The organism is Enterobacter sp. IF2SW-B1 (genome assembly GCF_001743375.1).
In the GTDB taxonomy this organism is placed as follows: Bacteria; Pseudomonadota; Gammaproteobacteria; order Enterobacterales; family Enterobacteriaceae; genus Enterobacter; species Enterobacter bugandensis.
Genome location: NZ_MJAA01000002.1, coordinates 171,528 through 631,000, shown reverse-complemented (window position 1 = coordinate 631,000; position 459,473 = coordinate 171,528). Strand labels below are relative to the sequence as shown.

At 56.9% G+C, this 459,473-nt stretch carries 442 protein-coding genes, 11 tRNA genes, 1 other RNA gene, 1 pseudogene and 1 riboswitch (2 of these 456 cut by a window edge); of the genes and pseudogenes, 199 read left to right on the top strand and 256 right to left on the bottom strand.

What is annotated here, in order from left to right:
• From A6013_RS07415 to A6013_RS07395, 5 genes are all read right to left on the bottom strand, one after another.
• On the bottom strand, positions 1–170 hold the 5' end (the start) of the coding sequence (locus tag A6013_RS07415) for a bifunctional 2-polyprenyl-6-hydroxyphenol methylase/3-demethylubiquinol 3-O-methyltransferase UbiG (protein WP_069732795.1). Its footprint begins 565 nt before the window's first position; 170 of the gene's 735 nt are visible here — the first part of the coding sequence; it begins with the start codon at positions 168–170; its stop codon lies beyond the left edge, outside the window.
• A gap of 74 nt (positions 171–244) precedes the next feature.
• Complete coding sequence (locus A6013_RS07410) at positions 245–1,243, bottom strand: transketolase family protein (protein ID WP_047364369.1); 999 nt, start codon at positions 1,241–1,243, stop codon at positions 245–247.
• The gene (locus A6013_RS07405; protein ID WP_048957980.1) at positions 1,243–2,088 is read right to left on the bottom strand and encodes a transketolase; all 846 of its coding nucleotides are present in this window, start codon (positions 2,086–2,088) and stop codon (positions 1,243–1,245) included. The genes A6013_RS07410 and A6013_RS07405 overlap by 1 nt, the downstream gene beginning before the upstream one ends.
• Positions 2,089–2,100: 12 nt before the next feature.
• Positions 2,101–2,850, bottom strand: coding sequence for an SDR family NAD(P)-dependent oxidoreductase (locus tag A6013_RS07400; protein ID WP_003862216.1), 750 nt, complete (start codon positions 2,848–2,850; stop codon positions 2,101–2,103).
• A 36-nt stretch (positions 2,851–2,886) separates the two neighbouring features.
• Positions 2,887–4,218 (bottom strand): MFS transporter, encoded by a 1,332-nt coding sequence (locus A6013_RS07395; protein WP_041908551.1) that lies wholly within the window; start codon positions 4,216–4,218, stop codon positions 2,887–2,889.
• Positions 4,219–4,434: 216 nt separating this feature from the next.
• Between A6013_RS07395 and A6013_RS07390 the strand changes: the two genes are divergently transcribed.
• Positions 4,435–5,355 carry a LysR substrate-binding domain-containing protein gene (locus A6013_RS07390; protein ID WP_028014161.1) on the top strand — a complete coding sequence of 307 codons (921 nt, stop codon included), beginning with the start codon at positions 4,435–4,437 and terminating at the stop codon, positions 5,353–5,355.
• An 18-nt stretch (positions 5,356–5,373) separates the two neighbouring features.
• Here A6013_RS07390 and A6013_RS07385 read toward each other — a convergent pair whose 3' ends face one another.
• From A6013_RS07385 to A6013_RS07360, 6 genes are all read right to left on the bottom strand, one after another.
• Positions 5,374–6,753, bottom strand: coding sequence for an amidohydrolase family protein (locus A6013_RS07385; protein ID WP_069732794.1), 1,380 nt, complete (start codon positions 6,751–6,753; stop codon positions 5,374–5,376).
• A 1-nt stretch (position 6,754) separates the two neighbouring features.
• Positions 6,755–7,711: a carbamate kinase family protein gene (locus tag A6013_RS07380; protein WP_069732793.1), complete on the bottom strand. Its 957-nt coding sequence runs from the start codon at positions 7,709–7,711 to the stop codon at positions 6,755–6,757.
• A complete protein-coding gene (locus tag A6013_RS07375) occupies positions 7,708–9,258 on the bottom strand; it encodes a xanthine permease (RefSeq protein ID WP_069732792.1) in 1,551 nt (516 codons plus the stop codon). The genes A6013_RS07380 and A6013_RS07375 overlap by 4 nt, the downstream gene beginning before the upstream one ends.
• Before the next feature lie 11 nt (positions 9,259–9,269).
• Positions 9,270–10,685 carry a DUF1116 domain-containing protein gene (locus A6013_RS07370; RefSeq protein ID WP_028014165.1) on the bottom strand — a complete coding sequence of 472 codons (1,416 nt, stop codon included), beginning with the start codon at positions 10,683–10,685 and terminating at the stop codon, positions 9,270–9,272.
• On the bottom strand, positions 10,685–12,226 hold the full coding sequence (fdrA, locus tag A6013_RS07365; RefSeq protein WP_069732791.1) for an acyl-CoA synthetase FdrA: 1,542 nt from the start codon (positions 12,224–12,226) through the stop codon (positions 10,685–10,687). Before fdrA ends, A6013_RS07370 begins: the two co-directional genes overlap by 1 nt.
• A gap of 107 nt (positions 12,227–12,333) precedes the next feature.
• Positions 12,334–12,939 carry an ankyrin repeat domain-containing protein gene (locus tag A6013_RS07360; protein ID WP_041908539.1) on the bottom strand — a complete coding sequence of 202 codons (606 nt, stop codon included), beginning with the start codon at positions 12,937–12,939 and terminating at the stop codon, positions 12,334–12,336.
• A gap of 319 nt (positions 12,940–13,258) precedes the next feature.
• On the opposite strand from A6013_RS07360, the gene A6013_RS07355 reads away from it, so the two are divergent.
• Entirely contained in the window at positions 13,259–14,188 is a 930-nt protein-coding gene (locus A6013_RS07355) for a LysR substrate-binding domain-containing protein (protein WP_028014168.1), read from the top strand.
• Here the strand turns inward: A6013_RS07355 and A6013_RS07350 are convergent.
• A complete protein-coding gene (locus A6013_RS07350) occupies positions 14,185–14,343 on the bottom strand; it encodes a YqaE/Pmp3 family membrane protein (protein ID WP_032644909.1) in 159 nt (52 codons plus the stop codon). The genes A6013_RS07355 and A6013_RS07350 overlap by 4 nt on opposite strands.
• Before the next feature lie 179 nt (positions 14,344–14,522).
• Between A6013_RS07350 and A6013_RS07345 the strand changes: the two genes are divergently transcribed.
• On the top strand, positions 14,523–15,044 hold the full coding sequence (locus A6013_RS07345) for a rhodanese family protein (protein WP_049136884.1): 522 nt from the start codon (positions 14,523–14,525) through the stop codon (positions 15,042–15,044).
• Between the two features lie 79 nt (positions 15,045–15,123).
• Complete coding sequence (locus A6013_RS07340) at positions 15,124–15,303, top strand: hypothetical protein (RefSeq protein ID WP_028014170.1); 180 nt, start codon at positions 15,124–15,126, stop codon at positions 15,301–15,303.
• A 38-nt stretch (positions 15,304–15,341) separates the two neighbouring features.
• Here the strand turns inward: A6013_RS07340 and stpA are convergent, their stop codons facing one another.
• On the bottom strand, positions 15,342–15,746 hold the full coding sequence (stpA, locus tag A6013_RS07335; RefSeq protein WP_041908535.1) for a DNA-binding protein StpA: 405 nt from the start codon (positions 15,744–15,746) through the stop codon (positions 15,342–15,344).
• Positions 15,747–16,239: 493 nt separating this feature from the next.
• On the opposite strand from stpA, the gene alaE reads away from it, so the two are divergent.
• Complete coding sequence (gene alaE, locus A6013_RS07330; protein ID WP_028014172.1) at positions 16,240–16,689, top strand: L-alanine exporter AlaE; 450 nt, start codon at positions 16,240–16,242, stop codon at positions 16,687–16,689.
• Positions 16,690–16,721: 32 nt separating this feature from the next.
• Here alaE and A6013_RS07325 read toward each other — a convergent pair whose 3' ends face one another.
• A complete protein-coding gene (locus A6013_RS07325; protein ID WP_023308923.1) occupies positions 16,722–17,066 on the bottom strand; it encodes a DUF2002 family protein in 345 nt (114 codons plus the stop codon).
• Positions 17,067–17,226: 160 nt separating this feature from the next.
• Here A6013_RS07325 and A6013_RS07320 point away from each other — a divergent pair, with 160 nt between their 5' ends.
• From A6013_RS07320 to leuA, 13 genes are all read left to right on the top strand, one after another.
• Positions 17,227–17,553, top strand: a complete 327-nt coding sequence (locus A6013_RS07320) for a DUF883 domain-containing protein (protein WP_069732790.1) — start codon at positions 17,227–17,229, stop codon at positions 17,551–17,553.
• A 243-nt stretch (positions 17,554–17,796) separates the two neighbouring features.
• Positions 17,797–18,036, top strand: a complete 240-nt coding sequence (nrdH, locus tag A6013_RS07315; RefSeq protein WP_041908533.1) for a glutaredoxin-like protein NrdH — start codon at positions 17,797–17,799, stop codon at positions 18,034–18,036.
• Positions 18,033–18,443: a class Ib ribonucleoside-diphosphate reductase assembly flavoprotein NrdI gene (nrdI, locus tag A6013_RS07310; RefSeq protein WP_028014174.1), complete on the top strand. Its 411-nt coding sequence runs from the start codon at positions 18,033–18,035 to the stop codon at positions 18,441–18,443. The genes nrdH and nrdI overlap by 4 nt, the downstream gene beginning before the upstream one ends.
• Complete coding sequence (nrdE, locus tag A6013_RS07305; RefSeq protein WP_047367517.1) at positions 18,416–20,560, top strand: class 1b ribonucleoside-diphosphate reductase subunit alpha; 2,145 nt, start codon at positions 18,416–18,418, stop codon at positions 20,558–20,560. The genes nrdI and nrdE overlap by 28 nt, the downstream gene beginning before the upstream one ends.
• Before the next feature lie 9 nt (positions 20,561–20,569).
• Positions 20,570–21,529, top strand: coding sequence for a class 1b ribonucleoside-diphosphate reductase subunit beta (gene nrdF / locus A6013_RS07300; protein WP_069732789.1), 960 nt, complete (start codon positions 20,570–20,572; stop codon positions 21,527–21,529).
• A 332-nt stretch (positions 21,530–21,861) separates the two neighbouring features.
• Positions 21,862–23,064 (top strand): glycine betaine/L-proline ABC transporter ATP-binding protein ProV, encoded by a 1,203-nt coding sequence (proV, locus tag A6013_RS07295; RefSeq protein ID WP_045260893.1) that lies wholly within the window; start codon positions 21,862–21,864, stop codon positions 23,062–23,064.
• Entirely contained in the window at positions 23,057–24,121 is a 1,065-nt protein-coding gene (gene proW, locus A6013_RS26750) for a glycine betaine/L-proline ABC transporter permease ProW (protein ID WP_069732788.1), read from the top strand. The genes proV and proW overlap by 8 nt, the downstream gene beginning before the upstream one ends.
• A gap of 9 nt (positions 24,122–24,130) precedes the next feature.
• Positions 24,131–25,126 (top strand): glycine betaine/L-proline ABC transporter substrate-binding protein ProX, encoded by a 996-nt coding sequence (proX, locus tag A6013_RS26745; protein ID WP_045260894.1) that lies wholly within the window; start codon positions 24,131–24,133, stop codon positions 25,124–25,126.
• A 172-nt stretch (positions 25,127–25,298) separates the two neighbouring features.
• On the top strand, positions 25,299–26,483 hold the full coding sequence (locus A6013_RS07280; RefSeq protein ID WP_028014180.1) for an MFS transporter: 1,185 nt from the start codon (positions 25,299–25,301) through the stop codon (positions 26,481–26,483).
• A 315-nt stretch (positions 26,484–26,798) separates the two neighbouring features.
• Positions 26,799–27,329, top strand: coding sequence for a transcriptional repressor MprA (gene mprA / locus A6013_RS07275; protein WP_041911975.1), 531 nt, complete (start codon positions 26,799–26,801; stop codon positions 27,327–27,329).
• Positions 27,330–27,457: 128 nt separating this feature from the next.
• Positions 27,458–28,630, top strand: a complete 1,173-nt coding sequence (gene emrA, locus A6013_RS07270; protein ID WP_021241959.1) for a multidrug efflux MFS transporter periplasmic adaptor subunit EmrA — start codon at positions 27,458–27,460, stop codon at positions 28,628–28,630.
• Positions 28,631–28,646: 16 nt separating this feature from the next.
• Entirely contained in the window at positions 28,647–30,194 is a 1,548-nt protein-coding gene (gene emrB, locus A6013_RS07265; RefSeq protein ID WP_028014182.1) for a multidrug efflux MFS transporter permease subunit EmrB, read from the top strand.
• A gap of 96 nt (positions 30,195–30,290) precedes the next feature.
• On the top strand, positions 30,291–31,946 hold the full coding sequence (gene leuA, locus A6013_RS07260; RefSeq protein WP_063437569.1) for a 2-isopropylmalate synthase: 1,656 nt from the start codon (positions 30,291–30,293) through the stop codon (positions 31,944–31,946).
• Here leuA and A6013_RS07255 read toward each other — a convergent pair.
• The 19 genes from A6013_RS07255 to mltB form a co-directional block, all read right to left on the bottom strand.
• The gene (locus A6013_RS07255) at positions 31,933–32,697 is read right to left on the bottom strand and encodes a helix-turn-helix domain-containing protein (RefSeq protein WP_028014184.1); all 765 of its coding nucleotides are present in this window, start codon (positions 32,695–32,697) and stop codon (positions 31,933–31,935) included. The genes leuA and A6013_RS07255 overlap by 14 nt on opposite strands.
• Before the next feature lie 53 nt (positions 32,698–32,750).
• Positions 32,751–33,266, bottom strand: a complete 516-nt coding sequence (luxS, locus tag A6013_RS07250; RefSeq protein WP_008499539.1) for an S-ribosylhomocysteine lyase — start codon at positions 33,264–33,266, stop codon at positions 32,751–32,753.
• Positions 33,267–33,419: 153 nt separating this feature from the next.
• On the bottom strand, positions 33,420–34,964 hold the full coding sequence (gene gshA / locus A6013_RS07245) for a glutamate--cysteine ligase (RefSeq protein WP_069732787.1): 1,545 nt from the start codon (positions 34,962–34,964) through the stop codon (positions 33,420–33,422).
• Between the two features lie 83 nt (positions 34,965–35,047).
• The gene (locus A6013_RS07240) at positions 35,048–35,476 is read right to left on the bottom strand and encodes a YqaA family protein (protein ID WP_008499541.1); all 429 of its coding nucleotides are present in this window, start codon (positions 35,474–35,476) and stop codon (positions 35,048–35,050) included.
• Positions 35,473–36,039, bottom strand: a complete 567-nt coding sequence (gene yqaB / locus A6013_RS07235; protein ID WP_069732786.1) for a fructose-1-phosphate/6-phosphogluconate phosphatase — start codon at positions 36,037–36,039, stop codon at positions 35,473–35,475. The genes A6013_RS07240 and yqaB overlap by 4 nt, the downstream gene beginning before the upstream one ends.
• A 125-nt stretch (positions 36,040–36,164) precedes the next feature.
• Positions 36,165–36,241, bottom strand: a tRNA-Arg gene (locus tag A6013_RS07230).
• 161 nt (positions 36,242–36,402) lie between these two features.
• Positions 36,403–36,479: transfer RNA gene (locus tag A6013_RS07225), tRNA-Arg, on the bottom strand.
• A 29-nt stretch (positions 36,480–36,508) separates the two neighbouring features.
• Positions 36,509–36,585: transfer RNA gene (locus A6013_RS07220), tRNA-Arg, on the bottom strand.
• A gap of 64 nt (positions 36,586–36,649) precedes the next feature.
• A tRNA-Arg gene (locus A6013_RS07215) sits at positions 36,650–36,726 on the bottom strand.
• A 4-nt stretch (positions 36,727–36,730) separates the two neighbouring features.
• Positions 36,731–36,823, bottom strand: a tRNA-Ser gene (locus A6013_RS07210).
• A 342-nt stretch (positions 36,824–37,165) separates the two neighbouring features.
• On the bottom strand, positions 37,166–37,351 hold the full coding sequence (gene csrA, locus A6013_RS07205; RefSeq protein ID WP_000906486.1) for a carbon storage regulator CsrA: 186 nt from the start codon (positions 37,349–37,351) through the stop codon (positions 37,166–37,168).
• A gap of 241 nt (positions 37,352–37,592) precedes the next feature.
• A complete protein-coding gene (alaS, locus tag A6013_RS07200; protein WP_063155070.1) occupies positions 37,593–40,220 on the bottom strand; it encodes an alanine--tRNA ligase in 2,628 nt (875 codons plus the stop codon).
• Positions 40,221–40,351: 131 nt separating this feature from the next.
• Positions 40,352–40,852 carry a recombination regulator RecX gene (gene recX / locus A6013_RS07195; RefSeq protein WP_028014188.1) on the bottom strand — a complete coding sequence of 167 codons (501 nt, stop codon included), beginning with the start codon at positions 40,850–40,852 and terminating at the stop codon, positions 40,352–40,354.
• A gap of 68 nt (positions 40,853–40,920) precedes the next feature.
• Positions 40,921–41,979, bottom strand: coding sequence for a recombinase RecA (recA, locus tag A6013_RS07190; protein ID WP_028014189.1), 1,059 nt, complete (start codon positions 41,977–41,979; stop codon positions 40,921–40,923).
• 89 nt (positions 41,980–42,068) lie between these two features.
• Positions 42,069–42,566 carry a nicotinamide-nucleotide amidase gene (gene pncC / locus A6013_RS07185; protein WP_028014190.1) on the bottom strand — a complete coding sequence of 166 codons (498 nt, stop codon included), beginning with the start codon at positions 42,564–42,566 and terminating at the stop codon, positions 42,069–42,071.
• 129 nt (positions 42,567–42,695) lie between these two features.
• Positions 42,696–43,574 carry a metal ABC transporter substrate-binding protein gene (locus A6013_RS07180; protein WP_069732785.1) on the bottom strand — a complete coding sequence of 293 codons (879 nt, stop codon included), beginning with the start codon at positions 43,572–43,574 and terminating at the stop codon, positions 42,696–42,698.
• Positions 43,575–43,588: 14 nt separating this feature from the next.
• Complete coding sequence (locus A6013_RS07175; RefSeq protein WP_069732784.1) at positions 43,589–44,449, bottom strand: metal ABC transporter permease; 861 nt, start codon at positions 44,447–44,449, stop codon at positions 43,589–43,591.
• Positions 44,446–45,099, bottom strand: coding sequence for a metal ABC transporter ATP-binding protein (locus A6013_RS07170; RefSeq protein WP_069732783.1), 654 nt, complete (start codon positions 45,097–45,099; stop codon positions 44,446–44,448). Before A6013_RS07170 ends, A6013_RS07175 begins: the two co-directional genes overlap by 4 nt.
• Positions 45,100–45,356: 257 nt before the next feature.
• Positions 45,357–46,457 (bottom strand): lytic murein transglycosylase B, encoded by a 1,101-nt coding sequence (gene mltB / locus A6013_RS07165; RefSeq protein ID WP_168733281.1) that lies wholly within the window; start codon positions 46,455–46,457, stop codon positions 45,357–45,359.
• A gap of 253 nt (positions 46,458–46,710) precedes the next feature.
• On the opposite strand from mltB, the gene srlA reads away from it, so the two are divergent.
• The 7 genes from srlA (at position 46,711) to gutQ (ending at position 51,626) form a co-directional block, all read left to right on the top strand.
• Positions 46,711–47,274: a PTS glucitol/sorbitol transporter subunit IIC gene (srlA, locus tag A6013_RS07160; RefSeq protein ID WP_003862164.1), complete on the top strand. Its 564-nt coding sequence runs from the start codon at positions 46,711–46,713 to the stop codon at positions 47,272–47,274.
• A complete protein-coding gene (locus tag A6013_RS07155; protein WP_045261264.1) occupies positions 47,271–48,230 on the top strand; it encodes a PTS glucitol/sorbitol transporter subunit IIB in 960 nt (319 codons plus the stop codon). The genes srlA and A6013_RS07155 overlap by 4 nt, the downstream gene beginning before the upstream one ends.
• 12 nt (positions 48,231–48,242) lie before the next feature.
• Positions 48,243–48,605, top strand: a complete 363-nt coding sequence (srlB, locus tag A6013_RS07150; RefSeq protein ID WP_045261263.1) for a PTS glucitol/sorbitol transporter subunit IIA — start codon at positions 48,243–48,245, stop codon at positions 48,603–48,605.
• A gap of 14 nt (positions 48,606–48,619) precedes the next feature.
• A complete protein-coding gene (srlD, locus tag A6013_RS07145; RefSeq protein ID WP_023294411.1) occupies positions 48,620–49,399 on the top strand; it encodes a sorbitol-6-phosphate dehydrogenase in 780 nt (259 codons plus the stop codon).
• A 72-nt stretch (positions 49,400–49,471) separates the two neighbouring features.
• A complete protein-coding gene (gutM, locus tag A6013_RS07140) occupies positions 49,472–49,831 on the top strand; it encodes a transcriptional regulator GutM (protein WP_063437567.1) in 360 nt (119 codons plus the stop codon).
• Positions 49,832–49,894: 63 nt separating this feature from the next.
• Positions 49,895–50,668 (top strand): DNA-binding transcriptional repressor, encoded by a 774-nt coding sequence (locus A6013_RS07135; RefSeq protein WP_010434430.1) that lies wholly within the window; start codon positions 49,895–49,897, stop codon positions 50,666–50,668.
• Positions 50,661–51,626, top strand: coding sequence for an arabinose-5-phosphate isomerase GutQ (gene gutQ, locus A6013_RS07130; protein ID WP_041908497.1), 966 nt, complete (start codon positions 50,661–50,663; stop codon positions 51,624–51,626). The genes A6013_RS07135 and gutQ overlap by 8 nt, the downstream gene beginning before the upstream one ends.
• Here the strand turns inward: gutQ and norR are convergent.
• Positions 51,623–53,137 (bottom strand): nitric oxide reductase transcriptional regulator NorR, encoded by a 1,515-nt coding sequence (gene norR / locus A6013_RS07125; protein ID WP_069732782.1) that lies wholly within the window; start codon positions 53,135–53,137, stop codon positions 51,623–51,625. The genes gutQ and norR overlap by 4 nt on opposite strands.
• A gap of 187 nt (positions 53,138–53,324) precedes the next feature.
• Here norR and norV point away from each other — a divergent pair, with 187 nt between their 5' ends.
• Positions 53,325–54,767 carry an anaerobic nitric oxide reductase flavorubredoxin gene (gene norV, locus A6013_RS07120; RefSeq protein ID WP_063437565.1) on the top strand — a complete coding sequence of 481 codons (1,443 nt, stop codon included), beginning with the start codon at positions 53,325–53,327 and terminating at the stop codon, positions 54,765–54,767.
• Positions 54,764–55,897 (top strand): NADH:flavorubredoxin reductase NorW, encoded by a 1,134-nt coding sequence (gene norW, locus A6013_RS07115; protein ID WP_069732781.1) that lies wholly within the window; start codon positions 54,764–54,766, stop codon positions 55,895–55,897. Before norV ends, norW begins: the two co-directional genes overlap by 4 nt.
• Before the next feature lie 90 nt (positions 55,898–55,987).
• Here norW and A6013_RS07110 read toward each other — a convergent pair whose 3' ends face one another.
• The 4 genes from A6013_RS07110 to A6013_RS07095 all read right to left on the bottom strand — a co-directional run bounded on the left by A6013_RS07110 (position 55,988) and on the right by A6013_RS07095 (position 60,927).
• A complete protein-coding gene (locus A6013_RS07110) occupies positions 55,988–57,010 on the bottom strand; it encodes a HoxN/HupN/NixA family nickel/cobalt transporter (RefSeq protein ID WP_045261259.1) in 1,023 nt (340 codons plus the stop codon).
• A gap of 1 nt (position 57,011) precedes the next feature.
• Positions 57,012–59,228, bottom strand: coding sequence for a carbamoyltransferase HypF (hypF, locus tag A6013_RS07105; protein WP_069732780.1), 2,217 nt, complete (start codon positions 59,226–59,228; stop codon positions 57,012–57,014).
• Between the two features lie 6 nt (positions 59,229–59,234).
• Positions 59,235–59,780 carry an electron transport protein HydN gene (gene hydN, locus A6013_RS07100; protein ID WP_008499565.1) on the bottom strand — a complete coding sequence of 182 codons (546 nt, stop codon included), beginning with the start codon at positions 59,778–59,780 and terminating at the stop codon, positions 59,235–59,237.
• 133 nt (positions 59,781–59,913) lie between these two features.
• Positions 59,914–60,927, bottom strand: coding sequence for a LacI family DNA-binding transcriptional regulator (locus tag A6013_RS07095; RefSeq protein WP_032644912.1), 1,014 nt, complete (start codon positions 60,925–60,927; stop codon positions 59,914–59,916).
• Positions 60,928–61,140: 213 nt separating this feature from the next.
• Between A6013_RS07095 and ascF the strand changes: the two genes are divergently transcribed.
• Positions 61,141–62,592 carry a PTS cellobiose/arbutin/salicin transporter subunit IIBC gene (gene ascF, locus A6013_RS07090; RefSeq protein ID WP_045261256.1) on the top strand — a complete coding sequence of 484 codons (1,452 nt, stop codon included), beginning with the start codon at positions 61,141–61,143 and terminating at the stop codon, positions 62,590–62,592.
• A gap of 18 nt (positions 62,593–62,610) precedes the next feature.
• The gene (locus A6013_RS07085; protein ID WP_069732779.1) at positions 62,611–64,035 is read left to right on the top strand and encodes a 6-phospho-beta-glucosidase; all 1,425 of its coding nucleotides are present in this window, start codon (positions 62,611–62,613) and stop codon (positions 64,033–64,035) included.
• Between the two features lie 79 nt (positions 64,036–64,114).
• Here A6013_RS07085 and hycI read toward each other — a convergent pair whose 3' ends face one another.
• The 9 genes from hycI to hycA form a co-directional block, all read right to left on the bottom strand.
• Positions 64,115–64,570 carry a hydrogenase maturation peptidase HycI gene (hycI, locus tag A6013_RS07080; protein ID WP_069732778.1) on the bottom strand — a complete coding sequence of 152 codons (456 nt, stop codon included), beginning with the start codon at positions 64,568–64,570 and terminating at the stop codon, positions 64,115–64,117.
• A complete protein-coding gene (locus tag A6013_RS07075) occupies positions 64,563–64,973 on the bottom strand; it encodes a formate hydrogenlyase maturation HycH family protein (RefSeq protein WP_069732777.1) in 411 nt (136 codons plus the stop codon). The genes hycI and A6013_RS07075 overlap by 8 nt, the downstream gene beginning before the upstream one ends.
• Entirely contained in the window at positions 64,970–65,737 is a 768-nt protein-coding gene (locus A6013_RS07070; RefSeq protein WP_028014210.1) for an NADH-quinone oxidoreductase subunit B family protein, read from the bottom strand. Before A6013_RS07070 ends, A6013_RS07075 begins: the two co-directional genes overlap by 4 nt.
• On the bottom strand, positions 65,737–66,279 hold the full coding sequence (locus A6013_RS07065) for a formate hydrogenlyase complex iron-sulfur subunit (protein WP_069732776.1): 543 nt from the start codon (positions 66,277–66,279) through the stop codon (positions 65,737–65,739). Before A6013_RS07065 ends, A6013_RS07070 begins: the two co-directional genes overlap by 1 nt.
• A 9-nt stretch (positions 66,280–66,288) precedes the next feature.
• Entirely contained in the window at positions 66,289–67,998 is a 1,710-nt protein-coding gene (hycE, locus tag A6013_RS07060) for a formate hydrogenlyase subunit HycE (protein ID WP_069732775.1), read from the bottom strand.
• 15 nt (positions 67,999–68,013) lie between these two features.
• Complete coding sequence (locus tag A6013_RS07055) at positions 68,014–68,937, bottom strand: respiratory chain complex I subunit 1 family protein (protein WP_041908474.1); 924 nt, start codon at positions 68,935–68,937, stop codon at positions 68,014–68,016.
• A 1-nt stretch (position 68,938) separates the two neighbouring features.
• Entirely contained in the window at positions 68,939–70,753 is a 1,815-nt protein-coding gene (gene hycC / locus A6013_RS07050; RefSeq protein ID WP_069732774.1) for a formate hydrogenlyase subunit 3, read from the bottom strand.
• Positions 70,750–71,358, bottom strand: a complete 609-nt coding sequence (locus tag A6013_RS07045) for a 4Fe-4S dicluster domain-containing protein (RefSeq protein WP_028014215.1) — start codon at positions 71,356–71,358, stop codon at positions 70,750–70,752. The genes hycC and A6013_RS07045 overlap by 4 nt, the downstream gene beginning before the upstream one ends.
• 73 nt (positions 71,359–71,431) lie before the next feature.
• Entirely contained in the window at positions 71,432–71,896 is a 465-nt protein-coding gene (hycA, locus tag A6013_RS07040) for a formate hydrogenlyase regulator HycA (protein ID WP_041908468.1), read from the bottom strand.
• Positions 71,897–72,107: 211 nt separating this feature from the next.
• Here hycA and hypA point away from each other — a divergent pair, with 211 nt between their 5' ends.
• From hypA to A6013_RS06990, 10 genes are all read left to right on the top strand, one after another.
• The gene (hypA, locus tag A6013_RS07035; RefSeq protein ID WP_028014217.1) at positions 72,108–72,458 is read left to right on the top strand and encodes a hydrogenase maturation nickel metallochaperone HypA; all 351 of its coding nucleotides are present in this window, start codon (positions 72,108–72,110) and stop codon (positions 72,456–72,458) included.
• A gap of 3 nt (positions 72,459–72,461) precedes the next feature.
• A complete protein-coding gene (gene hypB, locus A6013_RS07030; RefSeq protein ID WP_069732773.1) occupies positions 72,462–73,325 on the top strand; it encodes a hydrogenase nickel incorporation protein HypB in 864 nt (287 codons plus the stop codon).
• Complete coding sequence (locus tag A6013_RS07025; protein ID WP_063943864.1) at positions 73,316–73,588, top strand: HypC/HybG/HupF family hydrogenase formation chaperone; 273 nt, start codon at positions 73,316–73,318, stop codon at positions 73,586–73,588. Before hypB ends, A6013_RS07025 begins: the two co-directional genes overlap by 10 nt.
• 3 nt (positions 73,589–73,591) lie before the next feature.
• A complete protein-coding gene (gene hypD / locus A6013_RS07020) occupies positions 73,592–74,713 on the top strand; it encodes a hydrogenase formation protein HypD (protein WP_069732772.1) in 1,122 nt (373 codons plus the stop codon).
• Positions 74,710–75,720, top strand: a complete 1,011-nt coding sequence (hypE, locus tag A6013_RS07015; RefSeq protein ID WP_069732771.1) for a hydrogenase expression/formation protein HypE — start codon at positions 74,710–74,712, stop codon at positions 75,718–75,720. The genes hypD and hypE overlap by 4 nt, the downstream gene beginning before the upstream one ends.
• A gap of 63 nt (positions 75,721–75,783) precedes the next feature.
• Entirely contained in the window at positions 75,784–77,856 is a 2,073-nt protein-coding gene (gene flhA, locus A6013_RS07010; RefSeq protein WP_069732770.1) for a formate hydrogenlyase transcriptional activator FlhA, read from the top strand.
• A gap of 151 nt (positions 77,857–78,007) precedes the next feature.
• Positions 78,008–79,006, top strand: a complete 999-nt coding sequence (locus A6013_RS07005) for an ABC transporter substrate-binding protein (protein WP_069732769.1) — start codon at positions 78,008–78,010, stop codon at positions 79,004–79,006.
• Positions 79,006–80,043 (top strand): iron ABC transporter permease, encoded by a 1,038-nt coding sequence (locus A6013_RS07000; RefSeq protein ID WP_069732815.1) that lies wholly within the window; start codon positions 79,006–79,008, stop codon positions 80,041–80,043. The genes A6013_RS07005 and A6013_RS07000 overlap by 1 nt, the downstream gene beginning before the upstream one ends.
• The gene (locus tag A6013_RS06995; protein ID WP_041908454.1) at positions 80,043–80,804 is read left to right on the top strand and encodes an ABC transporter ATP-binding protein; all 762 of its coding nucleotides are present in this window, start codon (positions 80,043–80,045) and stop codon (positions 80,802–80,804) included. The genes A6013_RS07000 and A6013_RS06995 overlap by 1 nt, the downstream gene beginning before the upstream one ends.
• Before the next feature lie 16 nt (positions 80,805–80,820).
• Positions 80,821–82,041: an MFS transporter gene (locus A6013_RS06990; protein ID WP_045261244.1), complete on the top strand. Its 1,221-nt coding sequence runs from the start codon at positions 80,821–80,823 to the stop codon at positions 82,039–82,041.
• A 5-nt stretch (positions 82,042–82,046) separates the two neighbouring features.
• Here the strand turns inward: A6013_RS06990 and A6013_RS06985 are convergent, their stop codons facing one another.
• A complete protein-coding gene (locus A6013_RS06985) occupies positions 82,047–82,391 on the bottom strand; it encodes a nitrous oxide-stimulated promoter family protein (RefSeq protein WP_047364429.1) in 345 nt (114 codons plus the stop codon).
• A 175-nt stretch (positions 82,392–82,566) separates the two neighbouring features.
• On the opposite strand from A6013_RS06985, the gene A6013_RS06980 reads away from it, so the two are divergent.
• Both A6013_RS06980 and mutS read left to right on the top strand, forming a co-directional pair.
• Complete coding sequence (locus A6013_RS06980; RefSeq protein ID WP_069732768.1) at positions 82,567–82,797, top strand: SymE family type I addiction module toxin; 231 nt, start codon at positions 82,567–82,569, stop codon at positions 82,795–82,797.
• Positions 82,798–82,910: 113 nt separating this feature from the next.
• The gene (gene mutS / locus A6013_RS06975; protein WP_045261242.1) at positions 82,911–85,472 is read left to right on the top strand and encodes a DNA mismatch repair protein MutS; all 2,562 of its coding nucleotides are present in this window, start codon (positions 82,911–82,913) and stop codon (positions 85,470–85,472) included.
• Between the two features lie 93 nt (positions 85,473–85,565).
• Here the strand turns inward: mutS and A6013_RS06970 are convergent, their stop codons facing one another.
• Genes A6013_RS06970 through A6013_RS06960 form a run of 3 tightly spaced genes read right to left on the bottom strand, consistent with a single transcriptional unit; the run spans position 85,566 to position 87,817 of the window.
• On the bottom strand, positions 85,566–85,787 hold the full coding sequence (locus tag A6013_RS06970; RefSeq protein WP_003862116.1) for a non-oxidative hydroxyarylic acid decarboxylases subunit D: 222 nt from the start codon (positions 85,785–85,787) through the stop codon (positions 85,566–85,568).
• A 10-nt stretch (positions 85,788–85,797) separates the two neighbouring features.
• Positions 85,798–87,225 (bottom strand): non-oxidative hydroxyarylic acid decarboxylases subunit C, encoded by a 1,428-nt coding sequence (locus tag A6013_RS06965; RefSeq protein ID WP_041908445.1) that lies wholly within the window; start codon positions 87,223–87,225, stop codon positions 85,798–85,800.
• A complete protein-coding gene (locus tag A6013_RS06960) occupies positions 87,215–87,817 on the bottom strand; it encodes a non-oxidative hydroxyarylic acid decarboxylases subunit B (protein WP_028014231.1) in 603 nt (200 codons plus the stop codon). Before A6013_RS06960 ends, A6013_RS06965 begins: the two co-directional genes overlap by 11 nt.
• A 173-nt stretch (positions 87,818–87,990) precedes the next feature.
• Here A6013_RS06960 and A6013_RS06955 point away from each other — a divergent pair, with 173 nt between their 5' ends.
• On the top strand, positions 87,991–88,398 hold the full coding sequence (locus A6013_RS06955; RefSeq protein WP_069732767.1) for a MarR family winged helix-turn-helix transcriptional regulator: 408 nt from the start codon (positions 87,991–87,993) through the stop codon (positions 88,396–88,398).
• Here A6013_RS06955 and A6013_RS06950 read toward each other — a convergent pair.
• Positions 88,395–89,282: a LysR family transcriptional regulator gene (locus A6013_RS06950; RefSeq protein ID WP_069732814.1), complete on the bottom strand. Its 888-nt coding sequence runs from the start codon at positions 89,280–89,282 to the stop codon at positions 88,395–88,397. The two genes, A6013_RS06955 and A6013_RS06950, sit on opposite strands and share 4 nt — an antisense overlap.
• Before the next feature lie 108 nt (positions 89,283–89,390).
• On the opposite strand from A6013_RS06950, the gene A6013_RS06945 reads away from it, so the two are divergent.
• Together A6013_RS06945 and A6013_RS06940 are read left to right on the top strand one after the other, a co-directional pair.
• Positions 89,391–90,593 carry an MFS transporter gene (locus tag A6013_RS06945; RefSeq protein ID WP_048959484.1) on the top strand — a complete coding sequence of 401 codons (1,203 nt, stop codon included), beginning with the start codon at positions 89,391–89,393 and terminating at the stop codon, positions 90,591–90,593.
• Complete coding sequence (locus tag A6013_RS06940; RefSeq protein WP_069732766.1) at positions 90,590–90,967, top strand: DUF4440 domain-containing protein; 378 nt, start codon at positions 90,590–90,592, stop codon at positions 90,965–90,967. Before A6013_RS06945 ends, A6013_RS06940 begins: the two co-directional genes overlap by 4 nt.
• Positions 90,968–91,019: 52 nt before the next feature.
• On the opposite strand, the gene rpoS is transcribed toward A6013_RS06940, so the two are convergent.
• From rpoS to cysG, 13 genes are all read right to left on the bottom strand, one after another.
• Entirely contained in the window at positions 91,020–92,012 is a 993-nt protein-coding gene (rpoS, locus tag A6013_RS06935) for an RNA polymerase sigma factor RpoS (protein ID WP_013098493.1), read from the bottom strand.
• Between the two features lie 59 nt (positions 92,013–92,071).
• A complete protein-coding gene (gene nlpD, locus A6013_RS06930; RefSeq protein WP_041908436.1) occupies positions 92,072–93,196 on the bottom strand; it encodes a murein hydrolase activator NlpD in 1,125 nt (374 codons plus the stop codon).
• 116 nt (positions 93,197–93,312) lie between these two features.
• A complete protein-coding gene (locus A6013_RS06925) occupies positions 93,313–93,939 on the bottom strand; it encodes a protein-L-isoaspartate(D-aspartate) O-methyltransferase (protein WP_028014237.1) in 627 nt (208 codons plus the stop codon).
• Positions 93,933–94,694, bottom strand: coding sequence for a 5'/3'-nucleotidase SurE (gene surE, locus A6013_RS06920; protein ID WP_028014238.1), 762 nt, complete (start codon positions 94,692–94,694; stop codon positions 93,933–93,935). Before surE ends, A6013_RS06925 begins: the two co-directional genes overlap by 7 nt.
• Positions 94,675–95,724 carry a tRNA pseudouridine(13) synthase TruD gene (gene truD, locus A6013_RS06915; protein WP_045261236.1) on the bottom strand — a complete coding sequence of 350 codons (1,050 nt, stop codon included), beginning with the start codon at positions 95,722–95,724 and terminating at the stop codon, positions 94,675–94,677. The genes surE and truD overlap by 20 nt, the downstream gene beginning before the upstream one ends.
• Positions 95,721–96,200: a 2-C-methyl-D-erythritol 2,4-cyclodiphosphate synthase gene (gene ispF, locus A6013_RS06910; protein WP_006811766.1), complete on the bottom strand. Its 480-nt coding sequence runs from the start codon at positions 96,198–96,200 to the stop codon at positions 95,721–95,723. The genes truD and ispF overlap by 4 nt, the downstream gene beginning before the upstream one ends.
• Positions 96,200–96,910 carry a 2-C-methyl-D-erythritol 4-phosphate cytidylyltransferase gene (gene ispD, locus A6013_RS06905; protein ID WP_028014240.1) on the bottom strand — a complete coding sequence of 237 codons (711 nt, stop codon included), beginning with the start codon at positions 96,908–96,910 and terminating at the stop codon, positions 96,200–96,202. The genes ispF and ispD overlap by 1 nt, the downstream gene beginning before the upstream one ends.
• A 19-nt stretch (positions 96,911–96,929) precedes the next feature.
• Positions 96,930–97,241 carry a cell division protein FtsB gene (gene ftsB / locus A6013_RS06900; protein WP_003862095.1) on the bottom strand — a complete coding sequence of 104 codons (312 nt, stop codon included), beginning with the start codon at positions 97,239–97,241 and terminating at the stop codon, positions 96,930–96,932.
• A gap of 79 nt (positions 97,242–97,320) precedes the next feature.
• Positions 97,321–97,647, bottom strand: coding sequence for a DUF3561 family protein (locus A6013_RS06895; protein WP_028014241.1), 327 nt, complete (start codon positions 97,645–97,647; stop codon positions 97,321–97,323).
• 58 nt (positions 97,648–97,705) lie between these two features.
• A complete protein-coding gene (gene cysC / locus A6013_RS06890; RefSeq protein ID WP_028014242.1) occupies positions 97,706–98,311 on the bottom strand; it encodes an adenylyl-sulfate kinase in 606 nt (201 codons plus the stop codon).
• Complete coding sequence (gene cysN, locus A6013_RS06885; RefSeq protein WP_069732765.1) at positions 98,311–99,735, bottom strand: sulfate adenylyltransferase subunit CysN; 1,425 nt, start codon at positions 99,733–99,735, stop codon at positions 98,311–98,313. The genes cysC and cysN overlap by 1 nt, the downstream gene beginning before the upstream one ends.
• Before the next feature lie 9 nt (positions 99,736–99,744).
• The gene (gene cysD / locus A6013_RS06880; RefSeq protein ID WP_008499613.1) at positions 99,745–100,653 is read right to left on the bottom strand and encodes a sulfate adenylyltransferase subunit CysD; all 909 of its coding nucleotides are present in this window, start codon (positions 100,651–100,653) and stop codon (positions 99,745–99,747) included.
• A gap of 9 nt (positions 100,654–100,662) precedes the next feature.
• A complete protein-coding gene (gene cysG / locus A6013_RS06875) occupies positions 100,663–102,012 on the bottom strand; it encodes a siroheme synthase CysG (RefSeq protein ID WP_162196524.1) in 1,350 nt (449 codons plus the stop codon).
• A 246-nt stretch (positions 102,013–102,258) separates the two neighbouring features.
• On the opposite strand from cysG, the gene A6013_RS06870 reads away from it, so the two are divergent.
• Positions 102,259–103,302: an aminopeptidase gene (locus A6013_RS06870; RefSeq protein WP_028014245.1), complete on the top strand. Its 1,044-nt coding sequence runs from the start codon at positions 102,259–102,261 to the stop codon at positions 103,300–103,302.
• A gap of 71 nt (positions 103,303–103,373) precedes the next feature.
• On the opposite strand, the gene cysH is transcribed toward A6013_RS06870, so the two are convergent.
• From cysH to cysJ, 3 genes are read right to left on the bottom strand one after another with little or no spacing between them, the layout of a single operon-like run.
• Positions 103,374–104,108, bottom strand: coding sequence for a phosphoadenosine phosphosulfate reductase (gene cysH, locus A6013_RS06865; protein WP_008499616.1), 735 nt, complete (start codon positions 104,106–104,108; stop codon positions 103,374–103,376).
• A gap of 15 nt (positions 104,109–104,123) precedes the next feature.
• Entirely contained in the window at positions 104,124–105,836 is a 1,713-nt protein-coding gene (gene cysI, locus A6013_RS06860; RefSeq protein ID WP_069732764.1) for an assimilatory sulfite reductase (NADPH) hemoprotein subunit, read from the bottom strand.
• The gene (gene cysJ, locus A6013_RS06855; RefSeq protein ID WP_069732763.1) at positions 105,836–107,641 is read right to left on the bottom strand and encodes an NADPH-dependent assimilatory sulfite reductase flavoprotein subunit; all 1,806 of its coding nucleotides are present in this window, start codon (positions 107,639–107,641) and stop codon (positions 105,836–105,838) included. Before cysJ ends, cysI begins: the two co-directional genes overlap by 1 nt.
• A 306-nt stretch (positions 107,642–107,947) precedes the next feature.
• Between cysJ and queD the strand changes: the two genes are divergently transcribed.
• Positions 107,948–108,310, top strand: coding sequence for a 6-carboxytetrahydropterin synthase QueD (gene queD / locus A6013_RS06850; protein ID WP_003862700.1), 363 nt, complete (start codon positions 107,948–107,950; stop codon positions 108,308–108,310).
• Positions 108,311–108,338: 28 nt separating this feature from the next.
• Here queD and queE read toward each other — a convergent pair whose 3' ends face one another.
• Genes queE through A6013_RS06835 form a run of 3 tightly spaced genes read right to left on the bottom strand, consistent with a single transcriptional unit; the run spans position 108,339 to position 111,331 of the window.
• Entirely contained in the window at positions 108,339–109,010 is a 672-nt protein-coding gene (gene queE, locus A6013_RS06845; protein ID WP_028014249.1) for a 7-carboxy-7-deazaguanine synthase QueE, read from the bottom strand.
• A 54-nt stretch (positions 109,011–109,064) separates the two neighbouring features.
• Entirely contained in the window at positions 109,065–109,772 is a 708-nt protein-coding gene (locus A6013_RS06840; protein ID WP_069732762.1) for an N-acetylmannosamine-6-phosphate 2-epimerase, read from the bottom strand.
• Entirely contained in the window at positions 109,772–111,331 is a 1,560-nt protein-coding gene (locus A6013_RS06835) for a maltose/glucose-specific PTS transporter subunit IIC (RefSeq protein ID WP_069732761.1), read from the bottom strand. The genes A6013_RS06840 and A6013_RS06835 overlap by 1 nt, the downstream gene beginning before the upstream one ends.
• Positions 111,332–111,496: 165 nt before the next feature.
• Here A6013_RS06835 and A6013_RS06830 point away from each other — a divergent pair, with 165 nt between their 5' ends.
• Together A6013_RS06830 and A6013_RS06825 are read left to right on the top strand one after the other, a co-directional pair.
• On the top strand, positions 111,497–112,321 hold the full coding sequence (locus A6013_RS06830) for a MurR/RpiR family transcriptional regulator (RefSeq protein WP_028014252.1): 825 nt from the start codon (positions 111,497–111,499) through the stop codon (positions 112,319–112,321).
• A 357-nt stretch (positions 112,322–112,678) separates the two neighbouring features.
• Entirely contained in the window at positions 112,679–113,788 is a 1,110-nt protein-coding gene (locus A6013_RS06825; RefSeq protein ID WP_069732760.1) for an SDR family oxidoreductase, read from the top strand.
• Positions 113,789–113,841: 53 nt separating this feature from the next.
• Here the strand turns inward: A6013_RS06825 and eno are convergent, their stop codons facing one another.
• From eno to rlmD, 5 genes are all read right to left on the bottom strand, one after another.
• A complete protein-coding gene (eno, locus tag A6013_RS06820; RefSeq protein WP_006811784.1) occupies positions 113,842–115,140 on the bottom strand; it encodes a phosphopyruvate hydratase in 1,299 nt (432 codons plus the stop codon).
• An 81-nt stretch (positions 115,141–115,221) separates the two neighbouring features.
• Entirely contained in the window at positions 115,222–116,859 is a 1,638-nt protein-coding gene (gene pyrG / locus A6013_RS06815) for a glutamine hydrolyzing CTP synthase (RefSeq protein WP_028014254.1), read from the bottom strand.
• Between the two features lie 223 nt (positions 116,860–117,082).
• Positions 117,083–117,874 (bottom strand): nucleoside triphosphate pyrophosphohydrolase, encoded by a 792-nt coding sequence (mazG, locus tag A6013_RS06810; RefSeq protein WP_045261274.1) that lies wholly within the window; start codon positions 117,872–117,874, stop codon positions 117,083–117,085.
• 66 nt (positions 117,875–117,940) lie between these two features.
• The gene (gene relA, locus A6013_RS06805) at positions 117,941–120,172 is read right to left on the bottom strand and encodes a GTP diphosphokinase (RefSeq protein ID WP_028014256.1); all 2,232 of its coding nucleotides are present in this window, start codon (positions 120,170–120,172) and stop codon (positions 117,941–117,943) included.
• 51 nt (positions 120,173–120,223) lie between these two features.
• Positions 120,224–121,522 (bottom strand): 23S rRNA (uracil(1939)-C(5))-methyltransferase RlmD, encoded by a 1,299-nt coding sequence (gene rlmD / locus A6013_RS06800; RefSeq protein ID WP_069732759.1) that lies wholly within the window; start codon positions 121,520–121,522, stop codon positions 120,224–120,226.
• Between the two features lie 57 nt (positions 121,523–121,579).
• Here rlmD and barA point away from each other — a divergent pair, with 57 nt between their 5' ends.
• The gene (gene barA, locus A6013_RS06795) at positions 121,580–124,339 is read left to right on the top strand and encodes a two-component sensor histidine kinase BarA (protein WP_069732758.1); all 2,760 of its coding nucleotides are present in this window, start codon (positions 121,580–121,582) and stop codon (positions 124,337–124,339) included.
• A gap of 89 nt (positions 124,340–124,428) precedes the next feature.
• Here the strand turns inward: barA and A6013_RS06790 are convergent, their stop codons facing one another.
• From A6013_RS06790 to syd, 8 genes are all read right to left on the bottom strand, one after another.
• A complete protein-coding gene (locus A6013_RS06790; protein ID WP_028014259.1) occupies positions 124,429–125,568 on the bottom strand; it encodes a glycerate kinase in 1,140 nt (379 codons plus the stop codon).
• A 77-nt stretch (positions 125,569–125,645) separates the two neighbouring features.
• Positions 125,646–126,983: a glucarate dehydratase gene (gene gudD, locus A6013_RS06785; RefSeq protein ID WP_028014260.1), complete on the bottom strand. Its 1,338-nt coding sequence runs from the start codon at positions 126,981–126,983 to the stop codon at positions 125,646–125,648.
• A 15-nt stretch (positions 126,984–126,998) separates the two neighbouring features.
• Entirely contained in the window at positions 126,999–128,339 is a 1,341-nt protein-coding gene (locus A6013_RS06780) for an enolase C-terminal domain-like protein (protein ID WP_069732813.1), read from the bottom strand.
• On the bottom strand, positions 128,339–129,694 hold the full coding sequence (gene gudP / locus A6013_RS06775) for a galactarate/glucarate/glycerate transporter GudP (RefSeq protein WP_041908405.1): 1,356 nt from the start codon (positions 129,692–129,694) through the stop codon (positions 128,339–128,341). The genes A6013_RS06780 and gudP overlap by 1 nt, the downstream gene beginning before the upstream one ends.
• Positions 129,695–129,986: 292 nt before the next feature.
• Entirely contained in the window at positions 129,987–130,436 is a 450-nt protein-coding gene (locus A6013_RS06770; RefSeq protein ID WP_028014263.1) for a flavodoxin, read from the bottom strand.
• Positions 130,437–130,460: 24 nt separating this feature from the next.
• Positions 130,461–131,237 carry a tRNA pseudouridine(65) synthase TruC gene (truC, locus tag A6013_RS06765; protein ID WP_028014264.1) on the bottom strand — a complete coding sequence of 259 codons (777 nt, stop codon included), beginning with the start codon at positions 131,235–131,237 and terminating at the stop codon, positions 130,461–130,463.
• Positions 131,234–131,563 (bottom strand): YqcC family protein, encoded by a 330-nt coding sequence (locus tag A6013_RS06760; RefSeq protein WP_028014265.1) that lies wholly within the window; start codon positions 131,561–131,563, stop codon positions 131,234–131,236. Before A6013_RS06760 ends, truC begins: the two co-directional genes overlap by 4 nt.
• Before the next feature lie 630 nt (positions 131,564–132,193).
• On the bottom strand, positions 132,194–132,739 hold the full coding sequence (gene syd, locus A6013_RS06755) for a SecY-interacting protein (RefSeq protein WP_028014266.1): 546 nt from the start codon (positions 132,737–132,739) through the stop codon (positions 132,194–132,196).
• Positions 132,740–132,808: 69 nt separating this feature from the next.
• On the opposite strand from syd, the gene queF reads away from it, so the two are divergent.
• From queF to xni, 5 genes are all read left to right on the top strand, one after another.
• On the top strand, positions 132,809–133,651 hold the full coding sequence (gene queF, locus A6013_RS06750) for an NADPH-dependent 7-cyano-7-deazaguanine reductase QueF (RefSeq protein WP_069732757.1): 843 nt from the start codon (positions 132,809–132,811) through the stop codon (positions 133,649–133,651).
• A 114-nt stretch (positions 133,652–133,765) separates the two neighbouring features.
• On the top strand, positions 133,766–135,130 hold the full coding sequence (gene ppnN, locus A6013_RS06745; protein WP_069732756.1) for a nucleotide 5'-monophosphate nucleosidase PpnN: 1,365 nt from the start codon (positions 133,766–133,768) through the stop codon (positions 135,128–135,130).
• A gap of 514 nt (positions 135,131–135,644) precedes the next feature.
• On the top strand, positions 135,645–136,940 hold the full coding sequence (locus tag A6013_RS06740; RefSeq protein ID WP_028014268.1) for an HAAAP family serine/threonine permease: 1,296 nt from the start codon (positions 135,645–135,647) through the stop codon (positions 136,938–136,940).
• A 65-nt stretch (positions 136,941–137,005) separates the two neighbouring features.
• Positions 137,006–138,373 (top strand): L-serine ammonia-lyase II, encoded by a 1,368-nt coding sequence (gene sdaB / locus A6013_RS06735; RefSeq protein WP_028014269.1) that lies wholly within the window; start codon positions 137,006–137,008, stop codon positions 138,371–138,373.
• A gap of 112 nt (positions 138,374–138,485) precedes the next feature.
• Complete coding sequence (gene xni, locus A6013_RS06730) at positions 138,486–139,241, top strand: flap endonuclease Xni (protein ID WP_028014270.1); 756 nt, start codon at positions 138,486–138,488, stop codon at positions 139,239–139,241.
• A 62-nt stretch (positions 139,242–139,303) separates the two neighbouring features.
• Here xni and rlmM read toward each other — a convergent pair whose 3' ends face one another.
• The 4 genes from rlmM to A6013_RS06710 form a co-directional block, all read right to left on the bottom strand.
• On the bottom strand, positions 139,304–140,404 hold the full coding sequence (rlmM, locus tag A6013_RS06725) for a 23S rRNA (cytidine(2498)-2'-O)-methyltransferase RlmM (RefSeq protein ID WP_028014271.1): 1,101 nt from the start codon (positions 140,402–140,404) through the stop codon (positions 139,304–139,306).
• On the bottom strand, positions 140,397–140,792 hold the full coding sequence (locus A6013_RS06720) for a DUF423 domain-containing protein (protein ID WP_028014272.1): 396 nt from the start codon (positions 140,790–140,792) through the stop codon (positions 140,397–140,399). Before A6013_RS06720 ends, rlmM begins: the two co-directional genes overlap by 8 nt.
• Before the next feature lie 39 nt (positions 140,793–140,831).
• The gene (gene gcvA, locus A6013_RS06715; RefSeq protein WP_014885066.1) at positions 140,832–141,749 is read right to left on the bottom strand and encodes a glycine cleavage system transcriptional regulator GcvA; all 918 of its coding nucleotides are present in this window, start codon (positions 141,747–141,749) and stop codon (positions 140,832–140,834) included.
• Positions 141,750–142,098: 349 nt separating this feature from the next.
• A complete protein-coding gene (locus tag A6013_RS06710) occupies positions 142,099–142,326 on the bottom strand; it encodes a YgdI/YgdR family lipoprotein (protein WP_008499648.1) in 228 nt (75 codons plus the stop codon).
• A 192-nt stretch (positions 142,327–142,518) separates the two neighbouring features.
• Between A6013_RS06710 and csdA the strand changes: the two genes are divergently transcribed.
• Both csdA and csdE read left to right on the top strand, forming a co-directional pair.
• Positions 142,519–143,724 carry a cysteine desulfurase CsdA gene (csdA, locus tag A6013_RS06705; protein ID WP_047367470.1) on the top strand — a complete coding sequence of 402 codons (1,206 nt, stop codon included), beginning with the start codon at positions 142,519–142,521 and terminating at the stop codon, positions 143,722–143,724.
• Positions 143,724–144,170, top strand: a complete 447-nt coding sequence (gene csdE, locus A6013_RS06700; RefSeq protein ID WP_047364461.1) for a cysteine desulfurase sulfur acceptor subunit CsdE — start codon at positions 143,724–143,726, stop codon at positions 144,168–144,170. The genes csdA and csdE overlap by 1 nt, the downstream gene beginning before the upstream one ends.
• Here csdE and tcdA read toward each other — a convergent pair.
• Together tcdA and mltA are read right to left on the bottom strand one after the other, a co-directional pair.
• Entirely contained in the window at positions 144,161–144,967 is an 807-nt protein-coding gene (tcdA, locus tag A6013_RS06695; RefSeq protein WP_006811804.1) for a tRNA cyclic N6-threonylcarbamoyladenosine(37) synthase TcdA, read from the bottom strand. The genes csdE and tcdA overlap by 10 nt on opposite strands.
• 75 nt (positions 144,968–145,042) lie before the next feature.
• Positions 145,043–146,140 carry a murein transglycosylase A gene (gene mltA / locus A6013_RS06690; RefSeq protein ID WP_028014275.1) on the bottom strand — a complete coding sequence of 366 codons (1,098 nt, stop codon included), beginning with the start codon at positions 146,138–146,140 and terminating at the stop codon, positions 145,043–145,045.
• A gap of 209 nt (positions 146,141–146,349) precedes the next feature.
• Between mltA and A6013_RS06685 the strand changes: the two genes are divergently transcribed.
• From A6013_RS06685 to A6013_RS06675, 3 genes are all read left to right on the top strand, one after another.
• Positions 146,350–146,426 (top strand) — tRNA-Met (locus A6013_RS06685).
• A 34-nt stretch (positions 146,427–146,460) separates the two neighbouring features.
• Positions 146,461–146,537 (top strand) — tRNA-Met (locus tag A6013_RS06680).
• Positions 146,538–146,570: 33 nt separating this feature from the next.
• A tRNA-Met gene (locus A6013_RS06675) sits at positions 146,571–146,647 on the top strand.
• 88 nt (positions 146,648–146,735) lie between these two features.
• Here A6013_RS06675 and amiC read toward each other — a convergent pair.
• Complete coding sequence (amiC, locus tag A6013_RS06670) at positions 146,736–147,989, bottom strand: N-acetylmuramoyl-L-alanine amidase AmiC (protein ID WP_014885071.1); 1,254 nt, start codon at positions 147,987–147,989, stop codon at positions 146,736–146,738.
• A gap of 226 nt (positions 147,990–148,215) precedes the next feature.
• Between amiC and argA the strand changes: the two genes are divergently transcribed.
• Positions 148,216–149,547, top strand: coding sequence for an amino-acid N-acetyltransferase (argA, locus tag A6013_RS06665; RefSeq protein ID WP_014885072.1), 1,332 nt, complete (start codon positions 148,216–148,218; stop codon positions 149,545–149,547).
• A 21-nt stretch (positions 149,548–149,568) separates the two neighbouring features.
• Here argA and recD read toward each other — a convergent pair whose 3' ends face one another.
• From recD to rppH, 12 genes are all read right to left on the bottom strand, one after another.
• On the bottom strand, positions 149,569–151,389 hold the full coding sequence (gene recD, locus A6013_RS06660; protein WP_045260899.1) for an exodeoxyribonuclease V subunit alpha: 1,821 nt from the start codon (positions 151,387–151,389) through the stop codon (positions 149,569–149,571).
• Positions 151,386–154,928: an exodeoxyribonuclease V subunit beta gene (recB, locus tag A6013_RS06655; protein ID WP_069732755.1), complete on the bottom strand. Its 3,543-nt coding sequence runs from the start codon at positions 154,926–154,928 to the stop codon at positions 151,386–151,388. The genes recD and recB overlap by 4 nt, the downstream gene beginning before the upstream one ends.
• A complete protein-coding gene (ptrA, locus tag A6013_RS06650; RefSeq protein WP_069732754.1) occupies positions 154,925–157,807 on the bottom strand; it encodes a pitrilysin in 2,883 nt (960 codons plus the stop codon). Before ptrA ends, recB begins: the two co-directional genes overlap by 4 nt.
• A 263-nt stretch (positions 157,808–158,070) precedes the next feature.
• Entirely contained in the window at positions 158,071–161,445 is a 3,375-nt protein-coding gene (gene recC, locus A6013_RS06645) for an exodeoxyribonuclease V subunit gamma (protein ID WP_069732753.1), read from the bottom strand.
• Between the two features lie 12 nt (positions 161,446–161,457).
• The gene (locus A6013_RS06640) at positions 161,458–161,781 is read right to left on the bottom strand and encodes a prepilin-type N-terminal cleavage/methylation domain-containing protein (protein ID WP_048960720.1); all 324 of its coding nucleotides are present in this window, start codon (positions 161,779–161,781) and stop codon (positions 161,458–161,460) included.
• Positions 161,766–162,167: a DUF2509 family protein gene (locus A6013_RS06635; RefSeq protein ID WP_048999249.1), complete on the bottom strand. Its 402-nt coding sequence runs from the start codon at positions 162,165–162,167 to the stop codon at positions 161,766–161,768. The genes A6013_RS06640 and A6013_RS06635 overlap by 16 nt, the downstream gene beginning before the upstream one ends.
• Entirely contained in the window at positions 162,164–162,724 is a 561-nt protein-coding gene (locus tag A6013_RS06630; RefSeq protein ID WP_069732752.1) for a prepilin peptidase-dependent protein, read from the bottom strand. Before A6013_RS06630 ends, A6013_RS06635 begins: the two co-directional genes overlap by 4 nt.
• Positions 162,715–163,179, bottom strand: coding sequence for a prepilin peptidase-dependent protein (locus tag A6013_RS06625; RefSeq protein ID WP_069732751.1), 465 nt, complete (start codon positions 163,177–163,179; stop codon positions 162,715–162,717). Before A6013_RS06625 ends, A6013_RS06630 begins: the two co-directional genes overlap by 10 nt.
• Positions 163,180–163,363: 184 nt before the next feature.
• Positions 163,364–164,158: a thymidylate synthase gene (thyA, locus tag A6013_RS06620; RefSeq protein ID WP_047367463.1), complete on the bottom strand. Its 795-nt coding sequence runs from the start codon at positions 164,156–164,158 to the stop codon at positions 163,364–163,366.
• Positions 164,159–164,164: 6 nt separating this feature from the next.
• A complete protein-coding gene (gene lgt / locus A6013_RS06615) occupies positions 164,165–165,040 on the bottom strand; it encodes a prolipoprotein diacylglyceryl transferase (RefSeq protein WP_028014284.1) in 876 nt (291 codons plus the stop codon).
• Positions 165,041–165,232: 192 nt separating this feature from the next.
• Positions 165,233–167,479, bottom strand: a complete 2,247-nt coding sequence (gene ptsP / locus A6013_RS06610) for a phosphoenolpyruvate--protein phosphotransferase (RefSeq protein WP_028014285.1) — start codon at positions 167,477–167,479, stop codon at positions 165,233–165,235.
• Positions 167,480–167,491: 12 nt separating this feature from the next.
• Entirely contained in the window at positions 167,492–168,022 is a 531-nt protein-coding gene (rppH, locus tag A6013_RS06605; RefSeq protein ID WP_013098553.1) for an RNA pyrophosphohydrolase, read from the bottom strand.
• Between the two features lie 683 nt (positions 168,023–168,705).
• Between rppH and mutH the strand changes: the two genes are divergently transcribed.
• From mutH to A6013_RS06590, 3 genes are all read left to right on the top strand, one after another.
• Positions 168,706–169,398, top strand: coding sequence for a DNA mismatch repair endonuclease MutH (gene mutH, locus A6013_RS06600; protein ID WP_028014286.1), 693 nt, complete (start codon positions 168,706–168,708; stop codon positions 169,396–169,398).
• Between the two features lie 128 nt (positions 169,399–169,526).
• Positions 169,527–169,745, top strand: coding sequence for a YgdI/YgdR family lipoprotein (locus A6013_RS06595; RefSeq protein ID WP_014885085.1), 219 nt, complete (start codon positions 169,527–169,529; stop codon positions 169,743–169,745).
• A 131-nt stretch (positions 169,746–169,876) separates the two neighbouring features.
• Positions 169,877–170,917 (top strand): NADP(H)-dependent aldo-keto reductase, encoded by a 1,041-nt coding sequence (locus tag A6013_RS06590; RefSeq protein WP_028014287.1) that lies wholly within the window; start codon positions 169,877–169,879, stop codon positions 170,915–170,917.
• A gap of 45 nt (positions 170,918–170,962) precedes the next feature.
• Here the strand turns inward: A6013_RS06590 and lplT are convergent, their stop codons facing one another.
• Both lplT and aas read right to left on the bottom strand, forming a co-directional pair.
• Complete coding sequence (gene lplT / locus A6013_RS06585; protein WP_028014288.1) at positions 170,963–172,156, bottom strand: lysophospholipid transporter LplT; 1,194 nt, start codon at positions 172,154–172,156, stop codon at positions 170,963–170,965.
• Positions 172,149–174,308: a bifunctional acyl-ACP--phospholipid O-acyltransferase/long-chain-fatty-acid--ACP ligase gene (gene aas / locus A6013_RS06580; RefSeq protein ID WP_069732750.1), complete on the bottom strand. Its 2,160-nt coding sequence runs from the start codon at positions 174,306–174,308 to the stop codon at positions 172,149–172,151. Before aas ends, lplT begins: the two co-directional genes overlap by 8 nt.
• A 623-nt stretch (positions 174,309–174,931) precedes the next feature.
• Here aas and galR point away from each other — a divergent pair.
• Complete coding sequence (gene galR / locus A6013_RS06575) at positions 174,932–175,948, top strand: HTH-type transcriptional regulator GalR (protein WP_069732749.1); 1,017 nt, start codon at positions 174,932–174,934, stop codon at positions 175,946–175,948.
• Here the strand turns inward: galR and A6013_RS06570 are convergent.
• Positions 175,909–176,394, bottom strand: a complete 486-nt coding sequence (locus A6013_RS06570; RefSeq protein WP_069732748.1) for a GNAT family N-acetyltransferase — start codon at positions 176,392–176,394, stop codon at positions 175,909–175,911. The two genes, galR and A6013_RS06570, sit on opposite strands and share 40 nt — an antisense overlap.
• 220 nt (positions 176,395–176,614) lie before the next feature.
• Here A6013_RS06570 and A6013_RS06565 point away from each other — a divergent pair, with 220 nt between their 5' ends.
• The gene (locus A6013_RS06565) at positions 176,615–177,652 is read left to right on the top strand and encodes a LacI family DNA-binding transcriptional regulator (protein ID WP_069732747.1); all 1,038 of its coding nucleotides are present in this window, start codon (positions 176,615–176,617) and stop codon (positions 177,650–177,652) included.
• On the opposite strand, the gene lysA is transcribed toward A6013_RS06565, so the two are convergent.
• On the bottom strand, positions 177,622–178,884 hold the full coding sequence (lysA, locus tag A6013_RS06560) for a diaminopimelate decarboxylase (RefSeq protein WP_045629967.1): 1,263 nt from the start codon (positions 178,882–178,884) through the stop codon (positions 177,622–177,624). The two genes, A6013_RS06565 and lysA, sit on opposite strands and share 31 nt — an antisense overlap.
• Before the next feature lie 122 nt (positions 178,885–179,006).
• Between lysA and A6013_RS06555 the strand changes: the two genes are divergently transcribed.
• Positions 179,007–179,933, top strand: coding sequence for a LysR family transcriptional regulator (locus tag A6013_RS06555; RefSeq protein WP_045260912.1), 927 nt, complete (start codon positions 179,007–179,009; stop codon positions 179,931–179,933).
• Here A6013_RS06555 and A6013_RS06550 read toward each other — a convergent pair.
• Complete coding sequence (locus A6013_RS06550; RefSeq protein WP_028014295.1) at positions 179,928–180,620, bottom strand: aspartate/glutamate racemase; 693 nt, start codon at positions 180,618–180,620, stop codon at positions 179,928–179,930. The genes A6013_RS06555 and A6013_RS06550 overlap by 6 nt on opposite strands.
• 133 nt (positions 180,621–180,753) lie before the next feature.
• On the opposite strand from A6013_RS06550, the gene A6013_RS06545 reads away from it, so the two are divergent.
• Positions 180,754–181,077, top strand: coding sequence for a cupin domain-containing protein (locus A6013_RS06545; protein WP_045260914.1), 324 nt, complete (start codon positions 180,754–180,756; stop codon positions 181,075–181,077).
• A 37-nt stretch (positions 181,078–181,114) separates the two neighbouring features.
• Here A6013_RS06545 and wzz(fepE) read toward each other — a convergent pair whose 3' ends face one another.
• The 6 genes from wzz(fepE) to A6013_RS06515 form a co-directional block, all read right to left on the bottom strand.
• Positions 181,115–182,239, bottom strand: a complete 1,125-nt coding sequence (gene wzz(fepE) / locus A6013_RS06540) for an LPS O-antigen length regulator Wzz(fepE) (protein WP_045260915.1) — start codon at positions 182,237–182,239, stop codon at positions 181,115–181,117.
• Positions 182,240–182,426: 187 nt separating this feature from the next.
• Positions 182,427–183,842 carry a sugar porter family MFS transporter gene (locus tag A6013_RS06535; RefSeq protein ID WP_028014298.1) on the bottom strand — a complete coding sequence of 472 codons (1,416 nt, stop codon included), beginning with the start codon at positions 183,840–183,842 and terminating at the stop codon, positions 182,427–182,429.
• 313 nt (positions 183,843–184,155) lie between these two features.
• Entirely contained in the window at positions 184,156–184,917 is a 762-nt protein-coding gene (gene kduD / locus A6013_RS06530; RefSeq protein ID WP_003862835.1) for a 2-dehydro-3-deoxy-D-gluconate 5-dehydrogenase KduD, read from the bottom strand.
• 63 nt (positions 184,918–184,980) lie between these two features.
• Positions 184,981–185,817 (bottom strand): 5-dehydro-4-deoxy-D-glucuronate isomerase, encoded by an 837-nt coding sequence (gene kduI / locus A6013_RS06525; protein ID WP_048960734.1) that lies wholly within the window; start codon positions 185,815–185,817, stop codon positions 184,981–184,983.
• Positions 185,818–186,051: 234 nt separating this feature from the next.
• Positions 186,052–187,230, bottom strand: a complete 1,179-nt coding sequence (locus A6013_RS06520) for an acetyl-CoA C-acetyltransferase (protein WP_028014300.1) — start codon at positions 187,228–187,230, stop codon at positions 186,052–186,054.
• A gap of 93 nt (positions 187,231–187,323) precedes the next feature.
• The gene (locus A6013_RS06515; protein ID WP_045629969.1) at positions 187,324–188,190 is read right to left on the bottom strand and encodes a LysR family transcriptional regulator; all 867 of its coding nucleotides are present in this window, start codon (positions 188,188–188,190) and stop codon (positions 187,324–187,326) included.
• Positions 188,191–188,294: 104 nt separating this feature from the next.
• Between A6013_RS06515 and A6013_RS06510 the strand changes: the two genes are divergently transcribed.
• Together A6013_RS06510 and A6013_RS06505 are read left to right on the top strand one after the other, a co-directional pair.
• A complete protein-coding gene (locus tag A6013_RS06510) occupies positions 188,295–188,756 on the top strand; it encodes a multidrug/biocide efflux PACE transporter (RefSeq protein WP_041908370.1) in 462 nt (153 codons plus the stop codon).
• Positions 188,757–188,875: 119 nt separating this feature from the next.
• A complete protein-coding gene (locus A6013_RS06505; RefSeq protein ID WP_048960735.1) occupies positions 188,876–190,105 on the top strand; it encodes an amino acid permease in 1,230 nt (409 codons plus the stop codon).
• Positions 190,106–190,141: 36 nt separating this feature from the next.
• On the opposite strand, the gene A6013_RS06500 is transcribed toward A6013_RS06505, so the two are convergent.
• Both A6013_RS06500 and yjdI read right to left on the bottom strand, forming a co-directional pair.
• On the bottom strand, positions 190,142–190,414 hold the full coding sequence (locus A6013_RS06500; RefSeq protein WP_028014304.1) for a GNAT family N-acetyltransferase: 273 nt from the start codon (positions 190,412–190,414) through the stop codon (positions 190,142–190,144).
• Between the two features lie 10 nt (positions 190,415–190,424).
• Positions 190,425–190,655: a 4Fe-4S mono-cluster protein YjdI gene (gene yjdI, locus A6013_RS06495; RefSeq protein ID WP_041908367.1), complete on the bottom strand. Its 231-nt coding sequence runs from the start codon at positions 190,653–190,655 to the stop codon at positions 190,425–190,427.
• Positions 190,656–190,833: 178 nt separating this feature from the next.
• On the opposite strand from yjdI, the gene A6013_RS06490 reads away from it, so the two are divergent.
• The 5 genes from A6013_RS06490 to A6013_RS06470 all read left to right on the top strand — a co-directional run bounded on the left by A6013_RS06490 (position 190,834) and on the right by A6013_RS06470 (position 197,322).
• A complete protein-coding gene (locus tag A6013_RS06490) occupies positions 190,834–192,474 on the top strand; it encodes a sensor histidine kinase (protein WP_069732746.1) in 1,641 nt (546 codons plus the stop codon).
• Entirely contained in the window at positions 192,458–193,153 is a 696-nt protein-coding gene (locus A6013_RS06485) for a response regulator (protein WP_075206212.1), read from the top strand. The genes A6013_RS06490 and A6013_RS06485 overlap by 17 nt, the downstream gene beginning before the upstream one ends.
• A 168-nt stretch (positions 193,154–193,321) precedes the next feature.
• Positions 193,322–194,410: an ABC transporter substrate-binding protein gene (locus tag A6013_RS06480; RefSeq protein ID WP_028014307.1), complete on the top strand. Its 1,089-nt coding sequence runs from the start codon at positions 193,322–193,324 to the stop codon at positions 194,408–194,410.
• A 79-nt stretch (positions 194,411–194,489) separates the two neighbouring features.
• A complete protein-coding gene (locus A6013_RS06475; RefSeq protein WP_045260923.1) occupies positions 194,490–196,259 on the top strand; it encodes an iron ABC transporter permease in 1,770 nt (589 codons plus the stop codon).
• Positions 196,252–197,322: an ABC transporter ATP-binding protein gene (locus tag A6013_RS06470; RefSeq protein ID WP_069732745.1), complete on the top strand. Its 1,071-nt coding sequence runs from the start codon at positions 196,252–196,254 to the stop codon at positions 197,320–197,322. Before A6013_RS06475 ends, A6013_RS06470 begins: the two co-directional genes overlap by 8 nt.
• Positions 197,323–197,324: 2 nt before the next feature.
• Here the strand turns inward: A6013_RS06470 and A6013_RS27825 are convergent, their stop codons facing one another.
• Positions 197,325–197,735 (bottom strand): hypothetical protein, encoded by a 411-nt coding sequence (locus A6013_RS27825; protein WP_069732744.1) that lies wholly within the window; start codon positions 197,733–197,735, stop codon positions 197,325–197,327.
• 222 nt (positions 197,736–197,957) lie between these two features.
• On the opposite strand from A6013_RS27825, the gene A6013_RS06460 reads away from it, so the two are divergent.
• The 4 genes from A6013_RS06460 (at position 197,958) to A6013_RS06455 (ending at position 202,642) form a co-directional block, all read left to right on the top strand.
• A complete protein-coding gene (locus A6013_RS06460) occupies positions 197,958–199,160 on the top strand; it encodes a DUF262 domain-containing protein (protein WP_069732743.1) in 1,203 nt (400 codons plus the stop codon).
• Positions 199,153–200,250 (top strand): DUF3696 domain-containing protein, encoded by a 1,098-nt coding sequence (locus A6013_RS25080; RefSeq protein ID WP_083264071.1) that lies wholly within the window; start codon positions 199,153–199,155, stop codon positions 200,248–200,250. The genes A6013_RS06460 and A6013_RS25080 overlap by 8 nt, the downstream gene beginning before the upstream one ends.
• Position 200,251: 1 nt before the next feature.
• Positions 200,252–201,259 (top strand): hypothetical protein, encoded by a 1,008-nt coding sequence (locus A6013_RS26735; protein ID WP_139128220.1) that lies wholly within the window; start codon positions 200,252–200,254, stop codon positions 201,257–201,259.
• Positions 201,260–201,832: 573 nt separating this feature from the next.
• Positions 201,833–202,642 carry a DUF4225 domain-containing protein gene (locus A6013_RS06455; protein WP_063943159.1) on the top strand — a complete coding sequence of 270 codons (810 nt, stop codon included), beginning with the start codon at positions 201,833–201,835 and terminating at the stop codon, positions 202,640–202,642.
• Here the strand turns inward: A6013_RS06455 and A6013_RS06450 are convergent.
• The 3 genes from A6013_RS06450 to actS form a co-directional block, all read right to left on the bottom strand.
• Positions 202,639–202,953 (bottom strand): hypothetical protein, encoded by a 315-nt coding sequence (locus tag A6013_RS06450; protein ID WP_020882780.1) that lies wholly within the window; start codon positions 202,951–202,953, stop codon positions 202,639–202,641. The genes A6013_RS06455 and A6013_RS06450 overlap by 4 nt on opposite strands.
• A gap of 387 nt (positions 202,954–203,340) precedes the next feature.
• Positions 203,341–203,414 (bottom strand) — tRNA-Gly (locus tag A6013_RS06445).
• Between the two features lie 80 nt (positions 203,415–203,494).
• Positions 203,495–204,238 carry an amidase activator ActS gene (actS, locus tag A6013_RS06440; protein ID WP_069732742.1) on the bottom strand — a complete coding sequence of 248 codons (744 nt, stop codon included), beginning with the start codon at positions 204,236–204,238 and terminating at the stop codon, positions 203,495–203,497.
• Between the two features lie 163 nt (positions 204,239–204,401).
• Here actS and idi point away from each other — a divergent pair, with 163 nt between their 5' ends.
• Positions 204,402–204,944, top strand: coding sequence for an isopentenyl-diphosphate Delta-isomerase (gene idi / locus A6013_RS06435; protein WP_041908358.1), 543 nt, complete (start codon positions 204,402–204,404; stop codon positions 204,942–204,944).
• 38 nt (positions 204,945–204,982) lie between these two features.
• On the opposite strand, the gene lysS is transcribed toward idi, so the two are convergent.
• From lysS to xerD, 5 genes are all read right to left on the bottom strand, one after another.
• Complete coding sequence (gene lysS, locus A6013_RS06430) at positions 204,983–206,500, bottom strand: lysine--tRNA ligase (RefSeq protein ID WP_014885130.1); 1,518 nt, start codon at positions 206,498–206,500, stop codon at positions 204,983–204,985.
• Between the two features lie 9 nt (positions 206,501–206,509).
• Positions 206,510–207,608, bottom strand: a protein-coding gene (gene prfB / locus A6013_RS06425; protein WP_100170824.1) for a peptide chain release factor 2 whose coding sequence is annotated in 2 segments (ribosomal slippage) — positions 206,510–207,532 and positions 207,534–207,608 — 1,098 coding nt in all. Because the reading frame shifts where the segments join, the coding sequence is not laid out codon by codon here.
• 90 nt (positions 207,609–207,698) lie between these two features.
• Positions 207,699–209,432, bottom strand: a complete 1,734-nt coding sequence (gene recJ / locus A6013_RS06415; protein ID WP_069732741.1) for a single-stranded-DNA-specific exonuclease RecJ — start codon at positions 209,430–209,432, stop codon at positions 207,699–207,701.
• A gap of 5 nt (positions 209,433–209,437) precedes the next feature.
• Entirely contained in the window at positions 209,438–210,151 is a 714-nt protein-coding gene (gene dsbC, locus A6013_RS06410; protein ID WP_049136419.1) for a bifunctional protein-disulfide isomerase/oxidoreductase DsbC, read from the bottom strand.
• Between the two features lie 28 nt (positions 210,152–210,179).
• The gene (gene xerD, locus A6013_RS06405) at positions 210,180–211,076 is read right to left on the bottom strand and encodes a site-specific tyrosine recombinase XerD (RefSeq protein WP_028014320.1); all 897 of its coding nucleotides are present in this window, start codon (positions 211,074–211,076) and stop codon (positions 210,180–210,182) included.
• Between the two features lie 101 nt (positions 211,077–211,177).
• Between xerD and fldB the strand changes: the two genes are divergently transcribed.
• The gene (gene fldB / locus A6013_RS06400; protein ID WP_041908355.1) at positions 211,178–211,699 is read left to right on the top strand and encodes a flavodoxin FldB; all 522 of its coding nucleotides are present in this window, start codon (positions 211,178–211,180) and stop codon (positions 211,697–211,699) included.
• A gap of 6 nt (positions 211,700–211,705) precedes the next feature.
• Here the strand turns inward: fldB and A6013_RS06395 are convergent, their stop codons facing one another.
• Both A6013_RS06395 and sdhE read right to left on the bottom strand, forming a co-directional pair.
• Positions 211,706–212,116 carry a protein YgfX gene (locus A6013_RS06395; RefSeq protein ID WP_028014322.1) on the bottom strand — a complete coding sequence of 137 codons (411 nt, stop codon included), beginning with the start codon at positions 212,114–212,116 and terminating at the stop codon, positions 211,706–211,708.
• Entirely contained in the window at positions 212,097–212,363 is a 267-nt protein-coding gene (sdhE, locus tag A6013_RS06390) for an FAD assembly factor SdhE (protein ID WP_010435322.1), read from the bottom strand. The genes A6013_RS06395 and sdhE overlap by 20 nt, the downstream gene beginning before the upstream one ends.
• 294 nt (positions 212,364–212,657) lie before the next feature.
• Here sdhE and ygfZ point away from each other — a divergent pair, with 294 nt between their 5' ends.
• Positions 212,658–213,638 (top strand): tRNA-modifying protein YgfZ, encoded by a 981-nt coding sequence (ygfZ, locus tag A6013_RS06385; RefSeq protein ID WP_069732740.1) that lies wholly within the window; start codon positions 212,658–212,660, stop codon positions 213,636–213,638.
• An 87-nt stretch (positions 213,639–213,725) separates the two neighbouring features.
• Here ygfZ and A6013_RS06380 read toward each other — a convergent pair whose 3' ends face one another.
• Entirely contained in the window at positions 213,726–214,385 is a 660-nt protein-coding gene (locus tag A6013_RS06380; RefSeq protein ID WP_023331242.1) for a hemolysin III family protein, read from the bottom strand.
• 265 nt (positions 214,386–214,650) lie between these two features.
• Between A6013_RS06380 and A6013_RS06375 the strand changes: the two genes are divergently transcribed.
• Both A6013_RS06375 and bglA read left to right on the top strand, forming a co-directional pair.
• Positions 214,651–215,382, top strand: a complete 732-nt coding sequence (locus tag A6013_RS06375; RefSeq protein ID WP_069732739.1) for a MurR/RpiR family transcriptional regulator — start codon at positions 214,651–214,653, stop codon at positions 215,380–215,382.
• A 116-nt stretch (positions 215,383–215,498) separates the two neighbouring features.
• Complete coding sequence (bglA, locus tag A6013_RS06370; RefSeq protein ID WP_028014326.1) at positions 215,499–216,932, top strand: 6-phospho-beta-glucosidase BglA; 1,434 nt, start codon at positions 215,499–215,501, stop codon at positions 216,930–216,932.
• A 50-nt stretch (positions 216,933–216,982) separates the two neighbouring features.
• Here bglA and A6013_RS06365 read toward each other — a convergent pair whose 3' ends face one another.
• The 8 genes from A6013_RS06365 to A6013_RS06330 all read right to left on the bottom strand — a co-directional run bounded on the left by A6013_RS06365 (position 216,983) and on the right by A6013_RS06330 (position 227,005).
• A complete protein-coding gene (locus A6013_RS06365; RefSeq protein WP_063155128.1) occupies positions 216,983–217,726 on the bottom strand; it encodes an SDR family oxidoreductase in 744 nt (247 codons plus the stop codon).
• A gap of 68 nt (positions 217,727–217,794) precedes the next feature.
• A complete protein-coding gene (gcvP, locus tag A6013_RS06360; protein WP_028014328.1) occupies positions 217,795–220,668 on the bottom strand; it encodes an aminomethyl-transferring glycine dehydrogenase in 2,874 nt (957 codons plus the stop codon).
• Positions 220,669–220,786: 118 nt separating this feature from the next.
• On the bottom strand, positions 220,787–221,176 hold the full coding sequence (gene gcvH, locus A6013_RS06355; RefSeq protein WP_008499718.1) for a glycine cleavage system protein GcvH: 390 nt from the start codon (positions 221,174–221,176) through the stop codon (positions 220,787–220,789).
• A 23-nt stretch (positions 221,177–221,199) separates the two neighbouring features.
• A complete protein-coding gene (gene gcvT / locus A6013_RS06350) occupies positions 221,200–222,294 on the bottom strand; it encodes a glycine cleavage system aminomethyltransferase GcvT (protein ID WP_069732738.1) in 1,095 nt (364 codons plus the stop codon).
• 397 nt (positions 222,295–222,691) lie between these two features.
• On the bottom strand, positions 222,692–223,894 hold the full coding sequence (ubiI, locus tag A6013_RS06345) for an FAD-dependent 2-octaprenylphenol hydroxylase (RefSeq protein WP_069732737.1): 1,203 nt from the start codon (positions 223,892–223,894) through the stop codon (positions 222,692–222,694).
• A 12-nt stretch (positions 223,895–223,906) separates the two neighbouring features.
• Positions 223,907–225,085, bottom strand: coding sequence for a 2-octaprenyl-6-methoxyphenyl hydroxylase (ubiH, locus tag A6013_RS06340; protein WP_069732736.1), 1,179 nt, complete (start codon positions 225,083–225,085; stop codon positions 223,907–223,909).
• On the bottom strand, positions 225,082–226,395 hold the full coding sequence (pepP, locus tag A6013_RS06335) for a Xaa-Pro aminopeptidase (protein WP_102863692.1): 1,314 nt from the start codon (positions 226,393–226,395) through the stop codon (positions 225,082–225,084). Before pepP ends, ubiH begins: the two co-directional genes overlap by 4 nt.
• A gap of 31 nt (positions 226,396–226,426) precedes the next feature.
• Complete coding sequence (locus tag A6013_RS06330; protein ID WP_028014333.1) at positions 226,427–227,005, bottom strand: YecA family protein; 579 nt, start codon at positions 227,003–227,005, stop codon at positions 226,427–226,429.
• A 167-nt stretch (positions 227,006–227,172) separates the two neighbouring features.
• Between A6013_RS06330 and zapA the strand changes: the two genes are divergently transcribed.
• The 3 genes from zapA (at position 227,173) to A6013_RS06315 (ending at position 228,348) form a co-directional block, all read left to right on the top strand.
• Positions 227,173–227,502: a cell division protein ZapA gene (gene zapA, locus A6013_RS06325; protein WP_006811891.1), complete on the top strand. Its 330-nt coding sequence runs from the start codon at positions 227,173–227,175 to the stop codon at positions 227,500–227,502.
• Positions 227,503–227,543: 41 nt separating this feature from the next.
• A non-coding RNA gene (gene ssrS / locus A6013_RS06320) (6S RNA) lies at positions 227,544–227,727 on the top strand.
• Between the two features lie 24 nt (positions 227,728–227,751).
• Positions 227,752–228,348: a 5-formyltetrahydrofolate cyclo-ligase gene (locus A6013_RS06315; RefSeq protein ID WP_069732734.1), complete on the top strand. Its 597-nt coding sequence runs from the start codon at positions 227,752–227,754 to the stop codon at positions 228,346–228,348.
• A 96-nt stretch (positions 228,349–228,444) separates the two neighbouring features.
• On the opposite strand, the gene serA is transcribed toward A6013_RS06315, so the two are convergent.
• Complete coding sequence (gene serA / locus A6013_RS06310; protein WP_041908347.1) at positions 228,445–229,677, bottom strand: phosphoglycerate dehydrogenase; 1,233 nt, start codon at positions 229,675–229,677, stop codon at positions 228,445–228,447.
• A 266-nt stretch (positions 229,678–229,943) separates the two neighbouring features.
• Positions 229,944–230,603: a ribose-5-phosphate isomerase RpiA gene (gene rpiA / locus A6013_RS06305; protein WP_003860091.1), complete on the bottom strand. Its 660-nt coding sequence runs from the start codon at positions 230,601–230,603 to the stop codon at positions 229,944–229,946.
• 127 nt (positions 230,604–230,730) lie between these two features.
• Between rpiA and argP the strand changes: the two genes are divergently transcribed.
• Positions 230,731–231,624, top strand: coding sequence for a DNA-binding transcriptional regulator ArgP (gene argP, locus A6013_RS06300; RefSeq protein ID WP_003860089.1), 894 nt, complete (start codon positions 230,731–230,733; stop codon positions 231,622–231,624).
• 43 nt (positions 231,625–231,667) lie between these two features.
• On the opposite strand, the gene A6013_RS06295 is transcribed toward argP, so the two are convergent.
• The 7 genes from A6013_RS06295 to tkt all read right to left on the bottom strand — a co-directional run bounded on the left by A6013_RS06295 (position 231,668) and on the right by tkt (position 240,035).
• A complete protein-coding gene (locus tag A6013_RS06295) occupies positions 231,668–232,399 on the bottom strand; it encodes an oxidative stress defense protein (protein WP_028014336.1) in 732 nt (243 codons plus the stop codon).
• A gap of 92 nt (positions 232,400–232,491) precedes the next feature.
• The gene (argO, locus tag A6013_RS06290) at positions 232,492–233,127 is read right to left on the bottom strand and encodes an arginine exporter ArgO (RefSeq protein ID WP_047367435.1); all 636 of its coding nucleotides are present in this window, start codon (positions 233,125–233,127) and stop codon (positions 232,492–232,494) included.
• Between the two features lie 145 nt (positions 233,128–233,272).
• Positions 233,273–234,127 carry a small-conductance mechanosensitive channel MscS gene (mscS, locus tag A6013_RS06285; protein ID WP_003860082.1) on the bottom strand — a complete coding sequence of 285 codons (855 nt, stop codon included), beginning with the start codon at positions 234,125–234,127 and terminating at the stop codon, positions 233,273–233,275.
• Between the two features lie 186 nt (positions 234,128–234,313).
• Positions 234,314–235,393: a class II fructose-bisphosphate aldolase gene (fbaA, locus tag A6013_RS06280; RefSeq protein WP_008499731.1), complete on the bottom strand. Its 1,080-nt coding sequence runs from the start codon at positions 235,391–235,393 to the stop codon at positions 234,314–234,316.
• Between the two features lie 92 nt (positions 235,394–235,485).
• Positions 235,486–236,649 carry a phosphoglycerate kinase gene (pgk, locus tag A6013_RS06275; protein ID WP_028014337.1) on the bottom strand — a complete coding sequence of 388 codons (1,164 nt, stop codon included), beginning with the start codon at positions 236,647–236,649 and terminating at the stop codon, positions 235,486–235,488.
• Positions 236,650–236,698: 49 nt separating this feature from the next.
• Complete coding sequence (gene epd / locus A6013_RS06270) at positions 236,699–237,718, bottom strand: erythrose-4-phosphate dehydrogenase (protein WP_047367434.1); 1,020 nt, start codon at positions 237,716–237,718, stop codon at positions 236,699–236,701.
• 325 nt (positions 237,719–238,043) lie between these two features.
• Positions 238,044–240,035 carry a transketolase gene (gene tkt, locus A6013_RS06265; RefSeq protein ID WP_041908344.1) on the bottom strand — a complete coding sequence of 664 codons (1,992 nt, stop codon included), beginning with the start codon at positions 240,033–240,035 and terminating at the stop codon, positions 238,044–238,046.
• Between the two features lie 271 nt (positions 240,036–240,306).
• Here tkt and A6013_RS06260 point away from each other — a divergent pair, with 271 nt between their 5' ends.
• Positions 240,307–241,065: a M48 family metallopeptidase gene (locus A6013_RS06260; protein WP_028014340.1), complete on the top strand. Its 759-nt coding sequence runs from the start codon at positions 240,307–240,309 to the stop codon at positions 241,063–241,065.
• Positions 241,066–241,275: 210 nt separating this feature from the next.
• Entirely contained in the window at positions 241,276–242,544 is a 1,269-nt protein-coding gene (locus tag A6013_RS06255; protein WP_069732733.1) for an OprD family outer membrane porin, read from the top strand.
• A 78-nt stretch (positions 242,545–242,622) separates the two neighbouring features.
• Here A6013_RS06255 and A6013_RS06250 read toward each other — a convergent pair whose 3' ends face one another.
• The 14 genes from A6013_RS06250 to A6013_RS06185 form a co-directional block, all read right to left on the bottom strand.
• Positions 242,623–244,263: a thiamine pyrophosphate-binding protein gene (locus A6013_RS06250; RefSeq protein ID WP_069732732.1), complete on the bottom strand. Its 1,641-nt coding sequence runs from the start codon at positions 244,261–244,263 to the stop codon at positions 242,623–242,625.
• A gap of 13 nt (positions 244,264–244,276) precedes the next feature.
• Positions 244,277–245,746 carry an aldehyde dehydrogenase gene (locus A6013_RS06245; RefSeq protein WP_069732731.1) on the bottom strand — a complete coding sequence of 490 codons (1,470 nt, stop codon included), beginning with the start codon at positions 245,744–245,746 and terminating at the stop codon, positions 244,277–244,279.
• 9 nt (positions 245,747–245,755) lie between these two features.
• A complete protein-coding gene (locus A6013_RS06240) occupies positions 245,756–246,526 on the bottom strand; it encodes an aspartate dehydrogenase (RefSeq protein ID WP_069732730.1) in 771 nt (256 codons plus the stop codon).
• A gap of 9 nt (positions 246,527–246,535) precedes the next feature.
• A complete protein-coding gene (locus A6013_RS06235; protein ID WP_069732729.1) occupies positions 246,536–247,330 on the bottom strand; it encodes an SDR family oxidoreductase in 795 nt (264 codons plus the stop codon).
• Positions 247,314–248,084, bottom strand: coding sequence for an alpha/beta fold hydrolase (locus A6013_RS06230; protein ID WP_069732728.1), 771 nt, complete (start codon positions 248,082–248,084; stop codon positions 247,314–247,316). The genes A6013_RS06235 and A6013_RS06230 overlap by 17 nt, the downstream gene beginning before the upstream one ends.
• Before the next feature lie 9 nt (positions 248,085–248,093).
• Positions 248,094–248,624 (bottom strand): cupin domain-containing protein, encoded by a 531-nt coding sequence (locus A6013_RS06225; protein ID WP_017382915.1) that lies wholly within the window; start codon positions 248,622–248,624, stop codon positions 248,094–248,096.
• A 10-nt stretch (positions 248,625–248,634) separates the two neighbouring features.
• Positions 248,635–249,891 carry an MFS transporter gene (locus A6013_RS06220; RefSeq protein ID WP_069732727.1) on the bottom strand — a complete coding sequence of 419 codons (1,257 nt, stop codon included), beginning with the start codon at positions 249,889–249,891 and terminating at the stop codon, positions 248,635–248,637.
• Between the two features lie 25 nt (positions 249,892–249,916).
• Entirely contained in the window at positions 249,917–251,104 is a 1,188-nt protein-coding gene (locus tag A6013_RS06215; protein WP_069732726.1) for an NAD(P)/FAD-dependent oxidoreductase, read from the bottom strand.
• On the bottom strand, positions 251,101–252,027 hold the full coding sequence (locus tag A6013_RS06210) for a VOC family protein (RefSeq protein WP_069732725.1): 927 nt from the start codon (positions 252,025–252,027) through the stop codon (positions 251,101–251,103). The genes A6013_RS06215 and A6013_RS06210 overlap by 4 nt, the downstream gene beginning before the upstream one ends.
• A gap of 78 nt (positions 252,028–252,105) precedes the next feature.
• On the bottom strand, positions 252,106–252,894 hold the full coding sequence (locus A6013_RS06205) for an IclR family transcriptional regulator (protein ID WP_028014350.1): 789 nt from the start codon (positions 252,892–252,894) through the stop codon (positions 252,106–252,108).
• A gap of 12 nt (positions 252,895–252,906) precedes the next feature.
• On the bottom strand, positions 252,907–253,656 hold the full coding sequence (locus A6013_RS06200; RefSeq protein WP_003860050.1) for an SDR family oxidoreductase: 750 nt from the start codon (positions 253,654–253,656) through the stop codon (positions 252,907–252,909).
• Positions 253,656–254,678 carry an aromatic ring-hydroxylating dioxygenase subunit alpha gene (locus tag A6013_RS06195; protein WP_028014352.1) on the bottom strand — a complete coding sequence of 341 codons (1,023 nt, stop codon included), beginning with the start codon at positions 254,676–254,678 and terminating at the stop codon, positions 253,656–253,658. The genes A6013_RS06200 and A6013_RS06195 overlap by 1 nt, the downstream gene beginning before the upstream one ends.
• Positions 254,679–254,688: 10 nt before the next feature.
• Positions 254,689–254,997, bottom strand: coding sequence for a recombinase-like helix-turn-helix domain-containing protein (locus tag A6013_RS06190; protein ID WP_028014353.1), 309 nt, complete (start codon positions 254,995–254,997; stop codon positions 254,689–254,691).
• Complete coding sequence (locus tag A6013_RS06185) at positions 254,994–255,317, bottom strand: non-heme iron oxygenase ferredoxin subunit (protein ID WP_048206642.1); 324 nt, start codon at positions 255,315–255,317, stop codon at positions 254,994–254,996. Before A6013_RS06185 ends, A6013_RS06190 begins: the two co-directional genes overlap by 4 nt.
• Before the next feature lie 414 nt (positions 255,318–255,731).
• Between A6013_RS06185 and A6013_RS06180 the strand changes: the two genes are divergently transcribed.
• Positions 255,732–256,943: an MFS transporter gene (locus A6013_RS06180; RefSeq protein WP_069732724.1), complete on the top strand. Its 1,212-nt coding sequence runs from the start codon at positions 255,732–255,734 to the stop codon at positions 256,941–256,943.
• A gap of 3 nt (positions 256,944–256,946) precedes the next feature.
• On the opposite strand, the gene speB is transcribed toward A6013_RS06180, so the two are convergent.
• The 3 genes from speB to yqgB all read right to left on the bottom strand — a co-directional run bounded on the left by speB (position 256,947) and on the right by yqgB (position 260,194).
• Positions 256,947–257,867: an agmatinase gene (speB, locus tag A6013_RS06175; RefSeq protein WP_017382921.1), complete on the bottom strand. Its 921-nt coding sequence runs from the start codon at positions 257,865–257,867 to the stop codon at positions 256,947–256,949.
• A 210-nt stretch (positions 257,868–258,077) separates the two neighbouring features.
• Entirely contained in the window at positions 258,078–260,054 is a 1,977-nt protein-coding gene (gene speA, locus A6013_RS06170) for a biosynthetic arginine decarboxylase (protein WP_028014361.1), read from the bottom strand.
• 8 nt (positions 260,055–260,062) lie between these two features.
• Positions 260,063–260,194 (bottom strand): acid stress response protein YqgB, encoded by a 132-nt coding sequence (gene yqgB, locus A6013_RS25060; protein WP_127312443.1) that lies wholly within the window; start codon positions 260,192–260,194, stop codon positions 260,063–260,065.
• A 189-nt stretch (positions 260,195–260,383) separates the two neighbouring features.
• Between yqgB and A6013_RS27515 the strand changes: the two genes are divergently transcribed.
• The 9 genes from A6013_RS27515 (at position 260,384) to ruvX (ending at position 267,928) form a co-directional block, all read left to right on the top strand.
• Positions 260,384–260,671, top strand: a complete 288-nt coding sequence (locus tag A6013_RS27515) for a hypothetical protein (RefSeq protein WP_041908330.1) — start codon at positions 260,384–260,386, stop codon at positions 260,669–260,671.
• A 186-nt stretch (positions 260,672–260,857) separates the two neighbouring features.
• Entirely contained in the window at positions 260,858–262,012 is a 1,155-nt protein-coding gene (gene metK, locus A6013_RS06160; RefSeq protein ID WP_041908329.1) for a methionine adenosyltransferase, read from the top strand.
• Between the two features lie 359 nt (positions 262,013–262,371).
• Positions 262,372–263,769, top strand: a complete 1,398-nt coding sequence (gene galP / locus A6013_RS06155) for a galactose/proton symporter (protein WP_045629996.1) — start codon at positions 262,372–262,374, stop codon at positions 263,767–263,769.
• 58 nt (positions 263,770–263,827) lie between these two features.
• Complete coding sequence (locus A6013_RS06150; protein ID WP_028014364.1) at positions 263,828–264,325, top strand: SprT family zinc-dependent metalloprotease; 498 nt, start codon at positions 263,828–263,830, stop codon at positions 264,323–264,325.
• A 94-nt stretch (positions 264,326–264,419) separates the two neighbouring features.
• On the top strand, positions 264,420–265,127 hold the full coding sequence (gene endA / locus A6013_RS06145; RefSeq protein WP_069732723.1) for a deoxyribonuclease I: 708 nt from the start codon (positions 264,420–264,422) through the stop codon (positions 265,125–265,127).
• A 51-nt stretch (positions 265,128–265,178) separates the two neighbouring features.
• A complete protein-coding gene (rsmE, locus tag A6013_RS06140) occupies positions 265,179–265,910 on the top strand; it encodes a 16S rRNA (uracil(1498)-N(3))-methyltransferase (RefSeq protein WP_069732722.1) in 732 nt (243 codons plus the stop codon).
• Between the two features lie 19 nt (positions 265,911–265,929).
• Positions 265,930–266,877 carry a glutathione synthase gene (gene gshB / locus A6013_RS06135; protein ID WP_069732721.1) on the top strand — a complete coding sequence of 316 codons (948 nt, stop codon included), beginning with the start codon at positions 265,930–265,932 and terminating at the stop codon, positions 266,875–266,877.
• Positions 266,878–266,951: 74 nt separating this feature from the next.
• The gene (locus tag A6013_RS06130) at positions 266,952–267,512 is read left to right on the top strand and encodes a YqgE/AlgH family protein (RefSeq protein ID WP_028014368.1); all 561 of its coding nucleotides are present in this window, start codon (positions 266,952–266,954) and stop codon (positions 267,510–267,512) included.
• Positions 267,512–267,928 (top strand): Holliday junction resolvase RuvX, encoded by a 417-nt coding sequence (gene ruvX, locus A6013_RS06125; RefSeq protein ID WP_021242076.1) that lies wholly within the window; start codon positions 267,512–267,514, stop codon positions 267,926–267,928. Before A6013_RS06130 ends, ruvX begins: the two co-directional genes overlap by 1 nt.
• Before the next feature lie 10 nt (positions 267,929–267,938).
• On the opposite strand, the gene A6013_RS06120 is transcribed toward ruvX, so the two are convergent.
• Positions 267,939–268,919: a type IV pilus twitching motility protein PilT gene (locus A6013_RS06120; RefSeq protein ID WP_069732720.1), complete on the bottom strand. Its 981-nt coding sequence runs from the start codon at positions 268,917–268,919 to the stop codon at positions 267,939–267,941.
• A 17-nt stretch (positions 268,920–268,936) separates the two neighbouring features.
• Between A6013_RS06120 and A6013_RS06115 the strand changes: the two genes are divergently transcribed.
• The 6 genes from A6013_RS06115 (at position 268,937) to A6013_RS06090 (ending at position 272,653) form a co-directional block, all read left to right on the top strand.
• Entirely contained in the window at positions 268,937–269,638 is a 702-nt protein-coding gene (locus A6013_RS06115; RefSeq protein ID WP_028014370.1) for a YggS family pyridoxal phosphate-dependent enzyme, read from the top strand.
• Positions 269,639–269,659: 21 nt separating this feature from the next.
• Positions 269,660–270,226, top strand: coding sequence for a YggT family protein (locus A6013_RS06110; RefSeq protein ID WP_045260768.1), 567 nt, complete (start codon positions 269,660–269,662; stop codon positions 270,224–270,226).
• Positions 270,223–270,519 carry a DUF167 family protein YggU gene (gene yggU / locus A6013_RS06105; RefSeq protein ID WP_014885193.1) on the top strand — a complete coding sequence of 99 codons (297 nt, stop codon included), beginning with the start codon at positions 270,223–270,225 and terminating at the stop codon, positions 270,517–270,519. Before A6013_RS06110 ends, yggU begins: the two co-directional genes overlap by 4 nt.
• A 3-nt stretch (positions 270,520–270,522) precedes the next feature.
• Positions 270,523–271,116 carry an XTP/dITP diphosphatase gene (locus tag A6013_RS06100; RefSeq protein ID WP_010435473.1) on the top strand — a complete coding sequence of 198 codons (594 nt, stop codon included), beginning with the start codon at positions 270,523–270,525 and terminating at the stop codon, positions 271,114–271,116.
• Positions 271,109–272,251, top strand: a complete 1,143-nt coding sequence (gene hemW / locus A6013_RS06095; protein WP_069732719.1) for a radical SAM family heme chaperone HemW — start codon at positions 271,109–271,111, stop codon at positions 272,249–272,251. The genes A6013_RS06100 and hemW overlap by 8 nt, the downstream gene beginning before the upstream one ends.
• Before the next feature lie 63 nt (positions 272,252–272,314).
• Entirely contained in the window at positions 272,315–272,653 is a 339-nt protein-coding gene (locus A6013_RS06090; RefSeq protein ID WP_028014373.1) for an endonuclease domain-containing protein, read from the top strand.
• Positions 272,654–272,735: 82 nt separating this feature from the next.
• Here A6013_RS06090 and A6013_RS06085 read toward each other — a convergent pair whose 3' ends face one another.
• Genes A6013_RS06085 through trmB form a run of 3 tightly spaced genes read right to left on the bottom strand, consistent with a single transcriptional unit; the run spans position 272,736 to position 274,555 of the window.
• Positions 272,736–273,452: a DUF2884 domain-containing protein gene (locus A6013_RS06085; RefSeq protein WP_041908321.1), complete on the bottom strand. Its 717-nt coding sequence runs from the start codon at positions 273,450–273,452 to the stop codon at positions 272,736–272,738.
• A gap of 57 nt (positions 273,453–273,509) precedes the next feature.
• Positions 273,510–273,836, bottom strand: coding sequence for a YggL family protein (locus tag A6013_RS06080; protein ID WP_028014375.1), 327 nt, complete (start codon positions 273,834–273,836; stop codon positions 273,510–273,512).
• Positions 273,836–274,555, bottom strand: a complete 720-nt coding sequence (gene trmB / locus A6013_RS06075; RefSeq protein WP_028014376.1) for a tRNA (guanosine(46)-N7)-methyltransferase TrmB — start codon at positions 274,553–274,555, stop codon at positions 273,836–273,838. The genes A6013_RS06080 and trmB overlap by 1 nt, the downstream gene beginning before the upstream one ends.
• A gap of 144 nt (positions 274,556–274,699) precedes the next feature.
• On the opposite strand from trmB, the gene mutY reads away from it, so the two are divergent.
• The 4 genes from mutY (at position 274,700) to A6013_RS06055 (ending at position 278,709) form a co-directional block, all read left to right on the top strand.
• Complete coding sequence (mutY, locus tag A6013_RS06070; protein WP_102863690.1) at positions 274,700–275,752, top strand: A/G-specific adenine glycosylase; 1,053 nt, start codon at positions 274,700–274,702, stop codon at positions 275,750–275,752.
• A gap of 26 nt (positions 275,753–275,778) precedes the next feature.
• Positions 275,779–276,051, top strand: coding sequence for an oxidative damage protection protein (locus tag A6013_RS06065; protein WP_023309138.1), 273 nt, complete (start codon positions 275,779–275,781; stop codon positions 276,049–276,051).
• 56 nt (positions 276,052–276,107) lie between these two features.
• Positions 276,108–277,184 (top strand): membrane-bound lytic murein transglycosylase MltC, encoded by a 1,077-nt coding sequence (mltC, locus tag A6013_RS06060; RefSeq protein ID WP_045260773.1) that lies wholly within the window; start codon positions 276,108–276,110, stop codon positions 277,182–277,184.
• 268 nt (positions 277,185–277,452) lie between these two features.
• On the top strand, positions 277,453–278,709 hold the full coding sequence (locus A6013_RS06055; protein WP_041908317.1) for a nucleoside permease: 1,257 nt from the start codon (positions 277,453–277,455) through the stop codon (positions 278,707–278,709).
• A 79-nt stretch (positions 278,710–278,788) separates the two neighbouring features.
• Here A6013_RS06055 and citG read toward each other — a convergent pair whose 3' ends face one another.
• The 8 genes from citG to A6013_RS06015 are packed head-to-tail and all read right to left on the bottom strand — an operon-like array spanning position 278,789 to position 286,097.
• Positions 278,789–279,592, bottom strand: coding sequence for a triphosphoribosyl-dephospho-CoA synthase CitG (citG, locus tag A6013_RS06050; RefSeq protein WP_069732717.1), 804 nt, complete (start codon positions 279,590–279,592; stop codon positions 278,789–278,791).
• Entirely contained in the window at positions 279,570–280,109 is a 540-nt protein-coding gene (gene citX, locus A6013_RS06045) for a citrate lyase holo-[acyl-carrier protein] synthase (RefSeq protein WP_069732716.1), read from the bottom strand. Before citX ends, citG begins: the two co-directional genes overlap by 23 nt.
• The gene (gene citF, locus A6013_RS06040) at positions 280,106–281,629 is read right to left on the bottom strand and encodes a citrate lyase subunit alpha (RefSeq protein ID WP_069732715.1); all 1,524 of its coding nucleotides are present in this window, start codon (positions 281,627–281,629) and stop codon (positions 280,106–280,108) included. The genes citX and citF overlap by 4 nt, the downstream gene beginning before the upstream one ends.
• A 10-nt stretch (positions 281,630–281,639) precedes the next feature.
• Positions 281,640–282,515, bottom strand: a complete 876-nt coding sequence (citE, locus tag A6013_RS06035; RefSeq protein ID WP_041908314.1) for a citrate (pro-3S)-lyase subunit beta — start codon at positions 282,513–282,515, stop codon at positions 281,640–281,642.
• Positions 282,512–282,805, bottom strand: a complete 294-nt coding sequence (citD, locus tag A6013_RS06030) for a citrate lyase acyl carrier protein (protein ID WP_069732714.1) — start codon at positions 282,803–282,805, stop codon at positions 282,512–282,514. The genes citE and citD overlap by 4 nt, the downstream gene beginning before the upstream one ends.
• A 16-nt stretch (positions 282,806–282,821) precedes the next feature.
• On the bottom strand, positions 282,822–283,844 hold the full coding sequence (gene citC, locus A6013_RS06025) for a [citrate (pro-3S)-lyase] ligase (RefSeq protein ID WP_028014385.1): 1,023 nt from the start codon (positions 283,842–283,844) through the stop codon (positions 282,822–282,824).
• A gap of 10 nt (positions 283,845–283,854) precedes the next feature.
• Entirely contained in the window at positions 283,855–284,718 is an 864-nt protein-coding gene (locus tag A6013_RS06020; RefSeq protein WP_045630636.1) for a fumarylacetoacetate hydrolase family protein, read from the bottom strand.
• Between the two features lie 17 nt (positions 284,719–284,735).
• Complete coding sequence (locus A6013_RS06015; protein WP_045630637.1) at positions 284,736–286,097, bottom strand: 2-hydroxycarboxylate transporter family protein; 1,362 nt, start codon at positions 286,095–286,097, stop codon at positions 284,736–284,738.
• 345 nt (positions 286,098–286,442) lie between these two features.
• On the opposite strand from A6013_RS06015, the gene A6013_RS06010 reads away from it, so the two are divergent.
• Complete coding sequence (locus A6013_RS06010) at positions 286,443–288,068, top strand: sensor histidine kinase (protein ID WP_041908310.1); 1,626 nt, start codon at positions 286,443–286,445, stop codon at positions 288,066–288,068.
• A complete protein-coding gene (locus A6013_RS06005; RefSeq protein ID WP_047367414.1) occupies positions 288,058–288,750 on the top strand; it encodes a response regulator in 693 nt (230 codons plus the stop codon). The genes A6013_RS06010 and A6013_RS06005 overlap by 11 nt, the downstream gene beginning before the upstream one ends.
• A 44-nt stretch (positions 288,751–288,794) precedes the next feature.
• Here the strand turns inward: A6013_RS06005 and A6013_RS06000 are convergent, their stop codons facing one another.
• Positions 288,795–290,933: an ornithine decarboxylase gene (locus A6013_RS06000; RefSeq protein WP_069732812.1), complete on the bottom strand. Its 2,139-nt coding sequence runs from the start codon at positions 290,931–290,933 to the stop codon at positions 288,795–288,797.
• A 181-nt stretch (positions 290,934–291,114) separates the two neighbouring features.
• Between A6013_RS06000 and A6013_RS05995 the strand changes: the two genes are divergently transcribed.
• From A6013_RS05995 to A6013_RS05955, 9 genes and pseudogenes are all read left to right on the top strand, one after another.
• The gene (locus A6013_RS05995) at positions 291,115–291,828 is read left to right on the top strand and encodes a DUF554 domain-containing protein (RefSeq protein WP_069732713.1); all 714 of its coding nucleotides are present in this window, start codon (positions 291,115–291,117) and stop codon (positions 291,826–291,828) included.
• A 95-nt stretch (positions 291,829–291,923) separates the two neighbouring features.
• A tRNA-Phe gene (locus A6013_RS05990) sits at positions 291,924–291,999 on the top strand.
• Between the two features lie 196 nt (positions 292,000–292,195).
• Positions 292,196–293,935 carry an S-type pyocin domain-containing protein gene (locus tag A6013_RS05985; protein WP_069732712.1) on the top strand — a complete coding sequence of 580 codons (1,740 nt, stop codon included), beginning with the start codon at positions 292,196–292,198 and terminating at the stop codon, positions 293,933–293,935.
• Positions 293,932–294,399, top strand: a complete 468-nt coding sequence (locus tag A6013_RS05980) for a DUF6392 family protein (protein ID WP_069732711.1) — start codon at positions 293,932–293,934, stop codon at positions 294,397–294,399. The genes A6013_RS05985 and A6013_RS05980 overlap by 4 nt, the downstream gene beginning before the upstream one ends.
• Positions 294,400–294,499: 100 nt before the next feature.
• Positions 294,500–294,934 (top strand): DNA repair protein RadC, encoded by a 435-nt coding sequence (gene radC, locus A6013_RS05975; protein WP_083264070.1) that lies wholly within the window; start codon positions 294,500–294,502, stop codon positions 294,932–294,934.
• A gap of 270 nt (positions 294,935–295,204) precedes the next feature.
• Positions 295,205–295,549: pseudogene (locus A6013_RS27820) on the top strand (recombinase family protein); the annotation flags it as partial.
• Positions 295,550–295,649: 100 nt separating this feature from the next.
• On the top strand, positions 295,650–295,748 hold the full coding sequence (locus A6013_RS27815; RefSeq protein WP_306345506.1) for a hypothetical protein: 99 nt from the start codon (positions 295,650–295,652) through the stop codon (positions 295,746–295,748).
• Positions 295,749–296,484: 736 nt separating this feature from the next.
• Positions 296,485–297,126 carry an S-type pyocin domain-containing protein gene (locus A6013_RS05960; RefSeq protein ID WP_069732709.1) on the top strand — a complete coding sequence of 214 codons (642 nt, stop codon included), beginning with the start codon at positions 296,485–296,487 and terminating at the stop codon, positions 297,124–297,126.
• A complete protein-coding gene (locus tag A6013_RS05955; protein ID WP_063943102.1) occupies positions 297,126–297,593 on the top strand; it encodes a DUF6392 family protein in 468 nt (155 codons plus the stop codon). The genes A6013_RS05960 and A6013_RS05955 overlap by 1 nt, the downstream gene beginning before the upstream one ends.
• Positions 297,594–297,821: 228 nt before the next feature.
• On the opposite strand, the gene A6013_RS05950 is transcribed toward A6013_RS05955, so the two are convergent.
• Both A6013_RS05950 and A6013_RS05945 read right to left on the bottom strand, forming a co-directional pair.
• Complete coding sequence (locus tag A6013_RS05950) at positions 297,822–299,609, bottom strand: hybrid sensor histidine kinase/response regulator (protein ID WP_069732708.1); 1,788 nt, start codon at positions 299,607–299,609, stop codon at positions 297,822–297,824.
• Positions 299,606–300,238, bottom strand: a complete 633-nt coding sequence (locus tag A6013_RS05945; protein ID WP_028014393.1) for a response regulator transcription factor — start codon at positions 300,236–300,238, stop codon at positions 299,606–299,608. Before A6013_RS05945 ends, A6013_RS05950 begins: the two co-directional genes overlap by 4 nt.
• A 175-nt stretch (positions 300,239–300,413) precedes the next feature.
• Here A6013_RS05945 and A6013_RS05940 point away from each other — a divergent pair, with 175 nt between their 5' ends.
• Positions 300,414–300,728 carry a lipoprotein gene (locus tag A6013_RS05940; RefSeq protein WP_028014394.1) on the top strand — a complete coding sequence of 105 codons (315 nt, stop codon included), beginning with the start codon at positions 300,414–300,416 and terminating at the stop codon, positions 300,726–300,728.
• 114 nt (positions 300,729–300,842) lie between these two features.
• Entirely contained in the window at positions 300,843–303,860 is a 3,018-nt protein-coding gene (locus A6013_RS05935) for an autotransporter domain-containing protein (RefSeq protein ID WP_069732707.1), read from the top strand.
• Positions 303,861–303,921: 61 nt separating this feature from the next.
• Here the strand turns inward: A6013_RS05935 and A6013_RS05930 are convergent, their stop codons facing one another.
• Complete coding sequence (locus tag A6013_RS05930; protein WP_045260784.1) at positions 303,922–304,449, bottom strand: helix-turn-helix domain-containing protein; 528 nt, start codon at positions 304,447–304,449, stop codon at positions 303,922–303,924.
• Between the two features lie 673 nt (positions 304,450–305,122).
• On the opposite strand from A6013_RS05930, the gene pgaA reads away from it, so the two are divergent.
• From pgaA to pgaD, 4 genes are read left to right on the top strand one after another with little or no spacing between them, the layout of a single operon-like run.
• Complete coding sequence (pgaA, locus tag A6013_RS05925; protein WP_069732706.1) at positions 305,123–307,561, top strand: poly-beta-1,6 N-acetyl-D-glucosamine export porin PgaA; 2,439 nt, start codon at positions 305,123–305,125, stop codon at positions 307,559–307,561.
• 8 nt (positions 307,562–307,569) lie between these two features.
• Positions 307,570–309,507 (top strand): poly-beta-1,6-N-acetyl-D-glucosamine N-deacetylase PgaB, encoded by a 1,938-nt coding sequence (pgaB, locus tag A6013_RS05920; RefSeq protein WP_069732705.1) that lies wholly within the window; start codon positions 307,570–307,572, stop codon positions 309,505–309,507.
• A complete protein-coding gene (pgaC, locus tag A6013_RS05915; protein ID WP_069732704.1) occupies positions 309,500–310,831 on the top strand; it encodes a poly-beta-1,6-N-acetyl-D-glucosamine synthase in 1,332 nt (443 codons plus the stop codon). Before pgaB ends, pgaC begins: the two co-directional genes overlap by 8 nt.
• Complete coding sequence (gene pgaD, locus A6013_RS05910) at positions 310,828–311,262, top strand: poly-beta-1,6-N-acetyl-D-glucosamine biosynthesis protein PgaD (RefSeq protein WP_045260787.1); 435 nt, start codon at positions 310,828–310,830, stop codon at positions 311,260–311,262. The genes pgaC and pgaD overlap by 4 nt, the downstream gene beginning before the upstream one ends.
• Before the next feature lie 54 nt (positions 311,263–311,316).
• Here the strand turns inward: pgaD and gss are convergent, their stop codons facing one another.
• The 6 genes from gss to A6013_RS05880 all read right to left on the bottom strand — a co-directional run bounded on the left by gss (position 311,317) and on the right by A6013_RS05880 (position 318,668).
• On the bottom strand, positions 311,317–313,179 hold the full coding sequence (gss, locus tag A6013_RS05905) for a bifunctional glutathionylspermidine amidase/synthase (RefSeq protein WP_069732703.1): 1,863 nt from the start codon (positions 313,177–313,179) through the stop codon (positions 311,317–311,319).
• Between the two features lie 116 nt (positions 313,180–313,295).
• Positions 313,296–314,267, bottom strand: coding sequence for an ABC transporter ATP-binding protein (locus A6013_RS05900; RefSeq protein ID WP_069732702.1), 972 nt, complete (start codon positions 314,265–314,267; stop codon positions 313,296–313,298).
• A complete protein-coding gene (locus A6013_RS05895; RefSeq protein WP_069732701.1) occupies positions 314,264–315,238 on the bottom strand; it encodes an ABC transporter ATP-binding protein in 975 nt (324 codons plus the stop codon). The genes A6013_RS05900 and A6013_RS05895 overlap by 4 nt, the downstream gene beginning before the upstream one ends.
• The gene (locus A6013_RS05890; protein ID WP_028014404.1) at positions 315,231–316,076 is read right to left on the bottom strand and encodes an ABC transporter permease; all 846 of its coding nucleotides are present in this window, start codon (positions 316,074–316,076) and stop codon (positions 315,231–315,233) included. Before A6013_RS05890 ends, A6013_RS05895 begins: the two co-directional genes overlap by 8 nt.
• Positions 316,077–316,080: 4 nt before the next feature.
• Positions 316,081–317,034, bottom strand: coding sequence for an ABC transporter permease (locus A6013_RS05885; protein ID WP_028014405.1), 954 nt, complete (start codon positions 317,032–317,034; stop codon positions 316,081–316,083).
• 44 nt (positions 317,035–317,078) lie between these two features.
• Positions 317,079–318,668 (bottom strand): ABC transporter substrate-binding protein, encoded by a 1,590-nt coding sequence (locus A6013_RS05880; protein ID WP_069732700.1) that lies wholly within the window; start codon positions 318,666–318,668, stop codon positions 317,079–317,081.
• A gap of 245 nt (positions 318,669–318,913) precedes the next feature.
• Here A6013_RS05880 and yghU point away from each other — a divergent pair, with 245 nt between their 5' ends.
• Positions 318,914–319,780, top strand: a complete 867-nt coding sequence (yghU, locus tag A6013_RS05875; protein WP_028014407.1) for a glutathione-dependent disulfide-bond oxidoreductase — start codon at positions 318,914–318,916, stop codon at positions 319,778–319,780.
• Positions 319,781–319,938: 158 nt separating this feature from the next.
• On the top strand, positions 319,939–320,271 hold the full coding sequence (locus A6013_RS05870) for a YMGG-like glycine zipper-containing protein (RefSeq protein WP_028014408.1): 333 nt from the start codon (positions 319,939–319,941) through the stop codon (positions 320,269–320,271).
• A gap of 49 nt (positions 320,272–320,320) precedes the next feature.
• Here A6013_RS05870 and A6013_RS05865 read toward each other — a convergent pair whose 3' ends face one another.
• The gene (locus A6013_RS05865; RefSeq protein ID WP_045260793.1) at positions 320,321–321,868 is read right to left on the bottom strand and encodes a methyl-accepting chemotaxis protein; all 1,548 of its coding nucleotides are present in this window, start codon (positions 321,866–321,868) and stop codon (positions 320,321–320,323) included.
• 219 nt (positions 321,869–322,087) lie between these two features.
• Between A6013_RS05865 and A6013_RS05860 the strand changes: the two genes are divergently transcribed.
• Complete coding sequence (locus A6013_RS05860; protein ID WP_047367399.1) at positions 322,088–323,128, top strand: aldo/keto reductase; 1,041 nt, start codon at positions 322,088–322,090, stop codon at positions 323,126–323,128.
• Positions 323,129–323,204: 76 nt separating this feature from the next.
• Here A6013_RS05860 and A6013_RS05855 read toward each other — a convergent pair whose 3' ends face one another.
• Together A6013_RS05855 and A6013_RS05850 are read right to left on the bottom strand one after the other, a co-directional pair.
• Positions 323,205–323,693 carry a TIGR00645 family protein gene (locus A6013_RS05855; RefSeq protein WP_003862473.1) on the bottom strand — a complete coding sequence of 163 codons (489 nt, stop codon included), beginning with the start codon at positions 323,691–323,693 and terminating at the stop codon, positions 323,205–323,207.
• A gap of 81 nt (positions 323,694–323,774) precedes the next feature.
• Complete coding sequence (locus A6013_RS05850; RefSeq protein WP_041908140.1) at positions 323,775–324,278, bottom strand: ESA_00282 family adhesion-associated protein; 504 nt, start codon at positions 324,276–324,278, stop codon at positions 323,775–323,777.
• Between the two features lie 103 nt (positions 324,279–324,381).
• Between A6013_RS05850 and A6013_RS05845 the strand changes: the two genes are divergently transcribed.
• Entirely contained in the window at positions 324,382–324,786 is a 405-nt protein-coding gene (locus A6013_RS05845; RefSeq protein ID WP_041908138.1) for a hypothetical protein, read from the top strand.
• 1 nt (position 324,787) lies between these two features.
• A complete protein-coding gene (locus A6013_RS05840; protein ID WP_041908137.1) occupies positions 324,788–325,237 on the top strand; it encodes a hypothetical protein in 450 nt (149 codons plus the stop codon).
• 42 nt (positions 325,238–325,279) lie between these two features.
• On the opposite strand, the gene exbD is transcribed toward A6013_RS05840, so the two are convergent.
• Positions 325,280–325,705 carry a TonB system transport protein ExbD gene (exbD, locus tag A6013_RS05835; protein WP_041908136.1) on the bottom strand — a complete coding sequence of 142 codons (426 nt, stop codon included), beginning with the start codon at positions 325,703–325,705 and terminating at the stop codon, positions 325,280–325,282.
• A 4-nt stretch (positions 325,706–325,709) separates the two neighbouring features.
• Positions 325,710–326,441: a tol-pal system-associated acyl-CoA thioesterase gene (exbB, locus tag A6013_RS05830; RefSeq protein ID WP_069732699.1), complete on the bottom strand. Its 732-nt coding sequence runs from the start codon at positions 326,439–326,441 to the stop codon at positions 325,710–325,712.
• A 251-nt stretch (positions 326,442–326,692) separates the two neighbouring features.
• Here exbB and metC point away from each other — a divergent pair, with 251 nt between their 5' ends.
• Both metC and yghB read left to right on the top strand, forming a co-directional pair.
• Complete coding sequence (gene metC, locus A6013_RS05825) at positions 326,693–327,880, top strand: cystathionine beta-lyase (protein WP_069732698.1); 1,188 nt, start codon at positions 326,693–326,695, stop codon at positions 327,878–327,880.
• A gap of 143 nt (positions 327,881–328,023) precedes the next feature.
• Entirely contained in the window at positions 328,024–328,683 is a 660-nt protein-coding gene (gene yghB, locus A6013_RS05820) for a DedA family general envelope maintenance protein YghB (protein WP_028014419.1), read from the top strand.
• A 45-nt stretch (positions 328,684–328,728) separates the two neighbouring features.
• Here the strand turns inward: yghB and A6013_RS05815 are convergent, their stop codons facing one another.
• On the bottom strand, positions 328,729–329,628 hold the full coding sequence (locus A6013_RS05815) for an AraC family transcriptional regulator (protein ID WP_069732697.1): 900 nt from the start codon (positions 329,626–329,628) through the stop codon (positions 328,729–328,731).
• 195 nt (positions 329,629–329,823) lie between these two features.
• Between A6013_RS05815 and yqhD the strand changes: the two genes are divergently transcribed.
• Both yqhD and dkgA read left to right on the top strand, forming a co-directional pair.
• The gene (gene yqhD / locus A6013_RS05810; RefSeq protein WP_069732696.1) at positions 329,824–330,987 is read left to right on the top strand and encodes an alcohol dehydrogenase; all 1,164 of its coding nucleotides are present in this window, start codon (positions 329,824–329,826) and stop codon (positions 330,985–330,987) included.
• A gap of 105 nt (positions 330,988–331,092) precedes the next feature.
• A complete protein-coding gene (gene dkgA / locus A6013_RS05805) occupies positions 331,093–331,920 on the top strand; it encodes a 2,5-didehydrogluconate reductase DkgA (RefSeq protein WP_021242117.1) in 828 nt (275 codons plus the stop codon).
• Positions 331,921–331,993: 73 nt separating this feature from the next.
• On the opposite strand, the gene A6013_RS05800 is transcribed toward dkgA, so the two are convergent.
• From A6013_RS05800 to A6013_RS05780, 5 genes are all read right to left on the bottom strand, one after another.
• On the bottom strand, positions 331,994–334,165 hold the full coding sequence (locus A6013_RS05800) for a YgiQ family radical SAM protein (protein WP_028014422.1): 2,172 nt from the start codon (positions 334,163–334,165) through the stop codon (positions 331,994–331,996).
• 131 nt (positions 334,166–334,296) lie between these two features.
• Complete coding sequence (ftsP, locus tag A6013_RS05795) at positions 334,297–335,709, bottom strand: cell division protein FtsP (RefSeq protein ID WP_028014423.1); 1,413 nt, start codon at positions 335,707–335,709, stop codon at positions 334,297–334,299.
• Positions 335,710–335,767: 58 nt separating this feature from the next.
• A complete protein-coding gene (plsC, locus tag A6013_RS05790; protein ID WP_028014424.1) occupies positions 335,768–336,505 on the bottom strand; it encodes a 1-acylglycerol-3-phosphate O-acyltransferase in 738 nt (245 codons plus the stop codon).
• A 162-nt stretch (positions 336,506–336,667) separates the two neighbouring features.
• Positions 336,668–338,926, bottom strand: a complete 2,259-nt coding sequence (parC, locus tag A6013_RS05785; RefSeq protein ID WP_028014425.1) for a DNA topoisomerase IV subunit A — start codon at positions 338,924–338,926, stop codon at positions 336,668–336,670.
• Positions 338,927–339,044: 118 nt separating this feature from the next.
• Positions 339,045–339,446, bottom strand: a complete 402-nt coding sequence (locus A6013_RS05780) for a YgiW/YdeI family stress tolerance OB fold protein (protein WP_023309189.1) — start codon at positions 339,444–339,446, stop codon at positions 339,045–339,047.
• 139 nt (positions 339,447–339,585) lie between these two features.
• Here A6013_RS05780 and qseB point away from each other — a divergent pair, with 139 nt between their 5' ends.
• The 5 genes from qseB (at position 339,586) to lysM (ending at position 343,138) form a co-directional block, all read left to right on the top strand.
• Positions 339,586–340,245, top strand: coding sequence for a quorum sensing response regulator transcription factor QseB (gene qseB / locus A6013_RS05775; protein WP_069732695.1), 660 nt, complete (start codon positions 339,586–339,588; stop codon positions 340,243–340,245).
• Positions 340,242–341,579: a quorum sensing histidine kinase QseC gene (qseC, locus tag A6013_RS05770; protein WP_028014427.1), complete on the top strand. Its 1,338-nt coding sequence runs from the start codon at positions 340,242–340,244 to the stop codon at positions 341,577–341,579. The genes qseB and qseC overlap by 4 nt, the downstream gene beginning before the upstream one ends.
• A 105-nt stretch (positions 341,580–341,684) precedes the next feature.
• The gene (locus A6013_RS05765) at positions 341,685–342,266 is read left to right on the top strand and encodes an NAD(P)H-dependent oxidoreductase (RefSeq protein ID WP_041908121.1); all 582 of its coding nucleotides are present in this window, start codon (positions 341,685–341,687) and stop codon (positions 342,264–342,266) included.
• Positions 342,267–342,297: 31 nt separating this feature from the next.
• Positions 342,298–342,612, top strand: coding sequence for a putative quinol monooxygenase (locus tag A6013_RS05760; protein ID WP_008502984.1), 315 nt, complete (start codon positions 342,298–342,300; stop codon positions 342,610–342,612).
• Positions 342,613–342,697: 85 nt separating this feature from the next.
• Positions 342,698–343,138: a peptidoglycan-binding protein LysM gene (lysM, locus tag A6013_RS05755; RefSeq protein ID WP_028014428.1), complete on the top strand. Its 441-nt coding sequence runs from the start codon at positions 342,698–342,700 to the stop codon at positions 343,136–343,138.
• A gap of 32 nt (positions 343,139–343,170) precedes the next feature.
• Here the strand turns inward: lysM and A6013_RS05750 are convergent, their stop codons facing one another.
• Genes A6013_RS05750 through A6013_RS05740 form a run of 3 tightly spaced genes read right to left on the bottom strand, consistent with a single transcriptional unit; the run spans position 343,171 to position 347,488 of the window.
• Positions 343,171–344,358 (bottom strand): glycoside hydrolase family 88 protein, encoded by a 1,188-nt coding sequence (locus A6013_RS05750; protein WP_041908119.1) that lies wholly within the window; start codon positions 344,356–344,358, stop codon positions 343,171–343,173.
• 17 nt (positions 344,359–344,375) lie between these two features.
• Positions 344,376–345,641 carry an oligosaccharide MFS transporter gene (locus A6013_RS05745; protein WP_069732694.1) on the bottom strand — a complete coding sequence of 422 codons (1,266 nt, stop codon included), beginning with the start codon at positions 345,639–345,641 and terminating at the stop codon, positions 344,376–344,378.
• 32 nt (positions 345,642–345,673) lie between these two features.
• On the bottom strand, positions 345,674–347,488 hold the full coding sequence (locus A6013_RS05740; RefSeq protein ID WP_069732693.1) for a DUF2264 domain-containing protein: 1,815 nt from the start codon (positions 347,486–347,488) through the stop codon (positions 345,674–345,676).
• A gap of 166 nt (positions 347,489–347,654) precedes the next feature.
• Here A6013_RS05740 and A6013_RS05735 point away from each other — a divergent pair, with 166 nt between their 5' ends.
• Positions 347,655–348,494, top strand: a complete 840-nt coding sequence (locus A6013_RS05735; RefSeq protein WP_049138341.1) for an AraC family transcriptional regulator — start codon at positions 347,655–347,657, stop codon at positions 348,492–348,494.
• Positions 348,495–348,535: 41 nt separating this feature from the next.
• On the opposite strand, the gene A6013_RS05730 is transcribed toward A6013_RS05735, so the two are convergent.
• From A6013_RS05730 to A6013_RS05710, 5 genes are read right to left on the bottom strand one after another with little or no spacing between them, the layout of a single operon-like run.
• The gene (locus A6013_RS05730; protein ID WP_028014433.1) at positions 348,536–349,411 is read right to left on the bottom strand and encodes a MurR/RpiR family transcriptional regulator; all 876 of its coding nucleotides are present in this window, start codon (positions 349,409–349,411) and stop codon (positions 348,536–348,538) included.
• The gene (locus A6013_RS05725; RefSeq protein WP_048959954.1) at positions 349,408–350,358 is read right to left on the bottom strand and encodes an iron-siderophore ABC transporter substrate-binding protein; all 951 of its coding nucleotides are present in this window, start codon (positions 350,356–350,358) and stop codon (positions 349,408–349,410) included. Before A6013_RS05725 ends, A6013_RS05730 begins: the two co-directional genes overlap by 4 nt.
• A 9-nt stretch (positions 350,359–350,367) precedes the next feature.
• Positions 350,368–351,408 carry an iron ABC transporter permease gene (locus A6013_RS05720; RefSeq protein WP_069732692.1) on the bottom strand — a complete coding sequence of 347 codons (1,041 nt, stop codon included), beginning with the start codon at positions 351,406–351,408 and terminating at the stop codon, positions 350,368–350,370.
• Entirely contained in the window at positions 351,405–352,388 is a 984-nt protein-coding gene (locus A6013_RS05715) for an iron ABC transporter permease (protein ID WP_069732691.1), read from the bottom strand. Before A6013_RS05715 ends, A6013_RS05720 begins: the two co-directional genes overlap by 4 nt.
• On the bottom strand, positions 352,385–353,197 hold the full coding sequence (locus tag A6013_RS05710; RefSeq protein WP_063438611.1) for an ABC transporter ATP-binding protein: 813 nt from the start codon (positions 353,195–353,197) through the stop codon (positions 352,385–352,387). Before A6013_RS05710 ends, A6013_RS05715 begins: the two co-directional genes overlap by 4 nt.
• 384 nt (positions 353,198–353,581) lie before the next feature.
• Between A6013_RS05710 and A6013_RS05705 the strand changes: the two genes are divergently transcribed.
• Complete coding sequence (locus A6013_RS05705) at positions 353,582–355,720, top strand: TonB-dependent siderophore receptor (protein ID WP_069732690.1); 2,139 nt, start codon at positions 353,582–353,584, stop codon at positions 355,718–355,720.
• 83 nt (positions 355,721–355,803) lie between these two features.
• Here A6013_RS05705 and parE read toward each other — a convergent pair whose 3' ends face one another.
• From parE to nudF, 5 genes are read right to left on the bottom strand one after another with little or no spacing between them, the layout of a single operon-like run.
• Complete coding sequence (gene parE / locus A6013_RS05700) at positions 355,804–357,696, bottom strand: DNA topoisomerase IV subunit B (RefSeq protein WP_028014439.1); 1,893 nt, start codon at positions 357,694–357,696, stop codon at positions 355,804–355,806.
• Between the two features lie 28 nt (positions 357,697–357,724).
• Complete coding sequence (gene yqiA / locus A6013_RS05695) at positions 357,725–358,306, bottom strand: esterase YqiA (protein WP_041908103.1); 582 nt, start codon at positions 358,304–358,306, stop codon at positions 357,725–357,727.
• Complete coding sequence (cpdA, locus tag A6013_RS05690; protein ID WP_028014441.1) at positions 358,306–359,133, bottom strand: 3',5'-cyclic-AMP phosphodiesterase; 828 nt, start codon at positions 359,131–359,133, stop codon at positions 358,306–358,308. Before cpdA ends, yqiA begins: the two co-directional genes overlap by 1 nt.
• Positions 359,134–359,160: 27 nt before the next feature.
• Positions 359,161–359,583: a DUF1249 family protein gene (locus A6013_RS05685; RefSeq protein WP_003862516.1), complete on the bottom strand. Its 423-nt coding sequence runs from the start codon at positions 359,581–359,583 to the stop codon at positions 359,161–359,163.
• The gene (nudF, locus tag A6013_RS05680; RefSeq protein WP_028014443.1) at positions 359,580–360,212 is read right to left on the bottom strand and encodes an ADP-ribose diphosphatase; all 633 of its coding nucleotides are present in this window, start codon (positions 360,210–360,212) and stop codon (positions 359,580–359,582) included. Before nudF ends, A6013_RS05685 begins: the two co-directional genes overlap by 4 nt.
• Positions 360,213–360,416: 204 nt before the next feature.
• Here nudF and tolC point away from each other — a divergent pair, with 204 nt between their 5' ends.
• The 3 genes from tolC to A6013_RS05665 all read left to right on the top strand — a co-directional run bounded on the left by tolC (position 360,417) and on the right by A6013_RS05665 (position 363,885).
• Positions 360,417–361,895: an outer membrane channel protein TolC gene (gene tolC, locus A6013_RS05675; protein WP_028014444.1), complete on the top strand. Its 1,479-nt coding sequence runs from the start codon at positions 360,417–360,419 to the stop codon at positions 361,893–361,895.
• 161 nt (positions 361,896–362,056) lie between these two features.
• The gene (locus A6013_RS05670; protein WP_049000611.1) at positions 362,057–362,722 is read left to right on the top strand and encodes a DUF1190 family protein; all 666 of its coding nucleotides are present in this window, start codon (positions 362,057–362,059) and stop codon (positions 362,720–362,722) included.
• Between the two features lie 2 nt (positions 362,723–362,724).
• Positions 362,725–363,885: a glutathionylspermidine synthase family protein gene (locus A6013_RS05665; protein WP_069732689.1), complete on the top strand. Its 1,161-nt coding sequence runs from the start codon at positions 362,725–362,727 to the stop codon at positions 363,883–363,885.
• 37 nt (positions 363,886–363,922) lie between these two features.
• Here the strand turns inward: A6013_RS05665 and ygiD are convergent, their stop codons facing one another.
• Positions 363,923–364,711 carry a 4,5-DOPA dioxygenase extradiol gene (gene ygiD / locus A6013_RS05660; RefSeq protein ID WP_069732688.1) on the bottom strand — a complete coding sequence of 263 codons (789 nt, stop codon included), beginning with the start codon at positions 364,709–364,711 and terminating at the stop codon, positions 363,923–363,925.
• A 130-nt stretch (positions 364,712–364,841) separates the two neighbouring features.
• Between ygiD and zupT the strand changes: the two genes are divergently transcribed.
• The 5 genes from zupT (at position 364,842) to A6013_RS05635 (ending at position 370,837) form a co-directional block, all read left to right on the top strand.
• On the top strand, positions 364,842–365,615 hold the full coding sequence (zupT, locus tag A6013_RS05655) for a zinc transporter ZupT (RefSeq protein WP_028014448.1): 774 nt from the start codon (positions 364,842–364,844) through the stop codon (positions 365,613–365,615).
• 333 nt (positions 365,616–365,948) lie between these two features.
• Positions 365,949–366,509, top strand: a complete 561-nt coding sequence (locus A6013_RS05650; protein ID WP_045261131.1) for a fimbrial protein — start codon at positions 365,949–365,951, stop codon at positions 366,507–366,509.
• Positions 366,510–366,582: 73 nt separating this feature from the next.
• A complete protein-coding gene (locus tag A6013_RS05645) occupies positions 366,583–369,021 on the top strand; it encodes a fimbria/pilus outer membrane usher protein (RefSeq protein ID WP_069732687.1) in 2,439 nt (812 codons plus the stop codon).
• 9 nt (positions 369,022–369,030) lie between these two features.
• Complete coding sequence (locus A6013_RS05640; RefSeq protein ID WP_048959459.1) at positions 369,031–369,792, top strand: molecular chaperone; 762 nt, start codon at positions 369,031–369,033, stop codon at positions 369,790–369,792.
• Positions 369,776–370,837, top strand: a complete 1,062-nt coding sequence (locus tag A6013_RS05635; RefSeq protein WP_048959460.1) for a fimbrial protein — start codon at positions 369,776–369,778, stop codon at positions 370,835–370,837. The genes A6013_RS05640 and A6013_RS05635 overlap by 17 nt, the downstream gene beginning before the upstream one ends.
• A gap of 44 nt (positions 370,838–370,881) precedes the next feature.
• On the opposite strand, the gene ribB is transcribed toward A6013_RS05635, so the two are convergent.
• The gene (gene ribB / locus A6013_RS05630) at positions 370,882–371,535 is read right to left on the bottom strand and encodes a 3,4-dihydroxy-2-butanone-4-phosphate synthase (RefSeq protein WP_028017147.1); all 654 of its coding nucleotides are present in this window, start codon (positions 371,533–371,535) and stop codon (positions 370,882–370,884) included.
• A 106-nt stretch (positions 371,536–371,641) separates the two neighbouring features.
• A riboswitch (FMN riboswitch) is annotated at positions 371,642–371,792 on the bottom strand.
• Positions 371,793–371,913: 121 nt separating this feature from the next.
• Between ribB and ubiK the strand changes: the two genes are divergently transcribed.
• The gene (gene ubiK, locus A6013_RS05625) at positions 371,914–372,210 is read left to right on the top strand and encodes a ubiquinone biosynthesis accessory factor UbiK (RefSeq protein WP_028014454.1); all 297 of its coding nucleotides are present in this window, start codon (positions 371,914–371,916) and stop codon (positions 372,208–372,210) included.
• A 67-nt stretch (positions 372,211–372,277) separates the two neighbouring features.
• Here the strand turns inward: ubiK and hldE are convergent, their stop codons facing one another.
• From hldE to A6013_RS05610, 3 genes are read right to left on the bottom strand one after another with little or no spacing between them, the layout of a single operon-like run.
• Positions 372,278–373,708, bottom strand: a complete 1,431-nt coding sequence (gene hldE, locus A6013_RS05620) for a bifunctional D-glycero-beta-D-manno-heptose-7-phosphate kinase/D-glycero-beta-D-manno-heptose 1-phosphate adenylyltransferase HldE (protein WP_003862540.1) — start codon at positions 373,706–373,708, stop codon at positions 372,278–372,280.
• A gap of 40 nt (positions 373,709–373,748) precedes the next feature.
• Positions 373,749–376,604 (bottom strand): bifunctional [glutamate--ammonia ligase]-adenylyl-L-tyrosine phosphorylase/[glutamate--ammonia-ligase] adenylyltransferase, encoded by a 2,856-nt coding sequence (gene glnE / locus A6013_RS05615; protein ID WP_048959461.1) that lies wholly within the window; start codon positions 376,602–376,604, stop codon positions 373,749–373,751.
• 21 nt (positions 376,605–376,625) lie between these two features.
• Positions 376,626–377,927, bottom strand: coding sequence for an inorganic triphosphatase (locus A6013_RS05610; protein WP_028014456.1), 1,302 nt, complete (start codon positions 377,925–377,927; stop codon positions 376,626–376,628).
• Positions 377,928–378,156: 229 nt separating this feature from the next.
• Between A6013_RS05610 and A6013_RS05605 the strand changes: the two genes are divergently transcribed.
• Both A6013_RS05605 and A6013_RS05600 read left to right on the top strand, forming a co-directional pair.
• Positions 378,157–378,777, top strand: coding sequence for a TIGR04211 family SH3 domain-containing protein (locus A6013_RS05605; RefSeq protein WP_028014457.1), 621 nt, complete (start codon positions 378,157–378,159; stop codon positions 378,775–378,777).
• Positions 378,778–378,837: 60 nt separating this feature from the next.
• Positions 378,838–380,079, top strand: coding sequence for a multifunctional CCA addition/repair protein (locus A6013_RS05600; protein WP_028014458.1), 1,242 nt, complete (start codon positions 378,838–378,840; stop codon positions 380,077–380,079).
• 13 nt (positions 380,080–380,092) lie between these two features.
• Here the strand turns inward: A6013_RS05600 and bacA are convergent, their stop codons facing one another.
• Together bacA and folB are read right to left on the bottom strand one after the other, a co-directional pair.
• Entirely contained in the window at positions 380,093–380,914 is an 822-nt protein-coding gene (gene bacA / locus A6013_RS05595; protein WP_028014459.1) for an undecaprenyl-diphosphate phosphatase, read from the bottom strand.
• A gap of 108 nt (positions 380,915–381,022) precedes the next feature.
• Complete coding sequence (gene folB, locus A6013_RS05590; RefSeq protein ID WP_045261137.1) at positions 381,023–381,391, bottom strand: bifunctional dihydroneopterin aldolase/7,8-dihydroneopterin epimerase; 369 nt, start codon at positions 381,389–381,391, stop codon at positions 381,023–381,025.
• A 107-nt stretch (positions 381,392–381,498) separates the two neighbouring features.
• Here folB and plsY point away from each other — a divergent pair, with 107 nt between their 5' ends.
• Complete coding sequence (gene plsY / locus A6013_RS05585) at positions 381,499–382,113, top strand: glycerol-3-phosphate 1-O-acyltransferase PlsY (protein ID WP_014833311.1); 615 nt, start codon at positions 381,499–381,501, stop codon at positions 382,111–382,113.
• Between the two features lie 93 nt (positions 382,114–382,206).
• On the top strand, positions 382,207–383,673 hold the full coding sequence (locus A6013_RS05580) for an MFS transporter (RefSeq protein WP_069732686.1): 1,467 nt from the start codon (positions 382,207–382,209) through the stop codon (positions 383,671–383,673).
• A 41-nt stretch (positions 383,674–383,714) separates the two neighbouring features.
• On the opposite strand, the gene A6013_RS05575 is transcribed toward A6013_RS05580, so the two are convergent.
• Entirely contained in the window at positions 383,715–384,137 is a 423-nt protein-coding gene (locus A6013_RS05575) for a MarR family winged helix-turn-helix transcriptional regulator (RefSeq protein ID WP_047367377.1), read from the bottom strand.
• Positions 384,138–384,280: 143 nt separating this feature from the next.
• Here A6013_RS05575 and A6013_RS05570 point away from each other — a divergent pair, with 143 nt between their 5' ends.
• The 9 genes from A6013_RS05570 (at position 384,281) to ureG (ending at position 390,911) form a co-directional block, all read left to right on the top strand.
• Positions 384,281–385,294, top strand: a complete 1,014-nt coding sequence (locus A6013_RS05570; RefSeq protein ID WP_049138354.1) for an alpha/beta hydrolase — start codon at positions 384,281–384,283, stop codon at positions 385,292–385,294.
• A 137-nt stretch (positions 385,295–385,431) separates the two neighbouring features.
• Complete coding sequence (locus A6013_RS05565) at positions 385,432–386,259, top strand: urease accessory protein UreD (RefSeq protein WP_069732685.1); 828 nt, start codon at positions 385,432–385,434, stop codon at positions 386,257–386,259.
• Positions 386,260–386,269: 10 nt separating this feature from the next.
• Positions 386,270–386,572, top strand: coding sequence for an urease subunit gamma (locus tag A6013_RS05560; protein ID WP_041908071.1), 303 nt, complete (start codon positions 386,270–386,272; stop codon positions 386,570–386,572).
• A 10-nt stretch (positions 386,573–386,582) separates the two neighbouring features.
• Complete coding sequence (locus A6013_RS05555) at positions 386,583–386,897, top strand: urease subunit beta (protein ID WP_049000594.1); 315 nt, start codon at positions 386,583–386,585, stop codon at positions 386,895–386,897.
• Positions 386,890–388,593, top strand: coding sequence for an urease subunit alpha (gene ureC / locus A6013_RS05550; protein ID WP_069732684.1), 1,704 nt, complete (start codon positions 386,890–386,892; stop codon positions 388,591–388,593). Before A6013_RS05555 ends, ureC begins: the two co-directional genes overlap by 8 nt.
• 9 nt (positions 388,594–388,602) lie before the next feature.
• A complete protein-coding gene (gene ureE / locus A6013_RS05545; protein ID WP_049138363.1) occupies positions 388,603–389,061 on the top strand; it encodes an urease accessory protein UreE in 459 nt (152 codons plus the stop codon).
• 9 nt (positions 389,062–389,070) lie between these two features.
• On the top strand, positions 389,071–389,610 hold the full coding sequence (locus tag A6013_RS05540) for a HupE/UreJ family protein (RefSeq protein ID WP_049138365.1): 540 nt from the start codon (positions 389,071–389,073) through the stop codon (positions 389,608–389,610).
• Complete coding sequence (locus A6013_RS05535; RefSeq protein WP_028014469.1) at positions 389,610–390,284, top strand: urease accessory protein UreF; 675 nt, start codon at positions 389,610–389,612, stop codon at positions 390,282–390,284. Before A6013_RS05540 ends, A6013_RS05535 begins: the two co-directional genes overlap by 1 nt.
• A gap of 9 nt (positions 390,285–390,293) precedes the next feature.
• Entirely contained in the window at positions 390,294–390,911 is a 618-nt protein-coding gene (gene ureG / locus A6013_RS05530) for an urease accessory protein UreG (RefSeq protein ID WP_022651876.1), read from the top strand.
• Positions 390,912–390,958: 47 nt separating this feature from the next.
• Here the strand turns inward: ureG and tsaD are convergent, their stop codons facing one another.
• Positions 390,959–391,972 carry a tRNA (adenosine(37)-N6)-threonylcarbamoyltransferase complex transferase subunit TsaD gene (gene tsaD, locus A6013_RS05525; RefSeq protein WP_028014471.1) on the bottom strand — a complete coding sequence of 338 codons (1,014 nt, stop codon included), beginning with the start codon at positions 391,970–391,972 and terminating at the stop codon, positions 390,959–390,961.
• Positions 391,973–392,208: 236 nt separating this feature from the next.
• Here tsaD and rpsU point away from each other — a divergent pair, with 236 nt between their 5' ends.
• From rpsU to rpoD, 3 genes are all read left to right on the top strand, one after another.
• A complete protein-coding gene (gene rpsU / locus A6013_RS05520; RefSeq protein ID WP_001144069.1) occupies positions 392,209–392,424 on the top strand; it encodes a 30S ribosomal protein S21 in 216 nt (71 codons plus the stop codon).
• Positions 392,425–392,539: 115 nt separating this feature from the next.
• Positions 392,540–394,285: a DNA primase gene (dnaG, locus tag A6013_RS05515; protein WP_028014472.1), complete on the top strand. Its 1,746-nt coding sequence runs from the start codon at positions 392,540–392,542 to the stop codon at positions 394,283–394,285.
• 153 nt (positions 394,286–394,438) lie between these two features.
• Complete coding sequence (gene rpoD / locus A6013_RS05510) at positions 394,439–396,283, top strand: RNA polymerase sigma factor RpoD (protein ID WP_028014473.1); 1,845 nt, start codon at positions 394,439–394,441, stop codon at positions 396,281–396,283.
• 102 nt (positions 396,284–396,385) lie between these two features.
• Here the strand turns inward: rpoD and mug are convergent, their stop codons facing one another.
• On the bottom strand, positions 396,386–396,892 hold the full coding sequence (mug, locus tag A6013_RS05505; protein ID WP_023333460.1) for a G/U mismatch-specific DNA glycosylase: 507 nt from the start codon (positions 396,890–396,892) through the stop codon (positions 396,386–396,388).
• Positions 396,893–397,016: 124 nt separating this feature from the next.
• Here mug and A6013_RS05500 point away from each other — a divergent pair.
• Positions 397,017–397,092 (top strand) — tRNA-Ile (locus tag A6013_RS05500).
• A gap of 83 nt (positions 397,093–397,175) precedes the next feature.
• Here the strand turns inward: A6013_RS05500 and A6013_RS05495 are convergent.
• From A6013_RS05495 to A6013_RS05375, 25 genes are all read right to left on the bottom strand, one after another.
• The gene (locus A6013_RS05495) at positions 397,176–397,376 is read right to left on the bottom strand and encodes an ogr/Delta-like zinc finger family protein (RefSeq protein WP_045631357.1); all 201 of its coding nucleotides are present in this window, start codon (positions 397,374–397,376) and stop codon (positions 397,176–397,178) included.
• Between the two features lie 66 nt (positions 397,377–397,442).
• Positions 397,443–398,591: a phage late control D family protein gene (locus A6013_RS05490; protein ID WP_041908058.1), complete on the bottom strand. Its 1,149-nt coding sequence runs from the start codon at positions 398,589–398,591 to the stop codon at positions 397,443–397,445.
• Entirely contained in the window at positions 398,588–399,052 is a 465-nt protein-coding gene (locus A6013_RS05485) for a phage tail protein (protein ID WP_041908056.1), read from the bottom strand. Before A6013_RS05485 ends, A6013_RS05490 begins: the two co-directional genes overlap by 4 nt.
• Before the next feature lie 11 nt (positions 399,053–399,063).
• On the bottom strand, positions 399,064–401,343 hold the full coding sequence (locus A6013_RS05480) for a phage tail tape measure protein (RefSeq protein ID WP_069732683.1): 2,280 nt from the start codon (positions 401,341–401,343) through the stop codon (positions 399,064–399,066).
• Positions 401,336–401,455, bottom strand: coding sequence for a GpE family phage tail protein (locus tag A6013_RS05475; RefSeq protein WP_041908052.1), 120 nt, complete (start codon positions 401,453–401,455; stop codon positions 401,336–401,338). The genes A6013_RS05480 and A6013_RS05475 overlap by 8 nt, the downstream gene beginning before the upstream one ends.
• A gap of 32 nt (positions 401,456–401,487) precedes the next feature.
• Entirely contained in the window at positions 401,488–401,790 is a 303-nt protein-coding gene (locus tag A6013_RS05470; protein ID WP_041908050.1) for a phage tail assembly protein, read from the bottom strand.
• 56 nt (positions 401,791–401,846) lie between these two features.
• Positions 401,847–402,365 (bottom strand): phage major tail tube protein, encoded by a 519-nt coding sequence (locus tag A6013_RS05465; RefSeq protein ID WP_023309235.1) that lies wholly within the window; start codon positions 402,363–402,365, stop codon positions 401,847–401,849.
• An 11-nt stretch (positions 402,366–402,376) separates the two neighbouring features.
• Positions 402,377–403,564 carry a phage tail sheath protein gene (locus tag A6013_RS05460; protein WP_048958915.1) on the bottom strand — a complete coding sequence of 396 codons (1,188 nt, stop codon included), beginning with the start codon at positions 403,562–403,564 and terminating at the stop codon, positions 402,377–402,379.
• A gap of 153 nt (positions 403,565–403,717) precedes the next feature.
• Positions 403,718–404,338 (bottom strand): tail fiber assembly protein, encoded by a 621-nt coding sequence (locus tag A6013_RS05455; protein ID WP_248035459.1) that lies wholly within the window; start codon positions 404,336–404,338, stop codon positions 403,718–403,720.
• Positions 404,326–406,002 carry a phage tail protein gene (locus A6013_RS27510; protein ID WP_248040602.1) on the bottom strand — a complete coding sequence of 559 codons (1,677 nt, stop codon included), beginning with the start codon at positions 406,000–406,002 and terminating at the stop codon, positions 404,326–404,328. Before A6013_RS27510 ends, A6013_RS05455 begins: the two co-directional genes overlap by 13 nt.
• Positions 406,003–406,013: 11 nt before the next feature.
• Positions 406,014–406,544 (bottom strand): phage tail protein I, encoded by a 531-nt coding sequence (locus tag A6013_RS05445; protein ID WP_041908042.1) that lies wholly within the window; start codon positions 406,542–406,544, stop codon positions 406,014–406,016.
• On the bottom strand, positions 406,537–407,445 hold the full coding sequence (locus A6013_RS05440; RefSeq protein WP_069732682.1) for a baseplate assembly protein: 909 nt from the start codon (positions 407,443–407,445) through the stop codon (positions 406,537–406,539). The genes A6013_RS05445 and A6013_RS05440 overlap by 8 nt, the downstream gene beginning before the upstream one ends.
• 5 nt (positions 407,446–407,450) lie before the next feature.
• Complete coding sequence (locus tag A6013_RS05435) at positions 407,451–407,801, bottom strand: GPW/gp25 family protein (RefSeq protein ID WP_041908038.1); 351 nt, start codon at positions 407,799–407,801, stop codon at positions 407,451–407,453.
• Positions 407,798–408,439 carry a phage baseplate assembly protein V gene (locus tag A6013_RS05430; RefSeq protein ID WP_069732681.1) on the bottom strand — a complete coding sequence of 214 codons (642 nt, stop codon included), beginning with the start codon at positions 408,437–408,439 and terminating at the stop codon, positions 407,798–407,800. The genes A6013_RS05435 and A6013_RS05430 overlap by 4 nt, the downstream gene beginning before the upstream one ends.
• A 103-nt stretch (positions 408,440–408,542) precedes the next feature.
• Positions 408,543–409,010 (bottom strand): phage tail protein, encoded by a 468-nt coding sequence (locus A6013_RS05425; protein WP_069732680.1) that lies wholly within the window; start codon positions 409,008–409,010, stop codon positions 408,543–408,545.
• Positions 408,973–409,218, bottom strand: a complete 246-nt coding sequence (lysC, locus tag A6013_RS25045) for an Rz1-like lysis system protein LysC (protein ID WP_075202980.1) — start codon at positions 409,216–409,218, stop codon at positions 408,973–408,975. The genes A6013_RS05425 and lysC overlap by 38 nt, the downstream gene beginning before the upstream one ends.
• Positions 409,106–409,531 carry an Rz-like lysis system protein LysB gene (gene lysB, locus A6013_RS27505; protein WP_069732679.1) on the bottom strand — a complete coding sequence of 142 codons (426 nt, stop codon included), beginning with the start codon at positions 409,529–409,531 and terminating at the stop codon, positions 409,106–409,108. The genes lysC and lysB overlap by 113 nt, the downstream gene beginning before the upstream one ends.
• Entirely contained in the window at positions 409,528–410,037 is a 510-nt protein-coding gene (locus tag A6013_RS05410) for a lysozyme (protein WP_069732678.1), read from the bottom strand. Before A6013_RS05410 ends, lysB begins: the two co-directional genes overlap by 4 nt.
• Positions 410,021–410,242, bottom strand: a complete 222-nt coding sequence (locus A6013_RS05405) for an HP1 family phage holin (protein ID WP_006178624.1) — start codon at positions 410,240–410,242, stop codon at positions 410,021–410,023. The genes A6013_RS05410 and A6013_RS05405 overlap by 17 nt, the downstream gene beginning before the upstream one ends.
• On the bottom strand, positions 410,233–410,436 hold the full coding sequence (locus tag A6013_RS05400; protein ID WP_069732677.1) for a tail protein X: 204 nt from the start codon (positions 410,434–410,436) through the stop codon (positions 410,233–410,235). The genes A6013_RS05405 and A6013_RS05400 overlap by 10 nt, the downstream gene beginning before the upstream one ends.
• A gap of 180 nt (positions 410,437–410,616) precedes the next feature.
• A complete protein-coding gene (locus A6013_RS05395; protein ID WP_041908026.1) occupies positions 410,617–411,057 on the bottom strand; it encodes a DinI-like family protein in 441 nt (146 codons plus the stop codon).
• Positions 411,058–411,166: 109 nt separating this feature from the next.
• Positions 411,167–413,356 (bottom strand): replication endonuclease, encoded by a 2,190-nt coding sequence (locus tag A6013_RS05390; protein ID WP_069732676.1) that lies wholly within the window; start codon positions 413,354–413,356, stop codon positions 411,167–411,169.
• A 1-nt stretch (position 413,357) separates the two neighbouring features.
• Positions 413,358–413,579, bottom strand: a complete 222-nt coding sequence (locus A6013_RS05385) for a TraR/DksA family transcriptional regulator (RefSeq protein ID WP_041908022.1) — start codon at positions 413,577–413,579, stop codon at positions 413,358–413,360.
• Positions 413,579–413,806 (bottom strand): DUF2732 family protein, encoded by a 228-nt coding sequence (locus A6013_RS05380; RefSeq protein ID WP_069732675.1) that lies wholly within the window; start codon positions 413,804–413,806, stop codon positions 413,579–413,581. The genes A6013_RS05385 and A6013_RS05380 overlap by 1 nt, the downstream gene beginning before the upstream one ends.
• A gap of 68 nt (positions 413,807–413,874) precedes the next feature.
• Positions 413,875–414,213 (bottom strand): DUF5347 domain-containing protein, encoded by a 339-nt coding sequence (locus tag A6013_RS05375; RefSeq protein WP_063943017.1) that lies wholly within the window; start codon positions 414,211–414,213, stop codon positions 413,875–413,877.
• A gap of 227 nt (positions 414,214–414,440) precedes the next feature.
• On the opposite strand from A6013_RS05375, the gene A6013_RS05370 reads away from it, so the two are divergent.
• Positions 414,441–415,016 carry a phage repressor protein CI gene (locus tag A6013_RS05370; RefSeq protein ID WP_069732674.1) on the top strand — a complete coding sequence of 192 codons (576 nt, stop codon included), beginning with the start codon at positions 414,441–414,443 and terminating at the stop codon, positions 415,014–415,016.
• A 193-nt stretch (positions 415,017–415,209) separates the two neighbouring features.
• The gene (locus A6013_RS05365; protein WP_069732673.1) at positions 415,210–416,379 is read left to right on the top strand and encodes a DNA repair protein; all 1,170 of its coding nucleotides are present in this window, start codon (positions 415,210–415,212) and stop codon (positions 416,377–416,379) included.
• Here A6013_RS05365 and A6013_RS05360 read toward each other — a convergent pair whose 3' ends face one another.
• Positions 416,380–417,144 (bottom strand): siderophore-interacting protein, encoded by a 765-nt coding sequence (locus A6013_RS05360; protein WP_049137059.1) that lies wholly within the window; start codon positions 417,142–417,144, stop codon positions 416,380–416,382.
• A gap of 147 nt (positions 417,145–417,291) precedes the next feature.
• Here A6013_RS05360 and A6013_RS05355 point away from each other — a divergent pair, with 147 nt between their 5' ends.
• Positions 417,292–417,786, top strand: coding sequence for a PadR family transcriptional regulator (locus A6013_RS05355; RefSeq protein WP_041908013.1), 495 nt, complete (start codon positions 417,292–417,294; stop codon positions 417,784–417,786).
• Here the strand turns inward: A6013_RS05355 and A6013_RS05350 are convergent.
• Together A6013_RS05350 and A6013_RS05345 are read right to left on the bottom strand one after the other, a co-directional pair.
• Entirely contained in the window at positions 417,783–419,342 is a 1,560-nt protein-coding gene (locus A6013_RS05350; protein WP_028014479.1) for a methyl-accepting chemotaxis protein, read from the bottom strand. The two genes, A6013_RS05355 and A6013_RS05350, sit on opposite strands and share 4 nt — an antisense overlap.
• A 336-nt stretch (positions 419,343–419,678) precedes the next feature.
• Positions 419,679–421,199 (bottom strand): PAS domain-containing methyl-accepting chemotaxis protein, encoded by a 1,521-nt coding sequence (locus tag A6013_RS05345; protein ID WP_047367096.1) that lies wholly within the window; start codon positions 421,197–421,199, stop codon positions 419,679–419,681.
• A 436-nt stretch (positions 421,200–421,635) separates the two neighbouring features.
• On the opposite strand from A6013_RS05345, the gene ygjG reads away from it, so the two are divergent.
• From ygjG to A6013_RS05300, 9 genes are all read left to right on the top strand, one after another.
• Positions 421,636–423,015 (top strand): putrescine aminotransferase, encoded by a 1,380-nt coding sequence (ygjG, locus tag A6013_RS05340; protein WP_069732672.1) that lies wholly within the window; start codon positions 421,636–421,638, stop codon positions 423,013–423,015.
• A gap of 484 nt (positions 423,016–423,499) precedes the next feature.
• Positions 423,500–424,042 (top strand): fimbrial protein BcfA, encoded by a 543-nt coding sequence (locus A6013_RS05335; RefSeq protein WP_028014482.1) that lies wholly within the window; start codon positions 423,500–423,502, stop codon positions 424,040–424,042.
• Positions 424,043–424,195: 153 nt separating this feature from the next.
• Positions 424,196–424,903, top strand: coding sequence for a fimbria/pilus periplasmic chaperone (locus tag A6013_RS05330; RefSeq protein ID WP_069732671.1), 708 nt, complete (start codon positions 424,196–424,198; stop codon positions 424,901–424,903).
• 49 nt (positions 424,904–424,952) lie between these two features.
• Positions 424,953–427,571 carry a fimbrial biogenesis usher protein gene (locus A6013_RS05325; protein ID WP_069732670.1) on the top strand — a complete coding sequence of 873 codons (2,619 nt, stop codon included), beginning with the start codon at positions 424,953–424,955 and terminating at the stop codon, positions 427,569–427,571.
• Complete coding sequence (locus tag A6013_RS05320) at positions 427,572–428,588, top strand: fimbrial protein (protein WP_069732669.1); 1,017 nt, start codon at positions 427,572–427,574, stop codon at positions 428,586–428,588.
• 9 nt (positions 428,589–428,597) lie between these two features.
• Positions 428,598–429,140, top strand: a complete 543-nt coding sequence (locus A6013_RS05315) for a fimbrial protein (protein WP_069732668.1) — start codon at positions 428,598–428,600, stop codon at positions 429,138–429,140.
• 9 nt (positions 429,141–429,149) lie between these two features.
• Positions 429,150–429,680 carry a fimbrial protein gene (locus tag A6013_RS05310; protein ID WP_028014487.1) on the top strand — a complete coding sequence of 177 codons (531 nt, stop codon included), beginning with the start codon at positions 429,150–429,152 and terminating at the stop codon, positions 429,678–429,680.
• Entirely contained in the window at positions 429,646–430,383 is a 738-nt protein-coding gene (locus A6013_RS05305) for a molecular chaperone (RefSeq protein ID WP_074147987.1), read from the top strand. The genes A6013_RS05310 and A6013_RS05305 overlap by 35 nt, the downstream gene beginning before the upstream one ends.
• 31 nt (positions 430,384–430,414) lie before the next feature.
• On the top strand, positions 430,415–431,041 hold the full coding sequence (locus A6013_RS05300; RefSeq protein ID WP_049137050.1) for a hypothetical protein: 627 nt from the start codon (positions 430,415–430,417) through the stop codon (positions 431,039–431,041).
• A gap of 46 nt (positions 431,042–431,087) precedes the next feature.
• Here A6013_RS05300 and lsrG read toward each other — a convergent pair whose 3' ends face one another.
• Genes lsrG through lsrA form a run of 6 tightly spaced genes read right to left on the bottom strand, consistent with a single transcriptional unit; the run spans position 431,088 to position 436,773 of the window.
• Positions 431,088–431,381, bottom strand: coding sequence for a (4S)-4-hydroxy-5-phosphonooxypentane-2,3-dione isomerase (gene lsrG, locus A6013_RS05295; protein ID WP_003862606.1), 294 nt, complete (start codon positions 431,379–431,381; stop codon positions 431,088–431,090).
• Positions 431,378–432,265: a 3-hydroxy-5-phosphonooxypentane-2,4-dione thiolase gene (gene lsrF, locus A6013_RS05290; protein WP_048957229.1), complete on the bottom strand. Its 888-nt coding sequence runs from the start codon at positions 432,263–432,265 to the stop codon at positions 431,378–431,380. Before lsrF ends, lsrG begins: the two co-directional genes overlap by 4 nt.
• Positions 432,266–432,276: 11 nt before the next feature.
• On the bottom strand, positions 432,277–433,278 hold the full coding sequence (lsrB, locus tag A6013_RS05285; protein ID WP_047367089.1) for an autoinducer 2 ABC transporter substrate-binding protein LsrB: 1,002 nt from the start codon (positions 433,276–433,278) through the stop codon (positions 432,277–432,279).
• A gap of 1 nt (position 433,279) precedes the next feature.
• Positions 433,280–434,257 (bottom strand): autoinducer 2 ABC transporter permease LsrD, encoded by a 978-nt coding sequence (gene lsrD, locus A6013_RS05280; protein WP_047367088.1) that lies wholly within the window; start codon positions 434,255–434,257, stop codon positions 433,280–433,282.
• Complete coding sequence (gene lsrC / locus A6013_RS05275; RefSeq protein ID WP_069732667.1) at positions 434,258–435,289, bottom strand: autoinducer 2 ABC transporter permease LsrC; 1,032 nt, start codon at positions 435,287–435,289, stop codon at positions 434,258–434,260.
• A complete protein-coding gene (lsrA, locus tag A6013_RS05270) occupies positions 435,286–436,773 on the bottom strand; it encodes an autoinducer 2 ABC transporter ATP-binding protein LsrA (protein ID WP_047367086.1) in 1,488 nt (495 codons plus the stop codon). The genes lsrC and lsrA overlap by 4 nt, the downstream gene beginning before the upstream one ends.
• 215 nt (positions 436,774–436,988) lie before the next feature.
• On the opposite strand from lsrA, the gene lsrR reads away from it, so the two are divergent.
• The 3 genes from lsrR (at position 436,989) to A6013_RS05255 (ending at position 441,780) form a co-directional block, all read left to right on the top strand.
• On the top strand, positions 436,989–437,960 hold the full coding sequence (gene lsrR, locus A6013_RS05265) for a transcriptional regulator LsrR (protein ID WP_047367085.1): 972 nt from the start codon (positions 436,989–436,991) through the stop codon (positions 437,958–437,960).
• A gap of 32 nt (positions 437,961–437,992) precedes the next feature.
• Positions 437,993–439,573 carry an autoinducer-2 kinase gene (gene lsrK / locus A6013_RS05260; protein WP_049000037.1) on the top strand — a complete coding sequence of 527 codons (1,581 nt, stop codon included), beginning with the start codon at positions 437,993–437,995 and terminating at the stop codon, positions 439,571–439,573.
• Between the two features lie 185 nt (positions 439,574–439,758).
• Complete coding sequence (locus A6013_RS05255; protein ID WP_060572065.1) at positions 439,759–441,780, top strand: NADPH-dependent 2,4-dienoyl-CoA reductase; 2,022 nt, start codon at positions 439,759–439,761, stop codon at positions 441,778–441,780.
• Here the strand turns inward: A6013_RS05255 and rlmG are convergent.
• A complete protein-coding gene (rlmG, locus tag A6013_RS05250) occupies positions 441,777–442,913 on the bottom strand; it encodes a 23S rRNA (guanine(1835)-N(2))-methyltransferase RlmG (protein ID WP_063155303.1) in 1,137 nt (378 codons plus the stop codon). The two genes, A6013_RS05255 and rlmG, sit on opposite strands and share 4 nt — an antisense overlap.
• An 83-nt stretch (positions 442,914–442,996) precedes the next feature.
• Here rlmG and A6013_RS05245 point away from each other — a divergent pair, with 83 nt between their 5' ends.
• The 4 genes from A6013_RS05245 (at position 442,997) to sstT (ending at position 447,251) form a co-directional block, all read left to right on the top strand.
• On the top strand, positions 442,997–443,500 hold the full coding sequence (locus A6013_RS05245) for a YgjP-like metallopeptidase domain-containing protein (protein ID WP_069732666.1): 504 nt from the start codon (positions 442,997–442,999) through the stop codon (positions 443,498–443,500).
• 70 nt (positions 443,501–443,570) lie between these two features.
• Positions 443,571–444,569: a Gfo/Idh/MocA family protein gene (locus A6013_RS05240; protein WP_049000041.1), complete on the top strand. Its 999-nt coding sequence runs from the start codon at positions 443,571–443,573 to the stop codon at positions 444,567–444,569.
• Positions 444,570–444,819: 250 nt separating this feature from the next.
• The gene (locus A6013_RS05235; protein WP_063438525.1) at positions 444,820–445,788 is read left to right on the top strand and encodes a TerC family protein; all 969 of its coding nucleotides are present in this window, start codon (positions 444,820–444,822) and stop codon (positions 445,786–445,788) included.
• A 221-nt stretch (positions 445,789–446,009) separates the two neighbouring features.
• Positions 446,010–447,251, top strand: coding sequence for a serine/threonine transporter SstT (gene sstT, locus A6013_RS05230; RefSeq protein ID WP_063867639.1), 1,242 nt, complete (start codon positions 446,010–446,012; stop codon positions 447,249–447,251).
• 140 nt (positions 447,252–447,391) lie between these two features.
• Here sstT and A6013_RS05225 read toward each other — a convergent pair whose 3' ends face one another.
• Entirely contained in the window at positions 447,392–448,879 is a 1,488-nt protein-coding gene (locus A6013_RS05225; RefSeq protein ID WP_069732665.1) for a UxaA family hydrolase, read from the bottom strand.
• A gap of 17 nt (positions 448,880–448,896) precedes the next feature.
• Positions 448,897–450,309 (bottom strand): glucuronate isomerase, encoded by a 1,413-nt coding sequence (gene uxaC / locus A6013_RS05220; RefSeq protein WP_069732664.1) that lies wholly within the window; start codon positions 450,307–450,309, stop codon positions 448,897–448,899.
• Between the two features lie 476 nt (positions 450,310–450,785).
• On the opposite strand from uxaC, the gene A6013_RS05215 reads away from it, so the two are divergent.
• The 11 genes from A6013_RS05215 (at position 450,786) to A6013_RS05165 (ending at position 458,072) form a co-directional block, all read left to right on the top strand.
• Positions 450,786–452,084 (top strand): MFS transporter, encoded by a 1,299-nt coding sequence (locus A6013_RS05215; protein ID WP_028014505.1) that lies wholly within the window; start codon positions 450,786–450,788, stop codon positions 452,082–452,084.
• A gap of 115 nt (positions 452,085–452,199) precedes the next feature.
• Positions 452,200–452,976: a transcriptional regulator ExuR gene (exuR, locus tag A6013_RS05210; RefSeq protein WP_028014506.1), complete on the top strand. Its 777-nt coding sequence runs from the start codon at positions 452,200–452,202 to the stop codon at positions 452,974–452,976.
• A 343-nt stretch (positions 452,977–453,319) separates the two neighbouring features.
• Positions 453,320–453,982: a DedA family general envelope maintenance protein YqjA gene (yqjA, locus tag A6013_RS05205; protein ID WP_008503144.1), complete on the top strand. Its 663-nt coding sequence runs from the start codon at positions 453,320–453,322 to the stop codon at positions 453,980–453,982.
• A gap of 2 nt (positions 453,983–453,984) precedes the next feature.
• Positions 453,985–454,368 carry an EnvZ/OmpR regulon moderator MzrA gene (gene mzrA, locus A6013_RS05200; protein ID WP_047364677.1) on the top strand — a complete coding sequence of 128 codons (384 nt, stop codon included), beginning with the start codon at positions 453,985–453,987 and terminating at the stop codon, positions 454,366–454,368.
• 143 nt (positions 454,369–454,511) lie between these two features.
• A complete protein-coding gene (locus A6013_RS05195; RefSeq protein ID WP_028014508.1) occupies positions 454,512–454,880 on the top strand; it encodes a DUF1090 domain-containing protein in 369 nt (122 codons plus the stop codon).
• A 29-nt stretch (positions 454,881–454,909) separates the two neighbouring features.
• On the top strand, positions 454,910–455,215 hold the full coding sequence (locus A6013_RS05190) for a YqjD family protein (protein ID WP_008503141.1): 306 nt from the start codon (positions 454,910–454,912) through the stop codon (positions 455,213–455,215).
• Position 455,216: 1 nt separating this feature from the next.
• The gene (locus tag A6013_RS05185; protein WP_041907961.1) at positions 455,217–455,615 is read left to right on the top strand and encodes a phage holin family protein; all 399 of its coding nucleotides are present in this window, start codon (positions 455,217–455,219) and stop codon (positions 455,613–455,615) included.
• The gene (locus tag A6013_RS05180; protein ID WP_014885330.1) at positions 455,612–455,908 is read left to right on the top strand and encodes a YqjK-like family protein; all 297 of its coding nucleotides are present in this window, start codon (positions 455,612–455,614) and stop codon (positions 455,906–455,908) included. Before A6013_RS05185 ends, A6013_RS05180 begins: the two co-directional genes overlap by 4 nt.
• Positions 455,909–456,149: 241 nt before the next feature.
• On the top strand, positions 456,150–456,542 hold the full coding sequence (locus tag A6013_RS05175; protein WP_042716298.1) for a DoxX family protein: 393 nt from the start codon (positions 456,150–456,152) through the stop codon (positions 456,540–456,542).
• Positions 456,543–456,614: 72 nt separating this feature from the next.
• The gene (locus tag A6013_RS05170; protein ID WP_069732663.1) at positions 456,615–457,601 is read left to right on the top strand and encodes a glutathione S-transferase family protein; all 987 of its coding nucleotides are present in this window, start codon (positions 456,615–456,617) and stop codon (positions 457,599–457,601) included.
• 105 nt (positions 457,602–457,706) lie between these two features.
• On the top strand, positions 457,707–458,072 hold the full coding sequence (locus tag A6013_RS05165; RefSeq protein WP_028014511.1) for a DUF805 domain-containing protein: 366 nt from the start codon (positions 457,707–457,709) through the stop codon (positions 458,070–458,072).
• Positions 458,073–458,113: 41 nt separating this feature from the next.
• On the opposite strand, the gene yhaJ is transcribed toward A6013_RS05165, so the two are convergent.
• Positions 458,114–459,016, bottom strand: coding sequence for a DNA-binding transcriptional regulator YhaJ (gene yhaJ / locus A6013_RS05160; protein ID WP_041907956.1), 903 nt, complete (start codon positions 459,014–459,016; stop codon positions 458,114–458,116).
• 104 nt (positions 459,017–459,120) lie between these two features.
• Here yhaJ and A6013_RS05155 point away from each other — a divergent pair, with 104 nt between their 5' ends.
• Positions 459,121–459,473 carry the 5' portion of a pirin family protein gene (locus A6013_RS05155; protein WP_028014512.1) on the top strand. Its footprint extends 349 nt past the window's final position, so the window shows 353 of its 702 coding nt (coding positions 1–353); the start codon lies at positions 459,121–459,123; its stop codon lies off the right edge, out of view.

Genomic DNA, 459,473 nt, shown 5'->3' with positions numbered 1-459,473 from the left:
CAGAACCAGCCGTAACCGCAGCCGAGATCGATAACCGCTTTGCCGGTTAAATCAGGCAGCATTGCCTTGAGCGCAGGCCACTCAGGCGCACCGTCCAGCCCGTGCACCGAACGTGGAAGCTGAGCGTAGCCTTCAAAAAACGCCGGATTGTCGTAGATGTTTTGTGCCATGACGGACTCCTTTATCGCAACAGAGGCGAGGGTAAAGCACCCCTCGCCCGTTGGCAACGTATCCGTCTGATAAATCACAGCCTGCGCCGGATTTTCTCCACCATGGCTGTGGTTGAGATCCCGTAGCGGTCATGGAGGGTGGGCAACGCGCCCGCATCAAGGAACGCGTCCGGCAGCGCGACGGTATCGAAATCCACGTTCACGCGGTTGCGCATCAACAGCGACGCGACGGCTTCGCACAACCCGCCTACGCTGCTGTGGTTTTCCGCCACGATGACCAGCCGTCCCGGCTTCGCGGCCTGCGCCAGGATCGTCTCTTCGTCCAGCGGCTTAATGGTGGGCGAGTGCAGCACCGCCACGCTGACGTTATCCTTACGCAGCTGCTTCGCCGCCTCCAGCGCACGCATGGTCATCAGGCCTGAGGCGACGATCAGGACATCGCTCCCCTCTTCCAGCAGCGCAGCTTTGCCAATCTTAAACTGGTAGTTGTACTGGTCCAGCACCACCGGCACCTTGCCGCGCAGCAGGCGCATATAGACAGGGCCATCGTGCGCTGCCATCGCCGGCACCGCCTGTTCCGTGTCGATTGCGTCACAGGGATCGATAATCGTCATGCCCGGAATACCGCGCATAATCGCAATATCTTCCGTCGCCTGGTGGCTCGGCCCGTAACCGGTGGTTAGCCCCGGCAGCGCCGCACAGATCTTCACGTTCAGGTGCTCTTCAGCAATCACCTGATGGATAAAGTCGTAGGCGCGGCGGGTAGCGAAGACGGCATAGGTTGTGGCGAAAGGAATAAAGCCCTCTTTCGCCATGCCGCCCGCGGCCCCCATTAGCAGCTGTTCGGCCATGCCCATCTGGAAGAAGCGTTCCGGGTAGGCCTGGGCAAAAATGTGTAGATCGGTGTACTTCGACAGATCCGCCGTCATGCCGACGATCTCCGGTCGCTGTTCCGCCAGCTTCACCAGCGCGTGACCGAACGGTGCGGCGCGCGTCTCCTGGCCCTCTTCCGCGATAGAGGCAATCATCGCCGACGTGGTTAAACGCGGTTTTTTCTCCGTGGTCTGGCTCATTACAGCACTCCTTCAGGTTTGTTGGCATCCAGCACGGCGAGTGCCTTTTGCCACTCGTCAGCATCCACGCGAATAAAATGGTTCTTGTCACGCTTTTCGAGGAACGGCACGCCCTTGCCCATCAGCGTGTCGCACAAAATGACGCGCGGCTGGTTTTCCGGGTAGCGTTTGGCATTATCAAACGCCGTCACCAGCGCAGGAACATCGTTGCCGTTCACGCGCTGGACGTACCAGCCGAAGGAGGTCCATTTATCCTCCAGCGGCTCAAAGCCGAGGATCGCGTGCGAGTTGCCATCCGCCTGCTGGCGGTTAATGTCCACCAGCACGATCAGGTTCGACAGGCCGTGATGTGCCGCCGACATCGCCGCTTCCCAGGTTGACCCTTCGTCCAGCTCGCCGTCCGACATGGAGTTAACGACCCATGCCGCGCTCTGCTTGTGCTTCAGCCCCAGCGCCATGCCAACGCCAATGCTTAAGCCCTGCCCCAGCGAACCGCCAGAGATCTCCATACCTGGCGTGTAGGTTGCCATACCGGACATCGGCAGGCGGCTGTCGTCCGCACCGTAGGTCTCCAGCTCCTCTTCAGGAACGATCCCGGCTTCAATCAGGGCCGCATAACAGGCAATGGCGTAATGGCCGTGGGAGAGCAGAAAACGGTCACGCCCTTCCCACTCCGGCTCGCCCGGCTTAAGGTTCATTCCGTGGGTAAACGCGGTGGCCAGCACATCGGCATAGCCCAGCGCCTGCCCGATGTAGCCCTGCCCCTGCACTTCGCCCATGCGCAGCGCGTAGCGGCGAATGCGCCAGGCCGCGGCGGCAACCTGTTGAACTGTGGTATCCGTCATCGTCGTATCTCCTTAATGGATCAGCATCCCGCCGTTCACGTCGAGCGTGATACCGGTGGAGTAAGAAGAGAGGTCGCTGCCGAGGAACAGCGCGGCGCGGGCAATATCCTGCGCGTCTCCGAGGCGGTTAAGCGGAATGCCCGCCAGAATGGACGTTTTCATCTCATCGCTCAGCTTGCCTGCGGTGATGTCCGTCTGGATAAGACCCGGCGTGATGCAGTTTACCCGCACATTGTCGGGCCCCAGCTCACGCGCCATGGCTTTTGCCAGTCCCAGCACACCCGCTTTTGCAGCGCTGTAGTGTGGGCCGCCGAAGATGCCGCCGCCGCGCTGGGCCGATACCGATGAAATGCAGACGATGCTGCCCGACTTTTGCGCGCGCATAGTGGGAATAACCGCCTGGGACATTAGCAGCGTACCGCGCAGGCTGACGTCAAGCACCGCATCGTAATTTTCGCGTTTGATATCCATCAGCTTGATCGGCTGAGTAATGCCGGCGTTATTCACCAGAATATCGATGCGCCCGTATTTCCCCAGCACCTGCTCAATGGCGGCATTAACCTGTAATTCATTGCTGACGTTCGCCGCAAGGCCCAGATGTTCGTCGCCCAGGCTCGCGGCGGCAGCCCGGCTGGCTTCAGCGTTTAAATCGATAATCACCACTTTCGCACCCTGTTCGGCATATAATTTCGCCGTAGCGAAACCCAAACCGCGTACGGAAGCCGCGCCGGTAATAACGGCGACTTTATTTTTCAGTAGCATATATTTACTCCATTCGGACAAGAGAGATTTAATGATTTATTTCGGTTCTTCCAGCAGCATAATCATAATTAAGCCAATGGCTGCGCAAATACCGAAATAAATAAACACGGAATTAAAACTACCTGTTTTATCCAGCAGATAACCTGCCAGCATCGGGGAAACAAATCCGCCGAGATTACCGCCGCTATTGATGATGGACGCGGCAATGGGATAGGTTTTACTGTCCGCAACAGCCATGCCATAAGCTGTAAAAGCGGGCCAGCCAATATTCAGACAGAGACCGACAAAAAATAGTCCGACGCAAACCGCCACGGTGCTTTGCGGAATATTCAGCATAATGACCATCATTAAAACGGTGCTGATGGCGGTAAACATCATGGTCGGTTTACGTCGGCGGCCGAGCAGTTTGTCTGAGACGTAGCCGCCAAAAATCGCACCGATAAATCCACCGATGCACGGCATGCTGGCGACCAGCCCCATGCTCATAAACGTAAAGCCTTTCTCTTTCACCAGATAGAGCGGGATCCACGTCAACAGTCCATACAGCACGCTGACCATCATAAAATAGGCCAGGCAGTCGCCGAGAATATTTTTCGAGGTAAACAGCCCTTTCACCGTGCTTACCGGGGCTAACTCCCGCACGCGGATCAGCCGATCGAGGCGTGCAAAGCCCGGCGAAATCACGATGTTTTCACGTCTGGCGTCCGGCGTCTCCTGACCGGCGGTAATGGTCTCCAGCTCCGCTTTAGAGACGAATGCGCTCTCGGACGGCTTCGTGCGTACCAGCAGATACCACAGGACGGCAATGACCAATCCTGGGATCGCAAAGGAGAAGAAGACCCAGCGCCAGCCCCAGGTCATGGCGATCCACACGGCCAGCGGCGGCACGAGGATGGGCGCGAACATGGTGGCGGCGATGTAGACGCCCGTGGCCGTGGCCTTCTCCTTTGGCGGAAACCAGTTATTGATGGTGGAGGCCAGCCCGACCGGGCACGGCCCCTCTGTTAACCCCAGCCCCAGGCGGATACACTTCAGGCCCAGAACCGAGGTTGCGGTGCCCATCAGCCAGGTAAAGGCAGAGAAGCCGAATATCGACAGTGCCACCATGCCGCGGATTCCCTTTTTGGCAATAAAAAAGCCCGCAGGAATTTGGCTCAGGGCGTATCCCAAAAAAAACATGCTGGCGATGGCACCGGCTTCGAAATTATTGATATGAAATTCGTCAATGATAAACGGCAGTACCGCACCAATATTTGTTCGGTCAGCATAGTTAATGGCATAAACAATAAAAATTAATGCCAGCACAACGAAACGGTAATTGGTTTTTTTAGTCTTTATGTAGGGGACAGCTTGTTCTATACGAGACATAACTTACCTCATTATTCGAACACCGTGAGTCGTTTTATTATTGCGTTCAACGTCAATATATCGGCTCACCCATGAAACGCCATTCAATAAAGCTCATTTATTGCTGAGATAAATTTGATTCGCGATACAGCTCAAAAAAAATAACATCGAGATAAAATTGCCCGCTCGCAGTCTCAATGTTATGTTTTTTATCAATTATCGTGTAAGGAGTAGGCCATGTCCGCGCAGGATCGCCAGACGTTATCGCTGCCCTCGCTCAGAAATTTGCAGGCGTTTATCGCCGTTGCTAACGCCCTGAGCATCCATCAGGCGGCGGAACAGCTCAACGTCACGCCTTCGGCGGTAAGCCACCAGATCGCGTCGCTGGAATCGTGGCTGGGCAAGAAATTATTTATCCGCAGCGGCAAAGGGGTTCAACTCACCCCGACGGGAGAAAAATATCTGCGGGAGGTCTCGGCGGCGATGAGCGCCATTGGGCGCGCCACCGATCAGATCGTGAAAGAAAAAGACAATGCTGTGCTTCGCGTGCACTCTTCCCCCACCTTCGGACTGTCATGGCTGTTGCGCCGTCTGGGCAGATTCCGCGCCGAATATCCTGATATCACCATCAATCTCACCTGCTCCTATGAGAACCTGCAGTTCGCCAGAGATAATATCGACATTGATATCCGTCATGGTATTCCGGACTGGGATGCTTACCGGGTGATGACCATTAAAAACGACACGCTGGTAGTATTGGCCTCGCCGGGCTATGCAGAAGAGCATCCCATCAGCACGCCCGCCGATCTGCTGCAACAGTCGCTTATCTCCTCCACCAGCACTCTGGTGAACTGGGAAAAATGGTTCGCCTGGCACAATATCGACAGGCCCTGGCTCAATTTCAGCCTCAGCTTCGACCGTTCCTATATGAGCTTTGAAGCGGCGCGCATGGGGCTGGGGTTTATTCTGGAGAGCAAAATGATGGCTACCGATCACCTGAAGGATGGCTCGCTGGTACAGGTGCTGCCGGATGAGATGGGAATCGCCATTAACGCGCATCATCTGGTGATGCCGCACATGAACGAACGCGCGTGGAAGATCCAGCAGTTCGTCGAGTGGATTGATCGGGAGTTGCGATTGTCGGGGTATCACCTGTAGCGATACCCCATCGTGGCGTCAGGCGACCGTGCCCCAGACGAGATTCCCCTTGTGGAACGTCGCGGTGCGCGGAGAAATGCGCGCCACGGCCTCGGCGGAACAGGAGGCGTCCACCAGCACAAAGCTGGCGTCGTCCTGCGCTTTCGGCCATACGCGTTCACCTTTATCGTTCAGCGGCAGCACGTCGCCGGTGGCGATGCCGAGCGCGCGGGAGAGCGTCTGCTCGTTCGGGCGAATATAGAGCTGGGCGTACAGATTGGCTTTCTCCAGCATGTCCCCCAGACCGTACGGCGACCAGTGGTCGATCACGCTGTCGGTGCCGGTCATAACAAACACGCCCTTCTCCCGCAGCTGCTTCAGCGGCATGTGCAGGGTGCCAATCGGCACGGTGGAGGCGATGGTCACCTGCTGCGCCGCCATGCGGGTGGCAATCTCATCCACCTGCTGCTCGTTGAGCGTCGCCAGCGCGAAGGCGTGGCTGATGGTCAGCTTGCCCTTCAGCTCCGGCGTTTTCTCCACGGTTTCCACCATGTAGTTCACCGCCGCCACGCCCGCCGGGCTGGTTTCATGGAGGTGAATATCCACCCCTTTGTCGTAATCCAGCGCAATCTGGAACATAGTATCGAGCGATTTCTCCATCGCGCCGTCAACGCTGGTTGGGTCCAGCCCGCCTACGTAGTGCGCCCCCGCCTGCATCGCCTCGCGCATCAGCTTTTCAGCGTTGGAGAGCAGCAGGCCGTGCTGCGGGAAGGCAACGATTTCGCAGTCAAAACCTGCGCTGCGGCGCGCCAGCACCGCCTGCAAATTTTCCAGGTTTTTCAGGCCGGAAACCGGCTCAATATTGCAGTGGCTGCGGGCGATGGTGGACCCTTTCGACTGGATCAGGTCGATCAGCTTTTCGGCGCGTTCTTGCGTGTAGGGCTGTAACTCCGGCAGCAGCTTCTGCTCCAGGCGGATCATGTCCTGAATGGTGGTGCCCGCCGGACGGTTCAGGGAGCGCCACGGGCCGCCGTAGAAGGTTTTATCCAGGTGAATGTGCATGTCGCGCATCGCCGGAAGCATCAGCTTTTTACCCGCGTCGTAGTGCGGCAGGGTCGCGTCGGCGTGGCTGCCGTTGTCGCGTAGGGCGACAATTTTCCCGTCTTTAATCTCCAGCGTTTTCAGCTCGGTGCGGGTGCTCGTCGCCACTCTGCCCTCGAAGTTGAACCCGGCCTCCAGCAGCACGTTGTCCAGATAGTAATGTTTTGCAGTGATGTTCATCGGTTTCCCCGTCTCGCAGGTTGCCTTTGCAGAGTCGGCAGCATACGCGACGGAGCCGGTGGCGCCAAACAGCGCGCAGGCGGTGACCATTTTGCCGCTCTGGCTGATAAACTCGCGGCGGCTTTTGTTTTCACTCATCTTATCTTCCTTCATTAACAATGTGGGTACCCGTTTCACCGCGCAGCGCCGCGGGCAGGCAGTCCGGCGAGGTGATGATCACGCGCCTGCCGCCGTGGCGTAAAAATGCCAGCGAGGCGACGATTTTGGGCAGCATGCTGCCCGCCGGAAAGTGTCCTTCATCCATGTAGCGCGTCATCAGCGCCACGCTGACGGTGTCCAGCGCCTGCTGGTCTGGCTTGCCGAAGTTAACGCAGACTTTCTCCACGCCGGTGGTTATCACCAGCACGTCGGCGAAAATCTCACGGGCCAGCAGCGCGGTTGAGAGATCTTTATCGATAACCGCATCCACGCTCTGATAATCCCCCTGCTCGCTGCGCACCACGGGAATGCCTCCGCCGCCCGCGCCGATGACCACAAAACCTTTCTGCGTTAGCGCCTTAATCGCATCCGCCTCGACGATGCGCAGCGGCTGGGGCGAGGCCACCACGCGGCGATAGCCCCGGCCTGAATCCTCGACAAAATGCCAGTCCGGGTGCGCGAGCTGTAGCTCGTCGCGCTGCGCCTCGCTGAAGAACGCGCCGATCGGTTTTGTCGGGTGCGTAAAGCCGGGATCGTTTTTATCCACCTCCACCTGGGTGACGACCGTGACCGCCTTTTGCTCGCCACGCGCCGCCAGGCGGTTGTTGAGCGCCTGCTGGATCAGGTAGCCGATGCCGCCCTGGGTATCCGCCACGCAGTTTGCCAGCGGGGTCAGCGGCAGCCCTTCCCGCTCGTGGGCGATCTCGGCGCGGCGCAGATCCAGCCCCACCTGCGGGCCGTTGCCGTGGGTGAGGACGATGTCATAGTCGGAGGCCAGCATTTCGAGCACCGACTCGGCCACCGCTTTGACCGCCTGCGCCTGATGTTCAACCGACTGGCTGGCGTTGTCTTTGATGATGCTGTTGCCGCCGATGGCGACGACCATAAGCTCTTTCATACGTTTTCCTTCGCAACAGTAACTTCAGCGCTCGCAACTTCTCGGCTGTCGAGGAAATGCTTCACCACAAACATGCCGCCCATCATCAGGTAGGCCGTGACGAACATCAGGGAACTGCCCTCGGCAAAGCCCACCACTGGCGCGTGGATCACGCCAAACAGCGCCAGCAGTGCGCCTCCTGCGGCGGCGACGGCCCCGCGCAGCGGTTTGTTAATGATGGCGAAGATAGCGATACAGCCCCAGAGCATGCTGGCGAGCGGCGCACCGTTGCCGAGGTGCATCAGCCCCTCGTAGTAGATTCCTTTGCTGTGCAGCACGTCGGTGCCAATTTTCGCCGCGCTGGTTCCCGCCGCGCTCATCACGCTGTTCATCATGGTCAGCGCCCAGTTAGCAATCCACGGGAACAGACAGATAAAGATGACGGGCACCTCCACTTTGGGCGTTTCCCGCACCACCTGGTTGGCGGTTACAACACCGATAAACACCAGAATCGGCACGATAGCGGTCATCGGTATGATGGCGAGCATAAAGGCCCCCAGCCCGAACAGTGGCACGATGAACATGGTCACGCCGGACGCCAGCGTGTAACCGATGCTCGCCCCCATCGCCTTCCAGCCGGGATGGCCCACGTAGACCGTGACCGGGAACGGGTTGCCCATCAGGCAGCCGAGCATGGAAGCCAGGCCGTTTGCCAGCATTACCTTGCGGGTCGGGTACTCATCCCCCGCCGCGTGGGCGCTTTCGATGTTCTCCAGGTCAAAGATGTAGTTCGCCAGACCCAGCGGTACGGCGGACGCCAGATAAGGCAGCGCGTGCGGCAGGCCCTGCATAAAGCTGTCCACGTGTACTTCCGGCGGGTTAAAGCCGAAGGATGACATGGACGCCTTGATGGCATCCGGGCTTTGCAGTCCGGAAATCCACGCCAGCGCTGTTCCGGCAATCAGCAGCAGCAGGCCGGTCGGGATTTTGGCGAAAATCGGCTTTTTACCGAACCAGTTAATAAAGATCAGCAGCAGAACGATGAACGACACGGTGGGCGCTTCAAACGCCTGCAACATCGGGTTCATCGCCAGCAGCAGCAGGCCAAGACCGGACAGGCACGACAGCAGCACGGTACGCGGGATCATCTTGCGGATGGTCTCACCCAGGAACGAGCCGCCCGCGAGGTTCATCGCTTCCACGAAGCACCACACCAGGCCAATCTGGATCGCGAAATCCGCATCCCCGGTTTGCTGGTAGACGGGCATCAGGACCAGGAAGGTCACGGTAAAAATCGAGGGTGCGCTCGGGCCGGACGGCAGCGCGGTGACGTCCGTACGTCCGGTGGCGCGCGCCATTTGCAGACCAAACCATGTGTAGCATAAGCTCGCTACCAGCACCGCCAGCCCGAAGGCCGGCGCGATGCGTCCATAAACAATCTCCTTCGGGATGCCGACGACAAAAATGAGCAGCCCCATCATGGTCAGCAAATTAGTCAGGTTGTTGGTCATCAACCCGAAATAGGCCGCCCAGTCACCTCTTTTCCACTCCAGTTTCATGTTTTTCATGGATGCATACCTTATAGAACGTAGCGATCGCGGAAGGTCAACAGCGCCTTTTCAAAACAGCTAAACGGCGGGTGAACGATGCCCGCCCCAATCATGCCGATGCCCGCGTCTTTGTGGGCAATGGCGGTGTTGATCACCGGCAGAATGCCGCTGCCCGCCACTCTGGTGATGTCGATGGCGGTTGGAATGCCCATAAACGACAGCAGCGGAATGGTGACGTTCGGGTTCTCGCCGAGGGTGATTTCGCGCATCTGGCGCGAGAAGTCGATGGCTTCCTCCACCGTGCCACCCACCAGCGCAACGATGGCCGGTGCCGTCGCCATCGCAAAACCGCCGATGCCGTAGGTTTCGGTGATGGCGCTGTCGCCAATATCCAGTCCGGAGTCTTCCGGCTTGTAGCCCGCGAACATCGGACCAATCACCTGCTGCGCCGGACCGGTAAACCACTGCCCCGGCAGGCCGGAAACGCGCAGGCCGAACTCGTAGCCGTTGCGCGCCATGGTGGTCACGACGGTGCTGTATTCAATGCCGTGAGCGGCATCCAGCGCGGCTTTACACATCGCCATCCACGTCGGGCCGGAGAAGTAGTCGCTGCTGGCGACAAACTCAAACACCTCGCGCTGCTGCTCCACCGGGTAGCCCGCCTGAATCAGCCCCGGCGTCAGCGCCTGGATCAGCAGCGTGGTGCCGGCGTTGTTGCGGTTGTGGCACTCGTCGCCCATGTGCAGCGCCTGGGCCAGCATCAGGCGCAGGTCGATTTCGCCGATGATATTCATCGCGTCGCGCAGCATCGGGCCGAGCACGTCGCGCATCCAGTTCAGGCGGTCGATCACGCTCTGGTCGTTAGCGCCCATACGCAGGATCTTCGCCATCTGCTCGCTGAGGTTGGTGAAGGCGCGGTTGCCGTAGGTTTTGTTCTCAACAATGTGCATAAACATTGACGCGGAGGTGACGCCCGCCATGGAGCCCACGCAGTCGTGCTCGTGGCACGGCGAGAAGGTGATCTCCCCGGAAGCCGCCAGCCTTGCGGCATCCTCCAGATCCGTTGCCAGCCCTTCAAATACCAGCGCACCGGTAACCGCGCCCTTCATCGCCCCGCACATGTTTTCCCAGGAGACAGGCGGACCGGCGTGCAGAATGGTGGTGCGGGTCATGCCCGGCACTACGTTAATTGCCTGGTCATAGCCCACCAGCACCGGGTGAGACTGGATGATGCGCTCAAGGGCGATTTTGTTCGCGGCAGCGATCTTCTCCGCCAGCGGTTTCTCTGCCAGCTGGTCGAGCGCTTCAACAACCTGCATATTGCCTTGCCCCGGCGGCGTCCAGTCGAGCTGGGTCACGGGAACGTGCTGCTTTTTGAGGTCGTCGCTGAACATCGCAATGCCGACGTTAATGACGTTAAGCGGCTGGTTAAATAAAGTGGTCATTATGCGTTCTCCCCTTTGCAAACAAATTCGCGTGCCAGTAATCCGGTGTTGGTGCTGCTGCTGGCCCAGATGACGCCTGCGTCGGTCAGCCGCTGGCACTGCTGCGCCAGCGACTGCGGATCCTGGTCGGTGCCAAGCACGTAGCCGAGGATCTCCAGCGGACGGTTATCGGCCTTCGCGATCGCCTGCGCCTCTTTGATCGCGTCGATCATCACCCCCACCGGATCCTCGTGTGCGCCAAAGCCGAGCACGAAGTCCATCACGATGACGCCCACCTGCGGATCGCGCGCCTCCTGTAGCAGGCGGCTGATGCGGTTGGTCGGGTCGATCATTGGGTGCGGTTTGCCGTTGGTGAAGTCGTCGTCACCGAAGTCAAGGAAGGTGTGGGCCTGGCTGACGCTGATGTCCTTCAGGCGCTTAGCCGGATCGGGCTGGATGTTGCTCCAGACATCGTCAAACTTCTCCAGCGCGGCAAACATCGCTTCGTCGCACAGGGTGCCGCCGCAGAACAGGCCGCGAATGTACTTCTGCTGGGGGGTCAGGCGGGCGCGCACCTCTTCAATCAGCGGCCAGTTGAGCGGATGCAGATCCAGGGACTCTTTTTTAATGCCGGTAAGCAGCACCGCCTTCAGCGCCGCTTCTTTGGTGCCACGCGCAAACTTCAGGCCGTCTTCATCGGCGGGCGGTTCGCTGCGGCCGAGGAAGCAAACAACCACCGGCTTGCGGCAGGCTCTGGCGCGGGCCAGCACCTTTTCAGCCACCGCTGGCGCAGGCGGCTTGGAGATGAGCGCAATCACCTGAGTGCCCTCATCCGCCTCAAGCATGTCGATGGCGTCGAGCATCATCAGGCCGCCGATTTTTTCGCTGAGATCGCGCCCGCCGGTGCCGATCAGCTGCGACACGCCGCCGCCGAATTCGTGAATGCGCACGCTCAGCTCCTGGCTGCCGGTGCCGGAGGCGCCAACAATCCCAATCGGCCCGCGACGCACCGCGTTGGCGAAGCACAGCCCCGCACCGTTGATGATGGCGGTTCCGCAGTCAGGCCCCATCATCAGCAGCCCTTTCTCATGCGCCAGCTGCTTCAGCGCCAGCTCGTCGTCGAGCGACACGTTATCGGAAAAGAGCATGACGTTAAGATCGTTTTCCAGCGCCTGACGCGCTTCGCGGGCGGCAAAGGTGCCGTTGACGGAAATGACCGCCAGGTTGCTGTCCGGGCGATGAGTTTTGGCGCTGGCAATCGTCGCGTAGCGTGCTTCATGGGTGCCGCCGCTCGCTTTATGGGTAAATAAAGCTTCTATTTCCGCCAGCGTTTCATCGTTCGCCGCGTCGCCTTTAATCACGATCATCAGGTCGCCATTTTTGGCTTCCGCTAATTCCGGCGTGAGCAGCCCGAGATTTTTCAGAACGCCTTTATTCATTTCCGTCGCCATTGCCACAAACGCCTGTTCGACACCCGGCAATTTATTGGCTTTGGTGGAAACCGACATTAAGGAAACCGAATCGAAATACGTGTTCTTTTTTATGACGATTTTGGTTGGCATTGTTTTCTCCTGAATACGGATAAAAGGGGGCCGCCGTCGCGCAGAATGCACGTCGGTAAAAATACTGTTTGAATTAACGGCCAGCCGGACGTGGCTGGCCGAATGCGTTATGCGCCCGCCGCCAGCAGCAGGTCGGCTATTGCATCGAAGCCTTTTTCCCGCGCCAGTTCGAGCGGGGTTTTGCCGTATTTATCGGTCATATGCGGATTCGCGCCGTGATCCAGCAGCAGCTTCACAATTTCCTGCTGCTTTGCGCCGCCGTCATTCAGCACGATGGCTTCCAGCAGCGGCGTCCAGCCGACAAAGTTAGTGTGGTTGACGTTAATATCGGTTTTTTCCAGCAGCTCGCGCACGATTTCAACGTGGCCTTTTTCACTGGCAGGGGTAATGCCCACGCCGCCGAAGCGCGTCAGACGGTCGAGATCCGGATTCGCCGGAAGAACGATGCGCAGCAGGGTTAAATCATTAGTCAGGCAGCTTATCAGGAAGGGGTTAAAACAGGTCTGGTCCTGTTTATCAATATCCGCGCCGGCGGCAATTAAAAATTCTACGCAGGCATAATGCTTTTTCAGGCTGGCAATAATAATGGCGGTTCTTTTCTGGCGGTTGGTGGCGTTAATATCCACGCCGTTATCCAGGCAGGCTTTTAGCGCGTCGATATTGCCCTCTTCTGCCGCCAGCAGAAATTCCGTAACGAGTGCGTTTGCAGACATATTCAGTCTCCCAATGTTTCACTTCTGATGACCTGAGAATAGCAACAGCCTGGTCACAAAAGAATCCGCTTAAAAATGATTCATCGACACGCAATTTATTGTTGAGTTAAATTCAACAGTCAGGCTAAAACGTGCGTCTGTGCAACCTTTCTCTTATGGTTTACCGCTTTTTAGCGCCTCAGACAGCATTATCCTTATGGTTGTAAAAGCCTTGCAGGACGCGGCTCCGCGTAAATAGTCAGAACTGTGACACACTTCAAATATGATGTAACGGCGCTGTTAAAATATGTTCAAAACTGATGACTGAGGATGCTGTGATATGAATTCCATCTTTACCGAAGAGAACCTGCTGGCCTTCACCACCGCGGCACGCTTCGGCAGCTTCAGCAAAGCCGCCGCCGAGCTGGGTGTGACGACCTCCGCCATTAGCTACACCATTAAACGCATGGAGACCGGGCTGGACGTGGTGCTGTTTGTGCGCAACACGCGCAGCATCGAGCTGACGGAGTCCGGGTTTTATTTTTACCGTAAGGCCACCGACCTGCTGAATGACTTCCACGCCATCAAGCGCGGGATTGATACCATTTCGCAGGGCATCGAGGCGCGAGTGCGCATCTGCATTAATCAGCTCTTGTATACGCCGCGCCATACCGCGCGTTTGCTGCAGGTGCTGAAAAAGCAGTTTCCCACCTGCCAGATCACGGTGACGACCGAGGTGTATAACGGCGTCTGGGATTCGATCATCAACAATCAGGCCAACATCGCGATTGGCGCGCCGGATACGCTGCTGGACGGCGGCGGGATTGATTACACCGAAATTGGCGCCATTCGCTGGGTGTTTGCCATCGCGCCGGAACATCCCCTCGCCTTTGTTCCCGAACCGATAGCGGAGAGCCAGTTGCGCCTGTACCCCAACATCATGGTGGAAGATACAGCGCATACCATCAACAAGAAGGTCGGCTGGCTGCTGCACGGGCAGGAGGCGATTCTGGTGCCGGATTTCAACACCAAGTGCCAGTGCCAGATTCTGGGGGAAGGGATTGGCTTTTTGCCGGAATACATGGCAAGAGAAGCGATGGAAGACGGTCTGCTCATCACGCGGCGTATTAACAATCCGCGTCAGGACTCGCGCATGCTGCTCGCCACGCAGCATGCGGCGACCGGCCAGGTGACGCGCTGGATCAAACAGCAGTTTGGCCCGGAAGGCGTATTAACCGGTATATACAGTGATTTACTGTGGCGTGCTTAGTTTTTCGTCTGCACCCAAAACGCGTGGATAAGGCCCGGGAAGTAACCCAGGATGGTCAGAAGGATGTTCAGAATAAACGCCCAGCCCAGTCCCTTGCCAAGCAGCACGCCCAGCGGCGGGAGAATAATCGTAAAAACAACGCGCCAAAAACCCATAATCACTCCGTGCAAGCTAACCAATTGAAAATTAAAAAGAGACATTTCTCTAAGCATAGCCAGTTTACGGGTTACTGCCATTCGTCTCTCGCGCTTTTACCTGCCTTTACCCTCTTTACACTGGCTTAAGCCCTTCCTTAAATGTTCTACTACTCATAAATTGACCGTAAGGAAACACCATGTCTCTTTCTCTTATTTCGCCACAGCAGGCGAACGCGCTTATTAAAGAAGGCGCAAAACTGATTGATATTCGCGATCCCGACGAGTATGCCCGCGAGCATATTCCGGCAGCACGCTCAATACCGCTGGATTCTTTACCCGGCGGGCTCAACGCTGCCCCTGGTGAAACGGTGATTTTCCACTGTCAGTCCGGGACACGGACATCAAACAATGCTGCGCGACTTGCGCAGGCAGCGTTGCCGGCTCAGACCTTCGTGGTTGAGGGGGGCATTCAGGGCTGGAAGCAGGCCGGGCTGCTGACCGTTGAAGATAAATCCCAGCCGCTCCCGCTGATGCGGCAGGTACAAATTGCCGCCGGGCTGCTGATCCTCTGCGGCGTGGTGCTGGGTTATAGCGTCTCCAGCGGCTTTTTCCTGCTGAGCGGTTTCGTCGGTGCCGGGCTGCTGTTCGCCGGTGTGACAGGTTTTTGCGGTATGGCACGGTTGCTGAAAGTGATGCCGTGGAACCGTCATACCTCATAAGCAGTAATCAATGAATTACGCTGTACCCGACATCAGACGTCGGCTAAGGTGAAGATCGCTAAAACGATGAGGAGGTTATATGTTTTCTGTCGGTGATTATGTGCAACCGCTAAAAGGCGGCCCAAAGCTGAAAGTGCTCGAAGTGAACGGTGAAAACGTGGTGGCGGTACAGGCCAGCAATGAACAAGGCGAGAAATATACGCTGAAAGCGGCCGATTTGGCGCCGTATACCGAAGAAGGTGATTTCGGCGTCTGCTGAACAGACAACCGGGCGGCTTGTTCCGCCCGGTCCACGTATTAGATCAGAAAATCATCCAGTGATTTACCCTCTGCCAGTGCGCTGGCAATAGGCTTCGGCGTGCGGCCCTGGCCGGTCCACGTTTTTTCTTCACCGTTCTGGTCAATAAAGCGATATTTCGCTTCACGCGGTTTACGCTTTTTAGTCGGTTTACCCGCCTGCGCCAGTTCTGAACCCAGCAGGTCAGTCGGAGAAATACCATCGGCTTTCATCAGTTCCAGCAGGGTATTAATTTTTTCCTGCTGTTCAGCGCGCTGCTGCTCTAATTCCGCCAGCTCATTGCGTTTTTCTTCAGTAACGACCCTGACCTTTTCCAGCATTTCCTCAAGAACGTCCAGGGTTAATTCTCGCGCCATCGCGCGCAGGGTTCGGATATTATTAAGATTCTGTAACGTCAAAGACATATTATTGAAAACCTTTTCTTTGGGGTAAATAGATAAATCGCCCCAAGAATAATTCATTTCAGTTGAAATATCTACCCAAAGGTCCAAACGGGCATAAATGTAAATATATTTAAATATCGCCGTTAATAATAGCGCATAGCATTGGCGGGAAACACGTAGATCTAATCACCAAATCAATATAAATGGTCAACTTTAATCCAAATCACAGCATACTGCGCTCTCATCAGGGGAGTGGATTTCTGCGTCAAAAGCAAAACATCTAAGACATTGATTTAGATAAGTAAAACATTTGATGAGACAGATTATAACGAACCGGATAAAAAACAACCGATTTTAGAGAATTTTGTGGACAAAAGGCGATTAAATAAAAATTAATCACTAGTTGTTAGTTCAAACATAGAGATATACGCTATACACCTCAAACAAACCAACCTAAAGCACTAGCCGCTGAAGGAAAACCGATTCCACTGCGTTCTTCTCAAGGAGTTCAGACATGTTCTCGCCGCAATCTCGCCTGCGCCACGCGGTGGCGGATACTTTCGCGATGGTTGTCTACTGTTCCGTTGTGAACATGCTGATTGAAATATTCCTCTCCGGAATGACCTTCGAGCAGTCACTTTCTTCTCGTCTGGTGGCGATCCCGGTCAATATTATTATCGCATGGCCTTACGGGCTATACCGCGATGCCGTTATGCGTTTCGCGCGCCGCATCAGTCCGGCGGGCTGGATGAAAAATCTTGCCGACGTGCTGGCGTACGTCACGTTCCAGTCGCCGGTCTACGTAGCTATTCTCCTGACAGTGGGCGCGGACTGGCACCAGATCGCCGCAGCGGTCAGTTCGAATATCGTGGTATCAATGCTGATGGGTGCGGTATACGGCTATTTCCTCGACTACTGCCGCCGCCTGTTTAAGGTCAGCCAGTACGGCCAGGTAAAAGCGTAATGTGAAGCGACTGGCGAAAGCCAGTCGCAGATTTACTGTACGTCGCCAAACAGTCCCTTCAGAAACCGCTCCAGCGCCATACGCGAACTGAAACCGTGCGGAATACCATAATGCTCATGCCGTTCACCGCCTAAATAGAGCGGAAATTGCTGATAGTGATCGCAGGTTTTAATATCCGAGGCAGGCTCAGCAAATGACAGACTTCTGTCTTTCAGCGTCGGGTGAATAATGAGAGCGGTACGTCCCATCCTGGCTTCACGATTAACATAAACATAATTCTCGCCGCGGCGATATCCATACGCTTTTGGCGTCACCTCATCCATGGTGAATCCCTCTTTTTCAAGAACGCGTGCCACCTCGTCAGGTCGTAAATACATATCTTTTCCTCGTTATCTTTTCCTGCCCGGCAACCTTACAGTAATCAGCATTAGCAGGGCTTTCAGAATAGTCCATAAACTGGCGGATAACGCGTGACGCGCTTCAGATATTAAATTTCTGAACTAAACTAAACGGGAACACAAAATTACGGAGGATCGTATGTTTAACAGACCGAACCGAAACGATATTAACGACGACGCGCAGGATATTCGTAATGATGTCAGCCAATTAGCGGACACGCTTGAGGAAGTGCTGAAATCCTGGGGATCGGATGCGAAGGATGAAGCAGATGCTGCGACACGTAAGGCTCAGTCTCTGCTCCGTGAAACCCGTGCCCGTATGAACGGACGTTCACGCGCTACGCAGGCGGCCTGCGACATGGCAAGCTGTGCTACGACCTTCGTACGTGAAAAACCACTGTGTACGCTGGGAACCGTCGCGGCGGTCGGCATTTTTGTCGGAGCCCTGCTCAGCCTGCGTAAGTAAGCCCGCATTCTCAACCCCGGTAGCCTCAGGCGCCGGGGCTTTTTTATGCCTGTAAGCCTGAAAAACCCGTACAGCCCGCCCTGCCCCGCTGTGCTCATCATCAGGGCAATATTAATCTGAATTTCCCATATCTTGTATGGTTGAATCTTTTATCAACTACATCTAGTATTCTCTTTAGAAAGACACACACTCTATGACGCGTTAACTCGCGCCGTTTTCTCATTCTAAATGGAAATACGAATCATGAGCATTATTATTTACACTCGTAACGATTGTGTTCAGTGCCACGCCACCAAACGGGCGATGGAGAGCCGCGGCGTGGCGTTTGAGATGGTAAATATCGACCTGGTGCCCGATGCCGCGGATACCCTGCGCGAACAGGGATTTCGTCAGCTTCCGGTAGTGGTTGCCGGTGATACCAGCTGGTCTGGCTTTCGCCCGGACATGATTAACCGCCTGAGCGCTCAGGCCACGCGTGCATGAGTGTGCTGGTCTTCTTCTCCAGCAGCTCAGAAAACACGCTGCGCTTTATTGAGCGCCTCGGGCTGCCAGCGGTGCGTATTCCGCTCAATGAGCGGGAGCGCATTCAGGTAGACGAACCTTACATTCTGGTGGTGCCCAGCTATGGCGGCGGCGGTACGGCAGGAGCAGTACCTCGCCAGGTGATCCGCTTTCTGAACGATCCTCACAACCGGGTACTGATTCGGGGCGTGATCGCGGCGGGCAATCGTAATTTTGGCGATGCCTTTGGCCGCGCCGGGGATGTCATCTCTCAAAAATGCGGCGTGCCGTATCTCTATCGTTTTGAACTGATGGGGACACAGCAGGACGTAGAAAACGTGCGTAAAGGAGTGAACGAATTTTGGCAACGACAACCGCAGAACGGGTAATTCAGGCGACGCCGGACTACCACGCATTAAACGCGATGCTTAACCTCTATGACCGGGAGGGGCGCATTCAGTTTGGCAAAGATCGCGAGGCGGTAGAGGCTTTTTTCGCCGCCCACGTGCGGCCCAACAGCGTGACGTTTTCAAGCCAGAATGAACGTCTCGACTATCTGGTTAACGAGGGCTACTACGAGGAGCGCGTCCTGGCCCGCTACGATCGTCCCTTCGTGGTAAGACTGTTTGAACGTGCGCACGCCAGCGGTTTTCGCTTCCAGACGTTTCTTGGCGCATGGAAGTATTACACCAGCTACACCCTGAAAACCTTCGACGGCAAACGCTACCTGGAAAGCTTTGAAGATCGCACCGTGATGGTGGCCCTGACGCTGGCCCAGGGCGATGAAGCGCTGGCTGAACGGCTGACGGAGGAGATCCTCTCCGGCCGCTTCCAGCCCGCCACGCCGACGTTTCTCAACTGTGGTAAAGCCCAGCGCGGCGAGCTGGTCTCCTGCTTCCTGCTGCGCATCGAAGACAATATGGAGTCGATTGGCCGTGCGGTGAACTCGGCGCTGCAGCTTTCCAAACGCGGCGGCGGCGTGGCGTTTCTGCTCTCGAACCTGCGGGAAGCGGGCGCGCCGATCAAGCGCATCGAAAACCAGTCCTCGGGCGTGATCCCGGTGATGAAGATGCTGGAAGATGCCTTCTCCTACGCCAACCAGCTTGGCGCACGCCAGGGGGCGGGGGCGGTTTACCTGCACGCGCACCACCCGGACATCCTGCGTTTTCTCGATACCAAGCGCGAAAACGCCGACGAAAAAATCCGCATCAAAACCCTGTCGCTCGGCGTGACGATCCCGGATATCACGTTTAAGCTGGCCAAAGAGAATGCCGACATGGCGCTCTTCTCGCCGTATGACGTGGAGCGTATCTACGGCAAAGCGTTTGGCGACGTGGCGATAAGCGAGCTTTATGACGAGCTGGTTGCAGACGATCGCATCCGCAAGAAATACATCAACGCCCGCGATTTCTTCCAGACGCTTGCGGAAATTCAGTTTGAATCCGGCTATCCGTACATCATGTACGAGGATACGGTAAACCGCGCCAATCCGATTGCCGGGCGCATTAACATGAGCAACCTGTGCTCGGAAATTTTGCAGGTCAACAGCGCCTCCGCTTACGACGAAAACCTGGACTACGCGGAGATCGGCAAAGATATCTCCTGCAACCTCGGGTCGCTGAATATTGCCCACACCATGGATTCGCCGGATTTTGGCCGCACGGTGGAGACTGCCGTTCGCGGGCTGACGGCGGTATCGGACATGAGCCATATCCGCAGCGTGCCGTCCATTGAGGCGGGCAACGCCGCGTCGCACGCCATCGGCCTGGGGCAGATGAACCTGCACGGCTATCTGGCACGGGAAGGCATCGCCTACGGCAGCCCGGAAGGGCTGGATTTCACGAATCTCTATTTCTACACCGTCACCTGGCATGCGCTTCATACCTCAATGATGCTGGCGCGCGAGCGCAACCAGCGGTTCGCAGGCTTTGAGCAGTCGCGCTACGCCAGCGGGGCTTATTTCAGCCAGTATCTGGAAGGCGACTGGCAGCCGAAAACCGAAAAAGTGCGCGCGCTGTTTGACCGCGCCGGCATTACCCTGCCGACGCGCGAGATGTGGCAGCAGTTGCGCGACGACGTGATGCGCTACGGGATCTATAACCAGAACCTTCAGGCGGTGCCGCCAACCGGTTCGATTTCCTACATCAACCACGCCACGTCGAGCATTCACCCGATCGTGTCGAAGATTGAGATCCGTAAGGAAGGCAAAACCGGACGCGTCTACTACCCTGCCCCGTTTATGACCAATGAGAACCTGGCGCTGTACCAGGACGCGTACGAGATCGGCCCGGAAAAAATCATTGATACCTACGCCGAGGCGACAAAACACGTGGATCAGGGGCTGTCGCTGACGCTCTTCTTCCCGGACACCGCCACCACGCGGGATATCAACAAAGCGCAGATTTACGCCTGGAAGAAAGGCATCAAAACGCTGTACTACATTCGCCTGCGCCAGCTTGCGCTGGAAGGCACCGAAATCGAAGGCTGCGTGTCCTGCGCGCTGTAAGGAGAAAGGATGAAACTGTCACGCGTGAGTGCCGTTAACTGGAACAAGATTCAGGACGATAAAGACCTGGAGGTGTGGAACCGCCTGACCAGCAACTTCTGGCTGCCGGAAAAGGTGCCGCTCTCCAATGATATTCCAGCCTGGCAGACGCTGAGCCACGCCGAACAGCAGCTGACGATCCGCGTCTTTACCGGTCTGACGCTGCTGGACACTATTCAGAATACCGTCGGTGCGCCCGCGCTGATGAGCGACGCGCTGACGCCGCACGAAGAGGCGGTGATGTCGAACATCAGCTTTATGGAGGCGGTACATGCCCGCTCCTACAGCTCGATTTTCTCGACGCTGTGCCAGACCAAAGACGTGGACGCGGCCTACGCCTGGAGCGAAGAGAGCGCGTCATTACAGCGCAAGGCGGAGCTGGTGCTGGAGTATTACCGCGCCGACGAGCCGCTGAAGAAGAAGATCGCCAGCGTGTTCCTGGAATCCTTCCTCTTCTATTCCGGCTTCTGGCTGCCCATGTACTGGTCGAGCCGGGGCAAGCTCACCAACACCGCCGATTTGATTCGCCTCATCATCAGGGATGAAGCGGTACACGGGTATTACATCGGCTATAAGTATCAGAAAGGGCTGGAGAAAGTCAGCCCGGAAAAACGCGAGGAACTCAAAGGTTTCGCCCTCGATTTGCTGATGGATCTGTATGACAACGAGTTGAGCTATACCGAAGAGCTGTACGCCGGAACGGGCTGGGAAGAGGACGTGAAGGCGTTTCTCTGCTACAACGCGAACAAAGCGCTGATGAACCTGGGCTACGACGCGCTTTTCCCGCCGGAGATGGCGGAGGTAAACCCGGCAATCATCGCGGCGCTGTCGCCCAATGCGGACGAAAACCACGATTTCTTCTCCGGGTCCGGATCGTCGTACGTGATGGGTAAAGCGGTGGAGACAGAAGATGAGGATTGGGATTTTTAATGTATGAATTAACGTTCATTAATTAAATATAAATCTCATTATTTCCACACCACTATTTCTCTAGGTACTACACTGTAATTTCCCTGTCATATTTGCCTGAATCACACCGATTCAGGCGAATTTCCCGATGCAGCAGCAAAAAATTGAGAAAAATTCAAACCGCCCTCAGCCCTTTATTCATGGGAAATTCAGCCGTTTCGCTTGCAGCAAAATTCCGGCATCAGGCCAACTCAGGGTTGTCTCAGATTCTCAGTATGTTAGGGTTATGCCCGTTAACAATTTACCATGGTAATCATATCGACATAAACAAATAACAGGACACTCTCTATTGCATGGCAATTAAATTAGAAGTGAAAAATCTTTATAAAATATTTGGCGAGCACCCGCAGCGCGCATTCAAATATATTGAGAAAGGCCTTTCGAAAGAGCAAATTCTGGAAAAAACCGGGCTGTCGCTTGGCGTTAAAGACGCCAGTCTGGCCATTGAAGAAGGCGAGATTTTTGTCATCATGGGGTTATCCGGTTCGGGTAAATCCACTATGGTTCGCCTTCTCAATCGCCTGATTGAACCCACCCGCGGACAGGTGCTGATTGACGGCGTGGATATCGCCAGAATCTCAGACGCAGAACTCCGCGAGGTGCGCAGAAAGAAGATCGCAATGGTGTTTCAGTCATTCGCGCTCATGCCGCATATGACGGTGCTCGATAATACCGCCTTCGGTATGGAATTAGCCGGCACGCCCGCTCAGGAACGTCAGGAAAAAGCCCTGGATGCTTTGCGTCAGGTAGGGCTGGAAAATTACGCTCATGCCTACCCGGACGAGCTTTCGGGCGGGATGCGTCAGCGCGTCGGATTAGCCCGCGCGTTAGCCATTAATCCAGACATATTATTAATGGATGAAGCCTTTTCAGCCCTCGATCCTTTAATTCGCACCGAGATGCAGGATGAGCTGGTAAAATTACAGGCCAAACACCAGCGCACCATTGTCTTTATTTCTCACGATCTCGATGAAGCCATGCGTATTGGCGACCGCATTGCCATTATGCAAAATGGCGAAGTGGTGCAGGTCGGCACGCCGGATGAAATTCTGAATAATCCGGCGAATGATTACGTGCGCACCTTCTTCCGCGGCGTGGATATTAGCCAGGTATTTAGCGCGAAAGATATTGCCCGCCGAACGCCAAACGGCATTATTCGAAAAACGCCAGGCTTCGGCCCGCGCTCCGCGCTGAAGCTGTTGCAGGATGAAGACCGTGAATACGGTTATCTGGTTGAACGCGGCAATAAATTTGTCGGCGTTGTCTCCATCGACTCTCTGAAAACCGCCCTGAGCGAAAACCAGGGAATCGATGCGGCGTTGATTGACGCTCCGCTTGCCGTGGATGCCGAAACGCCGCTTAGCGAGTTGCTCTCTCACGTGGGTCAGGCGCCTTGCGCCGTGCCGGTTGTCGGTGAAGAACAACAGTACGTTGGCATCATCTCAAAACGGATGCTGCTACAGGCTTTAGATCGCGAGGGGGCAAACAATGGCTGATCAATCAAACCCATGGGGTACCACTGAAGCTGCGGACAGCGCGGCGCAATCTGCCGATGCGTGGGGTTCCACGCCCGCACCTGCCGAAGGAGGCGGCGCGGCGGACTGGCTCAACAGCGCACCCGCGCCTGCGCCAGAGCATTTCAATATTTTGGATCCGTTCCACAAGACGCTGATCCCGCTGGACAGCTGGGTGACAGAGGGGATCGACTGGGTCGTTACCCATTTCCGCCCGGTGTTCCAGGGGATCCGCATCCCGGTGGATTACATCCTGAACGGCTTCCAGCAGCTGATGCTGGGCATGCCTGCGCCCGTGGCGATAATCCTGTTCTCGCTGATCGCATGGCAGTTCGGTAGCGCGGGTATGGGCGTCGCCACGCTGATCTCCCTGATTGCCATCGGCGCGATTGGCGCGTGGTCTCAGGCGATGATTACCCTGGCGCTGGTGCTGACTGCCCTGCTCTTCTGCATTGTCATCGGCCTGCCTATGGGGATCTGGCTGGCGCGCAGCCCGCGGGCGGCGAAGATTATTCGTCCCCTGCTGGATGCGATGCAGACCACCCCGGCGTTCGTCTATCTGGTGCCTATCGTGATGCTGTTCGGCATCGGTAACGTGCCGGGCGTGGTGGTGACCATTATCTTCGCCCTGCCGCCGATTATTCGCCTGACCATTCTGGGGATTAACCAGGTGCCGGCGGATCTGATTGAGGCCTCGCGCTCGTTCGGCGCCAGCCCGCGTCAGATGCTGTTTAAGGTGCAGCTTCCGCTGGCGATGCCGACCATTATGGCGGGCGTTAACCAGACGCTGATGCTGGCGCTGTCTATGGTGGTGATCGCCTCGATGATCGCCGTTGGCGGTCTCGGCCAGATGGTGCTGCGCGGCATTGGCCGTCTCGACATGGGGCTGGCGACCGTCGGCGGCGTCGGGATTGTGATCCTCGCCATTATCCTTGACCGCCTGACCCAGGCTGTCGGTCGTGATTCACGCAGTCGCGGCAACCGTCGCTGGTACACCACCGGCCCTGTCGGGTTACTGACCCGCCCATTTACAAAATAAGGAACAACGATGCGACATAACGTACTTTTTGCCACAGCGTTTGCCACCCTTGTCTCCACCAGCGCGTTTGCCGCTGACCTGCCGGGCAAAGGCATTACCGTGCAGCCGGTGCAGAGCACCATTTCGGAAGAGAGCTTCCAGACCCTGATCGTCAGCCGCGCGCTGGAGAAGCTGGGCTATACGGTCAACACGCCGAGCGAAGTGGATTACAACGTGGGCTACACCTCGATTGCCTCCGGTGATGCCACCTTTACCGCCGTGAACTGGCAGCCGCTGCACGACGACATGTATGCCGCCGCAGGTGGCGATAAGAAATTCTATCGCGAAGGTACCTTCGTGACCGGCGCGGCGCAGGGTTATCTGATCGACAAGAAAACCGCTGATAAGTACCACATCACCAATATTGAGCAGCTGAAAGATCCGAAGATCGCCAGACTGTTCGACACCAACGGTGACGGCAAGGCCGACATGATGGGCTGCTCGCCGGGCTGGGGCTGCGAAGCGGTGATTAACCACCAGAACAAAGCGTTCGATCTGGCGAAAACCGTCGACGTGAGCCACGGCAACTACTCCGCGATGATGGCCGACACCATTGCCCGCTTTAAAGAAGGCAAGCCGGTGATCTACTACACCTGGACGCCTTACTGGGTGAGCGACGTGCTGAAGCCGGGCAAAGACGTGGTGTGGTTACAGGTGCCCTTCTCCTCCCTGCCCGGCGAGCAGAAAGATATCGACACCAAACTGCCGAACGGCATGAACTATGGCTTCCCGGTGAACACCATGCACATCGTGGCGAACAAAGCCTGGGCGGAGAAAAACCCGGCTGCGGCGAAGCTGTTCTCGGTGATGAAGCTGCCGCTGGCGGACATCAACGCCCAGAATGCGATGATGCATGCGGGCAAATCCTCTGAGGCGGATGTCAAAGGCCACGTGGACGGCTGGATCAAAGCCCACCAGCAGCAGTTTGATGGCTGGGTGAAAGAGGCGCTTGCGGCGCAGAAGTAAAAACACAACACAACCTTACCCCTCCCCCCAGCCCGTCCCCCCCTCTGGGGAGAGGGTTAGGGTGAGGGGATTAACCGCACAAACACACACATAACAATCCCCCAACATTCTCAATCATTAGCTATTATGGTTTCCGGAAAAATAATCACTTAACTCACGATTCCTGAAACTAATGACAAAAACATCTCAGGGGCTTAGCCCCGCACTCATCCTTTTAATGTCCGTGGCAACGGGTCTGGCAGTCGCCAGCAACTATTACGCACAACCTCTGCTTGATACTATCGCGCGCGCCTTCGATCTTTCAGCCAGCTCCGCCGGCTTTATCGTCACCGCTGCGCAGCTCGGCTATGCGGCAGGGCTGCTGTTCCTGGTGCCATTGGGCGATATGTTTGAGCGCCGGATGCTTATCGTCTCTATGACGCTTCTGGCGGCAGGCGGCATGCTGATCACCGCCAGCAGCCAGTCGCTGACGATGATGATCGTCGGTACCGCGCTAACGGGGCTTTTCTCCGTCGTCGCGCAAATCCTGGTGCCTCTCGCCGCAACGCTCGCCTCGCCGGAAAAACGCGGCAAGGTGGTCGGCACTATCATGAGCGGCCTGCTGCTGGGCATTCTGCTGGCGCGAACCGTTGCCGGGCTGCTGGCAAGCCTCGGTGGCTGGCGCACCGTCTACTGGGTGGCGAGCGTATTGATGGTGGTGATGGCGCTGGCGCTGTGGCGCGGGCTGCCGAAGGTGAAGCAGGAGAACCACCTGAATTACCCGCAGCTTCTGGCCTCCGTGTTTAGCCTGTTCACGCAGGATAAACTGCTGCGCACCCGCGCTCTGCTGGGGTGTTTAACCTTCGCCAACTTCAGCATTCTCTGGACGTCGATGGCATTTCTGCTGGCAGCACCGCCGTTCAATTATTCCGAAGGGGTGATTGGTCTGTTCGGTCTGGCCGGTGCAGCAGGTGCACTGGGCGCTCGCCCGGCAGGCGGGCTGGCTGATAAAGGCAAATCGCACATGACCACGACAGCCGGACTGATTTTGCTCCTGCTCTCCTGGGCGGCCATCTGGTATGGGCACGTCTCGGTGCTGGCGCTGATCGTCGGTATTCTGGTGCTCGATCTCACCGTACAGGGTGTTCACATCACCAACCAGACCGTGATTTACCGCGTGAAGCCCGAGGCGCGTAACCGCCTCACGGCCGGATACATGACCAGCTACTTCATTGGTGGTGCGGCGGGTTCGTTAATATCAGCGTCGGCGTGGCAGCATGCCGGCTGGTCAGGTGTGTGCGGGATAGGGGCACTCGTCGCCGCGCTTAACCTGGTTGTATGGTGGCGCGGCTATCATCGTCAGGAAGCAATTCATTAAGTTTTACATTGCTTTGGGCCTCTTAGGGTGTAAAGGGGCCCGGCAGTCTGTTAATGTAAACGTAATCATTTATCCCAGAAATTTTAATGTGGGTGACATATCTACAATTGGCATGAATAGTTCAGACCCCCGTCCCCACATCCTCTCTTCAGCGGGTTTATACCCTACGCTTTCTGTGCTCACCGGGTCACGGACTTACCCGGCGCTCTTTGATGGTGGCATTCGTTTGGCGGATATAACCGCACAAATAATTCATTTACATTATTTGTCACCATCGTTACTATATCGGCTGTAATTAATGAGGTTATGCCCAAAATGGATAGTTCGTTTACGCCCATTGAACAAATGCTTAAATTCCGCGCCAGTCGTCATGAGGACTTCCCGTATCAGGAAATCCTGCTGACCCGCCTGTGCATGCACATGCAGGGTAAGCTGCTGGAAAATCGTAATAAAATGCTGAAAGCTCAAGGGATTAACGAGACGTTGTTTATGGCGTTGATTACGCTGGAGTCTCAGGAAAACCATAGCATTCAGCCTTCTGAGCTGAGCTGCGCGCTGGGATCGTCCCGTACCAATGCGACCCGTATTGCCGATGAGCTGGAAAAGCGCGGCTGGATTGAGCGCCGTGAAAGCGATAACGATCGCCGCTGCCTGCATCTGCAATTGACCGATAAAGGTCACCAGTTCCTGCGTGAGGTGCTGCCACCTCAGCACAATTGCCTGCACAAACTCTGGTCTGCCCTCAGTACTTCCGAGCGCGACCAGCTTGAGCATATCACTCGCAAGCTGCTCACCCGTCTGGACCAGATGGATGAAGAAGGCGCTGTTCTTGAGGCGCTGCGCTAACGCGACGACACGCTCAACAATCCAGATTTATATAAGAAAACCGACAGGCCAGCACGTCACACTGCTGGCCTTTCTGACAACAGGTCGGCTCAGCCGATGTGAAAATAAGAAGATCGTGGAGAACAACAATGAGCGCAAATGCGGAGAGCACTACCCCGCAGCAACCGGCCAATAAGAAAGGCAAACGTAAAAGTGCCCTTCTTCTGTTGACCTTGCTCTTTATTATTATTGCCGTGGCATATGGGATCTATTGGTTTTTAGTATTGCGTCATGCAGAAGAGACTGACGACGCATACGTGGCAGGGAACCAGGTACAGATTATGGCGCAGGTGTCGGGCAGCGTGACGAAAGTCTGGGCTGACAATACCGACTTTGTGCAAAAAGGCGATGTGTTGGTGACCCTCGATCCAACCGACGCCCAACAGGCCTTTGAGAAAGCCCAGACCGCGCTGGCCTCCAGCGTCCGTCAGACCCGCCAGCTGATGATCAACAGTAAACAGCTGCAGGCCAACATCGACGTGCAGAAAACCGCACTTGCGCAGGCGCAGAGCGACCTGAACCGCCGTGTACCGCTCGGCACCGCTAACCTGATTGGCCGTGAAGAGCTGCAGCACGCGCGCGACGCGGTTGCCAGTGCCCAGGCACAGCTGGACGTGGCGATTCAACAGTACAACGCCAACCAGGCGATGGTGCTCGGCACCAGCCTCGAAAACCAGCCCGCCGTACAACAGGCGGCGACTGAAGTACGCAACGCATGGCTTGCCCTGCAGCGTACCAAAATCGTCAGTCCGATGACCGGCTACGTCTCCCGCCGTTCCGTCCAGCCAGGGGCGCAGATTAGCCCGACCACGCCGCTGATGGCGGTCGTGCCGGCAGACAACCTGTGGGTAGACGCCAACTTTAAAGAGACGCAGCTCGCCCATATGCGTATCGGCCAGACCGCGACGGTCGTCAGCGACATCTACGGCGATGACGTGAAGTACACCGGGAAAGTGGTGGGTCTGGATATGGGGACCGGCAGCGCCTTCTCCCTGTTGCCTGCGCAAAACGCCACCGGTAACTGGATTAAAGTGGTTCAGCGTCTGCCCGTGCGTATCGAGCTGGATGCCAAACAGCTGGCGGATCACCCGCTGCGTATCGGCCTCTCCACGCTTGTGACGGTCGATACCGCCAACCGCGACGGTCAGATCCTGGCAAGCCAGGTGCGTAGCAGCCCGGTTTATGAAAGTAACGCCCGTGAAATTAGCCTCGATCCGGTCAACAAACTGATCGATGACATCGTGAAGGCAAACGCCGGTTAATCCGAAGGTGAGCGTTATGCAACAGCAAAAGCCGCAAAAACCGCTGGAAGGCGCGCAGCTGGTCATTATGACCATTGCGCTGTCGCTGGCGACATTCATGCAGGTGCTGGACTCCACCATCGCAAACGTGGCGATCCCAACCATCGCCGGCAACCTTGGCTCGTCGCTCAGCCAGGGGACCTGGGTCATTACTTCGTTTGGGGTGGCAAACGCCATCTCCATCCCTATCACCGGCTGGCTGGCGAAGCGCGTCGGTGAGGTGAAGCTGTTCCTCTGGTCCACGGTAGCGTTTGTTCTTGCCTCCTGGGCGTGCGGCATGTCCAGCAGCCTGACGATGCTGATTTTCTTCCGCGTCATTCAGGGGATTGTCGCCGGGCCGCTGATCCCGCTGTCGCAGAGTTTGCTGCTGAGCAACTACCCCCCAGCAAAACGTTCGGTCGCGCTGGCGCTGTGGTCAATGACCGTTATCGTCGCGCCTATCTGCGGACCGATTCTGGGCGGGTACATCAGCGATAACTACCACTGGGGCTGGATCTTCTTTATCAACGTACCGATTGGCGCCGTCGTGGTATTGATGACGCTGCAGTCGCTGCGGGGACGAGAGACGCGCACCGAACAGCGCCGTATCGACAGCATCGGGCTGGCGCTGCTGATCCTGGGTATCGGCAGTCTGCAGATCATGCTCGACCGCGGTAAAGAGCTCGACTGGTTCAACTCGCAGGAGATCATCATCCTGACCATTGTCGCGGTGGTGTCGATAAGCTTCCTGATTGTCTGGGAGCTGACGGACGACAACCCGATTGTCGATCTCTCGCTCTTCAAATCGCGAAACTTCACCATCGGCTGCCTGTGTATCAGCCTCGCCTATATGCTCTACTTCGGCGCGATTGTTCTGCTGCCGCAGCTGTTGCAGGAAGTGTATGGCTATACCGCGACCTGGGCGGGTCTGGCCTCAGCGCCCGTTGGGGTGATCCCGGTTCTGCTGTCGCCGATTATTGGCCGCTTCGCCCACAAGCTCGACATGCGTCGGCTGGTGACGTTCAGCTTCATTATGTACGCCGTGTGCTTCTACTGGCGCGCGTATACCTTTGAGCCGGGAATGGACTTTGGCGCCTCGGCGTGGCCGCAGTTTATTCAGGGCTTTGCGGTGGCGTGCTTCTTTATGCCGCTGACCACCATTACGCTCTCTGGCCTGCCGCCTGAGCGTCTGGCGGCGGCATCAAGCCTGTCGAACTTCACCCGTACGCTAGCGGGTTCCATCGGGACGTCGATCACCACCACCCTGTGGACCAACCGTGAATCGATGCACCATGCCCAACTGACCGAAGCGGTGAACCCGTACAATCCGAATGCCCAGCAGATGTACAGTCAGCTTCAGGGCATGGGGATGACGGAGCAGCAGGCGTCCGGCTGGATTGCCCAGCAGATCACCAACCAGGGACTGATTATCTCGGCCAACGAGATTTTCTGGATATCGGCGGGGATCTTCATCGTCCTGCTGGGGCTGGTGTGGTTTGCCAGACCGCCGTTTGGCGCCGGTGGCGGCGGCGGAGGGGCGCACTGATTCGCGTTGTCCAGAACGCGACAGCGATTGTCAGTTTCGATAAAGCAGCGCTCCTGAAATCACTTCACGATAGTGAAAAGACAACAGGAGCGCATCATGCTGAACACACCCGCCGACAAATACCAGCCTTATCCCACCGTTTCATTGCCCGACCGCCGCTGGCCGGAGCAGACCATCACCCGCGCGCCGCGCTGGCTCTCGACAGACTTACGCGACGGCAACCAGGCGCTTGCCGAGCCGATGGACAGCGCGCGCAAGCTGCAGTTCTGGGATTTGCTGCTGGGCTGCGGATTTAAAGAGATTGAGGTCGCCTTCCCGTCCGCCTCGCAGACCGACTTCAACTTTGTCCGCCAGCTCATCGAAGAGAACCGCATTCCGGATGACGTCACGATTCAGGTGTTAACACAGGCGCGGGAAGATCTTATCCATCGTACTTTTGAATCCCTGCGCGGCGCGAAGCAGGCCACCGTCCACCTGTATAACGCCACCGCCCCGCTGTTCCGCCGCCTGGTGTTCGGCATGGAGAAAGCGCAGATCGTCGAGCTGGCAACCCGCGCCACGCGGCTTATCCGCCAGCTTTGTGAAGAGAACCCTGAAACCCGCTGGCAGTACGAGTACTCCCCGGAAACCTTCTGCTTTACCGAGCCGGAGTTTGCACTGGAGATTTGTGAAGCCGTGGCGGAGATCTGGCAGCCGTGCGATGAACGGCCAATGGTGATCAACTTACCCGCTACCGTCGAGGTCAGTACGCCGAACGTCTATGCCGATCAGATAGAGTATTTCTGCCGCCACTTCAGCCGTCGCCGCGACGTTTGCATCAGCGTGCATCCGCATAACGACCGCGGAACGGGCGTCGCCAGCGCGGAGCTGGCGGTGATGGCCGGGGCCGACCGCGTAGAGGGCTGCCTTTTTGGCAACGGCGAACGCACGGGCAACGTTTGCCTGGTAACGCTGGCGATGAACCTCTACAGCCAGGGCATTAGTCCCAATCTGGACTTTAGCGATATGAATCGGGTGGTCGAAACGGTAGAGACCTGCAACCAGTTGCCTGTCCATCCGCGCCATCCGTGGGCAGGACGGCTGGCCTATACCGCCTTCTCCGGCTCGCATCAGGACGCCATCAAGAAAGGCTTTGATGCCCGCAGGCCTGGCGATCGCTGGGAGATGCCCTATCTGCCCGTCGATCCGCAGGACATCGGCTGCACCTACGAAGCGGTGATCCGCGTGAACAGCCAGTCAGGAAAAAGCGGCAGCGCCTGGCTTATTGAGCAAAACCACGGCCTGAAGCTGCCCCGCGCCCTGCAGCAGGATTTTAGCCAGCACGTGCAGCAGGAAACGGATCGCCACGGGAAAGAAATGACGCAGAACGCGCTGTGGCAGCTATTCCGCACCCGCTACGGGCTGGTAACGACGCCGCAGCTGGCGCTGCAATCCTACCGCAGCGACGGCCAGCAGGACGGCCAGCTGCGGCTGACGGCAAGCGTCGTCACGCAGGGGGGAACGCGCCAGCTGGAGGGTCAGGGCAATGGTCTGCTCTCCGCTGCCGCGCAGGGCCTGAGCCGCTGGGTCAACGCGCCGTTTATGATTAAGGATTATCACGAACATACGCTGGGCGAACGCAGCGACAGCCGATCGGTGGCCTATATCCGCTGCCTGTTCCAGGACGGCACCAGCAGCTGGGGCGTGGGCATTGACAGCGACGTGGCGCGCGCGTCGCTTCAGGCGCTGTTTAACGCGGTCAGTCGTTCTTAAAGTAATCGCTGGGTGAGATACCCATCGTCCGGCGGAACATCGCCGTAAAGGCGCTGTGGCTGCCGTATCCCAGATCCAGCGCCACGCGCAGCACCGGCTGGCCCTGGGCCAGCCGCACTAAGGCTTCCAGCAGGCGCGCCCTTCTCACCCACTCGCCGTAGCTTAACCCGGTCTGCTGCTGAAAATGGCGGTTCAGCGTACGCTCGCTCATGCCGAGCAAGCTCGCGCTCTGTTGACCGCTCCAGCTTTCACCTGGTAACTGACGGACCTGCCGACACAGCTGGCGTAACGCTTCACTTTCCGGTTCCGGCAGGTGAAACGGCAGCACCGGCATGATGCGAATTTCATCCAGAATGAGCTCATACACGCGCTCGTCACGGCTTCCCGGCGAGTACGACTCCGGTAGCGTCAGGGAGGTGAGGATCAGCTCGCGCAGCAGCGGGGAGATCTGCACGATCTGACAGGTCGCCGGGAGATCGGCTCGCGCCAGCGGATCGATAAACAGCGTGCGGGCTGCAACGTTGCCGGTGATGCGAAGCGAGTGCTGTGTTCCCGCCGGTAGCCAGACGCCGCGCCCGGGCGGCACTACCCAGCAGCCGGATGCGGTATCGACCCGCACGACGCCCGTCAGGCTGTGCAGCAGCTGCGCGCAGTCGTGCTCATGCCACGGCTCGCTATCGCCATGAGCATAATCATGCGAAAACGGCACAAGTGGGCGATGGGTAAAGGAGAAGGTGGTGGTTGTCGTCATGAGGATTGTAGGCCCGGCCAGCGAAGCGCCACCGGGCATCCACAGGCACAATACTAGATGTGCAGTTCCTGCAGTTTTTCTTTTGGCAGGGCCAGCTCTTCATTGCTGTTCACGCGAACGTCACGCTCGATGATGTGACGGGCAATTTCCTGGGCTTCTTCCAGAGAGTGCATCTGGTAAGTGCCGCACTGGTAAACGTTCAGCTCAGGGATCTGGTTCTGCTCTTTCACTTTCAGCACGTCTTCCATCGCCGCTTTCCACGCATCGGCGACGCGTTTCTCTTCAGGCTGACCAATCAGGCTCATGTAGAAGCCGGTACGGCAGCCCATCGGAGAGATGTCGATGATCTCAACGCCGTTACCGTTCAGGTGGTCACGCATGAAACCGGCGAACAGGTGTTCGAGGGTGTGAATGCCTTTCTCCGGCATCACTTCTTTATTCGGCACGCAGAAGCGCAGATCGAAGACGGTGATCGTGTCGCCGTGCGGGGTGTGCATGGTCTTCGCCACGCGGACTGCAGGTGCTTCCATACGGGTATGGTCGACAGTAAAGCTATCTAATAACGGCATACGTCACCTCCGATAGTGATTTTTTTTAAAATAAACTGAACTCTTCTACAGAATGCACGTCTGAGTATATGAAAGACGCGCATTTGTTATCATCATCCCTGAATTCAGAGATGTATATTTTGGCCACAGCGATGTGGCCTTTTTCTTTTCTGCTTAAGCCTGCTTCGCCAGAAACGCCTCAAACGACTCCGTATCCGCCGCTTCAACCTCTTTCTGACGCACCAGGGACGCGTCGCGCTCCGCGACAAAATCCGCTTCGCTCAGGATCTCTAACGGCTCCTGCATCAGCATCTCACGGTACTCCGCTGAGAGTGAACGCCCCGTGCCGCCAATCCCCTGCTCGATCATGGTGCGCAAAATGCGTGCAGAGAACGTCAGTTCCGGGTTATCAAAGCATTCCACCAGCTGGTCGCAAATCTGTTGATACGCGTCGCCGCCGTCGATGCTGTCTAGGGTGCGGGCAACACGCTTCAGGTCACGGAACAGATCCTTACCTACCTTAGCCAGCGGGAACTGCGCTGTTTCGCAGCCAATACCCAGCGTCAGACCCGGTTTACGGCCTTCCAGAATCACGCGGTTCCAGTTCGTGCGCGTACAAAGCAGTTCGTCTGAACTCATTTCCGGCGCATCCGCCAGCGCGCACCAGACCATAAACAGATCCAGGAAGCGAACCTGCTGCTCGTCAACGCCAATCGGTGAGAACGGGTTGATGTCCAGCGAGCGCACTTCAATGTATTCAATGCCGCCGCGCTGCAGCGCATCCGACGGCGTTTCACCGCTGCGCGTCACGCGCTTCGGACGAATTGGCGCATACAGTTCGTTTTCAATCTGCAATACGTTGCTGTTGATTTGCAGGCGCTTTCCGTCTTTTTCGAGGCCGATTTTCGCGTACTCTTCCGACGGAGTTTTAATCGCCCGCTTCAATCCTGCCACATATTCGTGCAATTCGTTAAACGTAATACCGAGATTGCTTTGCGATTTATTGGTATAGCCCAGATCGCTCATGCGCAGAGAAGTCGCGTACGGGAGATAGTACATGCCGCACTCGGTTATTTCGAACGGCAGCGTGGTCGGTTTCCCCTGCAGGAACGATGAACAAATGGCAGGCGACGCGCCAAACAGATACGGAATCACCCAGCCAAAACGGTAATAGTTGCGGATCAGACGGAAATAACCGGCGGAGATCGCTTCTTTATCCGTTTCTCCCCCCTTCGCCTGCCAGAACGCCATCGGCAAAGAGAAATTGTAGTGCACGCCAGAGATCGTCTGCATCAGCGCGCCGTAGCGATTTTTAAGACCTTCGCGATAGAGCGTTTTCAGCCGACCAATGTTTGACGTGCCGTACTGCGCCAGCTCAATCTCCTGGCCCTGCTCGATATAGCACGGCATGCTGAGCGGCCACATACGCTCATCGCCGAGATTGCGCGCGGTGTAGCGATGGATGTCGCGCAGGATCGTCAGCATATGATCAATATCGCCGTCCACCGGCGTAATGAACTCCAGCAGCGCTTCAGCGAAATCGGTTGTGATCCATTTATGTGTCAGCGCCGAGCCTAACGCCTTCGGGTGACCCGTCGTCGCTAAGCTACCGTCCGCGTTAACGCGCAGCGTTTCACGCTCAAGACCACGCTGAATACCCTTCAGAGCCTGAGGGTGGTTTTCCAGCCAGGCCAGCGCCTGAGATACGTCCGGGATCAAATTGACCTCCCGCCTGTCAAAGTAATGTTACTCAGCATAATTGTAATGGTTGACGATTGAAGGTCGCGTATTCATTCCACCAATTAGTGCCACCACGTCATACCCTGTAGTGTTGCCCACGCCACGAGAACATAGCGCAACGCCTTGCCAAGGCACAAAAAAAAGAGCACCGGTCCCCAGGAGATGCGCATCCATCCCGCCAGCAAACACAGTAAATCGCCTATTACAGGCATCCAGCTTAATAACAGCGTGGCAGCGCCATAGCGTTTTAGCCAGCCGACTGCCTTTTCCTGCCAGCGCGATTTTTCGCGCAGCGGAAAGAAACGCCCAAGAATAACGTTAGTCAGCCCTCCAAGGCTATTACCCATTGTTGCTATTAATACAAGCAGCCAGGGCTGACTCACGCCGGACAACAGCATCGCCACCAGTACCACTTCCGAATTTCCCGGTAACAGCGTGGCGCTTAGAAAACTGCTGGCGAATAATGAGGCAAGTGACAGCGCGTCACTCACAGTAAGCGCACATCCACCGCCGCCATTCCGGCATCACGCGCGGCCCGAATACCGAAGTCGGCATCTTCAAACACGACGCATTTTGCCGCCGGTACGCCCATTAATTCTGCGCAAAGCAGGAAGGTGTCCGGCGCGGGCTTGTGATTTTTAACATGATCGGCGGCCACCACGGCAGAAAAATAGTGGCGCAGGCCAAGATGGTTGAGCAACGCTTCTGCTATCGCGCTCTCGCTGCCCGTCCCGACAGACATCGGGCGACGCCCGTGCCACTCTTTTACCACATCAATCAGTGGCAGAGGGCGTACGGTATCTAAAAGCATGGCTTTTACCGCATCGGTTTTTTCACGCGCGAGAAGGTGTGGGTCGAGATCGGCCTGATTCAGTTCAATCACGGCCTGCGCAATACGCCAGGTTGGGGATCCGTTGAGGGCAATCATCGCCTGAAGGTCGAAACGCATGCCGTAGCGGCCAAGGACCTCGGTCCAGGCTTGACGATGCGTGGGTTCAGTATCCAGGATGGTGCCATCCATGTCGAAGATCAAACCGTCATACTGTGCGTACATCGTGCTCTCGCTAAACGATTAACAAAGCATTACTTTATCGTAAAAGGGGGTTTTTGTCGCTGATTGAGAAGTGATAACTACGAGAGTGATTAAGAACTAAACATCGAAGGTAATAACAGAAGGGATGGTGCATCCGGGAGGATTCGAACCTCCGACCGCTCGGTTCGTAGCCGAGTACTCTATCCAGCTGAGCTACGGATGCATCGGGGAAATGCTTTTAGAAACAGTAAATGGTGCATCCGGGAGGATTACTCGGCTGCGCCTCGCCCTTCGGGCCGTTGCTAAAGCAACGTTATCCTCCCTGGTGCTTGCGATTAACTCGCAGACCTTGAAAAAACAGCATCGCTGTTATCTCGGAGAATATGGTGCATCCGGGAGGATTCGAACCTCCGACCGCTCGGTTCGTAGCCGAGTACTCTATCCAGCTGAGCTACGGATGCATCAGGGAACTGCTTTCAGAAATAGTAAATGGTGCATCCGGGAGGATTCGAACCTCCGACCGCTCGGTTCGTAGCCGAGTACTCTATCCAGCTGAGCTACGGATGCATCGGGATTTACTACTGTACTGCTCGATATTCATATCACTTCGAAAGCAATATGAAGTAATAGATGGTGCATCCGGGAGGATTCGAACCTCCGACCGCTCGGTTCGTAGCCGAGTACTCTATCCAGCTGAGCTACGGATGCAAAATGGCGGTGAGGCGGGGATTCGAACCCCGGATGCAGCTTTTGACCGCATACTCCCTTAGCAGGGGAGCGCCTTCAGCCTCTCGGCCACCTCACCACACAACGCCTCTTTCGAGTGCTTCGAGTGACTCGTTAAGAGCTTCTCGTCGCTGCGTGGCGCATATATTACTTTCTGGGACTTATAAGTCAAACAATTTTCCAAAAGCTTTTATCGTTTGCACAAATCACACGCAATTCGCATGTAAAAGCCGCAAAGAGGGTGTTTTATAAGCGGATTTTGCAGGCAACGCCACAGAAAACATCTGCCGAAATGGCGGTATTGAGACGAGTTAAGGGTAACGGAGTGGTTAAAAAGAGAGCGATTGAAATTAAACGGTAACTTTGAGCAGGAAAAATAGCGGGAGGGTTGCGTCTCGCCCGACAGCGAGACGCGACAATATCAGTAACTGGACTGCTGGGATTTTTCAGCCTGGATACGCTGGTAGATCTCTTCACGGTGGACAGATACTTCTTTAGGAGCGTTAACACCAATACGTACCTGGTTACCCTTTACCCCTAAAACTGTCACGGTGACCTCATCCCCAATCATGAGGGTCTCACCAACTCGACGAGTCAGAATCAGCATTCTTTGCTCCTTGAAAGATTAAAAGAGTCGGGTCTCTTGTATCCCGGCATTATCCATCATATAACGCCAAAAAGTAAGCGATGACAAACACGTAAAGTGTAAGCAGTCACGGCATCACATTCTGTTAAACGTAAGTTTAGCCGATATACACAAACTCAACCTGACTTTATCGTTATCGATAGCACAGTGAACAAGACGCCATAACGTTGCCGCTATGGCGTCTGCTTGTGCTTTGTAGTTATTACAGTTTCGCGCTTACCCAGCTTTCAACGCTGGCTAATGCCGCAGGAAGTGCCGCCGCATCCGTACCACCGGCTTGCGCCATGTCCGGACGACCGCCACCCTTGCCGCCCACCTGCTGAGCGACCATACCAATCAGTTCCCCTGCTTTAACGCGGTCGGTCACATCCTTAGAGACGCCCGCAATCAGAGAAACCTTACCTTCTGCCACTGTCGCCAGCACGATAACGGTAGAACCAAGCTGGTTCTTGAGATCGTCGACCATAGTACGCAGCATCTTAGGCTCAACGCCCGCCAGATCGCTGACCAGCAGTTTGACGCCCTTAATGTCTACAGCCTTGCTGGAGAGGTTTGCACTCTCCTGCGCCGCAGCCTGCTCTTTCAGCTGCTGCAGCTCTTTTTCCAGCTGACGCGTGCGATCCAGCGCAACGCGCACTTTCTCGCCCAGATTCTGGCTATCGCCTTTCAGCAGCTGCGCGATGTCGTGCAGCTGATCGCTCTGCGCATGCAGGCTGGCGATTGCGCCTTCACCGGTCACCGCTTCAATACGACGCACACCTGCAGCCGTACCGGATTCGGAAACAATGCGGAACAGGCCGATGTCACCGGTGCGCGAGGCGTGAGTACCGCCGCACAGTTCGGTAGAGAAGTCGCCCATGCTCAGCACGCGAACGCGCTCGTCATATTTCTCGCCAAACAGCGCCATCGCACCTTTTTTCTTCGCGTCCTCAAGATCCATGATGTGGGTCTCAATTGGCAGGTTACGACGGATCTGCGCGTTCACCAGGTCTTCCACCGCGCGAATTTCAGACGGCTTCATCGCTTCAAAATGCGAGAAGTCGAAGCGCAGCACTTTATCGTTTACCAGAGAACCTTTCTGTGCAACGTGGGTACCCAGCACGTCGCGCAGGGCTGCGTGCATCAGGTGGGTTGCCGAGTGGTTCAGACGAATGCGCGCGCGGCGAGCTTCATCAACGTTAGCCTGGACGCCCTCGCCCACTTTCAGAGAACCGGAAACCAGTTTGCCCTGGTGACCAATCGCCTGACCGTATTTCTGGGTGTCGCTGACGCTGAAGCTGAAACCATTGCCCTTCAGTTCGCCTTTATCGCCAACCTGGCCGCCGGATTCGGCGTAGAACGGCGTTTTGTCCAGAATGACAACCGCATCCTGGCCCGCGCTGATGCTGTCTACGGCTTTACCGTCAACAAACAGAGCGGTCACTTTACCGGTCAGTTCCAGCGCCTCATAACCTTTGAATTCAGACGCGCTATCAACGCGGATCATCGCGTTGTAGTCTGCACCGAAACCGCTGGACTCACGCGCACGACGACGCTGCTCTTCCATCGCGGCTTCAAAGCCTGCTTCATCAACTTTGATGTTGCGCTCGCGGCAAACGTCCGCCGTCAGGTCAACCGGGAAGCCGTAGGTGTCGTACAGGCGGAAAGCGGTTTCGCCATCCAGCGTGTCGCCCTTAAGCTTCGCCAGTTCTTCGTCCAGCAGCGCCAGACCGCGCTCCAGCGTACGAGCGAACTGCTCTTCTTCGGTTTTCAGAACCTGCTCAACCTGCGCCTGCTGGCGTTTCAGCTCGTCGCCGGCTGACCCCATCACGCCAATCAGTGGCCCAACGAGTTTATAGAAGAAGGTGTCCTTCGCGCCCAGCATGTTGCCGTGACGGATCGCACGGCGAATGATGCGACGCAGCACGTAGCCACGGTTTTCATTCGACGGAATAACGCCGTCGGCAATCAGGAACGCACAGGAACGAATATGGTCTGCGATAACGCGCAGCGATTTGTTGTTCAGATCGGTCGCGCCGGTAACGTTCGCAACGGCTTTGATCAGAGTGCTGAACAGGTCAATCTCGTAGTTGGAGTTAACGTGCTGCAGAACCGCGGCGATACGCTCCAGGCCCATACCGGTATCAACGGACGGCTTCGGCAGCGGCTCCATGGTGCCGTCAGCCTGGCGGTTGAACTGCATGAAGACGATGTTCCAGATCTCAATATAGCGATCGCCGTCTTCTTCCGGGCTGCCTGGAGGGCCGCCCCAGATATGGTCGCCGTGATCGTAGAAGATCTCGGTGCACGGACCGCAAGGACCGGTGTCGCCCATCTGCCAGAAGTTATCAGACGCATATGGCGCGCCTTTGTTATCACCGATGCGAATAATACGCTCGCGCGGGATACCCACTTCTTTTTCCCAGATTTCGAACGCTTCGTCATCGGTTTCGTAGACGGTCACCCACAGACGCTCTTTCGGCAGGTTGAACCAGTTTTCACCGGTCAGCAGCTCCCATGCGTATTGAATGGCATCATGTTTGAAGTAGTCGCCGAAGCTGAAGTTACCCAGCATTTCGAAGAAGGTGTGGTGGCGCGCGGTGTAACCGACGTTTTCCAGGTCGTTGTGTTTACCGCCCGCACGCACGCAACGCTGTGAGGTTGTGGCGCGGGAATAATTACGCTTGTCGAGACCAAGGAACACATCCTTGAACTGGTTCATCCCGGCGTTGGTAAACAGCAGAGTCGGATCGTTGTTCGGTACCAGGGAGCTGCTGGCAACAACCTGGTGTCCCTTACTATGGAAAAAATCGAGAAACGCCTGACGGATCTCAGCGGTGCTCTTGCTCATAATTATCCTGAAATCAAGCTAACGAAATGTCGTAGCCAGCCTGTATCGGTAAACCGTTGGACGGACCAGCTACTGGAAAAAGTGGGAATAAGATAAGTTTTCTTTAGTGGGAAGTAAAATCCCGCATGCGTTCAATCGGCAAAATTACGCCAGATATCCTGAATATCTTCCATCAGAAAGCCGCGGTAGAGCAAAAAGCGCTGGATTTTGACTTTTTCTGAAAATTCACGCGGCAGCGGTTCGCCGTACTTACGAATCGCCTGCTCTTTTGCCAGTTCGCACCAGTCCGTGTCGCTTTCGCGCATCGCTTTTTCGATGGACTCCCTGGCCACCCCTTTCTGGTTAAGCTCCTGGCGGATGCGCGCGGGCCCATACCCTTTGCGACCACGGCTGGCGAGAAAACGCGAGGCAAACCGGTCATCGTCCAGGTAATGATGCTCATAGCACCAGGCCACCACGCGGTCGTAGTCTTCCGCAGTGGCATCAATCTCTTCCGGCCCGTTTTTGCTCATGACGGGCGCTGACAGCTTCCGCCGCAGCTCCTGTTCACTGTGGTCGCGCACGGCGAGAATGCGTACCGCACGATCCAGCAAGCGCGCGTAGGCGGGTCGGCGTGATGTCGGTTCACTCATAAAAAACCTGCAGAATCAGAAATGCAAAAAGGGCCGCGTCAGCAGCCCTTCATCTTTACACGAGAGACTTAAAAGTCTTCGTTGGTTTCTTCAGCATCCGCGGCATCCACCACGAAATCAGGTTTGGAGTCCTGGTTGTTCAGCAGAAGCTCACGCACCTTCTTCTCAATCTCTTTCGCCGCAGCCGGGTTCTCTTTCAGCCAGGAGATAGCATTCGCTTTACCCTGACCAATCTTGTCACCGTTGTAGCTGTACCAGGCGCCCGCTTTTTCAATCAGCTTCTCTTTCACGCCCAGGTCAACCAGCTCGCCGAGGAAGTTGATACCTTCGCCGTAGAGGATCTGGAATTCAGCCTGTTTGAACGGTGCTGCGATTTTGTTCTTCACAACCTTCACGCGGGTTTCGCTACCCACCACGTTCTCGCCCTCTTTCACCGCGCCGATACGGCGGATATCCAGACGGACAGAGGCGTAGAATTTCAGGGCGTTACCACCGGTGGTGGTTTCCGGGTTACCGAACATCACACCAATTTTCATACGGATCTGGTTGATGAAGATCAGCAGCGTATTGGACTGCTTCAGGTTACCGGCCAGCTTACGCATCGCCTGGCTCATCATACGTGCCGCGAGGCCCATGTGAGAGTCACCGATTTCACCTTCGATTTCCGCTTTTGGCGTCAGCGCCGCAACGGAGTCGACGATGATCACGTCAACCGCACCGGAGCGTGCCAGCGCGTCACAAATTTCCAGCGCCTGCTCGCCGGTGTCCGGCTGGGAACACAGCAGGTTGTCGATATCAACGCCCAGCTTACGGGCATAGACCGGGTCCAGCGCGTGCTCGGCATCGATAAACGCACAGGTTTTACCTTCGCGCTGCGCCGCTGCAACAACCTGCAGGGTCAGCGTCGTTTTACCTGAGGATTCCGGACCGTAGATTTCTACGATACGCCCCATCGGCAAACCGCCCGCGCCCAGTGCGATATCCAGAGAAAGCGAACCGGTGGAGATAGTTTCCACATCCATGGAACGGTCTTCACCCAGGCGCATGATGGAGCCTTTACCGAATTGCTTTTCGATCTGGCCCAGTGCTGCCGCCAACGCTTTCTGTTTGTTTTCGTCGATAGCCATTATTACTCCTGTCATGCCGGGAGAAGCAACTGCGCTTCACCATGGACTTCTGTTCTGTTGGTGCAATTATACTGTATAGTCATACAGTATCAAGTATTTTGTAGAAATTGTTGCCAGAGCGTTTTTAACGCATAAACGGTAGCCTGACGACGCACGCTTTCGCGATCGCCGCTGAAGCACTCCCGGCGAGTGATCCCTTCCCCTTTGGACGTGGCAAACCCGAACCAGACGGTGCCGACAGGCTTCACGTCGCTGCCGCCGTCCGGCCCCGCGATGCCGCTGATGGAAATGGCGTAATCTGCCCGCGCCTCTTTCAGCGCGCCAATGGCCATTTCAATGACAACCGGTTCGCTGACCGCGCCATGCTGTTCCAGCGTGGCTTCGCGCACGCCAATCATCTGCGCCTTAGCTTCGTTACTGTAGGTCACAAAGCCACGTTCAAACCAGGCGGAACTGCCGGCGATATCGGTAATCGCTTTCGCCACCCATCCGCCGGTGCAGGATTCCGCGGTGGTAATAGTCGCGCCACGCTGCTTCAGGGCAAGGCCAACGATCTCGCTAAGCTGCATCAATTCATGGTCAGTCATTCTTGCTCCAGGCTTGAGAAAAACGTGCAGCACAAGATAGCACTTTCTCGTCAGATATGGGGATGCGCTTCAGGTTTTACGAGGGGGCTTCAGAAAAAAGCCGGTGCGGGCGCACCGGCTGTAAAAATATTATTTCATGCTGTTCGCAAGCGTATCGACATTATGGCGAAACGCCTTAACGTAGGTGTCTGCTGCCCCACCTTTTGCCGACAGGGCTTCCGGGTAAAGTTCGCCGCCCGGCTGTGCGCCCGTCGCCGACGCAATCTGCTTCACCAGACGCGGATCGAGCTGGTTTTCCATAAACCACGTTTTCACGCCGTCGGCTTTAATCTGCTTGATAATCTCCGCCACCTGCGACGCGCTGGCCTCGCTCTCTGAAGAGAGTCCTTGAGGTGCCATGAAGGTTACGCCATAAGCGCGACCAAAATAACCAAACGCGTCATGGCTGGTCAGCACTTTGCGCTTTTCCTGCGGGATCTGGCTAAAGCGCGTTTTGGCCCAGCTGTCCAGTTGGGTCAGTTGCGCAATGTATGGTTTTCCTGAAGCCTCCAGCGCCGCTTTGTCTTCCGGATCGGCTTTCACCAGCCCGTTCAGAATATTTTGCGCATACAGCGCACCGTTCGCCGCGCTGTTCCAGGCGTGCGGATCGGTCACGGTCTTTCCATCTTCCTTAAGCGTGTGGGTTTTCACCCCGTTTGAGGCAACGACCAGTTGGCCTTTGAACCCGGAGGCTTTCACCAGGCGGTCGAGCCAGCCTTCCAGCCCCAAACCGTTGACCACGACCACGTCAGCCTTGCTCAGCGCCGCGCTGTCCTTAGGCGACGGTTCGAAGGTATGGGGATCGCCGTCCGGCCCCACCAACGTCGTCACGTTTACACGATCGCCCCCCACCTCCTGCGCGATATCCCCCAGTATCGAAAAGCTGGTGACCACATTCAGCGTTTTCGCCATCACGCTATGCGACATCATCCCCAGCGCTAGCGCCATGATTAATCCTGTACTTTTCATCGTTTCCCCTTGCGTTAATAAAGCGCCCGCAGGCTGCCAGCCAGCCTGCTGCGCGTGCCAAATAAAACGGAAATAAAGAACAGCGCGCTGGCGGTCAGCACAATAGATGGCCCCGCGGGTAAACTTGCCGCCCAGGAGAGGCTTAGCCCCAGCCACGCGCAGAAAATACCGCTGATACCGGCCATCAGGAGTAATCCGGGTAAGGTGCGTACCCAACAGCGCGCCGCCACCGCCGGAAGCATCATCAGCCCGACGGTCATCAGCGTGCCGAGCACCTGAAAACCGGCCACCAGGTTCAAGACCAGCAGCGCCAGAAACAGGCCGTGCAATACGCCGGGTAGCCAGCGGGCATTCACCTCCAGCCAGGCGGTGTCAAACGCCTCCGTCACCAGCCCGCGGTAAAAAAGGGCCAGCATGATAAGGGTGAAGATGCACACGCCGGTCACAAACAGCGCGGCGTCGTTGTCCACCGCGAGGATTGAGCCAAACAGCAGATGCAGCAGATCGACATTCGAGCCGCGCAGAGATACCAGCGTGACGCCCAGCGCCAGTGACCCCAGGTAAAAACCGGCAAAGCTGGCATCCTCTTTCAGCGGCGTGCGGCGGCTGACCAGCCCGGCCACCAGCGCAACGGCAATCCCGGCGATAAACCCGCCGACGGTCATAGCCAACAGCGACATCCCGCTGAGCAAATACCCCACGGCGACGCCGGGCAAAATGGCGTGAGAAAGCGCATCGCCCATCAGGCTCATCCGGCGCAGCTGAAGAAACACGCCGAGCGCGGTGGTGCTGACGGAGAGCGCCAGGCAAACCACCAACGCGCGGCGCATAAAGCCGAATTCGATAAACGGCTGGAAGAATGTGTGCCAGATCATGCCACCCTCACCCGTTCGGTTTTCCACTGGGGGGCGTCAGTATCCAGCCGCAGCGTCTGCGGGAAGTGGCGCGCCACGCGCTCGCTGTCGTGCAGTACCGCGAGCAGCGTTTGCCCCTGCATATACATCTCCAGCATCAGGTCCATCAGCACGTTGCAGGTCGCTTCATCAACGCCGGTGAAGGGCTCGTCGAGCATCACCAGCGGCGCCTGCTGTGCTAACACGCGGGCAAAAAGCATGCGCTGAAACTGGCCGCCGGAGAGTTCATCAATGGTGGAGAGCGCCATCGACTCCAGCCCCACGCGCTCAAGTGCACCACTAATGCGCAGACGCGCTTCGCGACGAAAACCGGCGAAAAGCGAAATTCCGGGCCAGCAGCCCATGCTCACCACGTCCTGGACGGTCAGCGGAAATTGCGCTTCCAGCGCGTGACGCTGCGCCAGCCATCCGATTACCGGTCGTCTACCCTGCCAGTGAAATCTGCCGCTGACGGGCGGAATAAATCCGGCGAGGGTTTTCAGCAGCGTGGATTTGCCGCAGCCGTTGGCGCCGATAATGGCGGTCATGCTGCCGCGTTCAATCACGCCCGAAAGCGGACGCGTGACGGGCTGGCGGTCGTAGCCCGCAACCAGTGCGTTCATCACGATCATGGCAGCGCCACCGCCCAGCGCACGGCCAGCCCGAGAAAAAGAATGAGTACCATCGCCAGCAGCAGCCGAACCGGGGATGAGAGAGAAAACAGGGACATGGATATTTCAACTCAAAAATAATGTTATAACATAACAATAATGAAAGGCGATGAAGATGTAAACGGCGGGAGTGAAATGGGAGTGTGGCGAAATGTTTCTGCGGGAAAGAGGTGCGCGCGGGTGCCCTCTCCCACAGGGAGAGGGCGGAATAAGGCGAGTTACTGACTAAACGGCGACGCCGCCGGGACGCGAGCCTGCGATACCGCCAGCCCCAGTTGCCACACCGCCATCGCATAGTGGGTGCTATGGTTGTAGCGGGTGATGGTGTAGAAGTTCGGCATGCCGTACCAGTACTGGTAGCCGGTTCCCACGTCCAGACGCAGCAGGCTCACCTGGTCAACATTGCCCAGCGGCTGGGTTGGCGTTAAGCCTGCCGCCGTCAGCTGTGCAACGCTGTATTTGGTTTTAAAGCCGTTTTCCAGACCAAACGCTTCGCCGTTCGCCTGCACGGCAACCTGGCCGCCCGGCGTCCAGCCGTGCGCTTTGAAGTAGTTCGCCACGCTGCCGATGGCATCCACCGGATCCCACAGGTTAATGTGACCATCCCCGTTAAAGTCGACGGCATACTGCTTATAGGAGGACGGCATAAACTGGCCGTAGCCCATCGCGCCGGCAAATGACCCTTTCAGATCGAGCGGATCGTCCTGCTCGTTGCGCGCCATCAGCAGGAAGGTTTCCAGCTCGGAAGAGAAATACTCCGCGCGGCGCGGGTAGTTAAAGGAGAGCGTCGCCAGTGCGTCGAGGATGCGGGTTTTGCCCATCACGCGCCCCCAGCGGGTCTCTACGCCGATAATCCCGACGATGATTTCCGGCGGCACGCCGTAAACCTGCCACGCGCGGTTGAGCGCATCTTCATACTGGTTCCAGAACGCCACGCCGTTTTGCACGTTGTCCGGGGTAATAAACTGTTTGCGGTAGCGCAGCCACGCGCCGTTCGGCCCGCTCGGCACCTGGGCGGATGGTGCCTGCCTGTCCATCAGGCGCAGAACGTAGTCCAGACGCTTCGCCTGAGACAAAATTTCATGCAGCTGCTGGCGGTCGAAACCGTGTTTGCTCACCATTTTATCGATGAACTGCTCGGCCGCCGGGTTATTCGCGAAGTCGCCTCCCATCTGCATCATATTGTGCTGCGGCTCCAGCAGGAATCCCCCGGAAGGCGCGCCCGCCGTTTGCTGAACGGCTTCGGTCTTAGGTTTGCTGCTACAGGCAGACAGCAGGATAAGCGCAGGCAACAGCGCTGCATAACGACGCTTGAACATGAGACATCCATTTAACGGGTTCGATAAGAACCCAGTATGGTAAAGCATCCGCAACACCTCAAGGAAGCGGTACGCGCCTCCACAACGCAAATCCGCGCTTTTTTCCACCGAAAATCATTCACCTCATCAATTAACTTTCAAAATAATACATTTTTCTTTCATTGTGAGATCTAACTAACACTTTAAAACCTTTCAAAGTGATTATTATTAGCCGCAGTTATACAAAAACAAAAAAGCCTCACAGGAGAGAAGAATGATAGAGACCATCACCCACGGCGCCGAGTGGTTCATCGGGCTGTTTCAGAAAGGCGGAGAAGTGTTCACCGGCATGGTGACCGGGATCCTGCCACTGCTGATCAGCCTGCTGGTGATCATGAACGCGCTGATCAACTTTATCGGCCAGCAGCGCATCGAACGCTTTGCCCAGCGCTGCGCCGGTAACCCGCTGTCCCGCTACCTGATATTGCCATTCATCGGCACCTTTGTTTTCTGTAATCCGATGACCTTAAGCCTCGGCCGCTTTATGCCGGAAAAGTACAAGCCGAGCTACTACGCCGCCGCCTCCTACAGCTGCCACTCGATGAACGGCCTGTTCCCGCACATCAACCCCGGAGAGCTGTTTGTCTACCTCGGGATCGCCAGCGGCCTTACCACGCTTGGCCTGCCGCTCGGCCCGCTGGCGGTGAGCTACCTGCTGGTTGGACTGGTGACCAACTTCTTCCGCGGCTGGGTGACTGACCTCACCACCGCTATTTTCGAGAAAAAAATGGGCATCCAGCTTGAACAGAAGGTCCATCTTTCAGGAGCGACAGCATGAACCGGATCCGCATTGAGAAAGGCACGGGCGGCTGGGGCGGCCCGCTGGAGTTCGACGCCACCGAAGGCAAAAAGATCGTCTACATCACCGCGGGCACGCGCCCGGCGATTGTCGACAAGCTGCGCGAGCTGACCGGCTGGGAAGCGGTTGACGGCTTTAAAGAGGGCGAGCCGCCGGAAGCGGACATCGGCGTGGCGGTGATTGACTGCGGCGGCACGCTGCGCTGCGGCATCTATCCGAAGCGCCGCATTCCGACGGTGAATATTCACTCCACCGGGAAATCCGGCCCGCTGGCGCAGTACATCCTTGAGGACATTTATGTCTCGGGCGTGAAGGAGGACAACATCACTCTGGTGAATGGCACTGCCGCGCCGCAAAAAGCAGCCCCGCGCGAGTACGACACCAGCAAGAAAATCACCGAGCAGAGCGACGGCCTGCTGGCAAAGGTCGGGATGGGGATGGGCTCCGCCGTGGCGGTGCTGTTCCAGTCCGGGCGCGACACTATCGATACGGTGCTGAAAACGATTCTGCCGTTTATGGCGTTCGTCTCGGCGCTGATCGGCATCATCATGGCGTCCGGCCTGGGCGACTGGATTGCCCACGGCCTCGCCCCGCTCGCCAGCCACCCGCTCGGGCTGGTGACGCTGGCGCTGATCTGCTCCTTCCCGCTGCTGTCGCCGTTCCTCGGCCCGGGCGCGGTGATTGCCCAGGTCATCGGCGTGCTGATAGGGGTGCAGATTGGTCTGGGCAACATTCCCCCGCACCTCGCCCTGCCCGCCCTGTTTGCCATTAACGCCCAGGCGGCGTGCGACTTCATCCCCGTGGGTCTGTCGCTGGCCGAAGCGCGCCAGGACACCGTGCGCGTGGGCGTACCGTCCGTGCTGGTGAGCCGCTTCCTGACGGGCGCGCCGACGGTGCTGATTGCCTGGTTTGTCTCCGGCTTTATCTATCAATAAGAGGTTCCTGCAATGAACGTCATTTACCAGACCACCATTACCCGCATCGGCCAGAGCGCAGCGGACGCGCTGAGCGACCAGATGCTGATCACCTTCCGCGAAGGCGCTCCGGCGGATATCGAAGAGTTTTGCTTTATCCACTGCCACGGCGAACTGAACGGCGAGCTGAAGGCCGGGAGCCAGCTGGAGCTGGGCGAGGCGCGCTATGCCGTGACCGCCGTCGGCGACGTGGCCGAGCAAAACCTGCGCGAGCTCGGCCACATCACCCTGCGCTTCGACGGCCAACCGCAGGCGGAATACCCCGGTACGGTTCACGTGGATGGCCCGGTTCCGCAGGCTGTCACCCCAGGCTGCACGTTAAAATTTGTTGCGTAATTAAGGAGAATCACATGAGTCAGGTTGCCGTTGTCATTGGTGGGGGACAAACCTTAGGCGAGTTCCTCTGCCGTGGGCTTGCCGCAGAGGGCTACCGCGTGGCGGTAGTGGACATTCAGAGTGAAAAAGCCGCCCGCGTGGCGGACACCATCAATACCGAGTTTGGCGAAGGGATGGCGTACGGGTTTGGTGCCGACGCCACCAGCGAGCAGAGCGTGATGGCGCTGGCCCGCGGCGTGGACGAGATTTTTGGGCGCACCGACCTGCTGGTCTACAGCGCGGGGATTGCGAAAGCGGCGTTTATCAGCGATTTCGAGCTGGGGGATTTTGACCGTTCGCTGCAGGTGAATCTGGTGGGCTATTTCCTTTGCGCCCGCGAGTTTTCCCGCCTGATGATCCGCGACGGGATTCAGGGGCGCATCATTCAGATCAACTCAAAATCCGGGAAAGTGGGAAGCAAGCACAACTCCGGGTACAGCGCGGCGAAGTTTGGCGGCGTGGGGCTGACGCAGTCCCTGGCGTTGGATCTGGCCGAATACGGGATTACCGTGCACTCGCTGATGCTGGGCAACCTGCTGAAATCGCCGATGTTCCAGTCCCTGCTGCCGCAGTACGCCACCAAGCTCGGCATCAAAGCGGAGGAAGTGGAGCAGTACTACATCGATAAAGTGCCGCTGAAGCGCGGGTGTGACTATCAGGACGTGCTGAACATGCTGCTGTTTTACGCCAGTCCGAAAGCGTCGTACTGCACCGGGCAGTCGATTAACGTGACCGGTGGGCAGGTGATGTTCTGATCGAGCGGCCTGATGCCCTCACCCTAACCCCTCCCTCTCCCACCGGGAGAGGGAACAAAACAAGGAGTCGATATGGTAACCGCACTCATCACCGTCGCCGCCCTCGCCTGGCTGTGCCAGATGGCGTTTGGCGGCTGGCAGATCCACCAGTTTAACCGCGCGTTTGATGCGCTGTGTCAGAAGGGCCGCGTCGGCGTCGGGCGTTCCGGCGGACGCTTTAAACCGCGCGTGGTCGTCGCCGTAGCGCTTGACGAGCACGACCGGGTGTGCGATTCCCTCCTCATGCGTGGCGTGACGGTATTTGCCCGTCCGGCCAAAATCCAGGCAATCAACGGCCTCTTGTTACAGGAATTGCAGCCTGATGTGATCTTTCCCCATGATCCACTCTGTCGGAATGCACTATCATTAGCGCTCAATCTGAAACATGGATAATTTCGTTGTGAAAGTTATAGACTTGCGAAATTATCATTTCGCAACCTAAGGAACGAAGCGCCTATGAAACCACGTCAGCGGCAGGCGGCCATTCTCGAGCATCTGCAAAAGCAGGGAAAATGCTCGGTAGAGGATCTGGCCCACTACTTTGACACAACCGGCACGACAATACGCAAGGACCTGGTATTGCTCGAAAACTCTGGCGCCGTTATTCGCACCTATGGCGGCGTGGTGCTCAACAAGGACGAAGCGGACCCGCCAATCGATCACAAAACGCTGATCAATACCCACCAGAAAGCGCTGATTGCCGAAGCCGCCGTCAAATTTATCCAGGACGGCGATTCCATCATCCTCGACGCAGGCAGTACCGTCCTGCAGATGATCCCCCTGCTCAGCCGCTTTAACAACATTACGGTGATGACCAACAGCCTGCACATCGTCAACGCGCTGTCGGAGTTCGACAGCGAGCAGACCATCCTGATGCCCGGCGGCACCTTCCGCAAAAAATCGGCGTCCTTTCACGGCCAGCTGGCGGAGAACGCTTTCGACCACTTCAGCTTCGATAAACTGTTTATGGGCACCGACGGCATCGACCTGAACGCAGGCGTCACGACGTTTAACGAGGTGTTCAGCGTCAGCAAAGCCATGTGTAACGCCGCGCGGGAAGTGATTTTAATGGCCGACTCGTCGAAGTTTGGCCGCAAAAGCCCCAATATTGTCTGTAGCCTCGAAAGCGTTGATAAGCTGATTACCGACGCGGGTATCGATCCGGCGTTCAAAAAAGCGCTGGAAGAAAAAGGCATCGACGTGATCGTAACCGGAGAAAGAGATGAGTGATTTTCTGTTAGAAACGGGCCGCCAGACGCTGATGCTGGAGCTGCAGGAAGCCAGCCGCCTGCCGGAACGTCTGGGCGAGGATTTTGTCCGCGCCGCCAACACCATTATCCACTGCGAAGGCAAAGTGATTGTGGCGGGCATCGGTAAATCTGGCCATATCGGCAAGAAGATTGCCGCGACGCTCGCCAGCACCGGTACCCCGGCGTTCTTCGTGCATCCGGCAGAGGCGCTGCATGGCGATCTCGGGATGATCGAAAGCCGCGACGTGATGCTGTTTATCTCTTACTCCGGTTCGGCCAAAGAGCTGGATCTGATTATTCCGCGCCTGCAGGAAAAATCTGTCGCCCTGCTGGCGATGACCGGGAAACCCCGCTCGCCGCTGGCGCTGGCCGCCAAAGCGACGCTGGATATTTCCGTTGAGCGTGAAGCCTGCCCGATGCACCTCGCCCCGACCTCCAGCACCGTTAACACCCTGATGATGGGCGACGCGCTGGCGATGGCGGTAATGCAGGCGCGCGGATTCAATGAGGAAGATTTTGCCCGTTCGCATCCGGCAGGTGCGCTCGGCGCGCGACTGCTCAACAAGGTTCACCATCTGATGCGCACCGACGATGCCATTCCGCAGGTCAAACTCGATACCAGCGTGATGGACGCGATGCTGGAGCTGAGCCGCACCGGTCTGGGGCTGGTGGCGGTATGCGATGACGGCGGAAACGTGAAGGGCGTCTTCACCGACGGCGACCTGCGCCGCTGGCTGGTGGGCGGCGGCAGGCTGGAAACAAACGTGTCTGACGCCATGACCAAAGGCGGGCTGACGCTCAACGCCGACAGCCGCGCCATTGAAGCCAAAGAGGTGCTGATGAAGCGCAAAATCACCGCCGCACCGGTGGTGGACGAGCACGGCAGGCTGTGCGGCGCTATAAACCTGCAGGACTTCTACCAGGCCGGGATTATTTAACCCTTTAGCCCAAGACGCTTCGCCAGCCGGTGCAGGTTGGCGACGTCCATCTCCAGCGCCCGCGCGCACGCCGCCCAGCTGCGGTTATTCTGCTCCAGCGCGCGGGTAATCATCTGACGCTGAAACTCTTCCGTCGCTTCGCGCAGGTTTTCGATTGCGCTCTCAGGCACAGCAGGCTTCACGGTCGGGGCATTTTCCTCATGCAGCGCAAAATGGCGCGCATGAATCACCACTTCATCCCCCGAGCGCGTCGCCCTCGCCAGCACCACCGCGCGGTGAATCGCATGCTCCAGCTCGCGCACGTTGCCCGGCCAGCCGTAGCTGAGCAGATGCGCTCTCGCCCCCGGGCTAAGCACCACGCGGGACAGCCCCATTTTGAGACGGCACTGTTCGCAGAAATAACCCGCCAGCAGCACCACGTCGTCTCCGCGCTCGCGCAGCGGCGGCACGGACAGCGGGAACACGCTCAGGCGATGGAACAGGTCGGCGCGGAACTGCCCGGCCAGCACCGCTTCGCGCAGATCCCGGTTGGTCGCAGCAAGGACCCGCACGTCCACCCGCAGGCTGCGGTCATCCCCCACGCGCTGGATGTCGCCGTACTGCAATACGCGCAGCAGCTTGGCCTGAAGTGAAAGGGAAAGCTCGCCAATCTCATCAAGAAACAGCGTGCCGTTATCGGCCATTTCAAACTTGCCGCTGCGGTTGCTGATGGCCCCGGTAAACGCCCCTTTGACGTGACCGAACAGCTCGCTCTCCGCCACGCTTTCCGGCAGCGCGGCGCAGTTGAGGTACACCAGCGGGTTGACCGCGCGCGGCGAAGCTTCATGGATGGACTTCGCCACCAGCTCCTTACCGGTACCAGTCTCTCCGAAGATCAGCACGTTCAGATCGGACGCGGCGACAATCTCAATCTCTTTTTTGAGCTGCGCCATGCCCGGTGAAAGGCCGATCATCTCGGTGTGCGCCACCGGCTCAAACGCCGTCGGGCTACCGGGAAGAAAATTCTGGCTCTCCAGCTGCTCTATCAGCAGCGCATTATTCAGCGCCCCGGCGGCCAGCGCCGCAATCAGGCGCAGCTCTTCGTCGCTGAAGGTGTCGAACTGATCCGGCGACATGCCGTCGAGGGTTAATGCGCCAATCAGATTCTGCCCGGCGAACAGCGGCAGGCCAATACAGGCGTGCACCTTCAGGCTCTCCTGCCCCGGAATCAGGCCGTCGTACGGATCGGGCAGATCGCTGTCTGCCGGGAAACGCACCACGTCGCCCGCGCGGGCGATGGTTTCCAGACGCGGGTGGCCCTCCAGCGTAAAGCGCCGCCCGAGTACGTCCTTCGCCAGGCCGTCGATAGCCAGCGGAATAAACTGCCGCCCTTCGTAACGCAGCAGCGCCGACGCATCGCAATCCAGCACGTGGCGCAGCGTGGAGATCAGGCGCTGAAAGCGGTCCTGATGGCCGATACCGGTTTGCAGTTCTATGGCGATCTTCGCCAGCACGTCTACGGAAAAACTCATGCCTGCCTCACTGTCATTTTGACAATGCATAATGTCATATTGACTCTTTTTAGGATAGTCATAATGACTACTCATTATGGGGCATTAAATCACAACTTATTGAATATTAATAATTTAAAAAGTTGGCACGCAACTTGATATAAGCAAACCATCTTATTTAAAAACGCTGTATTAAGTTGAGGTTGCTATGTCTATTCTGGTTAAAAATAACATTCATTGGGTGGGTCAACGTGACTGGGAAGTGCGCGATTTCCACGGGACGGAATACAAAACGCTGCGCGGCAGCAGCTACAACAGCTATCTCATCCGCGAAGGTAAAAACGTCCTGATCGATACCGTCGATCACAAATTCAGCCGTGAGTTCGTGCAGAACCTGCGCGGTGAAATCGACCTGAATGACATCGACTACATCATCATCAACCATGCGGAAGAGGACCACGCCGGGGCGCTGACCGAGCTGATGTCCCACATTCCGGATACCCCAATCTACTGCACCACCAACGCCATTGATTCAATTAACGGCCACCACCACCATCCGGAGTGGAACTTCCACACCGTAAAAACCGGCGACACGCTGGATATCGGCAACGGCAAGCAGCTGATCTTCGTCGAAACCCCGATGCTGCACTGGCCGGACAGCATGATGACCTACATGACCGGCGACGCGGTGCTGTTCAGCAACGACGCCTTCGGCCAGCACTACTGTGACGAACGCCTGTTCAATGACGAAGTGGATCAGACCGAGCTGTTCGAACAGTGCCAGCGCTACTACGCCAATATCCTGACCCCGTTCAGCCGTCTGGTGACGCCTAAAATTACCGAGATCCTCGGCTTCAACCTGCCGGTGGAGATGATTGCCACCTCCCACGGCGTGGTGTGGCGTGAAAACCCCACCCAGATCGTCGAGCTGTACCTGAAATGGGCCGCGGATTACCAGGAAGACCGCATCACTATCTTCTACGACACCATGTCCAACAACACCCGCATGATGGCGGACGCGATTGCCCAGGGTATCAATGAAGTTGACCCGAACGTGGCGGTGAAAATCTTCAACGTGGCGCGCAGCGATAAGAACGAGGTATTGACCAACGTCTTCCGCTCCAAGGGCGTGCTGGTGGGTACCTCCACCATGAATAACGTGATGATGCCGAAGATTGCCGGCCTGGTGGAAGAGATGACCGGCCTGCGCTTTCGTAACAAACGCGCCAGCGCCTTTGGTTCACACGGCTGGAGCGGCGGCGCGGTAGACCGTCTTTCCACCCGTTTACAGGATGCGGGTTTTGAGATGTCCATGAGCCTGAAGGCGAAATGGCGTCCGGATATCGACGCGCTGGAAATCTGCCGCCAGCATGGCCGCGACATCGCCCGTCAGTGGGCGCTCGCCCCGCTTCCTGAAGTCACCGCAAAACCTGCGGAACAGCCACAAACCTGTTCTGCGGCAGCCAGCGCCGATCTTGGTCCGCGCATGCAGTGCAGCGTCTGCCAGTGGATCTACGATCCTGAGCTGGGCGAACCGCTGCAGGATGTTGCCCCGGGCACGCCGTGGAGCGAGGTGCCGGACAACTTCCTCTGCCCGGAATGCTCCCTCGGCAAAGACGTCTTTGATGAACTGGCAACGGAGGCAAAATGAGCAACGGCATCGTTATCATCGGCTCGGGCTTTGCTGCCCGCCAGCTGGTGAAAAATATCCGCAAACAGGATGCAAACGTGCCGTTGACGCTGATCGCCGCCGACAGCATGGACGAGTACAACAAGCCTGATTTAAGCCACGTCATTAGCCAGAATCAGCGCGCCGAAGATCTCACCCGCCAGACGGCGGGGGAGTTCGCAGAGCAGTTTAACCTGCGTCTGTTTCCGTACACCTGGGTCACCGATATCGATGCCGACGCCCACATGGTAAAAGCGAAAGCGAAAACCTGGCAGTACGACAGGCTGGTGCTGGCGACCGGGGCATCTGCGTTTGTGCCGCCGGTTGAAGGCCGCGAGCTGATGATTACCCTCAACAGCCAGCAGGAGTATCAGGCCAGCGAAACCCGGCTACGCGATGCCGCCAGAGTGATGATTGTCGGCGGCGGGCTGATCGGCACCGAGCTGGCGATGGACTTCTGTCGGGCGGGAAAATCCGTGACCCTGGTTGACCACGCAGCGAGCATTCTGTCGGCGCTGATGCCGGCAGAAGTAAGCAGTCGCTTACAGCATCGTCTGACTGATATGGGCGTGCATCTGATGTTGAAATCGCAGCTACAAAGCCTGAGCAAAACTGAAGGCGGTATCCGTGCCACGCTCGACCGAAGCCGCAGCGTAGAAGTGGATGCGGTGGTTGCCGCGACGGGCCTGCGCCCGGAAACCGCGCTGGCGCATCGCGCAGGGGCTGAAATAAACCGCGGCGTGAAGGTAAATAGCTACCTGCAAACCACGCGGCCGGATATTTATGCCCTGGGCGACTGTGCGGAAATTAACGGCCAGGTGCTGCCCTTCCTGCAGCCGATACAATTAAGCGCCATGTATCTGGCAAAAAACCTGCTCGGCGGCAGCGCACCGCTGAAGTTACCCGCCATGCTGGTGAAAGTAAAAACGCCGGAATTGCCGCTGCATCTTGCAGGTGAAACGCCGCGTCAGGATCTGGACTGGCAGATTGCCCTTTCGCCGCAGGGCATGGTGGCGCGCGGCACCGATGCTGACGGTCTGATGCGCGCCTTTGTCGTCAGCGAAGTCCGGATGAAGGAGGCCTTCGCCCTGCTGAAATCGCTGCCTGCTTAACCCTCGTATTGCCGGGTAGCGCTCCGCTTACCCGGCCTACATGCAGACCCGCGCAAGCGTAGCGCCGCCGGGTAAAACAGGGTGGGGAGTTCAGGAACGCACCACCAGCGCGTCGTAGCCGCGCCAGCGATAGTTGGCCATGGAGATGAGCCAGCAGGCAACGAACAGCCCGACAACCACAAACCCGGCGTTGCCCAGGTTGTCATTTACCGCGCCGATCAGATCCCAGATGCCGCCGCTGAGGGCAAATTTATCCATCAGCAGGCCCAGCGCTTCCAGCCCGCCGATAAACAGCGCCACCACCACGGAGGTGCCGGTGATGGTCATGTTGTAGTAGAGCTTGCGCTGCGGTTTATCAAACGCCCAGCCGTAGGCACCGACCATCAGCAGGTTATCGAGCGTATCCACCAGCGCCATGCCGCTGGCGAAGAGCGCCGGGAAGATCATGATTGACCACACGGACATCCCGCTGGAGGCGCTGGCGGCGGAGATCCCCAGCACGCCAATTTCGGTGGCCGTGTCGAAGCCGAGGCCAAACAGGAAACCCACCAGATACATCTGCCAGCTTTTATTGACGAGGCGGAAGGTTTTACCGAACAGCCAGTTCATAACGCCCCCCTGGGCAGGCAGCGTGACGTCACCCTGCACCGTCTGGCCCTTTTTCAGCGCCTGGAAACTGCGCCAGACGCCGCGCAGGATCACCATATTCACCAGCGCCATCGCCAGCAGGAAGGTGGCGGATACCGCAGTGCCAATCAGGCTGCCGGTTTCGTGGAACCATTCCATGTTTTTCTGAAACGCCGTGGCGGTGGCGGCGATGGCAATGGAGGCCAGCACCACGATGGTGGAGTGCCCCAGCGAGAACCACGCCCCCACCCCGCACGGGCGTTTGCCCTGCTGCATCATCTTACGCGTCACGGTATCAATGGCCGCGATGTGGTCGGCATCCACCGCATGGCGCAGCCCGTAGCACCACGCCAGCAGGCTGGCGGCCATCAGCGCCGTACTGCCGCTAAAAGAGTGCCATGCCCATCCCCAGGCCAGCAGGTTTGCCATTACCAGAGCCAGCAGCAGAAGCGCGGCGCGAGGTTCGTTGCGTAACAGTCGTAACATTTTAAATCCTTTTTGAACATGACCGGGCAGCGGCAACCACCGCCTGCCCGAAGGAGATCGCTCCGTCACCTGCGGGCAGGCGCGAAGGAAAAAGAAGCGTAAAGTCAGTGAGATGATGACGCAGGCGCGCGCGCAGAAGGCGGTTGTGCAACACGCCGCCGCTGAAGCAGATTGTCGAAATCGATAAGCGTCGGGCATGACGCGCGGCGAGCTGAGCCAGCCCTTTTGCCAGCGCGTCGTGAAACGCCCACGCGCGCTCGCAGGGCTCCGCCTGCCAGTTCAGCCACTGCTGCCAGAACAGCGCAAGGTTATTCGCTTCCAGAATCACCGGATGGTCAACGCCCGCGCACTGAGATGCCAGCGCCTCCAGCCTGCACGCTGCCTCGCCTTCATAGCGCTGCGCGTCGATGCCCAGCGCGCAGGCGACCGCGTCAAACAAACGACCGCAGGACGACGCCTGCGGCGCGTTGATGCCACGCTGGATCGCCGTTGCCAGCAGCGGCCAGCTGTGGCGCTGAACCGCTCGCGTTTCCGGGTAGCGTTGCCAGTCCGGGACAAACGCCAGGCAGTGGGCGAGCAGATTACGCCACGGCTGCTTTGCCGCCAGATCGCCGCCCGGCAGCGCCACGGCAGGCAGGCCGCCGAGCCGTTCGCAGTCGAGATAGTTCACCCGCAGGCACTCTCCTCCCCACAGCGCGCCGTTCTCGCCCATGCCGATCCCGTCCAGCGTCAGAGCGATAGCGTCTCCGCCGCCGAGCGGCCAGCCGTTCTCCGCCAGGCACGCCGCCGCGTGAGCGTGATGATGTAGCACGGTTTCGACGGGCAGATCCTGCTCCTGCGCCCACCGGCGCGCGCGATACCCCGGATGGGCATCGCACACCAGCTTATCAGGCTGGAAAGCGTAGATGTCCTGCATCGTCGAGAGCGCGCTGCGCCACTGCGCCTCTACGCCCTCGTCGCTCAGATCGCCAAAGTGCTGGCTCACCACCGCCTGGTTGCCTCGCACCAGGCAGAAGGTGTTTTTCATCTCTGCACCGGTGCACAGCATGGCGGGGATATTCTCAAAACCCGCGGGCAACGTGACGGCATCGGGCACAAAACCCCGGGCGCGACGCAGGATAGCGCCATCCCGATCCATCACCGAATCATCCATCCGTTGCAGGATGTCGCGGTTGTGCAGCAGGAAGCCGTCCGCGATGCCGCCGAGCTCCTCCAGCGCCTGCGCGTTGGTGACGGCAGGCGGCCTGCCACTGAGGTTGCCGGAGGTCATCACCAGCGGGCGCCGGCAGTCCATCAGCAAAAGATGCTGGAGCGGGTTCGCGGGCAGCATCACGCCAACGCAGTCGAGCCCAGGGGCAATTTCCTCGGGAAACGCGGGAAGCGAAGCTTTCGGCGTCAGCACGATCGGTGCCGCGGGCGAGCGTAACAGCGTCTGTATCGTCTCCGGCAGATCGTCCGCATCCGGTAGCATCACCGCCAGCGGCTTCGTCGGGCGCTGCTTGCGCATTCGCAGTTTCTGTATCGCCTGCGGATCCAGCGCGTCGCAAACGAGGTGGAAACCGCCCAGCCCTTTCACCGCGACAATGCCGCCGCCTTTCAGCATCGCCACCGCCGCGCGTAAAGCCGACTCGCGTATGGCAACAGCATCTCCGGCTCGCCATTCCAGCTGCGGCCCGCAGTCCGGGCAGGCCACCGGCTGGGCGTGGAAGCGGCGGTCGGCCGGGTTGCGGTACTCGGTTTCGCACGGCGCGCAGAGCGGGAATGCGGCCATCGACGTGGCCGGACGGTCGTACGGCATGGCGCGTATAATGGTAAACCGCGGCCCGCAGTGGGTGCAGTTGATAAACGGGTAACGATAGCGGCGCTCGAGGGGATCGCGCATTTCAGCCAGACACGCCGGGCAGGTGGCGGCATCCGGCACGATTTGCGTATCCATCGCCCCGCGATCGCTGTGGCGGATGGTAAAGTCCTCAGGCATGTCCGCCCAGGTGAACGGCTGCGTTTCAACGCGATCGATGCGCGCCAGCGGTGGGCAGTCCTGATGCAGCCTCGCGGTAAAGTCCCCCCCATTACCCGCGAGACGCACCAGGACACCCTCTCCGTCGTTGCAGACATCACCCACAAGCTTCAGCCGGTGCGCCAGCTGCCAGACGAAGGGCCGAAACCCCACGCCCTGCACTTTGCCGCGCACCCGAAGCAGTACGCCGTTAACGCTCATCGCAGCTTAAAACAGCAGCGATGACGAGGTGTCGAACGCCGCGCGACGGCGTTTTTCTGCGCTCATCTGCTCAAGCTTGTCACGATCCACGCAGACCAGCGCGTGCGTCGGGCAGGCCTCCATACAGGCCGGGCCGGCTTCGCGGTGATAGCAAAGATCGCATTTATTGGCTTCGGCTTTCTCCGCCCGCACGCTCAGCCCCATGCCGCTGTTGCGCACCACCGGGCGGACAACCACCTCCATCGCGCCATACGGACACGCCACCACGCAGGTTTTGCAGCCGATGCAGCGCTCCTGCATCACGTGCACAAAGCCCTTCTCGCGCTTAATCGCCCCGTTCGGGCAGACGTTCGCGCACGGCGCATCTTCGCACTGGCGACAGATGGCGGCGGTGGAAATATTCACACCTTTAATGACGTGAATGCGCGGCAGGAAGGTATCGGGAGTGAGAGAGGCGCAATCCTGCTCCGCCTGGTGGGAAACCACGCACGCCACTTCACAGGTACGGCAACCAATGCACTTGCTGGCATCGGCCATAATAAAACGGTTCATCTGCTTCTCCGGCATAACTGTTATGCGCGAAGCTATTCACAAACCGTGCCAATATTTAACCAACTGATTTTTAACAATAATAAAAACGCAGCGTTTCTGTCATCGTCATTAGTGACGATGACAGATGTCGACGTCAGCGGTGCGGACCATCGGTAACGGAGTCGCGCAGGACAAGCTCGCCAGAAAAGGTTTGCTGATATTTGAACTCTCCGCCGTCGAGCATGAAAATCAGGCGACTGACGATCTCCTGGATCATCGCCGTCACCGGAATACGCACGCTGGAGAGCGACGGCACGATGTAGGGCGCAATCGCCACGTCGTCAAAGCCGATGACGGACACCGCGTCCGGCGTGGCGACGCCGCTGTCGTGCAGCTGCTTGATGGCGCCGATCGCCATATCGTCGTTGCTCGCCACCAGCGCGGTAAACGGTTCGCCGCGGGAGAGGAGCTGAGTGACCGCCGCCGCGCCGCTGGCCGGGTTCCACTTCCCTTCGGCGATAAGCGCGTCACGCGCTGCAATACCGTGCTGCGCCAGCGCATCCCTGTAACCGGAAAGACGCTCAACCCCGGTGGGGGAATCCAGCGAACCGGTGATAAAGGCAATCTCCCGGTGCCCTTTCGCAATCAGCTGCGACACCGCGTCCTGACACGAGGCTTTATGATCGGACCAGACGCTGTGGCTGCTGTTTTTCCGCAGGCGGCGGTTAAGCACCATAATCGGCTGCTCGCATTTCTCGACGAGCTCGTCCAGCTCTTCCACGCTCAGAAAACGCGGGTAGATAATTACCGCATCGCAGCGCATATCCAGCAGATACTGGATCGCCTCGCGCTCTTCTTCGGCGCTGTGCTTGCCGTCGGCGAGGATCAGCTGCCGCCCTTTTTCTTCCGTCATCCGCGCGGCGTTAAACAGCAGCTCGCTAAAGTAGACGCCGTGATACAGGGTGTTGGTCACTACCAGCCCAAGCGTCTGGGTGCGTTTGGTCGCCAGGTTTCGCGCCAGCAAGTTCGGGCGATAACCGCTCTCTTCGATGGCCTGAAATACCCGGTCTTTGGTCTCCTGGCTAACGTAGCCGTTGCCCGACAACACCCGGGAGACCGTCGCTTTCGATACGCCTGCCCGCTTCGCCACTTCCAGCATCGTGGTCATATTGTTCTTCCATCCGAAACTCATGCGGGCAGTGTACTGCACCGCGAAAAAATTGTCGCAGCGACGACGTCACGCTTTCTACACCCCACTGCGATCTTCATCACGAAAAGAAAAAATGTCCAAAAAGCGGTCTTGTTTCAACAAAAGAAACTCATGATGATTATGTGGAACCGGTTTCCTACATTTCACACAACGATAACAGGAACAGATCCGATGGCCAAAAACTACGCTGCGCTGGCAAACGACGTTATCAGCGCGCTGGGCGGCAAAGAGAACATCGTCGCCGTCACCCACTGCATGACGCGCCTGCGTTTCGTTCTGAAAGACGAAAATCTTACCGACGTTGCGCGCCTGAAAAGCATCAGCGGCGTGCTTGGCGTGGTGCGTAACGACAACCAGTGCCAGGTGATTATTGGCAACACGGTTTCACAGGCGTACCGCGAAGTAGTGAGCCTGCTGCCCGTTGACCTGCAGCCCGTGGTACCGGAAGGCCCGCAGAAGCTGACGTTACGCCGCATTGGCGCCGGGATCCTCGACGCGCTGATCGGCACCATGTCGCCGCTGATCCCGGCGATCATCGGAGGCTCGATGGTCAAGCTGCTGGCGATGATCCTCGAAATGACTGGCGTGCTGGAAAAAGGCGCGCCGACGCTCACCATTTTGACGGTCATTGGCGACGGGGCGTTCTTCTTCCTGCCGCTGATGGTGGCGGCCTCGGCGGCGGTGAAGTTTAAAACCAACATGTCGCTGGCGATTGCCATCGCGGGCGTGCTGGTGCACCCGAGCTTTATCGAACTGATGGCGAAAGCCGCGCAGGGCGAGCACGTTGAGTTCGCCTTTATTCCGGTGACGGCGGTGAAATACACCTATACCGTCATCCCGGCGCTGGTCATGACCTGGTGCCTGTCGTATATCGAACGCTGGGTGGATCGCATCACCCCGGCGGTGACCAAAAACTTCCTCAAGCCGATGCTGATCGTGCTGATTGCCGCCCCGCTCGCCATCGTGCTGATTGGCCCGCTGGGGATCTGGATCGGTAGCGCCATCTCCGCGCTGGTTTACACCATTCACGGCTACCTGGGCTGGCTCTCCGTCGCCATCATGGGCGCACTGTGGCCACTGCTGGTGATGACCGGGATGCATCGCGTGTTTACGCCGACAATCATTCAGACCATTGCCGAAACGGGCAAAGAAGGAATGGTGATGCCGTCAGAAATCGGCGCCAACCTGTCGCTCGGCGGCTCGTCGCTGGCGGTGGCATGGAAAACGAAAAACCCGGAACTGCGCCAGACGGCACTGGCCGCGGCGGCCTCCGCCATCATGGCGGGGATCTCTGAACCGGCCCTGTACGGCGTAGCGGTACGCCTGAAGCGTCCGCTGATTGCGAGCCTGATCAGCGGCTTTATCTGCGGCGCGGTGGCGGGTATGGCAGGCCTTGCCAGCCACTCGATGGCGGCGCCGGGGCTGTTTACCAGCGTGCAGTTCTTCGACCCGGCCAACCCGATGACCATCGTCTGGGTGTTTGGCGTAATGGGTCTGGCGGTGGTGCTGTCATTTGTTCTGACCCTGCTGTTAGGGTTTGAGGATATCCCGGTCGAAGACGAGGCTGAAAAAGCGCGCGCCCTGCAGACCGCACCGGTACAGAACAACGCAGCAAAAGCATAAATTGAAAGCGAGGTAAGAATGTCTGTTTTTCCACAAGGATTTTTATGGGGCGGCGCGCTTGCCGCCAACCAGAGTGAAGGTGCTTACCGTGAAGGCGGCAAAGGACTGACGACGGTCGATATGATCCCCCACGGCGCGCATCGCCTGGCGGTGAAGGTCGGTCAGGAAAAGCGTTTTTCGCTGCGTGACGATGAGTTTTACCCGAGCCACGAGGCGATTGATTTTTACCATCGCTATAAAGAAGACATCGCTCTGATGGCGGAGATGGGCTTTACGGTGTTCCGCACCTCGATTGCCTGGAGCCGCCTCTATCCGAACGGCGACGAGCCGCTGCCAAATAAAGAGGGCATTGCCTTCTACCGGGCGGTGTTTGAAGAGTGCAAAAAGTACAACATTGAGCCGCTGGTAACGCTTTGCCACTTCGACGTGCCGATGCACCTGGTGACGGAGTACGGCTCATGGCGCAACCGTAAGATGGTCGATTTCTTCGCCCGCTACGCCCGCACCTGCTTCGAGGAATTTAACGGGCTGGTGAAATACTGGCTGACCTTCAACGAAATCAACATCATGCTGCACAGCCCGTTCTCCGGCGCGGGGCTGGTGTTTGAGGAGGGTGAAAACGAGGATCAGGTGAAATACCAGGCCGCGCACCACGAGCTGGTGGCGAGCGCGCTGGCGACAAAAATCGCCCACGAGGTGAACCCGGAAAACCAGGTCGGCTGCATGCTGGCGGGCGGTAACTTCTACCCGTACTCCTGCAAGCCGGAAGACGTGTGGATGGCGCTGGAAAAAGACCGCGAGAACCTGTTCTTTATCGACGTGCAGGCACGCGGCAGCTATCCGGCCTACTCCGCCCGCGTGTTCCGCGAGAAAGGCGTCGTGATTGTTAAAGACCCAGGCGATGACGAACTGCTGAAAAACACCGTCGACTTTGTCTCGTTCAGCTATTACGCCTCGCGCTGCGCCTCGGCGGACATGAACGCGGGCAACACCAGCGCGGCAAACATCGTGAAGTCCCTGCGTAACCCGCATATTCAGGTAAGCGAGTGGGGCTGGGGCATCGATCCGCTCGGCCTGCGTATCACCATGAACATGATGTACGACCGCTACCAGAAGCCGCTGTTCCTGGTGGAAAACGGCCTTGGCGCGAAGGACGTCATAGATGAAAATGGCGAGATCAACGACGACTACCGCATCAGCTACCTGCGCGAGCATATCCGCGCGATGGGCGATGCGATTGAGGACGGCGTGCCGCTGATGGGCTACACCACCTGGGGCTGCATCGACCTGGTGTCGGCTTCAACAGGCGAGATGAGCAAGCGCTACGGGTTTGTGTACGTTGACCGCGACGACGCCGGGAACGGCACGCTGGACCGCAAGCGCAAGAAGTCGTTCTGGTGGTATAAGAAGGTGATTGCGAGTAACGGGGCGGATCTGGCGTAGCCTGTTGCCCGGTGGCGCTGCGCTTACCAGGCCTACGGTTTTGTAGGCCGGGTAAGGCGTAGCCGCCACCCGGCACTGCTCAGAGCGGAGAAAACCCTCCATCCCCAACCCACTCCGCCAGCCGCGAATACACCTCTTCCACCGCCGCCTTCACCGGCGGCGTCATCGGGTAATAAAACCCGACAATGTCCGGCTGGATACCCAAAAACAGCACCTCGCCCACCTCGTCTTTAATCTGATCGACAAGATAGTTCAGCGGCATATTGTGGGTAGTCATCATAAACATCTCGGCGATGTCGTCCGGGTCAATCAGGCGGATCTCGCCCGGGTTCAGCCCCATATCGGTGGCATCGACAATCAACAGCCTTTCCGGACGCAGCTCGCGAATGGCGACCACATCGTTTTCCGGCGCGCTGCCGCCGTCAATCACCACCCAATCGCCCTGCGGGTTCGCGGCGCACATCTCCGCCAGCAGCGGGCCCGCGCCGTCGTCGCCCATCATGCTGTTGCCGACACACAGTAAAACGTCAGTCACGTAATCTCCTCACCATCAGGTAGATGGCGCTCTCCTGATGAATATCGTGCAGCATGCCGAGCAGCGTTTTGCTCCACGCCTGCTGCGCCGGGGTTTGCCTGCCGAGCGCCGCGTCAAAGGCGTTAGCGAGCATCGTAATATGGTTGGCGTCGATGACGATCTCGCCATACTTCGGCACGCCCTCCATCTTGCGCCGCGCGGTGCTGCCCTCCTCCAGCGTGGCGATCCACGCCAGGTATTCCGGCCACGGGCAGCTGAGCGCCGCCTCCAGACAGTCGATCACCCCGAGGTGGTGCCCAATCGCCAGGCTGTAATAGACCACCTGCTGCGCCGCATCCGGCGTGGCATCGTTCTCATCAATAAACTTACGGCTCAGCTGGCTGAACACCACCGTTTCACTCATCGGATACGCGCCTCATCCACAATGCTGTTCAGGTTCGCCACGATCTCATTGAGACGCGGATCGTTTTCCGCCTCCAGCCAGCGCGCCACCTGATGGTCGCCCTGGCTCAGCAGGCGCAGGTAATCGTCGGCAATCTGACGCCCGTAGCGATAGCCCGCCAGCCTGCGCGCCGTGCGGTCCACCTTCACGCGCAGCGGCTGCACCATGTCCGGATGCAGAATGGCCGCGGGCTGGTTGTCGATCTCGCCAGGTGCGCGGGCGTGGATCTTCTGCTCCAGCAGGCCGAGCGCCATCGCAAAGCCGTACAGCGTGGCGGCGGGCGTCGGCGGGCAGCCCGGAATATAGACATCCACCGGCACGATTTTGTCGGTGCCGCCCCAGACGCAGTAAAGATCGTGGAAGATGCCGCCGCTGTTGCCGCAGGCGCCGTAGGAGATGCAGATTTTCGGATCCGGCGCGGACTGCCAGGCGCGCAGCGCGGGCGATCGCATGGCGCGGGTCACCGCCCCGGTAAACAGCAGAATGTCCGCATGACGCGGGGACGGTACCACTTTGATGCCGAAGCGCTCGGCGTCAAATAGCGGCGACAGGGTGGCGAAGATCTCGATCTCACAGCCGTTGCAGCCGCCGCAGTCCACGCGGTAAACGTAGGCCGAGCGTTTGATTTTTTTTAGTAGTGACGCTTTCATGCTGGCGATGGACTCCTCCACCGTCAGCGGCACCGGAATGCCGTTATCGTCGCGCGGGCCGAGTAAGTTTTCCATCAGCTGGCCTCTCTCATATGGCGGGTAATATCAATGCGGTCGGACGGCAGCAGGCACTTCTGACGCTTGCACTCCGGGCAGGTTTCGAAGCTTTCGCGGTGATGCTCCGCGCGGGCGTCGCCGTTGTGCTGCAGCAGCGCGATGGCGTAGTCGATCTCTTTTTGCACGGCGAACGGACGCTTGCAGACGCGGCAATTGCACAGCGCGAAGCGCGACTGCTGGAGAAAATCCTCTTTTTTCCACACCGCCAGCTCGTACTCCTGGGAAAGTCGAATGGCGACCGTCGGGCAAACCTCCTCGCAGCGGCCGCAGAAGATGCAGCGCCCGATGTTAAACTGCCAGGCCAGCTCGCCGGTTTTAAGATCCGTTTCCACCGTTAAGGCGTTCGACGGGCAGGCGTTGACGCAGGCCGCGCAGCCGATGCACTGCTGCGGGTTGTGCTCCGGCTTGCCGCGAAAGTTTTTATCCACCGGGATCGGCTCCAGCGGATAGCTGCTAGTCTGCGCGCCGGTTTTGATTACTTTTTTGATAAAGGTAAACATGGCGTGTCCTTATTTCAGCGGCGAGTTCTTGCGCTCGATGCCGTAGCGCTCAAGCTCTTTGTACGGCACTACCTGGCTTTTCTTCTTGCGCACGTCCACCACCGTCATGCGGTCGGTGCAGGAGTAGCATGGATCGAGGCTGCCGATGATCAGCGGCGCGTCAGAGACCGTGTTACCGCGCAGCATATAGCGCAGGGTAGGCCAGTTGGCGTAGGTCGCCGCGCGACAGCGCCAGCGGTAGAGCTTCTGATTGTCGCCGGTCATGCTCCAGTGGATATCATCCCCTCGCGGCGCTTCGGCAAAGCCGAGGGCAAAGCGGTTTGGAATGTAGGTGAAGCCCTCCACCATCAGCGGACCGCCCGGCAGGTTGTCCAGGCCGAAGTCAATCATGTTCAGGGCGGTGTAGACCTCGTTGATACGCACCTTGAGGCGAGAAATAACGTCGCAGCCCTGTTCGCTGTGCACGGTCATCGGCAGCAGGCCGTAGCCGACGAACGGGTGATCGGCGCGGGTGTCGCGGGCGTGGCCGCTGGCGCGCACCATCGGCCCGACATTGCTGAAGTCGCGGGCAATTTCCGGATCGAGGCGACCAATCCCGACGGTGCGCTGCTCGATGTTTGGCGTGCTGAGCAGCATGTCCACCAGCTCCTGCACGTCGCGACGCATCTGCTGCGCCAGCTGGCGGGTCTTGATCATGTCGTCTTTCAGCAGGTCGCGGCGGATCCCGCCGATCAGGTTCAGGCCGTAGGTTTTACGCGCCCCGGTGAGGATCTCCGCCATCTTCATCGACGCTTCGCGCACGCGGAAAAACTGCATAAACCCGGAGTCAAAGCCGACGAAGTGGCAGGCAAGGCCGAGGTTCAGCAGGTGCGAGTGCAGGCGCTCCACCTCCAGCAGAATGGCGCGGATCATCTGCGCGCGCTCCGGCACCACGATCCCCATGCCGTTCTCCACCGAGGTGGTGTAGGCGGTGCTGTGGGCGAAGCCGCAGATGCCGCACACGCGGTCAGAGAGGAACGTGACCTCGTTGTAGCCCATGCGGGTTTCCGCCAGCTTCTCCATGCCGCGGTGAACGTAGAACAGGCGGTAGTCGGCGTCGATGATATTTTCGCCGTCGACGAACAGGCGGAAGTGGCCCGGTTCGTCGGAGGTGACGTGCAGCGGGCCGATCGGCACCACGTTGTTCTTCTTGCTGCCCAACTCGTTGATGAACTCGTAGGTTTCGCTGTCGGTGGTCGGGGCCGGACGCTGGCGGTAATCCATGCTGTCCTTACGCAGCGGATAGAGTTCATCCGGCCAGTCGTCCGGCAGCACCAGACGACGCTCGTCCGGCAGGCCGACCGGCACCAGGCCGTACATGTCGCGCACCTCGCGCTCACCCCAGACGGCGGCAGGAACGCGCGGCGTCACGGACGGGTATTCCGGCTTATTCGGGTCGACTTCGACGCGCACGGTGAGCCAGCACTTCTCGCCCTGCTCCATCGACATCACGTAGTACACCGCGTAGTTACCGCACAGCTGACGCTCATCGTTACCGAACAGCACCGACAGCCAGCCGCCCTGCTGGTAATAGAGAAACTCCACCACTTCCGGCAGGTAGTTCACCTTCACGGTAATGGTGATCTGATCTTTGGTTTGCCAGGACTCCTCCAGCACCACGCCGGGGAAAGCCTGATGCAACGCGGCGAGATACTGCTGACCTTTCTTTTCTTCAGACATAAACACTCTCTTTAATCACGCCACCAGCAAGGAGACGAACGCTAAAAATGCAAAACCAAAACCGGCCCAGGTGATGCGCGAGGTTGCCGCAAAACGCAGGCGCGCCATGCTGTTTTCAAACAGGGCGATGACCAGCACGCCGACCAGCAGCTTGAGGGCGGCAACCACCACGGCCAGCAGCAGGCCGCCTGCAGAGAAGTGCGTCATCTGCCCCCACGGGAAGAAAACGCCAACAAACATCTGCAACACCACCAATTGCTTAAGGCTGATGCCCCACTTCAGCACCGCGAAGCCGTAGCCGCTGTACTCGGTGAGCGGCCCTTCCTGCAGCTCCTGCTCCGCTTCCGCGAGATCGAACGGCAGCTTGCCCATCTCAATAAACGTGGCGAACGCGCAGGCGCAGAGTGCCAGCACGAGCGGGATGGAGCGGGCCACCGGCCAGTGGTAAACGGTGTCGGTGATAAAGCTGATGTGGGTCGAACCTGCAACCTGCGCGGCCACCCACAGCCCCAGCAGCAGGATTGGCTCAACCAGTACCCCGAGCATCGCCTCGCGGCTGGCGCCGATGCCGGTAAACGGGCTGCCGGTGTCCAGGCCCGCAATCGCAAAGAAGAAGCGCGCGATAGCGAAGAGGTAGATGAGCGTGATCAGATCGCCGAGCACCGGCAGCGGCGAGCCTACCGTGACCACCGGCAGCGCGGTGGCGATGGTGAGCATCACGCCGACCATCACGAACGGCGTCAGGCGGAACACCCAGCCCGCGGCATCCGGCGCGACGCTCTGGCGAGAGAGCAGCTTGAAGAGATCGCGGTACTCCTGGAGCACGCCAGGCCCGCGACGGTTGTGCATTCGGGCGCGCGCCACGCGCGTGATGCCCGACAGCAGCGGCGCGGCGGCGAACAGCACCAGCGCCTGAAGAATTGCCAGTAACAGACTCATGTCAGGCTCCTCGTGAAATCACAATCACCACCAGCACCGCCAGCTCGATCAGCGCCAGTCGGCGGAACAGCACGGGCACGGCAGCACTCTGCCAGCCCGGCACCCAGCCCTGCGGGTTAAGCCACTGGCGCAGCTTCAGCACGGCGGCGAAGTTCTCCTTCACCGGCATGGCAAAACCGTGGGCGGTAATGACCATCGACGGCTCGTGTTGGTAGCCGCAGGCCCACGCCGCGCCGCGCGAGCGGGAGGCGAGACGGTCGCGTCTGAAGAACAGCATCAGCACGAACGGCAGGAGCGGCCCGGCGATCAGCAGCAGCGCCATCATCGGCTGGGAGACAACGGTATGCGCCGTCGCCAGCGGCAGCGGAACGGCGTGGCCCAGCAGCGGCAGCAGCCACGGCGCGGCAATTCCGCCCGCAATGCAGCACAGCGCCAGCGCGACCACGCTGGTGGCCATCAGTACCGGGGCGCAGCAGGCATTCTCCGCTTCACGGGTGCGCGGCGCGCCGAGGAAGGTGACGCCGTAGACTTTCGCCATGCACATCACCGCCAGCGCCCCGGTAATCGCCAGGCCCACCGCCAGCAGCGGGCCGAGCAGCCGCGCGATAAACGCGTCGCTCTGGCCGAGCGCGAAGAAGGACTGATAGATTACCCACTCCCCGGCAAAGCCGTTCAGCGGCGGCAGCGCGGCCATCGCCATCAGCCCCACCAGCATGGCGAGTGAAATCATCGGCATCTTTTTGCCAATCCCACCGAGCTTTTCGATATCGCGATGGCCGGTGCGGAACCAGACGCTGCCCGCGCCGAGGAACAGAGTGGTTTTAAACAGGCTATGGTTGACGAGGTGATACAGACCGCCGACAAACCCGGCAGCAATCAGCGCCGGCTGGTTGAGCGCCAGCCCGGTGACGCCCGCGCCCATGCCGAGCAGGATAATCCCGATGTTTTCCAGGGTGTGGTACGCCAGCAGACGCTGGATGTTGTGCTCCATCAGGGCGTACAGCCCGCCGACAAAGGCGGTGATCATTCCCGCAATCAGCAGCGCTACCCCCCACCACAGCGGCGGCTGACCGCCCGTCAGGGTAATCGTCAAAATGCCGAACAGACCGACCTTCATTACCACCGTCGAAAACAGCGCGGCGGCGGGCGCAGAGGCATTCGCGTGCGCCTGCGGGACCCAACCGTGCAGCGGGATAATCCCGGCCAGCAGGCCAAAGCCGACTGTGCCCAGCAGCCAGACGTCGTTCCCCAGCGGCTGGCCGTTAAGCGCGGCAAAATCCAGGGTGCCGAAACGCTGCCACACCAGCCAGCAGGCCAGCGCCAGCAGCAGCGTGCCGAGGCGTCCGAGTGCAAACCACAGCTTACCGGAGGCGCTGCAGCCGGTCAGGAACACGCCACACAGCGCCATGATCTCCGCCATCACCACCAACGCGCCAAGATTGCTGGCGATAACCGTGCAGACCGCGGCGGCCATCAGCAGATTGACCAGCAGGCCGTTGGCTTTGGTCTGCTGATGGCGGTGCCAGTCGATGTTGAACAGACTGATAAACAGCCCGCACAGGCCAAAGGTCACCAGCCAGATGGCGTTCAGCGGCGTAATCGCCACGGTGTGGCGAATCAGCGGCATGAGTGTTTCCACGGATTGTCCGCCGAGCAGGACAACACCGCCCGCCGCCAGCGTCATCAGGCTGCCGACCGCCCCGCCGATACCGGCTATCCAGCCGCTCAGGGTTTTATGGAAAGAGAACACCAGCGCCAGCGCGGCGGCAGCGGCAAAGTACGCTACGGCGCTGTTAATCATAAATATCGCGTTCATTTCGCCCCCTCGTTAAGCGCCTGCAGAAGCGAAAGATCGCCGACGTCGGTATTAATGGTCAGCTCGCGCTTGCGCCTGCTGGTGCGGGCGATATCGCGGATGTTAACCAGGATCAGCGCTTTGGTCGGGCAGGTCCGCACGCAGGCCGGGCCCTGTTCGTCAAAGCTGCACAGGTCGCACTTCACCGCAATAGCGCGGATGCCGGGCACCCAGTCCAGCAGCGTGCTCACGCGTGCCGGAGCCGGTGGCGCAGGCGGCGCTTTCGGGGTATTGGCGTTCGCCGGGATATGCAGCGGGCGGCTGCCGGAGAATTCAATGGCACCGAACGGGCAGGCGATGCCGCACAGCTTGCAGCTCACGCACAGGCTTTCGTTCAGCTGGACCGCGCCATCGACGCGGGTGATGGCATTGACGGGACAGACGCCCGCGCAAGGGGCATCTTCACAGTGGTGGCAGAGCTGCGGGGCAGACTCTTTCTCATTACGCATGACGCGCAGGCGCGGCATGGACTGCAGCCCGTGCAGGCGGTGCGTTTCCGAACACGCCGCCTCACAGGTCCGACAGCCAATACAGACCGTCGAGTCAGCAATTACAAAACGGTTCACCGGGCAATCCTCTGGTGATGGTCATTTTTGACGACGAAAAACTGTCTCATCGACACTTTTCGACATTCGGTTATCAGGCAAGATTTGCGGGGGCCTTTCCCACGACGAGCTGTTTGAGGTCGACCGGCAAGTCGTGCTCAACCGCGGCGTAGAGACCGTTGTAAACCGGCGCGATTTTCTCCAGATAGTGCTCAAGCACCTGCTGGCGATCGCGGTTGCTGACGTAGCCGTCGACCATGCCATCGGCCATCAGCTGCGCCTGCGCAATACGTTGTTTTTCACCCTCTTTATTCTCAACGTAGTACTCGATGGTGTGGCTGTTAAAGCTGTCTGCCAGGGTCACAAAGACCGTGAAATGACCGAACAGGACAAAGCGCATATCCCCCTGCGCCGCACAGCTCATTGCATGATGCAGTCGGGCTTTTGACAGGGTGATCCCCTGAACCAGAGAGTTACAGTAGAGGTGCCACTGATCCTGAAGCTGCTGGTGGCGCTGCGCGATGTAATCCGCTTTTTCGCTAATTTCCCAAATAGTCATAGAAGGTATCCGGTTAATGGAGATAGCGGCTGTTAAGCAGATTCCGTGCCAGTTTTTAATTTGTTGATTTTAATTATTTTTTTCAAAAAAGACACTGTCAACGCCGCCGTGTCGACGTGTCATTTCGACAGCGCTGACATCGTCACGCCGTAACGCAAATCAAGCTGGCACCGTTATTGCATTTACTGGCGCAAATCATTGAGGAGGCGTCATGCACGAAATCACCCTCTGCCAGCGGGCTCTGGAACTTATCGAACAGCAGGCAGTGCAAAACCACGCGAAGCGCGTCACCGGCGTCTGGCTGAAGGTCGGGGCGTTTTCCTGCGTCGAGACCAGCGCCCTGAACTTTTGTTTTGAACTGGTGTGCCGCGGCACGCTGGCGGAAGGCTGCGCGCTGCATATCGACGAGCAGCAGGCGGAGTGCTGGTGCGAGCAGTGCCAGCAGTACGTCACCCTGCTCTCATCAAAGGTTCAGCGCTGCCCGCAGTGTCAGAGCACGGGTCTTCGCATCGTGGCGGATGACGGTATGCAGATCCAACGCCTCGAAATCGAGAAGGAGTAATGTATGTGTAGCACCTGCGGTTGCGCCGAAGGCAACCTGTATATAGAAGGGGATGAACACCGTCCCCACTCCGCGTTTCGCTCCGCGCCCTTTTCCCCTGCCCCGCGTCCTGCGGCGGCCCTGACCGGCATCACCTTTGCGCCGCAGCGTTCCGACGCGGGCGATCTGCATTACGGCCACGGCGAAGCGGGCACCCACGCGCCGGGCATAAGCCAGCGCCAGATGCTGGAGGTGGAGATCGACGTGCTGGACAAAAATAACCAGATCGCCGCCCGCAACCGCGCCCGCTTTGCCGCGCGTCAACTGCTGGTGCTGAACCTGGTCTCCAGCCCCGGCTCCGGCAAAACCACGCTGCTGACCGAAACGCTCAAGCGCCTGAACGAACGCGTCTCCTGCGCGGTTATCGAAGGCGATCAGCAAACCGTTAACGACGCGGCGCGCATCCGCGAAACCGGTACGCCCGCCATTCAGGTTAACACCGGCAAGGGCTGCCACCTGGATGCGCAGATGATTGCCGACGCCGCCCCTCGCCTGCCGCTGGCGGATAACGGCATCCTGTTTATCGAAAACGTCGGCAACCTGGTATGCCCGGCAAGCTTCGACCTCGGCGAACGGCATAAAGTGGCGGTGCTCTCCGTGACCGAAGGGGAGGACAAGCCGCTGAAGTACCCGCACATGTTCGCCGCCGCCTCCCTCATGCTGCTGAACAAAGTCGATCTGCTGCCGTACCTGAACTTCGACGTGGATAAGTGCCTTGCCTGTGCCCGCGAGGTGAACCCGGACATTCACATCCTGCTGGTTTCCGCCACGCGCGGCGACGGCATGGACGCCTGGCTGGACTGGCTGGAGAGCGAACGATGTGCATAGGCGTACCGGGACAAATCCATTCCCTCGACGGCAATCAGGCCAAAGTGGAGGTTTGCGGCATCCTGCGCGACGTCGACCTGACGCTGGTGGGCAGCACCGATGAGGCGGGCGCGTCGCGCCTCGGCCAGTGGGTGCTGGTCCACGTGGGGTTTGCGATGAGCGTGATTAACGAAGCGGAAGCCCGCGACACGCTGGACGCGCTGCAAAACATGTTTGACGTGGAGCCGGACGTGGGCGCGCTCCTGTACGGCGAGGAGCGCTAGCCTATGCGTTACGTTGATGAATACCGCGCACCAGAACAGGTGATGCAGCTTCTCGGACATCTGAAAACGCGCGCGGCGCTGCTGGACTACACGAACGAAAGGCCGCTGCGGATCATGGAGGTGTGCGGCGGGCACACGCACGCCATCTTCAAGTTTGGCCTCGACCAGCTGCTGCCGGCGAACATCGAGTTTATCCACGGCCCCGGCTGCCCGGTCTGCGTGCTGCCGATGGGACGTATCGACAGCTGCATCGAAATTGCCGGCCAGCCCGACGTCATTTTCTGCACCTTTGGCGACGCGATGCGCGTGCCGGGGAAAAACGGCTCGCTGCTGCAGGCGAAGGCGCGCGGCGCGGACGTGCGGATCGTTTACTCACCGATGGATGCCCTGACGCTGGCAGAGGCTAACCCTGAGCGCAAGGTCGTCTTTTTCGGGCTGGGTTTTGAAACCACCATGCCCGCTACGGCCATCACGCTGCAGCAGGCGAAAGCGCGCAACGTCACTAACTTTTTCTTTTTCTGCCAGCATATTACGCTCATTCCCACGCTGCGCAGCCTGCTCGAAGAGCCAGACAACGGCATCGACGCGTTTCTGGCGCCGGGCCACGTCAGCATGGTGATTGGCACAGACGCCTACGGTTTTATCGCTGATCAGTACAATCGTCCGTTAGTGGTGGCTGGTTTCGAACCGCTTGATCTACTGCAAGGCGTAACCATGCTGGTTGAGCAGAAAATAGCGTCCCTGAGCGCGGTTGAAAACCAGTACCGCCGCGTGGTGCCCGATGCGGGAAATGAACGGGCGCAGCAGGCGATAGCCGACGTGTTTAGCGTTGAGGGCGACAGCGAGTGGCGCGGGCTGGGGCTGATTGCGGAATCCGGCGTGCGTCTGACGCCTGCCTATCGCGAATTTGATGCCGAAGCGCACTTCCGCCCGCAGCCGCAGCAGGTGTGCGACGATCCCCGGGCCCGCTGCGGCGAGGTGCTTACCGGCAAATGCAAACCTCATCACTGCCCGCTATTTGGCAACACCTGTAACCCGCAAACCGCGTTTGGCGCGCTGATGGTCTCCTCTGAAGGGGCATGCGCCGCGTGGTATCAGTATCGCAACCAGGAGTGTGAAGCATGAACACGGTGGAAATGGCGCACGGAAGCGGTGGACAGGCGATGCAGCAGCTGATTAACCGGCTGTTCATGGAGGCCTTTAATAACCCCTGGCTCGCCGAGCAGGAGGATCAGGCGCGCATCGCGCTCTCAACCCTCACCGCACACGGCGACCGGCTGGCGTTCTCCACCGACAGCTACGTGATTGACCCGCTATGCTTCCCGGGCGGCGATATTGGCAAGCTCGCCGTCTGCGGTACGGCCAACGACGTGGCCGTCAGCGGCGCCATTCCGCGCTACCTCTCCTGCGGATTTATCCTCGAAGAAGGATTACCGATGGAGACACTTGCGGCAGTGGTCAACAGCATGGCGCACACCGCCCGCGAGGCGGGGATCGCTATCGTCACCGGGGATACCAAAGTGGTCCAGCGCGGCGCGGCGGATAAGCTCTTCATCAACACCGCCGGAATGGGGGCGATCCCCGCCGACGTTCACTGGGGCGCGCAGCAGCTTTCGGTGGGCGACGTGCTGATTGTCAGCGGAACGCTGGGCTGCCACGGGGCAACCATCCTGAACCTGCGCGAAGGCCTGGGGCTGGACGGCGAGCTTCGCAGCGACTGCACGGTGCTCACCCCGCTTATCCAGACGCTGCGCGACATACCGGGCGTCAAAGCCCTGCGCGACGCCACCCGGGGCGGGGTGAATGCCGTTGTCCACGAGTTCGCCGCAAGCAGCGGGTGCGGGATTGAACTGAGCGAGCGCGCCCTGCCCGTTAAGCCTGCCGTCCGGGGGCTGTGTGAGCTTTTAGGGCTTGACCCGCTAAACTTTGCCAACGAGGGCAAGCTGGCGATCGGCGTGGAACGTTCGGCGGCGGAAGCCGTACTTGAACAGCTGAGAGCGCATCCTTTAGGGAAAGACGCGGCCATCATTGGCGACGTGGTTGAGCGCAAAGGGGTGCGCCTGACCGGACTTTATGGCGTGAAGCGCACGCTGGATCTACCGCACGCTGAGCCGTTACCCCGAATTTGCTAGAACCGCGCCATAAGCGGTCAGCAGTGAAGTCTCTTTTTTGCCAGTTTCTATTGGAAAGCAATAATGCCGTATACACCGATGAGCGATCTTGGACAGCAGGGCCTGTTTGACATCACGCGCACACTTTTACAACAGCCCGATCTCGGCGCGCTGAGCGATGCCCTGACGCGGCTGGTCAGGCAATCAGCGCTGGCGGACAGCGCGGCGATTGTGCTCTGGCATAGCGGAACGCACCGCGCGAGCTACTATTCCACGCGCGAGAATGGCAAAACGTTTGAATACGAAGACGAAACGTACCTCGCGCACGGCCCGGTGCGCCGCATTCTCTCCCGGCCTGAAGTGCTGCACTGCAATTTTGAAGAGTTTCGGATGGCATGGCCGCGGCTGGCAGAGAGCAATCTCTATCAGCCTTTCGGTCATTACGGCATGCTGCCGCTGGCGGCGGAGGGCCATATTTTTGGCGGCTGCGAGTTTATCCGCACTACCGACCAGCCCTGGAGCGAGGCGGAGTACGAGCGGCTGCACACCTTTGCCCAGATTGTGGCCGTCGTCGCGGAGCAGATCCAAAGCCGCGTCACCAATAACGTGGATTACGACCTGCTGAGCCGCGAGCGCGATAACTTCCGCATTCTGGTCGCCATCACCAACGCCGTACTCTCAAGACTCGACATGGACGAGCTGGTCAGCGAAGTCGCCAAGGAGATCCACCACTATTTCAGGATCGACGCCATCAGCATCGCGCTACGCGGGAACCGCAAAGGCAAGCTGAACATCTACTCCACCCACTATCTTGATGAGGCCAACCCAGCGCACGAGCAGAGCGAGGTGGACGAAGCGGGCACCCTTTCTGAGCGGGTATTTAAAAGCAAAGAGATCCTGCTGCTGAATCTCAGCGAGCAGGACCCGGTGGCGCCGTACGAGCGGATGCTGTTTAACACCTGGGGCAACAAAATTCAGACCCTGTGCCTGCTGCCGCTGATGTCCGGCAGCACCATGCTTGGGGTGCTCAAACTGGCGCAGTGCGATGAAGCCGTGTTTACCACCGCCAACCTGAAGCTGCTGCGCCAGATCGCCGAGCGTATTTCCATCGCGCTGGATAACGCCCTCGCCTATCAGGAGATCCACCGCCTGAAAGAGCGGCTGGTGGACGAAAACCTGGCCCTGACCGAACAGCTCAACAACGTGGACAGCGAGTTTGGTGAAATCATCGGGCGCAGCGATGCCATGTACAGCGTCCTCAAGCAGGTGGAAATGGTGGCCCAGAGCGACAGCACGGTGCTGATCCTCGGTGAAACCGGCACCGGTAAAGAACTGATAGCCCGCGCCATTCATAACCTGAGCAACCGCAACAGCCGGCGGATGGTGAAAATGAACTGCGCGGCGATGCCCGCGGGTCTGCTGGAAAGTGACCTCTTCGGCCACGAGCGCGGCGCGTTTACCGGGGCCAGCAGCCAGCGGCTGGGCCGTTTCGAACTGGCGGATAAAAGTTCGCTGTTCCTCGACGAAGTGGGCGATATGCCGCTGGAGCTGCAGCCCAAGCTGCTGCGCGTTTTGCAGGAGCAGGAGTTTGAGCGCCTCGGCAGCAACAAGCTTATCCAGACCGACGTGCGGCTGATTGCCGCCACCAACCGCGACCTGAAAAAAATGGTCGCCGACCGCGAGTTTCGCAGCGATCTCTACTATCGCCTGAACGTCTTTCCGATCTGCCTGCCGCCACTGCGCGAGCGCCCGGAAGATATTCCGCTGCTGGTGAAGGCCTTTACCGCGAAGATAGCCCGCCGGATGGGGAGGAATATCGATAGTATTCCTGCCGAAACGCTACGTACTCTTTCGGCGATGGAGTGGCCCGGCAACGTGCGCGAGCTGGAAAACGTCATTGAACGCGCGGTACTGCTGACGCGCGGGAACGTCCTTCAGCTCTCTTTGCCTGAAGTCTCCCTTCAGGAAGCCCCCACGCTGTCGGCAGAAGTCGCGCAGGAAGGCGAAGATGAATATCAGCTCATTATGCGCGTACTGAAAGAGACCAACGGCGTGGTAGCCGGACCGAAGGGCGCAGCTCAGCGGCTGGGGCTGAAACGCACTACCCTACTCTCTCGCATGAAGCGTCTGGGAATCGATAAAGAGAGCCTGCTTTAACCCGTCATTCCGGCGCCGCTTATGGCGCCGCTTTTCGTCACCCTGCGCAATTGTCCCTCATTGACACAATATATTTTCCTCTGTATAAAATTCCGCCTTAATAATGCGTTTCATTTGCATCAAAAATAATATTAATGAAGGGTAGCGTTTCATGAAGAAGGTCATCTGCGCGTTAGGCCTGGCGATTGCGTCGGTCAGTTCTGCTCTGGCAACCACATATCCTCTGACGATTGAAAACTGTGGCTATAAAGAGACGTTCACTAAAGCGCCGGAACGCGTCGTGGCCCTCGGTCAGAACACCGTGGAAATTTTGCTCCTGCTGGGGCTGGAAGATAAGGTCAAAGCCAGTGCCTTCTGGCCGACCAAAGTGCTGCCGCAGCTGGCTGAACAGAACGCAAAAATCAAAACCCTGACCGTCGAAATTCCGACTCTTGAATCCATCCTTGCGCAAAACCCCGATTTTGTTCCTGCACAGCTGCCCCTGCTGCTTGGGCCGGAAAGTAAGGTCGCAAAACGTGAAGATCTGGCTACCGTCGGCGTGAACAGCTATTTATCTCCAGGCATGTGCGCCACCAAAAAAGCGGCAGGCGATATGTACGGCAGCCGCCAGACGCTGTGGGATATGACGTACCTTTATAAAGAGATTGAAGATTTCGCGAAGATTTTCAACGTTGAAGCGCGCGGCCAGGCCGTTATCGCTGATTTCAAAAAACGTGAGGCCGACCTGCGTCAGGAATTTGGTAAAAACAAAAAAGATCTCTCGTTTGTTTTCTGGTTCTCAAGCGCCTCGCCTTCGGCAGATGCCTATGTCGGCGGGAAAAACAGCGCCTCCGGTTTTATTGCTAACGTGCTGGGTGGCCATAACGCCATTACTGCTGAGACCGAATGGCCGACCGTCGGCTGGGAAAGTATTATTGCCGCGAACCCTGATGTGATTGTCGTCTCCAGTCTGGACCGCAACCGCTGGGCGCTGGATAACGCGGATGAGAAAATCAAATTCCTGAAAAGCGATCCTGCCGTGAGCCAGCTTGATGCCGTCAAAAAAGGCCATATCGTGGTGATGGACGGTCAGGCGATGAACCCAACGATTCGGACGATTTACGGTGCTGAACAGGTGGGTGAACAGCTCAGAAAACTGGGGCTGAAATGATGACGGCAGCCGTACTTCAGGCCCGCCAGGGCCTGATCCTGACCACTTCCGCTCTGCTTGCCGTTGTCCTGCTGTTTTTAGTGATTGCTCTTGGCGTCAGCGTCGGCGAGCTGTCGATTCCGCTGTCCAACGTCTTTAACGCTATTGGTAATAAGCTGGGGCTGACCGACGTTCCGCTCAACCGCATCTATGAGAGCGTGATCTGGGACTTTCGTCTGAGTCGCGCGCTGGTGGCGGCCTGCTGCGGGGCCGGTTTAGCCATCTGCGGTGCCGTGCTGCAAAGCCTGCTGAAGAACGCGCTGGCGGAACCCTACGTGCTCGGCGTGTCGGCGGGTGCCTCAACCGGGGCGGTGTCGGTCGTCGTCCTGGGCATCGGCACCGGCGCGGTGTCGCTCTCTGCGGGCGCGTTTGCCGGGGCGTTCGCCGCCTTTGCGTTTGTCGCCTTTCTGACGAACGGCGCGCGCGGCGGCAATGAACGCACCATTCTGGCAGGCGTTGCTGCATCTCAGCTTTTCAACGCCATTACCGCCTACACCATCAGCACCTCCGCCAGCGCGCAGCAGGCGCGCGACGTGATGTTCTGGCTGCTGGGCAGCTTTAGCGGCGTGCGTTGGCCGGAATTCCAGCTGGCGCTGGTTGTCGTGCTGGCGGGCCTTGCCGTCTGCCTCTACTATTCCCGGGCGCTGGACGCCTTTACCTTTGGTGATGACGCGGCTGCCTCCTTAGGCATTGCCGTGCCCTGGGTGCGTCTTGCCCTGTTTACCACCACGGCCCTGATCACCGCGACCATCGTCAGCATGGCGGGCTCAATCGGCTTTGTAGGGCTGGTGGTGCCGCACGTCATGCGCTTCCTGTTCGGGCCGCTGCACCGCACGCTGCTGATTGCCAGCGCGCTGGCGGGGGCGATCCTGATGGTGCTGGCCGATATCGCCTCGCGGATGCTGATTGCCCCGCAGAGCCTGCCCGTCGGCGTGGTCACCGCGCTGGTGGGCGTACCTTTCTTTGCCGTGATTATCTACCGCTCAAGGAATAAGTGATGAGTATCTGCGCTGAAAATATTACCTGGAAGGTAGGCAAAAAAGTTATCGTCAATGGTGTCTCGCTGAAGGTTTCACGCGGCGAAACGGTGGGTTTGCTTGGTCCTAACGGCTGCGGCAAATCGTCCCTTTTGCGTATCCTGGCAGGCCTGCGTCGCCCGGATTCGGGCAGCGTGACCCTGGACGGGCAGGACATTTCCCGCATCGCCAAAAAGCAGCTTGCCCGCCGGGTGGCGTTCGTTGAGCAGCACGGGATGACCGACGCCAATATGCGCGTGCGCGACGTGGTCAAACTTGGACGTATTCCGCACCACTCCCCTTTTTCTAACTGGAGCGCGCAGGATGACGACACCGTCACCGCGGCTCTGCAGCGTGTCGATATGCTGGACCGCAGCGAGCAGGGCTGGCTGAGCCTGTCCGGCGGCGAGCGTCAGCGGGTGCATATTGCCCGCGCGCTGGCGCAAACGCCAACCGAAATCCTGCTGGATGAACCGACCAACCACCTGGATATCCATCATCAGATGCAGCTGATGCAGTTGATCAGCCAATTACCCGTTACCAGTATCGTCGCCATCCACGATCTCAACCACGCTTCAATGTTCTGCGACTCGCTGATTGTGATGCAGAAAGGGCAAATTGTGGCGACCGGAACGCCGCAGGACATCTTATCCGAGTCGTTGCTCTGGGATGTCTTCCGGGTCAAAACCAAAATTGAGATCTCGCCGTTTCATGGCAAAAAGCACATTCACTTTATCGTTTAGGGACGAGTGATCGACAATGTCCCTTCGCCCCGCCACCACGCTCTGGCCGCCCGTTTTACTGGGTAGCCAGTTTGTTTTTAACATTGGTTTTTACGCCGTCGTTCCCTTCCTGGCGGTATTTCTGCGTGACGACATGCTGCTCTCCGGCGGGCTCATCGGGCTGATCCTGGGCCTGCGCACGTTCTCGCAGCAGGGGATGTTTATCGTTGGCGGTGCGCTCTCGGACCGGTTTGGCGCGAAGGTCATCATCCTCAGCGGCTGTATAGTTCGTGTTTCAGGCTATCTGCTGCTGGCCTTCGGGGGATCGCTGTGGCCGATTATTCTGGGCGCGTGTCTGACGGGCGTCGGCGGCGCGTTATTTTCTCCCTCAATTGAGGCTCTGCTGGCGAAAGCGGGTACCCACAGCGAGGCGAAAGGGAAACGAAGCCGGGCGGAGTGGTTTGCGCTCTTTGCCGTATGCGGAGAGCTCGGCGCGGTACTGGGCCCGGTTGCTGGCGCTCTGCTAACGGGGCTTGGCTTCCGCCAGGTGGCGCTGGCGGGGGCAGGCGTCTTTATCATTGCGCTAGTGGTGCTTTACTTCTGTCTGCCTGCTGCCGGGCAACGTTCACAGAAGATAAAAATAGTGCCCTGGTGGACGACGTTCCGCCAGCCGCGCTTTGTCGCCTTTATCATTGCCTACAGCTCCTGGCTGTTAAGCTATAACCAGCTCTATCTGGCGCTGCCGGTGGAGATCCAGCGCTCCGGCGGTAACGAGAAAGATCTCGGCCCGCTTTTTATGCTGGCCTCCGTTCTGATCATTACCTTACAGCTGCCGCTGGCGCGTTTCGCCCGACGCGTGGGCGCGGTGAACATTCTTCCGGTGGGCTTTTTGCTGCTTTCCGCCGCCTTTGCGAGCGTGGCAATGTTTGCGGCAACAGAACCGCCTGAAGGCTGGCTGCGGCTTCTGCCCTCGGTCTCGTTTGTCACGCTGCTGACGCTGGGGCAGATGCTGCTGGTGCCGTCGGCAAAAGATCTCATTCCGCGGTTCGCCGATGAATCCACGCTGGGCGCGCACTATGGCGCACTCTCCACCGCCGGAGGCATTGCGGTACTGGCTGGAAACTTGTTATTTGGCAGCCTGCTGGATCGCGCGCTGGTGCCTTCAACGCAGGCGATTTACCCGTGGCTGCTGCTGGCGCTCTTTCCACTCTGCAGCGCGCTGGCCCTGAACGTGATTTGCCGCCCGCTACGAAGCTGATCGGTTCACTTTTTCGGGCGATACTTCTCCGGCAGTTCTGGCACCGGACGACGGTCATCCATCAGATGGCGGACGGTCAGAATGGGGTGACGCCATAACATACGCGGGCCTGCCCAGCGCATAATCTGCTTCATCTCTTCACGTCTGGCAGGCTGGTAGCAGTGCACCGGGCATTGTTTACAGGCGGGCTTTTCTTCACCAAAAACGCACTTATCCAGGCGCTTATCAGCATACGCGTTGAGCGCCTGATAATGCCCCGCTTCCTGAGAAGCCTGTGGACACTGCTTTGCGTACAACGCGATCATTTTCGCGATGGTCTCTTTTTCACGTGATATGCGTTTACCGGTCATTGCGACTTACCAAATAATAAGATGCATCAATAATACACTTTAAAACTGTGGATTTCAGGTGTTGCATTCCGTTTTCTGAAGCCTGATTCCACTATTAACCCTGCACCTCCTGGAAATCACTGGTATTTTATACAGGCATCAGGAATGACCGTTGTCCGTATAGTCTGGAGACCCTATGAAAGAGATCGCGATCGGCAAACCCTACCGCCATTTAAAAGTGGGATATTTCAGAAAACGTCACGAGGATCGAAAAACGAAGATACCAAAGCGATACAGCGTGCATGCGGCGCTGAGCTTAAAAGGAGACTGGCTTGAAAAGGCGGGCTTTACCACCAACGCCCAGGTCAGGGTGGGCGTTGAGCATGGAAAAATCGTCATTGAGTTAATGTCTGAAGGCGCCTCGTAAAGCCGCCACATTTTTCTGCGCCGTACCTTTTTTTCATGCGACAATAGAACGAACAAACGGCCACTGAGCCGCTCAAAACGGTTTATTTTCAAAGAAATGGACATCATAACTCCATGAGCACAATCGACAATTTCGACGCACATACGCCGATGATGCAGCAGTACCTGAAGCTGAAGGCACAGCATCCGGAAATCCTGCTGTTTTACCGCATGGGCGATTTTTACGAGCTGTTTTATGACGATGCTAAACGTGCGTCGCAGTTGCTCGACATCTCGCTAACCAAACGTGGCGCATCCGCAGGCGAGCCCATCCCGATGGCCGGTATCCCGCACCACGCGGTTGAAAACTATCTGGCCAAGCTGGTGAATCAGGGTGAGTCCGTTGCCATCTGCGAACAAATCGGCGATCCGGCAACCTCGAAAGGCCCGGTTGAGCGCAAAGTCGTGCGCATCGTCACGCCAGGCACCATCAGTGATGAAGCCCTGCTTCAGGAGCGCCAGGATAACCTGCTGGCGGCGCTGTGGCAGGACGGCAAAGGGTTTGGCTACGCCACGCTGGACATCAGCTCCGGGCGTTTTCGCCTGAGTGAGCCGGCTGACCGCGAAACGATGGCTGCCGAACTGCAGCGCACCAACCCGGCAGAATTGCTCTACGCCGAAGACTTCGCCGAAATGGCGCTGATTGAAGGCCGTCGCGGATTGCGCCGTCGCCCGCTGTGGGAATTCGAAATTGATACCGCGCGCCAGCAGCTGAACCTGCAGTTCGGTACCCGCGATCTGATTGGCTTTGGCGTGGAAAATGCTCCGCGCGGGCTGTGTGCCGCTGGTTGCCTGCTGCAGTACGTGAAAGACACCCAGCGCACCGCCCTGCCGCATATCCGCTCTATCACCATGGAGCGCCAGCAGGACAGCATCATTATGGATGCCGCCACGCGCCGTAACCTGGAGATCACCCAGAACCTGGCAGGTGGCGTTGAAAACACGCTCGCGTCGGTGCTCGACAGCACGGTGACGCCGATGGGCAGTCGCATGCTGAAGCGCTGGCTGCATATGCCGATTCGCGATACCGATACGCTGGTTTGCCGCCAGCAGACGATTGCTGCGTTGCAGGATCGCTATACCGAGCTGCAGCCGGTCCTGCGTCAGGTGGGCGATCTGGAGCGTATTCTTGCCCGTCTGGCATTGCGCACCGCGCGCCCGCGCGACCTTGCGCGGATGCGACATGCTTTCCAGCAACTGCCGGAACTGCGTGCGCAGCTGAGTGACGTTGACAGCGCGCCGGTACAGAAACTCCGTGAAACCATGGGTGAATTCACCGAGCTTCGCGAGCTGCTGGAGCGCGCCATTATCGATGCGCCTCCGGTTCTGGTGCGCGACGGCGGCGTGATTGCCCCAGGCTACAACGAAGAGCTGGACGAATGGCGCGCGCTGGCTGACGGTGCGACGGACTACCTGGATAAGCTGGAAATCCGCGAGCGCGAGCGTCTTGGGCTCGATACGCTGAAAGTGGGGTATAACGCGGTACACGGTTACTACATTCAGATCAGCCGCGGGCAAAGCCATCTGGCGCCGATTCACTACGTACGTCGTCAGACCTTGAAAAACGCCGAGCGTTACATCATTCCCGAGCTGAAAGAGTACGAGGACAAAGTACTCACCTCGAAAGGTAAAGCCCTGGCGCTGGAAAAACAGCTGTATGACGAGCTGTTCGACATGCTGATGCCGCACCTTGCTGACCTGCAGCTCAGCGCCAGCGCGCTGGCGGAGCTGGACGTGCTGGTGAACCTGGCTGAACGGGCTGAAACGCTGAACTATACCTGCCCGACTTTTACCGACAAGCCCGGCATTCGCATTACGGAAGGCCGTCACCCGGTCGTTGAGCAGGTGCTGAACGAACCGTTCATCGCCAACCCGCTGAGCCTGTCGCCGCAGAGAAGAATGCTGATCATTACCGGCCCGAACATGGGCGGTAAGAGTACCTACATGCGCCAGACGGCGCTGATTGCTTTGCTCGCGTATATCGGCAGCTACGTCCCGGCGCAAAAAGTGGAGATTGGCCCCATCGATCGTATCTTCACCCGCGTTGGGGCAGCGGACGATCTGGCGAGCGGTCGCTCAACCTTCATGGTCGAGATGACCGAAACGGCTAACATTCTGCATAACGCGACGGAGCACAGCCTGGTGCTGATGGACGAAGTGGGACGCGGAACCTCAACCTATGACGGCCTGTCATTGGCCTGGGCCTGTGCTGAAAGCCTCGCGAATAAAATCAAGGCCATGACGCTGTTCGCCACCCACTACTTCGAGCTGACGCAGCTGCCGGAGAAAATGGAAGGCGTGGCTAACGTTCATCTTGATGCGCTGGAGCACGGCGACACCATCGCCTTTATGCACACGGTGCAGGATGGCGCGGCGAGCAAGAGCTATGGCCTGGCCGTTGCGGCGCTGGCAGGTGTACCAAAAGAGGTGATCAAGCGCGCTCGCCAGAAGCTGCGTGAGCTGGAAAGCCTCTCGCCGAATGCGGCGGCGACGCAGATTGATGGCACCCAGATGTCGCTGTTGGCACCAGCTGAAGAAACGTCGCCTGCGGTGGAAGCGCTGGAGAACCTAGACCCGGATTCACTGACGCCGCGTCAGGCGCTGGAGTGGATTTACCGGTTGAAGAGTCTGGTTTAGTTTTCTGCGGTCTGTTTTGTCGGGTGGCGGCTTCGCCTTACCCGACCTACAAAACCCGTAGGCCCGGTAAGCGCAGCGCTACCGGGCTTATTTTTACAACAGCGGCGGGATCGTCGGCACCTGCGGTGCTTCATCAATATCCTTCTGCGTCATGCGGAACGCTTCCGGGTAATGCTCGCGGCTGGTACGACGCAGCGGTTCGGTATCGCGCCAGGTATAAAGACAATGCTGGCACTGGTAAACGGTCCAGACCCCTTTCACCGGTGACGTCGCCATCACTTCAATATGCTCATCGGCACAACGTGGACAAATCATCTTTTCCTCCTTATTGGCGTGCTGCCAGCATCGCGGTCAGTTTTTCAGCCCAGGCTTTAGTTTCAGGCAGATCCTGTACCGGCTGGCTGTAGTGGCCACGGGTGTCCGGTGCAACAGGCGTGGTGGCATCAATAATCAGTTTGTCGGTAATGCCCGCCGGGCTGGAGCCAGGGTCGAGTTCAAGCACTGACATGTTCGGCAGCTGCACCAGATCCCCTGCCGGATTGACCTTCGATGAGAGCGCCCACATCACCTGCGGGAGGTTGAACGGATCGACATCCTCATCCACCATAATCACCATCTTCACGTAGCCCAGACCGTGCGGCGTGGTCATGGCGCGTAAACCGACCGCGCGGGCAAAACCACCGTAGCGTTTTTTGGTGGAGATAATTGCCAGCAGACCGTGGGTGTACATGGCATTCACCGCCTGCACTTCCGGGAATTCCGCCTTCAGCTGCTGGTAAAGCGGCACGCAGGTGGCTGGTCCCATCAGATAGTCAATCTCGGTCCACGGCATGCCGAGGTAAAGGGATTCGAAGATCGGTTTGGTGCGGTAAGAAACTTTGTCGATACGGACCACTGTCATATTACGGCCACCGGAATAGTGTCCGGTAAACTCGCCGAACGGCCCTTCGATTTCACGTTTGCGGCCTTCAATCACCCCTTCCAGGATCACTTCAGACCCCCACGGCACGTCGAAGCCGGTCAGCGGCGCGGTGGCAATCGGGTACGGGCTTTCGCGCAGCGCGCCGGCCATTTCATACTCAGACTGATCGTATTTCAGCGGCGTGGCGCCCATCAGGGTGATGATCGGGTCGTTGCCGAGAGTAATCGCGATCGGCAGATCTTGTCCGCGCTCTTCCGCTTTGTGCAGATGGAGGGCGATATCGTGCATCGGTACCGGCTGCAGGCCGAGCTTGCGCTTGCCCTTGACCTCCATGCGGTAGATCCCGACGTTCTGCTTGCCGAAATGGTCCGGGTCGAGCGGATCGCGCGAGACAACGCACGCTTTATCGAGATAAAAACCGCCGTCACCGTCGTTCAGGCGAAACAGCGGCAGGATATCGAACAGGTTAATGTCTTCACCGTCGACCGTATTTTGCGCCCAGGCCGGGTTAGCGCGGCGCTCCGGCGTAACGGGGAATTTATCCCAGCGGCGAATAAACTCGTCGATCTGTTTTTTTACCGGGGTATTCGCTGGCAGCCCCATCGATATGGCGTGGTTTTGCCACGAGCCGATGGTGTTCATCACCACGCGGGCATCGGTAAAGCCACGAATATTGTCGAACCACAGCGCGGGCGCGCCGTCGCCAATACGGCCTGTGGCGTTGGCTGCCGCCGCCAGATCCGGCTCCGCATTCACCTCTTCCTCAATTTTCAGCAGTTGCCCTTGCTCATCGAGCGCCTGCAGGAAGCTTCTCAAATCATCAAATGCCATCTTTGTTCTCCTGTGAAAAATGTTTCGCCTCCCGCAACCCGTTCCATCGGCGCGCCTTTTTGTGCTCCAGACCAAACTGGTCGAGCACACGGGTCACGATATGCTGGGTGATGTCATCGGCGGTTTGCGGGTGGTTGTAATACGCAGGCATGGGCGGCACCATCGCCACGCCCATGCGGGAAAGCGCCAGCATGTTCTCCAGATGAATGGTGCTGAGCGGCGTTTCGCGGGGAACGAGCACCAGCTTGCGGCCCTCTTTCAGCACCACATCTGCCGCACGGCCCACCAGCCCTTCGGCGTAGCCCGCGCGGATCCCCGCCAGCGTTTTCATGCTGCAGGGAATGACGATCATGCCGTCGGTGCGAAACGAGCCGGAGGAGATGGTGGCGGCCTGGTCAGCCGGGCTGTGAACAACGTCAGCCAGCGCAGCAACGTCCTGCACGCTGTAAGGCGTTTCCAGCTCAATGGTTGTTTTTGCCCACTTCGACATGACCAGATGGGTCTCTACCTCCGGCATTTCCCTCAGCGCCAGCAGCAGCGCCACGCCCAGCGGAGCCCCCGTTGCTCCTGTCATTCCCACGATCAATCTCATTCATCACCTCAATCAATTTGTTCGCGTACGAACATTTATAGATAAACTACTCCCGGCTCGCTCTACTGACAAGATCGTTCGTACACGATCACATTAATTACTAAAAAATCCCGCGTTATCATCCCGGGCTTTAGCGGCTATCATAGGGGGTGATTTTTTCTGTCGGAGTGTTCATGGAACTTAGACAAGAGGCGTTCCACCTGTTACGTCAGCTTTTTCAACAGCATACCGCTAAGTGGCAACATTCCCTGCCGGAACTGACCAAGCCGCAGTATGCGGTTATGCGCTCCATTGCCGAGCACCCGGGCATTGAGCAGGTGGCATTGACCGAAGTGGCGGTCAGCACGAAGGCGACGCTGGCGGAGATGCTCAGCCGAATGGAGGCGCGCGGGCTGGTCAAACGCGAGCACGATCCCGCAGATAAGCGCCGCCGGTTTGTCTTCCTGACGCCGGAAGGCGAAGCCCTGCTTGCAGACTGCCAGCCGGTCGGCAACGAGGTGGATCAGGCGTTTTTAGGGCGTCTTAATAAGGCCGAACGGGAGCAGTTCTCTGCGCTCATCAAAAAGATGATGCACGATTAATTCACGCTGGCGCGCATAAAATCAATAAAGGTGCGCACTTTCGCAGGCACGTGCCGGGCATCCGGATAAACCGCGTGGATGCCCTGCCGCGCGAAGGCATATTCCGGTAAAACCGGGACCAGTTTTCCCGCATCAAGCGCATCGCGCACCAGCCATTCCGGCAGTAAAGCCACGCCACTTCCCGCAAGCGCAAAAGCCATAAGCGCCTGCGCGCTGTCGGCAAACAGGCGCGGCGCTTTTTTTATCTCAAGCATTTCAGACGCACCGCTGGCATCTTTTACCTGCCAGCGCAGCGGCGAAGCTAAGCGCTCGTGAATAATCCAGTCGGCTTGCGCCAGCTGCGCAAGCGATTCAACCGGATGATTCATCCGCCATTCCGGCGTCGCGACGGGCAGGATGGAAAAATGTGAAATCAATGCGGCGTGGTAGCGCGAGTCGGTAAGCGTTCCCAACCGAATAGCCACGTCAAAGCGCTCTGAGATCAGGTCGGCATGGAGTGAAGACGAAACATGACGCACGCGAAGCTCCGGGTGCAGCTGGCTAAACCTTGCCAGCAACGGTACCACGACCCGCGAACCATACTCAGGCGTGGTGGTGATCCGCAATTCCCCCGTGAGTCCTGCATGATTCGCGCGAACATCATCCTGCAGCCGTTCTGCGTCCTTCAGAAGCGCCACGCTGCGCTGATGAAAAAGCGCTCCCGCCTCGGTTAACGTCAGTCGGCGGGTGGAGCGCAGCAGCAGCGTCACCCCCAGCTCGGCTTCGAGCTGGCGAATATTGAAGCTGACCACGGCTTTTGTCAGGCCCAGCGCATCGGCTGCGGCAGTGAAGCTGCCGGTATCGGCCACCGCAACAAACATCTGCGTCCGCTGTAGGTTAATCATCATTACGCCTTTTACCGTCAAAATTTTTTTGACATTATATCGCGCTTTGTCAGGTTTATCCGTGCTTCCGGGGTCGATACGATACGCCACCTCACGGGAGGATCCACCATGACGTATCGCAGCAAAGTCGCCGCTGTCTATCTGCTGGGCTTTTTTCTTGATTTGATCAACATGTTTATTGCCAGCGTCGCTTTTCCGGCGATGGCGCAAGCTCTTAACGCCACGCCTTCAGCGCTTGCCTGGGTCAGTAACGGGTATATTGCCGGCCTGACGCTGGCGATCCCGTTTAGCAGCATGCTCACGCGCCGCTTCGGACCAAAGCGGGTCATCCTGATCTCGCTTTTTCTGTTCAGCGCGGCTTCTGCTGCGGCAGGCTTGTCTGCAACGCTGGAAAGTCTGATCGCCTGGCGCGTGCTGCAGGGCGTGGGCGGTGGCTTACTGATCCCCGTCGGACAGGCGCTGACCTGGCAACTGTTTCAGCCTCACGAGCGAGCCAGACTCTCCTCGGCGGTCATGCTGGTCGCGCTGCTTGCTCCCGCCTGCTCCCCCGCTATCGGGGGCCTGCTGGTGCAGATGCTAAGCTGGCGGTGGATATTTTTCGCGACGCTTCCGGTGGCCATCCTGACCTTTGTGTTGGCCTGCCTGTGGCTTAAACATGAAATACCCGCGATGAAAGCGGCCAGGCTGCTCAACCTGCGGTTGCTCGCGGACCCGCTTTTGCGTTTTGCCATGCTTGTCTATGTATGCGTTCCTGGCGTATTTATCGGGGTGAACGTTACGGGCATGTTTTATCTTCAGCACGAGGCGAACATGAGTCCAGCCGCAACGGGTATGCTCATGCTGCCGTGGTCCGTGGCATCGTTTATCGCCATCACGGCGACGGGACGCTATTTTAACCGTTTCGGCCCACAGCCGCTGATTGTTATCGGCTGCCTGCTGCAGGCGACGGGCATTCTGCTTTTGCTTAACGTCAGTTCGGCTACGCTGCTTCCTGTCGTTGCGTTTACCCTGATGGGCGCGGGGGGAAGCCTGTGCAGCAGTACCGCTCAGAGCAGCGCTTTTCTGACAACGCGCCGGGAAGAGATGCCGGATGCCAGCGCGCTGTGGAATCTCAATCGTCAGTTGAGCTTTTTTGCCGGTGCCCTGCTGCTGGCAGAGGTGCTGAGTCTGGCGCAGAGTTATCTGGCGCCGCTCGCCGCCTGGCACGGAATGTTTCTTTTTGCCGCAGGCATGACCCTATTGCCTGTACTGTACGTTTTCCGACTTAACAATACGCAGGTGCTCGCCCAGCTGCGACAGGAGAATTCATGACGCCTTTTGAACACGACATTATCGACCTCCACATTGCGCTTGAAAACTGGTTAGGCAAAGGCGAAGGCGACTCCGACGCCCTGCTCGCCCGTTTCCGGCCAGATTTTCTGATGATCCCACCGGGAGGCGTTCATATCGACTATCACGGCCTTGTGGACTTTCTGCACAGTCAGCGAGGAAGCCGCCCCGGACTGAAGATCGTCATTGACGAATTATCCACGATCGAGCGCTGGGATCGTGGCGCGGTACTGCACTACCGGGAGACGCAAACCCGGCCGGACCAGCCCGTCAACGTGCGCTGGTCAACCGCAGTGCTTAATCAGGAAGGCGACGGGATTACATGGCGTCTGCTACACGAAACGGCCCAGCCGTAGCACAAAAGAAAAAGGCCCGTCTCACGACGGGCCTTTTTTGACGAAAGGATGCTTATTCGCGGAACAGCGCTTCGATATTCAGACCTTGCCCCTGCAGGATTTCACGCAGGCGGCGCAGACCTTCTACCTGAATCTGACGAACACGTTCACGGGTCAGGCCAATTTCGCGGCCGACGTCTTCCAGTGTCGCAGCTTCATACCCCAGTAAACCGAAACGACGTGCCAGCACTTCACGCTGTTTGGCGTTCAGTTCGAACAGCCATTTGACGATGCTCTGCTTCATGTCATCGTCCTGCGTGGTGTCTTCCGGGCCGTTGTCTTTTTCATCGGCCAGGATGTCCAGCAGCGCTTTTTCGGAGTCGCCACCCAGCGGGGTGTCAACCGAGGTAATGCGCTCGTTGAGACGCAGCATACGGCTTACGTCATCAACCGGTTTGTCGAGTTGTTCGGCAATTTCTTCTGCGCTTGGCTCGTGGTCCAGTTTATGGGACAACTCGCGCGCGGTACGCAGATAGACGTTCAACTCTTTGACGATGTGGATCGGCAGTCGGATCGTACGGGTCTGGTTCATAATAGCCCGTTCGATGGTCTGACGAATCCACCAGGTCGCGTAGGTTGAGAAACGGAACCCGCGTTCCGGGTCAAACTTCTCAACTGCGCGGATGAGACCTAAGTTGCCCTCTTCAATCAGATCCAGCAGAGCCAGACCACGATTGCCGTAACGGCGGGCAATTTTCACGACCAGTCGCAGGTTACTTTCGATCATGCGACGACGCGAGGCAACATCACCACGCAAAGCACGACGTGCGAAATAGACTTCTTCTTCGGCCGTTAGCAGTGGGGAGTAACCAATCTCCCCAAGGTAAAGCTGAGTCGCGTCCAGTACACGCTGTGTGGCGCCCTGCGATAACAGCTCTTCTTCAGCCAAATCGTTATCACTGGGTTCCTCTTCTACTAAGGCTTTTTCGTCAAAAGCCTCTGCTCCGTTCTCATCAAATTCCGCGTCTTCATTTAAATCATGAACTTTCAGCGTATTCTGACTCATAAGGTGGCTCCTACCCGTGATCCCTGAACGAGACACCCTGGCTGGCATGCCCCGTCAATTTATCGCTGCGGCAAGTACTGCAGCGGGTTTACGGATTTCCCCTTGTAACGAATTTCAAAATGCAAGCGTGTAGAACTGGTTCCGGTGCTACCCATGGTAGCGATTTTTTGCCCCGCCTTAACTTCTTGTTGTTCCCGGACCAGCATTGTGTCGTTATGGGCGTAGGCACTCAGGTAATCATCGTTATGTTTGATGATAATCAGATTACCGTAACCGCGCAGCGCGTTACCGGCATACACAACGCGTCCGTCTGCGGTCGCGATGATAGCCTGTCCTTTACTGCCTGCGATATCGATCCCTTTGTTCCCACCCTCAGAGGTTGCGAAGTTCTCGATAATCTTGCCGTCGGTTGGCCAGCGCCATGCGGTGATGGACGAACTGGCATTCTGACTGCTTGCAGTCGGTTCAGTAGAGCTAACCACAGGTGCCGTGGTCGGTGCTGTGACAACAGTCGCAGTCCCTTTATTATTCGGCAACATTTTGTTAGCAGTCTGATCACCTGAATCCTCAGAATACGTAATTACAGGTTGTGAAGCAACCACCGTGGTGGATTTTTGTGCAGGCTTAACGCTGTTATTTTGAGCCGTCACATCGGCCGCTGAAACCGTATTGCCAGGCGTCAGTGGCGTACCCGTTGCGTTGCCCACCTGGAGCGTTTGGCCAACTTCCAGAGCATACGGGGCCTGGACGTTATTGCGCTGCGCGAGGTCACGGAAATCGTTCCCGGTGATCCAGGCAATGTAGAACAGCGTATCGCCGCGCTTCACGGTATAGGTGCTGCCGCCGGTATAGCTGCCTTTCGGAATGTTCCCATACTGGCGGTTATAGACTATGCGGCCATTTTGGGTCTGAACAGGCTGTTCAACTGGCTGAATCTGCGTTGGCTGTGTAACAGGATGTTGCACAGGCTGAATTTGTGGTGTTTGCTGCGGCGCAGCAGTACCCATTTTAGGCGGAGGCGTGATTAACATTCCGCTGGACGTGTTACCGGAGCCGCTGTTTCCCCCGACGGAACTGACGGGCGCAGGCGCGTTGTTGGAACTTGTACAGCCTGCCAGCCAGAGCGAAACCAGTGATAATGCCGCAACACGGCTGATGGTGAATTTAGGGCTTCCCGCGCTCATTTATCCCCCAGGAATGTGTTAACTACCAGTGACTTAAAATTTACCGTGAAGACACGAATCTTTCGCGCCACACCATACGCTGAATTTGCCTTAATAACCCTGGATAAATCCGAGTCTCAGGCCAACTCCCCCTTTACCAGAGGCACAAAGCGCACGGCTTCCACGGTGTCGATAATATACTCGCCGCCGCGCCGACGAACGCGCTTTAATAGCTGCTGCTCGTCCCCGACGGGCAGAACAAGAATGCCCCCCTCATCCAGCTGCGACAAGAGCGCTGCGGGAATTTCAGGCGGAGCCGCCGTCACGATGATAGCGTCAAACGGGGCGCGAGCCTGCCAACCCTGCCATCCATCACCGTGTCGTGTCGAAACATTATGTAAATCAAGTTGTTTCAGGCGACGACGCGCCTGCCATTGCAAACCTTTGATCCGCTCTACGGAACAGACATGGTGTACCAGATGCGCCAGGATGGCGGTCTGATACCCCGACCCGGTGCCAATCTCCAGCACGCGTGAGTCGGGCGTGAGCTCCAGCAGCTCCGTCATCCGCGCCACCATATAAGGCTGCGAAATCGTCTGGCCTTGCCCGATGGGCAGCGCTACGTTTTCCCACGCTTTGTGTTCAAACGCCTCGTCTACAAATTTCTCACGCGGGACCTGAGCGAGCGCTTCAAGCACGTGCTCGTCGCGGATCCCCTGTGCGCGAAGTTGTTCCAGAAGAGTTTGTACACGTTTGCTTACCATTGCGCGTTCACTCCTGCGCGATCCAGCCAGCCCGACACCACATCATGCGCGCTATACGCGGTTAAATCTACGTGCAGCGGAGTGACCGAGACATAGCCTTCATCCACGGCGGCAAAGTCGGTGTCCGGACCCGCATCGCACTTATCGCCAGGAGGCCCGATCCAGTAAAGCGTGTTGCCGCGAGGATCCTGCTGCGGGATCACCTGATCGGCCGGATGCCGGCTTCCGCAGCGCGTAACGCGAATGCCCTTAATTTCATTGAGAGGAAGATCCGGCACGTTGATGTTGAGAATGCGCCCGGTACGCAGCGGCTCGCGGCCTAGCGCCCGCAGGATCGAGCAGGTCACCGCGGCGGCGGTATCGTAGTGCGTGTGGCCGTTTAACGAGACCGCCAGCGCCGGGAACCCCAGATGGCGCCCTTCCATTGCCGCCGCTACCGTTCCGGAGTAAATCACGTCATCGCCGAGGTTCGGCCCGGCGTTAATGCCAGAGACGACGATATCCGGACGCGGGCGCATCAGCGCGTTCACGCCCAGAAACACGCAGTCCGTCGGCGTGCCCATCTGCACGGCAATATCGCCATTTTCAAAGGTAAAGGTGCGAAGCGACGACTCCAGCGTCAGTGAGTTAGACGCTCCACTGCGGTTACGATCGGGGGCCACAACCTGCACATCCGCAAATTCACGGAGGTGCTTCGCCAGGGTCTGAATGCCTGGCGCGTGGATCCCGTCATCGTTACTCAGCAATATTCGCATAATCACCCGAGGTGTTGATTAGTTCCCTGACAACACTGGTGGCAAAGCTACCTGCCGGCAGCCAGAAGCGTAACTCGACGGTCACGTCATCCCACCAGTTCCAGCTTAACTGCTGCGGATAGAGCAGCATCGCGCGGCGCGCTGCTTCGACTTTTTCCCGCACCAGCAAGGATTGTAATTCCGGCGCATCCGCCACGGCGGACTGCTCAGCGCTCAACGCGTCGCCCTGGGTGCCCCAGTCGCCTGAGCCCGGCAAAGCTGCGGTAATCATCAGCGCTTTGGCGTCCACGCGCGACTGCACATCGGCCATTTCTTCGGCCGTTGCCACAAACCAGCTTCCGCGTCCCGCTAATTGTAGCGCATCGCCAACAACAACTTGATTCGCGTCCGGTTTTTTCAGCCTTTCGCTCACAATCTGATTAAACAACGCGCTGCGGGCCGCCGACAACCAAAAACTGCGTTTATTCCTGTCGCGCACCGGCGCATCGCTTTGCGCCCAGCGCAGCGCGCCCTGTAGGTTGCTGCCGCCAATGCCAAAGCGCTGCGCGCCAAAGTAGTTCGGAACGCCGCGTTCATTGATGGCATTCAGGCGCTTTTCAACGTCTTCACGGTTAGTCACTTCGCGCAGCACCAGCGTAAACGCGTTGCCTTTCAACGCCCCCAGGCGCAGCTTGCGCTTGTGGCGGGCGTACTCCAGCACCTTACAGCCTTCAAGCTCAAATTTGCTTAAATCAGGCATCGCATTGCCGGGTACGCGGGCGCAGAGCCACTGCTCGGTGACGGCGTGTTTATCTTTCTGCCCGGCAAAGCTCACTTCCCGGGCGTGAATTTTGAGGAATTTTGCCAGCGCGTCGGCCACAAAGCGGGTGTTGCAGCCGTTTTTCAGAATACGCACCAGGATATGTTCGCCTTCGCCATCGGGCTCAAAGCCCAGATCCTCCACCACGAGGAAATCTTCCGGGCTGGCTTTCAGCACCCCGTTCCCCTGCGGCTTGCCGTGCAGGTATGTCAGATTATCGAAGTCCGTCATTTTGCCGCCTTCACCAGCAGCGCCACGGCTTCACAGGCAATCCCTTCGCCACGACCGGTAAAGCCCAGCTTCTCCGTGGTGGTGGCTTTGACGTTGACGTCGTCCATATGGCAGCCCAGATCTTCAGCGATAAATACGCGCATCTGCGGAATGTGCGGCAGCATTTTCGGGGCCTGGGCAATAATCGTCACGTCGACGTTGCCGAGGGTGTAACCTTTCGCCTGAATACGGCGCCACGCTTCGCGCAGCAATTCGCGGCTGTCCGCCCCTTTAAAGGCCGGGTCGGTGTCCGGGAACAGCTTGCCAATATCACCCAGCGCGGCAGCGCCGAGCAGCGCGTCGGTCAGCGCATGCAGCGCCACGTCGCCATCAGAATGCGCCAGCAGCCCTTTTTCGTAAGGAATACGTACGCCGCCAATGATAATTGGGCCTTCTCCGCCAAAGGCGTGTACATCAAAACCGTGTCCAATTCGCATTATGCCTTCTCCTGATGGGTCGAACGGGTAAGATAAAATTCCGCGAGCTGTAAATCTTCCGGGCGCGTCACTTTTATATTATCAGCGCGCCCTTCAACAAGCGTGGGGTGAAAACCGCAATACTCCAGCGCGGAGGCTTCGTCCGTGATGGTCGCGCCTTCATTAAGGGCACGCGTTAAGCAGTCGTGGAGCAGTTCGCGGGGGAAAAATTGCGGCGTCAGCGCGTGCCATAAGTCGACGCGCTCAACGGTGTGGGCGATGGCACGCTTGCCCGGCTCGGCACGCTTCATGGTATCGCGCACCGGCGCGGCCAGAATGCCGCCCACTTTACTGGTTTCGCTCAGCGCCAGCAGGCGTGCCAGGTCGTCCTGATGCAGGCACGGACGTGCCGCGTCATGGACCAGCACCCACTGGGCGCTTCCGGCAGCCTGAATGCCCGCCAGCACGGAATCGGCGCGCTCGGCGCCGCCATCAACGACGGTAATCTGTGGGTGGTTTGCCAGCGGCAGCTGCGCAAAGCGGGCATCGCCGGGACTGATGGCGATGACCACGTGCGTCACCCGCGGGTGCGCCAGCAGCGCCGCCACGGCGTGCTCAAGGATCGTTTTATCGCCAATTGAGAGGTACTGCTTGGGACATTCTGTCTGCATGCGCCGGCCAAAACCTGCGGCCGGCACCACGGCACATACGTCCGAAAAAGTTGCTGCCATGTCGTAATCCTGGGCCTGATTATCGATTGTTTTGTGCTGAGCCCTGATTGCGTTTAGACGCATCCGGAACCAGACGATAAAAGGTTTCGCCCGGCTTAGTCATACTGAGTTCATTGCGTGCGCGCTCCTCAATCGCCTCCTGGCCGCCATTGAGGTCATCAATTTCAGCAAAAAGTTGATCGTTACGCGCCTTAAGTTTGGCATTTGTTGCCTGCTGAGCCGCGACGTCATCGCTCACCCGGCTGTAGTCGTGCAGCCCGTTCTTACCGAACCACAACGAATATTGCAGCCAGACCAGCAAAGCCAGCAACAGCAGCGTTAGTTTACCCATCCTGCCCCCTGAAAAAACGGCATCATCATCCCATAACTTTCCGTTCGACTCTACTGCGGGGTTTTAATTATGTCGCAAGTTAGCCCATCAGCCATAAAAACAGCAGGCCAAAGATGACGACAACGGTGGCAATCGTGATAACCGTACTGTACAGGAGCTTGCCGTTGAAAAGGGAATGCAGCGCAACCCCGACAACGACCGCAACGGGCATCAGCGCCAGGAAGAAGGGCCAGGTGTAGAGAAAGAAGAAAAGGGTGTTACCACCGTAGATCAAAAACGGGATACCCAGCGCCAGTAACCACGACGCAAAGCCGACTATCGCCCCAGGGAAGGACCAGGTCGTCTCATTGTCGGTGGTTAACGGTTCCGACCCGGTGGTGATAATGTAGTTTTCACTGTTGCGCATAGCTAATCCTGTGACCGTGACTCATCGTTCGGGAAGACAGCTCCCGAACGATACCGCCTCAGGATCTGATAATATCGTCCCGTCTGAGCAGGTCTAATAATTGGCTTACTAAATTTGTTACCAATTGTTGACCTTCCAGGTGAATCTCAGGCGATTCAGGCGCTTCGTAAACCGAGTCAATTCCGGTGAAGTTTCGCAGCTCGCCGGCACGCGCTTTTTTGTACAGCCCTTTCGGATCGCGCGCTTCGCAGATCTCCAGCGGCGTATCGACAAACACTTCGATAAAGCGATCCTGACCCACGCGCTCGCGCACCATCTGGCGCTCTGCGCGGTGTGGCGAGATAAACGCCGTCAGCACCACCAGCCCGGCGTCTGCCATCAGGCTGGCGACTTCACCTACCCGGCGAATGTTCTCTTTGCGGTCGTCGTCGCTGAACCCCAAATCGCTGCACAGGCCGTGACGCACGTTGTCGCCATCCAGCAGGTAGGTACTTACTCCCTGCTGATGCAGCGCCTCTTCCAGCGCGCCCGCCACCGTGGATTTACCGGAGCCAGACAGCCCGGTAAACCACAGCACCACCCCACGGTGGCCGTGGAGCTGTTCGCGCTGGGCGACGGTGACCGGATGAGGATGCCAGACGACGTTCTCATCATGGGCGGCCATTACTTGCCTCCCAGCAGATCGCGGGCGCCCCAGTGCGGGAAGTGCTTACGCACCAGCGCGTTCAGCTCCAGCTCGAAGGCGCTGAACTCAGAGGTCACGCTCACCTGCGCGTTAGGCTCGCGCACCATGCCAGCACCGACGGTAACGTTGGTCAGGCGGTCAATAAAGATCAGCCCGCCCGTCACCGGGTTCTGCTGATACGGATCCAGCACCAGCGGCTCGTCGAAGGTCAGATCCACCAGGCCAATACCATTCAGTGGCAGCTCGCTCACGTCACGGTGGGTCAGGTTGTTGATGTCCACCTGGAACTGAATGCCGTCCACGCGGGCGCGGGTTTTCTTGCCCGCAATTTTGATGTCGTAGCTCTGGCCTGCGGTCAGCGGCTGTTCGGCCATCCACACCACGTCCACGGACGCGCCCTGCACCGCCGTCAGCGTCTCCTGCGCGTCGACCAGCAGGTCACCGCGGCTGATATCAATTTCGTCTTTCAGCACCAGCGTGACCGCTTCCCCTGCCCCGGCTTCCTGCAGGTCGCCGTCGAACGTCACGATGCGAGCTATTGCTGACTCCACGCCGGATGGCAGCACCTTCACGCGCTGCCCCACCTTCACGGAACCGGAAGCAATAGTGCCGGAGAAGCCGCGGAAATCGAGGTTTGGACGGTTCACGTACTGCACCGGGAAGCGCATTGGCTGAGTGTCGACCACGCGATGAATTTCAACGGTTTCGAGCACTTCCAGCAGCGTCGGGCCGCTGTACCACGGCATGTTTACGCTCTGGGAGGCGACGTTATCCCCTTCCAGCGCCGAGAGCGGCACAAAGCGAATATCCAGGTTGCCCGGCAGCTGTTCGGCAAAGGTCAGGTAGCTCTGGCGGATCTCCTCGAATTTTTCTTCGCTGAAGTTCACCAGATCCATCTTGTTGACCGCCACCACCAGGTGCTTGATCCCCAGCAAAGTGGAGATAAAGCTGTGGCGACGGGTTTGATCCAGCACGCCTTTACGGGCGTCCATCAGCAGGATCGCCAGATCGCAGGTGGATGCGCCGGTCGCCATATTGCGGGTGTACTGCTCGTGCCCCGGGGTGTCGGCGATAATAAACTTGCGCTTCTCGGTGGAGAAATAGCGATAGGCCACGTCAATAGTGATGCCCTGCTCGCGCTCCGCCTGCAGGCCGTCCACCAGCAGCGCCAGGTCAAGTTTTTCGCCCTGGGTGCCGTGACGCTTGCTGTCGTTATGCAGGGAAGAGAGCTGATCTTCATAAATCTGGCGCGTGTCGTGCAGCAGGCGGCCAATAAGGGTACTTTTCCCGTCATCCACGCTGCCGCAGGTCAGAAAGCGCAGCAGGCTTTTATGTTGTTGGGCGTGCAGATACGCTTCCACGCCGCCTTCGTTGACAATTTGTTGAGCAATAGTGGTGTTCATGGCGGCTCCTTAGAAATAACCCTGACGTTTCTTCAGCTCCATGGAGCCTGCCTGGTCGCGGTCAATCACGCGCCCCTGTCGCTCGCTGGTGGTGGACACCAGCATCTCTTCGATGATCTCCGGCAGCGTCTGCGCGTTCGATTCCACCGCGCCGGTCAGCGGCCAGCAGCCGAGGGTACGGAAACGGACCATTTGTTTTTTGATCACTTCACCCGGCTGCAGGTCGATACGATCGTCGTCAATCATCATCAGCATGCCGTCGCGCTCCAGCACCGGGCGCTCGGCGGCCAGGTACAGCGGAACAATCTCGATGTTTTCCAGATAGATGTACTGCCAGATATCCAGCTCGGTCCAGTTAGAGAGCGGGAAGACGCGAATGCTTTCGCCCTTGTTGATCTGGCCGTTGTAGTTATGCCACAGCTCCGGGCGCTGGTTTTTCGGATCCCAGCGATGGAAGCGGTCGCGGAAGGAGTAGATACGCTCTTTGGCGCGGGATTTTTCTTCGTCACGCCGCGCGCCGCCGAAGGCCGCGTCAAAACCGTACTTGTTCAGCGCCTGCTTCAGCCCTTCGGTTTTCATGATGTCGGTATGCTTGGCGCTGCCGTGGACGAACGGGTTAATGCCCATCGCCACCCCTTCCGGATTTTTATGCACCAGCAGCTCGCAGCCGTAGGCTTTGGCGGTACGGTCGCGGAATTCGTACATTTCGCGGAATTTCCAGCCGGTATCCACGTGCAGCAGCGGGAACGGCAGCGTGCCCGGATAAAACGCTTTACGCGCCAGATGCAGCATGACGCTGGAATCTTTACCGATGGAGTACATCATCACCGGGTTAGAGAACTCGGCGGCCACTTCGCGGATAATATGGATACTTTCCGCTTCGAGCTGCCGCAGGTGAGTAAGTCGTTTTTGGTCCATAACCGTTCCTTAAGCCAAATTTACAACAGAAGAACCAAAGCCTTCTGTATCGGTTGTGTGTTGGAACCAGGCGAGGGTGCTGTGCAGCTGCACCACCTCTCCCACCACGATCAGGGCAGGCATCGGGGCGTCTTTCGCCAGGGTTGCAAGGTCTTGTAATGTGCCGATAGCAACATGCTGATCGACGCGCGTACCGCGAGAAATGACGGCAACGGGCGTCGTCGCCTCGCGACCGTGCTGAATAAGCTGTTCGCTGATGTCCGCCGCCTTCATCGTGCCCATGTATATCGCCAGCGTTTGTCGGCTCTGGGCGAGGTGCGACCAGTCGAACGGCGTGCTGTCGGCTTTATAGTGCCCGGTCACAAAGGTGACGCTCTGGGCGTAATCGCGATGGGTCAGCGGAATGCCGGCGTAGGCCGTGACGGCTGACGCCGCCGTGATGCCGGGCACCACCTGGAACGGCACGCCAGCTTCGGCTGCCGCCTGCAGTTCTTCACCGCCGCGACCGAAAATGAACGGGTCGCCCCCTTTCAGGCGCACCACGGTTTTGCCCGCTTTCGCGGCGTCAATCAGCATCTGGTTGGTATCGTGCTGCGGCACGGAGTGTTCCCCCGCCCGTTTGCCAACGCAGATTTGCTCCGCATCGCGACGGATCAGCTCGCGCACGCCATCGGTGACCAGGTGGTCGTAGAACACTACGTCCGCATCCTGCAGAACCTGCAGGCCGCGCAGCGTCAGCAAACCGGCATCCCCCGGCCCGGCTCCCACCAGAATAATTTCCCCGCCCGTACTGCCGGGGTTATCCAGTTCGTCTTCGAGAATTTTCTGCGCCGCCGTCTCATTGCCCGCCTGCATCAGGCTGGCAAAGCGGCCGCGAAATACGCGCTCCCAGAAGCGACGGCGTTCCGTCACGCTGGTCAGGCGGTTTTTTAAATGGTTGCGCCAGTAGCTGGCTTTCTCCGCCATGCGCCCGAGGCTGGTCGGCAGCAGCGCTTCGATCTTTTCCCGCAGCACGCGCGCCAACACCGGCGCGGTGCCGCCGGAGGAGATCGCCACCAGCAGCGGCGAGCGGTCAACGATCGACGGGAAGATAAACGAGCATAAAGGCTGGTCGTCCACCACGTTCACCAGACGGTAACGGGCCTGGGCCGCGTCGGAGACCCGCCGGTTAAGTTCCCGATTTTCAGTCGCCGCAATCACCAGCACCACGCTGTCGATCTGTGACTCGTCGAAATCCGCCTCTTCAACAACCCGCACCTGTGCCCCTGCGCGCTGCAAAAACGCGATTTTGCGATCGGCAATTTCTCCCGTGCCGACAACCAGTACCGGTCGGTCTTTTAAGGCGGCAAAAAGGGGCAGATAGTCCACAGGCAACAACTCACTAACAACGAGGAATAGAGGGACTATAGGGGGCGGCTTAGATCGAATGAAATTACGAATTGGAATGAGTAGTTACTCAATGGAATAACGCCGTGAAAAAGCAAATACCAAAAAATGCTTAACACGCGAAATTTCGGGCATTTAAGAGCAATTCAAATTGTGTATGGACGATCACAGTTTCATACTATGCACGTTATTATTTTGCTCTGTTTTTAAGGACTCACTATGTTTTCCGCAACGCGCCACCGTATTGCTGCCCTGGCGCTCGGCGTTTGCTTTATCCTTCCGGCTCAGGCAAAAAATCAACCCTATGGTGAAATCGCCACTATGCAGGCGCGACATATTGCGACGGTTTTCCCTGGCCGCATGACCGGTTCACCCGCGGAGATGCTCTCCGCCGACTATATTCGCCAGCAGTTTGCACAGATGGGCTACCAGAGTGACATACGCTCGTTTCACAGCCGCTACATCTATACCTCACGCAATAAAACGCAAAACTGGCATAACGTGACCGGCAGCACGGTGATTGCGGCGCATGAGGGGAAAGCGGCTGAGCAGATTATTATCATGGCGCACCTGGATACCTATGCGCCAATGAGCGACGCCGATATTGATAATAACCTCGGGGGACTGACGCTGCAGGGCATGGACGATAACGCAGCGGGTCTCGGCGTGATGCTTGAACTGGCTGAACGCCTTAAAAATATTCCGACGAAATACGGTATTCGCTTTGTGGCGACCAGCGGCGAAGAAGAAGGAAAACTCGGCGCTGAGAATCTCCTTAAACGGATGAGCGCTGAGGAGAAGAAAAATACGCTGCTGGTGATTAACCTCGATAACCTGATCGTGGGCGATAAGCTCTATTTTAATAGTGGACAGAGCACGCCGAGCAGCGTGCGTAAACTCACCCGCGACCGCGCGCTGGCGCTTGCCCGTACGCATGGCGTCTATGCTGCAACAAACCCAGGCGGTAACCCGGATTATCCAAAAGGCACTGGCTGTTGTAACGACGGGGAAGTGTTTGATAAGGCAGGCATTCCGGTGCTGTACGTCGAGGCGACGAACTGGGCGCTGGGCAAAAAGGATGGCTATCAGCAGCGCGCTAAATCGAAAGCGTTCCCGGACGGGACCAGCTGGCATGACGTGCGGCTGGATAATCAGCAGCACATTGATAAAACGCTGCCGCAGCGGATTGAGCACCGCAGCCGGGACGTGGTGAAAGTGATGCTGCCGCTGGTGAAGGAGCTGGCGAAAGCGGGCAAAGCCTGAGGTTTTTAAGTATAGCGGGGCCTGATGCCCTCACCCCAACCCTCTCCCACAGGGAGAGGGAGGATAAAGGATCACCCTTCGTGCAGCCCGCACTCGCGCTTGAGCCCGAAGAATCGCGTCTCTTCTTCCGCCATTCCCGGCTCCCATTTGCGCGTGGTGTGGGTGTCGCCCACGGACAGGTAGCCCTGGTCCCACAGCGGATGGTACTTGAGCCCGTGTTTTTGCAGGTACTGATACACCGTGCGGTTATCCCAGTCGATAATCGGCAGCACTTTGAACACGCCGCGCTGTACCGCCAGTACCGGTAAGGTTGCGCGGCTCCCGGACTGCTCGCGGCGCAGGCCGGCAAACCACGTTTGGGCGTTCAGCTCTTTCAGCGCCCGGTTCATCGGCTCAACTTTGTTGATCTCATTGTATTTCTCAATGCCCTCAACGCCCTGCTCCCACAGCTTGCCGTAGCGCGCCTCCTGCCAGGCCGCGCTTTCCGTTGCGCGGTAGACTTTGAGGTTCAGCCTGAGCTTGTCCGTCAGCTCGTCGATAAACTGGTAGGTTTCCGGGAACAGGTAGCCGGTATCGGTGAGGATCACCGGTATGTCCGGACGGATCTGATTCACCAGATGCAGGCTCACAGCCGCCTGAATACCAAAGCTCGACGAGAGCACATACTCTCCCGGCAGGTTTTCCAGCGCCCACGCCACGCGCCCTTCGGCGTCCAGCTTTTCAAGGTGAGCGTTAGTTTCTGCCAGGGCCAGAATGCGTTCGACTTTTGGCAGGTCATTAAGGGCGTTTAGATCGAGTACGGACATAATTACCTCTCGTGGTTACTCCCAGAAATCCCTGGCGGGATCGAGCACCGGGCGAATGATGCCCGCACGCACCGTAAAGTCGCCGAAGCCTTCACCCGCTTCGCGCTCTTTCGCCCAGCGCCCGACAAGCTCGTCGATGGAATCAAGAATTTCCGGCTCGGTGATGTTCTCGCGGAACATACGTGGAATACGCGTGCCGATACGGTTACCGCCCAGGTGCAGGTTATAACGACCCGGCGCTTTCCCCACCAGCCCCAGCTCGGCCAGCATCGCACGACCGCAGCCGTTCGGGCAGCCCGTCACGCGCATAACAATATGCTCGTCCGGAATACCGTGTTTTTCCAGAATCGCTTCCACTTTGTCAGTAAATGACGGCAGGAAACGCTCGGCTTCGGCCATCGCCAGCGGACAGGTCGGGAACGACACGCAGGCCATGGAGTTTTCACGCTGTGGCTTCACCGCATTCATCAACCCGTGCTCGCGCGCCAGCTCCTCAATTTTCGCCTTTTCGCTTTCCGGCACGCTGGCGACGATCAGGTTCTGGTTAGCGGTGATACGGAACTCGCCTTTGTGGATCTTCGCGATTTCCAGCAGACCGGTTTTCAGCGGGCGGCCCGGATAATCCAGAATACGGCCATTTTCAATGAACAGCGTCAGGTGCCAGTTATTGTCGATGCCTTTCACCCAGCCGATGCGATCGCCGCGACCGGTGAATTCGTAAGGGCGGATCGGCTCAAATTTGATCCCCGCACGACGCTCCACTTCCTCTTTGAACGTTTCAACGCCCACGCGCTCCAGAGTGTACTTGGTTTTTGCGTTTTTACGGTCGGTACGGTTGCCCCAGTCGCGCTGGGTGGTCACTACTGCTTCCGCCACAGCCAGCGTGTGCTCCAGCGGCAGGAAGCCGAACTCGCTCGCGGTGCGGGCGTAGGTTTTCTTGTTACCGTGCTCAATAGACAGGCCGCCGCCCACCAGCAGGTTAAAGCCAATCAGCTTGCCGTTTTCGGCAATCGCCACGAAGTTCATGTCGTTGGCGTGCAGATCGATGTCGTTCTGCGGCGGGATCACCACCGTGGTTTTGAACTTACGCGGCAGGTAGGTCTGACCGAGGATCGGTTCTTCGTCAGTGGTCGCGACTTTCTCCTGATCGAGCCAGATCTCCGCATAGGCGCGGGTACGCGGCAGCAGGTGCTCGGAAATTTTCTTCGCCCACTCATACGCTTCGGCGTGCAGCTCGGACTCGTACGGGTTCGAGGTGCAGAGCACGTTACGGTTCATGTCGTTGGCGGTCGCCAGCGCGTCCAGTCCCACGGAGTGCAGCATCTGGTGCACCGGCTTCACGTTCTTCTTCAGAATCCCGTGGAACTGGAAGGTCTGACGGTTGGTCAGGCGGATGCTGCCATAAATCGTGTTTTCACCCGCAAATTTGTCGATCGCCTGCCACTGTTTGGTGGTGATCACTCCACCCGGCAGGCGGCAGCGCAGCAGCATCGCGTGGCGCGGCTCCAGCTTCTGTTCTGCGCGCTCGGCGCGGATATCGCGGTCGTCCTGCTGATACATGCCGTGGAAACGGATCAGCAGGAAGTTGTCGCCTTTGAAACCGCCGGTCAGGCCGTCATTCAGATCTTCAGCAATGGTGCCGCGCAGATAGTTGCTTTCCAGCTTCATGCGCTCGGCGTCTGTCAATTTACCTTCGACCATCAGTGGCCCTGGATGTTTTTCGCTCATTAGTAGACATCTCGCTGATAACGGCGCTCAACGCGCAGCTCACTTAAAAATTCATCCGCCGCTTCGGCATCCATACCGCCGAATTCGGCAATCACTTCCAGCAGTGCCTGCTCAACGTCTTTCGCCATGCGATTGGCGTCGCCGCAGACATAAATGTGGGCACCGTCATTGATCCAGCGCCACAGCTCTGCGCCCTGTTCGCGCAGTTTGTCTTGTACGTATACTTTTTCTTTCTGATCGCGGGACCAGGCCAGATCGATGCGGGTCAGTACGCCCTCTTTGACGTAGCGCTGCCACTCAACCTGGTAGAGGAAATCTTCAGTAAAGTGCGGGTTGCCGAAGAACAGCCAGTTTTTACCCGGCGCTTCATCCGCGGCACGCTGCTGCATAAAGGCGCGGAACGGCGCGATGCCGGTGCCCGGGCCAATCATGATCACCGGAGTTTCCGGGTTCGCCGGCAGGCGGAAGTTGTCGTTGTGCTCGATAAAGACGCGCACCTCGCCCTCTTCTTCCACGCGGTCCGCCAGGAAGCTTGATGCCCCACCCGCGCGGGCGCGGCCTTCGATGTCGTAGCGCACCACGCCGACGGTAACGTGAACTTCGCTTTCCACTTCCGCCTGGGAAGAGGCGATAGAGTACAGGCGTGGGGTCAGCGGACGCAGCAGACCGATCAGCGCATCGGCATCCAGCTGTGCCGGAGAGAAACGCACCATATCGACAATCGGCGTCGTCGCGGCGTAATGCTGCAGCTTCGCTTTGTCGCCCACCAGCGGCAGCAGGGATTCGCTGCGCGTTAGGGTGGCATAATTCTCGACGATATTCGGAGTGTTCACCGTCAGCTCGAAATGCCACTGCAGCGCCTCTGAAAGTGGCTGGGTTTTGCCGTCAACGGTGACGGGCTCGTCACCCTTCAGCCACAGCAGTTCCACCAGCTCTTTCACCAGCGCCGGATCGTTCTGATACCAGACGCCCAGCGCATCGCCAGGCTGATAGCGCAGGCCGGAGTCGCCAAGATCGATTTCAATATGGCGCACGTCTTTTTCCGAGTCGCGGCCCGTAATTTTCTGGTTCACCGACAGGCTCGCCGTTAGCGGCGACTCTTTGGTGTACGGGCTGGTGTGGATCTCATTGACGGTGCCCGCAGCGGTCACCGCGGCCTGCGCTGGCGTCTCTTTCGGGACGCGGGCTTTCAATACCTCAACGATGCGCGCACGCCATTCAGCGGCGGCAGTCTGGTATTCCACATCCGCGTCCACGCGGTCCAGCAGGCGCTCCGCGCCCAGCTCCGCCAGCTTGCTGTCGAAGTCTTTACCGGACTGGCAGAAGAATTCATAGGAGGTATCGCCCAGGCCAAAGACGGCAAACGCCGTGCCATTCAGCTTAGGGGCTTTTTTTGAGAACAGGAACTTGTGCAGCGCCACCGCTTCTTCAGCGGGTTCACCTTCCCCCTGGGTCGAGGCGACCATCACCAGCAGTTTTTCTGACGCGATTTGTTTGAATTTATAATCCCCGGCGTTGACCAGGTTCACGTTCAGTTTGGCGGCCAGCAGATCATCACGCAGCGCTTCGGCCACGCGGCGGGCGTTGCCCGTCTGCGAGGCGCTAATCAGCGTAATGGCAGGAATTTCCACGGCCGTTGCCGGTGCGCCAGCCACCGCGCCAGGCTGCTGGTTGAGCATTCCCCAGAAATAACCGGAGACCCAGGCAAGCTGAGTGGGAGAAAAATCAGAGGTGGCAGCCTGAAGGCGCGCCAGTTGCTCCGGGTTAAGGGGAAGCAAATTTGAAGGTGAGGCCTGTGTTGTCATGCGTCGTTATGTTCCAGTAGCCAAGCGGACTTTAAGCGAATAAATCCAAACTGAAGATAAGGTTAACGGCGTGGATAATAACAATTAAAGAAGGGATGGAAATAATAAATAACCAAATGGACTAACCTGTTTTAGTTATCGTTCTTAGCGATAAAAACGATTGAATAACCATTTGAAATAAAAGAATAAAAACCAATAATCACCCTGAATACCGGGCGTTCACCGTTCAGAGCCGTTTTAGTTAATGCTAAAAATTGTGCTTTCCGGTACTATGCGGCGGTTTTTTCCGCATTACTGAGAGCGATCATGTCCACCACACTGTTTAAAGATTTCACCTTCGAAGCCGCCCACCACCTTCCGCACGTTCCTGCAGGACATAAATGCGGCCGCCTGCACGGGCATTCGTTTATGGTGCGTCTTGAGATCACCGGTGAAGTTGATCCGCATACCGGTTGGATCATGGACTTTGCCGAGCTGAAGGCCGCGTTTAAGCCGACCTACGATCGTCTGGATCACTACTATCTCAACGATATTCCGGGTCTGGAAAACCCGACCAGCGAAGTGCTGGCAAAATGGATCTGGGATCAGATGAAGCCGCTGGTACCGCTGCTGAGCGCGGTGATGATCAAAGAAACCTGCACGGCAGGCTGCGTGTATCGCGGAGAGTAAAAAAAGCCCGGCAAAACCGGGATTTTTTCTAGGCAATATTCAGATACTTGTGCGTCTGCATCGACAGGCGCCAGTTGCGCGCAATGCAGGTTTCAATGCACAGGCGCGTCGCATCCTCTTTCTGGCTGATCGGCTGCAGGGCGATTACCCGCTGCTTCTCGTCCGTCAGCGTCGCCAGCAGTTCATCCAGCGCTTCGATATCACGTACGCGTCCTACCGGATGCTTAATTTCATCCGCGCGCTCCAGCGCCTGAGACAGCACGTCATACCCGCCACGCATATTCACTTTTGGCGATACCGTCACCCAGGTGGTGTGTGAACAGCGCACTTCATGGGTGCCGCTGGTCTCAATCTGGCAGCTGTAGCCGTTCTTTTCGAGCAGCTCGGTCAGCGGCGTCAGATCGTGAATGCAGGGTTCGCCGCCGGTGATGACGACGTGGCGAGCCGTCCAGCCCTGGCGACCAATAATGGCCAGCAGGTCTTCTGCACTGCCCGCGCCCCACTTATCGCTCTCTTTGGTTTTCGCCAGAATGCTAAACAGCGACACTTCCCGATCTGCGAGCTTATCCCACGTATGTTTGGTATCACACCAGGCACAGCCAACCGGGCATCCCTGTAAACGAATAAAGATAGCGGGAACGCCGGTAAAGTAACCCTCGCCTTGCAGGGTCTGGAACATCTCGTTAATCGGGTACTGCATAGTCATCTCAGTAAAGGGGATAAACGATAAGTATCGCAGATCCCCGTCGGATGGTCATGCTCCATCGGTGCTTTGCGCGCTTATCGCCGCCATAAAGCGCGCGGTAATTTGCTGTGGGCGGGTGATCGCCCCGCCGACAACGACCGTATGCGCGCCCAGCGCCAGACACCGGGCCGCGCGCTCGGGCGTATCCACGTTGCCTTCGGCAACCACGGGGACCGTCACGGCCGCCAGCACCGCTTTCAGGAACGCACAGTCATTCTCCGGAAGCGTATGGCCTGCCGTTTCCGCCGTATAGCCGTACAGCGTGGTGCCAACGCAGTCAAAGCCAAGCGTCTGCGCCGTCACGGCTTCGTCTACGGTGGAAATATCTGCCATCAGCAGTACCGAGGGGTAACGTGAGCGGATGGCCGTGACCAGTGTTTCCAGGGATTCACCGTCAGGACGTTCCCGCGCCGTCGCATCAAGGGCAATGATTTCCGGAGAGACGGCCATGAGCTCATCCACCTCTTTCATCGTAGCGGTGATAAATACTTCGCTCCCTGGATAGTCCCGTTTGATGATGCCGATAACCGGTAAAGACACCTGCTGTTTAATGGCCTCGATATCCACCACGCTGTTGGCGCGAATGGCGAAGGCTCCACCCTGTGCCGCCGCCAGCGCCATTCGCGACATGATAAACGGGCTGTGCAGCGGTTCGTTTTCCAGCGCCTGACAGGAGACGACCAGTTTTCCCTTCAGGTTATCCAGTACATTTTTCATTACGATAAGATCTCTTCCACTTCGTTTTTGATAATTGTGACGTGCGGGCCATAAATGACCTGTACACCGTTACCGCGCACGATAACGCCTCGCGCGCCGGTGGCTTTCAGCGCCGCGTCATTCACTTTGCTGCCGTCTTTGACCGTCACGCGAAGGCGCGTGGCGCAGCAGTCCACCTCTTCCAGATTGTCTTTTCCGCCCAACCCGGCGATCACCGCCGCAGCGCGCTCGCTTTGCGGCAGGCTGACGTCATCAACCATCGCCTCCTTTTCACGGCCCGGCGTGGCGAAATCAAAGCGGTTAATCAGGTAGCGGAAAGTGAAGTAGTAGAGGAAGAACCACGGCACGCCGACCAGCGGAACGAACATCCAGTTGGTTTTGGCCTCCCCCTGCAAAATGCCAAACAGCACGAAGTCAATAAAACCGCCGGAGAAGGTCTGCCCGATGGTGATGTGCAGCATGTGCGCGAGCATAAACGCCAGCCCGTCAAACAGCGCGTGAATGACGTAGAGCACCGGGGCAATGAACAGGAAGGAGAACTCGATGGGCTCGGTAATTCCCGTCAGGAATGAGGTTAACGCCGCGGAGAGCAGCAGCCCGGCAACGCGCTTTTTGTTCTCCGGTTTCGCCGTATGATACATCGCCAGGCAGGCACCGAGCAGGCCAAACATCATCGTGATAAAGCGCCCGGACATGAAGCGTGACGTGCCTTCATAGAAATGCTGCGTGTTCGGGTCGGCGAGCTGAGCGAAGAAGATCCGCTGCGTGCCCTCAACCAGGTGGCCGTTGACGATCTCGCTGCCGCCGAGCGCGGTGGTCCAGAACGGCAGATAGAAGATGTGATGCAGACCAAACGGGCCAAGCATGCGCAAAATAAAGCCGTACAGCAGCGTGCCAAGATAACCGGTGGCATCCACCAGCCCGCCCAGACCAAAAATAAGCTTCTGGAAATGCGGCCAGACCACGGTCATGATCGCGCCAACGAGTATCGCCGCCAGCGAGCTGATAATCGGGACAAAGCGCGAGCCGCCAAAAAAGCCCAGGAACTGCGGAAGCGCGATCTTGTTAAACCGATGATGCAGCGCGCAGGTCACGAGACCAATCACCACGCCGCCAAACACCCCGGTTTCCAGCGTCTGAATACCCAGCGTCATGCCCTGCCCTACAGCGCCCGGGTTCTCGTGCGCCAGTTTGCCGGTGAGGATCAGCAGCGCGTTGATGGTGGCGTTCATCACCAGAAACGCGAGTAGCGCTGCCAGCCCCGCCGTGCCCTTATCGTTTTTTGCCAGCCCGACGGCCACCCCAACCGCAAACAGCACCGAGAGGTTCGCAAACACAATCGAACCCGCACTGCTCATGATGGTGAAAATGGCTTGCAGCCAGCCCACATCTAAAAACGGATAGGCCGCCAGCGTATTAGGGTTCGATAACGCCCCGCCGATACCGAGCAGCAGACCCGCCGCGGGCAATACGGCGATAGGCAACATAAAGGATTTGCCAAAGCGCTGCGCTTTTTCAAACCATCCACCCGACGAAGCGCCACTGAATATTTGCATCATTTTTTCATCCCCCCATTAAAAGATGAAAATTTTTACCATATAAATATTTTATAGTGAAAATTATCATCACAAACCAGGAGGCCGATCATACTTTTTTAAAATGACTGGCATCTTTCCCCCGCTTTCCGCCACACTAGTCGCAGTGAAACACATTAAGGACGTGGCATGTCGGACCATGAAAACCTGCTGCTGAAGCTCCGCCAGGAGGCTTCCGGGTACAGCCCAACGCAACAAAAACTCGGTGAGTTTGTCCTCAGCGACCCTGCCCGGGTGCTCTACCTGACCATCACCGAACTGGCGCGAGAGAGCCACACCAGCGAGGCCAGCGTGACGCGTCTTTGCCGGACGCTGGGGTGCAAGGGGTATAACGAATTCAAAATGGCGCTGGCGCTGGATATTCAGCAGGGTCAGCCCGCGCGTCAGGCGGGGGATGAGATTGACAGCGTGGTGGATGAATCGGTGCAGGCTCTGCAGGATACCGCGAGACTCCTCGACCGCGCGCTGCTTGAAAAAGCCGCACTGGCGCTGCATCAGGCGCAGTCCGTGCAGATTTATGGCGTCGCGGCCAGCGCAATCCTCGGGGAGTATCTGCATTACAAGTTATTAAGGCTGGGTAAATCCGCACAGCTGTTTAGCGATATGCACCGCGCAGCCATGAATGCGACCACGCTTTCGGCAGAGACGCTGGTGGTGGCGATCTCCAGCTCCGGTTCAACGCGAGATTTACTTCACGTGGTGAAACTTGCCCGCAAGCGCGGGGTGAAGGTTCTGGCGCTCAGCAACACGCCCCGCAGCCCGCTGGCGTCTCTTAGCGATATGCTGCTGGTGGCCGCCAAGCCAGAAGGCCCTCTTAGCGCGGGCGCGCTCAATGCCAAAGTTGGGGTGATGCTGCTGGTCGAATTACTTACGACATCCATGATTGCGCTGGATGGTCATTACGCTGACGTCAGCCAGCAAACGGCCAGCGCCACGCTTCCTCTTCTGCTCTGAAAACCCTTCGCAGGCTAAATAAAATAGCCTGCGTTTTATTTTGCTCAATTTTACTTAAGCAGGGCTCAATTCATTTATATGATAAATGTTTGGTGTAACAAATTATTTTGTTTATTACAGTTTGAATTATTTCCATCGCGCTACCCAAGAGACAAAAACAGATTAAAATCATTAAGTTAAAATAAAAACATGAATAAATTGAATTTTTCCGCCTTCTGCAATGTCCAATATTTTCACCTGATTTCCTTTCCTTAAAATAAGCTTAAGACGCTGTCGGTCCCGGCGTTTTATTATTTAAACGCCGTTTACTTTTGCGCGCCTACAATCCGCCTCATCAATCATAATGAGACGGTAATAATGAATATGTTATTAATTACAGGCGTGACCGGGTTTCTGGGCGGTGCAGTACTTGAAAAAATCCTGACCAGCGATCAATCTGTAAAACTCCTTTTGCTTGCCCGTGCCGGCGATCCGCAAAGCGGGCTGGCGCGCGTGCAGGAGAACATGCGTAAGTTCAAAATTTCAGAGGAGAAACTGGCCTCCCTGAGCGTGGATAATATCCTCATCGGCGACCTCAGCCAGCCGGAAGCCTTTCTGAACGATCCCCGTCTGGACCAGGTTACGCATGTCGTTAACTGCGCGGCAGTTGCGTCTTTTGGCAATAACCCGCTGATCTGGAAGGTGAACGTAGAGGGTACGCTAGCGCTGGCGCGCCGCATGGAGCAGGTCGCAGGGCTGCAGCGTTTCCTGCATGTAGGCACCGCAATGTCATGCACGCCGGAGCAGGATTCGCTGGTCGCCGAAAGTGCGGAATTCAGAGAAAACGCTGAGCACCTGGTGGAATATACGTATTCGAAGTCAACCATCGAAAAGCTGATGCGCCAGGAATGTCCTAACCTGCCGCTGCTCATCGCCCGTCCGTCCATCGTCGTCGGCCATACCCGCCACGGCTGCACGCCGTCGAGCAGTATCTTTTGGGTCTTCAGCATGGGCCTGATGCTGCAGAAGTTCATGTGCTCGATGGAAGACCGGATCGACGTTGTCCCGGTAGATTATTGCGCCGACGCAATGTTAATGCTGCTGAGCAGCAACGCGCGTCCGGGGGAAGTGGTACACATTTCTGCCGGGGAAGAGAACAGCGTTCGCTTTGCGGATATCGATCGGGCAATGGCGCAGGCGCTGGAGAAAGCGCCCGTTGGCGATAAGTACGCGCAGGTCAGCTACGAAACGCTGGTCAAAATGCGCCGTGAACTGAAAACCATTTTTGGTCCGTGCAACGAACGTCTGATGCTGAGAGCGATGCGCTTATACGGTGCCTTTGCCACGCTGAACGTGCGCTTCAGCAACGATAAGCTGCTCAGCATGGGGATGCCGAAGCCACCTCGTTTTACGGATTATATCGCCCGCTGCGTGCAAACCACCCGGGGACTAACCATTCCCGAGCAGATGGCGGTCGATTTTAAATAACCAAAAAAAATGCCAGTCATTCGACTGGCATTTTCATGTTAAGGCTTAAGCAATTATGCCTGGCCTTTGATCTCTTTACGACCGTTGTAAGGTGCTTTTTCACCCAGCGCTTCTTCGATACGAATCAGCTGGTTGTATTTAGCAACACGGTCAGAACGGCTCATAGAACCGGTTTTGATCTGGCCAGCAGCGGTACCAACAGCCAGGTCAGCAATGGTCGCGTCTTCAGTTTCGCCAGAACGGTGAGAGATAACAGCGGTGTAGCCAGCGTCTTTCGCCATTTTGATCGCAGCCAGCGTTTCGGTCAGAGAACCGATCTGGTTGAATTTGATCAGGATGGAGTTAACGATGCCTTTCTCGATGCCTTCTTTCAGGATCTTGGTGTTGGTTACGAACAGATCGTCACCAACCAGCTGGATTTTGTCGCCCAGTACTTTGGTCTGGTATGCAAAACCATCCCAGTCAGACTCGTCCAGACCGTCTTCGATAGAAACGATTGGGTACTGTTTGGTCAGGTCTTCCAGGAAGTGAGTGAACTCTTCGGAGGTGAACGCTTTGTTGCCTTCGCCAGCCAGAACGTATTTACCGTCTTTGTAGAATTCAGATGCTGCACAGTCCATCGCCAGGGTGATGTCTTTGCCCAGCTCGTAGCCTGCTGCTTTAACCGCTTCAGCGATAACAGCCAGTGCTTCTGCGTTAGAACCCAGGTTTGGCGCGTAGCCACCTTCGTCACCAACAGCAGTGTTCATACCTTTAGCTTTCAGAACTTTAGCCAGGTTGTGGAACACTTCAGAACCCATACGAACCGCTTCTTTCAGGGTTTTCGCGCCAACTGGCTGAATCATGAATTCCTGAATATCAACGTTGTTGTCTGCGTGCTCACCACCGTTGATGATGTTCATCATTGGTACAGGCATAGAGTATTTGCCTGGGGTGCCGTTCAGTTCAGCGATGTGCTCGAACAGTGGCATACCTTTAGCAGCGGCTGCTGCTTTGGCGTTCGCCAGGGAAACGGCCAGGATTGCGTTCGCACCGAAGTTAGATTTGTTTTCAGTACCGTCCAGATCGATCATGATCTTGTCGATGCCAGCCTGATCTTTGGCATCTTTGCCAACGATAGCCTGAGCAATAGGACCGTTAACAGCGCCAACCGCTTTCAGTACGCCTTTGCCCATGAAACGGGATTTGTCGCCATCACGCAGTTCCAGCGCTTCACGGGAACCCGTAGAAGCACCTGATGGAGCAGCTGCCATACCGACGAAACCACCTTCCAGATGAACTTCGGCTTCAACGGTCGGGTTACCACGGGAGTCGATGATTTCACGACCGATGACTTTAACGATTTTGGACATTAGATTTTCCTCAGTACAAGTTAAACTAAAACTCCAGACAAACAACGCGTACCGTTGGTACGCGTTGCCGTTCTAACTTTTTTACTTCGCCTGACGCTTCTGGTACTCGCTGGCGGCTTTCACGAAGCCTGCAAACAGCGGATGTCCATCACGCGGCGTTGAAGTAAATTCCGGGTGGAACTGGCAGGCAACAAACCACGGATGGTTTGGCACCTCGATGATCTCGACTAACTGATCGTCCCCGGAGCGACCCGCAACACGCAGGCCCGCGGCTTCAATTTGTTTCAACAACATATTGTTGACTTCATAGCGGTGACGATGGCGCTCGGTGATGACCGGCTCGCCGTACAGCTTGCGAACCACGCTATCGTCGGACAGCTGGCAGGCCTGCGCGCCAAGACGCATAGTGCCACCCAGATCGCTCTTCTCGGTACGGACTTCGACGTTACCGTCTTCGTCGCGCCATTCCGTAATCAGCGCCACGACAGGGTACTTACAGTCTGGCACAAATTCCGTAGAGTTCGCGTTTTCCATTCCCGCTACGTTGCGCGCAAATTCGATCAGCGCAACCTGCATACCCAGGCAGATGCCGAGGTATGGAATATTGTTTTCACGCGCATAGCGTGCAGTGGCGATCTTGCCTTCAACACCACGGTAGCCGAAGCCGCCAGGGATGAGGATAGCATCCAGATCTTTCAGAATTTCAACGCCACGTGTTTCAACATCCTGCGAATCAATCAGCTTGATGTTCACGGAGACGCGGTTCTTCAGACCACCGTGCTTCAGCGCTTCGATAACGGACTTATAGGCGTCCGGCAGTTCGATGTACTTGCCGACCATACCGATAGTCACTTCGCCTGCCGGGTTCGCTTCTTCATAAATAACCTGTTCCCATTCAGACAGGTTAGCTTCCGGACAGTTCAAGCTGAATCGTTTACAAATATAATCGTCCAGACCCTGTGATTTCAACAGGCCCGGGATTTTATAAATGGAATCGACATCTTTCATTGAAATAACGGCTTTTTCAGGCACGTTACAGAACAATGCAATTTTCGCACGTTCGTTCGCTGGAATGGCACGATCGGAACGGCAAACCAGGATGTCAGGCTGAATACCGATGGAGAGCAGTTCTTTAACGGAGTGCTGAGTCGGTTTGGTTTTCACTTCACCTGCCGCCGCCATGTAAGGCACCAGCGTCAGGTGCATGAACAGCGCGTGTTCACGACCAATGTCTACCGCCAGCTGACGAATCGCTTCGAGGAACGGCAGGGATTCGATATCACCCACGGTACCGCCGATTTCAACCAGCACAACGTCATGCCCTTCGCCACCGGCAAGAACACGCTCTTTGATGGCGTTAGTGATGTGTGGGATAACCTGCACGGTCGCGCCCAGGTAGTCACCGCGGCGCTCTTTACGCAGAACGTCAGAGTAGATGCGGCCAGTCGTAAAGTTGTTACGACGGGTCATTTTGGTACGAATGAAACGCTCGTAGTGGCCAAGATCCAGATCGGTTTCAGCGCCGTCTTCAGTAACGAACACTTCCCCGTGTTGGGTTGGGCTCATGGTGCCAGGATCGACGTTGATATACGGATCCAGTTTCATCATGGTCACATTGAGGCCACGGGCTTCAAGAATGGCTGCGAGGGAGGCTGCGGCAATGCCTTTACCCAGAGAGGATACGACCCCGCCGGTCACAAAAATATAGTTCGTTGTCATGCTGAACCTGAGAAGTTAGGGTGAAACGATGGAATAACCAGGACGGGAAAGTAGTATACCCGAACACGGCGAGCGCCACAAACTTTCATTCTCCGTCTCCATTCCAGGCCATGACAAACATAAGGAGTGAGAAAATAGCCCCTTTTGGGTAAATGTTTTTGACGCAAATCAAGCGCTTGTCATTTAAAAAATCACACAAATTGCGCTTGATCGCAAAATTCCGTTAGAGATCAGATTCCTGGCGTTTTACTTCCTGCCAGACTTCTTCCATCGCGTCGAGGTCAATTCCGGTCATTTCCAGGCCGCGCGAGGCCACAATCCGCTCGACTTCACGAAAGCGTCGTTCGAATTTCAGGTTGGCTTTTTGCAGCGCGGTTTCCGCTTTTACCCCTAGATGGCGAGAAAGATTAACGGTGGCGAACAGCAGGTCGCCCATCTCTTCCTCCAGCTTTGCTTCATCGACCACCGCCTGCTGCGCTTCGTGCATCACTTCGTCGATCTCTTCATGCACTTTATCCAGCACGGGTCCCAGGGAATCCCAGTCAAATCCTACCGCCGAGCAGCGCTTTTGAATTTTGTGGGCGCGCATCAGCGCGGGCAGGCTCAGCGGGATGTCGTCCAGCGCAGAGTGTTGGGACTTTTCAGCGCGCTCGGCGCTTTTAATCTGCTCCCAGCGGGCCAGCACCTCTGCGCTGTTTCCTGCGGTGGCATCGCCAAAGATATGCGGATGGCGGCGCTCCAGCTTGTCGCTGATAGCGGCACAGATATCGTCAAAGTTAAAGCGCCCTTCCTCCTGCGCCATCTGGGCGTAGAACACTACCTGGAACAGCAGGTCGCCGAGCTCACCGCGCAGGTCATCGAAATCCTCGCGTGAAATGGCGTCCAGCACCTCATAGGTCTCTTCGAGGGTATAGGGTGCGATGGTCGCGAAAGTCTGCTCCTTGTCCCACGGGCAGCCGTTTTCCGGGTCGCGCAGGCGTTTCATGATGCCGAGCAGGCGGTCGATTTGAGTCATAGTTCTGTCCTGATGAAAAAATGCCGGGTGGCGGCGTTGCCTTACCCGGCCTACGGAAGAGGATGTTTAGCCGCCGTGCAGACGACGCGCGTCAATCACATCCGGCACCTGGTTCAGTTTGCCCAGCACGCGGCCGAGCACCTGCAGGTTGTAGATTTCGATGGTCATATCGATGGTGGCAAGCTGCTCGCGGGTATCGCTGCGGCTGGCGACGCCCAGCACGTTGACCTTCTCGTTGGCGAGAATGGTGGTGATGTCGCGCAGCAGCCCGCTGCGATCGTTGGCAGTGACACGCACCACCAGCGAGTAACCGGCGGAGTAGCTCTCCCCCCAGACCGCTTCCACGATACGCTCCGGCGCATGGGACTGCAGCTCGGCAAGCTGGTCGCAGTCGGAGCGGTGGATCGAGATCCCGCGCCCCTGGGTGATAAAGCCGACGATATCGTCCCCCGGAATCGGCTGGCAGCAGCGGGCAATATGGTGCATCAGGTTACCCACGCCCTCGACCACCACGCGGCCGTTGTCTTTGCTGCGCTGCTGCGGGGCATAGGTTTTCTGCTGCAACTGCTTCAGCGCCGCCGCGTCCTGCTCTTCCGCGCTAGGCTTGTTGAACTGGGCCTGCAGGAAGTTGACCATCTGATTCAGACGGATATCACCGCCGCCAATCGCCGCCAGCAGCTCGTCCAGCTCGTTGAAGTTGTAGCGCGGCAGCAGGAATTTCTCTGCTTCTTTCAGGCTGATCCCGATATGCTCCAGCTCGTCGTCAAGGATCTGGCGACCGGCAAGAATGTTTTTGTCACGATCCTGCTTGCGGAACCAGGCGTGAATTTTGGAGCGTCCGCGGCTGGTAGTGACGTAACCGAGGTTCGGGTTAAGCCAGTCGCGGCTCGGGTTTGGCTGCTTCTGGGTAATGATTTCAATCTGGTCGCCCATCTGCAGCTGATAGGTAAACGGCACGATACGTCCGCCGATCTTCGCCCCGATGCAGCGGTGCCCCACGTCGCTGTGGATGTGGTAGGCAAAATCGAGCGGCGTGGAGCCAGCCGGCAGGTCGACAACGTCCCCTTTCGGGGTAAAGACGTAGACGCGGTCATCAAAGACCTGACTGCGCACCTCGTCGAGCATTTCGCCGGAGTCGGCCATCTCCTCCTGCCACGCAATCAGCTTGCGCAGCCAGGCGATGCGGTCTTCGTGGCCGGAGCGTGCCCCGCCAGAAGTGCCCTCTTTGTACTTCCAGTGCGCGGCTACGCCCAGCTCGGCGTCTTCGTGCATCTGTTTGGTGCGGATTTGAATCTCGACCGTTTTGCCGCCGGGGCCAAGCACCACGGTATGAATGGACTGGTAGCCGTTCGGTTTTGGGTTCGCGACATAGTCGTCAAATTCATCCGGCAGGTGGCGGAAGTGAGTATGTACTATCCCCAGCGCGGCGTAGCAGTCCTGCAGACGCTCCGCCACGATACGCACGGCGCGCACGTCAAACAGCTCGTCAAAGGCGAGGTGTTTCTTCTGCATTTTGCGCCAGATGCTGTAGATGTGCTTAGGCCGGCCGTAAACTTCGGCACGCACATTCTCTTCTTTCATGGCCTGGCGCAGCCCGCTGACAAACTCGTCGATGTAGTGCTCACGATCGATACGGCGCTCATGCAGGAGTTTGGCAATGCGCTTGTATTCTGCCGGATGCAGATAGCGGAAGCAGTAATCTTCCAGCTCCCATTTCAGCTGACCAATACCTAAGCGGTTCGCCAGCGGCGCATAGATGTTCGTACACTCTTTGGCGGCCAGCACGCGCTCGTCTTCCGGCGCATCTTTCACTTCACGCAGGTGGGCAATACGCTCGGCCAGCTTGATGACCACGCAGCGAAAATCATCCACCATGGCCAGCAGCATCCGGCGGACGTTATCAACCTGCTCAGAGGAGACAGAATCGGTATGCGCGGCTTTTAGCTGGCGAATGGCCGCCATATCGCGCACGCCGTGAATCAGCGCTACAACGGATTTGCCGACGCTGTCGCGCAGCACGTCTTCGCTGACCACATCCGCATCCGCGAGGGGGAACAGCAGCGCGGCCTGCAGCGTTTCGATGTCCATGTTCAGCATGGACAAGATTTCAACCATCTCCACGCCGCGCCACAGGAGAAGATCGGCATCCGGGTGTCCCTGCGTGGTGCGCAGACAGTAGGCCCAGGTTTCGGTTAAGCGTTCACACGACTGCTGGCTGGAAATTCCCAGACTTGCGATCCATTTTTGTGGGTCAAACTCCCCAGCTTTATTGAGATGTGCACTTCTTACCGCAACCATTGTCCTCTCCTTTAGGGACCAGGGCCTGTCGAAGTCGACAAGCCAAACAAATTAGATGTGCTCGAACAACGCCATCGATTCCAGATGTCCAGTGTGCGGGAACATGTCCAGCATTGCCAGACGCCGAATCTGGTAACCCGCGCTGATTAACGCCTCACTGTCACGGGCAAGCGTTGACGGGTTACAGGAAACATAGACCACGCGCCTGGGCGCGAGTTTAATAACATGCGCCATGACGCCTGGGGCACCTGCACGCGCCGGGTCGAGCAGGATTTTGTCGAAACCCTGCTTTGCCCACGGCTGTTGAGTGACATCTTCCTCAAGATTTTGATGAAAGAATGTCACATTTTGCAAGCCGTTCTGCTCTGCGTTTTCCTGGCCTTTGACCACCAGCGCCTCAACGCCTTCCACCCCGACCACGCTTGCCGCTCTGCGCGCCAGCGGCAGGGTAAAGTTACCCATGCCGCAGAACAGATCGAGCACACGGTCAGTGGGCTGTACGTCAAGCCATTCCAGGGCCTTCGCCACCATTTGCTGGTTTATGCCGTCGTTGACCTGGATAAAATCACGCGGACTGAACGTTAAGCGTAGCCCGTCTGACGCATACCAGGGAGCTTCGCCCGATACCTGTTCAAGTATCTCGCTTTGCGGCGCGAGGAAAAGCGCAAGCTCATGAGAATGCGAAAAGCGTTCCAGTTTTTCGCGATCTTTTTTCGACAGCGGCGCAGTGTGGCGCAGCACCATCAGCGGGCCGTTGTTCGCCAGCACCAGTTCAACGTGGCCCAATGAACGCACCCCGTCGAGCGATGCAAGACAGCGGTGCACGTCCGGAAGTAACGCCTCAAGATGGGGCACCAAAATGGGGCACCGCTTCACGTCAACAATATCGCTGGAGGCCGCTTTGCGAAAACCCATCTCCAGCCGCTCCGTTTTGGGCTGATAGCTCAGGCTCAGGCGCGCGCGGCGGCGATAGCCCCAGGGCTCATCGGCGATAATCTCGTCAACTTCGTGTTTAAGGAGGCGCGCCAGCGCGCGGCTTTTACTTTTTTGCTGTAATTCTGTGCTCGCATGCTGTTGCTGGCAGCCTCCGCACACGCCAAAATGGGGACAGCGGGGCTCCACGCGCTCCGGGCTCGCGTTGAGGCGACGCTTCACCTGTCCGCGCGCGTACTGACGCTTGTCTTCCGTCAGCGTAATTTCTGCTCGTTCTCCTGGCAGCAAACCTGTTATAAACAGAGTCTTACCGTTGTGACGAGCCACTCCCTGACCAAACGGATCAAGGTCCGTGGCTTCAACAGTAATGATTTGACGCGTCGTCACGCGTCGCTTTGCAGAGTAGAATTGCGCCATCGCCGAGATTTTTCTCACATAAACATAATTATCTTAATTGTCCCATAACGGAACGCCATGACCAACTACAGCCTGCGCGCGCGCATGATGATTTTGATCCTCGCCCCCACCGTTCTCATCGGTTTGCTGCTGAGTATCTTCTTTGTGGTGCACCGCTATAACGATTTGCAGCGACAGCTGGAGGACGCGGGCGCCAGCATTATCGAACCGCTCGCCGTCTCAAGCGAGTATGGGATGAACCTGCAAAACCGTGAATCCATTGGGCAGTTAATCAGCGTGCTCCACCGCCGCCACTCGGATATCGTCCGCGCCATTTCCGTCTACGACGAACATAACCGCCTGTTTGTCACCTCAAACTTTCATCTCGATCCGACCACGCTGAAGATCCCTGACGGTACGCCCTTCCCGCGCCATCTCACCGTGTTGCGGCGCGGCGACATCATGATCCTGCGCACGCCGATCGTGTCGGAAAGCTATTCACCCGATGAGTCTGCGCAATCCGATGCCAAATCCAGCAATAACATGTTGGGATATGTAGCGCTTGAGCTGGATCTCAAGTCGGTACGGCTGCAGCAGTACAAAGAAATTTTTATCTCCGGCGTGATGATGCTGTTCTGCATTGGTATTGCGCTGATCTTCGGCTGGCGTCTGATGCGCGACGTCACGGGCCCCATCCGCAACATGGTTAATACCGTTGACCGCATCCGCCGGGGACAGCTCGACAGCCGCGTGGAAGGGTTTATGCTGGGCGAGCTGGATATGCTGAAAAACGGCATTAACTCGATGGCGATGTCGCTGGCGGCCTATCACGAAGAGATGCAGCATAACGTTGACCAGGCCACCTCTGACCTGCGCGAAACGCTGGAGCAGATGGAGATCCAGAACGTTGAGCTGGATCTGGCGAAAAAGCGCGCTCAGGAAGCGGCGCGTATTAAGTCTGAGTTTCTGGCCAATATGTCGCACGAGCTGCGTACGCCGCTCAATGGCGTGATCGGCTTTACCCGCCTGACCCTGAAAAGCGAGCTGAATCCTACTCAGCGCGATCACCTGCACACCATTGAACGTTCGGCCAATAACCTGCTGGCGATCATTAACGACGTGCTGGACTTCTCCAAGCTGGAGGCGGGTAAACTGATTCTGGAGAGCATCCCGTTCCCGCTGCGCAGTACGCTCGATGAAGTGGTGACGCTGCTCGCGCACTCGTCGCACGACAAGGGCCTTGAGCTAACGCTCAATATTAAAAACGACGTGCCGGACAACGTTATTGGCGATCCGCTGCGCCTGCAGCAGGTCATTACCAATCTTGTCGGGAATGCCATTAAATTCACCGAAAGCGGCAACATCGACATCCTGGTAGAAAAACGCGCTATCAGTAATAACAAGGTGCAGATTGAGGTTCAAATCCGCGATACCGGTATCGGCATTCCGGAGCGGGATCAGTCGCGTCTGTTCCAGGCCTTCCGCCAGGCAGACGCCAGCATCTCCCGCCGTCATGGCGGCACCGGTCTGGGGCTGGTGATCACCCAGCGTCTGGTGAACGAAATGGGCGGCGATATCTCTTTCCACAGCCAGCCAAACCGCGGCTCAACCTTCTGGTTCCATATTAACCTCGACCTCAATCCGAACGTGCTGACCGACGGCCCGGTGACGGACTGTCTGAAAGGTAAGCGCCTGGCCTACGTCGAGCCTAACGCGGCAGCGGCGCAGTGCGCGCTGGATATTTTAAGCACCACGCCGCTGGAGGTGGTTTACAGTCCAACCTTCTCAGCCCTGGCCATTGATCATTACGACATTTTGCTGATGGGGATCCCGGTGACCTTCACCGGCGAGCTGACCATGCAGCAGGAGCGGCTGGCGAAAGCCGCGTCGATGACCGACTATCTGCTGCTGGCGCTGCCCTGCCACGCCCAGCTTAATGCGGAAGAGTTGAAAAACGACGGGGCGGCCGCGTGCCTGCTTAAACCACTCACCGCGACCCGCCTGCTGCCCGCCCTCACGGAGTATTGCCGTCTTAGCCAGCACGCACTGCCGTTGATTAACGACGAGCAAAAACTGCCCATGAGCGTGATGGCGGTGGATGATAATCCGGCAAACCTGAAGCTAATCGGCGTATTGCTGGAAGACCAGGTTCAGCATGTTGAGCTGTGTACCAGCGGCGCCCAGGCGGTTGAACTGGCTAAACAGATGCAGTTCGACTTAATTCTGATGGATATTCAGATGCCGGGCATGGATGGCATTCGTGCCTGCGAGCTGATCCACCAGCTCCCGCATCAGCAGCAAACCCCGGTGATTGCGGTCACCGCGCATGCGATGGCCGGTCAGAAAGAGAAGCTGCTGAGCGCCGGGATGAATGATTACCTGGCGAAACCTATCGACGAAGAGAAGCTTCATAACCTGCTGTTACGCTATAAGCCGGGGCACATTGGCGGAACATATACGGTTTTCAGCGAGCCGGTTGAGGTTAGCGTTAATCAAAATGCGACCTTTGACTGGCAGCTGGCGCTGCGCCAGGCGGCAGGGAAACCCGATTTAGCGCGAGAGATGCTGCAAATGCTGGTCGCGTTTCTGCCGGAGATCCGTAATAAGGTTGAAGAACAGCTGGTGGGCGAGAACCCGGAAGAGCTGCTGGAAGCGATCCACAAGCTGCATGGCAGCTGCGGCTACAGCGGCGTGCCGCGGCTGAAAAACCTCTGCCAGCTGCTGGAGCAGCAGCTGCGCGCGGGTACGCCGGAATCGGAGCTTGAACCGGAGTTCCTGGAACTGCTGGATGAGATGGATAACGTGACGCGGGAAGCGATGAAGGTGTTGGGTAGCTGAGGTAAAAGCCCGGTGGCGCTACGCTTACCGGGCCTACAGGTGCGCTAACGTAGGCCGGGTAAGGCGAAGCCACCACCCGGCAATCACAGTTAAAATGCCTGCCCTACTTTCAGCACCGCCGCGATATTCCTTGCGGCCATCTGTACATTCGCGCTGGCATTTTCCAGCGCGTCCTCCAGCGAGCAGATGGTGTAGATCACGCTAAACACCGCGTCTAAGCCGTGATCGTGTACCACGCCAACATCCGCCGTCAGGCTACCTGCAATGCCGATAACGGGCTTATTAAAGCGTTTCGCCACTTTCGCCACCCCTACCGGCACTTTGCCGTGGATCGTCTGGCTGTCGATGCGTCCTTCCCCGGTGATCACCAGATCCGCATCGGCCACCTGGTCGGCCAGGTGTAGCGCATCGGTCACAATCTCAATGCCCTGGCGCAACTGCGCACCACAAAAAGCGTACAGCGCCGCGCCCATGCCACCCGCCGCACCGCCGCCAGCAAGGTTGAGCACATCAATGTCCAGATCCCGGGCAATGACTCTCGCATAGTGCGCAAGCGCGTTGTCCAGGGTGACGATCATCTCGGGTGTGGCGCCCTTTTGCGGGCCAAATACCGCTGACGCGCCATCCTTACCGGTGAGCGGATTCGTCACATCGCAGGCGACTTCTATCCGGCACTCCGCCAGACGCTGGTCGAGGCCGCTCAGGTCGATCCGCGCAAGCTTATCCAGCTCGCCCCCGCCCTGCCCCAGCGGCTGTTCATTGTCGTCCAGCAGCTTCGCCCCCAGCGCCTGCACCATCCCGGCGCCGCCGTCATTGGTGGCGCTGCCGCCGATACCGATGATGATATGCTTAACGCCCGCATCCAGCGCGTGGCGGATAAGTTCCCCCGTGCCCCAGGAGGTCGTTTTCAGAGGGTCACGCAGTGAAGGGGCTACCAGTTCCAGACCGCTTGCCGCCGCCATTTCAATAAAGGCGCTCTGCTCGTCACCGGATATCCCATAAAACCCGTCCACGCGCTCGCCCAGCGGACCGGTCACCGGAACGTGCACAATGCGTCCCCGGGTTGCTGCGATCATCGCCTCAACCGTGCCTTCACCGCCATCAGCGACCGGCAGTTTGACGTACTCCGCCTCAGGGAAAATCTCGCGAAAACCGCGCTCGATCGCTGTCGCAACCTCAAGCGCACTCAAACTTTCCTTATACGAGTCCGGTGCGATAACAATTTTCATAAGCCATCCTTACGCATAGTCGTTACGTTAAGCATATACCACGTAGGAAACCGCTCATGGGAGCGGTCCCAATGCGTTTATCGTACCATGCACGGACGTTTATTGTCGAATGTCCAGTCAGGGATCAGGTACTGCATCGCCATCGCGTCGTCGCGCGCGCCCAGACCGTGTTTTTGATACAGCTCGTGTGCTTTCATTACCTGATCCATATCCAGTTCAACGCCCAACCCCGGCGTGGACGGCACCTGCACCATGCCACCTTTGATCTCAAACGGCTCTTTGGTGAGGCGCTGGTTACCCTCCTGCCAGATCCAGTGCGTATCGATAGCAGTAATGGTGCCCGGCGCGGCGGCGGCAACGTGGGTAAACATCGCCAGCGACACGTCAAAATGGTTGTTGGAGTGCGAGCCCCAGGTCAGGCCAAACTCGTGGCACATCTGCGCCACGCGCACCGAGCCCTGCATTGTCCAGAAGTGCGGGTCCGCCAGCGGGATATCCACCGATTGCAGAGAGAGCGTGTGCCCCATCTGACGCCAGTCGGTGGCGATCATATTGGTCGCGGTCGGTAGCCCCGTAGCGCGACGGAATTCCGCCATGACTTCGCGGCCCGAAAAGCCTTGCTCAGCCCCGCACGGATCTTCCGCGTACGCCAGCACGCCTTTCAGCTGCTTGCCAATATCGATCGCTTCATCAAGCGACCACGCGCCGTTCGGATCCAGCGTCACGCGCGCCTGCGGGAAACGTTTTGCCAGCGCGGTAATGGCTTCCGCCTCCTCTTCCCCCGCCAGCACGCCGCCTTTCAGTTTGAAATCATTGAAGCCATATTTTTCATACGCGGCTTCTGCCAGCCGCACAACCGCATCCGGGGTCATCGCTTCTTCGTGACGAACGCGGTACCAGTCGCATTGGTCATCTGGCTGGCTCTGATACGGCAGCGGCGTCAGCTTGCGGTCGCCGACAAAGAACAGATAGCCGAGCATCTCCACTTCACTGCGCTGCTGGCCCTCGCCCAGCAGCGACGCGACGTTAACGCCCAGGTGCTGGCCCAGCAGATCCAGCATCGCGGCTTCAATGCCGGTCACCACGTGGATAGTGGTGCGCAAATCGAAGGTTTGCAGACCGCGGCCGCCGGCATCGCGATCGGCAAAGGTATTGCGCACGGTGTTGAGGACATTTTTGTACTCACCCAGCGTTTTTCCCACCACCAGCGGAATGGCATCCTCCAGCGTTTTGCGGATCTTCTCCCCGCCCGGAATTTCACCCACGCCGGTATGGCCGGCATTGTCTTTGATAATGACAATATTGCGCGTGAAGAACGGCGCATGCGCCCCGCTCAGGTTCATCAGCATGCTGTCATGACCTGCGACCGGAATGATTTGCATGGAGGTGACGACAGGGGTCGTAAAAGTACTCATCGTGTAATCCTTTTATCAGTGACGTCCAAAAACAGGGCGCTTACGGTCAAATGTCCAGCCGGGGATAAGGTACTGCATCGGGCCCGCGTCGTTACGCGCGCCGCCCGGTAGTTTTTTATACGCCTCATGGGCTTGATGAACCTGATCCCAGTCAAGCTCCACGCCCAGCCCCGGCGCATCGGGTACGGCAATTTTACCGTTTTTGATCTCCAGCGGATTTTTCGTCAGGCGAGCTTCGCCTTCCTGCCAAATCCAGTGGGTGTCGATGGCGGTCGGGTTACCCGGCGCCGCCGCGCCAACGTGGGTAAACATTGCCAGCGAGATATCGAAATGGTTATTGGAGTGGCAGCCCCAGGTCAGGCCCCAGTCATCGCATAGTTGCGCCACGCGCACCGCGCCGGAGAGCGTCCAGAAGTGCGGATCTGCCAGCGGAATGTCGACGGCGTTCAGCATCACCGCGTGGCCCATTTCGCGCCAGTTGGTGGCGATCATATTGGTCGCAACCGGCAGCCCGGTGGCGCGGCGGAATTCGGCCATCACCTCGCGGCCTGAGAAGCCCTGCTCGGCGCCGCACGGGTCTTCCGCGTAGGTCAGCACGTCCCCGAGACCTTTACACAGGCTAATCGCCTCATCCAGCAGCCAGGCGCCGTTCGGGTCAACGGTGATGCGCGCCTCCGGGAAGCGTTTTTTCAGCGCCCGGGCCGTTTCAATCTCCTGCTCGCCGGGCAGCACGCCGCCTTTCAGCTTGAAATCCTTAAAGCCGTAGCGATCCTGCGCAGCTTCAGCCAGGCGCACAACCGTCTCGCTGGAGAGCGCTTCCTGATGGCGCAGCTGATACCAGTCGTGGTCACCCGGTGAACGAGCCAGATAGGGGAGATCGGTTTTATTGCGATCGCCAACATAGAACAGATAGCCCAGCACGGTGACCGCATCGCGCTGTTTGCCTGGCCCCAGCAGTTCACAGACCGGAACGTTAAGGGCTTTACCGAGTAAATCCAGCAGCGCCGCTTCCAGGGCGGCGACCGCATTGACGCGCAGTTCAAACGTCCACGCGCCCTTGCCGAAGGTATCAAAGTCCGCCGACTGATTGCCCTTATGCACCCGCTGAACCACCTTGTTCAGACGAGCCACTTCCTGGCCCACGACCTGTGGAATAGCCTCTACCAGGGTCTGGTAGATCACTTCCCCGCCGGGGGCTTCACCCACCCCGGTATTACCTGCGCTATCGGTCAACACCACGATATTGCGGGTAAACCATGCGTTATGCGCGCCGCCAATATTGAGCAGCATGCTGTCCTGACCGGCCACCGGGATAACTTTCATTTCCGTGACGACAGGGCTTGATTGTGTTGTCATCATCCGCGCTCCACAACAGGTTTAAGTTCGACGCGTTTAATATCCCCCACCAGCACCAGGTAACTCAGCACCGCCACCAGGGCATGCACACCAACGTAGATCAGCGCGCCGTTGAAAGACCCCGTGGTGCCGACGATGTAGCCGATAGCGATAGGCGTGACAATCCCGGAAACGTTGCCGAACATATTGAACAGACCGCCGCTCAGGCCGCTGATCTCTTTCGGTGCCGTATCCGCCATCACCGCCCAGCCCAGCGCGCCAATCCCTTTGCCGAAGAAGGCCATCGCCATAAAGCCGATAATCATCCACTCGGCACTGACGTAGTTACAGAACACCATGGTCATGGAGAGCAGCATGCCGAGCACAATCGGCGTTTTACGCGCGATGTTCAGCGAACCCGTGCGGCGCATCAGCCAGTCGGAAATGACCCCGCCAAGCACGCCGCCGATGAAGCCGCAGATTGCCGGGACCGAGGCAACAAACCCCGCTTTGAGGATCGACATGCCGCGCGCCTGCACCAGATAAACCGGGAACCAGGTGATAAAGAAGTAGGTTAAGGCGTTGATACAGTACTGACCGAGATAGATACCGATCATCATGCGCGAGCCGACGAGCTGCTTGATCTGCGCCCATTTCTGGCTGAAGGGGACTTTTGCTTTGTCAGATTTCTGATCCATATTGATCAGCGCCCCGCCCTCAGCAATGTATTCCAGCTCCTTCTTGTTCACGCCAGGGTGCTGATTCGGTTCGTGGATCACTTTCAGCCAGATAAAGCTGATGACGATCCCAAGCCCGCCCATGAAGAAGAAGACGTGCGACCAGCCCACCTCATGCGTCAGCCAGCCCATAATGGGCGCAAAGATCACCGTTGCGAAATACTGGGCGGAGTTAAAAATTGCCACCGCTGTTCCCCTCTCCTGCGCAGGAAACCAGGCCGCGACAATGCGGCTGTTGCCCGGGAAGGAAGGGGCTTCCGCCAGGCCTACCAGAAAGCGCAGCGTAAAGAGCGCCACGATAATGCCAAAGCCGCTGAAGATATCGACGAAACCCTGCAAAAGGGTAAAAGCAGACCAGATAAAGATGGACCAGAAATAGACGCGTTTAGAGCCAAAACGGTCCAGCAGCCAGCCGCCAGGAATTTGGCCGATGACGTAGGCCCACGAGAATGCAGAGAAAACGTAACCCATGCCCACCGGATCAAGGCCGATGTCTTTTGCCATTTCCGAGCCGGCAATCGACAGCGTGGCGCGGTCACCATAGTTAAAGGACGTGACGATAAACAGCATCACCACTATCCAGTAGCGGGCATTAGTGCGCTTTTCAGCGCTGCTCGCTGCGTGGCTTAATGTACTCATTGTTGCACTCCTGAAACATAGCTTTCGCCTGTTCATTCTGTACAGCACCGGTAGGGTAATCAGAATGAGATAAGTTTTGTCGTTTTAGTACGGCCTAGAGCCGTTTTATTGTGACCGGAAAAGTATATGAAGGAGTGACAGGTTCGCTCACCGTGCAGAAACACAACATTGAGGAGTGTGGGGAACGTGGTTTGAGGCATAAGCCCAAAGCAGTGGAAGATACTTCACGGAATTGAGGATTTGATGCGGCTTTGTTGCCGGGTGGCGGCTACGCCTTACCCGGCCTACGAAACTATTTAAGAAGCGTTGCCCAGTGTTCAACCCACGGGTTCGACTCGCTTTCGGGTTCAGGATGCTCACCGGCATCAATCAACAGCATCTCGCCGACGCGCTGGGCGCTCTGTTCCTGAAGAAGCGCATCGAACTGCTTGCCGCCGCCGCAGAAGTTGGCGTAAGAGCTATCGCCGAGGGCAATGATGCCGTAGTGAACGTCCGGCTGGTAGCCAAGCCGATCTTTAATGCCCTGGAAAAGCGGCACGATACTGTCCGGGAGATCGCCCTGACCGGTGGTGGAGGTCACTACCAGAATGTATTTATCTTTATACTTTTCCCAGTCCGCCAGTTCCGGGTCTTCATAGACCGTGGCTTTATGGCCCTGGCTTGTCAAAATCGCCTCAGCCTCTTCCGCTACCAGCAGCGAGTTGCCATACATCGTGCCGACAAAAATGCCTACTTCAGCCATGCTTTGCTCCCGTAATTATTGCGCTTACCGTTCATCCTGAACGTTGCCTGATACAAACTCAACCCTTTCATTTTCGGGGAGTTGTCCCCGCCAGCCAAACTGTGACAGCGCCTGCATCCAGACGTCGTCCAGCCCGGCACGAATAATCAGTGGTTCACCGGTAAACGGGTGAGTCAGGCTAAGCTCGCTGGCGTGAAGCATCAGTCTGTTACAGCCAAAATGCTCTGCCGCGCTGCGGTTCTGGCGCAGATCGCCGTGCTTGCTGTCGCCAATAATCGGGTGGCGCAGGTGCGCAAGATGACGGCGAAGCTGGTGCTTGCGTCCGGTTTTGGGCAAAAGCTCAACCAGGCTGTAGCGTGTGGTGGGGAATTTGCTGGTTGCTACCGGCATTTCCGTTGTCGCCATGCCGCGATAATCCGTCACCGCGGGCTGCGGGCCTTTGTCATCGCGGGCAAATTTATCGGCGATTTTGTCCAGCTCCTCCACCAGCGGATAGTCCAGCGTGGCGGATTCGGTCAGCCAGCCACGAACGATCGCGTGGTAGCGCTTCTGGATCTGGTGCTGTTCGAACTGCTGCGCCAGCAGGCGGCCCGCCTCGCTGGAAAGCCCCATCAGCAGCACGCCGGAAGTCGGTCTGTCGAGGCGGTGCGCGGTAAACACATGCTGACCAATCTGGTCGCGCACGGTTTGCATCACCACCACTTTCTCATCGCGATCCAGCCAGCTGCGGTGCACCAGCCAGCCAGACGGTTTATTCACCGCCACCAGCCACTCGTCCTGATAGAGGATTTCCAGCGTCATGCCTCTTCACCGGCAAACAGGGCGTCCAGTTTTTCCAGCTCAACCAGCATCACATCGCGCGCAGGGTGCGTCGCCTCAAGCGCCATTTCATAGTAGGGAGAAACGGCGAACGCCTGCGGCAAAGGGTGGCCGCCTTCCAGCAGCGCGTGCATGCGCGGAATTAATACCCACTGGAGCCACTCGAACGGTGCCAGCGTATCCAGGCAGAATGGCTGGGTACTGGCAAACGCTTCCGGATTCGGCGCGGTCTCCTGCCACAGCTGATGCTGGCGCAAAAGGGCTTCGATGGCGTGCAACTGAGCACGAACGCTATCGTGTTGCGTCATAGTAACCTCAACTGAAAAAGTGAACGGCGCGCAGCATAGCATTGCGGAAGACAGAAATAAAAAAGGGAGCACTGTAAAAACAGTGCTCCCGGTTCGTTTCGCAGCATTCCAGCTACAATTCGTGCTCCCTGCTCTTCCGTGACAACTTTTCCTGATGCCCGAAGGCCTGGTCATCCTTATACCTTTTGCATCCTGCACACATCTTCCTGACGTGTTTGTTTCATCCTGAAACGTCCTGGCCTTCCTGACCCACCGACCATCCTGTTCGGTTCTCGTTCTCCTTCCTGGAGGTGTCCCTTACGCATCCTGCGTTATCCTTTTGCTTCATCCTGAAGCCTTCCTGCAGCGCCATCCTGACGTGTCCTGAGTAAGAAACGCCATCATCCTGATGTTCGTTTCTCGTGTCGGCGTCCTGTCGACGGAGATAGAATCCGCTATTCCGCTTCGTCTTACAACCCACCCTTGCAGCACTGTAAGCCGTAAGAAATCCCTAAAAAAGATGCGATGAACAACTAATTCTTTGAAAAACAGAGTGATATTAATCTGAATTAAATAAGGCAATACTGAATGATCCAGCGATCTCTCACAAACCTTGTAAGAGATCTCTCACACGCGTCGTAGCATCATGGATTACAGAAGTGGCTCAAGACGGGTAAGGAAATCCGCAAGAGAGGGGGCGAGCGTTTCGCGATTGCGGGTACCGATGGTCTCTTTAATCACTTCCCCGGACAGGTTGCAGACGGATATCACATCCAGTTCGCTGTCCAGCGTGGCAATAAAGAGCGTCGGAGAAAGCTTAAGGCGTTTTTGCGTGACCAGATGACCAATCAGGTTTTCCTGAACACGCTGCAGATCGTCTTCGCTCCAGGTCTGCAACAGCGTCAGCGTCAAATCACCCAAGCGCGCGGGCATATCCCCTGCGAACTGCGTGGCATAAAACGCGTGAACCGCTGGTTGTACCACAAGGTCCATAGCCCGTTCAACCGCATTTACATTTTGCTCAGCGGTATTGGGCTTCGGCTGCCAGATAACATAGTCATCCTGCGAAGAGATAATGCACGGCGACGGCACGCCATATAAATCAGCGCTTTGCGGCCATGTTCCGTGCTTTTCATGCCACGCGTCGCAATAGCGGGTTGTGAAGGTAGTAAGGGCATTTGCAGTTTCGATGTCCACCGATTTCTCTCTTCTTGTAAGACAGGATAAACTCTGCCCATAAGTGTACCTGTAAAGTGGCTATGAAACATGTCTTACGAAAATCATCAGGCGTTAACCGGCCTAACGCTGGGTAAATCGACCGATTACCGCGATACCTACGATGCAAGCCTGCTGCAGGGCGTGCCGCGCAGCCTGAACCGCGATCCTCTTGGACTGCATGCGGACGCATTGCCGTTTGTCGGCGGCGATATCTGGACGCTGTACGAACTCTCCTGGCTTAACGCGCGCGGTCTGCCGCAGGTGGCCGTGGGCCACGTTGAGCTGGACTATGCCAGCGTGAACCTGGTCGAGTCCAAAAGCTTTAAGCTCTATCTCAACAGCTTCAACCAGACCCGGTTCAACAGCTGGGACGAGGTTCAGCAAACGCTGGAGCGGGATTTAGCCGCCTGCGCGCAGGGGAACGTGTCCGTCTCGTTATACCGCCTGCACGAGCTGGAAGGACAGCCCATTGCCCATTTCCACGGAACCTGCATCGACGAGCAGGACATCGAGGTGGAGAATTATGAATTCAGCGCCGATTACCTCGAAAACGCGGCGGGCGGAAAAGTGGTTGAAGAGACGCTCGTCAGCCATTTGCTGAAGTCCAACTGCCTGATTACCCACCAGCCGGACTGGAGTTCGGTGCAGATCCAGTACCGAGGCCCGAAAATTGACCGGGAAAAACTGCTGCGCTATCTGGTGTCGTTCCGCCATCACAACGAATTTCACGAGCAGTGCGTGGAGCGTATTTTTAACGATATTCAGCGTTTCTGCCAGCCGGAGAAACTGAGCGTTTACGCGCGCTATACCCGCCGTGGCGGGCTGGACATTAACCCGTGGCGCACTAACACCGATTTTGTGCCGGCAACGGGCCGGCTGGTGCGTCAATAATATAAATATTTTCACAATATGCGTGCGGTATTCCTCCGAAGTGTTGTGAAACGTCACGCGCCAGGGCTATTGTAATCAAAGGGAATGACGATAATCGTCCCATAAGGAGCTCACTTGATTACACATATTAGCCCGCTTGGCTCAATGGATATGTTGTCGCAGCTGGAAGTGGACATGCTTAAACGCACGGCCAGCAGCGATCTTTATCAACTGTTTCGTAACTGTTCACTTGCCGTACTGAACTCCGGAAGCCTGACAGATAACAGTAAAGAACTGCTGTCCCGCTTCGAAAGCTTTGATATTAACGTGCTGCGCCGCGAGCGTGGCGTGAAACTGGAAGTGATCAACCCGCCGGAAGAGGCCTTTGTCGACGGACGTATCATTCGTTCCCTTCAGGCCAACCTGTTTGCCGTCCTGCGCGACATCCTGTTTGTTAACGGGCAGATTCACAACGCGGGCCGCTTCCAGCATCTCGACCTGGAAAGCTCCGTTCATATCACCAACCTGGTGTTCTCTATACTGCGCAACGCCCGCGCCCTGCACGTTGGCGAAGCACCAAACATGGTCGTCTGCTGGGGCGGCCACTCGATTAACGAAACCGAATATCTCTATGCCCGTCGGGTCGGAACGCAGCTTGGCCTGCGCGAGCTGAATATCTGTACCGGCTGTGGTCCGGGTGCAATGGAAGCACCAATGAAAGGTGCAGCCGTGGGTCATGCGCAGCAGCGTTACAAAGAGGGGCGGTTTATCGGCATGACCGAGCCGTCAATCATCGCCGCTGAGCCGCCTAACCCGCTGGTCAATGAGCTGATTATCATGCCGGATATCGAGAAGCGTCTTGAGGCGTTTGTTCGTATCGCTCACGGGATTATCATCTTCCCGGGCGGCGTGGGAACGGCGGAAGAGCTGCTCTATCTGCTGGGGATTCTGATGAACCCGGCCAACAAAGATCAGGTTCTACCGCTGATCCTGACCGGCCCGAAAGAGAGCGCCGACTACTTCCGCGTGCTGGACGAGTTTATCGTGCATACGCTGGGAGAAGCCGCGCGTCGTCACTATCGCATCATCATTGATGATGCGGCGGAAGTGGCGCGCCAGATGAAAAAAGCGATGCCGCTGGTGAAAGAGAATCGTCGTGATACCGGTGATGCGTACAGCTTTAACTGGTCAATCCGTATTGCGCCTGACCTGCAGATCCCGTTCGAGCCGACCCATGAAAATATGGCGAACCTGAAACTCTTCCCGGACCAGCCGGTGGAAGTGCTGGCCGCCGACCTGCGTCGCGCCTTCTCCGGGATTGTGGCGGGCAACGTGAAGGAGATGGGCATCCGCGCGATTGAGCAGTATGGTCCGTACAAGATCCACGGCGACCCGGAGATGATGCGCCGTATGGACGACATGCTTCAGGGCTTTGTGGCTCAACACCGCATGAAGTTGCCGGGTTCAGCCTACATTCCGTGCTACGAAATCTGCACGTAACGCTCAGTTTCTTCTTCTCAAAGCCGGGGCACCCTGTAGCGGGTCCCGGCTTTTTTATTAGCGAATCAATTCATAGGCCTCACTTATAACTTTAACAAACTTACGGCGAACGCAATCGATTACCTCCATTTAACAACCGTAATTTATCAGCCTTAAACTAAATTACTCGCAAGAAAATCCTAAAAAGCCATATCTTTACAGCGGAAGACACCTATATTGCGGGCCGCTCTTTTAGCCCACATGTCGTTGGTGGTAGCCTTCGCGCCCGTAAATTCTATTTGATGTTTTTTTAACAGATAAATGGTCTAAAGATGCCCACATCATAAGTGGATTATTGCATTTGGGATCGCGATCACTGATAGATTCATAACGAGAATGTATCTTTCCGCCCGCCAATAGTTACGGGCGAAAATTATTAAAAAACCGTCACTGAACGAATTTCATATTACCGTCAGGCACTTTTTCATCGGATTTGACTAAAAACCTGACAATTTGCTTCCTCCAGGAGATACAGATGGAAACCACTCAAACCAGCACCGTTGCTTCGATTGAATCCCGAAGTGGTTGGCGCAAAACGGATACCATGTGGATGCTGGGCCTTTACGGCACGGCAATCGGCGCTGGTGTACTGTTCCTTCCTATCAACGCAGGCGTCGGCGGTCTGATTCCGCTGATCATCATGGCCATCATCGCCTTCCCGATGACCTACTTCGCACACCGCGGTCTGACCCGCTTCGTGCTGTCCGGTAAAAACCCGGGCGAAGACATCACCGAAGTGGTTGAAGAACATTTCGGCGTTGGCGCAGGTAAACTGATTACCCTGCTCTACTTCTTCGCGATTTACCCAATCCTGCTCGTCTACAGCGTGGCGATCACCAACACCGTTGAAAGCTTCATGACGCACCAGCTGCACATGACGCCGCCACCGCGTGCCATTCTGTCTCTGATCCTGATCGTCGGCATGATGACCATCGTGCGCTTCGGCGAGCAGATGATTGTTAAGGCCATGAGCGTGCTGGTCTTCCCGTTTGTGGCTGCGCTGATGCTGCTGGCCTGCTACCTGATCCCACAGTGGAACGGTGCAGCGCTGGAAACCCTGTCCCTGAGCAGCGCGTCTGCGACCGGTAACGGCCTGCTGATGACCCTGTGGCTGGCGATCCCGGTAATGGTCTTCTCCTTCAACCACTCCCCAATCATCTCCTCTTTCGCCGTGGCGAAACGCGAAGAGTACGGTAATGGTGCAGAGAAGAAGTGCTCCAGCATCCTGGCCCGCGCTCACGTGATGATGGTGCTGACCGTGATGTTCTTCGTCTTCAGCTGCGTACTGAGCCTCTCCCCGGCGGATCTGGCGGCAGCGAAAGAACAGAACATCTCTATTCTGTCTTACCTGGCGAACCACTTTAACGCACCGCTGATTGCGTGGATGGCACCGATCATCGCGATGATCGCCATCACCAAATCCTTCCTGGGCCACTACCTGGGTGCGCGGGAAGGCTTCAACGGTATGGTGATTAAATCTCTGCGCGGTAAAGGCAAGAGCATTGAAATCAACAAGCTGAACAAAATCACTGCACTGTTCATGCTGCTCACCACCTGGGCGGTAGCGACCCTGAACCCAAGCATCCTGGGCATGATTGAAACCCTGGGTGGCCCGGTTATCGCGATGATTCTGTTCCTGATGCCGATGTACGCGATTCAGAAAGTGCCTGCCATGCGCAAGTACAGCGGCCAGGTCAGCAACGTGTTTGTGGTTATCATGGGCCTTATCGCTATCTCTGCGATCTTCTACTCCCTGTACACCATGTTCTGATGAACGCCCGCGCCGCCTTCGGGCGGCGCACTCCTCCCCCTCTGACTGAAAGCAATGGACGCATCATGATTAGCGTATTCGATATTTTCAAAATCGGTATTGGTCCTTCCAGCTCTCACACCGTCGGACCAATGAAAGCCGGTAAGCAGTTCACGGATGACTTGATTGCACGCGGCATTCTGCACGACATCACCCGCGTGGTTGTCGATGTGTACGGCTCGCTTTCCCTGACCGGGAAAGGCCACCATACCGATATCGCCATTATCATGGGCCTGGCGGGAAATCTGCCGGATACCGTTGATATTGACGCGATCCCTGGCTTCATCCAGGACGTGAACACCCACGGTCGTTTGCTGCTGGCAAACGGTGAGCATGAGGTTGAATTCCCGGTTGACCACTGCATGAATTTCCATGCGGACAACCTGTCGCTGCACGAAAACGGCATGCGCATTACCGCGCTGGCCGGCGACAAAGCGGTTTACAGCCAGACGTATTACTCCATCGGCGGCGGCTTTATCGTTGACGAAGACCACTTTGGTCAAACCACCACCTCTTCTGTTGAGGTCCCGTATCCGTACAAAACCGCGGCAGATCTCCAGCGCCACTGCCAGGAGACGGGGCTTTCCCTCTCCGGCCTGATGATGAAAAACGAGCTGGCCCTTCACAGCAAAGAGGAGCTGGAACAGCACTTCGCTAGCGTCTGGGAAGTGATGCGCGGCGGCATTGAGCGCGGGATCACCACCGAAGGCGTTCTGCCGGGCAAGCTTCGCGTACCGCGTCGTGCGGCGGCGCTGCGCCGTATGCTGGTAAGCACCGACAAAACGACAACGGACCCGATGGCCGTCGTCGACTGGATCAACATGTTCGCCCTGGCGGTGAACGAAGAGAACGCCGCAGGGGGCCGCGTCGTCACGGCGCCAACCAACGGTGCCTGCGGTATCGTTCCGGCCGTGCTGGCGTACTACGACAAGTTTATCCGTGAAGTGAACGCTAACTCCCTGGCGCGCTACCTGCTGGTCGCCAGCGCGATTGGTTCTCTGTATAAAATGAACGCCTCCATTTCCGGTGCGGAAGTAGGCTGTCAGGGCGAAGTCGGCGTGGCATGCTCCATGGCGGCGGCGGGCCTGGCGGAACTGTTGGGCGCAAGCCCGGCGCAGGTCTGCATCGCTGCGGAAATCGGCATGGAACATAACCTGGGGCTAACCTGCGATCCGGTTGCCGGACAGGTACAGGTGCCGTGCATCGAGCGTAACGCCATCGCCTCCGTCAAAGCGGTGAACGCGGCGCGTATGGCGCTGCGCCGCACCAGTGAGCCGCGCGTCTGTCTCGATAAAGTTATCGAAACCATGTACGAAACCGGTAAAGATATGAACGCCAAATACCGCGAAACCTCTCGCGGCGGCCTGGCGATGAAGATCGTAACCTGCGATTAAGCCTCTCAGGAAGCCTCGTTTTGCGAGGCTTCTTCATGTTTTCCCTCACGCTATTCGTTTCATCCTGCCGACAGTGATACCCTTTACCCATTAGATTTAAGGGAGAATATCTGTGGCTGTTCATTTGCTTATCGTCGACGCGCTCAATCTGATTCGCCGAATCCATGCGGTACAAGGCACGCCCTGCAAGGACACCTGCCTGCACGCGCTGGAGCAGCTTATTCGCCACAGCGAGCCGACGCACGTCGTGGCCGTGTTTGATGACGAAGCGCGCAACAGCGGCTGGCGACATCAGCGCTTGCCCGACTACAAAGCCGGACGCGCGCCGATGCCGGACGATCTGCATGCCGAAATGCCCGCCCTGCGTGCCGCCTTTGAGCAGCGTGGCGTCCCCTGCTGGGGTGCACAGGGCAATGAAGCCGACGATCTCGCGGCCACCCTGGCCGTAAAAGTGGCAAGTGCCGGGCATCAGGCCACTATCGTTTCAACTGACAAAGGCTACTGCCAGCTGCTCTCCCCAACTATCCGCATTCGCGACTATTTTCAAAAACGCTGGCTGGACGCGCCGTTTATTGCCAGCGAGTTCGGCGTCTTGCCTGAGCAACTGCCGGATTATTGGGGTCTGGCAGGCATCAGCAGCTCTAAGGTTCCGGGTGTCGCCGGTATTGGACCAAAGAGCGCCGCCCAGTTGCTGACCGATTTTCAGAGTCTGGAAGGGATTTACGCCCGTCTGGATGAGGTGCCTGAAAAGTGGCGCAAGAAGCTGGAGGCGCATAAAGAGATGGCGTTTATCTGCCGCGAGGTGGCGACGCTACAGACAGATTTACAGCTGGACGGGAATTTACAGCAGTTGCGGTTAGAACGTTAAAACGTCAACACGGTTTTGTAGGCCCGGTAAGCGCAGCGCCACCGGGCAAAACAAAGCACGCACTATCGCTCGTCGCGACGTCCGCCTACAGCCGCCCACCAGCGACGGATGTGTACCGTCACCTCTTCGCGGTCGTGGTACAACTGACGCGCCTGGATCTCCACGTTAATACCGTGCTCATCCAGCTGTGCCTGAATATAGGCCAGGTTCTGGGATACCTCCTCGTAGCGCTTTTTCATCGGCAGCTTGAGGTTGAAAATGGTCTCACGGCACCAGCCGTTCACCAGCCAGGAGGCCATCAGCGCGGCCACTTTTGCCGGCTTCTCAACCATGTCGCACACCATCCACGAGATGTTGTTGCGGGTTGGGCGATAGCGGAAACCGTCTTCTCGCAGCCAGGTGACCTGTCCTGTGTCCATCAGGCTTTGCGCCATTGGGCCGTTATCCACAGACGACACCCACATGTTGCGTTTCACCAGCTGATAGGTCCAGCCGCCCGGACACGCGCCAAGGTCGACGGCATACATGCCGTTAGCAAGACGCTCGTCCCACTCATCTGCCGGGATAAAGACGTGAAACGCCTCTTCCAGCTTCAGGGTTGAACGGCTCGGCGCATCTGCCGGGAACTTCAGGCGCGGGATGCCCATAAAGAATGGCGAATTGTTATTGGTGTACGAATAGCCCGCATAGCAGCAGCCCGGTGCGATAAAGAAGATATGCACCACCGGACGCTTCGGCGTTTCGTAGTTTGTCAGTATGCCCGCGTCACGCAGCGCTGCGCGCAGCGGCACGGTGAACTTACGGCAAAACTTCATCAGCTCTTTGCTTTCGTTGGTATCGGCAACCTCAACGCGCAGGTCGCCGCCCTTCTCCACCACGCCCTGCAGCATGCCCACAATCGGCGTGATGCGATCTTCCGGCGGAAGATCTTTCAGCAACTCACCCGCGACGAACATCTGGCGGGCGAAAATCAGCGAGCTGAACGGCAGCTCGCGCGCCAGCTTGTCGGCGTCTTCAGGCTGATAACACTCGAATACCACATAGCCCGCATTTTCTTTTACGCGAGCAAAGCCGAAGACTTCGCGCTTCGCCGCTTTATCGGTAATTTCCGCGGCGCACTCTTTCTCAAACCCCGGGCGACAATATAAAACAACCTTATTCATGAACAACGCCCTTGCGTTTCAGACGGATAGCTCCGATAAACATTAATACCCAACCCGCCAGGAAGCTCACGCCGCCGACAGGTGTAACAAACGCCCACAGGCGCAAATGCGAGAGGGCCAGACAGTAAAGGCTGCCGCTAAACAGCACGGTACCCAGCGCCATAAATACGCTACTCCAGTAAAACCAGATGCTTATCCGGCGCTGCATCGCCACCGCCAGCCCAAAAATAGCCAGCGTATGAAACGCCTGGTATTCAAGGCCGGTCTGGATCCAGCCCATCTCGACGGCGCCCAAAGACTTGCTCAATACGTGCGCGCCAAAGGCGCCCAGTGCAACAAAAATAAAGCCACTCACCGCGGCAAAAATCAGCATGAATCGGCTGGTCATGTTTAAGTCCTGAATTAATGCGTGCCCGGCACACAAACGTTATTGTTCATACCTGAAGCGGAATTTTTCTTGCTCGCTTGCCGCTTTCGCCAGTATCCACTGCCGGAAGGCGGCTATTTTACCCAGTTCTGCCTGACTGTCATGACAAACCAGATAAAATGCATTCTTGCTGACCAGTACATCATTAAAAGGGCAAACCAGACGGCCTGCCTCAATTTCGGACTGCGCCATCACGTTGTTCGCCAACGCCACGCCCTGTCCGTGAATGGCAGCCTGTAGCACCATCGCACTATGGCTAAAAATGGGGCCCTGCTGCACGTTTATATGACTAAGACCTAATTGACGGGTATAAGTTTGCCAGTCGCGGCGAGAGGCATCATGTAAAAGCGTATGCTGCGCCAGGTCAGCGGGTGTTTTCAGCGCCTTGTCGCCTGTTAATAGCAGAGGCGAACAGACCGGCAGCAGATATTCTGCGTATAATTTCTCGACACGCAAGCCCGGCCAGTTGCCGCGACCATAAAAAATGGCGACATCTACATCATCGGCCAGCTTGTCTTCCTGACGATCCACCGCCTGGATTCGAACGTCGATCCCCGGATAAGCTGAGTTAAAGCTTGAGAGTCTTGGCACCAACCACTGAATGGCAAAACTGGGCAATAAACTAACAGTCAGGGCACCTTTTGCACTGCGGGCCTGCAGCTTACGCGTGGCTTCCGTGAGCTGGGAAAAAATCTCTTTAATATCCTGAAAATAGCTCTGCCCCTCTTCGGTCAACAGCAAGGAACGATTGCGTCGGCGGAACAGCTTAAGGCCCAGGAAATCCTCCAGGGACTTGATTTGGTGACTTACTGCGGCCTGTGTCACAAAAAGCTCATCTGCCGCACGGGTGAAGCTCAGGTGACGTGCTGCTGCATCAAAAACGCGTAATGCATTAAGGGGTGGCAATCGCTTTGACATGGTTATCTGGCTTAGATGTTAACGGAATTTAACAAACAGGAAACAACGTTTAACCTATTAGTTTTTTTTATCTGAGCCATTATAATTTGTCCGTTGAGGAACTACCAGCAAATACCTATAGTGGCGGCACTTCCTGAGCCGGAACGAAGAGCTTTTTTCGGAATGCGTGTTCTGAAGGGCTTTTGGCTTACGGTTGTGATGTTGTGTTGTTGTGTTTGCAATTGGTCTGCGATTCAGACCACGGTAGCAACGCTACCAATTTTTCACTTCCTGTACATTTACCCTGTCTGTCCATAGTGATTAATGTAGCACCGCCAATTTGCGGTGCTTTTTTTTCGCCTGCGATCGGTTAATGCTCGATCTCTTTCATCTCTTTCACGTCCGTGCGGTTGATCTGCTGCTTGTTCCCGTTAGCATCTTTGTACGAAATCATCCCGGTATCGTTATCGGTAGTCGGTTTCCCTTCCGAAACGATAGAACGACCATCGTTTGTGTGCATCACGTAGTTGTTACCAGAACAGGCGCTCAGGGCAAAAGTAAACGCACAGGCAGAAATGATTGCAGCTGTCTTATTCATGATTATTCTCCTTTAGCAATTAATGCTATTCAAACCTCGATTTATAACAGGCTAAAACATCCGCCTAACACTATTTAGCATAACCTGCTTTTTCGAGGTCGCCAGGATAAGCAGACAAATCTGATAGATATCAACCTTCTTGCCCTGCCGCTGAAATTGCGCGACGATCTCTCTATCGACACGAGGAATTCCATGAACGCTTTCAGTCCTGCGCAGTTTCGCGCACAGTTTCCGGCGCTGGCCGATGCCGGTATTTATCTTGATAGCGCCGCCACGGCCCTGAAGCCCCAGGCGGTGATCGAGGCCACGCAGCAGTTCTACAGCCTGAGCGCCGGCAACGTACATCGCAGCCAGTTTGCCGAAGCGCAGCGCCTGACCGCGCGCTATGAAGCCGCACGCGATCAGGTTGCACGCCTGATCAATGCCGAAAGCGGGAAAAATATCGTCTGGACGCGCGGCACGACCGAAGCCATCAATATGGTGGCCCAGAGCTATGCCCGCCCGCTGCTGCAGCCAGGGGACGAGATCATTGTCAGCGAAGCAGAGCACCACGCTAACCTGGTGCCCTGGCTGATGGTGGCTGAGCAAACGGGCGCGCGCGTTGTTAAGCTCCCGTTGAGTGCAGACTTTCTGCCTGACGTGGCCCGTCTCCCTGAGCTGATTAACCCCCGCAGCCGCATTCTGGCGCTGGGGCAGATGTCCAACGTCACCGGCGGCTGTCCGGATCTGGCTCGCGCCATTGAGATTGCCCATGCCAGCGGCGTGGTGGTGATGGTCGACGGTGCTCAGGGCGTGGTTCATTTCCCCGCTGATGTGCAGGCGCTGGATATCGACTTCTACGCCTTCTCCGGGCACAAACTCTACGGGCCAACCGGGATTGGCGCGCTGTACGGTAAACCGGAACTGCTGGCAAAAATGACGCCGTGGCTCGGCGGCGGCAAAATGATTACCGAGGTGACCTTCGACGGTTTTAAAACGCAGGAGGTGCCTTACCGTCTGGAAGCGGGCACGCCGAACGTGGCCGGGGTCATCGGCCTGAGCGCCGCACTTGAATGGCTGGCGGAAACGGACGCGGTTCAGGCGGAAAGCTGGAGCCGAGGGCTGGCGACGCTGGCTGAGGAAGAACTGAAAAAACGCCCGGGTTTCCGCTCGTTCCGCGTTCAGGATTCCAGCCTGCTCGCCTTTGATTTTGCTGGCGTGCATCATAGCGATATGGTGACGCTGCTGGCCGGATACGGCATTGCCCTGCGCGCAGGACAGCACTGCGCCCAGCCGCTGCTGGCGGCGCTCGGCGTCAGCGGTACGCTGCGCGCCTCGTTTGCGCCCTATAATACCCAAAGCGATGTCGACGCGCTGGTTAGCGCCGTTGACCGCGCCCTTGAAATACTGGTGGATTAATGACTAGCGCTGCTTTAGCCGGACATCCGTTTGGCACGGTCATCACTGAAGAGACCTTAAAACAGACCTTCGCCCCGCTCCAGCAGTGGGAAGATAAATATCGTCAGCTGATCCTGCTGGGTAAACAGCTCCCAGCTCTTTCCGACGATCTTAAAGCGCAGGCGAAAGAGATTGCGGGCTGTGAAAACCGCGTCTGGCTGGGCGTGAGCGTCTCCGGCGAGAAGCTGCATTTCTTCGGCGACAGCGAAGGGCGCATCGTCCGGGGCCTGCTGGCGGTCCTGTTAACCGCCATTGAGGGGAAAAGCGCGGCGGAATTGTTAACGCACTCGCCGCTGGCGCTGTTCGACGAACTGGGGCTGCGCGCGCAGCTTAGCGCCTCGCGCGGTCAGGGCCTGATCGCGCTCAGCGACGCGGTGCTGGACGCCGCACGTCAGGCTCAGGCCTGACGTTCCGCCTTCGCCATCATCTTCTTCAGGGCGTGAGAGACCGCCACAAAGCCAAAAGAGGCGGTTACCATGGTGGCCGCCCCAAAGCCTGACGCGCAGTCCATGCGTTTTGGCCCTTCCGCCGTGCTTTTCATCGCACAAACTGAACCATCCGCCTGCGGGTAGACCAGCGCTTCGGTGGAGAACACACAGTCGACGCCCAGCTTGCCCTTGCTGTTCTTCACCACATTGAAGTCGCTCTTCAGGCGTTCACGCAGCTTGGCAGCCAGCGGATCCTGAATGGTTTTCGCCAGATCGGCAACCTGGATCTGCGTGGGATCGATTTGCCCGCCCGCGCCGCCGGTCGTGACCAGCGGCACCTTGTAACGACGGCAGTATGCGATCAGCGCCGCTTTAGGCCGCACGCTGTCGATGGCATCAATCACATAGCTGTAGCCTTTGCTCATGTACTCCGCGACGTTATCTGCCGTCACAAAGTCGTCGATCACCGTCACCCGACACTCCGGATTGATGAGGCGAATGCGCTCCGCCATCACCTCGGACTTCGCCAGGCCGACGTTATCACGCAGGGCGTGGATCTGACGGTTAGTGTTGGTCACACAAACGTCATCCATATCAATCAGCGTGATTGCGCCAATCCCGGTTCTCGCCAGCGCTTCCGCCGCCCAGGAGCCGACACCGCCAATGCCCACGACGCAGACGTGCGCATCCGCAAACAGCTGCAGGGCTTTTTCACCATAGAGACGTGCCGTGCCGCCAAAACGCTGGCGCCAGGCATCGCTGATTACCACAGACATAAAACCTCAGATGTAAAAAGGGTGAGGTTTTCCTCACCCTGAACAGTAATCCGTATTGCGCTCAGAATACCACAATCAGCCGCTGAATACGTTTCCGGTGCCCGGCGCGGCCTTCAGCACCCATACGCGTCCGTAGTGGTTATACCAGCCTGCACGGTGACCGGCATCCGGGCCAATGCCCTGATAGATATCAAAGTGCTGGCCCTTAATCGCTCCGCCAACATCCAGGGCTACCATCAGACGCAGCTCATATTTGCCGTTGAACTTGCCGTTGTTGTCGAGCAGAGGGACTTCCGCCAGCAGCGTGGTACCCGCAGGAATGATAGAACGATCCGATGCCACCGACGCGCGGCCAATCAGCGGCACAGCGCTGGCCCCTTTCACCGGCGCGAAGTTTTGCGGCTTGAAGAAGACGAACGATGGGTTCTGCTCCAGCAGCTCGCGCACCTCGGCTTCACTGTGCTTTTCGCCCCACTCGCGGATCGCCTGCATCGACATATCTTCTTTTTTCACTTCGCCGCGGTCAATCAGCACCTTACCGATGCTGCGGTAGGCATGGCCGTTTTTCCCGGCATAGCTGAAGAAGTTAAGCGGTGAACCGTCGCCAAAATCAATGTAGCCGCTGCCCTGCACGTCCATGATGAAATTATCCATCAGGGAGTTGCTGTAGGCCAGGACGTAGTTTTCGCTCAGCGCACCGGCGTAGATTTCGGCGCGGGACGGCAGACGGCCGCGTTTTGGCGGCATACGGTAGATAGGGTACTGGAACTCGCCCTGGCGCGTGTGTCGCGCCTGAACCACGGGCGTGTAATAGCCGGTGAACTGGACGTTGCCGTAGTTATCTGCCCCTTCCATTTGCCAGGCATCAATACCAAACTGGCGCATGTTGCGCGTATCGCCGCCCGCCTTCAGCCAGTCCTGTACCGCGCTATAAACATTGTTTTGTGAGCTATACAGACGCGGCGACGCATTGCGGATCTGATAGACCTGCTCGGAGAAATCACCGGCGTTGATCGGCGCGCCAACGGCGTCAGGCTGATTAACTAAAGAGAAAGGCTGGGATAACTTCCCGTCTTTATACTGCTGACCGCGATCGGTCGGTTTGGAAGAACAGGCCGCAAGAATCGCTACCATTGCGCCCGCCATCAGATACTTCGCCCAACGTCCTTTCATTATATCTCGTCTTTAAGTTGCCCATTTCCGCGTGATGAAGATAACAAACCGACAAAGCGAATGAAATGCGATCGCATGCCCTTTGGCAAATTCAGAGCAAAAAATAGTCTAAATGTCGCAATGCCGTTCACTTTACATACAAAGTTAATGATTTATGTGAAAAAGGGGTTGCATCACAAACCTATCCGAGTATAGTGCGCTTCCACGGACGCGGGGTGGAGCAGCCTGGTAGCTCGTCGGGCTCATAACCCGAAGGTCGTCGGTTCAAATCCGGCCCCCGCAACCAATTAAAATTTGATGAAGTATAAGCAGTACGGTGACGCGGGGTGGAGCAGCCTGGTAGCTCGTCGGGCTCATAACCCGAAGGTCGTCGGTTCAAATCCGGCCCCCGCAACCAATCAAATTTTAGAAAAGATAAGAAGTACGGTGCCGCGGGGTGGAGCAGCCTGGTAGCTCGTCGGGCTCATAACCCGAAGGTCGTCGGTTCAAATCCGGCCCCCGCAACCAACACTTCTAAAAACAATAAACACCCTTAAGGGTGTTTTTTTGTATCTGCCGTTTGTGAATTTGCCGGGCATTTCACCCAGCTAAAAACCTACCCGCGCCGCGCCAGCGTCGCCCCGTCTGAGAAATAGGCCCGTATCCCCGCCAGAATCGACTCCGCCACCTCCTGCTGGAACTTTGCCGTCTTGAGCTTACGCTCTTCTTCAACGTTACTGATAAACGCGGTTTCTACCAGAATGGACGGGATATCCGGTGCCTTCAGCACCGCAAACCCGGCCTGCTCAACGCTGTTTTTGTGCAGCTTATTGATGTTCCCCAGCTTGCCCAGCACCGCTTTACCAAACTTCAGGCTGTCGTTAATGGTCAGGGACTGCACCATGTCGAACATGGTGTGGTCGACGTAGCGGTCGCCGCTTTTGCTCACGCCACCGATCAGGTCCGAGGCGTTCTGGGTGTCCGCAAGGTATCGCGCCGCGGTACTGGTCGCGCCCTTGGTTGAGAGCGCAAACACCGACGAGCCGCTCGGCTGGCGGCTGGTAAAGGCATCCGCATGGATCGAGACGAACAGATCGGCACGCTGCTTCTGCGCTTTCGCCACCCTCACCTTCAGCGGAATAAAGACATCCTCATTACGCGTCATGTAGGCGCGCATATTGCCTTCTTTATCAATTAACGCCTTCAGACGACGGGCAATTTGCAGCACCACGTCTTTTTCACGCGTATGGTATTTCCCCACCGCACCGGAGTCTTCGCCGCCGTGGCCGGGATCGAGCATGATCACAATCGGACGATCGCGCCCTGCTTTCCCCGGCTGCGGGCCGCTTTGCGCAGGCGGCACCTGACGCTGAAGATCGCCTTTGTTGTAATCCTCCAGCAGAGCGAGAAGCGGATCCTGAATATCCGTCGCATTCGCCGGGTAAAGATCCATCACCAGACGCTCTTTAAACGTCGCGACGGGCGCCAGGGCGAACAGCTGCGGCTTAACGTTCTGCTTAAGCTCAAACACCATGCGCACGGTTTGCGGATCAAACTGCCCGACGCGCGCCGATTTAATAAACGGATCGTCACCGCGGATCTGCGCCGCCATGCCTTTCAGCACGGAGTTGAGGTTCACCCCTTCGAGATCCACCACCACGCGTTCAGGGTTGCTGAGGGCAAATTGCTTATATTTCAGCACGCGATTGGATTCAACCGTCACGCGCGTATAGGTCGACGACGGCCAGACGCGCACCGCCACCACCTGACTCGTGGCGGCAAGACCGACCTGGCTGACGCTAAGCAACCACATTGCCCCGGCCCCTTTTAACAAACGGCGGCGGCTTATTGCTGAATTGGATCCCGACATGCTTCTCCCGAGCAAGAAAACAAACTGATATACAAAAGTGCAGATTGACCGAAAACTTTAACGAATGACGCATAAACTGTCATCTATAAAAGGGTAAACAATCATACGTTAACGCACGGATTACTTATTAATTTCTGTAGGTCGCAGAAAATTTGCACTTGCACACGCGCCCACAATCGAATAAAAATACATAAATTACGAATAAACATTCATTAAGGGTTGTGCCATGGTGAAGGAACGTAGAACCGAACTGGTCCAGGGATTCCGCCATTCTGTTCCCTATATCAACGCCCACCGGGGAAAAACGTTTGTCATCATGCTGGGCGGCGAAGCCATTGAGCATGAAAATTTTTCCAGCATCGTCAATGACATTGGCCTGCTGCACAGCCTCGGGATCCGCCTGGTGGTGGTCTATGGCGCGCGCCCGCAGATCGACGCCAACCTGGCCGCTCACCACCACGAGCCGATTTACCACAAACATACCCGCGTCACGGATGCCAAAACCCTGGAGCTGGTGAAGCAGGCGGCGGGTCTGCTGCAGCTGGATATCACCGCTCGCCTGTCGATGAGCCTGAACAACACGCCGCTACAGGGCGCGCATATCAACGTCGTGAGCGGCAACTTTATCATTGCCCAGCCGCTCGGCGTGGACGATGGCGTGGATTACTGCCACAGCGGCCGCATTCGTCGTATTGATGAAGAGGCCATTCACCGTCAGCTCGACAGCGGTGCCATTGTCCTGATGGGGCCGGTGGCGGTTTCCGTAACCGGTGAAAGCTTTAACCTGACGTCCGAAGAGATTGCCACCCAGCTGGCGATCAAGCTGAAGGCGGAAAAAATGATTGGGTTTTGCTCCTCCCAGGGCGTCGTAAACGATGAAGGGGTGATTGTGCCGGAACTCTTCCCGAATGAAGCGCAGGCCCGCGTTGAAGCGCTGGAAGCCGAAGGGGATTACCACTCCGGCACCGTCCGCTTCCTGCGTGGCGCCGTGAAGGCCTGCCGCAGCGGCGTGCGCCGTAGTCACCTGATCAGCTATCAGGAAGACGGAGCTCTGCTGCAGGAGCTGTTCTCCCGCGACGGTATTGGCACCCAGATTGTGATGGAAAGTGCAGAGCAGATTCGCCGCGCGACCATCAACGATATCGGTGGCATTCTGGAGCTGATCCGTCCGCTGGAACAGCAGGGTATTCTGGTTCGTCGCTCCCGCGAGCAGCTGGAGATGGAGATCGACAAATTCACCATTATCCAGCGCGATAACCTGACCATTGCCTGCGCCGCCCTCTATCCGTTCCCGGAAGAGAAAATCGGAGAAATGGCCTGCGTGGCGGTGCACCCGGATTACCGCAGCTCTTCACGCGGCGAAATGCTGCTTGAGCGCGTGGCGGCACAGGCGCGTCAGATGGGGCTGAGCAAGCTGTTCGTCCTGACGACGCGCAGCATTCACTGGTTCCAGGAGCGCGGGTTCACGCCGGTGGATATTGATTCTCTGCCGGAAACGAAGAAAGAGATGTACAACTATCAGCGCCGTTCGAAAGTGCTGATGGCCGACCTGGGGTAATCCTTTCTTTGCCGGCGTCGTTCATAGGGAGTCAAATATCGCGCTCAGCCCGCTTCGGCGTTCCGTGCGGGTGGCAATCGCCTGTACCAGCACCCGTTCATCGGTATACAGCGACAGGCGCTGACGCGCGCGCGTAATGGCGGTATAGATCAGCTCGCGAGTAACGACAGGGGAAAGCTGTGTGGGCAGGATAAGTGCCGCATGGTTAAACTCAGAACCCTGGGATTTATGCACCGTCATCGCCCAGGCAGTTTCATGCTCGGGCAAACGGCTCGGCTGGAAGGACTTCACGCTACCGTCCGGCATCTGGAACCAGACGCGGAGCCCCTGCCCGCGATCGAGCGCAATCCCGATATCCCCGTTAAACAACCCCAGCGCGCTGTCGTTGCGGGAGATCATCACCGGCCGGCCTTCATACCAGCGCGAGTGCGGAGTACGGTTGATTTTACGCTTTTGAGCCAGCAGCTGTTCCAGCCTGTCGTTCAGGCCGCTGACGCCAAAGGGCCCTTCCCTCAGTGCGCAGAGCAGCTGGTATTCGCCAAACGCGGCAATGACCTGCTCCGGCGTGCTTTGCTGCTGTACGCCCGTCAGAAAATGTTGGTACCCCAGCAGGGCGTCATCCAGCATCGCCTGATACTCTTCCCCGGTTTGCAGCGATTTTTTCTCTATATCGGTAAAGGTACCGTCAAATACCGCACAGGTAGCGTGCCGGTCGCCCCGGTTCACCGCCGCCGCAAGCTGACCAATGCCGGAGTCGCTGCCAAAACGGTAGCTTTTTTGCAGCAGACACAGGCTGTCGCGCAGCGCCCCCGCAAGTAAATGGTTTTCAGCCGCGAGCGAACATCCGGTCAGGCGCGCCAGCTCCTCAGCGCGTTCAGCGGTATACCCCAGGCTGGCATAGGTGCAGATATCGCCCAGCACGGCCCCGGCCTCCACGGAGGCAAGCTGATCGCGGTCGCCGAGGAAAATGACGCGCGCGTGCGGCGGCAACGCATCAATCAAACGCGACATCATCGTCAGGTCAATCATCGATGCTTCATCCACCACCAGCACGTCCAGATGCAGCGGGTTACCGGCATGGTAGCGCAGACGCTGGCTACCCGGCTGCGCACCGAGCAAGCGGTGCAGCGTGCTGGCTTCGTTAGGGAAAAGCGCAAGCCGCTCCCCGGTGAGCGGCAGTTTTTGCAGCGCGCCGCCTAACGACTCCGTCAGACGTGCAGCCGCTTTACCGGTGGGTGCCGCCAGGCGGATACGACACTTTTGCTCACCCGATAACTGAATCAGCGCGGCAAGCAGCTTAGCCACGGTGGTCGTTTTACCGGTGCCCGGCCCGCCCGAAATCACCGATATCCGCCGCGTTAACGCCACTGCTGCCGCCACTTTCTGCCAGTCTGTCTCGTCGTCAGAGGTAAACAGCGTATCCAGCGTTTGCCGGAGCAGTGCTTCATCGCACGGGAGCGGAGCATTGGTCTCGCTGAAAAAGCGCGCCACCGTCAGTTCGTTACGCCACAGCCGGTTCAGATACAAACGTTCACCCGTCAAAATCATTGGCGTACCGGTATCGGCGCTGCTGACGGCGGGAGAGCGGAGTAATATTTCTTGCCAGTCCACTGCCTCACCCAGAAGCGCGAAACACGCCTGTAAAGCCGGCGGCATTTTCTCATCCACCACCAGACGTGAAAGCGGCAGACAGACATGCCCTTCTCCCGCATCTTTACTCAGGATCGCCGCGGCAAGCATGACGGCAGGCTCTTCGCCCGCCACCATCATGGCAAATTGTACGTCCAGGTGGCGAAGTGCACGTTGTTCAATTGCGTCCAGCAGTAGCGCCTGCATCGTCATGCTACTTCCTCCGAGCTTGCAGCAAACAGGTTATCCATCTTTTCAATCAACTCCGCAGCCGGGCGGGTGCTGAAGATACCCGAACGCGGGTCGTTAGCATCCACGCCGCGCAGAAACAGGTAAATGACGCCGCCAAAATGATCTTCATAGCGATAATCGGCCATGCGATGGCGCAGGTAACGGTGCAGCGCCAGGGTGTAAAGCTGATACTGCAGATCGTAGCGATGCATTTGCATCGCTGAGGCCATCGCCTGCTGGGTATAAGCTTCGCTGTTTGCTCCAAGCCAGTTCGATTTGTAATCCAACAGGTAGTAGCGCCCTTCATGGCGGAAAACCAGGTCGATAAAGCCTTTCAGCATCCCCTGCACCTGGCGGAAATTCAGCGGCGGACACCCGGCGGATAACGGATCGTACTCGCGGATCAGCGCATCAAGCGCCTCGGCCCTGAGCGGGCTGGCGATGGGGAGGTAAAACTCCATCTCCACCTGCTTATCTTTGGCGGTCAACTGGCTCAGCGAGATCCCCTGCGCCGTGAGCGGCGCGTGCAGAACAGCGCGGATCCATTCAGTGAGAACAGGCTGCCACTGTGCGTCGTAGCCGCCGCTCTGTAACATCTTCAGCACCCACTCTTCTGATACCGGTTGGGTAAAATCCAGCTCTTCAAACAGGCTGTGCAAAAACGTGCCCGGCGAGGCGCCGCGCGGAAACTGATGCGGCGTGAGCGCCGGCTCGACGGGCACGCTCCCGGCCCCAGCGGCATCCACGTCCAGTTTTGGCATCAGATCCTGCGCAATACTCTGTCCGTGCTGCTGTAAACCGGAGTAACTGGTAACGCGCCAGTCGTCAGCGATTGTGCGAGCCACCTCGCGGGCATGCAGCGCTGACTCTCCCTGCTCCGGCGTCTGCCAGCGGCTGCTGTCGGGCTGGGAGGGAATATGCAGGGCAACATGCTCTGAGCAAAGTGATTCGATGCACTGGCGCAGCCCTGCGGCATCTTTAGGCTCGCCGCGCTGAATAAGCCGCCCCAGCGCGCTCAGATGAAAATCACTCTCGCCGCTCTTTTCGCCACGGCGCCGGAACAGCGGCGCGACGCCCAGGGAACAGTGCCAGACCGAACGGGTCAGCGCCACATATAGCAGGCGCAGGTCTTCCGCGAGACGCTCGGCTTCGGCCAGCTCGACGCTGGACTCCGCATTGCTGAGGTCGAGTACCGCTTCGAACGACTCGCGATCGTGGTAAAAAGCCTGGTCCTGCACGCGATAATTAGCGATAAACGGCAGCCAGACCAGCGGATACTCCAGGCCTTTCGACTTGTGAATGGTGACGATCTGCACCAGATGTTTATCGCTCTCGAGGCGCATCTGCTGGCTGGAAGAATTGCTGTTAGGGTCGGCAATCTGCTGGGCCAGCCAGCGCACCAGAGCATGCTCGCTCTCCAGCTGCGTACCCGCTTCCTGGAGCAGCTCGCTGATGTGCAAAATATCGGTCAGACGGCGCTCGCCGCCCGCTGTCGCCAGCATGTTTTCCGCAATGTGACGATGTGCCATGAGCTCGCGCACCATCGCCATCACGCCGCGCTTCTGCCATTTTTCACGGTAGCGCACAAACTCTTCTACCACGGCATCCCACGCGGATTCGTCAGTATTAAGCGCATCAATGTCACGCGCGTTCAGCCCGAGCATCGCGCTCGCTAAGGCGCTGCGGAGCGTGCTTTCACGCTCCGGGGCCAGCACAGCCTGCAGCAGCCATAGCATCTCGAGGGCTTCCAGCGTTTCAAAAACGCTGTCGCGGTTGGAGAGGTAGACGGACGGTATATTCAATAGCGTCAGGGCGTCGCGGATAAGCGCGGCCTCCTGACGGCTGCGCACCAGCACCGTGATATCAGATGCCTTTACCGGGGCTGGTTTATCCTCCTTCCACAGCAGCGCATCGCCGCGCGCGCCTGCGCTGAGCCAGTCCCTAATTTGCGCCGCACAGTGCTGGGCCATAGCATTTTGATAGTCCGCGACGCCCCAGCCTTCCCCGTCAAGTAGCCAGAAGTTCATGGCTGGCTGAGTTTCGCCATTAACCTCGAAGCGCAACGCGGTATTTTTAGGGGCGAACTTGACCGGCTGGAAAGGGATCTCCCGGAACATAAACGCCGTATCCATGCGGCTGAAGAGCGCATTGACGCTTTCCACCATGCCGGGAGAAGAGCGCCAATTGGTGTCGAGCGTGTAGTGCGCATCAACCTCGCTGCGGGCTTTCATGTAGGTGAAAATATCCGCACCGCGGAAGGCGTAAATGGCCTGCTTAGGATCGCCGATTAACAACAGCGCGGTGCCGGGCTGCTGGCGCCAGATACGGCGGAAAATGCGGTACTGCTGTGGGTCGGTGTCCTGAAATTCGTCAATCATTGCCACCGGGAAGCGGGTGCGAATCGCAGCGGCAAGCGCTTCGCCATTTTCACTGCACAGCGCCGCATCAAGTCGGCTCAGCATATCGTCGAACCCCAGCTCGCCCCGGCGACGCTTTTCACGCGCGACGGCGTCGCGGATCTCCGTCATGGCGCGAGTGATCATCAGATCGTTGAGCGTCAGGGGCTCCGCCAGCAGGGTTTCAATCGCCAGAAACAGGGGATGTTCAGGCACGATGCCGTCGGCTTTGGTCCGCTCAACCAGGAAACGCCGGGAGAATTTCTCCAGCGCATCCGGGAGCTGGTAACCGCGCGTCTCTTCCTGCGCCCACGCGCTGATCTTCTCGATCCATTTGCCCTGGTTGCCGCGATTGAATTTACGTCGATCGATCCCGGAATTCTCGATGATCGCGTCAATCTCACCGACTGACTCAATCCATTTTTGTTTGATGTCGGCAATTTTAGCGATGATTTTTTCATGGCGTGAGGCCAGGGTTTCATCCGCCGGGGGCGGAGATTTGATGACCGGCGCTTCCCCCTGAAGATAACGATCGATGGCGCGCAACAGTGCTTCGGGCCCCTTCCACAACGCATGTACCGCTTCCGCAATATCCCGCTGTAACGGATAGCAGTGGCGACGCCAGAAATCCGCGCAGGCCTGATAGCGAAGCACGGATTCATCTTCAATAAGCTGCTGCTCAAACAGCATGCCGGATTCAAACGCATTCAGGCTCAGCATGCGCTGGCAAAAACCGTGAATGGTGAAGACGGACGCTTCGTCCATCTGCCTTTCTGCGAGGAGCAGCCACTGGGCTGCCTGTTGCTTATCGGCAATCTCTTTCAGAAGGCTCGCGTAAAGAGGGTTATCCGTGCTCTGGCGCAGACAGGCGATGCGCAGTTCGTGGATATTGGTCCGAATACGGCCGCGCAGCTCAGCGGTGGCGGCCTCGGTAAAGGTAACGACCAGCAGCTCTTCAACGCTCAAAGGACGAGGAAAAGCGGCGTTACCGCCAAGGCCTAACAGCAGGCGCAGATAGAGCGCGGCGATGGTGAAGGTTTTTCCCGTTCCCGCTGAGGCTTCAATCAATCGTTCACCCTGCAGAGGTAAACGTAAGGGATCAAGGGACTCAGCGGTATCGGTCATTCTTTCTTACTCCAGGGCATAGATTGCTGCAACGCGCTGACGCTCTTCCAGACTTTCCAGCCTTTCGGGTTCACGTAGTCCGTTTTCCCGTTCTGGCTACCGGAAACCTGAGACAGGATAGTGATGCCCTGCGGCTTAATCACGGCCTGATGGAAGAAATCGGCAGCCTTCTGCGGCGTCAGCTGTTTTATCTCGGCCACTACTTTATCACGCGAATCAAATTTCAGATTACCGCGATCGAAATCTTTGCTCAGCTGTGACGCCTCTTCGCCCAGCGTCTGCGGCGGCTGCATCACCTGCGCGATGACGGCCTGCTGGATCTGAGCAAACTCTTCCGGCTTCATGGCCCGCAGTTTTGCTTCCACCTGCGGGAAGAACGCCTGATAGCGGCGCCAGAGATAGGCCGGCTGTTTGTCGCTGCTTTGCAGCAGGAAGCCCAGCCCCCATTGACGCCCCACGTTCATTGAGAAAGCAAATACCGCATAGCCAAGCTGCTCTTCTGTGCGCAGCTGGTTATAGAACCACGGCTGAATAATCTGACCCAGAACGGCGCTCTGCGCAGAGCTTGCGAATTCATCATAGCCCGTTGGCACAAACACCGCGGCCAGCGCGGAATCGGTGCTGCTCCCCGCTTTTTCAAAGATCACATTCTGTTTTTTCTCAACCAGCACGTCCTGGTTACGGCACCACTCGTCCCCTTTCGAACCGAGCTGCGTGCGAACATTTTCTGCCAGCGTTTTGGCCTGATCTTCGCTCATGTTGCCGACGATAAGAAACTCCGGGCGCGTGTTGGTTTTTAGCGAGTCACGGTAAGCCAGCACCTCTTTTAATGAGATTGATGGCAGCAAGGCACGGCGTTCTTCACGCTGGAAATAAGGTATTTGCGACAGCATTTGTGCCGGCATAAGCGCCTGATCGTAAGCTTTGCCCTTTTCTGCAGAATCCATCATCTGCGCATACCAGGATTTAGCCTGCTCAAGCTGCTCTTCCGTTGGCGTATAGCTGAAGTACCCCTCGAGCAGTGCCTTGAAAAGCTGAGGCAGACGCTGAGTATAGCCATTTGCATTAAGCATCAAACCGTTGTTGGCGTTGGTGGAGAAACTGATCCCGCCCACGGCCGCCTGGTTGCTGAGCTGATCGAGCGCGATACCGGCCAGATAGTCATTGAGCGCGAACATCACCTGATTTTTGGCGCTGTTCATCGCTTTCGGGTTACGCAGGACCACGCTGACATCGGCCTTTGGCTCGCTCGCAAAATAACGGCTTGGGGTATACACCACGCGCAGCGTCGGTTCATCAATAATGAGCTCCGGGTGCGGATAATCCTTAGTCGTTTTGATCAGCGAGAAATCATCCGGGATATAGGGGTTCAGCTCCGGCAGCTTCAACGCAATCTCACCGGCCTTCTTCTGCCAGTCGGCGAAGGTCTGGTCGCTGATTTTGTCGACCTGATAAGGGGCATCAACAAAGTATGCCGTCTTGTTATGCGGTTCGTTCGGGCTGATGTACCAGATGCGGGCATTTTGCGGCGTCATCATCGCCAGGCGCGCTTTTACCGCCTCGGCATCATAACGATCGGCAATATTGACCGCGTCGAGCGTGTGCGCCACCGGCACGCGGATCATGGTATCCGCCAGCCACTCCACGTAATCCATATCGCGGGTAATGGACGGGTAACGGAAATCGAGATCCAGCACGTGCGCGAGTTCATCAAAATAGCGCTTATCGACGCCTTTCTCGCGCAGTAAAGAGAGGTAGCTAAAGATAGCCGCCACCACTTCATCACGGTTGGCCTGACCTTTGTCGGTCAGGGTGGCGGAGATCGCCAGCACGCCGCTGTTGCCGTTTACCACGGGATCGGAATCGGCGCGGATCCCTTCCACCAGCCCCTGTTTTTGCAGCCAGTCAGATAAGGTTCCCGGGCTGCGGTTACCAATCAGGTAGGTCACCAGCTCGTCGGTTTTACTGCGAAACTGGGCTGTGTTGTTATCAATGCGGAACTCAACGCGCAGCACTTTGCGGGGCATGGCAGGGACGTAGTGGATGACGATCCCTTTTTGCGCGTCCGTGACAACCGGTACGTCTATCTTCGGCAGGTCAATATTTTTATTCGGCACCCGGCCAAACGTTTGTGCAGCCAGTCCGGCAAGCTCCGGCAACGGTTTGTTGCTGTAAATAACCGCCTTCATCAGGTTGGCGGAGTAGTATTTGTCACGAAACGCATGCAGGGCGTCAATGACCGGGCTTCCCGGTTTATCGCTCAGCGTCTCCATGTTACCGCCCGAGAAACGTGAGCCCGGATGCGCCGGGTTGATGGTCTCGGCGCTGACCTGCGCCATACGCATACCGTCCCGGGTACGGGCCATGGTCAGCTCCGCATTGACGGCATTGCGCTCGCGGTCGGCGTATTTTTTATCCAGCAGCGGCGCGGCGATAGCATCAGCAAGACGATCAACCGCCCCTGCCAGCGCGTCATTTTCGACTTCGAGATAAAAGGCCGTGCGGTACGGTGCCGTGCTGGCGTTGTGGCTGCCGCCGTGCATTTTCAGGAATTCAGAAAGGCTATCCGGCTGCGGATATTTTTTAGAGCCCATCAGCGTCATGTGTTCGAGGTAATGCGCCAGCCCCGGATGCGCCTCAGGATCTTCCAGCGATCCAACCGGCACCACTAACGCCGAGAGGGATTTCACCGCCTGCGGATCGGAAACCAGCAGCACGGTCATACCGTTATCGAGGCGGATAGCCTGATACTGACGGGTATCTTTTTCGCTCTTACGGATAGTTTCCTGAACGGGTTGCCAACCGGAGTCTGCCTGAGTGACGGGAGCCCAAAGGGCGACAAACAAAACAAACGCTTTGAACAAGGTGCTGCCTGGCATTACGACCTCTTTATCACGGCTATCCCGTCATACTTCAAGTTGCATGTGCGTCGGCTGCATGCGTTCACCCCAGTCACTTACTCATGTAAGCTCCCGGAGATTCACGCCCTTGCCGCCTTCCTTCAACTCGAATTATTTAGGGCAAACATCATTAACAAACTGCGTGCTGGACACGCCAACATCTCTTTATTTAGGTACATCAGTCCGTGATAAGAAGTGCATCATAAATGAACACCCCATGCTGCGCAATTTTTATACAGCGCTCAGGACTGATTAAACTTAAACAACGGTAACAGGTAGCGCTGTGCCTCTTCCGTAATAGCCTCGAAGTATTCTGGTTCAAGCGTTCGCCATAGACGTTGATACCAGACATCCTCACCTTCACCGCGTACCATCATGTTTCCTTCATAGGCCTGCATAAATTTACTGCGCGCTTTCTGCAGCGAAGCCTCATCCGTTAACATCGCATCATTCTGCGCGTCATAACAGGCTTTTATCCACGCACCGCCACTTTCGGGCAGTAACAGGAGGGGTTTGTTCATTCCCTGAAGATAGCCCTCAATATACAAGGACAGATAGCGTAACGCCTGTTCTGCCTCCATGGGTGGGAAGCGCCATTCGCCCTCTTTGCGCACGAAGATCCGGCTTTCACCTTTATTCCCACCCGCACTGTAGACAAGATGTTCCAGCCAGAGTTGCAATCCTTGTGAAACGCTGAGCAGAGAAGGCCGCCAGCGCAGTAGCCCATCCGGCTGAACCTGGGTTAGCCAGCCCGTGAGCTGTATGCCCTTGCAGCTGAGATCGATTTCGATGCTGTGTCCGGGCTGGCGGTGCTCCCTGACGCGCTCCGCCAGAGCGGTCATCTCCTGGCACTGCGCCTCCCAGACGATTTCCCCAAACGCACCGTAAGGTAGTTGTCCTGCGGCACGGTAGCGGCGGTAAAGTTTGTCTGCATCTTCCTCTTCAACCAGCGCATTAAGCAGTTGGAGGTTTAGCTGATAGCGCTCCAGCCCATCCAGAGTAAAGGGTTCTGCATCAGGAATTTCGCTCTCTTCAGAGCGGAAGTTGACCTGTAATCGCTGCTGGAAGAAGGCGCGCACCGGATGCGCCCAAAACCGCTGAAGCTGTTCGAAAGTCAGAGTGTTAATGGGCAGTGGATCAAGCGGCTGAATAAAATCCGTATGGGCTCTCCCCTCTTTTTTCGCTGCTGGCAGCCATTCGCGGGCATAGCTTTGCTGTTCGCTGACAATATAGTTTACCGGGTCAAACGGCATGCGGCTGTGGATACAGGTAATGTGCGCCTTCACCCGCTGCTCGCTTTCATCGCAGTTAAGCGCCTCATCCCCAGCCAGATAGTGGCTCTGGCCGATATAATCCACCAGTTCCTGCACCAGAACGGAGGGGAAGCGCTCGCTGTTGTCCTGAATGGAACGACCGATATAGCTGATATAGAGCTTACTTTGAGCGGAGATGAGCGCTTCAAGGAAGAGATAGCGGTCATCATCACGACGGCTACGGTCACCCCGCTTTGGATCTGCGTTCATCAAATCGAACCCCAGCGGTGCCAGGGCCCGAGGATAAATACCGTCGTTCATGCCGAGCAGGCAGACCACCTTAAAGGGAATTGAGCGCATTGGCATCAGGGTACAGATATTGATGGGGCCTGCCAGGAAACGCTGGCTGATTCGCTCCTGGTCAAGGCGCTGCGTCAACTCATCTCTCAGTAGCGACAAAGGAATCGCTTCGCGATAGTGGGAATTCACGCCCTCGTCAACGATAGCCTGCCACTGCGTTTCAATGAGCGCCATCGCCGCTTCGGTGTCGTTGTCTGGCAGGAAGAAATCATTAAGTAACGCCCTGCACACCGGGAGCCACTCTTCAAGCGGACGCGGCTGCATTAGCTCACGGCGCCAGCGGTTAAGCTGCATCAGCAGAGAAGCTAAATGCCCTACCAGGTCAGCAATCAAACCGCTGGACTCATCGTAAGGCAGCACTTCGTTCCACTCGCCCTGGCTGCTCTCCATGGCGTAGCCCAGCAGCATACGCGTCAGGCCAAACCGCCAGGTATGCTGGCCGGTTGGGGGAAGCTCGAACTCCTGAACGTTATCGTCATCGATGCCCCAGCGAACGCCTGATTCGTTTACCCACTGGCGAAGGTAGCGCAGCCCTTCTTCATTGATGTTGAAGCGGGCTGCCAGCACGGGAACATCCAGTAACGCCAGAACATCTTCGGAGATAAACCGGCTATCCGGCAGTGAAAGCAGGGTGATAAATGCCTGCAATGCCGGGTGCGACTGACGGGCACGACGGTCAGAGATGGCGTAAGGCAGATATCGCTCACCCGTCGCACTGCCGAAGACGGCCTGAATAAAGGGACTGTAGCTGTCGATGTCCGCCACCATCACCACGATATCGCGTGGCGTCAGTTCAGGGTCGTCCTGCAGCATCGCCAGCAGCCGATCGTGAAGCACTTCGACCTCACGCTGCGGGCTATGACAAACATGGATCGTGATACTGCGATCCTCGGCGTCCAGCTTCCGCTTGCTGTCGCTGCGCTCAAACTCTTTCGCCGTCACGCCCATGACGGCGCGGTTCTCCAGATCCAAAATATCTAACTGAATATTATGCAGCAGACTATCCGGGGCGATCTCGACAAAGGCGTCAACGTCACCTTCGCCTGATGACGTAATATCGGAGAGCATGTGAATGTAATCACGCCCCAGCTTCCCCCATGAGGCAAGCAGTGGATTGGGCAGGTTCTGGATGCCGTCTTCATCAAAAAGCTGCCCGGCAGTCGAGCCGTCTTTAAACAGCGGGACGGATCGTTCTTCAAAAAGGCGCTTTCGCTGGCGAGTCACCAGCCGCGCAAGCCAACGTTCGTCGAGGATATCCCCCCAATACTGTCGGCAAGGGTTGGTGAACAAAATATGAATATCGATATGTTTACCCAGCGCATTCAACGCTTTCAGATAAACAGGCGGTAATGCGGATATCCCACAGATAAAAACGCGTGACGGCAGTCGGGCTGGACGCGCCGACGCATTCTCGAGTATTGAGATAAACCGATCGTACAGGTTGGCACGGTGCCACTTAGGCTGCCCAAGTTTCTCCGTATGCTCGACCAGCGCTTTCCAAAGCGGTGCCTGCCATATTTGCGCCTCCGGTAACCCTTCAACCAGTTCGCCCGCTTCCCAGCGAATTAACCAGTCAGAACGGTAAACAAGGTATTGGTCGTAGAGATCGGCGGTGCGCGACGCCAGCTGGAACAGCTTGCGCTTATCGGTATCGTCATTGAGGTAGTGGCGCAGCATGGCGAATTCATCATGCTGGAGCATCTCCGGCAGCAGCGCCATCAGCTTCCAGCCCATGCCCTGCTTGTTGAAGGCGCTCTGCTCGGGGATGTCCGGTAACACGCGAACAAACATCTCCCAGATAAAGCTCGCGGGCAGCGGGAAATCAATATTCGCGGCAATGCCAAACTTACGGGAAAGCGACATTTGCAGCCACTGTGCCATACCGGTGCTCTGCACCAGCACCATTTCAGGCTCAAAAGGATCGTCGAGCCGCTCGCGCTCAACGATAAATTCCATCAGTGCTTCCAGCACATCCAGACGATTTGAGTGGTAGACCCTTAACATAGACGCTCCCGACTACTGGCTAACCGGGCAATGCAGACGCGTTATTTCACCGCGTCGCCCCAGAGGAGAAATAAGTGTAACCGTGATGCTGACACATCCTGCGTGCGTTGTCTGCACCCGACTGGCCTGCCAGCCTGCGGGCAGAACATTTGTTGAGAGCTGAGCCTGATTCCAGGCGTGGTGCCAGAGCTGACGATACTGGTTAAACAGCGTAAACCGCGCCGCCAGCGCCCGATGATAGCCGGCCAGTGCCGTGACGATGATGACCAGCAGCATCATCGCCAGCAGAACCTCAACCATGCTAAATCCTTTTTCTTTGCTTACGGCAGCTGGCATAGCGAACGTTCCTTTAGTGGGCAAAAATCACTCCAGCCGTGAGGCGAAAAGCGAATATTACCGTCAATAATCTCTCCTGAACGCCAGAGCAGCAGGTCGTTGACTCCGGCAATCAGTAAAACAGTGGTCTCACTCAGCCGCCGCAAACACACTTGCCAGGCGGGTGCCTTTTTGCACTGGACTTCAGGAGCGGGTGACCAGCTCTGAACGCGCCCCCACTCAAGCGCTGACTGTACAGAAGCCTGCTGCTGCAGCGAACGGCTCTCACCGCCAACGAGCGCGCTGAACGTTGTCAGCTGCTGGTTAAGGCCGGTGAGGATCAGCGTACCAAGCACCAGTAAAAGTAGAACCAGCGCCAGCGAAGACATACCGCGTTGACGGTTCACAGGTTGTACCCCGTGACCGTATACAAAGCCTGATAAGGCTCTCCTTGATCGCCGTTGCGCAGGGCGGACAGTTCGATATTCAACTCCGGCGCAAACCCGGTGTGTGTTACTTTCCTCACCACAAAATGCGCGATGGCGAGCCTGTCCGGGTTCGTGAGCTTTTCCCATCCCTGACCTTCACACGAGGTTGCCCCACGAAGCGTTTCCAGCGCGCCCGATTCCAGACGAAAACCGGTGCTGTCGTTTTCTGATGCACTGCGATCCCAGCGACCGTTACTGTTGGCATCCCACCGCACAATGACGCAGCTGCCCTGCCTTGCGATCGCCAGCCCTTGCCCCTGGCAGTTCCCCGCACAGTAACCCGCACGCTGAAGCTGTTTGCCGAGAGCAAACAGGCGCTGCCAGACCTCTTCTTCCAGCTCTCTCTGGCCGGATTGCAGTAATACCGCCTGCTGCAATCCGGGTAGAAAGCGCGATGCGCCAATCAACAACAGGCTACTGATGGCCGTAGCAATCAGAACTTCTGTCAGCGAGAAACCGCGTTGTCTCATCGACATGAACCTCCTTGTGAGACCTTACACATTCTGATGCGCCCTCCGTCTGAGACCAGGATAAGCCATTCTCCGGCACGGCTTTGCAGGCGTATCCGCCCTGCCCATGCCGTATCCCTTAACCCATAGAACCCTAATGACGGTGTGACCTCGCTCACCGCGACCTCTGGCCAGAGTGGAATCAGAACAAAGGGGCTGCCTTTCTCACAGCCTTGCACGGGAGAGCTCACCAGACACTCTGTCTCCCCCAACCGCTGAAGGCTAATTTGATGGTCGCGGTTGTAGCGGTTGGCATGGTTGCGCAGAAACACCAGATAGTCGCGCACCTGGCTGGCGGTTTGCCACAGCCGCTGCTGCCGCTGCCAGCTGTCCCAGCCGTACAGACCTGAGGCGCTGAGTATGACAACCAGCGAGACTGCCACCAGCGTTTCGATAAGCGTAAAGCCGTTCTCTTTTTTCATGCGGGAAGTGTGGCGATTCGCCGTGGGCGTGGCGAGCGGTGAATAATGGTTTTACGAGGCGTTATCCGAAGTATCAGGAGAGTTGCAGCGCGTTGCACGTTTTCTGGATAACGCCTCGGAAAATGGAATAAAGACGAAAAAAAACCGGCGCTAAACAGCACCGGTTATGTCACGCTTTACCGCATCAGATAGCGACAGGCGCTTTGATGCCAGGGTACGGGTCGTACCCCTCAATCTCAAAATCATCAAAGCGGTAATCGAAGATCGATTCCGGTTTGCGTTTGATAATCAGCTTCGGCAGCGCGCGCGGTTCACGAGTGAGCTGGAGATGCGTCTGTTCCATATGATTGCTGTAAAGATGGGTGTCCCCACCTGTCCAGACGAAATCACCCACTTCCAGGTCGCACTGCTGCGCCATCATGTGGACTAACAGCGCATAGCTGGCAATGTTAAACGGCAGGCCGAGGAACACGTCACAGGAGCGCTGGTAGAGCTGGCAGGAGAGCTTGCCGTCTGCGACATAGAACTGGAAGAACGCGTGGCACGGAGCCAGCGCCATTTTATCCAGCTCGCCCACGTTCCAGGCGGAAACGATGATTCGGCGCGAGTCCGGATCGTTTTTCAGCTGGTTCATCACGGTGGTGATCTGGTCAATATGGCGGCCATCAGGCGTTGGCCATGCGCGCCACTGCTTGCCGTAAACCGGGCCCAGGTTGCCGTTTTCATCTGCCCATTCGTCCCAGATAGAGACGTTATTTTCGTGCAGATACGCAACGTTGGTGTCGCCTTGCAGGAACCAGAGCAGTTCATGAATGATCGAGCGCAGGTGGCAGCGCTTCGTCGTCACCAGAGGGAAGCCTTCTTGCAGATTGAAGCGCATCTGGTGGCCAAAAATGGAGAGCGTACCGGTACCGGTACGGTCGTTTTTCGGCGTGCCCTCATCGAGCACTTTTTTCATCAATTCAAGATACTGTTTCATGGTTCCTCAGGAAAGTTGTTGCTGTGGACGACGACGATACGCCCAAATCATCATAATGGCACCCGCGACAATCATCGGAATGGAGAGGATCTGCCCCATGCTGATGTACTGTACCCATTCGCCGGTAAACTGCGCATCCGGCTGGCGGAAGAATTCAACGATGATGCGGAACGCGCCATAGCCAATCAGGAACAGTCCGGAAACAGCTCCCATCGGGCGCGGCTTGCGAATAAACAGGTTGAGGATGATAAACAGCACCACGCCTTCCAGCGCCAGTTCATACAGCTGGGACATATGACGCGGCAGCACGCCGTAGGTATCGAAAATGGACTGCCACTCCGGGTGCGACGGCAGCAGCGCGATATCTTCCGCGCGGGAGCCCGGGAAGAGCATCGTGTACGGCACGCTTGGGTCAACGCGGCCCCACAGCTCACCGTTAATAAAGTTGCCCAGACGACCCGCCCCCAGACCAAACGGGATCAGCGGTGCGATAAAATCTGACACCTGGAAGAAGTTGCGTTTGGTGCGTTTGGCAAAAATCACCATCACCAGGATCACCCCAATCAGGCCGCCGTGGAAGGACATGCCGCCGTCCCAGACGCGGAACAGGTAGAGGGGATCGTTTAGGAACACCGGGAAGTTATAGAACAGTACATACCCAATACGGCCACCGAGGAACACGCCGAGGAAGCCCGCGTACAGCAGGTTTTCAACTTCGTTTTTGGTCCAGCCGCTGCCAGGACGGCTGGCGCGACGGCCCGCGAGCCACATGGCAAAAATAAAGCCCACCAGGTACATCAGACCGTACCAGTGAAGCGAAACAGGTCCTACTGAGAAAATGACCGGATCAAACTCCGGAAAATGCAGATAACCACTGTTCATCTGTCACCACAAGATGTTGTTATTCCGCTGAAAGTGGACAGCGGTAGACATGCGATTCTGCCTTAAGCAGAGGCTCCAAAGTTGCGAATCATAGCATAAGGCGGGCGCGGAGGATGCGCCAGAGATGTAAAAGATGTGTATAGGTTTTTGTGCGCACTGGCGCCCTCTCCACAAGGAGAGGACGAAAGACGATTAGCGACCACCGCGGATCAGGCCGCCCATACCGCGCCGCTCCATAAATGCCGCCACCTGGTGACGAACCTCTGCGGCCAGCTGCGCCTCAAGGCTGCGCTCAGCCAGCTCGCGGGCATCATTGATGTCGATATGCCGCAACAAATACTTCACGCGCGCTACTGCGCGGCCGTTCATTGACAGATGACGATACCCCAGACCAATCAGGATCGCGACGCACATTGAGTCTCCGGCCATTTCACCGCACAGGCGGAGATCAATACCGTACTGTTCAGCCTCACGGGCAATCATCGCCAGCGCGCGAATGATCGCCGGGTGCAGGCTATCGTAGATACTGGCGACGCGGGTGTTGTTCCGGTCGACGGCCAGAATATATTGCGTCAGGTCGTTGGTACCGACAGAGATAAAATCAACGCGATTTGCCAGCTGCGGCAGCATAAAGACCATAGATGGCACTTCGAGCATGACGCCGATCCGTGGTTTCGGGATCGCATAGCCAATCATCTCTTCCACTTCACGACCAGCACGTTCGATCAGGCGCCGCGCTTCGTCGATTTCATCTATGCTGGTGACCATCGGCAGCAGGATACTGAGATTGCCCGTCGCGGCGTTGGCGCGCAGCATCGCGCGCACCTGGATCAGGAAGATCTCCGGCTGATCGAGCGTAATGCGGATCCCGCGCCAGCCCAGACACGGGTTCTCTTCGCTGATGGGCATATACGGCAGCTGTTTATCCGCCCCGACATCCAGGGTTCGCAGGGTGACAGGCTTGTCGTTGAACATCTGCAACATCCCCTGATACTGCGCCACCTGCTCCTCTTCGGAGGGGAAACCGCTCTGCAGCATGAAGGGGATTTCAGTGCGGTATAAACCGATCCCGTCGATGCGGCTGCCAAGCTTCTCTTCGTGCTCGGGGCTTAAGCCGGCGTTGAGCATGACTTTGATCCGCTCTCCGCTTTTCAGCTGCGCGGGCAGGTTAACGTCATCTTCCGCCAGCTTGCTTAATTCATTCTCTTCGCTGATGAGACGCTGATATTCCTGGAGCAGAACCGGCTCAGGATCAACCAGCAGTTCACCGCGGTAACCATCAACCACCAGCGTGCGGCGATGCAGCACCGAAGGCTGAATATCCGCCCCCATAACGGTAGGGATACCGAGCGCGCGCACCATAATGGCGGCATGGGAGTTCGCTGCACCATCACGTACGACAACCCCGGCGAGTCTGTCCTGCGGCAGCTCGGCCAGCGTTGTTGCTGAAAGTTCATCGGCCACCAGCACAAACCGTTTTGGCCAGGCATTCGGCCCCTGAATGGTGTCATCGAGGTGGAACAGCAGGCGCTGTCCCAGCGCGCGGAGATCTCCCGCCCGCTCTTTCAGATAACCGTCGGTCAGTGCAGCGAACTGCTCGGCAAATTTTTCGATGACCTTTTTAACCGCCCACTCCGCGACTGCGCCTTTATCAACCTCAGCAAAAAGCTCACGGCGCAGACGCGCGTCGGAAAGCAGGTGCGAGTAGAGGTCGAAGATGGCCGCCGTCTCTTTTTGCGCACCAGCGGCAAAGCGCTTGCTGTAGCGACGGAACTCATTGGCCGCCTCTTCCAGCGCGGCGGTAAGACGCTCGCGCTCCAGCGCTTCATCAAGCGTAGAGGCTTCGTAGACCTGCTCCATCAACGGCAGCGTGGCGTCCATCCAGCCTTCCGCAATCGCCACCCCTGGCGAGGCCGGAAGGGCGCGAATGCGCGTATGGCGGTACTGACCAAAGAGCGCAGCAAGCTGAGACTGAGAGAGGATCGCCGCCATCTGTGTCGCCAGCGTGACGAGGAAGGACTCTTCGCTTTCATCATACTGACGCAGCTCGCGCTGCTGGACGACCAGCACACCGAGTAGCTGACGACGCTGAATAATCGGCACACCCAGAAACGCGCGGAAGCGTTCTTCTTTTACGGAAGGGATGTATTTAAAGCTGGGGTGTTTTTGCGCGTCGGCAAGGTTGATAGGTTCAGCCAGCCGCCCAACCAGACCGACGATACCCTCATCAAATGCGAGCGTTACGGTGCGCCCCCGCGGCTTTTTCAAACCGCGAGTCGCCATCAGGTAATAGCAGCGCCGATCGTGGTCGGCCAGATACACCGAACAGACCTCGGTCTCCATCGCAAGACAGATGTCAGTGACCAGAATATTCAGCGCCTCGTTGAGGCGCGGAGCGCTGGCCACCTTCTCGACTATTTCTCGCAAGCGGGTGAGCATGATTTGCGTAGCTTAACCTCTTTTACGTCGCCAGGCAGGTGCGCTCTGCGGCTTAGGCGGGATCTCCTGAAGCTGCATCACCACACTTGCAAACTCTTTCATCACCCTACGGTAAACATCGCGCTTAAATGACACGACCTGACGAACAGGATACCAATAGCTCACCCAGCGCCAGCCATCGAACTCCGGCGTACTGCTGGTTTGCATATTGATGTCCGAATCGTTGCCCACCAACTGCAGAAGAAACCACTTCTGTTTCTGGCCGATACAAACCGGCTTTGTGTCCCAACGCACCAAACGTTTCGGTAACTTGTAACGCAACCAGTTGCGGGTCGAGGCAAGGATGCGAACATCTTTTCGGCTTAAACCGACCTCTTCAAAAAGCTCCCGGTACATCGCTTGTTCTGGGGACTCTCCCGGATTGATCCCGCCTTGCGGGAACTGCCAGGAGTGCTGACCATATCGACGGGCCCACATGACCTGGCCCTGACGATTACAAATTACTATTCCTACGTTCGGGCGGTAGCCATCGTCATCAATCACCGGACTACCCCAAACTAAACCTTATATATGAATGATTGTTTCACACTACAGTGAGGCGGTAAACCACTCTCTTACAGGCCTGCAACCTAATAACATTTGAATAACTCACAAATAAGCGCAGAGTTATAAACAGATGTGCGTTCTCAAGGGCAATTTTATTCACCTTTTCTGTGGATATAGTTGTGAAGAAGTGTCTGATTACCGATGAACAACCTGAAATGGCCTCTGCCCTCCCGTTTCTCGCCTTCAACATAAATCCATATTTTTCATTATTTTATATTCATATCGACAAACAAAATGCAGAATAGCGTGACGATCGTCACAGCAGGGATCGTCGTGCTGATGAAAGATCGAACAGCGTCGGTTTTATCCACAGATTGTGCCAATAAGTTAGGCACAATTTGTCTGAAATTTGGATTTTCGTCGCACGTCAAGGCTGTAAATTGAAACAGTAGTCAGGGTTATGCCCAGTTATCCCATTTTTCTGTGGATAACATGGTGTAAGATCCTGTTTATTGTCAGTGACCAGATTTGAACAACCCGTTTTGCGTCCCTGATGAAACCGTGAAAAATTCATAAAAAAACCTATAAATCATGCACATGGAATATTGGTACAGAAAAAGTTAAACTCTATCCACTGGGGACTGTTTCTTAGTTTATTTTTTAATCAAAAGGTTATCGTCATGCATCCGCTTTCACCCTTGCTCTCACCGCCTTCGAGCGAAAGTCAGTTGCTACAGCAGGCTCAGCGCCTTGCAGGCTTCTCGCTGGGCGAACTGGCGGCGATGGCAGGGCTACAGATCCCGAAGGATCTGAAACGAGATAAGGGCTGGATCGGCATGCTTCTGGAGCTGTGGCTGGGGGCAAGCGCCGGGAGCAAGCCAGAGCAAGATTTCGCGGCCCTTGGCGTAGAGTTAAAAACTATTCCTATCGACCGCCAGGGTCGGCCCCTGGAGACTACCTTTGTCTGCGTTGCGCCTTTAACCGGCAATACCGGCGTAACGTGGGAAACCAGCCACGTGCGCCATAAGCTGAATCGCGTGCTTTGGGTTCCGGTTGAAGGCGAACGGCAGATCCCGTTAGCTGAACGCCGCGTTGGCGCGCCGCTGCTCTGGAGCCCGGATGAAGAAGAGGAGCATCAGTTGCGCCTGGACTGGGAAGAACTGATGGACATGATTGTGCTCGGTCAGGTCGAGCGAATTACCGCCCGGCACGGAGAAGTGTTACAGCTGCGCCCGAAAGCGGCAAACAGCAAAGCGCTTACCGAGGCGATCGGCGCGATGGGCGAACCCATACTGACGCTGCCGCGCGGCTTTTATCTCAAAAAAAATTTCACCGGCGCGCTGCTTGCTCGTCATTTCTTACTTAAAACATAGTTTTTTACTTATTTTGCGAGCTCACAAACATAATCGCCTGGTTTTTAAGATTTTACCGCTTCACCCTGTTGCTATAACGGGTTAATACTACACTATGATTTGATACGAGCCAGATGAGGACGATAACGATGAAAAAATGGGCGGTGTTAATTTCAGCAGTCGGGTTGGCGTTTGCCGTTTCGGGCTGCAGCAGTGATTACGTCATGGCGACGAAAGACGGCCGGATGATCCTGACTGACGGTAAACCTGAAGTCGACGATGATACCGGTCTGGTCAGCTACCACGATCAGGCAGGCAATAAAATGCAGATCAATCGCGACGAAGTCTCGCAAATTATTGAGCGATAACAGTCGGAGGTCAGTAGCCTACTGGCCTTTTTGATTTTTTTCTTCCCCTTTTGCTTCCCCTCTGCCATGTTTATATTCCTTTGTCGGGAGGTTCCTGACGCGGTCTACATGTCTATTGAAGGAAGCCGGCTATGCATTATCACCGTATCCCCCACAGCGCTCTGGAGATAAGTCAACTGGGGTTGGGCACGATGACATTTGGTGAACAAAACAGCGAAGCCGATGCCCATGCACAACTCGATTATGCCGTCAGCCAGGGGATTAACCTGATTGATGTCGCAGAGATGTACCCTGTGCCTCCACGCCCTGAAACGCAGGGACTTACCGAAACCTACGTCGGTAACTGGCTGGCAAAACGCGGTAACCGTGAAAAGCTGGTTATCGCCTCGAAAGTAAGTGGCCCCGCGCGAAACAACGATGCCGGGATCCGCCCAAACCAAATCCTTGATCGCAAAAATATCCGCGCCGCGCTGGACGCGAGCCTGAAGCGCCTGCAAACCGACTATCTCGACCTTTACCAGGTCCACTGGCCGCAGCGTCCAACCAACTGTTTTGGCAAGCTCGGCTACAGCTGGAACGAGAGCGCCCCCGCCGTTACGCTGCTGGAAACGCTGGAGGCGCTGACTGAATGCCAGCGCGCGGGAAAAATCCGCTACATAGGCGTGTCCAACGAAACGGCCTTTGGCGTAATGCGCTATCTGCACCTGGCGGATAAACACGATCTGCCGCGCATCGTCACCATCCAGAACCCGTACAGCCTGCTTAACCGCAGCTACGAGGTGGGGCTGGCCGAAGTGACGCAATATGAGGAAGTGGAACTGCTCGCCTATTCATGCCTCGGTTTCGGCACCCTGACGGGGAAATACCTGAACGGTGCGAAACCGGCCGGGGCGCGTAATACCCTCTTTAGCCGCTTTACCCGCTACAGCGGCGAGCAGACGCAAAAAGCCGTTGCTGCCTATGTGGATATCGCGAAGCGCCACGGCCTGGATCCGGCGCAGATGGCGCTGGCCTTCGTGCGCCGTCAGCCGTTTGTTGCCAGTACCCTGCTTGGCGCGACGACCATGGAACAGCTGAAAACTAACATTGAGAGTTTCCATCTGAACCTGAGTGAAGAGGTGCTAGCGGAGATTGAAGCGGTGCATCAGGTTTATACCTATCCTGCGCCGTAGCTGATGCTTTTGCCGGGTAAGGCGAAGCCGCCACCCGGCTACTTATTAACGGCGACGCTGCCAGATCCACAATCCCGCAATCGCCGCCGCGAACAGCCCACCAAATCCGACGCCAATCGCCACCACCGGGACACCCACTTTTACCGCCAGCGAGTAGAGCCCCAGCATTAACAGCATGGCCAGGTTTTCACCGAGATTTTGAACCGCAATGGCATTCCCCGCCCCGACGGTCTGCTTGCCACGCTCCTGGAGTAACGCATTCAGCGGTACCACAAAGAAGCCCCCCAGAATACCAATCAGGATCAACAGAGCATAAGCGGGCAATAACGCATGTTGCAGCGAGAAAATAAGCACCACGAGGCCAATCAGGATCCCCGCTGGCATGCAGCGTGCGACCGTTTCAAGCGTCACCAGCTTCGCCGCCGCGCCCGCGCCAGCCACAATCCCGATCGCCACCATCGCATTCAGATAGGTCGGCGTCGCGTTGTCGGTGATCCCCAGCGCCACCGGTACCCACAGAACCAGCAGGAAGCGCAGCGTGACGCCCGCCCCCCAGAACATACTGGTCCCCATCAGGGAGAAACGCGTTTCCCCGTTACGCCACAGCACGCGGCACGCGTTAAAGAAACTGCCGGTCATCGGTTTAAAGCGCCAGGACTGGCCCGGGCGAGCCACCGGCAGCTTCGGAATAAACAGGTTAGCCACGACCGCCCCACCATACACCACTGCACACACGCCCAGGGCCGCCAGAACATGCCAGTCGGCCAGCACGCCACCCGCGACGGAGCCGAGGAGGATAGCGGCAATCGTTGACGACTCCATCAGGCCGTTGGCTTTCACCAGCTTATCGCCCGTGGTCAGTTCTCCGAGAATGCCATACTTCGCCGGGGAGTAGGCGGCAGCACCGATGCCCACCAGCGTGTAGCCAATAAACGGATTGAAGCCGAAGCAGATACTGGCAGCGCCCAGCAGCTTGAGACCGTTGGCAAACATCATCACCCGGCCTTTCGGGAAGCTGTCCGCCACCTGCCCCACAAACGGGGCAAAGATAATGTAAGCGCCCACAAACACCATCTGCAGGATCGGCTGACTCCAGTCAGGGTAAAACTCGGCTTTCAGCAGCGCCAGCGTGGCAAAAAGCAGCGCGTTATCACCGAACGCAGAGAGAAACTGCGCGGCGATGACCGCCATCATGCCTTTCGACCTGAGGGAGGTGTTAGTGTGTACTGACTCACGCATTATGCTGCTCCGCCTCTTCAACCATACCTTTCAGGGTCACGAAATCGGGCTTGCCGCTACCCAGCACCGGAAGCTGCTTCAGGTGGCGAATATCGCGCGGCACGGCCAGTTCAGGAATACCGTGTTCACGCGCATAGCTCAGTAACCTGTCGCGCTTAAGCTCAGCATCAGTGGTAAACAGCACCAGCGCCTCGCCTTTGCTGGCATCGCTCTTCACGACCGTGGCGTGCATCTTCTCGGCGGACACGGCCGTCGCCAGCTGTTCAACCATTTCCAGAGAGACCATCTCACCGGCGATTTTGGCGAAGCGTTTTGCGCGCCCCTGAATCTGTACAAAGCCTTGCTCATCGAAACGAACGATGTCACCGGTGTCGTACCAGCCGGTTTCAATCTCGCCGTTGACGTTTTCCGCCGTTGGCGCTTCCAGCACGCCTGGTTTTTCCACGCGCAGGTAACCGTTCATCACGTTTGGCCCTTTCAGCTGCAGGCGGCCACCGTCCTCAATGCCCGGCACCGCCAGCAAGCGCGCATCCATCCCCGGCAGAATTCGCCCCACCGTTCCCGGTTTCGCCGCCATCGGTACGTTGATCGAGACCACGGGCGCACACTCGGTAACGCCATAACCTTCAAGAATGCGCAGGCCAAACTTATCCTGCCAGATCTGACGCGTGCTCTCCTGCAGCTTTTCCGCACCGGCCACCACGTACCGAACGCGGAAGAAATCATACGGATTGGCGAAACGGGCATAGTTACCCAGGAAAGTTGAGGTCCCGAACAGGACGGTGCAGTTACGGTCATACACCAGCTCCGGCACGATGCGGTAGTGCAGCGGGCTGGGATAGAGGAACACCTCGGCACCGGTCAGCAGCGGCGTGAACAGCCCCACCGTCAGGCCAAAGGAGTGGAACAGCGGCAGCGCCGACATAAAACGGTCATTCGCGGTAAAGTCGGCAATGCTTTTGATCTGCTCAACGTTCGCCAGAATACTCTTGTGGCTGTGGACGACGCCTTTCGGATTACCCTCCGAACCCGACGTGAAAAGGATAATCGCGTCATCTTCCGGCTGCTGTTTGACCTGAGCCAGATGCGGCACCAGCAGATGCGCAAAAATCCACAGCTTGTCGCCGGTGGTCACGTCCGCTTTTAGATCTTCCAGGAAGAACCAGCGTACCTGGGTCAGCTGTTCCGGCAGATGCCACAGCTTGCCTTTGTCCAGAAACTGTCGGGAGGTAAAGATGGTATTGATTTGGGCGGCGGTAATGGCGCTGGTCAGCCCTTTCACGCCCGCCGTGTAGTTCATCATCGCCGGTATACGGCCACGGGAAACCGCACCAAAAATCACCGCCGCGCTGATGCCCGCGTTTGGCAGCATCAGGCCGATCTTTTCGCCCTTTTTGCTGTACTTCTCAAGAATGCGGCCCACGAACAGCGTCTTGGTCAGCAGTTTACGATAGGTATCAGGGGTAAAGTTGATGTCTTCAATGCAGTTTTTCTTCGCGCCGTAGCGGTACTGCGCCGAAAGCAGGGATTCATACAGCGTTTCGCGCGGACGAACGGCCATGCGCGCTTCCATCATAATCTGGTGCAGCATTTCCCCGGCGATTTTACGGCGATCGCGGGCACGCGGCGCTTCCGGCATCGGTAACGACGTTGGCGGCAGGATATGCAGCGTGATTTTGGGGAACAGACGCTGCTTCACCAGCCCCTTAAGGCGGCTGAAATGGGTCAACTCTGCGCCTTCAATGCGCAGCGGCACTACGGTCGCGTTTGATTTCGCCGCGACAAACCCCGCGCCGTCGTAGATTTTCATCAGCGAACCGGTCACTGAAATGCGCCCTTCCGGGAAAATGACCACCGGACGCCCCTGCTCTACCAGACGTACCAGGTGTTTAATCATCATCGGCTTTGTCGGGTCAAGCGGTACGAAATCGATAAGTGGGGTGAGCCAGCGCATATACCACTGCTGGCTGATGGAGGTATAGACCGCAAACACCGGACGCACGGGCAGAAATAGCGCAAGCAGGATGCCGTCTATAAAAGAAACATGATTGGGTGTGATGAGAACGCGCTCGCCACGAAGCGCCTGGGCGTCGCCAGTGACGCGGATGCGAAAAAGAATACGGAACAGTGTACGGAAAAACCCAAATAGCATCTCAACTCCCTTTGCCAGACAGTGTGGTGGGTTGACAGTAAATGGTGGCAGATTACACGAGAAGTGATACGGGAGCGACAGCAAAAATGGAGGCGAAAAAAAACCTGCGCATCCGCGCAGGTTGGTGCAAGAGATGAGTACGAAACCGTACTAAGAATTCTCACCAATCAATACCTCTGGGATCTTGATTGTGGCTGTTGACCCTGCGCTTCGCCAGCAGGAAAACGCAAGGGAATGAGCCGAAATGCAACCAGGTGTGAATATTCTCTTTTGCTGTTACAGGTTGAACGATCAGGCAAAAAAAACCTGCGTAAGAACGCAGGCTGGTGTAAGTCGTGTTAATCAACCGGAGTTGATTCCACCTATCAATACCTCTGGGATCTCGACTCTACCAACCTCTTTAACGTCATCGCCACCGGACAATCGCAACAGCCTGAGGCAAAGTGTAACTAAAGGTTCAGAATGACATTCTTCTGACATGACCAGGCGTGTAACGATTACACTACCAGGGTTGGTCTGCGTCACGTTTGTGGCGCGCGGAAACCGGCTTCCCTTGAATGGACGTCACTTTTCCGCAACACTATTCAGTGTGTAAACGCTTACCCCAAATAAGAAGGTTATAAATGGCGACAATAAAGGATGTGGCTCGTCTGGCAGGTGTGTCGGTAGCCACCGTCTCCCGCGTGATTAATGATTCACCCAAAGCCAGTGACGCATCACGCCAGGCGGTACAAAGCGCCATGGAAACCCTGAACTACCATCCGAATGCCAACGCCCGCGCGCTCGCCCAGCAGTCAACAGAGACTATTGGGCTGGTGGTGGGAGACGTTTCCGACCCCTTTTTCGGTGCCATGGTAAAAGCGGTTGAACAGGTCTCTTATCAGACGGGTAATTTTTTGCTGATCGGCAATGGCTATCATAATGAACAAAAAGAACGCCAGGCCATCGAGCAGCTGATCCGCCACCGCTGCGCTGCACTGGTGGTACACGCCAAAATGATCCCGGATGCCGAGCTAATTCACCTGATGAAGCAAATGCCCGGCATGGTGATTATCAACCGTATTATCCCCGGCTTTGAAAAACGCTGTGTAGCCCTCGACGACCGCTACGGCGCCTGGCTTGCGACCCGTCATCTGATTCAACAGGGTCATACCCGGATTGGCTATCTCTGCTCCAATCACCCCATTTCTGATGCGGAAGACCGCCTGCAGGGCTACTACGACGCCCTGCGCGAAAACGGTCTGCCGTGCAATGACCGTCTGGTGGCCTACGGTGAACCGGATGAGAGCGGCGGCGAACAGGCCATGACGGAGCTGCTGGGTCGCGGACGGACTTTCACCGCGGTCGCCAGCTATAACGATTCGATGGCTGCCGGGGCAATGGGCGTCATGAATGACAACGGGATCGAGGTGCCAGCGGAAATCTCGCTGATTGGCTTCGACGATGTTTTGGTCTCCCGGTACGTGCGCCCGCGCCTGACCACCGTACGCTACCCCATCATCACGATGGCCACCCAGGCCGCAGAACTGGCGCTGGCGCTGGCCGAACAACGCCAGCCGCCGGAGATTACCCATCTCTTCAGCCCAACGTTAGTGCGCCGTCACTCCGTTGCTGCGCCCGCTGACGCGCAGAGCGAATAGCGATACAGGTGTACCGTTTTATCCGGATACTCCAGCCCATCGCCAATATACTGCCAGCCGTAACGTTCATAGAAGTCGCGGCAGGCAGACCAGAGATGAAGTTCCTCGTACCCGGCCCGTGCGGCGAAGCGAATAACATGCTGCTGTAACTTTCCTGCCAGCCCCTTGCCGCGCGCCGCGTCGTCAACGTAGAGCGCCGCCAGCCACGGACAGAGATCCTGACGGGTAATCAAATCACAGCGCCAGAGTCCCACCGTCCCGAGAAGCCGTTCATCCTCTACGGCGATAAAGGTCAGCGGCAGGGCACCCGGCGTCTGGCTGTGCTCGACGATGCTATGGAAAAAATCCCGCGCAAGCCCCTCGCCAAAGGCCTGCCAGAGCCAGTCGGTGACCTGCTCCGCATAGTGCGGTGCCTCGTAAAGCGGGAGAATGACGGTCTTTTTCACGTTTCACCTGCGTTTTTAAGGAATATGCTGGCCTGACGCCTCCAGCCCGGTTTGGCGATTATTTTACCAGAGTCAGACTATTTAGTTTTACTTCCGGCAGGCCAGGCGAATCGTGACCAAAAAGCGTGATCGTGGCAGAAGTTTTGCGCTTCCCGCATCGCTTATACGCTGTCAGGTCTGTGTTAAACTGCAAACCATTACGTGGAAGCAGGAATGTAGAATGGCAACAATGCTGGATGTCTCACTGCGCGCGGGCGTGTCGAAGGCTACCGTCTCGCGCGTGCTGAACGGCACAGGTCAGGTTAAAGAGAGCACGCGTCAGCAGGTCTTTGCTGCGATGGAAGAGCTGGGCTACCGCCCAAACTTTCTCGCGCGTTCGCTGGCTAACCAGACCAGCAACAGCATTGGTCTGGTCGTCTCTACCTTCGACGGCTTTTACTTTGGTCGTCTTTTGCAGCAGGCGTCGCGGCAGACCGAAACCCACGGGAAACAGCTGATCGTCACCGACGGTCACGACGCGCCAGAGCAGGAAGAGCAGGCGGTGCAAATGCTGGCCGACCGCCAGTGCGATGCCATCGTGCTTTACACGCGCTATATGAGCGAAAAAGCGATCATCAAGCTGATTAATACCGTGCAAACGCCGCTGGTGGTCATCAACCGTGAAGTCAGCCAGGCACCGGAGCGCTGCGTGTTCTTCGAACAGCAGGATGCCGCGTTTAAGGCGGTGGATTACCTGATCAATCAGGGCCACCGGGAGATCGCCTGCATTACCGTTCCGATCCACACCCCCACGGGTAAAGCACGGCTGATGGGCTACCGTAAGGCGCTGGAAAAGCACGGCATTCGTCTGGACGAGCGTCGAATAAAGTACGGTGATGCGGGAATGACGCGGGGCTATGAGCTGTGTAAGGAGCTGATTGCTGAAGGGGTGTCGTTCAGCGCGCTGTTTGCCTGTAACGATGATATGGCGCTGGGCGCGTCCAAAGCGCTGCATCAGGCAGGGCTTAAGATCCCGCAGGATATCTCCCTGTTCGGCTTTGACGATGCCCCAAGCGCAAAGTGGCTGGAGCCTGCGCTGTCGTCGGTTTATCTGCCGATAGATAACATGATCGTCACGGCTATCGATCAGGCGATCCGGCTGGCGAAGAACCAGCCGGTCGATGCGATCCCGCCGTTTACCGGCACGCTGGTATTACGCGATTCGGTCACAACGGGGCCGTACTTTTATCAAACGAGTTCCAGCGCCAGCAGTTCCTGAATGGTCTGGCGACGACGGATCAGCCGCGCCTTGCCGTTATCAAACAGCACTTCCGGCAGCAGCGGACGGCTGTTGTAGTTCGAGGACATAGACGCCCCGTACGCCCCGGTGTCGTGCAGCACCAGGTAATCGCCCGGCTTCACCTCGGGCAGCGCGCGGGTTTCAACTTTGCCACCTTCCTGCTGGGTAAACACATCACCGGATTCACACAGCGGGCCTGCGACCACCGTCTCGCGGCGCGGCGCGTGCGTTAAATCGCGGCCATCGGCAGCCAGGGCGGTAATGTGATGGTAGCTGCCGTACATGGACGGACGCATCAGGTCGTTAAAGCCCGCATCAATCAGCACGAAGTGGCGGGAGCCCATCTCTTTGACGCTGCGTACCTGAGCCACCAGCACGCCGGCTTCGGCTACCAGGAAACGACCCGGCTCAATTTCCAGCTTCACGGCATGGCCCAGATGCGCGGCAATTTGATCGCGCGCGGCGCTCCACAGGCCGTAATAGTGATCGGTGTCGATCGCCTCTTCCCCTTCACGATAAGGAATGGAAAGACCGCCACCGGCGGAGATCGCCTCCAGATCCTGACCGAAGTCAACAACCTGGCGCACCATCGCCCCGCACACCTGCTCCAGGTGCCCGTAATCGACGCCGGAGCCAATGTGCATATGAATGCCTACCAGCTTCAGGCTGTAGCGCTGCAGTACCTCAAGCGCGGCAGGCATATCGGCGTACCAGATGCCGTGCTTGCTGTTTTCGCCCCCGGTGTTGGTTTTTTGGCTATGGCCATGTCCAAAGCCCGGGTTGACGCGCAACCAGACGCGATGGCCGGGTGAAACCTGCCCAAGCTGCTCCAGCATATCCACAGAACCAGCGTTCACCGGCACCTGCAGTTCATGCACGCGCGCAAGCGTGGCGTCGTCGATCACATCCGCGGTAAAGACGATCGCGTCAGGATCGGTTTTCGGATCAAAGCCTGCCGCCAGCGCACGCTCGATTTCACCCAGCGATACGGAGTCAACCTTCACGCCCTGCTCGCGCATCAGGCGCAGAATATGAATATTGGAGCAGGCCTTCTGGGCAAAACGCACCACGTCAAACTGATGCAGGGCGGCGATCTTCTCGCGAACGATCTGCGCGTCGTAGACCCATACCGGGCAGCCAAACTCGGCGGGCAGGCGCAGCAGGTTTTCAGCGTTCAAATCGGTATCCGTCTGGTTGAGCGGGCGTGGCATGGTCTTCTCCGGTTCAATTCATTTTTTATGATTACGCCACAGCGGCAGCAGAATAAAAAATATCGTTTTATCGCGAGTCTATGCAAAAATGATATGGACAGTTCCTTGCTTTCAGGTGCCCTATGCCCGCCGTCAATTTACGCCACATCGAGATTTTTCACGCCGTGATGACCGCCGGCAATCTCACGGAAGCCGCGCAGATGCTGCATACCTCGCAGCCGACGGTCAGCCGCGAGCTGGCGCGCTTCGAGAAAGTGCTGGGGCTGAAGCTGTTCGAACGCGCCCGGGGCAGGCTTCACCCGACGGTGCAGGGGTTGCGCCTGTTTGAGGAAGTGCAGCGCTCATGGTACGGGCTGGACAGAATCGTCAGCGCGGCGGAAAGCCTGCGCGAGTTTCGTCAGGGCGAGCTGTCGATTGTCTGCCTGCCCGTCTTCTCTCAGTCCTTCTTACCGACGCTGCTCCAGCCTTTTCTGGCCCGCTATCCTGAGGTCAATCTCACCATCGTGCCGCAGGAGTCGCCTCTGCTTGAAGAGTGGCTGTCGGCACAGCGCCACGATCTCGGGTTAACCGAAACCCTCTCGACACCCGCAGGAACGGCGCGCACGGAACTGCTCGCGCTGGATGAAGTGTGCGTTCTGCCCGCCGGGCATCGGCTTGCCCACAAAGCAGTGCTGACGCCCGCGGATTTTCATGGTGAAAACTACATTAGCCTGTCGCAAACGGACAGCTATCGGCAGCTGCTGGATACGCTTTTTTCTGAGCATCAGGTGAAGCGGCGGATGGTCGTTGAAACCCACAGCGCGGCGTCAATATGCGCGATGGTGCGCGCGGGCGTTGGCGTTGCGGTCGTCAATCCGCTTACGGCGCTGGACTATGCAGGAAGCGGGATCGTCATCCGCCGTTTTAGCGTTTCCGTCCCGTTCACCGTAAGCCTTATCCGCCCGCTGCACCGTCCGGCTTCCGCGCTGGTGGACGCATTCACCGAACACTTAGTTGAGCATGCGCGTCAGGTGGCGCTTCGCTTACCTGACCTGCAAAACCCGTTATGACAGCATAAATTCCACGGCATCTGCCGCGTGAATGGCCGCGGTATCAAACACCGGGATGGGGCTTCGTTCGGCCGGCACCAGCAAACCGATCTCCGTGCAGCCGAAAATCACCCCTTCAGCCCCCTGCTGCGCCAGTTTATCTATTACGCTGACGTAATATGCGCGGGAGGTTTCGCTGAAGGTTCCGAGGCAGAGCTCGTCGAAGATAATCTGATTGATGCGCGCCCGGTCCCCCTCATCCGGGATCAGGCTTTCAATCCCAAACTCGCTGTGCAAGCGCCCGCGATAGAAATCCTGCTCCATGGTGTAACGTGTGCCCAGCAAGGCCACGCGCGACATTCCCGAAGCGCGAATGGCGCGTCCGGTGGCGTCCGCGATGTGCAGGAACGGCAGCGAACAGCGCGCTTCAATGTGCGAGGCCACTTTGTGCATCGTGTTGGTACACAGCAGAATGCCCTGCGCCCCCGCACGCTCCAGCCCCAGCGCGGCATCAGCCAGGATTTCTCCGGCTTTATCCCATTCGCCGCTCGACTGGCAGGCTTCGATTTCATGAAAATCAACGCTGTGCAGCAGCAGGCTCGCGGAGTGCAGGCCGCCCAGACGCTGCTTTACGCCTTCGTTAATCAGGCGGTAATAAGGGATTGTCGATTCCCAGCTCATCCCACCTATCAGGCCAATCGTTTTCATCATCGCTCCTTATCTGTTTAAGCCAGTGAAGCAAACTTGTGATCCTGTTTCCAGTTCTTTATTACGTCGTTTTCTTTTTAAGCTGGCCAATGTAAATTAAATAAAACACTGTTTTATTATGAAGGGCTAAGCCATGTTTATGTTCCACAAAGAGACCGCGTCTGAAGATCTGGGGAATGGCGTTACGCGTCGCGTGCTGGCCCACGGCGGCAGGATGATGGCGGTTGAAGTACAGTTTGAGCAGGGCGCGATTGGCCCACTGCATAACCACCCGCACGAACAGTTAACCTATGTTCTCTCCGGTGAATTTGAGTTTACCATTGGTGAAGAGAAGCATGTCGTGACGGCGGGAGATACCCTCTACAAAAAACCACATGTGATGCACGGCTGCGTCTGCCTCAGGGCCGGCACGCTGCTGGACACCTTTACGCCTGTTCGCGAGGATTTCCTGAAATAAAAAAGGCGCTGTTGCAGCGCCTTCATGTGTGCAGAATTTATTCCGTTACCGGCTCTGGCAATGGGTTTCGGCTGAGCATGGCCTCACGGAGTAATACGCTGCCGCAGGCAAACAGAGCGCCAAGGATCGCCGCCAGAATGACAATCATGCCTGTGCCCGGGCCGTCTTTTTTCACCGGCATCGATGGCGAAAGCTGATACCTGAATGGCTCAAGCTTAACGTCTGCGAAGGAGAGTTGTTTCAGCTGCGCCAGGTAATATTCCCGGTTCTGGAAGTCCGCGTTCAGCTCCGTCACATCCTTAAGATTTTTTTCAATCCTTAGCTTTTCCGCGATACCGTCAGCCCCGAGCGCAACGGAGTAATCCGGATCGTCTTTTATCCCTTGTCCGTTGCTATAAACAGGCTTCTTAATGCCCGCCGCATTCGCCACTTCCAGCGAATAGTTCAGCCGCTGCAGGTTGGTGTTATGCACATTGGTCAGACGAACGCGGTCGAGCGTCAGCTGCTGCTCTACCTCGTTCGTTTTGAGGGCGATCTGGTTGCGGATATTCTGCACCGTTTCTTTCTCAACAATTGCCGAGATATAGTTGATATACCCCTCCAGAACGGATTGGGCATCGGCTGCGGTCGGCGCGGTGAAGCTCAATGTCCAGGAGACGAAAGGCGCTTTATCCGCATCTTTTCCCTGAACATCATTCACCGCTTTCATTTTGTCTGCAATATTGACAACCGCACGGTGCAGTTCAAGCGGGTCCACTTGCGCATTCTTGAGCTGCGCCATCACGTAAGGGGAAGAGGTCATATACTCTTCAAGCAATGACTGCGACTGGAATTTTTTAATAAACAGGTCAAAGACTTCCTGACGGGTAACCGGCACCTTCACATCAAGAACCTGCAGCGCAACCATCATCTGGCTCAGCGGGTTCCACTGTGTCTGTTCCGCCGGAGTGATCACCGCTTTACTGGTCCATTTTTGCGGCAGTAGAAGCGCAATTGCCAGACCTGCCAGCGCGAAAACAAAGATAATGGTGGCAATGCGTTTTTTCGCGGTAATCAGAATATCTAACAGGCCCAGAAGATCGATCTCTTTTGAACTGACTGCTGGAGGAGCATATGAGGAAAAATCGAGGTCCGTATTTTTTTTGAAATCCATTGCTGACATAGCCGTTCTTCTGTTTCGGGTGCAGTAAATTCCTGCCGGGTGAGTTCAGTTGCCCGATAATACAAGAAACTAAGAATAATCTGAACGCGAGAATGGACTATCTGAGGAATTGCTATCAAAGTTGGTAGTTATTCAGCATCACGCTAACAAAACGCCGGGTGGCGCTGCGCTTACCCGGCATTAACTCTTACACGCCGATATTTCGCAGTTTCTCCCCGCTCATCAGCTTGCGTTCAATATGTTCCAGCGTCACGCCTTTGGTTTCTGGAATTAGCCAGAATGTCACGCCAATAAACGCCACGTTCAGCACCGTATAGAGCCAGAAGGTTCCCGCCGCGCCAATCGCATCCAGCAGCGTCAGGAAGGTCGCGCCGATGATCATGTTCGACACCCAGTTGGTGGTGGTGGAACAGGTGATACCAAAATCGCGACATTTCAGCGGCTGAATTTCAGAGCACAGGATCCACACCACCGGCGCGGCGCTCATCGCGTAGCCAGCAATACACATCATGGTCATGCCCACGGAGAGCCAGGAGAGGCCGCTGGACGCCGTGCCGTTATCAAACTGCATCAGGCAGTAGCCGAGGATGAGGGTGCCGAGCGCCATCACGCTAAAGCCAATTTTCAGCGCCGGTTTACGTCCGGCTTTATCGACGGTGAACACCGCGATAAAGGTGGCGAACATAAAGGTCAGCCCCACCACCAGCGTGGCGATCATCTGCTGTTCGGTGGTGGTAAAACCGGCCATTTTGAAGATGCGCGGGGCGTAGTACATGATGATGTTCATCCCCGTGAACTGCTGCATCGCCTGCAGCAACATGCCGAGGAACACCGCGCGGCGCACGTTGCGGTTAGCCTTAAACAGCGACCAGCCGCCCTGCTTCAGCTTCAGGCTTTCGCGGATCTCGTTCAGCTCTTCACGCGCTTTCTCAGACGTGTCGCGCAGCATGCGCAGCACCTCTTCCGCTTCCACGTGACGCCCTTTTTGTGCCAGCCAGCGCGGACTGTTGGGCAGGAAGATCACTAAAACAATCAGCACTACCGCAGGCAGCGCCAGCACGCCGAGCATCGCCCGCCAGTTACCGCTGTAGCTGAAGTACGTATCGGACAGGAACGCCAGCACGATGCCCAGCGTCACCATCAGCTGGTACATGCTAATCATCTTGCCGCGCACGTTCTCGCTCGCCATTTCGGAGAGATACAGCGGCGCGGTGTAGGAGGCAATCCCCACCGCCACGCCCAGCAGCACGCGGGAGAGCAGCAGCACTTCAACGTTAGTGGCAAACGCCGAACCTATGGACCCGGCAACAAACAGGACCGCCCCGACCATCAGGCTGTATTTACGCCCAAGGCGGAACGAAAGCCAGCCGTTAAACAGCGCACCGATGGCCGCGCCGAGCATCATGCTGCTCACCACCCACTCCTGCAGGCGGTTACTCAGCGTAAAGTGATCGGTAATAAACGGCAGCGCCCCGGCGATAACGCCGATATCCAGGCCGAACAACAAACCGGCCACGGCTGCCGCAATGGAGACAAACTGGTTCATGCGGCGGGTATCGCGCAGCGCGGCGGGCATCAGGGTAGAGTCATTTATAGATGTCATATTTTTCCTGCCTCAACAGCAAAATTCGTTAAATGAAATTACGAGATAGCGGGGAAAAGTGTCAGGCCGGAATTCGTGAAGATATGGATTATTTCGCTATGGCATAGCGATCTGTGATGGACATTACAATTTCAACTAATGCTGGATAATCACCTAATTTTACTAACACCTTAATTTTTAAATAATAAAAATGTGATGGCAGTCATCTATGATTTTTAAGTATGGATTTTTCGTGTTTATCAATATGGACTTTGACAAATTTTAAGCAAAAAAAACCTCCGCCGAAGAGCGGAGGTATTTGTCATAAGTTGGGTTATCGCGCCAGCCAGCCGCCATCAACCGCGACGGTATAACCATTGATATAGTCCGATGCCGGGGAAGCCAGGAACACTACCGGCCCCATCAGATCGCTCGGCAGCCCCCAGCGGCCCGCCGGAATACGCTCCAGGATCGCCGCACTGCGTTCTTCGTCCGCGCGAAGCTGCTGGGTGTTGTTGGTGGCCATGTAGCCCGGCGCAATCGCGTTGACGTTGATGTTGTGCTGCGCCCATTCGTTCGCCAGCAGGCGGGTCACGCCCATCACCGCGCTTTTCGACGCGGTGTAAGACGGCACGCGGATGCCGCCCTGGAAGGAGAGCATCGACGCGATGTTAATGATCTTGCCGCCCTTGCCCTGCGCGATGAAGTGCTTCGCCGCCGCCTGGGACATAAAGAACACGCTCTTGATGTTCAGGTTCATGACATCGTCCCAGTCGGTCTCGCTGAAGTTAATCGCGTCTTCACGGCGGATCAGCCCCGCGTTGTTGACCAGAATGTCGATATGGCCAAATTCCGCCACCGCGCGATCCAGCAGCTCCGGAATAGCGTCGATTTTACGCAGGTCGGCGGTCAGGCTGAGAAAACGGCGGCCCAGCGCGGTTACGCGTTCGATGGTTTCCGTGGGCTCAACGATGTTAATCCCGACGATATCACAGCCCGCTTCCGCCAGGCCTAACGCCATCCCCTGGCCCAGTCCGGTGTCACACCCGGAAACCACGGCCACTTTACCCTGCAGAGAAAATGCATCCAGAATCATGTTTGTTCCTTACTCTTTCAGCGCCTGTCATCAACAGGCAGATGTATGCTTAACTGCCCGCGACTAGCGCAGATCCTTAACCGCGACGTGGTCCATGTCATCGAAGACCTGGTTTTCTCCAACCATCCCCCAGATGAAGGTATAGGCTTTCGTCCCCACGCCGGAGTGAATAGACCAGCTGGGTGAAATCACCGCCTGCTCGTTATGCATGACGATATGGCGAGTTTCCTGTGGCTGTCCCATCATGTGGAACACGCAGGCGTCTTCATCCATGTTGAAGTAGAAGTAGACTTCCATGCGGCGTTCGTGGGTATGGCACGGCATGGTGTTCCACAGGTTGCCTGGCGCAAGCTCGGTCAGACCCATGCTGAGCTGGCAGGTTTCCAGCACATCCGGCACGAAGTATTTATTGATGGTGCGGCGGTTGCTGGTGAGGTTGTCGCCCAGCGTCACGGGCGCAACGTCAGCGGGCGTTACTTTTTTGGTTGGATAAGTGGTGTGCGCCGGGGCGCAGTTGTAGTAAAACTTCGCGGGTTTACTGCCGTCGATGCTGGCAAAGACCACCTCTTTCGCCCCTTTGCCGACGTACAGCCCGTCGCGGTGGCCAATCTCGTAGCACTGGCCGTCCACGGTAATCGTGCCCGGCCCGCCAATATTAATCACGCCCAGTTCACGACGCTCCAGGAAGTAGCTTACGCCCAGCTGCTTGCCTACTTCACCGCCCACGGAGACGGTTTTCGCCACCGGCATAATGCCGCCCACGATAATGCGGTCGATGTGGCTATAGACCATGGTGTACTTATCGGCTTCGAACACCTGCTCAATTAAAAACTCGCTGCGCAGTCCCTGAGTATCCAGCGTTTTGGCGTGCGCGCTGTGGATGCTTTGTCTGACGTCCACGGTAACCTCCAGATGTGGTCATGCCCGAAGGCAGAAATTAAACGAAACGACGTTTCGTTTTATGATGAGCACATACTAGCGGCATAAAATAGGGTTTTCAATTGCAATTAAAACAACGTTTCATTTTTTATTTTTGTTTATAACAGAAATGACGCGCGGATCACGATTACTTACCATGAAGAGAAGAACACGATAAAAAAACCTCCCGAAGGAGGTTTTTTAAGGGAGGAGAAACTAGCGTTCGATGGCGAGCGCCACGCCCTGTCCGCCGCCTATACAGAGGGTAGCGATCCCTTTTCGCGCGTTTCGCTTTTTCATTTCGTGGACCAGCGAAACCAGGATTCGGCAGCCGGACGCGCCGATGGGATGCCCTAACGCAATTGCACCGCCGTTCACGTTGACCCGCAGCGGATCCCACTCCAGCATTTTGCCGACCGAGATCGCCTGCGCGGCAAAGGCTTCGTTCACTTCGATCAGATCGACATCCGAAAGCTGCCACCCTGCGCGCTCCAGGCAGCGACGGGTAGCGTAGACCGGCGCAATCCCCATCAATGCTGGATCCACGCCCACGCTGGCAAACGCCTTAATGCGGGCCAGCACGGGGAGATCGAGCTCAAGGGCTTTGCTTTCGCTCATCATCATCACGGCGGCGGCACCGTCGTTAATGGACGAGGCATTGCCCGCGGTGACCGAGCCCTGCGTTTCAAACGCGGGATTCAGTCTCGCCAGGCCTTCCGCACTGGCATCCGTGCGCGGCTGTTCATCAGTATCGACGACGATCGCCTCGCCGTTCTGACGCTGCGTGCTGACCGGGACAATCTCGTCGCGAAAGCGACCGGAATCAATCGCGGCACGCGCTTTTTGCTGCGAACTGAGCGCATAGGCGTCCTGCAATTCGCGGCTAATGCCGTACTCGCGCGCCAGGTTTTCTGCCGTCACGCCCATATGATAGTCGTTGAACGCATCCCACAGCCCGTCATGCACGAGGCTGTCGAGCAGCTGGCTGTTACCCAGCTGCGCGCCGGTTCGGCTATCGGTGAGAACGTGCGGCGCGCGGCTCATGTTCTCTTGTCCGCCAGCTATAACCACATCCGCTTCACCGCACTGAATGGCCTGGGTGGCGAGATGCAGCGCTTTTAACCCTGAACCACAGACGTCGTTGATGGTAATGGCGGAGACGGTATTGGGCAGCCCACCCTTCAGCGCCGCCTGACGCGCAGGGTTTTGCCCGGCACCGGCCGTGAGAACCTGCCCCAGGATCACCTCATCAACTTCATGGGCTGCGATCCCGCTACGTTCCACCAGCGCTTTAACGACCACGCTGCCCAGGTCAACCGCCGAGTGACGCGCAAGCGCTCCCTGAAAACAGCCGATAGCCGTACGCAACGCACCCACTATTACGACATCTTTCATCACGACCTCTGTGTTAAATGACATGACGATAGTAGAGGATTGTTACTGGCAATTATCTTAATTGTTTAAAAATAGTGAGTTTAATCACAAGGATTAGCGTGCATCCTGCAGATACTGCCGCAGCCAGCTTCCGGCCACGCCGGGAGGGGATCGTTTATTCCACAGCAGATCGATGCCGATCGCCCGTGGCCAGCCGGGAACATTGAGCTGTACCAGCGACTTCGCAGCGGCGAATTCATCCACCAGCGCGCACGGCAGCACGCACCAGCCGAACCCCTGGACGGCCATACTCAACAGTAACAGGTAGTTCGGCGCTGACCAGACGGGCCCGCGCGCGATCTCAGCCTCGCGCTCAAGGTAGGTGCTGAGCCTCAGCTCCCGCCAGCCGTGCAGCTCGTCGCTCTGCACCTCGTGTTGTCCGGCGAGCGGATGCGTGGTCGCGGCATATATCGCCATTCGGGTCTGCACCGGCAGCCGGGTAGCGCCAATATCCGTTGGATAACCGTCTCGCGCTTCCGTCAGCCCCACCTGCGCGCGCTCCTTTTGCAGCAGATCGATCACGTCCTCTTCCTCGCCAATCAGGCATTCGAATTCCGTGTGGGGAAAGCGAGCGTCAAACTGCTTCATCAGATCTTCAAGCACGTCGGGGTTGAGGGTATCGGAGAGAACAAACGTCAGACGCGCCTCCGTTTGTGCCGTTAACGACACCGCCAGCTCATCCAGCCGCGTGCTGGCGGCGAGGATGGCCTGCACATAGCCCAGCACCTGTTCTCCCTGGACCGTTAACACCGGCTGGCGCGCCGAGCGGTCAAACAGTTCGAAACCCAGATCGGCTTCAAGATTGGCAATGGAGGTGCTGATCGTCGACTGGCTTTTACGCAGCCTGCGCGCGGCAGCAGAGAAAGAGCCTGCCGCAACGGTCTCAACAAATGCGGTAAGAGCTTCAGGTGAATAGCGCATAAACTATCTACTTTATCGATGGATACTATCTTTAATATATCAGCTTTAGCGATAAAAATAGGCTGCATCAACGCCCATACCGGTGAATAAATGAGGTCTACACTATGCAACATCAGGATGCACTCCAACGTAAGCTGCCGGAGCGGATCTTTCATGCTGTCTGTTTCGAAGGGATTGCCACGGCAATTCTCGCCCCCACGGCGGCATGGCTGATGCAGCGCTCGGTGGTGGAGATGGGTGGGTTAACCATTATCCTGGCTACCACCGCCATGCTCTGGAACATTATCTATAACTTCGGCTTCGACCGTTTCTGGCCTGTCCAGCGCGTAAAACGTACGGCAAAAGTGCGCGCGCTGCACGCCCTGGGGTTCGAATGCGGATTTATTGTAATCGGCGTGTCGATTGTCGCCGCCGTGCTGGGCGTGACCCTGCTTGAGGCATTCACGTTAGAAATTGGTTTCTTCCTGTTCTTCCTGCCATACACCATGTTCTATAACTGGGCATACGATAACCTGCGTGAGAAATTCCTTAAGCGTCGCCAGCAACGACGCGCTCTGGCAGGCTAAACCCTCGCTGGCCGGACGCCTGTTCCGGCCAAACTCCGTCGAAGCAACTGCGCTCTTCAGGCATAACTATGGTAAATTGCACGCCATTCTGATGGTTTGTTAGTTGAAACGTTGCTCTAATGTCGAAAATTTGGTCAAAAGATGAGACTCTCTGGAGTTTCGCTCTCTATGGCACGGCCGTGGGCGCAGGAACGCTGTTCTTGCCCATTCAGCTGGGCTCCGCAGGCGCTATTGTCCTGTTTATCACCGCCCTCGTGGCCTATCCGTTAACCTACTGGCCGCACCGGGCGCTGGCGCAATTTATTCTCTCGTCAAACACAAAAGGTAATGAAGGGATCACCGGCGCCGTCTCCCACTACTATGGTAAGAAGATTGGCAATCTGATCACCACGCTCTATTTCATCGCCTTTTTTGTGGTGGTGCAGATTTATGCGGTGGCCATTACCAACTCGTTAACCGAGCAGCTGGCAAAACACCTGACGGTGGATACCGCCGTTCGCGTGCTGGTCAGCCTGGGGGTGGTGCTGGTATTGAATCTGATTTTCCTGATGGGACGGCATATCACGATAAAAGTGATGGGCTTCCTGGTGTTTCCGCTGATTGCCTATTTCCTGTTTGTCTCGATCTATCTCACCGGAAGCTGGCAGCCCTCGTTGCTCACCAGCCAGATGGCTTTCGATCGCCAAACGCTGCATCAGGTATGGATTTCAATTCCGGTGATGGTGTTTGCCTTTAGCCATACCCCGATTATCTCAACGTTTGCCGTTGACCGTCGCGAGAAATTTGCCGACGGTGCCATGGATAAATGCAAGAAGATCATGAAGGTGGCGTACCTGATTATCTGCCTGAGCGTGCTGTTCTTTGTCTTCAGCTGCCTGCTCTCTATTCCACCGTCCTATATTATGGCCGCCAAAGAGCAGGGGGTGACGATTCTGTCAGCGCTGTCGATGATGCCGTCTTCCCCAGCCTGGCTCGGCATTTCCGGGATTATCGTGGCGATCGTAGCGATGTCGAAATCGTTCCTCGGCACCTATTTTGGGGTGATTGAAGGGGCGACGGAGATCGTGAAGTCGTCGCTTAATCAGGTGGGGATTAAAAAGAGCCGCGCCTTTAACCGCGCGATTTCCATTATGGGGGTGTCGTTAATCACCTTTGCGGTCTGCTGCATTAACCCGAACGCCATCTCAATGATTTACGCCATCAGCGGCCCGCTTATCGCCATGATCCTGTTTATCATGCCGACGCTGTCGACGTATCTGATCCCTTCCCTGAAACCGTACCGCTCCATTGGCAGCCTGCTGACGCTGATCGTCGGCGTGCTGTGCGTGTCGGTGATGTTTGTTGGCTAGACGTACTCGTGCCCGGCGTGCTGCCGGGCGCGTTATTTAGGCCCGAATATCGTCATATTCCCGCGTCTTATCAAACTCATGCTTCGCAAACGGGCACAGCGGAATAATTTTGCGGTTCTCACCGCGCATCTTCTCCACCACTTTCGCCACCAGCTGTTTACCGACGCCCTGCCCTTTCAGGCTCTCATCCACATCGGTGTGCTCGATAATGCTCAGGTGCTCGCCGGTCGGCACGAAGACAATCTCCGCGACCTGGTTGCCGTTCTCATCATTCACGTAAAACTTGTTATGGCCTTCCAGAATATCCATGGTTCCTCGCTTATTTTTGGCGATACTTCAGCGCACCGCTCGGGCAGGTATCAATCACGCGTACAACCGTTTCAACGTCCACTTCATCGGGAATGATCCACGGCTTACGTTTCAGATTAAACAGCTTTGCGCTCCCACGCACGCAATTACCTGAGTGTTTGCAGATCCCGGTATTAAAGTAAACGTCAATTTTCTCGCCGGTATAGGCCCGGTACCCCTCATCCAGTAGTTCTTTATCCATGACATTGCCTCTGTAATTATTATCGTGCTGAATGAAGCATAGCCTTACGGGATCCTGATGGCTATAACGCCGAAAACGAAAAGCCAGGTCACAACTCTTTTCTCGCCAGATTGCGTCCGCTATTGGCACATGTCAGGCTCCGCAAATCTCTCACTTTCATAGGGCTAGCACAGGTGGAATGAAACGCAGACTCTCTTTTCAGGTAAAGCTGTTTTTAGCGCTGGTGTGCTTCTCCTGCCTGCTGTTAGTTCTGCTGGGAACGATCCTGTTTCATTTTATTGACCGACAGCTACACCACGATTTGGGCCAGCGCGCCCGGGTACAGGCCAGTGAAATCGCCCTGATACCGGGTCTGGCGGAAATGGTGGCAGCCAGAGATATCCCCGGTATCGCCCGCTTAATACAGCCGCTGCGTGCCGAAAGCGATGCCAGCTATATTGTGATTGGCGATACCCGGGAACAGCACCTTTATCATTCGGAATCACCGGAGCGCATTAATTTACCGATGATTGGAGGGGATAATGCGGAGGTGTTAAAAGGCAAAACCATTATTTCCGTGCGTCAGGGCGGGATTGGGGTGTCGCTGCGCAGCAAAGCGCCAATCTTTAATGCGCAGCATCAGGTCATTGGCATCGTCTCGGTCGGCTATCTGACCTCGTATATCGCCAATATTAACGCCCGCATTCTCTGGCAGGCTGGACTGTACGGTATTGCCCTTCTGCTGTTGCTGTTTATTTTCTCCTGGCTGTTTACCCGCAATCTTAAAAAGCAGATGTTCCGCCTTGAGCCGAAAGATATCGCCCAGCTGGTTTTGCAGCAACGCGCGTTATTAGAAGCGATGTACGAGGGGGTATTTGCCATCAATGAAGAGAAGCAGCTGATTTTAATTAACCGGGCAGCCAGGGAGATGCTCGATATTCATCAAAGTGAGAAAGAACTTATCGGCAAACCGCTGGAAGACGTTCTGCAGACGTCGCCGGGCTTTTTATCCCAGCGCTACGCCTCGGTAAGCGCTGGTCGCCACGACCAAATCGCAGTGCTTAACCAGCGAGAGGTGATCGTTAACCGCGTGGCGATTGAGGTCGAACCCGGCGTTGAAAGCGGCTGGGTGTACAGCTTTCGCGACAAAAACGACATTAACACCCTCAGCAGCCAACTGAGCCAGATCAAGCGCTATGCGGACAACCTGCGCATTATGCGCCACGAGCAGCTGAACTGGACCGCGACGCTGGTGGGGCTGCTGCAGATGAAACACTATGACGAGGCGATCCGTTACATCCAGATGCAGTCAGAAGGCGCGCAGCGCGTGCTGGACTTCGTTTCGGCCCATTTTTCCTCTCCGGCCCTGTGCGGGCTGCTGTTAGGAAAATACGTCAGCGCGCGCGAAAAAGGCGTTGAACTGCAGTTTGACCCGGCCTGCCAGCTCACCCGCATGCCCGGCACGCTCAACGAAACGGAGCTGATGTCCATTATTGGTAACCTGCTGGATAACGCGGTGGACGCGACCCTTAAGGCACCGGTCCCCGCGCCAGTGGAACTCTACATTTCTGACCGCAACCAGGAGTTGTTGATAGAGGTGGCAGACAGAGGCTGCGGTGTAAATGAGGCGGTGAAGCCACACATTTTCCGCCAGGGTTTCAGCAGCAAACCGGAAAGTGAAAACGACATTGTGGGTACCGAGCACGGTATTGGCCTGTTTCTGGTGGCAGGCTATATCAGGAAAGCGGGCGGCAGCATAGAGATCGCCGACAACACGCCGCAGGGCACCATTTTTTCTGTGTTTATTCCCAATGGACAACAGCATGACCCAACCACTTGACGTTGTGATCGTTGAAGATGAACCGCACCTGGCGGAACTGCATCGCGAGTATATTGAGCAGAATTTCCACTTGCGCGTGGTGGGCATCGCCGCGTCGATTGAGCAGGCATGTAGCCTGATTCGTCAGCATCAGCCGCGGCTTATCCTGCTGGACAACTATCTCCCGGACGGTAAAGGCGTGGAGCTCATCGATAACCCGCTGCTGAAAAGCTATGAATGCTCGGTGATCTTCATCACCGCCGCCAGCGATATGCAGACCTGCAGCCATGCCATGCGCAGCGGCGCGTTTGACTACCTGATCAAGCCCGTCTTTTTCCAGCGCCTGCACGCCTCGCTGGAGCGGTTTATGCGCTTCGTCCACACCGTGCAGCAGGTGAAGGTGGTCGACCAGCACGCGCTGGATCGTCTGTTTAATCTGCCTGCCGCGGAAGCCTCCATTACGCCGTCGACGAAGGGCATTGAACCCCAAACGCTGGAAAGGATTAAACGCCTGTTCGCCGAACATCCCGACAGCGCGATGTCGGTTGAAGAGGTGGTGGAAAACGTGGGGATCAGCAAAACCACGGGGCGTCGCTACCTGGAATACTGCGTGGAGAGCGGGTTAATCATCGTCGAAATGCTGTATGGCAATATTGGTCATCCACGGCGGCTATACCGCAAAGCCGACGATAAACCGTAATCCGAAACCGTTCGCAGGCAAACGTTCGCGGATTTTATGGTGTTAATTGCTGAAACGATGGTGACAGTCACACTTCGGAATCATTGCCCGCGCCTCCCTATTGTCGGAGGCGCGCTTTACGCTATGTTGACAATTAGTTCCTCAAATGTAACTAAAAGGTTAACTATAATGTCGAACACGTTCCGAATTTCTCTGCTTACCGCTACCGTCCTGTTCTCTGCTTCTGCACTCTCTGCCCTGCCGCAGGGCTATCCTGCTGAGTATCAAAAAGTTGTCGATGCCGCCACCAAAGAGGGCAAGGTGGTGATTTACTCCACCACCGACACCAAAGCCGCCGGGCCGCTGATTGCGGGTTTCGAAAAAACCTACCCGGGCATCAAAGTTGAATACAACGACATGAACAGCACCGAGCTGTACAACCGTTTTATCAGCGAACAGGCCTCCGGTGGCGGTAGCGGCGACGTGGTCTGGAGCTCCTCAATGGACACCGGGCTGAAACTCGCCACCGACTACGCCATGGAGTACAAATCGCCGGAGCAAAGTCAGCTGCCGAAATGGGCAGTTTGGAAAGATAAGGCATACGGCACCACCTATGAGCCAGTGGTCTTTATCTACAACAAGCGTCTGATCCCGGCTGGCGACGTGCCGGATTCTCACGCCGCGCTGGCGAAGCTGATTGCCAGCCAGACGGACAAATTCAAGAGCAAAGTCACCACCTACGACATCGAAAAATCGGGTCTTGGCTTTATGCTTTCCGTGCAGGATCACAAGGCCGATCCAAACTACTTTAAAACCCTGGCCGACGTCGCCAAAGGCGGCTTAGCGGTGCAGTCATCAACGGGCACCATGATGGAGAGGGTTTCCTCCGGTGAAAACCTGATCGGCTTTAACATCCTCGGATCCTATGCTGAAGCCCGCGCGAAGAACGATCCTTCTCTCGGCATTTCGTACCCGAAAGATTACACGCTGGTGCTCTCGCGCGTGTCGTTCATCAGCCAGCAGGCGCAAAACAGCAATGCGGCAAAACTGTGGCTGGACTATGTGCTGTCTGAAAAAGGGCAAAGCATTCTGGCCAGTCAGGCGGATATTCCCTCCATCCGTAACGATATCGAAGGCAAAAATGATATTGACGGCCTGACCAAAATCCTCGGTAACGCGCTGAAGCCGATCCCGGTTGATGAAACGCTGCTGGAGTACCTGCAGCCGAAAAAACGCCTGGAGTACATCAAAGAGTGGCGTGCAGCCGCCGCCAAATAAGCGTTCGGGCGCGGCGCACGCCGTCGCGCTCCCTGTCGACTGAGTTCGTTTTATTGGGCTGCAACACCAGGGATACCCCATGAATACATTACGCAGAAAGTGGCAAAGCCTGCCGCGCGGCATCGTCGTGCTGATAACCGCTCTGGTTATCTACACGCCGCTGTCATTTATCGTGATACAGAGCTTCCTGTCCGCTCCGTTCTTTTCTCCGGCAAAAGAGTGGAGCCTTGAATCATTTGGCTTTATCTTCACCGACCCTGATTTCTATAAGGCCCTGAGAAGCGGTTTTATTCTCGCCTTCGGGCTGGTCATCATCGCCATTCCGCTGGGTGGCGTGCTGGCGTTTCTGATGGTTCGCACCGACCTGCCCGGCCGCCGCCTGATTGAACCGCTGATCCTGGTCCCCATTTTCGTATCGCCGATGGTGCTCGGCTTTGGCTATGTGGTGGCTGCCGGTCCCGTGGGCTTTCTGTCCCTGTGGGCGCAGGCGCTGATCGGCTTTGTGCCGTGGAACATCTACGATATGTCGAGCATCGTGGTCATTGCTGGCCTGACGCACGTGCCGCATGCCTATCTCTATATTTCATCCGCGCTGCGCAGCGTCGGCTCTGATGTGGAAGAAGCCGCGCGCATTGCGGGTGCCTCTCCGCTGCAGGTGATGACCTCCGTCAGCCTGCCGATGGTGCGCCCGTCGATCCTGTACGCCATCGTGCTGCTGTTCTTCCTCGGGCTGGAAGTATTTGGCCTGATGCTGGTGCTCGGCGATCCGGAAGGCAATATGGTGCTGGCAACCTACCTGTACCAGCTGACGAACAAGCTCGGCACGCCTTCCTATCACCTGATGGCGGCGGTTGCCGTGGTGCTGATTTGCATCACCATCCCGCTGGTGATGCTCCAGCGTCGTCTGATGCGCACCGCCAACCGCTTCGTCACTATGAAAGGGAAAGCCTCACAGGCTCGCGCGTTACCGCTGGGCAAATGGCGCTGGGTTGCCGGGGCGGTGGTTGCCTTCTGGCTCACCGTCACCATCGGCGTGCCGCTGCTCGGCGTGGTGCTGCGCGCGTTTATCTCCAACTGGGGTGTGGGCGTTTCGCTGTGGGATGAGCTTTCGCTGAGCACTTTCCGCACCATCTGGGCACAGCCCAACCTGCTGCGCGCCATCGTCAACTCCATGGCAATTGGGGTGATTGGCGGCGCGCTGGCCGTGGCGTGCTACCTGTTCGTCGGGATTGCGATGCACCGTAAACCGGATAACACCACGCGCTTCCTGGACTACAGCGTGCTGGTGCCGCGCGCCGTGCCTGGCCTGCTTGCCGGTCTGGCGTTCCTGTGGGTGTTCCTGTTCCTGCCGATGTGGCTGGACAACTCGCTGAAATCCGGCTGGCTTTCCGGGTTCGCCTGGACCGACTGGATGCGCGAGAACGTCATCGTCTGGCTGCGTTCGCTGCGCAGCACCATTTTCAGCGTCTGGCTGGCCTATACCGTGGTGTGGATGGCTTACGGGCTGAGGCTTATCTCTTCCACGCTGCTGCAGGTGGGGCCAGAGCTTGAAGAAGCCGCGCGCAGCACCGGGGCGACGCGCGGGCAGATCACCCGCCATGTGACCATTCCCCTCTCCCGCTACGGTCTTATTGGTTCGTGGCTGCTGATGTTTTTGATCTTTGAGCGCGAATACTCAACGGGTGTGTATCTGCTTTCCCCCGGCACGGAGACCATCGGTTCAATGCTGGTTTCCCTCTGGGCCGCGGGTGCCATTGATATCGTGGCGGCGCTCTCTTTCATTAACATCCTGCTGGTCGTGGTAGGTCTGGGCATTGCCCTTCGTTTCGGAGTGAAAATACATGATTGAATTAGCGGTTGACGATCTGCACTTAACCTACGGCGACAATCCTGTTTTAAAAGGTGTCTCTATGAACCTGAAGCGCGGCGAAGTGGTCTCCTTGTTAGGCCCCTCCGGCAGCGGTAAAACCACCCTGCTGCGTGCCGTCGCGGGTCTGGAAAAACCGACGCAGGGGTCAATTGTCATTGGCAACAATAAAGTTTACGACGGCACGCCGCGCAGTGAGATCCCGGCAGAAGAGCGTAACCTGGGGCTGGTGTTCCAATCCTATGCCCTGTGGCCGCACAAAACCGTGTTTGAGAACGTGGCCTATCCGCTCAAGCTGCGTAAAGTTCCGGCCAAAGAGATCCAGCAGCGCGTACAGGACGTGCTGGACCAGCTGGGTCTGGGCCATCTTGGCAAACGTCACCCGCACCAGCTCTCCGGCGGGCAACAGCAGCGCGTGGCGATTGGCCGGGCGCTGGTGTACAACCCACCGGTGATTTTGCTGGACGAGCCGCTTTCCAACCTCGACGCCAAGCTGCGCGAAGAGGCCCGCGTGTTCCTGCGCGAGCTGATTATCAAGCTCGGGTTATCCGCGCTGATGGTGACGCACGATCAGAACGAAGCGATGTCCATATCCGACCGCATCCTGCTGCTTAACAACGGCAAAATTGAGCAACAGGGCACGCCGCAGGAGATGTACGGCTCGCCGAAAACGCTGTTCACCGCCGAGTTTATGGGCAGCAACAACCGCCTGCACGGCAAGGTCACCGAAGTGCGCGACGGCAGAGCGCGTATCGAAGGGAAAGGCTGGGTGCTGTGGGGCCAGGCGGGCGAAGGGGTACAGAGCGGTAATGACGCTACGGCGGTGATCCGGGTCGAACGCGTGGCAGTGGTTGAGGGGCCAGGGGAAAATCAGCTTGAACTGCCGCTGCTCACCAGCATGTATCTTGGCGACCGCTGGGAGTACCTGTTCCGCACGCCGGGAGATGATTTTGTCATTCGCGCGTACGGGCAGGAGGTTCGGGATCCGCAGCACTGCCATCTTTCGCTGCCGGAGAAGCATGTTTGGGTGTTCCCGAAAGGGTGAATTTAAGAGGAAAAGGCTGCGGGATGCGGCCTTTTTTGCTTTGACAGGGTGAGAGCATGTAATCTCACACTCAAATATTTAATTAATGTTACTTTTCCGATGTCAACAACGTCTGCCCGGCTTACAGACATTGCGGGATGCCCTGGGCTGTCGAAATTGGTGGCAGTGGCACTGACGGCGCCTAAGGCTGCCTCAGTTGCAGGACTCAGGGAAGCGGCCCCGAGCATGCCGGCGACAATGCCAAAGAACGAGGCCATGGTCTGCCAGCTACGGGCGGAGTTGAGGGAAAGCAGATAGGTCCGGGCAGGATTAACCGGGCCTTTACCTCCGGGCAGCATCGGCATGAAATTCTCATTGGGCAGAATGACAACTGGCGACAGGTTAAGCTCCGGAGCATCAGATATCAGGGGCATTCAGGGCCCCGTCCGGGGCGGAAGTCCTCCGGCGCGCTGCGTGAAATACCGAGGTAAGTGATACCGAAAAGCGTACCGCAAAGTGTCTACTTTTCAAAGGTACATTTTAGTAAGTAGAAAACAAAATTTTAGATGTTTTAGAACAAAAGCATACACGGGTTTTCCAGAGCAAATTTTTAAAGATATAATGTAAAATACAAGCTTAGTTATGTGAGATAAAAAATGATTGCTGATGAAGAATTTGACGAAGCGAACGCTAATGTTGTAGTACCCATAGACAAGGAACTGAAAGTCGAAATGGAGAAATTTGATGATTCTCCATCTGCACATCCTTGGGATCCTGAAAAAATAAGAATTACAACAAAGCATTTTTCCCTACGTGAAGTAGTGGACCAAATAAACGATAAGGATATTGATCTCTCACCCGACTTCCAGCGTGATTACGTCTGGAGCACTCAACAAAAGATTAGATTGATTGAATCGGTATTATTAGGCATTCCTTTGCCAGCTTTCTATTTCAATCAGGAATCTGACGGATCATTTCAGATAGTCGATGGAGTGCAAAGATTAAGTACTATATCTTCTTTCATGAATAATTTATATTCATTGCAATCCCAACATTTAGAGTATCTTAAGCATTTAGATGGAATTAATTTTGAAAACCTCCCTTCTCTAGAATTGAGGCGTTTCAGGGCTACTCAAATTGTAGTTCATGTAATAGAGCCATCAACACCCAATGGTATTAAATACGATATATTTAGCAGGGTAAATACCTTAGGCAGCCCGCTCAAGCCGCAAGAAATAAGACATGCTATGAGCACATCACGTGCAAGAGAATATTTGAAATTACTTTCAGAGAATGACTTTTTTGATAATGCTACCGGCTGGAATTTTTGGAATTCAGTAGATGGTATAAAAGTACGCGATAGCGGACGTATGACTAATCAGGAGTTGGTCTTACGGTATTGCGCATTCAAAATGACTTCTATTGATGAGTATAGAAATTATGCAAGCTTAGACCGTTTTTTGATTGATTTTACACGTCGGCTTGATGGAAGAAAATCTGAGGAGTCGGATCTAGCCCCTATTAGTGACGATGAGTTAGATTTACTTTATCAAAGCTTCATATCGTCGATGAGAAGTGCATATGATATTCTTGGCGATAACGCATTTCGAAGAATAGAAGAAGGTAAAAAACGAGGGCCTATAAATAGAGCTATTTTTGAATCTCAAAGTATCGCTTTGTCTTTATTTCCTTATAACAAACTTATAGATAAGAAAGAGGAAGTAAAACAATCCTTACTTGAGCTATTCAAAGATGAGAACTATCTGAAGTCTGTAACTGTGAGCACCGGTTCACCTAGCGCGGTAATAGCAAGATTAACCAAACCAATAAATGAATTAAAGAGTATACTTAATGATTAAAACAGTTAAGATTGAAGGTTTCAAGCGATTCATTTGTGAAACCTTTCCACTAAAAAATCTAACAATTTTAGCTGGAGTAAATGGTGCAGGTAAATCATCACTTATTCAAGCAATTTTGTTATCTCATGAAGCCTCTAAAGGTCACAATACAGTACCATTAGACACCGCTTATGGCGTTGATCTTGGGACAGTACAAGATATAATGAACTGGCGTAATGGAAAGGAAGAGATTGATATCTCCCTTGAATTTAATAATGGAGTGCATGGTGAGTTCAAATTTACATCTTCAAATTTATTTTCTTTATATTTGGATGTGAAGTATTTTTACTCTGGAGAGTATTTTAATACAGAAAACAGATCATTTATATATTTGTCAGCGGAACGATTTGGCCCAAAAGCGGAATATAAATTCACGTCAAAGCATCATCAAGAACTAGAGCTTGGAATTAGAGGGGAATATTGTGCACAGCTTATAGATAGCATTGGTTTAATGCCTATTAATCACGCCTCCAGAACTCATCCTGACACTCCAGAAAATGAAGCTGTTTTTTTGAACTACCAATTGGAAAGATGGCTTTCTGAAATTTTTAGACCTATTAAAGTACGCTCAGAAAAATATGGATCAAATACATCTTCCTCACTACAATTCAAAGTTGAAAATGGAGAGTGGGTTAAAGCTTCAAACATGGGGTTTGGGGTAACATATGTTTTACCAATAATTCTTGCAGGTTTAGTGATTAAAGAGAATGGTCTGCTTATAATTGAAAACCCAGAAGCTCATTTGCATCCTGCTGGCCAATCAAAAATTGGAGAGTATATTGGTTGGTTATCTGCGAAAGGGGTTCAGGTTTTAGTGGAGACTCACTCAGATCATGTCCTTAATGGTATAAGAAAATCTATAGCAGCTAAAAATAACATTTCACATAAAGATGCAAATGTTTTATTTTTTGATAATAACGAAAAAGAACCATCAATTACTGAGTTACATTTTACTGAATATGGCGGTTTATCTGGATGGCCAAACTCTTTCTTCGATCAATACCAACTAGATACAGCTACTCTCGGTAAATTTAGACGGAGCAGAATTTAAAATGTCATTCGTTATTGATTCATCTGACTGGGATTTTATAAATCTCTCATGTCCAGAAATTGCTAATATTTTAGAAAACTTCCTAGATAGGCTATATATCGCTAAGGAACGTGGAGAAGAATTCTTTTTCGGTAATGAATTTCAGAGCAAAAATGTATGTAGGGGAATGGATCTTTGGACATTCCTTTGCTCTCCAGAATCTGCTGAAATCGACAAGGGAATCAAAGATGAATTAGCGTCATATATAAATCGTGGATGTTTTTATGAGGATACGGAAAATTTATGGCCCCCTACCTTTCTAAAAAGTGATGTCACTGATAGTTCTGGTGCAATTGTCGGACTTGATTATGCTTATGCTTATCATAACTTAATTAACAATACCCCTTTCGCCTGTATATCACTCAGGGATAAATCAAAGCTTCCGGTTTCGTCAACATATGGACAATTAGAAATTTACTTTGTTAATTCTGAAAAAAGCAATTTAACATTCTGGAGAGAGTGTGCATTATCGACAGTGAGGGATACCCAGGAAAACTTACATATTCTTTCAAGCCATCTTTATCCTGATTTATATTTCTTCAAAGGTGTATGGGACGGAATAGACTCGTTTGAAGGCGGCTATTCTTCTGTTTATCAAAAACTAAAAAAATATTTAGAAGTATTCAACGATTATGGTAATTGGATTTATTCCGCTCCACCTCCTGCGATACATATTACCGATACAATTAATTCAACAATAGGTCAGAAGCCAACCAATGAACTAATTGAAGAACGATTCCAAGCCTTAGGATTATGTGTAGCGCCTGAAAAACCAGATGTTAGAAAAAATGAAAAATGTCGAAAAGAAAGAGAGATAGTTATTAACAAAACCACGCATTATTGTGAATGGCATGGTAAGTTTGAGCCACATCAAAACAGAATTCATGTACATGGCCCAACATCACATTCTGCAGGAAAATTTATTATTGCTATTTTTTGTAAGCATCTATCATTGCCCAAGCATAAGTAAATGTACCGAGCCGGCTGGCCGCGGGACGTGTAGTAAGACGACGGTCAATCACGTCCTGAAGGATCCCGAGTCGGTTCACATCGTTCATCGAGAAACACTCCATTCCGCGTCTTATCCTTTGAAAGCAATGATCGCTGGAGTGAGGCTATAGCACGGACATGTATATGGTCAGATGCGGACATCTCAATTTAGCTACCACATTATTAGTTCGCATAACAATGAATATGTTAAATAGCTGTACAATTAGTGAATAGATGCACTTCAAAACATCAAGTTATCTCCCTTGCGTCAGCCCAAAGCAGCATTGTGTAACTGCACTGCTTGTTGCAGTGAGGCGTGTCGCTGAAGGCATCAAGTAGCGATATTTGGCGAAGAAAAGCGCTTTTCACCGAGGGCCTGGGCTGACGGTCTAGCAGATCACCAACAGAGCTGGGGATATTTTGAACAGGAGAATGTAAACTGGAAGGATAAAGCAACGGGCCCCCCACGGGGGCGGGTTGTGAAAATATTTTCTGTTGTCTTCGACCTTATTGCACGTAAAATGACCAGACACATTTTGGGAAGGAGTCTTTAATGGATATTGCGCTGCTCAACAGGGGCTGGAACAGAACATGGTCAGATACCATGGTGAATCTTGAAGCCCGGAAACTCGTCGATACAGCAAACCGCCTGTCAGCATTCTATTTGCAAGATGGTCTTACACGCATCAAGTTTGTCGAAGAGATAAAACAGGTTGTAGATAAAGAATTTGAAACAGCACGACGAGCTAAAACCGATGAAGAATGCATTGCATGCATCAAAAATCTACGTGCCGAAACAGATAATCTACAAGAACAAGAACACCTGTTAAGAACCAGAGCCGCACAGCTTTACGCGAAAGTCGAATTTGTTAAGGAAAATAATAAAATCGTCGGTTATGTTATATCCGCTGTAAATGTGGTGCTATCAGGCGTGGTTCTCTTTGGTGGCTTTATGATGTTATCCACTATGGGGCCGATTGGTATGCTGGCTGGGGCAGTCCTGATTGCCGATGGAATGAACGGATTAACCAAAGAAGTGCTCAACTTTAATCAGCCAGCAGGACATAAACCCTCACAAGGTATCATTGCTGACTCCGCGATGCATACGGCCCAGTTTATGGGATTTAATCCTAACACGGGCCTGGCTCTCTATAATGGTGTTACTCTTGGTGCCAGTGTGTACAGCATTGTGGGATTCGCTCGAAAAACTGGAGCCTGGAGATTATTCCGCTGGCTTCCACACGATTACTATCGCAAAGTCAGCACAATGAGCACTCCTAAACTAACAATGAAGATTGTCGGTTATGGTGTTAAAGCAAAAGTGATTTTCGATCTACTAACAACAGAAAATGGAACCAGTTAATCCTTGATAGTTTTACGGTAACGCCAGGATTTATAGGAAATTACCGGCGGCTGTGCGAAGGACATAATGGCAACCCCAAAGATCATCGCCAGCCCCCATGCAAATGCTCTATCAGGTGAACTGAAGACGATAAGTAGCAGTAGGATTAAGGCACACACAGCCACCACTCCCGCCAAGGTAACAAATCGCCTGGCAAGGTCATTTATAGCCTCTCCAAGCGTTCCTCCATATTTTTCAATATTGCTTTTTATCTTCTGCAATTCGGGCTGCGTAAACCCTGAACGTAACAAAGCTTCATCAGTCACTTTCATATCGTCTCGTCCCTTATCTTCCAGAAGTGCTTTCCCAATCGCTGATTGTGCTAGCAATCATACTGATGAACTTTACAGCAATCCACATGATGTTTGTGCAATGTATCAGATTTCAGACAATAGCAGCCAAAAGGCCGCACATCGGGCTTAAATGCGTATGATCAATCTGTTCGGGAGTTATGCCAGGTATGCGGCTTTTTGTTCGTTGTTGTGCTGTCGCGGTAAGAACCAGGAACCACCGCCAGCGTGATGATATGCTCTCTTGTACCACAGACCAATCGCGCGACAGGTACGGGCGTAGAACAATGGGTAGTTTAAGTTGTACCTGCTAAAGCAGGGCTACGTAACTAACTGATAAGTTATAACTTATTGCTTTATCAGGAGATCTGGAGCGGGCGAAGGGAATCGAACCCTCGTATAGAGCTTGGGAAGCTCTCGTTCTACCATTGAACTACGCCCGCTTTGAGGTGCGTAAGGCATTATAGACCTTACGCACCTTCATACAAGCCTCTTCACAACTAACCGGCGATTAAATAATCACTTAGCACTTCGGTTTGCTGCCGGGCGCAGGAAGGTAACGCTGCGGATCGATGGCCGTCGCCTTATAGCGGATCTGGAAGTGCAGCTTCACCGAATCGGTACCGGTGCTGCCCATGGTGGCTATCTTCTGCCCCGCCTTCACGTTCTGGCCGTTGTTGACCAGCATCGTGTCGTTATGCGCGTAGGCGGTGATGTAATCTTCGCCATGCTTAATCATGATGAGGTTACCGTAGCCGCGAAGCTGGTTACCCACATAAACCACCTTCCCTGCCCCGGAGGCATAAACCGGCGTACCGCGCGCAGCGGCGATATCAATACCCTTGTTGCCACCTTCAGAGAGTGAGTAAGGGGCGACCACTTTACCGCTGGCAGGCCAAATCCAGCAGCGCTGTCCAACCGGCGGCCATGACGATTGCGGTACCTGATAGGACGGCGTCACTTTGGCGGTTTTGCCTTTCGATGAGGATTTTTTGCCCGAGGACGAACTGCCGTTCACCTTGAGCTTTTGCCCGACTTCGATGGTGTACGGCGGAGAGATGTTATTCAGGCGCGCCAGATCCTTCACGCTGGTCCCCGTTGCGCGCGAAATCCGGTACAGCGTATCCCCGCGCTTAACGGTATAGACCGCACCGGAATAGCTACCCATATCCGACGATTTGCTTCCTGAACAGCCAGCCAGGAATAGCGTCAGCGTCAGGCAAAAGATGGCGATGATGGGGTTTCTCGTCAGGCTTCCTGCAAACAAAACAGATCCTCGGTCAGCGTGAATGGCGCACTATGATACCAGCCCGGAGAGATATGGGTCAGCCCTTTTCCGCTCCTGGAAACAAACCGTTCGTATAAGATTGCCGTATAATGCTCCCTGTTGATGGTGCAGAACCATCCGCATCGTTGGCACTGGAGCATGAATGAGTATTCAAGAACACGTTATTTTGGTTAATGACCAGGGAATGGTAATTGGCACTCAGGAAAAATACGCCGCGCATACTGCCCAAACCCCGCTGCATCTGGCGTTCTCATCCTGGCTGTTTAACGCCGAAGGCGAGTGTCTGGTAACCCGACGCGCACTAAGTAAAAAAGCCTGGCCGGGCGTCTGGACGAACTCCGTCTGCGGTCACCCTCAATCTGGTGAACGGACGGAAGAGGCAATTATCCGTCGCTGCCGCGATGAGATTGGCGCAGAAATTACCGCGATTACGCCTGTCGCCTCAGAATTCCGCTACCGCGAAACGGATCCTTCCGGGATCGTGGAAAACGAGATTTGCCCCGTCTTCGCTGCCCGCGTCACCAGCGAACTGCGAATTAACCATGATGAAGTGATGGCATTTGAATGGGTGACGCTGGAGTCGTTATTCCGCGCACTGGACGCCGCCCCATGGAGCTTTAGCCCGTGGATGGTGCAGGAAGCAACGGTCGCGCGAGACGCGCTGAGAGCGTTCGCTGCGCAATAAAAAAGCCCCTTTCGGGGCTTTTTTAGCAACGTAACGCCTTATTTCACCGGGCGCATTGCCGGGAACAGGATCACGTCACGAATGGTGTGGCTGTTGGTGAACAGCATCACCATACGGTCGATACCAATACCCAGACCTGCAGTTGGCGGCAGGCCGTGCTCCAGCGCGGTCACATAGTCTTCGTCGAAGAACATCGCTTCGTCATCGCCTGCTGCTTTCGCGTCAACCTGATCCTGGAAACGCTGCGCCTGGTCTTCCGCATCGTTCAGCTCACTAAAGCCGTTGCCGATTTCACGGCCGCCGATGAAGAATTCGAAACGGTCGGTGATTTCCGGGTTCTCGTCATTACGACGCGCCAGCGGAGAGACTTCCGCCGGGTATTCGGTAATGAAGGTCGGCTGAATCAGGTGCGCTTCCGCCACTTCTTCGAAGATCTCGGTCACGATGCGGCCCAGACCCCAGCTCTTCTCAACCTTGATGCCGATGCTTTCAGCGATGGCCTTCGCAGAGTCGAAGTTATCCAGATCCGCCATGTTGGTTTCCGGACGGTATTTCTTGATCGCTTCGCGCATGGTCAGTTTTTCGAACGGCTTGCCGAAGTCGAACACTTCTTCACCATAAGGAACCTGCGTGGTGCCCAGAATGTCCTGCGCCAGGGTACGGAACAGGGATTCGGTCAGCTCGATCAGATCTTTGTAGTCCGCGTACGCCATATAGAGTTCCATCATGGTGAACTCTGGGTTATGGCGAACGGAGATACCTTCGTTACGGAAGTTACGGTTGATTTCAAACACGCGGTCGAAACCACCGACCACCAGACGCTTCAGGTACAGTTCCGGCGCGATACGCAGGTACATGTCCAGGTCCAGGGCATTGTGATGGGTGATGAACGGACGCGCAGACGCGCCGCCAGGGATCACCTGCATCATCGGGGTTTCCACTTCCATAAAGTCGCGGTTGACCATGAACTGGCGAATACCGGCCATGATCTGGGAGCGAATTTTGAAGGTCTTGCGGGATTCATCGTTAGAGATGAGATCCAGGTAACGCTGACGGTAGCGCGCTTCCTGATCCTGCAGGCCGTGGAACTTGTCCGGCAGCGGGCGGAGGGCTTTGGTCAGCAGACGCAGCTCGGTGCAGTGGATAGACAGTTCACCGGTTTTGGTTTTAAACAGTTTACCTTTCGCGCCCAGGATATCGCCCAGGTCCCACTTTTTGAACTGCTCGTTGTAGATGCCTTCCGGCAGGTCGTCGCGGGAAACGTACAGCTGAATACGACCACCCACGTCCTGCAAGGTCACGAAGGAGGCTTTACCCATGATACGGCGGGTCATCATACGGCCTGCAACGGCCACTTCGATGTTCAGCGCTTCCAGCTCTTCGTTCTCTTTACCGTCGAAGTCAGCGTGCAGTTGGTCTGAGGTGTGGTCACGACGAAAATCGTTCGGGAACGGCACGCCCTGCTCGCGCAGCGCTGCCAGTTTCTCGCGGCGGGTTTTCAGTTCGTTGTTAAGATCGACTACCGCGTCAGCGCCCTGTGCTTGTTGTTCAGACATGTTGGTTCCTCATAACCCTGCTTTCAAACTTGCTTCGATAAATTGGTCCAGGCTGCCGTCCAGCACCGCCTGCGTGTTGCGGGTTTCAACCCCGGTACGCAGGTCTTTGATGCGGGAGTCATCAAGGACGTAAGAACGGATCTGGCTGCCCCAACCGATGTCGGACTTGTTGTCTTCCATCGCCTGTTTCTCAGCATTTTTCTTCTGCATCTCCAGCTCATAAAGCTTCGCTTTCATCTGCTTCATGGCCTGGTCTTTGTTCTTATGCTGGGAACGGTCGTTCTGGCACTGTGTTACCAGCCCGGTTGGAATGTGGGTAATACGCACCGCAGATTCCGTACGGTTAACGTGCTGACCACCCGCGCCGGACGCGCGGTAAACGTCAATACGCAGGTCCGCCGGGTTAATTTCGATATCGATATCTTCGTCAACTTCCGGGTAAACAAACGCGGAGCTGAAGGAAGTATGACGACGGCCACCGGAGTCGAACGGGCTCTTACGCACCAGGCGGTGAACGCCGGTTTCGGTACGCAGCCAGCCGTAGGCGTAGTCGCCAATGATCTTGATAGTGACGGATTTAATACCGGCCACTTCACCTTCAGACTCTTCGATGATTTCGGTTTTGAAGCCGCGCGCTTCCGCCCAACGCAAATACATACGCGTCAGCATGCTGGCCCAGTCCTGCGCTTCGGTACCGCCAGAACCTGCCTGAATATCGAGATAGCAGTCAGCGCTGTCGTATTCGCCGGAGAACATGCGACGGAATTCCAGCTGTGCCAGCTTCTCTTCCAGCCCGTCGAGTTCTGCCACGGCTTCGTTAAAGGTTTCTTCGTCGTCGGCTTCGACGGCCAGCTCCAGCAAACCGGAAACATCTTCCAGCCCCTGGGCCATTTGATCTAACGTATCTACGATAGCTTCGAGAGAGGAACGCTCTTTACCCAGCGCCTGTGCGCGTTCAGGTTCGTTCCAGACGTCCGGCTGTTCCAGCTCGGCGTTTACTTCTTCAAGACGCTCTTTCTTGGCATCGTAGTCAAAGATACCCCCTAAGAACGTCAGAGCGCTCCGTGAGGTCCTGAATACGGTTTTTTACCGGATTAATTTCAAACATGGTCTGTTTTCTTTTATGGACTTGTCAAAATGCGGTGATAAGAGCGGGATTGTACCGAATCCACGCCCTTTTTTATAGAGATTACTGCCGCTAAATTGGCCAGATATTGTCGATGATGATCTGAAGGGTGCGGTTACCGCGAAACTCGTTGATATCCAGTTTGTACGCCAGCTCGACCTCGCGCACGCCGTTGTCCGGCCAGATGGAGGTGTCAACGTTGAAGGCGATGCCGTCCAGCAGCGGTCCGCCGCCCACCGGCTCAACCATCACTTTCAGGTGACGTTCGCCGACGATACGCTGCTGCAGCAGGCGGAATCGCCCGTCGAATAGCGGTTCCGGGAACATTTGCCCCCATGGACCGGCATCGCGCAGCATCTGCGCGACCTCCATCGTCATTTCGGAGACAGTCAGCTCACCGTCAGAGACCACTTCGCCCTGCAGCAGCGCCGGGTCAATCCACTCGGTGACCAGCTCGCCAAACAGGCGCTGGAACTCGTCGAACTTTGCCTCTTCCAGCGACAAGCCTGCCGCCATCGCGTGACCGCCAAACTTAATCATCAGACCGGGATAAAGCGTATCCAGACGCTCCAGCGCATCGCGCATGTGCAGCCCCTGAATCGAACGGCCAGAGCCTTTCAGCGTGCCGTCGCCCGCAGGCGCAAACGCAATCACCGGGCGGTGGAAGCGCTCTTTAATGCGCGACGCCAGAATGCCGACCACGCCCTGATGCCACTCGGGGTGGTACATTGCCAGCCCGCCCGGCAGCGTATCGCCGCTGCGCTCAAGTTTTTCGCACAGGGTCAGCGCTTCGGCCTGCATCCCCTGCTCAATCTCTTTACGGGTCTGGTTCAGGGCGTCCAGCTCGTTGGCCAGCACGCGCGCTTCACCGATGTTGTCGCACAGCAGCAGCGCCACGCCGACGGACATATCGTCCAGCCTTCCGGCAGCGTTCAGACGCGGCCCGAGGGCAAAGCCCAGGTCGCTTGCCGCCAGCTTGAGCGGATCGCGGTTGGCAATCTCCAGCAGCGCCTTAATTCCGGGACGGCACTTGCCCGCGCGAATACGGCTTAAGCCCTGCCAGGTCAAAATGCGGTTATTGGCATCAAGAGGTACCACGTCCGCCACGGTGCCCAGCGCCACCAGGTCGAGGTATTCGGCCAGGTTTGGAACGGCAATGCCGCGGGATTCGAACCAGCCCTTATCGCGTAAGAGAGTACGCAACGCCAGCATCAGATAAAACGCCACGCCCACGCCGGCGAGGGATTTCGACGGGAAATCGCAGTCGCGCAGGTTGGGGTTAATAATCGCTTCTGCTGCGGGGAGCGTATCGCCGGGCAGGTGATGATCGGTGACCAGCACCGGGATCCCCAAAGCGTGAGCATGATCGACGCCCGCATGGGAGGAGATCCCGTTGTCGACGGTCATGATCATCTGCGCACCGCGGGCATGGGCCTGATCGACCACCTCCGGGCTGAGGCCATAGCCGTCTTCAAAGCGGTTCGGCACCAGATAGGTGACATTATCGCAGCCCAGCGCGCGCAGGCTGAGTACGCTCAGGGCGGTGCTGGTTGCGCCGTCGGCGTCGAAATCCCCTACCACCACAATGCGCGTTCCCTCACGAAGCGCGTTGTAGAGCATTTCGGTAGCTTTCTCGATACCGTTCAGCTGCTGCCAGGGCAGCATCCCTTTCACGCTGCGCTCAAGATCCTCTGCGCGACGCACGCCGCGGCTGGCGTAGAGGCGCTTTAGCAGCGGCGGGAGATCGTCCGGTAAATCAACGTGTTCAACCGCCTCGCGGCGGCGCAATTTGATGGGGGCTTTCACGCGAATTATTTACCACCAAACTGTTTCTGGTGCGCGTCGAGAAACTCTTTCATCTCTTTCGGTCCCTGATAGCCCGGAACAACATAGCCGTTACTCAGGACAATCGCTGGCGTACCGCTCACGCCAAACTGCACGCCCAGCGCGTAGTGGTTAGCAATGTCGATGTCGCAGGAGGCAGGCTTAACGTCTTTACCGTTCATCGCGTCATCAAACGCTTTGTTGCGGTCTTTGGCACACCAGATCGCTTTCATGTCCTGCTCTGGCTTGCTCTGTACGCCTGCGCGCGGGAAGGCCAGGTAACGCACGGTAATGCCCAGCGCGTTATAGTCTTTCATCTGTTCATGCAGCTTGTGGCAGTAGCCACAGGTGATGTCGGTGAAGACGGTAATCACATGTTTTTCCTGCGCCGCTTTATAGACGATCATCTCTTTTTCGAGCGCGTTCAGGTTTTTCATCAGCAGCTGGTTGGTGACGTTCACCGGCTGCGCGCCGCTCACGTCGTACAGCGGTCCCTGAATAAAGTGTTTGCCATCTTCGGTGACGTACAGCACGCCGCTGTTGGTCAGTACGGTTTTCATACCGGCAACCGGCGCAGGCTGGATGTCGCTGCTGGTGACGCCAAGCTTAGCCAGAGACTGTTTGATGGCGGCGTCATCCGCATGGGCGAAGCCGGTAAATGAGGCTGCCAGCAGGGTGAACAGCGCGAAAGACTTTTTCATAATTGATCCTGTTACAATTTGTCGGCACTCACGCACGAGGGTGGTGCTGTTGGTGTAGCTGCCGCAGGCGTTCCGTCGCGACATGGGTGTAAATTTGCGTCGTTGAAAGATCGCTGTGTCCCAGAAGCATCTGCACCACGCGTAAATCTGCGCCGTGGTTTAACAGATGCGTCGCGAAGGCGTGACGCAATACGTGCGGCGAAAGCTTTTCACTGTCGATACCCGCCAGTGTGGCGTAATGCTTGATGCGATGCCAGAACGTTTGTCGCGTCATCTGCTGCGCGCGCTGGCTCGGAAACAGGACATCGATAGACGCGCCATTGAGCAGCCAGGGGCGGCCATGCTCAAGATACGTCTCCAGCCAGTAAACCGCCTCTTCTCCCAGCGGAACCAGCCTTTCCTTGTTTCCTTTACCGATGACGCGCACCACGCCCTGACGCAGGCTGATGTCGCTCATCGTCAGGCCAACCAGTTCCGAAACGCGCAAGCCGGTAGCATACAATAGCTCAAGCATGGCTTTATCGCGTAACTCCAGCGGCAGGTCAACAGCCGGTGACTGTAATAATCTCTCAACTTGTGCTTCGCTGAGATCTTTCGGCAACCGCTGCGGGAGTTTCGGGGACGCCAGCAGCGCGCTGGGATCGTCTTCGCGAATCTTCTCCCGATAAAGATGCTGGAAAAGCCGACGCATGGCGCTGAGCAAGCGTGCAGAGCTGGTGGCTTTGTACCCTCCTTCTACGCGTTCAGCGAGCAGCGCCTGCAGGTCGTCGCTTTGCGCGCTCGCAAGCGATAGCTCCCGACGCGCCAGCCACTCGACCAGCATGGTGAGATCGCGCCGGTAGGCACTGAGGGTATTCTCGGCCAGATTTTTCTCCAGCCACAGCGCGTCGAGAAACTGTTCAACGAGTGCGAGATCCTTTTCCACATCAGCCCCTTTGATTTTGCAGTCAGGCCATTATGCCTGATTGCGACCGATTTCTGGTACACTACGCGCAAAGTCATAGCAAGAATTGAGATAGTTACGCGATGAATATTGGTCTGTTCTATGGTTCCAGCACCTGCTACACCGAAATGGCGGCGGAGAAAATTCGCGACATCATTGGCCCGGAACTGGTGACGTTGCATAACCTGAAAGATGACTCGGTCGCCTTGATGGAGCAGTACGATGTGCTGATTCTGGGCATCCCAACCTGGGATTTTGGTGAGATACAGGAAGACTGGGAAGCCATCTGGGATCAGCTCGATTCAGTCAATTTCGACGGTAAAATTATTGCGATGTACGGCATGGGTGACCAGTTGGGCTACGGCGAATGGTTCCTGGACGCACTCGGCATGCTGCACGATAAACTGGCACCAAAAGGGGCGGCGTTTATCGGCTACTGGCCAACCGAAGGGTATGAATTCACCAGTAAAAAGCCGATTATTGCCGATGGCGAGCTGTTTGTCGGGCTCGCGCTGGATGAAACCAATCAGTACGATCTCAGCGACGAGCGCCTGCAGGCCTGGTGCGAGCAGATCCTCGGCGAAATGGCAGAAAAATTCAGCTGACGCGCGTTACTCCTGCGTCGGCTGTTGCAGCAACATCCGGCGCAGATCCCGCCATTCTGATGCGTCCATACTGTCCGCCGCCAGCCACAGGTGCTGGCAACGTCCGCCCCCCACTTTGCGTAACCGTAACATCATCCCGGCGTTAAGCATCCAGGGTACACCGAGAATATCCCACTCTTTTCCCTGCCAGCGCAGGCGGGAATCCATCAGCAGCTTAATCTCGCCCTGACGCGCGTTAATGCGACGCTGACTGCGTACGCTGTCAAAAACAACAAACGAAAGTAATAGCAGCCACAGCGGCGTATAGCTGAGCGGCCACGGCATGAGTAAAACGATGGCCGCAACCAGGCCGTGGAGCAATAAAGACATCCACTGCGAGCGCCACGAGACGCGAAGATCAGATTGCCACAGGACCACGTTCCCGATTCCGTGTTTGAATTAATTGCACCATCCGTTGCAACTCGGTGTCGGCGGGTTTGCCGTGGTTCATCAGCCAGTTGAATAAATCCGGATCGTCAGACTCAAGCAGGCGAACAAACAGACGCTTATCATCATCGCTTAAGCTGTCGTACTCATATTCGAAGAAAGGCATGATGGAAATATCAAGTTCACGCATTCCGCGACGGCATGCCCAGTGAATACGGGCCTTGTTGTTAATATCCATGTTCAGTTTCCTGCATTACGTTTGGCACAGTCGGTACCCCGTTTTCTGTTCTTAATTTCTCTACGGGGACACCAGCTAGTGTAACGTGTTTTTGACCGTTTCATTACTGGAATATTGCGTTTGACGAGCAGGCTTCCAGAATTATCCCTACATAGACAGCGGATTACGCTATTTTGCGTAGCGTTACGCATAACCCGTTTATGGCACAAATGGTCTGCTGAAAGCGCTTGCAATGCCTGCAGGCTCTTTTACCATTAGGCATTATCAAAGCGTTAAGCAATTCAGGATACCGTTATGGCCTTTACACCATTTTCTCCTCGCCAGCCCGCCGCCTCTGCGCGTCTGCCGCTGACGCTTATTTCTCTTGATGACTGGGCGCTGGCAACCCTCTCCGGCGCCGACGCCGAAAAATACTTGCAGGGTCAGGTGACTGCGGATGTTGCGCAGTTGACTGAACACCAGCATCTGCTGGCCGCGCACTGCGATCCTAAGGGCAAAATGTGGAGCAACCTGCGTCTCTTCCGCCGTCAGGACGGTTTTGCCTTTATTGAGCGCCGCAGCCTGCGCGATGCGCAGCTCAAAGAACTGAAAAAATACGCGGTCTTTTCCAAAGTCACCATCGCCCCGGACGATGAACATGTTCTGCTGGGCGTGGCGGGCTTCCAGGCGCGTGCGGCGCTGAAAAACCTGTTTGCTGAACTGCCGGATGCAGAAAAACAGGTGGTCAGCGAGGGCGCAACTTCCATCCTGTGGTTTGAACACCCGGCAGAGCGCTTCCTGTTAGTCACGGATGCCGCAACAGCCGAACGCGTGACCGAGGCGCTGAGCGGCGAAGCGCAGCTCAACAACAGCCAGCAGTGGCTGGCGCTGAACATCGAAGCGGGTCTGCCGGTAATTGACGCAGCCAACAGCGCGCAGTTTATTCCTCAGGCAACTAACCTGCAGGCGCTGGGGGGCATCAGCTTTAAAAAAGGCTGCTACACCGGTCAGGAAATGGTCGCGCGTGCAAAATTCCGTGGGGCAAACAAACGCGCGTTGTGGACACTGGCAGGCCATGCCAGCCGCGTACCGGAAGCAGGTGAAGATTTAGAACTGAAGATGGGCGACAACTGGCGCCGCACCGGTACCGTATTAGCCGCAGTCCAGTTGGACGATGGCCGTCTTTTGGTACAGGCTGTAATGAACAACGACATGGAAGCGGACAGCGTGTTCCGCGTGCGCGACGACGCGAATACGTTGAGTATTGAGCCGCTACCGTATTCACTGGAAGAGTGATGCTGTATCGCCCGGTGGCGCTGCGCTTACCGGGCCTACGGGTGCAAATCCAGGTCGGGTAAGGCGAAGCCGCCATCCAACAACAAACTAAACCTGCCCCACGTACAAATAAATCGCCAAAAAGTGGCACACGCTGCCGCCCAGCACAAAGCCGTGCCAGATGGCATGGTTGTATGGGATGCGCTTGCAGACGTAGAAAATAACGCCCAGCGAGTAGACCACACCGCCCACCGCCAGCAGCGTTACCCCGCCGACCGCCAGCTTAATCGCCAGCTGATACACCACAATCAGCGACAGCCAGCCCATCGTCAGATAGGTGACCAGCGACAACACTTTAAACCGGTGCGCAATGGTCAGCTTAAACAGGATCCCCAGCAGCGCCAGGCTCCAGATAACAATCATCAGGCCGCGCGACAGCGGTGAGTTTAGCCCCACCAGCAAGAAAGGCGTATAGGTACCCGCAATCAGCAGATAGATAGCGCAGTGGTCAAATTTCTTAAGCCATATTTTGGCCCGCTGATGCGGAATCGCGTGATAGAGCGTCGAGGCCAGGAACAGCAGGATCATACTTCCGCCATACAGGCTATAGCTGGTAATGGCCATCGCGCTGGCATTGGTATCCACCGCCTGTACCAGCAATAACACTAAACCGACAATCCCAAACACCAGGCCAATGCCGTGGCTGATGCTGTTGGCTACTTCCTCAGCCAGCGAATATCCCTGTGCGATTAATGGTCTGCTCGCCATACTAAACTCCGGGAAAACTAAAGATGATTATTCATCGCATGACTATGCTAACTGAGAATGATTCCAGTGAACACCTGTTAGCTAAAATAATTTTAAAGTAAATTTTTATAATAAAAATCAAAAACATAAGCGAACAATTCACCTGACATTTGTTCACATAAAAATTTAAGCTTTACTAATCAATGGCATAAAATTGGCTCCTGCCGTCTGGCTGCATGATATGATGGATAAATGAGGTCTGAATGAGAGTTTTGCCACTGTGAGTATGTTCACCCACTCCGCCATTGCCAGTCTCAATAACCTGGAAATGATGGTCTACAACTATGTCATCAAAAACCGGGACAAAGTGATGTACATGACCATCCGCGAGCTGGCGGATGCGGCCAGCGTCTCAACCACCACTATCCTGCGCTTTTGCCGCAAGCTCAACTGCGAAGGGTATTCTGAATTTCGCGTGCGCTTTAAGCTCTATCTTGAGCAGAACGAGCCCCAGCAGGCGAATTTCGGTGCCAGCGAAATTATCAGCTTCTTTAAAAGCGTGAATAATGAAGAGTTCGACGCGCTATTAAATGACGCGGTAAATATCATTTTGTCTTCCGAGCGAATTATATTTGTCGGGGCGGGCACATCAGGCTCTTTGGCCAAATATGGCGCACGCTTCTTTTCAAATATTGGTAAATTCAGTAATCATATTGATGACCCTTATTTCCCGGTTACCAATGATATGGCGAAAAATGCGCTGGCGATTGTGCTCTCCGTCTCGGGCGAAACCGAGGAGATCCTGCGCTTCGCCAGCCAGTTCAGCCTGCATCACTGCAAGGTGCTCTCTATCACCAGCCATGAGCACTCGCGTCTGGCAAAACTGGCGGACTTTAATCTCTCCTGGCACGTTCCCCAGACGCGAATTGGCGGCGTCTACGATATCACCACGCAAATTCCCGTCATTTATATTCTGGAATCTCTCGGACGCAAGCTGGCGAAAAAACTGACGGAATAAAACACCCTGTTTTTTCGATGTGACAAATCACAATTTTCGCAAATTGTTATATCGTGACATTCAATTTCGCTTTGCTAGACTCAATGCCAATAAGCCATTTATTGAGAATAGCAGCGATGAAAAAAATAACCTTACCGAAAGATTTTTTATGGGGCGGCGCGGTTGCCGCTCATCAGGTTGAAGGCGGCTGGAACAAAGGCGGCAAAGGGCCAAGCATTTGCGACGTGCTGACCGGCGGCGCACACGGCGTGCCGCGCGAAATCACGCAGGAGGTGGTGCCGGGTAAATACTACCCAAACCACGAAGCCATCGACTTCCACGGCCACTATAAAGAAGACATCAAGCTATTTGCCGAGATGGGCTTCAAGTGTTTCCGTACCTCTATCGCCTGGACGCGCATCTTCCCGAAAGGTGACGAAACGCAGCCAAACGAAGAAGGGCTGAAGTTTTACGACGACATGTTCGATGAGCTGCTGAAGTACAACATCGAACCGGTGATCACCCTCTCCCACTTCGAAATGCCGCTGCACCTGGTGCAGGAGTACGGTAGCTGGACCAACCGCAAAGTGGTCGATTTCTTCGTGCGCTTCGCGGAAGTGGTGTTTGAGCGCTACAAGCACAAGGTCAAATACTGGATGACCTTCAACGAAATCAACAACCAGCGCAACTGGCGCGCCCCGCTGTTCGGCTACTGCTGCTCGGGCGTGGTCTACACCGAACATGACAACCCGGAAGAGACCATGTACCAGGTGCTGCACCACCAGTTTGTGGCCAGCGCCCTGGCGGTGAAAGCCGCGCGCCGCATCAACCCGGAGATGAAAGTCGGCTGCATGCTGGCGATGGTGGCGCTCTATCCGTTCTCCTGCAAGCCGGAAGACGTGATGTTCGCCCAGGAATCCATGCGCGAGCGCTATGTCTTTACCGACGTCCAGCTGCGTGGTTACTACCCGTCCTACGTGCTGAACGAGTGGGAGCGCCGCGGCTTTTCCATCAAAATGGAGGCGGGCGACGAGCAGATCCTGCGTGAAGGTACCTGCGACTACTTAGGCTTCAGCTACTACATGACCAACGCGGTGAAGGCGGAAGGCGGCACAGGTGACGCCATTTCCGGCTTTGAAGGCAGTGTGCCGAACCCGCACGTGAAGGCGTCCGACTGGGGCTGGCAGATTGACCCGGTGGGCCTGCGTTATTCCCTGTGCGAACTGTACGAGCGTTATCAGAAACCGCTGTTTATCGTTGAGAACGGTTTCGGTGCCTACGACAAGGTGGAAGAAGACGGCAGCATCAACGATGACTATCGCATCGACTATCTACGTGCCCACGTGGAAGAGATGATCAAAGCCGTCACGCACGATGGCGTGGATCTGATGGGCTATACGCCGTGGGGCTGCATCGACTGCGTGTCGTTCACCACCGGTCAGTACAGCAAGCGCTACGGCTTTATCTACGTCAACAAGCACGACGACGGCACGGGCGACATGTCGCGCTCCCGTAAGAAGAGCTTCGAGTGGTATAAAGGCGTGATTGCCAGCAACGGCGAGAAACTTTAACGCCGGGCACCTAACCCTCTCCCTTTGGGGAGAGGGTTAGGATGAGGGGTTTACTTCCCGCCAGCCAGCTCGATAAAACTGCCCGTCACGTAAGACGCCTTCTCGCTCAGCAGCCAGACAATCGCCTGCGCCACCTCTTCCGGCTGGCCGCCGCGCTGCATCGGCAGTAACGATTTCACGCGATCCACTCGCCCCGGCTCTCCGCCGGAAGCATGGATATCGGTATAAATCAGCCCAGGCCGCACGCAGTTCACGCGGATACCCTGCGCCGCCACCTCCAGCGATAGCCCGGTTGTCAGCGAATCTACCGCGCCTTTGGAAGCAGCGTAATCGACATACTCACCCGGCGCGCCCAGACGAGACGCGGCGGAAGAGACATTCACAATCGCCCCGCCCTTGCCGCCATGCTTGGTGGACATGCGTTTCACCGCTTCACGACAGCAGAGAAAGTAACCCGTGACGTTGGTCGCCAGCACGCGGTTAATGCGCTCTGCGGAGAGATTCTCAATGGTGGATTGCTCAAACAGAATGCCTGCATTATTGACCAGCGCGCGAAGCGGCTCACCTTCACGATCGATGCTGTCAAACATCGCCAGCACCTGAGCTTCATCGCTGATGTCCGCACGCACGGCAAACGCTTTACCGCCGGCCTCAACGATCTGATTGATAACGTCCGTCGCGGCTTTAATGTTGTGGTAATAGTTCACCGCCACGGTGTAGCCTTCACGTGCCAGCTGCAGCGCGGTGGCTTTCCCAATGCCCCGGCTCGCGCCGGTGACCAGTGCAATTGCCATTCACAACCTCCAGATAAAAAAAAGCCGGGTGGCGCTTACGCTTACCCGGCCTACAGTATGGCAAATAATTACTGGTATTCGCTCATCGGCACGCAGGAGCAGAACAGATTACGGTCGCCGTAAACGTCATCAAGACGCTTCACGGTCGGCCAGTATTTGTTTGCCACGCCAGCCGGGAAGACGGCCAGCTCGCGGGAGTAACCGTGGTTCCACTCTGCCACCATCTCGTGCTGGGTATGCGGGGCGTTGACCAGCGGGTTATCTTCCAGCGTCCATTCGCCGTCCTGCACGCGGTCGATCTCCATGCGGATGGCCAGCATCGCGTCGATAAAGCGGTCCAGCTCGGCTTTGCTTTCAGACTCGGTCGGCTCCACCATCAGCGTCCCCGCAACCGGGAACGACATGGTTGGCGCGTGGAAGCCGTAGTCGATCAGACGCTTGGCGATATCCAGCTCGCTGATGCCGGTCTGCTCTTTCAGCGGACGAATATCCAGAATGCACTCGTGCGCCACGCGACCGTCGCGGCCGGTATAGAGCACCGGGAAGGCAGACTTCAGGCGAGTCGCAATGTAGTTGGCGTTCAGAATAGCCACCTGGCTCGCCTGCTTCAGCCCTTCCGCGCCCATCATGCGGATGTACATCCAGCTGATTGGCAGGATTGATGCGCTACCGAACGGTGCCGCAGAGACCGCGCCCTGACGGGTCAGCATGCCTTCAATCTGCACCACGCTGTGGCCCGGCACAAACGGCGCCAGGTGCGCTTTCACGCCGATTGGCCCCATGCCCGGGCCGCCACCGCCGTGCGGAATGCAGAAGGTTTTATGCAGGTTCAGGTGCGACACGTCCGCGCCGATAAAGCCCGGAGAGGTAATGCCCACCTGAGCGTTCATGTTCGCGCCGTCGAGGTATACCTGACCGCCAAACTGGTGCACCACTTCGCACACTTCACGGATGGTCTCTTCGTACACGCCGTGGGTGGACGGGTAGGTCACCATGATGCAGGAGAGCTTGTCGCCCGCCTGCTCGGCTTTCGCACGCAGGTCGGCCAAATCGATGTTGCCGTTCTTATCGCACGCGACCACCACCACTTCCATGCCCGCCATCTGGGCTGAGGCCGGGTTGGTGCCGTGGGCGGAGCTTGGGATCAGGCAGATATCGCGGTGACCTTCGTTACGGCTTTCGTGATAGTGACGGATCGCCAGCAGGCCCGCGTATTCACCCTGTGCGCCGGAGTTCGGCTGCATGCAGAGCGCGTCGTAACCGGTCAGCTTCACCAGCCAGTCTGAAAGCTGGTTGATCATCATGTGATAGCCTTCCGCCTGTTCTGGCGGGCAGAACGGGTGCAGTTCGGAGAATTCAGGCCAGGTAATCGGGATCATCTCTGCCGCAGCGTTCAGCTTCATGGTGCAGGAGCCCAGCGGGATCATCGCCTGGTTCAGCGCCAGATCCTTGCGCTCCAGAGAGTGCATATAGCGCATCATCTCGGTTTCGCTGTGATAGCGATTGAACACCGGGTGAGTCAGGATCGCGTCATTGCGCAGCATGCTTTCCTGAATGGAGCGGCTGTCGAGCGCGACCTCTTTGTCGAGCGTATCAACGTCCAGACCGTGTGCGTCGCCCAGCAACACGCTGAACAGGCTCAGGATATCGTCGCGAGTGGTGCTTTCATCCAGCGTAATGCCGACCGCGTTGTGGATGTCGCTGCGCAGGTTGATTTCTGCTGCATTCGCGCGCGCCAGCACGGCGGCTTTGTCTGCCACTTCCACGCACAGGGTGTCGAAGTAGTGCGCGTGGCGCAGCTTGAGGCCCTTCTGCTGCAGGCCGCAGGCCAGAATATCGGCCAGGCGGTGAATGCGGCTGGCAATGCGCTTCAGGCCAGCCGGACCGTGGAATACCGCATACAGGCTGGCGATGTTTGCCAGCAGTACCTGGGAAGTACAGATGTTGGAGTTCGCTTTCTCGCGGCGGATATGCTGCTCGCGGGTCTGCATCGCCATGCGCAACGCGGTATTACCGGCAGCATCTTTTGACACGCCAATGATACGGCCTGGCATGGAGCGTTTGAATTCATCTTTCGCGCCGAAGAACGCCGCGTGCGGGCCGCCGTAGCCCATCGGCACGCCGAAGCGCTGCGCGGAGCCGAATACAATATCCGCGCCCTGTTTGCCCGGCGCCGTCAGCAGCACCAGCGCCATAAAATCGGCGGCAACGCTGACAACCACTTTGCGGGATTTCAGCTCGGCAATCAGCGCGCCGTAGTCGTGAACTTCGCCGGTGGTACCCACCTGCTGCAGCAGCACGCCGAAGACGTCCTGGTGATCCAGCACTTTGTCGGCGTCGTCGACGATCACCTCAAAACCGAAGGTTTCTGCACGGGTGCGCACCACGTCCAGCGTCTGGGGATGCACGTCCGCCGCCACGAAGAAGCGGTTAGCATTTTTCAGCTTGCTTACGCGTTTTGCCATCGCCATCGCTTCGGCAGCAGCGGTCGCTTCATCCAGCAGAGAGGCGGAAGCGATATCCATACCGGTCAGATCCAGCGTCACCTGCTGGAAGTTCAGCAGCGCTTCCAGACGCCCCTGGGAGACTTCTGGCTGATAAGGGGTGTAAGCGGTGTACCAGCCCGGGTTTTCCAGCATGTTGCGCAGGATAACCGGCGGTAACTGCACGTTGGTGTAGCCCATGCCAATGTAAGACTTATAGCGCTTGTTGAGGCCTGCAATAGCCTTCAGCTCCGCCAGCGCGGCGAACTCCGTGGTGGCTTCCCCTACCTGAGGCGGCGTGGCAAGCTGGATGTCTTTTGGCACAATCTGGCCGATCAGTGCGTCTAATGAATCCGCGCCAACCGTCTTCAGCATCTCCTGCTGTTGCTGAGCATCCGGCCCAATGTGACGTTCAATGAAGGCGCCACGGTTTTCAAGCTGGCTTAAAGTCTGTGTCATGAGCGATGGTTCCTGATACGTGCAGTGAATCGTAGTTATCTGTAACGCTGTTGCCCGGTGGCGCTACCGCTTAGCGGGCCCTGTAAGGCGGATAAGCGCAGCGCCATCCGGCACAACGTTATTCGTCTTCCAGTAGTGCTTCGTACGCGGTTGCATCCAGCAGCGCGGCAACTTGCGATTCGTCGCTGGCTTTGATCTTGAAGATCCAGCCGCCTTCATAAGGCTCGCTGTTGACCAGCTCTGGCGAGTCGCTCAGCGCATCGTTGACCGCAACAATCTCACCGCTTACCGGTGCGTAGATGTCTGATGCCGCTTTTACGGACTCCGCAACGGCGCAGTCGTCGCCCGCGCTAACAGTCGTGCCCACGTCAGGCAGGTCAACAAACACCATGTCGCCCAGCAGCTCTTGCGCGTGCTCGGTGATCCCTACGGTGTAAGTGCCGTCCGCCTCTTTGCGCAGCCACTCGTGTTCTTTGCTGTATTTCAGTTCTGCTGGCACATTGCTCATTGAAGTTCTCCTGATAAAAATAGTTAGGCGACCGGCTTACCGGCGCGAACAAAAATCGGTTTGGTCACGTGGACCGGCATTTCGCGGTTGCGGATTTGCACTACCGCCGTGTCGCCAATGCCCGCCGGCACGCGAGCCAGTGCAATACTGTAGCCCAGCGTCGGGGAGAAGGTACCGCTGGTGATCACGCCTTCGCGATGATTGCCGTCAGCATCGGTAAAGCGCACCGGCAGCTCGCCGCGTAGCACGCCTTTTTCCTTCATCACCAGTCCCACCAGCTGTTCGGTGCCCTTCTCGCGCTGCATCTCCAGCGCTTCACGGCCAATAAAATCACGGTCAGCCGGTTCCCACGCGATGGTCCAGCCCATGTTGGCCGCCAGCGGAGAGACGCCTTCATCCATTTCCTGACCGTAGAGGTTCATGCCCGCTTCCAGACGCAGCGTATCGCGCGCGCCCAGACCCGCAGGCTTCACGCCCGCTTCTACCAGCGCACGCCAGAAATCGGCAGCTTTCTCGTTCGGCATCGCAATTTCGTAGCCCGCTTCACCGGTATAGCCGGTGGTGGCGATAAACAGATCCCCCGCCTGCACGCCGAAGAACGGCTTCATGCCTTCGGTGGCGGTGCGCTGCTCGTCGTTAAAGAGAGAGGCGGCTTTTGCCTGCGCGTTCGGCCCCTGCACGGCGATCAGCGACAGATCGTCACGGACGGTGATGTCGACGGCATAAGGTTCGGCGTGTTGGGTGATCCAGGAGAGGTCTTTTTCGCGGGTGGCGGAGTTTACAACGAGGCGGAAGAAATCTTCGGTGAAGTAGTAGACGATAAGGTCGTCAATCACGCCGCCCGAGGCATTGAGCATGCCGGTATAGAGCGCTTTGCCCGGCGTCTTCAGTTTGGCGACGTCGTTTGCCAGCAGATAACGCAAAAACTCCCGGGTGCGGCTACCGTGCAGATCGACAATCGTCATGTGGGACACGTCGAACATACCGGCATCGGTGCGCACCGCGTGGTGCTCATCAATCTGCGAGCCGTAGTGCAGCGGCATCATCCAGCCATGGAAGTCCACCATGCGGGCGCCGCATAACACGTGCTGTTCGTACAAAGGAGTCTGTTGAGCCATCTTGTCCTCGTTGAAAAATTCACCGTGAAACCCGGTATCGGCCTCGTTCCCGAATGCCGACGCAAACGTTCTCTTTTACCTGAACTTACCACCGAAACCGGCGGTTAACCATAAGGTAAAACGGGTCATCACATTAGCTTATGACCAAAAAACGCTGAAAAGCCTACAGAGTTATTCACTGGAAAAATGCGATTAACCCCGCACAAAATTAACAATGATCTAACAGGATTTAGCACATGGTGATATTTCATGCGGAAAAATGGGCCGAATTTCCGTCACGTAAAAATCACGACATGAGAATAACTAATGCGAAAAATGGCGTGGAATTAGAATATTTCAAACGAGGGGATTTCCCCGGCGCAGAGGCCGGGAAAATAAAGTGTGACGGGGATCGAGGTTAGCGTAACCAGTCGGGAAGATCGTTAAGACCCATTGCCTGACGAAGAAGTTGAGGTTTGACGCCGGGAAGGGTGTCGGCCAGCTTGAGGCCGATATCGCGCAGCAGTTTTTTCGCCGGATTTGCCCCGGCAAACAGCTCGCGGAAGCCCTGCATTCCTGCCAGCATCATCGCCGCACTGTGCTTGCGGCTGCGCTCGTAGCGACGCAGATACAGATGCTGGCCGATATCTTTACCTTCACGGTGCAGGCGACGCAGTTCTTCCACCAGTTCCGCCGCGTCCATAAAGCCGAGGTTAACGCCCTGCCCGGCCAGCGGATGAATGGTATGGGCCGCATCCCCCACCAGCGCCAGACGGTGCGCGGCAAACTGACGCGCGTAGCGGCCGGTTAACGGGAAAACCAGCCGCTCGCTTTCAAGCGTGCACAGGCCAAGGCGGTTATCAAACGCCACGCACAGCGCCTGGTTAAAGGCCTCCGGCGTCGCATCCTGCATCTGCTGCGCTTTCTCCGGCACCAGGGACCAGACAATTGAGCACAGGTGAGGATCGGCAAGCGGCAGGAACGCCAGTATGCCGTCGTTGTGGAAAATCTGCCGCGCAACGCCGCCGTGCGGCTCTTCAGTACGGATCGTTGCCACCATCGCATGATGGCGGTAATCCCAGTACGTCAGCGGGATATCGGCCTTGCTGCGCAGCCAGGAGTTAGCGCCGTCGGCACCGACCACCAGACGCGCGGTCAGCATGTCGCCGCTTTGCAGGGTGATAAACGCCTCGTTTTCGCCCCATGCCACCTGCTGGATCTGCGCAGGCGCAACCAGCGTCACGTCGCTGCACTGCTCTGCTTTCTGCCACAGCGCGTGGTGGATCACCGCGTTTTCAACGATGTGCCCCAGATGGCTATAGCCCATGCTTTCATCATCAAAGGCAATATGGCCAAAGCTGTCTTTGTCCCACACTTCCATGCCGTGATAGCAGCTGGCGCGCTGGGCGACGATATCTAACCATACGCCGAGACGCGTCAAAAGCTTTTCGCTGGCCGCGTTAATCGCCGACACGCGGAGTTCCGGCGGGGCATCAAATGCGACAGGCTGGGGCTGCTTTTGCTCCAGCACGGCCACGCGCAGTCCGCTGCCCTGTAATCCACAGGCCAGCGCCAGCCCAACCATTCCGCCGCCAACGATGGCAACATCAACATTTTGCACAGTGATAACTCCTTAACGCGCGACCCAACCCAGGGTCCGCTGCGCCAGCACGTCACGTGCCGGAATGAACAGTTCCATCGCCATCAGCCCGAGGTTGCGGCCAACAACCAGCGGCGCCCAGCGATTGGCAAAGAGATGGACTAAACCATCGGTGACGCCAATTGTCGCCTCTTTATCGGCCTGACGTCGCGTCTGGTAATGGCTTAGCACCGGGTAAGCGCCACAGTCTTTTTGTTCGCTCCACGCCTGCGAAAGCGTTTCGGCCAGGCTCATCACATCCCGCAGGCCAAGGTTAAAGCCCTGCCCGGCGATGGGGTGGAGGGTTTGCGCCGCATTGCCGACCAGCGCCACGCGGTGAGAAACAGACTGTGATGCCGTGGTTAACGACAGCGGATAGACCGCACGTTTCCCGGCATGGGTAATACGCCCCAGCCGCCAGCCAAAGGCTTTCTGCAGCTCGGTACAAAAACGTTCGTCGGACCAGGATTTAACCTCTTCGGCCTTTTCCTGCGGGTGGCACCAGACCAGCGAGCAGCGCCCGCCCGTCATCGGCAGCATCGCCAGCGGGCCGTGCCGGGTGAAGCGCTCAAACGCCCGGCCGTTGTGTTCTGCTGCGGTCGAGACGTTCGCGATAACCGCGACCTGCCCGTAAGGCTGCTGCCGCCACTCTACGCCGCACTGGGTGCCGAGCGCCGAGCGCGACCCGTCAGCCGCCACCAGAAGCTGTCCGTCAAGCACGGTGCCATTGTCCAGCGTTACGCTGACCGCGTCTTCACTGCGGGTGAAGCTGGCAACGCGTGCCGGGCAGTGCAACGTGACGCCCGGCGCGTCCTGCAACAGGCGGAACAGGCGCAGGCCAATATCGTGCAGTTCAACGACCTGACCCAGCGCGTCAATACGGTAATCATGGGCATCCAGCGTCACAAACCCGGCATGACCGCGATCGCTCACGTGCACGGTATTAATGGCGGTAGCGCAGTCGGCGATGGCCTGCCAGATGCCAATGCGGGATAGCTGCTGGCAGGTGCCCTGCGCCAGGGCAATGGCGCGGGAATCAAACCCAGGGTGATTCTTCGCCTGCGGCGCGACGGCTTCAACCAGATGCACCGGAAGCTGCCCCTTCGTCAAATGCGAGATGGCTAACGCCAGCGTGGCGCCAGTCATGCCGCCGCCAACGATAATCACGCTCATACGCGCGCCGCTGCCATCAGCGCCTCGATATCGTCCGCTTTTTTCACCACGCTCGCGGTCAGGTTTTCGTTGCCGGTTTCGGTGATGACGATGTCGTCTTCAATACGAATGCCAATTCCGCGGTATTCCTCTGGCACGTCGGCATCCGGCGCGATGTACAGGCCCGGCTCGACGGTCAGCACCATGCCCGGTTCAAGCACGCGCGAACGTTCAGGGCCGTACGCGCCCACGTCGTGCACGTCCAGCCCCAGCCAATGGCTCAGGCCGTGCATAAAGTACGGGCGGTGAGCATTCTCGGTAATCAGGGTATCGACATCCCCTTTGAGGATCCCAAGCTTAACCAGCCCGGTAATCATGATGCGCACCACCTCACCGGTCACCACCTGAATGGAGGTGCCCGGGCGATACAGCTTCAGCGCCGTCTCGAGTGATTCGAGAACGATGTCATAAATCGCCCGCTGCGCTGGCGAAAACTTGCCGTTCACCGGGAAGGTACGCGTGATGTCGCCCGCGTAGCCCTGATATTCGCAACCGGCGTCAATCAGCACCAGATCGCCGTCGCGCAGCGCGCTTTCGTTTTCGGTGTAGTGCAGAATGCAGCCGTTTTCCCCGCCGCCAACGATGGTGTTGTAGGAGGGATAACGCGCGCCGTGGCGGTTAAATTCGTGGTGAATTTCGCCTTCCAGCTGGTATTCAAACATTCCGGGACGACATTTTTCCATCGCGCGGGTGTGCGCCAGGGCGCTGATTTCGCCCGCACGGCGCAGCACGTTCAGCTCTTCTTCAGATTTGAACAGACGCATCTCGTGCACCACCGGACGCCAGTCCGTGAGGGTTGCGGGCGCGGACAGGTTCTGCCGCGAGCCTTTACGCAGTTTTTCCAGCGCGTTGAAAACAATCTCATCGGCGTAGGCGTATTCGCCCTGCGCGTGGTAGAGCACGTCGAGGCCATTAAGCAGCTGATAGAGCTGCTGGTTGATTTCGCTAAACGCCAGCGCGCGGTCAACGCCCAGCTTTTCCGGGGCGGCCTCTTGCCCTAAGCGGCGGCCAAACCAGATCTCAGCGGTTAAGTCTCGTACGCGGTTGAAAATCACGCTGTGGTTGTGGGTGTCATTGCTCTTAATCAGCACCAGCACCGCTTCCGGCTCGTTGAAGCCGGTGAAGTACCAGAAATCGCTGCTCTGGCGATAGGGGTATTCGCTGTCGGCGCTGCGCGTCACTTCCGGCGCGGCAAAAATCAGCGCCGCGCTTCCCGGCTGCATGTTTGCCAGCAGCGCCTGACGACGGCGCAAATACTCTTGTTGCGAGATAACCATGACACCCTCCTGTGCGTTATTTTTCTTAATGTAAGGTTGGCTTGCGAACTTCCGGCGCGGTCGGCTGCGAGCGCGTAAAGTTGTCGTGGCACAGCAGCGCCGCCACGCGCACGTACTCGATGATCTCTTCGAGAGACATTTCCAGCTCTTCCTGATCTTCCTCTTCATCGTAACCAAGCTGGGCGATGTTGCGCAGATCGTCAATCGCTTCACCCGCTTCGCCGGTGACTTTATCAAGCTTAGGCTGGGTGACGCCCAGGCCAAGCAGATAGTGGTTTACCCACCCCGCGAGCGCATCGGCGCGATCGAAGACGCTGACATCGTCGCCTTCAGGCAGATAAAGCTGAAAAAGGAAGCCATCGTCTTCCAGCGAATCGCTGGTTGCCGCGTGCATTTTTCGCAGCGCTTCCGCCAGTTCGTGGCCAAACGCCAGCCCTTCGTTGGTGAGGTCGTGGATCAGCGGCTGCCATGAGCTGTCGCTGTTTCCGCCGCACAGTATGCCGCTGATCAGACCGTGCATTTCGGCAGGGGTAAGACCGACGCCCTGCTGGTTCAGTAACTGGTTTAAATCCTTGTAACCAGGCATTTCGTTCTGTATAGACATACGCATTCGTCATCAAAGGGAGGATATTCATGATATGCTACCACTTTGGACCCTGGTGATACCAGAAAAGGGCTTGTATCTTCACATCAGGGTAGCTATAGTGTCGCCCCTTCGCAGCCCCCGGGGCAGTAAGCGAAGGCAGCGCAGTCAATCAGCAGGAAGGTGGCATGTCTGCACAACCCGTCGATCTCCAGATTTTTGGCCGTTCACTGCGAGTGAATTGTCCGCCTGAACAAAGGGATGCTTTGAATCAGGCTGCGGACGATTTGAATCAGCGGTTGCAAGATCTAAAAGAACGCACTAGAGTCACAAATACTGAGCAGCTGGTTTTCATCGCCGCGTTGAACATCAGCTATGAACTGACTCAGGAAAAAGCGAAGACCCGCGATTACGCGGCTAGCATGGAGCAGCGCATTAAAATGCTCCAGCAGACCATTGAACAGGCGTTGCTTGATCAAGGTCGCAATCCCGAAAGACCGGGACCAAAGTTTGAATAACACTTCGCAGTTGACTATGGTAGAGTAACTGTGAAGACAAAATTTCTCTGAGATGTTTGCAAGCGGGCCAGTCCCCTGAGCCGATATTTCATACCACAAGAATGTGGCGCTCCATGGTTGGTGAGCATGCTCGGTTCGTCCGAGAAGCCTTAAAACTATGACGACACATTCACCTTGAACCAAGGGTTCAAGGGTTACAGCCTGCGGCGGCATCTCGGAGATTCCCTCTCTCTTCTTCTACCGACTACCATGACTCAATTCCCTGAAGTTTCTGCTTCACGCCAGGACATCCGTCAGCTCATTCGCCAGCGTCGTCGCGCCCTGACGTCCGCACAACAAGCACACTTTGCGCAGCAGGCCGCTGCCCGCATGATGGCCTATCCGCCCGTGGTGATGGCAAACACCGTCGCGCTGTTTCTCTCGTTTGACGGCGAACTGGACACCCAGCCGCTTATCGACCAGCTCTGGCGCGCCGGGAAAAAAGTTTACCTGCCGGTACTGCATCCGTTCAGCCGGGGCAATCTGCTGTTTCTGCACTACCATCCGCACAGCGAGTTGGTGGTGAATCGTCTGAAAATTACCGAACCGAAACTCGACGTGCGCGACGTACTCCCGCTGTCACAGCTGGACGTGCTGATTACGCCGCTGGTGGCGTTTGATGAGCAGGGCCAGCGATTAGGCATGGGCGGGGGGTTCTATGACCGGACGCTGCAAAACTGGCGGCAGTACGGGCTGCAGCCGGTGGGGTATGCGCATGATTGCCAGGCTGTAGAAGCCTTGCCGGTGGAGAAATGGGATATTCCGCTGCCTGCGGTGGTAACGCCAGGTAAAACGTGGCTTTGGTAGCATAAAGCCGGGTGGCGCTTACGCTTACCCGGCCTACAAAAGCTCAACGTAGGTCGGGTAAGGCGTAGCCGCCACCCGACACCACAGATCGCACCATCAATACAACAGACGCGCGCGAATCGTTCCCGGTATGGCCTTCATGCTCTGCAGCGCTTTCTCAGCAACATCTTCATCGGCTTCAATATCGATAACCACATAACCCATCTGCGAGTTGGTTTGCAGATACTGGGCGGCAATGTTAACGCTCTGCTCGGCAAAAATCTGGTTGATGGCGGTCAGCACGCCAGGACGGTTTTCATGGATGTGCAGCAGACGACGACCGCCGTGCAGCGGCAGAGACACTTCCGGGAAGTTCACCGCAGAAAGCGTTGAACCGTTGTCGGAATATTTGCTCAGCTTACCCGCCACTTCCAGACCGATATTCTCCTGCGCTTCCTGAGTAGAACCGCCGATGTGCGGCGTCAGGATCACGTTGTCGAATTCGCACAGCGGAGAGTTAAACGGATCGCTGTTGGTGGCCGGTTCCGTCGGGAACACGTCGATGGCCGCCCCCGCCAGATGCTTACGCTTCAGCGCATCGCACAGCGCAGGGATATCGACCACCGTACCACGCGCGGCGTTGATCAGCAGAGATCCCGGCTTCATCAGCGCCAGCTCTTCCGCGCCCATCATGTTTTTGGTGGAGGCGTTTTCCGGCACGTGCAGACTGACCACATCGCTCATGTTCAGCAGGTCAGAAAGATGCTGTACCTGCGTCGCGTTACCCAGCGGCAGCTTGCTTTCGATATCGTAGAAGTAGACATGCATCCCCAGCGATTCCGCCAGGATCCCCAGTTGGGTACCGATGTGGCCGTAGCCGATGATACCCAGCTTTTTACCACGGGCTTCGTATGAGCCAGCGGCCAGTTTGTTCCACACGCCACGGTGCGCTTTGGCGTTAGCTTCCGGGATACCGCGCAGCAGCAGCAGCAGCTCGCCAATTACCAGCTCCGCCACGGAACGGGTGTTAGAGAACGGGGCGTTAAAGACCGGGATACCGCGTTTTGCGGCAGCGTTCAGGTCGACCTGGTTGGTGCCGATGCAGAAACAGCCAATAGCAACCAGCTTTTCTGCCGCGGCAATCACGTCTTCAGTCAGATGGGTACGGGATCGCAGGCCAATGAAGTGGGCATCACGGATGGCGGCTTTCAGCTCTTCCGTGTCCAGCGCGCCTTTGTGAAATTCGATGTTGGTGTAACCCGCCGCACGAAGGCTATCAAGCGCTTTCTGGTGCACGCCCTCGACCAGCAGGAATTTAATCTTGTCTTTCTCCAGTGATACCTTTGCCATTTACCCGACCCTGTTTTTATCTGAACTGATGTTGTGCTGGATTAAAATCCGCTGTAGCCAACATATCAAAAAAAACTATTGCAGCAATATGAACGTTTGCGTCGGCACTCTGAAGAAAAGTCATACAGGGCAAAATGACAGAGTAAAATGCTGAGGAAATTTACAAACGTGGCAGGATCGGCAAAAGAGGCGGAAAAACGTGACACAAGTCACCAAATTTAGCTTTTCAAAAATTTTTTAGCGGGGGGAGCACTCCCCCCGTCAGATCATTTTACGATGGTTTTCACACCGTCAGCCGTACCGATCAGCGCCACATCCGCGCCGCGGTTGGCAAATAACCCTACGGTGACGACGCCTGGAATGCCGTTGATGGCGTTTTCCAGCGCAATCGCGTCGAGAATCTCCAGACCGTGAACATCGAGGATGACGTTACCGTTGTCGGTGACCACGCCCTGACGGTATTCCGGACGGCCGCCCAGCTTAACCAGCTGACGGGCAACCGCACTGCGCGCCATCGGGATCACTTCAACCGGCAGCGGGAAATTACCCAGAATGTCGACCTGCTTGGAGGCATCCGCGATGCAGATGAACTTGTCCGCCACGGAGGCGATGATCTTTTCACGGGTCAGCGCCGCGCCGCCGCCTTTGATCATCTGCATATGGCCGTTGATTTCATCCGCGCCATCAACGTAAATGCCCAGACGATCCACTTCGTTGAGATCGAAAACGGTAATGCCGAGGCTTTTCAGCTTTTCCGTGGACGCATCGGAGCTGGAAACCGCGCCCTCGATCTGCCCCTTCATCGTGCCCAGTGCATCGATAAAGTGCGCCGCCGTTGACCCCGTACCAACACCGACAATGGTCCCTGGCTGTACGTACTGGAGAGCGGCCCATCCTACTGCTTTTTTCAGTTCATCCTGCGTCATGATCGTTTTGCCTGTGGTGTGAAAACTCAGGGCGCATTATAGAACACGTCGAATGGATTTCGTCTGCCAGGAAGGGAAAATTGTGTCATAGTGCAGATTAAGCAAAATTTAGGAGCCAGCCAGAGCAATGAAACGTCCGGACTACAGAACACTACAGGCACTTGATGCAGTTATTCGTGAACGCGGCTTTGAGCGCGCAGCGCAAAAGCTGTGCATCACCCAGTCCGCCGTATCACAGCGTATCAAACAGCTTGAAAACATGTTCGGGCAGCCGCTGCTGGTGCGTACCGTACCGCCGCGCCCAACGGAGCAAGGGCAAAAGCTTCTCGCCCTGCTGCGTCAGGTTGAACTGCTGGAAGACGAGTGGCTGGGTGACGAACAAACGGGTTCCACGCCGCTGCTGCTCTCGCTGGCGGTGAACGCCGACAGTCTGGCGACCTGGCTGCTGCCGGCCCTTGCGCCGGTGCTGGCCGACTCCCCTATCCGCCTGAATCTTCAGGTCGAAGATGAAACCCGCACCCAGGAGCGCCTGCGTCGCGGCGAAGTGGTTGGTGCGGTCAGTATCCAGCCTCAGGCCCTGCCAAGCTGTCTTGTCGATCAGCTGGGCGCGCTCGACTACCTGTTTGTCGGTTCAAAAGCCTTTGCGGAGCGCTACTTCCCGAATGGCGTCACCCGCGCCGCGCTGCTGAAGGCGCCTGCCGTGGCGTTCGACCATCTGGACGATATGCACCAGGCGTTTTTGCAGCAAAACTTCGACCTGCCGCCGGGCAGCGTGCCGTGTCATATCGTTAACTCGTCCGAAGCCTTCGTGCAGCTGGCGCGTCAGGGCACCACCTGCTGCATGATCCCGCATTTACAGATTGAGAAAGAGTTGAAAAGCGGTGAGTTGATTGACCTGACGCCGGGGCTGTATCAGCGCCGGATGCTCTACTGGCACCGTTTTGCGCCGGAAAGCCGCATGATGCGCAACGTGACTGATGCGCTGCTGGCGTTTGGACATAAGGTGTTGAGACAGGATTAAAATGAAAAGCCGGGTGGCGGCTACGCCTTACCCGGCCTATTGATTATTGTGCAGGTTTCGGCTGTGCTGCAACGGGTTCCAGCTGGAACACCACATCAACCTGATCGTCGAACTGAATCGTTGGCTGCTCGTAGGTTTCCTGAGCAGAAACCGGCGCGGCGTCCGCCTTCATCATCCGAACCATCGGGCTTGGCTGGTAGTTAGAGACGTGGTAACGCACGCTGTATACCGGGCCAAGCTTGCTCTTGAAGCCAGACGCCAGCTGTTCCGCCTGATGAATGGCATCATCAATCGCCGCTTTACGCGCTTCGTCTTTGTATTTCTCCGGTTGCGCAACGCCCAGCGACACGGAACGGATTTCGTTCAGGCCGGCCTTCAGCGCGCCGTCCAGCAGAGAGTTCAGCTTGTCCAGCTGACGCACGGTCACTTCCACAGTGCGCACGGCGCGATAGCCTTTCAGGATACTTTTGCCGTTCTGGTAGTCGTAATCGGGCTGGGTACGCAGGTTCGCAGAGCTGATGTCTTTTTTAGCAACACCGTTCTGTTCCAGGAAAGAGAGATATTGCGCAACACGATCGTCTGCCTGTTTTTTGGCGGAAGCGGCATCTTTCGCCGCCACATTCACTTCAATTGCGAGGGTTGCAACATCCGGTACCGCGTCCACGCTTGCGGTGCCTGACGTGACGATGTGCGGGCCATCCGGCAGTTCACTTGCCTGCGCCGACACCGCACCGAAACTTACTAATGCCGCGAGGGCCATCACTTTAAACTTCACTGTCATTCCTCCATGTTGCGAAGAGTGCCCTAACAACAGGGCTCATGCCAGCAAGCTTAGCGGGTCTTGCTCAGTTGTCCATAAGACAAGGATTAGTTGAACAATTCCTGGACGTGGTGAATGCCCTCTTTTGCCAGCTGAAAAGCAATAAACCACATCACCAGCCCCACCAGGGTATTAATAATGCGCTGGGCTTTGGCAGTCCGCAGACGAGGCGCCAGCCATGCCGCCAGAATGGCGAGACCGAAGAACCAGAGGAAAGAGGCGCTGACCGTGCCGAGCGCAAACCAGCGTTTCGGCTCAACGTCCAGCTGTCCGCCCAGGCTGCCCAGCACTACGAAGGTGTCGAGGTAGACGTGCGGATTTAGCCAGGTGACCGCCAGCATGGTGACGATAATCTTCCAGCGGCCCTGCTTCATCACTTCGGCACTTGCCAGCTCAATGTTGCTGCTCATCGCCGTTTTCAGGGCACCGAATCCGTACCACAGCAGAAACGCCACGCCGCCCCAGGTCACCAGCGCCAGCAGCCAGGGGGACTGCATCAGCAGCGCGCTGCCGCCAAAAATGCCGGCGCAAATCAGCAGCAGATCGCTCACCGCGCACAGCAGGGCAATCATCAGATGATACTGGCGGCGAATGCCCTGATTCATCACGAAGGCGTTTTGCGGGCCGAGCGGAAGGATCATGGCCGCACCTAAGGCAAGCCCTTGAAAATAATAAGATAGCATGACGATTTTCTCGCAGTGTTGTTCTGGAGGCTGACTATACTGCGCGAATCACATTAGAGGAAATGGATAATATTAATTGGGTATTAGCGGAGCTTATGAAAGTAAAGCCCGGTGGCGCGAGCGCTTACCGGGCCTACGGGTGACGTTATTCTGCTTCTTTGACTTTTTTGACGTTTACGTCCATCTGCGGGTAAGGGAAGCTGATGCCGTTGGCGTCGAAATCGCGCTTGATGCGCTCCAGCACATCCCAGTAAACGTTTTGCAGATCGCTGCTTTTGCTCCAGATACGCACCACGAAGTTAATAGAGGAAGCACCCAGTTCGTTCAGGCGAACCGTCTGCTCGCGGTCCTTCAGAATGCGGTCGTCAGAGGCGATGATATTTGCGATCAGCGACTTCACCTGATCGATATCGGAATCATACGCCACGCTGATGATGAGCTCGTTACGACGCACCGGCTCGCGGGAGAAGTTAATGATATTGCCCGCAATGATTTTCCCGTTCGGTACCACCACAATACGACCATCGACGGTACGCAGGGTGGTAGAGAAAATCTGTACCTGCAACACGGTACCGGCGATGCCGCCAAGGTCAACATATTCACCGGAGCGGAACGGACGGAAAGTCACCAGCAGTACGCCCGCCGCCAGGTTTGAAAGCGAGCCCTGCAGTGCCAGACCAATGGCCAGACCGGCGGCACCAAGAACGGCAATCACGGAGGCGGTTTGCACCCCAACACGGCCCAGCGCGGCAATCAGCGTGAAGGCGATAATGCCGTAGCGCACCAGTGCAGAGAGGAAGTCAGCCACCGTAGCGTCAATGTGTCGTGCGACCATCACACGGTTGACGGCGTTCGACACGATACGCGCCACGATCATCCCGACGATGATGATGGCAATCGCCGCGACAATGTTCACGGCATAGCTCAGCAGCAGGGCCTGGTTGCGCACCAGCCAGTTGCCGGCGTTATTGATGCTGTCTACAACATCGAGTTGTTCCATTTATTCTTCCTTTTGTTAAACCAAAACACAAAATCCATCCCCCATGGAGACAGGCAGGTCAGTAAAGGGTAAACAAAAAGCACCGGCTTTGCCAAACAGATCACAAAAACAGGTCTGACAGGGTATTGAAAAAACATAAAAAAAGGCCCGCATTTGCGGGCCTTCTGATGCTGTCAGCAGCTCAAATTACAGAACGTCGATTGCGTTCAGTTCTTTGAAAGCCTGCTCCAGACGGGTCACCATGGACGTCTGAGCAGCGCGCAGCCATACGCGTGGATCGTAGTATTTCTTGTTCGGCTGGTCTTCGCCTTTCGGGTTGCCCAGCTGGCCCTGCAGGTAAGCTTCGTTCGCTTTGTAATACTGCAGAATACCGTCCCAGGTTGCCCACTGGGTGTCGGTATCGATGTTCATTTTCACTACGCCGTAGCTTACGGAGTCTTTGATTTCCTGAGCAGAAGAACCGGAACCGCCGTGGAAGACGAAGTTCAGGCTGTTGTGCGGCAGGTTGTGTTTCTTGGAAACGTATTCCTGAGAATCGCGCAGGATGGTCGGGGTCAGAACCACGTTACCTGGCTTATAAACGCCGTGCACGTTACCGAAGGACGCTGCAATGGTGAAGCGCGGGCTGATTTTGCTCAGCTCGGTGTAAGCGTAATCAACGTCTTCTGGCTGGGTGTACAGGGCAGAAGCGTCCATGTGGCTGTTGTCCACGCCGTCTTCTTCACCACCGGTGCAACCCAGTTCGATTTCCAGGGTCATGTCCATTTTGGCCATGCGCGCCAGGTACTTAGAGCAGATCTCGATGTTTTCGTGCAGTGACTCTTCAGACAGGTCGATCATGTGAGAAGAGAACAGTGGCTTACCGGTTGCCGCGAAGTGTTTTTCACCCGCGTCCAGCAGACCGTCGATCCACGGCAGCAGTTTCTTCGCGCAGTGGTCAGTGTGCAGGATAACTGGAACACCGTAGTGTTCAGCCATCTGGTGAACGTGGTGCGCACCAGAGATAGCGCCCAGGATAGCAGCACCCTGAGGAATGTCAGTTTTCACGCCTTTACCTGCGATGAACGCAGCGCCGCCGTTAGAGAACTGAACGATAACCGGTGCTTTAACTTTTGCAGCGGTTTCCAGTACGGCGTTGATGGAGTCGGTACCTACGCAGTTAACTGCTGGCAGAGCGAAGTTGTTTTCTTTAGCTACCTGGAACACTTTCTGTACGTCATCACCAGTGATAACGCCAGGTTTTACGAAATCAAAAATTTTAGACATGTTGCTTAGTCCTGTATCTTCGGCCGTTAGAAAAGGTGCGAGCTCTTAAAAGCGCGCTGAAAATTGGGCAGGTTTCCCTGCCCTTGAATGGCTTACTTCTTAGCGCGCTCTTCGAGCATTGCTACTGCTGGCAGTACTTTGCCTTCCACGAATTCGAGGAATGCGCCGCCACCAGTGGAGATGTAGGAGATCTTGTCAGCGATACCGAACAGGTCGATTGCTGCCAGGGTGTCACCACCGCCTGCGATAGAGAACGCTTCGCTGTCTGCGATTGCGTTAGCCACGATTTCAGTCCCTTTGCGGAAGTTCGGGAATTCGAACACGCCAACAGGACCGTTCCACAGGATAGTTTTTGCGTTTTTGAGGATTTCAGCCAGTTTCTGTGCAGAAACGTCGCCCAGGTCCAGAATCTGCTCTTCGTCTTTGATGTCGTTTACTGATTTCAGGGTCGCGGTTGCGGTTTCGGAGAACTCGGTCGCCACGCGAACGTCAGTTGGAACCGGGATATCACAGGTACCCAGCAGGCGTTTGGCTTCGTCAACCAGGTCTGCTTCGTACAGGGATTTACCCACGTTGTGGCCCTGAGCGGCAACGAAGGTGTTCGCGATACCACCGCCAACGATCAGCTGGTCAGCGATTTTAGACAGGGAATCCAGAACGGTCAGTTTGGTAGAAACTTTAGAACCACCAACGATAGCGACCATTGGGCGAGCAGGTTCTTTCAGTGCTTTACCCAGTGCTTCCAGTTCGTCAGCCAGCAGAGGACCCGCACACGCGACGTCTGCGAATTTACCGATACCGTGGGTAGATGCCTGCGCACGGTGCGCAGTACCGAATGCATCCATCACGAATACGTCGCACAGTGCAGCGTATTTTTTGGACAGGGTTTCGTCGTCTTTCTTCTCGCCTTTGTTGAAGCGAACGTTTTCCAGAACAACCAGCTCACCTTCGGCAACGTCTACGCCGTCCAGGTAATCTTTCACCAGGCGAACCGGGTTGGACAGTTTGTCTTTCAGGTAATTAACAACCGGCAGCAGAGAGAACTCTTCGTTGTACTCGCCTTCAGTTGGACGGCCCAGGTGGGAGGTGACCATCACTTTAGCGCCCTGCTTCAGAGCCAGTTCAATGGTTGGCAGAGATGCACGGATACGCGCGTCGCTGGTCACTTTGCCATCTTTAACCGGTACGTTCAGATCGGCACGGATGAAAACGCGTTTACCTGCCAGATCCAGATCGGTCATCTTAATTACAGACATGGTGAATCCTCTCGTTGATTCTTAAAGTTTTGCAAGCGCAAGGTGCGCTCTACCTGAAACCTTTTGCGGCCATGGCTAACGTGGTGTCGAGCATTCGGTTAGCAAAGCCCCATTCGTTATCACACCAGACCAGCGTCTTGATAAGGTGCGCACCACTGACTCGCGTCTGCGTGCCATCCACGATGGCGCTGTGCGGGTCGTGGTTAAAATCTACTGAGACCAACGGTAATTCCGTATAGTCAACTATACCATGAAATGCTCCCTGTGCCGCTTTTTGCAGCAACAGGTTGACTTCACAGGCTTTTACCGGTTTTTTCACCGTCACGCTGAGGTCGATTGCGGTGACGTTTATCGTCGGAACACGCACGGCAATCGCTTCGAAACGGTCATTAAACTGCGGGAAAATTCGGGTGATCCCTGCAGCCAGTTTCGTGTCCACCGGGATGATTGACTGGCTCGCCGCGCGAGTGCGTCGTAAATCCGGGTGATAGGCGTCGATAACCTGCTGATCGTGCATGGCGGAGTGAATCGTGGTTACGGTGCCGGATTCAATGCCATACGCATCGTCTAACAGTTTGATGACCGGAATAATGCAGTTGGTGGTGCAGGAGGCGTTGGAAACAATGCGGTGCTCGGCTTGCAGCTCATGCTGGTTGACGCCAAACACGACGGTCGCGTCGAGGTCGTTACTTCCGGGATGAGAAAACAGGACTTTTTTCGCGCCTGCTGTCAGATGCGCTTCGCCGTGTTCGCGGTTGCCATACACACCGGTACAGTCAAGCACGACATCCACACCCAGTTCACGCCAGGGTAGCCCGGAAATGCTGTTCTCATGCAGCACACGAATAGCGTCATCACCCACAAAAAGCTGATCTCTTTCCTGGCGCACATCCCAGGCGAAGCGTCCGTGGCTGGTGTCATACTTCAATAAATGCGCCATGCCAGCAGCATCCGCCAGTTCATTGATTGCCACCACGGTGATTTCCGCCCGACGTCCGGATTCATACAAAGCACGAACCACATTACGCCCGATGCGACCGAAGCCATTAATCGCTACGCGTACGGTCATAGATCTCCTGCAAAGCAATCCCTGAGTTTGAGGTGGCTGAAAGAGTAATCCAGCGACGCCCGAAGGGGAATCTTTGCTATCACAAACTGCGATTGATTGGTCAATTGTCGAACATTTAATCGACTGAAACGCTTCAGCAAGAATAAGCGAATCGGGGAATAAAAGGAATGTCTGTCCAGATGAATAAGCGAGCTATATGACTTGCGTCACATTTTCGTTGGAATAATGACGCAAAAAAAGCCGGGTAAGCGCTAGCGCTTACCCGGCCTACTTTTGAGCCATTTGTAGGCCCGGTCAGCGTAAGCGCCACCGGGCAAAACGGCGATTACAGCAGTTCTTTCGCCTTAGCGACCACGTTCTCAACGGTGAAGCCGAACTCTTCGAACAGCTGTTCTGCCGGAGCAGACTCACCGAAGGTGGTCATACCGACGATAGCGCCGTTCAGACCCACGTATTTGAACCAGTAGTCAGCAATACCCGCTTCCACCGCCACGCGAGCGGAAACCGCTTTAGGCAGTACGGATTCACGGTAAGCCGCATCCTGCTTGTCGAACGCATCGGTAGACGGCATGGAAACCACGCGCGCCTTCACGCCTTCGGCAGTCAGTTTTTCCCATGCTGCTACAGCCAGTTCAACTTCAGAACCGGTCGCGATGAAGATCAGCTCAGGCTGGCCCGCGCAATCTTTCAGCACGTAGCCACCGCGGGCGATGTTTGCCAGCTGCTCAGGGGTACGCTCCTGCTGCGCCAGGTTCTGACGGGAGAGGATCAGCGCGGTCGGGCCGTCCTGACGCTCAACGCCGTATTTCCACGCCACCGCAGATTCAACCTGGTCACATGGACGCCATGTGCTCATGTTCGGGGTTACGCGCAGGGAAGCTACCTGCTCTACCGGCTGGTGAGTTGGACCATCTTCGCCCAGACCGATGGAGTCATGGGTGTAGACCATCACCTGACGCTGTTTCATCAGCGCAGCCATACGCACAGCGTTACGTGCATATTCCACGAACATCAGGAAGGTAGAGGTGTACGGCAGGAAACCACCGTGCAGAGCGATACCGTTCGCGATAGCGGTCATACCGAACTCACGTACACCGTAATGGATGTAGTTACCGGCAGTGTCTTCGTTGATTGGCTTAGAACCAGACCACAGGGTCAGGTTAGAAGGCGCCAGGTCAGCGGAGCCGCCCAGGAATTCTGGAAGCAGCGGACCGAACGCTTCAATCGCATTCTGAGATGCTTTACGGCTGGCGATTTTAGACGGGTTCGCCTGCAGCTTCGCGATGAATTCGTTGGCTTTCGCGTCGAAGTCAGACGGCATATCGCCTTTCATACGACGGGTGAATTCAGCCGCTTCCTGTGGGAACGCCTTCGCATAGGCAGCGAATTTCTCGTTCCAGGCCGCTTCTTTCGCCTGGCCCACTTCTTTAGCATCCCACTGAGCATAGATCTCAGACGGGATTTCGAAGGCAGGGTGTTTCCAGCCCAGTGCTTCACGGGTCAGTGCGATTTCCGCGTCGCCCAGCGGTGCGCCGTGGGAGTCATGGGTGCCCGCTTTGTTCGGAGAACCGAAGCCGATGATGGTTTTGCACATCAGCAGGGACGGTTTGTCGGTGACTGCGCGAGCTTCTTCTACTGCACGTTTAATCGAGTCAGCATCGTGGCCATCAACACCACGCACAACGTGCCAGCCGTAGGCTTCGAAACGTGCGGCGGTGTCGTCGGTGAACCAGCCTTCAACGTGACCGTCGATGGAGATACCGTTGTCGTCGTAGAACGCCACCAGTTTGCCCAGCTTCAGGGTACCAGCCAGGGAGCACACTTCGTGAGAAATGCCTTCCATCATGCAGCCGTCGCCCAGGAAAGCGTAGGTGAAGTGGTCAACGATGTCATGGCCAGGACGGTTGAACTGCGCCGCCAGGGTCTTCTCGGCAATCGCCATACCCACAGCGTTAGCAATGCCCTGACCCAGCGGGCCGGTGGTGGTTTCTACGCCAGCGGTGTAGCCCACTTCCGGGTGACCTGGAGTTTTGGAGTGCAGCTGACGGAAGTTTTTCAGCTCTTCGATTGGCAGATCGTAGCCGGTGAGGTGCAGCAGGCTGTAGATCAGCATAGAGCCGTGGCCGTTAGACAGCACGAAACGGTCGCGGTCAGCCCATGCCGGGTTCTGCGGGTTGTGGTTAAGGAAATCACGCCACAGGACTTCGGCGATATCAGCCATACCCATAGGGGCACCCGGGTGGCCGGATTTGGCTTTCTGTACTGCGTCCATGCTCAGCGCACGAATAGCATTAGCAAGCTCTTTACGTGAGGACATTTTAACTCCAGATCGGACTGTTAAAGGCCATGCCCTTGACGACAGCGCGTTTTGGGCTACGCCGGAAAAAAGTGCCAACAATGTAACCCAAGCCGCAGGGCATGTACATGGACCATTCTTTTGCAGCTTAAGAAATCTCTGGATCATGCTCGCATGTTGCGCAATCTGCTCGCCCGCGCCTGTAGATATTCCTTATACTTATCCCGCCCCGGCTTCGTTGCGGGGGCACTTTTCGGATTTTATTCAGTTTAACGAGTACGGAAGCAACCTCATGAAAATGCGTGCAATAGTGCTGGCCCTGGGTACAACGCTCGTGCTGAGCGGCTGTCAGAATATGGACTCTAACGGTCTGATGACCTCAGGTGCAGAAGCCTTTCAGGCCTACTCCCTGAGCGACGCGCAGGTTAAAGCGCTGAGCGATCAGGCCTGTAAAGATATGGACGGAAAAGCCACGCTTGCGCCGGCTGACAGTACCTACACACAGCGTCTGAATAAGATTGCTTCCGCGCTCGGCGATAACATCAACGGCCAGCCGGTGAACTACAAGGTTTACATGGCGAAAGACGTCAACGCCTTCGCGATGGCTAACGGCTGTATCCGCGTCTACAGCGGGCTGATGGATATGATGACCGACAACGAAGTGGAAGCGGTTATCGGCCATGAAATGGGTCACGTTGCGCTCGGCCACGTGAAGAAAGGGATGCAGGTTGCCTTAGGCACCAACGCCATTCGCGCGGCGGCGGCCTCTGCGGGCGGCATCGTTGGCAGCCTGTCCCAGTCGCAGCTTGGAGACGTAGGTGAAAAACTGGTTAACTCCCAGTTCTCGCAGCGTCAGGAGTCCGAAGCGGACGACTACTCCTACGATCTGTTGCGCAAACGCGGTATTAATCCATCCGGTTTAGCCACCAGCTTCGAAAAGCTGGCCAAGCTGGAAGCGGGTCGCCAGAGCTCCATGTTTGATGATCACCCGGCCTCAGAAGCGCGCGCGCAGCATATTCGCGACCGAATGGCCGCTGACGGAATTAAATAATTTTGGAAGGAGGCAATTTTGCCTCCTTTTTATTTCGCATGAATTGCTAACTAAATCGCACGTATCGGTAACACCTCTGAAAGCCCCGTCAAATCTACCCTTTCCGGCTGAAACGTCTGGTCACATATTTATTGCAATCGTTAATCTTTCCGGTAATTATCAAACGCGCAGTAATTCAATTTAATATATTAAGACAGAGACGTTCCCTCCGTGAAAAAAGAATTATCGTTAATTGCTTTTAGTTTATTCGCCGCATTACCCGCCGCTGCAAGCCAGCAATCTGACAGCAAGGGTTTTATCGACGACAGCCATTTAGACCTGTTTTTACGCAATGCGTATATCAGCCGTGACTACCATCAGGGCCAGCAGGATAAAGCCGAATGGGGTCAGGGCATCATCGCCACCTTTGAATCCGGCTATACCGAAGGGCTGGTGGGCTTTGGCGTGGACGGCATCGCGCAGTACGGCGTGCGCCTGGACGGCGGTCGCGGCAAGAGCGGCGCGGGCGGTATCGACTTCTTTAAACAGGAAGACGATGGCCGGGCCAAATCCGATTTAGCGAAATTTGGCGCTACCGCCAAAATGCGGATCTCGAATACCGTGCTGAGCTACGGTAACCAGCGTCCTGAACTGCCTATCGTTAACGCCGACAGCTCCCGCCTGCTGTTTGAAAGCTACACCGGTGCCATGCTGACCTCGAAAGAGCTCGACGGCCTGGAAGTGAACGCCGGTTATTTCACCGACGAGCAGCGTAAAAGCGACGACCGCCACGACAGCGGCCTGAAAAGCCTGACTTTCGGTGGCGCAAGCTACCAGTTCAACGACCAGTTCAGCGGCGCGCTATACGCCTCTCATAACGAAGAGGTGATGAACAAACAGTACCTGGGGCTGAATTACAAACAGCCGTTCAGCACCGGGCAGCAGCTGGTGCTCGACTTTAACGGTTATAACTCGCGTCTGGATCAGGGCTACGCTGACAGCCTCGACACGGGCCGCAGCAACACCATCTGGAGCCTGGCGGCGAGCTACATCTGGGATATTCACACGTTCAAAGTGGCGTACCAGCAGAGCAGCGGCAGCACCGGCTATAACTACGGCGGCTATCGCGACAAGGGCGGCGTGGGTGACGGCGGCAACACCATCTGGCTGGCGAACTCCTACTGGTCTGATTTTAACGGTGAAGACGAACGCTCATGGCAGGCCTCTTACGGCCTGGACTTCGGCGGACTCGGCCTGCCGGGCCTGAGCTGGACCACCGCCTACGTGCGCGGCGACAACATTAAGACGTCTGAAACCAGCAACGGCAAAGAGCACGAGTGGTTTAACCAGATCCAGTACCAGGTGCAGGATGGCCCGGCAAAAGATCTGAAGCTGAAACTGCGCTACTCCGTGCTGCGCGTCTCCAGCAACGCCAGCGACTATAACGTGGGCGGGGACGAGATCCGCGCCTACGTGGAATACCCGTTTAACGTGTTCTGATAAAACAAGCCGGGTGGCGGCTTCGCCTGACCCGGACTACTGTTTTCTCCCTCTCCCTGTGGGAGAGGGAGAAAACAGCTAGTAAAGCGTTTTCTGCGGCGGCCCGGCAAACTTCAGCGCGCCAATCTGACCCATCCGCACTTCCACTACCGACGGTCCCGGCATCGCCAGCGCTTCCGTCATCACGGCTTCAAAATCCTCTGCCCGCTCAACGCTCCACGCCTGCAGGCCAATTGCCTGTGCCAGCAGGGTAAAGTCCGGCGTATGCAGTTCGTTATAATACTGACGCCCGCCAAAATATTTATCCTGAATACCACGCATTACGCCGTAGCCCCCGTCGTTCATGATCAGCAGCGTCACGTTGGCTTTCTCCTGCGCCAGCGTCGCCAGCTCGCCTAAATTGAGGCTCAGGCCGCCGTCGCCCACCAGCCCCACCACCTTGCGCTGTGGGTTGGCAATCGCGGTGCCGATAGCCATCGGCAGGCCCATGCCAATCGCCCCGGCGAGGGAGTGAATATTCATCAGCGGACCGTTAGCCCTGAACAGGCGGCTACCCCACAGGCTGCCGGACACGGTGATATCGCGCACCAGCAGGCCGTCCTGCGGCAGGGCTTTTTCAATGGCGTCGTTGAGCTTCGCATAGGCGCCGCACTGCTCGCGCAGGCCCTGTCCAGCCTGCAATACCGCCTGCTGCACCTGCGCGTCCCACTGGGCGTTGCCCCACTCGCGGCCCTGCGCTTTTTCAGCCAGCGCGCCAAGCAGCGCTGAACAGTCGGCTATCAGCGTATTATCCATCAGGTAGTTACGGCTCGCCGCCGCCGGGTCGATATCTATCTGCACCCGCGGAGACGGCAACTCCAGCGTCCAGGAGCGGGTTTCGTTGCTGCGCAGGCGTGAACCGGCGACCAGCGTAAAATCACACTGCGAAATAAGAGCCTCAACCGACGGCGAGTTGTGGAACGCGCGCAGGCTGGCACGATGGCCGTCCGGCAGTACGCCGCGCGCGTGGGTGCTGGAGATCACCGTCACGCCCGCATCCGCCAGTTTTTTCACCGCGTCCGCGCTTCCCAGCGCCCCGCCTCCCAGCCACAGCAGCGGCTGTTTAGCCTGCCTGAGCTGCGCCCATAAAGCATCCACCATCGCGGGATCCACAGCTGCAACCGAAGCTGGTTTCACCGGTGCGGTCACCAGAGACAGAGGAATTTTAGCCCCCTGAATATCAATCGGAATTTCCACGGAGACCGGCCCGCACGGCGGCGTCTGCGCCTCCTGAATCGCTTTATGCAGGATGGCTATCGCCTGGCTGGCATTGCTGATGCGGTACGCCCGTTTTGAACTGGCCTTCAGGAAGGTCAGCTGGTCGCGGGTCTCGTGGATAAACCCGGTGTCGGCGTCCAGCCAGGCCTTCTCAACCTGTCCGGTTAAATGCAGCAGCGGCGTGCAGGCGTTCATCGCCTCCACCAGCGCGCCTACCGCGTTCCCCGCCCCCGCACCGGTGCTGGTCAGCGCCACGCCGAGGCCGGAAAACCGCCCGTGGGCGTCGGCCATGGTGACGGAACCCGCCTCGCCGCGCGCGGGCACGAAGCGGATTTTGCCCCGCTGCCCTACCGCGTCCGCGATCGGCAGGTTGTGAATGGAGATGACGCCGTAGATGGCCTCAACCTGATACTGCTCCAGCGTTCTGGCGATGGCGTCGCCGACGGTTATCATTTCGCTCATTGCTCACCCTTTCTCAGTCGCACCAGTGGTTGACGCTGTTACCCGTCGCCAGATAAATGCTCTTTTGCTGCATCCAGGCTTTCAGCCCCTGAATGCCCTTTTCGCGGCCCAGACCGCTCTCTTTAAAGCCCCCGAACGGGGTCGAAATCGCAAAAACTTTGTAGGTGTTGATCCACACCGTACCGGCCTCCAGCTGCTCGCTCAGGCGCAGCGCCCGCCCAGTGTCGCGGGTCCAGATCCCTGCCGCCAGGCCGTAAACCGAGTCGTTCGCCTCGCGGATCAACGCCGCTTCATCGCGAAACGGCATCGCCACCAGCACCGGGCCGAAGATCTCCTCCTGGCAGGCGCGGGCGCCGTTCGTCAGCCCTTCGATAATGGTCGGCTGGAAGAAGCTGCCGTTTGCGAGGTCAGGATCCGCCGGGATCTCCCCGCCGCACAGCACCCGGCCCCCCTCGCGCTTCGCCAGCTCGACGTATTCCTGCACGCTCTGGCGATGTTTCTCATTGATCAGCGGCCCAACGTGAACGCCGTCGGTGAAGGGGTGCCCTACGCGCAGCCCGCGAGTTAATTCCAGCAGCCGCGCCATCAGCGGCGCGTACAGGCTTTCGTGGATAAACAGCCGGGACCCGGCGATGCACGCCTGCCCTGCTGAGCTGAAAATGCCGTAGCAGATCCCGCGCGCGGCCTGCTCAACGTCGGCATCCTCCAGCACGATGGTCGGGGATTTACCGCCCAGCTCCAGCGACGCCGGGATCAGCTTTTCCGCGGCTACGTGCGCCAGATGGCGGCCCGTATTGGTGCCGCCGGTAAAGGAAATTTTTCGCACGCGGGGATGGCGCGCCAGCGCGTCGCCAATCACCGAGCCTTTGCCCGGCAGGACGCTCAGCAGCCCGGCTGGCAGCCCGGCCTGTTCAAAAATGCGCGCCAGCTCCAGCGCCATCAGCGGCGTGGCTTCGGCAGGCTTAAGGATCACCGCGTTCCCGGCGGCGATAGCCGGGGCGACCTTCTGCATCTCGCTGGCAATGGGCGAGTTCCACGGCGTGATGGCCGCCACCACGCCGAGCGGCTCATAGCGGCTTAGCGTCAGCAGGTCCGGCTGGCGCGGCGTGGGTAGCTCCCCTTCCAGCAGCTCGCAGGCGGCGGCGAAGTAGCGGGCCGTTCCCGCCGCGCTCATCACCAGCCCGCGCGCCTCCGCCAGCGGCTTGCCGTTATCCCGGCTCTGCATCTGCGCCAGCTCGTCAGCGCGGGACTCAATCAGATCCGCCACCTTGTGCAGGATCTTCGCCCGCATGTGCGGCAGGCTGTTGCGCCAGGCGGGATCGCGCCACGCGCGCTCGCCGGCCTCGATCGCGTCGTGCAGATCGTCAAGGTTTGCCGCGTTCAGCGTCGCATTGAGCGACCCGTCAGCCGGGAAGTGGCTCTGCATCGGGTTGCCACCGCCGCGTCGCCACTGGCCGCCGATAAAAATCTTCAGATCGTCCATCGTCACTCCTCAGCTCAGGGCCAGTTCGCGGCAGGCGCGCACCGCGCTGAGTGCCGCCAGGGTGGAGGTTTTAGGGTTAGACGCCAGCGGCAGCCCGCTCAGCTCCAGATGGAATTCGCCAAACAGCCCTTCTACGTGCAGCGTGTGGGTGTTACGTTTCGTTGCCGGGTCAACCATCAGCTGCACGCGGGTTTCATCCATCCCGACGCCGCCGAGCGCCACGGTCGCCGCCACGTTGGCGTTCGCCGGGAACAGGCGCGCCGCCTCGCGGGCGCTGCCTTCAAAAAAGACCTTCGCCTCTGAGACCGCGTTAAGATCGATAAGCTGCTCGGCATAGCTGCCGCGCCAGCTGGCCGGGCTTTTACGCGACTGATAGGTGACGCGCTCAAGCCCGCCCTCCTTCGCCGCCGCCAGCCCGTCGATGCCGGCGACCGCCCCGGAAAGCAGCGTCAGCTTTCCGCCCGCCGCGAGCAGGCGCTGCTCCAGCGCGCTGTCCGCCAGCGCGCCGGTGGAAATGACCGCCAGATGCCAGCCGCGACGCAGAATCGCTTCGCCGTACTGCGCAACCGCCTGCTGGCTGGCGCACTCCAGCACCAGATCGGGCGTTTGTGCGCACGCCATCGGCGAGGTCAGCACCTCGACCGCATCGCCAAACTGGTCGCGAATGGCGGCATGGTGAGACGCGCGCGCCACGATCCAGCCGATAGCCACGCCGGCGGGCAGACGCTCAATCACCGCCTGCGCCATGGCGCCATAACCAATTAACATTACCTTTTTCATGATGCGTCCTTACAGATGGCGGCAAAAGCCGCCGGAAACGTCCAGCGCCGCGCCGGTGGTAAACGAGGCCAGCGGCGAGGCGAGAAACAGCAGCGCCTGCGCGGGCTCCTGCGGCTTGCCGAGGCGCGCCATCGGAATGCCGCGCTTGCGCGCGATCTCCGCCGTCCACTCCGGCCAGCTCTGGCTTTTATCCGCCCGGCTTTCGAAGCGGCGCTGCCACTGGCCGGACTCGACCATGCCAAGCAGTATGGAATTGACGCGAATCCCTTTGCCTACCAGCTCTTTCGAGAGCGTCAGCGTCATGTTCAGCAGCGCGGCGCGGGCTGCCGATGTGGCGATCATGTGCTCTTCCGGCTGAAGCGCCAGCAGGGAGTTCACGCAGGTGATGGAGGCGATGTCGGACCGTTCCAGCAGCGGCTGAAACGCCTGCACCGGATTAATGACGCCAAACAGTTTAAGTTCGGCTTCGTGCAGCCACGCCTCGCGAGGCGTGTCGCTGAAGTGCGCCACGTAGCCCTGACCGGCGTTGTTGATCAGCATATCCGCCGCGCCAAAGCGCGCCTGCACCGCATCTGCGAAGGCCTGCACCTCGTCGGCGTTCAGCACGTCGCAGCGGTATGAGAAAATTTCCCCGTCAGGATAGTCGTTTTGCAGCGTCGCATGGGCGCTGGCGAGCCGGTCCGGGTCGCGGCCACAGAAGGCGACTCTCGCCCCTTCGCCCAGCAGCAGGCGCAGCGTCTCAAAGCCAATGCCGGACGAACCGCCGGTAACGACCGCTACGCGGCTGTCAATGTGTGCATTCATCGCGCACCTCTTCGTTAATGCGTAAAAGCTGTTGGTTAAAAAACGCGTCGTTATCGAGATAGCTCGCGTGTCCGGCCTGCGGAATCGCGGTAAACGGCATGCCGTAGCGCAGCGCCAGCCCCTGTACCAGTTCGGGCTGCGTGATCGCGTCCTGCTCGCCGCACCAGACTTCAAATTGACCGGCGTAACGCTTAAGCCAGCCGTGAATGTCGTCATGCGCCAGCATCCACGCGGCAGCGAGGTAGCCTTCGGGGCGCAGCCTGCGCATGCCCGCCGCGACAGTGGCGATATCGTCCGGGCGCGCGCCGGGGCGCAGCAGCTTCGCGGCGCGGGTCTGCGCGAGGATGTCGCCGCCGAGCGCCATCTGCTGCTCGCGATTACGCCAGACCTGCTCCCGCTGCGCCGGCGCGGCATTACCGTAGCCCTGCGCGGCGTCCGCCAGCACCAGATGAATGACGCGTTCAGGGAACTTCGCCGCAAACGCGCTGGCCACCAGCGCCCCCAGGGAATGGCCCACCAGTACCGCCTGCCAGACGCCTGCGCGGTCGAGCATCGCCGCCAGCGCGTCGGCGTAATCTCCGGCGTTCGCCCGCTCAACCGCCAGCATCGGGCTTTCGCCGTAACCGGGCATGTCCCACGCCAGCACGCGAAAGCCCTCCAGCGCCATCTGCTTATGCCAGGACGCAGCGCCAGAGCTGATCCCATGCAGCAGCATCAGCGGGATGCCGCTTCCCTGTTCACGAAAAGCCGTCATGTCGCCCCCTTAGTTCCGCTTCACTTTTGAGAGCGGATGATCGGAGGGATAGGTCGGGATTTCCGGCTTGTTGGTTCCCAGCATGACGCACATCAGCGCCTCTTCTTCCCCGTGGTTAAACAGGCCGCGATAGATGCCCGGCGGGACGGAGATCAGGTCTCGCTCTCGCAGCACGGTTTCGGTGTAGTTATCGCCGTCCTGGATCATCAGCGTGATCTGCCCTTTGAGCATGAAGAACACCTCCTCCACGTCGTCGTGCAGGTGCAGCGGCCCTTCGCACTTCGACGGCAGCACCATGGTGGAGAAGGTAAAATGGTCCGCCTGCACGGTATTGGTGTCGTTCGCCACGCCGGTTGCGCCGGTGCCGATGTAGCGCATCTGCGCCCGGCGGTATTTCGGGTCAAAATCGGCCTGGAACTTCAGCGCGTTCCAGTCGTACTTGCGGCCTTCGAAGCGCGCGATGCGCGACTCGACCCACTCTTCCATCGTCAGGTGGTCAGGTTTGATGCCTGTTTTGTTGGTTACGGTTGAATCAGTCATGACACTCTCCTCAGTAACGTCTCAGCAGCGGCAGTAACAGGACGCAGCCCACCGCCGCCATCACCGCCAGAAAAATCAGCCCGGAATCCATGCTGTGGGTGAAAGCGATCAGCGCGCCCATCACCGCCGGCGACAGCGCGCCCGCAAAGTTTCCCAGCCCGTTGAAGATGCCGCCCGCCGTGGCGCTCACCCTGGGATGGGTGGCCTTCGCCAGCAGGGCGAAAATGTTGGGGGCGCCGGTGCCCCACATAAAGGTGCTGAAGCTCATCGCCGCGATGATGGCAAGCGGGGTATCAAGGTGCATCACCGCCGCCAGCCCGACGGCTGCCCCTGCCATCGAGATAAAGCAGGCCGCCGCGCGCTTATCGACCCGGTCAGAGAGCCACGCGCCAATCACCTCTCCCGCCAGCATGGCGATGAACGGCATCGACGACAGCCAGCCCGCGTGCTCCAGATGAATGCCTTTGCCCTTGATGAGATAGCCCGGCAGCCAGCCGTTGATGCCCCACAGGTAGGTCAGAAAAGCGATGTTAAAGATGCAGATGATCCAGAAGTGCGGGCTGACAAACAGCTCGCGCCGCGCCGCGCGCCGCTCGTCCCGGGACGCCTGCGAGGTGCAGGGTTTTGCTTCCAGACGGATCCCGCGCAGGCCAACGCGCACAAAGATAAGCACCGGCACGGTCAGCATTGCCATGACAAAGAAGGTGCTCTGCCAGCCGAAGGTGTTCAGCAGCCAGAGGGAGAGCGGGAAGCCAATCGCGGCGCCGACCGGCGTGCCCAGCAGCCAGAGCATGGTGGCGCGCGCCTGTAAATGCTGCGGGAAGTTGTGGCGCACGATGGCGAAAGCCAGCGGGAACAGCGGCCCTTCCGCCACGCCCAGCAGGATGCGCAGAATAATCATCAGCGTGTAGTTATGGGTAAAGCCCATCGCCACCATCAGCACGCACCAGATCGCCATCATCCCGGTGAGCAGGCGCAGCGGCGCGATTTTGTCGCCTAAACCGCTCAAAAATACCGACGAAAAACCGTAGCTCAGCAGGAAGGCGCTCATCAGAATGCCGAGGCGCGTGGTGTCAAAATCGATGCCCATCGCCTGCTGGAAATGGCCGTCGGAAAAGAGCGCCGCGATGCTGATTTTGTCGAAAAAGGCCAGCAGCACGCAGGCCAGCAGCGACAGCGGGATGGCCCAGCGCACCGCTTTTTCAGGCGTGCGGGTTCCCTCACCGCTCGCCTCGACGGGCGCGGTGTTGGTCTCTAATGTGGTCATGTCTCCCCCTACGGGTGCGGGTTAGCTATCGCAATGACATCAGTGAAAAAGCCGGGTCGGCGAGCGGTACGTCCGACAGGTCCCGCCCCGCCGCCATCCAGCGCTTCGCCAGCTTGACGGTTCGCGCATCGTTGAGCGCCACCAGCTGCGTTAGCCGACCGTTGTCGTCCAGCGAGAAGTACAGCGCCTCTTCACGCACTATCGTTCGGCTGCCCGGCTGCGGAATGCCGAGGATCTGGATGTTGTGCTGATATTGATCCGACCACAGCCACGGCGCGTCGTCGTAGCCTGGCGCATCGGGGTTAAGCATGGCTTTCGCCGTCGCCACCGCCTGATTCTGGGCGAAGGCCCAGGACTGAATGCACAGGCCGTAGTGATGGTGCTGCGCCACGTCGCCGGCGGCAAAGATGAACGGATCGGACGTGCGCCCCTGGGCGTCCACCGCGATCCCCCGCTCGGTGCGAAGTCCCGCATCGCGCGCCAGCTCCAGATTGAGATCGACGCCGATCCCCACCACCACCGCGTCAAAGGTTTCGCGCTGGCCGTCGCAGTGCATGACCGGCAGGCCGTTATCGTCCTCCAGCTCCAGCGCGCCGCAGCCGGTACGGATCTCCACCCCCTGCTCGCGATGGATAGCCTCTAAGCGCTGCGACACCTCGCCGCTCACCGAGCGCATGCACAGCGCGGGCTGCTGCTCGAACAGCGTGACCGCCACGCCGCTTTTGCGCGCGGAAGCGGCAATCTCAAGGCCGATCCAGCCGCCGCCGACAATCGCCAGTTTTTTACTTTCCGCCAGACGCGCCTTCAGGCGCTGCGCATCCTGCCAGTGGCGCAGAGTGTAGACCTGCGGATGCGCCGCCCACGCCTGCGAAGGCAGGCGCGCCCGCCCGCCGGTGGCCATTAAAAGAATGTTGTAACTAAGACGTTCGCCGTTGCTTAAACGCACGGTTTTCGCTTCGCGATCGACTGATTCAGCACGCAGCGGGCGGTACCAGGTCAGGTTCAGCGCCTGCTGTGCTTCTTCGCTAAACAGCCGCGGGAGCGCCGCGTCCGGCTCCAGCAGAGACGCTTTCGACAGCGGCGGACGTTCGTAGAAATCCCACTCCTCTTCCGCCACCACGCAGATCTCGCCGTCGAAGCCCTCGTCGCGCAGGGTTTTCGCCGCCCAGCCGCCCGCCTGACCGCCACCGATAATGACAATGCGCGACGTCATACCGCCTCCGGCTTTTTCTGCTGGCGGCGCGTGTCGTGGTCAATCCCACCCTCCACCGCCCATTCGGTAAAGGAGACCAGGGAGTGCTCCAGCTCGCGCGGCTGCCAGTTTTCCGTCAGATAGTCGTCGTTGGTGTAATACTCAAACGCGCCGCCGGTCGGGCTATTGACGTACCAAAAATAGGCCGACGACACCGGATGGCGGCCCGGCCCGATAAAGGTGCTCCATTCATTTTTATTCATCGCGATACCGCCGCCGATCACCTCGTGGATGTCGCGCACGGTGAAGGCCACGTGGTTGAGGCCGCGCTTGCGGTTCGGCAGTTGCAGCAGGAACAGGTTGTGATGTCCGCCGCGCGCCCCGCAGCGCAGGAACACGGCGCGGTTGATGTAGCGGTCCGAAACCTGGAAGCCGAGCACCTCGCGGTAGAATTTTTCCACCGCCGCCAGCTCTTCTACAAAGAACACCACGTGCCCGACGTTGATCGGCTGGGCACGCTCATAAACCGGGCTCGGCGTGTCGATACGGCGGGCATCGCCCCACTGGTTGATCGGCTCAACGTTCAGCTCCACGTCGGTCTGCTGGCTGACCTGCACGCGCAGGGTCATGCCGTTCGGATCGAGGCATTCCAGCGCGTCGCCCACTTCGCGAAAGCCGGGCTGCTGCGCAAGCTTCGGGCGCAGCGCGTCGAGATCGGACTGTGTGGCAACCGCCCAGGTCATGCGGCGCAAGGTGTTGCCCGCTTCAAACGCCGGCGGCAGGTCGGGGCTGTCGATGGGGTTCAGCTCCACGCGCGCGCCGCTCAGGGTGGTAAAACGCTGGCCGCTGGCATCGCCCGTCAGGCCAAAATCACGCATAAATTTGGCGCAGTGCGTCAGGTCTTCCACGCCAAATTCCAGCTTTTCAATTCCGGTTACACTCATCGTTCGTTGCCTCATCTGGCCCAAATTGGGCGTAAAACATGCCCGACGCAGTCAAGCGCCTGACGTTAACTCGCTGATTTAGCTGGCCTGTGACAAATAGCCTAAGAAGCCAGAAATTTTATCCGCCGCGAGGCGAACCTCGTTTTGCAGCCGCTCGCGGTCGGTCTGCGGGATCTCTTCCGACGGCACCAGAATGCTGACCACCGCCGCCACGCGTCCGCTTCGGTCATACACCGGGTAGACGATGGAGGAGATGCCGTGGCGGAAGAAGGATTCGCCGATGACAAACCCGCGGGCTTTGTCCTGTTGCACCATCTGCCACAGGGCCTCGCGGTCGTGAAGCTGCCCCGGCGTGTTGCCCGGCAGGCGCTCGTGCGGGAACAACTGTTCGAAATCGGCGCGGGAAATATCGGTCAGCAACATGCGGCCCAGCGAGGTGCAGTGCACCGGCAGGCGGGTGCCAATGCTGACCTGATTGATGCGCGACCCGGCGGCGCTGACGCGGGCGATGTAGATAATGTCGCGCCCGTCGCGGATCGCCAGATGGCTGCTGCACTGGCTCACGTCGCGCAGCTGCTCGATCACCGGCTGGCCGACCTGCGCCACGTCCAGCGAGGCGATGTACTCAAAGCCGAGACGCAGCACGTTCATGCCCAGCGAAAAGGTATTGGTGCGCGCGTTGCGCTCCAGAAAGCCCATGTACTCCAGCGTCTGCACCACGCGATAGGCGGTCGCCTTCGGCATATCCACCAGCCGGTGCAGCTCGGCAAAGGTCAGATCGCGATGCTGCTCGCCAAAGGCCAACAGCAGCTGTAAACCGCGCTCCAGCCCCGGCACCAGATACTTCACTTCCTGATCGTTTGCCATAATCGCTACACCTTAGTTAAAGACAAAACCGCCGTTGACCGGGATCAGCTGCCCGGTGATAAACCGCGACAGATCGCTTAACAGCCAGACCACGCTGCCGGTGACGTCTTCCGGCTGCTGCGCGCCGGTTAACGCGCGGCCATTCTCGTAGAGCTGATGGCGCTCGGCCGGAACATATTCGGTCGCCTCGACGCGGGTTAACCCCGGCGCGATGGCATTAATGCGTATACGCTTTTCGCCCAGTTCGCGCGCCATTGAGCGGGTCATGGCAATCACGGCGCCCTTACTGGCGACGTAGGCCATCAGGCGCGGCGCGCCCCACAGCGCGGTGTCGGACGCAACGTTCACGATACCCGCGCCCTCGCGCAGCAGCGGCACCGCGGCGCGCGTCACCAGCCAGGTGCCTTTGACGTTGACGCTCATCACCCGATCCCAGAGATCCGGATCGTAATCGAGCATATTTTTGCCGCCGACGCCCGTCGCCATCGCCGCGTTGTTCACCAGGCCATCGATCTGACCCTGCTCGCCAATCGCGCTGAACACCTGCTCAATGGACTGTGGATCGGCCAGATCGATAACGTGCGGTTCGATCGCATAGCCCCGCTCGCTCAGGGCGTGGGCGCTTTCGGCCAGCTCACCCTTGAGGATGTCGCACATCACCACCGCTGCGCCCTGCTCCGCGCAGGCTTTGGCAAAGTGAAAGCCCAGCCCGCGCGCGGCGCCGGTTATGACGATGCGTTTGCCGCTCAGCAGCCCGTTCATCAGGCGGCTCCCTGCTGTTCTTCGCGCATCGCCAGCTGCTCTTTGGCGGCCTTTTGCATCATGCGGCGCAGGCGCGAGAGGCCGACGTCGTGCTGATACAGGTATTCATGGTCGCGGGCGTTTGGCGCCAGGCTTTCCAGCACCACGCGGTCCTGCTCCAGCACTTCCCAGTGCAGTTTTTCCAGACGGTTGCGGTACATGAAGCGCCACATGTCGCGCTGCCAGCCCTGCACCCGGCGAATGCGCCAGAAGAAGACGCGGCAGTTGTCGTTATCTTCCGGCACCACCATGCCGACGATAAAGAAGTGGCCGCCCGGCCCGAAGCGCTTCTTGTACGGAATGGAGAGGCGCATCCAGCAGGTGCCGCTGTTGCCCAGCTCCACCCAGTCAAAGTTGACGCCGCTCTGCCCTTTCTTCTCAAAAATAAAACCGGTTTTGGTCGGCTGGAGCACCATGTCGGCCTTGCGATCCCCTTCCGCCATTGAGTGCGACGAGGAGTGCAGATAGGTGCCGTGCATCGGATCCATCACGTTTTCCAGCGCGTACTGGTAATTGCATTTCCACGCGGCGGTGCAGAGGAAGTTGCTGAAGCTGTCCGTATCGGCGAGCTCGTCCGGGAAGGTCAGCTCGTCCGGCTGCTGGTCTGCGGTGACGCCAAACCACAGGAAGATTGCGCCGTGCGCCTCCTGCACGTTGTAGCTGCGCACGCACTGCTGGCCGACCAGCGGACATTTGTCCACGGCGGGCACGTCTTTCACCTCGCCGTTGCCCGCGACCTCCACGCCGTGATACCAGCAGGCAATGCGGTCCCCCAGGTTCCAGCCCATCGACAGGCGTGCGCCGCGGTGCGGACAGCGGTCCTCCAGCGCCTGCACCTGGCCGTCTTTGTTGCGCCAGACCACAATCTGTTCGCCCAGGCGGGTAATGCCCACCGGTGCAGACTGCACCTCCCAGCTCGCCAGCACCGGATACCAGAGGCCGCGCAGACCTTTATCGAGATAGTGTTGTACGGTAGTCGTCATCGCGTTGCCCTCAGTAGCCGTTAACCTGTAAGAATGCCTGGAAGCTGGCCTCGCTCCACGGCTCGCCCTGCTGATCGTGCATGCGCACCGCGTTCAGCCCGTTCACCAGCTCCGGTAAGGTTTCAACCCCCTGCTCGAAGAGATCTTCCAGCGTGGCGATGAGGTTCACTTCCCAGCTTTCCGGCTCGCGGCTGCGGGTCTGCCAGATCAGGTTCTGGTAATCACCCGGCTTATGGATCGCACCGTTACCGCCCTCGGCCGGTGGGGCAAACTGACGGCTTTCCGGCAGCGCCGGGTTGTAGTTCAGGGTGTCGCTCATGCCACGGTCTCCTCGACGAAGGTAATCTGAATCTCGTTTTCAAAAACCCGAACCGGGTAGCGGTTGAGGTTGCGCCCGCCGGGGCCGTGCAGGCACTGACCGGTTTTGACGTCAAATACCGCCTCGTGCAGCGGGCATTCCACCTTGCCGTCCTCCACGAAGCCCTGGCTCAGCAGGGCATAGGCGTGGGGGCATACGTCTTCCAGCGCGTAATATTCACCGTCAATCAAATACACGCCGATCTCTTTACCGTCGACGTTGCCGCTAAAAGGGAAATCTTCCTGTACTTGTTCTGCGTCACATACGCCTATCCAGCTCATCACGATCCTCCAGGCTTTTGTTTCATATATGAAACTCTGTTTCTTATTTAATACGGTCAATATAAAAGCGATGAATGTTTCGTCAAGCCGCAATGTGACGAATTTGTTAATCAAACGGCAATTAATTAACTAAGTGTGCAAAGGATCACGAAAAAATGCAGCGATATGAAATTTTCATTGTTTCGGTGTGAAAGAATACGATTTATCGATGACCTTAAATTTCAATAAACAGTGATTGACTTCTTTTCTTTTTGTTCCTTAAAAATAAAAGAAGTGAAAAACATGGTGTTTCACCTGTGAAACTTAATTTTATTTTTTCTTTAATAAACAATGAGTTTCACAGGTGAACCATTTTACCCACGTGACAATCACGCGCATAAAAATAGAAATAAGCGAAAACATAAGGCAGGCGTTATGACGGCAAGATGGCAAGGCACAGTGGCATTGTTATTACTGATTATTATTTTCTACGTTGACCGGGTGAATATTTCTGTAATGATTTTAAACCCGGAATTTGCTCAGCATTTTCAGCTAAATGAAAACAGAATGTTACAGGGAATGCTTATGACCTGTTTTCTGCTGGGTTATGGATTTTCAGCTTTATTATTAACTCCAGTTATTGAAAGCAAACTCCATTATCGACAGGGATTATTGAGCAGCATAGCGATGTGGGCAGCGGTATGCGCCATTTCCCCGCTGCTCGGATCGCTGATGGGCATGCTCGTCGCGCGCACGATCCTGGGGATCGCTGAGGGGCCGCTCTTTTCGCTGAAAACGCGTTTCATCAGCGATCACTTTAGCGCGCAGGAGATCGGCAAACCCAACGCCGTGACCGCGCTGGGCGTCTCGCTCGGGCTGACCGTGGGCTTTCCGCTGGTGACGTGGCTGATGGCGCATCTCGGCTGGGCCGGGTCGTTTTATGCCCTGGCGGCACTTAATCTGGTGCTGGGCGGCGGCCTTGTCTGGCGCTTCCTGCCCGCGCCGCGAAGTGCGGTGAAGATGAAAAAACCGGACTTTACAGAGACGTTTTCGCTGGCCTGGCAAACGCCGCTGCTCGGGTGGATCCTGCTGGTGGAGATTGCCACCCTGAGCTATCTCTGGGGGAGCAGCGCCTGGCTGCCCGCGTGGCTGCGCGACGAGCATCATTTCTCGCTGCACGCCACGGGCATGCTTGCGGCCATTCCCTTCCTGCTGAGTCTGGGCTCGAAGTTCCTCGGCGGGGTGCTGCTCGACAAAATGCGCCCGGAACAGGCGCCAATGCTGTTTGTGGTGGGCGGCGCGCTGACGGCGCTGTCCGTGGTCGCGCTGATGCTCAGCCATCAGCCTGCCTGGCTGGCGCTGTTTATGCTCTCGGCGAATATCTTCTGGGGGCTACAGGGGGCGGCTATTCCGGCGGTGATCCAGCATCACGCCGCGCGGGAAGCGGTGGGCAGCGCTTACGGCATTATCAACGGGATCGGCAATATCTGCGCGGCGTTTATTCCGCTGCTGATGGGGATGGTGATGAGGTCGGTAGGGTCAGTCAGCTCAGGCTTTTCGGTGCTGGTCGTCTCGCAGGTAATCACCCTGCTTGCCGGGGGAATGTTGCTGCTGCGCATGCGTCGCGCAGCAGCAATCAGCGCGTAAGGCTTATTCGCCTTTTTTCGCGGCCTGGATGTAGAGCATTTCCAGCGCCAGGGTCGCCGCGGCAAGCGCGGTGATTTCGGACTGGTCATAGGCTGGCGCCACTTCTACCACGTCCATCCCAACGATGTTCAGATCCTTCAGGCCACGCACCAGCTTGATGGCGCGGTCTGACGTCAGGCCGCCAATCACCGGCGTACCAGTACCCGGTGCAAACGCCGGATCCAGGCAGTCGATATCGAAGGTCAGGTATACAGGCATATCGCCGACGATCTGCTTAACCTGAGCCAGAATATCGTCCACGCCGCGATCGTTCACCTGGCCGGCGTCCAGCACGGTGAAACCGTTGTCTTTGTCGAACTCGGTACGGATGCCGATCTGCACGGAGTGGTTCGGATCGATCAGGCCTTCTTTCGGCGCGGTGTAGAACATGGTGCCGTGGTCGAACTCGCAGCCGTTCGCGTAGGTGTCGGTATGCGCATCGAAGTGCACCAGCGCCATTTTACCGAAGTGCTTCGCGTGAGCGCGCAGCAGCGGCAGAGTGACAAAGTGGTCACCGCCGAAGGAGAGCATGCGTTTGCCGGCCGCCAGCAGTTTCTCTGCGTGCGCCTGCAATTTTTCGCTCATTTCGCGCGCGTCGCCGAAGGCGTACACCAGGTCACCGCAGTCCACCACGTTCAGGCGCTCGCGCATGTCGAAGTTCCACGGGAAGCGGTTGTGCTCCCAGGCCAGGTTGGTGGAAACCTGACGGATTGCCGCCGGGCCGTGACGTCCACCCGCGCGACCGGAGGTTGCCATGTCGAACGGTACGCCGGTGATCACCCAGTCCGCGTCGCTGTCGTACGGCTGGAAGTTCATTGGAAGGCGTAAAAAACCAAACGCGTTAGATACCAGAGAGTTATCGTACTGATGACCTAAAGTGCTCATGTCCTGACCTCTTTTAACGTCGATACATTAAAAACAGATGAAAAAAAATCCCCTCCGCGTCGTTAAACCCGACGAGGAAGGGATTGATTCGTAAATCGCATATTGGGGCGAATTATCGCCGGTAATTCATACGGGTTCAAGTGAGTATAGGGCATTGTGCGGTCTGATGCCCTCACCCCAACCCTCTCCCACCGGGAGAGGGAGGTTTTACTACTCGTCTTCCAGGTAGGTGTACCCGTACAGACCCGCTTCAAACTCTTCCAGGAACTGCTGCTGCAGCGCGTCGTCCAGACCGGTGTTTTTCACCTGGTCGCGGAACTGGGTGAGCAGTTTTTTCGGATCCAGCTGCACGTATTCCAGCATATCCGCCACGGTGTCCCCTTCATCGGACAGCTCAACCTCGACGCTGCCGTCAGGGAAGACAAACACGTCAACCGCTTCGGTATCGCCGAACAGGTTGTGCATGTTGCCGAGGATCTCCTGATACGCACCCACCATAAAGAAGCCCAGCATTGGCGGGTTCTCCGGATCGTACTCCGGCATTGGCATCGTCGTTGCGATACCGTCACCGTCAACGTAATGGTCAATCGCGCCGTCAGAGTCACAGGTGATGTCCAGCAGCACCGCGCGACGTTCCGGGGCGTGGTTCAGCCCTTCCAGCGGCAGAACCGGGAACAGCTGGTCGATACCCCAGGCATCCGGCATCGACTGGAACAGGGAGAAGTTGACGTACATTTTGTCCGCCATACGCTCCTGCAACTCGTCGATAATCGGACGATGCGCGCGGTTGCTCGGGTCGAGCTGTTTCTGCACTTCATGGCACATGTTCAGATAGAGCTGCTCGGCCCACGCGCGCTCCTGCAGGCTGAAGGTGCCTGACGAGTAGCCGACGTGGATATCGTGCAGGTCCATCTGGCTGTCATGCAGCCATTCGCGCAGGGAACGGCGCGTGCCCGGCTCGTGCATCTCCTGCCAGGTTTCCCACATGCTTTGCAGGGAACGTGGGGCATCATCTTGCGGAGGCGTCGCTTCGGTGATTTCGCTGCGCTCAACGCCAATGATATTAGACACCAGCACCGTATGGTGCGCGGTAACCGCGCGGCCAGATTCGGTAATCACCGTCGGGTGCGGCAGGCCGTGCTCTTCACAGGCATCGCCAATCGCCCAGATGATGTTGTTGGCGTATTCGTTCAGGCCGTAGTTCACCGAGCAGTCGGACTGCGAGCGGGTCCCTTCGTAGTCCACGCCCAGGCCGCCGCCCACGTCGAAGCACTGAATATTCACGCCAAGCTTGTGCAGCTCAACGTAGAAACGCGCGGATTCACGCACGCCGGTGGCGATGTCGCGAATATTGGCCATCTGCGAGCCGAGGTGGAAGTGCAGCAGCTGAATGCTGTCCAGACGACCGCGCTCGCGCAGGATCTCCACCAGTTGCAATACCTGGTTTGCCGCGAGGCCGAACTTGGATTTTTCACCGCCGGAGGACTGCCATTTACCGGACCCCTGCGACGCCAGACGCGCACGCACGCCGAGGCGTGGGATCACGTTCAGACGCTCGGCCTCTTCCAGCACGATGGCAATTTCGGTCATCTTCTCGATAACCAGATAGACCTTGTGGCCCATCTTCTCGCCAATCAGCGCCAGACGAATGTATTCGCGGTCTTTATAGCCGTTACAGACGATCACCGACCGGGTCATGCCCGCGTGCGCCAGAACCGCCATCAGCTCCGCTTTGGAGCCTGCTTCCAGTCCCAGCGGTTCGCCGGAGTGGATCAGGGATTCGATTACGCGGCGGTGCTGGTTCACCTTGATCGGGTAAACCAGGAAGTAGTCGCCGTTATAGCCGTAGGATTCACGCGCGCGCTTGAACGCGGCGTTAATGGAACGCAGGCGATGTTGCAGGATCTGCGGGAAGCAGAACAGTGCAGGCAAACGCTGGCCCTGCGCTTCACGGGCTTTCACCAGCTTAGCGAGATCCACGCGCGCTTCAGGGACGTCCGGGTCCGGGCAGACGCTGATGTGGCCCAGTTCGTTGACGTCGTAGTAGTTATTGCCCCACCAGGCAATATTGTAAGTGCGCAGCATCTTGCTGGCTTCCTGGGAGCTCATCGCAACCTCCTGCATAGAACGTAGTACACCCTGTTCGCCCGCTGACGAAGGCGAAAAAGAAGACATGTCGTCAGACATAGCGAACCTCAACTCTTTGTATTAAGTGTAAAACAGTTGACTACTATCGCAGCGTTATACGGCGATAACAACCCATAAACGGCTCCGTTTCCCAGCAGAGTATGCTGAAATCCAGACCGTGCGACCGGTTTCTTATTCATATCATTGTAAAACACGTATCCGAACTCTGTATGACAAGGTTCGGCGAAACCACGAGAAAACTCTTGTATTAACAAGAGCGCCCTTGTTCAGTTTTCACAGAGCGTAACCGGCCCTTGAATCCTGAGAAGCGCCGAGATGGGTATAACATCGGCAGGTTTGCAGACTAGAAATGCGGGTTGCGGGAATCAATGGCGCGCCAGAACGGCAGCGCTGAATTAGCGGAAAACGATGGTTCATTATCTCGTATCACCTCCACGGCCGCCTCTGATGAAACGGACCCCAAGCCAAAGCTAAAAGTTCACTGCTCAACCCGGCTGGAAGTGGCGACACGATGTATTCATCGAGCGCTGATTTTATATGAGCCGCGCGCCGCGTTTTATACCGAGAAGGGGGCTAAAAAGCAAAACAAAAATACGCGTGTTGCCAGCAGCGTCAGGAAAAATTTCCAGCAGCCATTTCAACGCAGTGAGAGATGAATCAAAAAAAACTGGAAATCGGGCGAAGAAGTGACCTAAAATAGCCATCCAGATGTTAATCCATCTATACTGATTAACACTCATACTGCCAGTGTCAAAAACCTGCAGGCCTTGGTAGAATTATCTCCTTTGGCTATTCCACACAGCAGCTTGAGCTAACCAAATTCCTCTTAGGTGAAATAAAACATGGCAAAACACCTGTTTACGTCCGAGTCCGTATCAGAAGGACATCCTGATAAAATTGCTGACCAAATCTCCGATGCGGTGCTGGATGCGATCCTGGCGCAGGATCCTAAAGCGCGCGTAGCGTGTGAAACCTATGTCAAAACCGGCATGGTTCTGGTTGGCGGTGAGATCACCACCAGCGCATGGGTTGATATCGAAGAGATCACCCGTAACACGGTGCGTGAGATCGGCTATGTGCATTCTGATATGGGCTTTGATGCCAACTCCTGCGCGGTGCTGAGCGCGATTGGCAAACAGTCTCCGGACATCAACCAGGGCGTTGACCGTGCCGATCCGCTGGAACAGGGCGCGGGCGACCAGGGCCTGATGTTCGGTTATGCAACCAACGAAACCGACGTGCTGATGCCAGCGCCTGTGACCTACGCACACCGTCTGGTGCAGCGTCAGGCTGAAGTGCGTAAAAACGGCACCCTGCCGTGGCTGCGCCCGGATGCGAAAAGCCAGGTCACCTTCCAGTACGACGACGGCAAAATCGTCGGTATTGACGCTGTGGTGCTGTCTACCCAGCATGCCGAAGAGATCGATCAGAAATCCCTGCAGGAAGCAGTGATGGAAGAGATCATCAAGCCGGTACTGCCGACCGAATGGCTGAGCTCAGCAACCAAATTCTTCATCAACCCAACCGGACGCTTTGTTATCGGCGGCCCAATGGGCGACTGCGGCCTGACCGGTCGTAAAATCATCGTTGATACCTACGGCGGCATGGCGCGTCACGGTGGCGGCGCGTTCTCCGGTAAAGATCCGTCTAAAGTAGACCGTTCTGCCGCGTATGCTGCACGTTATGTGGCGAAAAACATCGTTGCTGCCGGCCTGGCCGACCGCTGTGAAATTCAGGTTTCCTACGCTATCGGCGTGGCTGAGCCAACCTCCATCATGGTGGAAACCTTCGGTACGGAGAAAGTGCCTTCAGAACAGCTGACCCTGCTGGTGCGTGAGTTCTTCGACCTGCGTCCATACGGCCTGATTCAGATGCTGGATCTGCTGCACCCAATCTACCAGGAAACCGCTGCATACGGTCACTTTGGTCGTGAACATTTCCCATGGGAAAAAACCGACAAAGCCGCTCTGCTGCGTGAAGCTGCCGGTCTGAAGTAATCGACAGCCGAGAGTATTAAACAGGCCAGCCTTTGTGCTGGCTTTTTTTATGTCGGGTGGCGGCTAAAGCCGCACAACTGAAAGCGATTACACCGCACCGGCACCACTCCGCTTTCAGAATAATCTCTTTGCATGATCGCCTTTCTTCTGCTGTTACATTTCCTTTCAGTTAAGTCTGAAATTCAAACAAACGCGATGCGCATCACCTCGTTTACCTCTATATTTTCAAAGCTTTAATAATTTTTACGGTTGCACGTTAGTGTAACCGATTACACCATTGTGATTAATTTCACATATTTTTATGGGTCGCTCACCTACCCTTATCATCAATAAAACTGATAACCCAACTGGAGGGCATAATGCCTGACAATAAAAAACAGGGGCGTACGTCCAACAAGGCGATGACTTTCTTCGTCTGCTTCCTCGCCGCCCTGGCAGGATTACTCTTTGGCCTAGATATCGGCGTCATTGCCGGCGCTCTTCCCTTCATCGCAGACGAATTCCAGATTAACGCGCATACCCAGGAATGGGTGGTTAGCTCCATGATGTTCGGTGCGGCCGTTGGGGCCGTCGGCAGCGGCTGGCTCTCCTTCAAGCTCGGACGCAAAAAGAGCCTAATGATCGGTGCGATCCTCTTCGTCGCCGGTTCGCTCTTCTCCGCTGCCGCCCCTAACGTTGAAGTGCTTATTCTTTCCCGCGTGCTGCTGGGCCTTGCGGTGGGCGTGGCGTCTTACACCGCCCCGCTCTACCTCTCCGAAATAGCGCCGGAGAAAATCCGCGGCAGTATGATTTCCATGTACCAGCTGATGATCACCATCGGTATTCTCGGCGCTTACCTGTCCGATACCGCGTTCAGCTACAGCGGCGCATGGCGCTGGATGCTCGGCGTGATCATCATCCCGGCTATTCTGCTGCTGATTGGCGTCTTCTTCCTGCCGGACAGCCCGCGCTGGTTTGCCGCCAAACGTCGCTTCGTTGATGCCGAACGCGTGCTGCTCCGCCTGCGCGATACCAGTGCGGAAGCGAAAAACGAGCTGGAAGAGATCCGCGAAAGCCTGAAGGTAAAACAGTCCGGCTGGGCTCTGTTTAAAGAGAACAGCAACTTCCGTCGGGCGGTGTTCCTCGGCGTGCTGCTGCAGGTGATGCAGCAGTTCACCGGGATGAACGTCATCATGTACTACGCGCCAAAAATCTTTGAACTGGCGGGCTACACCAACACCACAGAGCAGATGTGGGGCACCGTTATTGTGGGCCTGACCAACGTGCTGGCGACCTTTATCGCAATCGGCCTGGTGGACCGCTGGGGTCGTAAGCCAACCCTGACCCTGGGCTTCCTGGTGATGGCGACGGGTATGGGCGTTCTCGGTACGATGATGCATGTGGGCATCCACTCCCCAACCGCCCAGTACTTCGCGGTGGGTATGCTGCTGATGTTTATCGTCGGGTTTGCGATGAGCGCCGGTCCGCTGATTTGGGTACTGTGCTCTGAAATCCAGCCGCTGAAAGGGCGTGATTTTGGTATCACCTGCTCTACCGCAACCAACTGGATTGCCAACATGATCGTCGGCGCAACGTTCCTGACCATGCTCAACACCCTGGGCAATGCCAACACCTTCTGGGTCTACGCCGGTCTGAATATCTTCTTTATTGTGCTGACCATCTGGCTGGTTCCAGAAACCAAACATGTTTCTCTGGAACATATTGAACGTAACCTGATGAAAGGTCGTCCGCTGCGCGAAATCGGCGCCCACGACTAATCCTCTTGCGGGAGGCGCCTCTTGCGCCTCCCCGCTTCCCGCTTTATGCTCTGCCCCTATGAAAGCTCCCCGTCTCCCCATCGCCATTCAGCAAGCCGTTATGCGCAGCCTGCGGGAAAAACTCGCCCAGGCGAACCTGAAGCTCGGCCGCAATTACCCTGAACCGAAGCTGGTCTATCAGCAGCGCGGCACCGCAGCCGGCACCGCCTGGCTGGAATCGTACGAGATCCGCCTGAACCCGGTGCTGATGATGGAAAACCAGCAGGCGTTTATTGAAGAAGTGGTGCCGCACGAGCTGGCGCACCTTCTGGTATGGAAGCATTTTGGCCGCGTCGCGCCGCATGGAAAAGAGTGGAAATGGATGATGGAGGCGGTGCTCGGCGTTCCGGCGCGCCGTACCCATCAGTTCGAGCTGGAATCGGTACGCCGCAATACCTTCCCCTATCGCTGCCAGTGCCAGCAGCACCAGCTTACCGTCCGCCGCCATAACCGCGTGGTGCGCGGCGAGGCGACCTACCGCTGCGTCAAATGCGGCGAACCGCTGATTGCAGAGTAATCATCTGAACTTTCAGGAACTTTCCTGATCTGACTGATTGCATACAGGAACAACATTCGTTACGTTGCGGGCTCGTTTTGACACGGAGTGTAAGATGTCCCGTAATGTTTCTCTCGCGGTCGCCTTTTTGGCGACGGCGCTCTCAGGCCCTGCGCTGGCCGACGGTATCAACAGTTTTTCCCAGGCCAAAGCGGCAGGCGTGAAGGTGAACGCCGATGTGCCGGGCGATTTCTACTGCGGCTGTAAAATTAACTGGCAGGGTAAAAAAGGGGTCGTTGATCTTGCGTCATGCGGCTACAAGGTGCGTAAAAACGAAAACCGCGCCAGCCGAATTGAATGGGAACACGTCGTTCCGGCCTGGCAGTTTGGCCACCAGCGCCAGTGCTGGCAGGACGGCGGACGTAAAAACTGCGCCAAAGATCCGGTTTATCGCCAGATGGAAAGCGACATGCATAACCTGCAGCCTGCGGTTGGTGAAGTGAACGGCGACCGCGGCAATTTCATGTACAGCCAGTGGAACGGTGGCGAAGGCCAGTACGGCCAGTGCGGTATGAAGGTAGATTTCAAAGAGAAAGTCGCCGAGCCCCCTGCCCGCGCGCGCGGCAGCATCGCCCGCACCTATTTCTATATGCGCGACCGTTACGACCTCAACCTCTCCCGCCAGCAGACGCAGTTATTCAACGCCTGGGACAAGCAGTACCCGGTGACGGAGTGGGAGTGCCAGCGCGACGAACGCATTGCCAGAGTCCAGGGGAATCATAACCCGTACGTCCAGCGGGCTTGCCAGGCGCAAAAGAGCTAACCTACACTACGGCAATTCGCTTATACCGCATGACATATGGAATTTTTGACTATGCGCATTCCCCGCATTTACCACCCTGAACTGATTACCGCAGGCCGCGAAATCGCCCTGTCTGACGACGCCGCCAACCACGTTGGCCGCGTGCTGCGCATGGGGGCTGGCCAGGCAATACAGCTGTTCGACGGCTCTAATCAGGTTTTCGACGCGGAAATCACGCGGGCGGATAAAAAAAGCGTGCATGTGAATGTCTTGCGCGGCGAAGTGGACGACCGTGAATCGCCGCTGCACATCCACCTTGGGCAGGTGATGTCGCGCGGAGAAAAGATGGAATTCACCATTCAAAAATCCATTGAGCTGGGTGTAAGCCTCATTACGCCACTTTTTTCCGAGCGCTGTGGCGTTAAACTGGATGCGGAACGTCTGAACAAAAAGATCCAGCAGTGGCAGAAAATCGCCATTGCGGCCTGCGAACAGAGCGGCCGCAACCGTATTCCGGAGATCCGCCCGACGATGGATCTGGAGGACTGGTGTGCAGAAGAGGATAGCGGGCTGAAGCTCAATCTTCATCCGCGCGCCAGCGCCAGCATCAATACGCTGCCGCTGCCCGTTGAGCGCGTACGCCTGCTGATTGGCCCCGAAGGCGGCCTGTCGGCGGACGAAATTGCGATGACGGCGCGCTACCAGTTTACTGATATTCTGTTGGGACCTCGCGTTCTGCGCACTGAGACAACGGCACTCACGGCCATAACCGCGCTACAGGTACGGTTTGGCGATCTGGGTTGAAGTATTAACGGAGAAGAACATGATAAAGCTCGGCATCGTGATGGATCCCATCGCAAACATTAACATCAAGAAAGACTCCAGCTTCGCCATGCTGCTGGAAGCGCAGCGTCGTGGCTATGAGCTCCACTATATGGAGATGAACGATCTTTATCTGATCAACGGTGAAGCCCGCGCACGCACCCGCATCGTTAACGTCGAGCAGAACTACGACAAATGGTACGAATTCGGCACCGAGCAGGACATTGCCCTGGCCGACCTCAACGTTATCCTGATGCGTAAAGATCCGCCGTTTGACACCGAATACATCTATAGCACCTACATCCTTGAGCGTGCCGAAGAGAAAGGGACGCTGATCGTCAACAAGCCGCAGAGCCTGCGCGACTGCAACGAGAAGCTTTACACCGCCTGGTTCTCTGACCTGACGCCGGAAACGCTGGTCACCCGCAGCAAAGCGCAGCTGAAAGAATTCTGGCAGAAGCACGGCGACATCATCATGAAGCCGCTGGACGGCATGGGCGGCGCGTCTATTTTCCGCGTGAAGAACGGCGACCCGAACATTGGCGTGATTGCCGAAACGCTGACCGAGCTGGGCACGCGTTACTGCATGGCGCAAAACTATATTCCAGCGATCAAAGATGGCGATAAGCGCGTGCTGGTCGTGGACGGTGAGCCGGTGCCTTACTGCCTGGCGCGTATCCCACAGGGTGGCGAAACCCGCGGTAACCTGGCGGCAGGTGGCCGCGGCGAGCCGCGCCCGCTAACCGAAAGCGACTGGGAAATTGCCCGCCGCGTTGGCCCAACGCTGAAAGCCAAAGGCCTGATCTTCGTTGGCCTGGATATCATCGGCGATCGCCTGACTGAAGTTAACGTCACCAGCCCAACCTGCATTCGCGAAATCGAAGCGAAGTTCCCGATCTCGATCACCGGAATGCTGATGGACGCTATCGAAAAACGTTTACAGAAATAAACTGTGACAGCGCCTGGGTTTATCCCCATACTGGGCGCTGTCGCTTTTTAAACCAGGAAACAGTACCTCTGACAATGAATTTACAGCATCACTTTCTTATTGCCATGCCTGCTCTCCAGGATCCGATTTTTCGCCGCGCCGTGGTTTATATTTGTGAATACAATGAAGACGGCGCGATGGGTATTATCATCAACAAACCGCTGGAAAACCTGCAGGTTGAAGGGATTCTGGACAAGCTGAAAATCTCGGCTGAAGCGCGCCTGCCGGAAATCCGGCTTGATAAACCGGTGATGCTGGGTGGACCTCTTGCCGAAGATCGCGGCTTTATCCTGCATACCCCGCCGGTATTCTCTTCCAGCATTCGCATCTCCGATAACACCGTGATCACCACCTCGCGCGACGTGCTTGAAACGCTGGGCACCGCTGAGCAGCCTTCCGAAGTGCTGGTGGCGCTGGGCTATTCGTCGTGGGAGAAAGGCCAGCTTGAGCAAGAGATCCTCGATAACGCCTGGCTTACCGCACCTGCGGACATGAATATTCTGTTTAAAACCCCTATTGCCGATCGCTGGCGTGACGCGGCAAAGCTGATTGGCATTGATATTCTGACCATGCCTGGCGTAGCGGGGCACGCATAATGAGCGGCACCCTTCTCGCCTTCGACTTCGGCACCAAAAGCATCGGCGTCGCCGTGGGTCAACGGATCACCGGCACCGCCCGCCCGCTCACGGCGCTGAAAGCTAACGACGGCACGCCGGACTGGAACCTTATTGAGCGCCTGCTCAAAGAGTGGCAGCCGGACGACGTGATTGTCGGCCTGCCGCTGAACATGGACGGCACCGAGCAACCGCTTACCGCCCGCGCGCGTAAATTCGCCAATAAAATCCATGGCCGCTTTGGCGTCTCCGTGAAGCTTCACGACGAGCGTCTCAGCACCGTCGAAGCGCGTGCAGGCCTGTTTGAACACGGTGGCTTCCGGGCGCTCAACAAAGGCAGCGTAGACTCCGCTTCAGCCGTTATCATCCTCGAAAGCTACTTCGAACAGGGCTTTTAAACGCAGGGGCCTACAGCCGCCCCTGTGCCCGTCTCTCCGCCAGGCTCTGGTCAAAGTTCTGCATTCCCGCCTGCTGGCCGGTTTGAATGATGCCGGGCAGCTGCCACGTCTTCCCCTCACGAATCAGATTCGCCGCCGCCGCGGTATTTACCAGCAGCTCGTACAGCGCGACGCGCCCGCCCTGAAGATCGGGAAGCAGCTTTTGTGCCAGCACTGCCCGCAGGCTGCCAGCCAGCTGGTTACGCACCGGATCTTTCTCCTGCGCCGGGAACGTATCGACCAGCCGTTCAATCGCCTGTGCTGCCCCGCGCGTGTGCAACGTCGCCAGCACCAGATGCCCGGTCTCCGCCGCCGTCAGCGCCAGGCGGATCGTTTCGCTGTCGCGCAGCTCCCCCAGCAAAATAACGTCCGGGTCCTCGCGTAACGCACTGCGCAGCGCCTCTGCAAATGACGGGCTGTGCTGGCCTATCTCCCGCTGCTGAATCAGGCAACGTTCACTCTGGTACATAAACTCCACCGGATCTTCAAGCGTGAGGATATGGCCGTCAGTATGGCGGTTGAGGAAGTCGACCATTGCGGCCAGCGTGGTGGATTTACCGCTGCCGGTCGCTCCCGTTACCAGAATCAACCCGTTTTCGCTGGACAACAGTTCGGGAATAGCGTGCGGCACCCCAAGCGAAGGGAGCTGCGGACAGGAACGCGGCAACAGCCGCAGGGTAACGGAGATGCCCTTCATCTGCTTAAACGCACTGCCGCGCAGACGCTGGTCTCCTGCGACCGTCACGGCAAAATCGACCTGCCCGTTTGCCCACCATGCGCCCTGCTGTTCGTCGTTGAGCCACGCCTTTAGCAACGCCCCGACATCCGGCGGCGGAAACGGGGCCGGCTCAAGGCGGCCCAATCTGCGCCAGCGCGGTGGTGAATCACTGCACAGGTGTAGATCGGAGACGTTATGCTTTACACTAAGGGCCACAATTTCTTCCACATCCATAGACTACTCCTCGGAAAATGAACGACATTGCGCATAACCTGGCACAGGTCCGGGACAAAATCTCAGCCGCTGCAACGCGTTGCGGCCGTGCTTCAGAAGAAATTACGCTACTTGCAGTCAGCAAAACCAAGCCTGCGAGCGCCATCGCAGAAGCGATTGCTGCAGGTCACCGGGCGTTTGGCGAAAACTACGTGCAGGAAGGTGTGGATAAAATTCGCTACTTCCAGGAGCAGGAGACGTCCGATCTGCAATGGCACTTTATTGGTCCGCTGCAGTCGAACAAAAGCCGTCTGGTGGCAGAGCACTTTGACTGGTGCCATACCATCGACCGTCTGCGTATTGCTTCCCGTCTGAGCGACCAGCGCCCGGCGGAGATGCCTGCGCTTAACGTGCTGATTCAAATCAATATCAGTGATGAAAACAGCAAGTCCGGCATTGCGCTGAGCGAGCTGGATGCGCTGGCCGCAGAGGTGGCCGCCCTGCCGCGCTTAACCCTGCGCGGGCTGATGGCCATTCCGGCACCTGAGTCAAGTTATGAAAGGCAGTTTGCCGTGGCACAGCAAATGGCTGTAGCATTTGAGGCGCTTAAAGCGCGCTATGAAACGGTAGACACGCTTTCACTGGGCATGTCGGATGATATGGAAGCCGCCATCGCGGCAGGCAGCACTATGGTGCGCATCGGCACAGCCATTTTCGGTGCGCGCGACTACACCAAATAATAAGGAAACCTGAGGAACGCCATGAAGACGTTGACTTTCCTGCTCTCAACGGTCATTGAGCTGTACACGATGGCGCTTTTGCTGCGCGTCTGGATGCAGTGGGCCCGCTGTGACTTTTACAATCCGTTCTCCCAGTTTGTCGTGAAAATCACGCAACCTGTTGTCGGACCGCTGCGCCGTATTATCCCGGCCATGGGCCCCATCGACAGCGCTTCGCTGCTGGTGGCGTTTATTCTGAGCGTGCTCAAAGCCATCGTGCTGTTTATGGTCATCACCTTCCAGCCGATTATCTGGATTGCCGCCGTCCTGATTCTGATCAAAACCGTCGGTTTGCTGATCTTCTGGGTACTGCTGGTGATGGCGATCATGAGCTGGGTAAGCCAGGGACGTAGCCCGGTAGAGTACGCCTTGATTCAGCTGGCCGAGCCGCTGCTGCGTCCGATCCGTAACCTGCTTCCGTCCATGGGCGGCATCGACTTCTCCCCGATGATCCTGGTGCTGCTGCTCTATGTGATCAACATGGGGATCGCCGAACTGCTCCAGTCTACGGGCGATATGCTGCTGCCGGGGCTGTGGATGGCGCTATGAGTGCAGTAAGCACCTGCGCCGACGGGCTGGTTTTACGGCTGTATATTCAGCCGAAAGCCAGCCGTGACAGTATTGTTGGGCTGCATGGCGACGAGCTAAAGGTCGCCATCACCGCCCCACCGGTCGATGGCCAGGCGAATGCGCATCTGACCAAATATCTGGCAAAACAGTTTCGCGTCGCCAAAAGCCAGGTCATCATTGAAAAAGGTGAACTTGGGCGGCATAAACAGGTAAAAATCCTTAATCCGCAATCTATCCCGACGGAAGTCGCGGCTCTGACAGAACAGGACTAAACCATGCAGAAAGTTGTTCTCGCGACCGGTAACGCCGGTAAAGTGCGCGAGCTGGCCTCGCTATTAAATGATTTTGGGCTGGACGTGGTGGCTCAGACCGAGCTGGGCGTGGAGTCCGCCGAAGAGACGGGCCTGACGTTTATCGAAAACGCCATTCTGAAAGCGCGCCATGCGGCGCAGGTAACCGGCCTGCCCGCGATTGCCGACGACTCCGGTCTGGCCGTGGATTTTCTCGGCGGTGCGCCGGGAATTTACTCCGCGCGCTATTCCGGGGTGGACGCCACCGACCAGCAGAATCTGGAAAAGCTGCTCGTGGCCCTGAAGGACGTTCCCGACGAACAGCGTACCGCGCAGTTCCACTGCGTGCTGGTCTACATGCGTCATGCGGAAGACCCGACGCCGATTGTCTGTCACGGCAGCTGGCCGGGCGTGATTACCCGTGAAGCGGCGGGCAACGGCGGCTTTGGCTACGACCCGATTTTCTTTGTCCCGACCGAGGGCAAAACCGCTGCGGAACTGACCCGCGAAGAGAAAAGTGCGATCTCCCACCGTGGACGCGCGCTGAAACTGTTACTGGAAGCACTGCGTAATGGCTAATTTGCCGCCTCTGAGTCTTTATATTCATATCCCGTGGTGCGTGCAGAAATGCCCGTACTGCGATTTCAATTCGCACGCGCTGAAGGGCGAAGTGCCGCACGATGACTACGTCGCGCATCTGCTGGCCGACCTGGACGCCGATGTGCCGTACGCACAGGGACGTGAAGTTAAGACCATTTTCATTGGTGGCGGTACGCCGAGCCTGCTGTCAGGCCCGGCAATGCAGACGCTGCTGGACGGCGTGCGTGCGCGCCTGAACCTGGCGGCGGATGCGGAAATTACGATGGAAGCCAACCCTGGCACCGTTGAGGCCGACCGTTTTGTCGAGTATCAGCGCGCGGGCGTGAACCGCATCTCCATCGGCGTGCAGAGCTTTAGCGAGCCGAAGCTGAAGCGTCTGGGTCGCATTCACGGCCCGGAAGAGGCGAAGCGCGCGGCGAACCTGGCAACGGGGCTTGGGCTGCGCAGCTTTAACCTCGATTTGATGCATGGCCTGCCGGATCAGTCGCTGGAAGAGGCGCTGGACGATCTGCGCCAGGCCATTGCGCTGAACCCGCCGCACCTGTCGTGGTATCAGCTCACCATCGAGCCAAACACGCTTTTCGGCTCCCGCCCGCCGGTGCTGCCGGATGACGACGCGCTGTGGGATATCTTCGAGCAGGGCCACACGCTTTTGACCGCTGCCGGGTATCAGCAGTATGAAACGTCCGCCTACGCGAAGCCGGGCTTCCAGTGTCAGCACAACCTGAACTACTGGCGTTTTGGTGATTATCTGGGGATTGGCTGCGGCGCCCACGGCAAGGTGACCTTCCCGGATGGTCGCATCCTTCGCACCGCCAAAACCCGCCACCCGCGCGGGTATATGGAAGGCCGCTACCTGGAGCGTCAGCACGACGTTGAGGCGGCGGATAAGCCGTTTGAGTTCTTTATGAACCGATTCCGCCTGCTGGAAGCCGCGCCGCGCGCGGAGTTTTCGCTGTACACCGGCCTGGCGGAATCGGTGATTCGTCCGCAGATTGACGAAGCGCTGGCAAAAGGGTATCTCACCGAGAGTGAGGAATGCTGGCAGATCACCGAGCACGGCAAGCTGTTCTTAAACTCCCTTCTTGAGCTGTTCCTCGCCGAAGATTCCTGAAGGCTGATTCAGGATTTCGCATCCCGTTCTGCCGGCTAAGGGAAAGGCTGGCAGAGTATGGGGATGGAAAAATCAAAACAACTCCGTAAACAAATGACGCCCGAAGAGTTACGCCTCTGGTATTTACTCAGGGGACGCCGCTTCTTTGGCTATAAGTTTCGCCGCCAGATGCCGATTGGTGCATATATCGTGGATTTTGCCTGTTTTAAGGCAAAGCTGATTATCGAGCTGGACGGTGGCCAACATCAGAATAACGAAACCTATGATTCACGTCGTACTGAATTTTTGAATGCGAACGGCTGGGAAATACTACGGTTCTGGAATAACGAATTCAGGACAAACGAGGAGGAGGTGTTAATGGCTATCAGGCAACGACTGCGCTGCCTGATGCCCTCACCCTAACCCTCTCCCACAGGGAGAGGGAACAATTACACCCTCTCCCCTGGGGAGAGGGCTGGGGTGAGGGGCCCAGCGCGCAGAGAACTTACTTCAGCGTCCCCACCAGCGCCTTCCGGCTATCTTCCAGCGACACCACGCGTTTACACACGTCTTTGCCGAACTGCTGGAAATCATCTTCCTGGTTCTTCCACTCGTTCTGAATGGAAGTCTGCAAGCCGCCAAGGCTGCCCAGCACACCCTGCAGCGGGTTACCGCCGCCTTTCAGCACGGCTTTGGCGCCCATCTCGTTGATGCTGTCCTGCAGGATGCCGCCCATCGCCTGGTTCACCAGCTGCTGGCCGTCAGCGCGGACCTGATCGATCGCCTTATAGTGGAACGTCAGGCCATCAGAGCGCGTCTCGATAATGCGGTTCATCTGCTCTTTGAGCTGCTTGTCGAGCTTCGTAAGGCGGGAGCGCATATTACTGCTCTCCCCCACCTCTTTAGTGATGATTTTGTCCAGCGCGACGCGGCTCTTTTCGACGCGCGTCAGGGCGCCTTCATTAATCCATGGCAGCGCGGTACGCAAATCGGCCTGATAATCTTTCGCCTGCTCACGCTGTGCGGCAGTCAGGTTGTACTGTTTGCCGTTAAAGGTGACGTTTCCTTCCGGCGTAATCACCAGATTGCCGTTCTCGCCTTTGACCTGCACGGTTTGCGGGCTTAACACCACGTCATCACGCGGGGTGACGCTACATTGATAATCCGCATGGGCGGTGAATCCGGTTGCCATCAAAGCAACAGCCAGCAACGTTTTGCGCATCTTAAACACTCCCTCAGACAAAATGGGCCAGCTAATGCTGGCCCGCTTACTGCTTTATTAGTCCCACCAAACGTCGAAAAGTTCGCTCACGCGGACATCTTCCAGCTTGTGCTCTTCAAGCCATTTGCGAACCAGGGCCTGATGTTCTTCGGTGCATTTGCCCACTTCCTGGGTGCAGATCAGACCTTCCCATGCCAGGTAGCCGCTACCGTCGAAGGCCAGCTTGTTTGGCTCGATTACCTCGTTGATGAACGCATCAACGTCCTGGTCGATCTGCTCAACGCTGGTGCCTTCCGGGAAACGCCAGGCAACGGAGAAGCCCACTTCCTGGAATTCTTCGATGTGCATCTTTTTACGCAGACGACGGCTACGATTCTTTGCCATTATTTCACCCTCTCGAACATTAAGTCCCATACGCCGTGACCAAGACGATGGCCACGCTGTTCAAATTTTGTCACCGGACGCGATTCCGGACGCGGTACGTAGTCGTTGCTCTCGGACTGATTTTTGTACCCGTCCAGCGACGACATCACTTCCAGCATGTGTTCCGCATAAGGTTCCCAGTCGGTCGCCATGTGGAAAACGCCGCCCAGCTTGAGCTTGCTTTTCACCAGCTCGGCAAACGGTGCCTGAACGATACGGCGTTTATTATGACGCGCTTTGTGCCATGGGTCAGGGAAAAAGAGCTGAACCATGTTCAAAGAATTGTCAGGAATCATTTTGTGCAGCACTTCCACCGCGTCGTGACACATCACGCGCAGGTTCTCAACGCCCTCTTCGTGGGCCGTTGCCAGGCACGCGCCGACCCCCGGGGAGTGTACTTCAATGCCGAGGAAGTTCTGCTCCGGGCGCGCTTTCGCCATAGTGACCAGCGAGGTGCCCATACCAAACCCGATCTCCAGCGTGACGGGCGCGTCGCGGCCAAACAGCTCGGTAAAGTCGAGCGGCTGCTCGCTGAACTCAACGCCCATCACCGGCCAGTAGTTGTCCAGCGCGTGTTGCTGCCCTTTGGTCAGGCGGCCCTGACGGCGGACAAAGCTGCGAATACGGCGCAGCGGGCGACCGTTTTCATCAAATTCCGGTGAAATGACGTCGTTTTTCATAAAAGAGTTGTCTGCTTGTGAGAATGTTCGGGAAACGGGCATTATCCAAAGTTAAGGCTTCTATGCAAGCATGGGAAAGATCCGGTTTACAGCAGATGGACGCTGTGCTGCAATCTGCGTCCCTGATTATGCGAATCGATGACCATGCAAGCCTCTCAATTTTCAGCCCAGGTGCTGGACTGGTACGACAAATACGGGCGTAAAACCCTGCCCTGGCAAATTGAAAAAACGCCCTACAAAGTATGGCTCTCAGAGGTGATGTTGCAACAAACGCAGGTCGCCACCGTGATCCCTTACTTCGAGCGTTTTATGGCACGCTTCCCGACGGTCACCGACCTGGCAAACGCGCCGTTGGACGAAGTGCTGCACCTGTGGACCGGGCTGGGCTATTACGCCCGCGCGCGCAACCTGCACAAGGCCGCGCAGCAGGTCGCCACCCGCCACAAAGGTAAATTCCCGGAAACCTTCGACGAGGTTGCCGATTTACCCGGCGTCGGACGTTCAACCGCAGGCGCGATCCTCTCCCTTTCATTAGGCAAGCATTTCCCGATCCTCGACGGCAACGTGAAGCGCGTGCTCGCACGCTGCTACGCCGTTGACGGCTGGCCGGGTAAGAAAGACGTTGAAAAACGCCTGTGGGAGATCGCTGAAGCGGTCACCCCGGCGAAGGGCGTAGAGAGTTTTAACCAGGCAATGATGGATCTTGGCGCAATGGTCTGCACGCGCTCAAAACCAAAGTGCGAGCTCTGCCCGGTGAACAACCTCTGCGTGGCGTATGCCAACCAGTCATGGGCGCAGTATCCGGGTAAGAAACCTAAACAGACGCTGCCGGAGCGCACCGGCTACATGCTGCTGATGCAGCACGGTGACGAGGTCTTCCTCGCCCAGCGTCCGCCGAGCGGTCTGTGGGGTGGTCTATACTGCTTCCCACAGTTTGAAGATGAAGCCTCGCTTCGGGAATGGCTTGAACAGCGCGGCATTGCAGCAGATACCCTGACGCAGCTGACCGCGTTTCGCCACACCTTCAGCCATTTCCACCTGGATATAGTACCGATGTGGCTTCCCGTGTCCTCATTCACCTCCTGCATGGATGAAGGCACCGCTCTCTGGTATAACTTAGCGCAACCGCCATCAGTCGGGCTGGCGGCTCCCGTGGAGCGCCTGTTACAGCAATTACGTGCCGGTGCAATGGTTTAGCATCGGCAACACAAAGAGGAATACGTATGGCCAGAACCATTTTTTGTACTTTCCTGCAGCGCGACGCTGAAGGCCAGGATTTCCAGCTCTACCCGGGCGACCTGGGCAAGCGCATCTATAACGAGATCTCCAAAGAAGCCTGGGGACAGTGGCAGAAAAAACAGACTATGCTGATCAACGAGAAAAAGCTCAGCATGATGAACCCGGAGCACCGCAAGCTGCTGGAGCAGGAGATGGTGAGCTTCCTGTTCGAGGGCAAAGACGTCCACATCGAAGGCTATACGCCGCCGGAAAAATAACAGCGTGCGGGTGAAACCCCGCCGTTAAAGCAAACACAACACGCACTCCCGGAATGATGAAAAAACTTTTAGCGCTAGCCCTTGTTGCGCCGTTGCTGGTCTCGTGCTCGTCCAAAAAAGGCGATGATTACAATGAAGCCTGGGTCAAGGACACCAACGGTTTTGACATTTTGATGGGGCAGTTTGCCCATAACATCGAGAACATATGGGGATTTAACGAAGTTCTTATTGCCGGACCGAAGGACTACGTTAAGTACACCGACGCCTATCTGACCCGTAGCCACATCAACTTTGATGAGGGTACGATCACCATTGAGACCATCGCAGGCACCGACCCTGCGGCACGGCTGCGTCAGGCGATCGTCAAAACCCTGCTGATGGGTGACGATCCGGGATCTATCGATCTCTACTCCGATGCGGACGACATCACCATTTCGAAAGAGCCGTTCCTGTACGGTCAGGTTGTCGACCAGACCGGACAGCCGATCCGCTGGGAAGGTCGCGCCACGAAATTTGCCGACTACCTGCTGCAGACGCGCCTGAAGAGCCGCTCTAACGGCCTGAAGATTATCTACAGCGTTACCATTAACCTTGTCCCGAACCACCTCGACAAGCGTGCGCATAAGTATCTGGGCATGGTGCGTCAGGCATCGCGTAAGTATGGCGTGGACGAGTCGCTGATCCTGGCGATTATGCAGACCGAATCCTCGTTCAACCCGTACGCGGTGAGCCGTTCCGACGCGCTGGGGCTGATGCAGGTTGTCCAGCACAGCGCCGGTAAAGACGTCTTCCGCTCGCAGGGGAAATCCGGCACGCCGAGCCGCAGCTACCTGTTCGATCCGCAAAGCAACATTGATACCGGCACGGCCTATCTGGCGATGCTGAACAATGTCTATCTCGGCGGCATTGATAACCCGACGTCGCGTCGCTACGCGGTAATCACCGCCTATAACGGCGGCGCGGGCAGCGTGCTGCGCGTCTTCTCGAATGACAAAGTGCAGGCTGCGAACATCATCAACAGCATGGCGCCGGGGGATGTTTACTCTACCCTCACCACCCGCCACCCGTCTGCGGAATCCCGCCGGTACCTGTATAAGGTGAATACGGCGCAGAAAAACTATCGTCGTCGATAATCAACACACCTTCTCCAGCAAGGAGAAGGCGTTCTGCTTCCCCTCTCCCTGTGGGAGAGGGTCAGGGTGAGGCCATCAGGCCGCACCTATCCTCCACCCATACGAAAATGTTATTTGCATCACAATCCAAACTGCAAATTAATGTGGATTGCATTTTTTTGCGGGAGGTAACAAAACATATCGTTGCCAACTGATAGAATTGCATCAAATAACAACCCTGAATGTTCCTATAACAACATATCTCCCGCTCACTTGTGAGGAAAGTAACATGAACCTTAAGCTGCAGCTTAAAATCTTGTCGTTTCTGCAGTTCTGCCTGTGGGGTAGCTGGCTGACTACACTCGGCTCCTATATGTTTGTGACGCTCAAGTTTGATGGTGCGTCAATCGGTGCCGTCTACAGCTCGCTGGGTATTGCGGCTGTTTTCATGCCAACGCTGCTCGGTATCGTGGCGGATAAATGGTTAAGTGCGAAATGGCTGTATATGCTTTGCCATCTGGTGGGTGCGGGGACGCTGTTTATGGCGGCCGAAGTGACCACGCCGGGGGCGATGTTTATGGTGATCCTGCTTAACTCGCTGGCGTATATGCCAACGCTTGGGCTGATCAACTCCATCTCCTACTACCGCCTGAAATCTGCCGGTCTGGATATCGTCACCGACTTCCCGCCAATCCGTATCTGGGGCACCATCGGCTTTATCATGGCGATGTGGGGCGTGAGCTTCGCGGGCTTCGAGCTGAGCCACATGCAGCTGTATATTGGTGCTGCGCTCTCCGTACTGCTGGCGCTGTTCACCCTGACGCTGCCAACCATTCCGGTATCTAACCAGCAGAAAAACCAGAGCTGGAGCACCATGCTTGGCCTGGATGCCTTCGCGCTGTTCAAAAACAAGCGCATGGCGATCTTCTTTATCTTCTCCATGCTGCTGGGCGCGGAGCTGCAAATCACCAACATGTTCGGCAACACCTTCCTGCACAGCTTCGATAACGATCCGCTGTTTGCCGGGAGCTTTATCGTTGAGCACGCGTCGGTGATGATGTCCATCTCGCAGATCTCCGAGACGCTGTTCATCCTGACCATCCCGTTCTTCCTGAGCCGCTACGGCATCAAAAACGTCATGCTGATCAGTATCGCCGCGTGGATGCTGCGCTTCGGCCTGTTCGCCTACGGCGACCCGAGCGCGTTCGGCACCGTGCTGCTGGTGCTGTCGATGATTGTTTACGGCTGCGCCTTCGACTTCTTCAACATCTCCGGTTCGGTGTTTGTGGAAAAAGAGGTGAAGCCTGAAATCCGCGCCAGCGCGCAGGGCATGTTCCTGATGATGACCAACGGCTTCGGCTGTATTCTGGGCGGCGTGGTGAGCGGTAAAGTGGTTGAGATGTACACCACCAACGGTATCACCGACTGGCAGCCCGTGTGGCTGATCTTCGCGGCGTATTCGCTGGTGCTGTTCTTCGCGTTCCTCGCGCTGTTCAAGTACAAGCACGTTCGCACAGCGCACGGTACACAGCCGATTGCGCATTAATTGTTGTGCCCGGTGGCGCTTCGCTTACCGGGCCTACAAAACCAGACCGTAGGCCGGGTAAGGCGTAGCCGCCACCCGGCTATTTTATAGCAGAGAGCACCCACCCCACCGACAGCAAATCCGCGCTACCGCCCGGACTCAGGTTTCGTTCAATCAGTGCCTCATCCATCTTAAACAACGCCTCGCGATCCCAGCCGTTAGCCAGCAGTTTCCGCGCATAGCCCTGAACGTAGCGCAGCCCCTGAATGCCGCCGCGTGACACGAGATTACTGTCCTGATTGACCGCCATCAGGCGCAACAGCAGGCCGTGAAGCGACTGTCCGTTCCACTGCCCCAGCGCCTTACGCACCGTCGCAAAGCCGCTCTCCGCCTCGCCTCGCGCCCCGGTTAAGCCGAACTGCTGAAACTGCCGCTCGCCCGCCGTCGCCTGCCCGCTGCGCGCTGCCAGTTCCCGCGACACCAGCCCGCAGCAGATGTTACTCACCTCACAACAGAGGCTGTCCGCAGAGATATTTTTCACACGCCCGGCAGCGAAGCACAGCAGGCCGAGAGCAAAAATCCCGCCCTTATGCGTGTTCACGCCGTTCGTCGCGGCATACATCGCCTGCTCGCAGGCCATCCCCATCGGGCGAATAATCCGCAGCTGTGCGTCAGCGGGTTTATCCGCATGCACGTTACCGAGTTCAGCAAAGCGCGAAAACCACGGCGTAATTGCCGCGATGCTGCGGACAAACAGCGCGTGGTCCATATCGCGATGGGAACCGTTGTTAAGCTTGTCCACCAGCCCCGGCTTGGGCGTCAGCTCCAGCTCCTGCCACAGCGCCGCTTCGGCAAGCGCGGGCACATCAATCGGGCGCGGTTTAGTCGCGAGCAAACCAGTCATCGATCGTCTTCTCCACGCGGGAAACTACCTGCTCAACGGGGTGATTGCGCGAACGGGAGCAGGCATGCGCGGGCTCGTCGCAGATCAGGCAGCGCCGGAGATTCTCTCCCAGCGACTGACGCCCGACGTGGCCGTGCTGAGGACAGATCACGTCCAGATCCCACAGTCTGCCGAGCGGGTGCGTATGCTCCAGTTCCGCGCAGTGCGCTTTGATTTCCGCCGCCGGATGGGCGACGCACCACAAAGCTTCCGGTCCGGTGGGCAGCCACAGCACCTGCCGGTCCAGCACCTGCCAGCGGTTCTCCCACAGCAGCTGGTCGCACATCTGGAGCGCCACGCCCATGGTGTTGCGATAGCGCAGGCTGTCCTTAATTTCCCCTGGCGTAACCAGCGTGAGGGAGATCACCGGCTGTTGATAGTGCGTAAGCCAGTCAGCCTGACGGGCTGCGCGACGCTCTTTCGCCGCCAGCAGTTCCTCCAGGCTGACACCCGCCCGCACGGGTGTCGCTAAAATCATACTGACTCCTTCACCTGTCGTACGGTGTCGATCACGCTGCCGTCGCGGTAGCGGATCACCCCGACGATTTTGTCGGTGAACTCAATCGGTTTCGGGACGCCGGTCAGGGAGATCGCCCGTTCATACAGCGCGTTGATATCCACAACCTTCAGCCCGGCTTCCAGCAGCCGCTCGCGGATTTCGGGGCGCGCCGGGTTGACCGCGATGCCGTGATCGGTAACCAGGACATCGATGCTCTCCCCCGGCGTAAGGCGCGTGGTAACCCGCTTCACCACCGTCGGAATGCGGCTGCGCAGCAGCGGCGCGACCACAATGGTCAGGTTGGCTGCCGCCGCCACGTCGCAGTGCCCGCCGGACGCGCCGCGCATCACACCGTCGGAGCCGGTGATGACGTTGACGTTGAACTCGACGTCGATCTCCAGGGCGCTGAGGATCACCACGTCGAGCTGGTCGCAGCTTGCCGCCTTGCTGCCGGGGTTGGCGTAGACGTTGGTGGAGATCTCCACGTGGTTCGGGTTACGCGCCAGCGAGGCCGCCGCCTGACCGTCAAAGCACTGGGTATCGAGCAGCTTTTCGATGAGCCCCTTCTCGTGCAGATCCACCAGGCTGCCGGTGATGCCGCCGAGCGCAAAGCGCGCCTTCACGCCGCTGCGCTCCATCTTCTCTTCCATAAAGCGGGTGCAGGCCGTGGCCGCCGCGCCGGAGCCGGTCTGCATCGAGAAGCCAGGCTTGAAGTAGCCGGAATGCTCGATCACGTCCGCCGCATAGCGGGCGATCATCAGCTCGCGCGGGTTGCTGGTGACGCGCGCCGCGCCGACGCTGATTTTCGCCGGGTCGCCCACGCTCTCGACCTGCACGATGTAGTCCACCTGGTCCTGCACCAGGCTGGCGGGCATATTCGGGAACGGCACCAGTTCTTCGGTCAGCACCACCACCTTGCGGGCAAAGTGCGCGTCCACCATCGCGTAGCCGAGCGAGCCGCAGCACGATTTACCGTGCGTGCCGTTAGCGTTGCCAAACGCATCGCAGCACGGCACGCCGAGAAACGCCATGTCGATATTCAGCTCGCCGTCCTGGAGCAGCTTCACGCGCCCACCGTGGGAGTGAATCTGTACCGGCTCGTCCATCAGCCCGTGGGAGATGGCGTCCGCCAGCCTGCCGCGCATGCCCGAGGTGTAAATCCGGGTGATGACACCGCTTTCAATATGCTCGATCAGAGCGTCGTTGCAGGTCATCAGCGAACTGGAGGCCAGAGTCAAATTTTTAAATCCCATCCGCGCCAGCAGCGCCACAACGGTGTTGATCACCCGGTCGCCTTCGCGAAAGGCATGGTGGAAGGAGATGGTCATCCCGTCCTGCAGGCCGCTGCGCGCTACGGCTTCTTCAAGGGAGGCACAGAGCTTGCGGTTGTGCTTCGCGTCACTATCCGCCAGCCAGGGCGTGGCGCTGTGGGCAGTATCAAAGGGTTTCAGGTCCCGCAGATCGGGGAAGTTTACGTGGAGAAGTTCAGTCTGATTCATTGTCTTATCCTTACCGACGCACGCCGGAAGCCGCCGCGCGCTCCAGCACCACCTGCGCGTGGTTAATAATTGGTGCATCCACCATTTTGCCGTTGAGCGACACCACGCCCAGGCCGTTACGCTCGCCCTCTTCTGCCGCCTCAATCACCCTTTTGGCGTGATCCACCTCTTCCTGCGTCGGTGCATAAGCGTTGTGCAGCAGGTCAATCTGGCGCGGGTTAATCAGCGATTTGCCGTTAAAGCCCATCTTGCGGATCAGATCGACCTCGCGAAGGAATCCGGCCTCGTCGTTAACGTCTGACCACACCACGTCGAAGGCGTCGATACCCGCCGCGCGGGCGGCGTGCAGCACGGCGCAACGGGCATAGAACAGCTCGGTGCCGTCGCCGCGCTCGGTCTGCATGTCCATCACGTAGTCAAAGGCGGCCAGCGCGATGCCGATGAGGCGCGGGGAGCTGCGGGCAATCGCCACGGCATTGATGACGCCAATGGCCGACTCAATCGCCGCCATCACGCGGGTGGAGCCGACCTCGCGGCCGCACTCGCGTTCAATGCGCTCAAGATGGCCTTCCAGCTCGTAGACGTCGTCCGGGGTGTCGGTTTTTGGCAGGCGGATCACGTCCACGCCCGCGCGCACGGCGGCTTCCAGATCCAGCAGGCCAAACGGCGTGCTGAGCGGGTTAATGCGCACCACGGTTTCGATATCCTGATACATCGGGTGCTGTAGCGCGTGGAATACCAGCAGGCGCGCGGTGTCCTTCTCACGCAGGGCGACGGCGTCCTCAAGGTCAAACATGATGGAGTCGGGGCGGTAGATAAACGCGGTGGAAAGCATGGCGGCATTGGCGCCCGGCAGAAATAGCATACTGCGGCGGAGTTTGCTCATTTCAGCGCCTCCCAGTTGATGGCCTGTTCATCGGTGGCACGCATCAGCGCGCTTTGCAGGCGGGCGCGAATAACACAGTCCAGCGCCCCTTTGTCTTCAATAATGATGAGCCCCTGGCGCACGTTCATGGCGCGCAGCGTGTCGTTGACCACCTGGCGAATTTGCTCGCCAAACTGCTTAATCACTTCACTGTGGATGACAATCTCCAGCTCGCCGTGAGCGGGGGCGATTTTCACCATCAGGTCGCTGGACTCCTGCGTTCCGGCCAGCGCCTCCCTTACAATATTCATGATAATTTCCTGATAGTTATGCGACTTCCGCACTCGCACGATAGTGTGTTTCGAGATGCGCGAAGGTGGAGTCCGGGACGATCTCCCGGATCCGGGAAAACTGCTGTGTCTTGAGTAAACGGCGCACTTCGGACGCCGAAATGGCGTTGCCGGTGGCCTTGATGCGCGGCATCTCCACCACCTCGATATGCGAAGCCAGCAGATCGTGCAGCGTCTGGTTGTACTGGCGGGTGATGTCGCAAAACGGCTCCGAGCCGATGAAGCGGTGCGTGATGCCGAGCGCCGGGGCGATGAAGTCCCGGAAGATCAGCACGTCGATCTCGCTCCACGCCTGCTGCACTTTGCCGGTCTCCTTCAGGAAGTAGGCCGGGAAGGTGGCGCGGGAGATGATGTACTGCGAGCCTTCATGCACCACCACGTTCGGCAGATGGGCTACGCCCGCGCGCACCATCTCGAGACGCGCGCTGAACGGGAAGAACGAGGCGTCTTCACGCACCACGAACAGATGCAGGGCATCGCACCGCTGCGCCGCCTGCTCCACCAGATGGCGGTGGCCGAGGGTGAACGGATTGGCGTTCATCACTATCGCGCCAGTTTTCTCCCCGCCCTTTCGCATCCGGCTTAAGGTACGGCAGTAGCGCGCGATCCCCTGCGGGGTGTTCTCCATCAGCACCGCGTTGTTCCCGCTCTGGGCAATTGGCCAGAAGCCGCTGCGGGCAAAGCGCTCCCGGTTGCACGGACGGGTGCAGAGGAAGAGGTGAAAATGGCCGCGCTCCAGCGCCGCATTTTCCACCTCTGCCAGCAGCCGCGCGCTGAGGTTTTCCCCACGAAGCTGCTCGTTGACCGCCACGCATTTGATGACGTTGCCGGCAAGTCCTGCGCAACCCACCAGCTGCGCGCCGGACCAGGCTTCGACAAACAGCGTGATGTCGTTGTCCAGGCCAAGGCCGCTGTCTGCCAGCAGGTAGCGGATCTGGCTTAAGCGTTCCGGGTGTTTCGCCACCAGCGTCTGGCGAAAATCGATGGGTTGACTGTTCATGCCGCCTTTCTCAGTGTGCCGCCGCAAGCCCGACGGCTGGCGCTTCAACAATCACGTTGCTTAGATGACCGATATGCTCGATCTCCACCTCAATGCGATCCCCCTCTTTCATAAACAGCGGCGGGTTACGCTTTTTACCCACACCGCCCGGAGAGCCGGTGATGATCACGTCGCCCGGGCTTAAGCGGGTAAAGGTGCTGATGTACTCGATGAGCTCCGCGACCTTGTGGATCATGCTGCTGGTGTTGTCCTCCTGCACCATGCGGCCGTTAAGCCAGGTGCGGATCGCCAGGCTGTGCGGGTCCGGGATCTCATCCGCCGTCGCCATCCAGGGGCCAAACGCCCCGGTCTGACGCCAGTTTTTACCGGCGGTGAACCAGGTGTGCTGCCAGTCGCGGGCGGAGCCGTCCATGTAGCAGCTGTAGCCCGCCACGTGGCGCAGGGCGTCATCGCGGCTGATGTTCTCCCCACCCTTACCGATGATCACCGCCAGCTCGCCTTCGTAGTCGAATTCGCTGGAGTGGCGCGGCTTCAGTACCGGCTCGTTGTGGCCGGTCTGTGAATCCGGGAAGCGGACAAACAGCGTCGGAGCCGGGTTGTGCTGGTCAAACTCCTTGCGCTTGTCGGCGTAGTTCATGCCCACGCAGAGGATTTTTTCCGGCTGCACGATCACCGGTAAGAAGGTGATGGCGCTCAGCGGTACATCCACCGCGTCGTTCAGGTAACGGGTGGCCAACGCCAGCCCGTTGCCCTGCAGCAGCGCTTTAAGGTCGCCATAGCGGTCGCCCAGACGGCGGCCTAAATCAATCACGCCCTCGGCCTGAACGATGCCGTAGCTGCGTTTTCCCTGGTATAAAAAGCTTGCGAGTTTCATTGTTTTTTCCTGAATACTTAGACGAGGAAGTTGCCCAGAATCAGTAGTGAGACAGAGACGTTAATCGCCCCGCCGATACGGGTAGCAATCTGGGCGAACGGCATCAGGCTCATGCGGTTGCCTGCGGTCAGGATCGCCACGTCGCCGGTACCGCCCTGTCCGCTCTGACAGCAGGAGACGATGGCGACATCAATCGGGTGCATACCGATCTTTTTACCGACGAAGAACCCGGTCGCCACCAGCGCGGAGACGGTGCTGATAATCACCAGCAGGTTGGTCAGCGTGAAGGCGGCCACAAGTTCATGCCACGGGGTAATGGCCACGCCAACGGCGAAGAGGATCGGGTAGGTCACGGAGGTCTGGAAGAATTTGTACACCACCTGCGAGCCTTCCAGCAGGCGCGGAGAGGCGCCGTTGCAGAGCTTCACCAGCACCGCCATAAACAGCATGCCAACGGGCGCAGGCAGGCCAATCAGCTTGTGGCCGAGCATGCCCAGCATGTACAGCAGCACCGCCAGCAGCGCGCCGGAGGCGATAGTCGTCACGTCCGCTTTACCGGAAAACGCAGGCTGAGAGACGGTGGCATCGGCATTCGCGCGGTTAGGCATCAGCTGGCCTTCACCGGTCAGGTGCGGGTATCGTTTACCGAGCTGGTTCAGGCAGCCGGAGATGATGATTGCCGTCAGCCCGCCGAGCATGACCATCGGCAGCACGCGGCCGAGCGCTACGCCCTGGTCCATATGCAGCAGGGTGGCATAGCCTATGGAAAGCGGAATCGCCCCTTCCCCGACGCCGCCCGCCATGATCGGCAGAATGATAAAGAAGAAGATCTGGAACGGCTCCAGGCCCAGCGCCAGCCCCACGCCCATGCCAACAATCATGCCGACGATTTCACCGCACAGCATCGGGAAGAAGATGCGCAGGAAGCCCTGAATCAGCACCGTGCGGTTCATGCTCATGATGCTGCCGACGATAATGCAGCAGATATAGAGGTAGAGAATGTTGGTGGATTTGTAGAATTTGGTCGTGGATTCCACCACCACGTCCGGCAGCAAACCGTAGTAGACCAGCGCGGAAGGGATAAAGGTGGCGCAAATCGCCGCCGCACCAAGCTTGCCGACAATCGGCAGGCGTTTGCCGAACTCACCGCAGGCAAAGCCGAAGAAGGCCAGCGTCGCCACCATCACCACGATATCGCTCGGCAGTTTTCCGCCCAGGCAATCAATCGCAATCAGCGCGCCCGCCAGAACGAACAGCGGCAGAGGAATAATCCCGATTTTCCAGGTATCCATAATATGCCACCACCGCTCCTTGAGGGATGGCCGCTGAATTTCAATCGGGTCGTGGGTAACAGAGAAAGAATCGTCAGTTGTGCTCATAATAAGCCCCTTAGTTATTTTGTGCGTTCAGCTTAGAGTCACAAAGGCCTACTTTATGTGAGGAATGGCATATTAAAAGCGAAGTTTTAATGGCAGCTATGGTTTTTATGGTTTCTTTTATTTAATGTGATTTATGCCTTATTTATTATCGTGGTTTTTATGGTTTCTTTTCTGAATTGAACGACCAAATAACATTTAACTTAGCAGCATGAAGATCATAAGCCTTCTGGATAAATCATTTACAGCCCTTGCTGTGCAAGGGATCACAAGTTTCCCGCAAAGCGGACATCCGCATGAAAAAAGATGATATATTGACGATCTTTGCCGCTACTTTGCGTGATAGTTATGAAAGTCTCTTTCCAGATTAAGCTTTTTATTTCGCTCGTTGCCTTTTTCTCAGTGCTTTTTGTGCTGCTGGGCGGATATTATTATGCCGATGTCGGAAAACAGCTTTATCAGGAAATGAGTGCGCGCGCTAAAATACAGGCGGAAGAGATTGCGCTTATTCCGTCATTGCGTACTGAAGTTGAACAAAAAGATATCAACGCCATTCATGATTTCATGCAGAAAATGGCCGCGCACAGCGACGCCAGCTTTATTGTCATTGGCGATAATACGGGACGGCATCTTTTTCACTCCGTCTTTGCCGACAGGGTGGGCACGACGCTGGTCGGCGGCGACAATGAAGCCGTATTGCAGGGGAAAAGCACGACAACCATACGTAAAGGCGGGTTGGGCATTTCACTGCGCAGTAAAGCGCCCATTTTCAACGACGCCGGGCAGGTGGTCGGCATTGTTTCAGTTGGCTATCTCACCAGCTACCTGGACACCATTACCGTCAGTAAAGTGGTCAATATCCTGATTGCCGCCGTGCTGCTGCTGATCGCCCTCTTTGTCTTCTCCTGGTTCTTTACCCGTAGTATTAAGAAGCAGATCTTCTCCCTGGAGCCACGAGAGATCGGCCTGCTGGTGCGCCAGCAAAAGGCGATGATGGAGTCCATCTACGAAGGCGTGATCGCCATTGATAACGAACGGCGCATAGAGGTGATCAACCAGGCGGCGCGCAAGCTGCTGGGCCTGAGCCAGCCGGCCCGGGAACTGCGCGGGCAGCTGATAAGCCAGGTGATCGATCCGGTCCCGTTCTTCGACACGCAGACGATGCTGGCGAAAGATACCCATGACGAGATTTGCCGCTTTAACGATCTCACGGTGATTGCCAGCCGGGTACACATCATGCTTGAGGGGTCGCTGCAGGGCTGGGTGATCACCTTCCGCGATCGCAACGAGATCGACTCTCTCAGCAGCCAGCTCAGCCAGGTAAAACGCTACGTCGATAACCTGCGCATTATGCGTCATGAGCAGCTGAACCGGATGACCACCCTCTCCGGCCTGCTGCATATGGGCCGCTATGAAGAGGCCATTCGCTACATTCAGGCGCAGTCGGAGCATGCTCAGGAGCTGCTGGACTTTATCTCCTCCCGCTTTAGTTCCCCGACACTTTGCGGGCTGCTGCTGGGAAAAGCCGCCCGCGCGCGTGAGAAAGGCGTCGAGCTGAGTTTCGACCCGGCCTGTCGGCTGGACAAACCGTTCCTGCCGCTGGGAGAGCAAGAGCTGATTTCGATTATTGGTAACCTGCTGGATAACGCCATCGAAGCGACGCAGCGATCGCCGCTCCCGCATGCGCCAGTGGAAGTGCTGATAAAACTCAGCGAGCAGGAGCTGATTATTGAAGTGGCCGACCAGGGCGTTGGCATTACCCCGGCGATCCGTGACCGGATATTTGAACGCGGCATCACCACCAAAACGCGGGGCGATCACGGGATTGGCCTGTATCTGATCGAAAGCTACGTCACGCAGGCTGGCGGCACAATAGAAGTTGCCGATAACATGCCGCACGGGACCATTTTCTCACTGTTTATCCCGGCCTCGGGAACCGTCCGGCAACTGGAAGATACCGACTATGCAACATGAACTTATCGACGTACTGATTGTTGAAGACGAGAACGAACTGGCACAGCTGCACGCGGAGCTTATCGGTAAACATCCGCGCCTGAGGCTGGTGGGGATTGCCGCGTCGTTGGCCGACGCGCAGCGACAGCTGGAGAGCAAACAGCCGAAGCTGATGCTGCTGGATAACTACCTGCCGGACGGCAAAGGCATCACCCTTATCAGCAACCCGATGCTGGCCCGCGCCAACTGCTCGGTGATTTTCATCACCGCCGCTAGCGATATGGACACCTGTAGCCAGGCCATTCGAAACGGCGCGTTTGACTATATTCTTAAGCCGGTCTCCTGGAAGCGGCTCAGCCAGTCGCTGGAGCGTTTTGTGCAGTTTGCCGAACAGCAGCGGGTCTGGAAGATTGTCGACCAGCAGAACGTGGATTCACTCTATCAGTTACAGGCGAAAAACTATCGTCTGGACAACGGCAGCAAGGGAATAGAGGAGAACACGCTGGCGCGGGTGCAAACGCTGTTTAACAGCAAGGCGGCGCACTGCTTTACGGTGGATGAGGTGGTGAGCGAGACGGGGCTGAGTAAAACCACCACCCGACGCTATCTGGAACACTGCGTGGAGGTGGGTTTTCTGACGGTGGAGATGCTGTACGGGAAGATTGGGCATCCGAGAAGGATGTACCGCCGCGCAGAAGCCTGACGAAGTATTCCAGGCCCGGTAAGCTTGCGCCACCGGGCCTACGTTCAGACATTCAATACGTACCCATACAGCCGCTTAATCCCGTCCGCATCCTTCTCGCTGTAAACGCCCTGCAACTCCGGCGAGAAGCCCGGCAGCATATTAATGCCCTCTTCCAGCGCCAGGAAGTAACGCTGTACCGCCCCGCCCCAGACTTCTCCCGGCACCACGCACAGCACGCCTGGCGGATACGGCAGCGCGCCTTCGGCGGCAATGCGCCCTTCAGCGTCACGAATACGCACCAGCTCCACGTTCCCGCGAATGTACTCCTGGTTGGCATCCTGCGGGTTCATCACTACGGCGGGCAGGCTCTCCCGGCGGAACATCGCCTTCTGTAGATCCTTCACGTTAAAGCTGACGTAGAGATCGTGCATCTCCTGGCACAGTTGACGGATCGTGTAGTCGCGGTAACGCACCGGGTATTTTTGGTAGATGGTCGGCAGCACGTCGGCGAGCGGCGTGTCGTCTTCAATATGCTGCTCAAACTGCCCCAGCATCGCCACCAGCTGCGCCAGCTTCTCGCTGCTTTCGGCAGGCGTCAGCAGGAACAGGATCGAGTTGAGGTCGCACTTCTCCGGCACGATGCCGTTTTCGCGCAGGTAGTGGGCGAGAATGGTCGCCGGAATGCCGAAATCGGTATAGTGACCTGTTTCTGCATCAATGCCCGGCGTGGTCAGCAGCAGCTTGCACGGGTCGACGAAATACTGCTCGCTCGCATAGCCCTCAAATCCGTGCCATTTGGCCCCCGGCTCGAAGCTGAAGAAGCGACGCTCGCTCGCAATGACCTGAGTGGGGTGATCCTGCCATGGCCGCCCCGCCACCACCGGCGGGATAAACGGTTTGATCATATGGCAGTTGGCGATGATGGCCTTGCGCGCCTCAATGCCCAGCTCGACGCACTCCGCCCACAGCCTGCGCCCGCTCTCGCCCTCGTGAATTTTGGCGTTCACGTCCAGCGCCGCAAACAGCGGATAAAACGGGCTGGTGGAGGCGTGCAGCATAAACGCGTTGTTCAGCCGCTTGTGCGGACAGAAGCGCGCCTGACCGCGGATGTGGTTATCCTTTTTATGGATCTGCGACGTTTGCGAGAACCCGGCCTGCTGCTTGTGCACCGACTGGGTCACGAAAATACCCGGATCGTTCTCGTTAAGCTCCAGCAAGAGCGGGGACGTTTCCGCCATCATCGGAATAAACTGCTCGTAGCCCACCCACGCGGAGTCAAAAAGGATGTAGTCACACAGATGGCCGATCTTGTCGATCACCTGGCGGGCGTTGTAGATCGTCCCGTCATAGGTGCCAAGCTGAATGATCGCCAGGCGGAACGGGCGGACCTCGTCGGCCTTTTCCGGCGCCGCCTCGCGGATCAGATCCCGCAGATACGCGTCATCAAAGCAGTGCTCGTCGATCCCGCCGATAAAGCCAAACGGATTGCGCGCCGCCTCAAGATACACCGGCGTGGCGCCCGCCTGGATCAGTGCGCCGTGGTGGTTAGATTTATGGTTGTTGCGGTCGAACAGCACCAGGTCGCCGCGGGTCAGCAGCGCGTTGGTCACCACCTTGTTGGCCGCCGACGTGCCGTTCAGCACAAAGTAGGTTTTGTCCGCGTTGAATACTTTCGCCGCGAACTTTTGCGCGTGCTTGGCGGAGCCTTCGTGGATCAGCAGATCGCCCAGCTTAACGTCGGCGTTGCACATGTCGGCACGAAACACGTTCTCACCGAAGAAATCATAGAACTGTCGCCCTGCCGGGTGTTTTTTGAAAAAAGCCCCGTGCTGGTGGCCCGGACAGGCGAAGGTGCTGTTGCCCATCTCTACATACTGGCTCAGGGTATCGAAAAAAGGCGGCAGCAATTCCTCTTCGTAACGGCAGGCGGCGCTCTCCAGTTCCAGGAACTCCTGAGCTTTACCCGAGATAATCGCCGTGACGCCATCAGGCACCTCTCCAGGCTCTTGCGAGAACATAAACACCGGTAGCTGAAAGCCCGTACGCTTCAGCAACGCGAGAATGCCGCTGTAGCTTTCAACAACGCTAATGACGACTGCCGCCACATCGGTGAAATCGGTGTTATCCAGCGTCACCTTTTCACGGTGCGTAGAAACTTTGGATACCAGCTCATAGCTGACGGCAATTTTCATGGTTTTCATAAGCGCAAATACCCTCACCGAGCGGTGAGACAGGGAGGAGAAAATTCGCGCAATCATGTCACTTTTTATTTTCACGCGCAAGAAGGAATCAGTATGCACGAAACCACCCAAAGCTAAGGCTCGCGCAGCCCTGACGTGCCATAATAATGCAATATCAATGAGTAAATAACAGGAGTTAACTGTGGTTATCGGGCCATTTATTAACGCCGGAGCCGTATTGCTGGGCGGCGTACTGGGCGCAGTGTTGAGTCAGCGGCTGCCGGAGCGTATCCGTTCATCCATGCCCTCTATATTCGGCCTGGCATCCTTAGGCATCGGCATCCTTCTAGTGATCAAATGCGCCAACCTGCCCGTCATGGTGCTGGCTACACTGCTCGGCGCACTGATTGGCGAGTTTTGCTTTCTGGAAAAAGGCATCAATAGCGCGGTGGGCAAAGCCAAAAACCTGATTGCCCGACCGGGCAAGGCGAAACACGGCACGCACGAGTCGTTTATTCAGAACTACGTCGCCATCATTATTCTGTTTTGCGCAAGCGGCACCGGGATTTTCGGCTCGATGCAGGAAGGGATGACGGGCGACCCAAGCATATTGATTGCAAAAGCATTTCTCGATTTCTTCACCGCCACCATTTTCGCCACCACGCTCGGCATTGCCGTTGCGGCGATTTGCGTGCCGATGCTGCTGATTCAACTCGCGCTTGCCACCTGCGCCACTTTGATTCTCCCGCTGACCACGCCAGCGATGATGGCGGACTTCACCGCCGTCGGCGGCCTGCTGCTGCTGGCGACGGGCCTACGTATTTGCGGGATCAAAATGTTTGCCGTGGTGAATATGCTGCCCGCATTACTGCTCGCCATGCCGCTCTCTGCACTCTGGACGCACTTTTTCGCTTAAGATTGCGGCGAAATGGCGAGAGATTGCGCAGTCTGTAACGAAAACAACATTTTTCGTTGACGGCAACGGGCAGATCGGGTTTAATGCGCCCCGTTGCCCGGATAGCTCAGTCGGTAGAGCAGGGGATTGAAAATCCCCGTGTCCTTGGTTCGATTCCGAGTCCGGGCACCACTATTCAGAAAACCCGCCCTTGAGGCGGGCTTTTGCTTTTGGGCATTCCGTTATATAACGGGTTGCTTTGTCTGCTGATGTCCTTAGGTCTTTGTCCTGACCCCACTTCAAACCGATATTTTTTAACCTGCCAAATTTAGCTTTAGTCAACTTTTGGATATTATGCGCGCCAAATCCATATTATTTATGAGGGATTATGGCAACAGGTTTTTTCCTGTATCACCTGGATAAAACCACCTGCGGGGGGCGCATTCTCTCGGGTGCATCCGATGATACCTATGAGACTGGCGGCGTGATACGTCAGCAGGTCCGGGTCGGCGACCCGGTGACTTGCGGGAAGCATGAGGGGCGATACCGCGTCTGTGGCGGTATGGGAGACACCTATTCGGTGAACGGTGCCCCGAAAGAGTGGGCGGGTTCACTGGATAGCTTCAGCTCCTGCCCCTGCCGGGCCCGGTTCGTTCCAACTGTATTTTCACACACTTATGAAAGTGACTGTAATGCCGGGCGCGTGGCAGAACGGGAGCAGATTGAAAAACGAACGAAGCCCGATGAAGTGCTAATCAATCCGGTCCCCGTTTTTGCGAAATCCTGCCTGCGTGGAGCTGGGTGTACCGACGCAGGAATTGGGAACGAACCCCAGGCAAACTTTGCAGCGATGAGTTTTTACCAATCATTGCCAGCCTCCCCGGAACCCTCCCCAAGGTATGACGGCTGCGAACCGGTACAGCACGCACAGGCGGCGAAAAAGGCTAAGACCTCCTCATGGGAGGCAGATGCAGCTCCTGAGAGGAAAAAATCCCTCTTCGACAGGGTAAGCGGCTTCTTCTTCGGTGAAGCGGAAGCTATGCCACTTCCCCCATCTCCGGTGGTAGTAGCCGGTGGTGCGGAGGCGGGTATGGCTGCATCTGCTGGCGGAGCGACAGCAAGACTGAATCAGGACGCAGCAAAGGCGTTGACGTACCAGATGAAACACCTGTCCGGGCCAGCGGTCCGGGAAAGCAGGTTTGAGCTGAATTTACCGTTCGTGGTCATGGGTGCGGTGCTGCACTCAATGCTGAAAGGCGAAAAATCTGACCTGTTAACAGCTGAACAACTGCTGGCAGTAGCCCGGAGCGGCGGTACGGTGCCAACGCGGGTACGCTATAACTGGGTGGAAGACCCGGAAACCGGACGGCTGAAGGCCGTGGGGTATCACACCAGCCCGGAGAGCGGACGCGATCAGGTGAAAGTCAGGCTGATGGATAAGCGGTTTGACGGAAAATACCGCTTCTGGGGCAACGGGCCGGGCGGAAAGGTACAGATAACCTGGACACCAGCGGATGCACCGGGCAGTACAGATGCCAGTGGGTGGAACACCGGGAACCAAAGCCCGCAGGTCGGAACGGTAGCGATACCGGGACTTGAGCATCCTGACATTCAGGGCGTGACTATCACCACCACGCCACCGCCAGAGGAAAAGGACTTCCGGGACTACATTCTGGTGTTTCCGGGCAACGTCCACCCGCCAATCTACATCTACCTTAGCAAACCTCCGGTAGAATTCCTTGAGGTCAAGCTATACAGTGATTTTGATGGCAGATCGCGGCAAGGCGAGTTAGAGGTTGACCATATACCCTCCGCTGCCGCAGTAAAGGCACACTATAAGCGGTTGCACCCTGAACTAACCCCTAAAGAGCTGAAAAAGCTCTCTAAAAGAGTAGCAGCTATCGGAATCCCGAAAGGGGTACACCGCAGTGATAGCGAAACTTATGGGGGCAGAAACACTCCTGAAAAAATAATTGCTCATAGCTATGATCTCCGTGCCGCAGCAGATCAGAACTTTGACGCTGAAAAACCAGCCTTGAAAGAGTACGGGGCTACAGATGAACAATTAGAAGAAGCAAGAGCAGAACTGCATCAGATTAATGAAAGTGTGGGGTTATATAAAAAATGACAGTAAACGTAGAGGCATTACTGAGAAGCATCGGTAAAACCTATCAAGAAATTTTCGATAATGGCTTAATCCCATACAAAACTAAGCCTAGTGGCGATTCTGGCGATCCCGTTCTTGAACTAGATATGGTCAAGGAAGGGGTTTATCTAGCATTCCATCGTTCATCCCGAAAACTATTCTGTGTGACGCTCACGCTTTTGGATGAGGACAGGCCTTCAGTGCGATTTCCAAATGAATTACCATCGCCGCTACAGAAGGAAATGAGTATTAGCTGGATGCATGAGCAATTTGACGCCCCGGATAAGTCCATCCGCCCCAAAATAATTGGCGGTCTTCAGTTTGGATTGAAAGAACGCTATACACTTGAGGGCTTCCACATCCCCCTATCAATGCAGGCTGCCTATACCGCAAGCAACCAAGTAGAATCGCTTACGTTTATGCCACTTACTGATTCCACTTGGTAATAGCCGTATATCACCACAACGGCTCCTTTCGGGGCCGTTTCCAACATTCCCTGCCTCTCTCGGTACAAGAAACGTGCAGATCACCACAGGAGGCTGAATCATGCACGATGAAATCATTAATCAGGCCCGCGAAATCCTCACTCAACGGCTATACCGTACCGACACACTGGCATCACCGCAGGATACCGCGAGCTATCTGGCACTACAGCTTGGCGACCGGGAACAGGAAGTGTTCAGCGTGATATTCCTCGACAACCGGAATCACGTCCTGAACTATCAGGAAATGTTCCACGGCAGCATAGCGACAACAACGGTCTACCCCCGAGAGATAGCCCGGCAGGCGCTGAAGCTGAACGCCACAGCTGTTATCTGTTCCCATAATCACCCATCCGGTTACGCCGAGCCATCCGTTCAGGATAAAGCGATAACGTTGAACATTCAGAAAGCTATGGAGCTAATCGACGTCCGACTGGTGGATCACATCGTCGTCGGCGGCGGTCAGACAGTTTCATTCGCAGAAAGGGGCTGGCTATGAACTGGAAATCCTTACTCGTCGAAGCCTTGATAATGGCCCTGACGACCTTTGCCACCGTCTTCTTCCGGGGAATGGCAGCACGCTATACCTCAGAAGAAGATTTCCTCTAATCCTCCACTACCGCTAGACCCATACCAATAGCCCATGCCCTAAAGATCTGCCATCGCCGCAACGGTGAAATGCCGCTCTCACTCCTGTCACAAGGTTGGTTTGGCATTTTGGCAGGTTTTTGCATCCTAGCATGGTCTATTGGCAGGGTAAGGAGTCCTCATGGCTACAGTCGGCTACGCCCGCGTGTCCACCACAGGGCAAAGTCTGGATACACAACTTGCAGCCCTATCCAACTGCGAGAAAGTATTCAGGGAAAAAATCAGTGGGGCTAAGGATGACCGTCCAGAGCTACAGGCAATGCTGGAGTTTGTCCGTGAGGGTGACACGGTACAAGTTACAAAGCTCGACCGACTTGCCCGTAACACCCGCCATCTGCTGGAAGTGTCGGAATACCTTCAGGGTAAGGGTGTGGCACTGAATATCCTCAATATCGGTATCAACACAGCCACACCAACCGGAAAGCTGATGCTAACGATGATCGGAGCTATCGCCACGTTCGAGCGAGAAATGATGCTGGAGCGTCAGGCCGAGGGGATCGCTCTGGCGAAGCTCAAAGGTAAGTATAAAGGCCACAGCCCGCAGCAAATCGCAGGAAGTTATCGAGATGCTGGAGCGGGGACTAAGCAAACCCGAAATCTCCCGTCAGTTAGAGATCGGCATTACCAGCATTTACCGGATTGTACGGCAAAACCGGTCTAATTAGTTGTTTTACAAAACGAAGCTATCGTAATATTTGACAAAAACACAATAAAATCAAGGTGTTATATGAAAATTAAATCACAGGTATTTGCACTGTTAGCGTTCAGTACATTAATGCCAAGAGTACACGCGTCCCCATCACAAGACAAAGTCCAGGCAATGAACGATTTTATGAACTGTGGTGATCCGAAGAGTGATAAATGTCTCGATGCTTACCAAAGAATTCAAGACGCAGAAAAGGCTGAGAAGGAACAAGCTATACGACAAGCATCGCAATGATTCCTGAAGCATTAAGAGTGGTACGGAATAGTGGTACATTCGGAATCGAAGCGTAAAGGTAACTTACTGTTATTCGGTGATTTCATTGTCGTGGCAATGAATACTTGGTTCGATTCCGAGTCCGGGCACCACTATTCAGAAAACCCGCCCTTGAGGCGGGTTTTTGCTTTTGGGCATTCCGTTATATAGCGGGTTGCTTTGTCTGCTGATGTCCTTAGGTCTTTGTCCTGACCCCACTTCAAACCGATATTTTTTAACCTGCCAAATTTAGCTTTAGTCAACTTTTGGATATTATGCGCACCAAACCCATATTATTTATAAGGGATTATGGCAACAGGTTTTTACCTGTATCACCTGGATAAAACCACCTGCGGGGGGCGCATTCTCTCGGGTGCATCCGATGATACCTATGAGACTGGCGGCGTGATACGTCAGCAGGTCCGGGTCAGCGACCTGGTGACTTGCGGGAAGCGGTACAGATAACCTGGACACCAGCGGATGCACCGGGCAGTACAGATGCCAGTGGGTGGAACACCGGGAACCAAAGCCCGCAGGTCGGAACGGTAGCGATACCGGGGCTTGAGCATCCTGACATTCAGGGCGTGACTATCACCACCACGCCACCGCCAGAGGAAAAGGACTTCCGGGACTACATTCTGGTGTTTCCGGGCAACGTCCACCCGCCGACCTACATCTATCTCAGCAAGCCTCCTGTGGAACTGCTTGAAGTAGACTTATATAGTAACTTCATAGGTCGAGCACGAAACGGTACTCATGCTGATCACATGCCCTCAGCCGCAGCAGTACGGGCCTACTTACGACGCGAATTCCCAGACGCAAAACCGGCCGAAATTGACCGTATGGCGAAAGACGTTGCGTCCATCATAATTCCTGCTGATATTCACCAAAAACTCAGCGCCACTTATGGCGGCAGAAATAGCCCTACGCAAATACAGCAAGACTCCAGAGATTTGCGAGCAGCTGTCGAACGAGACATTGAGACCATACGCCCCGAGCTTAAAGAGCGTGGCGTAACAGATAGTCAAATCGATGAAGCCAAAGCTAAGATGCATCAATTAAATCAGGAACAGGGATTATACTAATGACCGTTAATGTCGAAGCATTGATTCGCTGCTTAGGTAAGCCGTATCAGGAAATTTTTGATGCCGGATTGATTCCCTACAAGACCAAGCCGACAGGCTATCCGGGAGATCCTGATCTAACGTTAAGCATGATGAATGAAGGTATTTACTTAGCTTTTAAGCGAGACGGTACAACGCTTTATTCTATCGAGCTTTTTTTACAGAATGAGAAGAAAACGAACTATAAATTCCCTAATGAGCTGCCATCACCACTACAACCTGAAATGGTGCGGTCTTGGGTGCATTCACAATTCGGGCCTCCTGACAGATTCTTGCCTCCCCGGAAGCGGTTACGCCAGGAGATTGGCTACACAGATTTGTTCACCGTAACGGATTTTCATATTCCTATCAGTATGCAAGTCGATTACGACTTACAGGAGCGAGCCAAAGAGGTGGCATTCTTGCTAACATCAGAACTCCGCTGGTAACAACCACACCGGCTCCTTTCGGGGCCGTTTCCAACATCTCCCGCCCTGCCCGGTAGAAGCAACATGCAGATCACCACAGGAGGCTGAATCATGCACGATGAAATCATTAATCAGGCCCGCGAAATCCTCACTCAACGGCTATACCGTACCGACACACTGGCATCACCGCAGGATACCGCGAGCTATCTGGCCCTATAGTGAAGCGCAATGCTGCTATTATCTATTCCCCTATCCACGACATCCTGACCACTGCGTCAGCAGCGCATGCAGTTTAGCCGGCTCCAGAGGTTTGCGCAGCACCAGATACCCTTCCTGCTCCGCCTCCAGCAGAACAGGCGAATTAAATTCGCCGCTGACCATCGCGCCGCTCATGTCCGGCAGACGTTCAAAAAGCGCTTTCAGGATGTCGAAGCCGCTTTCGCCGGATCGCAGGCGCTGGTCGCACAGCACGGCGAACGGGGTGAAGCCGTCGTCGATGATGGCGAACGCTTCTTCAGCGGAGGCCGCGCAGCGCACGTTGATTCCCCAAACGCTCATCAGGCTCTCCCAGGCTGACGTCACCAGCGGGTCGTCATCGACAACCAGGCAAGAACCGCGAAGCGGCGCATAGCGTACCGGCGCAGAGGCGTTGTTATCGGCGGGCGGGATGTCCGTCGCGTTCTCTTCGCCAGCATATTGAGTGAAGCGCATCCAGAAGCGTGAGCCTTTACCTTCTATGGATTGCATCCCGTACTTCACCTTCATCAGCCTGGCACAGCGGGCAACCACGGCGAGGCCCAGCCCGTGTCCGGCGCTGTCGATCTTCCAGGCCAGTTCGGGGCGGTAGTAAGGGGAGAAGATTTTACCTTTCTCGTCATCAGCGATACCGACACCTGTGTCCCACACCTCCACCAGGCACTCGTCACCGCGCGGTCGGATGGCAACCAGCACGCCGCCCTGCTGCGTGTAGCGAAGGGCGTTTTGAATCAGGTTAATCAGCGATTGTCGCACCAGCAGCGGGTCGCCCATCACGTGGATGCGGCGTTTGGGTCGACGGGTGGACAGCCTAAGTGCACGGCTGTTGGCCTCTTCGCGAAACAGCGTGATCACCGAGTCGAGCAGAGCGCCGATGTCCACTTTGGTAGGGGCAGTGAGCACTTTCCCGGATTCAATCTTGCTGAGGTCGAGCAGAGAATTGAACATCAAATGCACCGAGCGAACGCTCTGCTGCAGGTCAAGCAGCTGGGGCGTCAGGCTGTCGTCCCGGTTTCGGTGGATAATCGCTTCAATCAAAAATCCCATGGCGTGTACCGGCTGACGCAGGTCATGGCTGGCTGTCGTCAGGAACTGATTTTTATCCAGCAGCGCCTGCTCCGCTTCCTCTTTGGCCTGACGAAACTGTTCTGCCAGGCGTGAGCTTTTTTCCTCAAGCAGCGCTTGCTGAATAAAGTACGCGTGCGACGTTAACGCATGGCGGTAAATGGCGAAGCCGTACAGCAGGTTCAGCATCAGCACAATGAATATCAGCTCGTCCAGCCGCCAGATGATGCCGATATTTAACACTCCCCAGGAGGCGAAGAAAAAGCACGTAAAAGTGCTGATGACCGGCGTCAGATGCGTCGCATTGGCGGCGACGATGGCGGCAATACTGATATTAAGGAGCAGGAAAAAGTCAAAGTTCTGCGTCTGCGGAGTAATTAAATAGAGAGATGAAATCCCCAGCCCGTGAATAAAAGCGATCTTATTTATGCGCGGAAGCCAGCGGCGCAGGACGTCCTCTTCATCATGCTCTTTCACTTCGCGCTGGTAGCGTCGGTGCAATATGCGGATTGCCACGGCACATAGCAGGTAAATAATTATCCAGATAATGGTTGGGCCAAGTTCATCGCCCAGCAAATAGATCCAGATGGCAAAAGGAATACCGACAAATGGCACCGCGCTAAAGCTGAACACCAGCCGCAAAAAAGTGTTGTTTAGCAAACGGATCTGCGCGGGAGATGAGATACCATCCTTCTGTAAACTCTGGAAAAACCTCATTCTGATGATTCCCGCTTGCCATGCAGAAGCGTGATGGCTTCGACCCGGCTGTTAACGCCTATCTTTTTCAATATATTGCTGATGTGTTCTTTGACCGTGGGCTCAGAAATTGAAAGCTGCGCGGCGATTCGTTTATTTGGCAGGCCGCGCATAATCATATTTAAAACGTCTATTTGTCGCGGCGTTAAGTTAAATTTACTTAACTTCTCATTATTCGATTCAACGGGAAAATCGTTTCTCTCAGGAAACCAGGTCAGATTATCAAGGAGTGCACAAACGGCCCGTGAGAACATTTCAGGCGGTTCGCTTTTCAATACAAATCCGTGTCCCCCGGCGGCGTGAACTTTCTGCCAGATGTCATTATTGTCGTCCCCGCTGACCACCAAGAACCGTACCTGTGGGTAATGTTGTTTTACTTCTTTGAGTAATTTCAGTGCCGTTCCGGACGAAAGCCAAAAATCGATTACCAGCAAACGCGGCGGGCCATTATCCCTAATTTGACGGTAGCAATCTTCCTCATTCGTCACCACGCTCGCCTGCTTAAACTGGCAATGTGAAATCAGAAAATTAGCGATGCCGCTTGCTACCAATGGATGGTCATCAACGACCAACGCATAATTCTGCCCCAAAGGATCCTCCTTTTACCTTCGCATATCTGAGTGTACAGATGAATTATTATCTACCCACCCTACTTTAGGAGGGTTTTTTCGATTAGGAAAGGGAAATATATTATTCGCTGATTTGGGTAATTGAAAACATAAATACAATCAGTGAAATTAACTGATTGGATATCAAGGATAATTTATGAAAAAACCACTCATCTTTTTAAGCGTTACGTTGATGCTCGCCGGTTGTTCCACGCTAAAAACCGATCAGGCTATTCCACTCCTGCAGGCGGAGACCGCTAAAATGCTGGGGCTGGGCTCATCGGATGAAATAACCGTGACCAATGTTAATGGCGCCCAGCCGGACGCACTGGGAGGGCAAAAACTGTCTTATCGCGCTACGACGGAAAAAGGGCGTATTTTCGATTGCTCATCAATGATGATGCCGGGGATTTTAGGATCCGCCCCGACGCTCAGCGCACCAACCTGTACCCCTGTTGTCACGCATAAATAATTAACGGCAAATGAAAAGGCGTACATAAATAACGCCTTTTATATTTTCTGACGTATCTGAGTTTTCATAAAAACGATTTTCCAGACATCACGCTAATGAGTACGGAGATAGCCCGTGAATAACTCTACATCGCATGCTTTAGCGGTTAAGACGCCGCTTTCCAGACTTTACCTCGCTCTATTTTCCGCGCCACTGTTACTGCTTTCACCTGCCGATTTCGCGCGTGCAGCCGATGCCATTTTTGATGGCGAGGCGCGTATAACCGAAACGCTGGGTTACACCGGAGATGTTTACGTTGGACGTAATCAACCCGGAAACCTGCTGATCGATAATGGCAAAATCACCGCCTATAACATCAACATCGGTCGGCTGTTCGACGGCCAAATTTATGAAAGCGTGGTCACGGTCCGTGGGCCAAACGCTGAGCTTAACGCAGTGAACGATCAGTACGTCCTGCGCGGCGATCTGAATCTTGGCCTCGGCACCCTGCGAGTCGAAGAAGGCGCGCTGGCCAGCGCAAAAGAAATTGTTGTCGGCACCACCCGCGGCTACGACAGCCACCTTATCGCCACTGGCGCCGGCTCTCGCGTGACCAGTAATTTTCTCAGCGTAGGTACCGATCTGGGGGCACGCTCCACGCTGGCGATTGAAGACGGCGCGGCGCTCAGCACCGCCTACGATGCGCGCATCGGCAATGGTACCGGGCCGGGTGAAACCGACACGCTAAGCCCGAAAGCCACCGTCACGGGGAGCGGCTCACAGTGGAACGTTGGCCGTACATTGACGCTTTATGGCGACCTGGACGTGCTGAACGGCGGTGCGGTTAACGTTGGCGGCGTGCAGGTGGCGGGCGTCTCCGGGGCAGGTAAAACCGCCGAGCTGGTTATTGCGGGCAAAGACTCGCGCTTTACCAGCGGCAGCAGCGTGAGCGTGGGCGATTATGGCAATGGCGTGCTGTCGGTGATTGACGGCGGTTCATTTTCCGCTGGCAGCAATACGCTGATCGTGGGGACCTCGGGTTCCGGCTCGAACCGGGGTGCGCTCATTGTCGGCAGCCGCGGCAATATGGACACCGGAACAGGTTTAACTGAGCCAACGCTTGGCACAGCGGGCGGCGCGGGTACTCTTGATGCGAATACGGCAATCAGCCTGCGCGGCGGGCTGTTCGGCAGCTATGTCTACTTCAACCATACCGACGAAAATTACGTCTTTAGCAACAAGATGAGTGGCGAAGGTGAGGTGATCAATACTTCCGGGCAGACAACGCTGAATGGCGATCTTTCAGCCCTTCAGGCGAACGTGACCGCGCGCGGTGGCAAAGTCATTATCGCCAGCAACATCAACACCCAGCCAGAAGATGATATTTTTGATATTCAGACTCTTAGCGCCGAGAACGGCGGTACGCTGATCCTCAACGCGACGGCGGGATCCGACGTTAGCGACGGGCTGGGCTACAGCAGCGCCGCCTCAATCAAGGCCGGCGGAACGCTGGGAGGGAACGGCACGCTGGGCCAGACCGAGATCCTTTCCGGCGGGCATATCTCGCCAGGGGATGGTGATATCGGCACGCTGACGCTGAAACGTTATCTGAATTTTGTAGGTGACTCTTTCTATGATGTCGATATCGCCGGTGATGGCCGCAGCGACCAGCTGCTGGTCGCAGGCAAAACGACCATCAGCGATCGGGCTCAGGTACAGGTCACCGCGCTGGATCCGCAAACCAGCTATAAAACGGGCCAAAGCTACCGCATTTTAACCTCCGACGGGGGAATTGACGGTCAGTTCGCGGGGGCGGTGTCTAAATCCGCCTTCCTGGACGTGGCGCTCAACCAGAGCACCAACGCCGTCGATCTGACCATCGCGCAGAAAGAGACCGGCGGCGAGAATCCTGGAGGCGAAAACCCGGGAGGTGAAAATCCAGGAGGAGGAAACCCAGGCGGTGAGAACCCGGGCGGTGAGAACCCGGGCGGAGAAAACCCTGGCAGTGAGAATCCGGGCAGCGGCAAGCCGGGGATTTTCCAGACCGTCGCCAAAAGCAGCAACCAGTGGAATACCGCCGGCGCGCTCTCCACCCTGACGCAAAGCGGCCCGTCGCTGGCGCTGTATAACTCGCTGCTGGTACTCAGCGCGCCGGAAGCGCGCGAGGCGTTCAACCAGCTGTCCGGTGAAGTTTATCCGTCAATGCAGTCCAACCTGATCGCCGGCAGCACGCAGGTGTTTAACGTCTTAAACCAGCGTATGCAGCGCGCGTTTGATAACGACAGCCTGCCGATACCACCGTTAGCGATGTCGCTGGTGCAGCAGCCGGAGCCGCAAAACAATGGCGTCTGGGGCCAGACCTTCAGCTCCTGGAGCCGAAACGACGGCGACGGTAACGTGGGCAAGCTGGACGGCAACACCACCGGCTTCCTGCTGGGAGCAGATCGCAAGCTGGCGGATCATAACGTGCGTGTCGGCGGATACTTCGGCTACAGCCGCGGTGATTACGACGTCGACAGCCGTCGTTCCTCAACGGATACCGATAACTACCACCTTGGCCTGTATGCGGCGGGTCAACAGGATGCGTTCTCCCTTCGCGGCGCGCTGGGTTACACCTGGCACAAGATCGAAGGCGAGCGCAGCGTTGATTTCAGCGGCTTCTCGGATCGGCTGAAGTCGGATTACGACGCCAACTCGCTGCTGGCATTCACCGAAGCGGGCTACCGCTTCGGCCAGCCTGATATGAATATCGAGCCGTTCGTCAATTTATCGTACATTCGACTGCATACCGACAGCTTCAGGGAAGACGGCGGTGCCGCCGCGCTGAGCGTGCGTAACGAAACGATGAATACCTTTTACTCCACCCTCGGGGTGCGCGGTGTGACCGAGCTGCCAAAGAACGTGAACCTCTACGGTTCGTTGGGCTGGCAGCACGCCTATGGCGATAAGAATACCTCTTCGCGTATGGCGTTTGCGGGCAGCGACGCGTTCATTACTCAGGGGCAGGCCGTGGATGAGGACGTGATGGTGGGTGATATCGGCGTGAGCGTACAGCTGTCACGTGCTGCGACGCTGGATGTGGGTTATCAGGGGCAATATGGTGCGGATACCCGCGTCAACTCGGTTAACGCTAATCTGCGCTGGTCGTTCTGAATTACTTCCAGTAAAAGAACCCGCCCTTGTGGCGGGTTTTTGCTTTTAGGCTCTCAGGAATTCAGGGATCGTTCCCAACCGCATCCAGCAGTTTGTTTTTAAAGATAAACAAACACGCCTCGTTGAAGTTCTCCGCCCCCAGGCGTTCCGACAGCGCTGTCCGTTTGCGATAGAGGCTCTTCACCGACGTGTTCAGTTCATCGGCAATCGCTTCCATCGACATCCCTGCCCTCAACAACCGCAGCATGATCGCTTCGTGCGTGCCAAGCCGTAAGTTAAGCAGCCACTTGGTGGTCAGACGCCTGCCCTTCATATTGAGCACCAGGTTAAATAACGATGCCATATCCGGCGCCGTAAGCGACGTGTTCATAAACAACTTCATACTGAGTAGATTCTCCTCGCGATGTCGCATATCCAGCATAACGCAGCAGATCGTTTTTTTTGTTCTGGCCGGATGGCGTATCAGGTAATCATATAAACGGAGCGGAGAACGGCTATCAATCAACACAGAATATTCATCTGCACCGTTATCAAATATGTTTCTGTCAATCGAGTCGAGCAGGATAATATCCGGGAAAAATAGTCTCATCCCCCTGACAAGATAGCGATCCTGGGTCACTAACACTATTGAAGTTGCCACTAACCATCCCTTTTAGATTAAAGCAAGAACGCACCTTCAGAAAGAAGGCCGCCTTCGTTTTATAGCGCTGTAATATTAACGACAATATGTATTCTGGCGTTGAACATCCCTCAATACAGACATTGATGAGTAAGACTTCCTGTAGACTTTCATTCAATGGCTGGCGTTAATTATAAATAAAAAACAATCGCAGAAAAGTCACTTCGCTGAACATTAAGACTTTTTGTCATGAAACTTCCCAAACATGCACCAGAAAGTACTTTAATTGCTACAATAAAACCTCGCCAGGAATATAAACAAACTCAAAAACAGATAAATAAAACACATTAATATCAAAGAGTTACAAATACACACTCAATTCAAAATAATCACAAAAGACATCTCATTCCAGAATTATCCCAAAACTAACCCTCTGCTTTTCACCATATTTATCCGGCAACATATCAGGTGTACATTACCTTCCACCCAGTTCCCAAAGAGGAGGTTCCATAATTACCTTAAAGTAAGTACCCCATAACGTTACTGCATTCAGATTTAATGTTCTCATTTATGGCCTTTAACGCAGAGTTAAAAGGCGGCCGTGTTATGCAATGGATTCATGATAAACAAATGGCAAATAGATATGGAAAGATCGCTTCGCTTCAATACGTTATTCTTTTATCGCGCCCCAGGATTATTGTTTCTGCTATTTCTGTTCCCTGTTCTCGTTCAGGCAACGGAATCCGTTTATGAGCAACAGATTCAACAGGCACGTAACGGTAATTACACGCCGTTTCTCAATTATCTTCAGCGGTATCAGCAACAGCATGCTCTGACGCCCGAGCAAGTAGCGGACTGGTTACAGGTGGCTGCGTGGGCAGGTCGTAATGACGAGGTGATTCAGCTCTGGCAGCGCTATGGCATTTATATGCCGCTGCCCGCTCGCGGCGTTGCGGCTGTCGCGCAGGCCAGAAGAGATCAAAAAGCGTGGCAGCCTGCCTTATCACTGTGGAAAGAGGCGCGTAGCCTTGCGCCACATAATGACGATTATCGTATCGGCTATATCAAAACCCTGGCCGATGCCCGCATGGATACGCTCGCTCTGCAGGAAGCCCGCCAGCTGGTGATGGAGGATCCCTCTCCGGCGCATCTTCAGACGCTCTCGTACGTCTGGTTACGCCAGGGAAAAAGCTGGGATCGGCTTTTAGCGGACACGCGCGCGCTGACCCTTGCGCCGGAGAATAACGCGCTCCTTAGCGAGTTGATTGACGCGCTAACGGATAACCGGGTGAGTACTCCCGCGCTGATGCTGTCACAAAGGGTAACGCTGACCCCCGCGCAGCGCCGCCGTCTGGAGCTTAATGCCGCCGCAGAATGGGTTCGCCTTGCCGACGTGCCTGGCAGAACGGAAAAGGAGCGCCTGCAGCTGGCGCAAACGGCACTGAATCGTTACGACGCCCTGCTCTCACGCTGGCAACACGAACCGCAGGCAGCGGAAGACATCATCCTCGCCCGTATCGACAGGCTGGGTGCGCTGTACGCGCATGGCGATTACCCGCAGGTCATCCGTGAATATCAGGCGCTGACGGAGGCGCAGCATCCGGTGCCGGGCTGGGCCATCGGCTGGGCGATCTCCGCGTATCTGCAGGAGAAAAACGCCTCTGCCGCCTTCTCGCTGCTGCAACGCTATCCGCAATACGCCGCCGATCCGCAGGACGAGGAGCATGCGCTTTTCTACGCCTGGCTGGACACGGGGCAGTATGAGGCCGCTCGACAGTACGTAGAGCGCCAGACCCGCAGCGTTCCGTGGACCCGCTACGATTTCGGCTCGCCCACTCCGCAGCCCAACGATCGGTGGCTTACCGGGCAGTCGCTCAAATTTAACTATTTGCTCTCAACCAACGCCCTGCCGGATGCGGATAAGCTGGCGCACCGTCTGGCCACAACGGCGCCGGGCAATCAGGGGCTGCAGATTGACTATGCCACCCTGCTTCAGGCGCGGGGTCAGCCGCGCGCGGCCGAGCAAACGTTAAAAAGGGCGGAGGCGCTGGAGCCATCTAATCTGGAGCTGGAACAGCAGCAGGCTTACGTCGCCATGGATCTGCAGGAGTGGCGCCAGATGGATTTACTGGCCGACGACGTGCTTGCCCGCGCGCCCGTTGCTCGCAGCGCCAGGCGTCTGGACAGGCTCAGAACGGTGCATCACATGTCCGAGCTGCGCTTTAACGCGAGCAAGGGCTTGCACTCCGATAACCCCATCAGCGGGACGCACGACCTGAACGGGGATGCCACGCTCTATGGTCCACCGGTAGCGGATAGCTGGCGGCTGTTTGCGGGTACCCGCTATGCGCAAGGTAATTTCGATGAAGGCAAAGGCACCAGCCGTCACCTCCTGGGCGGCATCGAGTGGCGTCCTCGCGACCTTCAGCTCGAAGCCGAGGTATCCAGCAACCGCTATCACGGTGAAAACAAGCCAGGTGCTCGCCTCTCAACTACGTACTTTTTCAATGATAACTGGCAGGTCAGCGGCAGCCTTGAACGCTTATCCCGCACCGCGCCGCTACGGGCATTACGCAACGGGATTAGCGCCAACCGGGGTGAAGGCGGGATCCGCTGGCATCAAAACGAGCGCCGTGAGTACCAGTTCAGCGCCGCCGTCAGCCGCTTCTCAGACCATAATCGCCGACAGGAATACACCCTTACGGGTAAGGAGCGTCTCTGGCAGACCCCGACCCTGACGCTGGATCTTGAATCGGGGATCGCCGCCAGTAAAAACAGCCTGCGGGACACGCTCTATTACAACCCGGCGCGGGATCTGTCCGTGACGGCCGCCCTGTCCGTGGACCATGAGATGTACCGCCATTACGACACCCTCTGGAGCCAGCAGTTGGTGGCGGGAGGCGGCAGCTACTGGCAGAAAAACCAGTCCGTTGGCGCCATCGCCCTGCTGGGCTACGGGCAACGCGTCCAGTGGAATAACGTCATTGATACCGGCGTGATGCTGAACTGGGATAAACGCCCTTACGACGGCAAACGCGAGAGCAACCTCTCCGTCACGCTTGACGCGACTTTACGCTTTTAAGGATGAATATGCTGAACACACGTTTTTCCGTGAGCCTGATCCTCATCGGCTGGCTCTGCCTCAGCGCGAGCGTCTGGGCGCAGGCGATCTCGTTCGTTGCGCCCAGCGAGCGGCCGCAGCCGGAGGCGAGCAAACCCTGGCCGCAGAACCAGTTTCTGGTGCTGGCCTACCACGACGTCGAAGACGATGCCGCCGATCAGCGCTACCTCTCCGTGCGCACCAGCGCGCTAAACGAGCAGATTAGCTGGCTTCTGCACAACGGCTATCACGCCATCAGCGTGCAGGACATTCTGGACGCGCATGACGGCAAAAAATCGCTGCCGCCGAAAGCCGTTCTGCTTAGCTTTGACGACGGCTACAGCAGCTTCTACACCCGTGTCTGGCCGCTGCTTAGGGCCTGGAACGTGCCTGCGCTCTGGGCGCCGGTGGGCAGCTGGGTGGATACGCCAGCAAACCAGAAGGTGAACTTTGGCGGCCTGATGACGCCCCGGGATCGCTTCGCGACCTGGGACATGGTGCGCGAGCTCAGCCAGTCTCCGCTGGTTGAGATCGGATCGCATACCTGGGCCTCGCATTACGGCATCGTCGCCAACCCGCAGGGCAGCCGGGAACCGGCCATCGCCAACCGCTTTTATGATAAAGCGACGGGGCGCTATGAAACTGACCAGCAGTTCAGCCAGCGGATCGGCGATGACGTCCGCAAGGTGACGGAGAAAATCGCGCAGGTGACGGGCAAAGCGCCGCGCGCCTGGGTTTGGCCTTACGGTGCCGCCAGCGGTACGTCACTCGCCATCGCCAGGCAGCAGGGTTATCAGCTGGCCTTTACCCTTGAGGACGGGCTGGGGAACGTGCAGGAGCTGGGCAACATCCCCCGTTTGCTGATCGCCGGCAACCCCTCGCTCAAAGCGTTTGCCAGTTCGGTCAGCCGGGTTCAGGAGCACGATCCCGTGCGCGTGATGCACGTCGATCTCGACTACGTTTACGATCCCGATCCGGCTCAGCAGACCCAAAACATCAACAGGCTGATCCAGCGGGTCTACGACATGAAAATCAGCCACGTCTTCCTGCAGGCGTTTGCCGACCCGCAGGGCGATGGCAGGATCAGGGCGCTCTATTTCCCCAACCGCCGGCTTCCGGTCCGGGCCGACCTTTTTAACTTCGTATCCTGGCAGTTGCAAACCCGCGCGGGGGTGAAGGTCTACGCGTGGATGCCGGTGCTCTCGTTCGATCTCGATCCTGCCCTGCCGCGCGTGCAGCGCCGGGACGATCGAACCGGCCAGCTGCGCGAGGCCAATGAGCCCTACATCAGGCTTTCACCGTGGGATCCGCAGGTTCGCCTGCAGGTGACGGAAATCTATGAAGATCTGGCCCGCCATGCCAGCTTCAACGGGATCCTGTTCCATGACGATGCGGTACTGACGGACGTTGACGCTGCCGGGCAGGACACGACGCGCCAGAAAAGCCGGAGGCTTATCGGTTTTACCCGCGCTCTGAGCCAGGCGGTGAAGCACATCCGCGGCCCGCAGATAAAAACCGCGCGCAATATGTTCGTCCTTCCCATTCTGCAGCCCGAAAGCGAAGCGTGGTTTGCGCAGAATCTCGATGATTTTCTGGCGGCCTATGACTGGACGGTGCCCATGGCAATGCCGCTGATGGAGTCCGTTCCGGCGAACGAGAGCAATGCCTGGCTGACGCGTTTGATCAAGGCCGTCGCCGCGCGGCCCGGCGCGCTGGATAAAACCATTTTCGAGCTGCAGGCCAGAGACTGGGAGCAGAAGCCGCAGCGCGCCGTCTCCGACAGTCAGCTTGCGGCGTGGATGCGCGTCCTCCAGCTGAACGGCATCAAAAACTACGGCTACTACCCTGACGATTTCATCAATAACCAGCCTGATATCTCGCGCATCAGGCCCGTCTTTTCTTCCTACTGGTACCCTGACAATGACTGATCGCATAATCGCCTTTTCAATTTTGTGTCTGGTATTCGGGCTGCCGTTAGGGGTGGCCGCCCTCTTTACCGGCGAGCTGATTCTGGATTTTGTCTTCTTCTGGCCGCTGTTTATGTCCGTGCTCTGGGTCACCGGCGGCCTCTATTTCTGGTTTCAGCTTGAACGCCGCTGGTCGTGGGATAAAGACACGCCCGCCCCGACGCTCGCCGGCGAGCCGCTCATCTCAATTCTGATCCCCTGCTTCAATGAGGAAAGAAACGCCAGAGAGACCATCAGCGCCGCGCTGGCTCAGCGGTACGGGAATATTGAAGTGATCGCCATCAACGACGGCTCGTCTGATAACACCGCGCAGGTGCTGCAGCAGCTGGCGCTGGAGCAGCCGCGCCTGCGGGTGATTAACCTCGCGGAGAACCAGGGAAAAGCGGTGGCGCTCAAAGCCGGGGCGGCGGCGGCCCGGGGCGATCTGCTGGTCTGCATTGACGGCGACGCCCTGCTCGACCGCGACACCGCGGCCTATCTGGTCGCGCCGCTGATTCAGTATCCCCACGTCGGGGCGGTTACCGGGAACCCGCGCATTCGCACGCGCTCCACGCTGATTGGCCGCATTCAGGTTGGCGAGTTTTCGTCCATCATTGGGCTCATCAAGCGGACGCAGCGGATCTATGGCCGGGTCTTTACCGTCTCCGGCGTCATCGCCGCCTTTCGCCGACAGGCGCTGGCGGACGTCGGGTACTGGAGCCCGGACATGATCACCGAAGACATCGACATCAGCTGGAAGCTCCAGCTGCGCCACTGGGATATCTTTTTCGAGCCGCGGGCGCTGTGCTGGATCCTGATGCCGGAGACGCTGAAGGGCCTGTGGAAGCAGCGTCTGCGCTGGGCACAGGGCGGCGCGGAGGTATTTCTGGTGAACCTGCGCAAGATGGTGCGCTGGGAGCATCACCGCATGTGGCCCCTGTTTCTGGAGTACGCGCTGTCAACGCTGTGGGCCTTTGCGTATGCGATAACGGTGCTGCTGTACATCATCAGCCACGTCGCGCCCATTCCCGCCAGGCTGACCGTTGAAACCCTCTTTCCCCCGGCGTTTACCGGGCTGCTGCTGGGCGTGATGTGCCTGCTGCAGTTCCTGGTCAGCTTGTACATCGAGCGGCGCTATGAGCGCAAGGTGGCCAGCTCACTTTTCTGGGTGATTTGGTTTCCGATGGTCTACTGGATGATTGGTCTGTTCACCACCCTCGTCGCATTTCCAAAAGTCATGCTTAAACGTCAGCGCGCCCGCGCGCGCTGGATCAGTCCGGACAGGGGAAAAGGAAGCCTTCAATGAACGAAAATACCTTAATTTTGACTGAACATCGGTTGCTGCCACGACTTTTTGATGCCGCGTTAACCGTGGTGGCGTGGGGCGGGTTTCTGTTCTTCCTGTATGCCAGGCTGTGGATGCAGTTAACCGAGGAGAGCGACCACCGGTGGAGCGTGATTATTGCCTCCTTTAATACGGTGTTGATCTATTTGCTGTTCGCCGCGCTCAACGGCTGGCTGCTGATTTTGTGGTATCAGTACAACCGCCGCCGCGCGAACGTAAGACGACGTCAGCCGGGCTTGTTGCATCATGACGAACTTGCCCGCAGCTTTAACGTCTCACCGCAGCTCATCTCGGAGATGAGCCAGCACAACCTGCTGACGGTTTATCATGACCAGATTGGACGCATCATCGAATTGAAAACCAGCGCGCAGCAGGACGAGGAAGCGCAGTAACAAAAAGCCCCCACAGAGAATACCCTGCGGGGGCTTTTTTAGCGCAGATGCACGTTACTTATCCTTGAGTACAATCAGCGGCTCGATATCGCTCTCTTTTTTCACCACCAGCGAGTCATCGCCGCGCAGGCAGGTCCCGCCGTAATTTCCGCCCACGGTAAAGGTACAGACCTGAATGTACTTGCCGTCGACGTTCGGCAGGCACCACAGCTGCTGGTAGATGTTTTTTCGGTCAACAAACTTGCCGCTGGATTTATCCAGCAGCTCGTCCTGGGCGCTGATGAGATCGATATTGCTGCCGCAGCGTCCGGCAATCGGCTTGACGGCGTATCCGGTCTGCTTCAGTAGGTCGTTCACTTCAAAATCGGTGTCGAGCAGGTAACGGTGGTTCGGGAACAGCTGCCACAGGACCGGAAGAATCGCCTTGTTGCCGGGAATAACGGTCCACAGCGGTTCAAAGACCAGCACTTCCGGGCGCAGCAGAACATCAATCAGGCGTACCTCGCCCTCAGGATGCCCGGTGCGGATCGGCACTGCGGCGTATTCGGTTTCGCTCACCTCGCGGATCTGCTCTATCGCCGTCTCCCACGCCCAGGTTTTCCACACGCAGTTGACGTGGCGACCTTCGTCGTCAATAAGCTGCCCGGCAGCATCCCAGCTCAGGGCGCCAAGCCCGTGCAGAATTTTGGTTTCAAACCCGGCCTGCATCAGCGAGCGCTGGATAAAGAGCGCGTGATAGTCCTCTTCGACATCGTTGTCCTGCATGATGTGAACGAACGGCCGCGCGTGGCTGTGCTTCCATGCGCCGGTCAGCTCTTCCAGCAGCCCTTCCGCCGGGTTGTGCCCGCTGCCGCGATAGCCGTTTTTGACCCACTCTTCGAGGATCAACCCGCCTTCTGTGTGACAAGACGCGGAGTCGGCATTGTACTCGTAGACCTTAATCCCGCGCTCATCCATGCAGAAATCCATACGACCGGTGATCATATGGTGGCGGCGCCACTGCCAGGAAAGGCGCAGGCGCGGCCAGAGGATTTTCGGGATGTCGAACAGCGCCAGCAGATTGTCGTCTTTCAGCACCTTGTCCGTCGCGTGCAGGTACATCAGGTGCAGTTCGTTGGTGGCCTTGATCAGCTCCTGCTCGGCGCTTTCGGTGATGGTGAAATACTGGCAGGGATCTTTGTTGATCACATGGCCGTTCGCACGGATATACGCCTGCTGCAGCGCGTCATTTTCGTTCAGCCATTTTCCGTCGAACTGACGTTTGTTTTTCAGCCGCGCGCCGCGGATTTTCAGCAGTTCACCGTCCGGTTCAGGCTGGGTAATGCTGTGCTCCGTGTCGTCCGTCTGGATCATCCAGCCGAGAATTTCGGTATCGCTGAAGGTGTCATGAAGGGTATAGCAGCCATTCTCCACGGTCATGCGCAGCTCGCGCGTCCACTGCTGCCCGAGCGGCAGCGGCGAGTGAATAACGTTCTGCTCCGCAATACGCACCTTATCGTCGAGAAGCTGGGTGATCACCGCCACGTGGCCGGTCTCGTGAAACTCGCCGCCTTTTTGCCAGATCAGCAGCGCCCCGGCGCGCGGCGCGCGCTTCGAGCCATTGGCAAAAGCCTGAAGGGGCAGAATGTTATCGTTCACCACCTGGCGCAAAAAGCGCAGGGAGAAGATTTCCCACGCCATGCCGACGTCGGTAAACACGAAGCCATAGTTGAGGAACAGGAAACGGCGGGCAAACTCAACGCACTGCCACTTGTGGCCCATGTATTCGTTGCCAATATAGCTGCGAAAGTCCGCGTCTTCCGGGTAGTTACGCGGGTCCAGACTGCCGTAATTTGAAGAGTAAATCGCCACGCCACCGGGCGCATAGCCTAACAACGTCCCGAATGGCGCATCACTGCTTAACTTTCCTTTACGCATGTATCCAACCTAAAACAGGCAGGCGGCAATTTTTTATGGGTTGTCGTCGTCTGCACGTTGTAATTAACCTGACAGAGGAGCGTTTATCATACACCTGCGCGACGCGTGAATAACATTTAAAACAGCCAGCATGCCGCGAAATGCCCTGGCGCAATCTCCTGCATCGCAGGCTCCTGCGTCTGGCAAACCGGCCTGGCGTGCGGGCAGCGGCTGCAGAACTTACAGCCCGGCAGCGCGGACGTGGGGCCTGGAATGTCGCCGCGCAGGGTGGCGTCTTCGAGATTGCGGATGCGCGGATCGGGCTGGGGAACCGCCGCCAGCAGCGCGCGGGTGTAAGGGTGTGCCGGGCGCTGATACAGTTCATTCGCCGGAGCCACCTCTACCAGTTTGCCGAGATACATCACCCCAATACGGCTGGAGATATGGCGCACCATCGAGAGATCGTGGGCGATAAACAGATAGGTTAGCCCCAACTCCTGCTGCAGGTCCTGCAAAATATTCACCACCTGCGCCTGCACCGATACGTCCAGCGCCGAGAGCGGCTCATCGCACAGCACAAATTCAGGATGCACGGACAACGCGCGGGCAATACTGATGCGCTGACGCTGCCCGCCGCTGAACTCATGCGGGAACCGTTCAAGGTGTTCGTGCTTCAGCCCCACTTTGTAGAGCAGCGTTTCCGTACGTTCTCGCTGTTCTTCGCGGCTGTAGCCGTGGATCTGCATCGGTTCGGCCACCAGCTGTCGCACCGTCATACCGGGGTTGAGCGAGGAGTAAGGATCCTGAAAAATTGCCTGCATCCGCTTACGCAGCGGCTTGAGTTCTCTTTCGCGGGCGTGGGCGATTGCCTGTCCGGCAAAGTGGATCTCGCCAGAGGTAATATCGAAAAGGCGCAGTATGGCGCGCCCAAGGGTGGATTTTCCGCAGCCGGACTCCCCCACCAGGCCAAACGTCTCGCCGGGCTGGATATCAAAGCTCACGCCATCAACCGCCTTCACGGCCACGCCTTTACGCAGCAAACCGCCGTTGAGCGGATAGTGCTTGCGCAGATCGCGCACGCTCACTAATGGCGCCTGTTGTTCACTCATGCCTGAATCTCCTCGGCCCATAGCCAGCAGGCGGCGCGATGGCCCTCTCCGGCGGTGTAAAATGCGGGTTGCCGTTCACACTGGGGCATGCGCTTCGGGCAGCGTTCCGCAAATGGACAGCCCGGCGGCGGGTTAAGCAGGCCAGGCGGCGAACCTTCAATGGGCGATAAACGTTGATTCACCTCATCCGGGCGCGGCAGCGAGGCCAGCAGACCCTGGGTGTAAGGATGCGCAGGGCGATAAAAAATGTCCTCCACGCTCCCCTCCTCCATCACCAGGCCGCCGTACATCACCACCACGCGGCTGCAGACCTGCGCCACCACGCCGAGATCGTGGGTGATCAGCAAAATCGCGGTCCGGGTCTGCTGTTGCAGACTTTTCAGCAGGCGCAGGATCTGCGCCTGAATGGTCACGTCCAGCGCGGTGGTCGGCTCATCGGCAATAAGAAGCTTCGGATTGCAGGAGAGCGCAATAGCGATCATCACCCGCTGGCGCATCCCGCCGCTGAACTCGTGGGGATACTGGTCGTATCGGCGTTCCGCTTCAGCAATGCCCACCTGATCCAGCATGGCTATTGCTGCCGCTTTGGCCGCTTTTTTCGACAGTTTTTTATTTCGCACCAGGATCTCAGACATCTGCTTGCCGATAGTGAGCACCGGGTTCAGGGCGGTCATCGGATCCTGAAAAATCATCGCGATCTCGTTGCCGCGAATGGCACGCATCTGCGCGGGCGTTTTCTGCGCCAGGTCCTCATTCTGGAAGCGAATGCTGCCGCCGGTTATCCGTCCGTTGCTCCCCAGAAGCTGGATAATCGACTTACAGGTGACGCTTTTCCCGCAGCCCGACTCGCCGACGATACCGACGAGTTCCCCCGGCTGAACCTGAAAGCTCACGCCACGCACCGCCTGAACCTCGCCCTCGCGGGTGCGGAACGTGGTTTGCAGGTTCTCAAGCGCTAATAAGTTACTCATCGCGATTTGCTCCCGGCTCAAAGGCGGTACGGAACACATCGCCCAGCACGTTAAAGCTGAACACCGTCAGCAGGATCAGAATGCCGGGGAACATCGCCAGCCACGACGCTTCGCCAATATAAGACTGGGCGTTGTTAAGCATGCTTCCCCATGATGCCGCCGGTGCCTGCACGCCCAGCCCTAAGAAGCTGAGCGTAGACTCCATCAGAATGGCCGAGGCGATATTCAGCGTGGCCGCCACGATAATGGTCGGCAGCACGCCGGGAATGATGTGGCGCACGATAATACGCAGCGGATGCGCTCCCGACGCGCGGGCATAAAGCACGTACTCGCGCTCTTTCACCGATAGGGTTTCAGCACGCACCAGACGCGACATGTTCATCCACGTCAGCAGGCTGATAATCAGAATGATGTTATCCACGCCCGGCTTGAGGTAAGCATTCACCACCAGCAGCAGGAAGAAGGCCGGAATGGCCATCAGGATATCCACGGCGCGCATCATCAGGTTATCCAGCCAGCCGCCAAAATAGCCGCTCACCGTTCCTACCACCGTGCCGATAAGCGTGGAAAAGAGCATGGCAAGAAAACCGACCATCAGGGAGATCTGGCCGCCGTACAGCGCGCGGGTAAAGTAGTCGCGCCCGTATTCGTCGGTGCCGAACCAGTGCGCGGCATCCGGCGGCAACGTGCGCGCGCCGAGCGCCATCCGATCTGGATCGTACGGACTTAACCCCGCACAGAGCGCGGCGACAACGAAAATAAAAAGCACAAACAGGGAGAACTGCGCCGGACGGTTGCGGCGCAGCTGGTGACGAACCTGCTGCCAGCGTCTGCTCATCCGGTTACCTCAGCGTACGAATGCGGGGATCGGCGAAGCGATAAAGCACGTCGGCGATCAGGTTACCGACGATCAGCATTATCGACGAGAGCATGATGATCGCCATAATCAGCGGGTAGTCCAGCGAGGCGATCGACTGGATCCCGAGCAGCCCCATCCCCGGCCAGGAGAAGACGCTTTCCGTCACATAGGCCCCCACAATCAGCTCACCGAACGACAATCCGAACAGGGTGATCACCGGCAGCAGCACGTTTTTCAGCACGTGGCGGAACAGAATGCTGGAACGCGTGGCGCCGTAGGCCAGCTGGGTCTGCACGTAGTCGGCCGAGAGCTGCGAGATGGTGTTGGAGCGGATGTAGCGTACGTAGCTGGAAAGATTATAAAACGTGAGAGCAATACACGGCAGCACGCCGTGGCGCAGCAGATCCAGCGCATTATCTTCCATGCCGATGGTGCGCATCCCCATGCTGGGGAACCAGTTAAGCTGCACGGCAAAAACGGTGATGAGCAAAATGCCGAACCAGAAAATCGGTACCGAGATGCCGATATAGGCAAACAGGTTCAACAGGTGATCCAGCCAGCGGTGCTTAAATGCCCCCGCCAGCAGCCCCAGCGGGATCGCCAGCACGATAGCCATCAGCAGCGACGCCCCCATCAGCCCCAGCGTGGCCGGAATGCGTTCGCCGATCATCTCCAGCACCGGGCGGTGGTAAATCAACGAATAGCCGAGATCGCCCTGCAGGACGCTTTTCAGCCACAAGACGTACTGCGTGACCAGCGGCTTATCCAGTCCCAGGCTCTGGCGAATGCGCTCAATATCTTCCGGCGCCATACGCGGCGTGATGTACGCGGCCACGGGGTCGCCGGGCGCGAGCTTGACCAGCAAAAACGCCACCAGCGAAATAAAGAAAAGCATCGGCAGCAGCTGCAGCAGCCGACGCGTGAGGAGTGTGTTCACGACGTGCCCTTAAAAGGCCCCGATCTTACGACCGGGGCAACAGCCTATTTTTGATAAATTTTTGACAGATCCTGGAACAGATAAACCGGCTTCGGCTCCGCTTCCTTCGTGCCGCCGAAGCGTTTATCCACGGCGACGGTCGCATTGGTGTAGGCGATCGGGTAGTAGGTCATCTCGTTCGCCACGGTCTGCTGAATTTGCTTGTAGATATCGGCACGTTTCGCGGCGTCGGTTTCCACCGCACCTTTATCCCACAGGGCATCAAACTGCGGATTTTTGTAGTGCGCGTAGTTATAGGCTTCGTTGCTCATGAACAGCGATTTGTAACCGTCCGGCTCTGATCCCATAATGTAGCCGCCCAGGTTCAGTTCCCACGCGGTGTTGTTCATATCAAGACTGCGCTGAGACATGGCGTTGGAGTCCAGCGGCATCAGCTCCACGTTCACCCCAATGCCCTTCAGCGCCTGCTGAATGTAGAGCGCCATGCTTTCCTGGGTTTTGTTGGTGTTCACATACGCCAGGCGCAGCTTGAGATTATCCGGCGCGCCGGACGTCTTCAGCAGGTCTTTGGCTTTTTGCAGATCGAATTTGTACTGTTCAACGTCATCCGTCTTGTAAAGCGTATCTGGCGTCAGGAACGAGGTTGCCGGTTTAGCGTAGTCCAGCGAGGTAAACGCGGTCTGGGTTAGCTCGTCTTTGTTGATGGCGTACGCGATGGCCTGACGCAGCGCTTTGCTCTTCATCACCGCCACGTTCTGGTTGAACGTCATATAGGCCAGACGGCCTTCCGGATAGACCACGAAGTCAAATTTCCCGGTATTTTTCAGGCGGTTCACATCCTGCGGGTCAACCATCTTGAGGTTGATTTCACCGTTTTGCAGCGCCAGGTTGGCGGCGTTGCTGTCTTTGGCGAAACGGTAGGTGACGGAATCAAGCTTCGGTTTGCCGTTCCAGTAATCGTCGAAGCGCGTAAGGGCGTAATACTGACCGGCGCGATACTCTTTAAATTTGAACGGCCCGGAACCGACCGGCGCATCGTTTTTGGTGCTCTTTTCCAGGTCGCCTTCACCGGCGAACACGTGCTGCGGGATCGGGTAGATCTGCACCAGGGTGCCGGTAAAGGCCGCGCTGACCTGCGGTAAGGTGAACTTAACGGTGCGCTCATCAATCTTGCTCACTTCAACAGGCTTGCCGCCGTAGGTAAACATGCTGCGGAAGAAGCTGTGCTGTTTGGCATCCAGCAGCTTATTGAAGGTGAAGACCACGTCGTCCGCCGTCAGCGGCTGGCCGTCCTGCCATTTCAGGTTCGGTTTTAACGTCAGAGTGTAGCTCAGGTTGTCGGCAGAAGGCGTCAAGCTTTCCGCCAGGCCCCACTCAATGTTGCCGTTATTAAAGCTGTACAGCGGGGCATAAAGCGCCTGCATGATGGTTAATGTTGTGCGGTCGCTGGCGTAGAGCGGATTAACGGCTAACGGGTCGCCGGAGGTAATCCCGATAATGAGCGAACCGCCCTCTTTTGGCGCGTCGCTTTTTGCCGCCGCGGCCGAATTTGTCTCTTTATTTTTCGCATCATCACAGCCCGCCTGGCCTAACGCGAGCGAAACGACCACTGCCGATAACAGAAGCTTGCGCATCTCACTAACTCCTTGCCTTATAAAGTGTTTATTACTGCATCTTTTATTTATGTTGAAGCATCATATTCAGCTTTAGTGGTTTACGCATTAATTATGAAAATGCGATTTTCGATTAAGCTTATGCCGGATTTGATATATATAAGCAGCAGAAGGAATAGCGGTTAATTGCTTGCGCTCACAACGTTAAACGCTTCACAAATCTCCTGCTACACTGCCTCAACACATCACTAAAAAGGCAGGCCAACATGTCAGACAACACGTATCAGCCACCCAAAGTATGGGAATGGAAAAAGAACGGCGGCGGCGCGTTCGCCAACATCAACCGTCCAATTTCCGGCGCAACGCATGAGAAGGATTTGCCCGTAGGCTCTCACCCGCTGCAGCTCTACTCACTGGGCACACCGAACGGCCAGAAGGTGACGATCATGCTCGAAGAGCTATTGGCACTGGGCGTGACGGGCGCGGAATACGATGCGTGGTTGATCCGCATCGGCGAGGGCGACCAGTTCTCCAGCGGGTTTGTCGACGTGAACCCGAACTCGAAAATACCGGCGCTGCGTGACCACTCCACGAACCCGCCAACGCGCGTCTTTGAATCCGGCAATATCCTGCTTTACCTGGCAGAGAAATTCGGTCACTTCCTGCCGAAAGATCCGGCGGGACGCACCGAGACGCTGAACTGGCTGTTTTGGCTCCAGGGCGCGGCACCGTTCCTCGGCGGCGGCTTTGGCCACTTCTACAACTATGCGCCGGTAAAAATCGAGTACGCGATTGACCGCTTCACCATGGAAGCCAAGCGCCTGTTCGACGTGCTGGATAAACAGCTGGCGCGCGGTCGCTACGTGGCGGGTGAGGAGTACACCATCGCGGATATGGCGATTTGGCCTTGGTTCGGCTGCGTGGCGCTGGGCAGCGTCTATAACGCCGCCGAGTTCCTGGACGCGGAGAAGTACACTAACGTCCAGCGCTGGGCGAAGGACGTGGCGAACCGCCATGCGGTTAAGCGCGGTCGCATCGTTAACCGCACCAGCGGCGAGCTGAACGAGCAGCTCCACGAACGCCACGCGGCGAGCGACTTCGATACCAATACGGAAGACAAGCGTCAGGCGTAACGTTCCGCCGGGCGGCTCCCCGCCCGGCAGCCGCGATCCTTGCCCAGGGCATGATTAGCCTAAAGGTTGAGTGGCTATTGCTGGCACTATCTGGACGTTTTTCTCACCTCAGAATGAGAAACGCCGTATCAACTGACAGCAGTCACAAAGGATCTGTTATGAGACTTATTAAAACAACGCTGGTTATCAGCGCCCTCATTTTTTCCACCTCTGGAATGGCCATCGACAAAACCGCCGCCGGCGCGGTAGCAGGTGCTGCTATTGGCGCAGCCACGGGCAAAGATCTGAAATCAACCGTGGGTGGTGCCGTGGTTGGCGCAGGCACGGGTGCAATGTTCAAAAACGGCGAAAAAGGCAAAGACGCACGTAAGGGCGGTGCCGTGGGTGCCGTCGTTGGCGCGGGCGCGGCTGCGGTGACGGGCAATAGCGTGCTGAAAGGCGCGGCCGTGGGTGCCGGCACGGGCGCGCTGATTGGTGAAGCGACGCACTAACAGCATCGGGAAAAGAAAGAAGTAAGGCCGCATCAGGCGGCCTGTTGTGTTATGCCGTCAGGCGGAACTTCTGCACCGAGCGTTGAAGCTCTTCGGTCTGGCGTTCCAGCGCCGCAGCTGCCGCGGAAACCTCTTCGACCAGCGAGGCGTTCTGCTGGGTGACGCCGTCCATCTGCGTAATGGCAATCCCGACCTGCGAAATGCCCTTACTTTGCTCCTCAGAAGCCGACGCGATTTGCTTCATAATGGTCGTCACCTCCGTCACGTCGCGCAAAATCGCATCCATGGTGGTGCCGGTGTCGCTCACCAGCTGCGCACCCTGCTCGACGCGGGTCACGGAATCGGTAATCAGACCCTCAATTTCTTTTGCCGCATTGGCGCTGCGGCTTGCCAGGTTGCGGACTTCACCCGCCACCACGGCGAATCCACGCCCCTGCTCGCCCGCGCGCGCCGCTTCTACGGCCGCATTGAGCGCCAGAATATTGGTCTGGAAGGCAATGCTGTTGATGACGTTGGTGATTTCAGCAATTTTCTTCGAGCTTTCCGAAATACCGCTCATGGTGGTGACCACCTCTTCCACCAGCGAGCCGCCGCGGCTGGCGGTGGTTGAGGCCACATCGGCAAGCTGGCTGGCCTGACGCGCGCTTTCGGCGTTCAGCTTCACGGTAGCGGTCAGCTGTTCCATGCTGGCCGCCGTCTCTTCCAGCGCGGCAGCCTGCTCTTCGGTACGGGAAGAGAGATCGTTGTTGCCGCTGGAGATCTCCGTCGCGCCGCGCCAGATATTCTCACTGCCGGAGCGAATGGTGCTGACCGCTTCACGCAGGCTGTCCTGCATGGCGCTCAGCAGCGGCACCAGCTGTCCCACGCAGTTGCGGCCGAAAGGCGCAATGGGCTGGCTGAGATCGCCCTGGGCAATCTGGCGGAACTGCTGGCGAATGCGCTCCAGCGGTTTGACCAGCATCGCCACCAGGTAGCGGTCGGTAAAGAGCAGGATCAGCAGGCCGATAATGGTGGCGACGATAATAACCGTGCGGGTCATGCTGGTCAGGCCGTCGACCACCATGCGGGTGCTGTCGAGCGTCTTCGCGGCGGCATTGTTGAACTTCTCGGCAGCGGCACCGAACGCACGGCTCAGCGGCGGCGTAACGTTGTTGGCCTGCTGGCGGTAGCCGTCCAGGGTCGCCTGCTTCGCCTGCTCCATTTGCGGCGTCACGCCCTGTTCAAGCAGCGCCTGCCAGGCACCGATCACCTGCGCAGAGACCTGCTCATCCATTGGGCCAGGCGAGATCGCCTTCATTTCGGCCAGTTTCTTACCCATGTTGTCCAGCGCCTGTTGGGCAGAGGACAAATCCGGCGTGCCACCAGCGGCTTTGACCTCCATGGCGCGGCTCAGACGGGTCACAAAGCGGAAATACTGATCGTTGCCCTGGCTGAGCACCATCATCTGTTTAACCAGCTGGCGATCGACTTCATTGCCGTCTGATACCCGTGACAGGGACCAGGTGCTGTACAGCCCGACGCCCGCCCACATTAAACAAAAAATCCCGAGGATCGTCAGCATAACGAAACGGATCGTGAAATTACGGAGCATATTCATAAGTCTTCCTTGCCGTGAGGGTGAATTCGCCCAGAGGCGAGTGCTACTCTCGTTATCGGCAGGGTGCAGGGAAATTATAACCTTTTGTGATTATTTTTAGTTAGCGTGGCTTCACAGGTCGCACAGCCACCGTTAACCCTTATCTTCGCACGACATGATGTGATAAGTTCAGAATGAAAACGACGTTTCAAAAAATCATCTATAAGAAAAGGAGACATCATGTCCTGGTACCCTGACGCTACCCGCTACGAGAATATGCAGTACCGCTACTGTGGCAAGAGCGGCCTGCGCCTGCCCGCGCTGTCGCTGGGCCTGTGGCATAGCTTCGGCCACGTTCAGCCCCTTGACTCCCAGCGCGCGCTGCTGCGTAAAGCCTTCGATCTCGGGATTACCCATTTCGATCTTGCCAACAACTACGGACCGCCTGCGGGAAGCGCGGAAGAGAACTTTGGCCGCCTGCTGCGTGAGGACTTTGCCCGGTATCGCGACGAGCTGATTATCTCCACTAAAGCCGGTTACGACATGTGGCCAGGCCCGTACGGTTCAGGCGGCTCACGCAAGTATCTGCTCGCCAGTCTCGACCAGAGCCTGAAACGTATGGGCATCGAATACGTGGATATTTTCTATTCCCACCGCGTGGATGAAAATACGCCAATGGAAGAGACGGCCTCCGCGCTGGCTCATGCTGTTCAGAGTGGGAAAGCACTGTACGTGGGCATTTCCTCCTACTCTACCGAGCGCACACAAAAAATGGCCGCGCTGCTGCACGAGTGGAAGATCCCGCTGCTGATCCACCAGCCGTCCTATAACCTGCTTAACCGCTGGGTCGATAAGACCGGCTTGCTGGATACGCTGGAAGCAAACGGCACGGGGTGTATTGCCTTTACCCCGCTGGCGCAGGGTCTGCTGACCGGAAAATACCTGAACGGTATTCCGGAAGGTTCTCGCATGCAGCGCGAGGGGAACAAAGTGCGCGGCCTGACGCAGAAAATGCTGACGGAAGCTAACCTGAACAGTCTTCGTCTGCTTAATGAGATGGCGCAGGCGCGCGGGCAGACAATGGCGCAGATGGCGCTGAGCTGGCTGCTGAAAGATGCTCGCGTGACGTCAGTGCTGATTGGCGCGAGCCGCCCGGAACAGCTTGAGGAGAATGTTCAGGCGCTGGGTAATCTGCGCTTTACGGAAGATGAACTGACGCGGATTGACCAGCACGTGGCGGACGGGGAACTGAATTTGTGGCAGGCTTCGTCGGATAAATAGTGTGGTTCGTTGCTTTCTCCCCTCACCCTAACCCTCTCCCCGGCAGAGGGTTAGGGTGAGGGGAGAAATGTGTACCTTATTTCTTACTGATCTTATCCAGATACCCCATCACAAACGCCGACAGCACAAACGTCAGGTGGATAATCACATACCACATCAGCTTATTATCCGGGACGTTTTTCGCGTCCATAAACACGCGTAACAGGTGGATAGAGGAGATTGCCACTATAGATGCCGCAACTTTATTCTTCAGCGACGAGGCGTCCATTTTCCCCAGCCAGCTGAGCTTTTCTTTATGCTCGGCGATATCAAGCTGAGAGACGAAGTTCTCATAACCGGAAAACATCACCATCACCAGTAAGCCGCCCACCAGCGTCATATCCACCAGCGACAGCAGAACCAGAATTAAATCAGCTTCCGCCACGGAGAAAATGTTAGGCAATACGTGGAAAATCTCCTGGAAGAACTTGATCGTCAGGGCGACCAGAGCCAGGGAAAGACCGAAATAGACGGGTGCGAGCAGCCAGCGAGAGGCATACATTGCGTTTTCAAAGAAGCGTTCCATAAAATCCTGTCTGCAAACGAAACCAGCGCTCAGTATATCTCAACGGCGCTGACTGTTTGCAAGAACTAACCAGTACGCCACTCAGACGTCGTCCGGGTTAACCTCAGGACGCGCATACTCCGGCCAGACCAGCACCACCAGCTCCGGGTAGGCTTCCAGACTAAACTCGCGAAAACACTGGCGAAGGTTTAATACGTCCAGGTCGGAATACGAGACCTTCTCACCGTTAAGACAGCGCTTTTTGATGTTGTCGTAATATTTATAAACCGCTGAATTCAGATCGCTACAGCGACGCTGCGCCTCAAACAGACCGGGCGTGTCATTAATTTCCGACATTTTCATGCGCTTAATTGTCGCGTGTAAGAAGTCGATATATTCATGATTCACCCGCCAGTACCAGACAGGCGTAACTGAGTTCATCAAAACAGAGAAATGATCTTCTCCTTCCTCTTTTGTCATCAGTTCAGGTTGTGGCGGTTCACTGGTGTCTTTCGACACTTTCGTTTTATTGAACTCCTGCATCAATAAAAGCACACCAGCGGTCAGTAATAGTAATGTGATGACCGTAAAAAAGATGCTGTTCATGGGTTGGCTCCATTTTTTTTGATTTTAAAATTGCCTCATGATATTGTCAACGAATCTCACGCCTTTACCAACCCCACCCTGTTGAAATTAAAGGAAATTAAAAATGCTGCCCGACTATCTCGTCCCGGCTAAGTACCACATTACGCCTGTGGAACAGCAACCGACGGAAGAAGAAAAAAAGGCCAGTTTCACTCAGGGGAAAAGAAAGCTCTCTGATTTCGAGCCTGATATATTAATTGGCGTTTCTCACACTGGCAAATCCCGTAATATGCTGCTGGAAGAGCACGATCGCCATATAAAAGACCGCTTATTTCGCGCTATAAAAATTGAAGCCTTCGTCCACCTGCTGAATGACCTGCAGGCAGAAGGCGAAATAGATGCCCAGAAACTAAGTCAAATAATGGCTGAAAAAACGAAAGAAATAAATGAGGCCGGCAATGAAATTTGGCTTAATCTAATTACGCGAGAAAAAAACAACCCTATTTTTTATACCCTGGGGGAAGATTAACGTGAAAGAAGTTAAAGACAATAACGTTTATTTGACTTTAGATGATAAAAAAAGTGATGAATTTATCTTAAAGCAAAACATCGAGGCGCTAAGAAATGCAAAAAATGCCGAGATGACGCGTATTACACAAGACCTGGTATCGATCCCGGCAACGCTGGTGCGTCTGAAATGGCAGAATCGCCGCGAGATTTATCCGTTACAGGTTAAAGAAGAAATTTACGGCGCCGTGATGAACGCCATCATCGAACAGCTTCCAGAACTGAAAGAGAAACTGCTGGGACGTCTGGAGGCCAACTATCAGTATCTGCTTGCCAGAGAAGTCGCCACCCTGCGCCTGACGCGCAAACTGTCAGCCGGTGAGTACCGTACGTCAAACGTCACCTGCGTTGCGCTTGATGAGGACGCGCTGACCACCCCCTCTACCGCACCGACGGACAACAAAAACGCATAAACCGACAGGCATAAAAAAAGCCGGCTTTCGCCAGCTTCTTTATCACTTCGAGGCCGCTTTCTCTTCCCCGACCAGCCCAATCTTCAGATAACCCGCCTGATGCAGCGTGTCCATTACCTTCATCATGGTTTCGTAGTCGACGGTTTTGTCCGCCCGGAAGAAGACGGTGGTGTCTTTCTTGCCGCCGGTCAGCTGGTCCAGCGCCGGAATAACGGAGGTATCCGTCACAGGGTCGTTCCCCAGGAACATGGATTTATCCGCTTTCACCGACAAATAAATTGGCTTTTCCGGACGCGGCTGCGGCTGGCTGGAGGAGGCAGGCAGATTCACCTTCACGTCGACCGTCGCCAGGGGGGCTGCCACCATGAAGATAATCAGCAGCACCAGCATGACGTCGATAAACGGCGTCACGTTGATTTCGTGCATTTCGCCGTTATCGTCCAGATTTTCGTTTAGACGCATTGCCATACAATCAACCTACGCGCAGTTTAGACGCCGCATGCACCGGCTTCACGGCGCTGGCATTCAGGTCGAGATCGCGGCTTTGCAGCAGCAGAACCTGAGCGGCAACGTCGCCGAGCGTGGCTTTGTAGTTGCCGATCATACGCGCGAAAAAGTTGTAGATAACCACCGCCGGAATTGCCGCGACCAGACCGATTGCCGTCGCCAGCAGCGCTTCCGCGATACCCGGGGCCACTACCGCCAGGTTGGTGGTTTGGGTCTGAGCAATGCCGATAAAGCTGTTCATGATGCCCCAGACCGTACCGAAAAGACCGATGAACGGTGAAATCGCGCCGATGGTCGCCAGATACCCATTGCCGCGTCCCATGTGTCGGCCAACGGCCGCAACGCGACGCTCCAGACGGAAACCGGTACGCTCTTTAATACCTTCGTTATCTTCACTGCCGGCGGAGAGTTCCAGCTCGTTCTGAGCTTCATTCACTAACAGGGTGGTCAGGCTTTTCGGGTGGAAGGATGAGGTCATCTCAGAAGCCTGATCTAGAGAGCGAGCTTCTGCCAGCTGCTGCTGTTCCCGCTTGAGGCGACGCTTCTGCGAAAGCAGCTCGGCGCTTTTGCTGAAGAAGATAGCCCAGGTGACAACGGACGCCAGAATCAGGCCGATCATCACAATCTTAACCACGATGTCAGCATGATGATACATGCCCCAAACGGAGAGATCCGTCTGCATCAAATTATTACCCACTCTGTATCTCCAGGACGCAAATCACAAAATCTGAACGTAATAATATCAAAAAGCCGTCGAATTGATAGTCGTTCTCATTAGTATTTACATGGTGCCGTAATTTTCGCTCAGTTTCCTTGCGCTTACGCAGTAAAAATTTCTTATGCACTTTTTTGCTAATATTTTCTGCTTATTCGATAAGCATGCGGGTGCAGTTTTTTACAATCGTGGTAGTCTGGACGTCCAGACGTATAAAAACAGGGTTAGCGAACATGACGAAGAAGCATCTTGATACCACGCTGGTGCAGGCGGGACGCAGCAAAAAATACACTCAGGGATCGGTCAACAGCGTGATTCAGCGCGCCTCCTCGCTGGTGTTTGATACCGTTGAGGAGAAAAAAATCGCCACGCGTAACCGCGCAAAAGGCGGGCTGTTCTACGGTCGCCGCGGCACGCTAACCCATTTTTCGCTGCAGGAAGCGATGTGCGAGCTGGAGGGGGGCGCGGGCTGCGCGTTGTTCCCGTGCGGTGCGGCGGCAGTCGCCAACACCATTCTGGCGTTTGTCGAACAGGGCGACCATATCCTGATGACCAACACCGCCTATGAACCCAGCCAGGATTTCTGCACAAAAATTCTCAGCAAGCTCGGCGTGACCACCAGCTGGTTTGACCCGCTGATTGGTGAAGGCATAGCTGAACTTATCCAGCCAAACACGCGCATTGTGTTCCTGGAATCTCCTGGCTCCATCACCATGGAAGTGCACGACGTTCCGGCTATCGTGAAGGCCGTGCGCAGCAAAGCGCCAGAGGCGATTATCATGATCGACAACACCTGGGCGGCAGGTGTGCTGTTTAAGGCGCTGGAATTCGATATTGATATCTCGATTCAGGCGGCAACGAAATACCTGATTGGACACTCTGACGGGATGATTGGCACCGCGGTTTCCAACGCGCGCTGCTGGGACCAGCTGCGGGAAAATGCCTACCTGATGGGCCAGATGGTGGATGCAGACACGGCATACATGACCAGCCGGGGCATTCGTACGCTCGGCGTGCGTCTGCGTCAGCATCATGAAAGTAGCCTGAAAATCGCTGAATGGCTGGCGCAGCATCCGCAGGTTGAGCGCGTGAACCATCCGGCGCTGCCGAGTAGTAAAGGCCATGAGTTCTGGCAACGTGACTTTACGGGCAGCAGCGGGTTGTTCTCGTTTGTGCTTAAAAAACGGCTGAGTAATGACGAACTGGCAAGCTATCTGGATAATTTTACCCTCTTCAGCATGGCCTACTCCTGGGGCGGTTTTGAATCTCTGATCCTGCCGAATCAGCCGGAGCAGATCGGGGCCCTGCGCCCCGGCGGAGAAGTGGACTTCAGCGGCACCCTCATTAGATTGCATATCGGTTTAGAAAATGTGGACGATTTAATTGCGGATTTATCTGCAGGCTTTGAACGTATCGTGTAGAGTGCGGGCTGAAAATGTACTCCCCGGACGCTTTTGTGAACACTGCATGCAGAAAAGTCTGCATGAGTTGCGCCTGCGATCAATCCCGACAGGTGAAATTGGGAGTACAATAGCGTTATCTCTGCTGTTCCACAGGAAAGTCCATGGCTGTTATTCAAGATATTATCGCGGCGCTCTGGCAACATGATTTTGCCGCCCTGGCGGATCCCCACGTTGTAGGCGTCGTCTATTTCGTGATGTTCGCGACGCTGTTTCTGGAAAATGGATTACTGCCAGCCTCGTTTTTACCCGGTGACAGTTTGCTTTTGCTTGCCGGGGCGCTGATCGGCAAAGGCGTCATGGACTTTACGCCAACGATGGTTATCCTTACCTCCGCCGCGAGCCTGGGCTGCTGGCTGAGCTATCTGCAGGGCCGCTGGCTGGGGAACACGCGTGTGGTGAAGGGCTGGCTGGCGCAGTTACCGCATAAATATCACCAGCGTGCGACCTGTATGTTTGACCGCCACGGCCTGCTGGCGCTGCTCGCCGGGCGTTTCCTGGCGTTTGTTCGCACCCTTCTGCCCACCATGGCGGGTATTTCCGGGCTGTCTAACCGCCGCTTCCAGTTCTTCAACTGGCTGAGCGCCCTGCTGTGGGTTGGCGTGGTCACCACCCTCGGCTACGCGCTGAACATGATCCCCTTTGTGAAGCACCATGAAGATCAGGTGATGACCTTCCTGATGATCCTGCCGATATTCCTGCTGGTTGCTGGGCTGGTGGGTACCATTGCGGTGGTGATTAAGAAAAAGTATTGCAGTGCATAAACAAAAGCCGGGTGGCGTTACCGCTTTCCCGGCCTACGTTTCCCCTCAGGCGCCCTGCATCGTTCTTATACGTGACGCATCTTCTCCCGGCGTGACGCCGAAATAGCGCTTAAACTCCCGACTGAACTGCGACGCACTTTCATAGCCGACGCGCATGGCCGCCGCGCTGGCCTTCATGCCGTCGTGGATCATCAACATCCGCGCCTTATGCAAACGGTAGGTTTTGAGGTACTGCAGCGGCGAGGTACTGGTCACCGACTTAAAGTTGTGGTGAAACGCCGAAACGCTCATGTTCGCTTCCGCCGCCAGCTGGTCAACGCTGAGGTTCTCCGTGTACTGGCTTTCAATACGCTTGAGCACGCGGCTGATCAGGCTGAAGTGGGTCTGTCGGCTCACCAGCGCAAGTAACGCCCCGCCGCCCGGCCCCAGCAGCACGTGATAAAGAATTTCGCGGATAATCTGCTTGCCGAGAATACGCGCGTCCAGCGGCCTTTCCATGACGTCCAGCAGGCGCTCAATGGCGCAGAGGATCTCTTCCGACAACGTCGCCGAGTTAATCCCGCTGGAGGCCATCGACGGCTGGAAAAGCTCGTCTTCGCCAATCTCCATCAGCAACTCCTGCAGTTGAAGAATATCGACGTTGACGCGAATACCCGCCAGCGGGACCGACTCTGTCGCGAAGGTTTCACATTCGAAGGGTAAAGGTACCGTCAGGAGCAGATATTCATTGGTGTCGTAGCGGAACACCCGCTCGTTGATATAGCCAATCTTATGGCCTGAAAAGAGAAAAACGATGCCCGGCTGGTACATCACCGGCGTGCGCGTCCCGGGCTGCGTGCCGTAGAGCAGGCGAATGTCCGGCAGCAGGTCGCTAACCTTATTTTCTTTATCTATCAGCATTTTAATCTGCGAGGTAAGCTGAAGGCAGATCGCTTCACGGTTCATTTTACGTTACTCCGGGTACGGTTTCCGACCCTCACAGTCTGCGCATTTTTACGAAGTTTCTCCAGCGCTCTGTAGAAATGGGCAAGACATCGGCAGGAATGTGCATTGAGAGCCTGGCCCCGGACGGCCACAATGAGCAGCATCAGGTAGCCATCAGCGCCACCACGGTTTTTCACCCACTAAAGGGAACGAGCAATGAACAACTTTAATCTTCACACCCCAACCCGCATTCTGTTTGGTAAAGACGCTATCGCCGACCTGCGCGCGCAGATCCCTGCTGACGCCCGCGTGCTGATCACCTACGGTGGCGGCAGCGTGAAAAAAACCGGCGTGCTGGATCAAGTTTACAGCGCTCTGGACGGACTGGACGTGACTGAGTTCGGCGGCATTGAGCCAAACCCGTCTTACGAAACGCTGATGAACGCGGTGAAAATCGCCCGCGAAGAAAACATCACCTTCCTGCTGGCGGTCGGCGGCGGCTCCGTGCTGGACGGCACTAAATTCATCGCGGCGGCAGCGCACTACGCTGATGGCATCGATCCGTGGCACATCCTGGAAACCCGCGGCAGCGACATTAAAAGCGCGATCCCGATGGGATCCGTATTGACCCTGCCAGCGACGGGTTCTGAATCCAACAAGGGCGCGGTGATCTCCCGCAAAACCACCGGCGACAAGCAGGCCTTTATGAACGAACACGTTCAGCCTGTCTTTGCCATTCTGGATCCGGTTTACACCTACACCCTGCCCGCGCGTCAGGTGGCGAACGGCGTGGTCGATGCCTTTGTACACACCGTCGAGCAGTACGTGACCTACCCTGTTAATGCCAAAATTCAGGATCGCTTCGCGGAAGGCATTCTGCTGACGCTGATTGAAGACGGCCCGAAAGCGCTGAAAGAGCCGGAAAACTACGACGTGCGTGCCAACGTCATGTGGGCCGCGACGCAGGCGCTGAACGGCCTGATCGGCGCTGGCGTGCCGCAGGACTGGGCAACCCATATGCTGGGCCACGAGCTGACGGCGATGCACGGCCTGGACCACGCCCAGACGCTGGCCGTTGTGCTGCCTGCGCTGTGGAACGAAAAACGGGATACCAAGCGCGCCAAACTGCTGCAGTACGCCGAGCGCGTGTGGAACATCACCGAGGGCTCTGACGATGCGCGTATTAATGCCGCCATTGAAGCGACCCGTAACTTCTTTGAAAGCCTGGGCGTGCCAACGCGTCTGTCCGGCTACGGCCTGGACGGCAGCTCCATTCCTGCCCTGCTGGCAAAACTCGAAGAGCACGGCATGACCCAGTTGGGCGAGCACGGTGACATTACGCTGGACGTCAGCCGTCGGATCTACGAAGCGGCACGCTAAGCGTTTTTGGCATCCTGACTTTCGTTTTTTGACATTTCGTCCAGACTTAATGCACACCCCATCGCCGGAGTCCCCCTCCGGCGATGCGCACCTGAAGGAGGAAAAATGGCAAACCAAACCGTAATCAAGCTGCAGGACGGCAACGTGATGCCCCAGCTGGGGCTAGGTGTATGGAAAGCCGGTAACGACGAGGTCGTCTCCGCCATTCATAAAGCACTCGAAGTCGGCTATCGGTCGATTGATACCGCCGCCGCGTACAAAAACGAGGACGGCGTGGGGACCGCGCTGGCCAGCGCCGGCGTCCCCCGCGATGAGCTGTTCATCACCACTAAACTGTGGAACGACGATCAAAAGCGCCCCCGCGAAGCGTTGCAGGAGAGCCTGGAGAAACTCCAGCTTGATTTCGTCGATCTGTACCTGATGCACTGGCCGGTTCCGGCCATCGACCATTACGTTGACGCCTGGAAAGGGATGATTGAACTGCAGAAAGAGGGGCTGGTGAAAAGCATCGGCGTCTGTAACTTCCAGGTGCATCACCTGCAGCGCCTGATTGACGAAACGGGCGTCGCTCCGGTGATTAACCAGATCGAACTGCACCCGCTGCTGCAGCAGCGCCAGCTTCACGCCTGGAACGCCACCCACAAGATCCAGACCGAGTCCTGGAGCCCGTTGGCGCAGGGCGGTGAAGGCGTGTTCGATCAGAAAATCATCCGCGACCTGGCGGATAAATACGGCAAAACCCCGGCGCAGATCGTCATTCGCTGGCATCTGGACAACGGCCTGGTGGTGATCCCGAAATCGGTCACGCCGTCGCGCATTGCCGAGAACTTCGACGTCTGGGATTTCCGACTGGACAAAGACGAGCTGGGTGAAATTGCGAAGCTGGATAAAGGTAAGCGGCTTGGGCCGGACCCGGATCAGTTTGGCGGGTAATCGCGTTAAAACGCCGGGTGGCGGCTTCGCCTTACCCGACCTACAAAAAACCCCGGCAAGCCGGGGTTTTCTTTTACGCTTTACGCTTCACAGGTTTCTTCACACTGGAATTACCGTTCGAACGCTGATGCACAATCGGCGTATGTTTGGTCAGCGCCGGGCGCGTATTGCGGTTCTGGCGACGCGCTTCGCGCATCTCATCCAGCGTAGGAGCCGGAACCAGGCAGTCGCGGCGCGAGCCAATGAGGTGTTTTTTACCCATCTCTTCCAGCGCCTGGCGGATCAGCGGCCAGTTTTTCGGATCGTGGTAACGCAGCAGCGCCTTATGCAGGCGACGCTGTTTATCCCCTTTCGGCACCACCACCTCTTCACTCTTGTAGCCAATCTTACTCAGCGGATTTTTGCCGGTGTAATACATGGTCGTCGAGTTGGCGAGCGGTGAAGGATAGAAGTTCTGCACCTGATCCAGACGGAAGCGACGCTGCTTCAGCCACAGCGCCAGGTTCACCATGTCTTCATCGCGCGTGCCAGGATGCGCGGAGATGAAGTACGGGATCAAATACTGCTCTTTGCCCGCCTGCTTCGAGTAGGTGTCGAACAGCTGCTTAAAGCGATCGTAGCTGCCCATGCCCGGCTTCATCATCTTCGACAGTGGGCCTTCTTCGGTGTGCTCCGGCGCAATCTTCAGATAACCGCCGACGTGGTGCGTCGCCAACTCTTTGATATAGCGAGGATCTTCCACGGCGATGTCGTAACGCACCCCGGAGGCGATGAGGATCTTTTTGATGCCCTTCAGATCGCGCGCGCGGCGGTAGAGGTTGATCGTCGGCTCGTGGTTAGTATCCATGTGCTCGCAAATGCTTGGGTAGACGCAGGAGAGACGACGGCAGGTCTGCTCCGCGCGCGGCGACTTGCAGCGCAGCATATACATGTTCGCGGTTGGGCCGCCGAGATCGGAGATCACGCCGGTAAAGCCCGGCACCGAGTCGCGAATGGCTTCGATCTCATTGATGATCGAATCCTCAGAGCGGCTCTGGATAATACGGCCTTCGTGTTCGGTAATGGAGCAGAAGGAGCAGCCGCCGAAGCAGCCGCGCATGATGTTGATCGAGAAGCGGATCATCTCATACGCCGGGATACGGGCGTTGCCGTACGCCGGGTGTGGCACGCGCTTGTACGGCAGCGCAAAGACGCTGTCCATCTCTTCGGTGGAGAGCGGGATCGCCGGTGGGTTGATCCAGATGAAGCGCTCGCCGTGCTTCTGCATTAGCGCGCGGGCGCAGCCCGGGTTGGTTTCATGGTGCAGAATACGGGACGCGTGCGCGTAGAGCACCTTGTCGGCTTTCACCTTCTCGTAGGACGGCAGCAGCACGTAGGTCTTTTCCCACGGCTTCGGACGCGGCGGCTGCACAACGATAGCCTTCGCTTCCGCTTTCTTCGGTTCAACCGGCTTGTTATCGGCACACGGCAGATCTTCACCGTACGGGTGCGGGATCGGGTCGATTTTGCCCGGCATATCAATAATGCGTGAATCCACCCCGCTCCAGCCCGGAAGCGCTTCTTTCACCATGATCGCAGTATTGCGCACGTCGCGGATGCTGCTCACCGGCTCGCCCTGCGACAGACGGTGCGCCACCTCCACCAGCGGACGCTCGCCGTTACCGTAAATCAGCATGTCGGCCTTGGAGTCCACCAGCACCGAGCGGCGCACGGTATCTGACCAGTAGTCGTAGTGCGCGGTGCGGCGCAGGCTCGCCTCGATGCCGCCGAGGATCACCGGCACGTCTTTCCAGGCTTCTTTGCAGCGCTGGGTATAAACCAGGGTCGCGCGGTCCGGACGTTTGCCCGCCACGTTATCCGGCGTGTAGGCGTCGTCATGGCGCAGCTTACGGTCGGCGGTATAGCGGTTGATCATCGAGTCCATGTTGCCGGCGGTCACGCCGAAGAACAGGTTTGGTTTCCCCAGACGCATGAAGTCGTCTTTGCTGTTCCAGTCGGGCTGGGAGATGATCCCCACGCGGAAGCCCTGCGCTTCGAGCATACGACCACAAATGGCCATGCCGAAGCTCGGGTGGTCAACGTAGGCATCGCCCGTGACCAGAATGATATCGCAGCTGTCCCAGCCCAGTTGGTCCATCTCTTCCCGGGACATCGGCAGGAACGGCGCCGGTCCAAAGCAGGCCGCCCAGTACTGGGGCCAGGAGAAGAGGTCACGATCCGGCTGGATCAGGGAAATTGCGCTCATAGTGCTTCCGAAGAAAAAATAGACAAAAGGGCGGGGATTATACGCTGGAACATTGTGGGAAATGAAGGGGTATTATGCGGGCTGTTGCCCTCACCCCAACCCTCTCCCACAGGGAGAGGGAGAAAAGCACGTTACGGCGCCGGATTCACCAGCATCTGCCCTACCGAGCCTCTGTCCATCATCTCCAGCGTCTGGCTGTGGAACAGGAACGGGAAGTGCGGCCACGAAGGCTGGCCGTAGTAGACGAGCAGTTCAACCTGGCCGTCCACCCACACGGTATCTTTCCAGCCGCGATCTTCCGGGAACGGCATCGCGCCATTAACGTTGCGGATCAGGAATGACACACCTTCAATATGGAACGACTGCGGCATGTCTGACCGGACCGTCCAGCGCTCCCAGGTGCCCTGCTGAGCGGTGATATCAATGCGATTTACATCCCACAGCGCGCCGTTGATGCCCGGATCGTCGCCCAGGCTGATATCACGGCTGCGCACCGGCGAGCCGCTCATAATCTCCTGCGGCAGCAGGCGCATCGGCAGGCTATCGGTGACCAGCGGCAGCAGGCCGGTTGGACGCAGAGTAAGCACCAGCGTGGAGACCAGAATGCTCGACGGCTCAAAGAACCCGCGAATACGGTCAACGATGCTCGCGGCTTCACCACAGGTGACGGAGACTTCGTCCCCGTTGGTCATATCCACCAGAATTTCACGACGTTCACCCGGCGCCAGCGCCAGCTGTTTAACGGAGACCGGCGCGGGTAAAAAGCCCTGGTCGCCGGAGATCACGTGCAGCGGGCGGCCATCGCTCATCTGCAGCTGATAGCGACGCGAGTTAGAGGCGTTGAGCAGGCGCAGGCGCACCCAGCCGCGGGACACTTCCACGTACGGGCTCTGCGCGCCGTTAACCAGCAAGGTATCGCCGACAAAGCCACCGCTGCCCGGCTCGCTGTACTCCGGCGTGCCGAAGTTATCCAGACGTTTGTCCTGAATAATGACCGGGAAATCGTCCACGCCGTAGTGGTTCGGTATCGGCAGAGATTTACTGACCTCATCTTCCACCAGCCACATGCCGGCCAGACCGTTATAGACCTGCTGCGCCGTACGGTTAGGGGTATTGGCGTGATACCACAGGGTTGCCGCGCTCTGGCGAATCGGCAGGACGGGCGCCCAGTCGGCGTTGGGGGACATCATTCGCGCCGCGCCGCCAATCAAAGGGCCAGGAACCTGTAAGCCGCTGATGGTCATGGCGACATTTTCAGCCGTACGGTTGCTGTAAATGAGCTTAACGTCATCGCCGTTCCAAACGCGGATGGTCGGCCCGAGGTAGCGCCCGTTAATGCCCCACACCGGCGCGCGCGTGCCCTGGGTAAAGGACCAGTGGCTGCGCTGAAGCGTGAGGAAAAGCGGCTGCCCGCGACGGGATTCAATCAACGGCGGAATGGGCAGCGGCTGCTGCTGCCCGGCGGCGCTGGCTGTCAGCGGCATCGCACCCGCACAAAGGGCAATCCCCGAAGCCTGAATAAACTGACGCCGACTGAGTGACATATAAGCTCCATCTGAAACGACTAACAACGCGGGAATTCTTTTTCCCTTTAACGCCGAATTAAACCTTACCGGCGGCTTCTCTTTCTGCGACTTCTTTATCCAGCAGCGCAATATGCTGAGCCATGAGCTCGCGGCAGTGTGCTGCCAGTTCGCGCACCTGGTCTTTACCGTATTTGCTGGTATCGACGGGTGGCAGCATTTCGACAATCACCAGACCATTATTCAGGCGGTTAAGATTAATCTTATTAGAAGTATTGGAAACGCACACGGGAATAATTGGAACACCTGCCGCAATTGCGGCATGAAACGCGCCGGTTTTAAATGGCAGCAGGCCGCGGCCGCGGCTACGCGTCCCTTCAGGGAACATCCAGATTGAGATCCGGCGCTTTTTAAAATGATTCACCACTTCTGCAATGGTGCCGTGCGCTTTTGCACGGTTGTTACGGTCGATCAGCAGGTTACCGGTCAGCCAGTACAGCTGGCCAAAAAACGGGATCCACAGCAGGCTTTTTTTCCCCACCGTCACGGTCGGAGGCAGAACAATATTGGAGGCCGTCACCATATCGTAGTTGTTCTGATGGTTGGCGATATAGATGGCGTTACCGAAGTTCTCCGCTCCTTCAGGCAGGCGTTTTTCAACCTTCAGACCAAACAGCGGCGCAAGGCGACCGAACATATGGCCAAAGGTGGCAACATGCTTCGGATTACGCGGGCTGAACAGGCAGTAAATAGAGCCGAAAATACAGACCAGAATGCAGTAAATAACGGTAAGAATGAGACGAACAATGTATAGCATAGCGACCTCTGAAGCCCTGACAGCTGACAATTATACTTCACCTGTGGCCAGGTAAGGACTTTATTACGAGCGCGTATTGTTAATCGCAACGCACGAATTAACAACGATTTTACGGGAAATTTTATTGAAATACCCCCTCCGGACAGAGGGGGTGTCATGACATTACTCTTCGCTGTCGCCCGCGCTGCTGCGCGCAGGCGAATCAATCTCCACGCGGTCGATACGCTGCAGGCCGCGCATCAGCGAACCGCGGCGACCGCGCTCGCCCACCACTTTCTGCAGCTCTTCCGGGCGAAGCTTGATTTTACGCTTGCCAACGTGGATGGTCAGCGTGCTCTGCGGCGGCAGCAGGAAGAGGTGCGCCAGGCCATCTTCACCTTTCGCGGCTTCCGCCGACGGGATGTTGATGATCTTGTTGCCCTTACCTTTCGACAGCTCCGGCAGATCGCTGACCGGGAACATCAGCATGCGTCCGGCAGAGGTGATCGCCAGCAGCATGTCGCTCTCGTTCTCAATCACCAGCGGCGTCATCACGCGGGCATTGTCCGGCAGGCTGATCAGCGCTTTACCGGCACGGTTACGCGACACGAGGTCGTTAAAGGTACAGATAAAGCCGTAGCCCGCATCGGACGCCATCAGCAGCTTCTGGTCGTCGGCCTCCATCAGCATGTGGTCAACCGTTGCGCCCGGCGGCAGCGTCAACTTACCGGTGAGCGGTTCGCCCTGGCCGCGCGCGGAAGGCAGCGTGATCGGGTCGATAGCGTAGCTGCGGCCCGTGGAGTCGATAAACGCCACCGGCTGGTTGCTCTTGCCTTTCACCGCCGCTTTAAAGCTGTCGCCCGCTTTGTAGCTTAGGCCCGGCGCGTCGATATCGTGGCCTTTGGCGCTGCGCACCCAGCCGCTCTGCGACAGGACAATGGTCACCGGCTCGGACGGCTGCATGTCGTGCTCGTTCATCGCCTTCGCTTCTTCGCGCTCGTGCAGTGGAGAACGACGGTCGTCACCGAAGGCATCGGCATCCGCCTGCAGCTCTTTCTTCAGCAGGGTGTTCATCTTGCGCTCGGAGGCGAGGATCGCCTGCAGCTGATCGCGCTCTTTTTCCAGCTCGCTTTGCTCGCCGCGGATCTTCATCTCTTCCAGCTTAGCGAGATGACGCAGCTTCAGTTCGAGGATCGCTTCGGCCTGGGTTTCGCTGATGCCAAAGCGTGACATCAGCGCAGGCTTCGGCTCGTCCTCGGTACGGATGATCTCAATCACTTCATCGATATTGAGGAATGCCACCAGCAAACCTTCGAGGATATGCAGGCGCTTAAGCACTTTCTCCAGACGATGGTTCAGACGACGGCGCACCGTATCGCGGCGGAATGTCAGCCACTCGCTGAGGATCTCCAGCAGGTTTTTCACCGCCGGACGACCGTCCAGACCAATCATATTCAGGTTGATGCGGTAGCTTTTTTCCAGATCGGTAGTGGCGAACAGGTGGTTCATCACCTGCTCCATGTCCACGCGGTTAGAGCGCGGCACGATCACCAGACGAGTCGGGTTCTCGTGGTCGGATTCGTCGCGCAGATCGTCCACCATCGGCAGCTTTTTATTGCGCATCTGGGCGGCGATCTGCTCCAGCACTTTGGCACCGGAAACCTGGTGCGGCAGCGCGGTGATCACCACGGCGCCGTCCTCTTTATTCCACACCGCGCGCATGCGCACGGAGCCGCGACCGTTCTGGTAGATTTTGCGGATTTCTGCACGCGAGGTGATGATCTCGGCTTCGGTCGGGTAATCCGGCCCCTGCACGATATCCAGCAGGTCGTCCAGCGAGGTTTTTGGCTGCTCGATCAAGGTGATGGCGGCTTTCGCCACTTCACGCAGGTTGTGCGGCGGAATGTCCGTCGCCATGCCCACGGCGATACCGGTGGTGCCGTTCAGCAGGATGTTCGGCAGACGCGCAGGCAGCATCTTCGGCTCCTGCAGCGTACCGTCGAAGTTTGGCACCCAGTCAACGGTTCCCTGACCCAGCTCGCCCAGCAGCACTTCGGCGTATTTGGACAGGCGGGATTCGGTATAACGCATCGCTGCGAAGGATTTCGGATCGTCCGGCGCACCCCAGTTCCCCTGCCCGTCCACCAGCGGATATCGGTAAGAGAACGGCTGGGCCATCAGCACCATCGCTTCATAGCAGGCACTGTCGCCGTGCGGATGGTATTTACCCAGTACGTCACCGACGGTACGGGCGGATTTCTTGAACTTAGCGGTGGCGTTCAGCCCCAGTTCGGACATCGCATAGACGATGCGGCGCTGAACGGGCTTCAGGCCATCCCCGATAAACGGCAACGCCCTGTCCATGATGACGTACATGGAGTAGTTCAGGTAGGCGTTTTCCGTGAATTCATGTAGCGCGAGGCGCTCTGCCATATCGCTCATTACGTGTGATTCCTCAACTCAGAAACCGAAGGGTTTCAGGCAATATTGCCGCAGATACTACCTCATCTGACGAATTGAGTCACAAAGAAAAAGGGCCGCATAAGCGGCCCTTTTCGGGTTATTTGTTCAGCTTGATAACCTGCTTCACGTCGATTTCAAACTCGTTCCAGTCTTTGTCGACTTTACCCTGCAGCTCTACTTTATCCTGCGGGGTGACGGTCACGCCGTTCCAGCGCTTGTGGTCAATCTCAACCACCACCGTGCCGGACTCGTCGCGGAAGGTGTAGCGGTCATCGGACAGGCGCTCGGTAATGTTCCCGCGCAGCTTCACCCAGGCATCGTCCTTCAGATCTTTCACTTTAGCCGCGGTGGTGAGGTTGGCGTTGTTATCGACAAAACCGCCCTGCTGGGTTTGCGTCTGGGTCTGTGTCGCAGATGGGCCAGTAAAGCCGCCCTGTGCAGCAAAGACCGGCGCGGTGGTCATCATCATGATGGCAGCAATTGCAGCGAATTTTTTCATCTTCATCTCTCCCTTTAACGTCGTTTCGCAGTCCATTAAACAGGGTAAACCTTAACAACTTCTTAAGGGGAAAATTTATTTATTTTTACTGTACAGCAGGCGCTTGCAGAGGGTTTACTGACGGCATCAAGGAGGGAACATGCGCATTTTACTGGTAGAAGACGACAGGTTAATCGGCGATGGCATCAAAGCAGGCTTAAGCAAACTGGGCTTTAGCGTGGACTGGTTTACCGACGGGAAAACCGGGCAGGCCGCGCTCGCCTCAGCGCCCTATGATGCCGTGGTGCTTGACCTGACCCTACCGGGAATTGACGGTCTGGAGATCCTGCGCGCCTGGCGCGAAAGCGGCCGCAGCGAGCCGGTACTGATCCTGACCGCGCGGGATGCGCTGAACCAGCGCGTTGAAGGGCTGCGCCTCGGTGCGGACGATTATCTCTGTAAGCCGTTCGCGCTGATAGAAGTGGCCGCCCGTCTGGAAGCACTGGTGCGCCGCAGCCACGGTCAGACCCGCAGCGAGCTGCGCCACGGCAAGGTGACGCTCGATCCGGCAAGCCTCGCCGCCACGCTGGAGGGCGAAACGCTGACGCTTAAACCCAAAGAGTTCGCCCTGCTGGAGCTGCTGATGCGCAACGCGGGCCGGGTGCTGCCGCGCAAGCTGATCGAGGAAAAGCTTTATACCTGGGACGATGACGTCTCCAGCAACGCCGTCGAAGTCCATGTCCATCATTTACGCCGCAAGCTCGGGAGCGAGTTTATCCGCACCGTGCACGGCATCGGCTACACCCTGGGTGACGCATGAAGCTGAGCCTGAAGCTGCGCCTGACGCTCCTCTTTTTAGCGCTGTCTCTGACGGCCTGGTTTGCCGCCAGCCTGGTGGCGTGGCAGCAGACCACCCACAAGCTCGATAAGCTGTTCGACACCCAGCAGATGCTGTTTGCCAAACGGCTGCTGACGATGGATCTGGACGAGATCCGCGCGCCGGAGCGCATGCGCGAGGTGCCGAAAAAGGCCAAACACGGGCATCTGGACGATGACGCGCTGGCCTTCGCTATTTACGCTTCAGACGGCACGATGCTCCTTAACGACGGCGAAAACGGGCGCGATATCCCGTATCACTATCGTCGTGACGGCTTTGATGACGGACGGCTTCAGGATGACAACGATGAATGGCGCTTTTTATGGCTGACGTCGCCAGACGGAAAATACCGTGTCGTTGTCGGCCAGGAGTGGGAGTACCGGCAGGATATGGCGCTGGACGTGGTCAGCTCGCAGCTGACGCCGTGGCTGGTGGCGCTGCCGGTGATGCTGCTGTTGCTTATTGTCCTGCTGAGCCGGGAGCTGAAGCCCCTGAAAAAGCTGGCCCAGACCCTGCGTTCCCGCTCGCCGGACGCCACCGACGCCCTGCCCACTCAGGGCGTGCCGGCGGAAGTGCGCCCCCTGCTCGACTCGCTGAACCATCTTTTTACCCGTACCCAGGAGATGATGACCCGCGAGCGCCGCTTTACCTCCGACGCCGCCCACGAGCTGCGCAGCCCGCTGGCGGCGCTGAAGGTGCAAACCGACGTGGCGCAGCTTTCTCAGGACGATCCGCAGGCGCAGGAAAAAGCGCTGGCGCAGCTGCACGCGGGTATCGACCGCGCCTCCCGGCTGGTGGATCAGCTCCTCACCCTGTCACGCCTGGACTCGCTGGACAGCCTGGACGGCGTAGAACAGATAGCGATGGCCGACCTGCTGCAGTCTGCGGTAATGGATATTTATCCTTCGGCACAGCAGGCGGGTATTGATATTCGCCTGCACATCAACGCGCCGGAGGTGACCCGCACGGGTCAGCAGCTGCTTCTGAGCCTGCTGGCGCGCAACCTGCTGGATAACGCCACCCGCTACAGCCCGCGCGGCAGCGTGGTAGACGTGACGCTGAACACCCGTAGCGTTACCGTGCGCGACAATGGCCCGGGCATTTCGCCCGATGCGCTGGCGCGTCTCGGCGAGCGCTTTTATCGTCCACCGGGTCAGGACGCCACGGGCAGCGGGCTGGGGCTATCCATTGTGAAACGCATTGCCGCGCTGCACGGCATGCGCGTCTCGCTGGGCAATGCGCCAGAAGGCGGCTTTGAAGTGAAGGTTAACTGGTAAGGGATTATTGCATTTAGCGCAAAAGACTTTGCACATTTTGCTTATTTTTCCGCTCCGTCCTCGCGCGTAGAATACCCGGCATACTCTCATCACCGAGGACAAATAATGAGCAATATTCTGATTATCAACGGCGCGAAAGAGTTCGCGCACTCTAAAGGCCAGCTGAATGACACCCTGACCGAGGTCGCGGACGGTTTCCTGCGCGACGCCGGGCATGATGTTAAGGTCGTGCGCGCGGACAGCAACTATGACGTGAAGGCCGAAGTGCAGAACTTCCTGTGGGCCGATGTGGTTGTCTGGCAGATGCCGGGCTGGTGGATGGGCGCGCCGTGGACCGTGAAAAAGTACATGGACGACGTCTTCACCGAAGGTCACGGTTCGCTGTATGCCAGCGACGGACGCACCCGCTCAGACGCCTCTAAAAAATACGGCTCCGGCGGTCTGATTCAGGGCAAAAAATATATGCTCTCCCTGACCTGGAACGCCCCTCTGGAAGCCTTCACCGAAAAAGATCAGTTCTTCGAAGGCGTGGGCGTAGACGGCGCGTATCTGCCGTTCCACAAGGCGAACCAGTTCCTGGGGATGGATCCGCTGCCGACCTTTATCGTCAACGACGTGATTAAAATGCCTGACGTCCCGAGCTATATCGCAGAATATCGCAAGCATCTCGCGAAAATTTTTGCTTAACTGGTAGCCTGGAATTAAAGGAGTAGTAACCATGCTTACAGTAATCGCAGAAATCCGTACTCGTCCAGGTCAACATCACCGCCAGGCGGTGCTGGATCAGTTCGCGAAAATCATCCCAACCGTACTGAAAGAAGAAGGCTGCCACGGCTACGCGCCGATGGTGGACGCCGCTACCGACGCAAGCTTCCAGGCCACTGCGCCAGACTCCATTATCATGGTTGAGCAGTGGGAAACCGTCGCGCACCTTGAAGCACACCTGCAGACCGCGCACATGAAAGCGTGGAGCGATGCGGTGAAGGGTGACGTGCTGGAGACCCACATCCGTATTCTGGAGCAAGGGGTTTAAAACCTGCCTTCCCTCTCCTTCCGGGGAGGGAATTCTCTCTGACCTGCTATGCTTATTCTGACTTCATGATTAACAGGAGGATGGAATGGGTCTTTTTAACTTCGTGAAAGAAGCAGGCGAAAAGCTATGGGATAACCTGACCGACCACAAAGGTCAGAGCGACAAAATCACCGAGCACCTCAAGAAACTCAACATTCCCGGTTCAGACAAAGTTCAGGTTAACGTTACCGACGGCAAGGCCAGCGTGACGGGTGACGGGCTGACCCAGGAGCAGAAAGAAAAAATCCAGGTCGCCGTCGGCAACATCGCGGGCGTCAGCGAGGTGGAGAACAACATCACCACGACCGATGCCAAAGATGAAGCCACCTACTACACGGTAAAATCCGGCGACACCCTGAGCGCTATCTCCAAAACCGTGTACGGCGATGCCAACCAGTACAACAAGATTTTTGAGGCTAACCGCCCGATGCTCTCCAGCCCGGATAAAATCTACCCCGGCCAGACGCTGCGTATTCCTAAAGCGTGATCCGCGAGTCGGGGGTCGCCCCCCGACCGTTTTTACCAGTACAGTTTCCAGCTCTGCGTAAAGCGCACCAGCGCCTCCACGTAGAAGTAATCTCCCCAGCTCGCACACTCGTCTACCCCTTTGTTGCTCGCCAGGTGATAGACCGAGTGCTTCAGCAGCCCGGTGCCCTTCTCCTCTTTGCCCATCAGGTAGTGCTTCGTCAGTGACGACATAATGCCTTTGGCCCACTCCAGATACCGCTCCCGGTCTGGATCCGTCACGGGCAGGTGCTTCACCAGCTCCAGCAGCCCGCACACCGCAATCGCCGCCGAGGACGAATCGCGCAGCGCGTCGGTCCCCACCAGCGCCAGATCCCAGTGGCAGACGTAGTCTTCCGGGAGGCGGTTGAGAAAGTAGTTCGCCAGCCGCTTCGACAGGGCAATCATCGTCTCGTCGCCGGTATAGATATAGCTCAGCAGGAAGCCGTAAATCCCCCACGCCTGCCCGCGCGACCAGCAGGAGTCATCGGCATAGCCCTGCTGGGTATTGCCGTAGCGCGGCGCGCCGGTTACCACGTCCATATAATAGGTGTGGAACGTGGAGGCATCGTCGCGGATGAGATAGTTTGCCGCCTGCATGACGTGCGCTTTTGCGGCGTCAGCAAAGCGCGGATCCCCCGTCTGCTCCGTCGCCCAGTAGAGCAACGGCAGGTTCATGTTGCAGTCGATGATCATCCGTCCGGCCTGCTCCGGGTCTGAAAGATCGCCCCACGCCTGAATGATTTTCGCCTTCTCATGAAAGCGCTCCAGCAGGGCTTCAGCCGCCAGCAGGGAGAAACCGCGCGCCTCGCGGCTGCCGGTGAGTCGCCAGGCTGCCACGCAGGAGAGCGTGTACAGGAAGCCCAGATCGTGAGTGTTGGTGTCGCTGCGCCCGGCGATGCGCAGGCCGAAGGAGCGCACGTGTTTTTCCGCCATCGAGCGGAATTTCTCCTCGCCGCTCATCTCCCACGCCAGCCACAGCTGGCCGGTCCAGAAGCTGGTTGTCCACTCTACGTTGTCGGTCAGCGGGTAATAACCGTTCCGGCAGGTTTCCGCCGGGAACTGCTCTCCGAATGCCGTTAAATGACGGCTAATCAGCTCGAGGACGTGGCTACGCGCAGAGATCAGTTCATCGCTAAACAGGCGCGAGTCTACGGGAGCAGGAATGGCAGACAGGCGTTCCTCTCTGATACGACTTAACATATTTCGGTTCCTTGTGGTCAGCGTGATGAAGGTTCTGCTACGTTCAGCGGGCGGGGGCCGCGCCATTTGCTCTGGCAGGCGGATAACGTAAAGGCAGAAATAAGGGTAAAGATCAGCGCCGTCGCCCCCATGATGATATAGGTCTGTTCAAAGCCGATGCGGTCATACATATATCCGGCAGGCGAGGAAACCACCACGTTCCCCACGTACAGCATCGCCTGATAGCCCAGTAAATACATGGTGGCGTTCACGCGCTTGTCGAAATGCTCCGCAATATATTTAAAGACCGACACCAGCAGCAGGCAAATTTCCATACCGTATAGCGGCTTGAGCACGGAAATTAACAGATGCGAGTCGCACATCCCGGAAATAATCAAACGCGCCCCGACGATCAGCCCGACAATTAATAGCCCGCGCCTGGCGCCAATAAAGTTAACGAACAGCGGGACAACCATATACATGACGAATTCTATGCCCGACTGCACGGTGCCGAGATAGCCAAACACCGCGTTGCCCTCATGAATATCATCAAAGAAGGTAACGAAATAGCGCGAGAACTGCTGCTCGGCGATAAACATCATCCACGCCACGCCCGCCACGTACAGGCAAAAAGCCCAGAATTTACGGTTACGCAGCAGGGCGTACACATCTGCGGGGGCAATTTTCTCTTTGGTCAGTACCGCATCGGCATGAACGGAGTTAGTGTTCACTTTCAGGCTGAGCAGGACAACCAGCATCACGATCGACGTCACGCTGCCCATAATGAAGTTATAGGTCGGTGAGAGGTTGAACAGCAGGCCGGAGAAGGACGATGCCACCGCCCAGCCGAGCGAGCCCCACATACGAATTTGCCCGAACTCCATGCCGTTTAAGCGGCTGAAGCGGTCGGAATAAGATTCACACGCCGCCACGCCCGCATACCAGGCAAAGCTTAAATAGAGCGCGCCGATAATAATCCCCAGCAAGGTGCTGGACATTAACAGCGGCTGATAGACGTAAATAAAAAACGGCGCCATCAGGGCCGACATGGCGACCACAAAATAGAGCAGATATTTGCTCATGCCGATTTTATCGAGAATATAGCCGTAGATGGGTTTGAGGATAACGGAAAATATTCCGTTCACGGCGAACACGGTTCCAATTACCGTCCCGCTGAGATTCGCTTTTTGACCCAGCCAGATCGCCAGCAGGCCAATACTCGCGGACCAGGTAAAGAAATAGAGAAAAATAAAGCTGCTGATTTTGTAATATTCGGTTCTGTTGGTTGTCGATGTATTTTTCATACCATCCTCGCCGAGGTGTAGGGTCAGAATTTTTATAACGTGAACGACAGCAGACGTTCGCCTCCAGGGTCGCGGATTACGACCCGGTTATGGTTCATATCCAGATGCGGCGCGGCCGCAACGTTCTGTTTTTCACTGGCAATGACGGCGCAGCAGAGCCAGCGCTCTCCCGGTTGGAGATCGGTTTTTAACAGCGGAATGGAGGCGCACTCCGGGAACATGATGCTGCTGTTCGGCGGCGTGACGATGCTGTCCGGGGTGCGTTCAATGAAAGGCGACAGATCGACAATCGCACTGCTGCCGTTCTCAGCCGCCAGATAGCTGCCGCGCGCGCGGATTTGGTGCTCCGTTTTCATCACGGCGAAACCGCCCTCCGCCGTTTGCAGCGTGCGCGCGCTGTTGATGCGGTGCAGGCGCAAATGCCACTCGCCGAAGGGGATTTGCCAGGTCTCGATGTGCACGTCGTGCCACGGCGACCAGCGTGAATAGATGTAGTTTTCATCCACCCGCACCGCGGCGCACTCGCGACGGCCGCGGAAATAGTTATCCCCGTCCGCCAGCAGCAGCATGGAATCACAGGCCGCATGCTTCAGGCCAAAGCGCCCGCGCTCAATGGTGAAGCCAAAGCGGCTGGAGTAGGCAAATTTGGTGTATTTCGCTTCGGTGTTGACGTAGTTATTCAGCTCCAGCTGACCGGCGGTGAGCATGGTGACGTGCTGAGAGTTCGTCGAATGCATCAGGATCTGCTGCGCGCGCGGGATGACGCGCTTCTCCGCCAGCGCGGGCAGCGGCTGTTCTTCTGCCTGCCAGAACGGATGCGTCTCCGGCAGCGCCAGAATCAGGTAGCTTTTTAGCGCCCAGTAGGGCGAGCCGGGAGAGTTATAGTCCTCACACATGGCGAGGTTCGGACAGGCAAAACCGAGGGTCAGAATGCCGTCCCGGTCGGTAATTGTCCGCTGCTGCCACCAGCGGAGATGGCGCAGGATAATGCCCTTCACAATACCCGGCGTGAACACGTCAAGTTCAGAGAAGGCAACCGCGCTCCAGAAGGCGACCATCGCAAAGCGGTAGGTCAGGCTGCGGCCAAACGGTACCGACGCGCCGTCCGCGGCGGACCAGTAGATAAAGTCCTCCGCAAACAGACGCGAGCGCTCGCGCAGCACTTCTGCCCTCGCCTCATCGCCGCTTAAAGTGGCGTAAATCAGGCCGTAGAAGTGGAACGCCATGGAGATGTAATAATCTTTCGGGCGACCCGCGCCGTCGGAATACCAGCCGTCACCCAGGTAATAGGCCTCCATCAGCGCAAACCGATGGTCGATGGCGGCCTGGTCGTACGGCAGCCCGGCGCGTTTGAAGCCCAGCTGGACCATAATGGCAAAGTAGTTCCAGTTGCTGTCGGGCATCTGCGCGTCGGCAATCTGATTCAGCCACGCGTGCAGGTTCATCACCTCGCGCTCGCTGAAGCAATCGGTGAGTTTATTCCCCAGCAGGGAAAGCCCCAGACCGTAGGACGCCATCTCGACCAGACGCTGATCGTACGGATCGGTTTCGCCCCAGTAGCCCGGGCTTTGCGGATCGGTGCCGATCCTGATGGCCTGCATGTACTTCTCGCTAAACGGCGAAGCATCGCCCGAAGCCAACAGCGGAAACAGCCCCCATAGCGCGCGGGAGAGACCCTCCATCTGCGCGATATCCGTCGCGTAGTGCGCGCAGGTATCACCCAGCGAGAACCGCGAATGATTTACCGGAAACTGCTTATCCAGCGCGCCAAGTAAGGTATTCAGAGACGCCACGACGTCCTGGCGTGAAGACAACAGATTTGATTTTTCTTCGCTTTCCGCCCGCATAGTTCCACCCTCGTCATCAACTGCGGCCAAGCATAGTGAATGCGTAAGGTGGAGAAATGTTAGCCACGTCACAGGTGAGAACGTTCGATAAACCTGCGGTTGATAAAATTTAAAAAGGTGGTTTATAAATCTCTTCTGACGGGGAAAAGTTGAGTTTTATTGCACTATGCATGACGCGCCCATAACCGATCGTCTTGAGCTCATTACCTTAAACGACACCGTAGCGTCGTTCAGCCGCCTGTTTGCTAACACGGTGCGTTACCACCACTGGCATCAGTGTCTTGAAATTCTCTATGTGGAAGAAGGGTTTGGCGTCGCGATTGTCGATAACCGTCACTACACCATGCGCCCCGGACGCCTGTTTTTCTTTCCGCCGTTCACCCTGCATAAAGTCAGGGTGGACGAACAGGCGGAAGCGATTTACCGGCGCACGATTATTCACCTCGACCACCACGCGGTACTGAAGTGCCTGCGTGATTTTCCGCACACGCAGCAGCGGCTGGAGAAACTCTCGCGTCGCGGCTCAGAGGCGTGGGTGGTTGACCTGGCACACTGCCACAGCCATGTCGATCATCTGTTCAGCTGTTATCCGCCGCCGATGAGCAGCGAAAGCATCGCCGGGCTGCTGATTAGCCTGTTTGCTATGTTGCCTGACGATCGTACCGGCGCACCGGGCAGCAGCACGGGGATCGCCAGCCAGGTGATGTTCTGGCTGGACGAGCATTATCAGGAGAAATTCCGCCTCGACGCGCTGGCAGCGGAACTGGGCAGATCGCGCAGCTACGTGTCGCGAAAATTTCATGTGGAGACGGGGGAGAAAATCCACCACTACCTGAACACGCTCCGCCTGCGAAAGGCGTGCGAATGCCTGCTGCACAGTGACGCGAGCGTGCGGGAGATTGCCGCGCGGGTGGGATTTTCTGACGTGACCTGGTTTATCAGCGCATTTAAGAAGGGGATTGGCGAGACGCCGCTGCAGTACCGGAAGAACCATCGTGCGGTATGACACCCTCACCCGCCCCTCTCCTTCAAAGGAGAGGGAGACAATCAACTGCTTTTCTTGCCCGGCTTTAGCCCACGGTGAAGCTCGTTGATGCGCTTCATCGACTTGATGGTGCGCTGCGGCTCGGTGGAGGCGACGGATAACACAATCATCTCCAGGCACAGCAGCACCGTGCCGTGGAGCGGGATTTTGCCCTTCTCGCCGCCGCGCGGTACGTGGATCACCACGCTGGCCTCTTTGCTGAATCGGGAGTCGGTGGCATTGGTGAGCAAAATGGTGGGGATCCCCAGCCGTTTCGCTTCGCGCAGCGTGGTCTGTCCTTCCCGATGCGCGGATTTTTGCGCCATCATGATCAGCACATCCCCGCGCTGGAGACCTATCAGCTGCTCGGCCAGCCCTATTCCGGTGCGGTTAAGCGGCGTGGCGGGTAGCCCCATCCGGCTGAACAGCCTGGCGGTGTAGTCGGCCAAAATCCCGGATGCGCCAATCCCAAATATGGCAACCTGCCTCGCCTGCGCCAGCAGCGAGACCGCCTGCGCCATCGCGAAGCGGTTGTGGGGTTCAGACAACACTTCACACGTATGCTGATGCCCCTCCAGCACGAAATCAATGCTCGCATTGACGTCGCTGGTCAGCGTATTCACCGTGGTGGAGATCTTTTCGCTGGAGGTCACGACCGGGCCAAACCACTGCTCCAGCGTCTGCTTGAGATCGCGCAGCCCGGCGAAACCCAGCGCCTGGATGGCGCGAACGACGGTAGCGTCCGACGTTTTCAGCAGCGTCGCGATCTCCATTGCCGTCTGCTCCATCACCGCTTCACGATTTTCATTGATATAGCGCGCCACCTGCAGCAGGCGCGGCGTGAGCTGGTGCGACCGGGAGCGGAGGCGGTCGCCGAAGAGATCAACTTTACGGCTCATCGTGACGCCTCCGGCAGCGGACGTCCGGCAATCTGCGACTGGACCTGCGCGGCCATCAGCCCTAACGAGGCGAACGAGTTCGAGATGGCCTCTTCACGCGAGATCAGCACGTAATGTCCGGTCCGACAGGCATTCAGGAACTGACACCAGCCCGGCATCACCGCATCCATCGCCGCCAGCTCATCCTGCGGTTTGCCGCCCGTATCCCCGCGCCAGGTGGCGAAAACGAAATCCGCATCCAGCTCCGGCAGCCGCTCGGCGCTGACGTCAATGCGTCCCCCTTCCGGGATAGACTCAATCAGCGGCGGGAAGGTGAACCCGGCATCACGCAGCACGCGGCCCAGCGAGTGATAGCTGTGCATGGCGTTGATTTTCCCCTGATTGGCCTGAATCACCGACACGCTCACTTTGCGGGTATCAATAGTCGCTTTCAGCGCCTTAATTTGCTCCTGATAGCGCCGCTCCAGAACCTTGAGCCGCGCCTGCGTGCCCGTCAGCTGCGCCAGCTTGCGGTAGATCTCCGGCGCGCCGCCGTCGAGATGATCGATACTCACCGTCGGGGCAATTTTCTCCAGCTGTTCCACCGGGGTATTTCGCGTCGGCTCGGTAATGATCAGGTCAGGCTTTGCGGCGGCGATGGCTTCAATGTCGATATCCGCAGTGCCGATAAACTTGATGTCGGAATTATCGAAGTCGACGCCGGTCAACATGCCGCTGGAGCGCAGAAAATGGCTGCCGTCCGGCCGGGTGCGGCCATGGCTCGCCACCGGCGGTACGCCAAGTTCAATCAGCGGAATAGTAATGTCCAGGTCGTGTAGCGAGACGATCCGTTTCGGATGCACCGGCACCACCACCTTACGGTTCAGATCGTCAGTAAACGTCTGCGTCGGCTCGGTCGCGCTCGCCGCAAACCCCACCAGCAACAGCAATGAAAACAGTATGCGCATGTTAATCCCCTAAAATCTGTCCCGACGCTGCCAGAGCAGCAGCAGGAAAAACGGTCCGCCAATCAGTGAAATCACAATTCCCGCCGGCAGCTGCAGCGGGAGGAATGCCAGCCGCCCGACGTTATCCGCCAGTAGCACCAGCAGCGCCCCCAGCACGGCGCTACCCGTCAGGAGCGCCGTTTGCCCGCCGCGGAGCAGCAGGCGCGCCATGTGCGGCGCAATCAGCCCGACAAAACCAATGCTGCCCACGCAGGAGACGCAGGCCGCCGTCAGCACTACCGGGGCGAGTACCCTTAGAAGCGCCAGCCGGTTTGTGCGCACGCCAAGGCCCGCTGCGGTGTAGTTACCAAGCAGCGCCACGTCCGCAGCGCGGGCGGTAAACAGCATCAGCGCAAACGCCGGAAGCGCCCAGGCAGCGGCAATGCAGACCAGCGTCCAGTTTGCCGCGTGGAGGCTGCCCGCCAGCCACAGCATCGCCGTCTGCACGTCGCGCACGTCCGCCGTAGTCATAAAAACGCCCATTGCGGCGGCAAAGACCCACGACACGCCGATGCCGATCAGGATGAATCGCGGACGTGAGATATCGCGCGCCAGGGCCACCACCAGCAGCGCGGTGAGCAGCCCCCCGGCCATGCCAACCAGCGGCCGCCAGGCCAGGCCCAGCGCCGGGAACTGAAATATCAGCAGCAGTACCGCCGCGCTACAGCCCTCTTTCACCCCGATAAGCCCCGGATCGGCCAGGCCATTGCGGGTAATGGACTGCATTGCCGCCCCCGCCATGCCGAGCATCCCACCGCACAGCGCCGCCATCAGCAGGCGCGGCAGGCGGATATCCATCACGATGTAGCGCGTCTCTGACGTCAGGCTTTCTGGATAAAACAGCGCGCGCCCGATGGCGGAAGTAGGGATGGGCAGAGAGCCGTGCGTCAGGCCAAACCCCGTCAGCAGGCAGGCGGCCAGCGTCAGGATGACCAGACATACCAGCGCCTTTGGGCGGACCAGCGCCGAGAAGGTGCCAACGCGTAGCGCACGCAGTCCGGCGCGGTTCATTTAAACATCCTCGAGGCCATGAAGATAAAGACCGGGGCGCCAACCAGCGCGGTCATGATGCCGGTTGCCAGCTCCCAGGGCGAAAACAGCGTGCGGGCAGCGATATCCGCCAGCAGCAGAACCAGCGCCCCGCACAGGGCGGACAGCGGCACCATCACGCGCAGATCGACCGACACCAGACGGCGAACGAGCTGAGGCACCACGAGGCCGATAAAGCCGATCGGCCCGGCGAGGGAGACCGCCGCACCGCAGAGCAGCGCGATGGCCATCAGGGCAAGCAGCCGCGTTTTCAGCAGCGATACGCCAAGCCCCTGCGCCATTCTGTCGCCCAGCGCCAGCATGTTGAGCGAGGGCGACAGCCAGAGCGCCAGCGCAAAGCCCACGCCAGCCACCCACAGGGCAGCGGCAATCGTTTCACCGCTGACCCCCGCTAAATCCCCCGCCAGCCAGGTGCGCATGGCGAGCAGCGTCTGTTCATCGAGGATGAGCACCGTGGCGGTTATCGACGAGGCAAACGCCGACAACGCCACGCCGCACAGCGTGACCTTCATCGGCGTAAGCCCGGTGCGTCCGGACGAGGAGAACGTGAGCACCAGCAGAAACAGCGCCGCGGCTCCGGCGGCGGCAATCAGCGGGCGCCCAAACGGCAGCGTCATCCCCAGCGCGCTCGTCAGCACCACAGCCAGCGCCGCCCCGGCGTTGAGCCCCAGAATATGCGGTTCGCCGAGCGGGTTGCGGATCGTGGATTGCAGCAGCACGCCCGCCACGCCGAGCGCGGCCCCCGTCACCATCGCGGCGCAGAGGCGCAGCAGTCTGAGCTTGATGATGATGTTATGGTCGAAATTGCGCGGATCGAAGTGGAGGATGGCCTCCACCACCGTTTGCGGGGCGATAAAGCGGGCGCCGATCCCCAGATGGGCAATCGCACCCGTTGCAAGCAGCAGGGCGAACATCAGGAAAGCCAGAGAGGTGCGCATCATGATTGTTTTGCGACCTGGCGAAACGGCATAAAGAACGGTTTACCGGTCAGCGGATTGATGGACATATGCACGTCGACATCAAACACCGCTTTAATCAGCTCCGGCGTGCAGGCGTCCCCTTCATGCAGTACGCCCTCGACTTTTCCCTGGCGTAAAAAGACCAGCGAATCGCCGTAGCTCACGGCGAAGTTGAGATCGTGCAGCACCACCACCACGGTACGTCCGTGCTCGCGCGTCAGCGTATGCAGCAGTTCGAGGATCTCCACCTGGTAGCGGAGATCGAGGAACGTGGTGGGTTCATCCAGCAGGATATAGGGCGTTTGCTGCGCCAGCGCCATGGCGATCCAGCAGCGCTGACGCTGGCCGCCGGACAGGCTTTCGACGGGCATGTGGGCAAACTCGGCCGTGCCGGTCAGGCGCAGGGCCTCCTCCACCGCCTGCTCGTCCTCGTCGCTCCACTGGCGCATAACGTTCTGCCAGGGAAAACGCCCGCGCGAGACCAGCTCAAAGACGGTTAACCCTTCCGGCAGCAGCGGAGACTGCGGCAGGATGCCAAGCTGGCGGGCGACGGCTTTCGTCGGCTGCGCGTGGATCGCCTTGCCGTCGAGAACCGCCGCGCCGCCAAGCGGCTGAAGCAAACGTGCGATGGTACTCAGCAGCGTGGATTTTCCGCAGCCGTTCGCCCCCACCAGAACGGTGATTTTCTGCTGGGGGATCGCAAGGGAAATATCATCAACGATGATTTTTTTCTGATAACCGGCAGAAAGATTCTCCAGAACCAGACCCGGTTTTGTCGTGTTGTGAGCCACGTGCATGCCAACGTAATAAAAAAGGGAAACAAATATAAATAAAAATCATTCTCTTTTGATAGTTTGAGGCCGCGCCATGTAGTAGTCAAGGGAAGAAACACCCTGAAAAAACCAGGGGTAAAGGTGTGCTACTACACTGGTCGGTAAAACAATAAAGACTTAATTTTCAATTGATTAATTGATTACCTCTGTGCTTTTCCGTTACGTTTCAGAGATGTAGCCGATTTTTATCTTTTTTCATTTACTACTACATTTCCGCATGATTGAATGATTCTCAATTACATGTTCGATGCCAGTTCTGGCTAACGGGCAGACCATAAAGGGCAATGACTCACAGGTTCTTCCGTGAAGGTGCTTCACGGATATTTTGGGATAATAGTTGTAATGGCTACGTTCACACCTTCACTCTCTGGGATAAAAGGGCGCGCGCTCTTTTCACTGCTGTTTATGGCGCCGCTGTCGCAGGCAGCAGACACCACGGCTAAAGACGGCGAAACGCTTACCGTCACCGCCGATCCAAATGCTACGGCGGATGCCACCAACGGCTACCAGCCGCTGAATACCTCCACCGCCACGCTGACCAACATGCCGATGCTGGATATCCCGCAGGTGGTGAATACCGTCAGCGATAAGGTGCTGGCGGATCAGCACGCCACCACGCTCGATGAAGCGCTCTATAACGTCAGCAACGTGGTGCAGACCAACACTCTGGGCGGTACGCAGGATGCCTTCGTACGCCGCGGGTTTGGCGCAAACCGCGACGGCTCCATCATGACCAACGGCCTGCGCACCGTGCTGCCGCGCAGCTTTAACGCCGCAACCGAACGCGTGGAGGTGCTGAAAGGCCCGGCCTCAACGCTGTACGGCATTCTCGATCCGGGCGGCCTGATTAACGTCGTCACGAAGCGCCCGGAGAAAATCTTCGGTGGCTCGATTTCTGCCACCTCTTCCAGCTTTGGCGGCGGCACCGGACAGGTCGATGTCACCGGTCCGATTGAGGGCACGCGCCTGGCGTATCGCCTCACGGGCGAGTATCAGGACGAGGATTACTGGCGTAATTTTGGCAACGAACGCAGCACCTTTATCGCCCCGTCGCTCACCTGGTTCGGCGACGATGCCACCGTGACCGTGCTCTATTCGCATCGCGACTATAAGACGCCGTTCGATCGCGGAACGATCTTCGATCTCAACACTAAAAAGGCCGTCGACGTCGATCGCAAAACCCGCTTTGACGAGCCCTTCAACGTGACCGACGGGCAGTCCGATCTCGCTCAGCTTAACGCGGAATACCGCCTCAACAGCCAGTGGACCGCGAAGTTCGACTACAGCTACAGCCAGGATAAATACAGTGACAACCAGGCCCGCGTCATGGCCTACGATTCAAAAACCGGCACCCTGACCCGCCGGGTGGATGCAACCCAGGGCTCGACCCAGCGCATGCACAGCACCCGTGCGGATCTGCAGGGCAACGTGGATATCGCGGGCTTTTATAATGAGATCCTCACCGGCGTGTCGTATGAAAATTACGATCTGCTGCGCACGGACATGATGCGCTGTAAGAACGTTAAAGGTTTCAATATCTATAATCCGGTTTACGGCAAACTCGACGAGTGTACAACCGTCTCCGCCGCTGACAGCGACCAGACGCTCAAGCAGGAGAGCTACTCGGCCTACGCCCAGGATGCCCTGTACCTGACGGATAAATGGATCGCCGTCGCCGGGCTGCGCTACCAGTATTACACCCAGTACGCGGGCAAAGGTCGTCCGTTTAACGTCAATACCGATAGCCGCGACGAGCAGTGGACGCCGAAGCTGGGGCTGGTTTACAAACTGACGCCAGCAGTCTCGCTGTTTGCCAACTATTCGCAGACGTTTATGCCGCAGTCGTCCATTGCGAGCTACATTGGCGACCTGCCGCCGGAAACCTCAAACGCGTACGAAGTAGGGGCAAAGTTCGATCTGTTCGACGGCATTACCGCCAATATCGCGCTGTTTGATATTCACAAGCGCAACGTGCTGTATACCGAAAGCATTGGGGGCGAAACCATCGCCAAAACCGCGGGCCGCGTGCGCTCCCAGGGTGTGGAGGTGGATCTTGCCGGGTCACTGACCGAGAACACCAATATTATCGCCAGCTACGGCTATACCGACGCGAAGGTGCTTGAAGACCCGGACTACGCGGGCAAACCGCTGCCGAACGTGCCGCGCCACACCGGCTCACTCTTCCTGACGTACGATATTCATAATGCGTTTGCCGGGAATACCCTGACGCTCGGCGGCGGCGGGCACGGCGTAAGCCGCCGCTCGGCGACCAACGGCGCGGATTATTATCTGCCGGGCTATTTCGTGGCGGATGCGTTTGCGGCGTATAAGATGAAGCTGCAGTATCCGGTGACGCTGCAGGTGAACGTGAAGAACCTGTTTGATAAGACCTACTACACGTCGTCGATTGCGACCAACAACCTGGGCAACCAGATTGGCGACCCGCGCGAAGTGCAGTTTACGGTCAAGATGGAGTTTTGATGTAAAAAAGCCCGGTGGCGCTAATGCTTACCGGGCCTACGATCCATTCCCTCTCCCTGTGGGAGAGGGTTAGGGTGAGGGCATCAGGCCTCAATATCCGCCATATCCCCTTTCTCCTGCAGCCAGTTACGTCGGTCTTCCGAACGTTTCTTGGCGAGGAGCATATCCATCACGGCGTTGGTTTGCTGTTCGTCTTCGTCGCTGATCGTCAGCTGCACCAGGCGGCGCGTGTTCGGATCCAGCGTCGTTTCGCGCAGCTGCATCGGGTTCATTTCGCCCAGCCCTTTAAAGCGCTGCACATTTGGTTTGCCCTTCTTACGCTTAAGCTGCTCCAGCACGCCCGCCTTCTCTTCTTCCGTCAGCGCGTAGTAAACCTCTTTGCCGAGGTCGATACGGTAGAGCGGCGGCAGCGCCACGTGGACGTGACCGTTTTTCACCAGCGTGCGGAAGTGCTTCACAAACAGCGCGCACAGCAGCGTGGCGATGTGCAGACCATCGGAGTCCGCATCCGCGAGAATACAGATCTTGCCGTAGCGCAGCTGGCTCAGATCCTCGCTGTCCGGATCGATGCCGATCGCAACGGAGATGTCGTGCACTTCCTGCGAGGCCAGCACTTCGTCTGAAGAGACTTCCCAGGTGTTCAGGATCTTACCCTTGAGTGGCATGATCGCCTGATATTCACGATCGCGCGCCTGTTTGGCCGACCCACCCGCCGAATCCCCTTCCACGAGGAACAGCTCGGTGCGGTTGAGATCCTGCGCGGTGCAGTCCGCCAGCTTGCCCGGCAGCGCAGGGCCGCTGGTCAGCTTTTTACGCACCACTTTCTTCGCGGCACGCAGACGACGCTGGGCGCTGGAGATCGCCATTTCAGCCAGCATCTCAGCCGCCTGAACGTTCTGGTTCAGCCACAGGGTAAACGCATCTTTCACCACGCCGGAGACGAACGCCGCGCACTGGCGCGATGACAGACGTTCTTTGGTCTGACCGGCAAACTGCGGATCCTGCATCTTCACGGAGAGCACGTAGGCGCAGCGGTCCCAGATATCTTCCGCCGAGAGCTTCACGCCGCGCGGCAGAATGTTGCGGTATTCGCAGAACTCACGCATCGCGTCCAGCAGTCCCTGACGCAGGCCGTTGACGTGGGTACCGCCGAGCATGGTTGGGATCAGGTTGACGTAGCTTTCGGTCAGCAGCTCGCCGCCTTCCGGCAGCCACAGCAACGCCCAGTCCACCGCTTCGGTATCACCGCTAAAGTTACCGACAAACGGTTTTTCCGGCAGCGTCGGCAGGCCGTTTACCGCTTCGCACAGGTAGTCGTTCAGGCCATCGGCATAGCACCAGGTCTGCTCGGTGTTGTTGACGTGATCTTTAAAGGTAATTTCCACGCCCGGGCACAGTACCGCTTTGGCTTTCAGCAGATGCGTCAGGCGAGAAACGGAAAAACGCGGGCTGTCGAAGAAGCTTTCGTCAGGCCAGAAGTGGACGCTCGTGCCGGTGTTGCGTTTAGCGCACGTGCCGACAACCTGCAGATCCTGCACCTTCTCGCCGTTTTCAAACGCGATGTTGTAGACCTGACCGTCGCGACGGACGTTCACTTCCACGCGTTTGGACAGGGCGTTCACCACGGAAATCCCCACGCCGTGCAGACCACCGGAGAACTGATAGTTCTTGTTGGAGAACTTACCGCCCGCGTGCAGTCGGCAGAGAATCAGCTCAACGGCAGGCACGCCCTCTTCCGGGTGGATGTCCACCGGCATGCCGCGACCGTCGTCGATGACCTCCAGCGACTGATCGGCGTGCAGGATGACGTCAACGCGTTTGGCATGGCCCGCCAGCGCTTCGTCCACACTGTTATCAATAACTTCCTGGCCCAGATGGTTCGGGCGCGTCGTATCGGTATACATCCCCGGGCGGCGGCGAACCGGCTCAAGCCCGGTGAGTACCTCAATGGCATCAGCGTTATAGGTTTGCGTCATGATTTAAACTAGCAATTCGCATTGATTGTCAGTGGCTGTGCAGTCCAAGAAAATCGACAATCTGGGTGAAATGATCCTCAAAGCCCGTGAAAGCATGGTTTCCGCCCTCTTCTATAGTCTGGCGGCAGGAGGCGTAATACGCCACTGCCTGGCGGTAATCCAGCACTTCATCACCCGTCTGCTGCAGCAGCCAGATGAGATCCGGCGCTTCAAGCGGGTCGACCTGCATAACTTTGAGATCGTAAATATGGCGTGACTCTAGCACATATTGCTGCCCGGTGTAGGGGTTCTCGTTTTCGCCAAGAAAGTCCCTCAGCAGCTCAAATGGCCGTACCGCCGGATTAACCACAACGGCGGGCAGCATAAAGCATTGTGAGAGCCAGGTGGCATAGTACCCGCCCAGCGATGAGCCGACTACGCCAAAGGATTCACCGCCGTGTTCAAGCACGATCGATTCGAGCATTTCCGCCGCCTCCGCCGGGTACGGCGGCAGCTGCGGGATAATCATCTCAACGTGGGGGTGATGCTCGCTCAGCCACTGGCGAAACTGCGTCGCTTTTGCGGAGCGCGGCGAGCTGTTGAATCCGTGCAGATAAAGGAGCGTAGACATCAGTAGCCTTCTGAAGCGGTATCCGGGCGGAACTCTGCGCCTGCCAGACGGCAGACTTCCGTGGTCAGCGTGCCGTCGGCATGCAGTTCCAGCCAGCGCCAACCTGGCGCGATGGTATCCAGCGTAAAGTTGGCGCAGTGCGGCTTAAACTGCACACAGGTTGACGGCGTCGCCAGCATGCGACGTCCGTTCCAGTCGAGATCCTGTTCCTGATGGATGTGTCCGCACAGCAGGTGTTTCACGCGCGGGTATTTCGCCAGCACGCTATCCAGCGCCGCGGAGTTACGCAGGCTGTGCTGATCCAGCCAGCTGCAGCCCGCCGGCAGCGGATGATGATGGAGCAACAGCAGCGTATGACGTTCAGGTTCGGCAGCCAGTTTGGTCTCCAGCCAGTCGAGTTGAAACTCGCTTAATTCACCGTGCGGGACGCCAAATACCTGGCTGTCCAGCAGCAGGATCTGCCACTGTTCACCCGCAAATACGCACTTCGCCGGAGAAATCCCCGCATCCTGAAGGGAGCTGTACATTGCGGGCTGGAAATCGTGGTTTCCGGGCAGCCAGACGCAAGGCACGCTAAAGCTCGCGATGCCTTCAGCAAAATGCTGGTAGGCCGCGGAGGACTGGTCCTGCGCCAGATCGCCCGTTGCGACAATCAGGTCGCAGTCGCGATGTTCAGCGTGAATGGCGCTCAGTACCGCCTGATAACTCTCCCAAGTATTAACCCCCAGCAAAGTTTCATGCTTTTCGGCAAAAAGGTGGGTATCGGTGATTTGTAATATCCTGACTGGCGCCCCACCAGCAACAGTCAGGTTCAACAGGCTTTCCAAATGGTGTCCTTAGGTAGGTTTATGACGCTAACAAACCGGAATCGCCATTGCTCCATGTGCTAAACAATATCTTAGCCAGTCGGCTAAAAACTGGTTAATTTGATGCTTTTCGTCGCGTTGATGCAACTTTTTATTCGGATAATCATACCGCGCCTTGAAGCGAAAGATCTGCTGACTTGAACACACTTCAGCGACCATCGCGTCATGATAGAGACGCACCGTCATTGACGGCAGGCTCCAGTAGCTGATGCTGGGCGCTGTTTGTTCTATTTCCACCAGCGTAGTGTAGCGCGTTGATTCTGTTATCGTTAACCGATACTGCGCGTTGCTCACCTGATAGCTTACCGTTTCGCCGGGTGCGTCGTTTCTCGGCAGCAGGCGGCGCAGCTGTGCGAAATTGGTTTCGCACAGGCGCATCATTTCTGGGAAGTCAGGCGTATAGCGCTTCATTTTTTCCACTCGTTTCGTAATGTCTGATAATGCAGCTGCAGCCATTGCAGGGCGATGACAGACGCTGCGTTGTCGATTTTCCCCTCTTCTACCCACTGATAAGCCTGTTCCCGGCTCACCACATGAACCCGAATATCTTCGTTTTCATCAGCCAGACCGTGAATACCTTCTGCGGTCGTGGCGTCCACTTCGCCCACCATAATGGATAAGCGTTCGCTGGTGCCACCCGGACTCGCCAGATAGCTCAACACCGGTTTTGTGCGGCCTACCACCAGCCCGGCCTCTTCCAGCGCCTCGCGACGGGCGACGTCTTCAACCGACTCGCCCTCTTCGATCATCCCTGCCACCATCTCCAGCAGCCACGGGCTTTCACTGGTGTCATACGCGGCAATGCGGATCTGCTCCACCAGCACGACTTCGTCACGCACTGGGTCAAAGGGTAGCAAGACAGCCGCATGCCCGCGCTCAAAAATTTCACGTCTGATTTCGCCGCTCATTTCACCGTTGAACAGGCGATGCCTGAAACGGTAAAGATCCATCGAAAAAAAACCGCTATAAAGCGTTTCTCGTGCAATAATTTCTACATCGTTTTTGGCGAATGTCACGGGCAACTTTTCTGGTTTTTGCATGAGTCGAGTCCTGGTAGCAATGGTGATGAAATTATGAATTTCAAGGCTGTTTGGCTGCCGTTTGTAAGGCTATATGGTAGATTGGTGCAAATTACCGCCAGATGGCACGTAACGCCAACCTTTTGGTGTGGATGATTCTGTTAGAATCGGCAATTATTTTTTAATTAGATCAGCGCTAATACTGCTTCACAACAAGGAATGCAAATGAAGAAATTGCTCCCCATCCTTATCGGCCTGAGCCTGACGGGCTTCAGTGCAATGAGCCAGGCGGAAAACCTGTTACAGGTCTACCAGCAGGCACGTCTGGGCAACCCTGATTTACGTAAATCAGCGGCCGATCGTGATGCTGCGTTTGAAAAGATTAACGAAGCGCGTAGCCCGCTGCTGCCGCAGTTAGGTTTAGGTGCAGATTATACCTACAGCAACGGTTTCCGCGACGCTAACGGCGTTAACTCCAATGCTACCAGCGCCTCACTGCAATTAACACAGACGCTGTTTGATATGTCCAAATGGCGCGCCCTGACCCTGCAGGAAAAGAGCGCGGGCATCCAGGATGTGACCTATCAGACCGACCAGCAAACGCTGATCCTGAATACTGCCACCGCGTACTTCAACGTGCTGAGCGCCATTGACGCGCTCTCCTACACCGAAGCGCAGAAACAGGCGATCTACCGCCAGTTGGATCAAACCACCCAGCGCTTCAACGTGGGTCTGGTGGCGATCACCGACGTGCAGAACGCCCGTTCACAGTACGACACCGTGCTGGCTAACGAAGTGACCGCGCGTAATAACCTCGACAACGCGCTGGAATCCCTGCGCCAGGTGACCGGGAATTACTATCCTGAGCTGGCTTCCCTGAACGTCGACAGCTTCAAAACGGATAAGCCGCAGGCCGTTAACGCCCTGCTGAAAGAGGCGGAAAACCGCAACCTGACGTTGCTGCAGGCGCGTCTGAGCCAGGACCTGGCCCGCGAGCAAATTCGTCAGGCGCAGGACGGCCACCTGCCAACCCTGAGCCTGAGCGCGTCCACCGGCGTTTCTGACACGACCTACAGCGGCTCTAAAACCAATTCTGCCCAGTATGACGACAGCAATATGGGTCAGAACAAAGTGGGCCTGAGCTTCTCTCTGCCACTGTACCAGGGCGGTCAAGTAAACTCCCAGGTGAAGCAGGCGCAGTACAACTTTGTTGGCGCGAGCGAGCAGCTGGAAAGCGCGCACCGCAACGTGGTGCAGACCGTGCGTTCGTCCTTCAACAACGTGAACGCGTCTATCAGTAGTATCAACGCCTATAAACAGGCCGTTGTGTCTGCACAGAGCTCCCTGGACGCGATGGAAGCGGGTTACTCGGTCGGTACACGTACTATCGTTGACGTGCTCGACGCGACCACCACGCTGTACAACGCGAAACAGCAGCTCTCCAGCGCGCGTTATCAGTACCTGATTAACCAGCTGAACATTAAGCAGGCTCTGGGTACGCTGAACGAGCAAGACCTGCAGATGCTGAACAGCGCGCTGGGCAAACCGGTCTCTACCTCGCCGGACAGCGTTGCGCCGGAGAACCCGGAGCAGGTTGCCGCCGTTGATAACTTCAACGCTAACGGCAGCGCCCCTGCCGCACAGCCAGCGGCCGCGCGTAGCACTGCACCTGCAAGCAGCGGTTCTAACCCGTTCCGTAACTAAGAGTGTTATCACGCCCTCTCTCACCGGGAGAGGGCGCAGCTGAATCACACCCGAACGTAAGCCAACGTAAAGATCCCCCTGATTCCGCCCCTCTTCGCTTCATTTTCAACCACTCATCCACTATCCTGAGCGTTATTACCACTGGGTCCTGGAAGACAAACATGAAACGGACAAAAACGATTAACCACGCGTCGTTCCGCAAAAGCTGGAACGCACGTCATCTCACCCCTGTTGCGCTGGCAGTAACCGCTGTCTTTATGCTGGCAGGCTGTGAGAAAAACGACGAAACGGTTTCGCTGTATCAAAACGCGGACGACTGCTCCGCCGCAACCGGCCAGACAGCAGAATGTAAAACCGCCTACACCAACGCCCTGAAAGAAGCGGAACGCACCGCGCCGAAATACGCCTCACGCGAAGACTGCGTGGCGGAATTTGGTGAAGGACAGTGTCAGCAGACGCCAGCTCAGGCAGGTACTGCGCCGGAGAATCAGGCGCAGGCGCAGTCCAGCGGCAGCTTCTGGATGCCATTAATGGCAGGTTACATGATGGGCCGCCTGATGGGCGGCGGTGCGGGCTATCAGCAGCAACCGCTGTTTAGCTCGAAAAACCCGGCCAGCCCGGCTTATGGTCAATATACCGATGCCAGCGGCAAAGGCTATGGCGCAGCGACCCCGGGCCGCACCGTGACCGTCCCGAAAACCGCGATGGCGCCGAAGCCTGCGACCACCAGCACCATCACCCGCGGTGGGTTCGGTGAGTCTGTGGCGAAACAGACCAGCATGCAGCGTAGTGCAACAGGCACTTCCACTCGCTCAATGGGCGGCTGATCATGGAACGAGTCGGTATTACCGAGCGCCCGGACTGGCGCGAAAAAGCCACTGAATACGGTTTTAACTTCCACACCATGTACGGCGAGCCGTACTGGTGTGAAGATGCTTACTACAAACTGACGCTCGACCAGGTGGAAAAACTGGAAGAGGTGACGGCCGAGCTGCACCAGATGTGCCTGAAGGTGGTGGATAAAGTCATCGACAGCGACGAGCTGATGACTAAATTCCGTATTCCGAAGCACACCTGGAGTTTCGTCCGTCAGTCGTGGAAAACGAATCAGCCTTCGCTTTACTCTCGCCTCGATCTGGCGTGGGATGGCGTGGGTGAGCCGAAGCTTCTAGAAAACAACGCGGATACGCCGACCTCTCTTTACGAAGCGGCATTCTTCCAGTGGATTTGGCTGGAAGATCAGATGAACGCCGGAAACCTGCCGGAAGGTAGCGACCAGTTCAACAGCCTGCAGGAAAAGCTGATTGAGCGTTTCGCCGAACTGCGGGAGCAGTTTGGCTTCAATCTGCTGCATCTTGCCTGCTGTCGCGACACGGAAGAAGACAGGGGCACGGTTCAGTATCTGCAGGACTGCGCGGCCGAAGCGGAAGTGGCGACTGAATTCCTCTATATCGAAGATATTGGCCTGGGTGAAAAAGGTCAGTTTACGGATATGCAGGATCAGGTGATCAGCAACCTGTTCAAGCTCTATCCGTGGGAATATATGCTGCGTGAAATGTTCTCCACCAAGCTGGAAGACGCGGGCGTGCGCTGGCTGGAACCGGCGTGGAAGAGCATTATCTCCAACAAAGCCCTGCTGCCGATGCTGTGGGAGATGTTCCCGAACCACCCTAACCTGTTGCCAGCTTACTTTGCCGAAGATGAGTTCCCGCCGATGGAGAAATACGTCGTTAAGCCTATCTTTTCCCGCGAAGGCGCGAACGTCTCCATTATCGAAAACGGTAAAACGCTGGAAGCGGTTGAAGGGCCATACGGTGAAGAAGGGATGATCGTCCAGGAGTTTTATCAACTGCCGAAGTTTGGCGACAGCTATACGCTGATCGGCAGCTGGCTTATTAACGATCATCCTGCCGGGATTGGTATTCGCGAAGATCGCGCGTTGATTACGCAGGATCTGTCACGGTTCTATCCGCATATTTTTGTTGAATAAAACTTGCCCGGTGGCGCTACGCTTACCGGGCATGTTTTTACCCCACCTGCGCCGACAGCATACTCAAACTGCCCATCTCAATGCCGTCAACCGGAATGGTAACCGGCTCCTGACCGTCCCATGCACCTAACACATACAGCAGCGGCAGGAAGTGTTCCGGCGTCGGGTTAGAGAGCGAACCGCCTTCGTGATCCAGATAGTTCACTAACGGATGCTTCTCAACCGGGCCTTGCCAGGTCAGGTTCGCTTTGACGTAGGCGTTAAAAGCGCTCGCCCACGGGTATGGCGTGTTCTCACCGTGCCAGCGCGCCGTACGCAGGTTATGCACCACGTTGCCGCTTGCCACCAGCATGATGCCCTCATCACGCAGGGTCGCCAGTTTGCGGCCCATTTCCAGATGCCAGGCCGCCGGTTTAGTGCTGTCGATACTTAACTGCACCATCGGAATATCTGCATCAGGGTACATCTTAATCAGTACACCCCACGAGCCGTGGTCAAAGCCCCAGGCTTCTTTATCCAGCGCCACTGGAACAGGTGCGAGCAACTCTACCAGCCGCTGTGCCAGCGCAGGCGAGCCGGGAGCCGGATAATGCGTATCATACAGCGCCTGCGGGAAGCCGCCGAAATCATGAATGGTTTTAGGCGCTTCCATGGCCGTCACGCCGGTACCACGGGTAAACCAGTGCGCAGACACCACCACAATCGCCTTCGGACGCGGCAATGTCTCCCCCAGATGACGCCAGGCGCGGGTATAAACGTTGTCTTCCAGAACGTTCATTGGGCTGCCGTGGCCTAAAAACAGTGCAGGCATACGAGAAGAAGACATGGTGGTATCCTTAGAGAAGGTGTCAATTTGATGGTTCTACATTACGCGCATTCAGGTGAAGATAAACGCAGATAACCGTGAAGATCATCATCAGGAAATTTGAACGTAAGATATCGCTTAAGGAGAGTGCATGTCAGTACCCTTAATTTTGACCGTGCTTGCGGGTGCCGCGACCTTTATCGGTGCGTTCCTCGGCGTGCTCGGGCAAAAACCGTCTAATCGTCTTCTGGCGTTCTCGCTGGGCTTCGCCGCTGGGATCATGCTGCTTATCTCGCTGATGGAGATGCTGCCAGCAGCGCTTCACACCGAGGGAATGTCTCCGGTTCTGGGCTACGGCATGTTCATCGTTGGTCTGCTGGGCTATTTTGCGCTCGACCGTATGCTGCCCCACGCCCACCCTCAGGATTTGATGCAAAAAAGCGTTACTCCAATCCCCGGCAACATCAAGCGCACGGCGATCCTGCTGACGCTGGGTATCAGCCTGCACAACTTCCCGGAAGGTGTCGCCACGTATGTCACGGCCAGCAGCAATCTGGAAATGGGATTTGGTGTCGCGCTGGCGGTAGCCTTACACAATATTCCTGAAGGACTTGCCGTGGCCGGGCCGGTTTATGCCGCAACGGGTTCAAAACGTACTGCCGTCTTCTGGGCGGGGATTTCCGGGATGGCCGAAATTCTCGGCGGCGTACTGGCGTGGCTGATCCTTGGAAGCCTCGTCTCCCCTGTCGTGATGGCGGCGATTATGGCTGCCGTGGCCGGGATTATGGTTGCGCTCTCTGTCGATGAGCTGATGCCGCTGGCGAAAGAGATCGATCCTAACAATAATCCCAGCTACGGCGTGCTGTGCGGCATGTCGGTGATGGGGTTAAGCCTGGTGCTGCTGCAAACGGCAGGTATAGGCTGACACGGATGCCCTCATCGATGAGGGCAATTCTTTGATGCGCCCCAGCGCAGTCGTTGCATTTTACACTGTCTGCGGCTCTGTATTTACAATTGGAAAATCAAGAGTTTTTATGGATATTTTTAAGCGCAATATTTTCCAATTAAATTGCGCTTAAAAAACCGCTGCTGCATGAAATATTAACCGGTTACGATAGTAATAAATTATATATTAACCTCCTCTAAAAATATCTTTAAGCCTCATTAATCGTAAAAGCCTCCCTCATCCCGTTATACTTTGCGAGTATTCTGAAAATTAATATTCAGATTATGAATTCAATTGAAAAAGGATATTTTCATGTATATGGGTAAAAAAGTATTGTTAGCGGTTGCGATGGCTGCCATCGTTTCGGGTTCTGCTTTTGCTGATGACCAGGGTTCCGGCAAAATCAAATTCAAAGGCGTGGTCATTGATGCACCGTGCAGCATTGCACCAGACAGCGTTGATAAAGAAGTGGACCTCGGTGAAGTTACCACTGCCGTGATCAACGCTAACAAAAAGTCTACCGCTGTTCCGGTTGATATCAATCTGGAGAACTGCCAGCTTGACGATCCGGCGGACGAAACGGATACGCCAGTGACCAAAGTTGACGTGACCTTCACCAGCGCAGCAACTGACGCTACTGACACCAGCCTGATGAGCAACACCTATGCTAGCGGTGCTCAGAACGTCGGTGTTCGTCTGCTGGACAACAACGAAGCCAACATCACCCTGGGTTCGGCTCAAACGGTCGATCTGCTGGCGGGTTCCACCACTCAGACTCTGCACTTCAAAGCATTAATGGAAGTTGCTCAGGGTAAAACTGCCACAGCGGGTCAGGTTGAAGCGACTGCCAACTATGTGCTGATGTACAAATAAGGCAATGCATCACGATAAAACCGGCTGGCATTATTTGCCAGCCGGTATGTGATATTATTTTGGTAACAGGATGATGACATATAAATTACAATCTAAAATCATCATTGCGTCCCTGTTAATGACGAAGATTGCCTCTGCCACCGAGTTTAATATCAATGCCATTGATAAAGACCAGCGGAGCAGCGTTGACCTCTCCCTTTTTAAAAATGAAATAGCGGTTACCCCTGGCAGCTATTTTGTTACCGTATCAATTAACGACACACCGCTGGCTAACGGCTGGCAGCTTAGCTGGAAAGAGGTAAATAACACGGTACAGGTGTGTATTCCTCCTGAACTGGCGGATACGTTTGCCCTGAAAGAGGAAGTCCGCGACGCCTTACCCGAAAAAGAAGGATGCGTCGACTTTTCCTCCAGACCGGATATCACCTTTAATTTTGAACAAGCGACCCAGACGCTGAAGGTCACCGTACCCCAGGCATGGTTGCAGTACCGCGCCGCCGACTGGATGCCACCCGCAACGTGGGACAATGGCGTACCGGGCGTGATTCTGGATTACAACCTGTTCGCCAGCCACTATCAGCCCAGCGACGGCAGCAGCACCAACAACGCCAACACCTATGGCACGGCGGGCGCGAATATGGGCGCATGGCGCCTGCGCAGTGATTATCAGTACAGCCAAACGCATACCGATGCAGGTTCGGATCATGACGGACGCTTTTCGCGCGTCTACATGTTCCGCCCTCTTCCTTCACTTGGTGCTAAGCTGACGCTGGGTGAAACGGACTTCCAGTCCTCAATCTTTGACGCTTTTACCTATACCGGCGCCTCCCTGATCAGCGATGAGCGCATGCTGCCCTGGTCGCTGCGTGGCTATGCGCCACAAATTACCGGTATCGCGCAAACCAACGCGACCGTCACCGTCAGCCTGTCCGATCGCGTAATTTATCAAAGTAAAGTTCCGCCTGGCCCCTTTGTTATTCAGGATCTTAACCAGTCCGTTCAGGGGACGCTGGACGTAAAAGTGACGGAGGAAGACGGGCGCGTCAGCACCTTCCAGGTCTCGGCGGAATCGGTGCCTTTTTTAACGCGTAAAGGGCAGGTTCGCTACAAGCTGGCGGCGGGTAAAGCGCGTAAAGACGCCTCTCATGACGTCGAAGACACCGGTTTTATGAGCGGTGAATTCTCATGGGGAATGCTGTCAAACACCTCGCTCTATGGCGGGACGCTTGCCGACGGGGATCATTACCGTTCCATTGCCGCCGGGATCGGGCAAAATATGGCGCATCTGGGTGCTCTCTCTTTTGACGTCACGCAGGCCACCAGCCAGCTCCCCTTCCAGGATAGCCAGACGGGTTACAGCTACCGTTTTAACTACAGTAAGCGTTTCGATACTACCGGCAGCCAGCTTACGCTTGCCAGCTACCGCTACTCCGATCGGAAATTCCTGAGCTATGCCCGCTTCCTTGATTATGACGACAACGATCGTCAGACAGAAAAGCAGACGCTGAGCGTAACCGCCAGCCAGTACATCAGCTCGTTATCGCTCAACCTCTACGTCAACGTACTGCGTCAGACCTGGTGGAACGAAGCCCCGTCCACGACCGGAAGCATTACCGCAGGCTATAACTTTGATCTGGGGCGCTGGAAAAACCTCGGCGTCACCCTCTCCTGGAGCAAGACGCATTACGAAGATGAAGACGACGATACGCAGTTTTACCTGTCCCTGAGCGTACCGATCGATCCGGATCATCGCCTCAGTTACGATCTGCACAACAGCGATAGCCTGAGCCAAAATGTCTCCTGGTACGACACGTCCGATCGCAATAATACCTGGGGCGTCTCCGCGGGGACGGAGAGTGAACACGCGGACGCGGGCGCACAGATGAGCGGCAACTATCAGCATTATTCACCGTTTGGCGATCTGAATATCTCCGGAAGTTATAAAGCTGATGAATATAACTCCCTGAGCGCCAGCTGGAATGGCTCGTTTACCTCAACGGCCAAAGGCGCGGCGCTGCACCGTCGCAGCTACGGAAACGAACCGCGCGTGATGGTCAGCACCGACGGCGTCGGCAACATTCCGCTGAACATGTCGCGGGATGAAACCAACCGCTTTGGTATCGGCGTTTTACCGTCGGTTTCCAGTTACTCTCCCGCCAGCGTACAGGTCAATCTGGATAACCTGCCTGACGGCGTCGATGTGGACAACCGCATCACGACCACCACCTGGACCGAGGGGGCGATTGGCTACCGCCAGATTGCCACGCGCGCTGGCAACGATATTGCCGGCATTATCCGTACGCCAGCCGGCACTCCGCCGCTGGGCGCGATTGTTCACCTGCTGGAAAGTGACCAGCAAATCGGCATGGTCGCCGACGAAGGCCACGTCTGGCTGGGAGCAGTCGAGCCTGAACAACAATTCCGGGTAACGTGGGGTGACAATCAGCAGTGTCGCTTCTCGCTGCCTCCACACCTTGAAAACAGTATGCAGTTGATACTGCCATGCCAGTAAGAAACCATGATGAAACTGACCTCATTCACTAGCCTGTGCCTGATGTTAATCGGCACCGCATTTACCACCCACGCCGCCGTTAACCTGGACCGCACCCGCATTGTGTTTCCGGAAAGCGATAAGGCCAGCAGCCTCAAGATTGATAATCAGAGCAAAACGTTGCCTTATCTGGCGCTCTCCTGGATAGAAGATGAAAACGGACGCAAGGAGGACAGCCATTTTATGGCGCTTCCGCCGATTCAACGTCTTGAAGCGGGCGCCTCGTCTCAGGTCCGGATTGTGAAGCAGGCCGCGACCGCCCGGTTGCCGAAAGACCGGGAATCGCTGTTTTATTTCAACCTGCGCGAGGTGCCGCCGAAAAGTTCCAGCGCGAGCGAGGAACGCAGCGTCATGCAGGTCGCGATGCAGAGCAGGATCAAACTGTTCTGGCGTCCTAAAGCCATCGCCAAAAAGGCAGGCGATCAGGCAGAAATGCGTATGGAAGTCACCGCAAACGCGAAAGGGCTCACCGTGCATAACCCTACGCCTTATTACATCACGCTGGCGTGGCTGAGCAAAAATGCGAAAACCATGCTGCCCGGTTTTGACAGCCTGATGATCGCCCCGTTTGCGACGGCGACAACCTCTACCGGTGACTATCACGGCAACTACTACAGCATTGGCTACATCGATGATTACGGTGCGCTGAAAAAGGTCGACGCGCAATGTTCAGGTACGGCGAAATGTACGCTCAGCGAGCATAAGGTCGATAAAGATGCGCAAGCTCGCTAATCTGCTGTTCCTGCTGCTGATATCCGCTCTGCCCGTAAGAGAAGCGCTGGCGCTGGACTGCTATCTTGGTGCTTCAGGCGGGCCGGTTGAAGAGACAAAAACCATCTCGCCCTTTGCTATCCCCAGCAACGCGCAGGTGGGGCAGAAAATCTGGGAATCAGATGACATTAAAATCCCGGTTACCTGCGATCACAACGTCAACGGCGGCTTTGAGCCGGAAGACGTATTCGCCTGGGTTAACCCTTATCCTACCGCAACGGACCCTTACTATGAACTTGGCGTAACCTACGAAGGGGTGGATTACGATGCCACGGGCCAGCCGAATGGCGTGGACACCCGCCAGTGTCTTGATAACAAGAATATCCTCATCTATACCCCGGATCAGATACGGCAGATGGGCTGGGAAAACCTGATCTGCTCCGGAAACCCGGATGACATTCATCCGACACGCACGTTTATTGCCCGCTTTCGCCTGTTTGTAAAAATTAAGGCGATTCCGCCTCACGGCTACGTGAGTTCCCTCGGCGATTACATCGTGGTGCAGTTTGACGGTAAAGGCGGGGTCAACCAGATGGCCGACGCGAAAAACCTGAAGTATCACATCAACGGCTTGCAAAACATTACCGTTCTGGACTGCGGGGCAACCTTCAGCATCTACCCTGAAAACCAGGAGATCGATTTTGGCACCTTCAGCGCTCGCGACATCGTGAACCAGAAAACGCGCGTTCGCGAATTTACGGTCAAAACCACCAAGGTGCAGGACGCGCAGTGCTCTGATGGATTCAAAATGGACTCGTCATTCTACACGAACGAAAAACTCAGCGCTGACGATACGGCGCTATTGATTGGGAATGGGCTAAAACTGCGTATTCTGAACGGAACGGATCCGTTTACCTTCAACCACTACCAGGAGTATGCCGACTTCACCGGGAGTACGTTGCAGTATGAGCAAAAGTACACGGCAGAGCTGTCGTGGGATGAGGGAAAAGCGATCCAGTCCGGACCGTTTGAAACCGTGGTGCTGTTTAAAATTAACTACCACTAGCGACAAAAAAGCCGGGTTTCCCCGGCTTTTTCACATCAGCTGTCTCAGCTGGCCTTGCGCTCGTGCGCCTGGCGGTACTCCACCAGATCTTCAATTGTGACAACCGGCATGTTGTGCAGACGCGCAAAGGTGATGCACTCTGGCGCGCGGGCCATGGTGCCGTCATCGTTGGTCAGCTCGCACAGCACGCCCGCAGGCTTAAAGCCCGCCAGTGTCACCAGGTCGATCGTTGCTTCGGTGTGACCACCGCGGGTCAGCACGCCGCCCGCCTGCGCGCGCAGCGGGAAGACGTGGCCTGGACGATGCAGATCGGAGGGTTTCGCATCATCAGCAATGGCGGCACGCACGGTGGTCAGGCGGTCAGCCGCCGATACACCGGTAGTCACGCCATGCGCCGCTTCAATGGTCACGGTAAAGCCGGTACCAAAGGCGCTGGTGTTGTTCTCAACCATCATCGGCAGCTCAAGCTGCTTACGACGATCTTCGGTAATACACAGGCATACGATGCCGCTGCCGTGACGGATGGTCAGCGCCATCTGTTCAACGGTCATGTTTTCGGCGGCGAAAATCATGTCGCCTTCGTTTTCACGGTTTTCATCGTCAAGCACCATCACACCGCGGCCTTCGCGCAGTGCATCCAGTGCATGTTCAACACGTTGAGTTGAAGTGCCAAAAGAGGAAAGTAGCGTCTGATTCATGGTAAAAAAACCTCATTAACATTATGGTTACCAGAATCAGGGCAGTCTTAGGAGCGCCGTATAAGCGGCAAAAAGATAACGTGAGCGGGCCCATGCCCGACTGGATCGTTACTCTCTCCCATCCGGACTTTAACCGTCGGCCCCGGAATTACACCGGATCTGCTGACCTTTGAGCATTCACCCAAAGCGCTCGCGGGCTTTCAGCGTTAAGCTGATTTACCGCCGGTGGGGAATTTCGCCCCGCCCTGAGAATAAGCGAGATAACTATAACGCTATTGATTAACCTGGGCAATGCATAAGCTTCAAACAAATCTGCTTTATCCTGGGTCATGACGCGCTACAATGTTCATCAACACCGACTTATCAAGGGAAGCCATTATGATTGACCCGAAAAAAATTGAGCAGATCGCGCGTCAGGTTCATGAGTCCATGCCAAAGGGCATTCGTGAATTTGGTGATGACGTTGAGAAGAAAATCCGCCAGACGCTGCAGGCGCAGTTGGTTCGCCTTGATTTAGTCAGCCGCGAAGAGTTTGACGTGCAGACCCAGGTTCTGCTGCGCACCCGCGAGAAGCTGGCGCTGCTGGAACAGCGTCTGAGCGAGCTGGAAAACCGCAATGCGCCGGAAGAAGTGAAGCCGGCACCGGCCATTCCACCGGTGGACGACCAGGAGTAAGTGCGGCCTGATGCCCTCTCCCACAGGGAGAGGGTGAAAAAAAAACGGGCCAACTGGCCCGTTTTTTTTACTGACTGTCTTTCTGGATCTTCTTGATGATGTTGGTGGTTGAACACCCGTCCTCAAAATTGAGCACCATCACCTCACCGCCGTTGGCCCAGACCTCTTCGCTACCTGCGATTTGCTCTGGCTTGTAATCGCCGCCCTTCACCAGCAGGTCTGGCAGGATCCCGGCAATCAGGCGCTGCGGCGTGTCTTCTTCAAACGACACCACCCAGTCCACCGCTTCCAGCGCGCCAAGCACAATCATACGTTGCTCGAGCGGGTTCACCGGGCGCGTTTCGCCCTTCAGACGTTTGGTCGACGCATCGCTGTTCACTGCCACAATGAGGCGATCGCCCAGCTTGCGCGCATTCGCCAGATACGACACGTGGCCCGCGTGCAGGATGTCGAACACGCCGTTGGTCATCACCACTTTTTCACCGCGCTTGCGCGCGGCGGCAACGGCCACCTTCAGCTCGTCTTCGGTCATGACGCCAAAACCGGTATCCGCACGCCCGCGCACCGCGTTTTCCAGCTCGATTGGCGAAACGGTTGAAGTACCCAATTTACCGACAACCACGCCCGCCGCGGCGTTCGCGAAGTAGCACGCCTCTTCCAGGGAGTTACCCGCCGCCAGCGTTGCCGCCAGCACGCCGATCACCGTATCACCGGCACCGGTCACGTCGTACACTTCCTGCGCCTGGGTTGGCATATGCAGCGGCGCCTTGCCCGGCTGCAGCAGCGTCATCCCCTGTTCGGAACGGGTGACCAGCAGCGCGGACAGCTCGAAGTCAGCAATGATCTTCATGCCGCGCTCAACCAGTTCTTCCTCGGTTTTGCACTTGCCCGCCACCGCTTCGAACTCAGAAAGGTTTGGCGTCAGCAGGGTTGCGCCGCGATAGCGCTCAAAATCGGTGCCTTTCGGATCGATCAGCACCGGTACGCTGGCTTTACGCGCCAGCTGAATCATCGTTTGCACGCTCGCCAGCGCGCCTTTGGCGTAGTCAGACAGCACCAGCGCGCCGATGTTGCCCAGCGCCTGGTTAATGCGCTCGTGCAGCGGCTCAGGATCAACGCCTTCGAACCCTTCTTCGAAATCGAGGCGGATCAGCTGCTGGTTACGCGACAGCACGCGCAGCTTGGTGATAGTTGGGTGTGTCGGAACAGAAACGAAGTCGCACTTCACGTTCACGTCCGCCAGCGACTTGCTCAGCGCACGCGCCGCATCGTCGATACCGGTCAGGCCCACCAGGCGCGAATGCGCGCCCAGCGAGGCTATGTTCATCGCCACGTTTGCCGCGCCGCCGGGACGCTCTTCAATGGTGTCGACCTTAACCACCGGTACCGGCGCTTCAGGAGAGATGCGGCTGGTCGGCCCATACCAGTAGCGATCCAGCATCACATCCCCGACAACCATTACTCCAGCACGTTCAAACTCTGGCAGTGTTACTTTCATTCCTGACTCCAGAAAGATTCACAATTTGCGCGCGATAATATCACACTTGTTTTGTTACGCACGGCTCCACCAGCCATTTCTGCCAGCTTGCCGTCACCTGGGCGCGCTCTGCGGTAAAACAGTCCAGCGCCACGTGGCCCGGCTGTTCCTGCAATGCCAGGTGATGAAGTTCATCGCGCAGCGTGGTGTAGGCGCGGGTTAAGGCCTGCGCCTCCTGCTCGTCCATGATGTCGTTTTGCGCCAGCAGTTCCAGAATGCGCACGTTATCGGACCAGCGCGTCAGCTTCGGCTTGTCGTGGGCATGCAGCAGCACCAGGTACTGAGTGATGAACTCAATATCGGTAATCCCGCCCTCATCGGCTTTGATATCAAAGCGATCGCGATGTTTGTTACCCAAATGCGCGCGCATTTTCTCACGCATTTCGCGCACTTCAGTTTGCAGGGTGCTGCCCTCGCGCGGGGTCGTCATGACTGACTTGCGGATCGCATCGAACTGCGTTTTGAGCTGCGGATCGCCGTACACCACGCGGGCGCGCACCAGCGCCTGATGTTCCCACGTCCAGGCTTCGTTCTTCTGATAATCGGCAAACGCGTCCGTCGAGGTGACCAGCATGCCTGCCGCGCCGGACGGGCGCAGGCGCGCGTCCACCTCGTACAGAATGCCCGACGAAGTGCGGGTGCTGAACAGGTGCATGATGCGCTGGGCCAGGCGCAGGTAGAACTGCCGCCCGTCAATCTCACGCTCGCCGTCGGTCATGACGTCTGCCGGACAGTCGTGGAGGAAAATCAGATCCAGATCGGAGCTGTAGCCCAGCTCCCAGCCGCCCAGCTTGCCGTAACCGACCACGGCAAACCCTCGCCCCTCGCGGTCAGCAAGATGCTTCGGCTGGCCGTAGCGGGCCACCATCTGCACCCACGCCTGATGGACTACCGCGTCGATGATCGCCTCCGCCAGCCAGGTTAAGTGATCGCTCACTTTCATTACCGGCAGCGTACCGGCGATATCCGCCGCCGCCACGCGCAGCATCTGCGCCTGCTTAAACTGACGCAGCGCCTCGAGCTGTTGCTCTTCGTCCTCTTCCGGCACGCGCAGCAGATACTGGCGCAGCTCGTCGCGGTAGGCGTCCATCGCCGTCGGCTGATAGAGCGTGTTCGGGTCAAGCAGTTCGTCCAGCAGCAGCGGGTATCGCGCCAGCTTGTTGGCCACCATCGGCGACGCGGCGCAGAGGGAAATCAGGTGTTTCAGCGCGCCGGGAAACTCGCTCAGCAGTTCAAGATAGGTGGTACGCGTGATAATCCCGCTCAGCAGCGGCATCATGCGCGACAGCGGCACCGGCGCATCCTCGCGGGAGCAGACCTCGCTCAGCAGGTGCGGCATCAGATGATCCAGCACCTGACGACCGCGCGGCCCAATGGCGCGCTTGTTCAGCTCAAGACGGAAATCGGCAATCAAGGCCACCACGCGATGGCGGGCGTCGTCGCTTAAGTGCGCCAGCACCGGCGTGGTGTCATCTTCCTGGAGCGCGTCCTGCCACAGTTCGCGCCAGTGCTCGGAGAGCGCATCGTCCGGCGATTCACTTTCGTCGTCACCAATAAGATCGTTAAAGATGCGGCGAACGCCTGCCATATGGGCATCCAGCCGTTCGGTCAACGTTGACCAGTCATCCACCCGCATGCCCCAGGCCAGACGCGCCCGGTTCAGCTCATCTCCTGGCAACGTCTGGGTCTGTTCGTCGTTGATGCTTTGCAGCAGGTTTTCCAGACGGCGCAGGAACAGATAGGCCTCGCGCAGGGTTTGCGCGTCGCCGTCCGGCAGCAAATGCAGTTGCTCAATGGCGCTCAGCGTCGGCAGCAGCGAGCGGGACTGCAGCGACGGCTCACGCCCGCCGCGGATCAGCTGGAAGACCTGAACGATAAATTCGATTTCGCGGATGCCGCCCGCGCCGAGCTTGATGTTGTCCTTCAGGCCGCGACGGCGCACCTCGCGGGCGATCATCCCTTTCATATTGCGCAGGGACTGGATCACGCTAAAGTCGATGTAACGGCGGAACACGAACGGGCGCAGCATGGCGCGCAACTCGTTGGCGTAGGCGTCGTCGCTGTCGCCCATGATCCGCGCTTTGACCATCGCGTAACGCTCCCAGTCGCGCCCCTGCTCCTGGTAATAATCTTCCAGCGCGGCGAAGCTCAGCACCAGCGGGCCGCTGTCGCCAAACGGGCGCAGGCGCATGTCCACGCGGTAAACAAAGCCGTCCTGCGTAGGCTGGTCCAGCGCCTTAATCAGACGCTGCCCGAGTCGGGTAAAGAACTGGGCGTTATCCAGCTCGCGACGACCGCCTCGCGTGGCGCCATTCTCCGGCCAGGCAAAGATCAGGTCGATATCCGAGGAGAAGTTCAGCTCGCAGCCGCCCAGCTTGCCCATCCCCAGAATCAACAGCGGCTGCGGAACCCCTTCTTCGCTGCACGGCGTGCCCCACTCTTTACAGCAGGCGGCGTAGAGCCAGTCCCGCGCGGCGACAATCAGCGTCTGCGCCAGCTCGCTCAGCTGCTGCAAGGTGCTCTCTTCACTCACCAGCTCCAGCGCCTGCGCCCAGGCAATGCGCACCATCACCCGGCGGCGGAACTGACGCAGAACGCGCATCAGCGTGGCTTCATCCGCCACCTCTGCCAGCGCGGTTTGCAGCCAGCCAGCATAGTGCCGCCACTCATCAGCCTGCGGCGGCGCGCTTTCCAGCTCTGCCAGCCAGTCAGGATTGGCGCTGACGCTCTCCTGCACAAAATCACTGAACGTGAGCACGCTTTTCGCCTGCTCGCTTAACGATGACGCGGGTAACGACTCGGGCAGACGTTCGCAAACGGTCTGCCAGTGCTGCTGTAACTGCGAAGAAAGCGGCATATCAGGGGTTCCTTGCCAGAATTAACGTTTTCCGCTGTGCAGCCAGTATGGATCCTGCGAAATGGCTTCGTTGCGGAAATGCTCGATCTCAATCTGCTGACGGGTCTCAATGGCATGCTTAAGCCCCTGCCAGTTCTCCAGCCAGGCCTGCGCCTTCACGCCCTCGTACGCTCCCGACAGAAGCAACATGCTGTCGATATTACGCGCCAGGCGGGGAAGCTGGTCGCCATACTGGTCGCCCAGCGGATGCGCGAAAGTGGTTCTCAGCTCGGCGGCGTGGCGGGAAAGATGGATATCCGCGAAGCGTTTAAAGTTGTCCGCGATTTTGGTCTGCGCTTTTGCATCGAGGAAGACGCGCCAGCCGCGCGTCACCAGAAACTCGGTCAGCGCCAGTTTTGCCGCGGCATTTTGCGGGCTATAAAGCGCGGTTTGCGCCGACACGTCGGAAAGCAGCAGCGTTTCGGTCTGGGTCAGCAGATCGCGTAAGTGAGCGCTAGCTTTACGCGGTACGATACCGCCAAACAGCGTCAGGGTATGACGCACCAGACCAATAGCGGCCAGCACCTGTTTTTTGGCATTTTTGACGTTACGCGCCCACAGTTCTTCATGGTACTGCCATTGGGAGAGCGCCAGCTCCAGCGCCGCTTCCATGCCCTGCTCAATGCTGGCTTTCGGGACGACGCGCAAAATCGGAGTCTCTCTCAGCACGCGTGGCGCATTTCCGGCAGCCAGGTGGTAGCCGCGCGCCGCTTTGCTCAAGCTGCCCTGACGTAAACCCGGCTGGCTTACCAGCTTGCGCGCCAGCTTCAGCACGTCGCTCGCATCCCCTTCCAGAAGTTCCAGCTCCAGCTCGCAGATCGGTTCCTGGAACTCACCCGCCTTCACCTCGCCTAAATCCAGCGCGATTTCAATGCGGCTCTTGCCTTCCGTCACCAGCCATTTCTCGCGAGCGAAATCGGTGCTGAACAGTGGCTGCACCTGCCCTGCCAGCGTGGCGGGCAGTTCGCCTTCCGGCCAGACTTCCGCCGGGAAACGTTCCAGCTCAAGTTCTGGCTTACTGATGTCGATATTGTATTCCGGGCGCTGATGCAAACCGCCGACCACGCGGCCGGCGATTTTCATCGTCATCTCGTAGCGTCCGTTCGCGCCGCGGATACGCAGCCCCATATCGTGGTTGCGCAGCCAGTTGTCCGGCGTTTCGTAGTAGATGTTGAGCAACGGTACGGGTTCATGGTGCTCGCCGGAGAGCGTATTCAGATGCTGACGGAGCGCGTCAACGCTGTCTTTTTCGACGATAAATTTTAATTCGATTTCCTGAGCCATAGCCTTGTACTTTTGCGGGCGTCACAGACGCGTCAATGAGGGCGAACTTCCTCGCCATTTATTTGTCAGTACATAGTATTTTGCGCCAAATTGCCATGCAATGAGCAATTTGTCGGGCGTAAATGTGTAGAGTCGTGACACAGATGATTCTGATTGCTGATGAATGCTTTGCGTAGAGACACTGTTGCCACTACTATCGTTCCACTTTTTATGAAAATAACGACTAATGATGCTTAAATTACGCCTGATTGGACTTACTTTACTCGCTTTTAGCGCCGCAACCGCAGTGCACGCTGAAGAGAAGCGTTACGTTTCTGACGAACTTAACACCTGGGTGCGCAGTGGCCCCGGAGACAATTATCGCCTCGTGGGCACGGTGAATGCCGGCGAGGAAGTCACCCTGTTGCAGACCAACGCGGAGACCAATTACGGTCAGGTTCGCGACAGTTCCGGCCGTACCTCCTGGATCCCAATGAAAGAGCTGAGCACCGTGCCAAGCCTGCGCACCCGCGTGCCGGATCTGGAAAACCAGGTGAAGACACTGACCGACAAGCTGAACAACATCGACGGGACCTGGAACCAGCGCACCGCTGAAATGCAGCAGAAAGTGGCGCAGAGCGACGGCGTGATCAACGGTCTGAAAGAAGAGAATCAAAAGCTCAAAAACGAGCTGATCGTCGCGCAGAAAAAAGTGAACGCCGCGAACCTGCAGCTTGATGACAAACAGCGCACTATTATCATGCAGTGGTTTATGTATGGCGGCGGCGTGCTGGGCGTTGGTCTGGTGCTGGGTCTGGTTCTGCCACATCTGATCCCAAGCCGTAAGCGTAAAGATCGCTGGATGAACTAATTCGTCTTCTCTGCCAGACTTACGTATCATTCTGGAAAAGAGAAAACGGGAGAGTTAGGCGTGAAGAGTTATCTGGTCGGTGGTGCGGTACGTGATGCGTTGTTAGGTCTGCCGGTCAAAGATAAAGACTGGGTGGTGGTGGGCGCCACCCCGGAAGAGATGCTTGACGCGGGCTACCAGCAGGTAGGCCGCGATTTTCCCGTGTTCCTGCATCCGAAAAGCCGGGAAGAGTACGCCCTGGCGCGTACCGAACGGAAATCCGGTTCCGGTTATACCGGCTTCACCTGCTACGCCGCGCCGGATGTGACGCTGGAGCAGGATCTGCTGCGCCGCGATCTCACCATTAACGCCCTGGCCCAGGACGAAAACGGCCATATCATCGACGCCTACGGCGGGCAGGACGACCTGCGCGATCGTCTTTTGCGTCACGTCTCCCCGGCATTTTCTGAAGATCCGCTCCGCGTGCTGCGCGTGGCGCGTTTTGCCGCGCGTTACGCGCATCTGAGCTTCCGTATTGCGGATGAGACGATGGCGTTGATGACGGCCATGACCGAGGCGGGCGAGCTGGAACACCTGACGCCGGAGCGCGTCTGGAAAGAGACGGAAAATGCCCTCACCACCCGCAACCCGCAGGTCTTTTTCCAGGTTCTGCGCGACTGCGGCGCGCTGAAGGTGCTGTTCCCGGAAATCGACGCGCTGTTTGGCGTGCCCGCACCGGCGAAATGGCATCCCGAAATTGATACCGGCGTACACACGCTGATGACGCTGAGCATGGCCGCCATGCTCAGCCCTGAGGTGGACGTACGTTTTTCCACCCTGTGCCACGATCTCGGCAAAGGCTTAACGCCGAAAGAGTTCTGGCCGCGCCATCACGGGCACGGTCCGGCGGGGGTAAAGCTGGTTGACGGGCTCTGCCAGCGTCTGCGCGTGCCGAATGACATCCGCGATCTGGCAAAGCTGGTCGCCGAGTTCCACGACCTGATCCATACCTTCCCGATCCTGAAGCCCGCCACCATCGTGAAGCTGTTCGATAATATCGACGCCTGGCGCAAGCCGCAGCGCGTGGAGCAGATTGCGCTCACCAGCGAAGCGGACGTGCGCGGCCGCACCGGGTTTGAAGCGTCCGATTATCCCCAGGGGCGTTTGCTGCGCGAAGCGTGGGAAGTCGCAAAAGCGGTGCCAACGAAAGACGTGGTTGAGGCAGGATTTAAAGGCCCGGAGATTCGCGAGGAGCTAACCAAACGGCGGATTGACGCGGTTACCGCGTGGAAGGAAAAGCGTTGCCCTCAGCCGAAAGAGTGAGGGCAATCGGTTATCAGAAGAAGACCACGTACACCGCAGCCGCGACGATAAAGCGGTAGATCGCGAACGGAATAAACGAGATACGCTTAATCAGCTGCAGGAAGGTTTTGATGGCAATCAGCGCCACGATAAAGGCGGTGATAAAGCCCACGGCAAACATCGGAATATCGCCTGTGGTCAGGAAGCCAATGCTTTTGTAAAGGTCCAGCGCGGTGGCGCCCATCATCATCGGCACCGCCAGCAGGAACGAGAACTCGGACGCCGCATAGCGGCTCACGCCCATCAGCATCCCGCCTGAAATGGTCGCACCTGAACGGGAGAAGCCCGGCCACAGCGCCAGACACTGGAAGCAGCCAATGATAAACGCCTGACGATAGGTCATATCGTCCAGGCCTTCCGCACGCGGGACTTTTGGCTTCAGCACTTCCGCGGCAATCAGCAGGAAACCGCCCACCACCAGCGCGTACATGACGTTAATCGGGTTAAACAGCGATTTAATGGTGTCGTGGAATACCAGCCCCAATACCACCGCCGGGATCATCCCGAGCAGGATGTGAATCAGCGTCAGGCGGCCTTTGCCCTCTCCTTCACGCTGCGGCAGACGGCCAAAATGGATGCCGATCAGGCCAAACAGGCGACGCCAGAACATCACCACCACCGCCAGAATCGAGCCCAGCTGAATTACCACCTCAAACGTCTTTGCGGTATCGCCTTCGAAGCCCAGCAGATGGCCAACGATAATCATATGGCCCGTACTGGAAACCGGCAAAAACTCCGTCAATCCTTCGACCACACCCAGAATTGCCGCCACCAGCAGCGAGTGCATATCGCTCATCTATAAACCCCTAAAAAAAGATATAAAAAAACGGTTGCCCCTAACGGCTACCGTGAAAGATACAGCCTTAAGACCGATATAACCTAAAATGGTTTAGCAATTATGACGTTAATTGTTTCCTTTCAGATTTGTGCCACGCTCGATAATCACGCCTACGTTGGCCGCGCGCGCCACTGCCCCCGGCTTGCTCAGCTTAATGCGTACCCACGGTGAGTTGAATTTGGTCAGCAGCAGATCCGCCACCTCTTCCGCCACCCGTTCCACCAACGCAAAACGCTGTCCTTCCACGTGGCCGATCACCGCTTCGCTGATGTCGGCATAGCTCAGACAGTCATTCACGTCATCGCTTTTTGCCGATTTGCGGTTATCCCATCCCATTTCGATATCGAACACCAGTTTCTGCTCGATGGTCTGTTCCCAGTCGTAAACACCAATTGTGGTGATTACCGAAAGTTGCTCTATAAATACAATATCCATCACGACCTGCCTGCTTTTTGGCTAAACCGGATACCACTTCCGGCGAATTATGCGTATTATCCACAGATGCTGAGAATACAGATACATTTTCAAAACGGAACAGCGTTATGAGTGCAATCGCGCCTGGAATGATCCTCCTCGCCTATCTTTGCGGCTCAATCTCCAGCGCCATTCTGGTCTGCCGCATTGCCGGGTTACCTGACCCGCGTGAAAGTGGTTCCGGGAATCCGGGAGCGACCAACGTGCTTCGAATTGGCGGCAAGGGAGCAGCCGTAGCGGTTTTGATTTTTGATGTTCTGAAGGGGATGCTACCCGTCTGGGGCGCGTATGCGCTGGGCGTCACGCCATTCTGGCTGGGGCTCATCGCCATCGCCGCCTGCGTCGGCCATATCTGGCCCGTATTCTTCGGCTTTAAAGGCGGCAAAGGGGTGGCGACCGCCTTTGGTGCCATCGCGCCCATCGGATGGGACTTAACCGGCGTCATGGCCGGGACCTGGCTGCTGACCATTCTGCTGAGCGGCTATTCGTCGCTGGGTGCCATCGTCAGCGCGCTGATCGCCCCATTTTACGTCTGGTGGTTTAAACCCCAATTCACCTTCCCGGTATCGATGCTCTCCTGCCTGATCCTGCTGCGTCATCACGACAATATCCAGCGCCTGTGGCGACGCCAGGAAACGAAGATCTGGACGAAGCTCAAGCGAAAGAAAAAAGATCCCGAGTAGGCGGTTAGTTATGCCTTATAACCAAATGTGATTTTTGTCACCTTCTGCCTGTGGTAACTGTTAGAGACACAACACAACCACACAATAAAGAAAATGGCAGAAATCACAGACACCACTCCCCTTTCAACGGTAGGAATTCCCCCTGATGGCGACATTCAGTGGGTGCGCAGTGCATCGGACGTTTCACGTCTCGTTAATGACGGCTCACAGGGCCGGGCTAACGCCCGGATCGTGGTCGGTATCGCTCTGGGCGGGATTTTCCTCGATGCCTACGATCTGGGCGCGCTGGCCTTTGGTATCAAAGACATTACCCGCGAATTTAACCTGACGCCCGCCGGTACCGGCATGGTGGCCTCGGCAATTACCTTTGGTGCGATTGTCGGGGCGCTGCTCGGCGGTTACCTCACGGATAAAATCGGGCGCTACCGCGTCTTTATGGCCGACATGGTATTCTTTGTCGTCGCCGCTATCGCCTGCGCGCTGGCCCCGAATGAATATGTGCTGGCGGGCGCGCGCTTTGTGATGGGCCTTGGCGTGGGGATCGACCTTCCCGTGGCGATGGCGTTCCTGAGCGAGTTTGCCAGGCTGAAAGGGCCGGGCAATAAGGCCTCCAGCGTCGCGATGTGGTGCCCTACCTGGTATGCGGCGATCAGCATCTCTTACCTTCTGGTTCTCTTTTTCTACGCAGTGCTGCCGGAAAGCCACAGCGACTGGCTCTGGCGTTTGATTCTCGGCTTTGGCGCGGTACCCGCGCTGGTGATTATCGCCATCCGCAGCCGCTATATGAGCGAATCGCCGGTCTGGGCGGCGAATCAGGGCAACCTGAAAGAGGCGGCGTCCATTTTGCGGCAGTCGTACAATATTAACGCTCACGTCCCGCAGGATGCGCTCACCCAGCCTGCGCCTGTCGTGAATAAAGCCAAATGGTCGAACTATCTGAACCTGTTCCGCGGCATCTATCTGCGGCGTACCACGCTCGCCACGCTGCTGTCCGTCGTCTCCTCGTTCGCCTATAACGCCGTGGCCTTTGGCCTGCCGGTGATTATTTCAAGCTTCTTCGTGCAGTCTATGCTGACCACTATTGTGATCTCGCTGGCGCTGAACCTGCTTTTTGCGTTTATCGGCGGATTACTGGCGGTGCGCTATGTGCCGCGCTTCGGCGCGTGGCGGATGTCGCTGGCGGGTTACGCCTGTCAGCTTGTGGCGCTGCTGGGGCTGGCGCTGATTGGTCGACCGGACGGTGCTTCTGAAGGGGTGCTTGCCGTGGCGATGCTGGCGCTTTTCCTGTTCGGTCAGGGATTTGGCCCGGGCGCGCATACCATGACGTTCGCCTCGCTGAGCTACCCGACCTCGCTGCGCGGCGTGGGCGTGGGTCTCAACCAGACGCTGATGCGCAGCAGCTCCACGCTGTCGCTGTTCCTGTTCCCGCTGCTGGTCGCGTCTCTCGACACCGCCGTGTTCTGGGTGATTGCGCTGGCGCCGTTTATCGGTCTGGCGTCATTGCTGGCGATCCGCTGGGAGCCGTCCGGGTATGATGTGGATGCGGAGGACTACCGGTAACGACACATCGCTTCGGTGGGTTCACCCCCACCGAAGTGCGCTTACAAATCTTCCAGCAGCGTTCGGGAGAGTTTTTTTAGCATTTCCAGCTCATCATCATTCATTCGCATGCTGCAGCGAATCTGGTCCGGCAGCGCCATCACCTGCTTTTTCAGTTCTTTCGCCTTATCGGTCAATACGACATTTTTCATCCTTTCATCCCCCACAACCGCGATACGGTTGAGAAAACCTTTTGCCTCAAGCTTCTGAACCAGCGGGGTCAATGTGCCTGAATCAAAATAGGTTTTATCGCTGAGATCGCGAAGCGGGATGTTGTCTTTCTCATAAAGCGCCATCAAAACAACAAATTGCGGATAGGTCAGATCCATCTCCTGCAGCAGGGGGCGATACTGGCGCACGAACGCATTGGTGACCGAGTACAGCGAGAAGCACAATAAATCATCTAGTGTTTTGTTTTCTTTCATTTTTCTATCAACCCTGAATCTGTTGTCTAAAAAAAATTATAAATAATGTTTGACTAAAAGTATCTTGCGCGCAAGTATTACATCAACAACTAAGTAGCGCACTATTTAGTTATCCAATCAAATACGTTAAAAGGGGTACCACCATGAAAACATTAACCGCCATCTTGATTTCTTCCGTCTTCACGTCAGCCGCGGCATCCGCTCAAACCACCAATACTCCAGCCCCGACCGCAGGCGTACAGGCATTTCTTGATGTCCTGAATGCTGGCAAAGGGAAACCGATGGAACAGATGACCCCGCAGGAGGCCCGCCAGGTACTGATCGGCGCACAGCAAGGAGCAAAATTGCCGCCCGCTCAGGTGACTGAAAAAACGATCCAGGTCAATGGCCAGACGATCGCCCTAAAAATTGTGAAGCCTGAACATGCTGCCGGTACGCTCCCGGTATTTATGTTCTTCCACGGTGGCGGTTGGGTGCTGGGTGATTTTCCAACCCACGAACGTTTAATCCGCGATCTGGTTCGCGCATCAGGCGCCGCAGCGGTTTACGTTGATTACACACCGTCACCTGAAGCCCATTTCCCGGTGGCAATCAATCAGGCCTATGAAGCGACAAAATGGGTAGCCGAGCACGGCCAGGAAATTGGCGTGGACGGCAGCCGTCTGGGCCTGGTTGGTAACAGCGTGGGCGGCAACATGGTGGCTTCAGTGGCGTTGCAGGCCAAACAGTTTAATGGGCCAAAAATTCGCTACAACGTGATGCTCTGGCCAGTGACGGACGCCAGCTTTGATACGGCTTCCTATCACCAGTTCGAAAATGGCTATTTCCTGTCAAAAAACATGATGAAGTGGTTCTGGGATAACTACACCACCAGCGCTGCCGATCGTAACAATATCCTTGCCTCTCCGCTTCGCGCCAGCACTGCACAGTTGAAAGGCTTCCCGGAGACGCTGATTCAGACAGCTGAGCTGGACGTTCTGCGGGATGAAGGTGAAGCATTCGGGCGTAAACTGGATGCGGCTGGCGTCCCGGTGACCGTCACGCGCTATAACGGCATGATCCACGATTACGGCCTGCTTAACCCGCTGAGCCAGGAGCCAACGGTTAAAGTCGCCCTTGAGCAGGCAGGTGCAGCATTGCATGACCACCTGAAATAGGATCGTCATGCTTCATACAGAGCACGGCCCCGGGCCGTGCTTTTTAATTTCCTCTATCCATAAGCGACTCATATGACAGCCTTCATTTCCGCCAGGGCATACTGAAACGACCCCGATGATGCGCAGATGGAAGCAGCATGTTAGCAGCTCAGATCACTGATAATACGTATAAAGGCTGGCAGGCGTCGCTTGCCCTGCAGTTTTGTCACACCCCTGAGAAAACCCTCCTGCGTTCCGCTCGACACGTCGGGCCGCTCACCGTACAACGTCCGTTTTATCCCGAAGGAAAAACCTGCCACCTCTATCTGCTGCACCCGCCCGGCGGCGTCGTGGGCGGCGATACGCTGGATATTTCCGTTCGGCTCGATGCCAAAAGCCACGCGCTTATCACCATGCCCGGCGCCAGCAAGTTCTACCGCAGCAGCGGCCCGCAGGCGCGTCTGAGCCAGCACTTTTATCTTGATGAAAACGCCACGCTGGAGTGGCTGCCGCAGGACACCATTATCTTTCCCGGCGCGAACACCGCGCTGCGTTCCGTCTTCCACCTTAAGGCCTCCAGCACGCTGCTGGCGTGGGAGCTGTACTGCCTGGGCCGCCCGGTAATCGGTGAGACCTTCAGCCACGGCACGCTGGAGAGCCGCCTTGAGGTGTGGGTGGATGACGAACCGCGCCTGATAGAGCGCCAGCACCTCGGCGACGGCGATCTCACGCCCGTTGCCGGACACCCATGGATCGGCACCCTGCTGTTCTATCCGGCCCGGGAAGAACATCTCGACACGGTGCGCGCGCTGCTCGCGCCTCTGGGCCATTTTGCAGGGGCAACGCTCACCGACGATCTGCTGTCGGTGCGTTTTCTCTCCCACGACAACCTGATTTGCCAGCGGGCGATGCGCGACATCTGGCAGTCGCTTCGCCCGCTTCTTACTACCAAAACCGCCTGTTCGCCGCGCATCTGGCAGACATAAGAGAAACGTTATGGAACTGACCCCCAGAGAAAAAGACAAGCTGTTGCTGTTTACCGCCGCGCTGGTTGCCGAACGCCGCCTTGCGCGCGGGGTAAAGCTCAACTACCCGGAATCGGTCGCGTTGATCAGCGCCTTCATCATGGAAGGCGCGCGCGACGGCGAAACCGTCGCCGCGCTGATGGAGGCGGGCCGCCACGTCCTGACGCGCGATCAGGTGATGGAGGGCGTGCCGGAGATGATCCCGGATATTCAGGTGGAAGCCACCTTCCCGGACGGCTCCAAGCTCGTCACCGTCCACAACCCGATCGTGTAAGGAGCACGTGATGATCCCAGGTGAATACCAGATCCAGCCCGGCACTATTGCGATCAACGTCGGGCGAGACACTCAAAGCGTGATTGTGGAAAACCACGGCGACAGGCCGATCCAGGTGGGATCGCACTATCACTTTTACGAGGTCAACCCGGCGCTGAAGTTTGATCGCGAAGCCACCAGGGGCTACCGGCTGAACATTCCGGCGGGCACCGCCGTGCGCTTCGAGCCAGGCCAGAAGCGAGAGGTGACGCTGGTACAGGTGACGGGCGCGCAGCGCATTTTTGGCTTTCGCGGCGAGGTCATGGGCGAGGTGAAACATGGCTGAAATTTCACGTCAGGCGTATGCCGACATGTTCGGCCCCACTACCGGGGATAAAGTGCGGCTGGCGGACAGCGAGCTGTGGATCGAAGTGGAAGACGATCTCACGGTCTACGGCGAAGAGGTCAAGTTCGGCGGCGGGAAGGTGATCCGCGACGGCATGGGCCAGGGGCAGATGACCGCTGACGGCTGCGTGGATCTGGTGCTCACCAACGCGCTGATCGTCGACCACTGGGGGATCGTGAAGGCCGATATCGGCGTGAAGAACGGGCGGATCTTCGCCGTCGGCAAAGCCGGGAACCCGGACATTCAGCCCGGCGTGACGATCCCGATCGGCGCTGCGACGGAAGTGATTGCCGCCGAGGGGAAGATCGTCACCGCTGGCGGGATCGACACCCACATCCACTGGATCTGCCCGCAGCAGGCGGAAGAGGCGCTGGTCTCCGGCGTCACCACCATGATTGGCGGCGGCACCGGACCGGCGGCGGGCACCAACGCCACCACCTGCACGCCGGGGCCGTGGTATATCGCCCGCATGCTGCAGGCCGCCGATACGCTGCCGGTGAATATTGGCCTGCTCGGCAAAGGTAACGGCTCCAACCCGGATGCCCTGCGCGAGCAGATCGCCGCCGGCGCCATCGGGCTGAAGATCCACGAAGACTGGGGCGCGACGCCCGCGGCGATCAACTGCTCGCTGGAGGTGGCCGAAGAGATGGATATTCAGGTGGCGCTGCACAGCGACACGCTGAACGAGTCCGGGTTTGTCGAAGACACGCTGGCGGCCATCGGCGGGCGCACGATCCACACCTTCCACACCGAAGGCGCGGGCGGCGGCCACGCGCCGGATATCATCACCGCCTGCGCGCACCCGAATATTCTGCCCTCTTCCACCAACCCGACCTTGCCCTACACGGTGAACACCATCGACGAGCACCTCGACATGCTGATGGTTTGCCATCACCTTGACCCGGATATCGCCGAGGACGTGGCGTTTGCCGAATCCCGCATTCGCCGGGAGACCATCGCTGCGGAAGACGTGCTGCACGATATCGGCGCGTTCTCGCTCACCTCGTCAGATTCGCAGGCCATGGGCCGCGTCGGGGAAGTGATTATCCGCACCTGGCAGGTGGCGCACCGCATGAAGGTCCAGCGCGGCGCGCTGCCGGAAGAGACGGGCGATAACGACAACTTCCGGGTGAAGCGCTATGTCGCCAAATACACCATCAACCCGGCACTGACCCACGGCATCGCCCATGAAGTCGGTTCGATTGAGGCGGGCAAGCTGGCGGATCTGGTGGTCTGGTCCCCCGCCTTCTTTGGCGTAAAACCGGACACCATAGTCAAAGGCGGGATGATCGCCTGCGCGCCGATGGGCGACATCAACGCCTCGATCCCCACGCCGCAGCCGGTGCATTACCGCCCGATGTTTGGCGCGCTGGGCGCCGCACGTCACGCCACGCGGCTGACGTTTGTTTCTCAGGCGGCCCACGCGAACGGCATCCCGCAGCAGCTCAGCCTGCAGAGCGCCACGGCGGTGGTAAAAGGCTGCCGGACGGTGAAAAAGGCCGACATGATCCACAACGATTTACAGCCGAATATCACCGTTGACGCGCAAACCTACGAGGTGCGCGTCAACGGCGAGCTGATAACCAGCGAACCGGCCGACGTTCTGCCGATGGCGCAACGCTATTTCCTGTTTTGAGGAGTGAAGATGATCTATTTGACCCAACGTCTGGACCACGCGCACCCGATCACCGCCAGCGTCACGCTGCCGATTGACGTGCGGGTGAAAAGCCGCGCCCGCGTGGCGCTTAACGACGGGCGCGAAGCCGGACTGATGCTGCCGCGCGGCCTGCTGCTGCGCGGGGGCGACCTGTTGACCACCGACGACGGCAGCGAAGTGATCGAAGTGATCGCCGCCCCGGAGTCGGTTTCCGTGGTGCGCTGCGCCGATCCGTTCCTGCTCGCCCGCGCCTGCTACCACCTGGGCAACCGCCACGTGCCGCTGCAGGTCATGCCCGGCGAGCTGCGTTATCACCACGATCACGTTCTCGACGACATGCTGCGCCAGTTCGGGCTGGAGGTAACCTTCGCCAGCCTGCCGTTTGAACCGGAAGCGGGCGCTTACACTAGCGATGCCCACAGTCACTCTCACGCTCATTCACATTAAGGATCAATCATGCGCAAGTATTTACCGCTATTACTGCTGGCTTTTTCCGTTCCCGCGCTCGCGCATCCCGGCCACGGCGCCGACAGCTTTCAGGCTGGTTTTTTCCATCCGCTGACCGGGCTGGATCACCTGCTGATGCTGACCGGGGCTGGCGTGCTGTCTGCCCTGAGCGGCCGCAAGCTCCTGCTGCCGTTTGCCACTCTCGGCATGATGCTTGTCGGCGCCGTTGCGGGCAGCCTGCTCGGCGGCTTTAGCGGCATGGAGATGCTGATTATCGCCTCGCTGGCGGTCTGCGGCGTGATGATGTTTAAAACTGAAAACCGCCTGCTGCTGGCGGTACCTGCCCTGGCGATGTTCCACGGCTGGGCGCACGGCGTGGAGATGTCTGGCCACAGCTTTTGGCTGTTCACTAGCGGGTTTATGTTCGCCAGCGCGACGGTGCTGTGCGCCAGTTTCGCCGCAGGCTTGCTGCTGCGCCGTCACGACGGGCTGCGTAAAACCTTCGGCGGCGGGTTGATCGTCTCCGCCCTGCTGGCGCTGATGAGCTGATGGAGCATGCCCGCCAGCGGCTGCGCCTGATGCAGCTCTCCAGCAGCAGCCTGCCGGTCGGGTCGTTTACCTGGTCGCAGGGGCTGGAGTGGGCCGTTGAGGCGGGCTGGGTTACGAGCACCGACGCCTTCAGGCGCTGGCAGATCCAGCAGATGGAGCAAAGCTTTTTCTGCGTCGATCTGCCGATGTTTATCCGGCTGTTCCGGGCCTGCGAACAGCAGGACGTCGCGGCAGCAAAACGCTGGACGGCATATTTGCTCGCCTGCCGGGAAACGCGCGAGCTGCGCGAAGAGGAGCGCAACCGTGGTGCGGCCTTTACGCGCCTGATTAAAAGCTGGGAGCCGAACTGCCCGGCAGAGTGGCTGCCGCTGTTTGCACAGAGCCAGCTCTGCGGCATGGCGTGGCTCGGCGTGCGCTGGGGCATTGGCGCGCGCGAGCTGGCGCTGAGCCTCGGCTACAGCTGGATAGAGAGCGCAGTGATGGCGGGCGTCAAGCTCGTCCCCTTCGGACAGCAGGCGGCGCAGCAGCTGATTATCGAGCTGAGCGACCATTTTGCCGCCGGGTTTGAACAGGCATTTTTACGTGGCGACGACGCGCTGGGGGCAGCTACGCCACTGTCGGCCATCGCCTCCGCGCGCCACGAAACACAATATTCACGACTATTCCGTTCCTGAGGAGTCAACATGGCTGATTACAAACATCCCCTGCGCGTTGGCGTGGGCGGCCCGGTAGGCTCGGGCAAAACCGCCCTGCTGGAAGCGCTCTGCAAGGCAATGCGCGACACGTACCATCTGGCGGTGGTGACCAATGATATCTACACCAAAGAGGATCAGCGCATCCTCACCGAGGCGGGCGCGCTTGAGCCGGAGCGCATCGTGGGCGTGGAGACGGGCGGCTGCCCGCATACCGCCATCCGCGAAGATGCCTCAATGAACCTCGCGGCGGTAGAAGCACTCAGCGAGAAGTTCGGTAATCTGGATCTGATCTTCGTTGAAAGCGGCGGCGACAACCTGAGCGCGACCTTCAGCCCGGAGCTGGCGGACCTGACTATTTACGTGATCGACGTGGCCGAAGGGGAAAAAATCCCGCGCAAGGGCGGACCGGGGATCACCAAATCCGATTTTCTGGTGATCAACAAAACTGACCTCGCGCCGTACGTCGGTGCGTCGCTGGAGGTGATGGAGCGTGATACCAACCGCATGCGCGGCGAGCGCCCGTGGACCTTTACCAACCTGAAGGCGGGTGACGGTCTGGGGACGATTATTGCGTTTCTGGAAGAGAAAGGGATGCTGCGGGTGTAGTCGTAAATTTCCCTCTCCCCTGTGGGGAGAGGGTTAGGGTGAGGGGGTTACGCCTCAGGCAGTTCCGCCAGCGGCCAGCGCGGACGCACGGACACGCTCAGGTCGGACGTTGCCCCCGCATTCAGGCGCACCATACCGGCGTAGGCGATCATCGCCCCGTTATCGGTACAGAATTCCGGACGCGCATAGAACACTTCCCCGCGACGCTTTTGCATCATCTCCGCAAGCTTCGCGCGCAGCGTGCGGTTGGCGCTGACGCCGCCCGCCATCACCAGACGCTTAAACCCGGTCTGATCCAGCGCGCGCTTGCACTTGATCATCAGCGTATCCACCACCGCGTCTTCAAACGCGCGGGCGATATCGGCGCGGGTCTGGTCGCTGTCGTCGTTATTGCGGATCGTGTTGGCCGCGAAGGTTTTCAGCCCGGAGAAGCTGAAGTCCAGCCCCGGACGGTCGGTCATCGGGCGCGGGAAAACAAAGCGCCCTTCCGTTCCCTGCGACGCCATTTTAGAGAGCATCGGGCCGCCTGGGTAATCCAGACCCAGCAGCTTGGCGGTTTTATCGAACGCTTCGCCGGCGGCGTCGTCGATCGACTCGCCCAGCAGCTCGTACTTGCCAATACCCGTTACGCTAATCAGCTGGGTATGCCCACCGGAGACCAGCAGCGCCACGAACGGGAATTCGGGCGGATTCTCTTCCAGCATCGGTGCCAGAAGATGCCCTTCCATGTGGTGAACCGGAATGGCGGGAACGTCCCACGCGAAGGCCAGCGAACGCCCTACCGTCGCGCCGACCAGCAGCGCACCGACCAGACCCGGCCCTGCGGTATAGGCTACGGCGTCAATATCGGTTGAGCTTAATCCGGCCTCTTTCAGCGCCGCCTGAATCAGGGGAACCGTTTTACGCACGTGGTCACGAGAGGCCAGTTCAGGTACGACGCCGCCGTAGTCAGCGTGCAATTTCACCTGACTATACAGCTGGTTGGCCAGAAGCCCTTTTTCGTCGTCGTAAATGGCGATGCCGGTTTCATCGCAGGATGTTTCAATACCCAGTACACGCATGACTTGTTTTACCTCGTTTCAATACCGCGCAGTGTAGAGCCTGGGCGGGTTGATGTAAAACTTTGTTCGCCCCAGGAAGAAGGCTCGTGTATACTCCTCCCCCTTATTAAAGTCCCTTTCAAAATCGCATCGGTGCTTTACAAAGCAGCAGCATTTGCAGTAAAATTCCGCACCATTTTGAAATAAGCTGGCGTTGATGCCAGCGGCAAACCGAATTTATTAAAGGTGAGAGTTACATGCCGGTAATTAAAGTACGTGAAAACGAGCCGTTCGACGTAGCACTGCGTCGCTTCAAACGTTCATGCGAGAAAGCAGGTGTTCTGGCTGAAGTTCGTCGTCGTGAGTTTTATGAAAAACCAACGACCGAACGTAAGCGCGCTAAAGCTTCCGCTGTGAAACGTCACGCGAAGAAACTGGCTCGCGAAAACGCACGCCGTACTCGTCTGTACTAATCTGTTGAGGGCCAACGCCCTCAATTGACAGACAGAGTAGTAGTCGTAAGGCCGTGCTTCCGGAAGGAATGCGCGGCTTGTTTTCGTTTATAAGTCGCTTAAATTTTTGGGGCATATGGCCGGAAGAATCCCACGCGTTTTCATCAATGACCTGCTCGCCAGAACCGACATCGTCGATCTCATCGACGCGCGGGTAAAGCTGAAAAAGCAGGGCAAGAACTACCATGCGTGCTGTCCGTTCCATAACGAAAAAACCCCCTCCTTCACCGTAAACGGTGAAAAGCAGTTTTACCATTGCTTCGGCTGTGGCGCACACGGTAATGCCGTCGATTTTTTAATGAACTACGACAAGCTCGAGTTCGTTGAAACCGTCGAAGAACTGGCGGCGATGCATAATCTTGAAGTGCCGTATGAAGCAGGCAGTGGGCCAAGTCAGATCGAGCGCCATCAGCGGCAAACGCTGTATCAACTGATGGATGGCCTGAATTCGTTTTACCAACAGTCTCTTAAGCACTCTGCGGCTGAGCCTGCGCGTCAGTATCTGAACAAGCGCGGACTGAGCGACGATGTGATTGCGCGTTTCGCTATTGGTTACGCCCCGCCCGGCTGGGACAACGTGTTAAAGCGTTTTGGCGGCAATAGCGAAGATCGTAAATCCCTCATCGACGCAGGCATGCTGGTCACTAACGACCAGGGACGAAGCTACGACCGCTTCCGTGAACGGGTGATGTTCCCGATCCGCGACAAGCGTGGCCGGGTAATTGGTTTTGGTGGTCGCGTGCTGGGTGATGCCCTGCCGAAATACCTCAACTCTCCGGAAACCGATATTTTCCATAAGGGCCGCCAGTTGTACGGTCTTTATGAGGCGCAGCAGGACAATGCGGAACCTCCGCGTCTGCTGGTCGTCGAAGGCTATATGGACGTCGTTGCGCTGGCGCAGTACGACATTAACTACGCGGTTGCGTCGTTAGGTACGTCCACCACTGCCGATCATATTCAACTGCTGTTCAGGGTGACCAACAACGTCATCTGCTGTTACGACGGTGACCGAGCCGGACGCGACGCCGCCTGGCGAGCGCTGGAAACCGCGCTGCCGTATATGACCGACGGACGTCAGCTACGCTTTATGTTCCTGCCCGACGGTGAAGACCCGGATACGCTGGTGCGTAAAGAGGGCAAAGCGGCATTCGAAGCGCGGATGGAGCAGGCACAGCCGCTCTCCACGTTTCTGTTTAACAGCCTAATGCCGCAGGTGGATTTGAGTACCCCTGACGGGCGCGCGCAGCTCAGTACTCTGGCGCTGCCGTTAATCAGCCAGGTGCCCGGCGAAACGCTGCGCATCTATCTGCGTCAGGAGTTAGGCAACAAGCTCGGTATCCTGGATGACAGCCAGCTTGAACGTTTAATGCCTAAACAGGCTGAAAACGGCACGGTTCGCCCCGCGCCTCAGCTAAAACGCACAACCATGCGTATACTGATAGGGTTACTGGTGCAAAACCCCGAACTTGCTCCGCAAGTGCCGTCGCTGGCGGGTTTGAACCACGAAAAGTTGCCCGGACTTGGCTTATTTTCAGAACTGGTCAACACTTGTTTGTCTCAGCCAGGTCTGACCACCGGACAACTTTTAGAGCATTATCGCGGCACAAAAGAGGCCGCTACCCTTGAAAAACTGTCGATGTGGGACGATATAGCAGATAAGGAAATTGCAGAAAAAACGTTCACCGACTCGCTCAACCATATGTTTGATTCGATGCTTGAGTTGCGCCAGGAAGAGTTGATAGCTCGCGAGCGCACCCATGGCTTAAGCAGCGAAGAACGCCGGGAGCTCTGGATGATTAACCAGGAACTGGCGAAGAAATAAAAAATTTAACGGCTTAAGTGCCGAATATCGATCGGGAAGCCCCCGGCAGCCGCACTGAGAGGCAGCGGCAAAAATATAAGTACGCCCTCGCTTTAAAGGTTGGCAGCACCATCGCCGACACCAATCAAACGAATTAAGTGTGGATACCGTCTTATGGAGCAAAACCCGCAGTCACAGCTGAAACTTCTTGTCCAACGCGGTAAGGAGCAAGGCTATCTGACCTATGCCGAGGTCAATGACCATCTGCCGGAAGATATCGTCGATTCAGACCAGATCGAAGACATCATCCAAATGATCAATGACATGGGCATTCAGGTGATGGAAGAAGCACCGGATGCCGATGATCTGTTGCTGGCTGAAACCTCCAACAACACTGACGAAGATGCGGAAGAAGCTGCTGCACAGGTCCTGTCCAGCGTGGAATCTGAAATCGGGCGTACCACTGACCCGGTCCGCATGTACATGCGCGAAATGGGTACCGTTGAACTGTTGACCCGCGAAGGCGAAATTGACATCGCAAAACGCATCGAAGACGGGATCAACCAGGTTCAGTGCTCTGTTGCCGAATACCCGGAAGCGATTACCTATCTGCTGGAGCAGTACGATCGCGTTGAAGCGGAAGAAGCGCGCCTGTCTGACCTGATCACCGGTTTTGTCGACCCGAACGCTGAAGAAGATATGGCTCCTACCGCCACTCACGTCGGTTCTGAGCTGTCTCAGGAAGAGATGGATGACGACGAAGATGAAGATGAGGAAGAAGACGACGACAGCGCGGACGATGACAACAGCATCGACCCGGAACTGGCGCGCGAGAAGTTTGCCGAGCTGCGTACCCAGTACGAAGTAACGCGTGACACCATCAAAGCGAAAGGCCGCAGCCATGCCGCCGCTCAGGAAGAGATCCTTAAGCTGTCTGAAGTATTCAAACAGTTCCGCCTGGTGCCAAAACAGTTCGACTACCTGGTAAACAGCATGCGCGTGATGATGGATCGCGTACGCACCCAGGAACGCATCATCATGAAGCTGTGCGTTGAGCAGTGCAAAATGCCGAAGAAGAACTTCATCACCCTCTTCACCGGCAACGAAACCAGCGAAACCTGGTTCAACGCGGCTATCGCGATGAACAAGCCGTGGTCTGAAAAACTGCACGACGTGAAGGACGATGTCTATCGCGGTCTGCAGAAGCTGCAGCAAATTGAAGAAGAGACCGGCCTGACCATCGAGCAGGTCAAAGACATCAACCGTCGTATGTCCATCGGTGAAGCGAAAGCGCGCCGTGCGAAGAAAGAGATGGTTGAGGCGAACTTGCGTCTGGTTATCTCTATCGCTAAGAAATACACCAACCGCGGTCTGCAGTTCCTGGATCTGATTCAGGAAGGCAACATCGGTCTGATGAAAGCGGTAGATAAGTTTGAATACCGTCGTGGTTATAAGTTCTCTACTTACGCGACATGGTGGATCCGTCAGGCGATCACCCGCTCTATCGCGGACCAGGCACGCACCATCCGTATTCCGGTTCATATGATTGAGACCATCAACAAGCTCAACCGTATCTCCCGCCAGATGCTGCAGGAGATGGGCCGCGAGCCGACGCCGGAAGAGCTGGCCGAGCGCATGCTGATGCCGGAAGACAAGATCCGTAAAGTGCTGAAGATCGCCAAAGAGCCAATCTCCATGGAAACACCAATCGGTGACGATGAAGATTCGCATCTGGGGGATTTCATCGAGGATACCACCCTCGAGCTGCCGCTGGACTCGGCTACAACCGAGAGCCTGCGTGCCGCCACTCACGACGTTCTGGCTGGCCTGACCGCCCGTGAAGCAAAAGTGCTGCGTATGCGTTTCGGTATCGACATGAATACCGACCACACGCTGGAAGAAGTGGGTAAACAGTTCGACGTGACACGCGAACGTATCCGTCAGATCGAAGCGAAGGCGCTGCGTAAGCTGCGTCATCCAAGCCGCTCTGAAGTGCTGCGTAGCTTCCTGGACGACTAATCCTGGTAAACAGCAAAAAGCTCCCAATCGGGAGCTTTTTTTTTGTTTATTCCCTCTCCCCGTGGGAGAGGGCCAGGGTGAGGGCATCAGGCCGCAAAGGAGCTAAAGCCCCCGCACCATCAGCGCCTCATCCAGCTCCCTGTAGGCCTCCACCAGCTTATCCAGCGTCGCTCTGTTGAGCCCGCTAGGATTCGGCAACACCCACACCTGCGTAACGCCAATGGTGATGCTCTGCTTACCCCACTTAGCCCCGCGCTGGCTGAACGCCTGCTCGTAGGCCTGCTTACCGAGGATCGCCAGCGCGGCGGGCTGATAGTCTTCAATCTTCTTCACCAGTTCCCGCCCGCCGCTGCGCAGCTCATGCAGGTTGACCTCGCTTGCCTGTACCGTCGGCCGCTCGACCAACATGGTAATTCCGCAGCGCGTGTCCAGCAGGTGCTGCTCCTCTTCCGGCTTGAGTAACCTGTCGGTAAACCCGGCCTGGTAGATCACCTTCCAGAAGCGATTGCCCGGATGGGCGAAGTGAAAGCCGGTGTGCGCCGAGGACTTTCCCGGATTGATTCCGCAAAACACCACCCTCAGGCCAGGGGCCAGAATGTCGTTGATCATCTTTACTCCCGCTGATACGTCGTAATGGAAGTATAAAGGATTGATAATGCGTTGTTTATAAAAACAGCAGGCAGGTGTGAATGGCTGGATTGCTGCGGGGAGTTACTTTATAATTCACCGCCACGGCCCCTTAGCTCAGTGGTTAGAGCAGGCGACTCATAATCGCTTGGTCGCTGGTTCAAGTCCAGCAGGGGCCACCAAATTTTAGATGTAGAATCAAAGAATTAAGCCACTCGATTGAGTGGCTTTTTTATTGGTTTTTTATGAGCCGGTGGCACCGCCGTTAACCGTGGCTCATCGAAGCCGTTCGGACACGTTCAGAGGCGCCAGGAGTTGCAATCAGACGCTCCACGGATTCCATCGTCACGAACGTACAGCTGCAGTCCACATTGGTGCACTGATGATAGCGCTCTTTGGTGTTTTCACTTAAATAGCGACTGGTACGCGCATGCGCTGAATGCTTGCACTTAGGACAATGAAACATATACCCTCCGTTTAATTCACTTTATGTGAATCAATAATACTCAAAAACAACGTAATGGCAAATGAATTACTCTCTATCCACAGAAAACTTTTCGTCGGTGACGTTCAGCTCAAGGTTAAGCTGCGTGGTAAATCCACTCCCGCTCAGCGTATGAACCACTTCGCTGATGATCCACGCCTGCTCGTCAATGACTCGTTTAAAGCCGTTAACCAGCACCGGCGTTTCGGGAAACAGATCGGCTCGCCCCAGCGCCAGCTGGATAGAAAATTTCACAGTTCCCCGCTGAAGCGCGCGCCACTTCGCCTCCGCAGCCCTGAGCGCCTGCTCTTCAGATGCATACACCGTAGCAAGCTCAAACACGTTCTCCGCCGATCCCACCAGCCTCTCTTGCGGCTTCGGCTCCATGCCTTTAGCTCCCGACGCGGCGGCATCCGGATGCTGTAGCACCTCTGTGGGCTGCCCCCCAATCTGGCGATTAATACTCAATTGAGGATTCTGCTGTTTTGGATCGCGCGTTTGCAGCCATTTGGCCGTCACGCCGGAATAACTTTCACGGTCGGCGACGGAAAAAAGGTGCCGATCGCCATCCCCACGTTCAATCATCATTAAGGGAATCGCTGTGCCGCTGGCCGTCACGGCCTGGCCCGCTTTCATGAAAATGACCTTCCCGGCTTTGATGGAAACAAATGCACCATTGCGTTCGGCCAGGCGGGTGAGAAACGCCGCGTCAGTCTCCTGAGACTGGTCAATATGAGAAATGGCAATGGATGAAAGCCCAGCCGCAACGCTTGTGGTCAACTGGTTCCGCTGAGCAATAGTAGTGACTATCGCGCCGATCGTCGTGTCATGCCACGACTGTTCGCGCCGCACGTTTAGCTTCCCACGAAAATCCGCGCTGCATCCCCGAATGGTCAGGGTGTCCGGCGCCCCCCGAAATTCAATTGTGTCGATCGTGAAGTTCCCTTTCGGCTGGAGCGGAGCTCCCTCCCACCCCAGCCATAAGGAGAGCGTTGCTCCCCGGGCTGGCAGGTCTAACAGCCCATCGGAATCATCCAGTTGAATATCCAGCTGATCGGCTTCCAGCCCACGTTTGTCGGTCATAGATAAACTGATAAGGCGGTGGCTGAAATTTTGCGTGATATCACGGTCGTTAAGCTTAAGCATAAAGTCAGGGGCGATTTTGCCGCCCGCCCGGATATTCATCTCGGCGATCATCCCACCAGCCCTCCAATGCTATTACGTGCGCTCGTCACCAGCTCTTCAGCCTGCGTTCTCAGATCGCCAAACATCTTCATCAGCGATTCGTCCACGCGTTTTAGCGACAGGGAAAATTCAATTTTTCGCGCGGTACCATCACTGTAAAAATCCGAATGCGTGTGCGTGACTTTCTCAATGATAAACATGCCGTGAATGATGCCGGTACCATCTATCAACGGCCATGCCCGCCCTTCATTCGCCATCAGCTCAACCGCCTTGAGAGAAAGCCGCCCTCCCGTCAGCTCCGGGTAAAGTACTCCGGTGAGGCTAAAGGAGGTCTCACCTTCGCCAAGATATTGCCAGGCTTTGGGCTTCCCGATGCGATCGTTGGACGCCCAGCGGTAGTCCTTTGTAAACTGCATTGTCTGATACGGTAAGGTTCGTCGTTCAAAGACAAACAGACCCAGCACCATTAACATTTTCTCTCTCCTCAACCATACATAAAGCTGGATTGCTGCCGTCTCGCTTTATCCTGTTCAATGTTATCTATTGCCTCCCGGATTTGACGCGTCAGATCCATTCCGGAGGCCGTGCCTCCCTGCAGCGTAATGTTGTACTCGCTTTTACTCTGATCGACGTAAGAGCGTCCCCCTGTGGCGATGGTTGGCTGATACCCCTGGTAACCGCCATAGGTCCCCGTACCCGGAATATAAGAGCTGCCCACAGGAGAGGATGCCGCTTCTGCTTTTGCCGCAGCGGAGTCGAGATTCCCCGACTCGTTTTTGATAAGACCGAGTTTCTCCAGCAGCCAGCTGGCCTTGCCGCTCAGGCTGTTAAATAGATCAAGCGGTGCCGTTAACGCATCGCCCAACGCCTGCCCAAAAATCACGCCAGCATTTTTACAGCCATCCAGCGTTTCCTGCGTCGCCTTGATCGGCGCAACCAAATCGGTGAACCATTGCCAGATACCGCCCAGCTTCTCCGAGATAGCATCAAATACCGTTATCACCGGTGAGAATATCGCCCCCAGCGGTGCGAAGGCCGTCGAAAGCCCTTCCATCACCCCGCCAAAGAAGGCGCTGATGGGTTCCCAGTATTTAAAAATCAGCAAGGCTCCGGCGGCAATCGCCGCGCCAAGGGCAATCACCGGCCAGCTAAGGGCACCCAGCACCGTCATGATGGCGCCCCCCACTACGCTGAACACCGTTCCCAACATCCCGGCCGCGGTAATAACCATATTGACGCCCGTCAGAACCGGGGCGATAACCGTTCCTACGCCGCCCAGTACGCCAGCAAACGCCTGCGCGCCGACAACAATGCTGGCCAGGGTCTGCGTCAGCTCAGGGTTGGCATTCACCCAAAGGGTGGCCGTGCTGAGCCAGCCGGTTGCGGTTGTTATCAGGTTGCGGAGAGCGCCATCTGCTTTATCGAACACGTCAATCTTCAACCCGCTCCACGCGGCCTGGAATCGGTTGATATCGCCGTCAAGATTATCGGTCTGAACGGAAGCCGCGAGCGCGGTACTGCCCTTTGCCCCCTGCAGCTGCTTACGTTTTTCATCAAGCGATCCATCACCCGCGGCGGAAACCAGCGCCCCTGCGGCTTTTATGGCATCCGGAGTCTGAACATGGCGCAACATCGCGCTGAGCGCGTCCCCGGCGGAGGCACCGTACATCCCCTTTTCCGCCAGAACGCCAAGCCGCGCCGTTGTCTCTTCAAGCCCCATACCAGCGGCGTCCGCGGCTGGCGCAGCGGCGTTCAGGGCCGCCGCCATATCAGCGAGGCTGGTATTCGAAGAGGTAAAACCGCGCGTAAGCACGTCTGCGATGCGTCCGGCATCTGCATCTGCCAGGTTATACGCGGCCTGCGTGCTGCTGATAATATCGGCCGCTTTTGCAGCGTCGATATTCCCCGCCTGACTGAGGTTGATCGTTGGCACAGTGGCCGCAAGCACTCCATCGGCGTCATAGCCTGAACGGGCCAGTTCGCTCTGTGTCCGGACGACCGCATCCGCAGGCGTTCCGGTGCTAACACTAACTTCCCGTGCCTGCCGGCGAATGGCCTCAAGCCGGAGGTCTCCCTTCTCCAGGCCAAGGTTTGCCTGAATGGCAGGCATCTGTTTTTCAAAACTGATGCCTGGCGCCATAAAGCGGGACGTCTGGTCAAAGCCCGCTTTTGCCATACTCACGCCCGCATTAGCCAGTTGCTGGACTCGCGAGATAGCGCGCTTGCCTGACTCGTAGCGGTTCTGAACGGTACTCAGCCGCTCCTGCTGCTGGTTGACGCGGGACAGCGCATCCCGCTGCCGGTTAAGCTGCTGCGTTTTTTCGCTGATGTTGGTTCGTAGACGACGCTCGTCCGACGAAAGCGTGCGCGTGTTTATCCCCGCCCGCGCGAGCTCAGCACGCTGACGCTGTACCGAATGGCGTAGGCTGTTGTACTCAAGCTTAAGGTCGGCTGCCGATTTTCGGGCCGCGGACAGCGCATCAGCCTGTGCCAGGGTGGGGTTTTGCGTGTTTTTAAACTGCACCGCCAGCGCCGCTGCCTGCTGTTTCGCATGAGCAAGGGACTGCTCCGTCATGGCGAGCTGGCCGTTTGCTTTCCTGAAGCCGTTGATACGCCCCGCCTGCTCATCGAGTGCCCCGAGCGCCACCTGCGCATCGCGGATATCGTTCGCGAGAGTGAGGCTGGCGTTATGGAGAGCGTTAAGCGGTCGGGTTGCCCGGTCGACAGCCTTAAGCAATTCCTGAAGTCTGACATTATTACTCATGGTGGTTTCCGCTTCGCTGCAGCGCTTTTTCGCGCCATAAGAGGAGTTCGGTCACGCTCAGGGTGTACAGCTCTGACGGCGGCCAGTGAAATATCACCGCGATATCCGCCATCAGATCGTCGACCGACAGATTTTCAGGAAATTTCAGCGAGCCGAAGCCGGTGACAAAAAACCGATCACCTTGCCAGCAAAAGAGAGCAGATCGCAGGCATCCAGGCGCGCAACCTCATGCTCGGTCAGGGCTGGCGAGGTCATTCGCGGCAGCACCTTGATCAGCGCATCTACGTCAGATTGCGCCAGCGACGCCAGCGATACCCCTCGCAGGGTCCCTGCATTCGGTTTTGAAACGGTCACCTTTTCAATTTTTTGCTCACCGCGCTGAACGGGGCTATCAAGCGTGACGATATGTGGATTTTCGTTCATGGCGATCTCGTTGGTATTTTCCATTTCGTTACTCTTCACAAAGTTAACTTACCGGCCAGCGATCCCGGCCGGTTAAAGGGTTACAGGCCGATGGCCTTACGGTGTTCTGCCAGGCGATCGACGCCATCGACTTTCAGCACCATGTTGATGATGTCGATTTCGATGATCTCTTTGCCATCAATGGTCAGCTGGTAGTAGGCGCACTCGGTGGACATTTTGGTGGTGCCACTCTCGCCCTGCTTGTTTTCACCGCCATCAAACTCTTTATGACGACCGCGCATGACGATTTCGACGGCGGAAATTTCGCCGGTGTCATCGCGCTGATAAGAGCCGGTAAAGCGCAGCGGCACGCTGTCCGCGCCCGGAGAGGCATACTGCGCCCACAGCGCGGCGTCCGGAAGACCGCCAACGGTCCACTCCAGCGCCAGGGCATCATCGTCCAGACCGAGGTCTACAGAGACCGAGCCAGGCATACCGCCGCCGCGATACTTCTCCAGCTTGCGGGTAAGCTTCGGCAAGGTGACGGACTCAACAACGCCCATGTAGCTCAGGCCATCATTGAACATATTCAGATATTTCAGTTTGCGTGGTAACGCCATGCTTCAGCTCCTTAGCTATTAACCGAATCTGACAGGTCTGCCAGATAGGTATCGGTGATGCGCTGGCGCAGGGTCAGATTTTCCAGCGGCGGGACAGGGGTGTAGTCATAATCGATATACAGTTTCCCCGCTTTCAGGGTTGATGCGTCGTTCGACTCAGGGTCATACCAGCAGGAGCCGTCGACGATATAGCCGTTGGTTTTCAGCTCGCGGAACTTGGCATTAATACCGGACACGATGTCGCGGATAAGCGTTGGCGTGATGGGTTTATCCATCGCCCACGCGTGCGCTTCCGCCATGGTATCGGCCAGCACCTGCGCGGTACGGGTGTAGTTTTCAAAGACGAATAACGGATCGTCTGAGCAGGTGCGGTTACCCCAGAATTTGAAGCCGTCGTTGCGAATCAGCGTGGTGACGCCAGCCTGGTTAAGCAGGTTCGCGTCGGTGGCCTGTTCCTGCAGATCCCAGGAGACCGAAGCGCTTACGCCAGTGACGCCGTTAACGCCAACGTTTGACAGGGTTTTATGCCAGCCCATTGTCTGATCGATTTTGGCACGCAGGCCAAGCGCACGGGCGGTCGCCCAGGCCATTGTCGTCGCATTCGTAGTGGTATCCCACGCCAGAAAATCAGGGTGGATAACCATCAGCTCGCGCTGGCTAAAGTTTTTGCGGTAGTTGATCGCCTCAGAAATGGTTTTGCACCCCCATGCGCTGACATAGCCAAACGCGCGCAGGCTCTGGCACGTGGCGGCCAGAGCGGTCGCGACTTCCTGAGAGTCCAGCCCCGGTACGCCGAGAATGCGAGGCTTAACGCCGGTCACCGTTTTCGCCGTGAGAAGCGCCTTCAGACCGGTGTATTTACCGTTTTCATCGGTGGTACCGATGATGTTGGAAACGGTCTGTTTGCGGGCCTCTTCCGGGGTCTCTGCAGTGCCTTCAGCCACGCGAACAACCACGACAACCGGTTTACACTGGTCGGCGATCGCCTGCAGAGAAGCGGACAGCGTCCCCGCCTTGCCGGCTTTCGCAATCGCAGTTTGTACGTTGGTAATGAGCACGGGCTCGTTTAAAGGAAATGTCTTGTCGTCAGCATCGCTGGCCGTACAGACCATGCCGATGATTGCCGTCGAGACGGTGGAAATGGTGCGGGTGCCATCGTTGATTTCGATAACTTCCACGCCGTGGTGATAATCGCCCATCCGGTTAACTCCTTCGTTTAGTGGTGAGGCTATTGTCTGTGGAGCGCGCGATTGATGCGACGTATTGGGGTTGGGGAAAGGATTACACAACAAACGAAAAGCCCTCCGGAGGGAGGGCTCAGGCCATTCTGGCAAAAAGCACGGCGTATCGATTTATAATTTTGTTTCAGGCAGAGGCGGCCAGACCGGTTTATCAACATCGACCCGACTCAGAAGCACACGGTATTTCTTCCACTCCTGCAAGTTCGCTGTTTCTTCCTCAGTCGCCATATCCAGCTCAACCGCATCCTGCAGCGTGGCGATGACGTTATTTGCCTGAGTCAGCAGCTCCAGTTTATTGCGTTGTGCTTCTGCTGCATAATCCACCGGCGCGGCAGTAATTTTGCCATCAACAAAAAGAAACGCACCGCCTAATGCTTTCTCACCCGCAGCGGTAAATACATCCGGTACACTCTCTGGCCCGATTTCAACGACAATCTGATTAACCGGAAAAATCGTGCTCGCATCATAAGAGAAATGAACGATTTCTTTCGAGTCAGGATTGAAAGAAACTTTCAACGTTTCTTTTGAAAGTTTCTTAAGCCACTGATACCAGTCATTGCCATTTTCATCTTTCAGAAAAACAACATTCATTTCCGGTGATTTAGCAACATAATATAATTCGAGCTCCTCCGGCGTAAGTTTTGCCACTTTCGCTGGAGTATATTTTCCCCATTTTTCTAATGGGTCATATTTTTTAAATACACCTGATTGCATTGTCATTACGCCACCCATGCCGTATACCAGTTTCCGCCGATGTTATATTGGACATAACGATATAGCACCGCTGTGTAGTTTGTCTTTTGCTGCACAGCGGTGACAACAGCACCATCTGGAGCATATGCAAACGTGTTATCGTTATTCCCGTTGGTTGCCGTTCCTGATGAAGCCAGCCTCATTCCCCCTTGCAGAAAGTTAGCGACAGTCCAGGCTTGTGTTGAAAAGTTCCCGTTGACCCATGCAGTAGTTGCATAAGGGCTCAAATCCTGCTGGGGCGGCGGGTTATTACTGGAATAAACCCTGACCAAACCGCCTGACTCAAACAGCCCCTGACCAGCGACAATATTCCCCCCTGTCCCAATCTGGCCGGGAACATTTAAATTCCCATTAGCATTAAATGAATATATTGCCCCGGCTCCGCTATCACCCAAAATTTGAATAATAGCGGAACCAAAATCACCACTTCCTGAACGTAATATTCCAAAACTAACCGACGCACCAAATCCATATCCACTCGTCGCGGATGTTCCTTTTACAATTGGTAGATACATCGAAGTATCTTTAGGAGTAGTATAACCAGGAACAAAAAATGGAGCCGAGGCATCAATATATTGATTTGCAAACGCCCCGCCGCCTTGCCAGTATTCAGGCTTTATCGCGTAATAACATGCATTATTTAAATACTCAACGCTTCCGCCGTAGTTTGTGATAACGTTCGTCCAGCTCCCCCAATAGCCATTATCCGCATTTAAGGTGCGGAATCTCAGCCGCTTCCCGCCGTCGCTATAGGACGCGGCATACTGCACACGATAGCCATCGCCACCAAGGCCGCCCACATCAAGAATCGTCGCCTCATAACCCGGTGAATATGCTGCATCGGCATAACAGAAGCTCACTGAGTTAGCCGGGAGGGCGCTTGCATCGGCAATTGCCGTACCCGCTCTGGCGGCTACCGTTCTCAACGCCAGCGCACCACCGTTAACCAGCACGCGCCCCGGTGTGATGTCGTCGCGGCTTTCCTGAACATTTTTACCTGCGGCAGTACCCAAGCTGTTTTTGAGCTTTGTCACGTCATCATTGACGGTCTTTACAGCCTTAGGTGTGGCCGCAAGCGTCTCAGACGTGCTGTCGGTCGCACTGCTTAGCTGAGTAAACCCTTTTTCCTTAAGCGTGGCGTCAGGATGGAGGCGGGACTGCTCATGCTCTGCGAGCTTGTCGTCGACATAATCCTGGGTTGCCATCACCGTTGAGGTATCAATCGTCAGCTCGACTGACTCAATGTCGCTTACCATGATGACCATACGCACGGTCTGCGCACGTCCGGATCCTTCCGCCAACAACGGCTTATAGCTTTCTGCCATGTTCCCAACGGCAATCAGTGTCCCCGTGTCATCATAGAGGCCCATTTCTCGCATCCAGAAACCACCGGTTTCAGGCGGAATGAGCAGCTCCGCGATCACATAATTCTGATGCTTGTTATCCTGGCTGATTTTATTCAGCGCATGGCGCCAGACTTCATTAACCAGCTTCGTCTGCCCGGCATCAGGCACCGGCAACGAGCCCCCACCGTCACCCACCGCCATCGCCGTAAAATTCACTTTCTTGCCGTTCGGGACGGTCGCTGCAGCCAGTTTTTCGGCACCGGCTTTGGTGATAACCGTTTTATATTTCACTGTCATTGTGCTCTCACTTATCCGGGATAAACCGTGATGATGTCGCCGTCATAGCCCAAGGCGCCGGTATAGAGATAACCCGGAATGTCCTGGATGATATTCAGGCCAATAAGGTGGCGGCTGGCAGGCTTTGCATCAGCAACCAGCCTCTCCATTTCGTAATACATTTCCTCGTTAATACCGGTGTCCAGCACGCCAATATCAAGGCGGAAAGTGCCGGGCGGATCGTTGGTTTCCCACCACTCGGTGACGTTAATCAGATAGCCAAGCGGCTCCACCACGCGACGCACGGCGCCAATCGTCCCTTTGTGGGCATGGATAAACCACGCCGCGCGGATCACGTCCCGCTTGGTGGCTTCCGGCCAGCTCTCGTCCCAGCGGTCAACCGAAAATGCCCATGCCAGCCACGGCAGCAAATTCGCCGGGCAGGTATCCACATTCCAGAGGTGGCGCAGCGGAACGGGCGTATTTTCGATGTCCGCACAGGCGCGCGCTGCCGCGACCTCAAGGGGCGATGAGCCAACCGGTAAAAGGCGGGTGTTACTCATCGTTCCCTCCCACGGTTAAGCTGAAGTGGCTGCACCATGAGGCCTGGGTTTCATCAAGCACGATGTCAGCCGCGGGTGCGGTCAGTTCCACCCGCTGCACCCCTTCTACGTGAAGAGCGGCGTAAATGGCGGACTTGCGAATATCGCGTCCAAGACGATGCTGAGCCGTGATATAGGCCTGTAACCGGGTTCTTGCCGCGTTGAGTACCGGCTCGCTTTCGGGGCCGGGAAAAAGGAAAAGCGATGCTTCAATGCTGTAGTCAACTATTTTGGCCGACTGGACGGTAACGCGGTCGGCAACCGGCCTGACGTCTTCATCGTTTAGGGCGTTACGAACAATAGCGATCAGCTCTTCAGACGCTATGCCGTTATTCTCCCGGGAGAGTACAGAAATCGTGACGTTCGCCGGCTGCGGGCTGATGACGGAGATGTCCGCTACCCGCCCATCGGCACTGCGGCCATGGAACTGGTACGCGCCAGTCGAGCCCGCGACACTCAGCCCTTCCGGGGCCTGCTGAATGCGCAGACGAAAATCGGTATCGGACTCCATCACAGCCGGCGTGGGCGGAAATGTGGTGTCGTCGGCAGGGGCGATCACCAGACGCGCAAGGTTAGCGTTTGCCCCTATCTGGTCCAGATCGCTGCCCGCTGCATAAGCCAACATGACCGCACGCGCGGCCTCGTTAACCCGCTGACGCCACATGACTTCCCGGTAGGCATTCTCCTGCAGGAGCTTCACAATCGGCTCTGACTCCAGCGTCAGCGTCCGCGCAATCGCCTCTCGTTCCTCTTCGGGATAGAGCGAGACAAAGGTGGCCTTTCGTTCTGCCAACAGCGTTTCATAATCCACCTCTTCCACGACATCAGGCGCGGCGAGCTGGCTCAGATCAACAATAGCCATAGCGTTTAACTCAGTGAAATGGTGATAGAAAAGGATTGTCCGGAGGTCGGGCGCGTGCCGGTGATATCGACATACAGCGTCCCGTCGTTCTCCGAACGCTCGAAAGTGATTGCCGTCAGGCTTATCCGCGGCTCCCATTTCTGGATGGCGGAATAGCATGCGGACATGATTTGCAGACGCAGCGCAGGGCTCTGCGGCCTGTCGATCATCGCCGCCAGCAGCGAGCCGTAATCCCGGCGCATGACCCGCGAGCCAATCGGCGTGACCAGAATGTCGCGCACGCTTTGCCGGATGTGTTCAGCCTCTGAAATGCTCAGCCCGGTCTGCCTGTTCATTCCCCTGTATCGCACCGTCATTGTGTCCCCTTAGTCCAGCTTCCGCCGCTTTGCACGCTGCCGTGCGCGTGGTTGTCCACCTGCACCCCGTTGGAGGTGAATTTACCGCCGGAATGCTCAATATTTCCGGTCATCACACCGCCCTGCTGCACTTCAAGAGAGGCGGTAATTAACTTGTTGGTACACACCACTTCAGGCGTATCCAGCGTGATGCGGGACGTTGACGTCACCCGCACCTCCGGCACGGTGGCGGTGAGCGATTCAGAGGCGGTAATGTCGGCCGTTTTAATGCCTGCAACCGTCAGCGCCCCGCGTCCGGGTTCGTACTCAATCACCGCGCCGTCAGGAAAAGAGACGTGGAAGGCATCGGGCGACCCGGACGGCGCCGGATGGTCGTCAGAGAAAATGCCGGGCAGCACAAAGGCGGTATCAAGCTCGCCGCCGATGGCCAGCAGCAGCACCTGCTCGCCCTCGGAAGGCGCCCACCACACGCGCGAACGTCCCGCACGACAGGTTTGCCAGTTCAGCCAGGTGGTTTTCATCCCGCCGGTCTGGACACGACAAAGCCCCCTGTTGAGGTCAACATCGGTCACAACACCGATACGTATCAGATTGCGGATCGCGCGAGCGATACCGTTAATGGAAGTTAATGTATTCATGAGAAGAGAATGCCGTTCAGAGAGAACGGCAGCAACGAGACGGGGTTTTATGCGGGATGAAACAACACGCTGTACAAACAGCGGGCTCTCGGCGCGGGGGAACTTACGCCTCCCACTGGCTGACCAGCTCACCGTTGATGTACAACGACGTCGGACGCGTGACGGGCTCCGGCAGCGGCGGCTCCGGGGAATACGTCGCGTACAGAGCGCTCTGATCCTGTGCAACAAGCATGCGCTCGGTTAATTGCAAACTGATGCTGATATCCATCGTATCGTCATCGTTTAAGACGATCGTGAAGGAACATCCGTTTTTACGGCCTTCATCAAGGGTAAAAATGTCCGGCTGGTTTTCCCGAAGCCAGGCCAGCACGGGAACGAACAATCCCTCGCTGTTGCCGGTGAAACCGCTGACCTTTGCATTCAGTTGATAGTGTTTTTCAAAGGAGAGCGAGGAGGCCAGGCGGGCGTCAATATGCCCGCTTCCGACCGACATCTGCAGGCGTTCCGGGCTAGCGTTCAGTTGGGGGATCGCGTCAATTAATGCCTGGCGCAGGCTCTTGAGTTTGTGCATCGAATTTATCCTGACAGTTTTTAATGGTTTCAACCTGCAGCGCGCAGGCGATAAGGGCATACTCAAGCCTGCGAATATCCGCGCTGAGATCGCCGTTAGTGGCGGGTTCGCTGCCCGGCATCGGGCAGAGGCTCACCTTCGGGCAGGCGTGGTAAACAATGGGCTGCGGAGGCGCAGGCGGTGCGGGTGTGCAACCTGCGGACAGCATCAGGCAGCCGAGCGTTATACCAGTGGCGTAACGCTTCATTTTCATTGAGTAATCTCCCGATAGTCGCTTCCCGTTTCGCGCTCTCCTCACCCGCAGTGACAAGCGCCTCACGGAGCCTGACCTGGGCGTTTTCGTTTGATCGGGCAATCCGTTGCGACAGGGACAGCTGATGGTTAAGCGTGGCGAGGGCATTTTTTTGCTCGCTGGCGACCCGGTTAGCCGTAGCTAAGGAACGGGACAGGGTCAGGTTGTCATGACGAAGCCACAGCGTGATGGCCAGCAGACCGGCCAGCGCCAGCATGAGAGTTCTCATGGCAGCCCCTTCATGCACCAGGCCTTCTCGCGGACGCGACGATTTTCCAGCCCGGCATTTTTGACGCCGTTGACGTACACCCAGCGGGTAAGCTGCTCGCACGCCTGCGACCACTGTTTACGCTTGATAAACGACACCAGCGTCGAACGACAGGCAGCGCCTGCGCCGACATTAAACGTGAAGCTCACCAGCGCGTCGTAGACCCGTGGCGGCATTTCTACCGGCGCGCACGCCGCCAGCCGCCGCTCCACGTTGAGCACATCAGCGACCAGGTTTGCCGCGGCCTCACGCTCGGTAATATCCCGCGTGGGCACAACGTTTGCCGTGTGGCCAATGCCTGACGTCCATACGCCGGCGCTACACCGGTAGGGCGAGAGGCGGCATCCTTCGAGATCGGCAATCAACGCCAGCCCATCCGGGGAGGTTTTCAGTAACCGAAAGTCAGGCATCAGCACCGCCAGGGCCAGCACGCCGGCGATGCTGCAACGCTTAATGATTGAGTTCACGAATGCTCTTCTTATCGAGACCAAGAGATTTGAGATAGCGCCAGGTTTTTCGCTTAAACCAGTAATTCGTCAGCGCGGTAAAAATGGCGCAAAGACTTCCCACGTACAGCGCGACTTTTTCAGGAGACATCGCCCCGAACCAGGCCAGCGCCACGGCCAGCCAGTAGGCGATAAACGTGGTGATTTTCTCCAGGCTCAGTCCCATAGGTTTACGGATTCTTTTGTGGGGGCGGTATCCACCTCCGGCATCTCTACCGGCGTGCCGTGAGGCAAGATAACCCCTGACTCCGCGAGGCCAGAGTTGGCCTCCAGAACGGCTTCAACGACGCCAGCCGTGCGCCCATAAAAGCGGGCGCAAACGGCATCAAGCGTGTCCCCCTGCATTGCATAGATCTTCATCAGTCGCTCCCAACATCCGGTTTCCAGGTACTGAAGAGTTTCCCGGGCCAGCAGGCTTTTCGCTATCGCTGACGGATGGACGCTCGCGGACACAACAAACCATCCGAGGGAAGCGAAGCGCGGTTCAATGGGAACGTAAAAATCTAATGAGGGTGTTCGGTCCGGGTAACAAAACCGGGTTTAACGCCAGCTCTCGTCTTCCCAGACTTCCCGCAGAATAGTGTCCAGCGCCTCGCGATCGGCCTCTTTTTCAAGCCCCTGGAGCTCTACCCCCGTCACCGAGCCTACTCTCACGGTCACCCTCGTTGACGGAAACAGGGACCCTATTCTGCGGGTCAGTTCGCACTGAAAGGCTTCGGCGACGGACTGGCCAGCCAGCCGATCTTTATCGAGAGTAATGTTCACCCGAACGTTACTCTCTTTTTTGATTCGTTCCGGAACAGGCGATGCCGAGAAAACAACGGTAAAGGCGTTGTTCTTGATTAAATTCCCCCGCGCAATCTCAGCAATCAAATTCAGGGCAATCTCACGATCTCTTTCCTGACACGTTCCTTCTGTCGTCAGCCGAGCAATCATCTCGACTCGTTCAATCATGACCTGCTCGTTCAACTCTCTGTCCACACAACCTCCACCACGAGATACTGTATAAACATACAGTAGCATGTATTCATAAAAAGAGTGAAGCGAAAAATCAGAACCTTTAACGGTATGTACATGATATCGATAAAGATTAGCGTACTCGACTGGTTAACAGATCCGTTAAATACCCAATACGTTCAAGGATTTTCCGCGCCTTTTCCTGATAAGAACACGCTGCAGGAAATAGCGTTCCGTCAGCTGCGCCCCTGCACCATTTGTCGTTAAAACGGCTAACGCCTCCGGCCATAAGATGCAGGGCCTCGCCCCGGCTGATGGCTATCCCGGTAGCGAGCCGTATCTCGTCAATCACCTTCTCTGGTACCCCGTTCTGCGGGTCGCTCGCGAAGATGATGGGCGACGTAGCGCCGGGGCGGATGAATTTGATGCGTTCGGTTAATGCCCGTCTCGCACGCCGGCTTAGGGGCTGAGACAGATCGTCCTGCGTACAGTTATTGACAGAACTCCGAGAGGGCTCAGGCGCATTCTTAATTTCCGGGGCCCTCTTCGGCACAATTTTCCACTGGGTGAGCCGGGTGACAATCGGGCTGCCCGCGCCGACGGCGGAGTCGTACACGCCACGAATACGGACCGTTTCCTCGCCGTACTGGTTAAACCCGGCGCGCGGTCCATACAGCGTGCGCACCTGTAAATCATCGCGACGGACAAACGGCCCTCCCTGCGCAGTAACGTAACCCGCCCAGTCACCGGCGTCGGCGGCATCATGGACGGCGGCAAACTCAACGCTCAAGCCGCGCGCGGCCTCTGTATCCGCCATACGTCGCAGCTCGCGGTAGACCGTTACCGGCGCGCCGCCGATGAACTGAAACTGACGAATGTGCCAGCGTCCCGCCCAGGCCGAAACGGCGGACGCCGTCTCCTTCAGAAGCCCGCCGCTTTCGTGATCGGTCTCGCCATCAAGCGCATAGCCGTCGATATTCTTTGAGATGTATTTGGCTATGTAACCGGTAGCACTGCCTTTCTTAGGATCGATCGCTTCCGCGTGAAAGCGCGCTCTTATGGCACTTTCGCTCTGCAGCTCAACAGCATCCTCCTGCCGCGCGTAATCCCCGATAATCTGGCGAACGCAGTCAACATCTTCCGGCAGCATAAACATCAGCATGTGCCAGTGGGGCGTACCGTCGTGATGGGGTTCCGCAACGCGGATACCAAAAATACGCCGCCCGTCCCGGTGGAGTTTTGCCCGGATACGTGCCCAGAGACGGGTAAAGTAGCCTTGCGTATCCGCCGGGCTGGCTCCGTTCCACTTAGCGTTGGGGTAGCCCGACTTCACGGTCGCGTGATACTGCGCGGGCGCGGTTAAGGTATAGAACTCGCCCACGTAGCCCAGCGCCTCACAGATATTTTCAAAACCGCGAATGCGGGTCATCAGTTCACAGCGGCGTATCGCCGGGTTAGACACCGAGGTATCGTATTTTTCAATCAGGCTGATGCGGTTGCCCTCTTCATCTTCAAGCTCCATGCCCTTGAGAAATTCGCGGGTGCGGCGCTTCTGCTCGCGCCACTCGGTCACGCAGCGCCTGCTCGCATACGCCGTTCTCTTTTTGCTGACGTTGCCGAGGGCAATCTGCAAATGCTCGCGCCAGGCCGCCGCGATACGGCGCAGGCGCCCGCGCCACCACACCTCGGAAAACATGCGGATCACCGCCGAGGCAACGTCATCTTTGTTGAAAAACGTCTTTGACACCCGTTCCCAGTGGGGAGGCGAAACGTTGAACTGCCGGGCGATCAGTCCGGCGCGCTGGTACCAGACGTAAAGCGTCCGGTATTCGCCCATCTCAGCATCGTTAATATTCGCCAGCTCGCCACGAATAAAGCTGGCGATATCTGCGGCCAGCAGGTCGATGTCCGCGCGGGACATATCCGGAAGACGGTTATAGCGCGTAACCAGCTCAACCATCCTCGAAGCGAGGTATTGCAGAATCTGGGTGTCGAAATGGTCATTAAACACGGCCCTGGAGACCGTATTGTGCAGGCCCTTGCAGGCATAGCGTTCAGAGACCAGACGCAGGCGGGGCAATATCCTTTTGCAGAAGCGGATCGAGAAAGCATTAGCCTTCAGGCTGCCCTGATGCTGCTCGAGGGCGTCAATCGTGCGCCAGACCTCGAAGCGCACGCAGTCAGGCTGCTGTGAGAGGGCAATTCTTGCCTGCTGCAGCGCCGCGAAGAGGCGATCGCGACGCTGCTGTTGGGTGTGCGTGAGGTAAGGGCTGGCAATGGCCGACCGTGGAGCGTTCCACGGATAAGCAAATGACGTCGCCAACTCATCCTCCCCGGACGTGTTTATTTTTCATCTCCGCGATCTCCTGGCATGTGATGCACAAGGCCACTCCAGGTACCGCCTTTCGACGCGCCTCAGGTATTGGCGCATCGCAGTCCTCGCACAGAAAACGCGAAGGCGATGCGGGTCGCCTGCGGGCGCTGTTAATGTGGCGCTCTCTGTCTTCCTGCTCGCGCGCCTGCGCAAGATCGATAAAATCGGCCATCAGTGCAGCTCCTGTGATTCACGCTCGTAGCGGGCTGCCTCGTGGCACAGCAGTTCGGCAACGTCCTCTCCGCTCATGCCGGTTTTGTAGATATGGCTCGCCAGCGCCTCCAGGCGCAGGGAGACCGCGAGGGCTCGCGCGCATCGTTCCTCTGTTTTTGCCTCCATCAGCAGGCGTTTCAGTTCTTCATTTCCGATCGGATATGGGCGGTTTTCACTGTTTCGCATCACGCGTTCTCCTTAATTTCAGGCAATAGGCTGCCCGGCGGGTTTACGCCATTAGGTTTTTGGTTGGGTTATATCGGCATGGTCAGCCGTTCAGGAAATAAACTCACAACGGCACGAAAATGATTCATGGCGGTAATTAGCGCCCGTTTCTCTTCGGTCGTCAGCTCGCTGATATCGCACTCATGACGGGCGACGGGTAATCTCGCCAGGTAAAAGATGGCGGCCAGCGCCCTGCTGTTCTCCTCAAAACAGGGATCGCGCTTATCGCGCAGCTCGGCCATAAACCGTGCCAGCTCTTTTCCGCTATCGCTCCCGTATCGGGCGCGCAGTTCAGCGACGTGGTTAAGCCCGTTAAGACGTGCTCCCACGCTAAGTGGAACCCTTGCATGGGCAGCTTCTATCGCCATATCTCCCCTCGCATAAATTCACGCACGCTAATGTGCTGAAAACGCTCATAGCACGGCATTTTCCGCCGTTTGATGATTGCGATTTCACAAACCATGCTGCAAAATTCCCATTTTGATAATGTCTGCAATCATTAGCCTCTGTTTGCCAACTTCTGCCGCTGATTGCTCGAATTTGCAATGATATTAATACCCAATTGAGTATTAGTAAACACCCAAAGGAATATATTTTGATACTGGATTCTCAAGTGAATAATGAAGAGTTACTCGATAGAATCTGTCAGGTATATGGTTTCACGCAGAAAATCCAGCTGGCCCGGCACTTTAATATCGCCGCCAGCTCGCTTCAGAACCGCTACGCGCGCGGTACCATCTCTTACGACTTCGCGGTTCAGTGCGCGCTGGACACCGGTGCCAGCCTGCGCTGGCTGATGACCGGGCAAGGTGCGCAGTTTGAAGGTAACCCCGCATCGGGAGATCCGGTTTCAGTTTCGGCATTCACACTCAGTGATGGTAAGCTGGAAGAAAATACCATTTTGAGCATCGATGCCAGTTTCTTTAGCAAACCGCTGGCTCGCGGCATCGCCGTTCGGGCGGAGGGAAAGCTTCACTTTATCGAAAAAGAGGCGTCTTTAACCGACGGCCTTTGGCTGGTCGAGATTGAAGGCACCGCCAGCATCCGCGACTTAACGCTGTTACCGGGCAAAAAACTTCACGTAGCGGGCGGTAAAGTTCCGTTTGAGTGCGGTATCAGCGAGATAAAAACGGTGGGTCGCGTGGTGGGGATCTACAGCGAGGTTATTTAAGGGACAGAGCGGGAAACAGTGAAAACGAAGCCATTTTGCGTATTCGCTCTCCTGCTCATATCTCGTACCTCACAAACTGCAAATCTAAAGAAATCCCCCATCGCGCCGATCATCATCCGTGTGTATTATTTCCTGTAGCTTTTACAACAACTACCCTTAACTCAAATACTTAAGCGCCAAAGCGAAAGGCATCATGAGCACACCGATCAAACGGCTAGAAATCATTAAAAATGCCATTGAACTGGAAGATGACGACATCATCCAGAGCCAGCTGACACGCCTGAAAAATGAAGCGTTTGACGATGAGCTACAGGCAATCGTCGTGGCGCTTGAGGAAAAGAACTATACCTCGGCCATGGCGGCCATAACCGCCTGGCTGCAGGGCCAACGCGCCGTGACCCAGTGGCGTGACCCACAGGTAGCCGCCAGCAAGCTGGAGCTGAAGGCGCTGGAAGAGCGTCTGCGCGATCTGATTGACCGCCGCAACGCTCGCGTGCAGCAGCTTGATGAGTTCAACGATCTCTATTTCTCCCGCCTCGGACCGCTGATGCAGCAGATCCTCGCCCTGCGTAAAACGCTGGCGGAGCTGAACCTGCGTCGTCAGCAGGCGGAGGCACGTCGTCGCGAGGAGGATTACCGCCGCTGTCAGCGCTATATGGCGCAGGCGGTGGAGGTGCTGGCGACGCTTACCCAGCGCTGGCGCGATCTCCCGGCTGACTCCGTCCAGGCCGCTCAGGCGCGTAAGCATCTGGAGCAGCAAAGCAATCTGATTACCAACCTGCTGGCCGAAGCGCTCGAACTGGAAAGCGGCTTAACGCGCGAAGAAGAGCCCGCGCGTCAGGCGCGCGACGAGGCCAACGAAGAGTACGAGAAGTATCGCGAACAGCATCACGATGCCGAAGTGCGGCTGCGCAAGGGCAAGCATCTCTCGGAAGAAGATCAGAACGAACTCAAGCGCCTCTGGCGGCAGGCGAGCAAGCTCTGCCATCCGGATTTAGTCGCAGACGATCTGAAAGAGGAAGCCAACGCGATGATGGTGCAGCTCAACCAGGCCAAACAGCGCGGCGACGTCAAAACCATTCGCTCGCTGGTGGCCCGCCTGCAGCAGGGGTTTGAGCCATTGATGGCGAGCGACAGGCTGAACGATCTGGAGCGTATCCGCAAAAAAATGGCGCAGGTCCGCGAGCAAATCGACACCTTAGTGAACGAGCTGGCGGAGCTGGAAAAAGAGGAGTCCTGGCTGCTGGTCTCGTCGCTGAGCAATATGGAAGCGTACTTTGCTCAGCAGGAGAAAGCGCTAAAAGAGGTATGCGCCTCGCTCGAACACCAGGTTAACGAAGCGCAGATGGATTCGGCAGCCTGATTATTTAGCGTGCCAGTATGCGCTGGCACGCACCAGATGCTGGTCAATCGCGTTGGTTTCAAACTGGCGGCTCAGGTTTTTTACCACCTTCCCTTCTCCGGTCAGCCAGATAAAGTAATCCTCCTCCGGCACGGCCAGCGCCGCCAGACGGTCAACCACCGCCTGCTCGCTGTGGCCCTCCACCCAGGTGATGTTGAAATCACTCAGGTGCGCCAGATAGTCCTTATAAGATTCGTCACCTACGGTCACCACCGCATGAATCTCCGGACAAACCGGCAGTTTAGCAATGCTCTCTAAACGTCGACGCAGCGCCGGCATGCCGGACTCGTCGCACACGTACAACTGCCAGGCGTAATCCTCCGGCACTACCAGCGAACCGCGCGGGCCGCCGATCGTCAACCTGTCGCCCACCTTCGCCTCGACTGCCCAGCCGCTGGCAATCCCGCCGTCATGAATGAAGAAATCGAGCGCCAGCTCATGATTTGCCTCATCGTACAGCGGCGTATAGTCGCGCGCCTGTGGACGTACGCCATCGCCCCAGTCGATGCCTTCATCGGTGACCTTCGGCGGGACAAACGTGGTGCCAGGTGCAGGGAAAAAGACTTTGGTGTGGTCGTCGAAGCCGCGGGAGCTAAAGCCCTCCAGCGCCTCGCCGCCTAAAACAATGCGCTGAAAGCCTGCGCTAATGCGCTCAACGCGGCGCACCGTCAGCTCGCGAAAGCGCAGGTCATTACGCACGCGCTGTGGGTAACGGGTAGATGCCATTTTTAGCCTCTTCTCTGGTGAATACGATATATCGGAATTGATTTTTAAATGATAATGATTACTAATCAGTAAAAAAGCAAGATTTTTTAGATTGCATCTGAATATATCTTAGATATAGTTTAGATATATCAAATTAAGAGACATAACATGCGACATGAACACGACGGCGGCGGACGCCGACCGCGCTTTTTCGGCCACGGCGACCTGCGACTGGTGATTCTGGATATCCTGACCCGCAGCGCCAGCCACGGCTATGAGCTGATCAAAGAGATCGAGAACCTGACCCAGGGGAACTACACGCCGAGCCCCGGTGTGATCTACCCGACGCTGGATTATCTGCAGGATCAAACCTTTATCACCATTACGGAAGAAGAGAGCGGTCGTAAGAAGATTGCGATTACCGCTGAAGGACAACGCTGGCTGGACGAAAACCGGGAACAGCTGGAACAGATCCAGGTGCGTATTAAGGCGCGCAGCGTCGGCTTTGAGCTGCGCAAAAACCCGCAGATGAAGCGGGCGCTGGATAATTTTAAAGCGGTGTTAGACCTGAAGGTAAATCAGGGGGAGCTCAGCGACGCGCAGCTCAAGCAGATTATCGGCATAATCGACCGCGCGGCGCTGGAGATCTCCCAGCTGGATTAAGCCGGCGCGTGCTCGCTCACTCGGAATACGCGTACCAGCTCTTTCAGGTGCATCGCCTGCTCGTTAAGGGATGCTGCCGCCGCGACGGACTCCTCCACCAGCGCAGAGTTCTGCTGGGTGGTGGCATCAATCAGGCCAATCGCGCTGTTGATCTGCGAGATCCCCTCCGTCTGCTCGTGGCTGGCCTGGCGGATCTCGCGCAGGATCGTGTCCATCTCCTCCACGTTGCCGACCATGCCGTTGATCAACGCGCTCGCTTTTTCCACCAGATTCATCCCATCCTGGGTCTGGCTGGTGGAGCTCTCGATCAGCTCGCGAATTTCACTGGCAGACGACGCGCTCTTCTGGGCAAGCTGGCGAACTTCACCGGCAACCACCGCGAAGCCGCGGCCGTGCTCGCCCGCACGCGCCGCTTCCACCGCCGCGTTCAGCGCCAGAATGTTGGTCTGGAACGCAATGGCGTCGATCAGGTCGATAATGTCGGACATCCGGTTCGACGTCTCGTTAATCAGGCGCATTTTGCTGGTCACCTGCTTCATCATCTCCCCGTTGTTTTTGACCACCGTGGCGGCATCTGCCGAGAGATTAGTCGCTTCCCCGGTGTGCGAGGCGGTGTTTTTCACCGTCGCGGTGATCTGCTCCATCGAGGCGGCGGTCTGTTCAACGGAACTTGCCTGCTCCTCGGTGCGCGCGGCAAGATCCTGGTTACCGGCGACAATCTGCGCGGCTGCGCTGGAGATATTCTCCGAGCCTGTTTGCACCTGCTGCACAATATCCAGCAGGCGGTTTTTCATCTCCATCAGCGCGTGCAGCAATAGGCCCGTTTCGTCTTTGCCGTGCGGCGTGATGCTGCCCGTCAGGTCGCCCTCTGAAATGGCATTGGCAAAATTCACCGCCTCGCCGAGTGGGCGGGTAATAGCGCGCACGATAAACCAGCCAATCAGGCTGCCAGCGGCGACGCTAAAGAGGGTGATCAGGATCAGCAGCAGTCGGCTAGACCTGAAGTCTCCTTCCACCTGCGCCCCCGCGCTCTGCATCTCATGGTTCTGAATCGCAATCAGCTCCTGCACTTTAGCTTTATAGGCCTGCTGCACGGTGAGGGTATGGGTCATCATCTCCTGGATAGCACCCGCACGGTCATTATTCTGCACCGCCTGCAAAATGCGATAGCGCGAGTCCAGATACTGCTGACGAACGTCGCGGATCTCGGCAAGGACCTGCTGCGATTTCGGGTCCTGCAACACCGTATTCAGCTCGCCCAAAATCACCGTGATATGCTCGCTGATCTCTTTAAGATGCTGCTGCGACTGTGCCGTGTACGTTCCCTGTTCATCCAGCAGCATGAGCTGCTGAGTGCTAATAAATTCCTGGAAGTTGTCGATTAACTGGTTCGCTTTTACCGTGGTGGGATAATCATGGGTAATGATGGATTGCATCCCGTTGTTAGCCCGGTTCAGGCTCAGTAAGGACATACTGGCGCTGATCACCATCAGGACAATAAAGAATCCAAACGCCAGAAATAATTTCGTGCCGATCTTTACGTCATGTAAGAACATATTTTCTCCATCGATGTGATTATTTCTCAGACGATCGCTGTTATCGGTAACGAATCCGCTAACTTTATGACTTTGATCGTTTTTTTATTTCATAACCATCACAATGGATAGGTAGAGGCTATTAATTCCGCCCCATCGATCGTTACCAGACCACCAGAACAGGGTTTTGCAAAATAGCATCGGGGAAAACTGACTTAGGCAGGGATAAATAACTGAGGCACTTTCTTTAGTTATTTAATATCTCATTAACAATAAAAAACATTAATAGTCACAACCACAAATTAAAAAGCCGTTTATTCCTTACGGTATAAACGACTTTTCCGGAACATTACTGGCTCAATGGAGCACCGTCACCGCATCCTTAAGACGCCCGGCGCGGTGTTTCACCATGGCAGAGATGTGCGCGCTCTCCTCGACCAGGTCGGCATTTTTTTGCGTAATGCTGTCCAGTTCCGCCACCGCGCGGGTTAGCTCTGACAACCCGGTCGCCTGTTCGGACGTCGAGTGGCTGATCTGCGCGATGAGCTGCGTGACGTTTTTCACCTGCTCGACAATGTCATCCATCGTGCGGCCTGCGGCGTGCACCTGCTCCGAGCCGGACTGTACCCTGCTGGCGCTGGCATCAATCAGCTTGCGGATATCGTTAGCCGCATTCGCGCTGCGGCTGGCAAGGTGGCGAACTTCCCCCGCGACCACGGCAAAGCCTTTCCCCTGCTCGCCGGCTCTTGCCGCTTCAACGGCCGCATTCAGCGCCAGGATATTGGTCTGGAAAGCGATGTCGTTAATCAGGGAGGTAATCGAGCCGATGCGCTGCGTGCTATCGGCGATGTCATCCATCGTTTTCACCACGGTCTGCATCGCGTTGCCGCCTTTCGTCGCCGCGCTGCTCGCGGCGACGGAGAGTTTGTCCACTTCGGCGGCGGTTTCTGAGTTGCTCTGAACGGAAGCGGCCATCTGGTTCATCGTTGCGACGGTCTGCTGCACGTTCGCCACGGTCTGACGCGTACGATCGTTCAGCGCTTCGTTCCCCTGCGCCAGCCTGTCGCTGCCGTCACGGACGCTCATCACCTGGCTTGAGACGTCATTGATGAGCCAGCGGCACATCAGCCCCAACTGTCCTACCGCGCGCAGGGTTAACCCCAGCTCGTCGCTGCGGTTCAGATGCTGCACGCTGTTGCGCTCGCCGGTCGCCACCTTCAGCGCCTGATGCGCGACGTTTTCGATCGGGCGGACAATCTGTTGCTCAAACAGCAGCGTTCCCAGTAGCGTTATCACGGCGGCCGCTGCGAGCGGCACCCAGCCTGCGGAGGTGGTCATCAGGGTAGCGGCAAGCGCGGCAAAGAGCGCCGCCATCACGCTGCGTACGCGCCAGCGTAGCGGCATGGAAGGAAGTTTACCCAACCAGCCCTTACGCACCACCAGTCCTTTTTGGATGCGTTTTTTACAGCTCTCGTTATTCAGCGCCCGGTAGAGCGGCTCTACGGCAGCGATCTCTTCCTCCGTGGCTTTGGTGCGGATCGACATATACCCCGTCACCTGCCCATTCCGCACCATCGGTACCGCATTCGCGCGCACCCAGTAATGATCGCCATTTTTACGTCGGTTTTTGACAATGCCACTCCACGGCTCACCCTGCTGCAGGGTGTACCACATATCGGCAAACGCCGCTTTTGGCATGTCGGGATGGCGCACCAGATTGTGCGGCTGGCCCATCAGCTCATCAAGCTGATAGCCGCTCACCTGCACAAAGGTGTCGTTTGCATGGGTCATATAGCTGTGGACGTCGGTGGTCGACATTAAGGTGGTGTCATCGTCCAGAGGATAATTATTCTGGGTGACACAGGAAGGAGAAGACATGACGGGCATTCCTTGCAGGTTATTCGAATGTTAATTTTGTGGTTTATTGTTTTTTCGGCGGTAAACAATTTATCTTTAGTTGTTAAACTTGATGGAGATCGCAGATTTCACTTAAACCGCACTTTTTGTGAGATTTTATAATTCATTGATTCCAAATACTTTCGCAAAGAAATTACCTATAAATCATGACCTGTTAACGCCCACTTAAGCCGCAAGCCATGCACTCCTTTAGTGCAATTGCCTTTTTGTGCACCTGAGAATGCGGGTTGCCCTGTCCCCCCTAAATCCCGTTTCGATTGCTCCGGCATGATTAAATATTGCGCAACATAATTTTAACCTGGCGTTTATCCCGATTTTCGTTAAGTCATCTGAAGTGGCGTAATCCCTGCAATACTTAACTCAGTATCATGTGATACGCGATCCCCGGGAGCATATTTTGAACAGGTTACCTTCCAGCGCCTCGGCTCTTGCCTGTACCGCGCACGCACTGAATCTCATTGAGAAGCGAACGCTCGATCATGAGGAGATGAAACAACTTAACCGAGAGGTCATTGATTACTTTAAAGAGCATGTGAATCCTGGTTTTCTGGAGTATCGCAAATCTGTTACCGCCGGCGGGGATTACGGAGCCGTAGAGTGGCAAGCGGGAAGTCTCAACACGCTTGTCGACACCCAGGGACAGGAGTTTATAGATTGCCTGGGTGGTTTCGGTATCTTTAACGTGGGGCACCGTAATCCAGTAGTGGTTTCCGCCGTACAGAATCAACTTGCGAAACAACCTCTCCATAGTCAGGAACTGCTCGACCCGCTTCGCGCCATGCTCGCGAAAACGCTGGCGGCCTTAACGCCCGGCAAGCTGAAATACAGCTTCTTCAGCAACAGCGGCACCGAGTCGGTCGAGGCGGCGATCAAGCTCGCCAAGGCGTACCAGTCGCCACGCGGGAAATTCACCTTTATCGCCACCAGCGGCGCGTTCCACGGGAAATCCCTGGGGGCACTGTCTGCGACCGCCAAATCCACCTTCCGCAAACCGTTTATGCCGCTGCTGCCGGGCTTCCGCCACGTGCCGTTCGGCGACATTAACGCCATGCGCACCGTGCTGAGCGAATGCCGTAAAACCGGCGATGACGTGGCGGCGGTGATTCTCGAGCCGATTCAGGGTGAAGGCGGCGTGATTTTGCCTCCACAGGGCTACCTGCCCGCCGTGCGTCAGCTGTGCGATGAGTTTGGCGCGCTGCTGATCCTCGACGAAGTGCAGACCGGGATGGGGCGCACCGGCAGGATGTTTGCCTGCGAGCACGAGAACGTTCAGCCGGACATACTGTGTCTTGCGAAGGCGCTCGGCGGCGGCGTGATGCCGATTGGTGCAACGGTTGCCACCGAGGAGGTGTTCTCGGTGCTGTTCGACAATCCGTTCCTGCACACCACCACCTTTGGCGGTAACCCGCTGGCCTGTGCGGCGGCGCTGGCCACCATCAACGTGCTGCTGGAGCAAAACCTGCCTGCGCAGGCGGAGCAGAAAGGCGACATGCTGCTGGACGGCTTCCGCCAGCTGGGGCGTGAGTACCCGGAGCTGGTGCAGGAGGCGCGCGGCAAAGGGATGCTGATGGCAATCGAGTTTGTCGACAATGAAATCGGCTACAGCTTCTCGAGCGAGATGTTCCGCCAGCGGGTGCTGGTAGCCGGCACGCTCAACAACTCGAAAACCATCCGCATTGAGCCACCGCTGACGCTGACCATTGAGCAGTGTGAGCAGGTGCTGAAGGCGGCGCGCAAGGCGCTGGCAGCGCTGCGGGTAAGAGTAGAAGAAGTATGATTTAATCCCTCCTCTTATGGAGGAGGGAGTTATATCCACTCTAATTTCATTTCAATTTGTAATTAAACATGGCATATTGAAAATCACTCTTACATTGCCCTAAAGAACAATTCCCGTTTTAAATTAATATTTAATTTTAATAAAAGGATAGCGTTCAATAACAATGCAGAAATATCACTCTCGGCGATTGCACCTTACTGAATCAGGCTAAATAGCGCATCAAACATACCCTCCCATTCTAAAAACTAATAAATTTTTAATTAAAACCCATTTAAGAATTTCTAAGCAAAAATCAACCAGCAATAGATTGATATAATATGTCTCGCCTCATAAAATACGCTTTCGGAACATCACGAGAATGTGCAAAACACAGCGTACTGTATGATTCTGTATATTCATGATTTTTAATCTGAATAGTCTTGTATTAAGTCACCTTTAATTTTGTTTCAACTTGACAGAAAACTGTTTATTTAAAAGGATTTGTATGAAAAAGCATGTTTTAGCAATGGTTGTTGCTGCATCTATGGCAAGCGGCGTGATGATGAACGCACAGGCAGACACCACCACAGTAAGCGGCGGTACCGTTAATTTCGTCGGTCAGGTTGTTAACGCTGCCTGTTCAGTTGCTGCCGATTCTGTTGACCAGACCGTTATCCTGAGCCAGGTTCGTACCGTGAAGCTGACTCAAAGCGGAATGCTGGCGAATCAGAAAGAAGATTTCAACATTAAACTGGAAGATTGCGACACCACTGTCAGCCAGAACGCAGCGGTTATTTTCAACGCGCAGCAGGATGCAACTCAGCCGGGCGCTATGGCGAATACCGCAGGTGCAGGTTCCGCACAGAACGTGGCTCTGCAGCTGTTTGGACCGGACGGTAAAAACCTGGATCTGGGTACCACCTCTTCTGCAATCGGCCTGATCAATGGTGAAAACATTATCCCACTGAGCGTTGACTACATCGCTACAGGCGCAGCAACACCAGGTAACGTAGCATCCACCGCTACCTTCCAGATGGTTTATTCCTAATCGAATTAGGATGCTGTCATCCCTCCTTCGTACGCCTGTACGAAGGAGGGATTTTTAATATAACCGACCGTTTTATATAGATTAAATACATAGGCTTAAACGGCATGTTTTATTCTATGTATTTGATTATGTATTCAATGAAGTGATATATAAATGAAACAAATTAATACTGTATCTTTGATAACGAAGCTGATTACGCATTCTTTTTTATTCGCAGCTACGGTGCTGACTACGGCTCACGCTGGGGGGATAGGCCTGGGCGCAACGCGTATTATTTACCCTCAGGGTGATAAACAGATTTCGTTACCTATTACGAACTCGTCTCAAAGCAATGCTTTCCTGGTGCAATCGTGGGTTGCGAACGCCGATCAATCGAAGTCCACAGACTTTATTGTCACGCCTCCACTTTTTGTTATGCATCCTAAAAAAGAAAACACCATCAGGATTATGTACGCTGGCCCAGATTTGCCGAAAGACAGAGAAAGCGTTTTTTATTTCAACAGCAAAGCTATCCCGGCCGTGGATAAAAGTAAGCTGCAGGGAAATACATTGCAGATTGCGACGCAGAGCGTCATTAAGCTTTTTATTCGCCCAAAAAAATTGCCTACCCCGTCAATTGACGCGCCAAAGGCGCTGCGCTGCACGGTCAGTAACGGCAAGTTGACCATCAAAAACGCGTCGCCTTATTACGTGTCGCTGGTGCAATTCAAAGCGGGAAACGCAAAGTTAACCAATAACATGGTTCCGCCAATGAACAGCCTGGTCGTTGATCTACCTGCCGGTAGCGGGAGCCAGGTGACGTTCCAGACCGTTAACGATTTCGGTGCTACCACCCCTGTTCAGACATGCCCTGGAGCATAATTTTCCCGGAAAAATACCGAACATAGCGCGTTGAAGCAGGCAGAGAAAAATGAAGTTTCGCAAGTATCAGACAAGGATAGTCAATCATCGTTTGGCCCCTCTCACGCTGGCCATGCTCGGCGCATTCGCATCCGTTAATGCGGATGCGGGCTATTATTTCAACCCTGCCTTTCTTTCAAGCGATCCTGCGGCGGTTGCTGATTTATCACGTTTTAGTAATTCTGGTCAGGCGCCAGGGGTCTATCGCGTGGACGTATGGCTGAATGACAATTTTTTAGCCACGCGCGACGTGACGTTTAACGTGCGCAAAAATTCAACACCTACGGATGACGATACGGGGCTGACGCCCTGCCTCTCGCATAAGTCACTTGATGCGATGGGGGTAAATGTCGATGTCTTACCCGGTCTTAAGGACGAAAAAGCGGGCAACTGTGTCGATTTGCCGGCAGCCATTCCCGCTGCCACCACATTTTTTGATTTTGAACACCAGCGCCTGAATATCAGTATTCCGCAAGCGGCGCTGCGTAATAACGCGCGCGGGTACATTCCCCCTGAGCAATGGGACGAAGGCATTAACGCCCTGATGCTGAATTATGACTTTTCGGGTTCGCATAGTCACAATAGCGGTGATTACGGTTCGACGACAGACAACTATTTTCTGGGACTTAACAGTGGATTAAACCTGGGGCCGTGGCGGCTGCGGGATTTCTCTACATGGAGCTACAACAGCAGCGGCTCAGAGACCTACACCAACTGGGAACACATTAAAACCTATGTTGAACGTGCCGTTATCCCGCTAAAAAGCAAGCTAACAATCGGCGAGAACTATACCACTTCGGATGTCTTCGACAGCCTGCCATTCCGCGGGGTGCAGATCAATTCTGATGACAACATGCTGCCTGATAGTATGAAAGGTTTTGCGCCAACCATTCATGGGATCGCTAAATCCAACGCCCAGGTCACCATCAAACAAAACGGTTACACCATTTATCAAAGCTATGTGCCGCCCGGGGCGTTTGCCATTAACGATCTGTACCCCACCTCCTCCAGCGGTGACCTGAATGTAGAGGTCAAAGAATCTGACGGAACGATCAGCAGCTACTCTGTGCCCTATTCCGCGGTTCCGGTTTTGCAGCGTGAAGGCACCGTAAAATATGCCGCCACCGCGGCCCGCTATCGCAGTAACAGCGACCAGCAGGAGGACACAAACTTTGTCCAGGGAACGCTTATCTGGGGGTTACCAAAAGGATTTACCGTCTACGGTGGTACGCAGCTGACAGAAAAATACTCTGCCTTTGCGTTGGGTACCGGGGTGAACCTGGGGAATTTTGGCGCCGTATCGGCCGATCTCACCTCCGCACAAAGCGAACTGAGCGACGGTAGCTCACATAACGGGCAGTCAATACGTTTCTTATATGCAAAATCGTTGAACGGCATGGGCACCAATTTCCAGCTGTTAGGCTATCGCTATTCCACATCCGGTTTTTATACCCTGGATGAAACCACCTATAAGCAAATGAAAGGTTATGTCGGCCAGGACGATCCCAACGACCACACCGACGACAATCAGCCCGTGTGGACCGATTATTACAATCTGTACTACACCAAACGCGGCAAGCTGCAGGCCAATATTTCCCAACAGCTGGGCACTGCCGGGTCGATTTTCCTCAACGGCAGCCAGCAAACGTACTGGCATACCGATGAAAAAAATACGCTTATTCAGCTGGGTTATAGCGGAACGGTTGCGGGCGTAACCTATAACCTGACCTACAACTACAATAAATCCCCTGGCATGAGTGAAAGCGATCGTATTTATTCTTTAACGCTCTCCTTCCCGCTCAATCTGTGGCTTCATCCAGGTGGAGATGTGACCAAACGTTTAAACAGCATTTACGCCACATACGGCATGAGCACCGATAACGACGGCAGGGTCAATAATACTGCCGGCATCAACGGAACGCTGCTTGAAGACAATAACCTCAGCTACAGCGTTCAGCAGGGATATCAGAACCAACATACCGGTGCCAGTGGAAGCATCAGCACGGAATATGATAGCGCCTACGGTAATGCGAGCCTGGGGTACAACTACAGTAACAATGGCGATTATCAACAGATCAACTACGGCCTCAGCGGCGGTATCGTCGCGCATCGCAACGGCATCACCTTAAGCCAGCCGTTGGGGGATACCAATGTCCTGATCGCCGCGCCGGGCGCCAGTAACGTTAAGGTCGAAGACGGCCCAGGGATCCACACCGACTGGCGTGGTTATGCGGTTGTGCCGTATGCCAGCGCATACCACCGTAACCGCATGGCGCTGAACACCAACTCGCTCAGCGACGATCTGGACATTGACGAGGCTGTAACCCACGTTGTTCCAACCCAGGGCGCCCTGGTTCGCGCCACCTTTAAGGCGCGCTCAGGAACGCGCGCGATGATTGCACTTATGCATAACGGGCGCCCTGTGCCCTTTGGCGCGGTTGTTACGCGCAGCGATGAAGGTGGGGACACCATCGTAGGCGATAACGGCGAAGCGTATCTGTCTGGGCTGGGCGAGACAGGGAGTCTGACAGCGCAATGGGGCGACACAGATGATAAAAAATGTGTTGCCGTTTACAAGCTAAGTGAAACAAAGCAGTCCCTCGTGCGTTTAAAAGCGGAGTGCCGATAAGTGAAAGTACGCATTATTTTTTTATTACTCAGCCTTACGGCTTCTACGCAAAGTCTGGCAGCGGTCTGTCATAACTTTGATCACAGCATTACGAATGTGAATTACGATCTGACGGCCACGCTGACAAAAGAACAAAACCAGCTGGGACAGGCAGTTGAACTGGTTAAATCACAGGATGTGGGCGTAAACGCCATATGTGACTATCATCCGGATGGCGATTCTCGTACCTATCGCTCATACAGGAATACCTACCCGGTGATTTTCACGGAAGACCAGTGGCAGTATATGAATCTTGATCCGATCTATATTGCAGGGGCGATGCGGATAACCGATTCCGAAATTGGTGAATATTTTCCGCCTGGAGACTATATCCATATGGGTAAAGATTACAGGGTGGATAAAGAGGATATGAACATACCTTTCCCGGTATATGACTCCAACCTGGTATTCCGGTTAAAAATTATCAAACCTTTTATCGGCACGGTCATTATCCCCAGTAAAGTGATGTTTAATGTTTATATCACCACCGAAAATACCGACCCGTTGAATGATATTGTTTATCAAATAACATACAGCGGCGCGGTCACGGTGCCGCAAAACTGCATCATAAATGCAGGGCAAATCATTACGGTTGACCTGGGAAAACTCAACAGTTCTTCATTCACGAAAGCGGGTGAGAAACCTTCTAATGCGCCGGTAAAAACCTTTAATGTTCCCATCGAGTGTAATGCGGACGTGATTTCGCCCGCGCATCTTACGCTTCGACTGATCGCCAACGCAGACAGCAACGTCGGCCAGGCGATCGCTACGGATAATAAAGATGTCGGCGTGGTGGTAACCAACGAAAATGGCACCGTCATGATACCTAACGACGCCTCCAGCACCGCTGATTTTATTACTGATAGTTCGGGCCATGCTGATGTCACGTTAAAAACCTACCCCATCAGCACGACAGGGAAGGCCCCGGCAGAAGGTCTGTTTACTGCGTTGGCCTGTTTACGTATCGATTTTGCGTAAGGGTGAAAAATGAGAGTCTTGTATTTTGTCGCCCTGGCGACGCTGTTCTCTGGCATAGCAACAACGTACGCCGATGAGAGTTTTACAGTTAACCTCCAGATATACGGCACAATTATCGGCGAATCGTGTGAAGTTGATGTGAACAGTAAAGAACAAACGGTTGATTTAGGCGCATTCGATATATCTGAATTTCCCGCAACCGGAACAACGACGCCGGAAAAAGCGTTCACGATCGATCTTAAAAATTGTTCACGCGCCATTCAGGGGACAAAAATCTGGTTCAGCGGTATGCCGGATACCAATAACTCGGACCTGCTGGCGCTCAGCGACACGGGTAAAGGAACGGCTGGCGAAATGGCGACGGGCATTGGCGTAGAGCTTCTCAATGCCGGAATGAATCCGATTAAAATAAATAATACGGAATCCGAAATTTATCCCTTAAAGCAGGGAGATAATAGCCTGACGTTTAATTTACGGTACAAATCGACCCTGCCCGAGGTTACGACAGGGAATGCTACGGCCATCATGTATTTTGATCTGCTCTATCAGTAGGATGCGGAAATGAAAAAGTTTTTCACAATAATATTCACCGCGCTTTTTCTGGTGCCATTTTTTTCAGCGCGTACACTGGCGCACGACGGTACAATTTATATCACTGGCGTGATCCATAAAAAGACGTGCAGTATCGCGCCTGATTCTCAGAACCTGACCGTCACAATGGACAGCGTGCAAAGTAAATATTTCACCCAGTCAGGTATGGGCGCTGATTATCATCCGTTTGCTATTAATGTGGAAAACTGTGCCGGAACAGAAGGCTCAGTCAGTATTACCTTTGACGGCACACCCGATACAGCAAACCCGGATTTACTGACGCTCATCGGCGGTGAAGGCTACGCAACCGGTATCGGCGTAGGAATTTACAACCAGGACAAGTCGCTCATCTCTATGGGAAGTAAAAGCCAGAAGACGATGATTATTCCTAATCAAAGCGACGCGACTCTCCAGTTTTACGCCCGCTATGTTGCCACCGCAAACAAGGTCACCACGGGAACGGCAAATGCGACGACAACCTTTATTCTCAATTATGCGTAAGTGTGTTTATCCGGCGAAGATCCTGCTTCTCTTTTTTCTCTCCACCATCATGCTTCAGGCGCAAGCTGGCGTGGTGATCGGCGGAACGCGGTTTGTCTATCCGGAACGTGAGAAATCGATCAGCTTTTCCGTGCGTAACCCTTCTGACGAATCGTATCTGATCTACACCAAAGTCGAGCCGGGTGGCCTGTGGACTGGGGCGGATGCCCCACACGGGGTTCAATCCGCATTTGTGGCCACGCCGCAGCTGTTCTCATTGCGTCCGCAACGCGAAAACACGATTCGGCTGATATTTACGGGAGGAAAGTTACCCGAGAACCGGGAAACGCTGTTCACGTTAAACGTTGCGGCGATCCCTTCCGCTAACCCGCACACCACGGGTGTGCAAACGGCGGTACGTTCACGCTTTAAACTTTTTTATCGGCCCACCGGGCTCACCGGCAATCCCGATGATGCTTATCAGGCCTTACGCTGGTCACGAAACAAAAAAAACGTCGTTGTGAATAATCCGACGCCTTACTACATCACGCTTTATCAGCTCAGCCTCGGCGGTAAGCGCATCGCTGATGGCGGCCTTGTCGCCCCTTTTAGCGAGCGAGCGCTCGAGGGTTGTCCAGACCCAGGGGTATGCCAGGTGCGCTGGCAAGCGATTAATGACTATGGACGCATTATGCCTGTTCGTACACAGGCACTGGCGTCCTAGTCCCGTCTCTCTCTTTTACGGAATAATATCAATGGAAGTTTCAACCTCCCTTCGTCGCCTTTCGCTTCTGCTGGCTGCGACCCTGACTTTCTCAGCCGCAGCGCAGGCAGAGCAAGCAACGCCACAGCAGATTGAACAAACAGGAAAAGCCGCCGAAGCGTATTTCGCCGCCCATCCTGAAAAAATGGGTGAAATTGTCTCTACCTATCTCGCTGAACATCCTGAGTTTTTAGTTGCGGCAGGGGAAAGCCTTCGCCAGCGTCAGGAGATAGCGCAGCAACAGGCCATGGTGCAAAATGTCATCCTCCATCGCGAGCAGCTGCTTGCTGGCGGCGATCCTGTTGTCGGGCCCGCCAACGCAAAAGTCGCCGTGGTGTCTTTTGTGGATGAGCAATGCGTGAACTGCAACGTCACAGAAACGCTTATCCATGCCAACCCGGATATCCGTTTTATCTTTAAAAAATTGCCTTCGGCCGGGTCGGCAAACAAAGTGTTACAGGACAATGTGAAGCTCGTGAAGCAGATCGGTTTTGCCAACGCGCCGGCGTTTGTGGTTTTACCTCAGGAAAAAGATCCGGTCATTCAGCGCATTAGCGTCATGTCAGGAAACGTCTCTTCCGATGCATTAATCATGGCGATCCAGAAAGCCAAAGGATAAGCCAGGATGCCCGATGACGCGCATGAGTGCGTCATCGGGCATCGAATTACTCCGGCAACAGCCCCACAAAACTGCGTTTCTTACGCGGCTCCGACATCAACTCCTCAAGCTTATCCACGCACGCCAGATAGTGCGGGGTTTGCTTATGCGCCAGCACCGCCTCTTCGTCTTTGTAGGCCTCGTAGATAAAGAACCGGGTTTTCACCCTCGGGTCCTGCAACACGTCAAAGCGCAGGTTTCCCGGCTCCTTGATTGCTCCCTCGTGGTTGGCGCGAAACACCTCCAGGAACTCGTCCACCCGCTCGGGCTTGATGTTAATCTCAACCAGAGTCACGTTCATTTTGCTTCTCCCTGTTTCTCGTCCTGCCAGAACTGGAACGCCTCCCGGGCGCTCACGTTCTCGTGAACCACTTTTTTCACCGCTTTCAGCATGGCGAGCGGCGCGCTGGACTGGAAAATATTGCGCCCCATGTCCACGCCGGACGCCCCCTGATCAATCGCCCGCCAGCACATCTCCAGCGCCTCAAGCTCCGGCAGCTTTTTGCCCCCGGCGATCACAATCGGCACCGGGCAGCTGGCGGTCACTTTTTCAAAGCCCTCGTCCACGTAGTAGGTTTTGACGAACTGCGCCCCCATCTCGGCGGCGATGCGGCTGGCGAGCGAGAAGTAGCGCGCGTCACGCGCCATCTCCTTGCCGACGCCCGTTACCGCCAGCGTTGGCATGCCGTAGCGCGCCCCTGCATCGACAAGCTTGATGATGTTGTTGATAGATTGATGCTCAAACTCGCTTCCGATGTACACCTGCGCCGCCACCGCGCAGACGTTCAGGCGCAGGGCATCTTCCATCGCCACCGCCACGCACTCGTTCGACAGCTCGCCCAGAATGGAGTTACCTCCGGAAGCGCGCAGCACCACCGGTTTGTTTGTCGCGGCGGGCACCTGGCTCCTGAGAATGCCACGGGTACACATCAGCACGTCTGTTTCACCGAACAGCGGGGCGATGGAGAGATCGATACGCTCAAGGCCGGTGGTCGGCCCCTGAAAGTAGCCGTGGTCAAAGGCCAGCATTACCGTGCGGTTGCTCTGCGGGTTAAAGATGCGCGCCAGGCGGGACTGCATGCCCCAGTCCAGCGAGCCGCAGCCCTTCAGCGTGAACGGCACATTCTGCTGCGGCGTGCCGATGCCAAAATCCTTGCCATCTTTGATGTCGTCTAAATCAGCCATTTGCTCCCCCGTCAGAAATCGTATTTGCTGATGTTTTCTTTGGTGAACACCACCCGCTCCGGCAGCAGCACGATGCCGTTGCCCTTCGCCTCATACTGATAGCCCTGCACGCTGTTCGGCTCCACCTTCAGCGCGCCGATACCTTTTACGTCCACGCTGTCGCCAGGGTTAAGATCGCCTTTTTTCAATAGACGATCGGCGACATTGACCGCAATTTTGCCCTGTTGTACGACATCCCACAGGCCGAAGGCTTTCACCGTCCCGCGCTCAACGTACGGACGCATGACGTTCGGCGTGCTGAAGCCGACAATCGCCACCCCTTCCCGCTTCAGGTTTTCCGCCGCCTGCGCCGCCGCCGGCAGGGCATTGGCGTCCGGCGCGATGATCGCGTCCAGATCCGGATACGCTTTTAAGATCCCCTCGGCGGTCTGCAGAGATTTGGTGGCGTCGTTATAGCCAAACTGGGTGGTCACGATCTGCCACTGGGGGTGATCTTTCTCGATTTTGGCCTTCGCCTCTTTCACCCACTGGTTCTGGTCGGTGACGGTTGGGCTGGAGTAGAAGAACGCCACTTTGGCATTCGGTTTGGTGACCTGCTTGCCCGCCATCTCTACCAGCAGGCCGCCGAGCTGTTCCGGCGTCCCCTGGTTGATATAAATGCTGCGGCACTCCGGTTTGGTGTCGGAATCCCAGGTCAGCACCTTCACGCCGCGCTGCATCGCGCGCTTCAGCGCCGGGCAGAGACCGTCCGGCGACACGGCGGAGACGATAATGGCGTTGTAGCCCTGGTTGACGAAGTTATTGATGAGCTGCACCTGGCCGGAAACGCTCGGCTCTGTCGGGCCATCATAGGTCACGTCCACGCCAAGATCTTTCCCCGCCTCTTTCGCGCCGTTGCCGCCGCTGGTGAAGAAACCCACGCCCACCAGCTTGGGGATAAAGGCAATGCGGTCCGCCGCTTGCGCCGAAGCGAAGCTGAGGGCCATTGCCAGGACGAGCAGTTTTGTTTTCATCTTACGCTCCGGATAGTTTTCTGAAGAGAGATCGCACCCATTCGCGGTGCAGACTTAGCGAACGTCCCATCACCACCACAACCAGCAGCGCCCCCGACAGCGCGCTCGACACCTGGTTGGGGATGCCGACCATCTGTAATCCCTGCTGGAGATAACCCACCAGCAGCGCCGCCAGCGCCGTACCCAGCACCGACCCTGAACCCCCGTAAATATTTGCCCCGCCGAGTACGGCGGCGGTGAGCGCGGGCATCAGCAAATCGCGCCCCAGATCCGAACGCGCAGAGCCGAAATAGGAGACCATCACCAGCGCGGCCACCGCCGACGCCACGCCCACCAGACCGTACAGCGCGTAGGGCATGCCGTTCACCGACAGCGCCGCATAGCGCGCCGCGCGCGGATTCTGGCCGATTAAAAACAGATGGCGGCCAAAGCGCCCGCGATGGGTAATCAGCCAGAAGAAGGCGGTAATCACCGCGAACAGCACCAGCGGGATCGGCAGCCCCAGCACAGTGAGGTTAGCGAACGCGGTAAAACCGTCCGGGAAGCCGCCGATGCCCTCGTAGCCCGTCGCCCCCGCCATGCCGGAGAGCAGCAGCGCGCCGCCGCCGTAGAGGTAGAGCGTGCCGAGGGTAATAACTAAAGGGCTAATGCCGGTGTAGTGGATCAGCGCCGCATTCACCAGCCCACACAGCAGGCCAAGCAGCAGCGTCAGCGGAACGGCGATCGTCATGGGCCACCCCGCCTGCATCATCACCCCCAGCGCGATGGCGCACAGGCCGATGGTGGAGCCCAGCGAAATGTCGATCCCGCCGCTGATAATCACCAGCGTCAGCGGCAGCGCCACGATGCCGATGCAGATGAAATCGCTGGTGCTGAACAGCAGCATGTTAACGTCGAGCATGCGCGGGTTAATGGCGCCGAAGAGCAGGATCTCCAGCACCAGCAATATCAGCAGCGCGCTTTCCCAGTTGAGCCTCATTTACGCCACCTCTTTGTTGCGTTTGGGAAAGGGGGTGACGTGCTTTCCCCCTATGTTGCCAGGCTGGAACCGGCCGTACTTCAGCGCCCGCTGATGGCGTGACAGCGCCTGGCGCAGCCGCCCGTCGAGCACCAGCACGCCCAGCAGCACCAGCCCGGCGATGAAGTCGTTCCACCACGCCGGTAGCCTGAACAGCACCAGCACGGTGTCGATTTGAGTAAGGAAGAACGCGCCGAGGAACGCACCGACCAGCGTGCCGGTGCCGCCCAGCAGTGAAATACCGCCGAGCACGCAGGCGGCAATGGCCTTCATCTCCAGCCCGCTGCCGGTCTGGTTGGGCACAAAGCCGATCTGCGCGGCGAAGACGATCCCGGCGCAGGCCGCCAGCATGCCGTTAAGGGTGAAGGCGATCATGCGCGTGCGGTTCACCGCCACGCCCAGCTGGCGCGCGGCGGTGAGGTTATCCCCCACCGCGTAAAAATCACGCCCGAACGCGGTGCGCGATAGCCCCCACGCGCCAACGACAACGAGAATCAACACTCCCACGCCGAGCGGCGAAATGCCGATGGCGGCAGGCTCGGAGAGAGATTTCAGCCCCGGCGGCAGCCCTTCAATCCACTTTCCGCCCGTCCAGAGCAGCATCGCGCCGCGGTACAGCCCCAGCGTGCCGAGGGTGGCGACAATCGCCGGAATGCGCAGCCCCACCACCAGAAAACCGTTGAACGCCCCCGCCAGCGCGCCAATCGACAGTGCAAAAAGTATCGATACCGGCAGGCTGTAGCCACCGTTGAGCGCCACGCCGACGGCAATGGCGGACAGCCCGACGGTCGAGCCCACGGAGACGTCGATATTGCGGGTCAGCATCACCAGCGCCGCGCCGATGGCCAGCAGGATCAGGATCTGCGCGCTGGCGAAGATCATCCCCAGCGTTTGCAGGCTGAAGTAGGACGGATTCAGCGCCACCAGCACTGCGAACAGCGCCAGAATGGCAAGAAACGCGCTCAGCTCGCGGTTTTTGAGTAAGATCTTCATGATTGTCCTCCAAACGCCAGCGCCATCATCCGATCGAGACTGACGGCGTGGCGCGGCAGCTCGCCGCTGAGTACGCCCTGATGCATCACCAGCACGCGGTCCGCGAGGCCGGGAAATTCATCGAGATCGCTTGAGATCATCAGCACCGCAACGTTCTGCGCCGCCACGCTTTTAATGAGCTGGTAGATATCGGCGCGCGCCGACACGTCCACGCCGCGCGTCGGCTCATCGACGATCAGCAATAAAGGATTGGCCTCCAGACAGCGCGCCAGCAGCACCTTCTGCTGGTTGCCGCCGGAGAGCGTGCGCACGGTTTGATCCGCATGATTGAGCTTGATCCCCAGCGCCCGGTGATAGCGCTCCACCACCGCAGACTCCCGCTTTCGCTGCTGCCAGAGCGACGGCTCGTTCAGTGCCACCGTGTTCCAGCGGACAGGCGCGTCGAGAAACAGGCCGGACACCTGCCTGTCTTCCGGCAGATAAACCAGCCCTTTTTCCAGACGTAAACCCACCGGATCGGAGGTGATCTCCCGGCTCTCCAGCCACACCCGTCCGCCGCGTACGGGACGCAGGCCGTAGAGCGTTTCGGCAAACTCGGTGCGCCCGGATCCGACCAGTCCGGCAAGGCCGACGATCTCCCCGGCGTAAATCTCCAGGCTGAGATCGATAAAGCCCTCTCCGGTGAGATCTTCCACGCGCAGCACCGGAAAATCCTGCGGCTGGGTGCGGCGGTTTCCCGGTAGCGCCAGCCACAGCTTTTGCGCATCGCTTAAGCCTTTTTCGCGGCTGACCGGCGTCATGGCGGCGATCAGGGCGCTGTCGTCAAACTGGGCGGTTTCTCCGCTGAGCACCACCGCGCCGTCGCGCATCACCGAAACGTGGCTCGACAGCGTGCGGATTTCCGGCAGCTTATGCGAGATAAAGACGATCCCGACGCCGAACGCCTGTAAGGCGCGGATCTGGCGAAACAGCCGTTCGGTTTCGCCGGGCGTCAGCGAGGCCGTGGGCTCGTCGAGGATCAGAATTCTGGCGTTGCGCATCAGCCCGCGCAGGATCTCAACCATCTGCTGGTCCGCCACTTCCAGGGTGCTGGCCGTTGCATCAAGGTTAAGCTGACATTGCAGCTGCTGGAGTTTCTCCGCCAGCCGCTTTTCCCGATCGCGCTCGCGCGGCAGGCGGAACAGGATGTTTTCCCTCACGGTCAGGTTGGGGAAAAGCAGAGGCTCCTGCGGCACCAGATAAATGCCTAACCGATGCGCCTGCGCCGGGGTAAGCCGTGCAAAAGACTCGCCCGCAACCGAAAGTTCACCGCTATCCGGCGTTTCTACCCCGGCGATGATCTTCATCAGCGTCGATTTTCCCGCGCCGTTACCGCCCATAAGCGCATGCACCTGCCCCGCAAGCAGCGTGAAATCAATGCCTTTTAAGACCGGCACGCCTGAGAACTGCTTGCTGATATTTCGCGCGTTGAGAAGTGGTGTCATCATCGCTCCGCTATTGAACAAATGATTTTTAGATTTAATAATGTTCAAAAGCGTAGACGGTGAACTATATTTACAACCGTGCAGGGATCACAGTTTTATCGATTGAGATTCAGATTAACCAGAAACGATCTAAAAGATCCGTTTTGCCGCGTAGCTCACATTTTCACGCCGCGCCATTACGAACATATGATCTAAATTTTTATAAGAGTTCAATTATGAGCGATAAACGCACTGCGGAAGAAGGACGGTTTGCCGGTCTGGCGCTGGCGGAAGAAGAGCTGGTGGCGCGCGTGGCCTGGTGCTACTACCACGACGGGCTGACCCAGAACGATATCGGCGAACGCCTCGGGCTGCCGCGCCTGAAAATCTCCCGCCTGCTGGAGAAAGGCCGCCAGTCGGGGGTGATCCGCGTGCAGATCAACTCCCGCTACGAGGGCTGCCTGTCGCTGGAAACCGAGCTACAGCATCGCTTTGGCCTGAAGCTGGTGCGCGTGATGCCTGCCCTAAATACCCCGCCGATGAACGTGCGGCTGGGCATTGGCGCGGCGCAGTCGCTGATGGGCGTGCTGGAGCCCGGCCAGCTGCTGGCGGTGGGGTTCGGTGAAACCACCATGAGCAGCCTGCAACACTTAAGCGGTTTTATCAGCTCGCAGCAGATCCGCCTGGTGACGCTTTCCGGCGGCGTGGGGCCGTATATGACCGGTATCGGCCAGCTGGATGCGGCCTGTAGCGTCAGCATGATCCCCGCCCCGCTTCGCGTCTCATCTGCGGAAGTCGCCGGGATCTTAAAACGTGAGACCAGCGTGCGGGACGTGATCCTCGCCGCGACCGCCGCTGACGTGGCGGTGGTCGGCATTGGTTCCGTGAACCAGCGCCGTGACGCGACCATACTGCGCTCCGGCTATATCAGCGAAGGTGAACAGCTGATGTACGCCCGTAAAGGGGCGGTAGGCGATATCCTCGGTTATTTCCTTAACGCCGAAGGGGAATGCGTCGAGGAGCTGGAGATCCATAAAGAACTGCTGGGCGTCACGCTCGATGAACTGGCGCAACTGCCCACCATCGTCGGCGTGGCCGGAGGGGAAGAGAAAGCCGATGCGATTTACGCCGCACTGAAAGGTCGCCGTATTAATGGCCTGGTGACGGAAGAGACGACAGCCCGCGCGGTGCTGGCTCTGGCCGAATAAGAGTCGCCCTGCGCTAATAGCGAGGCAAGCTCATGAGTTACCTTTTAGCGTTAGATGCAGGGACAGGCAGCGTTCGCGCCGTGATTTTCGATTTACAGGGCAACCAGATTGCCGTCGGCCAGGCCGAGTGGAAGCACCTGAGCGTGGAGAACGTGCCGGGGTCGATGGAGTTCGATCTCGACACCAACTGGCAGCTGGCCTGCCGGTGCATTCAGCAGGCGCTGGAGCGCGCGCGCCTGAGCGCGGCGGATATTCAGTCCGTCGCCTGCTGTTCAATGCGCGAAGGGATCGTGCTGTACGACCGCAGCGGCGAGGCCATCTGGGCCTGCGCCAACGTCGACGCCCGCGCCAGCCGCGAGGTGGCTGAACTCAAAGAGATCCACGACTACCGTTTTGAATCCGAAGTGTATGACGTTTCCGGCCAGACGCTTGCCCTTAGCGCCATGCCGCGCCTGCTCTGGCTGGCGCATCACCGTCCGGACATCTACCGCAAGGCCGCGACCATCACCATGATCAGCGACTGGCTGGCGGCAAAGCTCTCCGGCGAGCTGGCGGTCGATCCGTCTAACGCGGGCACCACCGGCATGCTGGATCTCTTTTCACGCGACTGGCGTCCGGCGCTGCTCGACATGGCCGGGCTGCGCGCCGATATTCTCTCGCCGGTGAAAGAGACCGGCACCGTGCTGGGGGCCATCACGAAAGAAGCCGCACAGCAGAGCGGTTTACGCGAGGGCACGCCGGTCGTGATGGGCGGCGGCGACGTGCAGCTGGGCTGCCTGGGGCTGGGCGTTGTCCGCGCCGGACAAACGGCGGTGCTGGGCGGCACCTTCTGGCAGCAGGTGGTTAACCTGCCGCAGGTGCGCACCGATCCTGAGATGAACATCCGCGTAAACCCGCACGTTATCCCCGGCATGGCGCAGGCGGAGTCGATCAGCTTCTTTACCGGGCTGACCATGCGCTGGTTCCGCGACGCCTTTTGTGCCGAAGAGAAGCTGATTGCCGAGCGGATGGGGATGGACACCTATTCCCTGCTGGAAGAGATGGCGGGCCGCGTACCCGCTGGCTCCCACGGCGTAATGCCAATCTTCTCCGACGCGATGCATTTCAAGCAGTGGTACCACGCCGCGCCGTCGTTTATTAACCTCTCTATCGACCCGGAAAAGTGCAACAAAGCGACGCTGTTCCGCGCCCTGGAGGAGAACGCGGCAATCGTCTCGGCCTGTAACCTGACGCAGATTTCGCGCTTCTCCGGCGTGACGTTTGATAGCCTGGTGTTTGCGGGCGGCGGCGCAAAGGGCGCCCTGTGGAGCCAGATTTTAAGCGACGTCACCGGCCTGCCGGTGCGCGTGCCGGAAGTCAAAGAGGCAACGGCGCTCGGCTGCGCCATTGCCGCCGGAACGGGTGCGGGGATGTTTGCGGATATGGCCTCGACGGGCGAGCGGCTGGTGAAGTGGAGCCGCGAGTTTACGCCAAACCCGCAGCACCGGGAGCTGTACGACAGCATGATGGAGAAGTGGCAGGCGGTGTACGCGGATCAGCTCGGGCTGGTGGACAGCGGGCTGACCACGTCGATGTGGCAGGCGCCGGGGTTAGCGCGGGCAGCGACGCCGTAAATAACGCCGGATGGCGCTGCGCTTATCCGTCCTGGGGTTTTGTAGCCCCGGTAAGCGTAGCGCCACCGGGGAAGTTCTTTGAGATCTATCACAATCATTCGATCCCGCTTTTACCTTTCTGCTGCCGCTGGCTAAATTAGTAACTCATCCGACCACATAACAATAATTTTACACTGGAAGAGACTATGAGCCGCTACCCGTCGCTATTCGCCCCCCTCGATCTGGGGTTTACCACCCTTAAAAACCGCGTGCTGATGGGCTCGATGCACACCGGGCTGGAGGAGCGTCCGGACGGGGCCGAGCGCCTGGCAGCCTTCTATGCCGAACGCGCCCGCCACGGGGTGGCGCTGATTGTCACCGGCGGCGTAGCCCCTGCCCCTTCAGGCGTGACGATGGAGGGCGGCGCAGTCCTGAATGATGCGACACAGCTGCCGCATCACCGCATTGTCACGGACGCGGTGCATAACGAAGGCGGCAAAATCGCCCTGCAAATTCTGCACACCGGGCGCTACAGCTATCAGCCAAAGCTGGTTGCGCCATCGGCTATTCAGGCGCCGATTAACCGCTTTACCCCTCACGCCCTCAGCCACGACGAGATCCTGGCGCTGATCGACGATTTTGCCCGCTGCGCCGCGCTGGCGCGTGAGGCGGGCTACGACGGCGTGGAGGTGATGGGCTCTGAAGGCTATCTGATTAACGAATTCCTCGCCGCCCGCACCAACCAGCGCGACGACGAATGGGGCGGTGACTATGCCCGCCGGATGCGCTTTGCCGTGGAGGTGGTGCGCGCGGTGCGCGAACGTGCGGGCGCGGACTTTATTATTATCTTCCGCCTGTCGATGCTCGACCTGGTGGAGGGCGGCGGCACGTTCGACGAAACCGTGCAGCTGGCGCAGGCGATTGAAGCCGCAGGTGCCACCATCATCAACACCGGGATTGGCTGGCACGAAGCGCGCATCCCGACCATCGCCACGCCGGTGCCGCGCGCGGCGTTCAGCTGGGTAACGCGCAAGCTGAAGGGCAAAGTCTCCGTTCCGCTGGTAACGACGAATCGCATTAACGATCCGCAGGTGGCGGACGATGTGATCTCACGCGGCGACGCCGATATGGTATCGATGGCGCGTCCGTTCCTCGCGGACTCCGAACTGCTCTCCAAAGCGCAAAGCGGCCGTGCGGATGAGATCAACACCTGCATCGGCTGTAACCAGGCCTGTCTGGATCAGATCTTCGCCGGCAAAGTCACCTCATGCCTGGTGAACCCCCGCGCCTGCCATGAAACCAAAATGCCGGTGGTTGCAACGGTCAATAAAAAACGCCTGGCCGTGGTGGGCGCTGGCCCCGCTGGGCTGGCGTTTGCGGTGAATGCCGCCTCGCGCGGGCACAGCGTGACGCTGTTTGATGCCGCCGGTGAAATTGGCGGGCAGTTTAATATCGCCAAACAGATCCCCGGCAAAGAGGAGTTCTATGAAACCCTGCGCTACTACCGCCGGATGATCGATCTGACGGGTGTTGATCTGCGGCTTAACCAGCTTGTCAGCGCGGCGGATCTGATCGGTTTCGACGAGGTGATCCTCGCGAGCGGGATCGCACCGCGCACGCCTGCAATCGAGGGTATCGATCATCCGAAGGTGTTGAGCTATCTGGACGTATTGCGTGACAAAGCGCCCGTTGGCGAGAAGGTGGCGATTATCGGCTGCGGCGGGATCGGCTTTGATACCGCGATGTATTTAAGCCAGCCGGGCGAGGCCACCAGCCAGAACATCGCCGAGTTTTGCGTAGAATGGGGCATTGATACCAGCCTGAGCCAGTCCGGCGGATTACGGCCGGAAGGGCCGCAGCTGCCGAAAAGCCCGCGCCAGATCGTGATGCTCCAGCGTAAGGCCAGCAAGCCGGGTGAAGGGCTGGGCAAAACCACGGGCTGGATCCACCGCGCCACCCTGCTCTCGCGCGGAGTGAAGATGATCCCGGGGGTGAGCTACCAGAAGATCGACGACGACGGGCTGCATGTGCTGATCGGTGGTGAACCGCAGCTGCTGCGCGTGGATCATGTGATTTTGTGCGCCGGACAGGAGCCAAAGCGCGATCTGGCCGATCCGCTGCGCGAAGCGGGTAAAACGGTGCATTTGATCGGCGGGTGCGACGTGGCGATGGAGCTGGATGCGCGGCGGGCGATTGCGCAGGGCACCCAGCTTGCACTGGTTATTTAGCGACGACGCCCCAGCTTCACCGCTTTCAGCACCACAAACTTGTTATTGGTCGCAATAGTGACGCAGTTGCCGAAAATCTTCTTCAGCTTGTGGAAGTAGTCCAGGTGGCGGTTCGCCACGATATACAGCTCGCCGTTGATTTTCAGGCAGCGGCGCGCGTGGTGGAACATCTCCCACGCGACGTTATCCGTCAGGGCGTGCTTCTGGTGGAACGGCGGGTTGCAGAACACGGCGTTGAAGCGGAAAGGCTCAACGCCGGAGAGCGCGTTGTTGATCATAAATTCGCAGCGATCCACCGCTTCCGGCATGTTGGTTTCTACGTTCAGACGGCTGGAGGCCACCGCCATCGGCGACTCGTCGCTGAACACCACGCTGGCTTCCGGATTCTTCGCCAGCAGCGTCAGGCCAATCACGCCATTGCCGCAGCCCAGATCGACAATCTCCCCTTCCAGGTTTTCCGGCAGGTGCTCCATAAAGAAACGCGCCCCAATATCCAGCCCGGTGCGGGAGAAAACGTTCGCATGGTTATGGATGGTCCAGTCGGTGCCTTCCAGTTTCCAGCTCAGCGTCTCCGGCGCGTCGGCCAGCGCCGGTGCGCTGAAGGTGCAGTTGATCAGGCGCGCTTTTTTCCAGGCAAGCGTGGTAGTGGTCGGGCCGAGGACCTTCTCGAACAGCTCCAGCGTCGACGTGTGAATATCGCGCGCTTTGGCACCCGCAATGATGCGGGTTTCCGGCGTGACGACTTTACGCAGCGCGCGCAGCTGCTGCTCCAGCAGCGCCATGGTTTTTGGCACCTTGATCAATACCACGCCCGGCGCCTGCGGGTAGTCCGCGGTGCTGTCGAGGAACTTCACGCTGGACTCGTCGATGTCGTTATGGCGCAGGTTTTCACGCGTCGCCAGTTCGCTCAGGTAGGAATCGCCAATGCTGTACGGCGTGTGCTCTGCCAGGGCGCAGCCCAGGGCACCAAACGCGTCATTCAGGATCAGAACCGGGCCGCGGATTTCAGTCTCATCCAACTGCTGCAGCAGATATTCATCCGCCGCTTCCCACGCCTGAAGCGGGTTTACGTCGTCCGTTTCCGGGAAACGTTTAAGGTTGAGTGAACGGAAACCGTTGTCTAAGTGGCTCATCGGCCCTCCTGAATGGTAAAATTTGGCGTATCCCTGAAAAGGGTGCGTGAGTATACCCGTTTTCGCATTAATTTGGGCTTTTGATGAACCAACTTACTTATCTCCAGGGCTATCCGGAGCATTTACTGACTCAGGTTCGCAGCCTGATTGCCGAGCAGAAGCTCGGCGCGGTGCTGGAAAAACGCTATCCCGGCACGCACGATTTCGCGACCAATAAGGCCCTCTGGCAGTATACGCAGGATCTGAAAAGCCGATATCTGAAGAGCGCGCCGCCGATCAACAAGGTGATGTACGACAACAAGATCCACGTGCTGAAAAACGCGCTCGGCCTGCACACCGCCATCTCCCGCGTGCAGGGCGGCAAGCTGAAGGCTAAGGCGGAGATCCGCGTGGCGACGGTGTTTCGTAACGCGCCGGAAGCCTTTCTGCGGATGATCGTGGTGCATGAGCTGGCGCACCTGAAAGAGAAAGAGCACGACAAAGCGTTCTATTCCCTGTGCTGCCACATGGAGCCGCAGTATCACCAGCTGGAGTTTGATACCCGCCTGTGGCTTACGCATTTATCGTTAAATGGTAATGCGGAATAGCGCACTGGTTTTGCAATAATCCCGTGCTACAGTGGCTAAAGGTTCCCCGCTACGGAGTACGTAAACGTTTATGATACGTTTCGCAGTCATTGGAACGAACTGGATCACGCGCCAGTTCGTCGACGCCGCCCACGAAACCGGCAAACTTAAACTCACCGCAGTCTATTCCCGCAGCCTTGAGCAGGCGCAGAGCTTTGCTAACGACTACCTCGTCGAGCATCTCTTCACCTCCCTGGATGAAATGGCGCAAAGCGACGCCATTGACGCGGTTTATATCGCCAGCCCGAACTCCCTGCACTTCCCGCAAACGGCGCTGTTTCTCGGCCACAAAAAGCACGTGATTTGCGAGAAGCCGCTGGCCTCCAATATTGAGGAAGTGGAAGCGGCCATTGCGCTTGCCCGCGAAAACCAGGTGGTGCTGTTCGAAGCGTTCAAAACCGCCAGCCTGCCGAATTTCCTTCTGCTGCAGCAGTCCCTGCCGAAAATTGGCAAAGTGCGCAAAGCCTTTATCAACTACTGCCAGTATTCGTCGCGCTATCAGCGCTATCTGGACGGCGAGAATCCGAATACCTTTAACCCGGCCTTCTCAAACGGCTCGATTATGGATATCGGTTTTTACTGCCTGGCCTCTGCCGTAGCGCTGTGGGGCGAGCCGCACGGCGTTACGGCCACCGCCAGCCTGCTGGAGAGCGGCGTGGATGCACACGGTTTGGTGGTGCTGGATTACGGTGATTTCAGCGTCACGCTGCAGCACTCCAAGGTGAGCGATTCCGTGTTGCCGAGCGAAATTCAGGGCGAAGCCGGGTCGCTGGTCATCGAGAAGATCTCCGAATGCCAGAAGGTGAGCTTCGTGCCGCGCGGCGGCAAAGCGCAGGAACTGACGCAGCCTCAGCATATTAACACTATGCTCTATGAGGCAGAGGTCTTCGCCCGTCTGGTGGAAGACAACGAAGTGAATCACCCAGGCCTTGCGGTAAGCCGCACCACGGCGAAGCTGCAAACCGAGATCCGCCGCCAGACCGGCGTGGTGTTCCCGGCAGACGGCGTCGGCGCGGAAGCGATCGCGTAAAGCTGTGTAATGAAACGGCGCAGGCCATTGACGAAACCGATGGTCTGACATATTTTGTTACCTGCAAAGGGGAGTAACTTCTTCGCCGGTGGATCGTCATTACGATGCGTTAAATATGCATCCGGTCGCCGGGCAACCTTCGTGGTTGTAAGTGAGACCTTGCCGGAAGGCGAGGTCTATGCATAAAAAGCTAACGGCTATCGTCTTCTGACCATGGCCGTTTTTGTTTTTTATGTGTAAGGAAAATAGTATGCATTCTGTCGGCACTCCAATGCTGTGGGGCGGATTCGCGGTTGTCGTGCTCATCATGCTGGCGATCGACCTCTTTTTGCAGGGTCGTCGCGGCGAGCACGGCATGAGCGTTAAGCAGGCCGCCGTCTGGTCGCTGGTCTGGGTTACCCTCTCGCTCCTCTTTTGCGCCGCCTTCTGGTGGTATCTGGCCTCGACTGAAGGCCGTGCGGTGGCCGATCCTCAGGCACTCGCCTTCCTCACCGGTTATCTGATTGAAAAAGCCCTGGCGGTTGATAACGTCTTCGTCTGGCTGATGCTGTTCAGCTATTTCGCCGTGCCTGCAGCCCTGCAGCGCCGCGTGCTGGTCTACGGCGTGCTGGGTGCCATCATCCTGCGTACCATCATGATCTTCGCCGGCAGTTGGCTGATTACCCAGTTCGAATGGCTGCTGTACGTGTTCGGCGCGTTCCTGCTGTTCACCGGGGTCAAAATGGCGCTGGCGAAAGAAGACGATACCGGTATCGGTGATAAGCCGCTGGTGAAGTGGATCCGCGGTCATCTGCGCATGACGGACAAGATCGAGAGCGAGCACTTCTTCGTGCGTAAGAACGGCCTGCTGTTTGCTACCCCGCTGCTGCTGGTGCTGATTCTGGTCGAGCTGAGCGACGTGATTTTCGCGGTAGACAGCATCCCGGCAATCTTCGCGGTGACGACCGATCCGTTCATCGTGCTGACCTCTAACCTGTTTGCGATCCTCGGCCTGCGCGCCATGTATTTCCTGCTGGCAGGTGCGGCAGAGCGCTTCTCGATGCTGAAGTACGGTCTGTCGGTGATCCTGGTCTTCATTGGTATCAAGATGCTGATCGTGGATTTCTACCACATCCCGATCGCCATTTCGCTTGGCGTGGTGTTCGGCATTCTGCTGGTGACGCTGGTTATCAATACCTGGGTTAACCGCCAGCACGATAAAAAGCAGCAGGCGGAGTAATCCCCTCACCCTAACCCTCTCCTCAAAGGGGAGAGGGTTAACACACTTTTGTGACTCAATAGTTAAAAAATATGATGTGACACGTAAAATCCAGCATTTTACTCTTCCGCCTTTCCCCGCTTTCCTTGATACTCAACCAGGCAAACAAATATTTACATCCTGAAATAAATGTGACTTAGAGCACATCCAGGATGGAACACAATTTCACTTAGGAATTTAGTATGAGCACACAATCTAAGGGCCTGCTTGCGCGTCTGACGCAGGGTAGCCTGGTTAAACAAATCCTGGTAGGTCTGGTTCTGGGTATTCTGCTGGCCCTGGTGTCAAAACCTGCCGCGGAAGCGACGGGGCTTCTCGGAACGCTTTTCGTGGGCGCGCTGAAGGCCGTTGCGCCGGTGCTGGTACTGATGCTGGTCATGGCTTCTATCGCCAATCACCAACACGGACAAAAAACCAACATTCGCCCGATTCTCTTTTTATATCTGCTGGGCACGTTTTCTGCTGCGCTGACCGCAGTGGTCTTTAGCTTCCTCTTCCCCTCCACGCTACATCTGACCTCTGCGGCGGGCGACGTCACGCCGCCTTCAGGCATTGTGGAAGTGCTGCGCGGCCTGCTGATGAGCATGGTTACGAACCCCATTGATGCCCTGCTGAATGCCAACTACATTGGCATCCTGGTGTGGGCGATCGGCCTGGGCTTCGCCCTGCGTCACGGCAACGAAACGACGAAAAACCTGGTCAACGACATGTCCAACGCCGTGACCTTTATCGTTAAGGTCGTGATTCGCTTTGCACCCATCGGTATCTTCGGCCTGGTGTCGTCTACCCTGGCCACAACCGGCTTTGACGCGCTGTGGGGCTACGCGCAACTGCTGATGGTGCTGGTCGGCTGTATGCTGCTGGTGGCGCTGGTGATCAACCCGCTGCTGGTGTTCTGGCAGATCCGCCGTAACCCGTATCCGCTGGTGCTGACCTGCCTGCGCGAGAGCGGTGTATACGCCTTCTTCACCCGCAGCTCGGCGGCAAACATTCCGGTCAACATGGCGCTGGCGGAGAAGCTGAACCTGGATCGCGATACCTATTCCGTGTCGATCCCGCTGGGTGCGACCGTGAACATGGCGGGTGCGGCGATCACCATCACCGTGCTGACCCTGGCGGCAGTGCATACGCTGGGTATTCCTGTGGATCTGCCAACGGCGCTGCTGCTGAGCGTGGTGGCGTCGCTGTGTGCCTGTGGCGCATCCGGCGTGGCGGGCGGTTCGCTGCTGCTGATCCCGCTGGCGTGCAATATGTTCGGCATCCCGAACGAGATCGCCATGCAGGTTGTGGCCGTCGGCTTCATCATCGGCGTGCTGCAGGACTCCTGCGAAACCGCGCTGAACTCCTCTACCGACGTGCTGTTCACCGCAGCGGCCTGTCAGGCGGAAGACGCGCGTTTAGCGAAGAATGCCCTGCGAGGTTAACAGCAAAACGGCAACCCTGAGGTTGCCGTTTTTTGTGTTTGTACCCTCTCCTCGTGGGAGAGGGTCAGGGTGAGGGCATCAGGCCGCACCGATTAAAGTTCAGTAGGTCGGGTAAGCGCTAGCGCCACCCGACAAAACACTTAAAGCGTCACACCACTCTTAAAGATCGCCAACTCGCGGAAGTCGTTCTTCTCGTTACAGGTCTGCCTGCCGTTAGCAAACTCCACGATAGTGTCCACGAACTCCGTCAGCAGTTGCGGCATCGCTTTGCCGTGGATCAGCTGGCCTGCGTCGAAATCGATCCAGTGCTTTTTCTTCGCCGCCAGCTCGCTGTTGGTGGCGATTTTGACCGTCGGCACAAAACCGCCGTACGGCGTACCGCGACCGGTGCTGAACAACACCATGTGACAACCCGCCCCCGCCAGCGCGCTGGTGGCGACCGCATCGTTACCCGGTGCGCTCAGCAGGTTCAGGCCGTGGGTTTTCAGGCGTTCGCCGTAGCGCAGAACGTCCACCACCTGGCTGGCCCCAGCTTTCTGGGTGCAGCCGAGGGATTTCTCCTCCAGCGTGGTGATTCCGCCCGCCTTGTTCCCCGGGGACGGATTCTCGTAAATCGGCTGATTGTGGGCAATGAAGTACTGTTTGAAGTCGTTCACCATGGTGACGGTCTTCTCAAACGTCTCTTCGTCGCGGCAGTGGCTCATCAGAATGCGCTCCGCGCCAAACATCTCCGGCACTTCGGTCAGCACCGTGGTGCCGCCGTTGGCAATCACGTAATCCGAGAAGCGGCCCAGCATTGGGTTAGCGGTAATGCCGGAAAGACCGTCAGACCCGCCGCACTCCAGGCCAAACTTCAGCTCGCTCAGCCTGCCCGGCCCGCGCCTGTCGTGGCGCATCACCTCGTACAGCTGATGCAGCTGCTCAACGCCCGCTTCCACTTCGTCGTCCTGATGCTGGCACACCATGAAGTGAACGCGCTCAGGGTCGAATTCTCCCAGCGTGTCGCGGAAGGCGTCGACCTGGTTGTTCTCGCAGCCGAGGCCGATCACCAGCACCGCGCCCGCATTCGGGTGGCGCACCATGTTTTGCAGCATGGTGCGGGTGTTAATGTGGTCGTCACCCAGCTGGGAGCAGCCGTAGGTGTGGCTGAACAGATGTACCCCGTCGATGCCCTCGGCATCGTGGGTCTCCTTCAGAAAGCGGGTCTGGATCTGACGCGCAATCCCGTTCACGCAGCCGACGGTCGGCAGGATCCACAGCTCGTTGCGGATCCCCACATCACCGTTTGCGCGACGGTAGATTTGCACCTCACGATCCCCCGCCTGCACGCCTGCCTTCGGTAGTTCAGGCTGATAGCTGTACTCGTCCAGATCGCTGAGATTGGTGCGGGTATTGTGGGAATGAATATATTCACCCGGCGCAATATCCGCCAGCGCATGGCCGATGGGCAAACCGTACTTCACCACGTTCTCCCCTTTTGCAATGGGGATCAGGGCAAACTTGTGTCCACGTCCAATGGCCTGGCGCAACGTGACCGACTGGTTATCGAAGGCCACTTCCGTGCCTTCGGTTAAATCTGCCAGCGCGACGGCCACGTTATCCAGCGAATGGATTTTGATGTATTGCATATCAACCTCAGACGGCCTTAGTTCAGTTCAATGGCGAAGTAGTCACGCGCATTGTTAAAGCAGATGTTTTTCACCATTTCGCCCAGCAGCTGGATATCCGCTGGCGCTTCACCCGCGTGCACCCAGCGGCCAATCATCTGGCACAGGATGCGGCGGAAATATTCGTGGCGAGTGTAGGAGAGGAAGCTGCGGCTGTCGGTCAGCATGCCGACAAAGCGGCTTAACAGACCGAGCTGCGCCAGCTGCGTCATCTGACGCTCCATGCCGTCTTTCTGATCGTTGAACCACCAGCCGGATCCGAACTGCATCTTGCCCGGCATACCTTCGCCCTGGAAGTTGCCCACCATGGTGCCCAGCACTTCGTTATCGCGCGGGTTCAGGCAGTAGAGAATGGTTTTCGGCAGCAGGTTTTGCTCGTTCTGTTTGCTCAGCAGTTTTGACAGCTCTTCCGCCAGCGGGCGATCGTTGATGGAGTCAAAGCCCACGTCCGCGCCCAGCAGTTTGAACTGGCGCTGGTTGTTATTGCGCAGCGCGCCGATGTGGTACTGCTGTACCCAGCCGCGACGGGCGTATTCCGCGCCGAGAAACACCAGCACCGCGGTTTTGAACTGCGCTACTTCATGCTGGCTAAGCGATTCACCGGAGAGGCGACGCGCCAGGATGCTGTCCAGTTCGGCTTCGTTGGATTCCGCGAAAAGCACCACGTCCAGCGCGTGGTCAGAGACTTTACAGCCGTGCGCCGCGAAGTGGTCCAGACGTTTGGTCAGCGCGGTTTGCAGATCGGCGAAACGACGGATGTCGGTATCGGACACTTCCGCCAGCTTCGCCATATAGTCGTTGAACGTGGCCTGCTCAATATTGAAGGCTTTGTCCGGGCGCCAGCTTGGCAGCACTTTAATGTCAAAAGAGGCGTCTTTGGCGACAACGGCATGATGCTCCAGGGAGTCAATCGGATCGTCGGTGGTGCCCACCATCTTTACATTCATCTGCTTCATGATGCCGCGCGCGGAGAAGTTATCCTGCGCCAGCAGCGCATTGCACTGGTCCCAGATCTCATCCGCCGTAGCGGGAGAAAGCAGCTTGCCGGTGATGCCAAACGGACGGCGTAGTTCGAGGTGCGTCCAGTTGTAAAGCGGGTTGCCGATAGTGTGCGGAACGGTCGCCGCCCAGGCGTCGAACTTCTCGCGATCGGTCGCGTCGCCGGTACACAGGCGCTCGGACACGCCATTGGTGCGCATTGCGCGCCATTTATAGTGGTCACCCTTCAGCCAGATATCATACAGGTTATTGAAACGATAATTTTCGGCAACCTGCTGCGGGGGTAAGTGGCAGTGGTAGTCGAAAATCGGCTGGTCTTTAGCGTAGTCGTGGTACAGGCGGCGGGCAAATTCGGTATCTAACAGAAAATCGTCGGTCATAAACGGCGTCATTATCGTCTTCCTCATTACGAGAGCGTCAGAAAGCGTATGTTCATATGCTGCAAAGTTATCACACCAATTTCCACCCACCGAAGCTTTTTTCGTGAGTGAGATCAATAAACGCTAACAAATAAATTACCCTCAATGGGGTAAACCCTTCTACAGGCCGCGCCGTTTCTGGCTTTGCGCGCAGCGATTAATGTCCCTACAAAGAATCATACATTTGTGATGTCACTCACCTTTTAAAGTTGTATGACAAGTTATCGTTTCGCCGTCGCAAACACTAAGCCGACGGAATGCGTTACCGGTGTGAGACACATCGGATTTAACGGTACGGATACCGACTTATGCACGCTTACTTATGGCAAGGTTCGGGCCGTTCCGGGACATTCTCCCGGCTACGCCCCTCCCGTTACACAACTGCTCCCGGCAACGGTTGAGAGGTTGCCGTGCTCTGGCGCGGAAATAACATAACGATGAGGTTTTAGATGCGTAAAATTAAAGGGTTACGTTGGTATATGATCGCACTGGTGACGCTGGGCACCGTGCTGGGCTACCTGACACGTAACACCGTGGCAGCCGCGGCGCCAACGTTGATGGAAGAGCTGCATATCTCCACGCAGCAATACTCTTACATCATCGCGGCCTATTCTGCCGCTTACACCGTCATGCAGCCTGTTGCTGGGTATGTTCTCGATATTCTGGGTACCAAAATCGGCTATGCCTTCTTCGCCATCGCCTGGGCGGTATTCTGCGGTGCAACCGCACTGGCAGGCAGCTGGGGCGGTCTGGCGCTGGCCCGTGGCGCGGTCGGTGCGGCAGAAGCCGCAATGATCCCGGCAGGGCTGAAAGCCAGCTCTGAGTGGTTCCCGGCAAAAGAGCGTTCCATCGCGGTGGGCTACTTCAACGTGGGCTCGTCCATCGGCGCAATGATTGCGCCGCCGCTGGTGGTGTGGGCCATCGTGATGCACAGCTGGCAGATGGCATTCATTATCTCTGGCGTGCTGAGCTTCGCCTGGGCAATGGCGTGGCTGGTTTTCTATAAACACCCGCGCGATCAGAAAAAACTCTCCGAGGAAGAACGCGAATACATTATTGGTGGTCAGGAAGCGCAGCATCAGACCAACAATGGCAAGAAGATGTCCGTCTGGCAGATCCTGGGCACCCGTCAGTTTTGGGGTATCGCCCTGCCGCGCTTCCTGGCTGAACCGGCCTGGGGTACCTTTAACGCATGGATCCCACTGTTTATGTTTAAAGTCTACGGCTTTAACCTGAAAGAGATCGCGATGTTCGCCTGGATGCCAATGCTGTTCGCTGACCTGGGCTGTATCGTGGGCGGCTACCTGCCACCGCTGTTCCAGCGCTGGTTTGGGGTGAACCTGATTGTTTCCCGTAAGATGGTGGTGACCATGGGCGCCCTGCTGATGATTGGCCCGGGCATGATCGGCCTGTTCACCAGTCCGTATGTGGCTATCGCCCTGCTGTGCATCGGTGGATTTGCGCACCAGTCCCTGTCCGGCGCGCTGATTACGCTCTCCTCTGACGTCTTCGGTCGCAACGAAGTGGCCACCGCCAACGGCCTGACCGGTATGGCCGCGTGGACCGCGAGTACGATGTTTGCGCTGGTCGTCGGCGCGCTGGCGGATACCATCGGCTTCAGCCCGCTGTTCGCGGTGCTGGCAATCTTCGACCTGATGGGCGCGGTGGTTATCTGGACGGTGCTGAAAAGCAAATCCGCAGAGGAGCTGGCGAAAGAGTCTCTCGGGCGACCGGCTACGCAGAGTTAGCGAAAATGCGTTTCACCGAAGCCGCCCCCGGGCGGCTTTTTTAATGGCAAAATCTGGAGAGTATTCCGTGAAAGTGGTATAACAAATCATCTGCCGTACCCTGCCTGGAGCGCATATGGAAATCACCGAACCACGTCGTTTATATCAACAACTTGCTGCCGAGCTGAAAGATCGCATCGAGCAAGGGGTCTATCTTGTCGGTGATAAACTTCCCGCCGAGCGCTTTATCGCGGATGAAAAAAGCGTAAGCCGAACCGTGGTGCGCGAAGCGATTATCATGCTGGAAGTGGAAGGCTACGTTGAGGTACGCAAAGGTTCCGGCATTCACGTTATTTCTAATCAGCCTAAACACTCTCCGGTGGCGGATGAAAGTCTTGAATTCGCCAGCTACGGTCCGTTTGAGCTGCTCCAGGCTCGCCAGCTGATCGAAAGCAATATTGCCGAATTTGCCGCCACGCAGGTGACCAAGCAGGACATCATGAAGCTGATGGAGATCCAGGAGAACGCTCGCAAGGAAAAATGTTTCCGTGATTCCGAGTGGGACCTGCAGTTTCACGTTCAGGTCGCCCTGGCAACCCAGAATACGGCGCTGGCGGCAATCGTTGAGAAAATGTGGACTCAGCGCGTTCACAACCCGTACTGGAAAAAACTGCACGATCATATTGATTCGCGTACCGTGGACAACTGGTGTGACGACCACGATCAAATTCTTAAGGCGCTGATTCGTAAAGATCCCCACGCCGCGAAGCTCGCCATGTGGCAGCACCTGGAAAACACCAAGCAGATGCTCTTCAATGAAACCAGCGACGACTTCGAATTTAACGCTGACCGCTATCTTTTTGCCGATAATCCTGTCGTTCATCTCGATACGGCCCCGAGCGGCGCAAAATAGGCGACCTTTCTACCGGCAGGCGCTTCGCTGCGCCTCCCCGGCTGAATGGGTAAGCAAAACATATATAGTGTCAGCCTTTGTAAAATCCCTCGCTCACTTTCAGGGCTTACGCCAAAATCACCTCACCCTGCAAATTCTGTGACGCAGAACGTTGGGCTTTGTTACAATTGGATTCACTTCGTTATTTTGAAAGTTAGTGCTTGCTAACCAGCCAATTAACAGGGAACAGTGTTGGCCACACCGCAATGTGTCCGCGAGCGACCATAATGAAATCACAACAATGTCGCCGTGCTGTTTGTCCCGGATAACAGGCGAGACGTTAACCGATTTCCAGGAACACTGAATGGAACTTTTGACCCAACTGCTGCATGCCCTTTGGGCGCAGGATTTTGAAACGCTGGCCAACCCTTCCATGATTGGCATGCTCTATTTTGTCTTGTTTATGATTCTGTTCCTTGAGAATGGTTTGCTGCCTGCAGCCTTCTTGCCGGGTGACAGTTTGCTGGTGCTTGTCGGCGTGCTGTGTGCTAAAGGCGCAATGGCGTTCCCGCAAACCATTTTATTACTGACCGTCGCGGCCAGCCTTGGCTGCTGGGTGAGCTATATCCAGGGAAGATGGCTGGGCAATACCCGAATAGTACAGAACTGGCTTTCCCATCTGCCTGCGCACTATCACCAGCGGGCACACCACCTGTTCCATAAGCATGGGCTTTCCGCGCTGCTGATTGGCCGCTTTATCGCCTTTGTGCGTACCCTGCTGCCCACCATTGCCGGGCTGTCCGGGTTGAGCAGCGCACGCTTCCAGTTCTTCAACTGGATGAGCGGCCTGTTATGGGTTCTGATCCTGACGACGCTGGGCTATGCGCTGGGTAAGACGCCGGTCTTCATGAAATACGAAGATCAGCTGATGTCCTGCCTGATGCTGCTACCTGTTGTTCTGCTGGTCTTCGGCCTGATCGGCTCGCTGGTTGTCCTGTGGAAGAAAAAATACGGAGCGCGAGGTTAACGATGGTTATCTCACCGCTCGCCATGCGCCGCTTTGCCTGTGCCTTTATTGCACTGGTGATGCTCAGCGTCGTACTGCTGGCCTGGAACACGCTTTCACATCAGGACGCTACGCTGGCCATTCGCCCGGTAAACCAGGGGGGCGGTGTGCCTGACGGTTTTTCTGTCTGGCATCATCTGGATGCAAACGGCATCCGCTTTAAAAGCATCACCCCGCAGGACGATGTTTTACTGATTAAGTTTGATTCCCGTGCGCAGAGCGCTGCCGCGAAAGCGGTTCTTGACCGTACGCTGCCGCACGGCTATATCATTGCCCAGCAGGAAGATGACAACCCGCCAGCCGCGTGGTTATCATTGATTCGCGATACGTCGCATCGGTTTGGATAACTTCCTGGATTCCGAATCTTTTCACTCACTTTGGTGAATCCCCCGTTTACTTACTATGCTTAAGTACGCGGAGCACCCCTCGAATGTACTCCGCATCATTTTGGATAGCGGCTAACCCCGCAGCACAATGGAAGGTTTCGATAATGAAATTCCGCATGACCCTGGCTCTGGCCCTTTTTTCTTTAAGCACAACGACCTTCGCAAACTCTCTCTGTCAGGAGAAAGAACAGGATATTCAGCGTGAGATCGGTTATGCCGAAAAGCATAACAATCAGCACCGTGTTGATGGTCTCAAAAAAGCGCTGAGCGAAGTGAAAGCGAACTGTTCAGACAGCAAGCTGCGTGCCGATCATCAAAAGAAAATCGCTGAACAGAAGGACGAGATAGCCGAGCGCCGTCAAGACCTGCAGGAAGCGAAAGAGAAAGGGGATGCGGAAAAAATTGCTAAGCGCGAGAAGAAGTTGAAAGAGGCGCAGGACGACCTGAAAGCGCTGGAAGCTCGCGATTATTGAGTTAACGGAAATCTCAACAGGAGAGAATCATGTCAAAAGATACGACGTCTGAACATCTGCGCGCTGAACTGAAATCCCTGGCCGATACCCTTGAAGAGGTGCTGAACTCCTCTGCCGATAAGTCGAAAGAAGAAGTAAGCAAGCTGCGCAGCAAAGCGGAGCAGGCGCTGAAAGAGAGCCGCTACCGCCTGGGTGAAACCGGTGATGCACTGGCGAAACAGACCCGTGAAGCGGCTGCGCGTGCAGATGAATATGTGCGCGACAATCCATGGACGGGAGTTGGTATTGGTGCCGCAGTGGGTGTGGTACTGGGTGTCCTGCTGACGCGTCGTTGATATGGAAGATCCTCGTCACGCACAAGGGCCTGCTAATAACGTCCTCGGCATCGGCCAGCGTATTTTAACGACGCTGGTTGGGATTGCCGAAACGCGCGTCCGGCTGGCAGTGGTCGAACTGGAAGAGGAGAAAGCGAACCTCTTCCAGATGCTGCTGATGCTCGGGCTGACCATGCTCTTCGCCGCGTTTGGTCTGATGAGCCTGATGGTGTTAATCATCTGGGCCATTGACCCGCAGTATCGACTTAACGCGATGATTGCCACGACCGTCGTTCTGCTGGTCGCGGCGCTGATTGGCGGCATATGGACGATGCGTAAAGCGCGCAGGTCCACTTTCCTGCGCCACACGCGCCAGGAACTGGCTAACGATCGCGCCCTGCTGGAGGATGACAAGCCGTGAGCGATAAAGCGGAACGTCAGAAGCGAAAAGCGTACCTGTTAAGTCAGATCCAGCAGCAGCGGCTGGATCTGTCTGCCAGCCGCCGTGACTGGATCGACGCGACGCGACGGTTTGACCGTGGCTGGAATACCTTCCTGAGCCTGCGTTCGTGGGCGCTGGTCGGCAGCAGCGTGATGGCTATCTGGACGGTTCGTCATCCGAATATGCTCATCCGCTGGGCCCGACGCGGTTTTGGTGCCTGGAGCGCCTGGCGTCTGGTCAAAGCAACGTTGCGGCAACAACAGCTGCGGTGATAAACGCAAAACGGTAACTCAGGTTACCGTTTTTTGTTTCTGCCCTTCTCCCCGTGGGCTGAGGGCACCAGCGCGCACCTGCCCTTACTCAATATCTTTGAAGAAGATTGACAGTTTTCCTTGCTAACAATTGCTACCCGCCCCGTTTACACTCCTCTCCATCGACAGCAGAGCCGCGGTATCTACGCGGAATTGCAGACAAATAATGTTCAGCCGCTTATGTGGTTTCCTGGAGAGTAAAATGAAAAAATTAGAAGATGTTGGTGTACTGGTCGCGCGTATTCTGATGCCAATTCTGTTTATCGTGGCAGGTTGGGGCAAAATTACCGGTTATGCGGGTACCCAGCAGTATATGGAAGCCATGGGCGTTCCGGGGTTCCTGTTGCCACTGACCATTCTGCTTGAGTTTGGCGGCGGCCTGGCGGTTCTGTTCGGCTTCCTGACCCGCACCACAGCGCTGTTTACCGCAGGCTTCACCCTGCTGACCGCGTTCCTGTTCCACAGCAACTTTGCTGAAGGCGTGAACTCACTGATGTTTATGAAAAACCTGACCATCGCGGGTGGCTTCCTGCTGCTGGCGATCACCGGTCCAGGCGCATACAGCATCGACCGCGTTCTGAATAAGAAATGGTAAGCACGCTATACTGAATAAACACAAAGCGAGGAGACATCTCCTCGCTTTTGCTATCTGACGGAGGAGTAAAAAATGGGACAACTCGTAGACGGCGTCTGGCAGGATGTCTGGTATGACACCAAATCCACCGGTGGACGCTTTAAGCGCTCTGTTTCGGCCTTCCGTAACTGGCTGACCGCCGACGGCGCACCCGGCCCGAGTGGCGAAGGGGGCTTCGCGACTGAGAAAGATCGTTATCATCTGTACGTTTCCCTTGCCTGCCCGTGGGCGCACCGCACGCTGATCGTGCGCAAGCTTAAAGGGCTCGAATCTTTGATTCCGGTTTCGGTGGTGAACCCATTGATGCTGGAAAACGGCTGGACGTTCGACAGTGATTTCCCCGCCGCGACCGGTGATGACCTGTATCACCACGATTTCCTCTACCAGCTCTATCTGCGCGCCGATCCGCACTACACCGGACGCGTGACCGTGCCGGTGCTGTGGGACAAGAAAAACCAGACGATCGTCAGCAATGAGTCCGCGGAAATCATCCGCATGTTCAATACCGCGTTTGATGCGCACGGCGCCCGCGCCGGGGATTACTACCCGGTTGAACTGCGCGATAAGATTGACGAGCTGAACAGCTGGATTTACGACAACGTCAACAACGGTGTCTATAAGGCCGGTTTCGCCACCAGCCAGGAAGCCTATGACGAAGCGGTCGGAAAGGTGTTTGAATCGCTGGAGCGCCTGGAGCAGATCCTGGGCCAGCATCGCTACCTGACGGGCGATCGCCTGACGGAAGCGGACATTCGCCTGTGGACCACACTGGTTCGCTTTGACCCGGTCTATGTCACCCACTTTAAGTGCGATAAACACCGCATCAGCGACTACCTGAACCTGTATGGTTTCCTGCGAGACATCTACCAGATGCCGGGGATCGCGGAGACGGTCGATTTTGACCATATTCGCACTCACTATTTCCGCAGCCACAAGACCATCAACCCGACGGGCATCATCTCCATTGGCCCGTGGCAGGATCTGGATGAACCGCACGGGCGCGACGTGCGTTTCGGATAATTATTTAGGGAATCAATTGATTCCCTTTTTTAATTCACAGCATACATCTATCCTTACCTCGATCGCTTAGAAAACAAGTGATTGACTGATTAAGAGGCAAGGAAAATGGACTGGTATTTAAAAGTACTGCGCAACTACGTTGGATTTGGTGGCCGCGCCCGCCGCAAAGAGTACTGGATGTTCGTTCTGGTGAACTTCGTCCTGATTATGGTGCTGGGCATCGTGGATAAAATCCTCGGCTGGGAGCGCGCCGGCGGTGAAGGCGTACTCACTACGATTTATGGCTTGCTGGTTTTGCTGCCTTCATGGGCCGTGCTGTTTCGTCGTCTCCACGACACCGATCGTTCGGCGTGGTGGCTGCTGTTGCTGTTAATCCCGCTTGTCGGCTGGATCGTGATTTTAATTTTCAACTGTCAGAGCGGGACGCCGGGCGAAAACCGCTTTGGTCCGGATCCTAAGATCGGCGCGTAGATTACTGCCCGGTGGCGCTTACGCTTACCGGGCCTGCTCGCTTATTTGTTGTGATGCGCAAAGAGCTTTGGAATTTCGCGCAGGCACCACGATTTGGCTTCGCCCATGCTGTCGCGGCGCCACGCCATAATAATGTCCACTTCGCTGGTGTACTCCGGGCTCACCACCCTCAGTCGCCCTTCCGCAATATCTTTTTCGACAAACGGGTAGGGCATCGTCGCCACGCCCAAACCGGCCAGCAGCGCCTGCCGCTTGTTTTCCAGTGACGTGACCGTCAGACGCGGCTGTTTATCCAGCAGCTGAACCGTCAGCACCGGACGCTCGCGCGCGGTATCCGCCACCGCCACGCCGCGGTACTTCACGCGCGTCACTTCAGAGAGCGGCTCCGGCTCCTGGTGAATCGGGTGATCCGGCGCGGCGACGTAGACGTTCATGACGCTGTAGAGCTTGCGCGAGTTGATTTCTGACGATGAGCGGAAATGCATGTCAGGCGCAATGACGATATCCGCCCTGCCCGTCTCCAGACGCTCCCACGCCCCGGCCAGCACCTCGGTGATGATCGACAGCTGCGTATTGGCCTTCGCCGCCAGGCGGTCTACCAGCGGGAACAGCGCTTCGGTCGGCACCAGCGCTTCGGTGACTAACGTCAGGTGGGTTTCCCAGCCTCGCGCCAGCGCTTCGGCGTCCGTGGTGAGCTTGTCCGCCGCTTCCAGCAGCACGCGACCTCGCTCCAGCAGCATCCGCCCCACGTTGGTGAATTTTGTTCGATGACCGGAGCGATCGAAGAGCACGACGTCCAGCTCTTCCTCCAGTTTTTGCATGGTGTAGCTTAGCGCAGACGGAACGCGCCCCAGTTCATCTGCCGCCGCGGCAAAGCTGCCGCGCCGGTCAATCGCGTCCATGACGCGAAGCGCCTCAAGCGTCAATGCTCTCTCTTTAGCCATCTCGTTCTCATTCAGGAAATTTGAACATACCAGGCAGAATATCTGGCTAACAATGCAGCGTCCATACCTTTACCATTGTTTTAGTGTAAAGAGAGGTCAAGTTTATGATTACGACAAGAACAGCGAAACAGTGCGGACAAGCCGATTTCGGTTGGCTGCAGGCCCGCTACACCTTTTCCTTTGGACACTACTTTGACCCTAAACTCCTCGGTTACGCTTCACTGCGCGTGTTGAACCAGGAAGTGCTCGCCCCGGGCGCCTCCTTCCAGCCGCGTACGTATCCGAAAGTCGATATCCTGAACCTGATCCTGGAAGGCGAGGCAGAATACCGCGATAGCGAGGGCAATCATGTCCAGGCAAAGGCTGGCGAAGCGTTGTTAATTTCCACGCAGCCGGGCATCAGCTACAGCGAGCATAACCTCAGCAAAGACAAAACGCTGACGCGCATGCAGCTGTG

Bases quoted from the DNA above. Each gene is read 5' to 3' on its own strand.
- leuA (WP_063437569.1), top strand. From the start codon at position 30,291: ATGCTGAACACACCCGCCGACAAATACCAGCCTTATCCCACCGTTTCA.
- proW (WP_069732788.1), top strand. From the start codon at position 23,057: ATGGCTGATCAATCAAACCCATGGGGTACCACTGAAGCTGCGGACAGC.
- trmB (WP_028014376.1), bottom strand. From the start codon at position 274,555: ATGAAAAACGACGTCATTTCACCGGAATTTGATGAAAACGGTCGCCCG.
- A6013_RS05470 (WP_041908050.1), bottom strand. From the start codon at position 401,790: ATGGAAAATACCAACGAGATCGCCATGAACGAAAATCCACATATCGTC.
- csrA (WP_000906486.1), bottom strand. From the start codon at position 37,351: ATGCTGATTCTGACTCGTCGAGTTGGTGAGACCCTCATGATTGGGGAT.
- truD (WP_045261236.1), bottom strand. From the start codon at position 95,724: ATGACGGACTTCGATAATCTGACATACCTGCACGGCAAGCCGCAGGGG.
- A6013_RS06015 (WP_045630637.1), bottom strand. From the start codon at position 286,097: ATGAGCACAACTGACGATTCTTTCTCTGTTACCCACGACCCGATTGAA.
- cysD (WP_008499613.1), bottom strand. From the start codon at position 100,653: ATGGACCAAAAACGACTTACTCACCTGCGGCAGCTCGAAGCGGAAAGT.
- A6013_RS06515 (WP_045629969.1), bottom strand. From the start codon at position 188,190: ATGCGCTATTCACCTGAAGCTCTTACCGCATTTGTTGAGACCGTTGCG.
- A6013_RS06535 (WP_028014298.1), bottom strand. From the start codon at position 183,842: ATGACATCTATAAATGACTCTACCCTGATGCCCGCCGCGCTGCGCGAT.
- A6013_RS07280 (WP_028014180.1), top strand. From the start codon at position 25,299: ATGACAAAAACATCTCAGGGGCTTAGCCCCGCACTCATCCTTTTAATG.
- citD (WP_069732714.1), bottom strand. From the start codon at position 282,805: ATGAATATTGTAAGGGAGGCGCTGGCCGGAACGCAGGAGTCCAGCGAC.
- A6013_RS06080 (WP_028014375.1), bottom strand. From the start codon at position 273,836: ATGGCAAAGAATCGTAGCCGTCGTCTGCGTAAAAAGATGCACATCGAA.
- A6013_RS05715 (WP_069732691.1), bottom strand. From the start codon at position 352,388: ATGATGCGCACCTCTCTGGCTTTCCTGATGTTCGCCCTGCTGCTTGCA.
- fdrA (WP_069732791.1), bottom strand. From the start codon at position 12,226: ATGCCAACCAAAATCGTCATAAAAAAGAACACGTATTTCGATTCGGTT.
- A6013_RS07070 (WP_028014210.1), bottom strand. From the start codon at position 65,737: ATGGAAAACTTACTCGGCCCGCGCGACGATAACGGCATTCCGGTGCCG.
- hemW (WP_069732719.1), top strand. From the start codon at position 271,109: ATGGCTAATTTGCCGCCTCTGAGTCTTTATATTCATATCCCGTGGTGC.
- A6013_RS05930 (WP_045260784.1), bottom strand. From the start codon at position 304,449: ATGAGACTATTTTTCCCGGATATTATCCTGCTCGACTCGATTGACAGA.
- A6013_RS05980 (WP_069732711.1), top strand. From the start codon at position 293,932: ATGACAGTAAACGTAGAGGCATTACTGAGAAGCATCGGTAAAACCTAT.
- A6013_RS05465 (WP_023309235.1), bottom strand. From the start codon at position 402,365: ATGGCGTTACCACGCAAACTGAAATATCTGAATATGTTCAATGATGGC.
- A6013_RS06780 (WP_069732813.1), bottom strand. From the start codon at position 128,339: ATGACAACACAATCAAGCCCTGTCGTCACGGAAATGAAAGTTATCCCG.
- A6013_RS06720 (WP_028014272.1), bottom strand. From the start codon at position 140,792: ATGACCAGCCGATTCATGCTGATTTTTGCCGCGGTGAGTGGCTTTATT.
- pgaB (WP_069732705.1), top strand. From the start codon at position 307,570: ATGCTGAACACACGTTTTTCCGTGAGCCTGATCCTCATCGGCTGGCTC.
- A6013_RS06315 (WP_069732734.1), top strand. From the start codon at position 227,752: ATGACTCAATTCCCTGAAGTTTCTGCTTCACGCCAGGACATCCGTCAG.
- ubiH (WP_069732736.1), bottom strand. From the start codon at position 225,085: ATGAGCGTGATTATCGTTGGCGGCGGCATGACTGGCGCCACGCTGGCG.
- A6013_RS26735 (WP_139128220.1), top strand. From the start codon at position 200,252: ATGTCATTCGTTATTGATTCATCTGACTGGGATTTTATAAATCTCTCA.
- A6013_RS06220 (WP_069732727.1), bottom strand. From the start codon at position 249,891: ATGACCACATTAGAGACCAACACCGCGCCCGTCGAGGCGAGCGGTGAG.
- A6013_RS07390 (WP_028014161.1), top strand. From the start codon at position 4,435: ATGTCCGCGCAGGATCGCCAGACGTTATCGCTGCCCTCGCTCAGAAAT.
- glnE (WP_048959461.1), bottom strand. From the start codon at position 376,604: ATGCCGCTTTCTTCGCAGTTACAGCAGCACTGGCAGACCGTTTGCGAA.
- ispD (WP_028014240.1), bottom strand. From the start codon at position 96,910: ATGGCAGCAACTTTTTCGGACGTATGTGCCGTGGTGCCGGCCGCAGGT.
- A6013_RS06475 (WP_045260923.1), top strand. From the start codon at position 194,490: ATGAATACATTACGCAGAAAGTGGCAAAGCCTGCCGCGCGGCATCGTC.
- A6013_RS06995 (WP_041908454.1), top strand. From the start codon at position 80,043: ATGAGTATCTGCGCTGAAAATATTACCTGGAAGGTAGGCAAAAAAGTT.
- A6013_RS05185 (WP_041907961.1), top strand. From the start codon at position 455,217: ATGGAAGATCCTCGTCACGCACAAGGGCCTGCTAATAACGTCCTCGGC.
- mprA (WP_041911975.1), top strand. From the start codon at position 26,799: ATGGATAGTTCGTTTACGCCCATTGAACAAATGCTTAAATTCCGCGCC.
- A6013_RS05850 (WP_041908140.1), bottom strand. From the start codon at position 324,278: ATGAACAGCATCTTTTTTACGGTCATCACATTACTATTACTGACCGCT.
- A6013_RS25080 (WP_083264071.1), top strand. From the start codon at position 199,153: ATGATTAAAACAGTTAAGATTGAAGGTTTCAAGCGATTCATTTGTGAA.
- parC (WP_028014425.1), bottom strand. From the start codon at position 338,926: ATGAGCGATATGGCAGAGCGCCTCGCGCTACATGAATTCACGGAAAAC.
- lsrC (WP_069732667.1), bottom strand. From the start codon at position 435,289: ATGAAGATCTTACTCAAAAACCGCGAGCTGAGCGCGTTTCTTGCCATT.
- A6013_RS06500 (WP_028014304.1), bottom strand. From the start codon at position 190,414: ATGGATATTCTGGAAGGCCATAACAAGTTTTACGTGAATGATGAGAAC.
- A6013_RS07255 (WP_028014184.1), bottom strand. From the start codon at position 32,697: ATGACGACAACCACCACCTTCTCCTTTACCCATCGCCCACTTGTGCCG.
- stpA (WP_041908535.1), bottom strand. From the start codon at position 15,746: ATGTCTTTGACGTTACAGAATCTTAATAATATCCGAACCCTGCGCGCG.
- A6013_RS06120 (WP_069732720.1), bottom strand. From the start codon at position 268,919: ATGGATGTGGAAGAAATTGTGGCCCTTAGTGTAAAGCATAACGTCTCC.
- A6013_RS05400 (WP_069732677.1), bottom strand. From the start codon at position 410,436: ATGAAGATCTATGCAATGCAGGGGGACACGCTTGATGCCGTTTGCGCC.
- A6013_RS05950 (WP_069732708.1), bottom strand. From the start codon at position 299,609: ATGAGGTTTTTCCAGAGTTTACAGAAGGATGGTATCTCATCTCCCGCG.
- A6013_RS07075 (WP_069732777.1), bottom strand. From the start codon at position 64,973: ATGAGTGAAACGGTGGTGTTCAGCCAGCTGAGCCGTAAGTTTATTGAT.
- uxaC (WP_069732664.1), bottom strand. From the start codon at position 450,309: ATGACGCCGTTTATGACCGACGATTTTCTGTTAGATACCGAATTTGCC.
- mutY (WP_102863690.1), top strand. From the start codon at position 274,700: ATGCAAGCCTCTCAATTTTCAGCCCAGGTGCTGGACTGGTACGACAAA.
- speA (WP_028014361.1), bottom strand. From the start codon at position 260,054: ATGTCTGACGACATGTCTTCTTTTTCGCCTTCGTCAGCGGGCGAACAG.
- A6013_RS05580 (WP_069732686.1), top strand. From the start codon at position 382,207: ATGGCAGAAATCACAGACACCACTCCCCTTTCAACGGTAGGAATTCCC.
- A6013_RS06005 (WP_047367414.1), top strand. From the start codon at position 288,058: ATGCAACATGAACTTATCGACGTACTGATTGTTGAAGACGAGAACGAA.
- A6013_RS05455 (WP_248035459.1), bottom strand. From the start codon at position 404,338: ATGGGTGGCGTAATGACAATGCAATCAGGTGTATTTAAAAAATATGAC.
- srlB (WP_045261263.1), top strand. From the start codon at position 48,243: ATGAACGTCATTTACCAGACCACCATTACCCGCATCGGCCAGAGCGCA.
- citC (WP_028014385.1), bottom strand. From the start codon at position 283,844: ATGAACAGTCAACCCATCGATTTTCGCCAGACGCTGGTGGCGAAACAC.
- tsaD (WP_028014471.1), bottom strand. From the start codon at position 391,972: ATGCGTGTACTGGGTATTGAAACATCCTGCGATGAAACCGGCATCGCC.
- A6013_RS05215 (WP_028014505.1), top strand. From the start codon at position 450,786: ATGCGTAAAATTAAAGGGTTACGTTGGTATATGATCGCACTGGTGACG.
- A6013_RS05640 (WP_048959459.1), top strand. From the start codon at position 369,031: ATGAAACTGACCTCATTCACTAGCCTGTGCCTGATGTTAATCGGCACC.
- recD (WP_045260899.1), bottom strand. From the start codon at position 151,389: ATGACGATGCAGGCGCTACTGCTGGACGCAATTGAACAACGTGCACTT.
- pyrG (WP_028014254.1), bottom strand. From the start codon at position 116,859: ATGACAACGAACTATATTTTTGTGACCGGCGGGGTCGTATCCTCTCTG.
- A6013_RS06895 (WP_028014241.1), bottom strand. From the start codon at position 97,647: ATGCGCAACAGTGAAAACTACATTATCACCACCGGGTCGGAACCGTTA.
- A6013_RS06215 (WP_069732726.1), bottom strand. From the start codon at position 251,104: ATGACGTCGCGCATTGTCATTATCGGTGGCGGTCAGGCGGGCGGCTGG.
- bglA (WP_028014326.1), top strand. From the start codon at position 215,499: ATGAAAAAAATAACCTTACCGAAAGATTTTTTATGGGGCGGCGCGGTT.
- A6013_RS05800 (WP_028014422.1), bottom strand. From the start codon at position 334,165: ATGAGCGCAATTTCCCTGATCCAGCCGGATCGTGACCTCTTCTCCTGG.
- lsrA (WP_047367086.1), bottom strand. From the start codon at position 436,773: ATGACACCACTTCTCAACGCGCGAAATATCAGCAAGCAGTTCTCAGGC.
- queD (WP_003862700.1), top strand. From the start codon at position 107,948: ATGTCCACCACACTGTTTAAAGATTTCACCTTCGAAGCCGCCCACCAC.
- ptsP (WP_028014285.1), bottom strand. From the start codon at position 167,479: ATGCTCACCCGCTTGCGAGAAATAGTCGAGAAGGTGGCCAGCGCTCCG.
- yqiA (WP_041908103.1), bottom strand. From the start codon at position 358,306: ATGTCTACGCTCCTTTATCTGCACGGATTCAACAGCTCGCCGCGCTCC.
- nrdI (WP_028014174.1), top strand. From the start codon at position 18,033: ATGAGTGTGCTGGTCTTCTTCTCCAGCAGCTCAGAAAACACGCTGCGC.
- hydN (WP_008499565.1), bottom strand. From the start codon at position 59,780: ATGAACCGTTTTATTATGGCCGATGCCAGCAAGTGCATTGGTTGCCGT.
- A6013_RS06065 (WP_023309138.1), top strand. From the start codon at position 275,779: ATGGCCAGAACCATTTTTTGTACTTTCCTGCAGCGCGACGCTGAAGGC.
- ubiK (WP_028014454.1), top strand. From the start codon at position 371,914: ATGATTGACCCGAAAAAAATTGAGCAGATCGCGCGTCAGGTTCATGAG.
- A6013_RS07005 (WP_069732769.1), top strand. From the start codon at position 78,008: ATGAAGAAGGTCATCTGCGCGTTAGGCCTGGCGATTGCGTCGGTCAGT.
- gcvT (WP_069732738.1), bottom strand. From the start codon at position 222,294: ATGGCTCAACAGACTCCTTTGTACGAACAGCACGTGTTATGCGGCGCC.
- A6013_RS05330 (WP_069732671.1), top strand. From the start codon at position 424,196: ATGAAACAAATTAATACTGTATCTTTGATAACGAAGCTGATTACGCAT.
- A6013_RS06985 (WP_047364429.1), bottom strand. From the start codon at position 82,391: ATGACCGGTAAACGCATATCACGTGAAAAAGAGACCATCGCGAAAATG.
- A6013_RS05665 (WP_069732689.1), top strand. From the start codon at position 362,725: ATGGAACGAGTCGGTATTACCGAGCGCCCGGACTGGCGCGAAAAAGCC.
- A6013_RS05380 (WP_069732675.1), bottom strand. From the start codon at position 413,806: ATGCGAAACAGTGAAAACCGCCCATATCCGATCGGAAATGAAGAACTG.
- folB (WP_045261137.1), bottom strand. From the start codon at position 381,391: ATGGATATTGTATTTATAGAGCAACTTTCGGTAATCACCACAATTGGT.
- hypD (WP_069732772.1), top strand. From the start codon at position 73,592: ATGCGTTACGTTGATGAATACCGCGCACCAGAACAGGTGATGCAGCTT.
- gss (WP_069732703.1), bottom strand. From the start codon at position 313,179: ATGCGTAAAGGAAAGTTAAGCAGTGATGCGCCATTCGGGACGTTGTTA.
- A6013_RS07325 (WP_023308923.1), bottom strand. From the start codon at position 17,066: ATGTATTTACGACCTGACGAGGTGGCACGCGTTCTTGAAAAAGAGGGA.
- lsrK (WP_049000037.1), top strand. From the start codon at position 437,993: ATGAGTTACCTTTTAGCGTTAGATGCAGGGACAGGCAGCGTTCGCGCC.
- gcvH (WP_008499718.1), bottom strand. From the start codon at position 221,176: ATGAGCAATGTGCCAGCAGAACTGAAATACAGCAAAGAACACGAGTGG.
- norV (WP_063437565.1), top strand. From the start codon at position 53,325: ATGTCTATTCTGGTTAAAAATAACATTCATTGGGTGGGTCAACGTGAC.
- nrdF (WP_069732789.1), top strand. From the start codon at position 20,570: ATGAAACTGTCACGCGTGAGTGCCGTTAACTGGAACAAGATTCAGGAC.
- plsC (WP_028014424.1), bottom strand. From the start codon at position 336,505: ATGCTATACATTGTTCGTCTCATTCTTACCGTTATTTACTGCATTCTG.
- ascF (WP_045261256.1), top strand. From the start codon at position 61,141: ATGGCCAAAAACTACGCTGCGCTGGCAAACGACGTTATCAGCGCGCTG.
- A6013_RS05860 (WP_047367399.1), top strand. From the start codon at position 322,088: ATGTCCTGGTACCCTGACGCTACCCGCTACGAGAATATGCAGTACCGC.
- rlmG (WP_063155303.1), bottom strand. From the start codon at position 442,913: ATGAGCCACTTAGACAACGGTTTCCGTTCACTCAACCTTAAACGTTTC.
- sstT (WP_063867639.1), top strand. From the start codon at position 446,010: ATGAGCACACAATCTAAGGGCCTGCTTGCGCGTCTGACGCAGGGTAGC.
- A6013_RS07135 (WP_010434430.1), top strand. From the start codon at position 49,895: ATGAAACCACGTCAGCGGCAGGCGGCCATTCTCGAGCATCTGCAAAAG.
- lsrB (WP_047367089.1), bottom strand. From the start codon at position 433,278: ATGAAAACAAAACTGCTCGTCCTGGCAATGGCCCTCAGCTTCGCTTCG.
- A6013_RS06870 (WP_028014245.1), top strand. From the start codon at position 102,259: ATGTTTTCCGCAACGCGCCACCGTATTGCTGCCCTGGCGCTCGGCGTT.
- A6013_RS06115 (WP_028014370.1), top strand. From the start codon at position 268,937: ATGAACGACATTGCGCATAACCTGGCACAGGTCCGGGACAAAATCTCA.
- yhaJ (WP_041907956.1), bottom strand. From the start codon at position 459,016: ATGGCTAAAGAGAGAGCATTGACGCTTGAGGCGCTTCGCGTCATGGAC.
- lysS (WP_014885130.1), bottom strand. From the start codon at position 206,500: ATGTCTGAACAACAAGCACAGGGCGCTGACGCGGTAGTCGATCTTAAC.
- A6013_RS05170 (WP_069732663.1), top strand. From the start codon at position 456,615: ATGGGACAACTCGTAGACGGCGTCTGGCAGGATGTCTGGTATGACACC.
- A6013_RS06185 (WP_048206642.1), bottom strand. From the start codon at position 255,317: ATGAGCTGGATAGGCGTATGTGACGCAGAACAAGTACAGGAAGATTTC.
- A6013_RS07320 (WP_069732790.1), top strand. From the start codon at position 17,227: ATGTTTAACAGACCGAACCGAAACGATATTAACGACGACGCGCAGGAT.
- A6013_RS06825 (WP_069732760.1), top strand. From the start codon at position 112,679: ATGAATATGTTATTAATTACAGGCGTGACCGGGTTTCTGGGCGGTGCA.
- ispF (WP_006811766.1), bottom strand. From the start codon at position 96,200: ATGCGAATTGGACACGGTTTTGATGTACACGCCTTTGGCGGAGAAGGC.
- A6013_RS06260 (WP_028014340.1), top strand. From the start codon at position 240,307: ATGAAAATGCGTGCAATAGTGCTGGCCCTGGGTACAACGCTCGTGCTG.
- cysI (WP_069732764.1), bottom strand. From the start codon at position 105,836: ATGAGCGAAAAACATCCAGGGCCACTGATGGTCGAAGGTAAATTGACA.
- A6013_RS05535 (WP_028014469.1), top strand. From the start codon at position 389,610: ATGGAGCATGCCCGCCAGCGGCTGCGCCTGATGCAGCTCTCCAGCAGC.
- metC (WP_069732698.1), top strand. From the start codon at position 326,693: ATGACGAAGAAGCATCTTGATACCACGCTGGTGCAGGCGGGACGCAGC.
- hypF (WP_069732780.1), bottom strand. From the start codon at position 59,228: ATGAGCGTTAACGGCGTACTGCTTCGGGTGCGCGGCAAAGTGCAGGGC.
- norW (WP_069732781.1), top strand. From the start codon at position 54,764: ATGAGCAACGGCATCGTTATCATCGGCTCGGGCTTTGCTGCCCGCCAG.
- radC (WP_083264070.1), top strand. From the start codon at position 294,500: ATGCACGATGAAATCATTAATCAGGCCCGCGAAATCCTCACTCAACGG.
- A6013_RS05315 (WP_069732668.1), top strand. From the start codon at position 428,598: ATGAGAGTCTTGTATTTTGTCGCCCTGGCGACGCTGTTCTCTGGCATA.
- luxS (WP_008499539.1), bottom strand. From the start codon at position 33,266: ATGCCGTTATTAGATAGCTTTACTGTCGACCATACCCGTATGGAAGCA.
- amiC (WP_014885071.1), bottom strand. From the start codon at position 147,989: ATGTCGGGATCCAATTCAGCAATAAGCCGCCGCCGTTTGTTAAAAGGG.
- recX (WP_028014188.1), bottom strand. From the start codon at position 40,852: ATGAGTGAACCGACATCACGCCGACCCGCCTACGCGCGCTTGCTGGAT.
- A6013_RS07065 (WP_069732776.1), bottom strand. From the start codon at position 66,279: ATGTTTACCTTTATCAAAAAAGTAATCAAAACCGGCGCGCAGACTAGC.
- A6013_RS06365 (WP_063155128.1), bottom strand. From the start codon at position 217,726: ATGGCAATTGCACTGGTCACCGGCGCGAGCCGGGGCATTGGGAAAGCC.
- fbaA (WP_008499731.1), bottom strand. From the start codon at position 235,393: ATGTCTAAAATTTTTGATTTCGTAAAACCTGGCGTTATCACTGGTGAT.
- ruvX (WP_021242076.1), top strand. From the start codon at position 267,512: ATGAGCGGCACCCTTCTCGCCTTCGACTTCGGCACCAAAAGCATCGGC.
- rlmD (WP_069732759.1), bottom strand. From the start codon at position 121,522: ATGGCGCAATTCTACTCTGCAAAGCGACGCGTGACGACGCGTCAAATC.
- A6013_RS05425 (WP_069732680.1), bottom strand. From the start codon at position 409,010: ATGCACAAACTCAAGAGCCTGCGCCAGGCATTAATTGACGCGATCCCC.
- A6013_RS27510 (WP_248040602.1), bottom strand. From the start codon at position 406,002: ATGACAGTGAAATATAAAACGGTTATCACCAAAGCCGGTGCCGAAAAA.
- A6013_RS05475 (WP_041908052.1), bottom strand. From the start codon at position 401,455: ATGGCGGATATCGCGGTGATATTTCACTGGCCGCCGTCAGAGCTGTAC.
- yqaB (WP_069732786.1), bottom strand. From the start codon at position 36,039: ATGTACGCACAGTATGACGGTTTGATCTTCGACATGGATGGCACCATC.
- pgaC (WP_069732704.1), top strand. From the start codon at position 309,500: ATGACTGATCGCATAATCGCCTTTTCAATTTTGTGTCTGGTATTCGGG.
- A6013_RS05245 (WP_069732666.1), top strand. From the start codon at position 442,997: ATGAACCAACTTACTTATCTCCAGGGCTATCCGGAGCATTTACTGACT.
- A6013_RS06940 (WP_069732766.1), top strand. From the start codon at position 90,590: ATGACGCCTTTTGAACACGACATTATCGACCTCCACATTGCGCTTGAA.
- A6013_RS05555 (WP_049000594.1), top strand. From the start codon at position 386,583: ATGATCCCAGGTGAATACCAGATCCAGCCCGGCACTATTGCGATCAAC.
- A6013_RS06630 (WP_069732752.1), bottom strand. From the start codon at position 162,724: ATGTCGATGAGACAACGCGGTTTCTCGCTGACAGAAGTTCTGATTGCT.
- aas (WP_069732750.1), bottom strand. From the start codon at position 174,308: ATGCTATTTGGGTTTTTCCGTACACTGTTCCGTATTCTTTTTCGCATC.
- bacA (WP_028014459.1), bottom strand. From the start codon at position 380,914: ATGAGCGATATGCACTCGCTGCTGGTGGCGGCAATTCTGGGTGTGGTC.
- citE (WP_041908314.1), bottom strand. From the start codon at position 282,515: ATGAGCAAACTCCGCCGCAGTATGCTATTTCTGCCGGGCGCCAATGCC.
- hypA (WP_028014217.1), top strand. From the start codon at position 72,108: ATGCACGAAATCACCCTCTGCCAGCGGGCTCTGGAACTTATCGAACAG.
- A6013_RS06210 (WP_069732725.1), bottom strand. From the start codon at position 252,027: ATGAGTGTAACCGGAATTGAAAAGCTGGAATTTGGCGTGGAAGACCTG.
- A6013_RS06380 (WP_023331242.1), bottom strand. From the start codon at position 214,385: ATGGCGAGCAGACCATTAATCGCACAGGGATATTCGCTGGCTGAGGAA.
- rpsU (WP_001144069.1), top strand. From the start codon at position 392,209: ATGCCGGTAATTAAAGTACGTGAAAACGAGCCGTTCGACGTAGCACTG.
- A6013_RS07405 (WP_048957980.1), bottom strand. From the start codon at position 2,088: ATGACGGATACCACAGTTCAACAGGTTGCCGCCGCGGCCTGGCGCATT.
- nlpD (WP_041908436.1), bottom strand. From the start codon at position 93,196: ATGAGCGCGGGAAGCCCTAAATTCACCATCAGCCGTGTTGCGGCATTA.
- lsrG (WP_003862606.1), bottom strand. From the start codon at position 431,381: ATGAACGTGACTCTGGTTGAGATTAACATCAAGCCCGAGCGGGTGGAC.
- A6013_RS05375 (WP_063943017.1), bottom strand. From the start codon at position 414,213: ATGGCGATAGAAGCTGCCCATGCAAGGGTTCCACTTAGCGTGGGAGCA.
- A6013_RS05705 (WP_069732690.1), top strand. From the start codon at position 353,582: ATGGCTACGTTCACACCTTCACTCTCTGGGATAAAAGGGCGCGCGCTC.
- A6013_RS06245 (WP_069732731.1), bottom strand. From the start codon at position 245,746: ATGGACGATCTGAAGATTTTTATCGGCGGCCAGTGGCGACGCGGCGGT.
- A6013_RS06980 (WP_069732768.1), top strand. From the start codon at position 82,567: ATGAAAGAGATCGCGATCGGCAAACCCTACCGCCATTTAAAAGTGGGA.
- A6013_RS05355 (WP_041908013.1), top strand. From the start codon at position 417,292: ATGCGACATGAACACGACGGCGGCGGACGCCGACCGCGCTTTTTCGGC.
- A6013_RS07095 (WP_032644912.1), bottom strand. From the start codon at position 60,927: ATGACCACGATGCTGGAAGTGGCGAAGCGGGCAGGCGTATCGAAAGCG.
- A6013_RS05940 (WP_028014394.1), top strand. From the start codon at position 300,414: ATGAAAAAACCACTCATCTTTTTAAGCGTTACGTTGATGCTCGCCGGT.
- A6013_RS05955 (WP_063943102.1), top strand. From the start codon at position 297,126: ATGACCGTTAATGTCGAAGCATTGATTCGCTGCTTAGGTAAGCCGTAT.
- ureE (WP_049138363.1), top strand. From the start codon at position 388,603: ATGATCTATTTGACCCAACGTCTGGACCACGCGCACCCGATCACCGCC.
- A6013_RS07380 (WP_069732793.1), bottom strand. From the start codon at position 7,711: ATGAAAGAGCTTATGGTCGTCGCCATCGGCGGCAACAGCATCATCAAA.
- cysH (WP_008499616.1), bottom strand. From the start codon at position 104,108: ATGTCCGTACTCGATCTAAACGCCCTTAATGACCTGCCAAAAGTCGAA.
- A6013_RS05335 (WP_028014482.1), top strand. From the start codon at position 423,500: ATGAAAAAGCATGTTTTAGCAATGGTTGTTGCTGCATCTATGGCAAGC.
- lplT (WP_028014288.1), bottom strand. From the start codon at position 172,156: ATGCGTGAGTCAGTACACACTAACACCTCCCTCAGGTCGAAAGGCATG.
- A6013_RS05985 (WP_069732712.1), top strand. From the start codon at position 292,196: ATGGCAACAGGTTTTTTCCTGTATCACCTGGATAAAACCACCTGCGGG.
- tcdA (WP_006811804.1), bottom strand. From the start codon at position 144,967: ATGTCTGTGGTAATCAGCGATGCCTGGCGCCAGCGTTTTGGCGGCACG.
- A6013_RS06520 (WP_028014300.1), bottom strand. From the start codon at position 187,230: ATGAAAGATGTCGTAATAGTGGGTGCGTTGCGTACGGCTATCGGCTGT.
- A6013_RS05605 (WP_028014457.1), top strand. From the start codon at position 378,157: ATGCTTAAATTACGCCTGATTGGACTTACTTTACTCGCTTTTAGCGCC.
- lysM (WP_028014428.1), top strand. From the start codon at position 342,698: ATGGGTCTTTTTAACTTCGTGAAAGAAGCAGGCGAAAAGCTATGGGAT.
- mscS (WP_003860082.1), bottom strand. From the start codon at position 234,127: ATGGAACAACTCGATGTTGTAGACAGCATCAATAACGCCGGCAACTGG.
- alaS (WP_063155070.1), bottom strand. From the start codon at position 40,220: ATGAGCAAGAGCACCGCTGAGATCCGTCAGGCGTTTCTCGATTTTTTC.
- A6013_RS06450 (WP_020882780.1), bottom strand. From the start codon at position 202,953: ATGAAAGTGACTGATGAAGCTTTGTTACGTTCAGGGTTTACGCAGCCC.
- A6013_RS07355 (WP_028014168.1), top strand. From the start codon at position 13,259: ATGAATTCCATCTTTACCGAAGAGAACCTGCTGGCCTTCACCACCGCG.
- gcvA (WP_014885066.1), bottom strand. From the start codon at position 141,749: ATGTCAAAGCGATTGCCACCCCTTAATGCATTACGCGTTTTTGATGCA.
- metK (WP_041908329.1), top strand. From the start codon at position 260,858: ATGGCAAAACACCTGTTTACGTCCGAGTCCGTATCAGAAGGACATCCT.
- lsrD (WP_047367088.1), bottom strand. From the start codon at position 434,257: ATGAGGCTCAACTGGGAAAGCGCGCTGCTGATATTGCTGGTGCTGGAG.
- A6013_RS06235 (WP_069732729.1), bottom strand. From the start codon at position 247,330: ATGAATGCACACATTGACAGCCGCGTAGCGGTCGTTACCGGCGGTTCG.
- hycA (WP_041908468.1), bottom strand. From the start codon at position 71,896: ATGACTATTTGGGAAATTAGCGAAAAAGCGGATTACATCGCGCAGCGC.
- A6013_RS05725 (WP_048959954.1), bottom strand. From the start codon at position 350,358: ATGCGCATACTGTTTTCATTGCTGTTGCTGGTGGGGTTTGCGGCGAGC.
- A6013_RS05745 (WP_069732694.1), bottom strand. From the start codon at position 345,641: ATGAAAAATACATCGACAACCAACAGAACCGAATATTACAAAATCAGC.
- mltA (WP_028014275.1), bottom strand. From the start codon at position 146,140: ATGAAAGGACGTTGGGCGAAGTATCTGATGGCGGGCGCAATGGTAGCG.
- A6013_RS05240 (WP_049000041.1), top strand. From the start codon at position 443,571: ATGATACGTTTCGCAGTCATTGGAACGAACTGGATCACGCGCCAGTTC.
- A6013_RS06100 (WP_010435473.1), top strand. From the start codon at position 270,523: ATGCAGAAAGTTGTTCTCGCGACCGGTAACGCCGGTAAAGTGCGCGAG.
- A6013_RS06640 (WP_048960720.1), bottom strand. From the start codon at position 161,781: ATGCCAGCTGCCGTAAGCAAAGAAAAAGGATTTAGCATGGTTGAGGTT.
- gutQ (WP_041908497.1), top strand. From the start codon at position 50,661: ATGAGTGATTTTCTGTTAGAAACGGGCCGCCAGACGCTGATGCTGGAG.
- A6013_RS05880 (WP_069732700.1), bottom strand. From the start codon at position 318,668: ATGCGCAAGCTTCTGTTATCGGCAGTGGTCGTTTCGCTCGCGTTAGGC.
- A6013_RS05610 (WP_028014456.1), bottom strand. From the start codon at position 377,927: ATGGCTCAGGAAATCGAATTAAAATTTATCGTCGAAAAAGACAGCGTT.
- dsbC (WP_049136419.1), bottom strand. From the start codon at position 210,151: ATGAAAAAGTCTTTCGCGCTGTTCACCCTGCTGGCAGCCTCATTTACC.
- A6013_RS06510 (WP_041908370.1), top strand. From the start codon at position 188,295: ATGCAACATCAGGATGCACTCCAACGTAAGCTGCCGGAGCGGATCTTT.
- A6013_RS06485 (WP_075206212.1), top strand. From the start codon at position 192,458: ATGACCCAACCACTTGACGTTGTGATCGTTGAAGATGAACCGCACCTG.
- A6013_RS06150 (WP_028014364.1), top strand. From the start codon at position 263,828: ATGAAAGCTCCCCGTCTCCCCATCGCCATTCAGCAAGCCGTTATGCGC.
- ureC (WP_069732684.1), top strand. From the start codon at position 386,890: ATGGCTGAAATTTCACGTCAGGCGTATGCCGACATGTTCGGCCCCACT.
- A6013_RS27825 (WP_069732744.1), bottom strand. From the start codon at position 197,735: ATGCCCCTGATATCTGATGCTCCGGAGCTTAACCTGTCGCCAGTTGTC.
- yghU (WP_028014407.1), top strand. From the start codon at position 318,914: ATGTCAGACAACACGTATCAGCCACCCAAAGTATGGGAATGGAAAAAG.
- A6013_RS05895 (WP_069732701.1), bottom strand. From the start codon at position 315,238: ATGAGTAACTTATTAGCGCTTGAGAACCTGCAAACCACGTTCCGCACC.
- A6013_RS06960 (WP_028014231.1), bottom strand. From the start codon at position 87,817: ATGAGATTGATCGTGGGAATGACAGGAGCAACGGGGGCTCCGCTGGGC.
- galR (WP_069732749.1), top strand. From the start codon at position 174,932: ATGGCGACAATAAAGGATGTGGCTCGTCTGGCAGGTGTGTCGGTAGCC.
- A6013_RS05405 (WP_006178624.1), bottom strand. From the start codon at position 410,242: ATGGGACTGAGCCTGGAGAAAATCACCACGTTTATCGCCTACTGGCTG.
- srlA (WP_003862164.1), top strand. From the start codon at position 46,711: ATGATAGAGACCATCACCCACGGCGCCGAGTGGTTCATCGGGCTGTTT.
- citG (WP_069732717.1), bottom strand. From the start codon at position 279,592: ATGACTGGTTTGCTCGCGACTAAACCGCGCCCGATTGATGTGCCCGCG.
- lsrF (WP_048957229.1), bottom strand. From the start codon at position 432,265: ATGGCTGATTTAGACGACATCAAAGATGGCAAGGATTTTGGCATCGGC.
- mutH (WP_028014286.1), top strand. From the start codon at position 168,706: ATGCATCCGCTTTCACCCTTGCTCTCACCGCCTTCGAGCGAAAGTCAG.
- relA (WP_028014256.1), bottom strand. From the start codon at position 120,172: ATGGTTGCGGTAAGAAGTGCACATCTCAATAAAGCTGGGGAGTTTGAC.
- A6013_RS05645 (WP_069732687.1), top strand. From the start codon at position 366,583: ATGACATATAAATTACAATCTAAAATCATCATTGCGTCCCTGTTAATG.
- cysC (WP_028014242.1), bottom strand. From the start codon at position 98,311: ATGGCCGCCCATGATGAGAACGTCGTCTGGCATCCTCATCCGGTCACC.
- A6013_RS05560 (WP_041908071.1), top strand. From the start codon at position 386,270: ATGGAACTGACCCCCAGAGAAAAAGACAAGCTGTTGCTGTTTACCGCC.
- yqhD (WP_069732696.1), top strand. From the start codon at position 329,824: ATGAACAACTTTAATCTTCACACCCCAACCCGCATTCTGTTTGGTAAA.
- A6013_RS07000 (WP_069732815.1), top strand. From the start codon at position 79,006: ATGACGGCAGCCGTACTTCAGGCCCGCCAGGGCCTGATCCTGACCACT.
- A6013_RS06955 (WP_069732767.1), top strand. From the start codon at position 87,991: ATGGAACTTAGACAAGAGGCGTTCCACCTGTTACGTCAGCTTTTTCAA.
- A6013_RS05495 (WP_045631357.1), bottom strand. From the start codon at position 397,376: ATGTTTCATTGTCCTAAGTGCAAGCATTCAGCGCATGCGCGTACCAGT.
- idi (WP_041908358.1), top strand. From the start codon at position 204,402: ATGAGTATTCAAGAACACGTTATTTTGGTTAATGACCAGGGAATGGTA.
- A6013_RS06090 (WP_028014373.1), top strand. From the start codon at position 272,315: ATGGAAAAATCAAAACAACTCCGTAAACAAATGACGCCCGAAGAGTTA.
- A6013_RS06130 (WP_028014368.1), top strand. From the start codon at position 266,952: ATGAATTTACAGCATCACTTTCTTATTGCCATGCCTGCTCTCCAGGAT.
- gcvP (WP_028014328.1), bottom strand. From the start codon at position 220,668: ATGACACAGACTTTAAGCCAGCTTGAAAACCGTGGCGCCTTCATTGAA.
- hypE (WP_069732771.1), top strand. From the start codon at position 74,710: ATGAACACGGTGGAAATGGCGCACGGAAGCGGTGGACAGGCGATGCAG.
- A6013_RS05855 (WP_003862473.1), bottom strand. From the start codon at position 323,693: ATGGAACGCTTCTTTGAAAACGCAATGTATGCCTCTCGCTGGCTGCTC.
- csdE (WP_047364461.1), top strand. From the start codon at position 143,724: ATGACTAGCGCTGCTTTAGCCGGACATCCGTTTGGCACGGTCATCACT.
- A6013_RS07370 (WP_028014165.1), bottom strand. From the start codon at position 10,685: ATGACCACTTTATTTAACCAGCCGCTTAACGTCATTAACGTCGGCATT.
- A6013_RS05735 (WP_049138341.1), top strand. From the start codon at position 347,655: ATGCATGACGCGCCCATAACCGATCGTCTTGAGCTCATTACCTTAAAC.
- proV (WP_045260893.1), top strand. From the start codon at position 21,862: ATGGCAATTAAATTAGAAGTGAAAAATCTTTATAAAATATTTGGCGAG.
- A6013_RS07025 (WP_063943864.1), top strand. From the start codon at position 73,316: ATGTGCATAGGCGTACCGGGACAAATCCATTCCCTCGACGGCAATCAG.
- A6013_RS05845 (WP_041908138.1), top strand. From the start codon at position 324,382: ATGCTGCCCGACTATCTCGTCCCGGCTAAGTACCACATTACGCCTGTG.
- argO (WP_047367435.1), bottom strand. From the start codon at position 233,127: ATGCTATCTTATTATTTTCAAGGGCTTGCCTTAGGTGCGGCCATGATC.
- A6013_RS05720 (WP_069732692.1), bottom strand. From the start codon at position 351,408: ATGAACCGCGCCGGACTGCGTGCGCTACGCGTTGGCACCTTCTCGGCG.
- A6013_RS05300 (WP_049137050.1), top strand. From the start codon at position 430,415: ATGGAAGTTTCAACCTCCCTTCGTCGCCTTTCGCTTCTGCTGGCTGCG.
- A6013_RS06550 (WP_028014295.1), bottom strand. From the start codon at position 180,620: ATGAAAACGATTGGCCTGATAGGTGGGATGAGCTGGGAATCGACAATC.
- A6013_RS06590 (WP_028014287.1), top strand. From the start codon at position 169,877: ATGCATTATCACCGTATCCCCCACAGCGCTCTGGAGATAAGTCAACTG.
- mutS (WP_045261242.1), top strand. From the start codon at position 82,911: ATGAGCACAATCGACAATTTCGACGCACATACGCCGATGATGCAGCAG.
- tkt (WP_041908344.1), bottom strand. From the start codon at position 240,035: ATGTCCTCACGTAAAGAGCTTGCTAATGCTATTCGTGCGCTGAGCATG.
- A6013_RS05570 (WP_049138354.1), top strand. From the start codon at position 384,281: ATGAAAACATTAACCGCCATCTTGATTTCTTCCGTCTTCACGTCAGCC.
- A6013_RS06460 (WP_069732743.1), top strand. From the start codon at position 197,958: ATGATTGCTGATGAAGAATTTGACGAAGCGAACGCTAATGTTGTAGTA.
- emrB (WP_028014182.1), top strand. From the start codon at position 28,647: ATGCAACAGCAAAAGCCGCAAAAACCGCTGGAAGGCGCGCAGCTGGTC.
- argP (WP_003860089.1), top strand. From the start codon at position 230,731: ATGAAACGTCCGGACTACAGAACACTACAGGCACTTGATGCAGTTATT.
- A6013_RS05730 (WP_028014433.1), bottom strand. From the start codon at position 349,411: ATGAGCCGTAAAGTTGATCTCTTCGGCGACCGCCTCCGCTCCCGGTCG.
- plsY (WP_014833311.1), top strand. From the start codon at position 381,499: ATGAGTGCAATCGCGCCTGGAATGATCCTCCTCGCCTATCTTTGCGGC.
- nrdH (WP_041908533.1), top strand. From the start codon at position 17,797: ATGAGCATTATTATTTACACTCGTAACGATTGTGTTCAGTGCCACGCC.
- A6013_RS07170 (WP_069732783.1), bottom strand. From the start codon at position 45,099: ATGATCGTGATGAACGCACTGGTTGCGGGCTACGACCGCCAGCCCGTC.
- alaE (WP_028014172.1), top strand. From the start codon at position 16,240: ATGTTCTCGCCGCAATCTCGCCTGCGCCACGCGGTGGCGGATACTTTC.
- A6013_RS05480 (WP_069732683.1), bottom strand. From the start codon at position 401,343: ATGAGTAATAATGTCAGACTTCAGGAATTGCTTAAGGCTGTCGACCGG.
- recC (WP_069732753.1), bottom strand. From the start codon at position 161,445: ATGTTAAGGGTCTACCACTCAAATCGTCTGGATGTGCTGGAAGCACTG.
- A6013_RS05750 (WP_041908119.1), bottom strand. From the start codon at position 344,358: ATGTTAAGTCGTATCAGAGAGGAACGCCTGTCTGCCATTCCTGCTCCC.
- A6013_RS06470 (WP_069732745.1), top strand. From the start codon at position 196,252: ATGATTGAATTAGCGGTTGACGATCTGCACTTAACCTACGGCGACAAT.
- pncC (WP_028014190.1), bottom strand. From the start codon at position 42,566: ATGACTGACCATGAATTGATGCAGCTTAGCGAGATCGTTGGCCTTGCC.
- A6013_RS06250 (WP_069732732.1), bottom strand. From the start codon at position 244,263: ATGAGCGAAATGATAACCGTCGGCGACGCCATCGCCAGAACGCTGGAG.
- A6013_RS05900 (WP_069732702.1), bottom strand. From the start codon at position 314,267: ATGAGTGAACAACAGGCGCCATTAGTGAGCGTGCGCGATCTGCGCAAG.
- A6013_RS05685 (WP_003862516.1), bottom strand. From the start codon at position 359,583: ATGAAGCGCTATACGCCTGACTTCCCAGAAATGATGCGCCTGTGCGAA.
- hypB (WP_069732773.1), top strand. From the start codon at position 72,462: ATGTGTAGCACCTGCGGTTGCGCCGAAGGCAACCTGTATATAGAAGGG.
- A6013_RS06330 (WP_028014333.1), bottom strand. From the start codon at position 227,005: ATGTCTATACAGAACGAAATGCCTGGTTACAAGGATTTAAACCAGTTA.
- mzrA (WP_047364677.1), top strand. From the start codon at position 453,985: ATGGTTATCTCACCGCTCGCCATGCGCCGCTTTGCCTGTGCCTTTATT.
- qseB (WP_069732695.1), top strand. From the start codon at position 339,586: ATGCGCATTTTACTGGTAGAAGACGACAGGTTAATCGGCGATGGCATC.
- A6013_RS05765 (WP_041908121.1), top strand. From the start codon at position 341,685: ATGAGCAATATTCTGATTATCAACGGCGCGAAAGAGTTCGCGCACTCT.
- A6013_RS07400 (WP_003862216.1), bottom strand. From the start codon at position 2,850: ATGCTACTGAAAAATAAAGTCGCCGTTATTACCGGCGCGGCTTCCGTA.
- hycE (WP_069732775.1), bottom strand. From the start codon at position 67,998: ATGTCTGAAGAAAAGAAAGGTCAGCAGTATCTCGCCGCGTTGCATCAG.
- gshB (WP_069732721.1), top strand. From the start codon at position 265,930: ATGATAAAGCTCGGCATCGTGATGGATCCCATCGCAAACATTAACATC.
- recA (WP_028014189.1), bottom strand. From the start codon at position 41,979: ATGGCTATCGACGAAAACAAACAGAAAGCGTTGGCGGCAGCACTGGGC.
- A6013_RS06190 (WP_028014353.1), bottom strand. From the start codon at position 254,997: ATGAGCGACACCCTGAACTACAACCCGGCGCTGCCGGAAAGCCGTCAG.
- A6013_RS07375 (WP_069732792.1), bottom strand. From the start codon at position 9,258: ATGAAAAACATGAAACTGGAGTGGAAAAGAGGTGACTGGGCGGCCTAT.
- rpoD (WP_028014473.1), top strand. From the start codon at position 394,439: ATGGAGCAAAACCCGCAGTCACAGCTGAAACTTCTTGTCCAACGCGGT.
- A6013_RS06505 (WP_048960735.1), top strand. From the start codon at position 188,876: ATGTCGAAAATTTGGTCAAAAGATGAGACTCTCTGGAGTTTCGCTCTC.
- A6013_RS05565 (WP_069732685.1), top strand. From the start codon at position 385,432: ATGTTAGCAGCTCAGATCACTGATAATACGTATAAAGGCTGGCAGGCG.
- A6013_RS05490 (WP_041908058.1), bottom strand. From the start codon at position 398,591: ATGATCGCCGAGATGAATATCCGGGCGGGCGGCAAAATCGCCCCTGAC.
- A6013_RS05235 (WP_063438525.1), top strand. From the start codon at position 444,820: ATGCATTCTGTCGGCACTCCAATGCTGTGGGGCGGATTCGCGGTTGTC.
- A6013_RS06710 (WP_008499648.1), bottom strand. From the start codon at position 142,326: ATGAATAAGACAGCTGCAATCATTTCTGCCTGTGCGTTTACTTTTGCC.
- A6013_RS06740 (WP_028014268.1), top strand. From the start codon at position 135,645: ATGGAAACCACTCAAACCAGCACCGTTGCTTCGATTGAATCCCGAAGT.
- speB (WP_017382921.1), bottom strand. From the start codon at position 257,867: ATGAGCACTTTAGGTCATCAGTACGATAACTCTCTGGTATCTAACGCG.
- A6013_RS05430 (WP_069732681.1), bottom strand. From the start codon at position 408,439: ATGAATACATTAACTTCCATTAACGGTATCGCTCGCGCGATCCGCAAT.
- A6013_RS07410 (WP_047364369.1), bottom strand. From the start codon at position 1,243: ATGAGCCAGACCACGGAGAAAAAACCGCGTTTAACCACGTCGGCGATG.
- A6013_RS05310 (WP_028014487.1), top strand. From the start codon at position 429,150: ATGAAAAAGTTTTTCACAATAATATTCACCGCGCTTTTTCTGGTGCCA.
- gudP (WP_041908405.1), bottom strand. From the start codon at position 129,694: ATGAGTACATTAAGCCACGCAGCGAGCAGCGCTGAAAAGCGCACTAAT.
- A6013_RS06225 (WP_017382915.1), bottom strand. From the start codon at position 248,624: ATGACTGATTCAACCGTAACCAACAAAACAGGCATCAAACCTGACCAC.
- hycC (WP_069732774.1), bottom strand. From the start codon at position 70,753: ATGAACGCGATATTTATGATTAACAGCGCCGTAGCGTACTTTGCCGCT.
- proX (WP_045260894.1), top strand. From the start codon at position 24,131: ATGCGACATAACGTACTTTTTGCCACAGCGTTTGCCACCCTTGTCTCC.
- ptrA (WP_069732754.1), bottom strand. From the start codon at position 157,807: ATGCCAGGCAGCACCTTGTTCAAAGCGTTTGTTTTGTTTGTCGCCCTT.
- recB (WP_069732755.1), bottom strand. From the start codon at position 154,928: ATGACCGATACCGCTGAGTCCCTTGATCCCTTACGTTTACCTCTGCAG.
- A6013_RS06205 (WP_028014350.1), bottom strand. From the start codon at position 252,894: ATGGCAAACGATCAGGAAGTGAAGTATCTGGTGCCGGGGCTGGAGCGC.
- A6013_RS05225 (WP_069732665.1), bottom strand. From the start codon at position 448,879: ATGCAATACATCAAAATCCATTCGCTGGATAACGTGGCCGTCGCGCTG.
- epd (WP_047367434.1), bottom strand. From the start codon at position 237,718: ATGACCGTACGCGTAGCGATTAATGGCTTCGGTCGCATCGGGCGTAAT.
- A6013_RS06625 (WP_069732751.1), bottom strand. From the start codon at position 163,179: ATGAAAAAAGAGAACGGCTTTACGCTTATCGAAACGCTGGTGGCAGTC.
- ureG (WP_022651876.1), top strand. From the start codon at position 390,294: ATGGCTGATTACAAACATCCCCTGCGCGTTGGCGTGGGCGGCCCGGTA.
- fldB (WP_041908355.1), top strand. From the start codon at position 211,178: ATGAATATTGGTCTGTTCTATGGTTCCAGCACCTGCTACACCGAAATG.
- A6013_RS07395 (WP_041908551.1), bottom strand. From the start codon at position 4,218: ATGTCTCGTATAGAACAAGCTGTCCCCTACATAAAGACTAAAAAAACC.
- rpiA (WP_003860091.1), bottom strand. From the start codon at position 230,603: ATGACGCAGGATGAACTGAAAAAAGCAGTAGGATGGGCCGCTCTCCAG.
- truC (WP_028014264.1), bottom strand. From the start codon at position 131,237: ATGACGCTGGAAATCCTCTATCAGGACGAGTGGCTGGTGGCGGTGAAT.
- ftsP (WP_028014423.1), bottom strand. From the start codon at position 335,709: ATGTCACTCAGTCGGCGTCAGTTTATTCAGGCTTCGGGGATTGCCCTT.
- ygiD (WP_069732688.1), bottom strand. From the start codon at position 364,711: ATGTCTTCTTCTCGTATGCCTGCACTGTTTTTAGGCCACGGCAGCCCA.
- A6013_RS06945 (WP_048959484.1), top strand. From the start codon at position 89,391: ATGACGTATCGCAGCAAAGTCGCCGCTGTCTATCTGCTGGGCTTTTTT.
- A6013_RS05190 (WP_008503141.1), top strand. From the start codon at position 454,910: ATGTCAAAAGATACGACGTCTGAACATCTGCGCGCTGAACTGAAATCC.
- A6013_RS27515 (WP_041908330.1), top strand. From the start codon at position 260,384: ATGGCGCGCCAGAACGGCAGCGCTGAATTAGCGGAAAACGATGGTTCA.
- srlD (WP_023294411.1), top strand. From the start codon at position 48,620: ATGAGTCAGGTTGCCGTTGTCATTGGTGGGGGACAAACCTTAGGCGAG.
- A6013_RS05485 (WP_041908056.1), bottom strand. From the start codon at position 399,052: ATGTTAATGGTGCTGGGTCTGTTTGTCTTTGAACGACGAACCTTACCG.
- lsrR (WP_047367085.1), top strand. From the start codon at position 436,989: ATGAGCGATAAACGCACTGCGGAAGAAGGACGGTTTGCCGGTCTGGCG.
- rsmE (WP_069732722.1), top strand. From the start codon at position 265,179: ATGCGCATTCCCCGCATTTACCACCCTGAACTGATTACCGCAGGCCGC.
- A6013_RS05540 (WP_049138365.1), top strand. From the start codon at position 389,071: ATGCGCAAGTATTTACCGCTATTACTGCTGGCTTTTTCCGTTCCCGCG.
- eno (WP_006811784.1), bottom strand. From the start codon at position 115,140: ATGTCCAAAATCGTTAAAGTCATCGGTCGTGAAATCATCGACTCCCGT.
- A6013_RS05350 (WP_028014479.1), bottom strand. From the start codon at position 419,342: ATGTTCTTACATGACGTAAAGATCGGCACGAAATTATTTCTGGCGTTT.
- cysJ (WP_069732763.1), bottom strand. From the start codon at position 107,641: ATGACAACACAGGCCTCACCTTCAAATTTGCTTCCCCTTAACCCGGAG.
- A6013_RS07350 (WP_032644909.1), bottom strand. From the start codon at position 14,343: ATGGGTTTTTGGCGCGTTGTTTTTACGATTATTCTCCCGCCGCTGGGC.
- A6013_RS07360 (WP_041908539.1), bottom strand. From the start codon at position 12,939: ATGTCTGCAAACGCACTCGTTACGGAATTTCTGCTGGCGGCAGAAGAG.
- A6013_RS06970 (WP_003862116.1), bottom strand. From the start codon at position 85,787: ATGATTTGTCCACGTTGTGCCGATGAGCATATTGAAGTGATGGCGACG.
- pgk (WP_028014337.1), bottom strand. From the start codon at position 236,649: ATGTCTGTAATTAAGATGACCGATCTGGATCTGGCAGGTAAACGCGTT.
- A6013_RS05635 (WP_048959460.1), top strand. From the start codon at position 369,776: ATGCGCAAGCTCGCTAATCTGCTGTTCCTGCTGCTGATATCCGCTCTG.
- A6013_RS06000 (WP_069732812.1), bottom strand. From the start codon at position 290,933: ATGAAAACCATGAAAATTGCCGTCAGCTATGAGCTGGTATCCAAAGTT.
- A6013_RS06195 (WP_028014352.1), bottom strand. From the start codon at position 254,678: ATGACGACTACCGTACAACACTATCTCGATAAAGGTCTGCGCGGCCTC.
- A6013_RS05195 (WP_028014508.1), top strand. From the start codon at position 454,512: ATGAAATTCCGCATGACCCTGGCTCTGGCCCTTTTTTCTTTAAGCACA.
- A6013_RS06230 (WP_069732728.1), bottom strand. From the start codon at position 248,084: ATGACGGCTTTTCGTGAACAGGGAAGCGGCATCCCGCTGATGCTGCTG.
- csdA (WP_047367470.1), top strand. From the start codon at position 142,519: ATGAACGCTTTCAGTCCTGCGCAGTTTCGCGCACAGTTTCCGGCGCTG.
- A6013_RS06055 (WP_041908317.1), top strand. From the start codon at position 277,453: ATGAACCTTAAGCTGCAGCTTAAAATCTTGTCGTTTCTGCAGTTCTGC.
- A6013_RS05890 (WP_028014404.1), bottom strand. From the start codon at position 316,076: ATGAGCAGACGCTGGCAGCAGGTTCGTCACCAGCTGCGCCGCAACCGT.
- exbD (WP_041908136.1), bottom strand. From the start codon at position 325,705: ATGGCAATGCGTCTAAACGAAAATCTGGACGATAACGGCGAAATGCAC.
- pgaD (WP_045260787.1), top strand. From the start codon at position 310,828: ATGAACGAAAATACCTTAATTTTGACTGAACATCGGTTGCTGCCACGA.
- yqgB (WP_127312443.1), bottom strand. From the start codon at position 260,194: ATGAATAAGAAACCGGTCGCACGGTCTGGATTTCAGCATACTCTGCTG.
- A6013_RS06565 (WP_069732747.1), top strand. From the start codon at position 176,615: ATGGCAACAATGCTGGATGTCTCACTGCGCGCGGGCGTGTCGAAGGCT.
- A6013_RS06990 (WP_045261244.1), top strand. From the start codon at position 80,821: ATGTCCCTTCGCCCCGCCACCACGCTCTGGCCGCCCGTTTTACTGGGT.
- A6013_RS07340 (WP_028014170.1), top strand. From the start codon at position 15,124: ATGTTTTCTGTCGGTGATTATGTGCAACCGCTAAAAGGCGGCCCAAAG.
- A6013_RS05870 (WP_028014408.1), top strand. From the start codon at position 319,939: ATGAGACTTATTAAAACAACGCTGGTTATCAGCGCCCTCATTTTTTCC.
- yqjA (WP_008503144.1), top strand. From the start codon at position 453,320: ATGGAACTTTTGACCCAACTGCTGCATGCCCTTTGGGCGCAGGATTTT.
- A6013_RS05815 (WP_069732697.1), bottom strand. From the start codon at position 329,628: ATGAACCGTGAAGCGATCTGCCTTCAGCTTACCTCGCAGATTAAAATG.
- A6013_RS05305 (WP_074147987.1), top strand. From the start codon at position 429,646: ATGCGACGACAACCTTTATTCTCAATTATGCGTAAGTGTGTTTATCCG.
- exuR (WP_028014506.1), top strand. From the start codon at position 452,200: ATGGAAATCACCGAACCACGTCGTTTATATCAACAACTTGCTGCCGAG.
- A6013_RS05385 (WP_041908022.1), bottom strand. From the start codon at position 413,579: ATGGCCGATTTTATCGATCTTGCGCAGGCGCGCGAGCAGGAAGACAGA.
- A6013_RS06760 (WP_028014265.1), bottom strand. From the start codon at position 131,563: ATGACGCAACACGATAGCGTTCGTGCTCAGTTGCACGCCATCGAAGCC.
- A6013_RS05325 (WP_069732670.1), top strand. From the start codon at position 424,953: ATGAAGTTTCGCAAGTATCAGACAAGGATAGTCAATCATCGTTTGGCC.
- A6013_RS27815 (WP_306345506.1), top strand. From the start codon at position 295,650: ATGCTGGAGCGGGGACTAAGCAAACCCGAAATCTCCCGTCAGTTAGAG.
- sdaB (WP_028014269.1), top strand. From the start codon at position 137,006: ATGATTAGCGTATTCGATATTTTCAAAATCGGTATTGGTCCTTCCAGC.
- A6013_RS06925 (WP_028014237.1), bottom strand. From the start codon at position 93,939: ATGGTAAGCAAACGTGTACAAACTCTTCTGGAACAACTTCGCGCACAG.
- citF (WP_069732715.1), bottom strand. From the start codon at position 281,629: ATGAATCAGACTGAACTTCTCCACGTAAACTTCCCCGATCTGCGGGAC.
- A6013_RS06790 (WP_028014259.1), bottom strand. From the start codon at position 125,568: ATGAAAATTGTTATCGCACCGGACTCGTATAAGGAAAGTTTGAGTGCG.
- queE (WP_028014249.1), bottom strand. From the start codon at position 109,010: ATGCAGTACCCGATTAACGAGATGTTCCAGACCCTGCAAGGCGAGGGT.
- A6013_RS07385 (WP_069732794.1), bottom strand. From the start codon at position 6,753: ATGAGTGAAAACAAAAGCCGCCGCGAGTTTATCAGCCAGAGCGGCAAA.
- A6013_RS05575 (WP_047367377.1), bottom strand. From the start codon at position 384,137: ATGAAAGAAAACAAAACACTAGATGATTTATTGTGCTTCTCGCTGTAC.
- citX (WP_069732716.1), bottom strand. From the start codon at position 280,109: ATGATTTTAGCGACACCCGTGCGGGCGGGTGTCAGCCTGGAGGAACTG.
- qseC (WP_028014427.1), top strand. From the start codon at position 340,242: ATGAAGCTGAGCCTGAAGCTGCGCCTGACGCTCCTCTTTTTAGCGCTG.
- A6013_RS06595 (WP_014885085.1), top strand. From the start codon at position 169,527: ATGAAAAAATGGGCGGTGTTAATTTCAGCAGTCGGGTTGGCGTTTGCC.
- ribB (WP_028017147.1), bottom strand. From the start codon at position 371,535: ATGAATCAGACGCTACTTTCCTCTTTTGGCACTTCAACTCAACGTGTT.
- A6013_RS06545 (WP_045260914.1), top strand. From the start codon at position 180,754: ATGTTTATGTTCCACAAAGAGACCGCGTCTGAAGATCTGGGGAATGGC.
- mltB (WP_168733281.1), bottom strand. From the start codon at position 46,457: ATGTTCAAGCGTCGTTATGCAGCGCTGTTGCCTGCGCTTATCCTGCTG.
- A6013_RS06180 (WP_069732724.1), top strand. From the start codon at position 255,732: ATGACGGCAAGATGGCAAGGCACAGTGGCATTGTTATTACTGATTATT.
- endA (WP_069732723.1), top strand. From the start codon at position 264,420: ATGTCCCGTAATGTTTCTCTCGCGGTCGCCTTTTTGGCGACGGCGCTC.
- A6013_RS05440 (WP_069732682.1), bottom strand. From the start codon at position 407,445: ATGGCTATTGTTGATCTGAGCCAGCTCGCCGCGCCTGATGTCGTGGAA.
- A6013_RS05345 (WP_047367096.1), bottom strand. From the start codon at position 421,199: ATGTCTTCTCCTTCCTGTGTCACCCAGAATAATTATCCTCTGGACGAT.
- A6013_RS05650 (WP_045261131.1), top strand. From the start codon at position 365,949: ATGTATATGGGTAAAAAAGTATTGTTAGCGGTTGCGATGGCTGCCATC.
- yggU (WP_014885193.1), top strand. From the start codon at position 270,223: ATGAGTGCAGTAAGCACCTGCGCCGACGGGCTGGTTTTACGGCTGTAT.
- zapA (WP_006811891.1), top strand. From the start codon at position 227,173: ATGTCTGCACAACCCGTCGATCTCCAGATTTTTGGCCGTTCACTGCGA.
- A6013_RS07085 (WP_069732779.1), top strand. From the start codon at position 62,611: ATGTCTGTTTTTCCACAAGGATTTTTATGGGGCGGCGCGCTTGCCGCC.
- A6013_RS05445 (WP_041908042.1), bottom strand. From the start codon at position 406,544: ATGAGTAACACCCGCCTTTTACCGGTTGGCTCATCGCCCCTTGAGGTC.
- queF (WP_069732757.1), top strand. From the start codon at position 132,809: ATGTCTTACGAAAATCATCAGGCGTTAACCGGCCTAACGCTGGGTAAA.
- mltC (WP_045260773.1), top strand. From the start codon at position 276,108: ATGAAAAAACTTTTAGCGCTAGCCCTTGTTGCGCCGTTGCTGGTCTCG.
- lgt (WP_028014284.1), bottom strand. From the start codon at position 165,040: ATGAACAGTGGTTATCTGCATTTTCCGGAGTTTGATCCGGTCATTTTC.
- A6013_RS07055 (WP_041908474.1), bottom strand. From the start codon at position 68,937: ATGAGTCTGTTACTGGCAATTCTTCAGGCGCTGGTGCTGTTCGCCGCC.
- zupT (WP_028014448.1), top strand. From the start codon at position 364,842: ATGTCAGTACCCTTAATTTTGACCGTGCTTGCGGGTGCCGCGACCTTT.
- pgaA (WP_069732706.1), top strand. From the start codon at position 305,123: ATGGAAAGATCGCTTCGCTTCAATACGTTATTCTTTTATCGCGCCCCA.
- emrA (WP_021241959.1), top strand. From the start codon at position 27,458: ATGAGCGCAAATGCGGAGAGCACTACCCCGCAGCAACCGGCCAATAAG.
- A6013_RS05670 (WP_049000611.1), top strand. From the start codon at position 362,057: ATGAAACGGACAAAAACGATTAACCACGCGTCGTTCCGCAAAAGCTGG.
- ftsB (WP_003862095.1), bottom strand. From the start codon at position 97,241: ATGGGTAAACTAACGCTGCTGTTGCTGGCTTTGCTGGTCTGGCTGCAA.
- flhA (WP_069732770.1), top strand. From the start codon at position 75,784: ATGCCGTATACACCGATGAGCGATCTTGGACAGCAGGGCCTGTTTGAC.
- A6013_RS06950 (WP_069732814.1), bottom strand. From the start codon at position 89,282: ATGATTAACCTACAGCGGACGCAGATGTTTGTTGCGGTGGCCGATACC.
- hldE (WP_003862540.1), bottom strand. From the start codon at position 373,708: ATGAAAGTAACACTGCCAGAGTTTGAACGTGCTGGAGTAATGGTTGTC.
- gudD (WP_028014260.1), bottom strand. From the start codon at position 126,983: ATGAGTACTTTTACGACCCCTGTCGTCACCTCCATGCAAATCATTCCG.
- lysA (WP_045629967.1), bottom strand. From the start codon at position 178,884: ATGCCACGCCCGCTCAACCAGACGGATACCGATTTGAACGCTGAAAAC.
- A6013_RS06835 (WP_069732761.1), bottom strand. From the start codon at position 111,331: ATGATGCAAATATTCAGTGGCGCTTCGTCGGGTGGATGGTTTGAAAAA.
- A6013_RS06200 (WP_003860050.1), bottom strand. From the start codon at position 253,656: ATGAACGGGCTGCTGAGCGGCAAACGCATCGTCATAACCGGCGCCGCG.
- lysC (WP_075202980.1), bottom strand. From the start codon at position 409,218: ATGCTGTCCGCAGGTTGCACACCCGCACCGCCTGCGCCTCCGCAGCCC.
- dnaG (WP_028014472.1), top strand. From the start codon at position 392,540: ATGGCCGGAAGAATCCCACGCGTTTTCATCAATGACCTGCTCGCCAGA.
- A6013_RS07110 (WP_045261259.1), bottom strand. From the start codon at position 57,010: ATGTTACGACTGTTACGCAACGAACCTCGCGCCGCGCTTCTGCTGCTG.
- A6013_RS06830 (WP_028014252.1), top strand. From the start codon at position 111,497: ATGTCGGACCATGAAAACCTGCTGCTGAAGCTCCGCCAGGAGGCTTCC.
- A6013_RS05175 (WP_042716298.1), top strand. From the start codon at position 456,150: ATGAAAAAATTAGAAGATGTTGGTGTACTGGTCGCGCGTATTCTGATG.
- cysN (WP_069732765.1), bottom strand. From the start codon at position 99,735: ATGAACACCACTATTGCTCAACAAATTGTCAACGAAGGCGGCGTGGAA.
- A6013_RS07345 (WP_049136884.1), top strand. From the start codon at position 14,523: ATGTCTCTTTCTCTTATTTCGCCACAGCAGGCGAACGCGCTTATTAAA.
- A6013_RS07155 (WP_045261264.1), top strand. From the start codon at position 47,271: ATGAACCGGATCCGCATTGAGAAAGGCACGGGCGGCTGGGGCGGCCCG.
- ygfZ (WP_069732740.1), top strand. From the start codon at position 212,658: ATGGCCTTTACACCATTTTCTCCTCGCCAGCCCGCCGCCTCTGCGCGT.
- A6013_RS06965 (WP_041908445.1), bottom strand. From the start codon at position 87,225: ATGGCATTTGATGATTTGAGAAGCTTCCTGCAGGCGCTCGATGAGCAA.
- parE (WP_028014439.1), bottom strand. From the start codon at position 357,696: ATGACGCAAACCTATAACGCTGATGCCATTGAGGTACTCACCGGGCTT.
- A6013_RS06770 (WP_028014263.1), bottom strand. From the start codon at position 130,436: ATGGCTGAAGTAGGCATTTTTGTCGGCACGATGTATGGCAACTCGCTG.
- yjdI (WP_041908367.1), bottom strand. From the start codon at position 190,655: ATGGATAAAGAACTACTGGATGAGGGGTACCGGGCCTATACCGGCGAG.
- thyA (WP_047367463.1), bottom strand. From the start codon at position 164,158: ATGAAACAGTATCTTGAATTGATGAAAAAAGTGCTCGATGAGGGCACG.
- nudF (WP_028014443.1), bottom strand. From the start codon at position 360,212: ATGCAAAAACCAGAAAAGTTGCCCGTGACATTCGCCAAAAACGATGTA.
- A6013_RS06010 (WP_041908310.1), top strand. From the start codon at position 286,443: ATGAAAGTCTCTTTCCAGATTAAGCTTTTTATTTCGCTCGTTGCCTTT.
- A6013_RS06840 (WP_069732762.1), bottom strand. From the start codon at position 109,772: ATGAAAAATGTACTGGATAACCTGAAGGGAAAACTGGTCGTCTCCTGT.
- lysB (WP_069732679.1), bottom strand. From the start codon at position 409,531: ATGAGAACTCTCATGCTGGCGCTGGCCGGTCTGCTGGCCATCACGCTG.
- gutM (WP_063437567.1), top strand. From the start codon at position 49,472: ATGGTAACCGCACTCATCACCGTCGCCGCCCTCGCCTGGCTGTGCCAG.
- rlmM (WP_028014271.1), bottom strand. From the start codon at position 140,404: ATGAATAAGGTTGTTTTATATTGTCGCCCGGGGTTTGAGAAAGAGTGC.
- A6013_RS06480 (WP_028014307.1), top strand. From the start codon at position 193,322: ATGTCGAACACGTTCCGAATTTCTCTGCTTACCGCTACCGTCCTGTTC.
- argA (WP_014885072.1), top strand. From the start codon at position 148,216: ATGGTGAAGGAACGTAGAACCGAACTGGTCCAGGGATTCCGCCATTCT.
- rpoS (WP_013098493.1), bottom strand. From the start codon at position 92,012: ATGAGTCAGAATACGCTGAAAGTTCATGATTTAAATGAAGACGCGGAA.
- A6013_RS07180 (WP_069732785.1), bottom strand. From the start codon at position 43,574: ATGAAAAGTACAGGATTAATCATGGCGCTAGCGCTGGGGATGATGTCG.
- A6013_RS06490 (WP_069732746.1), top strand. From the start codon at position 190,834: ATGAAACGCAGACTCTCTTTTCAGGTAAAGCTGTTTTTAGCGCTGGTG.
- A6013_RS05365 (WP_069732673.1), top strand. From the start codon at position 415,210: ATGAGCACACCGATCAAACGGCTAGAAATCATTAAAAATGCCATTGAA.
- A6013_RS06085 (WP_041908321.1), bottom strand. From the start codon at position 273,452: ATGCGCAAAACGTTGCTGGCTGTTGCTTTGATGGCAACCGGATTCACC.
- dkgA (WP_021242117.1), top strand. From the start codon at position 331,093: ATGGCAAACCAAACCGTAATCAAGCTGCAGGACGGCAACGTGATGCCC.
- A6013_RS05865 (WP_045260793.1), bottom strand. From the start codon at position 321,868: ATGAATATGCTCCGTAATTTCACGATCCGTTTCGTTATGCTGACGATC.
- A6013_RS06555 (WP_045260912.1), top strand. From the start codon at position 179,007: ATGCCCGCCGTCAATTTACGCCACATCGAGATTTTTCACGCCGTGATG.
- sdhE (WP_010435322.1), bottom strand. From the start codon at position 212,363: ATGGATATTAACAACAAGGCCCGTATTCACTGGGCATGCCGTCGCGGA.
- A6013_RS05740 (WP_069732693.1), bottom strand. From the start codon at position 347,488: ATGCGGGCGGAAAGCGAAGAAAAATCAAATCTGTTGTCTTCACGCCAG.
- galP (WP_045629996.1), top strand. From the start codon at position 262,372: ATGCCTGACAATAAAAAACAGGGGCGTACGTCCAACAAGGCGATGACT.
- A6013_RS05780 (WP_023309189.1), bottom strand. From the start codon at position 339,446: ATGAAAAAATTCGCTGCAATTGCTGCCATCATGATGATGACCACCGCG.
- mazG (WP_045261274.1), bottom strand. From the start codon at position 117,874: ATGACTCAAATCGACCGCCTGCTCGGCATCATGAAACGCCTGCGCGAC.
- A6013_RS05360 (WP_049137059.1), bottom strand. From the start codon at position 417,144: ATGGCATCTACCCGTTACCCACAGCGCGTGCGTAATGACCTGCGCTTT.
- surE (WP_028014238.1), bottom strand. From the start codon at position 94,694: ATGCGAATATTGCTGAGTAACGATGACGGGATCCACGCGCCAGGCATT.
- yghB (WP_028014419.1), top strand. From the start codon at position 328,024: ATGGCTGTTATTCAAGATATTATCGCGGCGCTCTGGCAACATGATTTT.
- A6013_RS05760 (WP_008502984.1), top strand. From the start codon at position 342,298: ATGCTTACAGTAATCGCAGAAATCCGTACTCGTCCAGGTCAACATCAC.
- A6013_RS06020 (WP_045630636.1), bottom strand. From the start codon at position 284,718: ATGAAACTCGCAAGCTTTTTATACCAGGGAAAACGCAGCTACGGCATC.
- A6013_RS06110 (WP_045260768.1), top strand. From the start codon at position 269,660: ATGAAGACGTTGACTTTCCTGCTCTCAACGGTCATTGAGCTGTACACG.
- A6013_RS05165 (WP_028014511.1), top strand. From the start codon at position 457,707: ATGGACTGGTATTTAAAAGTACTGCGCAACTACGTTGGATTTGGTGGC.
- kduD (WP_003862835.1), bottom strand. From the start codon at position 184,917: ATGATTCTGGATGCATTTTCTCTGCAGGGTAAAGTGGCCGTGGTTTCC.
- A6013_RS06455 (WP_063943159.1), top strand. From the start codon at position 201,833: ATGGATATTGCGCTGCTCAACAGGGGCTGGAACAGAACATGGTCAGAT.
- tolC (WP_028014444.1), top strand. From the start codon at position 360,417: ATGAAGAAATTGCTCCCCATCCTTATCGGCCTGAGCCTGACGGGCTTC.
- serA (WP_041908347.1), bottom strand. From the start codon at position 229,677: ATGGCAAAGGTATCACTGGAGAAAGACAAGATTAAATTCCTGCTGGTC.
- mug (WP_023333460.1), bottom strand. From the start codon at position 396,892: ATGATCAACGACATTCTGGCCCCTGGCCTGAGGGTGGTGTTTTGCGGA.
- barA (WP_069732758.1), top strand. From the start codon at position 121,580: ATGACCAACTACAGCCTGCGCGCGCGCATGATGATTTTGATCCTCGCC.
- A6013_RS06375 (WP_069732739.1), top strand. From the start codon at position 214,651: ATGTTCACCCACTCCGCCATTGCCAGTCTCAATAACCTGGAAATGATG.
- A6013_RS05255 (WP_060572065.1), top strand. From the start codon at position 439,759: ATGAGCCGCTACCCGTCGCTATTCGCCCCCCTCGATCTGGGGTTTACC.
- A6013_RS06240 (WP_069732730.1), bottom strand. From the start codon at position 246,526: ATGAAAAAGGTAATGTTAATTGGTTATGGCGCCATGGCGCAGGCGGTG.
- A6013_RS05435 (WP_041908038.1), bottom strand. From the start codon at position 407,801: ATGACGGTGCGATACAGGGGAATGAACAGGCAGACCGGGCTGAGCATT.
- A6013_RS07175 (WP_069732784.1), bottom strand. From the start codon at position 44,449: ATGATCTGGCACACATTCTTCCAGCCGTTTATCGAATTCGGCTTTATG.
- A6013_RS05460 (WP_048958915.1), bottom strand. From the start codon at position 403,564: ATGGGCGATTATCACCACGGCGTGGAAGTTATCGAAATCAACGATGGC.
- norR (WP_069732782.1), bottom strand. From the start codon at position 53,137: ATGAGTTTTTCCGTAGACGTGCTGGCGAAGATCGCCATAGAACTGCAA.